Source organism: Lysinibacillus sphaericus, assembly GCF_000600105.1.
Lineage (GTDB): Bacteria > Bacillota > Bacilli > Bacillales_A > Planococcaceae > Lysinibacillus > Lysinibacillus sphaericus.
Genome location: NZ_CP006837.1, coordinates 3,690,975 through 4,152,347, shown reverse-complemented (window position 1 = coordinate 4,152,347; position 461,373 = coordinate 3,690,975). Strand labels below are relative to the sequence as shown.

428 protein-coding genes, 17 tRNA genes, 6 rRNA genes, 1 other RNA gene, 2 pseudogenes and 8 riboswitches (1 of these 462 cut by a window edge) are annotated in these 461,373 nt (G+C 37.2%); of the genes and pseudogenes, 362 read left to right on the top strand and 92 right to left on the bottom strand.

All coding sequences use genetic code 11. The features are described 5' to 3' along the window. Window positions 1-25 precede the first annotated feature (25 nt). From T479_RS20140 to T479_RS20125, 4 genes are all read left to right on the top strand, one after another. Entirely contained in the window at window positions 26-1,057 is a 1,032-nt protein-coding gene (locus tag T479_RS20140; RefSeq protein WP_024363969.1) for a Delta(5) desaturase DesA, read from the top strand. A gap of 147 nt (window positions 1,058-1,204) precedes the next feature. Beyond that, a complete protein-coding gene (locus T479_RS20135) occupies window positions 1,205-2,350 on the top strand; it encodes a sensor histidine kinase (protein ID WP_024363970.1) in 1,146 nt (381 codons plus the stop codon). 16 nt (window positions 2,351-2,366) lie between these two features. Further along, window positions 2,367-2,972, top strand: coding sequence for a response regulator transcription factor (locus tag T479_RS20130; protein WP_024363971.1), 606 nt, complete (start codon window positions 2,367-2,369; stop codon window positions 2,970-2,972). A gap of 85 nt (window positions 2,973-3,057) precedes the next feature. After that, on the top strand, window positions 3,058-3,774 hold the full coding sequence (locus T479_RS20125; protein WP_024363972.1) for a 3-ketoacyl-ACP reductase: 717 nt from the start codon (window positions 3,058-3,060) through the stop codon (window positions 3,772-3,774). A 310-nt stretch (window positions 3,775-4,084) separates the two neighbouring features. On the opposite strand, the gene T479_RS20120 is transcribed toward T479_RS20125, so the two are convergent. The 3 genes from T479_RS20120 to T479_RS20110 all read right to left on the bottom strand — a co-directional run bounded on the left by T479_RS20120 (window position 4,085) and on the right by T479_RS20110 (window position 6,615). Beyond that, window positions 4,085-5,059 (bottom strand): proline dehydrogenase family protein, encoded by a 975-nt coding sequence (locus T479_RS20120; protein ID WP_024363973.1) that lies wholly within the window; start codon window positions 5,057-5,059, stop codon window positions 4,085-4,087. A gap of 75 nt (window positions 5,060-5,134) precedes the next feature. After that, window positions 5,135-5,887, bottom strand: coding sequence for an ABC transporter permease (locus tag T479_RS20115; protein ID WP_025220673.1), 753 nt, complete (start codon window positions 5,885-5,887; stop codon window positions 5,135-5,137). Continuing rightward, complete coding sequence (locus tag T479_RS20110) at window positions 5,884-6,615, bottom strand: ABC transporter ATP-binding protein (protein ID WP_025220672.1); 732 nt, start codon at window positions 6,613-6,615, stop codon at window positions 5,884-5,886. Before T479_RS20110 ends, T479_RS20115 begins: the two co-directional genes overlap by 4 nt. A 119-nt stretch (window positions 6,616-6,734) precedes the next feature. Here T479_RS20110 and T479_RS20105 point away from each other — a divergent pair, with 119 nt between their 5' ends. Continuing rightward, a complete protein-coding gene (locus tag T479_RS20105) occupies window positions 6,735-7,235 on the top strand; it encodes a methylated-DNA--[protein]-cysteine S-methyltransferase (protein ID WP_025220671.1) in 501 nt (166 codons plus the stop codon). A 93-nt stretch (window positions 7,236-7,328) separates the two neighbouring features. Here T479_RS20105 and T479_RS20100 read toward each other — a convergent pair whose 3' ends face one another. Then, complete coding sequence (locus T479_RS20100) at window positions 7,329-8,624, bottom strand: ammonium transporter (protein WP_024363977.1); 1,296 nt, start codon at window positions 8,622-8,624, stop codon at window positions 7,329-7,331. A 13-nt stretch (window positions 8,625-8,637) separates the two neighbouring features. Further along, window positions 8,638-8,979 (bottom strand): P-II family nitrogen regulator, encoded by a 342-nt coding sequence (locus T479_RS20095; protein ID WP_024363978.1) that lies wholly within the window; start codon window positions 8,977-8,979, stop codon window positions 8,638-8,640. 311 nt (window positions 8,980-9,290) lie between these two features. Here T479_RS20095 and T479_RS20090 point away from each other — a divergent pair, with 311 nt between their 5' ends. From T479_RS20090 to purD, 31 genes are all read left to right on the top strand, one after another. Next, window positions 9,291-10,760, top strand: coding sequence for a nicotinate phosphoribosyltransferase (locus T479_RS20090; RefSeq protein ID WP_024363979.1), 1,470 nt, complete (start codon window positions 9,291-9,293; stop codon window positions 10,758-10,760). Window positions 10,761-10,775: 15 nt separating this feature from the next. Further along, window positions 10,776-11,600, top strand: coding sequence for an NAD(+) synthase (nadE, locus tag T479_RS20085; protein ID WP_024363980.1), 825 nt, complete (start codon window positions 10,776-10,778; stop codon window positions 11,598-11,600). 155 nt (window positions 11,601-11,755) lie between these two features. Then, a complete protein-coding gene (locus T479_RS20080) occupies window positions 11,756-12,076 on the top strand; it encodes a hypothetical protein (protein WP_025220670.1) in 321 nt (106 codons plus the stop codon). 327 nt (window positions 12,077-12,403) lie between these two features. Then, window positions 12,404-13,048 (top strand): nitrous oxide reductase accessory protein NosL, encoded by a 645-nt coding sequence (locus T479_RS20075; RefSeq protein ID WP_024363982.1) that lies wholly within the window; start codon window positions 12,404-12,406, stop codon window positions 13,046-13,048. 60 nt (window positions 13,049-13,108) lie between these two features. Next, window positions 13,109-14,377, top strand: coding sequence for a right-handed parallel beta-helix repeat-containing protein (locus tag T479_RS20070; RefSeq protein ID WP_025220669.1), 1,269 nt, complete (start codon window positions 13,109-13,111; stop codon window positions 14,375-14,377). Continuing rightward, on the top strand, window positions 14,374-14,826 hold the full coding sequence (locus T479_RS20065; RefSeq protein ID WP_024363984.1) for a nitrous oxide reductase accessory protein NosL: 453 nt from the start codon (window positions 14,374-14,376) through the stop codon (window positions 14,824-14,826). The genes T479_RS20070 and T479_RS20065 overlap by 4 nt, the downstream gene beginning before the upstream one ends. Continuing rightward, on the top strand, window positions 14,826-15,635 hold the full coding sequence (locus T479_RS20060) for an ABC transporter permease (RefSeq protein ID WP_227665474.1): 810 nt from the start codon (window positions 14,826-14,828) through the stop codon (window positions 15,633-15,635). Before T479_RS20065 ends, T479_RS20060 begins: the two co-directional genes overlap by 1 nt. Further along, window positions 15,635-16,312 carry an ABC transporter ATP-binding protein gene (locus T479_RS20055; protein WP_025220668.1) on the top strand — a complete coding sequence of 226 codons (678 nt, stop codon included), beginning with the start codon at window positions 15,635-15,637 and terminating at the stop codon, window positions 16,310-16,312. Before T479_RS20060 ends, T479_RS20055 begins: the two co-directional genes overlap by 1 nt. Window positions 16,313-16,531: 219 nt before the next feature. Then, window positions 16,532-17,476 carry an AAA family ATPase gene (locus tag T479_RS20050; RefSeq protein WP_025220667.1) on the top strand — a complete coding sequence of 315 codons (945 nt, stop codon included), beginning with the start codon at window positions 16,532-16,534 and terminating at the stop codon, window positions 17,474-17,476. Beyond that, window positions 17,473-18,654: a DUF58 domain-containing protein gene (locus T479_RS20045; RefSeq protein WP_025220666.1), complete on the top strand. Its 1,182-nt coding sequence runs from the start codon at window positions 17,473-17,475 to the stop codon at window positions 18,652-18,654. Before T479_RS20050 ends, T479_RS20045 begins: the two co-directional genes overlap by 4 nt. After that, the gene (locus tag T479_RS20040; protein WP_025220665.1) at window positions 18,651-20,858 is read left to right on the top strand and encodes a transglutaminase domain-containing protein; all 2,208 of its coding nucleotides are present in this window, start codon (window positions 18,651-18,653) and stop codon (window positions 20,856-20,858) included. Before T479_RS20045 ends, T479_RS20040 begins: the two co-directional genes overlap by 4 nt. A 35-nt stretch (window positions 20,859-20,893) precedes the next feature. Beyond that, window positions 20,894-20,995: riboswitch (purine riboswitch) on the top strand. 155 nt (window positions 20,996-21,150) lie between these two features. After that, the gene (gene guaA, locus T479_RS20035; RefSeq protein ID WP_024363990.1) at window positions 21,151-22,704 is read left to right on the top strand and encodes a glutamine-hydrolyzing GMP synthase; all 1,554 of its coding nucleotides are present in this window, start codon (window positions 21,151-21,153) and stop codon (window positions 22,702-22,704) included. A gap of 193 nt (window positions 22,705-22,897) precedes the next feature. Continuing rightward, window positions 22,898-23,566 (top strand): MOSC domain-containing protein, encoded by a 669-nt coding sequence (locus T479_RS20030; protein ID WP_025220664.1) that lies wholly within the window; start codon window positions 22,898-22,900, stop codon window positions 23,564-23,566. A gap of 192 nt (window positions 23,567-23,758) precedes the next feature. Further along, window positions 23,759-24,415, top strand: coding sequence for a CPBP family intramembrane glutamic endopeptidase (locus T479_RS20025; RefSeq protein WP_025220663.1), 657 nt, complete (start codon window positions 23,759-23,761; stop codon window positions 24,413-24,415). A 157-nt stretch (window positions 24,416-24,572) separates the two neighbouring features. Further along, a riboswitch (purine riboswitch) is annotated at window positions 24,573-24,674 on the top strand. A 130-nt stretch (window positions 24,675-24,804) separates the two neighbouring features. Next, the gene (locus T479_RS20020) at window positions 24,805-26,109 is read left to right on the top strand and encodes an NCS2 family permease (protein ID WP_024363995.1); all 1,305 of its coding nucleotides are present in this window, start codon (window positions 24,805-24,807) and stop codon (window positions 26,107-26,109) included. A gap of 410 nt (window positions 26,110-26,519) precedes the next feature. Continuing rightward, window positions 26,520-28,071, top strand: a 16S ribosomal RNA gene (locus tag T479_RS20015). A gap of 366 nt (window positions 28,072-28,437) precedes the next feature. Beyond that, a 23S ribosomal RNA gene (locus T479_RS20010) occupies window positions 28,438-31,365 on the top strand. A gap of 307 nt (window positions 31,366-31,672) precedes the next feature. Further along, window positions 31,673-31,788 (top strand): 5S ribosomal RNA (gene rrf / locus T479_RS20005). The 16S, 23S and 5S rRNA genes sit together here, the layout of an rRNA operon. Before the next feature lie 223 nt (window positions 31,789-32,011). Continuing rightward, entirely contained in the window at window positions 32,012-32,206 is a 195-nt protein-coding gene (locus T479_RS20000; protein WP_024364453.1) for an NETI motif-containing protein, read from the top strand. Between the two features lie 92 nt (window positions 32,207-32,298). Continuing rightward, window positions 32,299-32,397, top strand: a riboswitch (purine riboswitch). A gap of 212 nt (window positions 32,398-32,609) precedes the next feature. Further along, the gene (gene purE / locus T479_RS19995) at window positions 32,610-33,098 is read left to right on the top strand and encodes a 5-(carboxyamino)imidazole ribonucleotide mutase (protein WP_024364454.1); all 489 of its coding nucleotides are present in this window, start codon (window positions 32,610-32,612) and stop codon (window positions 33,096-33,098) included. Then, window positions 33,095-34,219: a 5-(carboxyamino)imidazole ribonucleotide synthase gene (gene purK / locus T479_RS19990; protein ID WP_025220662.1), complete on the top strand. Its 1,125-nt coding sequence runs from the start codon at window positions 33,095-33,097 to the stop codon at window positions 34,217-34,219. The genes purE and purK overlap by 4 nt, the downstream gene beginning before the upstream one ends. 13 nt (window positions 34,220-34,232) lie before the next feature. After that, window positions 34,233-35,528 carry an adenylosuccinate lyase gene (gene purB, locus T479_RS19985; RefSeq protein ID WP_024364456.1) on the top strand — a complete coding sequence of 432 codons (1,296 nt, stop codon included), beginning with the start codon at window positions 34,233-34,235 and terminating at the stop codon, window positions 35,526-35,528. Window positions 35,529-35,656: 128 nt separating this feature from the next. Then, window positions 35,657-36,367 (top strand): phosphoribosylaminoimidazolesuccinocarboxamide synthase, encoded by a 711-nt coding sequence (gene purC, locus T479_RS19980; RefSeq protein ID WP_025220661.1) that lies wholly within the window; start codon window positions 35,657-35,659, stop codon window positions 36,365-36,367. A gap of 2 nt (window positions 36,368-36,369) precedes the next feature. Beyond that, window positions 36,370-36,618, top strand: coding sequence for a phosphoribosylformylglycinamidine synthase subunit PurS (gene purS / locus T479_RS19975; RefSeq protein WP_024364458.1), 249 nt, complete (start codon window positions 36,370-36,372; stop codon window positions 36,616-36,618). A gap of 2 nt (window positions 36,619-36,620) precedes the next feature. Further along, window positions 36,621-37,304 (top strand): phosphoribosylformylglycinamidine synthase subunit PurQ, encoded by a 684-nt coding sequence (gene purQ / locus T479_RS19970; RefSeq protein WP_025220660.1) that lies wholly within the window; start codon window positions 36,621-36,623, stop codon window positions 37,302-37,304. Continuing rightward, entirely contained in the window at window positions 37,291-39,525 is a 2,235-nt protein-coding gene (gene purL, locus T479_RS19965; RefSeq protein WP_025220659.1) for a phosphoribosylformylglycinamidine synthase subunit PurL, read from the top strand. The genes purQ and purL overlap by 14 nt, the downstream gene beginning before the upstream one ends. Next, window positions 39,501-40,925 carry an amidophosphoribosyltransferase gene (purF, locus tag T479_RS19960; protein WP_024364461.1) on the top strand — a complete coding sequence of 475 codons (1,425 nt, stop codon included), beginning with the start codon at window positions 39,501-39,503 and terminating at the stop codon, window positions 40,923-40,925. The genes purL and purF overlap by 25 nt, the downstream gene beginning before the upstream one ends. A gap of 188 nt (window positions 40,926-41,113) precedes the next feature. Next, complete coding sequence (gene purM, locus T479_RS19955; protein ID WP_024364462.1) at window positions 41,114-42,169, top strand: phosphoribosylformylglycinamidine cyclo-ligase; 1,056 nt, start codon at window positions 41,114-41,116, stop codon at window positions 42,167-42,169. Further along, on the top strand, window positions 42,169-42,738 hold the full coding sequence (gene purN, locus T479_RS19950) for a phosphoribosylglycinamide formyltransferase (protein WP_025220658.1): 570 nt from the start codon (window positions 42,169-42,171) through the stop codon (window positions 42,736-42,738). The genes purM and purN overlap by 1 nt, the downstream gene beginning before the upstream one ends. 187 nt (window positions 42,739-42,925) lie before the next feature. Next, complete coding sequence (gene purH, locus T479_RS19945; RefSeq protein ID WP_025220657.1) at window positions 42,926-44,452, top strand: bifunctional phosphoribosylaminoimidazolecarboxamide formyltransferase/IMP cyclohydrolase; 1,527 nt, start codon at window positions 42,926-42,928, stop codon at window positions 44,450-44,452. 193 nt (window positions 44,453-44,645) lie between these two features. Then, window positions 44,646-45,902 (top strand): phosphoribosylamine--glycine ligase, encoded by a 1,257-nt coding sequence (gene purD / locus T479_RS19940; protein ID WP_025220656.1) that lies wholly within the window; start codon window positions 44,646-44,648, stop codon window positions 45,900-45,902. Window positions 45,903-45,986: 84 nt separating this feature from the next. On the opposite strand, the gene T479_RS19935 is transcribed toward purD, so the two are convergent. Next, the gene (locus T479_RS19935; RefSeq protein ID WP_025220655.1) at window positions 45,987-46,430 is read right to left on the bottom strand and encodes a YgaP-like transmembrane domain; all 444 of its coding nucleotides are present in this window, start codon (window positions 46,428-46,430) and stop codon (window positions 45,987-45,989) included. A gap of 310 nt (window positions 46,431-46,740) precedes the next feature. Between T479_RS19935 and T479_RS19930 the strand changes: the two genes are divergently transcribed. The 21 genes from T479_RS19930 to T479_RS19835 all read left to right on the top strand — a co-directional run bounded on the left by T479_RS19930 (window position 46,741) and on the right by T479_RS19835 (window position 73,807). Further along, window positions 46,741-48,462 (top strand): adenine deaminase C-terminal domain-containing protein, encoded by a 1,722-nt coding sequence (locus tag T479_RS19930; protein ID WP_024364467.1) that lies wholly within the window; start codon window positions 46,741-46,743, stop codon window positions 48,460-48,462. Between the two features lie 86 nt (window positions 48,463-48,548). Then, window positions 48,549-49,601: a DUF3048 domain-containing protein gene (locus T479_RS19925; RefSeq protein WP_024364468.1), complete on the top strand. Its 1,053-nt coding sequence runs from the start codon at window positions 48,549-48,551 to the stop codon at window positions 49,599-49,601. 16 nt (window positions 49,602-49,617) lie between these two features. Then, on the top strand, window positions 49,618-49,938 hold the full coding sequence (locus T479_RS19920) for a YerC/YecD family TrpR-related protein (protein WP_004225717.1): 321 nt from the start codon (window positions 49,618-49,620) through the stop codon (window positions 49,936-49,938). A 109-nt stretch (window positions 49,939-50,047) separates the two neighbouring features. Then, window positions 50,048-50,737, top strand: a complete 690-nt coding sequence (locus T479_RS19915) for a heptaprenylglyceryl phosphate synthase (protein WP_024364469.1) — start codon at window positions 50,048-50,050, stop codon at window positions 50,735-50,737. A 31-nt stretch (window positions 50,738-50,768) separates the two neighbouring features. Continuing rightward, on the top strand, window positions 50,769-53,021 hold the full coding sequence (pcrA, locus tag T479_RS19910) for a DNA helicase PcrA (RefSeq protein WP_025220654.1): 2,253 nt from the start codon (window positions 50,769-50,771) through the stop codon (window positions 53,019-53,021). Between the two features lie 14 nt (window positions 53,022-53,035). After that, complete coding sequence (gene ligA / locus T479_RS19905; protein ID WP_025220653.1) at window positions 53,036-55,033, top strand: NAD-dependent DNA ligase LigA; 1,998 nt, start codon at window positions 53,036-53,038, stop codon at window positions 55,031-55,033. A 131-nt stretch (window positions 55,034-55,164) separates the two neighbouring features. After that, on the top strand, window positions 55,165-56,301 hold the full coding sequence (locus T479_RS19900; protein WP_024364472.1) for a CamS family sex pheromone protein: 1,137 nt from the start codon (window positions 55,165-55,167) through the stop codon (window positions 56,299-56,301). A 286-nt stretch (window positions 56,302-56,587) separates the two neighbouring features. Beyond that, window positions 56,588-56,875, top strand: a complete 288-nt coding sequence (gene gatC, locus T479_RS19895; protein ID WP_024364473.1) for an Asp-tRNA(Asn)/Glu-tRNA(Gln) amidotransferase subunit GatC — start codon at window positions 56,588-56,590, stop codon at window positions 56,873-56,875. Window positions 56,876-56,899: 24 nt separating this feature from the next. Then, entirely contained in the window at window positions 56,900-58,363 is a 1,464-nt protein-coding gene (gatA, locus tag T479_RS19890) for an Asp-tRNA(Asn)/Glu-tRNA(Gln) amidotransferase subunit GatA (protein ID WP_025220652.1), read from the top strand. 1 nt (window position 58,364) lies between these two features. Continuing rightward, a complete protein-coding gene (gene gatB / locus T479_RS19885; RefSeq protein ID WP_024364475.1) occupies window positions 58,365-59,792 on the top strand; it encodes an Asp-tRNA(Asn)/Glu-tRNA(Gln) amidotransferase subunit GatB in 1,428 nt (475 codons plus the stop codon). A gap of 167 nt (window positions 59,793-59,959) precedes the next feature. Then, complete coding sequence (locus tag T479_RS19880; protein ID WP_024364476.1) at window positions 59,960-60,523, top strand: thioredoxin family protein; 564 nt, start codon at window positions 59,960-59,962, stop codon at window positions 60,521-60,523. A gap of 111 nt (window positions 60,524-60,634) precedes the next feature. Further along, window positions 60,635-61,549 carry a diacylglycerol kinase gene (locus T479_RS19875; RefSeq protein WP_024364477.1) on the top strand — a complete coding sequence of 305 codons (915 nt, stop codon included), beginning with the start codon at window positions 60,635-60,637 and terminating at the stop codon, window positions 61,547-61,549. A 337-nt stretch (window positions 61,550-61,886) separates the two neighbouring features. Further along, complete coding sequence (locus T479_RS19870; protein ID WP_024364478.1) at window positions 61,887-63,233, top strand: cytochrome ubiquinol oxidase subunit I; 1,347 nt, start codon at window positions 61,887-61,889, stop codon at window positions 63,231-63,233. Further along, complete coding sequence (locus T479_RS19865; protein ID WP_024364479.1) at window positions 63,230-64,255, top strand: cytochrome d ubiquinol oxidase subunit II; 1,026 nt, start codon at window positions 63,230-63,232, stop codon at window positions 64,253-64,255. The genes T479_RS19870 and T479_RS19865 overlap by 4 nt, the downstream gene beginning before the upstream one ends. Before the next feature lie 12 nt (window positions 64,256-64,267). Further along, the gene (gene cydS / locus T479_RS24240) at window positions 64,268-64,390 is read left to right on the top strand and encodes a cytochrome bd oxidase small subunit CydS family protein (protein WP_255313777.1); all 123 of its coding nucleotides are present in this window, start codon (window positions 64,268-64,270) and stop codon (window positions 64,388-64,390) included. A gap of 107 nt (window positions 64,391-64,497) precedes the next feature. Next, entirely contained in the window at window positions 64,498-65,871 is a 1,374-nt protein-coding gene (rlmD, locus tag T479_RS19860; protein ID WP_025220651.1) for a 23S rRNA (uracil(1939)-C(5))-methyltransferase RlmD, read from the top strand. A gap of 757 nt (window positions 65,872-66,628) precedes the next feature. Next, window positions 66,629-66,970: a hypothetical protein gene (locus T479_RS19855; RefSeq protein WP_025220650.1), complete on the top strand. Its 342-nt coding sequence runs from the start codon at window positions 66,629-66,631 to the stop codon at window positions 66,968-66,970. A 311-nt stretch (window positions 66,971-67,281) separates the two neighbouring features. After that, the gene (locus T479_RS19850) at window positions 67,282-68,394 is read left to right on the top strand and encodes a DUF3800 domain-containing protein (RefSeq protein WP_025220649.1); all 1,113 of its coding nucleotides are present in this window, start codon (window positions 67,282-67,284) and stop codon (window positions 68,392-68,394) included. Between the two features lie 672 nt (window positions 68,395-69,066). Then, window positions 69,067-70,776 (top strand): AAA family ATPase, encoded by a 1,710-nt coding sequence (locus T479_RS19845; protein ID WP_025220648.1) that lies wholly within the window; start codon window positions 69,067-69,069, stop codon window positions 70,774-70,776. A gap of 33 nt (window positions 70,777-70,809) precedes the next feature. Continuing rightward, the gene (locus tag T479_RS19840) at window positions 70,810-71,679 is read left to right on the top strand and encodes a DNA adenine methylase (RefSeq protein WP_025220647.1); all 870 of its coding nucleotides are present in this window, start codon (window positions 70,810-70,812) and stop codon (window positions 71,677-71,679) included. A 1,273-nt stretch (window positions 71,680-72,952) separates the two neighbouring features. Continuing rightward, window positions 72,953-73,807 (top strand): hypothetical protein, encoded by an 855-nt coding sequence (locus tag T479_RS19835; protein ID WP_025220646.1) that lies wholly within the window; start codon window positions 72,953-72,955, stop codon window positions 73,805-73,807. Window positions 73,808-74,010: 203 nt separating this feature from the next. On the opposite strand, the gene T479_RS19830 is transcribed toward T479_RS19835, so the two are convergent. Then, complete coding sequence (locus T479_RS19830) at window positions 74,011-74,736, bottom strand: FadR/GntR family transcriptional regulator (RefSeq protein ID WP_025220645.1); 726 nt, start codon at window positions 74,734-74,736, stop codon at window positions 74,011-74,013. A 230-nt stretch (window positions 74,737-74,966) separates the two neighbouring features. On the opposite strand from T479_RS19830, the gene T479_RS19825 reads away from it, so the two are divergent. The 8 genes from T479_RS19825 (at window position 74,967) to T479_RS19790 (ending at window position 84,910) form a co-directional block, all read left to right on the top strand. After that, a complete protein-coding gene (locus T479_RS19825) occupies window positions 74,967-76,355 on the top strand; it encodes an FAD-binding oxidoreductase (protein ID WP_024364483.1) in 1,389 nt (462 codons plus the stop codon). 11 nt (window positions 76,356-76,366) lie between these two features. Beyond that, window positions 76,367-77,350: a bile acid:sodium symporter family protein gene (locus T479_RS19820; RefSeq protein WP_025220644.1), complete on the top strand. Its 984-nt coding sequence runs from the start codon at window positions 76,367-76,369 to the stop codon at window positions 77,348-77,350. Window positions 77,351-77,722: 372 nt separating this feature from the next. Continuing rightward, complete coding sequence (locus T479_RS19815; protein WP_025220643.1) at window positions 77,723-79,675, top strand: lipoteichoic acid synthase; 1,953 nt, start codon at window positions 77,723-77,725, stop codon at window positions 79,673-79,675. 321 nt (window positions 79,676-79,996) lie between these two features. Further along, the gene (locus T479_RS19810) at window positions 79,997-80,950 is read left to right on the top strand and encodes a tRNA dihydrouridine synthase (protein ID WP_029747424.1); all 954 of its coding nucleotides are present in this window, start codon (window positions 79,997-79,999) and stop codon (window positions 80,948-80,950) included. 182 nt (window positions 80,951-81,132) lie between these two features. Continuing rightward, a riboswitch (cyclic di-GMP riboswitch) is annotated at window positions 81,133-81,220 on the top strand. Window positions 81,221-81,368: 148 nt separating this feature from the next. Beyond that, window positions 81,369-81,743 (top strand): hypothetical protein, encoded by a 375-nt coding sequence (locus T479_RS19805; protein WP_025220642.1) that lies wholly within the window; start codon window positions 81,369-81,371, stop codon window positions 81,741-81,743. 35 nt (window positions 81,744-81,778) lie between these two features. Beyond that, a complete protein-coding gene (locus tag T479_RS19800) occupies window positions 81,779-82,495 on the top strand; it encodes a hypothetical protein (RefSeq protein ID WP_227665384.1) in 717 nt (238 codons plus the stop codon). A 37-nt stretch (window positions 82,496-82,532) separates the two neighbouring features. Next, window positions 82,533-83,567 (top strand): methyl-accepting chemotaxis protein, encoded by a 1,035-nt coding sequence (locus T479_RS19795; protein WP_024364488.1) that lies wholly within the window; start codon window positions 82,533-82,535, stop codon window positions 83,565-83,567. A 95-nt stretch (window positions 83,568-83,662) separates the two neighbouring features. After that, the gene (locus tag T479_RS19790; protein ID WP_025220641.1) at window positions 83,663-84,910 is read left to right on the top strand and encodes an MFS transporter; all 1,248 of its coding nucleotides are present in this window, start codon (window positions 83,663-83,665) and stop codon (window positions 84,908-84,910) included. 401 nt (window positions 84,911-85,311) lie between these two features. On the opposite strand, the gene T479_RS19785 is transcribed toward T479_RS19790, so the two are convergent. Next, a complete protein-coding gene (locus T479_RS19785; RefSeq protein WP_029747426.1) occupies window positions 85,312-85,506 on the bottom strand; it encodes an alpha/beta-type small acid-soluble spore protein in 195 nt (64 codons plus the stop codon). Between the two features lie 194 nt (window positions 85,507-85,700). On the opposite strand from T479_RS19785, the gene T479_RS19780 reads away from it, so the two are divergent. The 6 genes from T479_RS19780 to T479_RS19755 all read left to right on the top strand — a co-directional run bounded on the left by T479_RS19780 (window position 85,701) and on the right by T479_RS19755 (window position 91,919). Beyond that, complete coding sequence (locus T479_RS19780) at window positions 85,701-86,198, top strand: YehS family protein (protein WP_025220640.1); 498 nt, start codon at window positions 85,701-85,703, stop codon at window positions 86,196-86,198. A 233-nt stretch (window positions 86,199-86,431) separates the two neighbouring features. Next, complete coding sequence (locus T479_RS19775) at window positions 86,432-86,626, top strand: hypothetical protein (RefSeq protein ID WP_024364491.1); 195 nt, start codon at window positions 86,432-86,434, stop codon at window positions 86,624-86,626. Between the two features lie 225 nt (window positions 86,627-86,851). After that, window positions 86,852-86,937: riboswitch (cyclic di-GMP riboswitch) on the top strand. Window positions 86,938-87,044: 107 nt separating this feature from the next. After that, complete coding sequence (locus T479_RS19770; RefSeq protein WP_024364492.1) at window positions 87,045-88,793, top strand: methyl-accepting chemotaxis protein; 1,749 nt, start codon at window positions 87,045-87,047, stop codon at window positions 88,791-88,793. After that, a complete protein-coding gene (locus T479_RS19765) occupies window positions 88,783-89,535 on the top strand; it encodes an SDR family NAD(P)-dependent oxidoreductase (protein WP_025220639.1) in 753 nt (250 codons plus the stop codon). Before T479_RS19770 ends, T479_RS19765 begins: the two co-directional genes overlap by 11 nt. A gap of 24 nt (window positions 89,536-89,559) precedes the next feature. Further along, complete coding sequence (locus T479_RS19760; protein WP_024364494.1) at window positions 89,560-91,053, top strand: sodium:solute symporter family protein; 1,494 nt, start codon at window positions 89,560-89,562, stop codon at window positions 91,051-91,053. A 173-nt stretch (window positions 91,054-91,226) separates the two neighbouring features. Next, the gene (locus T479_RS19755) at window positions 91,227-91,919 is read left to right on the top strand and encodes a hypothetical protein (RefSeq protein ID WP_025220638.1); all 693 of its coding nucleotides are present in this window, start codon (window positions 91,227-91,229) and stop codon (window positions 91,917-91,919) included. Between the two features lie 71 nt (window positions 91,920-91,990). On the opposite strand, the gene T479_RS19750 is transcribed toward T479_RS19755, so the two are convergent. Further along, on the bottom strand, window positions 91,991-93,685 hold the full coding sequence (locus T479_RS19750) for a methyl-accepting chemotaxis protein (RefSeq protein WP_025220637.1): 1,695 nt from the start codon (window positions 93,683-93,685) through the stop codon (window positions 91,991-91,993). Between the two features lie 648 nt (window positions 93,686-94,333). Continuing rightward, a complete protein-coding gene (locus T479_RS19745) occupies window positions 94,334-95,329 on the bottom strand; it encodes a M23 family metallopeptidase (RefSeq protein ID WP_025220636.1) in 996 nt (331 codons plus the stop codon). 206 nt (window positions 95,330-95,535) lie between these two features. Here T479_RS19745 and T479_RS19740 point away from each other — a divergent pair, with 206 nt between their 5' ends. The 3 genes from T479_RS19740 (at window position 95,536) to T479_RS19730 (ending at window position 100,207) form a co-directional block, all read left to right on the top strand. Then, complete coding sequence (locus tag T479_RS19740; protein WP_024364498.1) at window positions 95,536-97,431, top strand: ATP-dependent protease PrkA; 1,896 nt, start codon at window positions 95,536-95,538, stop codon at window positions 97,429-97,431. A gap of 158 nt (window positions 97,432-97,589) precedes the next feature. Next, complete coding sequence (yhbH, locus tag T479_RS19735; RefSeq protein ID WP_025220635.1) at window positions 97,590-98,759, top strand: sporulation protein YhbH; 1,170 nt, start codon at window positions 97,590-97,592, stop codon at window positions 98,757-98,759. Between the two features lie 47 nt (window positions 98,760-98,806). After that, window positions 98,807-100,207: a SpoVR family protein gene (locus T479_RS19730; RefSeq protein ID WP_024364500.1), complete on the top strand. Its 1,401-nt coding sequence runs from the start codon at window positions 98,807-98,809 to the stop codon at window positions 100,205-100,207. A gap of 76 nt (window positions 100,208-100,283) precedes the next feature. Here T479_RS19730 and T479_RS19725 read toward each other — a convergent pair whose 3' ends face one another. Beyond that, window positions 100,284-100,730, bottom strand: a complete 447-nt coding sequence (locus tag T479_RS19725) for a hypothetical protein (protein ID WP_024364501.1) — start codon at window positions 100,728-100,730, stop codon at window positions 100,284-100,286. A gap of 252 nt (window positions 100,731-100,982) precedes the next feature. On the opposite strand from T479_RS19725, the gene T479_RS19720 reads away from it, so the two are divergent. Next, on the top strand, window positions 100,983-101,867 hold the full coding sequence (locus T479_RS19720; protein ID WP_024364502.1) for a radical SAM/SPASM domain-containing protein: 885 nt from the start codon (window positions 100,983-100,985) through the stop codon (window positions 101,865-101,867). 467 nt (window positions 101,868-102,334) lie between these two features. On the opposite strand, the gene T479_RS19715 is transcribed toward T479_RS19720, so the two are convergent. Next, window positions 102,335-102,724, bottom strand: a complete 390-nt coding sequence (locus T479_RS19715; RefSeq protein WP_024364503.1) for a type II toxin-antitoxin system RelB family anti-toxin — start codon at window positions 102,722-102,724, stop codon at window positions 102,335-102,337. A gap of 212 nt (window positions 102,725-102,936) precedes the next feature. Here T479_RS19715 and T479_RS19710 point away from each other — a divergent pair, with 212 nt between their 5' ends. After that, on the top strand, window positions 102,937-103,572 hold the full coding sequence (locus T479_RS19710) for a restriction endonuclease subunit S domain-containing protein (RefSeq protein WP_051147782.1): 636 nt from the start codon (window positions 102,937-102,939) through the stop codon (window positions 103,570-103,572). Window positions 103,573-103,654: 82 nt separating this feature from the next. Here T479_RS19710 and T479_RS19705 read toward each other — a convergent pair whose 3' ends face one another. Further along, entirely contained in the window at window positions 103,655-105,343 is a 1,689-nt protein-coding gene (locus T479_RS19705; RefSeq protein ID WP_407080992.1) for a ribonuclease J, read from the bottom strand. Window positions 105,344-105,493: 150 nt separating this feature from the next. Here T479_RS19705 and T479_RS19700 point away from each other — a divergent pair, with 150 nt between their 5' ends. The 7 genes from T479_RS19700 (at window position 105,494) to T479_RS19670 (ending at window position 111,164) form a co-directional block, all read left to right on the top strand. Then, window positions 105,494-105,718 (top strand): hypothetical protein, encoded by a 225-nt coding sequence (locus T479_RS19700; RefSeq protein WP_025220633.1) that lies wholly within the window; start codon window positions 105,494-105,496, stop codon window positions 105,716-105,718. Between the two features lie 694 nt (window positions 105,719-106,412). After that, window positions 106,413-107,819 (top strand): hypothetical protein, encoded by a 1,407-nt coding sequence (locus T479_RS23040; RefSeq protein WP_025220632.1) that lies wholly within the window; start codon window positions 106,413-106,415, stop codon window positions 107,817-107,819. Between the two features lie 209 nt (window positions 107,820-108,028). Further along, window positions 108,029-109,501: a helix-turn-helix domain-containing protein gene (locus tag T479_RS19690; RefSeq protein WP_025220631.1), complete on the top strand. Its 1,473-nt coding sequence runs from the start codon at window positions 108,029-108,031 to the stop codon at window positions 109,499-109,501. A gap of 305 nt (window positions 109,502-109,806) precedes the next feature. Further along, window positions 109,807-110,016, top strand: coding sequence for a YczO family protein (locus tag T479_RS19685; RefSeq protein WP_024364507.1), 210 nt, complete (start codon window positions 109,807-109,809; stop codon window positions 110,014-110,016). A 15-nt stretch (window positions 110,017-110,031) separates the two neighbouring features. After that, window positions 110,032-110,235 (top strand): hypothetical protein, encoded by a 204-nt coding sequence (locus T479_RS19680; protein WP_025220630.1) that lies wholly within the window; start codon window positions 110,032-110,034, stop codon window positions 110,233-110,235. Next, the gene (locus T479_RS19675) at window positions 110,232-110,498 is read left to right on the top strand and encodes a cysteine-rich CWC family protein (protein WP_320407241.1); all 267 of its coding nucleotides are present in this window, start codon (window positions 110,232-110,234) and stop codon (window positions 110,496-110,498) included. The genes T479_RS19680 and T479_RS19675 overlap by 4 nt, the downstream gene beginning before the upstream one ends. A gap of 93 nt (window positions 110,499-110,591) precedes the next feature. Next, window positions 110,592-111,164 carry a DUF305 domain-containing protein gene (locus T479_RS19670; RefSeq protein WP_024364510.1) on the top strand — a complete coding sequence of 191 codons (573 nt, stop codon included), beginning with the start codon at window positions 110,592-110,594 and terminating at the stop codon, window positions 111,162-111,164. Window positions 111,165-111,220: 56 nt separating this feature from the next. Here the strand turns inward: T479_RS19670 and T479_RS19665 are convergent, their stop codons facing one another. After that, complete coding sequence (locus tag T479_RS19665) at window positions 111,221-111,775, bottom strand: hypothetical protein (RefSeq protein WP_025220629.1); 555 nt, start codon at window positions 111,773-111,775, stop codon at window positions 111,221-111,223. Window positions 111,776-112,291: 516 nt separating this feature from the next. Between T479_RS19665 and T479_RS19660 the strand changes: the two genes are divergently transcribed. The 9 genes from T479_RS19660 to T479_RS19620 all read left to right on the top strand — a co-directional run bounded on the left by T479_RS19660 (window position 112,292) and on the right by T479_RS19620 (window position 124,932). Next, window positions 112,292-113,788 carry a class I adenylate-forming enzyme family protein gene (locus T479_RS19660; RefSeq protein WP_081769928.1) on the top strand — a complete coding sequence of 499 codons (1,497 nt, stop codon included), beginning with the start codon at window positions 112,292-112,294 and terminating at the stop codon, window positions 113,786-113,788. Between the two features lie 155 nt (window positions 113,789-113,943). After that, entirely contained in the window at window positions 113,944-114,930 is a 987-nt protein-coding gene (locus tag T479_RS19655; RefSeq protein WP_036205547.1) for a C39 family peptidase, read from the top strand. Window positions 114,931-115,017: 87 nt separating this feature from the next. Further along, the gene (locus tag T479_RS19650; RefSeq protein WP_025220627.1) at window positions 115,018-116,247 is read left to right on the top strand and encodes a carboxylate--amine ligase; all 1,230 of its coding nucleotides are present in this window, start codon (window positions 115,018-115,020) and stop codon (window positions 116,245-116,247) included. Beyond that, window positions 116,244-116,945: a cysteate racemase gene (gene cuyB, locus T479_RS19645; RefSeq protein WP_025220626.1), complete on the top strand. Its 702-nt coding sequence runs from the start codon at window positions 116,244-116,246 to the stop codon at window positions 116,943-116,945. Before T479_RS19650 ends, cuyB begins: the two co-directional genes overlap by 4 nt. Window positions 116,946-117,093: 148 nt before the next feature. After that, window positions 117,094-118,242, top strand: coding sequence for a DEAD/DEAH box helicase (locus T479_RS19640; protein WP_024364515.1), 1,149 nt, complete (start codon window positions 117,094-117,096; stop codon window positions 118,240-118,242). Window position 118,243: 1 nt separating this feature from the next. After that, window positions 118,244-119,473: an aminopeptidase gene (locus T479_RS19635; RefSeq protein ID WP_024364516.1), complete on the top strand. Its 1,230-nt coding sequence runs from the start codon at window positions 118,244-118,246 to the stop codon at window positions 119,471-119,473. A gap of 32 nt (window positions 119,474-119,505) precedes the next feature. Further along, entirely contained in the window at window positions 119,506-120,438 is a 933-nt protein-coding gene (locus T479_RS19630; protein ID WP_025220625.1) for an SGNH/GDSL hydrolase family protein, read from the top strand. 259 nt (window positions 120,439-120,697) lie between these two features. Further along, window positions 120,698-121,855 (top strand): exonuclease SbcCD subunit D, encoded by a 1,158-nt coding sequence (locus T479_RS19625; protein ID WP_025220624.1) that lies wholly within the window; start codon window positions 120,698-120,700, stop codon window positions 121,853-121,855. Further along, entirely contained in the window at window positions 121,852-124,932 is a 3,081-nt protein-coding gene (locus tag T479_RS19620; RefSeq protein WP_025220623.1) for an AAA family ATPase, read from the top strand. The genes T479_RS19625 and T479_RS19620 overlap by 4 nt, the downstream gene beginning before the upstream one ends. A 102-nt stretch (window positions 124,933-125,034) precedes the next feature. Here the strand turns inward: T479_RS19620 and T479_RS24235 are convergent, their stop codons facing one another. Continuing rightward, the gene (locus T479_RS24235) at window positions 125,035-125,157 is read right to left on the bottom strand and encodes a small protein YxzF (protein ID WP_255313776.1); all 123 of its coding nucleotides are present in this window, start codon (window positions 125,155-125,157) and stop codon (window positions 125,035-125,037) included. Between the two features lie 28 nt (window positions 125,158-125,185). Then, complete coding sequence (locus T479_RS19615; protein ID WP_029747430.1) at window positions 125,186-125,518, bottom strand: magnetosome magnetite crystal formation protein family; 333 nt, start codon at window positions 125,516-125,518, stop codon at window positions 125,186-125,188. 126 nt (window positions 125,519-125,644) lie between these two features. Further along, window positions 125,645-125,752, top strand: a riboswitch (TPP riboswitch). Between the two features lie 125 nt (window positions 125,753-125,877). Here T479_RS19615 and thiT point away from each other — a divergent pair. Further along, window positions 125,878-126,438, top strand: a complete 561-nt coding sequence (gene thiT / locus T479_RS19610) for an energy-coupled thiamine transporter ThiT (protein WP_024364521.1) — start codon at window positions 125,878-125,880, stop codon at window positions 126,436-126,438. 245 nt (window positions 126,439-126,683) lie between these two features. Then, window positions 126,684-127,439 carry a type I methionyl aminopeptidase gene (gene map / locus T479_RS19605; protein ID WP_024364522.1) on the top strand — a complete coding sequence of 252 codons (756 nt, stop codon included), beginning with the start codon at window positions 126,684-126,686 and terminating at the stop codon, window positions 127,437-127,439. Between the two features lie 27 nt (window positions 127,440-127,466). Here the strand turns inward: map and T479_RS19600 are convergent, their stop codons facing one another. Beyond that, window positions 127,467-128,180, bottom strand: coding sequence for a TspO-related membrane protein (locus tag T479_RS19600; protein ID WP_024364523.1), 714 nt, complete (start codon window positions 128,178-128,180; stop codon window positions 127,467-127,469). Between the two features lie 206 nt (window positions 128,181-128,386). Between T479_RS19600 and T479_RS19595 the strand changes: the two genes are divergently transcribed. Both T479_RS19595 and T479_RS19590 read left to right on the top strand, forming a co-directional pair. After that, complete coding sequence (locus T479_RS19595) at window positions 128,387-129,214, top strand: polyphosphate kinase 2 family protein (RefSeq protein WP_025220622.1); 828 nt, start codon at window positions 128,387-128,389, stop codon at window positions 129,212-129,214. 113 nt (window positions 129,215-129,327) lie between these two features. Next, a complete protein-coding gene (locus T479_RS19590) occupies window positions 129,328-129,918 on the top strand; it encodes a GNAT family N-acetyltransferase (RefSeq protein WP_051147783.1) in 591 nt (196 codons plus the stop codon). A gap of 302 nt (window positions 129,919-130,220) precedes the next feature. Here T479_RS19590 and T479_RS19585 read toward each other — a convergent pair whose 3' ends face one another. The 4 genes from T479_RS19585 to T479_RS19575 form a co-directional block, all read right to left on the bottom strand. Beyond that, the gene (locus T479_RS19585; RefSeq protein WP_025220621.1) at window positions 130,221-130,970 is read right to left on the bottom strand and encodes a class I SAM-dependent methyltransferase; all 750 of its coding nucleotides are present in this window, start codon (window positions 130,968-130,970) and stop codon (window positions 130,221-130,223) included. Window positions 130,971-131,205: 235 nt separating this feature from the next. Beyond that, complete coding sequence (locus T479_RS19580; RefSeq protein ID WP_024364527.1) at window positions 131,206-131,766, bottom strand: beta-class carbonic anhydrase; 561 nt, start codon at window positions 131,764-131,766, stop codon at window positions 131,206-131,208. Between the two features lie 185 nt (window positions 131,767-131,951). Next, window positions 131,952-132,086: a hypothetical protein gene (locus T479_RS24230; RefSeq protein WP_255313775.1), complete on the bottom strand. Its 135-nt coding sequence runs from the start codon at window positions 132,084-132,086 to the stop codon at window positions 131,952-131,954. A gap of 142 nt (window positions 132,087-132,228) precedes the next feature. Further along, entirely contained in the window at window positions 132,229-133,464 is a 1,236-nt protein-coding gene (locus T479_RS19575; RefSeq protein WP_025220620.1) for an aminopeptidase, read from the bottom strand. A 199-nt stretch (window positions 133,465-133,663) separates the two neighbouring features. Here T479_RS19575 and motA point away from each other — a divergent pair, with 199 nt between their 5' ends. Both motA and motB read left to right on the top strand, forming a co-directional pair. Beyond that, the gene (motA, locus tag T479_RS19570) at window positions 133,664-134,467 is read left to right on the top strand and encodes a flagellar motor stator protein MotA (protein ID WP_025220619.1); all 804 of its coding nucleotides are present in this window, start codon (window positions 133,664-133,666) and stop codon (window positions 134,465-134,467) included. Next, on the top strand, window positions 134,451-135,227 hold the full coding sequence (gene motB, locus T479_RS19565; protein WP_025220618.1) for a flagellar motor protein MotB: 777 nt from the start codon (window positions 134,451-134,453) through the stop codon (window positions 135,225-135,227). The genes motA and motB overlap by 17 nt, the downstream gene beginning before the upstream one ends. 88 nt (window positions 135,228-135,315) lie before the next feature. Here motB and T479_RS19560 read toward each other — a convergent pair whose 3' ends face one another. After that, window positions 135,316-135,537, bottom strand: a complete 222-nt coding sequence (locus T479_RS19560) for a DUF1128 domain-containing protein (protein ID WP_024364531.1) — start codon at window positions 135,535-135,537, stop codon at window positions 135,316-135,318. Window positions 135,538-135,717: 180 nt separating this feature from the next. On the opposite strand from T479_RS19560, the gene T479_RS19555 reads away from it, so the two are divergent. Next, window positions 135,718-136,044, top strand: a complete 327-nt coding sequence (locus T479_RS19555; RefSeq protein ID WP_024364532.1) for a YtxH domain-containing protein — start codon at window positions 135,718-135,720, stop codon at window positions 136,042-136,044. Window positions 136,045-136,068: 24 nt separating this feature from the next. Beyond that, window positions 136,069-136,992 carry a YihY/virulence factor BrkB family protein gene (locus T479_RS19550; RefSeq protein WP_024364533.1) on the top strand — a complete coding sequence of 308 codons (924 nt, stop codon included), beginning with the start codon at window positions 136,069-136,071 and terminating at the stop codon, window positions 136,990-136,992. A gap of 664 nt (window positions 136,993-137,656) precedes the next feature. Here the strand turns inward: T479_RS19550 and T479_RS19545 are convergent. Further along, on the bottom strand, window positions 137,657-139,561 hold the full coding sequence (locus T479_RS19545; RefSeq protein ID WP_025220617.1) for a heavy metal translocating P-type ATPase: 1,905 nt from the start codon (window positions 139,559-139,561) through the stop codon (window positions 137,657-137,659). 357 nt (window positions 139,562-139,918) lie between these two features. Continuing rightward, window positions 139,919-141,454, bottom strand: coding sequence for a fumarate hydratase (locus T479_RS19540; protein WP_024364535.1), 1,536 nt, complete (start codon window positions 141,452-141,454; stop codon window positions 139,919-139,921). 220 nt (window positions 141,455-141,674) lie between these two features. On the opposite strand from T479_RS19540, the gene T479_RS19535 reads away from it, so the two are divergent. Continuing rightward, complete coding sequence (locus T479_RS19535; protein WP_025220616.1) at window positions 141,675-142,475, top strand: YwqG family protein; 801 nt, start codon at window positions 141,675-141,677, stop codon at window positions 142,473-142,475. 44 nt (window positions 142,476-142,519) lie between these two features. Here T479_RS19535 and T479_RS19530 read toward each other — a convergent pair whose 3' ends face one another. Next, window positions 142,520-142,705, bottom strand: coding sequence for an SE1561 family protein (locus tag T479_RS19530; RefSeq protein ID WP_024364537.1), 186 nt, complete (start codon window positions 142,703-142,705; stop codon window positions 142,520-142,522). A 365-nt stretch (window positions 142,706-143,070) separates the two neighbouring features. On the opposite strand from T479_RS19530, the gene T479_RS19525 reads away from it, so the two are divergent. Continuing rightward, complete coding sequence (locus tag T479_RS19525; protein ID WP_025220615.1) at window positions 143,071-144,252, top strand: MFS transporter; 1,182 nt, start codon at window positions 143,071-143,073, stop codon at window positions 144,250-144,252. A gap of 501 nt (window positions 144,253-144,753) precedes the next feature. Beyond that, window positions 144,754-145,092 carry a hypothetical protein gene (locus T479_RS19520; RefSeq protein ID WP_025220614.1) on the top strand — a complete coding sequence of 113 codons (339 nt, stop codon included), beginning with the start codon at window positions 144,754-144,756 and terminating at the stop codon, window positions 145,090-145,092. 571 nt (window positions 145,093-145,663) lie between these two features. Here T479_RS19520 and T479_RS19515 read toward each other — a convergent pair. The 5 genes from T479_RS19515 to T479_RS19495 all read right to left on the bottom strand — a co-directional run bounded on the left by T479_RS19515 (window position 145,664) and on the right by T479_RS19495 (window position 150,559). Beyond that, window positions 145,664-146,323 carry a peroxiredoxin-like family protein gene (locus tag T479_RS19515; RefSeq protein ID WP_024364541.1) on the bottom strand — a complete coding sequence of 220 codons (660 nt, stop codon included), beginning with the start codon at window positions 146,321-146,323 and terminating at the stop codon, window positions 145,664-145,666. A 130-nt stretch (window positions 146,324-146,453) separates the two neighbouring features. Continuing rightward, on the bottom strand, window positions 146,454-147,140 hold the full coding sequence (locus T479_RS19510; RefSeq protein ID WP_024364542.1) for a Crp/Fnr family transcriptional regulator: 687 nt from the start codon (window positions 147,138-147,140) through the stop codon (window positions 146,454-146,456). Between the two features lie 158 nt (window positions 147,141-147,298). Next, a complete protein-coding gene (rlmD, locus tag T479_RS19505) occupies window positions 147,299-148,687 on the bottom strand; it encodes a 23S rRNA (uracil(1939)-C(5))-methyltransferase RlmD (protein ID WP_025220613.1) in 1,389 nt (462 codons plus the stop codon). 72 nt (window positions 148,688-148,759) lie between these two features. Beyond that, window positions 148,760-149,578 (bottom strand): polysaccharide deacetylase family protein, encoded by an 819-nt coding sequence (locus tag T479_RS19500; protein WP_029747431.1) that lies wholly within the window; start codon window positions 149,576-149,578, stop codon window positions 148,760-148,762. 84 nt (window positions 149,579-149,662) lie between these two features. Next, window positions 149,663-150,559 (bottom strand): TIGR01777 family oxidoreductase, encoded by an 897-nt coding sequence (locus T479_RS19495; protein WP_025220612.1) that lies wholly within the window; start codon window positions 150,557-150,559, stop codon window positions 149,663-149,665. A gap of 100 nt (window positions 150,560-150,659) precedes the next feature. On the opposite strand from T479_RS19495, the gene recX reads away from it, so the two are divergent. The 3 genes from recX to T479_RS19480 are packed head-to-tail and all read left to right on the top strand — an operon-like array spanning window position 150,660 to window position 152,059. After that, window positions 150,660-151,463, top strand: coding sequence for a recombination regulator RecX (gene recX / locus T479_RS19490; RefSeq protein ID WP_025220611.1), 804 nt, complete (start codon window positions 150,660-150,662; stop codon window positions 151,461-151,463). Then, on the top strand, window positions 151,460-151,789 hold the full coding sequence (locus T479_RS19485; RefSeq protein ID WP_024364546.1) for a YfhH family protein: 330 nt from the start codon (window positions 151,460-151,462) through the stop codon (window positions 151,787-151,789). The genes recX and T479_RS19485 overlap by 4 nt, the downstream gene beginning before the upstream one ends. Then, window positions 151,790-152,059, top strand: a complete 270-nt coding sequence (locus T479_RS19480; protein ID WP_025220610.1) for a YfhJ family protein — start codon at window positions 151,790-151,792, stop codon at window positions 152,057-152,059. Window positions 152,060-152,146: 87 nt separating this feature from the next. Here the strand turns inward: T479_RS19480 and T479_RS19475 are convergent, their stop codons facing one another. Further along, a complete protein-coding gene (locus tag T479_RS19475; RefSeq protein ID WP_025220609.1) occupies window positions 152,147-153,133 on the bottom strand; it encodes a metal-dependent hydrolase in 987 nt (328 codons plus the stop codon). Between the two features lie 234 nt (window positions 153,134-153,367). Between T479_RS19475 and mutY the strand changes: the two genes are divergently transcribed. From mutY to T479_RS19390, 18 genes are all read left to right on the top strand, one after another. Further along, window positions 153,368-154,399 (top strand): A/G-specific adenine glycosylase, encoded by a 1,032-nt coding sequence (gene mutY, locus T479_RS19470; RefSeq protein ID WP_025220608.1) that lies wholly within the window; start codon window positions 153,368-153,370, stop codon window positions 154,397-154,399. A gap of 80 nt (window positions 154,400-154,479) precedes the next feature. Next, window positions 154,480-154,656 carry a gamma-type small acid-soluble spore protein gene (locus T479_RS23390; RefSeq protein ID WP_080653394.1) on the top strand — a complete coding sequence of 59 codons (177 nt, stop codon included), beginning with the start codon at window positions 154,480-154,482 and terminating at the stop codon, window positions 154,654-154,656. Between the two features lie 296 nt (window positions 154,657-154,952). Beyond that, a complete protein-coding gene (ntdP, locus tag T479_RS19465; protein WP_024364550.1) occupies window positions 154,953-155,504 on the top strand; it encodes a nucleoside tri-diphosphate phosphatase in 552 nt (183 codons plus the stop codon). A 249-nt stretch (window positions 155,505-155,753) separates the two neighbouring features. Next, on the top strand, window positions 155,754-157,478 hold the full coding sequence (locus tag T479_RS19460) for an ABC transporter ATP-binding protein (RefSeq protein ID WP_172583052.1): 1,725 nt from the start codon (window positions 155,754-155,756) through the stop codon (window positions 157,476-157,478). 324 nt (window positions 157,479-157,802) lie between these two features. Continuing rightward, window positions 157,803-158,816 carry an ABC transporter ATP-binding protein gene (locus tag T479_RS19455; protein WP_025220607.1) on the top strand — a complete coding sequence of 338 codons (1,014 nt, stop codon included), beginning with the start codon at window positions 157,803-157,805 and terminating at the stop codon, window positions 158,814-158,816. Next, the gene (locus T479_RS19450) at window positions 158,791-159,771 is read left to right on the top strand and encodes an ABC transporter ATP-binding protein (RefSeq protein WP_025220606.1); all 981 of its coding nucleotides are present in this window, start codon (window positions 158,791-158,793) and stop codon (window positions 159,769-159,771) included. The genes T479_RS19455 and T479_RS19450 overlap by 26 nt, the downstream gene beginning before the upstream one ends. A gap of 31 nt (window positions 159,772-159,802) precedes the next feature. Beyond that, complete coding sequence (locus T479_RS19445) at window positions 159,803-161,419, top strand: ABC transporter substrate-binding protein (protein ID WP_025220605.1); 1,617 nt, start codon at window positions 159,803-159,805, stop codon at window positions 161,417-161,419. Window positions 161,420-161,665: 246 nt separating this feature from the next. After that, the gene (locus tag T479_RS19440; protein ID WP_025220604.1) at window positions 161,666-162,670 is read left to right on the top strand and encodes an ABC transporter permease; all 1,005 of its coding nucleotides are present in this window, start codon (window positions 161,666-161,668) and stop codon (window positions 162,668-162,670) included. A 15-nt stretch (window positions 162,671-162,685) separates the two neighbouring features. Continuing rightward, window positions 162,686-163,579 carry a nickel transporter permease gene (nikC, locus tag T479_RS19435; RefSeq protein ID WP_029747432.1) on the top strand — a complete coding sequence of 298 codons (894 nt, stop codon included), beginning with the start codon at window positions 162,686-162,688 and terminating at the stop codon, window positions 163,577-163,579. Window positions 163,580-163,948: 369 nt separating this feature from the next. Further along, entirely contained in the window at window positions 163,949-164,563 is a 615-nt protein-coding gene (locus T479_RS19430) for a TerD family protein (protein ID WP_025220603.1), read from the top strand. Between the two features lie 31 nt (window positions 164,564-164,594). Next, window positions 164,595-165,176: a TerD family protein gene (locus tag T479_RS19425; RefSeq protein ID WP_025220602.1), complete on the top strand. Its 582-nt coding sequence runs from the start codon at window positions 164,595-164,597 to the stop codon at window positions 165,174-165,176. A 35-nt stretch (window positions 165,177-165,211) separates the two neighbouring features. Next, window positions 165,212-165,787: a TerD family protein gene (locus tag T479_RS19420; protein WP_025220601.1), complete on the top strand. Its 576-nt coding sequence runs from the start codon at window positions 165,212-165,214 to the stop codon at window positions 165,785-165,787. Window positions 165,788-165,932: 145 nt separating this feature from the next. After that, window positions 165,933-167,150, top strand: a complete 1,218-nt coding sequence (locus T479_RS19415) for an HpcH/HpaI aldolase/citrate lyase family protein (protein ID WP_025220600.1) — start codon at window positions 165,933-165,935, stop codon at window positions 167,148-167,150. Further along, a complete protein-coding gene (locus T479_RS19410) occupies window positions 167,107-168,468 on the top strand; it encodes a phosphoribosyltransferase family protein (protein ID WP_025220599.1) in 1,362 nt (453 codons plus the stop codon). The genes T479_RS19415 and T479_RS19410 overlap by 44 nt, the downstream gene beginning before the upstream one ends. Next, the gene (locus tag T479_RS19405; protein ID WP_025220598.1) at window positions 168,468-169,568 is read left to right on the top strand and encodes a cysteine protease StiP family protein; all 1,101 of its coding nucleotides are present in this window, start codon (window positions 168,468-168,470) and stop codon (window positions 169,566-169,568) included. The genes T479_RS19410 and T479_RS19405 overlap by 1 nt, the downstream gene beginning before the upstream one ends. A 12-nt stretch (window positions 169,569-169,580) precedes the next feature. Then, entirely contained in the window at window positions 169,581-170,393 is an 813-nt protein-coding gene (locus T479_RS19400; protein ID WP_025220597.1) for an HAD family hydrolase, read from the top strand. 26 nt (window positions 170,394-170,419) lie between these two features. Further along, window positions 170,420-172,051, top strand: a complete 1,632-nt coding sequence (locus tag T479_RS19395; protein WP_025220596.1) for a YceG family protein — start codon at window positions 170,420-170,422, stop codon at window positions 172,049-172,051. Window positions 172,052-172,073: 22 nt separating this feature from the next. After that, a complete protein-coding gene (locus T479_RS19390; RefSeq protein WP_025220595.1) occupies window positions 172,074-173,120 on the top strand; it encodes a toxic anion resistance protein in 1,047 nt (348 codons plus the stop codon). 112 nt (window positions 173,121-173,232) lie between these two features. Here the strand turns inward: T479_RS19390 and T479_RS19385 are convergent, their stop codons facing one another. Next, entirely contained in the window at window positions 173,233-174,321 is a 1,089-nt protein-coding gene (locus T479_RS19385) for an FUSC family protein (RefSeq protein WP_025220594.1), read from the bottom strand. Between the two features lie 320 nt (window positions 174,322-174,641). After that, window positions 174,642-175,928 (bottom strand): glutamate-1-semialdehyde 2,1-aminomutase, encoded by a 1,287-nt coding sequence (locus T479_RS19380; RefSeq protein ID WP_024364567.1) that lies wholly within the window; start codon window positions 175,926-175,928, stop codon window positions 174,642-174,644. Between the two features lie 131 nt (window positions 175,929-176,059). On the opposite strand from T479_RS19380, the gene bcp reads away from it, so the two are divergent. The 5 genes from bcp to T479_RS19355 all read left to right on the top strand — a co-directional run bounded on the left by bcp (window position 176,060) and on the right by T479_RS19355 (window position 179,372). Next, window positions 176,060-176,533 carry a thioredoxin-dependent thiol peroxidase gene (gene bcp / locus T479_RS19375; RefSeq protein ID WP_024364568.1) on the top strand — a complete coding sequence of 158 codons (474 nt, stop codon included), beginning with the start codon at window positions 176,060-176,062 and terminating at the stop codon, window positions 176,531-176,533. Beyond that, window positions 176,533-177,477: a D-2-hydroxyacid dehydrogenase gene (locus T479_RS19370; RefSeq protein ID WP_024364569.1), complete on the top strand. Its 945-nt coding sequence runs from the start codon at window positions 176,533-176,535 to the stop codon at window positions 177,475-177,477. Before bcp ends, T479_RS19370 begins: the two co-directional genes overlap by 1 nt. A 115-nt stretch (window positions 177,478-177,592) precedes the next feature. Further along, complete coding sequence (perR, locus tag T479_RS19365; protein WP_024364570.1) at window positions 177,593-178,036, top strand: peroxide-responsive transcriptional repressor PerR; 444 nt, start codon at window positions 177,593-177,595, stop codon at window positions 178,034-178,036. A gap of 565 nt (window positions 178,037-178,601) precedes the next feature. Beyond that, complete coding sequence (locus T479_RS19360; protein ID WP_025220593.1) at window positions 178,602-178,967, top strand: hypothetical protein; 366 nt, start codon at window positions 178,602-178,604, stop codon at window positions 178,965-178,967. 66 nt (window positions 178,968-179,033) lie between these two features. Beyond that, on the top strand, window positions 179,034-179,372 hold the full coding sequence (locus tag T479_RS19355; protein WP_025220592.1) for a hypothetical protein: 339 nt from the start codon (window positions 179,034-179,036) through the stop codon (window positions 179,370-179,372). Window positions 179,373-179,432: 60 nt separating this feature from the next. Here the strand turns inward: T479_RS19355 and T479_RS19350 are convergent, their stop codons facing one another. Further along, window positions 179,433-179,786: a YgzB family protein gene (locus T479_RS19350; RefSeq protein ID WP_024364572.1), complete on the bottom strand. Its 354-nt coding sequence runs from the start codon at window positions 179,784-179,786 to the stop codon at window positions 179,433-179,435. Between the two features lie 150 nt (window positions 179,787-179,936). Between T479_RS19350 and T479_RS19345 the strand changes: the two genes are divergently transcribed. The 20 genes from T479_RS19345 (at window position 179,937) to T479_RS19250 (ending at window position 187,756) form a co-directional block, all read left to right on the top strand. Further along, window positions 179,937-180,821 (top strand): nucleotidyltransferase-like protein, encoded by an 885-nt coding sequence (locus tag T479_RS19345; protein WP_024364573.1) that lies wholly within the window; start codon window positions 179,937-179,939, stop codon window positions 180,819-180,821. A gap of 352 nt (window positions 180,822-181,173) precedes the next feature. After that, a 16S ribosomal RNA gene (locus tag T479_RS19340) occupies window positions 181,174-182,725 on the top strand. A 366-nt stretch (window positions 182,726-183,091) separates the two neighbouring features. Continuing rightward, a 23S ribosomal RNA gene (locus T479_RS19335) occupies window positions 183,092-186,019 on the top strand. A gap of 116 nt (window positions 186,020-186,135) precedes the next feature. After that, a 5S ribosomal RNA gene (rrf, locus tag T479_RS19330) occupies window positions 186,136-186,251 on the top strand. An 18-nt stretch (window positions 186,252-186,269) separates the two neighbouring features. Beyond that, window positions 186,270-186,346, top strand: a tRNA-Asn gene (locus T479_RS19325). A gap of 5 nt (window positions 186,347-186,351) precedes the next feature. Further along, a tRNA-Ser gene (locus T479_RS19320) sits at window positions 186,352-186,443 on the top strand. A gap of 24 nt (window positions 186,444-186,467) precedes the next feature. Next, window positions 186,468-186,542, top strand: a tRNA-Glu gene (locus tag T479_RS19315). 20 nt (window positions 186,543-186,562) lie between these two features. Continuing rightward, window positions 186,563-186,638 (top strand) — tRNA-Val (locus tag T479_RS19310). Window positions 186,639-186,673: 35 nt separating this feature from the next. Beyond that, window positions 186,674-186,748 (top strand) — tRNA-Met (locus tag T479_RS19305). Between the two features lie 5 nt (window positions 186,749-186,753). Beyond that, window positions 186,754-186,829 (top strand) — tRNA-Asp (locus T479_RS19300). A gap of 18 nt (window positions 186,830-186,847) precedes the next feature. Next, window positions 186,848-186,920: transfer RNA gene (locus T479_RS19295), tRNA-Phe, on the top strand. A gap of 11 nt (window positions 186,921-186,931) precedes the next feature. Beyond that, window positions 186,932-187,007 (top strand) — tRNA-Thr (locus T479_RS19290). A 9-nt stretch (window positions 187,008-187,016) separates the two neighbouring features. Beyond that, a tRNA-Tyr gene (locus T479_RS19285) sits at window positions 187,017-187,100 on the top strand. A gap of 10 nt (window positions 187,101-187,110) precedes the next feature. Beyond that, window positions 187,111-187,184, top strand: a tRNA-Trp gene (locus T479_RS19280). A gap of 12 nt (window positions 187,185-187,196) precedes the next feature. Beyond that, a tRNA-His gene (locus tag T479_RS19275) sits at window positions 187,197-187,272 on the top strand. A gap of 36 nt (window positions 187,273-187,308) precedes the next feature. Then, window positions 187,309-187,384 (top strand) — tRNA-His (locus T479_RS19270). Between the two features lie 4 nt (window positions 187,385-187,388). Next, window positions 187,389-187,463: transfer RNA gene (locus T479_RS19265), tRNA-Gln, on the top strand. 5 nt (window positions 187,464-187,468) lie between these two features. Continuing rightward, window positions 187,469-187,543, top strand: a tRNA-Gly gene (locus tag T479_RS19260). 7 nt (window positions 187,544-187,550) lie between these two features. After that, window positions 187,551-187,624 (top strand) — tRNA-Cys (locus T479_RS19255). A gap of 51 nt (window positions 187,625-187,675) precedes the next feature. Beyond that, window positions 187,676-187,756, top strand: a tRNA-Leu gene (locus T479_RS19250). A gap of 149 nt (window positions 187,757-187,905) precedes the next feature. Here the strand turns inward: T479_RS19250 and T479_RS19245 are convergent. Then, the gene (locus T479_RS19245; protein WP_025220591.1) at window positions 187,906-189,009 is read right to left on the bottom strand and encodes a site-specific integrase; all 1,104 of its coding nucleotides are present in this window, start codon (window positions 189,007-189,009) and stop codon (window positions 187,906-187,908) included. A 470-nt stretch (window positions 189,010-189,479) separates the two neighbouring features. Beyond that, a complete protein-coding gene (locus tag T479_RS19240; protein ID WP_025220590.1) occupies window positions 189,480-189,896 on the bottom strand; it encodes a helix-turn-helix domain-containing protein in 417 nt (138 codons plus the stop codon). A 131-nt stretch (window positions 189,897-190,027) separates the two neighbouring features. Between T479_RS19240 and T479_RS23840 the strand changes: the two genes are divergently transcribed. The 52 genes from T479_RS23840 (at window position 190,028) to T479_RS23010 (ending at window position 221,863) form a co-directional block, all read left to right on the top strand. Further along, complete coding sequence (locus T479_RS23840) at window positions 190,028-190,201, top strand: hypothetical protein (protein ID WP_158497909.1); 174 nt, start codon at window positions 190,028-190,030, stop codon at window positions 190,199-190,201. Between the two features lie 20 nt (window positions 190,202-190,221). Then, a complete protein-coding gene (locus T479_RS19235; protein WP_025220589.1) occupies window positions 190,222-190,548 on the top strand; it encodes a DUF771 domain-containing protein in 327 nt (108 codons plus the stop codon). A gap of 299 nt (window positions 190,549-190,847) precedes the next feature. Next, window positions 190,848-191,138, top strand: coding sequence for a hypothetical protein (locus T479_RS19230; RefSeq protein WP_025220588.1), 291 nt, complete (start codon window positions 190,848-190,850; stop codon window positions 191,136-191,138). Continuing rightward, on the top strand, window positions 191,135-191,488 hold the full coding sequence (locus T479_RS19225) for a hypothetical protein (RefSeq protein WP_025220587.1): 354 nt from the start codon (window positions 191,135-191,137) through the stop codon (window positions 191,486-191,488). Before T479_RS19230 ends, T479_RS19225 begins: the two co-directional genes overlap by 4 nt. A gap of 132 nt (window positions 191,489-191,620) precedes the next feature. After that, window positions 191,621-191,776, top strand: a complete 156-nt coding sequence (locus tag T479_RS23975) for a DUF6906 family protein (protein WP_167331270.1) — start codon at window positions 191,621-191,623, stop codon at window positions 191,774-191,776. A gap of 269 nt (window positions 191,777-192,045) precedes the next feature. Next, a complete protein-coding gene (locus tag T479_RS19220; RefSeq protein WP_025220586.1) occupies window positions 192,046-192,966 on the top strand; it encodes a rolling circle replication-associated protein in 921 nt (306 codons plus the stop codon). Beyond that, a complete protein-coding gene (locus T479_RS19215; protein ID WP_227665382.1) occupies window positions 192,938-193,705 on the top strand; it encodes a ParA family protein in 768 nt (255 codons plus the stop codon). The genes T479_RS19220 and T479_RS19215 overlap by 29 nt, the downstream gene beginning before the upstream one ends. 35 nt (window positions 193,706-193,740) lie before the next feature. Continuing rightward, window positions 193,741-194,712, top strand: a complete 972-nt coding sequence (locus T479_RS19210) for a ParB/RepB/Spo0J family partition protein (protein WP_025220584.1) — start codon at window positions 193,741-193,743, stop codon at window positions 194,710-194,712. A gap of 27 nt (window positions 194,713-194,739) precedes the next feature. Then, complete coding sequence (locus T479_RS19205; RefSeq protein ID WP_025220583.1) at window positions 194,740-194,997, top strand: hypothetical protein; 258 nt, start codon at window positions 194,740-194,742, stop codon at window positions 194,995-194,997. 31 nt (window positions 194,998-195,028) lie between these two features. Then, a complete protein-coding gene (locus T479_RS19200; protein ID WP_025220582.1) occupies window positions 195,029-195,571 on the top strand; it encodes a Holliday junction resolvase RecU in 543 nt (180 codons plus the stop codon). After that, on the top strand, window positions 195,568-195,789 hold the full coding sequence (locus tag T479_RS19195) for a hypothetical protein (RefSeq protein ID WP_025220581.1): 222 nt from the start codon (window positions 195,568-195,570) through the stop codon (window positions 195,787-195,789). The genes T479_RS19200 and T479_RS19195 overlap by 4 nt, the downstream gene beginning before the upstream one ends. Continuing rightward, window positions 195,789-196,103, top strand: a complete 315-nt coding sequence (locus T479_RS19190; RefSeq protein ID WP_025220580.1) for a hypothetical protein — start codon at window positions 195,789-195,791, stop codon at window positions 196,101-196,103. Before T479_RS19195 ends, T479_RS19190 begins: the two co-directional genes overlap by 1 nt. A 6-nt stretch (window positions 196,104-196,109) precedes the next feature. Further along, on the top strand, window positions 196,110-196,400 hold the full coding sequence (locus tag T479_RS19185) for a hypothetical protein (protein WP_137036945.1): 291 nt from the start codon (window positions 196,110-196,112) through the stop codon (window positions 196,398-196,400). Between the two features lie 39 nt (window positions 196,401-196,439). Next, the gene (locus T479_RS19180) at window positions 196,440-196,634 is read left to right on the top strand and encodes a hypothetical protein (protein ID WP_025220578.1); all 195 of its coding nucleotides are present in this window, start codon (window positions 196,440-196,442) and stop codon (window positions 196,632-196,634) included. 11 nt (window positions 196,635-196,645) lie between these two features. Next, window positions 196,646-197,185 (top strand): hypothetical protein, encoded by a 540-nt coding sequence (locus T479_RS23995; protein ID WP_025220577.1) that lies wholly within the window; start codon window positions 196,646-196,648, stop codon window positions 197,183-197,185. 38 nt (window positions 197,186-197,223) lie between these two features. Next, a complete protein-coding gene (locus T479_RS19170; protein WP_025220576.1) occupies window positions 197,224-197,421 on the top strand; it encodes a hypothetical protein in 198 nt (65 codons plus the stop codon). A 36-nt stretch (window positions 197,422-197,457) separates the two neighbouring features. Then, window positions 197,458-197,928, top strand: a complete 471-nt coding sequence (locus tag T479_RS23030; protein ID WP_052599537.1) for a helix-turn-helix domain-containing protein — start codon at window positions 197,458-197,460, stop codon at window positions 197,926-197,928. 38 nt (window positions 197,929-197,966) lie between these two features. Then, on the top strand, window positions 197,967-198,287 hold the full coding sequence (locus tag T479_RS19160; protein WP_025220574.1) for a hypothetical protein: 321 nt from the start codon (window positions 197,967-197,969) through the stop codon (window positions 198,285-198,287). Window positions 198,288-198,376: 89 nt separating this feature from the next. Beyond that, the gene (locus T479_RS19155) at window positions 198,377-198,658 is read left to right on the top strand and encodes a hypothetical protein (RefSeq protein WP_025220573.1); all 282 of its coding nucleotides are present in this window, start codon (window positions 198,377-198,379) and stop codon (window positions 198,656-198,658) included. Window positions 198,659-198,713: 55 nt separating this feature from the next. After that, window positions 198,714-199,298, top strand: a complete 585-nt coding sequence (locus T479_RS23385) for a MazG nucleotide pyrophosphohydrolase domain-containing protein (RefSeq protein ID WP_137036947.1) — start codon at window positions 198,714-198,716, stop codon at window positions 199,296-199,298. Between the two features lie 312 nt (window positions 199,299-199,610). Next, window positions 199,611-199,799, top strand: a complete 189-nt coding sequence (locus tag T479_RS19135; RefSeq protein WP_025220571.1) for a hypothetical protein — start codon at window positions 199,611-199,613, stop codon at window positions 199,797-199,799. Between the two features lie 36 nt (window positions 199,800-199,835). After that, complete coding sequence (locus tag T479_RS19130) at window positions 199,836-200,405, top strand: hypothetical protein (RefSeq protein WP_025220570.1); 570 nt, start codon at window positions 199,836-199,838, stop codon at window positions 200,403-200,405. A gap of 268 nt (window positions 200,406-200,673) precedes the next feature. Further along, window positions 200,674-200,892: a hypothetical protein gene (locus tag T479_RS19125; RefSeq protein ID WP_025220569.1), complete on the top strand. Its 219-nt coding sequence runs from the start codon at window positions 200,674-200,676 to the stop codon at window positions 200,890-200,892. An 80-nt stretch (window positions 200,893-200,972) separates the two neighbouring features. Then, a complete protein-coding gene (locus tag T479_RS19120; RefSeq protein ID WP_025220568.1) occupies window positions 200,973-201,329 on the top strand; it encodes a hypothetical protein in 357 nt (118 codons plus the stop codon). A gap of 14 nt (window positions 201,330-201,343) precedes the next feature. After that, window positions 201,344-201,553 (top strand): hypothetical protein, encoded by a 210-nt coding sequence (locus T479_RS19115; RefSeq protein ID WP_144340676.1) that lies wholly within the window; start codon window positions 201,344-201,346, stop codon window positions 201,551-201,553. 16 nt (window positions 201,554-201,569) lie between these two features. Then, on the top strand, window positions 201,570-201,794 hold the full coding sequence (locus tag T479_RS19110) for a hypothetical protein (RefSeq protein ID WP_025220566.1): 225 nt from the start codon (window positions 201,570-201,572) through the stop codon (window positions 201,792-201,794). A 17-nt stretch (window positions 201,795-201,811) separates the two neighbouring features. After that, on the top strand, window positions 201,812-202,468 hold the full coding sequence (locus tag T479_RS23025) for a hypothetical protein (RefSeq protein ID WP_025220565.1): 657 nt from the start codon (window positions 201,812-201,814) through the stop codon (window positions 202,466-202,468). Continuing rightward, window positions 202,468-202,761 carry an HNH endonuclease gene (locus T479_RS19100; protein WP_025220564.1) on the top strand — a complete coding sequence of 98 codons (294 nt, stop codon included), beginning with the start codon at window positions 202,468-202,470 and terminating at the stop codon, window positions 202,759-202,761. Before T479_RS23025 ends, T479_RS19100 begins: the two co-directional genes overlap by 1 nt. A 98-nt stretch (window positions 202,762-202,859) precedes the next feature. Further along, on the top strand, window positions 202,860-203,240 hold the full coding sequence (locus tag T479_RS19095; RefSeq protein ID WP_025220563.1) for a P27 family phage terminase small subunit: 381 nt from the start codon (window positions 202,860-202,862) through the stop codon (window positions 203,238-203,240). 5 nt (window positions 203,241-203,245) lie between these two features. Continuing rightward, window positions 203,246-205,000: a terminase large subunit gene (locus tag T479_RS19090; RefSeq protein WP_025220562.1), complete on the top strand. Its 1,755-nt coding sequence runs from the start codon at window positions 203,246-203,248 to the stop codon at window positions 204,998-205,000. 7 nt (window positions 205,001-205,007) lie between these two features. Continuing rightward, on the top strand, window positions 205,008-205,178 hold the full coding sequence (locus T479_RS23835; RefSeq protein WP_158497908.1) for a hypothetical protein: 171 nt from the start codon (window positions 205,008-205,010) through the stop codon (window positions 205,176-205,178). Next, window positions 205,179-206,375: a phage portal protein gene (locus tag T479_RS19085; RefSeq protein ID WP_025220561.1), complete on the top strand. Its 1,197-nt coding sequence runs from the start codon at window positions 205,179-205,181 to the stop codon at window positions 206,373-206,375. Continuing rightward, window positions 206,368-206,949 (top strand): HK97 family phage prohead protease, encoded by a 582-nt coding sequence (locus T479_RS19080; protein ID WP_025220560.1) that lies wholly within the window; start codon window positions 206,368-206,370, stop codon window positions 206,947-206,949. Before T479_RS19085 ends, T479_RS19080 begins: the two co-directional genes overlap by 8 nt. Next, entirely contained in the window at window positions 206,946-208,232 is a 1,287-nt protein-coding gene (locus T479_RS19075) for a phage major capsid protein (RefSeq protein WP_025220559.1), read from the top strand. The genes T479_RS19080 and T479_RS19075 overlap by 4 nt, the downstream gene beginning before the upstream one ends. 19 nt (window positions 208,233-208,251) lie before the next feature. Next, the gene (locus tag T479_RS19070) at window positions 208,252-208,437 is read left to right on the top strand and encodes a hypothetical protein (protein ID WP_025220558.1); all 186 of its coding nucleotides are present in this window, start codon (window positions 208,252-208,254) and stop codon (window positions 208,435-208,437) included. Next, window positions 208,437-208,733, top strand: a complete 297-nt coding sequence (locus tag T479_RS19065; protein ID WP_025220557.1) for a hypothetical protein — start codon at window positions 208,437-208,439, stop codon at window positions 208,731-208,733. Before T479_RS19070 ends, T479_RS19065 begins: the two co-directional genes overlap by 1 nt. After that, complete coding sequence (locus T479_RS19060) at window positions 208,720-209,064, top strand: hypothetical protein (RefSeq protein WP_025220556.1); 345 nt, start codon at window positions 208,720-208,722, stop codon at window positions 209,062-209,064. Before T479_RS19065 ends, T479_RS19060 begins: the two co-directional genes overlap by 14 nt. Further along, window positions 209,054-209,419: a hypothetical protein gene (locus T479_RS19055; protein WP_025220555.1), complete on the top strand. Its 366-nt coding sequence runs from the start codon at window positions 209,054-209,056 to the stop codon at window positions 209,417-209,419. Before T479_RS19060 ends, T479_RS19055 begins: the two co-directional genes overlap by 11 nt. Beyond that, window positions 209,416-209,730 (top strand): hypothetical protein, encoded by a 315-nt coding sequence (locus tag T479_RS19050; protein WP_025220554.1) that lies wholly within the window; start codon window positions 209,416-209,418, stop codon window positions 209,728-209,730. The genes T479_RS19055 and T479_RS19050 overlap by 4 nt, the downstream gene beginning before the upstream one ends. A gap of 101 nt (window positions 209,731-209,831) precedes the next feature. Next, on the top strand, window positions 209,832-210,440 hold the full coding sequence (locus T479_RS19045) for a major tail protein (RefSeq protein WP_038510611.1): 609 nt from the start codon (window positions 209,832-209,834) through the stop codon (window positions 210,438-210,440). Window positions 210,441-210,454: 14 nt separating this feature from the next. Further along, window positions 210,455-210,808: a hypothetical protein gene (locus T479_RS19040; protein WP_025220552.1), complete on the top strand. Its 354-nt coding sequence runs from the start codon at window positions 210,455-210,457 to the stop codon at window positions 210,806-210,808. 269 nt (window positions 210,809-211,077) lie between these two features. Continuing rightward, window positions 211,078-215,577 carry a hypothetical protein gene (locus T479_RS23020; protein WP_025220551.1) on the top strand — a complete coding sequence of 1,500 codons (4,500 nt, stop codon included), beginning with the start codon at window positions 211,078-211,080 and terminating at the stop codon, window positions 215,575-215,577. A 14-nt stretch (window positions 215,578-215,591) separates the two neighbouring features. Continuing rightward, a complete protein-coding gene (locus T479_RS19025) occupies window positions 215,592-216,467 on the top strand; it encodes a phage tail domain-containing protein (RefSeq protein WP_025220550.1) in 876 nt (291 codons plus the stop codon). A 2-nt stretch (window positions 216,468-216,469) separates the two neighbouring features. Further along, the gene (locus T479_RS19020; RefSeq protein WP_025220549.1) at window positions 216,470-217,567 is read left to right on the top strand and encodes a siphovirus ReqiPepy6 Gp37-like family protein; all 1,098 of its coding nucleotides are present in this window, start codon (window positions 216,470-216,472) and stop codon (window positions 217,565-217,567) included. Window positions 217,568-217,569: 2 nt separating this feature from the next. Continuing rightward, a complete protein-coding gene (locus tag T479_RS23015; protein ID WP_025220548.1) occupies window positions 217,570-218,466 on the top strand; it encodes a hypothetical protein in 897 nt (298 codons plus the stop codon). Continuing rightward, window positions 218,466-219,800, top strand: coding sequence for a hypothetical protein (locus T479_RS19010; protein ID WP_025220547.1), 1,335 nt, complete (start codon window positions 218,466-218,468; stop codon window positions 219,798-219,800). The genes T479_RS23015 and T479_RS19010 overlap by 1 nt, the downstream gene beginning before the upstream one ends. Before the next feature lie 2 nt (window positions 219,801-219,802). Then, window positions 219,803-220,147, top strand: a complete 345-nt coding sequence (locus T479_RS19005) for a hypothetical protein (RefSeq protein ID WP_025220546.1) — start codon at window positions 219,803-219,805, stop codon at window positions 220,145-220,147. Window position 220,148: 1 nt separating this feature from the next. After that, window positions 220,149-220,310, top strand: a complete 162-nt coding sequence (locus T479_RS23830; protein ID WP_158497907.1) for a hypothetical protein — start codon at window positions 220,149-220,151, stop codon at window positions 220,308-220,310. Window positions 220,311-220,348: 38 nt separating this feature from the next. Further along, window positions 220,349-220,546, top strand: coding sequence for a hypothetical protein (locus T479_RS19000; RefSeq protein ID WP_025220545.1), 198 nt, complete (start codon window positions 220,349-220,351; stop codon window positions 220,544-220,546). Between the two features lie 57 nt (window positions 220,547-220,603). Beyond that, window positions 220,604-220,873: a hypothetical protein gene (locus T479_RS18995; protein ID WP_025220544.1), complete on the top strand. Its 270-nt coding sequence runs from the start codon at window positions 220,604-220,606 to the stop codon at window positions 220,871-220,873. Next, window positions 220,863-221,123: a phage holin gene (locus T479_RS18990; RefSeq protein ID WP_025220543.1), complete on the top strand. Its 261-nt coding sequence runs from the start codon at window positions 220,863-220,865 to the stop codon at window positions 221,121-221,123. Before T479_RS18995 ends, T479_RS18990 begins: the two co-directional genes overlap by 11 nt. Then, window positions 221,123-221,863 (top strand): N-acetylmuramoyl-L-alanine amidase, encoded by a 741-nt coding sequence (locus T479_RS23010; RefSeq protein ID WP_025220542.1) that lies wholly within the window; start codon window positions 221,123-221,125, stop codon window positions 221,861-221,863. Before T479_RS18990 ends, T479_RS23010 begins: the two co-directional genes overlap by 1 nt. 53 nt (window positions 221,864-221,916) lie before the next feature. Here T479_RS23010 and T479_RS18980 read toward each other — a convergent pair whose 3' ends face one another. The 3 genes from T479_RS18980 to T479_RS18975 all read right to left on the bottom strand — a co-directional run bounded on the left by T479_RS18980 (window position 221,917) and on the right by T479_RS18975 (window position 224,773). Further along, complete coding sequence (locus tag T479_RS18980) at window positions 221,917-222,480, bottom strand: DUF5067 domain-containing protein (RefSeq protein ID WP_025220541.1); 564 nt, start codon at window positions 222,478-222,480, stop codon at window positions 221,917-221,919. A 79-nt stretch (window positions 222,481-222,559) separates the two neighbouring features. Next, window positions 222,560-222,727, bottom strand: a complete 168-nt coding sequence (locus T479_RS23825) for a hypothetical protein (protein WP_158497906.1) — start codon at window positions 222,725-222,727, stop codon at window positions 222,560-222,562. A 750-nt stretch (window positions 222,728-223,477) separates the two neighbouring features. Continuing rightward, window positions 223,478-224,773: a S8 family peptidase gene (locus tag T479_RS18975; protein ID WP_024362347.1), complete on the bottom strand. Its 1,296-nt coding sequence runs from the start codon at window positions 224,771-224,773 to the stop codon at window positions 223,478-223,480. 135 nt (window positions 224,774-224,908) lie between these two features. Between T479_RS18975 and T479_RS18970 the strand changes: the two genes are divergently transcribed. The 3 genes from T479_RS18970 (at window position 224,909) to T479_RS18965 (ending at window position 228,146) form a co-directional block, all read left to right on the top strand. Continuing rightward, window positions 224,909-225,922 (top strand): helix-turn-helix domain-containing protein, encoded by a 1,014-nt coding sequence (locus T479_RS18970; RefSeq protein WP_227665381.1) that lies wholly within the window; start codon window positions 224,909-224,911, stop codon window positions 225,920-225,922. A 59-nt stretch (window positions 225,923-225,981) separates the two neighbouring features. Next, a complete protein-coding gene (locus tag T479_RS24130; protein ID WP_227665380.1) occupies window positions 225,982-226,128 on the top strand; it encodes a hypothetical protein in 147 nt (48 codons plus the stop codon). A gap of 926 nt (window positions 226,129-227,054) precedes the next feature. Then, on the top strand, window positions 227,055-228,146 hold the full coding sequence (locus T479_RS18965; RefSeq protein ID WP_025220540.1) for an S-layer homology domain-containing protein: 1,092 nt from the start codon (window positions 227,055-227,057) through the stop codon (window positions 228,144-228,146). Between the two features lie 36 nt (window positions 228,147-228,182). Here the strand turns inward: T479_RS18965 and T479_RS18960 are convergent, their stop codons facing one another. Continuing rightward, window positions 228,183-228,926, bottom strand: a complete 744-nt coding sequence (locus tag T479_RS18960; RefSeq protein WP_025220539.1) for an arylamine N-acetyltransferase family protein — start codon at window positions 228,924-228,926, stop codon at window positions 228,183-228,185. 196 nt (window positions 228,927-229,122) lie between these two features. On the opposite strand from T479_RS18960, the gene nagB reads away from it, so the two are divergent. Then, window positions 229,123-229,836, top strand: coding sequence for a glucosamine-6-phosphate deaminase (gene nagB, locus T479_RS18955; RefSeq protein WP_024362343.1), 714 nt, complete (start codon window positions 229,123-229,125; stop codon window positions 229,834-229,836). A gap of 41 nt (window positions 229,837-229,877) precedes the next feature. Here the strand turns inward: nagB and T479_RS18950 are convergent, their stop codons facing one another. Further along, entirely contained in the window at window positions 229,878-230,756 is an 879-nt protein-coding gene (locus tag T479_RS18950; protein ID WP_024362342.1) for a DMT family transporter, read from the bottom strand. 119 nt (window positions 230,757-230,875) lie between these two features. Between T479_RS18950 and T479_RS18945 the strand changes: the two genes are divergently transcribed. Then, a complete protein-coding gene (locus tag T479_RS18945; protein ID WP_024362341.1) occupies window positions 230,876-231,778 on the top strand; it encodes a S66 peptidase family protein in 903 nt (300 codons plus the stop codon). A gap of 135 nt (window positions 231,779-231,913) precedes the next feature. Here T479_RS18945 and T479_RS18940 read toward each other — a convergent pair whose 3' ends face one another. The 3 genes from T479_RS18940 to T479_RS18930 all read right to left on the bottom strand — a co-directional run bounded on the left by T479_RS18940 (window position 231,914) and on the right by T479_RS18930 (window position 234,982). Continuing rightward, the gene (locus T479_RS18940; protein ID WP_025220538.1) at window positions 231,914-233,488 is read right to left on the bottom strand and encodes a catalase; all 1,575 of its coding nucleotides are present in this window, start codon (window positions 233,486-233,488) and stop codon (window positions 231,914-231,916) included. A gap of 280 nt (window positions 233,489-233,768) precedes the next feature. After that, window positions 233,769-234,278 (bottom strand): hypothetical protein, encoded by a 510-nt coding sequence (locus T479_RS18935; protein WP_024362339.1) that lies wholly within the window; start codon window positions 234,276-234,278, stop codon window positions 233,769-233,771. A 14-nt stretch (window positions 234,279-234,292) separates the two neighbouring features. Then, window positions 234,293-234,982, bottom strand: coding sequence for a B3/B4 domain-containing protein (locus tag T479_RS18930; protein ID WP_025220537.1), 690 nt, complete (start codon window positions 234,980-234,982; stop codon window positions 234,293-234,295). A 59-nt stretch (window positions 234,983-235,041) separates the two neighbouring features. Between T479_RS18930 and queG the strand changes: the two genes are divergently transcribed. Next, window positions 235,042-236,172: a tRNA epoxyqueuosine(34) reductase QueG gene (gene queG / locus T479_RS18925; RefSeq protein ID WP_025220536.1), complete on the top strand. Its 1,131-nt coding sequence runs from the start codon at window positions 235,042-235,044 to the stop codon at window positions 236,170-236,172. A gap of 14 nt (window positions 236,173-236,186) precedes the next feature. Then, complete coding sequence (gene trmL, locus T479_RS18920) at window positions 236,187-236,660, top strand: tRNA (uridine(34)/cytosine(34)/5-carboxymethylaminomethyluridine(34)-2'-O)-methyltransferase TrmL (RefSeq protein ID WP_025220535.1); 474 nt, start codon at window positions 236,187-236,189, stop codon at window positions 236,658-236,660. 104 nt (window positions 236,661-236,764) lie between these two features. Here trmL and T479_RS18915 read toward each other — a convergent pair whose 3' ends face one another. Next, window positions 236,765-237,799, bottom strand: coding sequence for an LLM class flavin-dependent oxidoreductase (locus tag T479_RS18915; protein WP_025220534.1), 1,035 nt, complete (start codon window positions 237,797-237,799; stop codon window positions 236,765-236,767). Window positions 237,800-237,811: 12 nt separating this feature from the next. Further along, window positions 237,812-238,657 carry a VOC family protein gene (locus T479_RS18910; RefSeq protein ID WP_024362334.1) on the bottom strand — a complete coding sequence of 282 codons (846 nt, stop codon included), beginning with the start codon at window positions 238,655-238,657 and terminating at the stop codon, window positions 237,812-237,814. Between the two features lie 426 nt (window positions 238,658-239,083). On the opposite strand from T479_RS18910, the gene T479_RS23970 reads away from it, so the two are divergent. Beyond that, window positions 239,084-239,254 (top strand): hypothetical protein, encoded by a 171-nt coding sequence (locus tag T479_RS23970; protein ID WP_162832714.1) that lies wholly within the window; start codon window positions 239,084-239,086, stop codon window positions 239,252-239,254. Window positions 239,255-239,651: 397 nt separating this feature from the next. Beyond that, window positions 239,652-240,482: an aldo/keto reductase gene (locus tag T479_RS18905; RefSeq protein WP_025220533.1), complete on the top strand. Its 831-nt coding sequence runs from the start codon at window positions 239,652-239,654 to the stop codon at window positions 240,480-240,482. Between the two features lie 49 nt (window positions 240,483-240,531). Here the strand turns inward: T479_RS18905 and T479_RS18900 are convergent, their stop codons facing one another. The 3 genes from T479_RS18900 to T479_RS18890 all read right to left on the bottom strand — a co-directional run bounded on the left by T479_RS18900 (window position 240,532) and on the right by T479_RS18890 (window position 244,428). After that, window positions 240,532-242,706 carry a 5'-nucleotidase C-terminal domain-containing protein gene (locus T479_RS18900; protein WP_025220532.1) on the bottom strand — a complete coding sequence of 725 codons (2,175 nt, stop codon included), beginning with the start codon at window positions 242,704-242,706 and terminating at the stop codon, window positions 240,532-240,534. Between the two features lie 256 nt (window positions 242,707-242,962). Further along, window positions 242,963-243,802 (bottom strand): RluA family pseudouridine synthase, encoded by an 840-nt coding sequence (locus tag T479_RS18895; RefSeq protein ID WP_025220531.1) that lies wholly within the window; start codon window positions 243,800-243,802, stop codon window positions 242,963-242,965. A 203-nt stretch (window positions 243,803-244,005) separates the two neighbouring features. Beyond that, window positions 244,006-244,428 carry a disulfide oxidoreductase gene (locus tag T479_RS18890; RefSeq protein ID WP_025220530.1) on the bottom strand — a complete coding sequence of 141 codons (423 nt, stop codon included), beginning with the start codon at window positions 244,426-244,428 and terminating at the stop codon, window positions 244,006-244,008. Window positions 244,429-244,642: 214 nt separating this feature from the next. On the opposite strand from T479_RS18890, the gene T479_RS18885 reads away from it, so the two are divergent. Both T479_RS18885 and T479_RS18880 read left to right on the top strand, forming a co-directional pair. Further along, window positions 244,643-245,758, top strand: a complete 1,116-nt coding sequence (locus tag T479_RS18885) for a GAF domain-containing sensor histidine kinase (RefSeq protein WP_024362329.1) — start codon at window positions 244,643-244,645, stop codon at window positions 245,756-245,758. A 13-nt stretch (window positions 245,759-245,771) separates the two neighbouring features. After that, window positions 245,772-246,419 carry a response regulator gene (locus tag T479_RS18880; RefSeq protein ID WP_024362328.1) on the top strand — a complete coding sequence of 216 codons (648 nt, stop codon included), beginning with the start codon at window positions 245,772-245,774 and terminating at the stop codon, window positions 246,417-246,419. Between the two features lie 109 nt (window positions 246,420-246,528). On the opposite strand, the gene T479_RS18875 is transcribed toward T479_RS18880, so the two are convergent. Further along, a complete protein-coding gene (locus T479_RS18875; protein WP_024362327.1) occupies window positions 246,529-247,650 on the bottom strand; it encodes a response regulator in 1,122 nt (373 codons plus the stop codon). Between the two features lie 409 nt (window positions 247,651-248,059). Here T479_RS18875 and T479_RS18870 point away from each other — a divergent pair, with 409 nt between their 5' ends. Both T479_RS18870 and T479_RS18865 read left to right on the top strand, forming a co-directional pair. Further along, entirely contained in the window at window positions 248,060-248,986 is a 927-nt protein-coding gene (locus tag T479_RS18870; RefSeq protein WP_024362326.1) for a helix-turn-helix transcriptional regulator, read from the top strand. A 91-nt stretch (window positions 248,987-249,077) separates the two neighbouring features. Next, a complete protein-coding gene (locus tag T479_RS18865) occupies window positions 249,078-249,824 on the top strand; it encodes an effector binding domain-containing protein (protein WP_025220529.1) in 747 nt (248 codons plus the stop codon). Window positions 249,825-249,871: 47 nt separating this feature from the next. Here the strand turns inward: T479_RS18865 and T479_RS18860 are convergent, their stop codons facing one another. From T479_RS18860 to T479_RS18845, 4 genes are all read right to left on the bottom strand, one after another. Beyond that, on the bottom strand, window positions 249,872-250,780 hold the full coding sequence (locus T479_RS18860) for a cation diffusion facilitator family transporter (RefSeq protein ID WP_024362324.1): 909 nt from the start codon (window positions 250,778-250,780) through the stop codon (window positions 249,872-249,874). Between the two features lie 74 nt (window positions 250,781-250,854). Next, window positions 250,855-252,198, bottom strand: a complete 1,344-nt coding sequence (locus T479_RS18855) for a hemolysin family protein (RefSeq protein ID WP_255313809.1) — start codon at window positions 252,196-252,198, stop codon at window positions 250,855-250,857. 460 nt (window positions 252,199-252,658) lie between these two features. Beyond that, the gene (locus T479_RS18850; RefSeq protein WP_024362322.1) at window positions 252,659-253,069 is read right to left on the bottom strand and encodes a hypothetical protein; all 411 of its coding nucleotides are present in this window, start codon (window positions 253,067-253,069) and stop codon (window positions 252,659-252,661) included. Window positions 253,070-253,239: 170 nt separating this feature from the next. Further along, entirely contained in the window at window positions 253,240-253,443 is a 204-nt protein-coding gene (locus T479_RS18845; RefSeq protein ID WP_024362321.1) for a YheE family protein, read from the bottom strand. A 221-nt stretch (window positions 253,444-253,664) separates the two neighbouring features. Between T479_RS18845 and T479_RS18840 the strand changes: the two genes are divergently transcribed. From T479_RS18840 to T479_RS18830, 3 genes are all read left to right on the top strand, one after another. Beyond that, entirely contained in the window at window positions 253,665-254,807 is a 1,143-nt protein-coding gene (locus tag T479_RS18840) for a DUF445 domain-containing protein (RefSeq protein WP_025220528.1), read from the top strand. A gap of 15 nt (window positions 254,808-254,822) precedes the next feature. Continuing rightward, the gene (locus T479_RS18835; RefSeq protein WP_024362319.1) at window positions 254,823-255,167 is read left to right on the top strand and encodes a YlbF family regulator; all 345 of its coding nucleotides are present in this window, start codon (window positions 254,823-254,825) and stop codon (window positions 255,165-255,167) included. A 172-nt stretch (window positions 255,168-255,339) separates the two neighbouring features. After that, complete coding sequence (locus T479_RS18830; RefSeq protein ID WP_025220527.1) at window positions 255,340-256,002, top strand: ribonuclease H family protein; 663 nt, start codon at window positions 255,340-255,342, stop codon at window positions 256,000-256,002. A gap of 147 nt (window positions 256,003-256,149) precedes the next feature. On the opposite strand, the gene T479_RS18825 is transcribed toward T479_RS18830, so the two are convergent. Continuing rightward, window positions 256,150-256,527: a hypothetical protein gene (locus T479_RS18825; RefSeq protein WP_025220526.1), complete on the bottom strand. Its 378-nt coding sequence runs from the start codon at window positions 256,525-256,527 to the stop codon at window positions 256,150-256,152. Window positions 256,528-256,703: 176 nt separating this feature from the next. On the opposite strand from T479_RS18825, the gene T479_RS18820 reads away from it, so the two are divergent. The 13 genes from T479_RS18820 to T479_RS18760 all read left to right on the top strand — a co-directional run bounded on the left by T479_RS18820 (window position 256,704) and on the right by T479_RS18760 (window position 271,075). Beyond that, complete coding sequence (locus tag T479_RS18820) at window positions 256,704-258,209, top strand: coproporphyrinogen III oxidase (RefSeq protein ID WP_025220525.1); 1,506 nt, start codon at window positions 256,704-256,706, stop codon at window positions 258,207-258,209. A 215-nt stretch (window positions 258,210-258,424) separates the two neighbouring features. After that, window positions 258,425-259,555, top strand: a complete 1,131-nt coding sequence (locus tag T479_RS18815) for a glycerate kinase (protein ID WP_025220524.1) — start codon at window positions 258,425-258,427, stop codon at window positions 259,553-259,555. A 141-nt stretch (window positions 259,556-259,696) separates the two neighbouring features. Continuing rightward, window positions 259,697-260,485, top strand: a complete 789-nt coding sequence (locus tag T479_RS18810) for an HAD family hydrolase (RefSeq protein WP_024362314.1) — start codon at window positions 259,697-259,699, stop codon at window positions 260,483-260,485. Between the two features lie 295 nt (window positions 260,486-260,780). Continuing rightward, window positions 260,781-262,565, top strand: a complete 1,785-nt coding sequence (locus T479_RS18805) for a XylR N-terminal domain-containing protein (RefSeq protein ID WP_025220523.1) — start codon at window positions 260,781-260,783, stop codon at window positions 262,563-262,565. Window positions 262,566-262,735: 170 nt separating this feature from the next. Then, window positions 262,736-264,274 carry a 4-hydroxyphenylacetate 3-hydroxylase N-terminal domain-containing protein gene (locus T479_RS18800; protein ID WP_024362312.1) on the top strand — a complete coding sequence of 513 codons (1,539 nt, stop codon included), beginning with the start codon at window positions 262,736-262,738 and terminating at the stop codon, window positions 264,272-264,274. 20 nt (window positions 264,275-264,294) lie between these two features. Next, complete coding sequence (locus T479_RS18795; protein ID WP_024362311.1) at window positions 264,295-265,260, top strand: catechol 2,3-dioxygenase; 966 nt, start codon at window positions 264,295-264,297, stop codon at window positions 265,258-265,260. Between the two features lie 105 nt (window positions 265,261-265,365). Next, a complete protein-coding gene (locus T479_RS18790) occupies window positions 265,366-265,845 on the top strand; it encodes a flavin reductase family protein (RefSeq protein ID WP_025220522.1) in 480 nt (159 codons plus the stop codon). A 10-nt stretch (window positions 265,846-265,855) separates the two neighbouring features. Continuing rightward, on the top strand, window positions 265,856-266,644 hold the full coding sequence (locus T479_RS18785) for a 2-keto-4-pentenoate hydratase (RefSeq protein ID WP_025220521.1): 789 nt from the start codon (window positions 265,856-265,858) through the stop codon (window positions 266,642-266,644). A gap of 2 nt (window positions 266,645-266,646) precedes the next feature. After that, entirely contained in the window at window positions 266,647-267,531 is an 885-nt protein-coding gene (locus tag T479_RS18780) for an acetaldehyde dehydrogenase (acetylating) (RefSeq protein ID WP_025220520.1), read from the top strand. A 15-nt stretch (window positions 267,532-267,546) separates the two neighbouring features. Further along, window positions 267,547-268,560: a 4-hydroxy-2-oxovalerate aldolase gene (gene dmpG / locus T479_RS18775; protein ID WP_137036951.1), complete on the top strand. Its 1,014-nt coding sequence runs from the start codon at window positions 267,547-267,549 to the stop codon at window positions 268,558-268,560. A 20-nt stretch (window positions 268,561-268,580) separates the two neighbouring features. Then, on the top strand, window positions 268,581-269,372 hold the full coding sequence (locus T479_RS18770; RefSeq protein WP_025220518.1) for a 2-keto-4-pentenoate hydratase: 792 nt from the start codon (window positions 268,581-268,583) through the stop codon (window positions 269,370-269,372). 16 nt (window positions 269,373-269,388) lie between these two features. Further along, entirely contained in the window at window positions 269,389-269,586 is a 198-nt protein-coding gene (locus T479_RS18765; RefSeq protein WP_024362305.1) for a 2-hydroxymuconate tautomerase family protein, read from the top strand. A 13-nt stretch (window positions 269,587-269,599) separates the two neighbouring features. Then, the gene (locus T479_RS18760) at window positions 269,600-271,075 is read left to right on the top strand and encodes an aldehyde dehydrogenase (protein ID WP_038509941.1); all 1,476 of its coding nucleotides are present in this window, start codon (window positions 269,600-269,602) and stop codon (window positions 271,073-271,075) included. A gap of 496 nt (window positions 271,076-271,571) precedes the next feature. Here the strand turns inward: T479_RS18760 and serA are convergent, their stop codons facing one another. Further along, window positions 271,572-273,179 carry a phosphoglycerate dehydrogenase gene (gene serA / locus T479_RS18755; RefSeq protein WP_024362303.1) on the bottom strand — a complete coding sequence of 536 codons (1,608 nt, stop codon included), beginning with the start codon at window positions 273,177-273,179 and terminating at the stop codon, window positions 271,572-271,574. Window positions 273,180-273,992: 813 nt separating this feature from the next. Between serA and T479_RS18750 the strand changes: the two genes are divergently transcribed. Beyond that, window positions 273,993-275,657 carry an FAD-binding dehydrogenase gene (locus T479_RS18750; RefSeq protein WP_025220516.1) on the top strand — a complete coding sequence of 555 codons (1,665 nt, stop codon included), beginning with the start codon at window positions 273,993-273,995 and terminating at the stop codon, window positions 275,655-275,657. 75 nt (window positions 275,658-275,732) lie between these two features. Here the strand turns inward: T479_RS18750 and trhO are convergent, their stop codons facing one another. Further along, window positions 275,733-276,695 carry an oxygen-dependent tRNA uridine(34) hydroxylase TrhO gene (gene trhO / locus T479_RS18745; protein ID WP_038509938.1) on the bottom strand — a complete coding sequence of 321 codons (963 nt, stop codon included), beginning with the start codon at window positions 276,693-276,695 and terminating at the stop codon, window positions 275,733-275,735. Between the two features lie 139 nt (window positions 276,696-276,834). Here trhO and T479_RS18740 point away from each other — a divergent pair, with 139 nt between their 5' ends. Continuing rightward, window positions 276,835-277,617, top strand: a complete 783-nt coding sequence (locus T479_RS18740; protein WP_024362300.1) for an enoyl-CoA hydratase — start codon at window positions 276,835-276,837, stop codon at window positions 277,615-277,617. A 252-nt stretch (window positions 277,618-277,869) separates the two neighbouring features. Here T479_RS18740 and T479_RS18735 read toward each other — a convergent pair whose 3' ends face one another. Beyond that, entirely contained in the window at window positions 277,870-278,055 is a 186-nt protein-coding gene (locus T479_RS18735) for a YhzD family protein (RefSeq protein WP_024362299.1), read from the bottom strand. 288 nt (window positions 278,056-278,343) lie between these two features. Here T479_RS18735 and T479_RS18730 point away from each other — a divergent pair, with 288 nt between their 5' ends. The 3 genes from T479_RS18730 to yhaM are packed head-to-tail and all read left to right on the top strand — an operon-like array spanning window position 278,344 to window position 283,387. Then, entirely contained in the window at window positions 278,344-279,558 is a 1,215-nt protein-coding gene (locus tag T479_RS18730) for a metallophosphoesterase family protein (RefSeq protein WP_025220515.1), read from the top strand. Next, entirely contained in the window at window positions 279,555-282,455 is a 2,901-nt protein-coding gene (locus tag T479_RS18725) for an AAA family ATPase (RefSeq protein ID WP_249038316.1), read from the top strand. Before T479_RS18730 ends, T479_RS18725 begins: the two co-directional genes overlap by 4 nt. Beyond that, window positions 282,452-283,387 carry a 3'-5' exoribonuclease YhaM gene (gene yhaM / locus T479_RS18720; protein ID WP_025220513.1) on the top strand — a complete coding sequence of 312 codons (936 nt, stop codon included), beginning with the start codon at window positions 282,452-282,454 and terminating at the stop codon, window positions 283,385-283,387. Before T479_RS18725 ends, yhaM begins: the two co-directional genes overlap by 4 nt. A gap of 69 nt (window positions 283,388-283,456) precedes the next feature. Here the strand turns inward: yhaM and T479_RS18715 are convergent, their stop codons facing one another. Beyond that, window positions 283,457-284,413 (bottom strand): peptidylprolyl isomerase, encoded by a 957-nt coding sequence (locus tag T479_RS18715; RefSeq protein WP_025220512.1) that lies wholly within the window; start codon window positions 284,411-284,413, stop codon window positions 283,457-283,459. Between the two features lie 143 nt (window positions 284,414-284,556). On the opposite strand from T479_RS18715, the gene T479_RS23380 reads away from it, so the two are divergent. After that, window positions 284,557-284,664 carry a YjcZ family sporulation protein gene (locus tag T479_RS23380; RefSeq protein WP_080647610.1) on the top strand — a complete coding sequence of 36 codons (108 nt, stop codon included), beginning with the start codon at window positions 284,557-284,559 and terminating at the stop codon, window positions 284,662-284,664. Between the two features lie 181 nt (window positions 284,665-284,845). Here T479_RS23380 and T479_RS18710 read toward each other — a convergent pair whose 3' ends face one another. The 6 genes from T479_RS18710 to T479_RS18685 all read right to left on the bottom strand — a co-directional run bounded on the left by T479_RS18710 (window position 284,846) and on the right by T479_RS18685 (window position 288,218). After that, window positions 284,846-285,031, bottom strand: coding sequence for a hypothetical protein (locus T479_RS18710; RefSeq protein ID WP_010857338.1), 186 nt, complete (start codon window positions 285,029-285,031; stop codon window positions 284,846-284,848). A gap of 70 nt (window positions 285,032-285,101) precedes the next feature. After that, window positions 285,102-285,647, bottom strand: a complete 546-nt coding sequence (locus T479_RS18705; protein ID WP_024362294.1) for a DUF3267 domain-containing protein — start codon at window positions 285,645-285,647, stop codon at window positions 285,102-285,104. A gap of 121 nt (window positions 285,648-285,768) precedes the next feature. After that, entirely contained in the window at window positions 285,769-286,329 is a 561-nt protein-coding gene (locus T479_RS18700) for an HTH-type transcriptional regulator Hpr (protein WP_029747195.1), read from the bottom strand. Window positions 286,330-286,485: 156 nt separating this feature from the next. Then, window positions 286,486-286,881: a YtxH domain-containing protein gene (locus tag T479_RS18695; protein ID WP_025220511.1), complete on the bottom strand. Its 396-nt coding sequence runs from the start codon at window positions 286,879-286,881 to the stop codon at window positions 286,486-286,488. 207 nt (window positions 286,882-287,088) lie between these two features. Beyond that, window positions 287,089-287,625: a tryptophan transporter gene (locus T479_RS18690; protein WP_024362291.1), complete on the bottom strand. Its 537-nt coding sequence runs from the start codon at window positions 287,623-287,625 to the stop codon at window positions 287,089-287,091. 179 nt (window positions 287,626-287,804) lie between these two features. Beyond that, window positions 287,805-288,218: an HIT family protein gene (locus T479_RS18685; RefSeq protein ID WP_025220510.1), complete on the bottom strand. Its 414-nt coding sequence runs from the start codon at window positions 288,216-288,218 to the stop codon at window positions 287,805-287,807. Between the two features lie 104 nt (window positions 288,219-288,322). On the opposite strand from T479_RS18685, the gene T479_RS18680 reads away from it, so the two are divergent. Together T479_RS18680 and T479_RS18675 are read left to right on the top strand one after the other, a co-directional pair. Beyond that, entirely contained in the window at window positions 288,323-289,072 is a 750-nt protein-coding gene (locus T479_RS18680) for an ABC transporter ATP-binding protein (RefSeq protein WP_024362289.1), read from the top strand. Next, window positions 289,056-290,240: an ABC transporter permease gene (locus T479_RS18675; protein WP_025220509.1), complete on the top strand. Its 1,185-nt coding sequence runs from the start codon at window positions 289,056-289,058 to the stop codon at window positions 290,238-290,240. Before T479_RS18680 ends, T479_RS18675 begins: the two co-directional genes overlap by 17 nt. 74 nt (window positions 290,241-290,314) lie before the next feature. Here the strand turns inward: T479_RS18675 and T479_RS18670 are convergent, their stop codons facing one another. Both T479_RS18670 and T479_RS18665 read right to left on the bottom strand, forming a co-directional pair. Beyond that, window positions 290,315-291,475, bottom strand: coding sequence for an amidohydrolase (locus T479_RS18670; RefSeq protein ID WP_025220508.1), 1,161 nt, complete (start codon window positions 291,473-291,475; stop codon window positions 290,315-290,317). Between the two features lie 22 nt (window positions 291,476-291,497). After that, on the bottom strand, window positions 291,498-292,013 hold the full coding sequence (locus T479_RS18665) for an antibiotic biosynthesis monooxygenase family protein (RefSeq protein WP_025220507.1): 516 nt from the start codon (window positions 292,011-292,013) through the stop codon (window positions 291,498-291,500). 233 nt (window positions 292,014-292,246) lie between these two features. Between T479_RS18665 and hemE the strand changes: the two genes are divergently transcribed. The 3 genes from hemE (at window position 292,247) to hemY (ending at window position 295,786) form a co-directional block, all read left to right on the top strand. Then, entirely contained in the window at window positions 292,247-293,299 is a 1,053-nt protein-coding gene (hemE, locus tag T479_RS18660; protein WP_025220506.1) for a uroporphyrinogen decarboxylase, read from the top strand. 127 nt (window positions 293,300-293,426) lie between these two features. After that, window positions 293,427-294,347 carry a ferrochelatase gene (gene hemH, locus T479_RS18655; protein WP_024362284.1) on the top strand — a complete coding sequence of 307 codons (921 nt, stop codon included), beginning with the start codon at window positions 293,427-293,429 and terminating at the stop codon, window positions 294,345-294,347. A gap of 14 nt (window positions 294,348-294,361) precedes the next feature. Then, on the top strand, window positions 294,362-295,786 hold the full coding sequence (gene hemY / locus T479_RS18650; protein ID WP_025220505.1) for a protoporphyrinogen oxidase: 1,425 nt from the start codon (window positions 294,362-294,364) through the stop codon (window positions 295,784-295,786). A gap of 304 nt (window positions 295,787-296,090) precedes the next feature. Here the strand turns inward: hemY and T479_RS18645 are convergent, their stop codons facing one another. Beyond that, complete coding sequence (locus tag T479_RS18645) at window positions 296,091-297,623, bottom strand: collagen-like protein (RefSeq protein WP_025220504.1); 1,533 nt, start codon at window positions 297,621-297,623, stop codon at window positions 296,091-296,093. A gap of 201 nt (window positions 297,624-297,824) precedes the next feature. Further along, window positions 297,825-298,910 carry a glycosyltransferase gene (locus tag T479_RS18640; protein WP_024363865.1) on the bottom strand — a complete coding sequence of 362 codons (1,086 nt, stop codon included), beginning with the start codon at window positions 298,908-298,910 and terminating at the stop codon, window positions 297,825-297,827. 183 nt (window positions 298,911-299,093) lie between these two features. On the opposite strand from T479_RS18640, the gene T479_RS18635 reads away from it, so the two are divergent. From T479_RS18635 to T479_RS18610, 6 genes are all read left to right on the top strand, one after another. Further along, complete coding sequence (locus T479_RS18635; RefSeq protein WP_227665379.1) at window positions 299,094-300,062, top strand: YncE family protein; 969 nt, start codon at window positions 299,094-299,096, stop codon at window positions 300,060-300,062. Beyond that, window positions 300,059-300,742, top strand: coding sequence for a response regulator transcription factor (locus T479_RS18630; protein WP_024363867.1), 684 nt, complete (start codon window positions 300,059-300,061; stop codon window positions 300,740-300,742). Before T479_RS18635 ends, T479_RS18630 begins: the two co-directional genes overlap by 4 nt. Next, on the top strand, window positions 300,739-302,127 hold the full coding sequence (locus T479_RS18625) for a sensor histidine kinase (protein WP_024363868.1): 1,389 nt from the start codon (window positions 300,739-300,741) through the stop codon (window positions 302,125-302,127). Before T479_RS18630 ends, T479_RS18625 begins: the two co-directional genes overlap by 4 nt. 3 nt (window positions 302,128-302,130) lie before the next feature. Further along, complete coding sequence (locus tag T479_RS18620; RefSeq protein ID WP_024363869.1) at window positions 302,131-302,640, top strand: FixH family protein; 510 nt, start codon at window positions 302,131-302,133, stop codon at window positions 302,638-302,640. 123 nt (window positions 302,641-302,763) lie between these two features. Beyond that, window positions 302,764-303,333 (top strand): TetR/AcrR family transcriptional regulator, encoded by a 570-nt coding sequence (locus T479_RS18615; RefSeq protein WP_024363870.1) that lies wholly within the window; start codon window positions 302,764-302,766, stop codon window positions 303,331-303,333. A gap of 102 nt (window positions 303,334-303,435) precedes the next feature. After that, the gene (locus T479_RS18610; RefSeq protein WP_025220502.1) at window positions 303,436-305,622 is read left to right on the top strand and encodes a YhgE/Pip domain-containing protein; all 2,187 of its coding nucleotides are present in this window, start codon (window positions 303,436-303,438) and stop codon (window positions 305,620-305,622) included. 396 nt (window positions 305,623-306,018) lie between these two features. Here T479_RS18610 and yhfH read toward each other — a convergent pair whose 3' ends face one another. Continuing rightward, window positions 306,019-306,144, bottom strand: a complete 126-nt coding sequence (gene yhfH / locus T479_RS23375; protein WP_069514604.1) for a protein YhfH — start codon at window positions 306,142-306,144, stop codon at window positions 306,019-306,021. A 142-nt stretch (window positions 306,145-306,286) separates the two neighbouring features. Here yhfH and T479_RS18605 point away from each other — a divergent pair, with 142 nt between their 5' ends. From T479_RS18605 to T479_RS18465, 29 genes are all read left to right on the top strand, one after another. Beyond that, window positions 306,287-307,279, top strand: coding sequence for a lipoate--protein ligase (locus T479_RS18605; protein ID WP_024363872.1), 993 nt, complete (start codon window positions 306,287-306,289; stop codon window positions 307,277-307,279). Between the two features lie 220 nt (window positions 307,280-307,499). Next, a complete protein-coding gene (locus T479_RS18600; RefSeq protein ID WP_024363873.1) occupies window positions 307,500-308,204 on the top strand; it encodes a response regulator transcription factor in 705 nt (234 codons plus the stop codon). After that, window positions 308,204-309,187 carry a sensor histidine kinase gene (locus T479_RS18595; protein WP_024363874.1) on the top strand — a complete coding sequence of 328 codons (984 nt, stop codon included), beginning with the start codon at window positions 308,204-308,206 and terminating at the stop codon, window positions 309,185-309,187. The genes T479_RS18600 and T479_RS18595 overlap by 1 nt, the downstream gene beginning before the upstream one ends. A gap of 11 nt (window positions 309,188-309,198) precedes the next feature. After that, window positions 309,199-309,630, top strand: a complete 432-nt coding sequence (locus tag T479_RS18590; RefSeq protein ID WP_025220501.1) for a hypothetical protein — start codon at window positions 309,199-309,201, stop codon at window positions 309,628-309,630. A 12-nt stretch (window positions 309,631-309,642) separates the two neighbouring features. Beyond that, a complete protein-coding gene (locus T479_RS18585; RefSeq protein WP_025220500.1) occupies window positions 309,643-310,419 on the top strand; it encodes an ABC transporter ATP-binding protein in 777 nt (258 codons plus the stop codon). After that, window positions 310,391-312,331, top strand: coding sequence for an FtsX-like permease family protein (locus T479_RS18580; protein WP_025220499.1), 1,941 nt, complete (start codon window positions 310,391-310,393; stop codon window positions 312,329-312,331). The genes T479_RS18585 and T479_RS18580 overlap by 29 nt, the downstream gene beginning before the upstream one ends. Window positions 312,332-312,472: 141 nt before the next feature. Then, window positions 312,473-314,020, top strand: a complete 1,548-nt coding sequence (locus T479_RS18575) for a fatty acid--CoA ligase family protein (protein WP_025220498.1) — start codon at window positions 312,473-312,475, stop codon at window positions 314,018-314,020. A gap of 308 nt (window positions 314,021-314,328) precedes the next feature. Then, window positions 314,329-314,976: a VTT domain-containing protein gene (locus T479_RS18570; protein WP_370510660.1), complete on the top strand. Its 648-nt coding sequence runs from the start codon at window positions 314,329-314,331 to the stop codon at window positions 314,974-314,976. A gap of 498 nt (window positions 314,977-315,474) precedes the next feature. After that, window positions 315,475-316,704, top strand: coding sequence for an EAL and HDOD domain-containing protein (locus T479_RS18565; protein ID WP_025220497.1), 1,230 nt, complete (start codon window positions 315,475-315,477; stop codon window positions 316,702-316,704). Between the two features lie 284 nt (window positions 316,705-316,988). Next, the gene (locus T479_RS18560; protein WP_025220496.1) at window positions 316,989-317,837 is read left to right on the top strand and encodes a YitT family protein; all 849 of its coding nucleotides are present in this window, start codon (window positions 316,989-316,991) and stop codon (window positions 317,835-317,837) included. Window positions 317,838-317,887: 50 nt separating this feature from the next. Further along, entirely contained in the window at window positions 317,888-318,214 is a 327-nt protein-coding gene (cccB, locus tag T479_RS18555) for a cytochrome c551 (protein ID WP_024363882.1), read from the top strand. A gap of 227 nt (window positions 318,215-318,441) precedes the next feature. Further along, on the top strand, window positions 318,442-319,377 hold the full coding sequence (hprK, locus tag T479_RS18550) for an HPr(Ser) kinase/phosphatase (RefSeq protein ID WP_024363883.1): 936 nt from the start codon (window positions 318,442-318,444) through the stop codon (window positions 319,375-319,377). 37 nt (window positions 319,378-319,414) lie between these two features. After that, window positions 319,415-320,236 (top strand): prolipoprotein diacylglyceryl transferase, encoded by an 822-nt coding sequence (gene lgt / locus T479_RS18545; RefSeq protein WP_025220495.1) that lies wholly within the window; start codon window positions 319,415-319,417, stop codon window positions 320,234-320,236. A gap of 12 nt (window positions 320,237-320,248) precedes the next feature. Further along, window positions 320,249-320,890, top strand: a complete 642-nt coding sequence (gene ppaX / locus T479_RS18540; RefSeq protein WP_025220494.1) for a pyrophosphatase PpaX — start codon at window positions 320,249-320,251, stop codon at window positions 320,888-320,890. A gap of 4 nt (window positions 320,891-320,894) precedes the next feature. After that, on the top strand, window positions 320,895-321,437 hold the full coding sequence (locus T479_RS18535; protein WP_024363886.1) for an acyltransferase: 543 nt from the start codon (window positions 320,895-320,897) through the stop codon (window positions 321,435-321,437). Window positions 321,438-322,082: 645 nt separating this feature from the next. Continuing rightward, window positions 322,083-323,255 (top strand): ATP phosphoribosyltransferase regulatory subunit, encoded by a 1,173-nt coding sequence (locus tag T479_RS18530; RefSeq protein WP_024363887.1) that lies wholly within the window; start codon window positions 322,083-322,085, stop codon window positions 323,253-323,255. Continuing rightward, window positions 323,248-323,871: an ATP phosphoribosyltransferase gene (hisG, locus tag T479_RS18525; protein WP_024363888.1), complete on the top strand. Its 624-nt coding sequence runs from the start codon at window positions 323,248-323,250 to the stop codon at window positions 323,869-323,871. The genes T479_RS18530 and hisG overlap by 8 nt, the downstream gene beginning before the upstream one ends. 89 nt (window positions 323,872-323,960) lie before the next feature. Then, window positions 323,961-325,235 carry a histidinol dehydrogenase gene (gene hisD, locus T479_RS18520; protein WP_024363889.1) on the top strand — a complete coding sequence of 425 codons (1,275 nt, stop codon included), beginning with the start codon at window positions 323,961-323,963 and terminating at the stop codon, window positions 325,233-325,235. 4 nt (window positions 325,236-325,239) lie between these two features. Then, window positions 325,240-325,839 carry an imidazoleglycerol-phosphate dehydratase HisB gene (gene hisB, locus T479_RS18515; protein WP_024363890.1) on the top strand — a complete coding sequence of 200 codons (600 nt, stop codon included), beginning with the start codon at window positions 325,240-325,242 and terminating at the stop codon, window positions 325,837-325,839. After that, window positions 325,836-326,468, top strand: a complete 633-nt coding sequence (gene hisH / locus T479_RS18510; RefSeq protein ID WP_025220493.1) for an imidazole glycerol phosphate synthase subunit HisH — start codon at window positions 325,836-325,838, stop codon at window positions 326,466-326,468. Before hisB ends, hisH begins: the two co-directional genes overlap by 4 nt. Beyond that, complete coding sequence (gene hisF / locus T479_RS18505) at window positions 326,462-327,223, top strand: imidazole glycerol phosphate synthase subunit HisF (protein WP_025220492.1); 762 nt, start codon at window positions 326,462-326,464, stop codon at window positions 327,221-327,223. Before hisH ends, hisF begins: the two co-directional genes overlap by 7 nt. Beyond that, entirely contained in the window at window positions 327,220-327,837 is a 618-nt protein-coding gene (hisIE, locus tag T479_RS18500; protein WP_024363893.1) for a bifunctional phosphoribosyl-AMP cyclohydrolase/phosphoribosyl-ATP diphosphatase HisIE, read from the top strand. Before hisF ends, hisIE begins: the two co-directional genes overlap by 4 nt. 90 nt (window positions 327,838-327,927) lie before the next feature. Continuing rightward, a complete protein-coding gene (locus T479_RS18495) occupies window positions 327,928-329,445 on the top strand; it encodes a tetratricopeptide repeat protein (protein WP_024363894.1) in 1,518 nt (505 codons plus the stop codon). A 105-nt stretch (window positions 329,446-329,550) separates the two neighbouring features. Beyond that, entirely contained in the window at window positions 329,551-330,495 is a 945-nt protein-coding gene (gene trxB / locus T479_RS18490; protein ID WP_025220491.1) for a thioredoxin-disulfide reductase, read from the top strand. A 535-nt stretch (window positions 330,496-331,030) separates the two neighbouring features. Continuing rightward, window positions 331,031-331,498 (top strand): NUDIX hydrolase, encoded by a 468-nt coding sequence (locus T479_RS18485; RefSeq protein ID WP_024363896.1) that lies wholly within the window; start codon window positions 331,031-331,033, stop codon window positions 331,496-331,498. A gap of 9 nt (window positions 331,499-331,507) precedes the next feature. Then, the gene (rapZ, locus tag T479_RS18480) at window positions 331,508-332,395 is read left to right on the top strand and encodes an RNase adapter RapZ (RefSeq protein ID WP_029747357.1); all 888 of its coding nucleotides are present in this window, start codon (window positions 331,508-331,510) and stop codon (window positions 332,393-332,395) included. Between the two features lie 4 nt (window positions 332,396-332,399). Then, window positions 332,400-333,371 (top strand): gluconeogenesis morphogenetic factor MgfK, encoded by a 972-nt coding sequence (locus tag T479_RS18475; RefSeq protein ID WP_024363898.1) that lies wholly within the window; start codon window positions 332,400-332,402, stop codon window positions 333,369-333,371. Between the two features lie 90 nt (window positions 333,372-333,461). Beyond that, on the top strand, window positions 333,462-334,409 hold the full coding sequence (whiA, locus tag T479_RS18470; RefSeq protein WP_024363899.1) for a DNA-binding protein WhiA: 948 nt from the start codon (window positions 333,462-333,464) through the stop codon (window positions 334,407-334,409). Window positions 334,410-334,521: 112 nt separating this feature from the next. After that, a complete protein-coding gene (locus tag T479_RS18465; RefSeq protein ID WP_024363900.1) occupies window positions 334,522-334,779 on the top strand; it encodes an HPr family phosphocarrier protein in 258 nt (85 codons plus the stop codon). Between the two features lie 168 nt (window positions 334,780-334,947). Here T479_RS18465 and clpP read toward each other — a convergent pair whose 3' ends face one another. After that, window positions 334,948-335,535 (bottom strand): ATP-dependent Clp endopeptidase proteolytic subunit ClpP, encoded by a 588-nt coding sequence (clpP, locus tag T479_RS18460; protein WP_024363901.1) that lies wholly within the window; start codon window positions 335,533-335,535, stop codon window positions 334,948-334,950. Window positions 335,536-335,842: 307 nt separating this feature from the next. Between clpP and T479_RS18455 the strand changes: the two genes are divergently transcribed. The 4 genes from T479_RS18455 (at window position 335,843) to T479_RS18440 (ending at window position 338,735) form a co-directional block, all read left to right on the top strand. After that, window positions 335,843-335,917: transfer RNA gene (locus T479_RS18455), tRNA-Arg, on the top strand. A gap of 505 nt (window positions 335,918-336,422) precedes the next feature. Then, window positions 336,423-337,217: a basic amino acid ABC transporter substrate-binding protein gene (locus T479_RS18450; RefSeq protein WP_024363902.1), complete on the top strand. Its 795-nt coding sequence runs from the start codon at window positions 336,423-336,425 to the stop codon at window positions 337,215-337,217. A gap of 94 nt (window positions 337,218-337,311) precedes the next feature. Further along, window positions 337,312-338,016 (top strand): amino acid ABC transporter permease, encoded by a 705-nt coding sequence (locus T479_RS18445; RefSeq protein WP_024363903.1) that lies wholly within the window; start codon window positions 337,312-337,314, stop codon window positions 338,014-338,016. Then, the gene (locus tag T479_RS18440; RefSeq protein ID WP_024363904.1) at window positions 338,013-338,735 is read left to right on the top strand and encodes an amino acid ABC transporter ATP-binding protein; all 723 of its coding nucleotides are present in this window, start codon (window positions 338,013-338,015) and stop codon (window positions 338,733-338,735) included. The genes T479_RS18445 and T479_RS18440 overlap by 4 nt, the downstream gene beginning before the upstream one ends. A gap of 56 nt (window positions 338,736-338,791) precedes the next feature. On the opposite strand, the gene T479_RS18435 is transcribed toward T479_RS18440, so the two are convergent. Next, window positions 338,792-339,406, bottom strand: a complete 615-nt coding sequence (locus T479_RS18435; protein WP_025220490.1) for a spore coat protein — start codon at window positions 339,404-339,406, stop codon at window positions 338,792-338,794. Window positions 339,407-339,563: 157 nt separating this feature from the next. On the opposite strand from T479_RS18435, the gene T479_RS18430 reads away from it, so the two are divergent. The 19 genes from T479_RS18430 to ssrA all read left to right on the top strand — a co-directional run bounded on the left by T479_RS18430 (window position 339,564) and on the right by ssrA (window position 359,618). Next, window positions 339,564-340,145 carry a LemA family protein gene (locus T479_RS18430; protein WP_025220489.1) on the top strand — a complete coding sequence of 194 codons (582 nt, stop codon included), beginning with the start codon at window positions 339,564-339,566 and terminating at the stop codon, window positions 340,143-340,145. Then, the gene (locus T479_RS18425) at window positions 340,145-340,903 is read left to right on the top strand and encodes a TPM domain-containing protein (protein ID WP_025220488.1); all 759 of its coding nucleotides are present in this window, start codon (window positions 340,145-340,147) and stop codon (window positions 340,901-340,903) included. The genes T479_RS18430 and T479_RS18425 overlap by 1 nt, the downstream gene beginning before the upstream one ends. A gap of 227 nt (window positions 340,904-341,130) precedes the next feature. Beyond that, on the top strand, window positions 341,131-343,407 hold the full coding sequence (locus tag T479_RS18420) for a S9 family peptidase (RefSeq protein ID WP_025220487.1): 2,277 nt from the start codon (window positions 341,131-341,133) through the stop codon (window positions 343,405-343,407). Between the two features lie 145 nt (window positions 343,408-343,552). Further along, window positions 343,553-343,780, top strand: coding sequence for a glutaredoxin family protein (locus tag T479_RS18415; RefSeq protein WP_024363910.1), 228 nt, complete (start codon window positions 343,553-343,555; stop codon window positions 343,778-343,780). A 368-nt stretch (window positions 343,781-344,148) separates the two neighbouring features. Further along, window positions 344,149-344,271, top strand: a complete 123-nt coding sequence (locus T479_RS24225) for a hypothetical protein (protein ID WP_255313811.1) — start codon at window positions 344,149-344,151, stop codon at window positions 344,269-344,271. A gap of 247 nt (window positions 344,272-344,518) precedes the next feature. Further along, on the top strand, window positions 344,519-345,547 hold the full coding sequence (locus T479_RS18410; protein WP_024363911.1) for a sugar-binding transcriptional regulator: 1,029 nt from the start codon (window positions 344,519-344,521) through the stop codon (window positions 345,545-345,547). 37 nt (window positions 345,548-345,584) lie between these two features. Next, window positions 345,585-346,601, top strand: coding sequence for a type I glyceraldehyde-3-phosphate dehydrogenase (gene gap / locus T479_RS18405; RefSeq protein ID WP_025220486.1), 1,017 nt, complete (start codon window positions 345,585-345,587; stop codon window positions 346,599-346,601). A 421-nt stretch (window positions 346,602-347,022) separates the two neighbouring features. Then, a complete protein-coding gene (locus T479_RS18400; protein ID WP_025220485.1) occupies window positions 347,023-348,207 on the top strand; it encodes a phosphoglycerate kinase in 1,185 nt (394 codons plus the stop codon). Between the two features lie 55 nt (window positions 348,208-348,262). Continuing rightward, window positions 348,263-349,024 carry a triose-phosphate isomerase gene (gene tpiA / locus T479_RS18395; RefSeq protein ID WP_025220484.1) on the top strand — a complete coding sequence of 254 codons (762 nt, stop codon included), beginning with the start codon at window positions 348,263-348,265 and terminating at the stop codon, window positions 349,022-349,024. Beyond that, window positions 349,017-350,558 (top strand): 2,3-bisphosphoglycerate-independent phosphoglycerate mutase, encoded by a 1,542-nt coding sequence (gene gpmI / locus T479_RS18390; RefSeq protein WP_025220483.1) that lies wholly within the window; start codon window positions 349,017-349,019, stop codon window positions 350,556-350,558. The genes tpiA and gpmI overlap by 8 nt, the downstream gene beginning before the upstream one ends. Window positions 350,559-350,560: 2 nt before the next feature. Continuing rightward, complete coding sequence (gene eno / locus T479_RS18385) at window positions 350,561-351,853, top strand: phosphopyruvate hydratase (protein ID WP_024363916.1); 1,293 nt, start codon at window positions 350,561-350,563, stop codon at window positions 351,851-351,853. Window positions 351,854-352,524: 671 nt separating this feature from the next. Then, window positions 352,525-352,752, top strand: a complete 228-nt coding sequence (gene secG, locus T479_RS18380; RefSeq protein ID WP_024363917.1) for a preprotein translocase subunit SecG — start codon at window positions 352,525-352,527, stop codon at window positions 352,750-352,752. A 204-nt stretch (window positions 352,753-352,956) separates the two neighbouring features. After that, window positions 352,957-353,703, top strand: a complete 747-nt coding sequence (locus T479_RS18375; RefSeq protein WP_024363918.1) for an alpha/beta hydrolase — start codon at window positions 352,957-352,959, stop codon at window positions 353,701-353,703. Between the two features lie 37 nt (window positions 353,704-353,740). Then, window positions 353,741-356,236 carry a ribonuclease R gene (gene rnr, locus T479_RS18370; protein WP_025220482.1) on the top strand — a complete coding sequence of 832 codons (2,496 nt, stop codon included), beginning with the start codon at window positions 353,741-353,743 and terminating at the stop codon, window positions 356,234-356,236. A gap of 12 nt (window positions 356,237-356,248) precedes the next feature. Beyond that, window positions 356,249-356,716, top strand: a complete 468-nt coding sequence (gene smpB, locus T479_RS18365; RefSeq protein ID WP_024363920.1) for an SsrA-binding protein SmpB — start codon at window positions 356,249-356,251, stop codon at window positions 356,714-356,716. Between the two features lie 92 nt (window positions 356,717-356,808). Further along, window positions 356,809-356,964 (top strand): hypothetical protein, encoded by a 156-nt coding sequence (locus T479_RS23820; protein ID WP_158497905.1) that lies wholly within the window; start codon window positions 356,809-356,811, stop codon window positions 356,962-356,964. Window positions 356,965-357,133: 169 nt separating this feature from the next. Continuing rightward, a complete protein-coding gene (locus T479_RS18360; RefSeq protein ID WP_025220481.1) occupies window positions 357,134-357,673 on the top strand; it encodes an RNA polymerase sigma factor in 540 nt (179 codons plus the stop codon). Further along, on the top strand, window positions 357,654-359,018 hold the full coding sequence (locus T479_RS18355; RefSeq protein WP_025220480.1) for an anti-sigma factor family protein: 1,365 nt from the start codon (window positions 357,654-357,656) through the stop codon (window positions 359,016-359,018). Before T479_RS18360 ends, T479_RS18355 begins: the two co-directional genes overlap by 20 nt. 244 nt (window positions 359,019-359,262) lie before the next feature. After that, window positions 359,263-359,618: a transfer-messenger RNA gene (gene ssrA, locus T479_RS23370) on the top strand. A 146-nt stretch (window positions 359,619-359,764) separates the two neighbouring features. Here ssrA and T479_RS18350 read toward each other — a convergent pair. The 3 genes from T479_RS18350 to T479_RS18345 all read right to left on the bottom strand — a co-directional run bounded on the left by T479_RS18350 (window position 359,765) and on the right by T479_RS18345 (window position 362,403). After that, the gene (locus T479_RS18350) at window positions 359,765-360,928 is read right to left on the bottom strand and encodes a site-specific integrase (RefSeq protein ID WP_025220479.1); all 1,164 of its coding nucleotides are present in this window, start codon (window positions 360,926-360,928) and stop codon (window positions 359,765-359,767) included. Between the two features lie 138 nt (window positions 360,929-361,066). Beyond that, a complete protein-coding gene (locus T479_RS23815) occupies window positions 361,067-361,222 on the bottom strand; it encodes a hypothetical protein (RefSeq protein WP_158497904.1) in 156 nt (51 codons plus the stop codon). A gap of 197 nt (window positions 361,223-361,419) precedes the next feature. Then, window positions 361,420-362,403: a tyrosine-type recombinase/integrase gene (locus T479_RS18345; RefSeq protein ID WP_025220478.1), complete on the bottom strand. Its 984-nt coding sequence runs from the start codon at window positions 362,401-362,403 to the stop codon at window positions 361,420-361,422. A gap of 1,761 nt (window positions 362,404-364,164) precedes the next feature. Between T479_RS18345 and T479_RS18340 the strand changes: the two genes are divergently transcribed. Continuing rightward, window positions 364,165-365,241 carry a DNA cytosine methyltransferase gene (locus T479_RS18340; protein WP_025220477.1) on the top strand — a complete coding sequence of 359 codons (1,077 nt, stop codon included), beginning with the start codon at window positions 364,165-364,167 and terminating at the stop codon, window positions 365,239-365,241. Between the two features lie 61 nt (window positions 365,242-365,302). Here T479_RS18340 and T479_RS18335 read toward each other — a convergent pair whose 3' ends face one another. The 3 genes from T479_RS18335 to T479_RS18315 form a co-directional block, all read right to left on the bottom strand. Continuing rightward, window positions 365,303-366,541, bottom strand: coding sequence for a 5-methylcytosine restriction system specificity protein McrC (locus T479_RS18335; RefSeq protein ID WP_025220476.1), 1,239 nt, complete (start codon window positions 366,539-366,541; stop codon window positions 365,303-365,305). After that, window positions 366,534-368,162, bottom strand: coding sequence for an McrB family protein (locus T479_RS23005; protein WP_025220475.1), 1,629 nt, complete (start codon window positions 368,160-368,162; stop codon window positions 366,534-366,536). The genes T479_RS18335 and T479_RS23005 overlap by 8 nt, the downstream gene beginning before the upstream one ends. A 751-nt stretch (window positions 368,163-368,913) precedes the next feature. Continuing rightward, window positions 368,914-369,354: a hypothetical protein gene (locus T479_RS18315; protein WP_025220472.1), complete on the bottom strand. Its 441-nt coding sequence runs from the start codon at window positions 369,352-369,354 to the stop codon at window positions 368,914-368,916. Window positions 369,355-369,609: 255 nt separating this feature from the next. On the opposite strand from T479_RS18315, the gene T479_RS18310 reads away from it, so the two are divergent. Next, window positions 369,610-370,110: a hypothetical protein gene (locus T479_RS18310; RefSeq protein WP_025220471.1), complete on the top strand. Its 501-nt coding sequence runs from the start codon at window positions 369,610-369,612 to the stop codon at window positions 370,108-370,110. Beyond that, window positions 370,088-370,480 carry a hypothetical protein gene (locus T479_RS18305; protein ID WP_038509926.1) on the top strand — a complete coding sequence of 131 codons (393 nt, stop codon included), beginning with the start codon at window positions 370,088-370,090 and terminating at the stop codon, window positions 370,478-370,480. The genes T479_RS18310 and T479_RS18305 overlap by 23 nt, the downstream gene beginning before the upstream one ends. A 335-nt stretch (window positions 370,481-370,815) precedes the next feature. On the opposite strand, the pseudogene T479_RS23365 reads toward T479_RS18305, so the two are convergent. Together T479_RS23365 and T479_RS24385 are read right to left on the bottom strand one after the other, a co-directional pair. After that, window positions 370,816-371,094: pseudogene (locus T479_RS23365) on the bottom strand (tyrosine-type recombinase/integrase); the annotation flags it as partial. A gap of 38 nt (window positions 371,095-371,132) precedes the next feature. Beyond that, window positions 371,133-371,345, bottom strand: a pseudogene (locus T479_RS24385) (hypothetical protein); the annotation flags it as partial. A 374-nt stretch (window positions 371,346-371,719) separates the two neighbouring features. On the opposite strand from T479_RS24385, the gene T479_RS18300 reads away from it, so the two are divergent. The 13 genes from T479_RS18300 to T479_RS18230 all read left to right on the top strand — a co-directional run bounded on the left by T479_RS18300 (window position 371,720) and on the right by T479_RS18230 (window position 392,780). Further along, the gene (locus T479_RS18300) at window positions 371,720-373,396 is read left to right on the top strand and encodes a dynamin family protein (protein ID WP_025220469.1); all 1,677 of its coding nucleotides are present in this window, start codon (window positions 371,720-371,722) and stop codon (window positions 373,394-373,396) included. Next, the gene (locus T479_RS18295) at window positions 373,393-375,573 is read left to right on the top strand and encodes a dynamin family protein (protein ID WP_025220468.1); all 2,181 of its coding nucleotides are present in this window, start codon (window positions 373,393-373,395) and stop codon (window positions 375,571-375,573) included. The genes T479_RS18300 and T479_RS18295 overlap by 4 nt, the downstream gene beginning before the upstream one ends. Before the next feature lie 13 nt (window positions 375,574-375,586). Then, complete coding sequence (locus T479_RS18290; RefSeq protein ID WP_025220467.1) at window positions 375,587-376,885, top strand: dynamin family protein; 1,299 nt, start codon at window positions 375,587-375,589, stop codon at window positions 376,883-376,885. After that, window positions 376,882-379,302 (top strand): CFI-box extended C-terminal domain-containing protein, encoded by a 2,421-nt coding sequence (locus T479_RS18285; RefSeq protein ID WP_025220466.1) that lies wholly within the window; start codon window positions 376,882-376,884, stop codon window positions 379,300-379,302. Before T479_RS18290 ends, T479_RS18285 begins: the two co-directional genes overlap by 4 nt. A 367-nt stretch (window positions 379,303-379,669) precedes the next feature. Then, on the top strand, window positions 379,670-380,977 hold the full coding sequence (locus T479_RS23000; RefSeq protein WP_025220465.1) for a ComEC/Rec2 family competence protein: 1,308 nt from the start codon (window positions 379,670-379,672) through the stop codon (window positions 380,975-380,977). A gap of 66 nt (window positions 380,978-381,043) precedes the next feature. Further along, on the top strand, window positions 381,044-382,066 hold the full coding sequence (locus tag T479_RS18275; RefSeq protein WP_025220464.1) for a hypothetical protein: 1,023 nt from the start codon (window positions 381,044-381,046) through the stop codon (window positions 382,064-382,066). 1,368 nt (window positions 382,067-383,434) lie between these two features. Then, window positions 383,435-384,616 (top strand): DUF2399 domain-containing protein, encoded by a 1,182-nt coding sequence (locus T479_RS22990; RefSeq protein WP_025220461.1) that lies wholly within the window; start codon window positions 383,435-383,437, stop codon window positions 384,614-384,616. Beyond that, window positions 384,607-386,010: a hypothetical protein gene (locus T479_RS18255; RefSeq protein WP_227665473.1), complete on the top strand. Its 1,404-nt coding sequence runs from the start codon at window positions 384,607-384,609 to the stop codon at window positions 386,008-386,010. Before T479_RS22990 ends, T479_RS18255 begins: the two co-directional genes overlap by 10 nt. Beyond that, on the top strand, window positions 385,961-386,632 hold the full coding sequence (locus T479_RS18250) for a hypothetical protein (protein ID WP_025220459.1): 672 nt from the start codon (window positions 385,961-385,963) through the stop codon (window positions 386,630-386,632). Before T479_RS18255 ends, T479_RS18250 begins: the two co-directional genes overlap by 50 nt. Beyond that, window positions 386,629-389,826: an AAA family ATPase gene (locus T479_RS18245; protein ID WP_025220458.1), complete on the top strand. Its 3,198-nt coding sequence runs from the start codon at window positions 386,629-386,631 to the stop codon at window positions 389,824-389,826. Before T479_RS18250 ends, T479_RS18245 begins: the two co-directional genes overlap by 4 nt. A gap of 348 nt (window positions 389,827-390,174) precedes the next feature. Beyond that, window positions 390,175-391,812 (top strand): DUF2075 domain-containing protein, encoded by a 1,638-nt coding sequence (locus T479_RS18240; RefSeq protein WP_025220457.1) that lies wholly within the window; start codon window positions 390,175-390,177, stop codon window positions 391,810-391,812. A gap of 1 nt (window position 391,813) precedes the next feature. Then, the gene (locus T479_RS18235) at window positions 391,814-392,152 is read left to right on the top strand and encodes a nucleotide pyrophosphohydrolase (RefSeq protein WP_025220456.1); all 339 of its coding nucleotides are present in this window, start codon (window positions 391,814-391,816) and stop codon (window positions 392,150-392,152) included. Window positions 392,153-392,564: 412 nt separating this feature from the next. Then, entirely contained in the window at window positions 392,565-392,780 is a 216-nt protein-coding gene (locus T479_RS18230; RefSeq protein ID WP_025220455.1) for a hypothetical protein, read from the top strand. Window positions 392,781-393,589: 809 nt separating this feature from the next. Here T479_RS18230 and T479_RS22985 read toward each other — a convergent pair. Then, entirely contained in the window at window positions 393,590-394,276 is a 687-nt protein-coding gene (locus tag T479_RS22985; RefSeq protein WP_052599533.1) for a hypothetical protein, read from the bottom strand. A gap of 922 nt (window positions 394,277-395,198) precedes the next feature. On the opposite strand from T479_RS22985, the gene T479_RS18220 reads away from it, so the two are divergent. Both T479_RS18220 and T479_RS22980 read left to right on the top strand, forming a co-directional pair. Next, window positions 395,199-396,860 carry a DUF262 domain-containing protein gene (locus T479_RS18220; protein WP_025220453.1) on the top strand — a complete coding sequence of 554 codons (1,662 nt, stop codon included), beginning with the start codon at window positions 395,199-395,201 and terminating at the stop codon, window positions 396,858-396,860. A 252-nt stretch (window positions 396,861-397,112) separates the two neighbouring features. Further along, window positions 397,113-397,526: a hypothetical protein gene (locus tag T479_RS22980; RefSeq protein ID WP_052599531.1), complete on the top strand. Its 414-nt coding sequence runs from the start codon at window positions 397,113-397,115 to the stop codon at window positions 397,524-397,526. 86 nt (window positions 397,527-397,612) lie between these two features. Here T479_RS22980 and T479_RS18210 read toward each other — a convergent pair whose 3' ends face one another. Beyond that, window positions 397,613-399,010, bottom strand: coding sequence for a DNA cytosine methyltransferase (locus tag T479_RS18210; RefSeq protein ID WP_025220451.1), 1,398 nt, complete (start codon window positions 399,008-399,010; stop codon window positions 397,613-397,615). A gap of 136 nt (window positions 399,011-399,146) precedes the next feature. On the opposite strand from T479_RS18210, the gene T479_RS18205 reads away from it, so the two are divergent. The 8 genes from T479_RS18205 to T479_RS18170 all read left to right on the top strand — a co-directional run bounded on the left by T479_RS18205 (window position 399,147) and on the right by T479_RS18170 (window position 407,012). Continuing rightward, window positions 399,147-399,923, top strand: a complete 777-nt coding sequence (locus T479_RS18205; RefSeq protein WP_025220450.1) for a SinI family restriction endonuclease — start codon at window positions 399,147-399,149, stop codon at window positions 399,921-399,923. Window positions 399,924-400,357: 434 nt separating this feature from the next. Then, on the top strand, window positions 400,358-402,283 hold the full coding sequence (locus T479_RS18200) for a hypothetical protein (RefSeq protein WP_025220449.1): 1,926 nt from the start codon (window positions 400,358-400,360) through the stop codon (window positions 402,281-402,283). A 1-nt stretch (window position 402,284) separates the two neighbouring features. Then, window positions 402,285-403,139, top strand: a complete 855-nt coding sequence (locus T479_RS18195) for a hypothetical protein (protein ID WP_025220448.1) — start codon at window positions 402,285-402,287, stop codon at window positions 403,137-403,139. Beyond that, the gene (locus T479_RS18190; protein ID WP_025220447.1) at window positions 403,129-403,899 is read left to right on the top strand and encodes a hypothetical protein; all 771 of its coding nucleotides are present in this window, start codon (window positions 403,129-403,131) and stop codon (window positions 403,897-403,899) included. The genes T479_RS18195 and T479_RS18190 overlap by 11 nt, the downstream gene beginning before the upstream one ends. 38 nt (window positions 403,900-403,937) lie before the next feature. Continuing rightward, a complete protein-coding gene (locus T479_RS18185) occupies window positions 403,938-404,777 on the top strand; it encodes a GIY-YIG nuclease family protein (RefSeq protein ID WP_025220446.1) in 840 nt (279 codons plus the stop codon). Window positions 404,778-404,882: 105 nt separating this feature from the next. Further along, a complete protein-coding gene (locus tag T479_RS18180) occupies window positions 404,883-405,455 on the top strand; it encodes a hypothetical protein (RefSeq protein ID WP_025220445.1) in 573 nt (190 codons plus the stop codon). Window positions 405,456-405,541: 86 nt separating this feature from the next. After that, window positions 405,542-406,054: a hypothetical protein gene (locus T479_RS18175; RefSeq protein WP_025220444.1), complete on the top strand. Its 513-nt coding sequence runs from the start codon at window positions 405,542-405,544 to the stop codon at window positions 406,052-406,054. A 109-nt stretch (window positions 406,055-406,163) separates the two neighbouring features. Continuing rightward, window positions 406,164-407,012: an MBL fold metallo-hydrolase gene (locus T479_RS18170; RefSeq protein WP_025220443.1), complete on the top strand. Its 849-nt coding sequence runs from the start codon at window positions 406,164-406,166 to the stop codon at window positions 407,010-407,012. A gap of 67 nt (window positions 407,013-407,079) precedes the next feature. Here T479_RS18170 and T479_RS18165 read toward each other — a convergent pair whose 3' ends face one another. Then, window positions 407,080-408,258, bottom strand: coding sequence for a NupC/NupG family nucleoside CNT transporter (locus T479_RS18165; RefSeq protein WP_024364193.1), 1,179 nt, complete (start codon window positions 408,256-408,258; stop codon window positions 407,080-407,082). A gap of 361 nt (window positions 408,259-408,619) precedes the next feature. Here T479_RS18165 and T479_RS18160 point away from each other — a divergent pair, with 361 nt between their 5' ends. The 3 genes from T479_RS18160 (at window position 408,620) to T479_RS18150 (ending at window position 410,986) form a co-directional block, all read left to right on the top strand. Beyond that, entirely contained in the window at window positions 408,620-409,327 is a 708-nt protein-coding gene (locus T479_RS18160) for a DNA alkylation repair protein (protein ID WP_025220442.1), read from the top strand. Between the two features lie 128 nt (window positions 409,328-409,455). Further along, window positions 409,456-409,905, top strand: a complete 450-nt coding sequence (locus T479_RS18155) for a GNAT family N-acetyltransferase (protein WP_025220441.1) — start codon at window positions 409,456-409,458, stop codon at window positions 409,903-409,905. A gap of 214 nt (window positions 409,906-410,119) precedes the next feature. After that, on the top strand, window positions 410,120-410,986 hold the full coding sequence (locus T479_RS18150) for a M23 family metallopeptidase (protein WP_038509921.1): 867 nt from the start codon (window positions 410,120-410,122) through the stop codon (window positions 410,984-410,986). A gap of 65 nt (window positions 410,987-411,051) precedes the next feature. Here T479_RS18150 and T479_RS18145 read toward each other — a convergent pair whose 3' ends face one another. Continuing rightward, a complete protein-coding gene (locus T479_RS18145) occupies window positions 411,052-411,423 on the bottom strand; it encodes a hypothetical protein (protein WP_025220440.1) in 372 nt (123 codons plus the stop codon). 326 nt (window positions 411,424-411,749) lie between these two features. On the opposite strand from T479_RS18145, the gene T479_RS18140 reads away from it, so the two are divergent. Continuing rightward, complete coding sequence (locus tag T479_RS18140; protein WP_025220439.1) at window positions 411,750-412,046, top strand: hypothetical protein; 297 nt, start codon at window positions 411,750-411,752, stop codon at window positions 412,044-412,046. Window positions 412,047-412,140: 94 nt separating this feature from the next. Here T479_RS18140 and T479_RS18135 read toward each other — a convergent pair whose 3' ends face one another. Continuing rightward, on the bottom strand, window positions 412,141-417,945 hold the full coding sequence (locus T479_RS18135; RefSeq protein WP_025220438.1) for an NPCBM/NEW2 domain-containing protein: 5,805 nt from the start codon (window positions 417,943-417,945) through the stop codon (window positions 412,141-412,143). 205 nt (window positions 417,946-418,150) lie between these two features. Further along, window positions 418,151-418,237: riboswitch (cyclic di-GMP riboswitch) on the bottom strand. 272 nt (window positions 418,238-418,509) lie between these two features. Between T479_RS18135 and T479_RS18130 the strand changes: the two genes are divergently transcribed. The 3 genes from T479_RS18130 (at window position 418,510) to T479_RS18120 (ending at window position 421,468) form a co-directional block, all read left to right on the top strand. Next, a complete protein-coding gene (locus T479_RS18130) occupies window positions 418,510-419,508 on the top strand; it encodes a PDDEXK family nuclease (RefSeq protein WP_025220437.1) in 999 nt (332 codons plus the stop codon). A gap of 237 nt (window positions 419,509-419,745) precedes the next feature. After that, window positions 419,746-420,780 carry an ABC transporter permease gene (locus tag T479_RS18125; protein WP_025220436.1) on the top strand — a complete coding sequence of 345 codons (1,035 nt, stop codon included), beginning with the start codon at window positions 419,746-419,748 and terminating at the stop codon, window positions 420,778-420,780. Between the two features lies 1 nt (window position 420,781). Next, on the top strand, window positions 420,782-421,468 hold the full coding sequence (locus T479_RS18120) for an ABC transporter ATP-binding protein (RefSeq protein WP_024364202.1): 687 nt from the start codon (window positions 420,782-420,784) through the stop codon (window positions 421,466-421,468). A 310-nt stretch (window positions 421,469-421,778) separates the two neighbouring features. Here T479_RS18120 and T479_RS18115 read toward each other — a convergent pair whose 3' ends face one another. Continuing rightward, window positions 421,779-422,228 carry an AraC family transcriptional regulator gene (locus T479_RS18115; RefSeq protein ID WP_025220435.1) on the bottom strand — a complete coding sequence of 150 codons (450 nt, stop codon included), beginning with the start codon at window positions 422,226-422,228 and terminating at the stop codon, window positions 421,779-421,781. A 190-nt stretch (window positions 422,229-422,418) separates the two neighbouring features. Between T479_RS18115 and T479_RS18110 the strand changes: the two genes are divergently transcribed. Continuing rightward, entirely contained in the window at window positions 422,419-423,057 is a 639-nt protein-coding gene (locus tag T479_RS18110; RefSeq protein WP_137036915.1) for a hypothetical protein, read from the top strand. A gap of 93 nt (window positions 423,058-423,150) precedes the next feature. Here the strand turns inward: T479_RS18110 and T479_RS18105 are convergent, their stop codons facing one another. Next, the gene (locus T479_RS18105) at window positions 423,151-424,068 is read right to left on the bottom strand and encodes a 3-hydroxyacyl-CoA dehydrogenase (RefSeq protein ID WP_338016146.1); all 918 of its coding nucleotides are present in this window, start codon (window positions 424,066-424,068) and stop codon (window positions 423,151-423,153) included. A gap of 459 nt (window positions 424,069-424,527) precedes the next feature. On the opposite strand from T479_RS18105, the gene T479_RS18100 reads away from it, so the two are divergent. Then, window positions 424,528-425,586, top strand: a complete 1,059-nt coding sequence (locus tag T479_RS18100; protein WP_024364206.1) for an S-layer homology domain-containing protein — start codon at window positions 424,528-424,530, stop codon at window positions 425,584-425,586. 75 nt (window positions 425,587-425,661) lie between these two features. Here the strand turns inward: T479_RS18100 and T479_RS18095 are convergent, their stop codons facing one another. Then, on the bottom strand, window positions 425,662-426,348 hold the full coding sequence (locus T479_RS18095; protein ID WP_227665472.1) for a ZIP family metal transporter: 687 nt from the start codon (window positions 426,346-426,348) through the stop codon (window positions 425,662-425,664). Window positions 426,349-426,568: 220 nt separating this feature from the next. Then, window positions 426,569-427,477 (bottom strand): MerR family transcriptional regulator, encoded by a 909-nt coding sequence (locus tag T479_RS18090; protein ID WP_025220431.1) that lies wholly within the window; start codon window positions 427,475-427,477, stop codon window positions 426,569-426,571. 217 nt (window positions 427,478-427,694) lie between these two features. On the opposite strand from T479_RS18090, the gene T479_RS18085 reads away from it, so the two are divergent. From T479_RS18085 to T479_RS18075, 3 genes are all read left to right on the top strand, one after another. Continuing rightward, window positions 427,695-429,002: a globin-coupled sensor protein gene (locus T479_RS18085; protein WP_025220430.1), complete on the top strand. Its 1,308-nt coding sequence runs from the start codon at window positions 427,695-427,697 to the stop codon at window positions 429,000-429,002. Between the two features lie 232 nt (window positions 429,003-429,234). Continuing rightward, window positions 429,235-429,942: a TspO-related membrane protein gene (locus tag T479_RS18080; RefSeq protein WP_038509917.1), complete on the top strand. Its 708-nt coding sequence runs from the start codon at window positions 429,235-429,237 to the stop codon at window positions 429,940-429,942. Between the two features lie 264 nt (window positions 429,943-430,206). Next, on the top strand, window positions 430,207-431,898 hold the full coding sequence (locus T479_RS18075; RefSeq protein ID WP_025220428.1) for a GNAT family N-acetyltransferase: 1,692 nt from the start codon (window positions 430,207-430,209) through the stop codon (window positions 431,896-431,898). Between the two features lie 121 nt (window positions 431,899-432,019). Here T479_RS18075 and T479_RS18070 read toward each other — a convergent pair whose 3' ends face one another. Then, complete coding sequence (locus T479_RS18070; RefSeq protein WP_024364212.1) at window positions 432,020-432,616, bottom strand: NUMOD4 domain-containing protein; 597 nt, start codon at window positions 432,614-432,616, stop codon at window positions 432,020-432,022. 209 nt (window positions 432,617-432,825) lie between these two features. On the opposite strand from T479_RS18070, the gene T479_RS18065 reads away from it, so the two are divergent. The 11 genes from T479_RS18065 (at window position 432,826) to T479_RS18015 (ending at window position 442,763) form a co-directional block, all read left to right on the top strand. Further along, window positions 432,826-433,032 carry a helix-turn-helix transcriptional regulator gene (locus T479_RS18065; protein ID WP_024364213.1) on the top strand — a complete coding sequence of 69 codons (207 nt, stop codon included), beginning with the start codon at window positions 432,826-432,828 and terminating at the stop codon, window positions 433,030-433,032. After that, window positions 433,029-433,334 carry a hypothetical protein gene (locus T479_RS18060; protein ID WP_227665378.1) on the top strand — a complete coding sequence of 102 codons (306 nt, stop codon included), beginning with the start codon at window positions 433,029-433,031 and terminating at the stop codon, window positions 433,332-433,334. Before T479_RS18065 ends, T479_RS18060 begins: the two co-directional genes overlap by 4 nt. A gap of 22 nt (window positions 433,335-433,356) precedes the next feature. Then, on the top strand, window positions 433,357-433,827 hold the full coding sequence (locus T479_RS18055; RefSeq protein ID WP_024364215.1) for an SACOL1771 family peroxiredoxin: 471 nt from the start codon (window positions 433,357-433,359) through the stop codon (window positions 433,825-433,827). A 145-nt stretch (window positions 433,828-433,972) separates the two neighbouring features. Continuing rightward, window positions 433,973-434,608, top strand: a complete 636-nt coding sequence (locus T479_RS18050) for a sugar transferase (RefSeq protein WP_024364216.1) — start codon at window positions 433,973-433,975, stop codon at window positions 434,606-434,608. Window positions 434,609-434,654: 46 nt separating this feature from the next. Then, window positions 434,655-435,755: a glycosyltransferase family 4 protein gene (locus T479_RS18045; RefSeq protein ID WP_038509913.1), complete on the top strand. Its 1,101-nt coding sequence runs from the start codon at window positions 434,655-434,657 to the stop codon at window positions 435,753-435,755. 1 nt (window position 435,756) lies between these two features. Further along, window positions 435,757-437,430: a GNAT family N-acetyltransferase gene (locus tag T479_RS18040; protein ID WP_025220426.1), complete on the top strand. Its 1,674-nt coding sequence runs from the start codon at window positions 435,757-435,759 to the stop codon at window positions 437,428-437,430. After that, on the top strand, window positions 437,411-438,157 hold the full coding sequence (locus T479_RS18035; RefSeq protein ID WP_227665377.1) for a GNAT family N-acetyltransferase: 747 nt from the start codon (window positions 437,411-437,413) through the stop codon (window positions 438,155-438,157). Before T479_RS18040 ends, T479_RS18035 begins: the two co-directional genes overlap by 20 nt. Next, window positions 438,145-439,143, top strand: coding sequence for a polysaccharide deacetylase family protein (locus tag T479_RS18030; protein WP_025220424.1), 999 nt, complete (start codon window positions 438,145-438,147; stop codon window positions 439,141-439,143). The genes T479_RS18035 and T479_RS18030 overlap by 13 nt, the downstream gene beginning before the upstream one ends. A 352-nt stretch (window positions 439,144-439,495) precedes the next feature. Next, entirely contained in the window at window positions 439,496-440,767 is a 1,272-nt protein-coding gene (hutI, locus tag T479_RS18025) for an imidazolonepropionase (RefSeq protein WP_025220423.1), read from the top strand. Window position 440,768: 1 nt separating this feature from the next. Then, complete coding sequence (locus T479_RS18020) at window positions 440,769-441,767, top strand: agmatinase family protein (RefSeq protein ID WP_025220422.1); 999 nt, start codon at window positions 440,769-440,771, stop codon at window positions 441,765-441,767. Between the two features lie 108 nt (window positions 441,768-441,875). Beyond that, a complete protein-coding gene (locus T479_RS18015; RefSeq protein ID WP_025220421.1) occupies window positions 441,876-442,763 on the top strand; it encodes a 5'-3' exonuclease in 888 nt (295 codons plus the stop codon). Here the strand turns inward: T479_RS18015 and T479_RS18010 are convergent. Then, a complete protein-coding gene (locus T479_RS18010) occupies window positions 442,756-443,259 on the bottom strand; it encodes a C39 family peptidase (RefSeq protein WP_025220420.1) in 504 nt (167 codons plus the stop codon). The genes T479_RS18015 and T479_RS18010 overlap by 8 nt on opposite strands. 133 nt (window positions 443,260-443,392) lie before the next feature. Then, window positions 443,393-443,737: a thioredoxin family protein gene (locus tag T479_RS18005; protein WP_081769927.1), complete on the bottom strand. Its 345-nt coding sequence runs from the start codon at window positions 443,735-443,737 to the stop codon at window positions 443,393-443,395. A gap of 433 nt (window positions 443,738-444,170) precedes the next feature. On the opposite strand from T479_RS18005, the gene T479_RS18000 reads away from it, so the two are divergent. From T479_RS18000 to T479_RS17935, 14 genes are all read left to right on the top strand, one after another. Further along, complete coding sequence (locus T479_RS18000; protein WP_025220418.1) at window positions 444,171-446,555, top strand: 3-hydroxyacyl-CoA dehydrogenase/enoyl-CoA hydratase family protein; 2,385 nt, start codon at window positions 444,171-444,173, stop codon at window positions 446,553-446,555. A gap of 48 nt (window positions 446,556-446,603) precedes the next feature. Continuing rightward, a complete protein-coding gene (locus T479_RS17995) occupies window positions 446,604-447,776 on the top strand; it encodes an acetyl-CoA C-acetyltransferase (RefSeq protein WP_024362693.1) in 1,173 nt (390 codons plus the stop codon). Between the two features lie 76 nt (window positions 447,777-447,852). Continuing rightward, the gene (locus tag T479_RS17990) at window positions 447,853-449,637 is read left to right on the top strand and encodes an acyl-CoA dehydrogenase FadE (RefSeq protein ID WP_024362694.1); all 1,785 of its coding nucleotides are present in this window, start codon (window positions 447,853-447,855) and stop codon (window positions 449,635-449,637) included. Between the two features lie 232 nt (window positions 449,638-449,869). Continuing rightward, a complete protein-coding gene (locus T479_RS17985; protein ID WP_025220417.1) occupies window positions 449,870-450,223 on the top strand; it encodes an arsenate reductase family protein in 354 nt (117 codons plus the stop codon). Between the two features lie 81 nt (window positions 450,224-450,304). Beyond that, window positions 450,305-450,685: a glycine cleavage system protein GcvH gene (gene gcvH, locus T479_RS17980; RefSeq protein ID WP_024362696.1), complete on the top strand. Its 381-nt coding sequence runs from the start codon at window positions 450,305-450,307 to the stop codon at window positions 450,683-450,685. Between the two features lie 198 nt (window positions 450,686-450,883). Further along, window positions 450,884-451,225, top strand: a complete 342-nt coding sequence (locus tag T479_RS17975) for a toprim domain-containing protein (RefSeq protein ID WP_024362697.1) — start codon at window positions 450,884-450,886, stop codon at window positions 451,223-451,225. Window positions 451,226-451,239: 14 nt separating this feature from the next. Next, the gene (locus T479_RS17970; RefSeq protein WP_025220416.1) at window positions 451,240-451,551 is read left to right on the top strand and encodes a thioredoxin family protein; all 312 of its coding nucleotides are present in this window, start codon (window positions 451,240-451,242) and stop codon (window positions 451,549-451,551) included. Between the two features lie 56 nt (window positions 451,552-451,607). Beyond that, window positions 451,608-451,712, top strand: a riboswitch (SAM riboswitch). An 83-nt stretch (window positions 451,713-451,795) separates the two neighbouring features. Beyond that, a complete protein-coding gene (locus T479_RS17965) occupies window positions 451,796-452,824 on the top strand; it encodes a methionine ABC transporter ATP-binding protein (protein WP_025220415.1) in 1,029 nt (342 codons plus the stop codon). After that, window positions 452,814-453,482 carry a methionine ABC transporter permease gene (locus T479_RS17960; RefSeq protein ID WP_024362700.1) on the top strand — a complete coding sequence of 223 codons (669 nt, stop codon included), beginning with the start codon at window positions 452,814-452,816 and terminating at the stop codon, window positions 453,480-453,482. Before T479_RS17965 ends, T479_RS17960 begins: the two co-directional genes overlap by 11 nt. Window positions 453,483-453,549: 67 nt before the next feature. Next, window positions 453,550-454,413, top strand: a complete 864-nt coding sequence (locus T479_RS17955) for a MetQ/NlpA family ABC transporter substrate-binding protein (RefSeq protein ID WP_025220414.1) — start codon at window positions 453,550-453,552, stop codon at window positions 454,411-454,413. A gap of 593 nt (window positions 454,414-455,006) precedes the next feature. Further along, window positions 455,007-456,332 (top strand): nucleotide sugar dehydrogenase, encoded by a 1,326-nt coding sequence (locus T479_RS17950; protein WP_025220413.1) that lies wholly within the window; start codon window positions 455,007-455,009, stop codon window positions 456,330-456,332. A gap of 16 nt (window positions 456,333-456,348) precedes the next feature. Further along, a complete protein-coding gene (locus tag T479_RS17945) occupies window positions 456,349-457,776 on the top strand; it encodes a polysaccharide deacetylase family protein (RefSeq protein WP_227665376.1) in 1,428 nt (475 codons plus the stop codon). Between the two features lie 5 nt (window positions 457,777-457,781). Continuing rightward, window positions 457,782-459,650, top strand: a complete 1,869-nt coding sequence (locus T479_RS17940; protein ID WP_051147740.1) for a glycosyltransferase family 2 protein — start codon at window positions 457,782-457,784, stop codon at window positions 459,648-459,650. Continuing rightward, window positions 459,647-461,373: the 5' portion of a polysaccharide deacetylase family protein gene (locus T479_RS17935; RefSeq protein ID WP_025220412.1), read on the top strand. Its footprint extends 25 nt past the window's final position; the window shows 1,727 of its 1,752 coding nt (coding positions 1-1,727); the start codon lies at window positions 459,647-459,649; the stop codon falls past the right edge of the window. The genes T479_RS17940 and T479_RS17935 overlap by 4 nt, the downstream gene beginning before the upstream one ends.

Sequence of the window (461,373 nt, the reverse complement as noted above, 5' to 3'; positions counted from 1 at the left end):
CAAAAGGAAACGAGGGAAAAAAGGAATGGCAACAGATAAAGAAAAAACGAAAAAGTTGCGCCAAGATGTAGCACCATTTGCGAAATCAGACACAGGTAAAAGTGTTTTTCAAATGGTTAACACAATAGCGCCGTTGATCGTCCTATGGATTGCTGGTTATATGTTGGTTGATATTTCGCCATGGTTAACTGCAGGTTTAAGTGTTATTGCTGCTGGTTTTGTCGTAAGAACATTTATTATTTTCCATGATTGTACCCACGGTTCATTTTTCAAAAGTAAAAAGGCAAACGACTGGGTTGGCTTATTAACTGGGGTACTGACATCGTTCCCTTATGAAAAATGGAAACGTGAGCATACAATTCACCATGCAACAAGCTCGAACTTAGATAAGCGCGGTATTGGTGATATTGATATGATGACAGTAGAAGAATATTTACAATCTTCTAAAGGTCAACGATTATGGTATCGTTTTTATCGTAATCCACTTGTAATGTTCGGCTTAGGTCCTTTATATATGGTATTAGTTTTAAATCGTTTTAACCGAAAAGATGCGAAGCAAAAAGAGCGTATGAATACGCATTTAACAAATATTATTATTGCCGGGATTTGTGCAGGGCTCATTTACACTATGGGTTGGCAAGCATTTTTATTAGTGCAGGGTGTTACTTTATTTATCGCAGGTGCATTAGGAATTTGGTTATTCTATATCCAACATACGTACGAAGATTCTTATTTCGAGCATGACACTGATTGGGATTATGTGAAAGCAGCGGTAGAAGGTAGTTCATACTACAAATTACCGAAATTATTACAATGGATAACAGGTAATATCGGCTTCCACCATGTACACCATTTAGCTCCGCGTGTACCGAACTATAATCTTGAAAAAGCGCATAAAGAAACGCCACCATTACACACGGCTACTACAATTACGTTACGTACAAGCTTAGAATCGTTACGCTATAAATTATACGATGAAGAACTTGGCAAATTTGTCTCTTTTAAAGAAGTCAATGAAATCATAAAACGAAAAACGAAAGGCAGTATCGCTGCTTAGTCGTAAACAGCCATCTCTTCTTAGGAGGTGGCTGTTTTACATAGTAAGGATAGGCTCGTAGGCAAGCCACTGTATGGCAATGGACGGGCGCAAATATGCTTTTATTGATATAATATAGGGAAAAGTAGGAAAGAGCGTGAGATTATGATGAGGAAACGGCATAGTATCATTCCGAATAGTCCTATGCTCAGCGTTTATTTATGGATTATTTTTTGTTTTCTCCCGTTTTTCTTTATATTTAGAAAATCATCGTATATTGAAATATCAATAGGCATTACTTTTTTAATGCTCTATTTTATTTTTTACCGATTTTCTGTGAACGCTAAAAACGGGCTTGTTTATATGTGGATTAGCTTTGAGATGGTCATTAATATTACGTTGACTATTTTGTTCGGCTATGTGTATTTATCGATTTTTACAGCCTTTTTCATTGGAAATATCCGTAGACCGGTTGGCTTTTACATAATGTATGGCCTCCATATTGGTTTTACTGTGATATCTACAGGATTTGGTTTCTTTGTTGAGCTACATTTATTTTTATCACAGCTTCCATTTGTTGTTTTAACGATTTTGGCAGTGGTGCTTCTACCGTTAACAATTTATTCGAAAAACAAGCGTGAAAATTTAGAAGGGCAATTAGAAACTGCAAATGAACGTATTGCCGAATTAATTGTTTTTGAGGAACGTCAACGTATAGCAAGAGATTTACATGATACGCTCGGTCAAAAATTATCCATGATTGGCTTAAAAAGCGATTTAGCATCTAGACTTATTGCACGGGATCCTCAGCAAGCATTAATCGAGATAAAAGATATTCGTCAAACAGCTAGTATTGCTTTAAAAGAGGTTCGAGAATTAGTATCGGATATGCGGACAAATAAATTTGAAGATGAGCTTATGCGTATATCTCAAATTTTAAAAGCGGCAGAAATGGAATTTGTTTTTGAGGGGGATGTGGACTCCTTACGTGTCCCACCACTTGTAGAGAATGTGTTGTCCATGTGTTTGAAGGAAGCCGTAACGAATATTGTGAAACATAGCGGCGCAACCAAATGTGAAATAGCCTTCCACCAAAACTTTAAAGAAGTACATTTGATTGTTCGTGATAATGGACAAGGCATTACGAAAAAACAGGCATTGAAAACAGGTAACGGCTTAAAAGGGATGCGCGAACGATTAGAGTTTATTAATGGCACATTTAAAATAGAAAGTGAAAATGGCACTACTTTAACGGTATCGATTCCAGTGACCATTACACATCAAAAGGTTGCAGAAAATCTGAAGAACCTATAGAAAAGAGGGTTATGACATGATACGAATTGTAATCGCTGAAGATCAGGGGATGCTGTTAGGCGCACTTCGTTCCTTACTTAGTATGGAGGAAGATATGGAAGTTGTCGGTTTAGCCAAAAATGGGGAGGAAGCATTGGCGCTTGTAGCAGAGCACCAGCCGGATATTTGTATTATGGATATTGAAATGCCGGTGAAAACTGGGCTTGATGCGGCTGAAGATTTACATGGTTCTGATTGTAAAGTTATTATATTAACAACCTTTGCAAGACCTGGCTACTTTGAACGAGCAAGAAAAGCAGGTGTACGAGGTTACTTACTAAAGGACAGTCCTATCGAAGAGTTGGTTAGTGCCATTCGAACAATTGTCGATGGCAAACGCATTTACGCACCCGAGCTGGTTGACTTTGTCTATGAGGATGATAGCGAGAATCCATTAACTGAGCGCGAAAGTCAAGTGTTGACACTTGTGGCAGAAGGTAAAACGACGAAGGAAATTGCGGCTGAGTTATTTTTATCGGCAGGAACTGTACGTAACTATATTTCCACCATTTTAGAGAAGCTTCATGTGGGCAATCGGATTGAAGCGATTGCACGCTTTAAGGAAAAAGGATGGAATAAATAAGTCTTCTGAATGTACTTTTCAAGGATGAATAGGTATGCTAAACAACAGAGATTTTTCTATCACTACTTATAAGGGAGCAAGATATATGCAAACGATTACTGGTAAAACAGCTTTAATAACTGGTGCGGGTCGTGGTATTGGCCGTGCAACAGCCATCGCCTTTGCGAAAGAGGGCATTAATGTTGGGCTTGTGGGACGCACATTAGAAAATTTACAACAGGTTGCTGACTTATTAAAGGCGTATGATGTCAAGGTGGCATTAGCTACAGCGGATGTAGCTAATTTGCAATCAATCACAACAGCAGTAGAAAGCATTCGTGCTGAGTTAGGGCCAATCGATATTTTAGTAAATAATGCGGGTATTTCAAAATTCGGTAAGTTTTTAGAGCTTTCACCTGAAGATTGGACGAATATTGTAGATGTAAATGTCAAAGGTGTATATTACACAACACGTGCCGTCCTACCTGAAATGATTGAGCGTTCTTCCGGAGATATTATTAATATTTCATCTACCGCTGGTCAAAAGGGTGCTCCGATTACGAGTGCGTATAGTGCTTCGAAAGCGGCTGTTATTGGTATGAGTGAATCGCTGATGTTAGAAGTTCGCAAACATAATATTCGTGTTGTGACATTAACGCCAAGCACGGTTGCAACGGATATGGCAGTGGAATTACAATTAACTGATGGTAACCCAGAAAAGGTTATGCAAGCGGAAGATTTAGCAGACTTAATGGTCGCTCAATTAAAATTACATCCACGTGTTGTGTTAAAACATGCAGGTCTTTGGTCAACAAATCCTTAAAAAGTAGTTGCCCATCAAATGAAAATAACAGTTACCAAAAATGGTGACAAGATTAAAGGCATCAAGATTTTACTCTTGATGCCTCTTTGTTATTTTTATAGTTAGGAAATGTTATTTGATTGTTAAATGCATTTATTAGTTGATTGGAGCGGAGGGCGGGCGACTCCTGCGGGACAGCACAAAACGTAAGACGCAACACCCTGCGCGATAGCGAGGGTTGCGGCTTACGGTGTGCCCGCGGAAAGCGTCCGCCCGTAGCGGAAATCAACGGCAATAGTTAGCGCTATAAGTTTTTCTACAAGATTTTTTATTACTTTTTACGCTTTGTTAAACGTCCAAGTACGAATGCACCAGCTGCTACTGCAAGAACGGTATTCGTTTTTTTCGTAAATACTTGTTTCGTAACAAGGTTAAGGTTTTGCGGACGTTCCGCTAAACGACGCATAAAGTAACCGTACCAATCTTCGCCGAATGGTACATAGACACAGAAGTTATAGCCTTCTTTCGCAAGCTCTTTTTGCATATCTGTGCGGAAGCCGTACAGCATTTGGAATTCAAACTTTTCGAGTGGAATATTATTGTCTGCAACAAAGCGTTTAACATGTGCAATCACGTTATGGTCATGTGTTGCAATCGATGTAAATTTGCCATGTAATAAATGATATTCAATTAATTCGATAAAGTTTAAATCGATATCTAACTTATCTTGGAAGGCTACATCAGCAGGCTCTTTATATGCACCCTTTACGATACGTAAGCGGTAGTTTTTAAATTTTTCAATATCGTCTTTTGCACGATAAAAGTATGATTGGATAACCGTTCCAACATTGTTAAATGTTTTTGATAGCTCTTCCACCATATCAAATGATGTTTGTAGACGACCGTAATTTTCCATATCAAAGTTAACAAAAATATCATAAGCTGCTGCTTTTTCTACGATCTCATATAGATTGTCATAGCAAAAATCAACATCAATGTCTAAACCTAATTGAGATGGCTTTAACGAAATATGCGCATCCACACCATTTTCATGAATGGCTTCAATGACAGCGAGGATTTGTTCCTTAGCTTTTGTCGCTTCTTCTTCATTCGCAACAAATTCCCCTAGATTATCAACCGTGCAAGAGATATTATGTGCGTTTAAATCTTTGATGCTTGCAATTGTTTCTTCTATATTAGTACCAGCTACCACACTTTGGGCACCTAACTTTAAGCCGTATTTTTTAGCAGCACTATTTAATAGTTGGTTTTCAGATAATTGGATGAAAAAATCGCGTAATAACATGGGTCATTCTCCTCACTGCATTTTTCTTACTAGTATAACATATTTATAGTAATTGTCATGATATCACGAAAACAATTATTCAACTTCCAACAATTGTAACCTTTCGTTAAAAAGCGCAGGATAGCTTAAAAAACCTATTATTATGCTCGATAATGTTGCGGTTGTTAAAAGGGCAAAAATAATTAACAATTGAAATTGTACGGCTTGTATAGGGTCTGCACCGCCAATAATTTGACCACTCATCATACCTGGTAATTGAACAAGCCCAATCGTTTTTTGACTTTCGATGGTAGGGATCATGCTCGCTTTAATCGCATTGATTAGTTGGCGATGAATTGCTTGCTTTGGTGTACCTCCTAGCGATAAGATAAGTTCAATTTCATTTTCGTGACTTGTAATTTCCGCAGTAAAGCGATTTAAAAATAAAATAGATAGTACCATGGAGTTGCCAATTAGCATTCCGCTAATAGGAATTATATACTGTGCAGTTGTAGGAACAATGTTGAAGCCGAGTAAAACTCCTTGTGTGACAATTTCCACCATTACAAGCGTAAACACTATTTTCCACGTAATACCCTTAATACCTTTTCCCTTTTTTCGGGCATTTAAAGTGGCAGCCACAATCATCAATGTCACCATTAGAAAAATATATATAATACTCCCTTCATCAAAGACAAAATTTAAAATATAGCCGACTGCAAGCAATTGAATAATTGAGCGAATCGTTGCAATAATTGTGTCTTTTTCAAGCCCTAGCTTAAATGTCTTTGATAGTACTAGCGGGATTAAAACAAAAATCAATGTTAGCGAAAGTGAAGTATAAGTCATGCGTTTACCCCCTGTATAAATTCAGCGACTCTTGGGTTAGTAGGGGCTTTCAATAACGAGCTTTCACCTGTTTCAATCAACTCTCCATCCATCATGACCCATGTGTAATGGCCGATCGTGAGCGCTTGCTGTAAATTGTGGGTAATCCAGATAATCGTAACATTATAGTTTTTATTTAATGATACGATAAGTGCTTCAATATCCTGTACAGATTGACGGTCCAATGCGGAAGTAATCTCATCTAACAATAATATAGAAGATTGATTAATGAGAGTACGTGCAATGGATACCTTTTGACGTTGTCCACCAGATAATTCATTAGTAGCGCGGTGTAAAAAGCTGGCATCGAGCCCGACATCTAGTAAATATTGAATGGCATCTTGTTGTGTGAGCTTTTTTCCTTGTAAAGCGAGTGGAAGAGCCAAATTGTCAAATACAGTTCCAGCAATCATAGGCGCTGCTTGAAGAGCAATTCCGACATGTTTTCTTAATGTAGTTGGTTCATAGGTAGTGATTGTTTGATTGTCAATGAATATAAGCCCGTCAGTTGGTGATAATAGTCCGTTACACATTTTTAATAAGGTCGTTTTACCAGCGCCAGATGGGCCAACGAGCGTTGTAATTTTGCCTTTAGGAAATGAACCGGTAATGGACTTTAAAATAGCCTTATCCTTTACTAAAAAGCTCACTTGTTGAAGATGGATAGCGGGCTCGTATATCGTAGTCATGTAGTTGAAACTCCTTTATGCTTATAGGTAAAATAACTGTAGCATGAAATATTTGTTAACTACAGTTATTTTACCTTTTTGCAGTATACTTCTAATCATCATGTGTAAGGAGAATTTTAATGACTATTTTATATGTAGATACACTAACATTCGCACAAGGCGAGATGTATATGATTGCGGCGAATGAAGGGCTTGTCTATCTTGGCACACCCAATACCGCATTTGATGAGGTGGAAAAGTGGGCTCAAAAGCACTTTAAAGGCTACAGTTTTGAAGAAAACAGTGAAAAGCTTAAGCCTTATGTTAAGCAATTCACAGCCTATTTTAATCGAGAGCTGACTGAATTTAATTTACCAATGCATGTGAAAGGAACAGCATTTCAACTAGCTGTCTGGGATGCACTCAAAGAACTTCCTTATGGAACAACCACAACATATGCTGCTATTGCAGAGCGAATAGGCAATCCAAAGGCTGTGAGGGCTGTTGGAAGTGCAATCGGTGCGAACCCGATATTAGCGATTATTCCGTGCCACCGTGTAATTGGGAAGAACGGTAAGCTAACAGGCTTTCGCAGTGGGTTAACGATGAAACAGTTCTTACTTGATTTAGAGAGAGAATAAATATAACAAAAAAGAAACTGCTAGAGATCCGCGCAAATTGATACGGATAGCTAACAGTTTCTAGTGCCTTTTAATGGATAACGTATCTAATTTTCAGACATGTTTTTCGGTCACGTTTGTTTGTGTTTTGCCGATGTGAGTTAAACGTTGAGCAAATGTTTCACCTTGTATAGCGGAGCTTTTAAAAATCTCTTGGTATTCATAAGCAGGTGTACCATGTTCGATCACATCTAGACCTGTAATCTCTTCTTCTGCTGATACACGTAAAGGGACAAATGCTTTAATGATGTATAAGCCTGCTGTGACAGTAACGCTAACCCAAGCAATTGTAGCAATCACACCTATAGCCTGAATACCTAATAAGCTAATGCCACCACCGTAGAACAGACCTTGACCACCAACATCAAATAGCCCAACTGCAAGTGTACCCCAAATACCACAAATACCGTGGACAGCAATTGCACCTACAGGATCATCTACTTTTAACTTCCATTCAATAAAACGGACACCTTCTACTAATAATGGTGCTGCGATTAAACCAATAATAAGTGAACCAACAATGCTGACGTTTGCGGCACCAGCTGTAATGCCTACTAGACCTGCTAATGCACCGTTGAGAGTTAGTGAGCCATCAATATGACCGTAGCGGAATTTAGTATAGAATGCAGTGGCAACAACGCCAGCTGCTGCTGCGAAAAATGTATTAGCAATTACTTTTGGAACAAGTGCAGGGTCTGCTGCTAACGTAGAGGCACCATTAAAGCCGAACCAACCGAACCAAAGTAAGAACACACCTAATGCGCCGATAGGAATACTATGACCAGTAATAACGTTAACACGTCCGTTTTCGTATTTACCTAGACGTGGTCCAACCATTATGGCTGCTATAAACGCAGCTACTGCACCAGTTAAATGGACAACAGTAGAACCAGCAAAATCGATAAAGCCGAGGTCAGTTAACCAACCTTGACCGCTCCACACCCAATGACCTACTACAGGATAAACAAGTATTGTCATTAGTATGATAACACCGATATAAGCAAAAATATTTGTACGTTCTGCTACTGCACCCGATAAGATAGTCGCACCTGTGGCAGCAAACATTGTTTGGAAAATAAAGAAGGAGAGGTCATCTACACCGTTTAAAGCGAAACCACTTGTTCCGAAGAAGCCTCCTGCTGTGTCGCCGAACATAATGGCATATCCACATAGGAAATAAACAATCCCACCAAGCGAAATGGTTAAGAAATTTTTCATAATAATGTTAACTGCATTTTTAGAACGAGTAAAACCTGCCTCGACCATTGCAAAACCTGCGTGCATAAAGAATACTAAAATTGTCCCAAGCATAATCCAAACTAAATTTACAGATAATAGTACGTCATCCATAACTATCTCCCCCTTATTCTACAGCAATTGATCCGACTTCTTTAGTACGGATACGAATTGCCTGTTCTACTGGATAAATGAAAATTTTTCCGTCGCCAACTTTACCAGTTGCAGCATCGCGTAATAAAACTTCCACAATAGCATCAACTTTTTCATCATCGATGATCATTTCTAATTTCAATTTTGGTAAAAACTCAATTTCATAGGCATTGCCTCGAAACAAACCTGTATGACCTAATTGACGACCGCAGCCAGCGATTTCAGAAATACTTAAACCTGCAATGCCTACTTTTGCAAGTCCGTCTCGTACAGCCCCAAAAACTTCCGGACGAATAATGGCCTCTATTTTTTTCACTCACAACAGCTCCTTGCGTAAATTTAATTTACATATTATAGCGAGTAGATAAATGGCGCAATGTTTTTTTTGATTAGCATGTTAGGTTATATTACATTGTATATTTCGTCTTTCGTAGTAGTTTACTAAAAAGCTATTTATAAAAGGAATGTAAGCGGTACTAAAATTTGTGTCAGAAATGTGAACAGTTCAAAATTTTCTGACTACATATGTTAGGAAACATAACATGGAAACAGAAAAGTGTAAAACGCAAGATTTTGGGTATATAGTGTATACTAGGACTAATTATGAAAGTGGAAGAAGGGATTCCTATGAGATCGAACTATGCTGACGATAGCTTAGCGCTACACACGGACTTGTATCAAATTAATATGGCAGAGTCTTATTGGGCTGATGGCATACATAATAGAAAAGCGATTTTTGAATTATATTTTAGAAAATTACCATTTGGAAATGGCTTTGCCGTATTTGCTGGACTGGAACGCATGCTTGAGTATTTGCGAGATTTTCGCTTTAGTGAGTCAGATATCGCGTATTTACGTGAAGAGGTTGGATATAAAGAAGACTTCATTGACTATTTAAAAAATATTCGCTTTACAGGCGATATGTATTCAATGGTGGAAGGGGAGCTCGTTTTTGCCAATGAGCCAATTGTACGTATTGAGGCACCTTTAGTTGAAGCACAACTAATCGAGACGGCGCTATTGAATATTGTCAATTATCAAACACTAATTGCCACTAAAGCAAGTCGTATTAAGCAAATCGTTAAAGATGAAATGGCAATGGAGTTTGGTACACGTCGAGCGCAAGAAATGGATGCGGCTATCTGGGGAACTCGTGCAGCCTTTATAGGAGGGTTTGCTTCAACTAGTAATGTGCGTGCAGGAAAACTATTTAACATTCCGGTAGCTGGTACTCATGCTCATGCACTTGTACAGGCTTATAAAAATGATTATGATGCATTCCACGCCTATGCGAAACGTCATCGCAACTGCGTATTTTTAGTGGACACCTATAACACGCTGAAATCTGGAGTGCCGAATGCGATAAAAGTGGCAAAAGAACTTGGCGATAAAATTAATTTCATTGGTATTCGTTTAGATAGTGGGGATATTGCTTTCTTGTCAAAAGAAGCACGTCGTATGTTAGATGAAGCAGGCTTCCATGATGCCAAAATTGTTGTCTCCAATGATTTAGATGAATATACAATTTTAAACTTGAAAGCTCAAGGTGCCCGCGTAGATATGTGGGGAATTGGTACAAAATTAATTACAGCTTACGATCAGCCAGCATTAGGGGCTGTCTATAAAATGGTCGCTATAGAAAATGATGAAGGTCAGCTAGAGGATACGATTAAAATTTCTGCTAATGCTGAAAAAGTTTCAACTCCTGGCTTAAAAAGTGTTTATCGTATTATTGACCGTAAAAACGGTAAAGCAGAGGGTGATTACATTACGATGTATGACGAAGACCCTCAATCCGAAGAGCGAATAAAGATGTTCCACCCTGTGCATACATTCGTATCAAAATTTGTCACGAATTTTGAGGCGAAAAACTTGCATCAGCATGTGATTAATAAAGGGGACGTAATTTATGACAATCCAACGTTAGAAGAGATGCGTAATTATGCAGCTGACAATTTAGAACTGCTGTGGGATGAATATAAACGTGCCATGAATCCAGAGGAATATCCAGTCGATTTAAGCCAAAAATGCTGGGATAATAAAATGCGAAATATTGAAGAAGTACGAGAAATGGTCGATCGAATTGTAAAAGACTAAGGAGTGGAAGATGTTATGGCATTACAACAGCAAATTATTACCGAATTAAAAGTTTTGCCAACAATTGATGCACAGGAAGAAATTCGTAAATCCATTGATTTTTTGAAGGCATATGCACAAAAATATAGCTTTGTTAAAGGGTTTGTACTTGGTATATCAGGTGGTCAAGACTCTACTTTAACCGGTAAATTAGCTCAACTAGCAGTTAATGAGTTAAATGAGGAAGCAGGCGAGCAGAAGTATTCATTTTGGGCAGTGCGTTTACCATATGGTATTCAAAAGGATGAACAAGACTGTCAGGACGCTATTGATTTTATTAAGCCTACGACTACCTACACGGTCAATATTAAGGAAGCGGTTGATGCAAGTGTTCGTGCTCTAGCTGATGCTGGAGTTGTGCTTAGTGATTTTGTAAAAGGGAATGAAAAAGCACGGGAGCGCATGAAAGTACAATTTTCTATCGCTGCTATGAATAGTGCTGTTGTGTTAGGAACAGACCACGCTGCGGAGGCAATTACAGGTTTCTTTACAAAATATGGTGACGGCGGAGCCGATTTAATGCCTATTTTTCGTCTGAATAAGCGTCAGGGGAAACAATTATTAGCGGCACTTGATTGTCCAGCGCATCTGTATTTAAAAGTTCCGACTGCTGACTTAGAAGAACATCGTCCATCATTGCCTGATGAAGTGGCACTTGGAGTAACTTATGAGCAAATTGATGATTATTTAGAAGGGAAGCAAATTCCTGACGATGCTCGTGAACGATTAGAGCAACATTATTTACGCTCTCAACATAAACGCCATATGCCAATTACAATTTTTGATGATTTTTGGAAGTAATGCTTATGAGAATAGAGTTGTTCAAAAGTGATAGATACTTTTTGAATAATTCTATTCTTTTTTTATATATTTGGTTCTGTTTGCTTAATTTTTTGCATATAATGTCGATATAAATACCTATAAAGTAAGTAAAATGAAAAGGAGGGTAACTAATTATGAGGACTTCTAGAGTAAATGCGACGACAGGTAGCACTTTTCGTAATGAACAACAGTATTTACATGCTGGTGATATTAGTCATAACTTTAGCCACCATACACAGCAACAATTTAAAAAAAGTTTGCAAAAAAATAAAGAGAAAAAGCGATCAAGTAATAAGAGGCCGATGCAGCAACAACGCCATAATCAACTAGAATCTATTTTTGCAGAAAGCGGAGGCTCTGTTCAAATTCACAATGAACTAAATGAAACAGCTGGAAAATTGAGCCGTCTAAGTAAGCTAAAGAAGCGCCACAATAGTTACCGTACCTCTATATAGCAAAATCAAGTTCGAGAATATAGTTGTTGATTGTGGCGACTCTACTAAAGAACGCACAACCAATCGCTAGTAAAAGTCAGAGAATCACAGACCCGCCCGTAGCGGACAACAACGGCAAGTGTTAGATTGATTGCAGTCAATCTAACACTTTTTTTCTTTTGTCCTCGCTTTTTTAACCGTTTTAGTTTGTACGAGAATACTTTGACTTCAAGACGTTCGCAAAGTAGTCATATAGATTTTTCCGAATCTTCACAGAGGTTTTCATCTTATTTCACATCTTATCTGTAAAATACTAGGTAGTAACAGAAAAGAATTGGGGGAGCAATAGTGAAAAAATTATGGTTACCAGTACTAGCTACGTTACTAATATTGACAGCGTGTGGTACTGAAAAGGCAGAAGTGAAGGAAGAAAAAGCGAATTCAGAAGTTGCATCGAAAGAGTCTGAAGTGAAAGATGAATCAGTGCAAGTTGCTTCTTTAGTAGATTCACGATTACAAGAACCACAAGAAGATACAGTTTGCGAAATGTGTAATATGAAGGTTTATATGAAAGACCATGAAATGGGTGTATTTTCTGCTCAAGCGATTAAAGCAGATGGTACAATTGCGTTTTATGATGACATTGGCTGTTTAGTCAATGCAGAGGTTGCGAATAACGAGAAAAATGATAAGTTTGTACGTGATTATAATACAAAAGATTGGGCGAAGGTCGAAGATGTCACAATCGTGAAAACAGATTTAAAATCACCAATGAACTGGGGATATATCTATTTCATTAACAAAGCTGATGCAGATAAGTATTTAGCTGAAAATCCAAAAGCGCATGTAGAAGAATTACAAAAAATTAAAGACGATGCATTAGAGCGCCGTAAAAAGAAAATGCAAGAAAACGCTGAAAAGGAAGCTAATGGAGAATCAGATAAAATGAATATGGAAGAGATGAATCATGAAAGTGATGACCATAATCATTAATACAGAAGGGCTAGGGGAATTTCCTCTAGTCTTTTCTTACTGAACTTGGAGGTACTAAAGGTGAAAAAAATAGGATGTATCTTATTGTTTTTGCTATGTATAAGTTCGACTGCCTATGCAAAATTTGATATACAGGAGGCAATCGACAGAGCGGAACCTGGGGCCGTCATCAACATTCCAGCAGGTTATTATAAAGGAAATTTAATCGTGACAAAAAACATTACATTGCGTGGAGAAAAAGGCACAGAGATTGCAGCCGTTGGGGAAAAACCAGCAATTCGTATTGAAGGTGCAGACGCAGTCATGATTGACAATATGACGCTATCGGGAAAAAAGGGAATTGTTGCTAGTGAGGTGGAAGGTCTTGCGCTACGACAATTGAAAATTAACGACGTGCATAGTGCTGTGCATATTCAACACGGCGAAAATGTACACATCCAACATGTTGAAATAGTTGGCACACAGGCGCATTATTCAAAAAAAGGTAATGGTATAGCTATTTATCAAAGCGAGAAGATAGTGGTTGAAGATAGTAATATTAAACATGTGCAAGATGGTATTTACGTAGAAGAGGTTGACGGCATTGTTGTGCAACGCAATACGGTAGAGAATAGCCGTTATGGTACGCATTTTATGTATACTGAAAATGCCAAGGCTCTAAACAATACGTATGCGAGCAATGTAACAGGATTGATGGTGATGATGACTAGCGGTATTACGATTAAGGACAATGTAGTCATCAATCATAACGATATGAATGGCAGCGGAGCATTGCTATATGATGTGCAGCGTGCAGACCTTGCTTTTAATACGATGAAGAACAATCGAACGGCCATTGCATTACAAAAAAGTGCAGAGGTTCAAATTATGCATAATAATTTTCAAATGAATCAAACGGCCATTGAAGGGACAAAGGTAGATGACCAAACAGTTGTGTACAATAATCAGTTTACTGGCAATATATTAACAGCTCGCTCCGATCAACAAGGCATTCAATTATCGAGTAATTATTATGATGATTATGTTGGAACGGATTTAAAAAATGACGGTACTGGAGATGTTCCATATGTCGCTGTATCTAGCTTTGGACAATGGATGGTCCGACAGCCAGTGTATCAATATTTTGTAGAGTCACCAAGCGTTGTTTTACTAACTTCCCTCGATCAGCAAATCAATAAAAGCGCGAGGACGGTGCTTGTTGATGAAACGCCGAAACTGATGAAAGACCAAAGTGTAAAAAAAGTAGATATAGATATAGCGCAGTTTTTGCTAGGTCTATTTTTTATTTTAAGTAGTGTATGGCTATGGAAAAGAGGTTTGATGGAATGAAAAAGTGGATACTAATAATTTGCGTTAGTTGTTTACTGGCTGTAGGGTGTAGTGAAAAAACGTTTAAACCACGTGACATTGTCAATGAAACCGATGTTTGTAAAGTTTGTAACATGTCAATTGTGCATAACGAGTATGCCGGACAAATTGCCTTGAAAAATGGTGACTATGAAATGTTTGATGATATTGGGTGTTTAATTGAGTATATTGCGGCAAATGGAGACGAAGAGGTTGGCGCTGCATTCATTAAGGATGCAAAAGAGAATAAATGGATTGATGTTTCGAAGGCGACGTTTGTCTACAACAAAGATTATTGGACGCCGATGAATTATGGTGTACTTGCTTTCGAAACACAAGAAGCTGCGCAATCTTGGATGGCTACTGAAGGTAAGGGACAAGTGCTTACTTATGAGGATTTAAGCGATTTTAATTGGGGGATTCATCAGTGATGTACAGCATGCTCATCAAACTTGAATTGAAACAAATGTTGCGCAGTCGGTGGATGCAATTAGTTGGCTTACTCTTCACTTTTGTTTTTACATCGATTATTGTTATCCAGCAAATGGCACTGCCTGATGTAGAAGGTTTTACTCGTCAAACAGCTTCTTTTTTAAATGTCCTATTGTTTTTATTGCCTCTATTTATTTTGACAATTGGCAGTATGAGCATTGCTGGTGATATAGAAACAGGGTGGTTTTCTTTATTAAAAACCTATCCGATGACGCGTAAACAATATATTTTTGGAAAGTATTTAGCTACTGTTATTGCCTTTTTATTAATCGTGATGGTAGCGTTTGGTGTTGTTTTAGCACTTGGCGGATTACTTGGTGGCGTACGTTTGCCGTTTATTTTTATAAGTCTGACATTATTATGCATTGCTATTTTTACTTCCTTAGCGTTAGCTATTGGGGCGGTAGCGAAAACGAGATTATTTGCGCTATCTCTGTCGTTAGTTTTATGGTCATTTTTCTTATTGCTTCTGTCGTATGCCTTAATGGCAATTGGCACAGTAGTTGCAGGGCATATTTTACAAAAGCTAACGATTATTGTTATGCATATTAATCCTGTAGAATGGTTGCGCTTTGGTTACTTTATATTTACAAAACAGGCCAGCGTACTTGGTCCATCTTTTTATAATGTGACAGCATTTTATGCATCACCATTGGGCTATGTAGTATATGGATTGGTAACATGTTTGTGGGTAGCTTTACCGCTTGCCTTTACTGCAAGGAGACTAAAGAAGGGGGAGAAGCGGTAGTGTTACTAGAGGCGAATCATCTATCAAATGTCTATAAAAATAATAGGGGACTTAAAGACGTATCCTTTACTGTGCAGAAAGGGCGTATTTTAGCGTTAGCAGGTGGCAATGGAGCGGGGAAAAGTACGCTTATTCGCCTGTTAACTGGACAGGAGAAACCAATGTCAGGGGAGCTAAAATGGCAGGAGAGTCAAGCGATTCGATATATGCCAGATGATGTAGATTTTCCCTCAATGTTAACGGCAGCAGAAGTATTGCAATTACTGTCCTCTTTGAAAAGAATAGCTAAAAAAGAGCAAGAGCAAGTATTGAAACGCGTTGGCTTGTGGGACGTTAGAAAGCAAAGGGTTCAACAGTTTTCGAAGGGAATGCGGCAACGGTTAAATCTTGCACAAAGTTTACTAGGTGCGGGGTCGCTCCTTATTTTAGATGAACCAACGAATGGACTTGACCCATTTTGGATTGCAGAGTTGAAAAAAATGATGCTTGAACAAAAGGAAATGGGCAATACAGTGATATTTTCTACACATTTACTAGGATTTGTAGAGGAAGTAGCAGACGATGTGTTAGTGTTACATGAAGGAAATATATTACTTTCAGGAGACTTAAATGCAATATTGAGGAATGAAAATGTTTCAACATTAGAGAGTTTATGGTTAAAAAAATTAAATCTGTAACATTTATGTAAATGAAACGTTATACTATTAGGTAGGTTTGTTTGATAAGAAACATCAAACAAACCTCTTTTTATAGAGGCAATAACATGTTTGTTAATTTATCATTTTAACTGGATAATGGCACATTAATTGTGTTACGAAACAGTTTTCGATATGCTTGAACTAAATTATCGTGCAATTCAAATAATTGGTTAGCGAAAATGGGAGGTTTTTTGTTTTATGAATTTACAAATCCAAATGGTATTAGAAAATATAGAGAAAGTAATGATAGGAAAGAGAGAGGTAGCGGAACTTAGCATTGTAGCCTTACTTGCAAGGGGGCACGTATTACTTGAGGATGTGCCAGGAGTTGGTAAGACTATGATGGTACGTGCGCTTGCTAAATCTTTCGATGCCCAATTCAAACGAATTCAATTTACTCCCGATTTACTGCCCTCCGACGTTGTAGGCGTTTCTATCTATAACCCAAAAACAATGGAATTTGAATTTCGTCCAGGACCGATTATGGGCGATGTAGTTTTGGCTGATGAAATTAATAGAACGTCACCGAAAACACAATCGGCCTTACTTGAAGCGATGGAGGAAGCATCTGTTACAATTGATGGTAATACACTTATGATTAATCAGCCATTTTTCGTTATGGCTACGCAAAATCCTATCGAACACGAGGGTACCTATCCATTACCAGAGGCACAGCTTGATCGCTTTTTACTAAAAATAAAAATGGGTTATCCAACGAGAGGGCAAGAAGTAGAAATACTGCGTCGTGCTGAAAATGGCAAGTCTATTGAAAAAATTGAAGCTGTGCTTTCGGTGGCACAATTAATTGAATTACAGCAACTTGTGCAAGGCGTTTATGTGGAGGACTCCGTTAAAAACTATATGGTTGAACTGGCTTCTCAAACAAGAGAGAATAACTACGTGTTTTTAGGGGTTAGTCCTCGTGCGACAATTGCTTTGATGAAGGCGTCTCAGGCATATGCATTTATGAAAGGGCGAAGCTATGTAATACCGGACGATGTTCAATATTTAGCGCCCTATGTCTTTAGCCACAGATTAGTGCTCAAGCCAGATGCGCGTTATGATGATGTAACAGCAGAAGAAATTATTGAACGTATTATTGCGAAAACGCCTGTGCCGACGAAGAGGTTAGCAGAGCAATGAAGAAATGGCGAGCCCTTTTTGAAAAAAGTAAACATTTTCTATTAGTGAGCTTTCTGATACTCATTACGTTTTGTTATGCTATGTTTCAAGGTGGATTTGTCAGCTGGTTTGTCTTTTTTACGGTAAGTCCATTTTTGTTGTACGCTTTTATCTTCCAACTTGTGAGGGAGGAAATATACAGTGTAGAGCGTAAAATTGACCCTTCTCATGTAGAAAGCGGACAATCAGTTCAAGTGACAATAAGTGTAGAAAGAAAAACGCGTTTTCCATTTGCGTATATGCTGATGGAAGAACTTGTTGGTAGCGAGATGCTAGTGCAGTCAAAGGTGCAAGAGAAAGACGCCATAAAATTTGTAGGTTTTAAAAAAACGTTTACTTGGCGTTACACACTTGAAAGCTTGTCACGTGGTGAGCATCGTTATTTAGGTGCGCAAATCATCTTCCATGATTTTTTCGGATGGGCAAAGAAGCGCATTTTGGTAGAAAAAGAACAAATCGTTCTAGTTTATCCGAGAGTGCATGATATGAAATATGCTACATTACAAACAAAATTAGATGTTGGGTCCATGATGACCCCTTATTCAATTGTGAAGGACACATCAATGGCTATAGGTTTACGCGAATACGTACCAGGTGACCGCTTTTCGTGGATTCATTGGAAGTCATTTGCAAAAACACAAACACTTCAGTCAAAGGAATTTGAAGATCGTCAATCACAGGAATTGATGTTAATGCTCGATGTAGGTTCTTCTCCGTTATTTGAAGAGAAGGTGGAGTTGATCGCTTCAATGCTTAGTGCGATTGTACGAGGGCGTGGGGATATTTCCTTTGTTTCAACAGGTGTAAAAACAAAAGTGTTTTCTTCTATCCAAGGTGAAAAGCAACTAGATCGAGTGATGCATCATTTAGCTTGTGTCAAACCTGTTGAAAATGCAAAATATCAATTGCGTGATACCCAAGTCCTTCAGCGTGTGGCAACGCTTCTATATGTTACGAGCGATATATCAGATGAATTACTACATACTTTAGGTAATACGGTGAAAAGTTGTATTTGTTTTGTAGTATCTCAAGAGACACAGGCACGTTCTGATGTAACAAAGCGTTATAAACATATTCAAGTCGTACATGTAAACCCAACAGATTATTACCACTTGTTCACGGAGGTGATGAAGCCGTGAAAAAATCACTAGAAAATTTTATTGAGCTAGCTTTCGCGTACGTCATTATTTTCTTTATATTACGTGAGTGGCTAACACCAGTTATGCAATTAACAAATACAGGTTTAAGTCAGTTGTTTCTAGTTTTTATCGGCTTAGCACTAGTGCTTTCTTTATTTAAAGTTCGACCGTTATTGTCCGGACTTATAAAGTTAGGTTATATTACATGGTTTGTGATATTTGTTTATAGCGAGAATCCGTTTTTTTCAGGACACACCATTCCGTTTTTAGTGAATGAAGTGACGTGGAACATGGTGAACGTTTTTTCAGGGAATTTTGGACAAGTATCAGATGCATTTAGAACAGTATTGTTTTTAGCGTTGATTTGGATGTTAATTTATTTAATTCACCACTGGATTACAGTGCATCATAATATTTTCTACTTCTTCGTATTAACCGTATTTTTCATCGCGACACTTGATACGTTTAGCGAATATAATGGAAAGCTCGCTATTATTAAAGTAATTGTGCTTGGTCTAATTATGACGGGTGTACTTTTTATTAAACGTTTAAGACTTCAGCTCGATGCACCGAGTGATATGCTTAGAAAGTGGAAAATTGTTTTACCAATGCTTATTTCGGTGGCACTTGTCAGTATGGTGGCATTCTATTTACCAAAAGCAGGACCGACATGGGCTGATCCAGTACCGTTTATCAAAAGCGTTACAGGGCAAGATGGTGTAGGAGATGGACAAAGAACAGTTGGCTATAGTGATGATGACAGTAAGTTAGGTGGGCCGTATAAAGGAGATAATACATTAATTTTTACAGCAACCTCACATGATCGCCATTATTGGCGTATCGATACTAAAGATACGTATACATCGAAAGGCTGGGTGTTATCAGGTGAATATATGGGGGAAGCTGTTTTTGAAAACGATACCCCAATTTATACATCCTTGCAGGTTGGGCCACGAGAAAATGAACGGCAAATTCAAATGGATATGGCTGTCCCTATGCCATTTTTAATTCAAACATATGGCATGTTATCCGTTTCGGCAGAGGACCCCACCTTGTATATCCAAGATGGACAAACTGAAAAAATAGTAACAAAACAACCGAGTGGTGAATTGGTGACGACGGATAATGGTAGTAATAAATTACTGTCAAATTATACGATAACTTATAGTGAGCCAAACTATAGTTTGCAACAGCTTCAAATGTCTGAACCAGCTATGTTAGAAACATTAGATCCTTCTTATAATCGTTTTTTACAATTACCTGACACACTTCCGCAGCGTGTACAAGATTTAACGCTCGATATAACGCGTGATAAAGCCTCTGTATACGAAAAAATAAAGGCAGTGGAAGGCTATTTTTCAAAGGGAAACTATAGATACGATAAAAAAGCAGCAGCTATTCCTGCTGAAAAACAAGATTATGTAGATCAATTTTTATTCGATACAAAAGTAGGTTACTGTGATAACTTTTCTACATCCATGGTTGTTATGCTTCGTTCTATCGGCATTCCCGCTCGCTGGGTGAAAGGTTTTGCACCAGGTGATGCAGGGGCGTTATCAAATGGTCTGCGTGAATATAAAGTGACGAATGACAATGCCCACTCTTGGGTAGAGGCATATGTTCCAGGTACAGGGTGGATAGAGTTTGAACCGACAATTGGCTTTTCTGGTACAGTGAATATTGATTATGATTTACAGCAAAATCAACCTCAGCAAGAAGAAGTACTACAACCAGAAGAAAAACCAGCGCAACAGCAAAAGAAAGAGCAACCAACAGAGCAAACAGCTAACAATTCAGCTTTTAGCTTAGACCTTGTATGGGCTTGGGTAAAATCGTTAAAATATGTTTGGTTCACGCTAATGGCTTTACTCATTATTATTGGTGTGGCTTTATTTGTACAACGAAAAACATGGATTCCTAAAATGCAGGTGCGTGTCTATCGCAAAAAAGAAGCGGATTGGTCAAGTTTTGATGCTTCCTATCAAGCATTAACGAAACAGTTAGGGCGCATTGGTTTAAAACGAAAACATGACGAAACATTGCGAGCGTTTGCTGAGCGGGTAGATGCATCGTTAGAGACAGAAGAGATGCAAAAGTTAACGGCCGTATACGAGCAACATATTTATGGCAAGAATGCACAAGATGTTGACTTCGTTAAACTGCGGGAAAGTTGGGAATATTTAATCAATCGCACAATCGGTTGATTTTAATGGGTACAAAGAGTAAAATGAAAAAAATTATATATGATTAGGATGGCTTTCATATAAGTTCGAAAATAGGGTTCGGATGTTTCTACGAAATCACCGTAAATGATTTCTCTATGAAGGTGAATGTTTTGGCTAGGTGAGAAGTTTTATACATCACTTTTCTTTGTTACGCATTCCCCTTTATATATCAAGAGCTTATGGACGCGTAGGAAGTTTTTTTTACTTTCATACGCGTTTTTCTTTGAACATATGAAAACGTCCTTTAAAAATAGAAGAAGAGGTGGAAATATTGTCAGCAAGCCCTTTATTAAAAGAGCAAGAAAAAATCGTCGTTCTAGACTTCGGTAGCCAATTTAACCAATTAATTACGCGTCGTATCCGTGAATTTGGTGTTTTCAGTGAATTACACCCACATACGATTACAGCAGATGAAATTAAAGACATGAATGCAGCGGGTATTATCTTTTCAGGTGGTCCTAACTCTGTTTATGATGACAATGCATTCCATGTAGATCCAGCTATTTTCGAATTAGGTTTACCAATCCTAGGTATTTGCTATGGTATGCAATTAATGGCGCATACGCAAGGCGGTAAAGTAGAAGGCGCTGAAACACGTGAATACGGTAAAGCGGAAGTTCAAGTAACGGCTGCTAATAAATTATTCGGTGATTTACCAACAGAACAAATCGTCTGGATGAGTCATGGCGACCACGTAACAGAAGTACCTGCTGGCTTTGAAATCATTGCAACAAGTGCATCTTGTCCAATCGCTGCTATGGCAAACGCAGAACGTAAACTATATGCAGTACAATTCCACCCAGAAGTTCGTCACTCTGTATATGGTAATGATTTACTACGTCAATTCGTATTCGATATTTGTGGCGCTAAAGGCGATTGGTCAATGGCAAACTTTATCGAAATCGAAATTGCTAAAATTCGTGAAATCGTTGGCGATAAAAAAGTATTATGTGCACTTTCAGGCGGGGTAGACTCTTCTGTTGTTGCAGTACTTATTCATAAAGCAATCGGTGACCAATTGACTTGTATGTTCGTAGACCACAACCTAAACCGTAAAGGTGAAGTTGAACAGGTCATGAAAACTTTCACAGAAGATTTCGATATGAACCTAATTAAAATCGATGCACGTCAACGCTTCATGGACAAACTTGCGGGTGTATCTGATCCAGAGAAAAAACGTAAAATTATCGGTAACGAATTTATTTACGTATTCGATGAAGAAGCTTCAAAATTAGAAGGTATGGATTTCCTTGCACAAGGAACGTTATACACAGACATTATTGAATCTGGTACGTCGACTGCGCAAACAATCAAATCGCACCATAATGTAGGCGGTCTTCCAGAAGACATGCAGTTCAAATTAATTGAACCATTAAAAACATTATTCAAAGACGAAGTTCGTGCACTTGGCTTAGAACTTGGTCTAGATGAGAAAATTGTTTGGCGTCAACCATTCCCAGGTCCTGGTTTAGGTATTCGTGTACTTGGTGAAGTAACAGAAGAAAAACTTGAAATTGTTCGTGAATCTGATTTCATCTTACGTGAAGAAATTGCAAAAGCTGGTCTTGATCGTGACATTTGGCAATACTTCACGGTATTACCTGATATTCGTTCAGTAGGTGTAATGGGCGATGCTCGTACGTATGACTACGCAATCGGTATCCGTGCTGTAACGTCTATCGACGGTATGACTTCTGACTGGGCACGTATCCCTTGGGACGTACTAGAAAAAATCTCTGTACGTTTAGTAAACGAAGTAAAACACGTTAACCGCGTGCTGTATGATATTACATCGAAGCCACCAGCAACGATTGAGTGGGAATAATCACTAATAGCAAGAGTCCTAAATGCCCTGATAACACAGGGGTTTAGGGCTTTTTTTTGTTGCGTGGGAATGATGGGTGTAACATGAAGATAGACCATAAACCATTGTAGAAGGGGTGAAATTGCTGGAAAAGTGTTGGATGTAGTAAACTAAGTTTATGAAATACGTTGGCTTTTAATTGAGGGGGATGAAAATGGAGAAAAGTATTGCGACGATTCACACATTAGCTGTCGGTATGCCGAAAGAATTGAACTATAGCAACGGGCGATCAATGATAACAGGAATTGAAAAACAAGAAGTACAAGAAGTTTATTTGGGAAAGAGTGGTTTTGAGGGAGATGATGTAGCAGATAAAAAGCATCATGGTGGGCCTGATCGTGCTGTTTGTTTATATCCTGCAGAGCATTACATACAATGGGAGCAAGAACTAGGTAAAAAATTGCCGTCTGCAACATTCGGTGAGAATTTAACGGTAACGAACATGTTGGAAGCGGATGTTTGTATAGGAGATACTTATAAAATTGGAGATGCTGTTATTCAAATTACGCAAGGGCGTATTCCGTGTAGCACGATTGATAGATATGCAAAGGCAGATATATTGCTCAAACGTTTAATTGAAACGGGGTATACGGGCTACCTTGCACGTGTGCTAATCGAGGGAACAATCAGTGCAAATTCAACGATTGAATTGATTGAAAGACATCCTGCGGGTATATCTGTTTTATATTGCAACGAGGTCTATTATAAAAACAATGATGTAGGTGCGATGAAGAAAATTCAAGCGGTGGATGCGTTAGCGTTAGATTGGCAACAAAAGTTAGAAAAAAAGATTCAGTCATTGCAGAGTCGAGTAGGGAAGTAAAGCACAAAAGTATCAGAACCCCCTTTAGCTTTTAGGCTATAGGGGGTTCTTATTTATGTAAGGAATTTCAATGGATTAGCTTACGATCAAATGAATTGCATCCTAAATAGCATGTTATTACAATAAAATCGTCTAAAACGATAATTGTTTGTGTAGTAATGAGTAGTGAAAAAATTGAAAGGAATGGAGATAATGTTACGAAAATATAAGTATAGCGTGATTTTATTTAGTTACATATCACTGGTGCTTGTATTGCCAAAGCTTTTTAATTCGCCCGCTAATCAGACTGAATTAAATACTTTCTTATTACTATTTTGTCTTGCGCATGGAATGGTTTGTATCATAGCCTTTATAGCATTACGTAGCCAAGTAATTCTTGGTTTGAAAGATATTCGAAACAAACCATTAAAATTTATTCAATTGTTTATTGTTGGATTGTTGTTACTATATCTAGGTGTAATGTTTATAGATCCGCTAGTTGATTCTTTTGCTAACTCGTCAAATCAATCTAGCGTCAATCATGTTTTGCAGATAGCACAAGGTATAATGCTATTTGTCTTTTTGTTTCCAGTCGTTTTGCTGGGACCGGTGAATGAGGAGATAATATTTAGGGAAATCATTCTGAAAAAGTTAAAGACAAAGATAGGGGTATATTTCTCGATTGGAATTTCTAGTTTCTTATTTGGCCTTTTACATGTACATAGTTTTTCAGAAATTGTTCAAGTGATACCTTACTTTTACTCTGGGCTCGTCTTTGGCGTCATTTATTACAAATCGAATTTTAATATCGTGTATTCAATAACCCTCCATATCTTTAACAATTGTATTGCGATGCTCTTTGCACTTTAAAAAGAACTCATAGAAAAAGAGTTCTTTTTCTTTATTTTTCTATGTTTTTTCCAAAAACTGAACATTAATTCCGTATTTTATACGAACTTTCGTATTTTTTTTATAAGAAATGTTCGGAAATGGGGTTGAAATCTAAAAAACGAAATGATATATTACGATTGTAAATTAAATAAGTCGTCGTATAATGTCGGGGATAAGGCCCGTGAGTTTCTACCAAGTTACCGTAAATAACTTGACTACGATTTTAGTTTTATACGAATGTATAGTAACTAATTTATTTCACACATTATGAGTGCTGAAATGTATCGTAGACATGCGACTAGTAGAGTAGTCAGCGTGTCTTTTTTGTTTTCGGTATTGAAGACGACAATACGGAGGATCTTTAAAAAATGAAAAAATATTTCATGTTCGATGAATTAGGTACTAATTATCGCCGCGAAATAATTGGTGGTATTACAACATTCCTTGCCATGGCTTATATTTTAGCAGTTAACCCAGGTATTCTGGAAAATGCAGGGATGGATAAAGGTGCTGTATTCGTAGCAACAGCATTAGCAGCAGCAGTCGGTTCTTTGATTATGGGTATTTTCGCTAAATTCCCAATCTCATTAGCCCCAGGTATGGGATTGAATGCATTCTTTGCTTTCACTGTAGTAGGAGCATATGGTATTCCTTGGCAAACTGGGTTAACAGGTGTATTTTTCTCAGGGATTATTTTTATTATCCTTTCACTTACTGGTATTCGTGAAACAGTTATTAATGCAATTCCAGCACAACTTAAATATGCAGTATCAGCTGGTATTGGTTTATTTATCACATTCGTAGGGTTACAAGGAGCGGGTATCGTTGTAGATAGTCCAGCAACTTTAGTAACATTAGGTGCATTTACAGGTTCAACTCTTTTAGCAGTGTTCGGTATTATTATTTCTGTCATCCTTATTTTAAAATTCCGCAGCGTCGGTATTTTCTTAGGGATGGTTATTACAGCGGTCGTTGGTATGATGACAGGTGTCATTGCACCACCTGTATCGGTTGTATCAGCAATTCCAAGTGTAGATTCAACATTTATGGTTGCACTTAAACCGATTTTTAATGACTTTGATTCTTTAATAAACGTTAAATTTTTAGTCGTAGTACTAACATTTTTATTCGTTGACTTTTTCGATACAGCAGGTACATTAATGGCTGTTGCTACTCAAGCTGGCCTAGTAAAAGACGATAAATTACCACGCGCAAGCCGTGCGCTTATGGCGGATGCATTAGCTACAACAATTGGTTCTTTATTCGGAACTTCAACAACTACTGCATATGTAGAATCAACTTCAGGTGTAGCAGCAGGTGCTCGTTCAGGTTTTGCCGCAGTTGTTACAGCAGTGCTATTCTTAATCGCGCTATTCTTCTCGCCATTACTTGCTGTTGTTACTTCGGCGGTAACAGCACCAGCACTTGTTATCGTAGGTGTGTTAATGGTTTCATCATTGCGTTTAATTGAATGGGATAAATTCGAAATTGCAGTTCCAGCGTTCTTCACAGTATTAATGATGCCGCTTGGTTATTCAATTGCAACAGGGATTGCAATTGGTTTCGTATTCTATCCTGTAACAATGCTTTTAGCAGGTCGTAAAAAAGAAATTCACCCAATGATGTACGGATTGTTCTTTGTCTTCCTTGCATACTTTATCTGGGTTCGATAATGTAAAGACGAAAAAGCTCCTCTTTGTGAAAACGAAGAGGAGCTTTTTATTCGAAATTGTTTGAGTGCCTGACACATAATATACTATAGAAGAAACTACTAGTTATTATTGACTGAATAGTTTTATTTCAATTAAACACTTGCAAACTATGATACGAGATGTTATATTTAAACACGTTGTTACGAAACATGTGAACAACACACTGCAAGAAAATAATAGTTGACATCATATTGAATGTATGTTAAATTATAAAAAGTTACTTACTAGTAACTAACAAAATGAACCTTGAAAACTGAACAAGCAAAACGTAATCAATATAGTTTTTACTAGCTAACTTTGTTAGTGAACGAAACAAAATTTTGGACATCAAAATTGATGCCAGCAAAACAATTTGAGCTAATCAAATTTCTTTTATGGAGAGTTTGATCCTGGCTCAGGACGAACGCTGGCGGCGTGCCTAATACATGCAAGTCGAGCGAACAGAGAAGGAGCTTGCTCCTTTGACGTTAGCGGCGGACGGGTGAGTAACACGTGGGCAACCTACCCTATAGTTTGGGATAACTCCGGGAAACCGGGGCTAATACCGAATAATCTTTTGTCCCTCATGGGACAATACTGAAAGACGGTTTCGGCTGTCGCTATAGGATGGGCCCGCGGCGCATTAGCTAGTTGGTGAGGTAACGGCTCACCAAGGCAACGATGCGTAGCCGACCTGAGAGGGTGATCGGCCACACTGGGACTGAGACACGGCCCAGACTCCTACGGGAGGCAGCAGTAGGGAATCTTCCACAATGGGCGAAAGCCTGATGGAGCAACGCCGCGTGAGTGAAGAAGGATTTCGGTTCGTAAAACTCTGTTGTAAGGGAAGAACAAGTACAGTAGTAACTGGCTGTACCTTGACGGTACCTTATTAGAAAGCCACGGCTAACTACGTGCCAGCAGCCGCGGTAATACGTAGGTGGCAAGCGTTGTCCGGAATTATTGGGCGTAAAGCGCGCGCAGGTGGTTTCTTAAGTCTGATGTGAAAGCCCACGGCTCAACCGTGGAGGGTCATTGGAAACTGGGAGACTTGAGTGCAGAAGAGGATAGTGGAATTCCAAGTGTAGCGGTGAAATGCGTAGAGATTTGGAGGAACACCAGTGGCGAAGGCGACTATCTGGTCTGTAACTGACACTGAGGCGCGAAAGCGTGGGGAGCAAACAGGATTAGATACCCTGGTAGTCCACGCCGTAAACGATGAGTGCTAAGTGTTAGGGGGTTTCCGCCCCTTAGTGCTGCAGCTAACGCATTAAGCACTCCGCCTGGGGAGTACGGTCGCAAGACTGAAACTCAAAGGAATTGACGGGGGCCCGCACAAGCGGTGGAGCATGTGGTTTAATTCGAAGCAACGCGAAGAACCTTACCAGGTCTTGACATCCCGTTGACCACTGTAGAGATATGGTTTTCCCTTCGGGGACAACGGTGACAGGTGGTGCATGGTTGTCGTCAGCTCGTGTCGTGAGATGTTGGGTTAAGTCCCGCAACGAGCGCAACCCTTGATCTTAGTTGCCATCATTTAGTTGGGCACTCTAAGGTGACTGCCGGTGACAAACCGGAGGAAGGTGGGGATGACGTCAAATCATCATGCCCCTTATGACCTGGGCTACACACGTGCTACAATGGACGATACAAACGGTTGCCAACTCGCGAGAGGGAGCTAATCCGATAAAGTCGTTCTCAGTTCGGATTGTAGGCTGCAACTCGCCTACATGAAGCCGGAATCGCTAGTAATCGCGGATCAGCATGCCGCGGTGAATACGTTCCCGGGCCTTGTACACACCGCCCGTCACACCACGAGAGTTTGTAACACCCGAAGTCGGTGAGGTAACCTTTTGGAGCCAGCCGCCGAAGGTGGGATAGATGATTGGGGTGAAGTCGTAACAAGGTAGCCGTATCGGAAGGTGCGGCTGGATCACCTCCTTTCTAAGGATATTTTCGGAATACAAACCTTGGGTTTGTAAGATTACGTTTTGCGTTCAGTTTTGAAGGTTCATCATTACGATGAAATACTTCAAAACTGTGCTCCTGTCGCTACGCTTTCGTCGCAAATTTGCGAAGAAGTAGAAACAGGTAGTGAATTTGTTCTTTGAAAACTGGATAAAACGACATTGAAATTGTAACAAACACATTTATTTTTTTAAGTTTTTTATAGGCTTAATAACGAAATAGGGTTTCAAGACACAAGCAGTTCTAGGAAGCGAACGAGTGAATGAAGGAGCGTACTTACGTACGTGACTGATTGAACGAGAGAAGCTGACAACGAAATGCGCAGTGGATTGGAAGCCGATAGGTTAAGTTATTAAGGGCGCACGGCGAATGCCTTGGCACTAGGAGCCGAAGAAGGACGGCACTAACACCGATATGCTTCGGGGAGCTGTAAGTGAGCTTTGATCCGGAGATTTCCGAATGGGGGAACCCACTACGTTTAATCGCGTAGTATCTTGACGTGAATACATAGCGTCTTGAAGGCAGACCCAGGGAACTGAAACATCTAAGTACCTGGAGGAAGAGAAAGAAAAATCGATTCCCTGAGTAGCGGCGAGCGAAACGGGAAGAGCCCAAACCAAGAGGCTTGCCTCTTGGGGTTGTAGGACACTCTATACGGAGTTACAAAGGAATGAGTTAGATGAAGCGACTTGGAAAGGTCCGCCAGAGCAGGTAAAAGCCCTGTAGTCGAAAGTTCGTTCCCTCCAGAGTGGATCCTGAGTACGGCGGAACACGTGAAATTCCGTCGGAATCCGGGAGGACCATCTCCCAAGGCTAAATACTACCTAGTGACCGATAGTGAACCAGTACCGTGAGGGAAAGGTGAAAAGCACCCCGGAAGGGGAGTGAAAGAGATCCTGAAACCGTGTGCCTACAAGTAGTTAGAGCCCGTTAATGGGTGATAGCGTGCCTTTTGTAGAATGAACCGGCGAGTTACGATTACGTGCGAGGTTAAGCTTTAGAAGGCGGAGCCGCAGCGAAAGCGAGTCTGAATAGGGCGAATTAGTACGTGGTCGTAGACCCGAAACCAGGTGATCTACCCATGTCCAGGGTGAAGGTGAGGTAACACTTACTGGAGGCCCGAACCCACGCACGTTGAAAAGTGCGGGGATGAGGTGTGGGTAGCGGAGAAATTCCAATCGAACTTGGAGATAGCTGGTTCTCTCCGAAATAGCTTTAGGGCTAGCCTCGTGATGAGAATACTGGAGGTAGAGCACTGTTTGGACTAGGGGGCCATCCCGGTTTACCGAATTCAGACAAACTCCGAATGCCAGATATTTATACACGGGAGTCAGACTGCGAGTGATAAGATCCGTAGTCAAAAGGGAAACAGCCCAGACCACCAGCTAAGGTCCCAAAGTAATCGTTAAGTGGAAAAGGATGTGGCGTTGCACAGACAACCAGGATGTTGGCTTAGAAGCAGCCATCATTTAAAGAGTGCGTAATAGCTCACTGGTCGAGTGACGCTGCGCCGAAAATGTATCGGGGCTAAACGATTCACCGAAGCTGTGGATTGACATCTACGATGTCAGTGGTAGGAGAGCGTTCTAAGTGCGTTGAAGTCAGACCGGAAGGACTGGTGGAGCGCTTAGAAGTGAGAATGCCGGTATGAGTAGCGAAAGACGGGTGAGAATCCCGTCCACCGTATGACTAAGGTTTCCTGAGGAAGGCTCGTCCGCTCAGGGTTAGTCGGGACCTAAGCCGAGGCCGATAGGCGTAGGCGATGGACAACAGGTTGATATTCCTGTACCACCTCCTCACCGTTTGAGAAATGGGGGGACGCAGTAGGATAGGGTAAGCGCGCCGTTGGTTGTGCGCGTCCAAGCAGTAAGGCGTGTGTGTAGGCAAATCCGCACACTGTAACGTTGAGCTGTGATGGCGAGTCCGTATGGACGAAGTTCCTGATTTCACACTGCCAAGAAAAGCCTCTATCGAGGTGAGAGGTGCCCGTACCGCAAACCGACACAGGTAGTCGAGGAGAGAATCCTAAGGTGTGCGAGAGAACTCTCGTTAAGGAACTCGGCAAAATGACCCCGTAACTTCGGGAGAAGGGGTGCTCTTGAGCGTGCAAGCGCATGAGAGCCGCAGTGAATAGGCCCAGGCGACTGTTTAGCAAAAACACAGGTCTCTGCAAAACCGTAAGGTGACGTATAGGGGCTGACGCCTGCCCGGTGCTGGAAGGTTAAGAGGAGTGGTTAGCGCAAGCGAAGCTGCGAATTGAAGCCCCAGTAAACGGCGGCCGTAACTATAACGGTCCTAAGGTAGCGAAATTCCTTGTCGGGTAAGTTCCGACCCGCACGAAAGGCGTAACGATCTGGGCACTGTCTCAACGAGAGACTCGGTGAAATTATAGTACCTGTGAAGATGCAGGTTACCCGCGACAGGACGGAAAGACCCCGTGGAGCTTTACTGTAGCCTGATATTGAATTTTGGTACAACTTGTACAGGATAGGTAGGAGCCAGAGATCTCGGAGCGCCAGCTTCGAAGGAGGCGTCGGTGGGATACTACCCTGGTTGTATTGAAATTCTAACCCATGCCCCTTAGCGGGGCAGGAGACAGTGTCAGGCGGACAGTTTGACTGGGGCGGTCGCCTCCTAAAAGGTAACGGAGGCGCCCAAAGGTTCCCTCAGAATGGTTGGAAATCATTCGTAGAGTGTAAAGGCACAAGGGAGCTTGACTGCGAGACCTACAAGTCGAGCAGGGTCGAAAGACGGGCTTAGTGATCCGGTGGTTCCGCATGGAAGGGCCATCGCTCAACGGATAAAAGCTACCCCGGGGATAACAGGCTTATCTCCCCCAAGAGTCCACATCGACGGGGAGGTTTGGCACCTCGATGTCGGCTCATCGCATCCTGGGGCTGTAGTCGGTCCCAAGGGTTGGGCTGTTCGCCCATTAAAGCGGTACGCGAGCTGGGTTCAGAACGTCGTGAGACAGTTCGGTCCCTATCCGTCGTGGGCGTAGGAAATTTGAGAGGAGCTGTCCTTAGTACGAGAGGACCGGGATGGACACACCGCTGGTGTACCAGTTGTCTTGCCAAAGGCATCGCTGGGTAGCTATGTGTGGACGGGATAAGTGCTGAAAGCATCTAAGCATGAAGCCCCCCTCAAGATGAGATTTCCCATTACGCAAGTAAGTAAGATCCCTCAAAGACGATGAGGTAGATAGGTTCGAGGTGGAAGTGTGGTGACACATGGAGCTGACGAATACTAATCGATCGAGGACTTAACCAAAAAAGTTTAAAACATTCAATGCACCGTTTATCCAGTTTTGAAAGAACAACCTTTCATAAAAGGGTTTCAAGATACGAGTAGTTCGCGGAAGCGATTGAGAGAAGGAAGGAGCGTACGTCTGTACGTGACTGACTGAACGAATGAAGCTGACAAAGAAATACGATGTATATTGAAAGCCGTGAGAGCTTCAAGACACAAGTAGAACAAGGAAGCAAACGAGTGATTGAAGGAGCGTACCTTTGTACGTGACTGATTGAACGAGAGAAGCTGACGCAGTAATACGCCGTGTATTGGAGGTCGAATATAGTCTAGTGATGATGGCAAAGAGGTCACACCCGTTCCCATACCGAACACGGAAGTTAAGCTCTTTAGCGCCGATGGTAGTTGGGGGCTTCCCCCTGTGAGAGTAGGACGTCGCTAGGCAAGTTTAAAAGCCAAGGATATATTCCTTGGCTTTTTTTGTTTTTTGCATAATGTTTTGTGTGAAGGTACCGGATATACGATTGAGAAGCTTGAAATAGGGATATAAAATGCTACTATGATTATGAATTGTTACAATTTCGTGCATTCTTGAAGTGCCTTATCGGGTATAATGGATTACAAGTAAGGAAGAATAATCATGACATGGATTGGAAGGAAGAACAGTTTGGGCAAAAAGCAAATTTGGTATGAAGTAGAAGAAAATGAAACAATCGAACAATGTTTAGAGAGAATGCGTCAAGATGGATATATGGCGATGGGACGGAAGGAAGAGCCTATTTTTCATCTAGTAAATGGCGAACCAACGTATTTACGTCAAAAAATACAATTTAAAGCGATGTTATGTCAAGATTCTGACTAAATATGACTTAAAACCGAACGATATTTAGTGATGAAAATAAAATGTTCGCATTTTTGCATTGACGATAGTGTTTTCACTTGTTAAAATGTGATAAGGAAAACAATTAAATCCCTCATATATGCTAGAGAATTGGCTCTAGTGTCTCTACCCGGCACCGTAAATGCTGGACTATGCGGGAAAGCAACTTTTGGCATGTTACGGGAAGGTGTGTGTACAGATGTCTAAATCTGCATATTCTTTTCATAATAAGTCCTCAAGTAAGCTGCTTTCACGTGTATGGTAGAGAGTAGCTTATTTGAGGATTTTCTTTGTTCAAAAAGTAAAGAAATGCAGTGACTATTGAATAATAGAGGCTTGCACAATAATCGATCATTTTTCTATCGTTTAAAAGGAGCGACAATTCATGAATCCGAAAATCGGTGTCATTATGGGTAGTTCAAGTGACTGGGAAACTATGAAACATGCGTGTGATATTTTAGATGAATTACAAGTACCGTACGAGAAAAAAGTAGTATCAGCACATCGTACGCCTGATTTAATGTTTGAGTACGCTGAAGCAGCACGTGGGCGAGGTATTCAAGTGATTATTGCAGGTGCTGGAGGTGCAGCACATTTACCAGGTATGGTAGCAGCTAAAACAACATTACCTGTTATTGGCGTGCCAGTACAATCTCGTGCACTTAATGGTCTTGATTCACTGTTATCAATTGTACAAATGCCAGGTGGTGTACCTGTAGCAACTGTCGCAATCGGAAAAGCAGGTGCAACAAATGCAGGCTTGCTTGCAGCGCAAATTTTGTCGACAACAGACATAGAGCTTGCTAATAAACTAGATGCTAGACGCGAGGCGACGAAGCAACAAGTATTGGAAAGCACAGGTGACTTAGTGTGACGAAAATTATTTATCCAGGACAAACGATAGGTATTATCGGAGGAGGACAGCTTGGCCGTATGATGGCACTTGCTGCAAAGGAAGCAGGATTTAAAATAGCTGTTCTTGAGCCGACAATGGATTCACCATGTGGACAGGTTGCAGATATCCGAATTGTGGCACCTTATGATGATGAAGCTGCATTAGAGGAACTTGCAGAAGTCAGTGACGTTATTACGTATGAGTTTGAAAATATCGATTACGATGGTTTAAAACGATTAACTCAAATGGCTTACGTACCACAAGGAGCTGAATTAGTACGCATTACACAAAACCGCGTGACTGAGAAGGAAGCAATTGTGAAAGCTGGCTGTCCAGTAGCTCCTTATATAGTAGCTAATACATACGAGGAATTGGTCGCGAGTATTGACAAGATCAGTTATCCGTGTATCGTAAAAACTGCAAGAGGTGGCTATGATGGCAAAGGGCAGCAGCTTCTAAATTCAGCAGCGGATTTACCATTAGCAGAAGGGCTTTTCGCTCATTCACAATGTATTGCTGAAGGGTTTGTACCTTTTGTGAAAGAAGTATCAGTTATTGTACAGCGAAACGGTGACGGAGAATTATATTGTCAGCCTGTTGGTGAAAATATTCATGTTCATCATATTTTACACGAAACAATTGTACCTGCTCGTATCGAAAAGATGACAGCACAGTCTGCTGAGCAAGAGGCTATAAAAATAGCTGATTACTTAAATTTAGTAGGGACGCTGGCGGTAGAAATGTTCGTTTTAGAAAACGGCGAAATTATTATTAATGAACTAGCACCGAGACCACATAATTCTGGTCACTATTCAATAGAGGCATGTAATATATCACAATTCCATAAGCATATCCGTGCTATTTGTGGTTGGCCATTGCGCAAACCGCAACTTTGGGCACCATCAATAATGGTGAATGTATTAGGGCAGCATGTTATGCCACTTAGTAACTCAATTGCAAAATATCCTGAATGGTCATTGCATCTTTATGGGAAAGCTGAAGCTAAAGTGAACCGTAAGATGGGCCACGTAACGATTATGACAAAAGATTTAGAAGCAACATTACAACAAATCGAAAGTTCTGGCATTTGGTCAGAATAGAAGGAGATACGCAATGATTGAACGTTACACAAGACCCGAGATGGGCGCAATTTGGACAGAACAAAATAAATACCAAGCTTGGTTAGAGGTTGAAATTTTAGCATGTGAAGCTTGGGCGGAGATTGGCGATATTCCAAAAGAAGATGTAGCTAAAATTCGTGAAAATGCTTCATTTGATGTAAATCGTATTTTAGAAATTGAGAAAGAAACGCGTCATGACGTAGTGGCATTTACACGTGCTGTATCTGAAACACTTGGCGAAGAGCGTAAATGGGTGCACTACGGTTTAACTTCAACAGACGTGGTTGACACAGCCCTTTCTTATTTGATTAAACAAGCGAATGATATTTTACGAAAAGATATTGTGAATTTTATTGATATTATTGCAGCAAAAGCGAAAGAGCATAAACATACAGTTATGATGGGTCGTACACATGGTGTACATGCTGAACCAACAACGTTCGGTTTAAAATTAGGCTTATGGTATGAAGAAATGAAACGTAACTTAGAACGCTTTGAAGCAGCTGCTCAAGTGATTGAAACAGGTAAAATGTCTGGTGCAGTTGGCACATATGCAAATATCGATCCACGCGTTGAACAATACGTATGTGACAAATTAGGGCTCGCAGCATCACCTATTTCTACACAAACATTACAGCGTGACCGCCATGCACAATATTTAGGCGCTCTTGCATTAATTGCAACATCAATTGAAAAATTCGCAACTGAAATTCGTGGATTGCAAAAATCAGAAACTCGAGAAGTAGAGGAAGCCTTTGCAAAAGGACAAAAAGGTTCATCTGCTATGCCGCATAAACGCAATCCAATCGGCTCTGAAAACATGGTTGGTATGTCACGTTTAATGCGTGGTTACATGGTAACAGCTTACGAAAACGTAGCACTATGGCATGAGCGTGATATTTCACATTCATCTGCGGAACGAGTTATTTTACCGGATGCAACGATTACACTGAACTATATGTTAAATCGCTTCGGTAACATCGTGAAAAATTTAACAGTATTCCCTGAAAACATGAAACGTAATATGGGTCGTACATTTGGACTGATTTACTCACAAAGAATTTTATTAGCACTAATCGATAAAGGGTTAGTACGTGAGGAAGCGTATGATACAGTTCAACCATTAGCGATGCAGGCGTGGGACGAGCAAGTACAATTCCGTACGTTAGTTGATGCAAGTGAAAAAATCACTTCTTATTTAACGAAGGAAGAGTTAGATCATTGCTTTGATTACAACTACCACTTACAGCATGTAGATATGATTTTTGAACGTCTTGGACTTAACTAACAGTATTGAATCGATAGACAGTTAGTGCCACGACGGATGTTACGGGTTTTGAATCATACTTCAAGATTCAAAATCCATAACATCAATACGTCGAGGCGTATTTCATAATAATCTGGGGGAATGACGAAATGACGAAAGACCAACTTTTGTATGAAGGTAAAGCAAAAAAATTATATGCAACAGAAGATCCTACAATACTTTTAGTTGAATATAAGGATAGTGCAACAGCATTTAACGGTGAGAAAAAAGAGGAAATTGACGGGAAAGGCGTTTTAAATAATCGCATTACTTCATTAATTTTCGAAAAATTAAAAGCTAACGGAATTGCGTCACATTTCGTAAAACAATTGTCTGCTACAGAACAACTAGTGAAAAAGGTTGAAATCATTCCAATTGAAGTTGTTGTTCGTAACATAGCTGCAGGTAGCTTAGCAAAACGCCTTGGTTTAGAAGAAGGCACACCATTAAAACGCCCAATCGTAGAATTCTATTATAAGGATGATGCATTAGGCGATCCATTTATCACAACGGAGCATATTGATGTACTTGACCTTGCAACACCAGAAGAAGTAACAGCGATGTATGACGGTGCATTAGCTGTGAACAAAGTACTGCAACCAATTTTTGCTGATGTGGATGTCACGCTAATTGACTTTAAACTTGAATTTGGCCGTGATACGAACGGAGATGTACTATTGGCTGATGAAATCTCACCAGATACATGCAGACTTTGGGATACAAAAACAAAGCAAAAGTTGGACAAAGATGTCTTTCGTCGAGACCTTGGTAATTTAACTGAAGTATACACTATTATTCTTTCTAGACTCGGAGGCAAATAACAATGAAAAAAGTTAAAATTTACGTAACATTACGTGAGAGTATTCTAGATCCACAAGGTTCAGCAGTACAAGGTTCTTTAGCGAAAATGGGCTACGGTGAAGTAGAAGATTTACGTATCGGTAAATATCTTGAACTAACTGTCGGAGATTCTGCGCGCGATATTGATACTCTAGTAAAAGAAATGTGTGAAAAAGTTTTAACAAATGTAGTAATTGAGGACTACCGTTACGAAGTCGAGGAGGCTAACTAATCATGAAATTCGCAGTACTCGTATTCCCTGGGTCAAACTGTGACATCGATATGTATCATGCGATTAAAGACGAACTAGGTGAAGAAGTAGAATATGTATGGCACGCAGAAACAGATTTAAGTGGCTTTGACGGTATTCTAGTACCAGGCGGCTTCTCTTATGGTGACTATTTACGTTGTGGCGCTATGGCAAACCAATCCAATATTATGGCAGAAGTAAAAAAAGCAGCAGATGCGGGTAAGCCAGTCTTGGGTGTTTGTAACGGGTTCCAAATTCTAACAGAAGCAGGCTTATTACCAGGTGCTTTACTACGTAATAAAAACCTAAAATTCATGTGTCGTACAATACAGCTTAAAGTTGAAAACAACAATACATTATTCACAAATCAATATGAGCAAGGTCAAGTAATCAATATTCCAATCGCACACGGTGAAGGTAACTATTATTGTGACGAGGAAACATTACAAAAACTAAAAGATAACAATCAAATTGTGTTCACATACTCAGGAGAAAATCCAAACGGTTCTTTAGAAGATATCGCAGGGATTATTAACGAGCGCGGAAATGTATTAGGAATGATGCCTCACCCAGAACGAGCTGTCGATGCACTTGTGGGCGGAGCCGATGGTCTAGCAGTATTCAAATCAATTGTGAAGCAGTGGAGGGAAAATCATGTCAACAACTAAGTTTGAGCCAACAGCACAGCAAATTAAAGATGAAAAGCTATACGCTGGAATGGGGATGTCAGACGAAGAATTTGCAATGGTAGAAGGTATTCTAGGTCGCCTACCAAACTGGACAGAGACAGGTCTTTTCTCAGTAATGTGGTCTGAACACTGCTCATATAAAAATTCAAAACCAGTATTACGTAAATTCCCAACAAAAGGGCCACAAGTATTACAAGGTCCTGGTGAAGGTGCAGGGATTGTAGATATTGGTGATGAGCAAGCCGTTGTATTTAAAATGGAATCACATAACCACCCTTCGGCAATCGAGCCGTATCAAGGTGCAGCAACAGGTGTTGGCGGTATTATTCGCGATGTATTCTCAATGGGTGCACGTCCAATTGCGATGCTAAACTCATTACGCTTCGGAGAGTTAAAATCAGCACGTGGTAAATATTTATTCGAAGAAGTAGTTGCTGGTATTGCTGGCTATGGTAACTGTATCGGGATTCCAACTGTTGGTGGCGAAATTCAATTCGACCCTTGCTACGAAGGTAATCCATTAGTAAATGCAATGTGCGTTGGGCTAATTGATCACAAGGATATTCAACGTGGTATTGCTGCGGGTGTAGGAAATACAGTGATGTACGTAGGAGCAAAAACAGGTCGTGATGGTATCCATGGAGCGACGTTTGCCTCTGAAGAATTAACAGAGGAATCAGAAAATCAACGTCCAGCTGTGCAAGTAGGTGACCCATTTATGGAAAAACTACTACTTGAAGCTTGTTTAGAAGTTGTAAAATCTGATGCGCTAGTTGGTATTCAAGATATGGGTGCTGCGGGTCTTACTTCATCTTCAGCAGAGATGGCTTCTAAAGCTGGATCTGGTGTAGAAATGAACCTAGATTTAGTACCACAACGTGAAACAGGTATGACTGCATATGAGATGATGTTATCTGAATCTCAAGAACGTATGTTATTAGTTGTGAAAAAAGGTCGCGAAGATGAAATTAAAGCGATTTTCGATAAATATGATTTAGATGCAGTAGCAATTGGTGTTGTAACAGATGATAAAATGTTGCGTTTACTGCACAAAGGTGAAGTTGTGGCGAATGTACCAGCAGATGCATTAGCAGAAGATGCGCCAGTTTATCATAAGCCATCTGCTGAGCCTGCATACTACGCACAGTTCCAAGCAATGGACAATGCAGAACCAGTTGTAACAGATTATAAAGAAACGTTAAACGCATTGTTACAAGCACCTACGATTGCTTCAAAAGAATGGGTTTACGATCAATACGATTATCAAGTTCGTACATCAACAGTTGTGGCACCTGGTTCAGATGCTGCAGTTATCCGTGTACGTGGCACAAATAAAGGTCTTGCGATGACTACAGACTGTAACTCTCGCTATATTTACCTTGATCCTGAAGTGGGCGGCGCGATTGCAGTAGCAGAAGCAGCGCGTAATATTGTCGCAACGGGTGGTACACCACTTGCTATTACAGACTGCTTAAACTTTGGTAATCCAGAGAAGCCAGAAATTTTCTGGCAAATTGAAAAATCTGCCGACGGTATTTCAGCAGCATGTACTGCACTCAATGCACCAGTAATCGGTGGTAACGTTTCTTTATACAATGAACGTTCCGGCGAAGCCGTTTATCCAACACCAACAATCGGTATGGTAGGTCTAATCGAAGACTTAGCACATGTAACAACGCAAGATGTGAAAGCAGCTGGCGATGTAGTATTTGTTATCGGTGAAACGAATACTGAATTTGGTGGTTCAGAACTTCAAAAATTATTAAATAACGGTGTCATCTCAGGAAAAGCACCTGCTATTAACCTAGAAGTAGAAGCAGCTCGTCAACAAGCATTGTTGAAAGCAATTAAAGCAGGACTTGTACAATCTGCACATGACGTAGCAGAGGGTGGTCTTGCTGTAGCACTTGCAGAAACGACATTTGGTGCACAAGGTTTAGGCATTGATGTAACACTAACAGGCTCTGCAACAACGGCTTTATTCAGTGAAACACAATCCCGTTTCGTTGTAACAGTCAAAGAAGAAAATGCAACTGCATTTGTAGAAACTGTAAAAGATGCACAAAAAATCGGTGTCGTAACAAACGATGCGCTTGTTAAAATCAACGGTGACAACGGTGTGCTTGTAGAAGGTACAGTGGAGGAATTCCGTTCTAATTGGAAAGGAGCAATCCCATGCTTGCTGAACTCAGAGGCTTAAACGAAGAATGTGGGGTGTTTGGTATTTGGGGTAACCCAAATCCAGCACACCTTAGTTATTACGGGCTTCATGCTCTTCAACACCGTGGACAAGAAGGTGCTGGTATCGTCGTTTCTGACGGTCTACACCTGCGCGCGGTGAAAGGCGAAGGATTAGTAAATGATGTTTTCAACGAAGAGAAATTAAAAGCAGTGGACGGAAAAGCGGCAATTGCCCATGTTCGTTATACGACTGCTGGCGGTGGCGGAATCGAAAATGTACAGCCATTACTATTTCATTCATCAACAGGTAGCCTTTCAATTGCTCATAACGGTAACTTAGTCAATGCGACACACTTAAAACAGTATTTAGAGCGTCAAGGTAGTATTTTCCACTCTAGCTCAGATACAGAAGTGTTAGCGCATCTTATTAAGAAAAGCTCGCATTCACCATTCCGAGCAAAGGTGAAAAATGCCCTTTCGTTATTAAAGGGAGCGTATTCATTCTTAATTATGACCAAAGATGAAATGCTTGTTGCACGTGATCCACATGGTCTACGTCCTCTATCTCTTGGAAAACTAGGAGACGGTTGGGTTGTTGCTTCTGAAACTTGTGCTTTTGATTTAATAGGAGCAGAGTTTATACGTTCTGTGGAACCAGGTGAATTATTAATAATAAACGATGAAGGTGTAAAATCAGATCGTTTTGCAGATATGGAAAATCGCGCAATGTGTGCGATGGAGTATGTATACTTAGCACGTCCTGATTCCGATATTGATGGCATTAATGTGCATATGGCACGTAAACGTATGGGGAAACAACTCGCACGTGAATGCGCACATATTGAAGCGGATGTCGTAACTGGTGTACCTGACTCAAGTATTTCAGCAGCAATTGGCTTTGCTGAAGAAAGCGGTATTCCATATGAGCTAGGGTTAATAAAAAACCGCTATGTTGGTCGTACATTTATTCAACCGACCCAAGAATTGCGTGAACGTGGTGTAAAAATGAAGCTGTCACCTGTTGTGCAAGTTGTCAAAGGGAAACGCGTTGTAATGGTGGATGATTCAATTGTTCGTGGTACAACATCACGCCGTATTGTCAAAATGCTAAAGGATGCAGGTGCAGCAGAGGTGCATGTTGTGATTTCTTCTCCACCAATGACGGATCCTTGTTATTACGGTATTGATACTTCAACACATGAAGAGTTGATTGCTTCGAGCCATAGTGTGGATGAAATAAGAGACGCAATTGGTGCTGATTCACTAACATTCCTTTCAGTTGAAGGCATGGTCGAAACGATTGCACGTCCATTTGAGGATGAAAATAAAGGTCTTTGCTTAGCATGTTTTACAAGCAAATACCCAACAGAAATTTTTCCAGATACAATCTTACCACACGAAAAAGAACTGTTACGCTAAGTGTATGTTAATCAATAAAGCCTTGTTGGAGTACCCACATTCAAACGATGTTGGGTATCCTCTAAAGGTGAAAATGACATTGAGTTAGGATTGATATTCCCAGCATGATGTTGAACATAATTTTGTACGACTCTCTATATGTAAAAGTTAGGGTTTTGTGCTGAATTAATTTAAAGGAGGATCTCTGCATGTCAAAAGCATATGAACAAGCAGGTGTAAATATTGAAGCGGGCTACGAAGCTGTTAAACGAATGAAGTCTCACGTTGAACGTACGAATCGACTAGGCGTGATGGGTACATTTGGAGGCTTTGGTGGTATGTTTGACTTGTCAGAACTAAATCTTAAAGAACCTGTTTTAATTTCAGGGACAGATGGTGTTGGGACAAAATTAAAATTAGCTTTCATGGTAGACAAGCACGATACAATTGGCGTGGACTGTGTTGCTATGTGTGTAAACGATATTGTAGCGCAAGGTGCAGAACCACTTTACTTTTTAGATTACGTGGCACTTGGTAAAGCAGAACCAGCGAAAATTGAACAAATCGTCAAAGGTGTTGCAGATGGCTGTGTGCAATCTGGTGCTGCTTTAATCGGTGGTGAGACTGCGGAAATGCCAGGTCTTTATGAAGAAGATGAGTATGATTTAGCAGGATTTGCTGTAGGCGCTTGTGAAAAATCAGCAATCGTAACAGGTGAAAAAATTGTTGAAGGTGATGTGCTTATTGGATTAGCGTCAAGCGGCGTCCATTCGAACGGCTATTCATTAGTGCGTAAAATCGTGTTTGCTGACAACGGCTATGCAGTGGATGCAGTTGTTGAAGGCTTCGAAGACTTAGGCCCAATTGGTGAAGCACTGTTAGTCCCAACTAAATTATATGCAAAACCAGTTCTTGCAACATTAAAAGCGGCTGATGTGCATGGTTGTGCACATGTAACGGGTGGCGGTTTCTATGAGAACTTACCACGTATGATGCCAGAAGGCTTAGCAACAGAAATTGACCTAGGTTCTTGGCCGGTTCTTCGTATTTTCGAATTTTTAAAAGAAAAAGGTCAGCTTGAAGATAAAGATTTGTATAATGTCTTCAATATGGGCATTGGTTTCGTATTGGCTGTACCAGCAGCAGAAGCAGATAAAGTTATTGCTACAGCAGAAGCGAATGGTGAAAAAGCATACAAAATCGGTCGCGTTGTGAAAGGCGAGGGCGTTGTATTTAACGGCTCACATGATGGGAGCTTAGTGTAATGACTGCACCAGTAAAAATTGCCGTCTTTGCTTCAGGGAGCGGCAGTAATTTCCAAGCGATTCAAGAAGCGATTGAACGTGGCGAACTACATGCTAAAGTGGAGCTTGTTGTGACAGATAAGCCTGCTGCATTTGTTGTGACGCGTGCTGAAAAATTTGGTATCCCCGTCCTAGCTTTAAATCCAAAAGAATTTGCATCGAAAGCAGACTACGAAACGGCGATTATTGAAGCCTTACGTGAATGTGGTGTGCAGTGGATTGTACTTGCAGGGTATATGCGTCTAATTAGCGAAGTATTATTGGCGGCATATCCACAGCGTATTGTGAATATCCACCCTTCACTGTTACCATCCTTCCCAGGCAAAGATGCTATTGGACAAGCAATTGCACATGGTGTGAAAGTGACGGGTGTTACGGTGCATTTTGTAGATGAAGGCATGGATACAGGGCCTATTATTGCACAAGCTGCAGTTGCTGTTATCGAAGGTGATCGTGAGGCAACTGAAATGGCCATTCATCAGCAAGAGCATGTGTTATATACAAAAGCATTACAACAATTATTAAAGTAATGGATTGGTAGGTAGTTAGGTTTGGCTCATTGTAACAGGAAACGCTAGTTGTTCCTGTAAGATTCGCTCAAATCATGATGAACTCCGCTCAAGTAGAACGAGTCGTTCAATAAGCACCTAACGCCGCTAAATCAAGATGGATAGATAATTCGTGGCTTTACACGAGACAAATTAGGAGGATTTCGTTGTGACAAAACGTGCATTAATCAGTGTTTCCAATAAAGATGGTATTTTAGAATTTGCCAAAGAATTAGTGGCATTAGGTTATGAAATTTTATCAACTGGTGGTACAAAAAAAATGTTACAGGACAATAATGTCGCAGTAACAGCAGTGGATGAAGTAACAAAATTCCCAGAAATTTTAGATGGGCGTGTAAAAACTTTAAATCCAATGATCCACGGTGGACTATTAGGGAAATTCGATGATGCTTCTCATCAAGCGCAAATGAATGAGCATGGAATTGAACCAATTGAAATTGTTTGTGTTAATCTTTATCCGTTTGTTGAAACAATTTCAAAGCCTAATGTAACATGGGATGATGCCATCGAAAATATCGATATTGGTGGTCCAACAATGCTACGTTCAGCAGCTAAAAATCATCAATATGTAACAGTCATTGTAGATAGCAATGACTATGCAACTGTATTAGAAGAATTGAAAGCAACTGGTGCTACAACGATTGAAACACGTCGTAAGCTAGCAGCAAAGGTTTTCCGTCACACAGCAGCGTATGATTCTTATATTTCAAATCACTTAACAGAGGAAGCGTTCCCTGAAAGCCTAACGCTTACTTATGAATTAAAGCAAAACTTACGTTACGGTGAAAATCCTCATCAAAAAGCCGCGTTTTATCAAAAACGTCTTGGTTCGGATTTCTCATTAGCTTATGCTACGCAATTACACGGAAAAGAATTATCATACAATAACATTCAAGATGGTAATGCCGCACTTCAAATCGTGAAAGAATTTGAAATGCCTGCAGCAGTTGCTGTGAAGCATATGAATCCATGTGGTGTTGGTACAGGTGTAACGCTAGAAGAAGCTTTTGACAAAGCATATGCAGCCGATCCTACATCTATTTTCGGTGGAATTATTGCATTGAACATGGAAGTAGATGCGGCAACGGCAGAAAAGTTAAGCCATATTTTCTTAGAGATTATTATTGCGCCATCTTTCACGCAAGAAGCATTAGATATTCTTACACAAAAGAAAAATATTCGCTTATTAACAATTCCATTTGAGCAAGCTAAAAAAGATCAATTTAACGTTGTCTCTGTTGAAGGTGGCTTACTTGTACAAGAGCCAGACAGCTATGGCTTTGGTGATGCAGACATTAAAGTAGTGACAGATAGAGAGCCTACTGACAAAGAATGGGAAGCATTACAACTTGGCTGGGCTGTAGTTAAACATGTGAAATCAAATGCAATCGTTGTAACAGATTCTCAAATGACATTAGGTGTTGGCGCTGGTCAAATGAACCGTGTAGGTGCTGCGAAAATCGCTTTCGAACAAGCTGGTGATAAAGCAAAAGGTGCTGCTTTAGCATCTGACGCATTCTTCCCTATGAATGATACAGTAGAAGCAGCTCATGCGGCAGGAATTACAGCCATTATTCAACCAGGTGGCTCTATTAAAGACCAAGATTCGATTGATAAAGCAAATGAGTACGGCATTGCAATGGTGTTTACAGGCGTACGTCACTTCAAGCATTAATCATCGCTATATAAAAATATACAAATAATAAAGGGTTTGTCCTAATAAGGAAAATAGTATACTGGGAGCGTTTCTAGTATACTATTTTTTCTATAAAAGCATATAAATGCTCTAACTCACATGAGGTTCGAAGGATTTACTTAGAGCAGCTTATTAGACAGCTCTTACTCTTAAAGAGGAGGATTCACTAATTATGAACGTATTAGTTATAGGAAGTGGCGGTCGTGAGCATGCAATTGCCAAACAATTTAGCATTTCTCCGTCCGTAAAAAAAGTATTCGTAGCGCCAGGTAATGATGGGATGCGAGAAGATGTAGAAGTTGTTGCGATTGACACAATGGATTTTGCAGGACTTGCACAATTTGCTAAAGAAAACGAAGTAGATTTAACATTTGTTGGTCCAGAGCAACCACTTGCAGAAGGGATTGTCGATTTCTTTACGCAACGTGGTTTACGCGTATTTGGTCCAACGAAGGCAGCAGCGCAAATTGAAAGCAGTAAATCATATGCCAAAGATATTATGAATAAATATCATATTCCTACCGCTGCACATGCAACATTTACAGAATCAGAAAAAGCGATTGACTATATTAAAGCCCAAGGTGCACCAATTGTTATTAAGGCAGATGGCTTAGCGGCTGGTAAAGGTGTAGTAGTAGCTATGACAGAAGAAGAAGCGATTGATGCCGTACAGGATATGATCGGGAATCAGCGTTTTGGTGAGTCTTCATCTCGTGTAGTGATTGAAGAATTCCTTGATGGTGAAGAATTCTCCTTTATGTCTTTTGTACATAAAGGACAAATTTATCCAATGGTGATTGCACAAGACCATAAACGGGCTTATGACGGCGATAAAGGACCAAACACAGGTGGCATGGGTGCATATTCTCCTGTTCCACAAATATCGCAGGATGTAGTGGATGTCGCCTATAAAACAGTAGTTGAGCCGACTGTTAAAGGAATGGAAGCAGATGGGGTATCATTTACGGGTATTTTGTATGCGGGTCTAATTTTAACAAAAACGGGTCCTAAAGTAATCGAATTCAATGCGCGCTTTGGTGATCCAGAAACGCAGGTCGTCCTTCCACGCATGCAATCCGATTTCGGTGCCTTTATGAACGCATTAATGGAGGAAAAACCATTTGATTTGCAATGGTCAAATGAAGCGATGTTAGGCGTTGTTATTGCTGCTGAAGGATATCCTGGTGATGTGGAGAAAGGAAATGCGTTACCGAACTTAGAAACACTTTCAGCTTCACATGCAGTCTACCATGCAGGTACGAAGTTTGTAGATGGAAAATATGTAGGGAATGGTGGGCGTGTTTTACTTGTCGCGGCAAAAGCATCTACCTTACAAGAAGCACAAGAAAAAGTTTATGCTGGCATTGCCACAGTTGAATGGAACAACTTCTTCTATCGCAAAGATATTGGCTGGCGTACATTTAAATAACATTTACAAATATTTTTCATAGACTTTTCATTTCTCTAAAAAGTAAGGAGCCGTCTCAAATTTGTATTGAGACGGCTTCTTTGACTAAGAAGGATTTTGTGCTTTTGTTGTAGAATTTTTACTGTCCGAGGAATGTTGGTTTGAAGTGCTGGTGTCAGATGAGTTAGAAGCACTTGCAGTTATATCTGACGAATTACCAGTAATCGCAGAGGAGAAATCCTTCATTAGCTTACCAATCTGTTCAGAGGACATTGGATTTTGTTCAGAAGACATAGAATTTTGCCCACTGAACATACTTTGCATAGAGGTGTTCATGGCAGTTTCCACATTTGTGTTTAACATTGCCTTTGCAGGACAATATTTAAAAATACCCTCAGCCATTTTCATTGCCCCTAATGCGATCATCAGTCGACTTTTCAAACAGTTAGGATTTCTTGAAACTTTAGCGATACCAAATGCCGTCATACTTGTGCCAAGGGCAAAACGGCAAAAGGCATTTTTATCACTAAGATTTGCTTGTTGCATCATATCATTTCCTCCTTTAGTCATAGTGGAAAAATAAAGCGGGGTGCACTTTGCTTTATGAAAGTGCTGTGTTACGATTGAAACAAGATGATTGCATAAAGCATTATTTTGCTTCATGTTGCAGATAATCTGAAATGAAGATGTACATGGCTCGGTTTTTGAAAGGCGTCAACTTGTGAGTCCTATTCAAAATGCGAACGCCAATACATCCATATGCACAATGAATGCAAAAGCGTTTATGCAGTAGTAGTATGTGAATTCAAATAGGAATTACACAATGAAATTTTACGCAAATTAGGAAGGAGCGATTTACATGGATCCAGTATGGAAAATTACAGAATTGCGTCAGCATTTAGCTGTTATAGATGGCAAAAAATCGCCTAATATTGTCTTAAAAAATGCACGTTATTTACATAGCATGCTGAAACAATGGGTGATAGGGAATATTTGGATTGCAGGAGACCGTATCGTGTATGCGGGAGAAAAAATGCCTCCAGTAATAGATGGAACAGAAATAGTAGATTGTTCGGATAAAACGATTGTACCTGGCTACATTGAACCACATGTTCATCCGTTCCAGTTGTATCATCCTCAATCCTTTGCTGATTTTTGTGGGCAACTTGGGACTACAGCTTTTATATCGGATAATTTAAGCTTCGTCTTATCTTTAGAAAACAAGAAAGCGTTTTCAATATTAGATGACTTAAAGAAATTACCGTTTTCGTTTTATTGGTGGACGCGCTTTGATTCACAAACAGAAATGGAGCAAGAGGAAGAAATTTTTTCAAACACTTCGATTTTAGAATGGTTAGAACGTGACGATGTATTGTTAGGTGGAGAGCTAACGGGCTGGCCTCGTTTACTGCATGGTGATGATTTAATGCTTTATCGCATGCAAATGGCGAAAGGATATGGTAAAAAGATTGAAGGTCATTTTCCGGGTGCATCAGAGCGCACTTTAGCGCGGATGAAATTACTTGGTGCAGATGGAGACCACGAAGCCATGACGGTGGAAGAAGTAGAACGTCGTATTATGCAAGGATTTGCCGTAACGCTTCGTCATTCTTCAATTCGTCCAGATTTACCAAATCTATTGAAAGGAATCGTAGAAAAACAACTACCGATATTCGACCATCTAATGATGACAACGGATGGCTCAACACCATCATTCCATCAGGATGGTGTGATGGATAAATGTATTCAAGTCGCATTAGATGCAGGGGTTTCACCAATCGATGCTTACCAAATGGCATCCTATAATGTTGCGCGTTATTACAATATGTCGAACTTACATGGTTTTATTGCGACGGGACGCTTTGCCTCACTAAATATTCTACAAGATGAATATCATCCAATACCGGAAAGTGTACTATCAAAAGGTGTTTGGTTAAAGCGTGATGGAGAACGGGTGCATCGTTTTGCTGACATAGATTATTCAGCAATTCCTTCTTTTGATTTGGACTTTTCGCTAACCTCTCATGATTTCCAATTTTCAATGCCATTTGGAATTGAATTAGTAAATGACGTTATAACGAAACCTTATAATTCATTGATTACACGAGAAGGGCAGCTTGCAAACCATGATGAAAGTTATTTAATGCTGATTAATCGAAGTGGTAACTGGCATGTTAATACGATGATTAAAGGTTTTGCCACAAACGTTCAAGGTTTTGCCTCCTCCTATTCAAATACTGGGGATATTTTGCTTATCGGCAAAAATAAAGACGATATGCAAAAGGCATTTGAAGAGATGAAGGCAATGCGTGGAGGCATTGTGCTTGTAGAAAAGGGAGAGGTCGTAGCATCTGTTCCGTTAACTATCGGTGGTATTCTGTATCAAGGGAATATGGAGGAACTGACAGTGAAGGAGCTTGATTTAAAACAAGCATTGGCAGAACGTGGCTATCGTTTAGGAGATGCCATTTATACTTTGCTATTTTTACAATCTACGCATTTGCCGTATATTCGAATAACACCAAAAGGGATTTTTGATGTCCTGAAGAATAAATTATTATTACCAGCAGTAATGCGGTAGTTAAAGTAGTACAATTTATATAGCGCCAGAGCACCAGCAAATAGACATTACATCAGAGCGGCATTGACTAAAGGAGAGTAATGCAAGTGTTAAAATCAAAAAAACTACTAGTTGGCTTAGCATTAAGCGCCTTGTTCATCGGTGGATGTTCAAAAGATGCATCTGAATCAGATGAGGAAGCAACGAAAGTAGATGACAAGCCAGCTATTGAAGAGCCTGCAAAGCAAGAGACATTTGTGGCACCGTTAACAGGAGAGAGTGTTGAAGAAGAAGTAACACAGCGTCCAATTATAGTGACCATTAATAATCATCCTGCCGCACGCCCTCAATCAGGTTTGGCATCCGCAGATATTATTTATGAAATGCTAGCTGAAGGAGACGTTACGCGTTTACTAGCAGTCTATCAAAGTGATTTACCAGAAAACATTGGCCCAGTACGAAGTGCACGTTCATATTTTGTAGATATGGCAAAAGGTCTTGGGGCATTTTATGTCGCACATGGCTACAGCCCAGAGGCAAAAGCGATGCTTAGCAATAATGTTGTGGATAATATAAATGGTATGAATTACGATGGTACACTGTTTAAACGCTCGAATGATCGCGTAGCTCCACATAACTCTTATATTACCTCTGAAAATATATTAAAAGGTGCTGAAAAAGTAGGCGCTTCAATGAATTACAGTGAAAAAGTGCATCAGGCTTTTTATGAACCCGATGAACGTGGTAAAATAGGCGTTGAAACAAGTCAAGTTGACATTAACTATGGGAATAGTAATTATTTCCACAATACGTATGTGTACGATCATCAAACGAATCGTTATGGACGACAATCGGCAGGCGTGGAAACGAAAGATATGTTGACAGGCGAAGCATTAACATTTGCAAATGTGTTATTTTTTGAAATGAATCACCAAACAATTGATAATGTGGGTCGTCAAGATATTGATTTAACCTCTGGTGGAAATGCGTATGTATTGCAAAATGGTTATTTAAGAGAAGTAAAATGGGCTAATATCGATGGATTACCAATGGCTGTCGAAGAATCTGGTGACCTTGTAAAGCTAGTTCCAGGAAAGTCATGGGTTCATTTCGTACCAGCTTCACCAGGGTTACAAGCAATGGTGAAAACGCAGCCTTAAGAGGGAGGAAAACTGTATGCAAATCGAAAAAATTCGAGGGCATCAAACAGATCAGTTATTTAAAGCAGTACTAGAACTGAAGGACATTGAAGAATGCTATAAATTTTTTGATGATTTATGTACGATTAGTGAAATTCAATCACTAGCACAACGCTTTGAGGTAGCACATTTATTACGTTTAAAGAAAACCTATGAATCCATTAAAAAGGAGACAGGGGCAAGTACCGCAACAATTTCTCGTGTACGTCGCTGCTTTGATTATGGTAACGATACATATGATGAAATGTTAGGTCGTTTGTATCCAGATGAAAAGCCGTTTCAAGCACCAAAAGAATAGTAGGTAAGAGGCTGGGTAGAGTTTCTGCTCAGTCTTTTATATTTTTTTGTAGAGAGCCATAAGCTATACTTGTAAACGAATAGATAGAAAATGATAGGTGGTAAAATAGATGGATTATTTAGAGTGGAGACATGTGTTCAAGTTAGACCCAGCAAAGGACATATCGGATGAAGCACTAGAAAAAATTTGTGAATCTGGAACGGATGTTATTTTGGTTGGCGGCACAGATGGCGTAACATTAGATGGCGTATTAGATTTGCTTGTTCGTGTGCGTCGCTTTGAAGTACCAATAGCGCTGGAAATTTCAACAATTGATGCAGTAACGCCTGGCTATGACTATTATTTTATTCCAACGGTGTTAAATAGTGATGACCCGAAATGGATTAAAAATTTACACCATGAGGCTATTAAAGAATATGGCGATATTATGGTTTGGGATGAGTTAGTAGCTGAAGGGTATTGTATTTTAAATCCAAATTGTAAAGTTGCAGAAGTAACACAAGCGAATACCGATTTATCGACGGATGATGTAGTGGCCTATGCACGAATGGCAGAAAACTTCTTTAAACTGCCTGTATTTTATTTAGAATATAGTGGAGAATATGGCGATATTGCAATAGTACGTGCGGTGAAAAATGAATTGCAAAATACAAAGCTCTTTTACGGTGGTGGCATAACTTCTTCTAAGCAAGCTGCTGAAATGGCACAAGTTGCTGATACTGTAGTTGTGGGAAATATTATATATGAGGATTTAAAAGCTGCACTTTCGACTGTTAAGGCTGTAAAAAATGCGATATAATTAAGAACAAATGTTTGTAAGGCGGTGCGAAATGGAGCATTTAACAAAAAACTTATTAGTAGGTATGAACCCCGAACAGGAAAAAGCAGTAAAAACAACTGAAGGGCCATTGCTAATTATGGCAGGCGCTGGTTCGGGCAAAACGAGAGTACTAACACATCGTATTGCGTACTTAATCATAGAAAAAGAAGTATACCCATCAAAGATTTTAGCGATTACGTTCACGAATAAGGCTGCTCGTGAAATGAGAGAGCGGATAGATGGCATTCTCGGAAATGGAACGGGCGACAGCATGTGGGTATCAACATTTCACTCGATGTGCGTACGCATTTTGCGCCGTAATATCGAGCAACTAGGTATTTCACGCAACTTCTCGATTTTAGATTCGACAGATCAGCTATCAGTTATTAAAAATGTCTTAAAAGATGAAAATATTGACCCTAAGCGTTTTGAACCACGTGCTATTTTAAATGCGATTAGTTCAGCAAAAAATGAATGCATAACTGCAGATGAATATGCAGCGCAAATCAATGAACATAATCCGTATGAAAAAACGGTTGCCCTTGTTTATAAAGGCTATGAAAAAAAATTACGACGCAATCAGTCACTAGATTTTGATGATTTAATCATGACAACGATTACCTTATTTAAACGAGTACCTGAAGTATTAGAATACTATCAAAATAAATTTCAATATATACATGTTGACGAATATCAAGATACTAATAAATCGCAATATTTATTAGTGCAACTACTTGCGAAAAAATTTAAAAATATTTGTGTCGTAGGGGATTCCGACCAATCCATTTATCGTTGGCGAGGCGCTGATATTGGCAATATTTTATCGTTCGAAAAAGATTATCCAAATGCTAAGGTCATTATGTTAGAGCAAAATTATCGCTCTACAAAGCGCATCCTCCAAGCGGCAAATGACGTCATTCAAAATAATACAAGCCGTTATCCGAAAGAGCTGCGCACAGAAAATGCACATGGTGAAAAAATTGCTTTATATAAAGCATATAATGAGCAGGAAGAAGCGCAGTTTGTCGTGCAAACAATCCAACAGCTTATGGAGAAGGAAAATCGTTCATTTGATGATTTCGCCATCTTATACCGTACAAATGCACAGTCTCGTGTGATGGAAGAAGTGCTTGTGAAGTCCAATATGGCGTATCAAATTGTGGGTGGTACAAAATTCTATGACCGTAAAGAAATAAAGGATTTATTGGCGTATTTACGTCTAATCGCCAACAATGACGATGATTTATCGCTTGCGCGTATTATCAACGAACCGAAGCGTAGTATTGGTGCTACCTCATTTGAAAAAATGGCACGCTATGCAATTGATCAGGATCGCTCCATTTTTGATGCGATGAATGATCTAATCTTTATGGGACTAACAGGAAAAGCTGCTGCTTCAGCGGAACATTTTTATGCAATGATTAAAGGTTTTACAGAAATGCAAAATTACTTATCTGTGACGGAAATCGTGGAACAAGTAATTGAGAAATCAGGCTATCGTGCGATGTTACAAAACGAAAAGTCCATTGAAGCGGAAAGTCGTTTAGAAAATATTGAGGAATTTTTATCTGTAACAAAAGCATTTGAAGAACGCAGTGAAGATAAGAGCTTAATTGCCTTCTTGACGGACTTAGCTCTTATTGCCGATATCGATGCGCTTGACAAGGAAGATGCATCAAAAGGCAATATTATTTTAATGACGATGCATGCTGCAAAAGGATTAGAATTCCCTGTCGTTTTCATTATTGGCATGGAAGAAAATATTTTCCCTCACTCTCGTTCTTTAGACGACAACGATGAAATGGAAGAGGAACGACGACTGGCATATGTTGGCATTACACGGGCAGAGGAACGGTTGTATTTAACATGTGCACAATCGCGTACGATTTTTGGTCGTTCAAGCTTTAACAATGCTTCCCGTTTCTTACGTGAAATTTCAGAGGACATTTTAGAGTCAATTTCCAAAGGTGGTTCAAAACCTGAAGTACCATTTGCATCAAGTAATCGCTCGTCTAGTGGGTATTCAAAACGCACACTTGGCGCGCAACAGCATACACAACCAGCAACTGCACGCCTGCAAGCAACTGGAGGCGACCAATTCGGTTGGAAGGCTGGGGATAAAGCGATTCATAAAAAATGGGGAACAGGTATGGTTGTTAGCGTAAAAGGTGAAGGTGATAGTACAGAACTTGATATCGCATTTCCACAACCAATCGGTATTAAGCGACTATTGGCGCAATTTGCACCTATTGAAAAAGCGTAAGCGGAGGAACTTAAATGAATGAAATTGAACAGCGCATAGCGGAGTTAAATAAATTATTGCATGAATATGGGCATGCGTATTACGTGCTAGATAACCCTCTAGTTGCAGATAGTGTATATGACCAGCTATTACATGAACTCATTGCATTAGAAGAGGCAAATCCTTCACTTATTTATCCTGATTCACCAACACAACGTGTAGGCGGTGCAATCGTAGAAGGATTTAAGAAAGTGACGCATGATTATCCGATGCTAAGTCTGTCAAACGCATTTAATGAAGCGGACTTACAAGAGTTTGACCGTAAAATTCGTCAAGCAATCGGCGATCACTTTTCTTATGTTTGCGAATTAAAAATAGATGGTCTTGCTATTTCATTAAAATATGAGAATGGTGTTTTTGTACAAGGAGCTACACGCGGTGATGGCGTTGTAGGAGAAGATATAACAGCGAATTTAAAAACGATTCGTGCTGTGCCACTGCGCTTAAAAGAACCAATTACGATTGAAGTACGTGGCGAAGCCTATATGCCTAAAAAATCATTTGAAAAATTGAATGCCCAGCGAGCAGAAAATGGCGAAGAATTATTTGCAAATCCTCGCAATGCCGCTGCTGGCTCATTGCGTCAATTAGATCCTAAAATTGCCGCAAGTCGTCAATTATCAACCTTTATCTATGCAATTGGGGGAGATGGTGAGGCGTACGGAATTGATGGACATGGCGAAATGCTAGATTATTTAGAAGGAATCGGCTTCCCTTCAAATAAGGAGCGTCAACGTTGCGCGTCCATTGAGGAAGTATTGTCCTTTATTGAATATTGGACAGAAAACAGACCGAATTTAGCCTATGAAATTGATGGTATTGTTATCAAAGTCGACCGTTTTGCACAGCAGGATGAACTCGGCTATACGGCAAAAAGTCCAAGATGGGCAATTGCCTACAAATTCCCCGCTGAAGAAGTTGTCACAACATTACTTGATATTGATTTAACAGTAGGGCGCACTGGCGTTGTCACACCAACTGCGATTTTAGCACCGGTACTGGTAGCTGGAACTACAGTGCAACGCGCCTCTCTACACAATGAAGATTTAATTCGCGAGAAGGATATTCGCATTGGAGATACCGTCATTATCCGAAAAGCTGGGGATATTATTCCTCAAGTAGTCGGGGTATTATTAGAGCAACGTCCAGAAGATTCAACTCCTTACGAAATGCCGCCAAATTGCCCGGTATGTGATAGTGAGCTGATTCGAATTGAGGGGGAGGTTGCCTTACGCTGTGTGAATCCAGCTTGTTTTGCCCAAATTGCAGAGAGCATCAAGTACTTTGTCTCCCGTAACGCCATGAATATTGATGGGCTTGGAGAGAAGGTTGTCGAGCAACTGTTGCGCGCTGATTTAATTCATGATGTATCCGATCTATATCAGTTAACAGTGGAGCAATTAGTAGAGTTGGAACGAATGGGTGAGAAATCAGCTACCAACCTAGTGAAAGCTATTCAAGCATCTAAGGACAATTCGATGGAACGTCTATTGATTGGGTTAGGAATACGACATGTTGGAGAGAAGGCAGCGAAAATCGTGTCAGAGGAATTTGAGACGATGGAGGCGGTGATGGCTGCATCTGAAGAACAACTTGTTGCGATTCATGAAATTGGCGATAAAATGGCCTCGTCACTCGTTGAGTATTTTGCTAATGAAGATGCCCGTGCTGTTATTAAACGACTTGCTGAAGCGGGTGTCAATATGACATATAAAGGCAAAAAGGTGGAAGTAATCGTAGGAGACAATCCATTTGCAGGGAAAACAATTGTATTAACTGGTAAACTTGAGCAATTGACACGGAACGATGCAAAGGCGAAAATAGAAGAGTTAGGTGGAATTGTCACAGGCAGTGTTAGTAAGAAAACAGACCTTGTTATTGCTGGTTCGGATGCAGGTTCCAAACTAACGAAAGCACAACAACTAGGCATTGAAATTTGGAACGAAGATGACCTAATTGAGCAACTGACTTAACATCATTTAAAGTAAAGTTTCATAACGCAAGAAAACAGTAAAGCATGAAGAATATTTGCGCCCGAAAATTAGTGGCGTCAAATATAATTTGTACAAGACGAATCTGATATTAGTAAAGGGGTACTAACATAATGAAGTCATTTCGACTCATTCCAGCAATTGTAGCTGCTGCAATGCTAGTCGGCTGTGTGCCTTCGAATAAGAAGGAGACAGAGCTTACACAGGAAACGCAACAGGAAAAAGCGGAAACAACGATTATTCCTAGTCTACAGATTGATGAATCTTTTTATAAAACACTCATTCCATATAAAGAAAGTGCAAGCCGTGGATTAGTCGTTTCAAATATTTACACGAAGTATGATATGAAGGAAGTTGAAACAGGGTTAATGCGTCTTTCTCAAAATGAGTTTGACACAGAAAATTATTACTTCCAAGAAGGGCAATATTTAGCTGAAAGCACAGTAAGCTCCTGGTTAGCGCGTAGTTCACAAACGGAGGATGGTTTAAATCCTCCGACAACAGACGCTATGACGCCAGAAGAACGTGCAACAAAAGCACCTGTTTATTTAGCCCATATTGTCGAGCAAAACTACTTAAAGAAAACGGATGATAACAAAGTGAAACTAGGTGGTATTTCAATCGGGCTTGCTTTGAATTCTATTTATTATTATCAGAAAGAACAATATGGGGAGTATTACGAGGAGCCTATTCCGGAGTCTGCTCTTATTGAACAAGGCAAAAAGATGGCGGCTGAAATCGTTTCCCGTATGCGTACACGTGATGAACTAAAAGATGTACCAATTGTCGTTGGGCTATTTAAACAGCGAGCGCGCAATGAAATAATTCCAGGTACGTATTTTACTTATGGTGTTGCCAAAGAAGGGCAAAATGATATTGGCGATTGGCAGGCGCTAGATGAAGAATATGTGATGTTCCCTACAGATGACACACATGATGCTTATCGAGATGTAAGTAATAATTTTAAAAACTTCAAACAAGATGTTGATAAATATTTTTCTAACTATACGAGTGTCATCGGCACTGGCTTCTATCAAAATAAAAAAATACAAAAGCTCTCAATTGAAATTCCAATCCAATTTTTCGGCACGGCTGAAATTATTGGTTTCACACAATATTTGACGGGCGTCCTTATCAATCAATTTGATAATATTAATGTCGAAGTGAGCATTACATCGGTTAATGGTCCAGAAGCTTTAATTATGAAAGAAGCGAATGATAAAGACCCATATGTACACGTGTATGAGTAAACAATAGTCAGCCTTGTGCTGGCTATTTTTTAATGAAATGAGAACAAGACATAGTATGTAATAAGCCTCAAAGTACGGAAATGCGCTATGGATGATGTTGTCCATTTCAACAATAGAAGACATCATAAGACAACACTTTGTCATAGTAGTGAAAGTTTCTATATTTTTGGTGAAAGTTGTGATTTTTAGTAGGAAAAATGTTATGATAATGGGCATGGTTAACTTTATTCAACCCTATTGTTATCGATAAAAACAATGAATTGGATAGTATTCGGAGGTGTGAACAATGGCAAAATTAACAAAAGAAGAGGTTAAGCACGTTGCGAATTTAGCACGTCTTGCAATTACAGAAGAAGAAGCGGAAAAATTTGCTGAGCAACTTGGGAAAATTACTGACTTTGCAGAGCAGTTAAACGAGTTAGATACTACAAATGTTGAACCAACAACACACGTTTTACCATTAGTAAACGTAATGCGTGAAGACGTGGCAACAAAAGGTTTAGACCGCGATGTAATGATGTTAAATGTAAAAGAACAAGAAGATGGTCAAGTAAAAGTACCAGCTATCATGTAATACTAAAACATAGGAGGATTCCTCATGACGTTATTTGAACGTTCAGCAAAGGAGCTACAAGCTGATATTAAAGCTGGTAACCTAACAATCGCTGACTTAACAAAAGAAGCATATGAACGAGTGGCAAAGCTTGACGGTGATGTACAAGCTTTCCTTGCTTCAAACGAAGAAAAAGCAACTGCACAAGCAGCTGAAATGGACAAAGTACCATTTGAAAAACGTGGACCACTTTTTGGTCTTCCTATTGGCGTGAAAGACAATATCGTAACAGAAGGCTTAGAAACAACATGTGCTTCTAAAATTCTTGAAGGATTTATGCCAATATACGATGCAACTGTTGTAAATAAGCTACGCGAAGCGGGCATGATTACAATCGGAAAATTAAACATGGATGAGTTTGCAATGGGTTCTTCAAATGAAAACTCATACTATAAAACAACAAAAAATCCATGGAACTTGAACCACGTACCAGGTGGCTCATCAGGTGCATCTGCGGCAGCAGTAGCAGCAGGCGAAGTGCCATTTTCACTTGGTTCAGATACAGGTGGCTCAATCCGCCAACCTGCAGCATATTGCGGTGTCGTAGGGATGAAACCTACATATGGTCGTGTATCTCGTTTTGGACTAGTAGCATTTGCTTCTTCATTAGACCAAATCGGACCAATTACACGTAATGTTGAAGACAATGCGCTTCTATTAGAAGCCATTTCAGGCTTAGACCCTAACGATTCAACTTCAGCAAATGTAGAAGTACCAAACTTCGCAGCAGCACTAACTGGCGATGTGAAAGGCTTACGTATTGCTGTACCAAAAGAATTTTTAGGTGAAGGTGTTGGCGAAGCAGCACGTCAATCCGTACTGGATGCATTAGAAGTACTAAAAGGCTTAGGTGCAACAGTAGAAGAAGTATCACTTCCTCATTCTAAATATGCACTTGCAGCTTACTATATCCTATCTTCTTCTGAAGCTTCATCAAACCTTTCTCGTTTCGATGGGATCCGTTACGGCTTCCGTGCTGAAAACGTGACGAATTTAATGGACCTTTACAAAGAAACACGTGCGCAAGGCTTTGGTGATGAAGTAAAACGTCGTATCATGCTAGGAACATATTCTCTTAGCGCAGGTACTTATGACGCTTACTACAAAAAAGCGCAACAAGCACGTACACTTATCAAAGCAGACTACGACAAAGTATTCGAAGACTTTGATGTAATCATTGGGCCTACTGCACCAACACCAGCATTTAAAATTGGTGAAAATGTAGATGATCCGATGACGATGTATGCCAACGATATTTTAACAATTCCTATGAACTTAGCAGGTGTGCCAGCCATTTCAATTCCATGTGGTTTTGAAAATGGTCTACCATTAGGCTTGCAAATTATCGGTAAATACTTCGATGAAGCAACAATTTACCGTGTAGCGCATGCGTTCGAGCAAGCTACTGCGTTCCATAAAGAAGTTCCTCAAATTTGGGAGGGAAAATAACATGAACTTTGAAACAGTCATTGGTTTAGAAGTACACGTTGAGTTAAAAACAAACTCAAAAATCTTCTCGCCAGCGCCAGCTCACTTCGGTGCTGAACCAAATACAAACACAACAGTAATCGACCTAGGCTACCCTGGTGTCCTACCTGTCTTAAATAAAAACGTTGTAGATTTCGCAATGCGTGCAGCACTTGCATTAAACATGGAAATCGAACAAGAAACAAAATTTGACCGTAAAAACTACTTCTATCCAGATAATCCGAAAGCTTATCAAATTTCACAATTCGATAAGCCAATCGGTAAAAACGGTTGGATTGATATTGAAGTAGATGGTTATACAAAACGTATCGGTATTACACGTCTTCATATGGAAGAAGATGCTGGTAAACTAACGCATGCTGGTGACCACTCACTTGTGGACTTTAACCGTCAAGGGACGCCGCTTGTAGAAATCGTGTCTGAGCCAGATATTCGCACAGCAAATGAAGCGTATGCCTACCTTGAAAAATTAAAATCCATTATCCAATATACAGATGTTTCAGACTGTAAAATGGAAGAAGGTTCACTGCGCTGTGATGCCAACATTTCGATTCGCCCATATGGCCAAGAGGAATTCGGTACAAAAACAGAGCTTAAAAACCTGAACTCATTCAACTACGTACGTCGTGGGATTGAGCACGAAGAGTTACGCCAAGCGGACGTATTACTTTCAGGTGGCGTGATTGATCAAGAAACGCGTCGCTTTGATGAAAAAACAGGTAAAACAATTTTAATGCGCGTGAAAGAAGGAACAGATGATTATCGTTACTTCCCAGAGCCTGACTTGGTGCGTCTGTCAATCGACGATGAATGGTTAGAGCGCGTTAAATCAGAAATTCCTGAACTGCCAGATGCTCGTAAAAAACGCTATGTTGAAGAATTAGGCTTAACACCTTATGACGCGGGCGTGCTTGTTATTTCTAAAGAAATTTCGGATTTCTTTGAAGCGATGGTAGCTGATGGTGCAGATGCAAAACTTTCAGCTAACTGGTTAATGGGCGATGTTTCAGCTTATTTAAATGCTGAACAAAAAGATTTAAAAGATACAGCATTAACACCAGAAAACCTTGCTGGTATGGTGAAGTTAATTACGGACGGTACAATTTCTTCTAAAATCGGTAAAAAAGTATTTGCTGAATTAGTAGAAAATGGCGGTTCAGCTGAAGACATTGTAAAAGCAAAAGGTTTAGTTCAAATTTCAGATGAGAGTGCCTTATTAGCAATTGTTACAGAAGTATTAGATAACAATGCACAATCAATCGAGGACTTTAAAAATGGTAAGGATCGTGCAATTGGCTTCTTAGTCGGTCAAATTATGAAAGCGACAAAAGGCCAAGCGAACCCACCAATGGTTAATAAATTATTACAACAAGAAATTGCTAAACGCTAATTTTTTGCTATTACAACGAGTCAAGAAAGTGTCTTCACTTTCTTGGCTTTTTAAATGTAAAGACTGTACATACTAACAAAAAGTAGCACTTAATAGTTGTCTAAAAAGAGTATTCATAGCAAAATATAGAATAGAAACAATCACATCACTTAAAAAGGGGATAGTATATGAAAACTGAGCAACAATATTTTGAAGAAGCCATTTCAATTCAACAATATATGGATCAGATGACGACGCTAAAAGAAGATAGCTTTCTAATTTATGATGGTTTTGAAGTGCCAACAAACGATGGTTTTGTAACGTTACTGAAGGACAAGCAACCTAAAATTTTAACCATTACAGAAGATTGGTGCGGCGATGCAATGCTAAATAATCCAATTATTCGCCGTGTTGCTGAAGCAGCTGGATTAGATATGCGTACAGTTTTCCGTGATGCAGATACAGATTTAATCGACCGTTATTTAACAAATGGTGGACGCGCGATTCCGATGTATATTTTATTAAATGAGTCGGGACAAGTGATAGGTAAATGGGGACCACGTGCGCCAGAGTTACAGGATATTGTTGTGAACAAAAGAGCGACGTTGCCAGATAAAGAAGACCCGAATTTTGAGGAAGCACAAAAATCGCTTTACGCTGAAATTCGTGAAGACAATATTACTAACAAAACAAATTGGACTTATGTATATGAAGATTTCAGAAAACATGTAACAGCAGCATTACAAAAATAAAACACTTTGTTAGCGCCAGAGGTGTTTGCACTGGCGTAGTAATAGTAGTGCAACATTTCAACGAAAAATTCGTTGAAAGTATTAGAATCTTATGAAGCAGGAAGGTATGTTATGAAACGAGCAAGAATCATTTATAATCCTACATCTGGGCGAGAAGTGTTTAAAAAGCATCTACCAGAAGTATTGGAGAAACTAGAGGTAGCAGGCTATGAGACATCTTGTCACGCAACAACTTGTGAAGGTGATGCAATAGAGGCAGCAAAAAATGCAGTAGAACGTGGATTTGATATTATCATAGCAGTTGGTGGCGATGGGACGTTAAATGAGGTTGTTTCTGGTGTAGGCCAATTCGAAAAACGTCCGAAAATTGGTCTAATTCCTATGGGGACAACGAACGATTTTGCACGTGCTGTCCATATACCACGAAATATTGATGAAGCCGTTGATATTATTATTAAAGGCGATACCTTACCAGTTGATGTTGGATTGTTAAATGGAGAACGCTATTTCATCAATATTGCTGCTGGAGGACGTATTACTGAGCTAACGTACGAAGTACCTAGCAAAATGAAAACAATGCTTGGACAGCTTGCCTACTATTTAAAAGCAGTTGAAATGATTCCATCTATTAAGGCATCACATATGCGTATTGAATATGATGGTGAAGTATTCGATGGCGATGCCATGATGTTTTTATGTGGCTTAACGAATTCAGTAGGAGGCTTTGAAAAGCTTGCACCAGATGCGAGCATAAACGATGGCTACTTCACATTAATAGTATTAAAAAAAGTAAGCTTGCCAGAATTTATTCAACTTGCAGCAATGGCTTTACGAGGCGAGCATTTAAAGGATGATCGCGTTATTTATAAAAAAGCAAGTGTCGTAAAAGTAACGACGGATAGTGAAGTTCATTTAAATTTAGATGGTGAATATGGTGGAGATGCGCCTGCGACTTTTGAAAACTTAAAACGCCATATTGAAATTTTTGTACCAATTGAAGATATTCGTGAGGAAGACCGTATTTAGATTAACAAAAAGCGTAAATTTATTTTATGAATTTACGCTTTTTGTATTTTATTTCCATATAATGAAGGGTTGTGAACGAATTAAGAAAAATGTTTGGCAAATGTGCGTATATTACTTGAACAAAATTTGAAACCTTTATAATAGGCCGAAATATCGGACCATTATAAAGGTTTTTTTCGTTGGAATAGTGGAAAATATGGGTATGGGAAAGGGAAAGGAAGTGGTGCAGTTGTATAAGTCACAGGAAAAAAAGCTTATTTGGTTAAGTTTTGGTGTTGCAATTATCATGCTACTTTCCATACTTGGAAGAATATTTGGAAGTTAGGAGGGCAATGAGATGATTAATGAATCAGCAGTCTTTTGGAGTCGTGCGTTAACGGAGCTTACGTTATCATTCCACATCATTTATGCAACGATTGGTGTCGGTGTGCCGTTAATGATCATGATCGCACAATGGACTGGATATAAAAAGAATGATGAACATTATATTTTGATGGCGCGACGTTGGGCACGAGGTTTCGTCATTACCGTTGCTGTAGGAGTCGTAACAGGAACAGCTATTGGATTGCAATTATCGTTACTATGGCCAAATTTTATGCAACTTGCAGGGCAAACGATAGCATTACCGCTCTTTATGGAAACCTTTGCATTTTTCTTTGAAGCCATTTTCTTAGGAATTTATTTATATACATGGGATCGCTTTGATAGCCAGAAAAAGCATATGTTACTCCTAATACCTGTTGCAGTTGGTGCATCCATGTCAGCTGTCTTTATCACAATGGTAAATGCCTTTATGAACGCACCTCAAGGTTTTGATATTGTGGACGGACAGCTTGTGAATATTCAACCATTTCTAGCAATGTTTAACCCGGCTATGCCAACAAAAGTTGCGCATGTTCTCGTTACAGCCTATATGACATCAGCATTCGTCTTGGCAGCCATTGCAGGCTACCGTATGCTCAAAGGCTCAGATCATGTTTACCATAAAAAGTCTCTATTTTTACTGATGAAAATCGGTTTAGTTTCATCAATTGCAGCAGCAATTATAGGCGATTTCTCAGGTAAATACTTAGCGGAATACCAACCAGAAAAATTAGCAGCGGCTGAATGGCATTTTGAAACAACAGATAAAGCTTCATTGGTTTTATTCGGTGTATTGGATGGCGAGGAAGTTAAGTATGCCATCAAGGTTCCTTATGCTTTAAGTATACTAGCACGCAATAATCCAAATGCAGAAGTTATTGGTTTAGATCAATATGCGGAGGAAGACAGACCACCACTTTATATACACTATCTTTTTAATATTATGGTCTTTATCGGCATGTTTATGGTATTAGTGTCTTTCCTTTACGTAGTAGGGAAACCACGAGGTTGGCGCTTTATTCATGCACGATGGTTTAGATGGATTATTGTAGCAGGTGCTCCACTGTCAATTATTGCGATTGAAGCCGGTTGGTGGCTTGCGGAAGTTGGACGTCAACCGTGGATATTATACGGTATTATGCGCACACCAGAAGGCGCTACAACGAGCGATCATGTAGATTTAATGATGCTGTTATTCACAGGTGTGTATACTGTACTTGGAATAGGAAGTACAGTCGTATTAGTTCGTATGTTTAAAAAGAATCCGATTGAACGTGAAATTGAAGATCGGCATACAGAAAAGGGCGGTGACATCATATGACATTAGAAGTGCTAGGAATTTCAGTTTTATGGATATTCCTTTTCGGTTATGTGATGGTGGCATCTATTGATTTTGGGGCAGGATTTTTCAATGCTTACAGTTTACTTATTGGAAAAAATCATGTCATAACTAATATTATTAAGCGTTATTTATCGCCTGTATGGGAAGTAACAAATGTCTTTTTAGTATTTTTCTTTGTAGGGATTGTAGGATTCTTTCCACAAACCGCCTTCTATTATGGAACGATTTTGCTTGTTCCAGTCAGCATTTCTTTAGTGTTGTTGGCAATTCGAGGGTCGTATTATGCATTTGAGGCGTACGGGGCACGCGGACATATTGGTTACACGCTGACATATGGCGTATCAGGTTTATTGATTCCAGCTTCGCTCTCTGTTGTCTTTGCTATTGCAGGTGGCGGTTATGTAGACATTGTGGAAGGGCAACCTGTATTGAATTATTGGACATTATATACAAGTACATTTGCTTGGAGTATTGTCGTATTAAGTATAGCGGCAGTTCTTTATATATCTGCAGTATTTTTAACGTGGTATGCACATAAAGCAACTGATGTAGAGGCTACAAATTTAATGCGAAAATACGCCCTTATTTGGGCAGCACCTTTAATGATTAGTGCACTTGGTATTATGTATGAGATGAAATCCATTAACCCTGAAAGCTATCAGCATATGGTTAATTTATGGTGGATGTTTGCTATTTCTGCCGTATTATTTATCATTACAGTGATATTACTATGGATGCGAAAAAATTACGGTCTTGCAGTAGGATTATTAATCGCTCAGTTCGCGGTAGCATTTTTCGCCTATGGCATCGCACAATATCCATATTTACTGTATCCGTATTTAACAATTTACGATAGCTTCACAAGCACGCAAATGGCCATTGCATTAGTCATCGTCTTTATTTTAGGATTATGCTTACTTCTGCCTTCGCTTTATTTATTGTTGAAATTATTCCTATTCAACAAAAATTACGTGACAGGAAAAGAAGACCATCATGCATAGGGGGATATAGGTATGGAAAAAATCGAAATATTTTATGCGCCGTTTATAGTCGTCATTATTAGTATCATCATTATGTTTTGGTGGGCACCAAAGGATGATTATGTAAGAAAAAATAAGAAAGAGAGTCGCGAATAGCGGCTCTTTTTTAGCAAAATTAGCACAACCTGATAAATTCAAGCCTTGTTCTTTTTTCCTCCGCTATCACATGCTACAATAAGGAGATTGAAATGGAGGATGTACGAATGTCAGCACCCGTAAAAAAGAATGACCAACTTACAGTTTATATAGAAGATTTAACACATGATGGCAATGGTGTCGCAAAAGTCGAAGGCTATCCATTATTTATCCAAGGGGCTTTACCGAATGAAACAGCAGAAGTCCATGTTTTAAAAACATTAAAAAATTATGGCTTTGCAAAAGTCTTGGATATTTTAAAGCCTTCACCTGATCGAGTAGAAGCACCTTGTGATTATTTCAAGCAATGTGGGGGCTGTCAGTTACAGCACTTATCGTATGAAGGTCAGTTAAAGTGGAAGGAAAATATGGTGCGTAATGTTATGCAACGTCTAGGCAAAATCGACGCACCCGTTTTACCAGTGAAAGGGATGGAGGAACCATGGCAATATCGTAATAAGGCCCAAATTCCATTTTCCACAAATGACGCCGGTCAAGTGATTGCTGGTTTTTACAAAACAAAATCCCATACCATTGTCGATATGGATCGCTGTCTCATTCAAACGGGCGAGGCAGACGCAATTCTTTCTGGTCTTAAAAAAGAATTAACAGCTATCGGCATGCAACCATACAATGAGGCATCACATGAAGGCATGCTACGTCACGTCGTAATCCGTACAGCACGTGCAACAGGTGAGGTCATGGTTGTACTTGTGACGAAAAAGAAAAAATTCCCGCAAAAAGATGCCGCTGTAGCGAGCATAATAAAGCTAGTACCAAATGTTACATCCATTATGCAAAACATCAATAGCGATAAAACAAACGTTATTTTTGGTGATGAAACGATTAACCTTTGGGGCAAAGACATCATTATTGACGCTATCGGCGATGTACGCTTTGAAATTTCAGCACGTTCTTTCTATCAGGTAAATCCGCAGCAAACCGAAGTGCTTTACAAGCAAGCGCTTGACTATGCTGATTTACAAGGACATGAACGTGTCATTGATGCCTATTGCGGCATCGGTACCATCTCTTTATTCCTAGCACAAAAAGCAAAAGCGGTGATGGGTGTTGAAATCGTACCCCAAGCCATTGAAGATGCAAAACGCAATGCAGAGCTGAACGGCTTTACCAATACGTACTTCGAGGCAGGCCCAGCAGAGGAAGTCATTCCACGCTGGTATAAGGAAGGCAAGGAAGCGGATGTCCTAGTTGTCGACCCACCACGTAAAGGATGCGACGAAGCCCTTTTACAAACGATTTTAGAGCAGCGTCCTAAACGCGTAGTATACGTATCATGTAACCCAGCCACACTCGCACGCGACCTACGCATCTTGGAAGATGGCGGATACAAAACACAAGAAATACAACCAGTTGATATGTTCCCGCACTCTACACATGTGGAGTGTGTCTCGCAACTCATTTTATACAAAGACAACTAACGAATCGTTTGTTGTCTTTGTATAAAGTTTTATGCCCCTTCTAAGAGATTGACTAAGATATAGTGTATATGGATTTTACCTTCGTGTGTACAAGTAATCCGCTCAATTAATGGATGAAGAGTTTGAGGTGTCAGTTTATCTAATGAAAGAATATCTTTCAACTTTTTGCTGATAGAAACTGCGTAATTTTCATCTTCACATTCGTTTATTTTTTCATACTGTTGAGTTTTCTTATTTTGGAGTCCCTTTTATTTTATCATCTGTAGTTTGCGGTACTCGACTAACTCTTCTCTTGAGATATATCATCAGTAATTAAATCGACGTAATCCAACTTCTTTTGCTTTTAAGCATTAATTTCAGATTGAGTTTTTTTGTAACTCTTTCTGAATCTGATGCTTTTTATTATTGAGCATTTTCAATAAAGTCTGTACAAAGCTTTCTTCTTTTATAGGGGTTTTAGGTCATTCATGATTTAGACCACCACTGTTTTAACTTTCCCTTCTTTTATTAAACGAATTAGTTGCATTAGATTCGGTCTTTGATTCATTTTTAGTTTCGTTGCTGGAACATCATGATCATCAAGACAAATAATAAAATTTTCTTCGTCACTAAATCCCAATGACTCAAGATACTGTTTTGCAGCTGCTTCTTGTAGTTCAAGACTTTAAGTAACGGAACTTACCCGGTTTTAGATAATAACTAGATTTAAAATAGTAGAGAATTTATAATATACTTATTACATTTAGGGGGTTATATTATGGCAAATATTCCAGCTAAGATAATTGAAAGAAAACTAAAAAAAGAAGGAGTTAACGTTGAGGGTTATTCCATAATTGAAGGAATTGAGTTTGATTATATTGAAGAAGCAAAAACATTAGGAATGGATGATGGTATAACTGAGGAATATGATTTTTTATCTGAATTTTCTATAAATGACCAAATTCTTACTTTCTATGGAAGTGTGGTGGAAGAGTACTTACAAATTTCGCCAAATCAAGAAGTTCCATATTATTATCCATATTTAGATTATTGTAAGATTACAGGTGATGGAAAAGAGGAAATAATTGTCGAATTGGACGTATATTGGAAGAAGTGTTGATTTTAATCTTAAACAGGGGTGTTATTTGTATAGATAAACAAGTACTATACAATAAAATGCAATAAATGGTTTTTGCTTAGGTTAACCAAGCATTTTTAATAAACTCACCAATTTTTCATGTGTTGCCACATACATTCCGTACATGTTAGAGTGCTGTGTTTCGCTTAGGAAATAGTCTATTGGAGTAGGTTTCTGTCCATTTGGAGTGGAAACCTATTCTTTTATATGTTTCTTCAATTAGTTTTTTTCATGATCATACGTTATGGTATGCTTAAAACATTTGCATTATATTTGGGAAGGAAGGTCGATTCATGGATCAATTGACAGCATACATCGATGAATCTGGAAATTCAGGTGTGAAAATATTTAGTGGTGGAGACAAGTTTCATTGGGTTGGAGTAATGTTGTCATCTTGTGATGTGGATTCAACTCTGAAGAGGATTATAAAATTAGCTCAGACGGAAGGTTTCAATGAACTACACGGAGGCGAGCTAGGATTAACGCGGCTAAACAGACTCGCGGATAGTTTAATTGAACTTTATGAAGAATTAGATGTAACTTTTGTTTTTACTCGGGTAGAAAGAGAACATGTTGCAACAATGAAGTTTGTAGATCTTGTTTTTGACCCCGAGAACAATGAGGCTGTCCCTTCCGAGATGTATAACATAGAATTCTTTAGGTTAATGACAGCTTTATCTGTAGCAAAAACACTGACCAATGAACATCGTCGAAGGTTCTGGGACGTGTTAAGCATAGGTGAAAAAGGTGTTCCTAAATTTGTTGAACTTATGCAGGATATTAAAGAGCATGCTCTAGACAACGATGAGTTTATTTACGAAAAGGACTTGTTTTGCGAAATCTTCGATTATGCAGCTACTAATCCGATTCAAATTCTAGAACTAGATATCTTAAGTAAAGAATTAAAACGTATACAATCTGAAGGGATTACGGATGAGTTCGATGATGTATATAGAAATAATGCGAAATACAGATCTGCAAACTTAGCTACTTTTAATATGTCAGTAGATGCATTGCATAAAGTACTAATGGATAATAAGAAAGTGATCTCTCGGGTAGTTCACGACGAGCAGACTGAGTTTGATAAACAACTTAAAAATGCATTTGCTCTTACAAGTAAAGTAACCGTTACTTCAGATCCGTTTGAATATTCAAAAGCAGGATTAATGGAAACCTTCTCGGGAGACATCGAGTTTATTAACTCTTCACAGAACGCCGGAGTTCAACTCATTGACGTGGCGCTATGGATAATGAAAAAAGTCAATGACTCAGAAGTTGAACTAACTGATAGATGTGCAGTGCTCTATGATGCTATTGTTAAACGAGCATATTTTAATGGTTTTTGGCTTGATAAATTGGTGCGGACTCTTTATAGGATGGTGCAAGAGAAGGGGGGCATTGATTAGTATAATTTAGACAGTGAATATTCTAACGATGACAAAACGCTTTTGTGAGATGGGATTGGGCATCTGAAAAGTGCTGGAAAGAATAATAGCACAATATTTTTTGAAATGTCAGTTGAAGGAGGAGTGTGTAAACACCGACTCCTGATGATATATAGCAATGTAGAGAATTAGACGCATATTATTTGGTGAGAAGGCTATACCATATGGTTAATGAAGTAATAAATATTTTAATTTAAGCAAGTGTTTAATTTTATTTTGTGTTTTAGAAATGTTTTCAGATCTAAACGTGCTAACATTTGCTAATGATATCCTGTGAAAAACGACAAAAATTCATTAAAATGTTATAATGAACATTTTTACAAATATAAATATACCATACTCTCACCTTACGTTCGGCATGATGTAATAACTAAAGTACTTTTGATTTATCGCTTCTTTATTAAGGTTGAAAATCAACAAATGGCTAATTGCTCTTTAAAAGGAGTGGTTAGCTTTTTTTGCGAAGAAAAATATATTGGGATTTTAATACATAAAAAATACAATGTTTTATAATTTTCGACAAATAATATTTTGAATGTAGTATATTAGATAATTAGGAAGCTATTGTTCAATATTTTTATTTTGTTCCTTTTTTAAGTTATAAAACCAAAAAATGAAAGGGCTGTGTAAATAGTGGCTAAAAAAACAGATTTAAAAACTTATATTCAAACCATAAATATAGATAGATTTAGAGGTTTAAGTAATATAGATATTAATTTAGGTGAGAGAATTACAATAATAAGTGGGAAAAATGGAACTTCAAAATCTACAATTTTAGGAATTGTTGCACAAGTCTTTAGTTTTAGAACAGATTACTCAGAAGATATTGTTGAAAGAGATAATTTAAGACAGTATAAAAGTTTATTTGATAAAAGTTTTGAATCGCCTTTTTCTGACCATTTTAGGTTTTCTTCGGAATTTGATGTGAAAGGAAGTATGGAGGTAAGATTAAGCATTTTTGATGCACTAGAAGATAAATTGAAGGAAAATTTATCGCTTACTTTAAATGAATCAAAAGATCGAAGTAAAGCGCGTCCCATATTGAGAGGAAATAGTGACAGAAACATTACCCACCCAGTTATTTACTTAAGCCTTAAACGATTATTACCCATTAGTTCTAGAGAAAAATATATTGAGCAAAATGTTCAATATATAAAAGATAATCTAAGCTACGTGACAAGACTTTCAAATCAAATCCTTCTTCAACACAAAATAACGAATATAACACCTACTACAGGAACTCTACCTTCGCTAGCTATTCACGGAGAAAATTATGATAAGGAAGCCATTTCTGCAGGAGAGGATAACGTAGGTCAAATAATACAAGCCATTTTATCTTTTAAAAAACTGAAAGAGGAATTTTCAAATTATAAGGGGGGAATATTATTAATAGATGAAGCTGATGCAGGATTATTTCCAGCAGCTCAAAAGGAATTAATTAAAATTTTAGCTCAATTGGCTAAAGAATTAAATTTACAAATAATTATGACCTCTCATTCGCCAATCATGGTACAAGAGGTTTTCGATTTACAACAAAAGGATTCAAGAAACTATAAAACTATATATTTAACAGATACTTATGGTAAATTACAGGTATTAGAGGATATTTCTTGGACAGATATTGATGCAGATCTAAATGTAGAGACAATTGATGTTGGGAATGAGGTACAATTACCTAAAGTGAATATTTATTTTGAAGATAAAGAAGCTAGTGACTTTTTTAATGCTTTAGTAACAAATCGCAAACTAAGAAAGCCATCTCTTCTACTTAGTGATATAACTTTGGGATGTAAACAATATCTAACTTTGCATGATAGGAATATTCCAGAGTTCTCTAAAGAAAGCATTATTATTTTGGACGGTGATCAACAATTCGCAAAAGGTAAATATAAAAATATTATTTTGTTGCCAACACAAGTACCTCCAGATCAGCTAGTTTTCGAATTTTTATACAACTTACCTTCAGACGATGATTTTTGGAGGAATAGTAATCGTTTTACGAAAAGTGTATTTTTAAGAATAGCTAATGATATAATTGGGCTACTAGAGATTAAGGGGAATGAAATAATAAATATTTCTAAATTAGTAGATATATATAGATCGTCTAACGCGAATAAAGCAGGAATAGTTAGAGAGAAATTTAAAGAGTTTTATAAAAATGAGCAGCTTCAAAGGTTGATTAAAGGGCCAGTGAAAAGTAATCCATTTAGGTTGTGGTGTGAAAATAATAAAGAGACAGTTCGAGAATTTAATTTACAATATGAAAAAGCACTAAAATCTATTTTAATTAATATAAAGAAAGCACCCAAATCATTGATTGAAGAGTTTTATAAAACCTCGTAAGGTTTAATTAATATATAAAAGGTAGGAATCCAAATGCCATATACAAAATCTCCATTAAGGTACCCGGGAGGAAAGACTCAACTTCATAAGTTTGTCTCTCATAACATGGAATTGAATGGTGTTGTGGAAGGGGTGTATTGTGAACCATTTGCTGGAGGGGCTGGGGTTGCAATTGAGTTACTATTAACCCAAAAAGTGGAAAGAGTAATTTTAAATGATTTAAATAATGGAATTTATTCTATTTGGTATTCAATTCTTAATGATATTGAGAAATTTATAGATAAAATTGAAGAGATTGAGATAACTATAGATGAGTGGCTTGTTCAAAAGAAAATTTATAGTGAACTAATAAATTCTGGATATAGTATTGATTTGGCGTTCGCTACCTTCTTCTTGAATAGAACATGTAGATCTGGAATCATAACGGGCGGACCTATAGGTAATATGGAGCAGACAGCTAAGGATAAAATAGATGCAAGATTTAATAAAAAGACACTTATTAAGAAAATAAGAGAAATCAATCGTAAACGTGATTGTATTGATTTATATAATTTAGATGCTAATGCATTAATAGATGAAGTTATTATCCATGAAGATCCTAGTAAGTTATTTATATTTTTTGATCCACCATACTATAAGCAAGGGAAAAATTTATATACTAACTTTTTTCAACATAACGATCATGTTTTATTATCTGAAAAGATTAGAAAATTGAATAATTATAATTGGATTGTAACATATGATTTTGAAAGCGCAATAAAAGATATTTATTCAGGCTATCCTATTCGATCTTATGACTTAAATTATTCTGTAACAAAAAAAAGAAAGGAAAAAGAGTACTTAATTTTCAACCCGAATTTGAATATTGAATCATATGATAAAGTAGAATTAAATAATTTATAATAAATTGAGAAATGACACTTCTATAAAATGGATTATGCCAATTAATTGGTAGCGAATGGTCGTTAATAAAATACAAATACCTAAATTTTAAAGCATATATGAAATAGTTTGGCATGGAGCCACTAGCAATACGATTTAGGCTAAGAACACCTAGCAACGAGCTAAATTAGCAAAATAGCCTATTATATCGCCTACTCCATGTAAAGTGTCGATATATGTAAATTTATACTTACTCTTAATGACTATTTAGTGAATTCCTAAGGCCATAACCATAGAAAAAGGGGATTGTCTGATATAATGAACGGGTCCCGAATAGTGGAACTATTCGGGAATAAAAAAATGAATAATAAAATCAGAAAAGTGTATTTAATATCATTCTAAAATGCAATACTAATTAAGTGAGGTATTAGCATGTTTTCTACTTCATTTGTAACCGTGTACCCAAACTGATTTGAGATTAGTATTAGCTTCTAATAATAATGTAGTGTAGGTATGAAGAAAAGGTTAGAGAACATTAGGAACGGAGCCTTTCTTTAAGAGTATTAATTGGAAAACTTAACCAATCAGTTTGTATAAACCCACCGGCATCTTTTGAGTTGCCACATACCCTCCACACATAGGCTGTTGCGTGGTTGGCGTTGGTTTAATATACAGGGGACACATATATTATTGATTGATTCGAAAAATTTAACAGCATTCCTATAAAACTTGAAAAAGTAGATATTTTCAATACAGACCTTGATTTTGCAAATAACTTTTGCGAAATTGGGGTCTTTTCATATGGAACTTAATTGGAAAATAAGAATGTTCAGCCTATAGGATTAGTACATAGATTTCCATCCGTTCTTTCTAGGAAAGGAACTACTTATATAATCTATTTTATGAAGATTTCCTATCTTAACACCGGAAATCAGTTGCATTTTATAGGGGCTTTTCAGAAGCTTTGTGACTTTTTATAAGACTCTAATTTCATGAGGATTTAGAGAATAATTTTTAATTTTACCTCATAATAAAATATGTTGTCAACAATAAGTTTGTGATTTTTTAAAAAAATGTTATAATAGTCTTATAATTGTTTTTTTAAATCGTATTTCGAATTCCGCTGACCTTTTTTGCAGATAGAATTTGGATACGTTTTTTTAATATCCCTTATTAAGACGAAGAAAAAAATTAAAACAGTTATGTGGGCTTTTTGAGGTAGGTAGTTGAATTAAATGATTAATTGACTATCTAATAGTAACCGAGGTTTTATTCCATAAGGAGGACTAGAATAATGAATCTAATTAATAAAAAAGTTACACATAAGCGTTTTGGCATGGGTAGTATCGTTAAACATAATGAGTCCATTATTGAAATACATTTTGCAACAGAAAATAAAATGTTTGTTTTTCCTGATGTATTTGGAAAGTACTTAAAATTACATGATAAAAGTGATGCTCAGTTAATTGAAAAAATAATACAAAAAAAGGAAATCGAACGTAAGGAAGAAGAAATGAGGAAGGAAGAAGAAAAAGAACTGCAACGAAGAAACCAAAAACTTCGCTTAGAACACGAAAAACTGATGAAACATCATAAACTGCACCCAGAATCTCAAATGGTTTTTAAATGTGACACAGAAGAACAGACTAGTTCTTTGTTAGAGTGGAAGGTTTTTTCAGGCGCTATAAAAAGTGGTAATAACAAAGGAAAGCCAAACAAACCTAACCGCATGCACCAAAATAGCGCTGTCCTATTAACAGCATTAGATTCCGGCATGTCTGAAAAAGACAGACGTATTTTAGGTGTCTATATGGTGAATGAAGATTTTATCGGTAAGCTGTGTGAAGATGGGAATATTCCGGCCCATTCAAAATACAGACTCCAACTTACAGAACAGGAATCGAATCAGCTACTTTTTTGGAAATATTATATAGATAAAAAATACCCTAACAAAATGACATGGAATACAGGTAAATACCGTTATTTTGATAATTTATGGATGGCTCAAATTTTACTTGATATCGTTTCATTGAAAAGTGAACCAACAGAACGAGAACTTGCACAACAATTTTTAAAACATTTTTGTAAAATGAATCAGATAACAGTTCATGATTTACCAAAGCCGAATGGGGCATTATTGCGTATTTAGACGTTATCCCAAAGATAATAAGAGTGACAGGGAACTGACATGTTTTTATACAATCTTTTATCAAAAACGAATTCTTATTAATGGGATTCGTTTTTTTTGTATGAAATATAAATAAGATCTACTGATTTATGTATTTTTAGTTTTTGTCAAAAAAGCCAAGGATTTAATATCAATCCGTGGCTTTTTTATTGAGTAGATGCAGTTTATTTATGTTGTTCGCCAATATGATTGAAAAGGGAGGCAGTCAATTCTCTTCGGATTTGCTTAATATGCTTTTCCATTAGTTGTTTGGCTTGCGTGGCATCACCGGCTGCGATGGCCAAGTAAATTTCTTTATGTTCATCTATAGTTTCTTGCGTACGGTCTAAGTCTTTCAAGCGCTGTGTTCGGGTCACACGGATTGTATCTTGCATATGTTCGCTAAGGGTTTGAAATAATTGCGAGAAGATTGAATTATGAGCAGCGAGAACGATATTAATATGGAAGCTTAAATCAGCTTGAATGCCTAGTTCCACGTCATGTTTTACTTGATTCATCATTTCCAATGCTTGCCCAATTCGTTCTAAATCTTCAGAAGTGGCTCGTTGTGAAGCTAAAAAGGCACATTCTACTTCAAGTGTTTGGCGAAGCTCTAGCATTTCATAAATAAGTTTTTTTTCTGTTTTTAAAATGGTAGAGGAAAGCTCTTGTCCTAATGAATGGCATTCAGGTGATTTCAGAAAACTGCCACTGCCTTGTTTAATGTCTATAATTCCTTTTATTTCAAGCTTTCGCAGTGCCTCTCTAACCGATGTTCGACTTACATTAAAGCGACTCGCTAATTCTCTTTCCGTCGGTAGTTTTTCTCCAGGCTGTAATTCTCCATTTAAAAAATATTCCTGTATTTGATCTACAATAACTTGATAAGCTTTTTTCTTTGGTTGCAGCATTTCCTATGTCCTTCCCCTCAATTACATAGTAAAAGTATAAACGCTTTAATCATACAGAATTCCCACTTCGTTAGCAATGAAAGAAAATTATTAATTATTGATATTTTCTGAATATTAAGTATAATAAAAATGGTTGGACCAATTATAATATTTATGAATATTGGTATAACCTATTCATTTATCATTCATGACTTTGGGAAAATGGGAGAAAAAAAGGGGAGAATAAAATGATGGCAAGTGTAACAAATGAACAATTGGTGAGCGCGCTACAAGGTGTTCTGTCAGAAAGCCAAGTAACGATCAATCAAACAATTTTAGAACAACATAGTAGTGATGAATCTTATCATCAAGCTAGTTTGCCGGATATCGTTGTGTTTCCAACAACAACTGAACAAGTGAGTCACATACTAACTATTGCAAATCAATATAAAGTTCCAATTGTCCCATTTGGCAGAGGAACAAGCTTGGAAGGACATGTAATTCCTTATGAACAAGGGATTACCATTGATTTTTCAGACATGAACAACATAGTAGAAGTGAGGGAGAAGGACTTTCTCGTAAAAGTTCAACCAGGGGTAACGCGTTCGCAGTTAAATAAAGAGTTAAAAAAATACGGTTTGTTTTTTTCAGTGGACCCTGGGGCAGATGCAACACTAGGTGGAATGGCCGCGACAAATGCGAGTGGCACAACGTCTGTTAAATATGGAGTAATGCGCGATCAAGTTCGAGATTTAGAAGTTGTGCTGTCAGATGGTACGGTTATTCATACCGGTAATTTAGCGGAAAAATCTTCATCTGGCTTTCATTTGAACGGTCTTTTTGTAGGGTCTGAAGGAACGCTCGGTTGCTTTACGGAATTGACGCTAAAAGTTTATGGACTTCCTGAATATGTAATGGCTGCTCGAGCATCTTTCAAAACAGTCAATGATGCAGTCGAAGCAGTCGTTAGTATTTTACAGGCCGGAATTCCAATCGCAAGAGTCGAACTGGTTGATGAACCTTCTATGAAACAAGTGAACTTGCATAGTAAAACAGCTTATGAGGAGCAACCAACGTTATTTTTAGAGTTTCATGGAAATGAAGCTGGTTTAAAGCAAGACGTTGATTTTATGAAAGAAATTGTAGCAGAGCATAATTGTCAAAATATAGTTTTTGAGACTGACAATGCAGCGCGAAATCAGCTATGGGAAGCTCGCCATAATTTAGCTTACGCCTATGTCCATGGACATCCAGGAAAAAAACTGATGGTGACAGATGTTTGTTTACCGATTTCTGAGTTAGCAGGGGCTATTGAACATGCGAGAAAAACACTGAATATGTTTGCCCTTACAGGGGGGATTGTTGGACATGTCGGTGATGGCAATTTCCATGTTCTTTTAATGATTGATATGCAGGATGCTAATGACATAGCAAAGGCGGATGAATTTAATGAATTAATTGTTATGTATGCGCTTGAACGAGGGGGAACTTGTACAGGAGAGCATGGTGTCGGTATAGGGAAACAGAAATACCAAGAGAAAGAACATGGGAAAGCACTGCTTGTGATGGAAAAGATTAAACAAGCGCTTGATCCGGATGCACTGTTGAATCCAAATAAAATATTAAAAATAAAGAAATAGGGAGTGGGAATATGAAAATATTAGAAGCGATTAGTACGATAGCTGGAAAATACTTTGCGCTATGGGTCATCTGCATAGCTGTTATTGCTTTTATCATTCCCGACCCATTTTTACTATTTGGGGGCTATATTACAATATTGCTCGGCATCGTTATGTTTGGTATGGGACTATCGTTGAAAGCGGTTGATTTCAAATTAATTTTAACGAATCCAGTGCCCGTTATTATTGGTGTTTGTGCTCAATATCTTATTATGCCGCTGACTGCTTTTTCCATTGCCTATATCATGAACTTACCCGCAGAATTAGCGGCAGGGCTTGTTCTTCTCGGTTCAGTTCCAGGGGGTACTGCTTCGAACGTCATGGTGTATTTAGCGAAGGGCAATGTCCCATTATCCATTACGATGACTTCCTTTTCAACGTTATTAGCGCCAATTGCCACACCATTCATACTTCTATTACTTGCAGGTAAATGGATGCCGGTCGATCCAATGGCAATGTTTACTTCTATTATTCAAGTGATTATTTTGCCGATTATTTTGGGGATTGTTATTCGGAAATTTGCCCCACAGATTGTAGAAAAGAGCATTAACGTCATTCCTCTTATCTCAGTAGTGGCTATTATCATTATTGTCTCTGCAGTTGTTGCTGGCAATGTTGATAGCATAGCATCGGCAGGATTTATTATTTTTACGGCAGTAATGCTTCATAATGCATTTGGACTGCTGCTTGGCTATTTAACAGCGCTACTATTAGGACTTGATGAAAGTAATCGGAGAGCGATTTCCATTGAAGTGGGGATGCAAAACTCTGGTCTTGGGGTAGCATTAGCCACTGCCCATTTTGGTCCGTTAGCTGCCTTACCGAGTGTTCTTGGTGCTGTGTGGCATAATATTTCTGGTCCGATTCTTGCCACTTATTGGTCGAAAAAAACGGAAAACATTGAACATCAGCTTAGTGAAAAAATACAAGAAAGCAACGTCGAAACACAAGTATAAAAGATGCTAGACGTTATCAATAAAATAAGACAAGAACGAATTCCAATTTTGCCGGAATTCGTTCTTCTTTTTGCTCGTTATAGGTATGTTACGATCGATTTCTTTTAGGATAAATCTTTTCACAAATAAATGTATTGTCAAAGGTTAGTAAAACTAATGTTTGTAGGATGTTTTTATGGCAAGCATAGCAGCAGTAGTGAGAAACGAAACTTATTCTCTTGCAATATCGTCTACAACTTGACAGAAGTGTGGAAACGGGAGTATTATACATTAGCTACCGAAAAAAAGCTATAGTGAAGTAATAATTTTCCGAAATTTATACGAACAATCTAACACTAGATTTCAATTAATAAGTAATAGGTAGGTGCAGAAATGAAAAGTCTAATAAGTAAAAAAAGTGACTTATTAAACAGCTTTTTAGGGATATATATAGTAGCTGTAGTCATGTTATGGATGAAAACATACATCACGCAAACAGCACAATTTGATTTAGGTGTAGAAGGAGCACTTCAACATTTCCTTTTACTCTTAAATCCACTAGGTTCAGCAATGCTATTTTTAGGGATTGCTTTTTTAATTAGAGGAAAGAAAAAATATACATTACTGCTTGTTATTTACACGCTGATGTCAATTCTTTTATATGCTAATGTAGTGTATTACAGATTTTTTAGTGATTTTATTACATTACCGACCATTTTCCAAACGCAAAACTTTGGCGATTTAGGTGGTAGTATTCTTTCATTATTAAAACCTTATGATATTTTGTTCTTTGTGGATGTCGTTGTCATGTTTTATTTACGATTCTCAAGCAAAGTTCCAAAAGAAACAAAATCATTTGGATATAAAAAAGCAATGACGATTATTGCTTTTGCATTAATCGTATCAGTTGTCAATTTAGGATTAGCTGAGGCTAGTCGCCCTCAACTATTAACGCGAGGGTTTGATAGAAACTATATTGTGAAATATTTAGGTATGTATAACTATACGATTTATGACTCAGTAGAAACGATGAAAGCTTCCTCACAAAGAGCGTTGGCTGATAGTAGTGATATTACCGAAGTAATTAACTATACAAAATCGAACTACGCTAATCCGAATGCAAAATATTTTGGTGCAGCAAAAGGAATGAACGTAATTTATTTACACTTAGAATCATTCCAAAACTTCCTAATCGACTATAAATTAAACGGTCAAGAAGTTACACCATTTTTAAATTCATTAGCAAAAGATAATCATACATTGTATTTCGATAATTTCTTCCATCAAACAGGTCAAGGTAAAACGTCTGATGCAGAATTTATGTTAGAAAACTCTTTATTCGGATTACCACAAGGTTCTGCCTATATTACAAAAGCACAAAATACGTATCAAGCAGCACCAAGTATTTTAAAAGATTATGGTTATACATCGGCTGTCTTCCACGGTAACAACGGAAGCTTCTGGAACCGAAATGTTATATATAAATCATTTGGATTTGATAAGTTTTATGATGCAAGTTATTATGACACAGCCTCTTCAGATAACATGGCTGAATATGGTTTGTTAGATAAACCGTTCTTTGAACAATCGCAAAGCTTTTTAAATTCTTTACCACAACCGTTTTATACTAAATTAATTACGGTAGGGAACCATTATCCATATAAAATGAATCAAGACTTAGTAACAATCGATAAAGCGAATACAGGCGATGCAAGTGTAGATAATTATTTCCAAACAGCACGCTATGCCGACGAAGCAATTGAACAAATGTTTAATCAACTAAAAGAATCAGGTTTATATGATAATTCAATGATTGTTCTTTATGGTGACCATTATGGTATTTCAGACAATCATAATGCAGCAATGGAACAAGTTTTGGGGAAAGAAATTACACCATATGAAAGTGCTAATTTACAACGTGTCCCATTATTTATTCATGTTCCAGGTATGCAAGGTGGTATCAACCATACGTATGGTGGTCAAACAGACTTGCTGCCAACACTTTTACATTTACTAGGAATTGATACGCAAAACTTTATTCAATTCGGTTCAGATTTATTATCAGATGAGCATAATGAAATTGTGCCATTTAGAAATGGCGATTTTGTGAGTCCAGAGATTTATTCAATTAATGAAAAATTTTATGATAATAAAACTGGATTACTACTAGATGATAGTCAACTAGAGGCAGCACAAGCTATTAAAAAAGAAGTAGATTTTAAATTAGGCTTATCTGACAAAGTAGTGAATGGTGATTTACTGCGATTTTATAAACCAACAGGTTATACGCCAGTAGACCCTTCAAAGTACAATTACAACAAAGATGACAGTATAGAAGCTAAATAATAATTAGTAGGCAGTTCAAGATGATGAGTTTGATATCACGAAGTTTATGATATTGTACCGTTAGCTAGGACTGCCTTTTCGCTTTTTAACACGAGCTGCTAGTGCATAGTATTTCCTGATTTTAGAAGTTAGAAATCTAATTAAAGTAGGAACTGTATGAAGATAAATAACAAAAGCTAGGTTATACTATAATAATGACTTTATTGCTGAAACTAGCATTACGGTGTTAAGGACGAGTCGTTTTTAGAAGTAGAAGCAATGAAGTTTTAGGGGATAAGTGAATAACCGAATATCCTATAATGAGAGGGTTTGAAGTAAAATATGACGAATAATTTTTGGCGGGATTTACCGCGACCATTTTTTGTACTTGCTCCAATGGAAGATGTGACGGATGTTGTGTTTCGTCATGTCGTAAGTAAAGCAGGTAGACCAGATGTATTTTTTACCGAGTTTACAAATTCAGATAGCTATTGTCATCCAGAGGGTCAGAAAAGTGTGCGAGGACGTTTGCTTTTTACTGAAGATGAACAGCCTATGGTTGCTCATATATGGGGAGATAATCCTGAATATTTTAGACAAATGAGTATTGGTATGGCGGAGCTTGGTTTTAAAGGTGTTGATATTAATATGGGCTGTCCTGTACCGAATGTGGCTTCACGAGGCAAGGGAAGCGGTCTTATTTTACGTCCTGATGTTGCTGCGGAACTTATTCAAGCAGCGAAAGCGGGTGGACTGCCTGTCAGTGTGAAAACAAGACTTGGCTTCACAGAAGTGGATGAGTGGCAGGAATGGCTTACACATATTTTAAAACAAGATATCGCCAACTTATCAATCCATCTGCGTACGAGAAAAGAAATGAGCCAAGTAGAAGCACACTGGGAGCTAATTCCGGAAATTAAAAAATTACGAGATCAAATTGCACCAAATACGCTATTAACAATCAATGGTGACATCCCTGACCGTGCAACAGGTATGAAGCTAGTTGAACAATATGGTGTGGATGGCGTGATGATTGGACGAGGTATTTTTAAAAACCCATTTGCTTTTGAAAAAGAGCCAAAGGAACATAGTAGTAAAGAATATCTTGATCTTTTAAGATTACAGCTTGATCTTCAAGATCAATATGCTGAGGAGCTACCACGTTCAGTTACTGCGCTACATCGCTTTTTCAAAATCTATGTTAAAGGATTCCGCGGGGCAAGTGAATTAAGAAATCAGTTAATGAATACAAAGACAACGGATGAAGTACGCGAATTGCTCAATCAATTTGAATAGGTGCCAGTCACTCAAACAATTCTAAATTGTTTGAGTGACTGGCACGTACTACATTCTTACTACGTAGTATCTTAATATTACTTATATTTACCTAATATTCTTTAGATAATACTACTAGTGTCGACAAAAATTGACATGTAATTTATAATGTAAAATTGTAATAATGTTAGTATTATTTTAAGAAAATGAAAAGGCAAACTTACTGAAAGGTAAGGACGCAAAGCTACGAGTCTAAAATCCTATAGGGATTATGATAGTCGGGTTGCCAAAATAATAAACGATTATTTGGCTATCCTTAATTTTTATAATAAGGGTAGTTTTTATTTTCCTAAAAGGGGACAAATTAAAGAACTATAGCGTTAATAAAGTCTTGTTAGTATAGGATAGTAAAAAAACTATATGAAAAAGGAGATTAAAAATGTTAGTCGTTGATAAACCGAAATATAATATGGCGATTTATGAAGCAAAAAAAGAAGTACACATTCAAGTTCAAGGATTTATTAAAGCAGAACTTGTAGAGGAATATATAAAAGATTTGGAAGAGACAGTGGCGAAAGTACCAAAAAAATCCTATACCTTTGTAGTTGATGCAACGTATCAATCACCTGTTCCATCTAAAGTTTCAGCGGAGCTAGGGCAAACATTAATGTTTTACGCATCACTTGGTTTCAAAGATATCTATATTGTCAATCCAGCCTCTAAAATTGCCTATGTGCAAGTGAGAAATGCTTTAGAGGGAGTGAATTTCCCAGGAACAGTAGTTGACAATGTATCACAATTAGCAACACGATAGTTTTTAAATCACTAGAAGCATATTTGGAGGAATTTATGATGCCAACATTACAAGATGTATATACATATGAAATCATTACAAAAGACCAACCAGATTTAATTGAAAAAGCGGCAACATGTTTAGCAAAAACATTTGTTGGAGTAGATGTAGCCGGTAAATGGGTGCAAGAACCGATAATCGGGTACTCCTTAAAATTACCTTATGATGATTTCTACCAATTCACGAAAGAATACATTGAAGACAATGTGCATCAAGGATACTGTGTTGTTGCGCTCGATGCAGAACGTAATGTAGTAGGCGCTTTAGTTGGAGATACAAACGCGCTGGAAATACATGAAGGTCCTATTTTTAGTGGCACGTTTTCTGATATGAATATAGTGATGGATGTATTAGAGGATATCGATGTTCGTTTCTTAAATGACTATAAACAACGTTATGGAAAAGAAATGGAAGACAATGAAGTGCTGCATTTATTTTTATTAGGTGTCATCGCTGAGCACAATCGCCATGAAATTGTACAAACGTTAGGTGATATTTTAGTTCAAAAAGCATCTGAAGAAGGGTTAAGACTGGTGTTAGCTGAAGCAACAAATCCGAAGTCAATGAGCTTGTTACAGAAGTATCATGGATTTGAAAAGTATGTAAATGTTGAAGGGGATTTCATTGTTCATAAATACGAAAGCAATGAGCATTTAAACGATATCCCAGCGACTGTAGCTGATGGAATTTATATTATTGTAAAAGAGTTATAAAACATCATAGGTAGAGAGAATAGGAGATTTTTATATCATGGATGCTATTATGCTAGTGATTATAGTATTTTTATTATGCACGTCCTTGTATTTTGCTTACCGATATTTTTCGCTTAAACGTCAGGCTGATAGTCAGAGTGAAGTGACAAACGGGGCAGAGGAATTATCTGCAAGTCAATTAAAAGAGCAATTTCATCTATACGAAAAAAATATAAATGAAAAAGGTCAAAATCTTGTTGAACATGGAGAGTATGCAGCGGAGAAGGCTGATATCGTTAGAGCAGCCATTGATGAGGTAGGAAAAGGGTTAAAAAAACAATTAGTAGCTACTGAGGAAAGTTCAACTTCGATTGAAGACATCACAGTGGCTATCGAAGAACTGTCTATAAGATCAAACCAAATTTCAGAACAATCGAATACGACGTTAGAATTGACGCAAGAAGGTAACGAAAAGCTAAAAGATTCGATGGTGAAAATGGAGCAATTTGATCAAACGATTAATACAACTTTTGATGCAATCAATATCCTTGGAGAAAAATCACATGAGATTGGCAAGATTGTCAAAGTAATTACAGGGATTTCAGAGCAAATCAATTTATTAGCATTGAACGCAGCTATTGAAGCAGCTCGTGCAGGTGAACATGGAAAAGGGTTTGCTGTCGTTGCGGATGAAGTTCGGAAATTAGCAGAACAATCGCAACAGTCCGCTGCTGAAGTATCGAATATCGTAAAAAATATTCAAGAAGAGACGGATCGAGTGGTTACATCCATGAAGCAAGGAACAGAAGAGTTTGCACAAACGAATACTACCATTTTAGAAATTGGTACGATGTTCGAAAGAATTGTAGAAACGACAAAAATTATTGCTGAAAATAATGCCAATTCATCTGCAAGTACAGAAGAATTATCTTCAAGCTCTCAGCAAATCATGGTGGCAATGAGAGACATTTCGTTCATTTCACGTGAATCTGTGGAAATGTTTGAGGAGCTAGTTGAAATTAGCGATGACGAATTAAGTACAATGGATAAATTAGTGCAAGAAGCAGGCAACCTTGTCAGCTTAAAAATATAGAGAAATCGGTGCCAGACACTAAAACAATTCAAAATTGTTTTAGTGTCTGGCACTCTTTCATATATTCTAGTAAAAGCTAATAGGGGTAGATATCCATGGACAAACAAAATAGCAAATACAGATGGGTAGTATTTGTTGTTGTATTGTTAACTTATTTGTTAATGGCGAGCCAACGCACAGCGCCAGGATTAATTACAGATCAATTAATGAGTGATTTTCAGGTCACGGCAGCAACGATTGGCTTATTAACAAGTATCCAATTTTTTGTATACACAAGCTTACAAGTACCAATGGGGATTTTGGCTGATCGTTACGGCCCAAATGCTTTTTTAATTTTAGGGGCGACACTTACAGGGATCGGTACAATCATTTATAGTCTTAGTACACATGCACTTATGCTATTTTTTTCGAGAATATTGACTGGAGTAGGGGATGCAACAATTTGGGTTAATATGGTGCTTATTTTGGCACAATGGTTTCATCGCAAGGAGTTTGTACGTTTAATTGGTCTGGCAGGTATGACTGGAAGTCTAGGGTTTTTATTGGCGACAGTCCCCTTCTCCACGTGGATTGATTTACTAGGTTGGAGGATGGCCTTTTGTAGCGCAGGACTACTATTGACCCTGTGTGGCCTAGTCCTTTATTTTGTACTTGTAAAAAAGCCTAAAACACGCTTTATCAACGAGCAAATTTTTGTAACCGATGAAGAACAACGTGATAAAACATCCGTATTACTGAAAAGAATATTTACCAATCCCCAAGCATGGGCTCTATTTTTTTGCCATTTTGGTGTAGTAGGAGGTTATGTAGGATTTATTAGTTCCTGGGCTGTACCATACGGAATGAGTTTATATGAAATGACACGTTCGGATGCAAGCCAATTGATTATGGTTGGTCTTATTGGGGCACTAATCGGAGCTCCTCTAACTAGTTGGCTGGCTAGCAGGCTAGATACGATTAAAAGGCCATATATTGTCGTGCATAGTATTGTTTTACTTAGTTGGTTTACGTTTCTTATATGCAATGGACATCCAGCTTTTTTCTTGCTGTTGGTACTATTTTTTATCATCGGCTTTGGGTATGGAGCAAGTGCATTAACATTTGCGGCTGTACGGCAATCATTCTCTTTACACGAAGCTGGTGTAGTTTCGGGATTTGCCAATACAGGAGGCTTTTTAAGTGCCGTTTTGTTGCCCATTATTTTTGGTTATTTATTAGATCATTTTCAATCTGTTTCAGGTTATGTAGATGATGGCTACTACTATGGTTTTATAGTGCCAGTTCTTTTCTCCATCATTGGTTTGTTTGGTGTGCTGTACTTTAAGGAAAAGCGTAGTATCTAAAGGTGTGGAATTGAAAATGAGAGCCACAATCTAAAAATAAAAGTTTATAAATTGTGTTTATCGGAAAAAATGAAATTACTGTGAATGAATAGAAAGCTCTAGTTGTTAAATTTATTATACTAATAGAGCAGTTTAGTTGAAGAAGTAGAAGTAGAAGGGTATTTTTAATAGGTAAACTAAAGTGGAATATAGCGGTTCTATATTGGTAAATTTTTTGTTCCACTTTATGTATGGAAGGAGTATTAGTGTTTTGGGAATAACAAGTATGGTCGGATACGTAATTATAGGTGCATTACTTATTCTTTTATTAGTATTTATCTTCGTTATGATAAAAGGAGCAAGAAAGTAAGTGCCAGGTACTAAAACAATTCTGAATTGTTTTAGTGCCTGGCACCTTTTATTTATTTTTGTCTTTTTTCAGCCATTTCTACAAGTCGTTTCGTGATTTCTCCACCTACGGAACCGTTCGCGCGAGAAGAAGCATCTGGCCCAAGTTGTACGCCGAATTCTTGTGCGATTTCATATTTCATTTGATTAACAGCTTCTTGTACACCAGGAACTTGAAGTTTATTGGAACTTCGATTTTTATTAGCCATTTTTCTCACCTCCTTGTGCTATTAGAATGGTCGGCAGTTTGATTTTCATACATTTAAAAACAAGGAAATGTGCAATCTACATACTATAGGCGAGGAATAATTGCAAAGCTAGCTAAAAATACAATTTACTCTGTTATAATAAAGCCTGGCTCTTATAAATTCAGATTTTGCAAGGAAATCAAGGAGGTTTTGCTATGACGAATAATGATATTTTGATTCGTTTACGATATGCACTAGATATTAAAAATACGGATATGGTAGAAATTTTTAAGCTTGGTGGCATGAAATACACTAAAGAGGATGTATTAAACATGCTTATCAAAATTAAAGAAGATGAAGAAGATATCCCAGAGAATTACATTAAATGTAATAACAAAATGGTAGAGGCATTTTTAAATGGTTTAATTACTTTTAAACGTGGCCCTCAACAATCAAAACAAGGTCAACAGGAAGGGCCACCACCGGTTACAGGGAAAGAAAGCCCAAATAATATGCTTTTGAAAAAAGTGAAAATTGCAATGGCTTTAACAACGGAAGATATGCTTGATATTTTATATGAAGGTGGCGTAACAGTATCGAAAGGTGAGTTAGGTGCGATTTTAAGAAATCCTAGTCATCGTAATTACAAAGAATGTGGCGATCGCTTTGTGAGAAACTTTTTAAAAGGTTTAACATATAAATATAGAGATTAAGTATTAAATTGTTAAAGCGAATTGTGGTCGGATGCTTACCTACAGTAAGCGTCCCGCCTTTGTTTGTATTGGATGAAGTACATAATAACAATAAAAGCAATAAAAAATAAATTGTAAAATCACCATTATTTTCTTTGAACAGTTGATAAATGTGACGGAATTGTGTACAATGAAATTGACACAAAGTTGTCACAAAGGGAAAAGAAATGTTCATGAATAGAGGGGTGCTTTTTATGATATTTTTTGATTTTATTTTAATTGCTATTTCTTGCATTAGTATTCCATTAATAGTTGCTGTTATGTTAGACATTTTTTATGCAGAACGTAAAAAAGTTCGTTTTTCATTACGCCGTACTTCTGTATGGTATATGTGCGTTTTTGCATTATCCTTTATTCCAGCTGTCTTACTCGTAACACAACTTGCATAATTGAATAAACATTTAGGGGTAAGTGTTTATCAGAAATTTAAGCAGCAATAACGTATGTTTACGTTGTCGCTGCTTATTTTTTGTCAGGACTTTTTACAATAAAGAAGAATATTTTTACATAGTAATTATTTCATTGTTTGTACATAAGTAGTAAAATAAGAGCATGGACTAAATAGTAATTTTGGAAGCTGTATTGATTATTTTTTACTATTATGTTAATTTGAGGAGAAATAAGGGCAAATCTACTGAAAGGTAGAGACGCAAAGCTACAGGTCTAAGGCAGATAACGCTATGATGGCTGGGTTGCAAAAGATTAGTAGTTATTGGGATTTATTATTTTTTTATCTTTAATAACCTATTTCTTTTGAAATAGGTTATTTTTTTTTGACCTATAAAATATAAAGAGGAGGAATTATCTATGCAATTTTTAAAAAATGTTTCATTGAAAAACAAATTATTACTTACAGTTTCAATTATTGTTTTAATGTTGATTTCTATCGTCACAACGCAAAGTATTAGTGAGCTTAACAAAAGAATGAATGTAGATTTGGAACAAGAGTTAAAAAGTGTTGGTATATTGACAGCTATGAATCTCGATAGTGATCAGATAAAACATTTATTAAATGAAAAAGGGGAAAGTAATCCCGATTTTAAAAATCTCCAAAAACAGCTAGATATGATTCAGGAAGAACAGGGGATAATGAGCTGGAGTTATATTTGGGATATGAAAGATAAAGGTGTTAATCCGATAGGGTATACATCCAACTTGAATGAGGTTTATGAAGCTGGTGAGATTTTCGAAGATTTAGCAGATGAACATGTAGCAACAGCTAAGCGTGCAATTGACAGTAATCAGTCTGAAGTGACGAACGTATTCGAAGATCAATTTGGTGCTTGGAGAACAGTATTTACCCCTATTAAAGATGATAATGGCAAAATGATCGCCTTATTAGGTATTGATTATTCCGCAGATTACATAAATACAATCATTAAAACAAGTATGACAAAACAAATTGCAATTGCAGTTGTTGGTTTGATTATTTTACTAATTTTACTTTACATAATTATCGATCGACTATTAAAACCTCTTAAGAAAGTAGTCGATGTTGCAAATCAAGTGGCAAATGGTGAATTGCAACAAGTTGAATTAGAAATTACAAAAGATGAAATAGGGAACTTATCGCAATCTATTCAAACGATGGTTACCAATTTGCAACATATTATTTTAAATATTAGAAATACATCTAATCATGTTTCTTCTGCTGCAAGTCAGTTAACTGTCAATGCAGGAGAGTCGTTTAACAGTTCTACCGATATTGCAAAGGATATGAAACGTATAAATGAGAATGCGGAAGCATCTATGGTGATGACAGAAGAAACTGCTGCAGCTATGGAAGAAACAGCAACAGGTATTCAACAAATAGCTGACTCAGCAAATACTGCTGCCGAATCATCTATAGCAGCATCTCTTGCTTCTGAACGTGGAGATAAAGTCGTGCAACAAGTTATATCCCAAATGGAGCTAATTAATGGTTCAGTAGAACAAATTGGCAAAACCATTAATGGCTTACATGTTAATACGAATAAAATTAGCGATATTGTGAGTCTTATTACAGCAATTGCGGATCAAACTAACTTACTTGCTTTAAATGCAGCTATTGAAGCAGCAAGAGCAGGAGAACATGGTAAAGGTTTTGCAGTGGTAGCAGATGAAGTGAGAAGGTTGGCAGAGCAATCCTCGCAATCAGCAACAGAAATATACAATCTAATTAGTACGATTCAATCCGATTCAAATGCTTCCATTGTCGTGATGGAAAAAGGAAAAGCAGATGTAAAAGCAGGTATGGAATATACAGATGAAGTAGGGGAAATCTTTAAAGAAATTCTTACATCATCGGAAGAAGTCGCTAGTCAAATTCGTGAAATTTCAGCAGCCTCTCAGCAAATTTCTGCTTCGTCAGAGGAAGTTGCAGCGTCTGTCAATAACATTAAACAATCAGCGGAGCTTTCATCAGAGTTTTCATCTAATGTGTCAAAAGCGACACAGGAACAATTAACGACGATGCAAGAAGTGAAAGAGGCTTCTTCTTCTTTAGGAATAACAGCACAAGAATTACAAGCGCTTGTAGCAAAATTCAAATTGGAGAATGATGAAAATGGAAAATAATTTAGCACAAAAAAATGTTCTGATTACTGGTTCTAGTAAGGGCATCGGAAAAGCAATTGCACTTGCATTCGCAAAACAAGGTGCCAATGTATTGATTAACTTTATTGGTGACGATCATGAAGCAGAAGAAGTGCGAGCACAGGCTGAAAAGCTAGGTGTACGAGCTTATAAATACCGTGCTGATGTATCAGACTCTCATCAAGTACAGGACATGTTCCGATACATGGATAGTCATCTAGGACAGATTGATATTCTTGTAAATAATGCAGGATTTGCACAAGCTTCTAGCGTGCTAGATTTAACAGACGAACAATGGGACAGAATGATTAAAGTACATCTTTATGGATGTTTTTATAATTGCCGAGAAGCAGCGAAACGAATGAAGGAACGAAACAAAGGCAAGATTATTAATATTTCTTCAGATATTGGTAGTCTAGGTTGTGAAGAGTTTACGCATTACTCAGCTGCAAAAGGCGGCATTAATGCATTTACGAAAGCTTTGGCAAGAGAATTAGCGCCCAACATCTTAGTAAACGCTGTAGCTCCTAGTGGGACACTCACAGATATCCTACAAGAATTTGGAGAGAACTATATTGAAGAGGAATCTGCAAAGTATCCATTAAAACGCTTGGCACAACCTGAGGAAATCGCAAAAAGTGTACTTTTTTTAGCCTCTGACAACGCTGATTTCTATACAGGTCAGATTTTAACGCCTAATGGTGGAGTAGTGATGAACGGATAATGTAAGAACTAAGGAGCAATAAAAATGTTGAATATTTTAATCTTTAGCGTGTACTTAATTTTTATTTATTATATTGGTTATAAGGGGTATAAACGCGTTAATACGGCAGAAGATTTAATCGTAGCCGGATGGAGCATGCCTCTCTCAGTTGTGACGGGAAGTTTAATTGCGGCTTTATTAGCCGCTCCGTTCTTTTTTGCAGCTGTCGGTTCTGGTTATACGAGTGGCGGCTTTGAGGGATCAGCGACGATGGGTGGTTTAGGGACCTGTATGATTCTTGGTGCGCTTATATGGACCAAACCGCTTAGAAGATTAAAAGGATGGACATTAGCAGACTACTATGGCTTAAGATATGGTAGTAAAAAGTTAGGAGCTTACACAGGGATTGTAATGGCTATCGCCTTTGGAATCTTTAATGCAGCAGCTTTAACGGTTGGTGGAACGTATATTATCCAGCAATTGCTACAAATAGATTTTGTTCCAGCAGCATTATTATTTGTATCGTTAACAGCACTGTATTCTGTAATTGGCGGTTTATGGGCTGTAGCCTACACAGAAATCGTACAAGGTGCGCTAGCAGTAGCTGGTATTTTAGGTATTACCATTTTTGTGTTTATTTATTATCCTGATGTGACGTTTAATCCGGAGTGGTGGAATATAAGTGAATTGTTTAATAAGGCAGGAGCTGAATTTTGGACGTTATATCTTGTATTAGCGCTTGGTGATATCCCTGCTGTTGACTTAGGTCAAAGGGTAGCCGCCGCGAAAAGTCCAAAAGTAGCACAACGCAGTATGATTATAGCTGGTATCGTTATTATAGCGATTAGTTGGATTCCTGGCATGTTAGGTGAAGCCTTTAAAACAATTTATCCTAATAGCACAAATCCAGAAACGTTAATGCTAGCCTTTGCACAAGGATACTTTCCTCCTCTTTTAGCTGCAATCTTTTTAACAGCAATGGCGGCGATGGGAATGTCGACTGTTGCCGCATGTTATGTTGCAACTTCTGGTATTATCACAAAGAATATTTATTTAGACTTTATTAATCGTAATCCTAATCCTAAAAATTTATTGAGATTTTCAAGACTTGTGATTTTAAGCAGTGCAGTATTAGGCTTAATCTTGGCTGTTAGCTTTCAAAAAGTAATTGATTTAGCTTACTTAGCTTGGGACGTAATATTCGTGACGATTTTTTGGCCAATTGTCTTAGGTCCATTTTGGAAGCGGGTCAGTACGCCAGCTGTCTGGGCAAGTATATCGGTCGGGCTGATCTATTATATAATCACAACACTAACTTTTGTACCTAGTTTATCCATACAGTCTGAAGGCTTTATAGGTTTAATAAACGAATTATGGCAGGCACCTGTTTTCTCTGGAGTAGTCATTTCAGGTATAACGATAGTGATTGTCAGTTTGCTTGTGCCACCTTCACAACATGTGCTAGATATGCATAAAATTGAAAAAGATAAAACATTAGATAATGTAGGCAGTAAGGACGAGCTAGTGAAACAACAATAAGCTGTGTGTTAGCTTAAAAAGACTTGTTCAACAACACGAAACACTTGAGGATACCAGTGTTTCGTGTTTTTTATTATCCAAAAATGAAGCATGAAAAGAGAGATAGCTGAATAAGATTTCTACTATAGAGATGTATTTTCCCTATCTATTATTTTGTTGAAAGTGGGATAATAATGAAAACAATCTTTCTAGTATTGTTAGGTATGATATATTTGTTTTTAGCAATGGCAATGGATGCTGAATTCATAAAAAAATTGTACTTTTTAATTGGCATAACCTTAGTCATCATTGGCGTAATACGTTTTATTAAATGGAAATATCATACTTTTAGAATAATGGCGGAGCGTAAAAGTGCAAGTGAAGAAGAGTTAAAGAATATCCCTCATACCCATGGCATCATTGCAAGTGATGCTTTACATGCATTATTACTGAATAAGCAATCCAAAACACTTATACTGGCAGTTAAAGAAGATTGGGAAGCAGAAGTAGTAAAGAAAGAAGTCCGTTTTAATGAAATTTATGAGGTAGCGATTGTAGAGGACGGTCATATTGTGGCAAGAACTAGTAATGGTTTGTTTAGTGACTCTTTACTAGCGGGGGACCACCATGTTTTAGTAGAAGAAGCGGAGATTGAGGAAGAAGCATGTGAGGAACAGGAAGTGTCCCAATTAGCTTTAAAAATGGTGGTAGACAATCTAAGCGATCCAATTATAGAGTATATCTTTTTAGAACAAGAGGATGGCATTTCAATAGAAGATGATACGTATATCGAAGCAATGGCGTTGTGTGAACAATGGTATCAAAAGGTCAGTATTATTATCAAGCACTATGAATTAGAGCGAGTACCTATCCGACATTGGCAATAATCCTATACTAGATGTCATCTAGCCTAATAAAAAAGCTATCACGAAGACATTCGGATAGCTTTTTCCTTGTATTAAAGTGTGAATTTTTGTAGTTGTGTGTTTAGCTCTTCAGCCATTTCAGCTAATTGATTGGCACTCTTTGAAATTTCATCCATTGTTGCAGCCGTTTCTTCAACAGTGGCCGTTGTTTGCTCAACACCAGCAGCGGATTCTTGTGAAATAGAAGCTATTTCATCAATCGAGCCATTAATCGCTTCGGAATGTTGGGAAATTTTTGTTAAGTTATTTGAAATCACATTAATATTGTTATTCATATCCTCGATCGCTTGAGAAATTTGATCGAATGTATGATTCGTTTGATTTAATTGTGCTGTACCTTTTTTTACTTCTTCATAACCAGATTGAAGGGAATTTGTGACATTGCCTGTTTCGCTTTGAATGCGATGAACGATTGTTGAAATATCTGTCACAGAGAATTGTACTTGTTCTGCCAGCTTACGCACTTCATCGGCAACTACTGCAAAGCCTTTGCCATGTTCTCCTGCACGTGCCGCTTCGATGGCAGCATTTAAAGCAAGCAAATTCGTTTGGTTAGAAATTTCATCGATTACAGAAACCAATTTTGAAATTTCAGCAGACTGTTCGTTTAAACCTTCTACCTTTTTTACGGAATCTAACACAATGTCATTAATAGTTGCCATTTGTTGTGTAGATTGAACCATTAATGTTTTCCCTGTGTTTGTTAAATCATGTACTTGCCCCGAATGCTCTTTCAACTCAATGCCTTCTTGCGTTGTTTCATAAATATGGCGTTGGAACGTTGTCATAGTTTCAGCTAAATCGCTAGCTGTAGAGGCTTGTGTTTCTGTTCCAGTCGCAAGCTCTTGCATGGTATAGGAAATTTGTTCCGTACCAGTCTGAACTTCATTAGAAGATTGCGCTAATTCCTCACTGCTTGCAGCTACCGTTTCAGATACATTATGAATAGAGCTAATCGTATCTTTTAATTTTTCATTCAGGTCATTGGCACAAAGCATTAGGTGACCAATTTCATCTTGACGGGTAACGGAGAACTTTTCATTGCGTAAATTCCCATCAGCTAATTCCCTCATATGATTGGAAACTATAGAAATAGGCTTAGAGATTCTACTTGCTGTGAAAATAGCGATAAGAATTCCTAAAATTGATAAGATGATACTTGCAATGACCCCAATTGTTTTATTGCTTGAACTTGTTGATACGACATCATTGCCGACCTTTGTAATGGCTTCAGCGCGTTTATTAGCTACTTCTTCATAGCCAGCACGCACTTCAGTAACAAGATGATTGATAGCTGTTAAATTTTCTAACGCTAATTGTTTATCACCTTGCTTATATACTTCAAATACTTCACTATTTACTCGGTTGCTCCATTCACGGGCCATTTCTACGAGTTTTTCCCGTTCGGGCGTATTTTCATACTTTTCGACGATAAGGTTATTATCTTCAGCAATTTTACGGTATTCATTAAACGTCTCTATGTATTTTTCATCACCGGATACAACATAACTTAAGGCGGCAGATAATCGGACGCTCGTAGACATTGCTAGATTTTTACTTGCAGTTAACACAATTAAATCTTCTTCAACGAGGACTTTAGCCTGTTTCTCCATGTTTGTATTAGAAAAATAAGTATACGTAGTAAAACAAGCAAATAATACTAATAACATAATAAATGTACTTAATAAACGTGCTTTAATTGTTTTAAATTGAAATAAACGATTCATTTTTTCCATCCTTTAGCTTTTTCTTTAAAACTTATCCTACTCTATTTATTCTATTACTATTTCAAAAGAAAAGTAGAATTTTTTTGTTGAAAATACTAAAAAAGGTTTTTTGGCATAATTTAATTCATATTTTTCAAATATTTTTGTCTGTTTGCTAAAGGTGTGTATCTAATTACCTATTGTCATGGTGTTTTTAGAAAAAATAAATTTGACAATACTATACAATTTTTCACAAGTTCTATAGAGGATATCAAAAAACTGCAAGAGGCTGGGATAAAACTAAAAAAATTTAAGGAACAGAGGAAAGGTGTTCATAAATTTTGGCTATATGGAGAACTTAGCTAACTTAGCTATTCTTGCTTTTGCAATTTAAAAAATTAGAAGTGTTCACTAGTTGTTGGTAGCGAAGGCGGTGACTCCAGCGGGAACAGCACATAATGTTAGACGCAACAGACCGCGCGTTAGCGAGGGTTGCGGCTTACTGTGCTGAGCGGAAAGCACCGCTGTAGCGGACAACAACGGCATAGCAAAAAAGTGTTAGATTGATGGCAGTCAATCTAACACTTCTTCTCTTTTGTCCCAGCCTCTTGCCTTGTCTTTAGAGGTATCCATCTGATTTCGCTGTGAATGGAGCAGTTGCCTAGTTCTTTACTGCTTATCTTTTTTTGCTTGACGTTCCCATTGCAATAAAGATGGATATGGATCAAATGCCCATTCTGTTCGACCATTAAATTTGTAAATGCCGTAATGAAGATGTGGAGGGAATTTTCCAGATGTGCCTTCTTTTCCATAACCCGAGCTGCCAACATAACCGAGTACTTGCCCTGGTTCTACAACATCTCCAACCTTTATGTCCTTATGATAGCTCCCGAGATGGGCATAATAGTGATAAGAATTATGGTTATCGCGAATGCCAATTCGCCAACCTCCGAATTGATTCCAGCCTTTGACTTCGACTACACCATAGGAAGTGGACAGTACAGGTGTCCCGTAGCCAGCAAAAATGTCAGTTCCCTCGTGGATTCGTCTGCCTCCCCAACCTCTATTATCACCCCAAGTACCTCTATAGCTGTAATCGGAGCGTGTTGGAATCGGGAATGTATGGGCATCCAGCTCAGTCGTTTTAAAATGTTTATACAAAGTGGAAATCGTGACGATTTGATTAACGGCTTCTTCACTTCTATAGTATTCCCATAAAGCAAGTTTAAAGTCTTCATCTGTAGAACCAAATTGACTTATATAACTGGCCATGGAGAAGATCACATCTACATCATCTGAAGGGCTTGCAATACCATCACCGTTGCCATCCAGTCCCATTCCACCAAAATAACTGATTGTTTCAGGTATCGTATCTTCCTTGACAGGATTTAATGCACCTGACCAATATTCATCAGAAAATTGAATGGCGATGAAGCCATCTCGTTTCGGGATATCTTTACGAACGGATTGAAGATTGCGCTCATATTGATCGATAGCCGCTAAAAAGTGCCATGGAATTAGTAATTCATCAAATTGTACGTAATAGGACATACGTTGCTGTAAAATTTCTTCATTACTCGATCCTTCATTTGCCAGTATAACCGTTGGGGGAAAATAACTCCACAGCAGCATACATGTCAGAAGGAAAATTAAATAACGATTCAAAATTGGACCTCCTTTCTACAGATTAGAATAACCGAAATTTTATATTTCATAAGTCCACTTTAAATGCAGTAAATCCCTTTTATGTAGCGAGAAAAAAACTTGAACAATAAGAAGAAACTAATTCAATGAAAAAGTAATGGGTATCATAATGTATCTAACTTCATACTATGTTATAAATCAAGCCCTGAAAGAATGGAGGGAAGGCTATCAACATTTTAGATAAAGTGAAGAGCTATCGCGAAGAAGAAAATCGACTGAAGTGGGAAGGTACATTTGCAGATTATTTACGCATCATAAAGGAAAGACCTGAAGTTGCTCAAACAGCCCATTCTCGCGTCTACAATATGATTAAAAGCGCAGGTGTAGAGGAACGCGATGGGCAAAAGATGTATCAATTTTTCGGAAAAGAAATTTTTGGGCTTGAATCAGCAATTGAAAGACTGGTGGAGGAATATTTCCATCCGGCAGCAAGAAGATTAGATGTTAGAAAACGGATTTTATTATTGATGGGGCCTGTAAGTGGAGGAAAGTCAACGATCGTAACATTGTTAAAGCGAGGACTTGAACAATTCTCGCGCACGGAAGAGGGAGCAGTTTATGCAATTAAGGGATGTCCAATGCATGAGGACCCTCTGCATTTAATTCCACATCATTTACGTAATGACTTTTTTGAAGAGTATGGAATACGAATTGAGGGCAGCTTATCGCCTTTAAATACGATGCGTCTTGAAAAAGAATACGAAGGACGTATTGAAAATGTCATTATTGAGCGTATCACTTTTTCTGAAGACAAACGTGTGGGCATAGGAACCTTCACACCTTCTGACCCAAAATCTCAAGATATTGCAGATTTAACGGGGAGTATTGATTTCTCGACTATTGGCGTATTTGGCTCAGAGTCGGACCCTCGTGCTTATCGCTTTGATGGAGAGTTAAATAAGGCGAACCGAGGAATGATGGAATTCCAAGAAATGTTGAAATTAGACGAAAAGTTTTTATGGAATCTGTTGTCACTGACGCAGGAAGGGAATTTTAAGGCAGGAAGATTCGCTTTAATAAGTGCCGATGAATTAATTGTTGCCCATACAAATGAAACGGAATATCGTTCCTTTATTTCGAACAAAAAGAACGAAGCGTTACATTCCCGTATTATTGTTATGCCAATTCCATATAACCTAAAAGTGAGCGAGGAAGAACACATTTATGAAAAAATGATTAATGAAAGTGATATGGCTCATGTTCATATTGCACCACATGCATTGAAGGCCGCAGCAATCTTTTCGGTCCTAACAAGGCTAGAAGTTCCGAAAAAACAAGGTGTGGATCTTATTAAAAAAATGCGCTTGTACGACGGAGAAAATGTGGAGGGATTTAATTCCGTTGACTTAGAGGAACTGAAAAAAGAGTTTCCTAACGAAGGCATGAACGGCATTGATCCACGGTATATTATTAACCGTATTTCATCAGCAATCATTCGCAAAGAAATACCATCTATTAATGCATTGGATGTGTTGCGAGCACTGAAAGATGGTCTTGATCAGCATGCTTCTATATCTCAAGAAGATCGAGAAAAATATATGAACTATATTGCTGTTGCAAGAAGAGAGTACGATGAAATTGCGAAAAATGAAGTGCAAAAAGCATTTGTCTACTCGTACGAAGAATCTGCCAAAACATTAATGAATAATTACCTCGATAATGTAGAGGCATTTTGTAATAAAAACAAAATATTTGATCGCTTAACTGGCGAAGAAATGAATCCAGATGAAAAACTAATGCGTTCCATTGAAGAGCAAATTGGCATTTCTGAAAATGCGAAAAAAGCGTTCCGTGAGGAAATATTAATTCGCATTTCAGCTTACGCAAGAAATGGCAAGCGTTTTGACTATAATTCTCATGAAAGATTACGAGAAGCAATCCAAAAGAAACTGTTTGCTGATTTGAAAGACATCGTGAAAATTACAACGTCTTCCAAAATGCCTGATGAGTCACAACTGAAGAAAATCAACGAAGTTGTAGCAAGGCTTGTTGATGAGCATGGCTATAACACAACATCGGCGAATGAATTATTACAATATGTAGGTAGTTTGTTAAACCGTTAACCAATGCCAGTGACAATGATGCAGGGGCGTAATGAATCGTCAGAATAGGAGTGTCCCATTTTTTAGGGCACTCCTTTTATTTCTCTAAAAAAGTTCAAGAAAGCTGACTGCTAGCATAGGATAGAAAAAGCGAATTTGATAGATGGGTGAGGATAAAAATGACTGAAAACGAAAATAAGCGATTTGTCATCTCTCAGGAAAATTGGTCCCTCCATCGTAAAGGGCACCAAGACCAACAACGTCATATGGAAAAAGTTAAAGATGCGATAAAAAACAATTTACCCGATTTAGTAAGTGAGGAAAGTATTGTTATGTCAAATGGCCGAGAGGTTATCAAAATACCTATACGCTCCCTCGATGAATATAAAATTCGATATAACTATGATAATTCAAAGCATGTCGGTCAAGGACAAGGTGATAGTAGCGTGGGGGATGTTGTCGCACGCGACGGTAGCAAGAGCAATCAAGGCAATGGCAATGGAAAAGAAGCTGGTGACAAGCCTGGTCAAGATTATTATGAAGCAGAAGTCAGCATGGAAGAAGTTCAAAATGTGTTGTTTAAAGAGCTAGAACTCCCTAATTTACAGCAAAAAGAAAAAGCAGATATTAAAACCGAAAAAATCGAATTCAATGATATAAGGAAAAAAGGGCTTATGGGCAATGTTGATAAGAAGCGTACCATTTTAAATGCGATCAAACGCAATGCCATGGAAGGGAATGCTCAAATTACGCCCATTCATAACGATGATTTACGCTTTAAAACATGGGATGAAGTGGAGAGGCCTGAATCGAAGGCAGTTGTGCTTGCAATGATGGATACAAGTGGTTCCATGGGCACTTTTGAAAAATATTGTGCAAGAAGCTTTTTCTTTTGGATGACGAGATTTTTACGTTCGAAATATGAGACAGTGGAAATTGAATTTATTGCACATCATACAGAGGCAAAAGTGGTGACAGAAGAAGAGTTTTTCACAAAGGGAGAAAGTGGCGGAACGATTTGTTCATCTGCGTATATAAAAGCGTTAGAGTTAATACGCGATAAATATAACCCAAGCCGTTACAATATTTACCCAGTTCATTTTTCGGATGGCGAGAACATTTCGATGGACAATGAGAAATGTTTAAAACTAGTGAGTGAATTGATGGAAGTATCGAGTATGTTTGGCTATGGAGAAGTAAATCAGCATAATCGTTTCTCGACGCTGATGTATACGTATAAAAAAATTGATGATCCAAAATTTAGGTATCATATTTTAAAGAAAAAGGGCGATGTCTACGATGCCTTAAAAAGCTTTTTCCAAAAAACTGAATTGCAAAATGAAAATTAAATTGGAAGGTGTTAAGCCATTCATTTCCGAAAGGAGGAGGCTGAAAAATGGAGAAGGAGCTTCACCGTGCGATTGATGAAATAACAGAGATTGCAACAGGATTTGGTTTAGATTTTTTCCCGATGCGTTATGAAATATGTCCTGCAGATATTATTTATACATTTGGCGCATATGGTATGCCTACTCGTTTTTCCCACTGGAGCTTTGGAAAGCAATTTCATAAGATGAAGCTGCAATATGATTTGGGATTAAGTCAAATTTATGAGCTCGTTATTAACTCCAATCCGTGCTATGCATTTTTACTTGATACGAATTCACTTACACAAAATAAGCTAATTATTGCGCATGTATTAGCACACTGTGACTTCTTTAAAAATAATGTGCGATTTTCAAATACAAGACGCGATATGGTTGAGAGTATGACAGCGACAGCAGAACGTATTGCCAGTTATGAAAGAGAATATGGCAAAGAAGAGGTGGAACAGTTTTTAGATGCAATTTTAGCCATTCAAGAACATATCGACCCTTCCTTATTAAGGCCAAAGCTGTCATCCGAAGATGAGGAACAAGATGAAGAAGACGTGATTACTTCCAAATCACCGTACGATGATCTTTGGAATTTAGATACGAAAGAAAAAGAGCAGAGACCTGTACGTAGAAAAATTAAACAGTTTCCATTAAAACCGGAAAAAGATTTATTACTGTTTATAGAGGAGCATAGTCGGGAGCTTGAGGACTGGCAGCGAGATATTTTAACGATGATGCGTGAGGAAATGCTATATTTTTGGCCGCAATTAGAAACCAAAATAATGAATGAAGGATGGGCTTCTTATTGGCATCAACGCATTATGCGTGAACTGAATTTAACAACAGTGGAGACAATTGAATATGCCAAATTAAACGCAGGTGTTGTGCAACCATCAAAAACATCGATTAATCCTTATTATTTAGGTTTGAAAATATTTGAGGATATTGAAAAACGCTATAATAACCCAAGTGAAGAGATGCGCAGATTAGGCGTTCTACCGAACACGGGGCGTGAAAAGATGTTTGAGGTGCGAGAAATTGAATCGGATATTTCCTTTATTCGCAACTATTTAACAAAGGATTTAGCCAAGCAAGAGGATTTGTATTTGTTTCAAAAAAAGGGCAATGAATATCGTATAACAGATAAAGATCATGAAATGGTGCGGGACCAGCTTGTATCGATGCGCGTCAATGGAGGATTCCCATATATCGTTGTGAAAAATGGCGATTACCTACGAAATGGTGAATTATATTTGGTTCATGGTTATGAAGGAATGGAACTAGATCCACATTATTTAGAAAATGTCTTGCCGTATATTTATCAATTGTGGGGGCGTCCTGTGCATTTAGAGACGTTTGTTGATGGAAAGCCCATGCTTTATTCGTACGATGGTACAAAAAATTATAAGCGTTCTGTTTAAAGCAAAGCTTCTATCAGGTAGGATGAAACAACCTACAGATAGAAGTTTTACTTTTTTAGGCAATGAATTTGAATTTTTATTCATTGTGGTCGCTGTTAGATGGTTCTTCTTCAGGTACTGTATCTAGTAGTCCTTCTTCAACATCTTGAGACTGACTAGCATGCGAATGGATATCACTATCGATAACTAAACTATCCCGTACCTTGATACCTTGTTGTCCACCAGCCTCATCGTTATCATCTCCAGCAATTCCACTTCTGCCATTACCATCCGCAAATTGAGAATTAAGATTTCTTGTTTGACTGTGATTTAGCGCGTTTTGCCCACCTTGGTTGGCATTTGTTCCAACATCTTTATTAATTTGACCGCCACCTTCAGCCCTTTGTTCAAAGTGGTTTTCGGTATTGCCAATATTAAATGTAATATTTATTGTGATGTTATTTTTCGCTTGTTTATTAGAACTTTCTCTTTCAGGTTCCTCCGAGTGATTCGAATGTTTTGGAGAATTATAAAAACCTGTCATAGTTTCCACTCCTTTCTTTTAAGTATTATTATTAAAGTATTAAATTATTAAAAGTTTACTTGTACGTGTAGCCTTATATTGACAGAGAATATAAAGAAAATTATTTATTGCTATGTGTGAAAGTAGTAAAAAGTCATGATAGAAACATTACATTTAGGGTATCCAACATGAATTTCTGCGCGCTATCACGAAAATTTGTTAAAATGAATAAGATTATATGAATATCTATGGAACTGGAACGGTGAATAAACGTTGAAAACATTTAAAAAGGTTTATATAGAAATAACAAGTGTTTGTAATTTAGCTTGTAGTTTCTGCCCGCCAACTGAGCGTGCTAAGGGACTTATTAAAGTTGAACAATTTAATAAAATATTGGATGAAATACGCCCACATACGAAATACATTTACTTGCATGTAAAGGGTGAACCACTTTTACATCCACGTATTCATCAGCTTTTGGATGCGGCTCATGACAAGGGCTTTAAGGTCAATATTACAACGAATGGTACGCTGATTAAAAAAAATCGCGAAAAGCTATTAGGTAAGCCTGCATTACGCCAAATCAATTTTTCATTACACAGCTTTGATGGGCATGAGGGTTCTGAAAATCGCGAAAAATATTTAGGGGATATTTTAGAATTTGTGCGTGAAGCAAGCAAATTTAATACGATTATTTCGTATCGTTTGTGGAATTTACAACAAGATCATGTTACAGATTTGGCCGCAAGAAGAAACCGTGAGACGCTTGAAATTATAGAAAATGAATATAATCTCGATTTTCGAATCGAAGAAAAAGTACAGCCTGGTAAGGGTGTAAAAATTGCGAATAATATTTATTTAAATCAAGACCATGAATTTAGATGGCCAAGTCTACTTGCTCCAGAGGATGAAGGAAAAGGCTTTTGCCATGCGTTACGCAGCCAAGCAGCTATTCTTGTAGATGGCACTGTTGTACCTTGCTGTCTTGATGGAGAAGGTGTTATTAACTTAGGCAATGTTCATGAGCAATCCTTTAGTGAAATTGTAGAAGGTGAGCGTGCCAATAATATAGTAGAAGGCTTTTCAAGACGAGAAGCGGTCGAAGAGCTATGTAGAAAATGTGGCTATCGACAGAAGTTTGGGATGGAAGGAGAATAGGGGAGGGATTAGAGTACTGTGACCGTTGCTGTCCGCTACTGACGGTAGTTTTCCGCGGGCACGGCTTCAGCTAATATTTGCTGCTCGTGCTGTTCATGCTGGAGTGTCGCGCCTTCCACTCCAATCCACTTCGCTTTCCGCGGGCACGACGTAAGCCGCAACCCTCGCTAACGCGTGGAATGCCAGCGTCTTACGTTGTGTGCGTTCCCGCAGGAGTCTACGTTAAACGCGGGTTGCATTGCAAGATTTAAAGTGTTGATTGATTTCCGCTACGGGTTGCTCGCTTTCCGCGGGCGTGGCTTAAGCCTCCTCCTCCGCTTCGCTACGTGCGGGGTCTTAAGTCTCACGCTTATCCCGCAGGAGTCGAGCAACCCTTCACTACAATCGCAAAGTTTGCATCTGCTAGCATATGTGGGTGCCAGTCACTCACACAATTTGTAAAAATCCACAGTCAAACAGCTCTAATGTTATTCAACATTAGAGCTGTTTTTCTTTGTTTGCGCATCGATGGTATTTAGAAAATCTCTGGTGATGCGTACTACATATTTTACTTCGTCTAAATTGCGCTCTCTTAATAATGAGCGATGAATGTCGAGCATAAGATTTTTCTCTTCAATATCAGTAACACCCGATAATCGTTGGAAATTAAAGAGTTCTTCAGGTGCAATATCTAACGCCTTCATAAGCATTTCCAATGTACTTAACGTAATATTAGATTGCCCATGCTCAATATTTGAAATGCGACCTTTACTAAAACCTAACTTCCCCGTTCTCTCTGCAACTTCTTCTTGACTAAGCCCTTTGGAAACTCTAATGATACGGAGTTGTTCACCTACTAGCTTTAAAAAGTCTGACATATCATTCACCTCTATGTAAAAAGCTAGTGAAAAACAATGAAAATGCATATACCATTAAAGTTATACAATGTAGATAATATTACATTAAAATGGTACAATAATCACTATATGAATGCTAAGTGAGAAAATATCTACCATTTGATTCACTAAAATCAGGCGTAAACAATTATTTATGTGAGGATGGCATATTGTGAAGAATGGAGGATCTAAACGTGTTGAAGCGTTATAGACTAGATGAAATAGCTCTTATTGTTGCTAGTTTAACAACACCTCATATTCCAAATTTCTCAAAAGTAGATCAACCACTTATTACCGCAGAAAATTTAAAATGGTTGTCTCTTGGCGAAGATATTCGTCGATTCTCTCAATTGGATAGTGCGATAAATCAATGGAAATGGGCGAAGGTTCCCGCAAAAACAATTGTATTTGAAAAAAATAGCCTAGATGGTGCTAACAAGCATATATTTCAATGTGAAAGTGTTGCGTATATAGCACATGACGTTGTCGCGATTATTCCAAATGAGTCCATTATTTTAAGCGATTATTTATACTATTTTTTTAGTTGGTATCAACCAAATACAGACTGGAGACAGTTGCATCATATTCTAATAGATATACCTTCACTTGACATGCAAACGAACATTGTCAAACTATTAAAAACAAGTCAACAACTATTGAAAAATAAAAAATCCTTACTAACTGCTGTAGAGGAGTTACCACTGCATATTCGTAATATTGCGCAGCAAACAGAACAACATACTAGACAGTTAAATTACGGCTTTGACCAACTTCAAATGTATTATAATTTCACACTCCATAAAATTTTTACTGGAGAGCTATTTCGGTGAAACAATAAATCCTGATTGGCAAATAAAATACAAAGTCGGTGTAATCACAAAAGAAGTGAAGCTTACACCGACTTTTAAATAGTTAAATTTCAATAATAATAGGCAAAATCATTGGTTTACGTTTCGTCTGTGAAAAAAGATATTGGCCGACAGCCTTTTTAATTTCTCGTTTTAAAACAAACAGTTGCTGCTTGCTTTCCTCTTGTAATTCACTAATGGTTGCTTTTACGAGGACATTTACTTTGAGGAGAAGATCCTCTGATTCTTTCGCATAAACAAATCCCCGTGAAATGGTATCAGGTTCTAAAATAATCGACCCATCTGCTTTACTAAGCGTTAATACGATAACGAGCATCCCATCCTCTGATAGTTGTTTACGGTCACGTAATACAATTCCTTCAACTTCTCCAATACCAATGCCATCTACATACGTATCCCCAGATGGAATTTTTCGCGTTTGCCTCGCTTTAGCATTTTCAATATCGACAACGTCTCCATTTTTGATAATAAAGGTATGCCCTCTTTTGACACCAACAGATTCTGCTAGCAAACGGTGTTGGTGTAACATGCGAAATTCACCATGAATCGGAATAAAAAACTTCGGTTTCATTAATGTCAGCATTAGTTTTAAATCTTCTTGATAACCATGTCCAGAAACATGCATGCCAGTGTTACTGGATGAACCATAAATCACCTTAGCCCCAAGCTGAAATAAATTATCGACAATTCGAGAAACACCTTTTTCATTTCCTGGTATGGGAGAGGCGGCTAAAATAACAGTATCCTCTGGTAAAATCTTTACTTCTCGATGGTTGCCACTAGCTAAACGGGCAAGAGCTGCTAATGGTTCCCCTTGACTACCTGTACATAAAACAACGACGTCTTCTGGTGGGAGGTACTTTACTTCACGGGCATCTATTAACAAATCTTCCGGGATTGTTAAATATCCACGTTCTAAAGCGACATCTACAACATTTACCATGCTGCGACCTAATAGTGCTAGTTTACGATTCGTTACGATTGTGGCATCTACAATTTGTTGAATACGATTCACATTGGAAGCAAAGGTAGAAATAATAACTTTGCGTTCAGCATGTAGAAAGGCTTCTTCAATATGATGACCTACCAGTTTTTCTGATGGTGTTAAGCCCGGTCGTTCAGCATTGGTACTTTCAGAAATTAATACTAATACACCTTGTGTACCAACCTCAGCCATCTTATGAATATCTGCAAATTGATTATTTACCGGTGTTAAATCAAACTTGAAATCACCCGTGTGTACAACATTTCCTTCGGGAGTTTGAAAAACGATTCCTAGACAGTCAGGTATACTATGATTTGTTCTGAAAAAACTAACGTCAATCTGACCGAAATGTAAAGCTGAATCAGAACCAATCTCAATTAATTCCGTCTCTCTTAAAAGTTTATGTTCTTTTAGTTTTAGTTCGATTAAGCCTAATGTAAAGCGAGTACCATAAATAGGAACATTTATTTTCTTTAAGAGGTATGGAATGCCACCTATATGATCTTCGTGTCCATGAGTAACAATCAATCCTTTTATTTTTTCTTTATGCTCCTGTAAATAAGTGATATCTGGAATGATTAGATCAATACCAAGTAGGCTTTCATCCGGAAACTTCGCACCGCAATCGACAATTAACAAATCGTCAGCGTATTGTATAACATACATGTTTTTACCGATTTCGTTGATGCCACCAAGAGCAAAAATAGATAATGCATTTTTTGTTACAGTCAATGTGATTACCTCCATATAAACGTATTACGATAATTTTTAGTATTGCTTAAGTCTCCAATCTTATACTTTTGTAGGTATTCAAACTCGTCAGTAAAAGCTGACAGACAGAGGATGACGCATTCGAGATTGGATATGATAAGTGCATGAATGAAGGAGTTGTTTAATATGAAAGAATTTAAAATAACCTATTTCTTTGATGAGCTACATTATGTAAGACGATTTATCCATATAGAGTCACAGGAAAAAGCGCAACAATTGGTTGAAAGTGAGCGCGATCAATATATTACCTTTACGGATAGCAGAGGGATTTATCATGAATTGCATACAAGGGATGTTCGGGTCATTCAAATTTCCGAATATCATCGTGTAAATAAAACAGTCACAATGTAGAACACATAATTTACACAGATATGGTTGATTCAGATAAAATCAGCATTTTTGACTTGCATGAAGATATGCAAACGGTGAAGAGCTCAAGAAAAAGGTGAAAAGGGAAATGAGCTGAGTAAAATGCAGCCTGATGAATGATAGAAAGAGGGAAGCGCTTGAGCCTTTATAATGTATAAAAAGCAAAGTGATGTGAGTTTATCCTATATGTTTGAATAACTTGTAGCAGCCTACAATTTAACCTATAGCAACTGGACAGTTTAAGTCCAGTTTTCTATAGAGTATATGTTGGACCAAATCCTCCATCCTACTTCTTCAATGGGAATAACAATATCAATATTTTTCCATCCCACAATCCACGGCTTTTACCCACTTTTGCGGCTACATTCTTTGTTAAATCTTAAATATGTTTTCACATTTTATCAAAAAAAAAAAATTCTAATTAAAAATATGATTTTTATAGCAATAGATTTTAATCTTAAAAAAAATCGTTATAAGTAATTGTATTTAAAAAGTGTAATTGTAAATTAACATAAAACCTTTTTTTGTAAAATTTAATATAAAAAATCGGTTTAACTTTATTTAATTGTCTCAAAAAAAAAATAAAAATAAAAAAAGAAGGTCTTACGTGACCTGAAAAATTTATTATTCTTTCTATCAGAAATACAATGAAAATAAGGAAAGGATACATGTAGAGATGAAAAGAAAAAAAAGATATAAAACACCAGCAATTTTTGCAGCAGCAGCAGTAGTAGTAACACCAGCAATAGTAGCTCCAATTGCCACTGAAGCCTCTCCTAAAGCCATTGACATTAAAATGTTGGTAGACGGTGAAGAAGTAACTAATCATCAATGGAAGAACAGAACTTATCGTTTAGTTCATGAACCAAGCGGTGCATTTTATACAAGAGTACTAGCGACTGATGAGATGACAGTAGGAGTAACGGGGACATATATTATCTATGATTTAACAGATTTACCAGACGACGAACGTCAAAGAGCAGATGCTCATAAAAAATTACAACCAGTCGGGAAATTTGATGTGCTTAAGGAGGGTACTGTTACGCCTATTGAGTTGAATTACCATACGGTAAAAATTTATGGAGATTCGGAGAAGACTAATCTGTTAGCTACATTCTTGGTTCTTTCAGAAAACAATGTTGAAGAGAAGCTGAAAGCTCTAAGTAAGAACAATAAATTTGTCGAGTGGGTAGTAAATAGATATGGAGAAACATTTGAAATTACTAAACTGCTGGCAGCTCTGGAAGCAAGTAATATTGGCGAAAACGAAGAAGTCTTTTTTATTAAAGATGAACCAGCAACACCGATAGCACGAGAAGTAACAACAACACCACAAGTAACAACAGCACCACAAGTAACAACAGTACCACAAGTAACAACAGCACCAAAAGTAACGACAACACCAGAAGTAACAACAACACCAGAAGTAACAACAGCACCAGAAGTAACAACAACTCGAGAAGTAACAACAACACCAGAAGTAACAACAGCACCAGAAGTAACAACAGTACCAGAAGTAACAACAGCACCAAAAGTAACGACAACACCAGAAGTAACAACAACACCAGAAGTAACAACAGTACCAGAAGTAACAACAGCACCAAAAGTAACGACAACACCAGAAGTAACAACAACACCAGAAGTAACAACAACACCAGAAGTAACAACAACACCAGAAGTAACAGAGGATGACTTAGAACTAGCAGAGGAGTTACTAGGAGATTTATCGGAGGAGGAAGCAGAACTAGTAGTTGAGTTACTAGAGGAAGAGGCAGAAGCTGCAGAAGTTGCTGAGTTCCTAGAAGTTTTAGCAGAGGAGGACCCAGAACTAGTAGTTGAGTTACTAGAGGAAGAGGCAGAAGTTGCAGAAGTTGCTGAGTTCCTAGAAGTTTTAGCAGAGGAGGACCCAGAACTAGTAGTTGAGTTACTAGAGGAAGAGGCAGAAGCTGCAGAAGTTGCTGAGTTCCTAGAAGTTTTAGCAGAGGAGAACCCAGAACTAGTAGTTGAGTTACTAGAGAAAGAGGTAGAAGAGATTGTGTTAGATATTGAGTGGGAACTCTTCTTATTATCAGAAGAGGAATAGTAATTAGGCGATACATGCAATAAAAACTCATCTTTAGAAAATTACAATAAAATTACTTTAATATTGTAATAAATTACTAGCTATACCCTCGATATAAAGGCAAAGTCGCTAATGGCTTTGTCTTTATATTTTTTAAGAAACTTTTAGTATCGGAGTGTTTTAATTTTAAATTTTAGTATATTGATAAAATAAAAAGGAGCTGATAGACTATGGAAAGGTTTTTAGATCGCCCAGAAAAAATACTGATTTATCTTCATTTTAACAGCGGAGAAGCAAAGATTGATGAGTTGGCAGAACATTTACAAGTTGGACGAGCGACTATAGAAAAAGAACTTCAATTTTTAATGGAGACATTAAGTAGCACAAGTTTTTTGATAAAATCTGGGGAAGTCCATGTAGATATAGTTTCTCCTTCACTTATAGACGATATGCTGAAAATACTATATAAAGAGAATATATTTTTGAAAATAATAACATTGCTTTTTGAAAAAAATATATATTCTATAAATGAAATAATCAATACTCTTAATATGAGCAAATCCACAGTATACCGTAAATTTAAAGTTATAAAAGAGTGGCTACAAGAATATAAATTACAATTAGTAACTACTCCAGTGCTAACGATTCAAGGTGATGAAAAAACTATTAGAAATTTGATGCAACAGTTTTATGACTTTTATTTATCTCGTTCTTTATCAGAAATAAGATTTTTTGACAAAGAACTCTTTGTGAAGAAAATTGATGAAATTTGTGTTGAGAATAATTTCAATTTGACACCACAAGGTCTACGGAAATTGTCAATTTCCATGGAGATTATGCATATTAGGAATCGACTTTCAAAGTATATACAATATAAAAATTTCCCTACTGAAGAAAACTCTCTTTATATCAATATAACGAAAAAGCTACAATCTTTTTTTCCTAATTATATGAACAAAAACATTAAACAATATGAGATTATTTATTATGCAACGAATTTATATAATTATTTAATACGCAAAAGAAAGGCAACGATAGATGAAATATATTCTTTAAAAGATACTAATTTACGTTATAGTATGATTTTTGATTTTTTAGATAATATATCTGAAAATTTTTATTTTAATTTCTCTTCGGACATAAGACTCGTTGAAGGGTTAAGTAGATATACAGAACTCTACTATATTGATTTACGCTTAGGAACTAATAATAGATTAAATGGGTTAAGCGGTTACATAAATATTTGTAAAAATCATCCTTTTTATGCTCTTGTAAAAGAAGCTGCATTAAAGTTATTTAAGCAATATAATTTTCTTCCTGAAATTAAAGAAATTGATATATTTGCTCTTTACTATTTGCTCTCAATAAGTCAACTTAGAATAAAAAAGATACAATCTGTATCAATAGCGATTATTACTGAATCTGAAATTGAACAAGAAAGTATTTCAGAATATCTAACATTTAAATACGGAACAAATATACAAACGTACGCATTAAACCTATACGCTTTCAAAAAGAATATATTTTATCAAGAATATGATTTGTTAATAAATATGGAAAATAATAATAATCTTTTCGAAGGTGTTGAAAGTTTAACCATCTCCCCTATATTAAGTAACGCTGATAAGAGCAAACTTGATTATAAAATTAACGAACTTTTAAATAAAAAAATGACTAAATATACTGAGCTAATCGTTTTTTAGCATAATCGCAATATGACTTTGTGCTTGCAACTCTATTTAGCAATTATTTTAGATTCCTCTTAACCATCTTCCACATGAAAAATAACCATCACTCCAAAATATATACGACAATCTTGCTTGTTCTTTTATAACTACTAAGTTGTCAATTACCCTATTAATTTGTTTTATATTCAATCATTTCTTTACCATCTCAATGCACCGGTCATCCAAATTTACGAATATCATCGTGTAGATAAAACAGTCACAATATAAAACGCATAATATTTGCATGTTTACACACATTAATGGAAAAGGAGTGAGAAAACATGGACAAAGAAAATGTGCCACATGAGAAGAGAATATTTATGAATTTATCAAGTAAGGACAAGCCAGATATGGTTGATTCGGATACAATTAGCATTTTTGACTTGCATGAAGATATGCAAACGGTTGATATTATCCCAATTGAAGAACTCAATAAAAGAGTGAAGAGAGAGGGAGACGAACTGATTGAAATGCAGCCTGATGAATTATAGGAAGGGTGGGTTTACTTGCATAATATAAATGAAGAACAGCTTACGGTGTCCGGTACAAATATTAGTGAAGTAAAACGTAAAAATGCACAAGCGGGTTTATCTTATAATGAAGTAAAAGAGGTTTTAGCAAAGAACGGTGGGTTTGGTACCGCCAAATATAGTGATACAGACAGTGAAGAAGTAAAGGCGGAAATAAATCAATCTATGCGCAAGCAATGATAATTAAGGGAGTGCGAACAGAATGTATGTCGCACTCCTTTTCTTGTACAGTACAATGGAATGGAAAGGAGTGTGTTGAAGTGCAATATGAAGAACAGCGTTGCCCAATATGTGGGAAAGAAAATCATTGTGGAGTAGTAGAAGGTCAAAAGACATGCTGGTGTATGACGGAAAAATTCCCAGAAGGTATCATAAAGGCAATCTCTGAGGAACCTAAAAAGTGCATTTGTCAAAATTGTTTACATACATATAAAGAGATATAGATAATCCTTGGCATTATTACCGATTTTGGTGGTACAAATGTCTATCACACAACAACCTATTTGGCATACATTACTCTGAAAGGAGTGTGTCTAATGACCAAACCAATTCCACTTAGTAATGTAACACAGGCATATTTAGAGGAAAACAAAAGAATAATCAACAAGATGATGCAAGGGATGACGTATGTCACGATAACATGTAGCATATCCGAAAACTTCATCAAACAAATTATTCCATATCAAGTAGCCGCTATTAAAATGTCCGAAAATGTTTTGCAATATACAACGAATATCCCCGTTCAAAATTTCGCATTAGAAGTGATCAAAACGCATACTGAAATAGTAGATAGTTTAGAAGCAATACAAAACAGATGCTGTATCGTCCAAAATTCAGAATATGAATTATATGAATATATGTGTACATTTAAAGATATTGCTGAAACAATGTTCCAAGCATTATGCTCACCACCAACTTCTAATAGCATCAATGTAAATTATCTACAAGATATGATTGTTCACCATCAAGCAGGTGTACGACTCGCCCAAAATGTTTTAAGATTCTGCATATGCCAAGAGTTAATACCAATACTTCAATGCATGATTCAAACACTATGTTGTCAAATTGATGAAATGCAAAAATTACTTGATGGGCTACAAGATTGCTAAATATTAAAACGCTAAAATTGTCCGCTAATTTTAGCGTTTTAAAATATTATAAATTTCTAAAATAAACTAGAAAAGAAATTTTTCGCAGTATTGGCAATCGACTTGAAAGAAGAAGCGATATAATCAATAGCTTTACTAATAGCTTTAGTTACAGTTGCTATTACACTAGTGAAAACTTCCATAATTTTATTCATAATCTCATTCATAAATTCCCCAACTTTTTGTGCAACTAAAAGAATTACTGTTTGTTGATTAGGGTTTTTATTTCCTATATCTTCTATTTTGTCATAATATTTATCAATCATTGCATTTGCATTTTCTTTCGCTTTTGCTCGGTTTTCATTCATTTTACGCATAAACGATGATTGATCTTTATCATTTTCTAATGATTGAACATTTGTTAACAAATCTGCTTCTTGTTGTAGATGAAAATTATTCAAATTTTGCTCATGGTTTTTTGTTGCTTCGATTATTTCTGCAGATGCATCTGATAATGAAATAGATTGAAGTCCAATAAACTCTGCTAAAGAAAAATCTTTTAGTGTATCTCCTTTATAATTGTCTCTCATTTGATTTAGAATACTACTAAAATTATTTACTGCAACTGACATAAAAAAATCCTCCTAAAAGTATGTTTTATTTTTTGAATGAACTATGACTTTACTAATAACTTAAGCTAGGTTATAACATCAAGTTTTTACATGACGATTTCCCAATTTTTTTGATGTTAAGTTATCCTGCTCACTTCCTACTATAAAACAGAAAAAATATTTGCAATATTGATAAATGTTAATATCTTGAAATTAACATTTGTTGATATATTACATTTACTAATAAGCGGCAAATAGATTCCTTTTTGATTTAATTTCAGTAGACGTTTTTCGCAAAGCAATGAAAGCACTTGTTGTTTCTATCTAGTTCTAAACAAACGAAAAAATCATACGTCGAAGAATATTCTGTGACATCTCTTACATATTTTGAATGTGTAGAAAATTGCTTCAACGTCACCAGCTTGTTAAAATAGTTTGTGTAATCTAAATTTTCTGAATTTTGTTAGTGTAATTTTCTTTTATTACTTGTGAGGGAATGGACAAGATTAGTAACGAAAAATAATGAGGGGGTTTATGATGACGATGTTTATGACGGATATTTTACAACATTATGCTACACAGCAACCAGATGCTATTGCGACAATTTATGCACAACAAAAAGTAACGTATAGTGAGTTTTATAAGCATACAGAAAGATTTGCTGCGTATTTGCAACAACAGGGCTTTGAAAAAGACGATGTCATTGCATTATATACACTTAATTCTGATTTATTTTTAATTGCTTACATGGGTATTCAGTTAGCCGGTTTTGTTGTAATGCCTATTAATACGAAGTTAGCAGCACGGGAAGTAGACTTTATTGTCAAACACTCTGAAGCAAAAGGGCTTATTTATGATGAGCGCATAGCCGAAGTATTAGCAGATGTTAGCTATTCATTTCAACATATAATCGGTTTAAAGGAAATGAAAGAGGTTATCGAAAACTGTCAGGGACAAAGAACGATTACCCCATTACATGCGAATGATACGGCAGTTGTTATGTATACGTCCGGTACGACAGGCAAGCCGAAAGGTGTCATGCTAACGCATCAAAATATAGCATCGACGGCGGCTATTTGGTCAGCATCGATGACTATGACAGCTCAAGATAGGATGTTTATTTGTACGCCATTGTTTCATTGTGCGGGACTGCATGTATTTGCGATGCCGATGTTTTATAAAGGTGGAACCGTAATGATAGAGGAAAGCTTTTCACCTATAAATACATTAGAGCAACTTGCTAAAACGCAGGCGACAATATTCTTTGGTGTCCCTTCCATGTATACAATCCTATTAAATACACCTGCATTTAAGAATCATAGCTTTAACGATTTACGTCTATTATGTTATGGGGCGGCTCCGATGCCATATGAACTTGTCAAGCAAGTGAAAGAGGCATTACCAAATGTAAACGTGCAAAATTTATATGGACAAACTGAAAATTCACCAGCTGCTACATCACTGTTAGACGCTGATGCATTGACGAAAATCGGTTCAGTCGGCAAACCGTTAGCACAGACAGAAGTTCGTGTAGTTGATAGTTTGGGAGAAACTGTACCAGCAGGCGAGGTTGGTGAAATTTGCGTGAGAGGGCCACAGGTGATGAAAGGGTATTTACGCAATGAGGAAGAAACGGCTCGAACAATTCGAGATGGCTGGCTCTATTCAGGTGATTTAGGAAGGTTCGATGAAGAAGGTTACTTATATATAGTGGATCGCAAAAAAGATATGATTATTCGTGGTGGGGAAAATATTTATCCAATTGAAATTGAAGAAGTTTTATATCAACTGCCAGAAATTTTAGAAGCAGCAGTTGTCGGATTACCACATGAAGTATACGGGGAAGTACCAAAAGCCTTTGTTGTATTAAAGGAAGGAAAGGTGTTAGAGGAGGCTACGATTTTAGCCTATTGTCAAACACAGCTTGCCAAATATAAAGTACCTTTTGACATTGAATTTTTAGCGCAGCTACCGCGCAATGCATCTGGAAAGGTGTTAAAACACACACTACGACCTAAAATAGCAACTACTTAAAGTAGCAGTAAGTGCACTAGTTTTGTCTAATCATTGAAAAGTAGCAGGATAAAATATGAACACCTACTAAATTAGCGTATAATGAGACTACGACAAATAGTAAAAATAGTATAGAAGATTGACTAATTCTTCGAAAGATAGGAGCGGAATTTGTCTTGTGGAGGGATTATAAACGTCTTTTAATCGTAGGGATTATGATTATCATGCTACTTTCTGGTTGTAATCAATTTACAAAGCAGAGTCGACCTAAAAATGAATTAACAGTTTTGACAGTAGAATTTAATAGTGGTGCACCGATTCCTAATTTATATATAAAACTGACAGATGTGGAGTCTGGTAAGAAAATCGAAGAAGCGATGGGCTCTGATGAGGGAGAAGCTACTTTTACAAACCTTGTAGAAGGTAGGGAATATACGATTACTGCAACAACGCTCAATAACGTAGGTGACAATGATGGCTATACGACAATCGAAAAATTCACGTATGACGTGACCAAGCCCTATTACCGATTGCCAGCACATTCATCTAGAGCAGAACAGGAGCTAGCAGTTCCAGTCATTATGCAAAAGCCAGAACTTCCCCAAGGTTGTGAAATTACCTCACTAACAGCTGTTTTAAATTATTATGGTATGGATGTGACCAAGCTTGAAATGGCTGATACCTATTTGCCTAAACAGAATATTTATACAGCAGGTGGTCAGCGATATGGGCCGAATCCAGCTGTTGCCTACGCAGGAAATCCGCGTGATAAGGCCAATGGTATGTATGTCTTTGCTGCACCAATTGTGAAAGCGGCAGAAGCGGCGATTGCAGATAAGCAATCCAACTTGCGGGTAACGAATATGAGTGGTGCATCACAAAGTGATATTTTAGAGCTTGTTGAGGAGGGGGTACCGGTTGTTGTATGGGTAACGCTTGATTTATCGACACCTAAAACAACTGGCAATAAAGGATGGGTTTATGAAGGAGAAACGTTGAAACGTGATGCGTACATAAATTTACATGCTGTCGTATTAACCGGTTATTCAAATAAACAAGTTGTCGTAATGGATCCATTGCAGGGCAATGTTTCATACAATGTAGATGAATTTTTTAAGAGCTATCAGGAGCTAAATATGCAAGCGGTAGCGGTTCATAAATAATGTTTTGAGGAGTGCTATAGAGCGCAGCTTGGATTGCACAAAAGTATGTTACACTAATAAATAAAAAGCTAAAGTGAGTTGAGTAGCATGGCCATTGAGCACACTTTTTTACCAGTTTTATTAGGCGATGAAATGAATGCTTACGGCATGGCACGAGCATTTTACGAGTCCTATGGCGTTAAACCACTTGCATTAAATCATACGAATATGGAAAAAATTCACCAAAGTGATTTATTAACTTTTCGTGAAGTACCAAGATTACATATTGAAGAGCGCTTTGTTGTTGCTTTACAAGCCATTGCAGAAGAATTTTCCGAAAAGAAGTTATTGCTTTTAGCCTGTGATGAGTTTTACGTAAAGAAAATCGTGCAGCATAAAGAGGAGCTATGTGATGATTATGTAATTCCCTATGTCGATGCACCGCTTGCCAATCAATTATTAACACGAGAAAGCATGTATCAGTTGTGCGAACAGTATGGTTTCCATTATCCTGATATGCATGTATGTACGGTAAATGATTACGAGGAATTGAAGACACTTGACTATCCAGTTGTCATTAAGCCACTGAATATGACGAAATACGCAAGTTGTATTTTCCCTGGTAAGAAAAAGGTATATATTGCACAAAATGAAGAAGAAAAAGATGCTATTTTCCAAGCAATCTATAAGGAGTCAGCATATCGCGATGACTTAATGGTTCAGCAATATATTCCAGGCGAAGATGCTAATATGCGTGTTGTGAATGCTTATGTTGGACAAGATCACAAAGTCAAGCTACTATCTGTAGGGAACCCCATTTTAGAAGAGCATTCACCGGATGGTATTGGGCGTTATGTCGCCATTATGACCACTTACGACAAAGAACTAATGGAGTGTGTGAAAACATTTCTAGAGGCGCTAAAATTTCAAGGCTTTGCTACATTCGATATGAAATTTGATGAACGAGATGGGTTGTACAAATTGTTAAGTATAGAATTACATAATGAACTATCGAATTATTATGTGACAGCAAGCGGCTATAATTTAATGCAGTATGTAGCGGATGATTTTATTCGAGGGAGTAAACAACAGCTTACATATGTGCAGAACAAGCACCTCTGGACGATTGTGCCAAATGGTATATTATTTAAATACGTATTAAATGAAAAGCTTGTGATGGAAGCAAAGAGTTTAATTCGCCAAGGTTTAGCAACGGATTCTATTTTTAATTATAAAGATATGAATGCGAAACGTTGGTTAAATGTAACGCTTGAAAACTTAAGCTTTTATCGCAAATATAAGAAATATTTTAACAACAAAGGTCTGTCTAACTCATGAAAAAACAAACTCTAGGTATAATTGGTGGCGTTGGTCCACTTGCAACAATGTTTATTGGCGAAATGATTGTAAGACGTACAAAGGCAACAAAAGATCAGGAGCATGTCCATACTATTATTGACAATGATACAAATATTCCAGATCGCACGGCCTTTATTTTGGATAATACAAAGGAAAACCCTGTTCCAGTATTAGTTGAGGATGCAAAAAAACTAGCTTCTGTTGGAGCGAATTTAATTGCGATTCCGTGTAATACGGCGCATACCTTTTATGATGAATTAGCGCAAGGCTCTCCAGTTCCTGTGTTGCATATGATTCGTGAAACGGCGAAACGTGCGCATGATTTAGGGGCAAAGCGCGTTGGTATTTTAGCGACAACCGGTACGTTAACTTCAGGTATGTATCAAAGCGCTTTAGAGGAATATGGTATTACACCAGTTATACCAGATAATCCTATGAAAGAAAAAGTGATGTCAATCATTTACGATTATGTGAAAGCTGGCAAAGATGTAACAAAAGAAGATTGGCTGCCTATCGAAGAGGCAATGTTGGCTTTAAATTGTGATCGTATCGTGCTAGGATGTACAGAGTTATCTATCGTCAACCGAGATTTAAAATTATGTGATAAATATATAGATTCATTAATCGTTTTAGCGGAATGTGCTATTGTAGCATGTGGTTATGAATTAGTGGATTAACATGTGGCTCACCTGTTGAAAAAGGGTGAGCCTTTTCCATACAGGTGTTACATAAAAATAACGCGAACAATCTATTTAGCAGGAAAATGCTTGTGCACAGTTAGTGTGTTAAACTAGTGTCAAGCAGGATAATAAGGTGGGAATTAACATGTCAGTAATTAATTTATTAAAAGAAGAATTGCAAGCAAAATGGAACTTTGAAGAAGCGATGAAAATTCAAGAAGAAATGATTCCAGCAATGCTTGAAGGCAAAGATATTGTAGCAGAATCACCGACAGGATCAGGTAAGACATTGGCCTATGTGTTGCCATTACTAAATAAAGTAAATGGGGCGAAAAAGCAAACACAAGGACTGATTGTTGCGCCGTCTCAAGAATTAGCAATGCAAATTGTCGAGGTCATCCGTGAATGGATTGCAGGTACTGATATTACAGTACAACAACTAATTGGTGGAGCAAACTCTGCAAGACAAATCGAGAAGTTAAAGAAGAAACCGACAATCGTAGTTGGTACACCCGGTCGCCTAAACGAATTAGTGCGTTCAGGGAAATTAAAGTTAAAAGAAATTGAAACAGTTATTTTAGATGAATGTGATCAGCTATTGAGCCGCGAGTATCGCGTTGTCGTAAAATCATTTATCGAAGGTGCGGCTTACGGGCGCCAAGTAGTTGTGGTTTCTGCGACAATTACGGAGGAAATTGAATTAGTCGCTAGCCGCATGATGTTTGAACCTTTACGTTTCAAAATTAAACCTGAAGATATGGTGAAGGTTGGCAAAGTTGTCCATTCATTTGTGAAAGTAGAAGAACGTGATAAAACGGACTTATTACGTAGAATGGCGCATACAGAAGGGTTACGTGCGCTTGCTTTTGTCAATAATATCGATCAATTATTAATGAAAGAAACGAAGTTACAATATCGTTCAGCGCCAATTGTTACTTTACATTCTGACATGAAAAAAGAAGAGCGTAAAAAAGCATTAGATGCATTTCGTAAAGGAGAAGCGCGTATTTTAATCGCCACTGATATAGCTGCACGTGGTTTAGATATTGCCGGTTTAACACATGTTATTCATGTCGATGTACCACGTACAATTGAACAGTATTTGCATCGTTCAGGCCGTACTGGTCGAGCGGGAGCAGATGGTGAAGTCCTTACGTTGTTATCATACAACGATGAAAAAACATATAAAAAGTGGACGCGTGAAGTTCCTGGCAAACCTGTGCAAAAAATATGGCACGATGGCAAGCTAGTAGAAGGTAATTCAAAAACAATTGGACAAAAGCGAGGGAAATAATATGACATTTGAAGAAAAATTACAAGCATATGCTGAACTTGCGGTGAAGGTTGGTGTTAATATTCAACCTGGGCAATACTTATTAGTTAATACTTCGGTGGAAGCAATAGACTTTGCGCGTTTAGTAGTGAAAGAGGCATACAAGGCTGGAGCTGGTCGTGTTCATGTGAATTTTTCAGATGATGAAATGGATCGCGCTTATTTCGAGCATGCGTCTGATGAAGAATTTAATCGTTTCCCTGAATGGGTTGTTAAAATGCGTGATGAGTTAATCGAGCGCAAAGGGGCATTATTATGGATTGATGCTGCAGATCCAGACAAATTAACGGGTATTTCAGCTGAGCGATTAGCCACACACCAAAAAGTATCAGGTGCTGCATTGAAAAACTATCGCAATGCCGTGATGAAGGATTTAATCGCTTGGTCGATTGTAGCTGTACCATCAGCCAAATGGGCAGGAAAAGTATTCCCGAGTTTAGACGTGGAAAAACAAGTACCAGCGCTATGGGAAGCAATCTTTAAAACGGTGCATATTGGTGAAGGCAATGCGGTTGAAAATTGGCGTACACATGTTGCAAACTTAGAATCACGAGCTGCATTATTAAATAATAAAAAATATGCAAAACTACATTATACTGCACCAGGCACAGATTTAACGATTGCTTTAGCACCACAGCATAAGTGGTTAACGGGTGGGAGCAGAACACCTGAAGGTACTGTATTTATCGCTAATATGCCGACGGAAGAAGTGTATACCTTACCAATGAAACAAGGTGTCGAGGGGTATGTAAGCAATACCAAGCCATTAGTATACCAAGGCAATATTATTGATGGCTTTAAGCTTACCTTTGAAGAAGGAAAAATTATTGATGCACAAGCGCAAGTTGGGCATGATTTATTGCAAGAGTTAATCGCTGTCGATGAAGGATCTTGTTATTTAGGAGAAGTTGCACTTGTCCCACATGAATCCCCAATTTCAGCTTCAGAGATCTTATATTTTAATACATTATTTGATGAAAATGCATCCAACCATTTAGCGATTGGTGAAGCGTATCCAACTTGTTTAGAAGGTGGAAGAGATTTAGAAAATGGTCAACTTGAAGCATTAGGTGCCAATATTTCAGTAACACATGAGGACTTTATGATTGGTAGCGGCGACATGGATATTGACGGTATTTTACCAGATGGCACTGTGGAGCCAATTTTCCGTAAAGGTAGCTGGGCTTTTTAATAGATTAACGACATTTATTGTGAGGTGAGCAGATGAAACGACTAATAAGCCTAGTAAGTATAACTGTACTTTCGTTAACACTTGGTGTTTCATCTGCCTTTGCACGTGGTGAAAATTATGTAGCACTTGGAGATTCCTTAGCGGCTGGTCAAACACCGTATCAGGAAATTGATGCAGGTTATAGCGATTTGGTTGCGATGCGATTAGGAATGATTGGGCATTTGAATCACTATACAAAGCAGCTCGCTTTTCCTGGTTTCACAACGGCAGATGTTTTAGAGCGTGTTAAGTCTGAAGAAGCAAGCGCGCTACTAGCCAATGCAACGCTAATTACTATTTCCGCAGGTGCCAATGATTTACTACGTCTTGTGCAGGTTAACCCATCAGCTGGTACGTTAACATTTTCACAGCTTCAAGTAGATTTTGCGTTAAATAGTGCGCGAAAAAATATGTCGGATTTATTAGCTGAGTTGAAATTACGCGCACCCAATGCGAAAGTCTATGTCATGGGCTATTATTTTGCCTATCCCACTGTACATGCAACACAAAAAGAGGGAACGAATGCACAGCTCTTAAAGTTAAATACGATTTTAGAACAACAAGCTGAGCAGGCAGGGATGACTTATGTTAATGTCTACGATGCTTTTGGCTTGCAAGCTACTCACTACTTGCCAAATATAGCAGATGTCCATCCTAATTTTGAAGGATATCGTCAAATGGCAAATGCCTTTTTAAAATCGTATAGCGGTAGTGATGGCTTAGCTATTTCTACTACAGAGTTGCCTAAGCCGAACCCCATGACATTTCAGGAAATAATGGAGAAACAAGCAGAGTCCAACGAAAAACCTGTAGCGGAACAACAAGAGAAAGTCGCAACCGTCAGAAGCCTTCAAGGTTTTATTGGCTATGCTACTTTTATAGAAAAGGTCAAAGCCAATCAATCCATACAGCCACAACGAATTTAAGTGGAAAAACACCAAGAACAAAAGTATGCTAAGTACATAAATTGCCACCTATTAGGAGCAATTTAAACAACTTAGCATACTTTTTTAGTGCCACTGTTTGTGTGCCTTGTGCGGGTGCCAGTCACCCAAACGATTCTGAATTTAACGGGTGCCAGTCACCGAAACAATTCTGAATTTAACGAGTGCCAGTCACCCAAAAAGGAATATAGTTGCATGCATGATAAAATAAAAGAAAAGCAAAACAGGAGGTGCATAGACAATGAAAATATTCCATACAGCCGATTGGCATTTAGGAAAACTTGTACAAGGTATCTATATGACCGAGGATCAGCGTTATATTTTACAGCAATTTTTGCAAGCGATTGAAGAAGAACAACCTGATGCAATTATTGTAGCAGGCGATTTATATGATCGTTCAATGCCACCTGTAGAGGCCGTTAACTTATTAAACGATGTTTTCGCAGAAATTGTACTTGAAAAGAAAATTCCGGTGTTAGCAGTTGCCGGAAATCATGATAGTGCGGGACGATTAAATTTTGGTAGTCGTCTTATGCGAGATAGTGGGTTACATATCGTAGGGCAATTCACAAAAGAACATTCACCAATCGTTCTGACAGATGAATTCGGTGAGGTGCATTTTCACCTAGTGCCATATGCAGAACCAGCCTCCATACGCACTATTTTAGAAGATGATACGATTCAGTCACATCAAGATGCAATGCAAAAAATCATCGCCCATATTCAGCAAACGATGGATACAACAAAGCGGCATATTTTTATTGGACATGCTTTTGTGACGAAATATGGCTTTGAAGAAGATAATACAAGTGATTCGGAACGACCGTTATCCATCGGTGGGTCAGATTGCGTGGACGCTGCCTTATTTGAACATTTCAACTATACGGCACTCGGCCATTTGCATAAAGCTCACTTTGTACTGAATAACACAATCCGTTATGCAGGTTCACCGTTGAAATATTCGTTGTCGGAACATTTGCATGAGAAAGGCTTTTTAATTGTAGAGCTAGATGCTAATGGACATGTAGAGGTTAACAAAAGCAAGCTTGTGCCAAGACGTGATCTACGAGTGGTGGAAGGCTTCATGGATGATTTATTACAACTACCACCATGTGATGATTATGTCTTTGTACGATTAACAGACACGACACCTGTAGCCTCACCGATGGAGCGAATCCGTACTGTTTTTCCACATGCAATGCATATTGAACGTAAAGCATCACGAATACAAGTAGCCCAAGAAATACAAGCTGTTGAAACGGAAAAAGTAGAGGATATTGACTTGTTTCGTGGATTTTATGCAGATGTTTTGGGCGATCAACCTGATCCAGAAACCGAGCGTTTGTTTTTAGAGATGCTACAAGAATTATTAGATGAGGAACGGGAGGCGGTGCGATGAAACCACTCAAGTTAACGATTACTGCTTTCGGTCCATATAAACATACAGAAGTGATTGATTTCCAACAGCTTGGAGAGTACCGTTTATTTGCTATTTCAGGCAAAACAGGCGCTGGGAAAACGACGATTTTTGATGCGATTTGTTATGCGTTGTATGGTGCAGGAAGTGGTGAAGATCGTCAGGATACAGCTATGCTTCGGAGTGGCTTTGCTGCGGATGATGTTTACACCGCAGTAGAATTGGTATTTGAAATGCGCGGTAAAGTGTATCACATTTTACGCCAACCAGGTCATATTAAAGCAAAAAATAAAAGTGTCACTGGAAGAAAAGTTGAATTAGCAGAAATAAAGGATGGTAAATTTGACTTTAGTATAGTGGAGAAGCAGCAAACAAATGAAGTAGATAAAAAACTGCTTGAAATTATAGGGCTAACAAAAGATCAGTTTAGTCAAATTGTGATGTTGCCCCAGGGGGAATTTCGCAAATTATTAACTTCTGATTCCTCGAATAAAGAAGTCATTTTACGTAAAATTTTTAAAACAGATCGTTTTAATGCAATGACCAAAAAACTAGATATCAAAAGAAAAGAAGCCGAAAAGGATGTCGAGCGTGCCCAGCAATTGAAAGAACATTTACTTGGACAAATTGCAGGTGCATTACCACAACGGTCATCAACACTATTTACTTGTATAAGCAATAATACGTATAATATGCATCAACTAAAAAATGCCCTTGAAGAAGAGCAATTCTTTTATAATGCTAGTATCCAAACGGAACAGCTCCGCTATGAAGAAGCCTATGCGCATCATCAAAAGGAACAAGAATATTACAGTATGGCGAAAGCGCTGAACGAGCAGTTCGAACAACAGGAGCAACGACAAGCCCGTTTGCAAATGCTGTTACAACAACAACATTTATATACAGCGAAGGAACAGGAAATACAATTAGCTGAACAAGCGGAGCGTCTTCTTACTTTTGAACAACAGTGTGTAGAATTACGGACAGAGCAAAATCATAAGGAACAACTTTATCAGCAAGCGACAATAAATCATCAAAACGCTTTGGCACAACTAGCAATAGCCCAGCAATTATTTTCAGAGGAAGAAGCGAAAGAACCAGCTCGTCAGCAAATATTGCAACAAGAAATGCAGCTATTAGCGCTGTTACCAAAGTTTGAGGCATTTGAGCATAATCAGCAACAACTAGAAATAACGCAACAACTTGTTGATAATGCTAAACGTGCAGTAGCAGATAATCTAAACATTTTAGAAAAAGAGCAAACCCAACTTCAAGAGTTAACAACAACCATTGAGCAATATGAAAAACAAATGGAGCCCTATGCGGGTTATTTAGAACAACTTCCTAAGCTTAAAGAACAAGTCACATTATTAGCTCAATTGGAAAAATATGAGCAAGCGAGTGAGCTAGCTGAGCAAGCGTTTCAAAGGGCGCAACAGCTCTATCAAGAAAGTAATAAAGCGCTACAGACTAAGGAACAACAATGGATTACCAGTCAGGCAAGTATTTTAGCAGCCAAGTTAAAAGATGGCGATGCTTGTCCAGTTTGTGGCAGTACAACACACCAATTAACACATAGTGAGCCACTAGCAATCGTGGATGAAGTGGAGCTGGAAACAATCCGCGCGACAGCTCATGCAAATGAGAGAAATTATTACGAAAAAGAAGCAACAGTCAAAACAACAAAGCAATTGCTTCAAGAGGTGGCTGAACAGGTAGAAGCTAGCCATATATCACTAGCTGATCGAGTAGATCTTACAACTTCATTACAATTCATTGAGCAACAAGTTACTGTTTTAAAAATCGTTAACGATCAACTATCTATCGCACGGACTAAGCTAAAAGAGCAACTGGCAAGAAATGAACAATTACAACACAAACAAGTCCAGTTAGAGCACTATTTTGCCGAGCAGTCGAAAGAATTAATTAAACAGCAAGCAATTGTAGAAGAACAACAAAAGTACATTCCTGAACATGTAAAGTCATTGCAACAATTAAAGCAAACAATGGAAGATATAAAATCGCAAAAGAATGCATTACAAGCAGCATGGAACGCGAGCCAGCATAATCTACAAGCAACAAAAGAAGCGTCACATAAGGCAGCTATAGCAGAAGAACTGGCAAAAAAAGCCTATGAGGAATTGCAAAACAAACTGAATGAAAAACGAGAACAATTTGTCACAAGCATGAACAATGTAGGTTTTACAACATATGAAGCATATGCGGCGGCAAAGCGAAGTGTTGTACAAATCGAGGAATTACGTAAAGCGTGCCGGGATTACGCTTTACAACAGCACTCTTTACAGCAACAAATCTTAGATGGAGCACAACATCTTGAAGGAAAAGAGAAGCAAAATTTAACGATATTAGAAGACAAGCTTGAGATGTTACGAGCTACATCTGAAGAAGCATTTAAAATATTGCAACAGACGAAAAATTATGCAACAGCATGTGCTGACTTTATTGTTAAAGTTGATGAAACGGCGAGGGAAATACGGATACTCGAAAAAGAAGCAGGCCGTGTAAAAGAACTTTACACCGTGTTGAATGGTCAAAATCCTAAAAAACTGTCATTTGAGCGTTATATTCAAATCAATTATTTAGATAAGATTACAGCAGCAGCCAATCTTCGTTTATTCCATTTATCAAATGGACAGTTTGAATTGCGGCGCTCTGATCGCTTGGAGAAGCATGCCAAGCAAAGTGGGTTAGGGTTAGATGTGTATGATGCTTATACGGACCAATTAAGAGATGTAAAAACATTATCTGGTGGGGAGAAGTTTAATGCATCATTAAGTCTTGCATTAGGTATGGCAGATGTTATTCAAAGCTTCCAAGGAAATATTCAGATTGAAACGATGTTTATCGACGAGGGCTTTGGTTCTTTAGATGAGGAAGCGTTAAATAAAGCAATTGATACGTTAATTGATTTACAAGATTCAGGAAGAATGATTGGTGTTATTTCACATGTAGCTGAGTTAAAAGCCGCAATGCCAGCCGTTTTACATGTTGAAAAAACATTAAGTGGGCATAGTACAACACACTTTGAAGTAAAGTAGTGCCAGTCACCCAAACAATTCTAAATAAAACCCACTTGCACTGTGTGGTGTAAGTGGGTTTTGTGTGCCAGTCACTCAAACAATTAAAAGAAGTCAGTGCACCTATTTTCTGCGTGTTGATACGTAAGGTGTTGTCCCTTTTTTTGCAGCAACTACTTTTTTGACAATAGGAATGACAATAGGTGCAAATTTTATAGCGGTTTTCACTACTTTTGATACTTTCATGAATACGACATCTCCTTAGTACTAAATTTTAACGTATAACTCGTACAGCTTGCACAATATTCCAAATAACAATACCTAATGATACGAGTAAATAAATTGCAAATGAAGCAAACCAAATGATAATGAATGTATTCCCATTTGAAGAAGGATCAAACGTGTTCAATGACATTGAAGAAAATATAGAGATAGCAAAGAAAATGATACCTAAGACTAACGGAATCAAGTGAGAAATAAGTGCTCGAATGGAATGTCTTTTGACTTCACTATCTTTTGAAACAAAGTAAACGACTAATGGAACGACAAATGGTGCAATAAAAACACTGAGATAACTAAACGCAGATAAAACTTTTTGATTCTCCATAATTGTTCCTCCCTTTTTAATATTTACGCATAGAAAGCGTAAAAGTTTCAAAAAAATAATTGAGGAAAAGGTTGTAATACCAGAGGTGTTTGCGTACAATGAGGGTGTTCAATAAAAATGAGATGTAACGACCACAAGGGGAGCTGATGATGTCAGCTGAGACTGGGCACGTAATGCCTTTACTCTTTGAACCTGTAAGTTAACACTTGCGTAGGGATGTGGATAGAAACCGACACTTTTACGATGTGAGGCTCTGTCCTGGCATCGTTTTTTTATGCCGGATTGAGGTGCACATCCAAATAATTGTTTTCTATTCCTGCTCTTGTATCCTACATCGGAACAAAGGAGAGAATAATAGTATGGACAAAAAAAGATTACTCATGCTGGTGGAGATTGCAATTTTTGCAGCGGTAGGGCTTGTGCTCGATCAAGTTTCTTTTAAAGTATGGGCACAAGGTGGCTCGGTAAGCTTAGTCATGATACCAATTATTTTAATGGCATTTCGTTGGGGGCTTTTGTCAGGGCTCACAACAGGTCTATTAATTGGTGTGTTACAAACAATGTTTGGTGCTTATATTGTGCATTGGCTTCAAGGATTACTAGATTATGGGGTAGCCTTTACTGTAGTAGGTTTAGCGGCAATTGTTCGTGAACCTGTATTAAAAGCCGCAACAGCACTCAACAAAAAGAAAATGGCTCTGTACATAGTGATGGGAACAGTGTTAGCTGGTTTTTTACGCTATCTTGCACACACGATTGCAGGTGCAGTATTCTTTGCAGAGTATGCGGGCGATCAAAATGCATGGATTTATTCAATTATTTATAATGGAACATATATGCTACCAGCAACTATTTTAACAGCTATTGTCGGTGTTCTATTATTTACAGCAGCGCCACAATTAATGCAACGAAAATTATAAATGAATGGAAATAGTATGCTAAGAATTACTTAGTATACTATTTTTTCATATCGAGAACAATCAGTTTAAATGAACTGTAGAGAAAGGCTGTTTTAAGGTCTAAAGACTTTTAAAATCGTCTGTTTTTTCTATGAGTAGCACTTATGAAATTCTATTGGCATAGAATAATTAAAGCTTTTGGCGTTATGCACATAAAAAGTTATGTTATATTAAAGAGTAGATATTAGATGAAAGGGACGTTAAAAATGATTGTAAAAACCCAAGAAGAAATTGAAGCCTTTAAAAAAATTGGTCGCATTTGTGCGGAAATTCGTGAGGCGATGAAAGCAGCTACAAAACCTGGTGTGACAACACTTGAATTAGATGAAATTGCAGGACGCATGTTTGCTGAAGCAGGAGCTATTTCAGGTCCTAAGGGAGAGTATGATTTCCCAGGTTACACTTGTATTAGTGTCAATGAAGAAGTTGCCCATGGTATTCCAGGACAACGTATTATTAAAGAGGGAGATATTGTTAATATTGATGTATCTGGCTCTTTAAATGGTTACTTTGCAGATACAGGTATTTCTTTTGTAGTAGGGGAAGGTTATGAGGATAAAGAAAAACTTTGCCGCGTAGCAAAAAGCGCTTTTGATCGTGCAATGACAAAAGTAAAAGCTGGTTCGAAATTAAACCAAATTGGGAAAGCGGTAGAGCGTGAGGCTTATGCCAATGACTTAACAGTTATTATGAACTTAACGGGTCATGGATTAGGTCGTTCATTGCATGATGAACCAAACCACATTTTAAACTATTACGATGCGTGGGATTCAACAATTATGAAAGAAGGCATGGTGTTAGCTGTAGAGCCGTTTATTTCAGCAAAAGCAGAGCATATCGTTGAAGCTGGTGATGGCTGGACATTTATCACACCTGATAAATCTTTAGTTGCCCAAATTGAGCATTCGATTATTGTAACAAAAGACAAACCAATCATTTTAACTTCATTAGATGAGCAATAAGACGAACTAAAAAACCTGCTTACCGATTTATTTTTGGTAAGCAGGTTTTTTTTTGACGAATAGAATACCAACAACAAGTACCCCACATAAAAATAAGGCTGCTGTCGTCACAAGCAACTCGTCAAGATGATTATGAAATGCAATGCCAACGAATGCCCAAATGAAAACGCTAGGATAGACAATATCAAAATGATGATAACGTATATGTAAGGCAATCACGACACCAATTGTCAGTAAAATAACTGCCCAAAGTGGATTGCTAAGACCAAAGCCATTCCATTCATAAGAAGTTAACGTAAAACTTGTATTTGTCATCAATAAAAATGTAGACCAAGCAAAGTAAAGTGAAATCGGAAGGCGGCCAGATAATGCATTATTGGAATGTGAGTACGTATTGTAAAGGAAAAATAAGTATAATACTAACATTACTGTACAGATGAAAAATACTATGAATAATTCATAATGCCAAAATAAAATAGAAATCGCTTGTAAAATACATACATTGCTAAAGAGAACAGTCTGTTTTATAGTTGTCTTTTTAAAATTCATAACTAACCAATAAGCGAGCAAAATGTAAATGACTATCCATATCATATAACTAATATTAATAGGTGCAAACATTACGGGAAAACGATTTGAGATTTCTAACGAAGATTGACCATTTATTTTTATAAAATAGGATGAAAAGGTTAGGATGAGTGAGACAATATACGTTATTGTCATTAAAATAAACTTAGGCAAGGTTTCCTCTCCCTTCGTGTTAAATTGTATAGGGAAAAGACAAATAAGTATAGGACTGTCACAGAATATCTATTTTATTATAGCGGAAAATCCTTACAATGTATCAAGTGAATTTGTTGAAATTATCTACAATTTACCATTTGGATATGCATCCAAATACTTCTTTAGTACAATAGAAATATCCAATTTGAAGGAGTGGAATTTTAATGACTCAAAATCTAAAAAATCTTGACCTATCGATTGAACTAGATAAAAAAATGTATAAAAAGAAATTAAAAGTACTCCAATATGAAATGTTAAATGCACAGCAATTTTTACTAAATAATAAAATCGGACTTATTCTAGTATTTGAAGGAATGGATGCTGCTGGTAAGGGAGGCGCCATTAAACGTCTTATTGAACGGGTAGACCCTAGGGGTTACGTTGTTCATCCAATTTCAGCACCACAGCCTCACGAATTACGCTATAATTACTTGCAACGTTTTTGGAGAAAATTACCGCAGCGTGGTCAGATTGCCATTTTCGACCGCTCTTGGTATGGACGAGTGCTAGTAGAGCGTATCGAAGGATTTGCAAATAAGGAAGAATGGTCTCGCGCGTATGAGGAGATTAACAACTTTGAGAAGATTTTAACGGCTGGAGACTACATTGTTATAAAATTCTGGTTACATGTGTCAGACGAAGAGCAATTGAAGCGCTTTAATGAGCGTGCGCAAGATCCATATAAATCATGGAAGTTAACAGATGAGGACTGGAGAAATCGCGAAAAAACACCAGAATATATCGCAGCAGCGAATGATATGTTTGAAAAAACAGACAAGAAAAATGCGCCATGGGTTTTGGTAGCAGGAAACGATAAAAAACATGCACGCGTACAAGTGCTACAAGAAACGCTTGCACACATTGAACGCGAGGCGCAAAAGCGTGGTTTACATTTAACAAATGTTTTAGACAAGTCCCAATTAGAGGATGCAGAATCATCTAGTATGGAACTGTTAGAAATCCAATCAAAAGAACAAGTGAAAAATAAATAAATAATATGATTGATGCTGTGATAACAAGACAGGAGCTGTTTTGGTTGTAGCAGCATCTTTTTTTACATACAATGAACATGTACTGACAATTATCGGAAGGCTTGTGGAGAGAAATGGTGCTAAAAATTTGGAATTTATTAAGGAAAAAGGGTGGAAATGTGGTCTCGATTCAGGGGGAGAAATGCTACGTTCGCACATTCCAAGAAAAAGATGCACAAAGTTTAACGGGTCTTGTAAGTCGAAACAAATATTTTTGGTCTACATATGAACCGTTACAGCGACCTGAATACTATACAGTTGATGCACAGTATAAAAAAATTCAAGAAAGTTTATATTTAATGAGCTCAAAGAGAGAATTTACTTTCGGCATATATGAGCAAGGTACAAATAATTTAATAGGTCACATCGCGTTGTATGCTATCAAACGTTTACCGTATTCAAGTGCCTTTGTTGGTTATGCGATGGATGAAATCTATATAGGAAAAGGAATTGTAACAGAAGCAGTAGAATTGGTTGTACAATTTGCCTTTGAACAAATAGGGCTACATCGTGTGGAGGCGTATGTATCGACTGAAAATAACGCTTCGATTCGGGTGTTGGAGAAATCAGGATTTCAACGAGAAGGCTTATTAAGAAAATTATTGTATATCAATGGACAATGGGTAGATCATTATATGTATGCTCGCCTAGAGCCATCATCATGAATACACAACGAGTTATAATAAAGTGCAAAAAGTGTTAGATGACTGCTATCAATCTAACACTTTTTTGCTGCGCCATTGTTGTCCGCTTCGGCTGTGCTTTCCGCTCAGCACAGTAACCCACAACCCTCTGCTTGCGCGCAGAATGCCCGCGTCTTACGCTGTGTGCGTTCTGAGCAGGAGTCACCGCCTATGCTACCAACAATTAATGCTCACTTCTAATTAAAGAATGAATAGCTAAGGTTTCGTTAATTGTACTAACACCTTTGTTACATTATCATTTTTTAGAACCTAAACTAGCAAAATCATTTAACAGCTTCAAAGGTGATGGTTTGATTTCGGTCTGTAGGATATTGCTTATAACAATAATCCGATGAAATAACGATATCTTTAAAGCCAATTTGCATTAAAAGCCTTTTAAATTCTTGAATTCCATACCATTTTAAGGTGAATATTTCAAATTCGCTTTCGATACATTTGCCTTCTTTCCATTTATCATAGCGATGGTGGGTAGTTGTCGTTTGTTCAATATAATTGATTGCAGATTGTGTTATTTGCAATGTAATCAATTCATCTTGCTTATTTGTAAACGTTCGATATTGAGTGCTACCTTCATGAAAATCTGGTTGCAAAAATATATCGACTATCAATCTTCCATTTGGTTCTAAATGATGATAAAAATTAGATAGACTAGTCATAGCCTTTACATCATCAGTAATTAATAAAAATGTTCCAGTAGGGATAATGATTGCTTCATAAAGTTGATCTGATTGGAATGTCTCCATATTTGCTTGATAAATAGTTGCTTCTTTTTGTGCCTTTTTTAGATTGCCTCGACAGTAGTCTAACATTTCCTCGGATAAATCAAAGCCTTCAATAGCAAAACCTTGTTCAAGTAAAGGAATTAAAATACGCCCTGTTCCAACAGCTGGTTCTAATATTTTTCCTTTGACATGCTGAAGTCTGTCGCTATAATATTCGACATCACCGAATGATGTGCCGATTGGTTTATCTAGGTTATAAACTTCTGCTGAAATCGAATGATAAGTATACATATTGTCCTCCAATTTTTGTTTACTTTTTATAGTATTATTACATAAATTTACCTAATTATTGTATGAAACGCAAGATATGTTCAATAAAAGGAATGTCTACTACATTATTTACAGCGATATAATTTGCGAAAGCATTAAAAAATGTGTCTATCATTCGATTATTCGATACGATAGACACATTTTTAATTATATAGAAAGTTTTTCTGCCAAAAACGATGCCTTTGGCGTTAAGGTTTTATTTACTACCGTCGTCAATTAAATCAAGGCGACCAGTATTTGGATCAATAACTAAACCGTGAACAGGCACACTATCAACCATTAACGGGTGATTACGAATTGTATCGACACTTTTCTTCACGCTAGTCGCGACATCACCGAAACCGCGTAAGAAATCTTTTAAATCAATACCAGAGTACTCCATCATCTTAATGGTTTCTTCTTTAATACCTCGGTCTACCATTTGGTTAAGCATTGCATCTGGATCAACTGCGCTCATACCACAGTCATAATGCCCAACTACATACACCTCATCAGCTTGCAGTCCATAAACCGCAACGAGTAAACTACGCATTACTGCACCGAATGGGTGACTTACTAAAGCACCAGCACTTTTTACAATTTTTACATCGCCGTTTCTTAAGTTCATCGCTTTAGGTAATAGCTCTACAAGGCGAGTGTCCATACAAGATAAGACAACGATGCGCTTATCTGGGTACTTCGTTGTAATAAAAGGCTCATATTTTTTTTCTTGAACGAAATCTTCATTAAACTGTAAAATATCTTTTAACATTGTCATGAAAGTTTGCTCCCTTCCCTAATGAAATATTTTAGAGCAAAAATGTAAATATGCAAATAATAATGACAATATTCGCGCAATTTTTATGAAAAAAAAAGAAGTTTGGTAAATTATTTAGCGAATCTACTATGACATATTTATAAACGAAAAAAAAACAGCTACATAAAGTAGCTGTTCTTATATGATTAATATTTTTCTTTTGGTTGTGGATCTACAGTTACAGAAGATTTGCTATCTAAACCAACTTGTAGATAGTGGATAAAGAATCCCATAGAAATTAATAGTACGGCTGAAAAGCCAAGTACAGTTGTAATGAACATTATAAAAGCTCCTCTCTACTTAAATAATCTACTATATGAACTACTCTAATTATACAATAGGTTGCTAGGAAAATGTAAGGATAATTTATGACATCCATAAGATACCTAGCCTAGAATAATAGTAATAGGACTGACTATTTACTTAAAAGGCCCAGTTGCCATTGCGGAAAATTGGTTCGATTTGACCATCAGCAGCAATGCCGTCAATATCCATATTAGCACAGCCAATCATAAAGTCAACATGCGTTAAACTTTGATTTAGACCGTGAGACAGCAATTCTTTTGCTGACATTTCTTTACCACCTTCTATACAAAAGGAATAGGCATTGCCTATAGCTAAATGATTAGAGGCATTTTCATCGAATAATGTATTGTAAAATAATAATCCGGATTGTGAGATAGGCGATTGGTGGGGAACAAGTGCTATTTCCCCAAGATACTGTGCACCTTCATCTGTTGCAACAAGTGATGCTAATATATCTTGTCCTTGCTGTGCTTGTATATCGATAATACGACCATCTTTAAATGTTAATGTAAACTGATCGATAATATTTCCACTATAGCTTAAAGGTTTTGTACTTGAGACAAAGCCATTAACACCTGTTTTGAGTGGGGCTGTAAAAACTTCTTCTGTTGGCATATTTGCCATAAATGCATTGCCATATATATTGACACTACTGCCACCTGTCCAAATATGCTTCTTTGGTAACTCAATCGTTAAATCTGTTCCGGGAGCTTGATAGCGCAAGAACTTGAATTGTTTCTTATTTAGATAGTCGGCTTTGTTATGTAACTGTTCGTTGTGAGTTTTCCAAGCATTAACCGGTTCATCTTGATCTGTGCGTGTAGCAGCAAAGATTGCTTCCCATAATGCTTCTACTTGCTGTTCTTCTGGTAGTTGAGGGAATACTTTGGCTGCCCATTGTTTAGAAGGAGCAGCAATAACTGTCCAGCTAAATTTATCTGCTCGCATCATAGTATAGTAGTTAGCGAGTGCTTGACCTGAGGCTTTTTGGAAAGTCATAATTTTTTCATGATCGATATCCTTTAAAAGGTCTGGGCTTTGTGAAACGATGCTTAAAAAGGCAGCACCTTGTTGTGCAAGCCATTCACGCTCTTGAATTTTCCATGGAGGATAAAAATCAAATGAGTCTTTTGGAGCTTTTTCATAACGTGTGCGCACAAGTCGATCATCTGATAAATCAACAAAAACCTGTTTTGCACCATTTTCATAAGCAATTTTAGTAATTATTTCAGCTAATTTTAAGTTATCGGTCGAACAACTCACATAAAGGAATTGATTTTTCTGGATATTTACTCCTATTTTCACGGCTAATTCGGCATATCTTAGTAATTTTGTGTCAAATGATAATAACAAATTCTTAACTCCTTTCGATAAAAGACAATTTCGTGTATTATTCTTAATTCAATATAATCAAATATGGTCGAAATGTGAATAAAAAGCATTTATTTCATCGAAAAATTAGTGAAATACATTTATACTATATAATATGTTTATTTAAAATATGGAAAATAGGACGAAAATAAGTAAGTATAGAAGATTTGGAGGTTCTAATATGGATTTATCGTCAGTAGTAGGGATAATTTTAGCGCTAGTTGCACTATTAACAGGGATGGTGTTAAAGGGAGTAAGTTTAAGTGCCTTTTACAATCCAGCGGCGATTTTAATTATCATCTTCGGTACAATATCTGCTGTAACAATTGCCTTTCCTATGAAGGAACTAAAGCGGGTACCAAAGCTATTTAAAATTCTTTTTAAAGAAACAAAACTAGCAGATGATATTGAAATTATTAAGATGTTTTCACAATGGGCCGATTTAGCACGTCGTGAAGGATTGTTAGCCTTAGAAAGTAAGGCTTCAGAAATTGAAGATCCATTTTTAAAAAATGGTCTTACATTAGCAATTGATGGTCAAAACGCAGATTATATCCGTGATGTATTAACGGAAGAAGTAGAAGCGATGGAAGAACGACATATAAGTGGTTCGGCTATTTTTACACAAGCAGGTACATATGCCCCGACATTAGGGGTACTCGGTGCGGTAGTAGGGTTAATCGCAGCATTAGGAAATATGAATGATATTGATAAGTTAGGTCATGCTATATCAGGTGCATTTATGGCAACATTATTAGGTATTTTTACAGGTTACGTGTTATGGCATCCATTTGCCAACAAGTTAAAACGTAAATCAGCAGTTGAAGTAAAGCAAAAACGTATGATGATTGAAGGCATTCTTTCTGTATTAGAAGGGGAAGCGCCACGTGTTATTGAACAAAAATTATCTTCTTATTTAACGATGGAAGAGCGTCGTCAAATTACGGGTGAAAGCGGGGCGGGCGGCCTTGGCAAAGAAAGCTAAGAAAAAAAAGCATGAAGATCATGTTGATGAGTCTTGGTTAGTACCATATGCTGATATTTTAACGTTATTACTGGCGTTATTTATCGTACTTTTTGCATCTAGTTCAGTTGACCAAGAAAAATTAGAGCGTATGTCGGCAGTGTTTAATCAAATATTTGATGGTGGGTCGAGCTTTTTAGAACAACCATCTCCAATGCAAACACCAGATGCAAAGAATGATGAAACACCACAACAGCCACAGCAAAACTCAGCGTATTTAAAGGATCAACAGGATTTAGCTGAAATTAAAGATAGTGTCGATAATTTTATTGCAGTCAATGAGATGGAAGGTCAATTCGCAACGGAAATGACAGATGAAGGTTTACTTGTTACTATTCGCGATAGCATTTTGTTTGATCCAGGACGAGCTACTATTAAACCTGAGTATAATAAAATTGCTAGTGAACTTGCAGGCGTATTAGTGTCTGACCCAGCACGTAGTATTGTCATTACTGGTCATACAGATAACGTACCGCAAACAGGTCCTGAGTTTGCTTCGAACTGGGAATTATCGGTAATGCGAGCAGTGAACTTTTTAAAAATTTTAGTGGATAGTAATTCAAAACTTGATCCGGTTTATTTTAGTGCAAAAGGGTATGGGGAATATAAAGCCATTGCACCGAATAATACGGCTGAAGGGCGCGCGAAAAATCGTCGTGTGGAAGTATTAATTCAACCACTTGTTGCTGAAGATGGCTCTGCTGCGAAAAATACGCAGTAGTCAAAAGAAAAAGCTATTAGCAAATGACTTAAAGGTCCTTGCTAATAGCTTTTTTAATGTAGAGAGGTAAGGTTATAGGGCATTGCTATTATTTGCGTAAAGAGCCCAATTCAGCAACGATAGCCTGCATTTCACTAGGGCTAAATGTGTCACGTTTCATAACCATTTCGTATAGATAGACTAAATCTTCATAATTTGCTTCATCAAAATTCTCTGATTTCATGGCATCTACATTGACCATGCGAAGCTTATCTTTCATTTGATCGACCATATAAATAACGTTTTCTTTTGACGATATAGATAAATCCATTCAATTAACCTACCTTTCATAATCCTAGCCAATATCATTTCATTGAATAAAAAAAATGTCAACACTGTAATTGGGCGTTGCTTTAAAAATAGACTGTAATTGGGTAGAATAAGGGCAGTAAGCTGTTTAATTATAAGAAAATAGGGAATAAACATTACACAAGCAGGGGGTATATAAAATATGGGACAAAGTAAATTATTAGCATCCATCGTCGTAGGTGCTGCTGTAGGTGCTGCATTAAGCATGTTTGATCGTACTACACGAGAGAAAACGGTCGCTACTACTAAAAAAATGAAGGAAGCAGTATCCTATTACGCATCGCATCGTAATGAACTACAAGATTTAATTGAGGAAAAGGTAATCGCAGCTAAAGTACTTTGTGATAGCGTATCAGAAAATGTCAATACAATAGCTGAGAAAGTCGATGAATTTAAAGAATTACCTTCCACTATTCAAGGCATGATTAGCGATACAAAAACAGCCTTTACCTCACCAGAAAAAGAATAGGCTGTAGTTCAAGGAGGGAATTAAATGGAAAAGAAAAAGGCATCCATACGTTCTTCATTTGCGGAAGTAAAAGCATTTTTTTCGCCAAATGAAGATATGGTAGATGTAATGACATCGAAAGGCTTTATCCAAGATTTAATGCTTCGCATACAACGCGTTGAAATATCGGCGCTTGGGGCGCAACTTGCTTATTTCTTTTTGCTATCTTTCTTCCCCCTACTCATTTTCCTTGTAACGCTATTGCCGTATTTAAATTTAGAAACAACGCAAGTGTATTCGTTTTTAGTTAATTTAATGCCTGATGAAGTATACAGGTTGATTGAAAGTACATTAAATGAAGTGCTAACGAACCGTAATAGCAGCCTATTATCAATTGGGGTACTTGGAACGATTTGGTCTGCGTCAAAAGGAATTAATGCGTTATTAAGAGCTTTAAATAAAGCGTACGATACCGAAAATAGGGTGAGCTTTATAGATCGAGGGCTCTCTCTTGTATTTACTTTAGCTTTAGTAATTGTAATAGCAGTGGCACTTTTATTACCTGTTTTTGGACAGCAAATTGGTCATTTTTTATTTTCAATCGTTAGTATTGAAGATGAGTTTGAATCCCTTTGGCGCAATATTCGCTGGTCGATGCCACCGTTGCTTATTTTTGTAGTGTTGATGGCAATTTACTGGTTAGTACCGAATACGACACCTCGATTGAAATTAATGGGTGTTTGGCCAGGCGCAATGTTTTCGACGCTCGCATGGTTGCTTGTGACATATGGTTTTTCTTTCTATATTAGTAATTTTGGAAACTATTCTGCTACATATGGTAGTATTGGTGGCGTTATTATATTAATGTTGTGGCTGTATTTTACAGGGATGATTTTAATTTTTGGTGGTGTCTTAAATGCCACGATGCAAAAGAGAGCATTGCTTAAAGCGGAAGGTGCTATTAAATAACTGTAAAAGTAGCTCAAAAGAGAAAAAGTGTTAGATTGACTGCAATCAATCTAACACTTTTTGCTATGCGTGGATATAGCTACAGTGGATGCTTCCGTGGGCACACCGTTGATTTCCGTTCCAGGCGCTCCCTTTCCGCAGGCACGGCTTCAACTAATTTTTGCAGCTGTCGCCGCAAAAATGGATTTTCAGCTCGTGCTGTTCCTGCTGGAGTGTCGCGCCTTCCACTCCAATCAACTAATCACGCATCGCAGAAAATTGTGTGAGTGACTGGCACTAGGGAGTCTTCTTAAAGTGCAAAAATCCACTTTGCTTTCCGCTGGCACGACGTAAGCCGCAACTCTCGCTAACGCGCGGAATGCCAGCGTCTTACGTTCTGTGCGTTCCCGCAGGGGTCTACGTGGATTTTTACTTAGTAAAATTGTGTGAGTGACTGGCACCCACATAGGCTAGCAGATACAAACTTTGCAATTGTAGTGAAGGGTTGCTCGACTCCTGCGGGACAAGCGTGAGACTTAAGACCCCGCACGTAGCGCAGTGGAGGAGGAGGCTTAAGCCACGCCCGCGGAAAGCGAGCAACCCGTAACGAAAATCAATGGCAATAGTTCATTTTTATGAATTGGATGACACTTTAAAAGGTGGTCTCGGTTTGAGACCACCTTTTTTATACATTTTTATTAAGCATTCGTAAGCCGTTTAAAATAACGAGAATTGTACTGCCTTCATGACCGATAACACCTAGTGGTAAATCGACAACTTGTAAAAAGTTAGAGGCAATCAATAAAACAATGATACCGATAGAGAAGAAGATATTTTGTTTCACGATTCGTTGCATTTTGCGAGAAAGACGAACCGCATAGGCAATTTTAGATAAATCATTTTTCATTAATACGACATCTGCTGTTTCTAAGGCAACATCTGTCCCTTCTCCCATTGCAATACCAGTAGTGGCTGTTGCTAATGCTGGTGCGTCATTGATACCGTCACCAACCATCCCTACGTATTTATGTTGATTGAGGAGGCGTTTCATTTCCGTCACTTTTGTTTCAGGAAGACATTCTGCCACATATTCAGTAACGCCTGCCTCTTTTGCGATCACTTTAGCCGTTTTCTCATTATCGCCAGTCAGCATAATGACATCAATTCCTAATTCTTTTAACAATGCGACAGCTTTTTTTGCTTCATCACGAACAGTATCTTTTAACGCAGCAAGTGCGACAATACCTTCTTTGTCACGTATGAAGATTACTGTTTTACCTTCAGCAGAAAGCTTTGATAATGCGTTATTTGCGAAGGTGTTAGCTTCTTCACTTCCAACAAAATCTGGTTTACCTATTAGATACTCTGTTCCATTGACAAAGCCTTTCATGCCCCAACCAGGGATATCTTCAATCGTTGCTTGTGCAAACTGAGATATGTGTTGTGCTTTAGCATAGGTAGTAATCGCTTGTGCTAATGGATGGTTTGATTGTGCTTCAATACCCGCAAGAATAGCTAATGTTTCTTCTTGATTTAAGCCATCACGTACGATGAAGTCTGTAACGACTGGTTTACCTTGTGTTAAAGTTCCTGTTTTATCGACCGCTAATGCACGTAACGCACTTAAATGCTCGAGGTGTAAGCCACCTTTAAATAGTATCCCGTTTTTCGCGCCATTCGAAATAGCTGCTAATGTGGCAGGCATAATGGATGCAACTAGTGCACATGGAGATGCCACTACTAAAAGTACCATTGCTCGATAAAACGTAGTCGTCCAGTCCCAACCGATTAAAAAGTGAGGAAGGAACATCATAAGTGCAACAGATAGTAACACTAATTTTACATAAGTACCTTCAAATTTTTCGATAAATTGCTGTGAAGGTGATTTTTCACTTTGAGCATTTTGCACAAGCATAATAATTTTTTGGAATAATGTTTCGGAATTCGGTTTTGTCATTTCCATAGTAATCGCGCCATTTAAATTAACTGTCCCTGCAAATACTTCGTCACCTTCAAACTTGGCAATCGGTAATGGCTCACCACTAATAGCAGATTCATCGATAGAAGACTGTCCTTTAAAGATAATACCGTCCGCTGGGACACGTTCACCAGGTTTAATCAGTAAATGGTCTCCAATTTTTAGTGTTGAGACAGCGACTTTCATCGGTTCAAAACCGCCGCGTACTAACCAAGCTTCCTCAGGTTGTAAATTCATGAGAGCAGAAATTTCGCGATGACTTTTGTTCATTGCATATGTTTCTAAAGCGCCACTGACAGCAAAGATAAAAATAAGGATGGCTCCCTCTGTCCAATAGCCAATCGCTGCTGAGCCGATCGCAGCTAAAATCATTAGTAACTCTACATTTAATTTTTTTTCTTTTATTGTTTCTTCGATGCCTTCTTTAGCTTTTGCAAATCCTCCAACACAAAAAGCAACAATATATAAAAGAACTGAAGCCGTTGTTTGATCATTTGTATCTAAACGCCATGCAAGCAAAATAAATAAACCAGCCATGATAGCAGCAATTAGTTCTGCATGCACTTTGATATTCTCAATTAAACCAACATTTTCTCGATTAGAGTACTCCATCTAAATCCCCCCTGATAATGAAAATCAATATCAAAAACCTTGTAAATTAAAGAAAAACAAGCGTTTCTGTAGTTGATAACCACTTTCATTCAAGTCCTTCTTAATTTAGAATTATTATAACAAAGCTGTTTGGAAAAAGAAAGGAATAAATTTAAAATAGAATAAAAAGTCCTTTGAAATATTTGGTTTAGAGGAGTTGCAAATCAATATACTGATAAAATAGTGAGCTTGTTCAAGAAAAAAGAGGGGTTTATATAGCGAAGAAAAAAGACACAGTATATTCACTAGGAATATTCTGTGCCTTTATATTTTGTGTTCGTTAAAGGTAAATCTTTTCGTTAAAAATATGCTATTGGCTTAGAAAACTCTTTCTGCATGTAGCGCAAGTTTTTCTAGAGAAGATTTATCTACATCAGCGTGAAGCGAGTTACCGTGAGAGTCCATTGTTACTACGGCTGTGAACCCTTCAACGTTTAAATGCCACATAGCTTCTGGAATACCGAATTCCATTAAGTCTACACCATCTACACCTTTAATGCAGTCTGCGTAGTATTGAGCAGCACCACCGATTGCATTTAAGTAAACCCCACCGTGTTCACCTAAAGCAGCAAGTGTTTTTGGACCCATACCGCCTTTACCAATTACAGCACGGATACCAAATTTTTTCATGATATCGCCTTGATATGGCTCCTCACGGATAGAGGTAGTTGGACCAGCAGCTTTCACTGTCCAGTTACCTTCTTCATCTTTAGCCATTACAGGGCCACAGTGATAAATAACTTGTCCGTTCAGATCAACTGGTGCATCATGACTCATTAAGTGATGGTGAATTGCATCGCGACCAGTGTACATACGACCAGTAATAGATACAACGTCACCTACTTTAAGTGAACGAATTTGTTCTTCTGTAATAGGTGCAGTTAGTTCTACAACATTTGTAGAAGTTTCTTCTGTTGTTGCAGCAACTTCATCTTTAAATGTAATTTTTTCGCCTTCTTGATAGTGCCAGTTAATGATTTCGCCAGTTTCTGGATTAATATCAACTGCCATACGACGGTAAGCCCAGCAGTTATAGGCTACTGATACGTAGAATGATGCAGGAATACGGTGCATAACGCCAATTTTACAACCAAGTAAAGTTGCTTCACCGCCGAAGCCCATTGTTCCAATACCGAAAGTGTTAGCAGTTTTTACAACATATTCTTCTAATTTTGCAAGATCAGGATTTGCATTCGTATCTTCCACATGACGGAATAATTGCTCTTTTGCTAAATCATAACCAGACGAGCGGTCGCCACCGATACCTACGCCGATGAAGCCTGCAGAACAGCCTTGACCTTGAGCTTGATATACAGAGTGTAGAATACATTTACGGATACCGTCTAAGTCACGACCAGCACGACCAAGACCTTCTAACTCACATGGTAAGCTGTATTGGATGTTTTTATTTTCACAGCCGCCACCTTTAAGAATTAATTTAATCGTAATATAGTCTTTTTCCCATTGCTCGAATTTCATAACTGGTAGTCCATCACCAAGGTTGTTGCCACTGTTTGCGCCAGTTAAAGAATCAACAGCATTTGGACGTAATTTTGCATCGGCTGTTGTATCGTTAATTGCTTTTTTGATTGCTTCTTTAATCTCTAATTGGTTTACACCTACAGGAGTGTAGATTTTAAATGTTGGTAGACCAGTATCTTGGCAGATTGGTGATACATTGTCTTCTGCCATAATAATATTATTAGAGATTGTTTCCAAACTCATTGCTGCACGAGTGCCTGCATTTTCAGCTTCTTTCGCTTTTTTAATGGCACGACGTACGTCTTTTGGTAAGTTTGTTGACGTTTCTGTAATTAAATCATATAGACTTTTCTCCAAAGTTTGAAGATTCATTTTGGTATTGCCCCCCATAGAAAATTTAATTATTTCCACGAACCATTATACTCTTTTCCACTAATGAAAAAAAGAGTGCATGTAATTGTAGTAGGAATTAGCGAATAACTATAGAATTCTAATGTTTCGTAATTTGCCATTAAATGTTTAAAGAGAGTAATTGCTTATCAGGAACATTTGTTCTATAATGGAATTAACTTTAATTCAAGGAGGATATTTCATGTCAGAAACAAATTCGTTGAAGTTACCAAAGGAAGTTGAACCATATCGAAATATAATAGAAGGAACAATGAGTCCTGTTGTTGTAATGGAAGCGCATGAAAAGGAAACGACTTTATTTGCAAGTAAATTAGCAGGGAATCCATATTTTCCACTGACTATGGAATATCCTAAAAACGAGGAACAGCAACCATTAAAGCTTTTAGCACAAATTAATTTTGCGGATGTTCCTAAGCACGTGCCTCATTTACCAGAGCAGGGGATATTGCAGTTCTATATTGATGGTTATGATGATGTCTTAGGGATGGATTTCGATAATGGGAAAAATCAAGCGGGTTTTCGCGTTATTTTCCACGATACAATCATCGATGATGAATCGCAACTTGTGCAAGACTTCTCATTTATCGAAAATGAGGATGAAGAAATGTATTTTCCTGTAGAGAAAGAACTGGCATTAAGCTTTAAAGCAAAATTTGAACCTTTATCAATGGGTGATTTTCGAAGCGATAAAAAGTACGCAAGTCTCTTAGCGGTTATTGAAGAAAACGAAGAATTGGCGGATGTATTGTATGATGTATTATCTGGAGCTGGGCATAAAATAGGGGGATATCCTTTCTTTACACAGGATGATCCTAGAGCTTATGGCGATTATAACGATTCAACAACGTTGTTATTGCAAATAGATAGTGAAGGAGATCATATACTGTGGGGAGATTGCGGTGTTGGCAATTTCTTTATTACAGAAGAAGAGCTTAAAAATAAAGACTTTAGTCAGGTTGTTTATAATTGGGATTGTCATTAAAAAGCAAGCGGGCAAATTATTTGCTCGCTTGCTTTTGCGTGTCATTATTGTTCACGAGCGTTGAATTGCTCCATTTTCTCTTCTAAATCATCCATCATTTGAATTAGACGATCAATATCCTGTAATTCAGTTGTTTCTGGGTCGATGGCATCTAATACTTCTAAAAACATTTCAAGACGTTCTTTTAAGTAAGTTACTTGTTGCTCTTTATCAGTGATTGGCTTTGACATACATACACCTCATTTCGTCCCTTACATCGTAGCTGATTTAGGACTAAATTTCAATGCTTAGGTAAACACCTAGGACTTAGAGATTATTTTGAAAAATTAATAGACAGAATATTTACAATATTGATGTTGTATGTTAAAGTTGTTTTAAGAAATAGTAAAGGAGCTGATGGTACTAAACGGTGAACTCTAACTCGAAAAGGAGGGAGTTTAAACAAGTAATCGGCAAATAAAAAGCCGAAAATCGTGTTTATACAATTGAATGGAGATAAGTGTTAGTTAAGCCTTAGCGTAAAATCACATGTGGTGAGCGCTAAGGCTTTTTGGTATGCTGTTATGTGGAAGATGACTTGATGTTGGAGGAAAAAATGACTTACTTCTCAGATTACAGCAAAAAAAGGTTTGCAATCCTAGTGTTAATTGTATCTATATCAGGATTTTCACAAGGAATGCTACTGCCACTTATTTCTATTATTTTTGAACGTGACGGTGTATCCTCTGCATTAAATGGTTTAAATGCGACAGGTCTATACATAGGAACTTTATTAATCTCGCCGTTTATCGAACAACCTTTACGAAGATGGGGCTACAAACCAATTATTTTAATAGGTGGTGCACTTGTATTTGTCTCACTCCTTGTATTTCCTTTATGGAAAAGTGTTACATTTTGGTTCGTGTTGCGTTTGCTGATAGGTGTAGGCGATCATGCGCTACATTATGCAACTCAAACATGGATTACAAGCACAGCCGATCATAAAAGTTTAGGTAAAGGTATGGCTATTTATGGTTTGTCTTTTAGTACGGGCTTTGCGGTAGGGCCATTGATGGTAAAGCTTATACAGATTGCTGAACCATTGCCTTTTATTGTGTCGTCGATTATGTGCTTATTTGCATGGTCATTTGTATTTTTATTACGCAACGAGAAGCCAGAGCGTCTAACTGGTGATATGAATGCAAGAGGATGGAAGCGCTATAAGGTGGCTATTGTATTTGGGTGGATTGCATTTTTAGGTCCTTTTGTTTACGGTTTTTTAGAATCGTCGTTAAATGCTTTATTTCCAGTATACGCCTTGCGTAAAGGCTTTGATGTTGATATAATTCCCATTATTTTATCAGTCTTTACTTTTGGAGGTATTTTAACGCAAGTTCCTCTTGGCGCACTGGGCGATAAAATTGGACGGCGAAACATCTTGATGACTGGAGCATTTGGGGGAGCTATCCTTTTTAGTATGGCTAGTTTTTTAGAGCATTCACCATTAGCGGTAGCAATCGTATTTTTCTTCGCAGGTACATTGGTCGGTTCGATGTTTTCTCTTGGAATTACTTACATGGCGGATTTAACGCCGAAAGAACTGTTACCGACTGGCAACTTACTTTGTGGAATTGCCTTAAGTATCGGTAGTTTAACAGGACCGTTTTTAGGCGGGGTTTATTTAGAGTTTGTAAAAAATTATAGCTTCCTTTTACTTGTGTCGTTGCTCTTACTAACTGTGGCAATCGTTTTACTTGTATTCGGGAAACATAAAAATAAGCGACCAGTGACGGTTTAATGTCATGGTCGCTTTTATATGCAAAAATAAAAGAGCGGGGCTCATCTCCCGCTCATAAAACAAAAAACGCCCAGCAAATCCGTGCTGTAATGGCGTTTTTCGGTGTGACACGGATGTTTAAGTCCATGCCACGTAGGTTTGGCACCTAACAATATATTATACAGATAAGCTATTATAAAAGCAATGAGATAGTTGATAGATATATAAGGAATTAAATGGAATTCCCGCATAATGGGGGGGAATCCATTTGATCAATAGTGATACCCGCGAAATGGTGTGGAGTACCCGCGAAGTGGAGCGAAATATCCGCGAAATTAGAGTGAATACCCGCGGAGTGAAGTGAAATACCCGCGAAAGCAGAGTGAATACCCGCGGATGCAGGAAGTGATTTTGCGGAAGCGAGTGTGGAATAGGGGGAGAATTGATAATAGTAACAAGAATTAACTAGTAATTGGTGGTATTATGGTTAAAAGATTTAATTAAGAATAAGGAGGAGATTCCTTGAAAATTATGCGTAACTCAGACCTTTTAAATGACAGTGAGATAATGGATTTATTAGATGATTCTCAAAGGAGGATTAAATCTTTTAACAAAGAAGAACTTACAGAAACAGCTAGGGCTATATTAAGAGAATCGTTAGAAAAATCCATAGAAATATATAAACAAAATAAAGATTTTGGAAGTGTTGAAACCTTTAGCATTATATTGTGTAATTTTGAGAGCTTAAAATTTTATTTAGAGTTTGATCATGAAAATTCTATTGCATATTCTTTTGAATGTAATAAAGAGACTGAGCATTATGCTTTAAAAGATAGTGGTTTTTTTACCTTGTTAAAATAAAAAGAAACTCTAAAAGTAAAAATAATGCTAACAATTTTGATATTTTACATAGTAGAGAGTAAAAAATACGAAAATCTAGGAAAACTGCATGATGATAAGTTTTTTTCCAGCGTTGATTTCTGAAGAGGATTAGGAACCTAGAGGAGAGATTATCTATACAAGAGGCAGCCTACACCTACCTTCTGAAGTTGTAGTTTTAAGGAGTGAAATCATTTTTTGTATACGGGAAAGGAGAGTCGATTCTTTGGTGGGAGACTTGAATTTTGCACAAGAAGCTCTTTTTCTTATTTAAAATAAAAGAGCATCTCAAAAAACTTTGAGACGCTCTAACTGTTTATTTTCTTAACGCAAGCTTTGCAATACACTCAACTTGCATGTTTTTACAACATAGATTTAAGCTATGATAAAAACGTCCAATCTATAGTAATATTAACGCTGGAAACGATTATTTTATTGATTAGTTTGGCGATTATCAATCGCTTTTGGTCCGTCTCCTCGTAATTCCAAACGAATGTGGCTAACTGAGAGACTGTTTTCTATCTCATCATAATTTTTTAATTCGAAGATGCTGCTAAAGTGACTGGAGAATATGCATCACCTTACTAGGTTCTATGCGTTTTTTATAGTCTGCTTCGGCGCTAGCAAAACGGATAATGCCTGCTTTATCAATTACATAAGTAGCTGGTACTGGAAGTTCCCAAGAATGATCACCATTAAATGTTTCGAGTGAAATATCAAGCGATCTGTAGATAGGATATACATACTCAGGTAATTTAAATTTAAGATTATATTGTTCTGCTGTTTTATTGTGCAAGTCGCTTAAAACATGAAAATTTAATTCGTTCTTTTCTTGTACAGATGCAGAATAGTTTGGAGTTTGAGGGCTAACTGCAATCAATTGGCCCCCAATTGCCTTAATGTCATCATTCATTCGCTGGTATGCTTTCAACTCAAGGTTACAGAATGGACACCATGTACCGCGGTAAAATATCAGAACAACAGGCCCTTTCAAAAGTTCTTCAGACAAAGTTATCTTTTGACCTGTAGAATCCACTAAAGTGAAGTCAGGCGCTTTGACTCCAGCTCTTAAACCCCTACCGGAATCAGATGTACGTAAATCCTGAATCGATTTTTCGAATGCATCCAGCACTTCCTTTGGGAGCACCTTTTCCATATGTGTAGCTGCTATTTCTAAATCTCTTTGCAATTTTTGAAATGGCGTGTTTTCCATTATGTCATCTCCGTATCGTATTATATTTTGTATGTAGTTATACGATACATCTTTTTCTAGAAGGAAGATGTAATGTTGTTTACAACTCATTTTGAAAATCTCTTTGCTACTTGATACGCTCCAGCATTTTTCAGTCTAAGAAATGTTTCTCTCCAAAAGCTTTCCGATGGATATAGATTGTTTTAAATCCTGTCTTAATGACTTCTTCTTTAACAAGTTCTTGTAAAACCACAGTTACAGCTTCTCTAGTTGCACCAACTAAATTGGCGATTTCTTGATGCGAAAGAGGAAAATCTATTTTGTAATACTCATTATCACCCGTAAGTCCAAACTGATCAGATAGTTTAATAAGCGCATATAAAACTTTGTCATGTAGTTTCCCAAGAGCTAGATTTTGCGTTAACTGACTCATACCGATAACTCGATTACTAAGTACTTTTAACAATGTCATCATAAATTGAGGCCGCTGAATTAAAAAATTTTCAAATCTTTCCTTATTCATCAAACATATATGGCTTTCCTCTATCGTTTCAATAAAATTCTCTCGGGTACCAAATGATATGATATCCATTTCCCCAAATACATTACCTTCGTTGAGTATATCCGAAGTAAATTGCTTACCTTGAGCATTTACCTTATACAGGCGCAACTTCCCCTTTTTAACAAAGTAAAGCCCCTCCGAAAAAGTTTCTGGTGTTTGAATAAAAGTGTTTTTCGGAAAAGTCGTTATTAATGTTAATTGTTCCATTTCTATTAAATCTTCCATCGAGAGCGAATTAAGCAGATTAAATTGCGATAAGTATTGAATGTTATCCATTTTTCCTCCTTATAATTGCATGGGCTCTACAAGACTATAACACATGAAATCAATCGACAATCGTGACAGTACTCAGCTTAAGCAGAACTGTAAAAAAAAACGCAGTCTACAAAATGTAGACTACGCTTAATCAAGATCAACAAAATTTTAAAAGTATATCATTTTCGATGTTCCGCTTTAAGAACCAAGGAGCAAACGCACTCCACTTGGGCAGTTTGTGCGAACATGTCAACGGGCTGAATATATTCCACATCATAAAGTTTTGATAATTCCTGTAAATCTTTAGCCAGTGTAGAGGGGTTACAAGAAGTATAGACAAAACGTTTTGGCTTTAGTTTTAGAACAGTGCGAATAAATTCTGGAGCAAGGCCTGTGCGCGGCGGATCGACAGTAATCACATCCGGCGTAAAGCCTTCTTTGCGCCATTTCGCTAATACACTTTCGGCAGTGCCCACCGCGTATTTCGTATGTTTAAAACCATGCTTGCGTGCATTAGTTCGAGCATCTTGAATGCTTTCTGGAATAACATCCATACCACGAACTTCTTTTGCTTGATCAGCTAGCCATAAACCAATTGTTCCTACACCACAGTAAGCATCAACAACCGTTTCTTTACCTGTTAATGCCGCTGCTTTTTTAATTTCATTGTATAAATGTACGGTTTGCGTTGGATTCAATTGAAAGAACGCGCGAGCCGAAAGGTCAAATGCTAATTCCCCAAGTTCCTCATGAATTGTTTCCTTGCCGTCTAGTACAATCGTTTCATCACCGAAAATTAGTGAAGTTTTTTCACGATTAATATTTTGTGCAATCGATACAATACTTGGGTCGATTTTTTTAATGCGTGTTATAAGCTCAGCAAGGTGGGGAATTTCTTTGCGTGTCGTTACAAGCACCACTTGCGTTTCACCTGTACGAATCCCCGTACGTACAACAATCGTACGCACTAAACCATCGAGCGTACGACCATCGTAAATTGTAATATTTAATTTTTGTAAAATTTTACGTGTTGCTACTGTAATTTTCGATGTGATTGGATGTTGTACAAGACAATCATTAATATTCAGTAGCTTGTTGCTGCCTTCAGTAAAAAGACCTGCATAAACACGTTTGCCTTCTTTGCGTACTTGGAACTGGCTTTTATTGCGATAATGCCATGGGTTATCCATACCCAGAGTATGGCGAACTTCTACAGATGCAGCTAACGGCTTAGCATAGCGTTCTAAAGCTTGCATCACAATATCGCGTTTTTCAAGAAGTTGTTTTTCATATGTCATATGTTGAAGTTGACAACCGCCGCATTCATTGTAAACAGGGCAAGGTGCTTCCTGACGATACGGCGATGCTTTGCGAATCGCCAGTATGTCAGCCTCTGCGAAATTTCGTTGTGTTTTTGTGACTAGGGCAGTAATTTCTTCTCCTGGTATAGCGCCTTTTACGAAGACAACGTTGCGTTTATAAAAGCCCACGCCTTCGCCATTAATACCAAGTCTCTTTATCGTTAATGGGAATTTTTGTCCCACTTCCATCGTTGTTTGTTGCGTCAAGCGATCCACGTCCTTTAACTTTGTACAGCACGTAGTTACTGATAACATGCTGATATCATCTCCCCATTATAACTAAGGAGTGGACGATTGCATAGTGACAGGGAAATCTTCATACTCCAATACTAAATCATCAAGCGATAAAAATGTATAGCCTTGCTTTTTCGCTTCGGCAATAAATAAAGGAAGTGCTTCTGCATTATCTTGCGCTACGGTATGCATTAAAATGACTGCACCAGGGTGAAGTTGTTCCATCAATGCATTATACGCATAATCTGCTCCACGACGTTCATCCTTTAGCCAATCTTTAAAAGCGACAGACCAGAAAATATGACGGTAGCCTTCAGCATTGCCGACTTCCAACAACTTCGCATTAAAAATGCCTTCTGGTGGGCGGGCATATGTTGTACGGTCAATACCGGTTAATTCACGTAATTTCCCATCAAATTTACGCCATTCTGCACGCATACCATCTCTTGTTAACCTAGCCATATTGGGATGACCATAGGAATGGTTGCCGATAGTATGACCATCTTGTACCATACGTTTAACAAGGTCACTAGCACTTTCTAAATAATGACCGGTTAAGAAAAAAGTTGCTGGCGCTTTTTCTTTTTCTAACGTATCCAATATACTTTCAGTAAAGCCATTTTCGTATCCATTATCGAATGTTAAGTAAACAACTTTTTTATCGGGTTTTCCTTTATAAATTGCTCCATATTGGTCGAGTAGCTTGTCAAGTTGTGCTCCTGCTTGTGCTGGTTCGCCATTCTGTGCTTTTTTAATGCCCCAATGATATTCATCTGAGCCTGAAGCAAAGTATGGATTAAAGCTAATTGCTGCGGCAATAATAAATGTAGCAATTACCGCACCTACAATATGTTGTTTCCACATAAAAAACGCATCCTTTCCTTTTCGTTTAGGATGCGTTACTTTTAAAAATTTATCCTACTTCAAGTCGCACTTTGCACACAGATTTTATAATAAATTTTCAAGTGCTTCTTGTAAATGTGGGAATTGAAATTCGAAGTTGTGCGCTTGTAAAACTGTTGGTAATACATGCTGGCCTTCTAAGACAAGCATACTTTGTTCGCCAAGAGCTAAACGCATGGCAAAACTCGGGACTGGCAACCAATGACGGCGCTTCATTACCTGTGCGATAGTTTGTCCGAATTCCTTCATGCGTGTAGCATAAGGAGCTGTGACATTAAATGGTCCGCTGATGGACGCATTTGTAATTGCAAAATAAAGGGCACGTGCCACATCCTCGATATGGACCCATGATAGCCATTGCTCACCCGAACCAATCGTTCCGCCTATATGCAATTTATAAGGCAATAGCATGGAAGGCAACGCGCCATTGTCACGACCTAAAATAACGCCAAAGCGTGCGAGTGCTACACGAACGCCTAGTTTTTCAGCTCGCAAAGCATGGCGTTCCCAATCATGAACGGTCCATCCTAAAAAATCAGTTGCATAATCCTTAAAATTTTCACTATAGGTTGTCGCTATGGAAGGTGGATAAATGCCAACTGCACTGGCATTTACAAGTACTTCAGGCGTTTTATCTAGTTCCTCTATAATCCGAACGATTTCTAATGTAGCATCCATCCGACTCGTATAAATCGCCTTCTTTTGTTTTTTTGTCCAACGGCCGTCATTTAGTGATACACCAGCCAAATTAACGAATGCATCAATATTGTCTAATTCTTTTTCTGGTCGTGCGCCATCTCGTAGCCATTGGACATAATGAATGCCATTTTCGTATTTAGAATTGCTGCGTGACAAGACAAATAGTTCATGGCCTTGCTCTTGTAACAATTTGGTTAGCGCTTTCCCAACAAAACCAGTACCGCCCGCAATAACGATTTTCATACGAACCCCTCCTTTTTCCAAATAGATGTAACTCAACTATACACAAAGATAGAAAAAAAGAAAAAGATGTTATAATGTTTAGGCAAAGGAGTGGTTTCATATGCGTGTTATTACAAAAATTGCACGTCAAAAAAACAATCCAGAACGTTATAATATATATTTGAACGAGGAATACGCTTTCCCAGTAGATGAGGCAATTCTCATACAATTTGGTTTGACAAAAGGGAAGGTACTCGAAGAATTTGATATTCAGGAAATTGCCTATGAAGATGAAATTCGTAAGGCGTTTAATAAAGGGCTGAATTATTTATCCTATCAAATGCGAAGTGAGCATGAGGTGAAGAAAAAGTTAAGCTCACTAGAGTTCGGCGAAGCAGTCATATTAGAAGCTATCCAAAAGTTAAAATCATATGGCTTTTTAAATGATGAATCTTATTCAAAAGCATTGCTAAACACCAAAAAAGCTACCATGAAAAAAGGCCCGCGAGCTATTCGACAAGATCTTATGAAAAAGGGAATCGATAAAAGTTTGCAAGATGAAGTACTGGAAACATTTAGCCATGAGGAACAAGTAAAGCTTGCCACACAGCTTGCTGAAAAAGTAATTCGTTCTGAAAAAAAGAAAACACCATCGCAAATAAAGGCCAAAATTCAAGATTTTTTAATGCGAAAAGGGTATTCATTTACTATTGTAGATGAAGTACTTGGACAGATAGAAATCGAACAAGCAGAAGATGAATGGCAGGCATTGCTTGATGCACAAGGCGAAAAAGTTTGGAAAAAGTATGCCGCGAAGTATACTGGTTATGAATTAAAAATGAAAACGAAGCAGGCGCTTTATCAAAAGGGATTTCCTGTAGAAATTATAGATCGTTTTATTGAAGAGAAGGAGAATGAAGAATGAATGACAAAAACTATGCTGCAATGACAGAGCATGAATTACGTGAAGAAGTAGCTAAGCTTAAAGAAAAGGCTCGCAAAGCGGAACAACTAGGCATACTCAATGAATTTGCAGTTTACGAACGTAAAGCTTTAATGGCAGCAGCTTATTTAGTCGATTTAGATACGATTGTTCCAGGGGAAATGTACCGCATTGATGGCTCTGATAACAACTTTTTCCAAGTGGATTATTTAAAAGGACGATTTGCTTGGGGGCATCGTCTTGGCGGCGATAAGTATCAGGAAGCCTTACCTGTTTCTATATTATCACCAATAAAGGTGGGCAAGTAAATGCAAGAAAAAATTGACAAACTAACAACAGAATTACTGGCAAAAAACCCTGAAATGTCTGTAGGTCGTGCGCGAGTTTGGGTGGAGCTTCTTTGGAGTGATTTTGAATCCTCGTCTGCCAAAGCGGGCTACAATTACCGAGGAGCTGACTATACTGAAACGTTAGTGCGCCAATTAATCGGCAGCTATGGTGATAAGCTTCATCTATTTGCAGGGCGCAATCCTAAATACGCTCATTTACTGGATACAAGTGACGATATCGTACAATAAATCGAAAACGGAATAGGTTAAAAAAGAAAAATAAAGCCGGTGTTCCTTAGTAGGATACCCCGGCTTTATTAGCTTTCTGTAGACTCTTTAATTGCTAGCGCCAATTTGTAATTTCTTCTGAAGTTTATCTTCGGTGAAAATCCAACCAGTGTAAGAGGTAATGATTTCATCGGCATCGTTTAAATGAGCGACTGCAACGAAAGGATAGCGATTGTCACTACGGTAACGAAGATCAATTAACCTTACTTCTGTTAAGCCGTTTTCAAGCTCTGAAATTTCCCATCGATATAATGGTGAGAATGACACAAAGGCATCGAGATTCGGGTCTTTCATAGCAGCTTCAACAGTCGGTGTTTTCGGTAATGGTTTGATTTCAAATTTATCGTAAATATTAACTGTTCGCCCATACGCACGGCCAACATAGTAATGCGTTTTAGATTTTGCAGCGATGCGCCAGTGAAAAAATCGCATTGTAGGAGCTACAATAACATAATCTTCATCCTGTATGGTATTATGAACGGCTCTTTTAACCGCTTTTTGCAAAGCAAATCGTAAAATATAATAGACGATAATAATGCCATACATGACGCTAAATGTCCAAACTGGATTTGCCCCAAATGCCCATAGTAATATACCAAGGCAATGGAGAGTGAATATTATCGGATCGAATGTATTAATAACACCAAGTGCAACCCATTTTCTAGAGAATGGACGAATGGCCTGTGTTCCATATGCATTAAAAATATCAACGAAAACGTGAATGGCTACTGCAAGAAATGTCCAAAGCCATAAATGCAACACATTCGCGTCTTGAATAATTAGTGATAGCACGATTGTAATTAAAATTGGCCAGATGACTACAGCTGGAATTGAATGGGTGATACCGCGATGATGTCGAATATAAATCGCATTATTGCGAAGCTTTAAGACCGTATCAACATCAGGTGCTTGTGAGCCGATAATGGTACCAGCCATAACGGCGGTAAAGGTCATTGAATGATTTGCAACTACTGGGTCAGCTAAAGCGAGACCTCCGAGTGCTATGCCCATAACGAAATGTGTACCTGAATCCAAAATTATCCACTCCTAGCATGCGTGAAAAAGGCGTACAATGCATACATGTATATTTCAATATTGGTATCGTATTGCTTTATACAGTTTACCTTTCTATCGCTAAGTATTCATTCACATAATACGGTAAATGATACCGTATTAAAAATACGTTTTTGTCATATTATGCGAATTAGCTTTTCTTAATTGTATACCCTTTTTATCATAAATTAAATCGTAAAAACACGGGAGGTCACTGTGAATTATCCATATGTAACAGAATTTCGACAATCTTTAGTCGAATGGTTCGAAAAAGAAAAACGAGATTTACCATGGAGGCATACAAAGGACCCTTATAAAATTTGGGTGTCTGAGGTCATGCTACAGCAAACACGAGTTGACACAGTAATTCCTTATTATAATCGCTTTATGGAAAGCTTTCCAACGCTAGAATTATTAGCAGAGGCACCACAGGAATATTTATTAAAGCATTGGGAAGGCCTCGGTTATTACTCACGAGCACGGAATTTACAAGCAGGTGTGCGTGAGGTATTAGAAAGTTACGGGGGAATTGTACCTGATAACCGGCATGAAATTTCAAAACTAAAAGGAATTGGTCCTTATACTGCAGGAGCTATATTAAGTATTGCCTATAATAAGCCCGAGCATGCAGTTGATGGTAATGTTATGCGTGTTTTAAGTCGTGTCCTTAATATCCATGATGATATTGCACTTCCAAAAACAAAGAAGATTTTTGAAGCGGCTGTTGAAGAACTAATTGATTCTGAAAATGCATCTTCTTTTAACCAAGGCTTAATGGAACTTGGGGCGCTTATTTGTTCCCCAACTTCACCAAAGTGCTTATTATGTCCCGTCCGAGAATACTGTACAGCTTTTAACGAGGGTGAACCCGAAAATCTTCCTATTAAATCTAAAAAAGTAAAGATGAAGCATATTTCATATGATGTCTTTGTTTGTGAGGATGAAGATGGACGGATATTGATGGAACAGCGTCCAGAAGAAGGATTGCTTGCGAATATGTGGCAGTTTCCAATGGTGGAACAAGAAGATGATTCTTTGATAAAATTTGCTCACCATCATGAATTAAATGTCCAAGCACACCAGCCAATTTTAACATTTAAGCATATCTTCTCTCATTTAACTTGGCATGTGAATGCTTATTATATTAAGAGTAAAACAGCTGAGAAGGGTGAATGGCTGACACGTGAGCAAATAGAATTATTACCGATGCCTGTACCTATGCTGAAGATATGGCAAGCGATTAAATAGTGGAAATGAAAATTTAAAAAATTAAGAGCATAAAAGTAATCACCTCTGTACACAATAATTAGCGTGGAGGTGAATGACTGATGAAGAAAAATCAAAACAACAACCAACAAGCAAATAAAAACATGCAACGCCAAAGTGAAGAGTTTGGTTATGAAACAGACTTCAACGAAGTGCAAAAGCAAAATGCTAAAGCTGAGCAGAATAAAGCTCAAGCTTCAGGCAAATACGCTAAGAATAACCAAAACGCGAGCGAGTAATCTCTCACTTTGTAACTGCATAATTGCATTTACCTTCTAAGGGGCTGTCTAACAATCGAAAAGATGAAAAGGACAGCCCTTTTCTATATCTTGTGACACGTATTATATAGAAAGATAAAAAATTCCTGAGGTTTTTGTTATGATGGAAATTGCTATTAATTTACGAAAATTTGTACATAAATAACATGACACAGTGAAATTTGTAGTTTTCAACTACACCTTTCGCGTACAGATTGCTATAATATACTAGAGACTGCTAGATTTAGGTAGCATAGACGAAAAGGTGGGCTTCAAAAATGGCAATACCGGTAGAAGGAGAAACGATACAAATACATAGTTATAAGCACAACGGCCGCATCCACCGTGTTTGGCAAGAAACAATGGTTTTAAAAGGAACGAAAAACATTATAATCGGTGCGAATGAACGAACACTTGTGACAGAATCCGATGGTCGTACGTGGCTAACGAGAGAGCCTTCTATTTGTTATTTCCATGCGGAGCACTGGTTCAACATCATCTGCATGCTGCGTGAGGACGGTGTGTATTATTATTGTAATCTAAGCTCACCATTTGTTTTCGATAATAATGCCATTAAATATATTGACTACGATTTAGATATTAAGGTTTTTCCGGATATGTCGTATACCCTTTTAGATGAAGATGAATATGAACAACATCGACAGGAAATGTCTTACCCAGATGTAATCGATAAAATTTTAAAGCGCAATGTCGAAAAATTAATTAGCTGGATACAACAAAAAAGAGGGCCTTTTGCACCTGATTTTATCGATGCATGGACGAATCGCTATAAGTTTCAGCTCGATATGCAAGCAGATGATTGTCAGTAACACCTATTAGTTTAACTAATGGGTGTTTTTTTTCATGTAAAGGGTATTTTATAAAGAGAGGCTTCAATGAAAGTGAAAAATAGTTAGCACAAAAGTTTTACTAACTGTACTTCATGCTAAATATTGCTATAATACGTAAGGGCATTCAATATTGAATGTCTGTTTCTTTTTGAATGTATAGAAAGCCATTTAAGCAGAAATGGGTTTCAAATAAGGAAGTGAAGATAATTGGGTAGCGTAAAGCGTTATATGCGTTTTGTAAAACCATACACATGGGAAATACTTTTAACCGTATTCATTGGTATTGTGAAATTTGCGATTCCGTTATTTATTCCATTGCTTATAAAAATAGTACTTGATGATATTATTGGTGCTGATGATTTAACGGATACAGAAAAAACAAAGGAATTGTTTTATTGGCTAGGTGGAACAATTATTGTATTTTTCGTGATACGACCACCAATAGAATACTACCGTCAATACTTTGCACAGCATGTGAGTAATAAGGTACTTTTTGATATCCGAAAAGAAATTTATGCCCATCTACAGCGACTAAGCCTGAAGTATTACGCAAATACAAGAGCTGGCGAGGTCATTTCACGTGTTATTAACGATGTGGAACAAACGAAAAACTTTGTTATGACTGGTTTAATGAATGTTTGGCTTGATTTTGCAACAATTGTCATTGCGGTCGGTATTATGCTAGCAATGGATGTCAAACTGACGCTTGTTGCACTAATTGCATTCCCATTCTATGCAATTAGTGTAAAGTTCTTCTTTGGTAAACTACGAACTTTAACACGTAACCGTTCACAGGCACTTGCAGGTGTGCAAAGTTATTTACATGAGCGAGTGGCTGGGATGAGTATTATTAAAAGCTTTACGCTAGAAAAGCATGAACAACAACTATTCGATGAAGCCAATGGTGAGTTTTTTGAAAAAGCGCTAGATCATACGAGATGGAATGCCAAGTCCTTTGCAGTAGTCAATACAATTACGGACGTGGCACCATTGCTTGTTATTGCTTATGCCGGCTATCAAGTGATTAATGGCTCATTATCGCTTGGAACAATGGTTGCTTTTATCGCTTATATTGAGCGACTCTATGGACCGCTTCGTCGATTAGTAAGTTCATCCACAACGTTAACACAATCTATCGCTTCGATGGATCGTATGTTTGAATTAATGGATGAGCCTTATGAGGTAAAAAACAAGGAAAATGCCCTTCCATTACCGCGAGCAACAGGTGAAGTGCGATTTGAAAATGTAGCCTTTCAATATGAAGTGGATGGTTCGCCAATTTTAAAAAATATGAACTTTACCATAAAACCAGGGGAGACGGTTGCATTTGTAGGAATGAGTGGTGGTGGGAAATCTACTATTATTAGTTTAATCCCCCGTTTTTATGATGCGACAGCTGGAGCGGTTTTTGTAGATGGACATAATGTTAAAGATGTCACAATCCATTCATTGCGCTCACAAATTGGTATTGTGCTTCAAGATAATATTCTCTTTAGTGATTCAGTTAAGGAAAATATTTTGATGGGGAAACCAGGTGCGTCTGATGAGGAAGTAATGGCGGCTGCAAAAGCAGCTAATGCACATGACTTTATTATGAACTTACCAAATGGTTATAACACAAAGGTAGGAGAGCGAGGCGTAAAATTATCAGGTGGTCAAAAGCAACGAGTGGCCATTGCCCGTGTATTTTTAAAAAACCCACCGATTTTAATTTTAGATGAAGCGACATCAGCGCTAGATTTGGAAAGTGAAGCACTTATTCAAGAATCATTAGATGCCCTTGTGCATGATCGCACAACGATTATTATAGCGCACCGACTTTCAACCATTACACATGCTGATAATATTTTTGTTATTGAGCATGGACAATTAATAGAAGAAGGTAATCATGAACAACTAATGAAGAAGCAAGGCACTTACTATAATTTATTCCAAGTACAACATTTAGATTAAGTATCACACAATATACGAATGCCGATGATTTGCACCGTAGGGGGTTTTAAGTCCCAAATTGTTTGCGTGCCTGGCACAAAAAAGCCTTCCATTGTTAATAAAATGGAAGGCTTTTTTTGTGGAAATTTATCGATTTAACAGAAGTTTTTGGAGGAGGGGAAGAAAAATGTAGAAAATATATGTAATTTGCAGAATAATAATGATTGAAAGAGAGAAGTATTTTAGTTAGAATTATCTGAAAATAGAGAATTTAGTGATAGTTAGTATATAATATTCAATAAAATTGTATTTTTTGAAAATATTGGTGAGGTGGGGCGGTTAAACATGCGAAAAAAGCTGTTAGAAGTAAAAGGGTTACAAACAACGTTTTTCACAGATGATGGACAGATTCCTGCCGTTGATGATATTGATTTTTCAGTCCATGAAGGAGAAATTTTAGGGATTGTAGGGGAATCGGGTAGTGGGAAAAGTGTCACATCTTTGTCCATTATGGGATTAATCCCTTCACCACCAGGAAAAATTACTGGTGGACAAGTACTGTTAGAAGGCAAAAATTTAGCGAAATTAACGGATAAGCAAATGCAAAGAGTACGTGGTAAGGATGTGGCGATGATTTTTCAAGAGCCTATGACTTCCTTAAATCCTTTATTTACAATTGGCGAGCAATTAAAAGAAGCAATTTTAATCCATAATCCCAAGTGGTCGAAAAAGAAGGCTTTTGCGCAGGCGGTAGAAATTATGAAACTAGTAGGATTACCACGTGTAGAGGAACTACTGAAAGATTATCCTCATCAACTATCAGGTGGGATGCGCCAACGAGTGATGATTGCTATGGCATTGGCCTGTGACCCGAAGGTGCTGATTGCCGATGAGCCGACGACTGCCCTCGATGTGACGATTCAGGCACAAATTTTGCAACTGATGAAAGATTTGAACAAGCGTATGAATACGGCTGTCTTATTAATTACGCACGATTTAGGGGTCGTAGCAGAAACTTGCGAACGCGTTATTGTAATGTATGCAGGGCAAATTGTTGAAGAGGCACCTATTCAAGATATTTTTAAAAATCCTAAGCATCCTTATACACAAGGACTTATTAAATCTGTGCCAGATATGCGTTACAAAAAAGATAGCCTTTACTCAATACCTGGCAGTGTACCTAGGCCGGGCACGATAAAAGATGGCTGTCGTTTTGCAGCACGCTGTGAATTTGCAATGGAACGTTGCCTACAACAAACACCACCTTTATATGAAGAGACAGAGCAACATAGAGCAAGGTGCTTTTTACTGGAAGAACAGGAGGTGATTCAATATGTCGAAAGTGCTATTGAAAGTTGAAGGGTTAAAAAAATACTTTCCAATTCGCAAAGGATTCTTGAATACGCAAGTTGGCGATGTAAAAGCTGTGGACAATGTATCCTTTGAAGTATTCGAAGGGGAAACATTAGGGATTGTGGGCGAATCAGGATGTGGTAAGTCAACGACAGGTCGCCTTTTAATGCGCTTGCTCGAACCGACCGCAGGGAACATTGAATTCGGTGGCAAAATGCTTTCTTCCTTATCGAATAGTGAAATGCGGAAAGCACGAAGGGATATCCAAATGATTTTCCAAGACCCCTATGCTTCACTTAATCCACGCCATTCGATTGGCAAGATTTTAGAGGAACCACTCATTGTGCATGGAATGGGCAATTCAAAAGAACGCAAGCAGAAAGTAATTGAGCTGCTTAAAATTGTTGGCTTAAATGAATATCATGTAAAACGCTATCCTCATCAATTTAGTGGAGGACAGAGACAACGCATTGGTATTGCGCGAGCGCTGATGACCAACCCGCGTTTAATTATTGCGGACGAACCTGTTTCTGCGTTAGATGTATCAATTCAGGCTCAAGTTTTAAACCTAATGCAATCTTTGCAAAAGGAACTAAAGCTTACCTATATTTTTATCTCACATGACTTAGGTGTTGTACGCCATATTAGTAATCGTGTTGGGGTTATGTATTTAGGCAAATTAGTAGAGTTGACCGCAAGTGAAAATTTATATGCAGAGCCGCTCCACCCATATACGCAGGCATTATTATCTTCTGTTCCTGTGCCTGATCCAACTTTTGAACGTGAGCAGCTTATTATATCTGGAGATATTCCGAGTGCATCCAATCCGCCGAGTGGTTGTGCATTCCATACAAGGTGTCCGTTTAAGAAGGCACAATGCTCAAGCGTTGTACCGAACATGCAAGAAGTGAAGCCGGGTCATTATGTTGCTTGTCATCTTTATGATGCGATTCAACATTGAATGATATAAAAAAGTTTTAGGGGGAAAATAGATGAAGAAAAAGAAGCTTTGGTCTTTGGGCGTAATGCTAATCCTTGTTCTCTCGACAATCTTAGCTGCGTGTAGTTCTGGCTCTGATGGCAAGGATACAGGTTCGAAGGATACGTCAACTGGCGGCGATTCAGCTAGCAGCGGTGAAAAAACATTAGTATATGGTCGAGGTGGCGACTCCACAGCTCTTGACCCTGCAACAGTAACAGAAGGTGAATCTTTTAAAGTAACAGTGAATATCTATGAAACACTTATTAATTTTGGAGAACAAGATGTTACTTTAAAGCCTGGTTTAGCAAAATCATGGGAAGCTTCAGAAGATGGCTTAACTTACACATTCCAGCTTGAAGAAGGTGTAAAGTTCCACGACGGTTCAGATTTTAATGCAGAAGCGGTTGCAAAAAACTTTGAGCGCTGGAAAGCTGGTGCAGATAAGTTCCCATACTTTATGTCTCAATTTACGATGGGCGGGGAGCAAATCATTGAATCCATTACACCAGAAGGCGATTATACAGTTGTCTTTAAGTTGAAACAACCACAAGCACCATTCTTGAAAAACTTAGCGATGGTGCCATTTGCCATTGCTTCTCCAAAAGCATTTGAAGCGAATGACGATGCACTAATTGATAATCCAGTTGGAACAGGTCCATTCAAATTTGTAAATTGGACACGTAATGATTCTATTACAATTGAAAAAAATCCTGACTATCGTATTGCAGGGTTACCGAAATTAGATAAAGTAATTTTCCGTTCTATCCCTGATAATTCTGCACGCTTAAATGCACTAAATAATGGTGAAGTAGATGTAGTAGATGGCTTAAGCCCGTCAGATAAAGGATCGATTGAAACAAATGGCGATCTACAATTAATCGAACGTCCATCTATGAACGTAGGCTACCTTGGATTAACAGTAACACGTCCACCTTTCGATAACGTTAAAGTTCGTCAAGCTGTGAACTATGCCATTGATAAGCAAGCGTTAGTAGATGCGTTCTATGAAGGTTTAGCTGAGCCTGCTAAAAATCCAATGCCACCAGTTATTGCTGGCTACAATGATGATATTACAGGCTATGCTTATGACCCTGAAAAAGCAAAAGCATTGCTAAAAGAAGCAGGCTATGACGGTAAAGAAATTGAGCTATGGGCAATGCCAGTACCACGTCCGTATATGCCAGATGGTCAAAAAATTGCAGAAGCGATTCAAAAGAATTTAGCTGATGTGGGAATTCCATCTAAAATCGTCTCATTCGAATGGGCTACGTATTTAGAAAAAGCTCAAAATGGTGAAGCGGATGCGTTCTTACTTGGTTGGACAGGTGATAACGGCGATGCTGATAACTTTATTTACACATTATTAGATGCTGATAATATCGGTTCAAACAACTACACATTCTACGACAACCCTGAGTTACACAAATTATTAGTTGCTGCGCAAACAGAAGTGAATGAAGACAAACGTAATGAGCTTTACAAACAAGCGCAGGTAATTATTTCTGAGGATGCACCTTGGGTTCCACTAGCACACTCTATTCCTATCTTAGCTGCAAGTACAAAAGTGACAAATTACTTTGCACATCCAACAGGTTCTGATCGTTTAGAAGCAGTAGATATGAATTAAACAATAAAGAAATAAAAATTGTCGCTACTCATAGTGACGTAACAAGATTTTTACAGCTTTGGACTTTGTCTAGTGTTGTAAAAACGGGTTGTGACTATGTTTGTCGCAACCCGTTTTTCTGTCTGACAGACAAACCATCTAAACGTCTATCGTTTGTTGAAAGCTGTCCCTTTCTACAGTATGTGTATAGACTTCATGCTTTTCGCAGCAAAAGTATAATTAGAAAATTACAGAGAGGTGAAGAAAATGCTTCACTATATGGGAAGACGTTTATTTCAATTAATCCCAGTTTTGCTTGGAATGACTTTTATCGTCTTTATGCTCATTCGTCTAATTCCTGGTAATCCTGCACAAGTTATTTTAGGTCAGCAGGCGACGAAAGAGGCGGTTGAGGCATTAAACGCAAGTTTAGGATTAGATAAACCATGGTATACGCAATATTTTGGCTATTTGGGGGGGATTTTTCAGGGCGATTTAGGCGTGTCTTTGCGTACAAAGTTACCTGTGTCACAAGAGATTTTTCCTTATTTAGCGGCAACAGCAGAATTAGCGATATTTGCAATGATTATAGCAGTCATTATTGGTGTCAATGCAGGTATTATTTCAGCTTGGTTCCAAAATTCATGGTTTGATTATACCGCTATGGTTGTTGCGTTAATTGGTGTATCGGTTCCGGTGTTTTGGTTAGGTTTAATGGAACAATGGGCATTTAGTATTCAGCTTGGTTGGTTGCCTACATCTGGACGTAATGATGTACGAGACCCGATAACCGCAATTACGCATTTTTATTTGCTGGATACACTGATTCAAGGCAGATTTGATCAATTTACAGAAGTGTTAAAGCGGTTAATCTTACCAGGGGTGGCACTTGCTACGATTCCTATGGCGATTATTGCAAGGATTACCCGTTCGTCTATGCTTGAGGTCATGCGCTCTGATTATGTTCGAACAGCGAGAGCAAAAGGACAAAAAATGTTTATCGTCGTTTACAAACATGCATTGAAAAATGCCGTTATTCCAGTGTTAACAGTTATTGGTTTACAAACAGGGTTGCTACTAGGTGGTGCCATTTTAACAGAAACGATTTTCAGTTGGCCTGGCATTGGTCGTTATATTTATGATGCAATCGGATTCCGAGACTATCCAGTTATACAATCGGGTATTTTAGTTGTTGCTTTTATTTTCATTATGATTAATTTAATTGTCGATCTACTTTACACTGTGATAGATCCACGTATTAAATACAAATAGGAGGGAGATGCGATAATGACTGGTGCGATAGATATAAAAAAAGAAGCAATGGCAAGTCAAGAGCGAGCGGCAGGTCCTTGGAGAGAGGGCTGGCGCAGCTTTAAAAAAAGCAAAATCTCCCTTGTTGGTGCTGGTATTGTCATATTTTTTATTGTCCTTGCTGTTTTTGGCCCTTCCATTGCGCCACAAGGAATCAATGAACAGGACTTATCGAAACGATTATTGGCGCCTTCCAGTGCACATTGGTTTGGAACAGATGACTTTGGACGAGATATATTCTCTAGAATTATTCATGGTGCCCGTATTTCGTTAAGAATTGGTTTTTTTGCTGTAATTCTTTCAGTTATTGTAGGGAGCTTACTTGGAATTCTTGCAGGGTATTATGGCAAGTGGGTTGATACGATTATTTCTCGCATTTTTGATATTATGTTGGCGTTTCCTAGTATTTTATTAGCAATTGCTGTAGTGGCTGTACTTGGGCCATCATTACAAAATGCATTAATTGCCATTGCGATTATTAATGTACCAAACTTTGGGCGCTTAATTCGGTCAAAAGTGTTGAGTGTAAAAGAAGAAGAATATATCGTAGCTGCCAAAGCGATAGGGATGCGTGATTCACGTATTTTATTCTCACATATTTTACCCAATTCGATGACACCGATTATTGTGCAGGGGACACTTGCCATTGCGACGGCGATTATTGAAGCGGCTGCTCTAGGTTTCCTCGGATTAGGGGCACAGGCACCAGCACCTGAATGGGGAAAAATGCTAGCTGACGCGCGTATCTACTTACTAAAAGCACCATGGACGATGATTTTCCCAGGGTTAGCTATCATGCTTACGGTATTAGGGTTTAATTTAATGGGAGATGGTCTACGGGATGCGCTCGATCCGAAAATGAAAAGCTAATATGGTAAAGAGCCTTCTACTGAAAAGCTAGAAGGTTTTTATTTGGTAAAAAAGGGAGAATATAAAAATCTACTTTCATGTGGAGCCATTATTTGAATTTTATGTAATATTATTTTAGACTTAATGTATGTTGATACATACTTTTTGACGTAATAGCTATAAATTGAAAAATTTAAAGCAGTGTATTGGACAGTTGATTAAGGAAATGGATCGGACAATTACAATATGTAGCGAAAAGTTATTCGACTTCCGCAAGAAAGCAGTAACTGAACGTTTCTATTATTGGAGTTGCTAAAACATGTTAATCAACATATTTAAAATACTATTCACGGTTTTTTAGCAAGTATGCAAATTAAGGAGGGCTTTAACATGGGGATTAATTTACAAAAGGGACAGCGTGTAGATTTAACAAAAGGCAAAGCTGGTTTAAATAAAATTAAAGTAGGCTTAGGATGGGATCCAGTAGGCCAAACAAAAAGTGGTGGCTTATTGGGTGGCTTATTTTCTAGTGGTAGATCAGGAGGCAGAGATGTTGACTGTGATTCATCAGTTTTAATGTTGCAAGATGATCGTATACTGGCAGGAGATGACGTCGTTTACTTCGGGAAATTATCAAGTAAATGCGGATCAGTTAAGCATTCTGGCGATAATTTAACAGGTGACGGTGCAGGTGATGATGAGGTCATTACAGTGGAGTTAGGAGCTGTGCCTGCACAATACAATAAATTAGTATTTGTTGTAAACATCTATGATGCGGCTGGTCGTAATCAACATTTCGGTATGATTCAAAATGCGTATATTCGCGTGTACGATGACAAGACAGGCAATGAATTAATTCGCTATAATTTAAGTGATGATTATTCGAATTTAACAACACTAGTTTGTGGTGAAATTTATCGTCACGGCAACGAGTGGAAATTTGCCGCTATTGGTAACGGTACAAACGATGTAAAACTTGGTGATGTAGTTCGAAGATATCAATAATTATAAATTATAAATTTGAGGAGGAATACAAATGGGTATTTCATTACAAAAAGGTCAAAAAGTTGATTTAACAAAAACAAATCCAGGATTATCAAATGTTATTGTAGGTTTAGGCTGGGATACGAATAAATACGATGGTGGACATGATTTTGATTTAGACTCTTCTATTTTTTTACTTGCTGATACAGGGAAAGTAGCAGACCAAAATGATTTTGTCTTCTACAACAATACTATCGGTGGTAATGGTTCTGTTGAACACTCTGGCGATAACTTAACAGGGATTGGTGAAGGGGATGACGAAATCGTTAAAGTTTCGTTAAATGAAGTACCTGCCCATGTGCAACGTCTAGCATTCACCGTTACAATCCATGATGCAGAAGCACGTAGTCAAAACTTTGGTATGGTATCGAACGCATTTATCCGCATTATTAATGCTGCGACGAATGAAGAAATCGTGCGCTATGATTTAGGTGAAGACTTTAGTATTGAAACAGCTGTTGTTGTCGGAGAACTATACCGTCACAATGGTGAATGGAAATTCAACGCAGTAGGTGCTGGATACCAAGGTGGTTTAGCGGCACTTTGTAATGATTATGGTTTAAACGTAAACTAACTTTTAACTTTATATGAGAAAGGGAGTTTCTTCTAATGGGTATTCAGTTAAGTAAAGGACAACGCATTGATTTAATGAAGCAAGACCCAGGCTTAAATAATGTAGGTATTGGTTTAGGTTGGGATGTTAAACAATTCGATGGAGGAAATGACTTTGACTTAGATGCATCTGTGTTTTTGTTAGATGCATCGGGAAAATGCCGTAATGAACAAGACTTTATTTTCTATAATAATTTAACAAGTCCAGACAAATCTGTTCAGCATATGGGTGATAACCGTACTGGTGTAGGTGATGGTGACGATGAAAAAATTCTTGTTAATTTAAAACAAGTGTCTCCTCAAATCGAAAAAATTGTTGTAACCGTGACAATTTATGATGCGGAAGGTCGCCGTCAAAACTTTGGACAAGTACTAAACGCTTATGTTCGATTAACGAACGAAGAATCCGGTTCAGAAGTACTTCGTTATGATTTAGGTGAAGATTTCAGCATAGAGACAGCGGTCGTATTTTGTGAGCTTTACCGACATAATGGCGAGTGGAAATTTGCTGCTGTTGGCTCTGGCTATCAAGGTGGTTTAGCTGCATTAATCAATGCTTATGGACTGCAATAATTAAAGTGCCGTTTATAACTAGATGGTTACGATTATGAATTGAATAGAGAAAGCGACGTAATGGAAGGCACTGTATTAGTCTGTATAAAACAGGTTGATGCAGTGTCTTTTTTACAAAATCATTCTTGAATGGGGAGAGAATTGGATGCAATATTTTGCAACAGAAGCGGAGACGATTTTTTATCAACAACCACGCAAATTTACGAAATTAGATTCACCTGATATTTTGTCCTATGCATTAGGTGCAACATTATATATGCCCGCGTCTATGCCTAACATTATTGACATGGTACAATCACAAAAATATCAAGAGTTAAAGTCACTTGTTATCGATTTAGAAGATGCAGTTGGGGATGCAGAGCTAACAAGCTGTGAAGAAAAAATTATAGAAGATATCAGTACGCTTTATACATTGTATCTTCAAAAGGATATTTTACTTGAAGATTTACCGCTTCTATTTATTCGTGTGCGTAGTGTTGAGCAATTTAAGCTTTTAACCTCTAAATTAGGAAAGCGTCAAGAAGTGATTACAGGCTATGTGTTTCCTAAATTTACAGCAGTACAAGGGAGAGCTTATTTTGAAATACTAGAGCAAACAATCGCACAGCATCAACTAACGTTATATGGGATGCCGATTTTAGAAAGTCATGACATTTTATATAAGGAGTCTCGCATAACAGCATTATTTGCGATTAAAGACGTACTTCGTCAATACAGAAAACGTGTACTAAATGTCCGTATTGGTGCGACCGATTTTTGTGGGATTTACGGAATTCGACGTAGAGTAGACGCAACCATTTACGATATTGCTGTTATTCGAGATTGCATTGCGGATATCGTCAATGTACTTGGGCGTGAAGAAGATGACTTTGTTATTTCCGGACCAGTTTGGGAGTATTTCAGCAATGAGCGTGTATTGAAGCCAACGCTAAGAGCCACTCCGTTCAGTGAACAAGGAGCGTTGTTTGCCCGTAAGGCACTACTCGATGATTATTTAGATGGCCTAATGAAGGAAGTACTATTAGATCAACAAAATGGTATTTTGGGTAAAACGATTATTCATCCTAGCCATATTCGTATTGTTCATGCCTTGTATGTTGTTTCATATGAGGAGTATTTAGATGCCATCAGCATTGTTGAAAATAATAATGGGCAAAAGGGTGTTTTAAAAAGCCATTATGCCAATAAAATGAATGAAATGAAACCACATATGAGATGGGCGCAGAAAATTTTACGCCAAGCATATATTTATGGTGTATACAATGAATCTGCAAATTTTGCCTCTCTTTTATTGAACACAACAGTAGGGGGAACAACGGATGACGAAGCTCGACAACAAGTTGAACATTATTCAGGATTATAAAATCGCAATAGAGATGACTGACAATCCTTATGATTTTGCTATAACAGATTTATTTAAAATGGCGACACGTATTAATAAAAAGAGACAGTTTTTATTTGTTAGTACAGTTCTTGGTAAGCATTTAGCAGTCCAGCCACAAGTACCGATACTGACAGGGGCTTTACTAGCTATGATGTATTATGAGCGATTGACAGGAAAAGAGCCTTTGTTAGTACAGTCTGTTGTACAGGCTATGCAAAATAGAGATAATGTGCAAGAGATTTTGCAGCAAGTGGAGGAACAAGGATTGGAACTAGCAGAAGACGTGCTATTTATTGGCTTTGCTGAAACAGCAACAGCGTTAGGGCATGCAGTATTTAATGTTTTTAAGTCTAATGCTACGTATATTCATACCACACGTGAACTAGTGCCAGAGCTTGAACCATTTGTGACATTTGAAGAAGAACATTCACATGCCACAAGTCATCGAGTATATTGCGAACAACCAGAAAAATTGCTACAAGCAAAACAGATTGTGCTTATTGATGATGAAATAACGACGGGCAATACAGTAGTAAATATTATCGAAACCTTGCAACGAAAATTCCCTCATGTCCAACGCTACTCGGTATTATCAATTTTAGATTGGCGTTCATCTAAACAACGAGCAATGTTTGCTCAGCTAGAAGCGCAATGGGGGATAACAATAGATTTTGTAGCTATTATGTCTGGGCACTTTACTTGTGAGGGTACACCGCTTTTAACGAGCAACCAAGTAGCAGTAACATTACCGCAAACAGCTGACATAGCTTTGCTTTCAGTGGACGAGGTAGTCGAACAAAAGCAGTACCATTCAATCGCTGAAAATGGCGTTATCAATAGAGCGCCATACATGTTAGCGACAGGTCGATTCACGATAACAGCCGAGCAGCATGTTGCGCAAAAGAAAACATTGCAAGCCATCGCGGCTCAATTACGAGCACTTCGTACAGGTGGTCCAGCACTTGTCATTGGAACAGGTGAATTTATGTATGTGCCGATGCAAATAGCGACTTGTTTAGGACAGGAAGTATATTTTCAATCAACAACACGTAGTCCCATTTATTGTGCAGATGACCCTTCCTACACAATTACTGATAAGATAGCTTTCGAAAGTCCAGAAAATAATGGTGTCGAAAATTACTTATACAACTTACATAGTCATCCGTATTCGGAACTTTTTTTAGTCATAGAACGTATAGCCAATCAAGAGGTCGTTGCAAAGACAGTGCAAGCATTGAAGGCAGTGAGTAACGCAAATATTTACGTTATTTGTATGCACGACTGGAGGACTATATAATGCATGAAATAAAACAACCAGATAAAATGGGAAGCTATTCTTCAGAAGATGTTGTGTTTTTGCTACGAGATATTAGTAACATAAGCTTAGAAATAGATAATGAACAACGGGAACGACTTATTCAATCGGGGACACATTATTCAGAAATGTTGCCTGTAGAATATCTTCCTTCCGAAGCGTACATGACGTTGTTTTATCAAACATTGGAAGACTATGCAGAACGCATTGCACTAGCTGTTGGTGTGGTGGCACAGCAAATTGTAGCACGTCAAGGTTTAGAGCATTTAGTGCTTGTTAGTCTAGCGAGAGCAGGAACGCCAATAGGTATTTTAATTAAACGATATATAAAAATGTATTATAACGTCAGCGTTCCGCATTATACGATATCGATTCTTCGTGGTCGTGGTATTGATGAGACTGCTATTCGATATATATTTACTCAGCACCCACATGCGCGCATTCAATTTATTGATGGTTGGACAGGGAAAGGGGCCATAACAAGGGAATTACAACAAGCGTGCGCAAGCTATAATGAACAAAATATTCAACAACTAGATGCTACATTAGCGGTGCTTGCTGATCCAGGACATTGTGCAGCCATTTATGGCACGCGAGCAGATTTCTTAATACCTTCCGCATGTTTAAATTCAACGGTTTCAGGTTTAGTGAGCCGTACGGTATGGAATGAGCAGTTTATGGATGGCACTGATTTTCATGGGGCGAAATATTATAAAGAACTACAAGATGCCGACGTATCCAATTTCTATATAGACCGTATCAGTGCCTATTTTACACAAGTACAGAAGGATGTAGCGCAACAACTTTGTGAGCGAAAATCATCTGCTATTACATGGCAAGGAATGGAGTCGGTTGTGGCTATTCAACAACAGTATGGCATTACCAATCATCATCTTGTAAAACCAGGCGTGGGCGAAACAACGCGCGTCTTACTTCGAAGAGTTCCGTGGAAAATTTTAGTTAACCCAACATATGTACAGGAATTGGCGCACATTTTACTGTTAGCCAAAGAAAAAAATGTTCAAATTGAAGAATATCCACAAATGTCCTATGCATGCTGTGGTTTAATAAAAGAAGTGTAGAGGAGAGAAGACATGCTACTATTTACATCAGATTTAGATCGTACGCTTATTTACTCCCAGCGCATGATGGAGAAATTCCCACCGAAAACAGCACCGATTATAGCCGAACGAAAAGAGGGAGTGGGACTTAGTATGATGACGGAAGTTACGATGTCATTATTGCAGCAAGTCCACCAACAAACTTTATTCGTACCAGTTACAACGCGAGCAGTGCATCAATATGAACGTATCCATGTTATAAAAGAATTGCGTCCTACTTTTGCAATTACGAGCAATGGCGGTACAATAATAGAACAAGGACATCCTAATAAGGAATGGTCAAAAATATTACGTAAACGAATAGAAGATTCCTCTATTCCAAGGGCGGATTTGCTACGTAAATTTAATAGCTACCAATCAGATGAATGGCTTCAACAATCGTTTTATGTTGATGAGCTATTTTATGTCCATTATATCGATGTCAATATTATACAGGATGTCGAAGTGCAAGCAATGATTCAAGAGTTTGCAGTCCATGGTTGGCACGTCTTGCTGCAAGGAAGAAAATTATATTTTTTGCCAAAAGTGCTTACAAAAGAAGCTGCAATCTCGTATTTGAAGGAGCATTGTACATATAATATGCACGTGGCGGCAGGCGATTCCATAATGGATTACGGCATGCTCGCTATTGCTGATAAAGGCTATACACCAAACCACGGCGATTTAAAAGACAAACAACCACAAATACTAAAGAACACAATGTATTCGCCTTATAACGGTGAAGCTTTTACGAAATATTTACTCGAAGATGTTTTACAATTGGCCAATAAGCAACCAATTGTGTAAGTATGATGTAAGGAGGTGACGCTTGTATGCAGACAGTCACAATTGAATCTGTTTTAGAAAGAGATTCTTATGATTGGCTACAAGCCTTCCAAGATTCAGCGAACGTGCGAACAGTTTACGAGGTGACACCACAACAAATCCGTTTTAGTCGTATCGCAGTTCGTATATTGGGCGTACCGATTGAAGAAGATGATTATTTTAATTCCTTATATACAATGTCCCAAAATCCCAATGTTCATATATTAAGTGAAGAATTAAATAAACATATTGAGCAAAAGGATTTTCAAGCATTGCAAACGATTTTAGAGCAACATCAGCAATCCCCTAAAGGCTTGTCTATAAATCGATTGATTGCCATGATGTATGGTCATCAACTCATTCCTAAGCACGATGATGCTTCAATGAATCGTCATTTACAGCTAGTGACGATGCGTGTAGTGGAACGCTTCCGAGAGCAGCAATCACTCGGTTTACTGGCCAATGATTTCCGACGCTTTTTAATAGATATGGTCAAGTGGCTAAAAAATCATTGGATTCAGTGGACAAAAACGATGAAGCCGACAGATGATTTTCCTAAGGTTGTTTGGTATGGTGAGACAACAATGAGTCAGCGCTATTTTCTTCTATTACTAATGGAGCTGGGCTGTGATGTGTTAATCTTCCATCCATCAGCGATTGATGAGTTTGCAACAGTAGATCCTACTGATGCATTTTCTGTTTCGCACGCCTACGTAAGTCAAACAGCATTACAACCATTTCCTGATAAATTACGAGAGCGTCAAGCAACTGTTGGCTATAGTTCTAGCCAACATTACGAGCATTTAATGCATGACCATCAATCGGGTGTTTATCGACCTTGGCAATTTAAAGATCATATGCCACAATCATTAACATTACGCATGACCTATGATGATATTTTTATTTATGCTAACGAAAAGGCAATGGTTCGTCCGAAATTTGAGGCTCTCCGAGATAAAGTAATTATTCCTGTTATTTTCGCCAAAATTAGCGGTGTTTCTAGTAGACGTGAAGAGTACTGGGCCAATATGCATCAGTTGCTAGCTAGCCCGCAAACTGTTTTTGTACAGGATTTTCCGTATGCTAAAACGAGCAGAGCGAATTTCCATTTTCACTATAAACATTGTTTAGTAAATGGTGAGCTATCTACAGAGCGCATCTTGCAAAGTGATTGGTGGCAATACGGGGAGTTAACACTGGAGTTACAACAAGCCATTGCTCATACGATTAAAACTTCTTGTGAACAGCCATTGCTTAAACGACAACCTAATGAGTCGCCCTATGATTTGCAATTATTTTTATTTAAGCAAATGACGATGATTCCAAAGGAAATATTGCGCCTGTTACAAAGCTTTGACTATGCACAGGAAGTACCAAAGTTGGTGCTCTATCAAGCACCTCAGCAACCGGCATTGACCCGTGAAGATATTGCATTGTTAGCATTTTTAAATCGCTTTGGTGTGGATATTATTTTCTACAATCCAACAGGAAAGCTTGATTTAGAAAAGCATTTACTAGAGGATACGTTTGATGGGCATCGTTTAGAGCATATGGTGTTTGACTTACAATTTGAAGAGCCAAAGCAGCAAAAGTCAAAACCGGATAAAATGATTAAAAAATTGTTTAACCGTTTCTTCTGACTGCTTGGAAAGGAGGAACTTGATGTCAAATAGCGCAATAACTATAGAACGATTGACAGCTGAAACCGCAGATCTTACAAAACATCAGCTGTGTCTAAGTCCAGAAGTTCAGCATATTGCCAATCATATTAATGTGAAAAATAAAATAGAACTAACAGAGCTTGGTAAAGAGCCTGCCATTAAGCTTTCGCGATTCTCCGATCAAATATTAAAAACAATTGCCCATTCAAAAGTAAATGAATCGAATGACTTATTAAAGCAGCTTGAAGCCTTGATGGATCAATTCGATAAAAAAGAAGTGATGGAGCAACAAAGTTTCTTTAGCAAACTGTTTAAACGAGCACCAAGGAATAAAGAAGATTTGTATGCAAAATATAATCGTCTTGGCAGAGATATCGAAAAAATACATTATCAATTTGTTCTAATGGAAGAAGCATTGGCGAATGATAATCGGATGCTTGCTCGTTTATATAACGAAAATTTGACATACTATTTGGAGCTTGAAAAATATATTATAGCAGCAGAAATGAAGCTAGATGAAATCAAGACAACATTAATGCCGATGTATGAAAAACAAAGTGAAGCAGGAAATCAAATCGCTAAAATGGAGCTTACAACGTTACAAGCGATTGCTGAAACACTTGCCCAAAAAATTGATGAGCTTGAGAAATCGCGTATGGTAGCTATTTTAGGGGCAACACAAATGGATATGCTACGCAATGGCAATAGCGCATTAATGGAGCAAATAAACGGAGCTTTTGTCACGACCATTCCTGTATTTAAGATGGGGATTATGAATGCAGTAAATGAAAAACGCCAACAGCTACAAGATAAATCGGCAGCCGCTTTTGAAAAACGTATGAAACAATATGGTGAAACAAACAGCAATGCTGTTGCGCAGAGTATAATGCATGCCCAACAAAATGAGCCGACGCTGACGCTCGAAGAAATGTGGGAGACAATCATTACTGGTATTGCAAGTTACCGTCAACTACGCGCTGAACAAACAACAAAGCGCCAACAAATAGAGCAGCAACTAATGGCTTTAACTACTAAAGCCTCACAATAATTGTGTGAGTGACTGGCACTTAGCAAAAAGCCGCAACCTCCGCTGTCACGCGGATTGTTGCGGCTTTTATTTGCGTTGTTCGGGGAAATTGTGTGAGTGACTGGCACTTAAATTAAATAAATTCTTCTTCGATTTCTAAGTTGATTTCTTCACCATGATGGCTTTGGTATGACACAATGAGCGTATCCAAATGTTCTAAGTTTTCTTCGTAATCTAGAATACGCGATAAAATATAAAGGAGATGATAGCTAGAAAATTCCGTATCTCCTTCTGCGTGTGCATAGGTTATTTGATTGATGAAAATTTCCATTAACTGATTGCGCTGAATGTAGTCGATATGCTTACTCCATTCTGAATGCTCAGGTTTTAATTTCCCTGTATATTTCAGTAACAGTTGCTCATGGTAGGTAAGCAGGAAGTCCAGTCGTTCTTGAATCATTAAATGAAATTGAGTCGGCAGTTGTGCCAATTCATTTTCATGCTTATGCAGCCGTTGTAACAATTCTAAACTTTTTTTAGAAGTTGTAATCATTTGGCGATAGACAACTAATTTCCGTGCTTTAACAAATTTTTTATTTTTAAAGTAATTGCGTTCTTCCTTAAAAAAATCATAGAGTGTGTCCACACGCAGCATACGGTCTTTAAATTTGCTTAAAGCCGTTTTAGTAGACGTATGTTCAGAGGCTTGACGAACAGCTAAACGCGTCCAGCGGATAATGTCATCCTGTAAAAAGTAAATTTTGCGGAAAAGTTTTACTTCGTATTTAGGTGGCAAAAACACAAGGTTGACGACAAATGCTGCTAAAACCCCAACTAAAATGGTAAGAAAGCGGATAAGACCGAAAGTCAGAAAGTCATCGCCTTGAATTTCCATAATAGCTACAACAGATACAAGTGCTAAGGAAAGAGACTTTTCAAGCTTGAACTTTAACATTATACCGATTGCTGTAATGACTGCAATGCCAACAGCCACAACGTGATGGCCGAAAAGTAAACCGAAAATAACTGCAATGGAAGCTCCTATAACGTTGGCTTGAACTTGCTCAACAATCGTTTGATAGGAGCGATAGATTGACGGTTGAATGGCAAAGATTGCTGCGATTCCAGCAAAAACTGGAGACGGTAATTGCAGGAGCTCAGCAACAAATAACGCAAAGACAATAGCTACACCAGTTTTAAATACACGGGCACCTAATTTCATAAAAAAATCGATGTCCTTTCTGTCTAAAATTTTTAACTTGCTTCAGCAGCAGTTCACCACTTCAATAACAGTGGACAATCATGTTTATACACTGGCTTCAGTAAATTTAAACATCTACTCAATCAAGTTAAAGACCCCGCGGATGTCACAGATTTTTACTTGAGCTTTTCGGGATAGACTCAAAAAACTGGACGTATTTACGCCGAGGGTAATGAATGCTTCTTTACATTATAGAAGGAAGTTTCTATAAAATACATAGATTTGTATAACAGGATAAAAAAAAGACGACGCTCAAATGAGTGTCGCCTTTTTTGTTTCTATTAAAGCTGTGAAAATGCATAGTCGACAGCTTCGATTGTTTCACGAATATCTGCTTCTGTATGCTCTGTAGTTAAAAACCATGCTTCATATTTTGATGGAGCAAGGTTAATACCTTGGTTAAGCATTAATTTAAAGAATCGACCGAAAATTTCTCCGTCACTGCTTTCTGCTTGCTCATAGTTTTCAACTTTTACATCTGTAAAGTAAATTGTTAGTGCACCTTTTAGACGATTTAAAGTAATTGTGACACCGTGTTTTTTGGCTGCAGTTAAAATACCATCTTCTAAAATAGCACCAAGACGATCCATTTCATCGTAAATACCTGGAGTTGCTAATACTTCTAGGCATGCTATACCAGCTTGCATCGATGCTGGATTTCCTGCCATTGTCCCTGCTTGATATGCTGGTCCAAGTGGGGCAACGGTATCCATAATTTCTTTGCGACCACCGTATGCACCGATAGGTAAACCACCACCAATGACTTTTCCTAATGCAGTAAGGTCAGGCGTTAATCCAAGTAGTGTTTGTGCGCCACCGTAATGGAAACGGAATGCAGTAATTACCTCGTCATAAATCGTCAGTGCACCTTTTTCTTTAGCTGTAGCGTGCACTAACTCCAAAAATCCAGTGTTTGGTTCCACAATACCGAAGTTACCGACAATGGGCTCTATTAAAATAGCAGCGATTTCATCGCCCCATGCATCCATCGCTTCAGTAAAAGCTTGTGGATTATTAAATGGTACAGTAATCACTTCTTCAGCAGTCGCAGTCGTTACACCTGCTGAGTCTGGTGTGCCTAATGTAGCTGGGCCAGAACCTGCAGCTACTAATACTAAATCAAAGTGACCGTGGTAACAGCCAGCGAATTTCATAATTTTTGTACGGCCAGTATAAGCACGAGCAACACGAATCGTTGTCATGACCGCTTCTGTACCAGAGTTATTAAAACGTACTTTATCCATTGAAGGAATGGCTTCTTTTAGCATTTTTGCGAAAGTTACTTCATATTCAGTTGGTGTCCCAAATAATGTACCGTTTTCAGCAGCATGAGAAATTGCTTTCGCAATATGCGGATGTCCATGCCCTGTAACAATTGGACCGTATGCGGCTAAATAGTCGATATAACGGTTGCCGTCAACATCCCAGAAATAAGCTCCTTTTCCTCGGGCCATTGCAACAGGGGAGCCACCACCTACTGCTTTATAAGAACGAGAAGGGCTGTTCACACCACCAACGATATGCAAAAGCGCTTCTTCGTGTACTGCTTCTGATTTTGAGTGATTCATTAATATTGCCTCCTAAGTCATTATACTTAATCTATTGTAGACCTATCAGTGTAAGAAATCCAAAGAAAATAAGGGATATGACTTGATTTGTGACTTAGAGTAAAATAAGACATGCAAAGGAGGAGTTTAATATGACTTTAGTAGAAGGACAGAAAGCACCGGATTTTTCACTTGTTAATGACAAGGGGGAGCAAGTGCAATTAGCAGATTTCAGAGGCAAATATGTTATTTTGTATTTTTATCCGAAAGATATGACACCAGGTTGTACGACAGAGGCTTGTGATTTCCGTGATAAGCACGATGACTTTAGTCAGTTGAATGCAGTTGTATTAGGTGTGAGCCCTGATGATGCTCAAAAGCATACGAAATTTATCGATAAGCATGGGTTGCCATTTTCTCTTTTAGTGGATGAGGATCACGCTGTGGCTGAGGCTTATGGTGTATGGGTCTTAAAAAAAATGTATGGACGTGAATATATGGGAATTGAACGTTCTACTTTTTTAATTGATACGGAAGGTAAGCTTGTAAAGGTATGGCGCAAAGTGCGTGTAAAAAATCATATTGAAGAAGTTTACGCTTTTTTAGCCAAGCAGGAGGAGCAGTAATGAGAATCTATTTTACGTTTGAGCCAAGACCAGATTTACGTAAACCGTTAGTAGAGGAATTCCCACAATGTGATTTTGTATTTGAAAATGGTTTATCTACGGATGAATTACAAAAAGCAGACGTACTGGTTACATATGGTGAAGATTTAAACGATGCCAATATACAGTATGCTACCAAACTAAAGTGGATTTTTGTTGCTTCGGCAGGTGTAGAGAAAATGCCAGCACAAGCCATTATGGATCGGGATATTTTAGTATCTAATGTGCGAGGGATTCATAAAACACCGATGGCCGAGTCAATACTTGCTCATATTTTAGCCATTAAGCGTGCATTGCCATGGATGTATGAGCAACAAAAGAAAAGTGAATGGTCGAAAAAAGGAAAGCAAACGGAATTACGAGATAGTACAGCACTTATTTTAGGACCGGGTGCCATTGGATCGGAAGTAGGTCGGTTACTACAAGCGTTTGGGGTAACAACAATAGGCTGTAACCGTTCGGGCAATGCAGCACCTTATATGGATGAGATGGTGAATTTCGCTAAGTTAACAGAAGCTTTGCCTAAGGCGGATATCGTACTTTCTGTCTTACCGAAAACACCAGATACTACGCACTTATTGAAGGATGAGCATTTTAATGCAATGAAAAACGATGCCATTTTCATGAATTTTGGTCGTGGAAATTTAGTAGATGAGAAAGTTCTTATTCGTGCTATTGAAGCGGGTGAGATTGGTTATGCCGTATTAGATGTGTTTGAAGAAGAACCACTTAGTGCAAACAATCCTTTATGGTCATACTCCAATGTAATTGTTTCACCACATGTTTCAAGTCATTCTTCACGTTATGTAGAGCGTAGCTTAGCTATTTTTAAGCCAAGTTTGACGAAATGGTTGGATGGAGACACCGCTTTAGAAAATGTTATGGATTTGTCGAGGGGTTATTAAATTGTAATTTAATTTAGATGACGCATAGGCGAATGTTGACAGATGTTAGCTTAATTAGATACACTAATTGTAACAATTATAAATTAATAATACTTATGAAAAGGGGTGCATGACGATGTCTATACCGCATTTACAGGATGCACTTGACACGTTAAAAACAACTGGTGTACGCATTACTCCTCAGCGTCATGCTATTTTAGAATATTTAATTCAATCGATGACACATCCAACTGCCGATGAAATTTATAAAGCACTTGAAGGGAAATTTCCGAATATGAGTGTGGCAACTGTCTACAATAATTTACGAGTTTTCCGGGAAGTAGGATTAGTGAAAGAGTTGACGTATGGGGATGCTTCAAGCCGTTTTGATTTTGTGACCAACGATCACTATCATATGATTTGTGAATGCTGTGGTAAGATTGTCGATTTTCATTACCCAGGTTTAGATGAAATCGAACATTTCGCTTCTCAAGTAACAGATTTTGATGTGCATTCACACCGTCTAGAAATATACGGCACATGTCCAGCTTGTAAAGATGTTGAAGCGAAAGTACAGTAAGTTTTCTTGGAATTTCACATAAATTCATAGATGAGAACGATTAAAAAGCAAGTGGGCAATAGTTCGCTTGCTTTTTTTGTTATGATGGGGCGAATAATTCCGTATGTTAATACACTTTTTATCATTGGAATGAAACTATTGATGTAGAATAAAAGAACAATTAAAAAATAGTGTATTTAGGAAAAACTGTTAGATGTTTAAAAAAGAATAGGAAAAGCGAGTATTTTCAAAATTAAATAAACTGAATATTTACAATATTGATGTTTTGTGATAAAAAATAGTTAAGAAAATAGTAAAAGGAGTTGGTGACATTCAAAAATAAGAACTATATTTTGAAAAGGAGGGAGTTGGAGTTATATGTAGTTAAGAGTATTGACTTCACAAGTATAATACTTAGATGTGCAGTACACTATTTCCACGTGTAAAGTTGCTTTGAGAAAGTACTAAAGCAAGGTTTTTTATGTTGATTGAGATTTTTATATAAAGTTGGGTTCAAAAGTCTAAGTTACTGAAATTTTTAGCACCTCATCCATTTTGAGTTAGGAAAGCTAGTAGGAGGGATATAATGAATGTACATTTAGGGAGTAGTAATTACCTTAGTACATTAAAAAAAGAAGAAAGTTTATCGGATGATTTATTTCTAACAAACAAAAAAAGAAAAGCAACATACGAAATAAAAAAAGAAAATGGTTATGTACGACATATAGTAACGAAGGAAAATGGTGAAAAAGTAATTGTTAGAGAAGTGAAGATTTCTAAACATGAAGAAAAAGAACAGTCTTCTGGTGACGTAAATGCTATGATTACGCAAAAATTAGTAGAGCAAATGATAAAATCATTCGATGACAGGCAGAACCAGCAGCAATTTTTCAAAACTGGTATAGCTGGTCAAAAGGAGAAACAAATTTCTAAATATATAGTAAGCATATAATACCCATTAAAAATCTCAATCCACTATCAATTAAAAAGGAAGATTAATTGAATAGGAGGTTTTTAAATGAAATTTAAAGTATTTCTTTTATCAATGATTACATTAGTGAGTATTTCAGGACTTTCTTTTGGAATGCCGGAAGCCAAGGCTGCTAGTAACGAACGCTCAGTACAAGCAGTAACAAAACTTAATATCAGAGATTATACAGTTAGAGTACCTATTAACAGTAGTAATTACCAATTAACTTATCATGAGCCTGGTATGACTTATGTTACTAGTAATAATTCTATATCTGTAATATCCACTGGTAGGTTAATTACATATTTTTCAACAACAGCGAATGTTTTTGTCTATCGTGATGGTAAGCTAGATCATACGATCACTGTCATTGTTGGTAGAGGATAAAGTATTCCCCATGTTGCTTTCAGTTAGAACAAATAAAAAATCCTAGCTCTTCAATGAGGACTAGGATTTTTTTGCTTTGTTATTATAAGATTGGTCGAACTCTTTTCCTTCAAGTGTAGGATCAAGAGTTAACGGTTCATTGCAGTACATGCACATATCAACTCGACCTAAAACTTTCGTATGCTTATGACAATTTGGGCATTCTACTTGAACGGCTCTTGTAGAGAGAAGGCCAATCCAAGCATAGACAACTGTACTACCAATAATACATAGTAAACCAAGTGTCATGAAGATTAAGACAAGGATGGGATTGTTTTTAAAGAATATCCCCCCATACATAACAACAAAGCCGATAAAAATAAGTGCTAATGCGAATGAACGGATTTTATTAATTTTACTTTTGTAAGGTTTCATACAATATCTTGCCTCCCAATCTAAAATCTACTATAACATATAAGAACGAAGTATTTTAGCTTTGAGTAGGAGTCAAAGAAGGAATAGTTTTAGAGTATGTCGAAATTTTAACGAAATAAAGGTCTTACAATAAATAGAGGAGGGCTGAACATGGAGCAAGTATTGCGTCCTATATATCAAGAACGCGCGAGTCAGTCTAATACATTAGGTGTTATTTTAATGGAGAAACGTGAAGAGCAAAGTAATGTTACTGACACATTTGATACGGTATTACTAATTATCGTGAAAGAAGCGGATCAGCCTGTTTATACAAAGCACTACCTATATGAGGGAAATAAGGTAGCCTTACATACTGTTACAGAAAAATTGTTACGGAAGTGGTTACTAATCGGCTCTAATAAGAAAGTCGTTGATTGGATTTTCTTTGGGAGAGTGTTGTTTGATCGCAATGAGTTCCTTCATAAACTAAAAATTGAACTGCAAGAGTTTCCGTTTAGTGGTCGGAAAATTAAAACGGGTATTCAATTCTCAAAGTTAATTCGTCGTTACTTAGAAGGAAAAGAATATTTTGATAAGGGTAGTTACCTAGATGCATACAATCATGTAGTAGATTCCTTGCATCATTTAGGGCGATTGTCCATTATAGATAGTGGGTTGTATCCAGAAGTTACGGTGTGGGCACAAGTGAAAAAAATTGAACCAGCCATTTACAAGCTTTACGAAGAACTTGTTATGAGTAGTGAACCAATTGAAAAGCGTTTAGAGCTTCTATTTTTAGCAAGTGAGTTTTTGATTCATTCACGTACACATGACGGAGCGCAACATATATTAGAAGTAATGCAAACAAAAGAGTCATGGACTATACAGGAATTACATGATCACCAAGAGCTTGTAAACTATTCCGTAGACTTAGAAGTATTCGTAGAATATTTAGTGGGGAAAGGCTACATTCTAATTGACCCTGTCGTTGCAAAAAGTGAAATGATATTTCATCGACATTATAAGGTGAATAAAGAGTCTATAGAATTTGAATAAACCTTGTAGTATGCTAGTAATCGAGGTATAAAAATGTACCTCGATATTTTTTTAAAAAAAGTGTTGACGTTTAATATAATGATATTGTATTATATTAATTGTCGCTAAGACGTAACAGAAACACTCGAAAAAATCAGTGAAAAAAAACTTTTAAAAAGTTGTTGACACAAATTGAGTGAGATGTTAATATAAAGAAGTCGCTGAAAAACGACGAAACAAAATGAACCTTGAAAACTGAACAAGCAAAACGTAATCAATATAGTTTTTATTAGCTAACTTCGTTAGTGAACGAAACAAAATTTTGGACATCAAAATTGATGCCAGCAAAACAATTTGAGCTAATCAAATTTCTTTTATGGAGAGTTTGATCCTGGCTCAGGACGAACGCTGGCGGCGTGCCTAATACATGCAAGTCGAGCGAACAGAGAAGGAGCTTGCTCCTTTGACGTTAGCGGCGGACGGGTGAGTAACACGTGGGCAACCTACCCTATAGTTTGGGATAACTCCGGGAAACCGGGGCTAATACCGAATAATCTATTGTCCCTCATGGGACAATACTGAAAGACGGTTTCGGCTGTCGCTATAGGATGGGCCCGCGGCGCATTAGCTAGTTGGTGAGGTAACGGCTCACCAAGGCAACGATGCGTAGCCGACCTGAGAGGGTGATCGGCCACACTGGGACTGAGACACGGCCCAGACTCCTACGGGAGGCAGCAGTAGGGAATCTTCCACAATGGGCGAAAGCCTGATGGAGCAACGCCGCGTGAGTGAAGAAGGATTTCGGTTCGTAAAACTCTGTTGTAAGGGAAGAACAAGTACAGTAGTAACTGGCTGTACCTTGACGGTACCTTATTAGAAAGCCACGGCTAACTACGTGCCAGCAGCCGCGGTAATACGTAGGTGGCAAGCGTTGTCCGGAATTATTGGGCGTAAAGCGCGCGCAGGTGGTTTCTTAAGTCTGATGTGAAAGCCCACGGCTCAACCGTGGAGGGTCATTGGAAACTGGGAGACTTGAGTGCAGAAGAGGATAGTGGAATTCCAAGTGTAGCGGTGAAATGCGTAGAGATTTGGAGGAACACCAGTGGCGAAGGCGACTATCTGGTCTGTAACTGACACTGAGGCGCGAAAGCGTGGGGAGCAAACAGGATTAGATACCCTGGTAGTCCACGCCGTAAACGATGAGTGCTAAGTGTTAGGGGGTTTCCGCCCCTTAGTGCTGCAGCTAACGCATTAAGCACTCCGCCTGGGGAGTACGGTCGCAAGACTGAAACTCAAAGGAATTGACGGGGGCCCGCACAAGCGGTGGAGCATGTGGTTTAATTCGAAGCAACGCGAAGAACCTTACCAGGTCTTGACATCCCGTTGACCACTGTAGAGATATGGTTTTCCCTTCGGGGACAACGGTGACAGGTGGTGCATGGTTGTCGTCAGCTCGTGTCGTGAGATGTTGGGTTAAGTCCCGCAACGAGCGCAACCCTTGATCTTAGTTGCCATCATTTAGTTGGGCACTCTAAGGTGACTGCCGGTGACAAACCGGAGGAAGGTGGGGATGACGTCAAATCATCATGCCCCTTATGACCTGGGCTACACACGTGCTACAATGGACGATACAAACGGTTGCCAACTCGCGAGAGGGAGCTAATCCGATAAAGTCGTTCTCAGTTCGGATTGTAGGCTGCAACTCGCCTACATGAAGCCGGAATCGCTAGTAATCGCGGATCAGCATGCCGCGGTGAATACGTTCCCGGGCCTTGTACACACCGCCCGTCACACCACGAGAGTTTGTAACACCCGAAGTCGGTGAGGTAACCTTTTGGAGCCAGCCGCCGAAGGTGGGATAGATGATTGGGGTGAAGTCGTAACAAGGTAGCCGTATCGGAAGGTGCGGCTGGATCACCTCCTTTCTAAGGATATTTTCGGAATACAAACCTTGGGTTTGTAAGATTACGTTTTGCGTTCAGTTTTGAAGGTTCATCATTACGATGAAATACTTCAAAACTGTGCTCCTGTCGCTACGCTTTCGTCGCAAATTTGCGAAGAAGTAGAAACAGGTAGTGAATTTGTTCTTTGAAAACTGGATAAAACGACATTGAAATTGTAACAAACACATTTATTTTTTTAAGTTTTTTATAGGCTTAATAACGAAATAGGGTTTCAAGACACAAGCAGTTCTAGGAAGCGAACGAGTGAATGAAGGAGCGTACTTACGTACGTGACTGATTGAACGAGAGAAGCTGACAACGAAATGCGCAGTGGATTGGAAGCCGATAGGTTAAGTTATTAAGGGCGCACGGCGAATGCCTTGGCACTAGGAGCCGAAGAAGGACGGCACTAACACCGATATGCTTCGGGGAGCTGTAAGTGAGCTTTGATCCGGAGATTTCCGAATGGGGGAACCCACTACGTTTAATCGCGTAGTATCTTGACGTGAATACATAGCGTCTTGAAGGCAGACCCAGGGAACTGAAACATCTAAGTACCTGGAGGAAGAGAAAGAAAAATCGATTCCCTGAGTAGCGGCGAGCGAAACGGGAAGAGCCCAAACCAAGAGGCTTGCCTCTTGGGGTTGTAGGACACTCTATACGGAGTTACAAAGGAATGAGTTAGATGAAGCGACTTGGAAAGGTCCGCCAGAGCAGGTAAAAGCCCTGTAGTCGAAAGTTCGTTCCCTCCAGAGTGGATCCTGAGTACGGCGGAACACGTGAAATTCCGTCGGAATCCGGGAGGACCATCTCCCAAGGCTAAATACTACCTAGTGACCGATAGTGAACCAGTACCGTGAGGGAAAGGTGAAAAGCACCCCGGAAGGGGAGTGAAAGAGATCCTGAAACCGTGTGCCTACAAGTAGTTAGAGCCCGTTAATGGGTGATAGCGTGCCTTTTGTAGAATGAACCGGCGAGTTACGATTACGTGCGAGGTTAAGCTTTAGAAGGCGGAGCCGCAGCGAAAGCGAGTCTGAATAGGGCGAATTAGTACGTGGTCGTAGACCCGAAACCAGGTGATCTACCCATGTCCAGGGTGAAGGTGAGGTAACACTTACTGGAGGCCCGAACCCACGCACGTTGAAAAGTGCGGGGATGAGGTGTGGGTAGCGGAGAAATTCCAATCGAACTTGGAGATAGCTGGTTCTCTCCGAAATAGCTTTAGGGCTAGCCTCGTGATGAGAATACTGGAGGTAGAGCACTGTTTGGACTAGGGGGCCATCCCGGTTTACCGAATTCAGACAAACTCCGAATGCCAGATATTTATACACGGGAGTCAGACTGCGAGTGATAAGATCCGTAGTCAAAAGGGAAACAGCCCAGACCACCAGCTAAGGTCCCAAAGTAATCGTTAAGTGGAAAAGGATGTGGCGTTGCACAGACAACCAGGATGTTGGCTTAGAAGCAGCCATCATTTAAAGAGTGCGTAATAGCTCACTGGTCGAGTGACGCTGCGCCGAAAATGTATCGGGGCTAAACGATTCACCGAAGCTGTGGATTGACATCTACGATGTCAGTGGTAGGAGAGCGTTCTAAGTGCGTTGAAGTCAGACCGGAAGGACTGGTGGAGCGCTTAGAAGTGAGAATGCCGGTATGAGTAGCGAAAGACGGGTGAGAATCCCGTCCACCGTATGACTAAGGTTTCCTGAGGAAGGCTCGTCCGCTCAGGGTTAGTCGGGACCTAAGCCGAGGCCGATAGGCGTAGGCGATGGACAACAGGTTGATATTCCTGTACCACCTCCTCACCGTTTGAGAAATGGGGGGACGCAGTAGGATAGGGTAAGCGCGCCGTTGGTTGTGCGCGTCCAAGCAGTAAGGCGTGTGTGTAGGCAAATCCGCACACTGTAACGTTGAGCTGTGATGGCGAGTCCGTATGGACGAAGTTCCTGATTTCACACTGCCAAGAAAAGCCTCTATCGAGGTGAGAGGTGCCCGTACCGCAAACCGACACAGGTAGTCGAGGAGAGAATCCTAAGGTGTGCGAGAGAACTCTCGTTAAGGAACTCGGCAAAATGACCCCGTAACTTCGGGAGAAGGGGTGCTCTTGAGCGTGCAAGCGCATGAGAGCCGCAGTGAATAGGCCCAGGCGACTGTTTAGCAAAAACACAGGTCTCTGCAAAACCGTAAGGTGACGTATAGGGGCTGACGCCTGCCCGGTGCTGGAAGGTTAAGAGGAGTGGTTAGCGCAAGCGAAGCTGCGAATTGAAGCCCCAGTAAACGGCGGCCGTAACTATAACGGTCCTAAGGTAGCGAAATTCCTTGTCGGGTAAGTTCCGACCCGCACGAAAGGCGTAACGATCTGGGCACTGTCTCAACGAGAGACTCGGTGAAATTATAGTACCTGTGAAGATGCAGGTTACCCGCGACAGGACGGAAAGACCCCGTGGAGCTTTACTGTAGCCTGATATTGAATTTTGGTACAACTTGTACAGGATAGGTAGGAGCCAGAGATCTCGGAGCGCCAGCTTCGAAGGAGGCGTCGGTGGGATACTACCCTGGTTGTATTGAAATTCTAACCCATGCCCCTTAGCGGGGCAGGAGACAGTGTCAGGCGGACAGTTTGACTGGGGCGGTCGCCTCCTAAAAGGTAACGGAGGCGCCCAAAGGTTCCCTCAGAATGGTTGGAAATCATTCGTAGAGTGTAAAGGCACAAGGGAGCTTGACTGCGAGACCTACAAGTCGAGCAGGGTCGAAAGACGGGCTTAGTGATCCGGTGGTTCCGCATGGAAGGGCCATCGCTCAACGGATAAAAGCTACCCCGGGGATAACAGGCTTATCTCCCCCAAGAGTCCACATCGACGGGGAGGTTTGGCACCTCGATGTCGGCTCATCGCATCCTGGGGCTGTAGTCGGTCCCAAGGGTTGGGCTGTTCGCCCATTAAAGCGGTACGCGAGCTGGGTTCAGAACGTCGTGAGACAGTTCGGTCCCTATCCGTCGTGGGCGTAGGAAATTTGAGAGGAGCTGTCCTTAGTACGAGAGGACCGGGATGGACACACCGCTGGTGTACCAGTTGTCTTGCCAAAGGCATCGCTGGGTAGCTATGTGTGGACGGGATAAGTGCTGAAAGCATCTAAGCATGAAGCCCCCCTCAAGATGAGATTTCCCATTACGCAAGTAAGTAAGATCCCTCAAAGACGATGAGGTAGATAGGTTCGAGGTGGAAGTGTGGTGACACATGGAGCTGACGAATACTAATCGATCGAGGACTTAACCAAAAAAGTTTGAAACATTCAATGAACCGTTTATCCAGTTTTGAAAGAATAAAAAAGTATTTCTTAAATACTTGTAATTATAATGATATATGTTATAATAGGTAATGTCTTTCAAATAGTCTAGTGATGATGGCAAAGAGGTCACACCCGTTCCCATACCGAACACGGAAGTTAAGCTCTTTAGCGCCGATGGTAGTTGGGGGCTTCCCCCTGTGAGAGTAGGACGTCGCTAGGCTATACATACTAAAATTATTCCGAAGTAGCTCAGTTGGTAGTAGCACCTGACTGTTAATCAGGTTGTCGCAGGTTCGAGTCCTGCCTTCGGAGCCATTCTTGGAGAGTTGTCCGAGTGGCCGAAGGAGCACGATTGGAAATCGTGTAGGCGGTTAACACTGTCTCAAGGGTTCAAATCCCTTACTCTCCGCCAGCACTTTAGGATTTCAATCATAAAGGCCCCTTGGTCAAGCGGTTAAGACACCGCCCTTTCACGGCGGTAACACGGGTTCGAATCCCGTAGGGGTCACCATTTATAACGAATACCCAGATGGAGGATTAGCTCAGCTGGGAGAGCATCTGCCTTACAAGCAGAGGGTCGGCGGTTCGAGCCCGTCATCCTCCACCATTTTTAAATAATTTAAATAATTTAAATAGTATTATCGCGGGGTGGAGCAGTGGTAGCTCGTCGGGCTCATAACCCGAAGGTCACAGGTTCAAATCCTGTCTCCGCAACCAAAAATGGTCCCGTGGTGTAGCGGTTAACATGCCTGCCTGTCACGCAGGAGATCGCCGGTTCGATCCCGGTCGGGACCGCCATTTTTAAAATAATAACATGGGTCAGTAGCTCAGTTGGTAGAGCATTAGATTGAAGCTCTAAGTGTCGGCGGTTCGATTCCGTCCTGACCCATCATGTTTTTTGCCGGTTTAGCTCAGCAGGTAGAGCAACTGACTTGTAATCAGTAGGTCGTGGGTTCGATTCCTATAGCCGGCACCATGTTTTCCCGGAGGGGTAGCGAAGTGGCTAAACGCGGCGGACTGTAAATCCGCTCCTTAGGGTTCGGCGGTTCGAATCCGTCCCCCTCCACCAGTTTTTTTATAGGGGCATAGTTCAACGGTAGAATAGAGGTCTCCAAAACCTTTGGTGTGGGTTCGATTCCTACTGCCCCTGCCAATTAATTTTATGGCGATTGTGGCGAAGTGGTTAACGCACCGGATTGTGGTTCCGGCATTCGTGGGTTCGATTCCCATCAGTCGCCCCATTTACTATAAAATTAAAATATAACTATAAAGCAATGGCGATTGTGGCGAAGTGGTTAACGCACCGGATTGTGGTTCCGGCATTCGTGGGTTCGATTCCCATCAGTCGCCCCATTGTTGGGGTATAGCCAAGCGGTAAGGCAACGGATTTTGATTCCGTCATGCCTAGGTTCGAATCCTAGTACCCCAGCCATTTATGCGGAAGTAGTTCAGTGGTAGAACACCACCTTGCCAAGGTGGGGGTCGCGAGTTCGAACCTCGTCTTCCGCTCCAATAATATGGCGGCATAGCCAAGTGGTAAGGCACAGGTCTGCAACACCTTTATCACCGGTTCAAATCCGGTTGCCGCCTCCATATTTTTTTCTTAATCGGATAATCCGATTTTTTTTATCTCTAAAGTATTATGCCGGTGTGGCGGAATTGGCAGACGCGCACGACTCAAAATCGTGTTCCTTTGGAGTGTCGGTTCGACCCCGACCACCGGTATCAGTAAGCTCGGATACGCTAAAATTTGAGTTTAAGAAAAAAGCTTGAAACCTTGATAAATCAATGGTTTCGGGCTTTTTTTATGTTTTTGAGGTGGGTTACGGAAGACTTCGTTTTGAAATTTTTATGCACAAGAAATGCACAAATATTTATTGTGCCATCTTCTCGAAAATACTGATTGTGTTTTTCTCATCTTCTTCACGCAGCTCTTTTATAACATGGGCATAGTCCCTCATAGTAGTTTGTATATCCCCATGTCCTAATCTTTCGGATACATAATAAATTGATGATTTTTTATAGAGTGATACGCTGGCATGTGTATGTCGTAGTCCGTGTACCGTAATAGTGTTTGTTATTCCTAAATCTTGCAAAGTGTTTCGTAGCAATTTATTTGCTGTTCCATTTGCAATTACTTTATATTTTGATTGAGCACTAAAGAAAACTAATCGGTGGATATTTGTTGGTAATTTATCAAATAACTTTTCGAAAGCTTTCATTGTCTCTGTATCCATTTTTATTTTACGAACAGATTGGGGGTTTTTAGTAGGACCAAAACCTTCTTGCATTTTACTTAAGTAACCCCAAGTTTTATCAATGTTCAAAGTGTTGTTTTCGAAATCAAAGTCTTTGCGTGTTAATCCAACCAATTCTCCGAAGCGTAGCCCAGAAGTTAGACCAAGCAACAAAAGGTAATATCCTAATCCGCGTTCTAGTCGTTTGTATAATTCTTTCAGCAATAATTCGCTTTCGGCAAAATTCAAATGTTTTTCACTATCCTTTTTAGCTGGTACAGAACCTGTCAAAACAGCTTTACGAGTGAACTCAATTCGGATAACGTTTTCTTCAACAGCATCATATACACAAGCTTTGATATGGGAGTGTACTTTTTCAACAGTTTCTTTAGAACGGGTTGATCCATAATTATTTAAAAAATCTTGATAGTCATGACGTGTAATGTCTTTTATTAGTGTTTCTTCAAAATATATTTTAATTGCCTCAAGTGTATATTCATAATGAGTCAGTGTACTTTTGGTAACGATATTCATCTTGTAACGCTTATACCAAGTCTCGAAGTAGTCAGCAAAAGTAATTGATTCTGTAATAGGCTTAATACCTTTATTCAAAGCAGACTCGGCTTCGGAAGCAGCAATTTGAGCTTCTTTTTTGGTTTTAAAACCACCTTTCCGATATTGCTTTTTGTTGTGATAAATACAGTATTGCCACGCTTTTCCACGTTTGGTGTAACTAGCCATAAATAACCCTCCAATTCTAAATTTCTTTGATTATAGCAAAATTAATATATATTAATGCATTATGGAATAAAATAACTTTTTACAAAAAAACCTAAAATTCAACAAGAAACGACATTTATTTTTTTCTTTTAGTCGGAGAAATTGTATGATGAGGAAATCATTTCTTCATATGTCGAAGCCCGTCTAACGATATTTTTATGAAAAAAAGAACTATGCATATATAATTTAAATAACAACAAAAATGTCGAATGTTGTAAAAAGAACCATGGATAATATTACATAATTATTTAATAAGGACGGAACTTTTGTTCTTATACAACTAACCTAAGAGGTGGTACATATGAAAAAAAAGTTAATTGAATTAATTCAAAATCAAGATGATAAAAGATTAATACGTCTTTTGTATCACTTAGTGAAAGCAGCCATCAAAAAAAGTAGCTCCTAAAAAGAGCTACTTTTTTTCTTGGAGTCTATAAATAAGTTCTAAGTCTAAGTATCGTTATGTCAGGTTTCTTGGGATTGTTTTTTAGTAACCCATCAATTAACTGTTCAATCAATAATAAATAGTCATCATCTAATTCAACAACTTTGGTAATTATTTCTTTTACTAATTCGTTATTTTCATTTACTAATAACTCACCTAATAATTCTGCGAACTTTTCATCCTCGGTAACAGCAATGAACATATCACCTTCACCAGTTCTTAGCCATTGTTCATTTACACCAAATTCATTAGAAATTAATGCAATAGTTCGGTCGGTTACTACCCTTAAATCTTTTTCCATCTTTGAGATGTTGCTACTAGTCATCTTTATCTTTTCTCCGAACGACGCCATTGATAAATCTAGTGTATCCCTTAATAATTTCAATCTACTACCTATTGTCATAGAGCACCTCCTCTCCTAGCATTATACTATATTTTCGTCCTTAGGCAATAAAATATATCAAATCTATTGACCTAGGACTATTAAGTATGTTAATTTGTGTACATAGGACGTAAACGAGAGAGGGTAATACTATGGAAGAATTACGTAAAGCTGAAAAAATGATGTCTATCGTTAATAAACTTCATTTGCTTGATGAGGAGGAACTGCTTTATCTATCTGGTGCAGTTAGTGCTTTGACTTTTGCCCAAAGTCAAAAAAAATTGAAAAAAGAATCTAAAGAAAAATTCCAAAAGGATGTATCTTAATTCGAAAGAGGTGATAAGACATGCAACAACAGTTACAGGTAAATTTAACAGTTCCAGTTCCAGATGGATATGTACTAATTAATAAAGTTGAGTTGGAAGAATTACAGCGCCAAGAGTTAAGTGGAGTCTACTGGACTATGAAAAATTTAGAGGAGCGCGTTAATAAGAAACAGGATTGGATTAAAGAGAATATTCTTTACCCATCGAAGTTTCGTAAAATAATAGATTCTGAAAATGGTGGATTTGTTTATTATCCTAAAAGCGTTGGAGAGAAATGGATGTTTCATGCCTGCCAGATGACGAAATTTCTAGATAATAATTTCAATAAAATTTTTGGAAGTAAATAAATGCATATTGTACAAAAAGCAAAAAGACATTTGCGAGTGCAATGCTCGCTCATGTCAAGCAGTTTGTAATAGTAAGGGTTGGTTAGTCTAGTTCTCTAAGTGGAGAATTTACAAGCTGCTTGATGTGAAGTCATTACATAAAGAACATCATAAGAAATTTCACATACATAAAAAACTCAATAGAGCGCTGTGATACCGAGCCAATGACGGTATATATATTCGGATTTATAGCTTATGAGACGGTAGCAACGTTAATTAATCGAATATTTAATATTCAGAATGGAAGGTGAATTGTCCAAATGGAAGGCAATGTGCAAATTTCAATTAAAGATTTTGATGATTTACGAGAAAGAGCTGATGGATTTGAAAGAAAATTTAAGAATTTAATGAAATCGCTTAAGGCGTGTACGGTTGAGGTTAAAGAACGTGAAATTGATTCTGGTTCAGATGAATGGATACAAATTATCTCAATTGATGCAGAAAGAGCTTTGAAACTAGTAGCTCCATATGGAGTTGAGTTTATAGATGAAAAAGACATATTGCGGTTTGTAAATGCGGAAAACGTAATGATTGGAGTGGAGCAAGAATGATAGAACAACTACAGCAAGCTTATTCACAAGGTTTAAAAAATCTAGTATTCGTAGATTTCGAAAATAAAAGCATTATTGGAAGCACAATGACATTGGAATTAGAGCTAAGTAAAGAAAGAGCCTGTGGACAGGACTTAATAACAGCTATGAATCTACATTTTTGCAATGAGGATTACGATTCAGCACAAGAGTGTGCAGAGGTATTAGTAGAGAGAATAGATTACATCAAACGCTTAGAGGGTCAAATAAAAGAACAGCGTCGAAACAAATTATTTGATATTGCTAATCAATTAAACAAGCAAGGGAAAATCGGAGAGGTTGTGCATTTTAGTGCAAATCAGAGTTTATGACATAAAAAAACTGCTTAATCGTTGGAGCGACTAAACAGCACTTTAAACCTAGGAAATTTATCTTATCGCCATTATATCAAGAAGCGGAATGTGTGTCTAGCACACTCAACAAATAAAAAAGGGGGAAATTTTGTGAAACAAGGTCGCAATTTAACAAGACAGCAAAAAATCTATATAGCAAGTTTTCGTTTGAATCCTAATAACTGGCTTATAAGTAAAAAGGAAGCTGATAGATGGTTGATTATTCATCGAGAAACAGGTCGATCTCGAACTATTCCAGCACCATAAACAAGCTTCCTAATTGAAAAAAAGCACGACAAAAAAGAAAAGCCTTTGTGGGAAGTCACAAGGGCTTTTATAAAGACCAACAAAAAAAGCCGTATCAACTCTGAACAGTTAAAACGGCTCGTTTGACTATTGCCAAACACCTTATTGCTAGTATAGCAACCTTCATGGCAAACAGTCAATTAGCGTCCTTGTAATGAATATTAGATTTACGACGAAACTCTAAATTTAACAAGGATACTAGATTATTATCACATCGGGAGAGAATAGCCATGAAGAATAAACAGCATAAGGTAAGACATGTATTAGCATCGTATGAAGAAGCATTTAGTGAATCAGAAATTACCAAAATTCATGAAGATAGTTTACTAGATAGAGCAATTGCAGGCTATCGTGTAAAAAGCATTTGGAGTGGTTCAATTTTAGAGGTAGAAGCGTACCCATATTGGAAAATTCCTCAAGGTAAACGTTCAAAGAGAGATAAAAATAGCAGCAAAGCACAAGAAAAGTTAAATGAAAAGAATAGGCAGAAGCATGTAGCAAGATTAATTAATACAAACTTTCGTGAGAATGATTTGTACACAACGTATACGTATTCTGATGCATATTTACCAAAAGATTATGACCAAGCAAAAAAAGATATGGTTAATCTCATCAGACGCATGAAGCATTGGTTAAAAAAGCAGGAGAAGTATGCAGATTTTGAATTGAAGTATATTTATTCAACTGAACATACAAGGGATGGAAAAAAAGTACGAGCACATCATCATATGGTGACAAATTTTCCTGATCGTGAAGTAGCGGAGAAGTTATGGAATAGAGGTCGCGTTAAGTCTCAACGTCTGGAAGAAGATGATCTTGGATTTACAAAGCTAGGAGAATACTTGGTAAAAGAAAAGGGACATAAAACAGCAAAAGGCTATACACCTAGCCGTAACCTAAAACAACCGAAAGTGACGGTATCAGACACGAAATTAACTCGTAGACGTGCTGCTAAAATTGCGACAGAAGAAATTGGCGCGCAAGAAATCTTTGAAAAAATGTATAAAAATTATCAGTTCAAACAAATGAATGTGTCATTTTCAGATTACGTAAGTGGGGCATATCTATATGTGCAAATGAAGCGGATTGACACACCAATAAATCGTAAAAGGAGAATAATAAATGACGATGAAGACAATCAGCATTATTAATCTAAAAGGCGGGGTATCTAAAACAGTTTCAGCTATCAATATAGCTTATACGCTAGTGAAATTGCATGGAAAGCGTGTATTACTCATTGATAACGACAAGCAGGGCAACACATCTAAATTTTTCGGGCTGTATGATCCTGAAAGCAAGTGTGGATTATCAGAGTTATTAACAATAAGGGATTTAGATGTGGATAACGTTATTCAGCAAACAAATTATGAGGGGCTAGATATTATCACCGCCAATATGAATTTGCTACGTGCTAATAAGGAAATCTTGATGGATGTATCACGTCCACAACAAACACGCCTACGTAAAAAACTAGAGTCAGTGAAAGAGCGTTATGACTACGTAATTATTGATAATGCCCCAGATATTAATATGACGGTAGTAAATGCATTAGTAGCATCTGACGATGTGTTAGTGCCCATTAAAATAGACCAATTTAGTTTTGATGGATTAGAACAAATCATAGAGCAGATTGAAGATGTAAGTGAGTTCAATAGTGATATTCGTTTTGCGGGGTGCTTTGTCACAATGTATCAGCGTAACAATGTGAATCAACAAGGTGCTGAATTATTAGAACAGCAGGGTTATCCAATGTTTTCGACACGTATCAGAAAGACTGTGAAAGTAGATGAAATGACGTTCGTTAAAAAGCCGTTATTAGAATATGCGAAGCGGTCAACGGCTTGTGTGGATTATGTAGCGCTAGTAAAAGAATACCTAGAATTGTGTTAGTTTCGGGCACATTTTCAAAGAAAGGAGCGGAGTAAATGTCAAAATTCAATCTATCACAGCTTATGAATACAGAATCCAAGAAGCAAATTGTGGCATTTAAGATTGAACACATACCATTGGATAACATACTGCCATCACCAAAAAATAACTACAGTGTGGATGATGTCTCGGAGCTTAAATCGAGTATTGAACTGTTGGGACTTCAACAAAACTTAGTGGTACGTATTAAAGATGATGGGGCATACGAGCTAATTAGCGGTCATAGACGCTTAAAGGCTATGCAAGAGCTACGCAATGAGGGAAACAAAGATTTTGAAAAAGCGCCTTGCAAAATTGTTAAATCGACAGACGATATCCAAGCAGAATTACAACTCATACTAGCAAACTCAACAACTCGTGTGTTAACAGATGCTGAAAAAACGAAACAGGCAGCGCGATTACATGAACTGTTACAAGAATTACAAAATAGTGGTAATCAACTAACGGGACGCAAACGGGAGATTGTAGCGCAACTTATGGGCGTGTCATCGTCCCAAGTGCAACGGATGGACAGCATTAACAAAAAATTAGCTCCTGAACTAAAAGAAGCATTTAGTGAAGGGGAAATAAATATCACTGCTGCATTTGAAATATCGAGGTTGCCAGAAGAAACGCAAAAAGAGGTTGTCCAAGAATACAGAGAGGGTAAACCGCTAACGCCGTCCGTAGCAAAAGAAAAGCGACAGGAAATCATTGAGTCAGAGCAAAAAGAAAAGCCGATGACGCATGAACTAGATAGCTATCCTGAACAGTTTGAGGCGATATTGCAAGGCTTGAAAACTTTTATGTGTGGTTTCAATAATCAGAGCTTTCGAGTAGGTGACAAGTTGAAGATAAATGAATTTGACGATGACAAAATCTTGTACACAGGAAGATTTGTTGAAGTGAAAGTCATTTACTTACAAGAAGGGGGAGCAAATGACATCCCCGAAGATTACGTGATTATGAGTATTAAAAAAATTAGATAAAAGCAATTTTGGAAGGAGGAGAAGTGGGTGGAAAGTAGCTTACGCCAGTTAAGTCTATTTGATGATTATTCACAATCGTCTCGTGTATTTTTTAGAGTGCGTGAGACGGTGAAAGTCATTGAAGTAAAGAATAATCCTGAAATCTATGAATATCGCAAACATTATTTTGATTATGTGATAGGTAAAAGAGGAGTTGTCCAGAAAGTAGATGGTCATTCCGTGTTAGTACGTATCGGGGATGAATCCATACTCTTTGATGCACAGGAACTAGAGTGGATTGCGTAAAAATACAAATTTATAAGGGGGCATAAACAGAATGAGAACACAGAAACGACAATATTCAAGAAGCCATGCCAATAGAGGGCAACTTTTCGAAAATTTAATTGATATGACAAATAATCAATACCGCAATAACAATTTTGCAGATATCCGCAAAGTACCTTCGCCTGTGAAAATATTAAAAGTCACTGGGAATAAGGTGGAAGGAAAATTAGAAAGTGCTACATGGGTAGATTATAGCGGAATTTATAGAGGAAAATCCATCGTATTTGATGCAAAAGAAACGAAACAAACAAACTTTCCGTTAAGCAATCTAACTAAAGGTCAATATGAGTTCCTGCGTTCATGGCATTTAAAAGGTGCACAGGCATTTTTGTTAATTTGCTTTTGGATAAAGGATAAAAACGAGCCTGAAATATATCTCCTTAACTTTGAACAATTAGAAGATGCATGGATAGCCAAAGATAATGGCGGTGCTAAATCAATTCCACTTCAATTTTTCCGAGATCACTGCACTCGAATTAAATCAGGGATATATACAGTTCATTACTTGGAAGCGGTTAGAGGTGTACTGCGATGACTGAACCTTACTGGAATGCTAAACATGGCGAATACATCAAATGCCCTGTAGAGGGCTGTAAACACTTCGGTATTATCATAACAAAAGCTCATTGTCGTGTTGAACATCAAATGAGCCGTGAAGAAGTGCGTCGGAAGTACGGTTTACCTAAACCTTTTTCAAAGTCTAATAGAAAAAAAGTAGAGGATAGAAGACGCGTTGGTGAGGGGGAGCATTGATGTTGGAAATAAGAAAAAAACAAATGGTCACAACAAGAAAGAAGCATGAATGTTACGGGTGCGTAGAAGAAATAGAAAAAGGCAAAAGTGCAGTTTATGTTTCCGCTAAAGAAGATGGAAAACATATACAGTTTCATCTACATGAAGAATGCAACAAAACAATTGCAAAAGATAAATGGTTTTCTGGAAGCGGTCTTTATCGTGGTTGTATCAAAGATGCAGTGAAAAATTCCGAGGAATTGAAATCAATTAATATTTCATCGTTGGATGAATTGCCATTTGTTTTAGGACTACAAAAGGGTTTGGGAGGGTGAATGTACATGAAAATGGTTGTATCAAAAGAGCAATATAAGCAGGTACGTCAAGTAGAGAAAATGTTAGGGGTAAAGATTGCATTAGCGCCAGAAGAACATCAGTTACGTGTAGTTGATTGTTTAAATGGTCAGTGGGGCATCTATCAAATAAAACACTGTTATAAAAGTGCGACGAAATACTTTGCTGAATTGAAATTAATTGAGCCTGCTACAACAGAGCAAGAAGCGATTATGAAGTTTTTGGCAATACAGCAAAAAAAGGCGAACGAAGGGAAATTAAAAGTAGTGATTTATTGATTGGAGGTATCGGCATAAACGTCGCAGGAAGGTGAAAGTATGTTACAAACTGTTATTACTTACGAAAAAACTACTTTAAAAGTCATTTCGGCAATGCAAATAAACACCATAATTTCAGAAGCAAACATTTTAAAAATGCAGAATTATGAAGTTTTAATTACTTCAAAAAACAATGTTATTCATCTGGACGAAAGTAATCAAATGTACTTGAAAAGAGAATACGGAAAAATGTAGGGGGCAGTAAAATGCAAATGAACAACAGTTATCCTCGAATTAATGAGGAAGTAGCAGCTATTTTAAAGCAAGCAAAAGCAGAGCCAGCATTTGAAGGTACAGTCCTTGAAGGGAAAGAGCAAAAATATGCTGTTATTAAATTAGCGGATTTAGTTAAGTACAATAGTAAATTTGATTTAGCCGAAGTTGCGCCTTTAATTGATTCACTGCTAGGTAATGTCGAAGTGGGACGTGAGAGTGATGGTAAAAAACCGTTTAACTCGTATGTTGTAATTAACACCGATGAGCCATACATCAATGAAGTAGTTGCGATACTTGAAAAGAACGGTCATTGGGATGGTGTACCTAGCGAAGAAAGCAAGATAAAAATACCAAAAGTCGAAATTCAAGAAGCGGCAGATTTACATTTGCAAACAATTTTAGACTTACAACGCATTCAGAGTATGGTCTATTCAGTAGATGATTCAGTAACTCGTTCAATTGGTGTAGCGTTGAGTGAATTAGAAGCAAAATTTCATAAAATCCATGATAAGTGGTCAGAGGACGATTAAACACAAGAAAGAAATTGTGCAGGGGTGGTGTGAATATTATGTGTGAAAAAGTTTGCTGGACTTGCGGACACTTTGCTTTTGGTTGTTTTGTAACAGGTGAATACAACAATACAGTTAAAGTAGATGACACATGCGATAAATGGTGTCCAGAAGGAACGCAAGGCACTGTAACAGATTATGGATATGATGATGGGAAAAATGAAGAGTGGCTAAAAGATGATATGTCTAATCTTTAATCGAAAGAATATGTCCAATAGAAAGGGAGAATGGAAATGGCTATTGGGGATAAAATGAAAGTTCTAAGGGAGAGTAAAGGCTGGACGCAAAAGTATACTGCTGAAAAAATGGATGTTTCCCCACAGATGTACAATAACTACGAAAACAATAAAACTAATCCATCTTTAGAAATTTTAAAGCGTGTATGTAATTTATATAATGTCAATTTAAATACTTTGGATGATGAAAATTCTCAAAAAGTATTTACAGGAGGAAAAACCATTATGGAAGAATCATTTAGGCATTATCAAGTAATTGAAACAAAAGATATGAGCGCAGAACAGTTACAAGAAGCTTTAAATAAGGCAACAAATGATTTTTCAGAAAAGCAGATTGACTATGTGATTGGCACGAAAATCATTTTAGGATATGAGTCTTTTTTAAATGCTCGTGGTAGAGCAGAAGCAAGGTTGCAAGCACCATCAAAGAAAAGCTTGAATGCAATGAGTAACAACAGCGTTTATTAATTAATTGGAAGATTATATTCAGTAAAGGAGTCCAAAAAATGAACATTGAAGCGATACATCAAAATGCAGAGATTATAAGCTCATCTGTATGTGGTAGGCACTTCAATCGTGTTGTAATAACTTATGATGAATTTGCATTTTTGACAGAATTAACAGGTGTAGATAATCCGTATAAGGGTTATGGGGATGACTTTATAGAGATGGATTATCACGGTGAATTTATACCATTAATTGAAAATGCACGTGAGGTAGCTTTTCAAAGAGAAGAACAAAAGCTTATTGAGCAAGAAGAAATAACAGCATGGAAAGCAGTAAATTGCTTATTCGATGATGAAGAAGAAAATTACTATCACGGTTAAAATATCAAATTTTTATAGGGTTATCAGCTGACAATTGCAATATTTTTACTAAATTATAGAAAGACATTATACAAGGAGGGGTGAAGGTAATGGCTAAAAAATTTAAGTGTCATTACTGTAGAAATCCAATAACTGAAAAGTCACCAAGTAATCACAATTGCGGTTGTCGTACTCGTCCAGCACCAACAAGTGTGTCAGTTGGCTTTGTATTGGCTCATGATGAATATAAGAAAGCAGTAAAAGAAATTGCCCATTTAACTATTCATCATGAAAAAATGAGCGAACAAGACATGAGAAAAACGTTATCAGAGGTAGCGAAAACAGTTAAAGATGCGATTGTAAATGATGAATTTTATAAAATGACTTACTGAACACTTTGAAGATTTCATTCAAAAACAAACAAATAAAAATTCGGAGGTAACAAGTATGCAATCAATTGATAAACAAGCTATTTTAGACGTTTTAAACAATTTAGAGGTTATTGAACAAGAAGGTGGGGAAAGTGCTTATTTGCTAGTTAAAAATAATGTAGAAAATCATAAAAAGTTAAACGCTGTAGGTGTCCCAAGTAAAACTATTAATAATTACGGTGATAAAGAAACGTTTTGTATTCTTGCATTAGCATTAAGTGAAGGTTATGCAGATCATTACAATGCTTTTAAAGGTGGTTTAGTTTTAGAGCCAGAGAATCGTATAGAAATTGAAACAAGTAGTGCAAGTGGAATTAATGATTTATGTAAACAAGCCTATGAAACGGCAGTTTCTAAAGGTTGGCACGATCAACCAAGAGAAACGGGTACATTGTTAGCATTAATACACAGTGAAGTAAGCGAAGCACTAGAAGCGGATCGTAAGGGAGATACAGAAAATTTCACAGAAGAATTAGCCGATGTATGTATCCGTATTTTTGATTTATGTGGTTCAAGAAATATTAATCTGGAGCAAGCAATAATTAAGAAAATGGAGCGTAATAAAGGTCGTTCATATAAACATGGCGGAAAAGCCTATTGAACAATATGAGAAAAATAAGATGGAGTGATTATTATACCTAATTTTAGATTTCATAGAGGTTCGCTTGAAGAAAGTCTAAAGACAGAGGTTGAAGTCGAGAATATTAAATTGCTTCATGAAATGATTTGTAGTGAATTGCAAGATTACTCAATTGCTGAAACTACAATAATTGTCGAATTTTATGGATATGATCATAGAATTGAGAAGGAGTTATATTCTGTGAAAATATTCGGTGTTGGAATAGTGGGATTTTTAGATTCAGAATTTAGTAATTGAGTAATATGAGGATATTGCATATGAGAGGTGAAATAAATGTCGCGAACTTTAACAATAAATCACGGTGAATATGATTTTACTAGATTTGAACAGGCGGTAAAGACTCTACAAGAAGAATACGGTTATGAAGGTCTTGCTTGGGATATGGTGATAGCTAGTGATGATTTTGAAGTCCTAGCAGGTTTTTTAGAAGCGGATGGATTACAGGTTGAAATGGAAGGATGAATTAGAAAAAATACGTATATAAAGGAGTGAGACATCATGACAGTAGTTAAAGAGCCAATAAGGGTAGAGGGAAATCAATTAGAACAAACTACGATTGATCGTGTAGCAAAGATAGCAGCACAGCAAGCAATTAAATCATATGAAGAAGCGAAAGCGATTATCAACGAAAGGGAACGTAACAAGCGATTGTACAATGCGAAAGAACTCTTAAAACATTATGACGAACTAAAAATATATGTAGGGAAAATAGATCGCAAAGCAAAAGTATCTATTCCCAAATTAATGATTTCAGAAAAAGAAAATATCATTAATTTAATTGAATTTGGAGGCGATATAGTACAATCCATAAAACAGACATCGCAAACAACAATAGCAATGATTCAATATCTTGATAAAGCACTGGACACGCTAGAATATATTTATAAGCAAGAAAACAACATGCGGGACTTAGAAATAATAAAGATGTGCTATATGGAAAAAATAAAAATAGAAATCATTGCAGAGCGCTATGGCATCAATAAGCGTAGTGTATATAAAATAATTAATAATGTTGCAGAGAGGTTATCCATTTTATTGTTTGGTATTTACGGTATAAAGCTCGAATAACAAGGCACTTTTAGGGCAACACAAGGGCATGTAACATATGTTAGTATGGAAATGTAGAGTAATTGGATTTACATTACATCAAGAGTCTTCCAACTCACACGAAAAGCCCTGATTATTAAACAGGCAAAACAACATAATAGACGATTGTAGAATCGTCAACACTACGGAGAGGCTACTAAATTGGTAGTCTCTTTTTTAAGTATCAGATTTGTATTATTGGTTATGTTATCCATATATATTATGATTGATTCAGAAGGTGGTGTTAGTAATGGCGAAGATTAAAAAAGTAGAATTTATCGAAGCATTTTCTGCATATTCATTAAGAGATTTCATAAATGAGTATTTGGAGAAAAATCCAAGAGAAAATGTTGTTGATATTAAATTTAACGTGTATTTGGAAGAAATAGACCCTGTTCATTTAGAAGAAGATGAAGATCCTAAACAAAACAGATTCGGTGCTTTTCTACTGATAGGAGATAGAGATTAAATAGAGTATAAGAGGTCACATCTAACAAGGTGTGGCTTTTTATTATAAAATTGGATACAACTAAGATGAGGTGATAAACGATGAAGAAAATTGAGTGGCGTAAATTTTATGGTCACGAACCGATTCAACCGTTATCCATTAAAAAATATATTCTAGACGATGGCACTATGAAAGATACCCGACAAATGACTTATGAGTGTTGGTATGAAAACGATGATACAAAAGAAGTTGTAGGTATGTATCCAACATTTGAAATAGATGATGTAGTTACTTGTATAAGGGGTAAGCGCCAAATATATTGCATCAACCGTTATGAACGAGACGGTAGTGAAATACTATTAGAGTTGTTAGATAGTGATTTCAAACGTACTGGCAAAACTACTTATATGGAACCACATGAATTAATGCATGTTGTAAAAGATGTAGAGTGGATTTAATGAGTCATATCCAAATGGGTATGGCTTTTTATTATGCCTTGAGAGGTGGTGAAGGAATGACTTTTCTAAAGCAGTGTGCGTCACATGGTTTGCAACGAATCGGTTATTCAAGAAATGAATCAGAACTTTTGATTGAATGGCTTTATCCTGCAAGTACAATGGAAATCATTCAAAGTAAATTGAAATACAATGGACGGTTTGACAGTAAGAAGATATTCAAATAATTGCGGAGGGATGAAAGTGGTCTCTTTAAAAGATAAAGTTGAAACTTTGGGATTATTAGATGTTGATACAGACCCGACAATCATAGCCGAGTTATATCAACTGTATCAACATGATTCTAAAAAGAAATTTAAATACTTTAAGCGATATGGCGATTCAGTAATGTATTACAGTGAAGATTATTTAGAGCAAACATCTATTGAACAATTGCTGTTGAAAGATGTATGTAATCAGATTTATTAATTGTGGAGGGATGAACGATGAAGATAACAGAAGAAATGATTCCACTAATTGAAAAAGCATTAGGCTTTAAATTATATGATTGGCAACGCGCTTATCTATTAGAAGAACAACATTCAAAGCCTAAAGAAAGAGCGTCGGGAAGAACGACAGCTTACATCGTTAAACTGTTATTAACCAATCATGAGCCTATAGATATTAAGTTTCATGCCATGAGATACAAAGACCATCAAGGCGTTCACTACACAGATTTCTTCCGTAATTTTATGAGGGAGATAGACGAGAAGTTAACTACTGTTGGATTGCATACTTGTACGGTTAAACCGAAATCGAATAACAGAACTATTGAAATAGAAATAGATGCAGATACTTCTAAATTACAATTAAAGCTTAGAGCAATCGCAAAGTATGTAGGTGCATTAGCTGATGAGTTAGATGCAATTGATAATGTGTGGCAATGTGACTGTGGTTCGCTCGATTATTCAGACCATACTTATCCTAGCGGATCGTTAGTTACAAGGGTTTGTGATAAGTGCAAAGAATCGTATATCGTTCCGAACGATAATGAACTACCAACACAATTAAAAGGTACAACAATATCAATTGTAAATCCAAATAACAAAAGCGTAGAGGATATTGTAAATACTTTGAAGGAACAAATAAAAGGTAACGACTAATGAACTTCTACAAATCAAAAGCATGGCGAAGTAAACGGAAAAAAGTTTTAAGGCGTGACGATTATGAATGCCAAGAGTGTAAACGGTACGGTAAAAATCGAACTGCAACAACTGTGCACCATTGCAATCCATTAGAAGAACGACCTGACTTGCGGTTAACGACTTGGAATCTTTTGTCTTTATGCGGTACGTGTCATGATAAAATGCATGATCGTGTTAATGACAAGTTAACTGATTTAGGAGAATATTGGCGTGAAAAGGTATCCCCCCCACTTCAAAATGCAAAAGTTTAACACGGGAGGACCGAGGAGGAGGACTGTTTCCCTCCGCAGAGCATTTTCAGAGAAAAAGGGGTGTGAACGAAAATAGTTGGTAGGAATGAGGTGAGAAATTGACTAATGTAAAAACGAAAAAACAATTCAAGTCGGCAGTTACTAGGGAAATGAAAAGCCTTGGTGTATATAAGAAAGAGTACAATATTTTGATTGATATTTACGCTGGAATGATACATCAATACCACTTATTCGAATTGGAGTTTGAAGAATCAAATTATCAAATAACAGAAGAATATACGAACAAAGCAGGAGCGACAAATCAACGAAAAGTGCCACTTTTAACTGCAATGGAATCATTAAGAAAAGACATTGTTTCGTATTCGGATCGTTTATGCCTAAATCCAAAAACTTTATTTGCACCAGAGAAAACAGATAAAAATATACAATCAGATACAGGTTCAGCATTAGATCAATTTCTTGCTAGTCAGAAGAAGTGATGTAAATGGACTTATCGCATGTTAATTCAAAGCATTTTGAGGTGGCGTATGAATACGCTTTGTCGATTGTTGAAGGTCGGAAGATTGCATGTGAAGAGAATCGCTTTGCAGCACAACGATTTCTTAATGATTTAGAGCGTGATGATTTAGATTTTCGCCAAGAGCAATTTGATTTTATTATTGGATTGATTGAAGGAACAGTTGCTCACCAGCAAGGAGAAGACTTAGAGGGAACACCGTTGAAAGGTACACCACTTTATTTACAGCCGTGGCAAAAATTTGTCATTGTAAATTTAGTCGGATTTTTTAATAAAAATAGCAATGTTCGCCGTTTCCACGAATCATTATTAATGATCGCACGTAAAAACGGTAAAACAGCTTTTGCTTCTGCACTTGGTTGGGCTTTATCTATTTTAGATAGAAAAAGTGGCTCTAAATTATATATTTTAGCCAATAGTTTGAAACAAACTATGGAATCTTTTAGTTATCTTACGTATAACGTAGGGCGGTTGGAAGATAAAACAATTCGAGTACGTGACAATAATCAGGAGCATTCCATTTCTAAAAATTTTAGTGATGGTGGCTCTATTTTTATTCAAGCGTTAGCAAATGATCCAAAAAGGTTGGATTCTTTAAACAGTAATTTATTAATTCTAGATGAAGTTCATACTTGGCAATCCGCAAAACAATATATTTTGATGAAAAACTCACAAAAGGCGTATAGAAACAAGTTATTAATTGCAATTTCTACTGCTGGAGATATTCCAAATGGTTTCCTAGCGATGCGTTTAGAATACTGTAAAAAGGTATTGAACGGGACGATAGTTGACGATGAATATTTCATTTTCATTTGTAAAGCGGATCAAAACGAAAAAGGACAAGTTGAAAATTATACTGATCCAGCTATTTTAGAAATGGCAAATCCGTCTTGTGGTGTTTCAGTTTCGATAGATGATTTAATTCGTGATGCTGAACTGGCGATGAATGATCCTCAAACTAGGGGCGAATTTTTAAATAAAACATTGAACATTTTCACGTCATCTTTAAAGGCGTATTTTGATATTAATGAGTTTAAAAATTCGGATAAAAAATATAACTGGAAGTTAGAAGACCTAGCAAAAATGAAAATTTCTTGGTATGGAGGAGCGGATTTATCCAAGCTTCATGATTTAACTGCCGCAGCGTTATATGGCTGTTATATTCACGAAGGTAAAGAAATAGATATTGTAATTACTCATGCATTTTTCCCGATTGTTTCTGCTTACAAAAAGGCTGAGGAAGACGGAATTCCGTTGTTTGGTTGGCAGGATGATGGTGTATTAACGATGAGTAATACCGCAACAGTTCATTATGACGATATTATAAACTGGTTTAAAATGATGAAACAAAAAGGCTTTAAAATTAAGAAGGTTGGTTTTGATAAAAAATTTGGGCGTGAATTTTTCTTAGGAATGAAAAAAGCTGGATTTAAAATTGTGGATCAACCACAGTATTTTTATAAAAAATCAGAAGGATTTAGACGTATTGAAGTGAAAGCCAAAAATGAATGCCTTTATTATGTTCATAATCAAGCTTTTGAATATTGTGTGCAAAATGTTCGAGCTGTGGAAAAAACGGACGATATGATTCAGTATGAGAAAATAGATGGCGATGGTGGTACACAACGTATTGATTTATTTGATGCAGGTGTATTCGGAGCTGTCCAAATGCTAGAAGATATGACCAATTCGCAAAATGCGTCAAGTTGGCTAGAAGGATGAGGGTAAAATGGAATTTTTAAAAGAAAATATTTTAGAAATCATGTTGCTTATCGGAGTTGTATTTCTTGCGATAGGTTTTTTTATGCTTTCTATTCCTATTGGCTTTATCGTAACAGGTGCATTACTTTACGGTACGAGTATAATTTTGGTTCGTCTGGGAAAGGAGAGGATTGAGTAAATGGGTTTTTTATTTACGAGAAGTGAAAGGAAAATCAGAGCAGAAACAAATGAAAGTCCGATAGGTTTATTTATGTCAGGTCAAGATTCATCTTTATTAGTCAATGGTTATACAAAGCTTTCGGACAATCCAGAAGTGCAAACAGCAGTCCATAAAATAGCTAATTTAGTTTCTACAATGACAATTCACTTAATGGAGAATACGGATGATGGGGATGTAAGAATTAAGAATGCTTTGTCAAGAAAGCTTGATATAAATCCTTATTCTTTGATGACAAGAAAAACGTGGGTGTACAACATTATTTATTCGATGTTACTTGATGGTAGAGGGAATAGTGTTGTTTATCCTGTTGTTGAAGATGGTATGATTTCGGAACTAATACCATTACAACCATCGAAAGTAAATTTATTAGAAACTAATAATGGGTACTCAATCCGTTACGGCTCTAGAGTCTTCAACTATGATGAAGTTCTTCATTTTGTTTATAATCCTGATCCAGAATATCCGTGGAAGGGAAAGGGTCTACAAGTAGTCCTGAAAGACTTAGTACACAATTTGAAACAAGCAGCTCATACAAAGAAGAACTTTATGAGTGATAAATGGAAACCTCCGTTAATCATTGCTGTGGATGCTTTAACAGAAGAATTATCAAGTGATGATGGTAGGGAAAAAATTCTTAAAAAGTACGTGTCCGATACGGACACAGGTATGCCTTGGGTAATTCCTGCTGATTTAGTGAAAGTGGAACAAATTAAACCTTTGACTTTAAATGATTTAGCAATTAACGAAGCGGTTGAATTGGATAAAAAGACTGTTGCTGGACTCATAGGAGTGCCAGCTTTTTTCATGGGGATTGGACAATTTAATAAAGATGAATATAACAATTTTATTGATACAACTATCCTTCCAATTGCGAAAGGAATCGAACAAGTGTTAACAAAGGGGCTTTTATATCAGCCAAATTGGTATTTTAAACTTAATCCTCACAGTTTATATGCGTACTCAATTACAGAAATTGCAGCAGTTTACAGTGATTTATATGTAAAAGGGTTATCTCCGGGTAACGAAGTACGCGATAAAGTGGGACTATCACCTATGAATGGCTTAAATGAACTTGTAATGCTTGAAAACTACATTCCAGCAGACACGATAGGACTTCAAAAGAAATTAATACAAGGTGGTGATAATAATGAATAAGGAACGTGGGAATGTAATTCAAATTAGGAGTGCAGTAAGTGAGTTGCAAACTCGTAATGAGCAAGAAAATGAGTACATTATAGAGGGCTATTTTGCTGTCTTTGGAAAAGAAACGGAACTTTGGAAGGGTGCTTTTGAAGTAATAGCACCAACAGCATTTGATGATACCTTAAGCAATGATATTAGAGCGTTAATTAATCATGATTCTGCACTTGTGCTTGGTCGAAATAAATCAGGAACACTGGAATTAAAAATAGATTCTAGGGGACTGTGGGGAAAAATTCGTCTGAACCCTAAAGATACAGATGCAATGAATTTATATGAACGTGTAAAGCGCGGTGATGTAGATCAATGTTCATTTGGTTTCAACATCATAGATGAATCTACAGAGTGGTTTGATGATGGAAAAGTTAAATGGACAATTAATAAGGCTGATTTACACGAAGTTTCAGTAGTTACATTTCCAGCTTATGAAGAAACAAGTGTGCAAGCTAGACATGCTCAATTTGAGCAAATGAAAGAGCGGAAATTTGAACAAAGAAAACAAGAATTGAAAGCGAGGCTACAAAGATGACTTTAAAACAATTAATGGTTAGTAAGAAAATTGAACAACGTAAATCAACATTAGTAGATTTGATGTTGCGTGAAGAAGAATTTCAAAATCGAAGTGCAGAACTAGTTGCAGCGTTGGAAGAAGCAAAAACCGATGAAGAAATTTCGACCGTGGAATCTGAAATTAACAAGCTGGACAGTGATAAAGAAGAAGTTGCTAGTAAAAAATCTGTTTTAGAAGATGAAATAAAAACACTTGAAACGGAATTAGAGCAGTTAAATTCAAATGCTCCTAACAATCAACAACGTTCTATGCAATTACAAAATCAAACAAGAGGTGAAGAAAACATGAATCGTTTACAAGTTCGTGAATTATTAAAAACAGGCGAATACTACGAGCGTAGTGAGGTGAAGGAGTTTTACGATCAGTTTAAAAACCTCCGTGCCGTAACAGGTGGAGAATTAACTATTCCAGAAGTAGTAGTGAATCGAATTATGGACATAATGGGGGATTTCACAACACTTTATCCACTTGTCGATAAAATCACTGTAAAAGGTACAACTCGTATTTTGGTGGATACAGATACAACAGCAGCGACTTGGATTGAACAAAAGGCGGCTATTCCAACTGGAGATGTAGGAACCGTTACAGCTATTGACTTTGATGGTTTCAAAGTAGGCAAAGTAACATTTGTAGATAATTATTTATTGAATGATTCAATTATTAATCTGGATGACTATGTAACAAAGAAAATTGCTCGTGCCATCGCAAAGGCTTTAGATATTGCGATTGTAAAAGGTGAGGGCGCAGCCAATAAACAACCAACTGGTATTGTACCTTCTCTAAAAACAGAACATAAAGTAGAAGTTAAAGCTGATGCAAATTTGGTTAAAAATACTGTCAAACAAATTGGGTTAATTGATACTGGTGAAGATACTGTAGGGGAAATTGCTGCTGTAATGAAACGCTCTACTTATTATAATCGTTTCCTTGAATTTTCAATTCAGGTGAATGCGGAAGGTAATGTTGTTGGTAAATTACCTAACTTAAAGCAACCTGATTTATTAGGTTTGCCAGTTGTATTTAACAATGGTGTGGAAGTGGATCAAGTCCTTTTTGGTGAATATGATAAATACACTCTAATTGAACGTGAATCTATTACTATCGACAATTCGGAACATGTTAAATTTGTTGAAGATCAAACTGCTTTTCGTGGAAAAGGACGTTACGATGGGAAGCCAACTAATGTAGATGCATTTGTATTAGTTACTATCAAAGATGTTGAAGGAGTAGCAGGAGCGTAATTATGAAAGGGTGATATAAGTGGCAAAATATAAAGTTATTTATATGTTTCGTGACTTGAAAGACAATGACCATATTTATAAAGTAGGTGATAAATATCCACGTAAAGGGCGTGTAACAAAGGCGCGTATTGATGAATTGTCTTCAACTGATAATAAAATTGGCATACCACTAATTGAAGAAATAAGTGAGGACGGTGAGGAGTGATGGAAGAAACCTTACTTGCTAACTGTTTGCAATTATTGAAGTTAGATTTAAGTATTACACATAATTTGCGTGATACCTATTTTATTAACATTTTGAAAACAGCTAAGAAGGAAATAGAAAAAATGGGCGTTAATATGGCTGATTCTACTAGTGTAGAAGATACTCAACTCATTGTGGATTATGCTGTATGGAACTACAGAAAACGTCAAGAGGACGTAGGGCTTCCTAGAAATTTGAAATTCCGTATTCATAACCGTGTTATTCAAAAGGCTGGTGCAAGTGATGCCAAGCCTTAAACAATCTGTACAAAATGGTCAACACATATCAAAAGACGATGTGTGTTTTTTAATGTCCTCAACTATTATTCTTGATGAAATGCTTCAAGAAATAGAAACCACTTTACCAGAGTTGGTATACTGTGCGCCTGTAAGTATTGGTCAACGCGAATTTTCCGTCACAATGCAAGTAGGATTAAAAGCGCAATTAACTTTAATCATCGACCATGATGAATATGATGGCGAAAAAGAAGTTGAATATAATCGTGTGAAGTATTCAATATATCGGACATTTGTACGTAATGACGGTGATATTGAGCTGTATTGCGAGGTGCGTAAAGGTGTCAATTGACGTTGAATCATTGGCTGCTGAAATAAATCGCACTCTTGCATTATATGCTCGTCAAACAGAAGAAAAGATAGATGTTATTTCAGAAAAAGTAGCAAGTGACGGTGTAGAGTTGTTGAAAGCTGATTCGCCAAAATCACCTATGGGCGGTGATTATGCAGCAAGTTGGGATTATAAAAAAGTTGGTAAAAAGTTTATCATTCACAATAAGAAACATTATAGGTTAACGCATTTACTTGAAAAGGGACATGCAAAGGTGAATGGTGGTAGGGTTGGGGCAAGAGTTCATATTGCGCCAGTGGAGGATAAATTGATAAATGAATTTAAGAGAGAATTACAAAGGGGGTTGAGTGAATGACTCTAAATGAATTAGCTCATAAATTAAATTCTTTGTATCCTACTCGCTATTCTCATTTCACAAGTACCCAAGAACCACCATTCATTTGCTATTTAGATGATGGGTCTAATAATTTTTATGCTGACAATAAAGTCTTTGTAGAAGGAACGCTTGTAAATATTGAGTTATATACAAAAACAAAAGATTTTACGGCAGAAAAGAAAATAAAAGAGATGTTAAACGAAAATGAAATACCATACGAACAAACCCCTACCGTTTTTATTGAATCGGAAGGGGTCTTTCAATGCGTATTTTCAGTTACATTAATTTAAAAAATCGGAGTGTGAAAAGTATGTATAACGTATTAAATGATAAAAAAATCACGCAAAATTCGAATGATAAAATTACTATTCCGTTTCATTGGAAACCAATCATGGATTTAGATATCCAGTTCTTTGCAGAAAATAAAGTTGAATTTGGATTAAGTAATGTTCACTATGCACCGTATACCGAGGGTACTAATAATGAGATTATTTTTGAAACACCAATTCCAATTCCGGGTGCAGTAAGCATTACTTCTGAACCAATTGGTGAGGCAACGAAATTCTTCGCTGATAACATGGTCTACTATGTTGTTAATAGTAACCAAGGATATGAGGCTACATTGAGTATTGCACTTATTCCACAACAATTTGCAATTGACGCATTAGGAGAGGAACTTGATTCAACAGATGGGGTATTAAATGAATTGGCGAATGCCCAAGGTAAGCCGTTTGCGCTTTTATTCCAGTTCGAAGGAGATCAAAAGGCAACTCGTCATGTTTTATACAATTGTACTGCTAACCGTCCAAGTATCAGTGGTAATACAAAAGAAGAAGGTACAGAAGTATCACCAAACGAATTAACGCTTACTGCATCGCCTATAAAAATTGGTGAAAAATTGATGGTAAAAACAAAGACAACATCAACAACTAAAGAAGAAATATACAGTAATTGGTTCAAAAAGGTATACCAAAAAATTGCAACTGTTGAGGGCGCGTAAGAGGAGGATAACCAATGGAAATTACATTACCTATTGATGGGAAAGAAGTACCTTTTAAATCAAATGGCGCGGTTGCAAAGCGTTATATGATGCAATTTCAACGTGATTTGTTAAAAGATATTCTAAGTATGGGTGTTGCAGAAAAGAGCTTTGATGATATGAGTCAAAGTGAAAAAATCCAATGGATTCGTGAACATGTTGATTTCAATATGTTTTTCGATATTGCTTGGGTTTTTGCTAAAACGGCAAATAATGAAATTCCTGAACCTATGAAATGGTTAGAATCGTTTGATGAGTTCCCGATTTTGGATATCATTGAACCGTTACAAATGTTACTTGAAAAGACGATTGCTTCTAAAAAAAAATAACAAGTAGCAATGCTGTTGAATCAAGTCGCCCAATTAGCACAGAGCAATTTTTAGTGTTATGTCGAGAATGTAACCTTTCGCATGATGATTTGGAAACAATGACTTTTGGTATGTGTTTAGATTACATTGATGAGTATTTAGAAACTAAAAATCCGAATAAAAAAGAAACGAAAGTTCGCAAAGCAACACAAGCAGATTTCGATTCATTCTAGCACTTACCTTTTGGTAGGTGCTTTTTATTTTTAGAAGGTAGGGGGTAGGTGGAATGAATGTCTAGTGGTCGAATACAAGGGATTACAATAGAAATTGGTGGAGATACAAGAGGGCTAACGGATGCTTTAAAAGATGTTAATAAGGAAAGTAATAAAGTTGCTAGTGAGTTAAAAGAAGTTGAACGTGCTTTGAAATTCGATCCAGGGAATGCTGAATTAATCGCTCAAAAACAGCAGCTTTTAGCAGAGCAAATACAAAAAACTAGTGAAAAACTAGATGTTTTAAAAACTGCTCAATCACAAGTAGAAGCTCAATTTAGAAGCGGTGAAATAGGAGTAGAACAGTACAGGGCATTTCAACGTGAATTAGCAACTACTGAAGCAAAGATGCAACGTTACAATGCTCAAATAGATAGCACTGCTGTTGAACAAAGTCGATTGGCGCGTGCTACAGGAGAGTTATCGGCTTTTTTTGAAGCAACGGGTACAGATGTTAACCAATTCGCTGACTTATTGGGCACACGTTTAACAAATGCAATTAGAGATGGTTCTGCCACTACGGATCAAATGAATCGTGCTTTACGTATAATGGGACAACATGCATTAGGTGCTGGCGTTGATATTGACCAAATGAGAGATGCGCTAAGGAGAGCAGCCGAAGGAGCTGATTTAAGTGGAGTTCGACAAGACTTAGCAAGAATCACTCAAGAAGCTAATCAAGCGGAGGAAGCTGTCAATGGATTTGGTCAAGAATTATCAGGAGTGGTTGCAGGACTAGCAGCGGGCGGAGGAATTGCGGGAGTTATAGAAAAAGCATTAGATGTTTCTAGTTTGAATACTCAAATTGAAATGTCTATGAACCTGAACGAAGCCGATACTAAAGCAGTTAGGCAGACAATTATGGAAACGACGGCTGCAATTGGTGATGAGGAGGCAGCATACGAGGGTGTACGAAGACAATTAGCTCTTAATAAAGACGCTTCTATCGAAACTAATCAGGAAATCATAAAAGGCGCTGCTGCTATTTCACATGCCTATAAAGAAATTGATTTTAAAGAGTTGATTCAAGAATCACATGAAATAGGTAAAGAACTCGGTATCTCGCAAAAAGAAGCTTTAGGTCTTGTTAACGGTTTATTAGATATTGGATTTCCGCCAGAACAATTAGACATCATTTCAGAGTATGGAAGTCAACTTGTCATGGCTGGTTACAATGCTGAACAAGTGCAAGCAATCATGGCATCGGGTGTTGCCACTGGTACTTGGAATATTGATATACTTTTGGACGGTTTAAAAGAGGGAAGAATTGTAGCCGCTGAATTCGGTCAGGGTATCGACAAATCTATGCAGGATGCTATTAAAGGCACTAATATCAGTGAACAACAATTAGTTAAATGGGGTCAAGCAGTAGCTTCGGGCGGTCAAGATGGTGTGAAAGCCATGCAAGAAATGAATCAAGCCTTGTCATTAATTGATGATGATACCAAACGAAATGAACTTGGTGTGAAAATGTACGGTACGCTTTGGGAGGAACAAGGAAGCAAGGTTTCGCAAACAATTCAGGGTATGAATGAACATATCAGGACGGCAGCGCAAAACACCGAAGCATTAAATGGTGATGTTTCAACATTAGAATCAGACCCAGCTTATCAATTAGCGGTAGCGATGGGGAGTATTAAAGAAGCGTTAGAGCCTGTATTGGCTAGTATTGCGGATTTTGTTGGCAAAATAGCTGAATGGGTAAGCAATAATGCAACATTAACAGCAGCAATTGTTGCAATAGTTGCCACGATTGCAATTCTTGCAGGTGCGTTTATGGCTTTAATGCCAGCGGTAGGCGGGCTTGTAACTGCATGGCCAGCTTTAGTAGCTGCAATAGGGACTATTTCTGGACCAATTGTTCTGATTGTTGCTGCTATAGCAGGTCTTGGAGTCGCGCTTGTGGCTGCGTACCAAAATTCTGAAACATTTAGAGAAAATGTGAATAGTGTATTTCAAGCTATAAGGGATGTTGCAGTCACTGTATTTGAAACAGTGGCTTCTTTTATTGGTGAAAAAGTAGCTCAAATAAAGCAATTTTGGAGTGAGAATGGCACTCAAATTTTACAAGCTGTACAAAATGTCTTTAATGGCATAAAGGCTGTAATAGAGTTTGTCATGCCTGCGGTTAAATTTATAGTCGAAACTGTATGGAATGCCATTAAACAGGTCATTGATGGTGCATTGAATGTCATAATGGGGGCTATAAAAGTTTTTAGCGGGCTGTTCACAGGTGACTTCTCAAAAATGTGGGAAGGCGTAAAGCAGATTTTTAAAGGAGCTATTGATGTAGTTGTTGGCTGGATGACATTAAGCTTCTTTGGTGGAATTAAAACAATCGTTATGAACTTGGCTAAAACGGGTGTAAATCTGTTAAAAGGCATGTGGGATAACATTGTTAGCTTCTTTACTTCAATGGGCACAAAAGCATCAACCACTGTATCGAATTTTTCTACATCTGTTATTAACTTCTTTAAAAATTTGGTTACTAATTCAGTTAGTGCTATTTCCAACATGGTTAATTCTGTCGTGAATTTTGTGAAGAACTTAGCTACTAATTTCGTGAACATCATTTCAACTATGAAAACAAATGTTTTAAATAAGATGAATGAAATTAAAGATGGTCTCATTAATAAAATTAAATCTTTACCTGAACAATTTACGTCAATTGGTAGAGATATAATTAACGGTCTTATTAAAGGTATTTCTGCCATGACTGCAAATGCGATTGAATCCATTACTGGAGTTGTGGATGGTGTAGTAAGTAAAGCAAAGAGTTTGCTTGGTATCCATTCACCTTCAAAGGTTTTTGAGCAAATTGGTTTATGGACAGGCGAGGGTCTTGTAAACGGCTTAGATGGTTCACAATCTAAGGTACAAAAATCAATTGAAGAATTAGGCGGAATATTAATTGACGTTGCTGAAAATAATTTAGATGAAGAAAAGAAAATTACTACAGCATCAAAAGAAGAAATCGCTAAAATTGAAAAGCGCGCTACAGAAAATATCGAAAAAATACAACGCGATGCAGCTAAAAAGAAAAGAAAATTAACTGCCGATGAAAACTTGAAAATCGAACGCATAAAAGAAGATAGTGCAAAAAAGGTTGCTGATATTGAGAGCAAAGCTACTAAACAAAAAGTAGAGTTAATTACAAAAAATCAAAAAGAAATGTTAGAAGAAATTAAATTATATATTAGTGACAAACAATCACTTGAAGAAATGAGTTTAGAACAAGAAGCTGCACTTTGGGAAAAATCAATTGCACTTTTCGATGAAGGTACGAAAGAACGTGTAGAAGCCCAAAAAGCATATAAAAAAGCCGTTGAAGACATTAATAAAAAAGAGTTGGAAAATGTTAAGCAAAATATAGCTGATAAAAAATCTTTGGAGGAACTGTCTTTAGTAGAAGAAGCGAAAATTTGGGAAAAAACCATTGGCTTGTTTGATGAAGGTAGTAAAGAACGTATAGAGGCACAAAAGGAGTACCGAAAAGCATTAGAAGCAGTGAACAAAGAGATAGTTTCCATTAACAAAGATTATCAATCACAGATGAAGCAAATAAATGATGATCTATTAAAAGAAGAAGATAGATTAAATAAAGAGTATAAGACGGCTTTTGACAATCGCGTATCAACGCTTATGTCATATGCAGGTACGTTCGATGCTTTCAAAGTTGATTTAAATCGTACAGGTCTTGAACTAATGTCTAATTTACAAGGACAGGTTGATGGATTTAAACAATGGCAGTCTGAATTTGAAACCTTATCAAGTAGAGGTGTTAATAAAGAGTTACTTGAAGAACTTTCATCATTAGGTGTAAAAGCTTTGCCAGAACTTGTGGCTTTGAACCAATTAACTGATGAACAATTAACCCAATACAGCGCACTTTATCAAGAGAAATCACAACTTGCAAGAGAGCAAGCAGAGAAAGAGTTATTAGGTATGAAAACTGATACTCAAACAAAAATTGATGAAATGCGAAAGGCTGCCAATGATGAATTGTCAAAATTGAATAACGAATGGCAAGCTAAAATCAAAGCTGTTACACAAGGGACTAAATCAGAGCTTTCATCCTTAAAGCAAATTGGTGTAGATGCAGGGAATGGGCTTTTAGAAGGTCTTTCATCCACATCTGGAGCTTTATATGCTAAAGCACAAGAAATTGCAGATAACATTGCAAGAACAATAGCTGCTGCATTAGATATCCACTCACCTTCAAGGGTAACAATGGGATTTGGTGTTAATATCAATGAAGGTCTCATTAAGGGGATGGAAAAGTCTAGTGGTAGATTGCAACGTGCTATGAATAATGTTTATGGTTCACTTGCAAGCAGTGCTGAAAAGTCTGTTTCAAATAAGACAGCTATAGTTCAAGCGAATACTCCATCTACAACAACGACTACAAAAACAGAAAATCATTATCATATGAGTTTTACAAGTCCAAAAGCACTTGATCCATACGAGTCAGCAAGAATGGCTAAAAACGCATTAAAAGAAATGGGATTACAGTTTTAAAAGGGGGCTAGGACATGATTGAGTCTTTCCAAAGGCGAGAGAAACTAATTTTTGATAATCATCGAGGGCAGACATTTGAATTATCAGTGTCTAGCCCTTTTTATTTAGACGGTGCAGATGGACTAGAAGTATTAGAAAATGAATTTTATAACGTAAAAAATTATAACGAGGACGGCACTAATATAAAGGGTTCTAGCGTAAGAGAAAGAAACATTGTGATTAATGGTCGTATTCGATTAGATAAAGACATTAACAGAACGAAGATTATTCGTTTTTTTAACCCGAAACATCAATTTACACTGAAATATACCAATGGAGATATTGTTCGCTATATTGATTGCAAAGTTGAAAAGACACCAATAGTCAGTAGGCATGACATTCCTGAATTCATGATTTCATTTTTATGCCCGAATCCTTGGTGGTACACAGAAGAACAAAAGTATGAGATTGCTATGTGGGTGGCTGCCTTTGAATTTGAGCTTGAAATTGATGCGGAAGGAGACGGTATTGAAATGGGCTATCGAGAGCCGAATAACGTAGTCAACGTTTTCAACGATAGCGATACAGCATCCCCTTTACGTATTCAATTTAAAGCCATTGGAAGTGTAATTGATCCGTACATTGAAGTAGTGGATACGGGGAGAATTGTAAAAATAGAAGCTACCTTAAAAGGTGGAGATGTTGTTACTGTTAATACAAAGCGTGGAGATGAATACGCCATTCTTGAACGTAACGGACAACAAATTAATTACTTCAATTACCTTTCGCATGATTCTGATATTCAATTAAGTGTGGATGTTGGAGATAACTTGATTCGCTATGATGCTGCTGAATTTGTATCTAATTTAGAGGTGTCGATTTACTTCACACCTCAATTTGTAGGGGTGTAGCCATGCTGTATGTATACAACGAGAATTTTCAAAAACTAGGATACATCGGTAAGTTTTCTTATCTACTTTGGAGAAAGAAGTATGGACCATTTGCCGAAGCGGAGTTGCATGTCGATGTAACAATGAAAAATATTGAGTTATTGAAAAAAGGAAATATCATTCATCGGCAAGATGATAATGAAGCAATGTTTATTTATTATCGCCAATTTGATGATAGTAGTGGAGTGGATCAATTAGTAATTAAATGCTTCTCTCTGACACGATGGACAGACAGACGTATTTTGTGGAAGCAATACGACTTCAATGATACGCCTGAAAAAATAATGAGACAAAGTATCATTGAAAGTATGATAAGCCCAACTGATCCAGCTCGTAAAATTCCACAGATACAACTAGCTATCATAAAAAATATTGGTCAAGCTGTTCAACAGCAAATTTCATACAAACAGGTGTATGAAGTATGTGAGAGTTTATGTACTACACATGAAATTGGAATGCGTTCTTTATTCGATGGTCGAAAGCTCGAATATGATTTTTATGAAGGGGTAGACAGAACGATTAATCAAAGTTTGAATCCTCATATTATCTTGTCAAAGAATCGTAGTAACTTGCTTAAACGTACGTATGAGGATGCAGACAATGATTTAAAAACAACAGCTCTAATAGGCGGTGCTGGCGAAGGTGCAGTGCGTAAGATGGCGATTATCGGGGCATCTATTAAAGGGTTAAATCGACGTGAAATATTTATTGATGCAAGGGAGATTTCGGATACAAGAGACAGTGACGGCGAGCAGATACCGATTACAGACAGTGAATACAACAATTTACTTGTAGCTAAAGGCAAAGAGAAGATTGCAGAATACACAGAGTTCATCGGCTTTGATTGCGAGTTAGATGTGACCAAAGAAAATACAAAATACAATGAAGATTTCTTCTTAGGTGATTTAGTCACGATTAAAGATGATGACTTAGGAATTTTAATGAATAGCCGTGTGATGCAAGCGGATGAAGTGTTTCAGGAAGATGGTAAATCAATCTATGTGACGGTTGGTAAATCAGTACCTACCCTTCCACAGGCTATTAAAAGGATGGTGAAGTAGTAATGATGAAATTTGGGATGTTTAACTCTATTAACGGAGATAGAAAATATAAAGCGGAAGATTTTGCCCAGTACTTTGCCACGTTTATTGGCAATGGTATTTTCGTTAAGCCTTCTGATTGCTTACAAATTAAAGCAAATGGAGATTCAATGAGTGTAATTGTTCGCCCAGGTAAAGCATGGGTTAATGGTTATTATTTAATCAATGATGAGGATTATAATTTACCTCTTTCCACTGGAGATACAACACTTAACCGTATTGATCGTATTGTCATTCGATTAGATTTTATCCAAAGAAAGATGAGTGTGGAGGTCAAGAAAGGTGTGCTATCTGCTTCACCTGTTGCACCAACATTAAAGCGTGATGCAGATGCCTATGAGTTAGCATTAGCAGATGTTTATATTGCTAAAGGTGCCCTAACAATTAATCAAGCTGCTATTACGGATACACGATTAAATAATAACTTATGTGGTTTAATGCATGGCGTTGTTGACCAAGTAGACACTACGACAATCTTTAATCAGTACCAACAATGGTTTGATGATTATTCAGTTACAAAAGCGTCTGAATTTTTAACATGGCAAACAAATGTAACTACAGCTTTAGAAGCTTGGATTGACGCACAGGAACAAGATTTCACAGCATGGAGACAAGCAGAGGAGCAACTTTATTATACTTGGCTAGAAGGACGTAAGAATAACTTCGACGAATGGTTTGCCACTGTAAAAGATATTTTGAATACAACAGCAGATGGTAATTTATTAAATCGATTACAAGACCACGAGGATGCTAGTATGCCACATAAAATGTTGGTTGGTGAAAAAGTGTATAAGTATGGATGGGCGTACAATCCAATTAAGAAGTGTATGTCATGTGTTATGAAGGAGGTTGTACAGTAATGACAAATGAAGTACCAGATATTGTTGTTGATTTACCTACTTATGAGCAGGTTGAGGATATAAAAAACGTGGTCGATAATACTGGTGGAGTAACCGTAGATATTGACAATAAGCGTTATAAATCTGTAGTAACATCGCCCTATAACTTAGCAACTGGAGTTGGCGAAGGTGTATGGGACAATTTCACAAAAGATATGCAAGCGAAATTTCCAGAAGTTGCGTCTAAACAAACCATGCAACATGGAAATAAAGTTAAGCTTAGAGACTCAATATATATGTCGTTTAAAGGAATATGCATTGCATGGTTTGACGCATCCACTATGACAATTATAAACGCTGTAGATACGGAAACACTTCCAGATTTCAGACTATTAGGCACTCAATATTTATGGTTTGAAGATGAGAAGTACTTATATATTAGAGGCACATCCGCACCGCTAGCTAGTCAATTAAGATTTGGAGTTTTCGATAAGCTAACATTTAAGTATATAAAATGTATAGGTTTAAGCGGTGCTGATTATGCTGGCGGTACAGTTATAGACCCAACTGTCACATACAGGACTTCTGAAATCCCATATATATCTGGTAACTTCTTTCTACCTTCGCCTTTTAGTGCCCAATTCATGAGATATAAATTAAACTTCGATTCAGGAGGAGTGCCGATTAACTTTAACTATCCAGGAACTGCTTTAGGAGTGACTGGAGGGGTTACAATTTACGCATTATTCGAATATGGAGGATATATTTACACTTTTGCCACTGATGGTAATGCTCAGAAACTTCAAAAACACGAATTTAACACATCAAATGGAGCGATAACTAAAGTTGCAGAGAATACTATTCCAGTTAATACCACTGGAAATATCCCAAGGGCAAGCTCGTGGATGCATAAGCATACTTCTGGAAATGGAACGCCGTATGCAATAATGTCTTTTGGACCTTCGTCACCACTTATATCTATGAGGTTAGACACCATGGTCAGTGACCAGGCTCTTTACCAGAACGTTTCAGATGTTCCACTTTTCGATTACGAAAATGGTAACGCTTTATGGGTACAACACTATACCGTTGGTTCTTTCGCGTTTATTTTGAACGGCACGGGATATGAACCATTGTATAAATATATAATGGACAAACAAACTGGTAGATTCACTAGTTTGGTATATTATGTACCAGTAACAGTTTCGACATATAATTCTGGAACTTGGGTAAGATTGGCAACGTTAGGTCAATATGGCTTTTGTTTGAACGGTCAAGTGATATTTAAATATGGAAATAACGGTTCGGCCACACTATCTACATTTAAACTATTAGAAGGCGTCAAGGAGGTATAAAGATGTTATCAATTTATGGATACCCCAATGGTGATGGTAATTGGACTATTTTCTATAGCGAAGTCCATATTCCAGAAACTATCAAAAGAGATGTAGTACCAATAACGGTAGAGAACCAACCAGAAGACGGTAAAAGCTATGTGTTGCGTCGTAATCCTGTTACAGAGGAGTTCTATTGGGAGCCTATTTACCCAGTACTTCCAGAAGATGAAGAACCACCAATCAATGAACCGTCTGAAGAAGTGCCTCCACAACTACAAGTTTCTGTTGAAGAAATGCAAGCGCAAATATTACTTAACACTGAATACCTAGTATCAAGAATTGAATTAGGATTAGGAGGAAAATAAGATGACAGTATTTGACTTATGTAAGTTTTTAATTGACCGTAAACGTTATGAGCAGGCTACTATGTTGAATAAAGTAAATGTCTTTTATGCTAATAACCAATTGAAAGATGATGAATATACACAGCTATTAACAGAAATTGACTCACAGCAAACGCAAGCATAAGCTTAGCGTTATTTTTATTGTCAAAAAGAGGTGATACCATGACAAAAGATGAATACTACCAAATCCAACAAGTGGTATGTTTTTTAGAGGATTCATTTTGGGTTCTTAATAAACTTAAATGGGAGGGTCATTATAATGCCATTAAAGATAATGAGCATTATAAGCGGATTTTAGAAGCGATTGACTTATTAGAAAATGAACACAATGCATTATATGAATTGATTAAAGAGGATTAGTTTTTTGCCCGATAATTGTGGAGGGCTTTTATTATTCACGAAACGAAGGTGAGGACATTGGTCGAAACAATCAATAATTGGTTGCCGATTGTATCAGCATTAATTGCAGGACTTTTATTTATTTGGCGCATTACCAACAATCTAAATAAAACGTTACTTAGTTTAACTAATGGCATAGATAGATTAAACCAACATTTGAACGAAGTTGACGAAACTACAAAGGATTCAGCGCAACGAATTAATAATCACGAAGTACGAATTGTCGTTCTTGAAAAAGTAGCAGGTATACAGGGGAATATAAAGGAGAGTGTTAAATATGAAAATTAATTGGAAAGTACGTTTACAGCATAAACAATTTTGGGTGTCATTAATTGCATTGTTACTTGTGCTCGCTAATCAAATAGCGGGCATTTTTAATGTGGATATTACGATTTACAACAGTCAAATTACCTCTATTTCAGAGACTGTATTAAGTATTTTAGGATTGCTTGGTATTATCATTGATCCAACAACAAGCGGAGTTTCTGATAGTGAGAGAGCAATGAATTATGACAAGCCGAAGGATGGTGAACAGTAATGGTGACAGTACGTAAAAAGCTAGTATCTGATGCACAGGCAGCTAAAGTTACAAATGGTAAAGGAAATACTAAAAGAAAAGTAGTTATTCATGGTACTGACAATTATCGAACAGGTGCTGATGCTGATGCCCATGCTCGCTTACAAGCAAATGGTAACAGTCGCTCTGCTTCATGGCATTGGCAAGTAGATGATAAAGAAGCGGTGCAATCCTTTGAACATACATGGAAATGCTGGGCTGCTGGAACAGCGAAAGGCAATACAGAGGGTATACATGTAGAAATGTGTGTGAATAGTGATGGCAACTATAGAAAAACAGTGGAAAATACCGCAGAGTTAGTTGCTAAGATATTAAAAGATGAGGGACTTGCTATTACTGATGTTGTTCAGCACAATTATTACAGTGGTAAAAACTGTCCTCGTGAAATCCGTGCAGGTAATGTTACTTGGGCTGTCTTCTTACAAATGGTTAAAAACGCTGGTGCTATAAAACAACCAAAACCAATCACAGACAACAATAAGTATCGTATTTTAACAGGCACATACAGTACTTTGCAGGCTGCTGAAAATGCTTTGGATGTGTTAAAACATCGTTTCGGGTGGGTGGCTTATATTGAGCAAGATGATTCGAAATGGCGTATTAAATCAGGAACGTTTACTGGCATGGATGCTGCACAAGCTGGAGCAAATAAAATTAAAACAGCTAAACTTGCACAAGTTGCAAACATTATAGCTGCATAACAGTAAAGCCCAGCGCTCAATTAATTTTGAGTCTGGGCTTTTTTTGTTTGTGATTATTGTTTTACTTCAAAATCTTGTCTACCTAATTCTTTACCTTCAATCCCTTGGGTTGCAACTAGTGTTACGGGTGTTTCTAAATCGTCTAATTCATAGGCGATTGCATTTTCAACTGTTCCATCTTTTTTAATCACTTCTAGTTGTGTATTTAAAAATTTATCGTCAGGTAACATGCCAACTTCTAATTCATTCACAGAATTAGGATTGTTATCTTGGATTGCTGTAAAGACGACTGTCCAAGCAGTTGTAGGATCAATCTCTTTATCACTTAGATTTGTTGTATTATACCATATAGCAATTACAGGTTTTTCACCGTATTCATTTCCTTTTTCTCCAACAGGAATTATTTTTGTTTGAGTAATGTTAACCTTTAAATCGACTAATTTAGCTTCACCATCTTTAAAGTAAACATCCTCATTCTTTTTTTCTTTTTCTGAACTATCAGCAGTTACAGGTGTTTGAGATTCCTCTTTGTTTGGTTCTTCTTTAGCTTTTTCTTCTCCACATCCTGCTAATCCTAAACTTAAAACTAACGCTGCACTAAAAATTAATTTTTTCACTATATAATTCCTCCCTCTGTATTTCCATTTTAGGTAATTAAGAGTAAAAAGTACAGATGAAAAAAGAGAAACGTAATCTTTAAAATAATTTTTTAATTGTTCGTTTTAAAGATGGTTTGCGCTTTTTCTTAATTAATGGCTTAGGTTTCTTAATCTTTATAGGTTTAACTCCAATAGCTTCATACATTGCTTTTTTAGCTTGTTTCTTTAGTTGACGTTTCTTTTTACTAATTAGTTGTTTAAACATGGTTAGCCCTCCTAATAGATGATTAACAAACAGGAATACAAATAACAAATAGATAAAATGTAAAGGATTCACAAGTAAGTATACGCTTTTTAAAAATACCATGTGCAATAAATAGTAAGACTATTAATCGTTATTAAAACATAGCCTTACAATGCACAAAAAATGAAAATGCACAATTTATGCACAAGGTTGTGTGTAAATGTTGATTTATCAATACTTAATGGGTATATATTTACCCCGACCACCGGTATCATCACGTACATATACGTTACGTTTAGTAAGATTAGAAAGCTCACAAACCTTGATAGAAAAGGGTTTGTGAGCTTTTTACATTTATTGGGTTACGATAGGAAACGATAAGAATCGAAATCTTTTTACACATACTTTACACACAGGCAGGTTCATTTTACACAAGCTGCAATCCGAGAAAATGTGATTGATAAAGGAGAGCAAACTAAAAAAGCTCATGTTTGAAAAATAAACATGGGCTTTTTTAATTGGATTTAATTTGTACATTGTGAGGTGTTAATTGTTATTCTCCTGATACATTTCTGTAAAAGTATCGATTGCCAATTGATCGTTCTCTTCAATTGTTTCTTTTAAATGATGTGCATAAGTTCAAGCGAAGCTATAATACTACTTGGAGGAGGTAATAGGGTACTGGTGAATACGTTTAAAACCAAGAAAATAGTAATACAAACCAAAGCGATGGTTTGTATTACTAATGTTAGTATGCTTCACCTTTTAAAATTATTGAACGCGAGCAAATCCAAATCCTGAAGCGTAGTCATCACCTATAGCAGCTCCATAACCACCTTTAATATCTACTGATTGTGCTCTTGCTTGTAAGTTAGAACGTAGTTGCGTGTTAGACAATGACGGATTTTCAGCCCAAATTTTTGCTGCTAAACCAGAGACATGAGGAGTAGCCATTGATGTGCCGCTAATTGTATTATAACCGCCATTATACCATGTAGAATAAACGGATGAGCCAGGAGCTGAGATTTCAATATCACCTTCCTGAATTACATAATCTCCAGCTGTAGATATATAACCACGTGAAGAGTAATCAGCTACACGATAAGTCCCATTTTGTTGTACATTTTCTAAAGCTGCAACGGCGATTGCATTTGGTAATGCCCCCGGATACCCAATTGTTCCTTGCGCATAGCCTGAATTACCAGCTGCAGCTACTATTAGAACTCCTTTACTGTATGCGTAATTGACAGCACTTGAAATGAGGCTATTATTCGCTGAAGAACCTAGAGACATACTAATAATAGTTTTGGTACCAGTAGCAGTTGCTTGATCTGCTGCATGTCGAATAGCAGCAGCAATATCATCTGAGTATCCAGAGCCGCTATCTAATAACACTTTGTAAGCCCAAAGATCAGCATTTGGAGCTACACCGTAAACGCCTGCTTGATCGCTTCCACCATCAGCTAAGGCCGTACCAGCAACATGTGTACCATGTCCGTTTCTGTCTGTACAGCTGTTGTTAATGGGTGTTGTCGCACCTGTAAAGTCTTTACATTGCTCTACGTTATTGACAAGGTCAGGATGAGAAGTATTTACACCCGTATCGAGTACAGCAATATTAATGTCACTTCCTCCAGTTGTAGATGTTAAAGTATCATTGTTATAAATTGCTTTAATTCCCCAAGGTATTTGTTGAGAAGCTCTTAAAGAAGTTACCAAATCCAGAGTTTCATTTTCTACCATACTATCGTCTTCCAAACCTATCGTATCTAATGTAACGATAGGAACTTTTGTAACTGTGAAATTTTTATTTTTCTGTAATGCTTCGAATTGTTTTTCATTCATATCAGTTGAAAATCCGTTCTCTGTTAATTCCCAACGAACCGAATATTGATTTTTTAATGTTGATTTTTCTGATTTTTTGTTTGTCTCAACATAAACACGGAATTTCTCCTGACCACCGTCGTTTCCTGAGCTATCTTCGCTATTCATCGCTGTTGCGTACACCGGATTTATTACTGATCCTGCAATCAAAAGACTTAGCAACGTACTTTTCATTTTTTTCATTCATTCCATCCCCTTTTCAAATTAAGTTATAGTATTACAATTTGAATCTACCATAATTTAGGTTTTTTGATTATTGGGAAAATTATGATTATAATAAATGTAAAATATAGTCATTCTATACGGGAGGTTATGAAAATGAAGATAGGTTCATTAATTAAGTACTATCGTACAAAGCTAGGAATGACACAGAATTCAGTGGCGATGGGGATTTGCTCGATTCCTCATTTAAGTAAAATTGAGAATAATAATAAAGAAGCAAATAGCGAGACAATACGTCTACTGCTAGAACGATTAAATATTAGTATTCACGATGTAGAGAATAACGAACAAAATATTATTTGTCTATTAAATGATTTACAAAAACATATAAATTACCTAGAGAATGAGAAAGTAAAAGAGGCAATGAGCAGATTAAAAGAATATGAAGAAATAATAGGTTTTACAGAATCTATTTATTTATATGAACTTTATAAGTTACGTTATTATGTGTTTGTTAAAGAGCATAAATTAGCAGACAATCAATTAAGATGGCTAAATGCCCACCGACAAAATTTTTCCCAACATGAAAGGTATTTACATTCATATTATTATGCATTAGTTTTAATTACAAAAGGTAAATATGAGGAAGCAGCTAAAGAACTAACTCAAATACTTCAAATACATCCAGAACTAGGATCACTAGAAGGAGAGTTTTACTATCATTTCGCTTTAATAAAAGGGCGGTTAGAAGAACCAAGCCAAGCAATTATTTATGGGAAAAAAGCTCTTCAATTCTATAAGGACCAATTTAATTTTAAAAGAATTGTTTATACATTAATGTCTCTGGCACTCAACTACTCTCGAGGAAAAGTGTTTCATGAAGCAATCGAAATCTATGAACATTTAGTGAGAAATGTGGAGCTATTACAGCAACAGCAGCTATTACCTGCTATATATCATAATTTGGGGGATTTGTACCAAATGAGATGGGAATATGAAAATGCATTAATTTACTTTGAAAAAAGCGCTTCTTTAATGTCAAAGAACTGTGATCATTATCTGCTTTGCTTATATAATTTAGGTGTTACACAATTTCGCTTAGAACAAACGGAAAAAAGTATAAAAACCTTTACTATTCTAAAGGAAGAAGCAAAAAATAAGAAAAAATAAGTTTTAATTTATTTGCTACTTTTTATTTATATTTGCTAGGAGAAGAAAAAAAGAAAGCAATGGATTTTTTAGAAGGGAGGTTAATTCCATTTACAGCAGATAATGAAGAATTAAAAGAATTGCACCAACAATTTTCTAATTTATTGGGAGAGTATTATCGACAAGAAAAGCAGTTTGAGAAAGCTATGCAATTTATTGAAATCTAAAGGAGAGTGTGAATATGAAGAAAAATGTTGGATTATCGATCTTAATACTGAGTGCTGCAGTAATAATTATATCTGTTCCAATTCATCCACCAGTTTTATAAAAGGCAAGAGTGGTAGAAGGTAGTGGCTCTATCTTATGATTGAGGAACAGTGTTTTTCAAACTCGAAATGTGAGGCACTTCACAACCGGAAAATCGCCATTTTCTTGGATAAGATAAACGGTAGCAGCATGTACTTTGCTAGGCTTTATATTGAGCCTCAGCGGGCATAATTCTCGCATTAAAGATTTAGCAACCGGGATTAAACGCCAATTGCCTTAGGGCTAAAAAATTGCATATGTATTAAGGTTCTCATTAATTTGAGAACTCTTTTTTTGTTTTATAAGGAATCGTCTTATTACAAGAGGTAGTTAAACATCAAGGGGGATTATAAGAATTAAACGCAACCCATATTGAAATGGTGTGAAAAATTACAAGATTAGCGGATATTGCAAATCCATATTTTTTCATTTTACTCCGAAACAAGAATTTCGTTTTATGGTATAATATATTTCAAATGTTTATTTAGGTATATTATGTATAAAAAAGATATTTCTACTAACTACTTGTGGAAGTAGTTTCGTAGAAGGCGAATAGGGAATGGCGTTGATGAAGTAAATAAACTCTCTTACTAATAAGGGACACTAGAGTGATAATTTGCTAGGCTTTGATTTATATAAAACCTATAAAACTTAAATGACCTATTAACACCCCTTGCAACGTATTGCAGGGGCGTTTTGCTATGTACACAATTAGAAGTGTAAATGTATAAAGACTTGGGTATATGGACACTAATGCAAGGCAACTCTTCAAAACAGTTTTTAGTTAATATTTATTTTACTTGATGAATAGGATAACAAAGATGTAAGTAAATATAGGGGGAATAGTATGAAAAAAATAAGTAAGATGTTGATTGTAGTTTTAATTTTAGGGTTACTCCAGATTCAGCCTGTTTATGCAGCTAGTTTTAAAGATGTATCATCGGACAATACGTTAAGTACGGAAATAGATTATTTAGTAGAGCGTGGGATTATTAAAGGGTATCCTAATGGTACTTTTAAGCCAAATGAATATGTCACAAGGGCACAGGTAGCTGTTATGATATCACGTGCGTTAGCCTTAAAAACAACAAATGTAAAAAATCCGAAGTATCAAGATGTACCGACATCTCATATTTACTATAAGGAGATTGCTGCGACACAAAATGCTGGAATATTTGATGCAGCCAAAAAGTTTAATCCAAACGGTACGTTGACGAGAGCAGATATGGCTATTGTTTTGCAACGAGCTTTTAAATTAAAGGGAACGACGAGCCCATATTACTTTACAGATGTTACAGAAAAGACACCGGGCTATAAAGAAATTTTAGCGGTAGCGAACAATAATATTACGAGCGGTTATCAAGATGGCTCATTTAAACCAAAATTGCCATTAACAAGAGCTCATTTTTCAGCATTCGTAGCTCGTGCATTAACTCTTTCAAATCCTAATTTATTAAAGGACCCTGCCTATACCTATACTTATGCCTATTATTCACCTGATGATGGTCTAAGATATACATTAAATTATCAATATAGTCATAATGATAATAAAAATGATGTTTGGACAATTACGAATATGACTAATAATAAGCCGTTTTATGATGAATTATTATATTATGATGGCTCAGTATATGCGCAAGCAATCGCTCAGGAGTATAGCTCACATTACGATTTTTATATCGGGCTCCCACTAAGAATAGGCGTGATAGTTCATGAAGACGATGAACGTCCTGTAAACGGCAATCGCATTACCGTCCAAACGACGGATGGAACAGTTCGAGCAGGTGGTGTTAACTATAAAAATGTAGCAATATTAGAAGAAAGCTTTAAATATATTGATGTAGTGAAGACATATTATTTTGTAGATGGTATTGGCTTAGTTAAGGAACTTCACAATGGGGAAGTTGTTTATGAGTTACTAAAACGAACAGCAAATTAAAGATTGAAAAGGATGCATTGAAAAATGCATCCTTTTTTAAGTAAGCGATATATGAAAAAAACGTTTAAGGGCTTGTCGCCATTCTTTATCGGTATGTGTTGTATAAGTTGTTAATGATTGCCCTTCGTATATACGAAATTCATTATTGAACATCGTATGTCGACCAGTAGGGGTGCGAATCATGGCGATTTTATTCTTTTGTTGAGAAAGACGTGGTGCAAAATTGGCATCGTTCCCGTTATCTGTGAAGTTGTACAGTAGGCGCCAATTGTGTGATGTTTGCTCATACAGCATCCAACCGTACGTGTCATGCCATTCAATTTTGTAAAGCTCATTGCCCTCGCGATGTTCGTGATGCGCAATTAAAGGTACTGGTTTACACGGAGCTAAAGCACCTACGCCTACGTCCGAGATATAAGTTATGCCGTCAAATTGAACGAGTAGTAGCTGGTGCATGGGAACTTCTTCAATCGGTGTACTATCATCCGTATTACGCCAAAATTGCGCATAGCGATTTGTTACAGAAAAACCGAGCTCTCGTAGTAGCCAGCTATATAGAATGTTAAGTTCAAAGCAATTGCCTCCGCGTTGTTGAACAATAATTTTTTGAAAAATATCTGGGATAGCAAAGGAAATGTCACGTTTCAAAGCAACATCTAAATTTTCATAGGGAATGGTATGTAGATGTTTCGTTTGTAATTGACCAAGTAGCTTTAAAGACGGCTCTAAAGATCCTTGAAATTGAATGAATTTTAAATATTGTTGAATTTGAGCATTCATAAAATCGCCTCACTTCCTTATTAATTAACATAACCGAAATAGCACTAGAATACACGTGAAAAATAGAGAAAGAAAATAATAGAAATAGAGCTAAATAACTTGTAAAATTAATATATTCACTACTAGTTCGTAATGAATTTCCCATTTTTAGTTAAAAATAACGTTTCTAAAGGTAGGTATATAAATGAAGAATGAAATAAAATGGATTGAAGTAAATTCATATGATGAAATGAGTAACGTAGCTGCACATATTTTTACTGAGCAATTACAAGCAAAACCAGCTAGCATACTAGGGCTTGCAACAGGGGGTTCACCAGTTGGGATGTATAAGGAATTAGTTAAGCGTCAACAAGCTGGTGATATTTCTTTCAAGGAAGTTACAACATTTAATCTAGATGAATATGTGGGCTTAGAACAAAATAGCCCAGCAAGCTACTGGACGTTCATGCATGAAAATTTATTTAATCATGTGGATATTAACGAAGAAAAGATACATTTACCAAACGGCAAGGCGACTGATTTAGAAGCCGAGTGTGTGGCATATGATGCGCAAATTGCCGAAGCAGGTGGTATCGATTTACAGTTGCTTGGAATAGGGGTTAATGGACATATAGGTTTTAATGAGCCTGGTACATCATTTGATTCACTGACAAATATTGTAGAGCTGACAGAATCAACACGAACTGAAAACGCTATTTATTTTGACAATCCAGAAGCTGTGCCTACTCATGCTATTACAATGGGTATACAATCTATCATGAATGCAAGGGCGATTGTGCTCATCGCATTTGGTGAAAAAAAATTAGAAGCAATTGAAAAATTAAAAGGTGGAGAAGTGACTGAAGCTTTCCCAGCTAGCAGATTATTAAATCATCCAAATGTAACGATTATTTACGGCGGTACAAAATAAAAAAACAAGCGTAGACTCCTTTTTTGAAGTCTACGCTTATTTTATTTTTTACTTGATAACAAGACGCCTGCAACGACGGCAAGACCGCCGATAATTTGAAAAATATGTAGTTGCTCATCTAAAAAAAGCACGGCAAAAATAGAGGCAAAGACCGGAATAAAGTTTAAATAAATTCCTGCTTTATTCGCGCCAAGTTGTACGACCCCATGATTCCAGCATAGAAATGCTACAATAGAAGCAAAAATACCTACATATAGAATAGCGGCAATCGTTGACCAGTGCCAATGTATAGCGTTGGGCATTGTTGTGATTTCGTATAGGTAAAATGGCAAGAGCATGATAGCACCAATAAAGATTGTGACAAGAAATGTTGACTGTCCTGGTAAACGACCCGCGTAATGTTTTACAAGAAGGGAATAAATACTCCAACAGAAAACGGCGACGACAACAATTAAGTCCCCTTTATTGAACGTAAAATCGACTAAGCTTGCAAACGAACCCCCTGAAATAATAAAAAGGACACCACTCAGTGATAGTGCAGTTCCAAGAATTTGGAATGACGAGAGTTTTTCCTTCAAAAAAATAAAGGATAGTATGTAAATCATGATGGGTGTCGAAGAATTCATCAACGATGCATTGATCGAAGTTGTATAGTGGAGAGCTATATAGACGAGCGTATTAAAAGCTGCCACACCAGTAAAGGCTAGTATAAGGACAATTTTCCAATGTTCTTTAAGCATGTGCCACTCTCGTTTTACGCTACGATAAGCAATCGGTAAAAATACGATAAAGGCGACACACCAACGAAGAAAAGCCAATGTAAGGGGTGGGATATTGCCACTCACGGCTCGGCCAATGACAAAATTACCACCCCATAGAACGGTAGCAAGTAATAATAACGCATATGGTGGGATTTTCATGAAGCGATAACTCCTTTTAATTTAAAATACTAATGTCAATTATAGGCATTAAGGGAGTGAATAATCAATGCTACATGTACCCATATGCTAGAATGAGAGAAAGAATAGGAGGAAGTAAAGTGATAAGTACAGTAGCACATTTAAAAAAAGGGGATACAGTTGGCATTGTATGTTTGTCCAGTCTAGTTGAGCCAGAGAAATTAGGAAATGCTTTAGCCTTTTTAGATGAGCTGGGTCTCCGCTATAAAATAGGGGATACGATAACAGCAAAACATGACTATTTAGCAGGTAGTGATGACGTAAGACTTGCAGACTTTCATGCTATGGTTCAAGATCCTGACGTAAAGGCTATCTTTTGCGTAAAGGGTGGCTATGGCTCTGCTCGTATTGCTGGAAAGATTGATTATGAGTTGCTAGCGGAAAATCCAAAAATTTTCTGGGGCTTTTCTGATCTTACCTACTTGCATTGTGCTATTAATGAGTATGCAAATATTGTGACGTTTCATGGACCGATGCTAATGGCTGCCAATAACATGGATGAGTTATCGAAGAAAATGTTTTTACAGCTGTTTTCTCCGATTGAAATACAGTATACAGAGGCTATTTCTCCATTAACTGTAGTTGCCCCTGGTTTTGCACGTGGACCAATTATTGGTGGTAATTTACGCCGTATAGTCAGCACTTTAGGCACAAAATTTGAGGTTCGGACTGAAGGCAGAATATTATTAATAGAAGATATTGCAGAGACAATTCCACGTATTGATTCGATGTTGCAACAGTTAAAACAAGCTAGAAAGCTGGAACAATTAGCGGGGGTAGTAATTGGTTCCTTTACAGAAACAGGAGCAAGTGATGAGGCTCTTCTAATGTTAATGCAAGAATATTTTGGTGATTTAGAAATACCTGTTGTAGCTGGTTTTAAAATAGGGCATGAAACGACGAATATTGCCATCCCATTAGGGGTCGATGCCATTTTAGATGCACAAGAAAAAGTGCTTCGAATTTTACCAGGCGTTCATTAAATGTTTGAATTTTTTTGAATTGCGTGAATAGTGTGAGTGACTGGCACTCGAGCAATATGAAAGCCGCAACTCTCGCTACACGCGATTTGTTGCGGCTAATGTTTTGCGTAAAATTGTGTGGGTGACTGGCACTTCTTAGTAAGGTTCGGCATCGTGGCCTTTATCGACTGCGTCTTTTGGTGCATTATCACCGTTAATGTTACCAAGAGGCTTTGCAGACGAAGCGTTTTGTTGCGCCTTTTGTAAACCTTCTTTTAGTAAGCGTCCATATTCCTCATCTGCTTCAGCAGCCAATGCGATCATCGCCTCTTGGATAGCTGTATTACATGCGGATAAATCCCGAATTAAATTTGCTAGTAATTCGTCACGTTCCCATTGTTCAAAATTACGATAAGTTTCACCAGCTTGCTTCGTATTACTTTGGCGATCAATGGATTCGCGCACTAAATTACCTTCAATATATGGTGTGTATTCCTTCGCCGTTTGGGTAGCTTCTTTTAAACCATTTAACATTGATGGCTCATAATTAATATGTGGATTTTGTCCTGGTGCTAAATCTCGTTTATACATCATTTGCCCACCGTTTTGGTTGGTCGCCACTCGTTTTTTCGGCGCATTGATTGGTAATTGTAAATAGTTGGCGCCCACTCGATGACGTTGCGTATCAGAATAAGAGAAAGTACGCCCTTGGAGCATTTTATCGTCTGAGAAATCCAATCCATCAACGAGGACACCTGTGCCGAAAGTTGCTTGTTCTACCTCGGCAAAATAATCTTCAGGGTTTTTATTTAACACCATTTTTCCGACTGGATACCAAGGGAACTTGTCATTCGGCCATAGCTTCGTATCATCCAGTGGGTCAAAATCAAGCTCAGGATGAGGGCCATCCTCCATTATTTGTACATTTAACTCCCATTCAGGATAATCTCCACGTTTAATAGCATCATATAAGTCTTGTGTAGCATGGTTGAAATTCTTTTGTTGAATTTCTTCTGCTTCTTTTTGTGTTAAGTTTTTAATGCCTTGTAATGGCTCCCAATGGTACTTCACAAGGACTGCTTTGCCCTCACTATTTACCCATTTATACGTATTGACACCAGAACCTTGCATCATGCGATAGTTGGCAGGGATACCCCAAGGTGAATAAATAAAAGTGACCATATGGAAGGATTCTGGAGAACTTGCACAGAAATCAAAGAAGCGCTCGACGTCTTGAATATTTGTAATAGGATCTGGCTTAAAAGCATGAATCATATCTGGAAATTTCATGGCATCACGGATAAAGAAGATTTTTAGGTTATTTCCAACTAAATCCCAGTTTCCGTCTTCTGTATAAAACTTGACAGCAAAACCGCGTGGATCACGTAATGTTTCCGGTGAATGTCCACCATGAATAACCGTAGAGAAGCGGACGAAAACAGGTGTTTGTTTGCCTTTATCCTGAAATACTTTTGCTCTTGTATAGTTAGAAATAGGCTCATCTCCAACAACTCCATATGTTTCGAAGTAGCCATGTGCTCCAGCCCCACGAGCATGTACAACACGTTCAGGAACTCTTTCTCGGTCAAAGTGGCTTATTTTTTCAAGGAAATCATAATTTTCAAGAGTTGCTGGCCCTCGATTGCCGACTGTTCGTAAATTTTGATTGTTGGTAACCGGATGACCTTGGCGATTGGTTAATGTATCTTCTTTTTCATGAGAATGGTTCATTACTATTGCTCCTTCCAATTGTACTAAACAAAGTTTGTCCAATTGATTAGCAAAATAGACATAAAAAAACTCTCTTACACACAAGGTGTAAGAGAGTTTCGGATGGCGTTTTCCAATTCATCTGATTGAGTTTTTCATGCCATTGCCAATAGTTGGTGATAGGTCATCGGTCATAAAGTAACTGGTCACATGTCATTGGTTGATCTAAGTTGTAAGTCTACATTAAAGTAGTTTTGAAAACAGCACATCCGACTCGGTTTGGAGTCTCACCGCCCCGAGTTTAGAAATAGCGAGAATCGTCAAATTGTATTTCAACGCTATAGTTTTTGGCATTAATCAAATTAGAGAGCTTATGTGCATCCTTTTCTAGTTGAAGTGAACGTTCACGGTATGCATCTGGCTCGAACATAGCAATTTCATATAACATTGTACCTTCACCATAGCCCATACGTACAGTTTCTTTTTCATGTGTGCCCAAGTGTTTACAAAGTTCAGCTTCAGCGCGAAGTTGTGAAGCCAGTTCAATTGCCTCTACAAGTGCAAGTTGCTCACCTTTAAAGTCTACTTTGTTCTGAATATTCGCCTCATAGACAAGTCGATCTAATGTGCGTATATCAAGGCGTACTTGTGCTAGCTCACTTTCAATAACAGCCATTGCACGATTACTCGTTTTAGGAGCTTGTCCTTTTTCAACAGTGACAAAAGAACTACGATGTAATTCATTAATAAGTTCTTGAACCTTCTTTGCTAAAATGCTTTTTAGTTTAACTGCTTCTGCAAGATTAATCATGAAAACACTTCCTTTTATAGTGTAGTAGATGGTGTTGCATTCGTTAAAAGAGCAATTTGATAGTCTCCACCATGAATTTGGTTGAACATTTTTCCCGCAGAGGCAAGAAGCTTTTGCGCATCCTCAGGTGCAAGGGAAGGGCGAAGGTAGAAAATATGGAGCGCTTCAGTTGTTGCCTCAGAGACAGCTGTACGTTGTGAATCAACGAATGGTGAACCAAAAGGCCCTTCCTCGTCTCGACTAAAGAGAATATGATTGAGCGTATTGAAGCGCCCATTTAACCCTTCGTAGCCCGTTTCTTCATTGCCAAGTGCAATTTCTATGTTTCCTTTAAGGTGTGCTATATCATAAATGCCAACTGGAATTTCGTATTGTAGGGAGAAAAAATTATTTAAATCGACACCAGAATGCAACGGTGTTAAATAGTTTTGCTTACTTACTCGACGCATTAAGCTTTCAGCCGAGTGACGATAACGGTTCGGATCAGCGCCAAGTTGTTTCCAAAGTTGTCGCCATTCTGCAATACCTTCACGTTCAGTTACAGGTTGATCTTGCATTTCTAAATAGAGGTTTTCCTGATATAATTGCAGGCGACCTTTAATCATTTGGGGCGATTCTGCTACGACAATTTTGGTATAATGAATAATGCCGATTTTCAGCTCTGGAAGTTGCGTTAACAACGATGGATTAAGTGAGACTTCCATAAAAAATCACCTACTTTATTTGTTTCTATTATTATATCATGTAAGGAGTTGGAAATAAAATGAACATACATGACCTACAACGAGAGTTTGTGGCGTATGCAATGTCCATTGGCGTTGATAAGATTGGCTTCACAACGGCAGCTCCCTTTACAGAATTAAAAAATAGACTGCGTCGCCAGCAGGAGCTTGGTTTCCAATCAGGTTTTGAAGAGAGCGATATTGAAAAACGTACGGAGCCACTTCAATTATTAGAAGGTGCAGAAAGTATTGTTGCTATAGCTGTCGCATACCCTTCGAAGATGAAGGACGCACCTACTGGTAAAAAGGGGGCTCGACGTGGGATATTTTGCAGAGCTTCTTGGGGCGTCGATTACCATACAGCATTACGACAGCGTTTAGCATTATTAAAAGCTTGGCTGGAAGAGCGAGTGAGCAATGTCCGTATTGAATCAATGGTTGATACAGGTGCGCTTGTAGATAGGGCGGTGGCGGAGCGTGCAGGTATTGGCTGGAGCGGGAAAAACTGCTCGATTATAACACCAGAGTTTGGTTCATATGTTTATTTGGGTGAGTTAGTGACAAATATTCCATTTGCACCGGACAAGCCAATGGAGGACGAGTGTGGCGAGTGCCGTTTATGTTTGGATGTTTGTCCAACAGGTGCGTTAATCGAAGGGGGACAACTCAATTCACAGCGTTGCATTGCCTTTTTAACGCAAACGAAAGGTTACCTCCCAGATGAATTCCGCTCACATATAGGAAACCGGCTATATGGCTGTGATACTTGTCAAACAGTCTGTCCAAAAAATAAAGGCAAAATCAATTGGATACATGAGGAATTTAAACCCGATCCAGAGCTTGCAAAACCCTTATTAACACCACTTTTAACGATTTCTAATCGGGAATTTAAAACAAAGTTTGGTCATGTTTCAGGCTCATGGCGTGGGAAAAAGCCCATTCAACGCAATGCTATATTGGCGCTAGCGCATTTTAAAGAGGAAGCGGCAGTACCTGATTTAATCGAGCTTCTCGAAAAAGATGAGCGACCCGTTATTCGAGGGACAGCAGCGTGGGCATTGGGGAAGATTGGTGGAGAGCAGGCGGCAAACGCTTTACTCGCTGCGCAGGATCAAGAACAAGATGAGGAAGTCCTCGTGGAAATAAACAAAGGTTTACAATTTTTTAGCTAAGGAAGTGTTTCGTTATGCCATTGCATATCGTCTTATATCAACCAGAAATACCAGCAAATACAGGCAATATTGCACGTACTTGTGCTGGTACGAATACCTCACTCCATTTAATACGGCCGCTTGGCTTTTCAACCGACGATAAAATGCTAAAACGTGCTGGCTTGGATTATTGGCATAGTGTCAACGTGGTGTACCACGATTCCCTTGAGGATTTTTTAGAAGCATCAAAAAATGGGGATGTCTATTTAATTGAAACGTATAGTGAAGAACCGTTTACTACGCATGATTTTAGTGACAAAGATCGGGATATTTACTTTATGTTTGGAAAAGAAACGACAGGCTTGCCAAAGGATTTTGCCTATGAGCGCAAAGAAATGTGTTTACGCATTCCTCAAAGTGAGCATGTGCGTTCACTAAATTTATCGAATACAGCCGCAATCGTTATTTACGAGGCTCTACGACAACAGGGCTACCCAGGTTTACACTAATAACAAGCGAAGGACAAAAAAGCGTTCGATTCATTCGAACGCTTTTTGTTATGCCGTTGATGCCCAGTTTTGCATGGAAATTGTGTTAGTGCCTGGCACCACTTTTACTCTTTGAGTGCTTTATTGACTGCTGGCATAATATGAGTGCCAAGTAGCTCAATAGATTTCGCTACCTGCTTGAATGGTACTGCGCCAATATCAAGCTGTGCCATAAAACGTGAATGACCGAAAATTTCATGCTGCATTAATATTTTTTCAATAATTTCATTTGGACTACCAACAAATAGCGCATTCTGACCAGCTGTCATATTGTCAAAGCCTTCTTTAGATAAATGATAGCGCATACCACGTTGTGCATTAACATAGTGCCAATAATTTGAGTAATGTGGATAAAATTCATCCTTAGCCTGCGCTAAATTTTCAGCAAAGTATGCGTGCCCTGAAACAGTGATTTTTGCTTTATTCTCATCGTGTCCTGCTGTGAGCAATGCTTCGCGGTAAACATCAACTAAATGTTTGAATCGTCTTGGATCCCCGCCTAAAATGGCTAAGTTTAGGCCTACGCCATAACGACCCGCACGACTAGCACTTTCAGGCGTTCCACCCACACCGATATGAATGGGGATTTCACGACTAGCGCGTGGTGCAATGTCAGCATGTTGAAGCGGTTTGCGATAGCTGCCACTCCACGTTACACGCTCTTCTCGGTTTAACTTTAACAGTAAAGCTAAATGTTCCTCAAATAGTGCATCATAATCATCTACATCATAACCAAACAACGGGAACGATTCGATAAATGCACCGCGTCCAGCAACAATTTCTGCACGACCATTTGACAGTAAATCTAGTGTTGCAAAATCTTCGTATAGTCGCACTGGATCGACCGTACTAAGTACAGTCGTCGTACTTATTAATTGAATGTTTTTTGTCCGCTGGGAAAGTGCAGATAATACGACTGGTACGGCTGAAACAGCATAATCTAAACGATGATGTTCTCCCACACCAAATACGTGAAGACCGGCTTCATCTGCAAGCTGTCCGTATTGCATTACTTCATCGAGGCGTTCTTTAGCAGTTGGCATATAGCCATTCACCGGATTTTGACCGATATCTGCCAATGTGTAAATACCAAATTCCATGAGAAAGCCTCCTTAAAATTTCAGTAAAATAACATTACCAGCAGGATCTTCTGTTTGGAAACCACCATCAATAGCAGTAACAGGCGCTCCTAATTGTTGCAAGTTTGCTTTTAATGTATTTGCCTGCTCTTCATTATCTAGACGCAGTGTAAAAGATTTTAGACCAATTTGATTTTCTCCAAGCTTTGGTGCCCCTTCAGAATACCAAGTATTTAAACCGATATGATGGTGATAACGTCCAGTAGAAATAAATAATGCTTGCTCACCATAACGAGTGACAATGTCAAAGCCCAAGCCCTTTGTATAGAACGTTTCGGCTGCAACTAAGCTTGAAACCGATAAATGAATATGTCCCATAACCGTATTAGCAGGTAAACCATGCCATTGTCCATCAGCTTCTGCCAATATAGAAGGAATATTAAGCGGCTCAGTTACCATATGCACTTGGTCTGAGCGCCAAGTCCAGTCACTTTCAGGACGATCTACATAAATTTCAATACCATTTTCATCTGGATCACGTAAATAAAGTGCTTCACTTACATCATGATCAGAGGCACCAAAGTAAACACCTGATTGACGGAAATGCGTAATGATATTAGCTAAATCACGGCGTGTAGGTAATAGTAGCGCAAAGTGATAAAGACCGCTTGTTGAGCTCGTTTTTTGTTCAATTGTTGCCAGTTGAACAATTGTAAGCAGTGCTGTTTTACCGTCAGCGGTTAAGGTAGCTCGATTCGCTTCTTGCTGTAAAACTTTAAAGCCAATAATGTCTTGATAGTATGTTAATGATCGTTGTAAATCACTTACTTTAACTTCAACATTTGTGACATATGTGTTCGGTTTTTCATGAAAATGCATGGTAGTATTCCTCCAATATTTTAGTTATGATTGATTATCAAGTTACTTATTGTAAGTAAGTATATTTTATAAAGTGGAGGAAGTCAAGTAGTTAAATTGGTCGAAAAAAAGAAGTAACCGCAATGGCTACTTCTTTAAAATAAGAAAATCACTAAGTATTAAAATATACTTAGTGATTTTCTTGGAGTATTATTTGTCCGCTTTGTAGTCGCCTTCGTACCCAGCAGTGAAAATAGCAGCTAGGAAAGCAACAGTTACACCAATAATTAATAATAACTTCATGGAAGAACCCTCCTCATGTTTATAAGCAATCTCTTTTTAGTATAGCCTATCTATTATAAAAATGAAACGACCTTGCTGAATAAAATATGTCAGAAATGGTTCAGACTTTAATATTTCGGGAAAACTATAATAGAGGTGATAAAAATGGAAAAGAAGGTTCCCAATATAGAAAATGGGACAATGGCTAGAAATTTTAAAGAGTTGCAAGATCTCGGTAAACAAATGGAGCATTTACGAGACGGTCTTGAACTTGCAGAAGATGAACGCATTGCAGATCCAATTCAAGTAGATGATGAACCCGAAGACAAACAATAGGTGTAATATGGAATTTAATGTCTGCTTGAGTAAGCGGGTGAGGTGAGTTACCCGAGAAAAAGAGGTAAATACCCGCGGAATGAGAGGGAATATCCGCGAAGCAGAGGTAAATACCCGCGGAATGGGAGAGAATACCCGCGAAGCAGAGGTAAATCCCGCGATTGAAGTGAGTCCCCACGATAGAGGTGAGTTACCCGCGAAAAAGAGGTAAATACCCGCGAAGCAGAGGTAAATATCCGCGGAATGGGAGAGAATACCCGCGAAGCAGGAGTAAATCCCTCGGAATGAGAACAATCCTTGCGCACAGCAGAAAGAATTCGATAACAGAAACGAATGGTATTATTTTTAATCCAATTTTTTGTATAATGAAACTAGGAAAAGAAAGGGGCTGATGTTTTTGAATATACAATCAACAAAAACGTTAACAAATGGTATTGAAATGCCTCGCTTTGGTCTAGGCGTATACAAAATGACTGAACGTGATGAAACATTACAGGCGATTGATAAGGCATTAAAAGTGGGTTATCGTGCAATTGATACTGCTTCGTTATATGGTAATGAGGTGGAAGTGGGTGAGGCGATTCGTTATTCAGGCATTAAGCGCGAGGATATTTTTGTCACAACAAAGGTTTGGAATACGGACCAAGGTTATGATGCAACGCTACGTGCCTTTGAAGTGTCACTAAAAAATTTAAATATGGATTATTTAGATCTATATTTAACGCATTGGGCAGTGCCTGAAACATTTGAAGAAACATACAGAGCTATTGAGCGTTTGTATGACGAGAAGTTAATTCGAGCAACAGGTGTGTCGAATCACCATGAACATCATTTACAAAAACTATTATCAAAAGCCAATATCGCGCCAATGGTCAATCAGGTTGAATTACACCCATACTTACAACAAGAGGCATTAAAGGCATTTTGTGCAGAGCATGGAATTGCTGTCACAGCATGGTCACCACTAGGGCGTGGGGGTGTGCTTGATAACCCTACTATTCTTGAAATTGCTCAAGAATTAGGGAAGTCAGCTGCACAAGTCGTGCTTCGTTGGCATTTGCAAAAAGATACATTGATTATTCCGAAATCTGTAACAGCCAGTCGTATTGAGGAAAATGCACAAATATACGATTTTGAATTAACGCAGGCGCAGATGGATAAGATGACAACATTAAATCGCAATCATCGTTTTGGCCAAGATCCAGATAATTTCAAATTTAATTTTTAACTATAGAAAATCCCGCTATCAAACTAGTTGAAGCGGGATTTTATTGATGTTATTTCGATTCTTTTACATAAGGAATGTAGTTTGATAGCATTTTTGCCATATGTGCACGTGTCGCGTTGTTACTTGGCATGAATTTGCCATTTGAACCGCTAGCAATCTTTAAATCTTGCATAAGCGCGATAGCATTTTGTGTTTCTTCATTATATTTAGAAATATCGTTGAAATCAGCCGTTAAACCAGTTTTTGCATCATGTTGTAAGTTATAGGCACGTGCAAACATTAATGCAAGTTGAGAGCGTGTTACTTTTGCAGTAGGGTTGAACTTGCCATTTTGACCTTGTACAATGCCAGCTTCTGCAAGTGCTGTAATCTCTTTTTGAGTCGCTGCTTCTAAACTAGTAATATCAGAGAATGTTGTTGCACCTTTAGCTTCTAGCTTTAAGACACGCGCAATAAATGATGCAGCTTGTGCACGAGTTAAGTTTGCATTCGGCGAATATGTTGTTGCCGATGTACCTTGTGTTAAATCACGATAGTAAAGATCACGCACGTAACCTTCTGTTTCAGAACCTTTAGCAATATCCGTAAATGGAATTGTCGCGATAATGCGTCCTTCCACTTTAGCGTCTACTGTTTTAAGTGAATTTAAGTGATCGATGAACATTTCAAAGTCTACTGTACCAGGTTCACTTACACGGCCGTCTGCATAAGCTTTTGCAAGTGTTTCGTAGCCATCGCCACCTTTAGCAGTGAACGTATTTGTAGCACCTTTATAGTAAGCTGCTTTATCAAGTTCTTTACCGTTTAGTTTAATCGATTGAACACGTTTGCCAGCAGGTGCTTTTCCATCAAATTCTACTTGTAGACCAGAGAAGTGTAGGAAGCCACCTGATTCTTTCGGGAACTCTTTTACGCTATGTTCAGCAATTTCATAGAGTTCAGCACCTGTTAAATTTACGATACCAAGTGCATTACCGAAAGGCATTACCGTCATTACTTCACCAACAGTGATATCTCCTGCATCAATGCTCGCACGGATACCGCCACCATTTTGGAATGCGAATTGTACTTCTGGATCAATTTTTTTAGCGCCAGCTAGCATACCATCCGCAATAACGTTGCCTAGATTTGTTTCGCCTGCACGAACGCCCCAAAGTCCACGTTTGCCATCAAGTACTGAAACAGCTGTATTGCCTGTTGATTGTTGCTTAACTGCTGCAATTTTTTCAGTATAAGGCGCTAATAGTTTTGTTGCATCAGCATCTGCTGCTACAGGATTTTCTTTATTATTTAAAGCATGTAATTGGCCGAAGTATTCAACAACAGCACCGTTATCGTCAAATGTTAAATCTAGCTCACCTAAGTTTTCACTATATTGTCCTGTTTGAACAATAATTGTCGGATTTTTAAATGAAGTATCTGCTTTCACAGCTTTATCTAATTTTGTATGTGTATGTCCACCTACAATGACATCGATACCTTCTACTGCTGATGCTAGTAGTTTATCATTATCCCAATCAGCAGAATCGTCATAGCCTATATGAGTAAGCGCAACAATTTTATTGACGCCTTGTTTTTCAAATTCAGCTACTGCTTTTTTTGCAGAGTCGATATAGTTTGCAAATTGTACGTTTGCTACGCTTGAAATAGATGGCGTTTCCTCTGTCGTTAAACCGAAAATACCAACTTTTTCACCGTCAATATCTTTAATTATGCCGTTATAGATTTTACCGTTTTGGAAGTCTTTTGTTACTGTTTGGAATTGTAAGCCATCAAATAATGGGTCTTTTGAGAAGTCGAGGTTGCCTCCAAGTAATGGGAATTCAGCACCTTTAACAAATTTTGCAAGAGCAGCATGACCTTCTGGGCTTGACCCTAAATCGAACTCATGGTTACCAAATGTCATCGCATCGTAACCCATTAGGTTCATTAACTTCATTTCTACTTCTCCAGTAAATTCGTTGAAGTAAAGCGTACCAGTTAAGGCGTCACCTGCATCTAATAGAAGTGAATTTGGATTTGCTGCACGTAACTCTTTAATTTTTGTTGTACGTTGCGGAGCATATTCAGCGTGCGAATGTGTATCATTGGAATGTAAAATTGTTAAATTAAAGCCTTCCTTTGTAGCAGCTGGTGCTGTTTCTGCTGCATGTGCCGCAAAGCCTGGTGAAGCTAGTAAACTGGCAGCTAGAGTTGTTGCTGCAATACTTTTAACCCATTTCATATAATGAATTCCTCCCTCATGTATATGTCAGATGACTGACAATTTACTCTATTCTAACATGAAAGAAATCCATCGTCATTACCAATATTGGAAAAATCAATATTAAAATTATTGTAAAAAATAGGTGAAGTAATTATTAATTCATAAATTCATATTCTAATTTGAAATAAATATTAAAAATGGATATTTTTATTTTTGTAACTTTTCCATAAAAAATAGCACAAACCTTGAGCAGGTTTGTACTACGATGAGGTTGCTATGATTCGTCTTTCACTAAAATGAGCTTATTTAAAAATGGGTGTTCAAATTCTAATTGGATAGCATGTAGTTCATAGTCACCACTTGCCGTTTCACGTGCACCGTACATTGTATCGCCAATAATAGGATGACCGATATGCGCCAAATGTACACGAATTTGATGTGTACGACCTGTTTCTAGTACAAGGTGGACAACACAAGAATGTTTATAGCGTGCTACAACTTCATAGTGTGTGACGGCATGTTGACCTGTCTTTGAAACGACGCGTCGTGTTGGGTGATGACGATCTTTCCCAATAGATTCAGCAATCGTACCAGATGTGGAGCGAAGATTGCCTTGTACCTCGGCAGCATACGTACGAATAATCGTCTTTTCTTCAATCATCCGATCAAAAATGGATTTGGCTAAAGGATGTTTTGCAACTAATAACAAACCTTCAGTGCCCTTATCTAGACGATGTACATGCTCTGCATAGTGAAGGCCTTGCTCTTTCATATGAGCCATTACATGGTTCATACAAGTATGTGTATCGTAGTCATCATTTGGATGGGTGGACATACCCTTTGGTTTAGAGACAATTAAACAGTGATCATCTTCATAAACAACGTCAATTGCACAAACAGGTGTTGGTTTATAGTTAGAAGCTGGGATTGGGAATGTAAATTTTAACATGGTTCCTACTGGAAGTGGCTCCTTCCAAAGTAAGGGCTCGCCATCTATTGTTGTGACAGCCTTTGCCATACGTAATTCATGTACTAGCTTTTTTCCCAGTCGCCAATGATTTCGCAAAAGCTCCTCAACTGTGATATTACTGTCTTTTATTTCATATTGAAACATCGATTTTCCTCCGTGGAATAGGGTCTATTTAGATACCCTTGTTTTTGATACAAAAAAATCCGCTCCATTTCCGCAGGTGATTCACACGAAACAAATGTTAAAGCCGCTAGATAATCTAGCTTGAATCGCAGTCCCGCAGGCATAGCGCGAATTTTCTTATGTTGTTCTGTCTTTTAAACAATATACTTACATGAAAGAGAGCTTTACTTTGCTTTAGAAGCCTTTAGTAAATAGAAGCTAGCTCCTGCAATTAAAATAAATGCAGTTAGGGCCAGAAACGGGATTGTAATGAACCCAAGCCAGTTTATGTATTGACCTGTACAAGATACGGCACCACAAGATGGGGCAGATGCAGCTAAAAAGCTTAGTTTCTGAATACCATAATGATAAAGTGATACTGTACCCCCCATTATAGCAAAGACGGCTGTTGTTACCGCAATACGTGTATTTTTTTGAATAAGGGCTATAGTAGTCATGATTACAATTGGATACATAAATATACGTTGAATCCAACACATTTTACAAGGCTCGTAATGACGAATTTCAGAAAAATATAAAGAACCGAGTGTTGCAACGACGGACACTATCCAAATAAATAATAAACTATTTTCCTCTTTTTTAGACATATCAAAACTCCCTTTATTATAACGCTGTACTTGTTAAGATTATATGTGTTTTGAATTTAGAAGTAAAATGTTTCAATTATAACCAGCCAATACGCTCATAGCATTCCAAAATCTGTTGGAAATTCAGTCTAAAGTATGAATGGCTCAGGCAGACACCTGCGACTTGGAAATGTTATCATTACTAGTAGTAATGCCAATAAAAAGAGGTGTTTTTGTGAGAGAGAACGAGCACTCCAATATTAGTATTTTAAAGGAAATTGCTGAGTTATTGAACGAAGAAACAGAAATCGTCACAACATTAAAAGGCGCACTAGTAAAGTTTTTAAATGGCACAAATTTTGAAACAGGTTGGATATTCTTTATTGACGAAAAGGGACGATCAGAGCTCGTTGTCCATGAAAATTTACCAGAGGCACTTGAATATAAAAATTGTCACTATTTAAAAAAGGGAGGTTGTTGGTGTGTCTCCCGCTATCGCAATGAAGAGTTAAAAAAGGCTTCGAACATTATTGAATGTCAACGTATCGAAAGTGCAATTGCTGCGAATGTTGGCGATCACGATGGCATCACACATCATGCAACAGTACCACTTCAATCGGGGCAGGAACGTTTTGGTGTCTTGAATGTAGCGTCCAAAAATACAGTGCGTTTTTCAGAGGAGGAACTTGCTTTACTTGAATCAGTTGCCTTTCAAATGGGCTCAGCTATTAAACGGATATTATTGACAAAGCAAGAGCAGGAAATGGCACTTGTGAAAGAACGTAACCGATTAGCACGTGACTTACATGATTCTGTCAACCAGCTATTATTTTCCGTGACATTAACGGCGAGGGCTGGCATTGAAATGAGTAACGATAGTGAAGTAAAGGAAACGTTTAAGGAAATTCAACATTTAACACAAGATGCTTTAACTGAAATGCGTGCACTAATATGGCAGCTACGACCAAAAGGCTTGGAAAATGGGTTATTAGAAGCGATAAAAGTGTATGCAGAAATGCTTGGCTTAAAGCTTCATGTTACCGTATCGGGCGTACTACAATTTCCATCTCGTATTGAAGAAACATTATTTCGTGTGGCACAAGAGGCACTTAATAATGTTCGTCGCCACGCTGGAGTACTTGAGGCGGCACTTTATATTACTGTCACAGCTACGGATATATTATTAGTTATTCGTGATGAGGGACGAGGCTTTGTGATTGATCATGATACTAAGCTTCTATCTATGGGCTTACAATCGATAAAGGATCGGGCTAAATCGGTAGGAGGTACTGCTGACTGGGTAAGCGAAATTGGCAAGGGAACTGAACTGCTAATTCGTTTACCGTATTGAGGGGGGAACGACAATGATTCGTGTACTAATTGCAGATGACCATCATGTAGTCCGACGAGGATTATTATTTTTTTTAAAGACACAGAAAGATATTGAAGTTGTAGGGGAAGCGAAAAATGGTGTGGAAGCGGTCGCACTTGCTGAAAGTATACAGCCGGATATTATATTAATGGATTTAGTAATGCCAGAAATGGATGGTATTCAAGCAACAAAACGTATAAAAGCTAAGTTTCCACAAATTGAAATTTTAATGTTGACGAGTTTTTCTGACCGAGATCATGTTGTACCAGCTATGGAAGCTGGAGCGGCAGGATATCAGCTAAAGGATATTGAACCCGATGAATTAGTATTATCAATTCGTCGCATTATGCAAGGGGAACATACTTTGCACCCTGAAGCAACATCGACGCTTGAAATGGATCGACAACAATCAGAAAATGCACTACATGTGTTAAATCCACTAACCCCGCGTGAGCAAGATGTACTTGCTGAACTTACGAAGGGAAAAAGCAATCGAGAAATTGCATCATCTTTATTCGTTACGGAAAAAACAGTGAAAACACATATTTCAAATATTTTTACGAAACTACAAGTACAAGATCGGACGCAGGCTGCGCTATATGCAGTAAAGCATGGATTGACAGAGGGCAGTGGTCAGTAGAATAACCCGAAATGGGACAAAAGCGAAAAAGTGTTAGATTGATTAAAGGCAATCTAACACTTTTTGTTATGTGCATTTTGCAAAGATTCACCATGTCGTTCATATAAGTTTATTGATTATGACTAAATAATTTGTTCGACATTTCTTGCAATGTAGTACTCGGCGTAAGGGCCAAGTCTTCATTTAATTTTTGTTCGTAGGTTAAAAAAACAGAGTGAGCCTGTTTTTGCATTCCTGCATCAATCAACAGTTTTAAGTATTGTTCGATTTTATAATCATTATAAGGGTCGAACTCTAATAAGCGATTCAGATAATCTATGGCCACTTCTGTTTCATTCATTATGCTAATTTGAAAGCCTTTTTCCAATAACTCTATGTAGGATTTAGTTAGCTTATCTCTGTCTGCAGTAGCCCATTCATAATCATCAAAAATGAGTAGCCCATCTTTATAAATGGCAAGGCATTGATTGATTAATGACAGAGGGGGGCAATCTAACTTCTTGAAATCACTAAAATAATCTTGGAAGTCATATAAATCACACATGATATTCGGTTTTTCAAAAACATAATACTTATTTGAAAATATAATACAATTGGAATATCCCATATTATTTAACGTTTTCCTTAAATAGGATAAGGCTGTATGCAAATTCGATTTTGCGCGAACATAATCTAAATTTGGCCAAAGAATTTCAATGAGAACATCCCGATGAATGGGCATGTTTGGATGTAATATGAAATAAGCAAATAATTCCTTTGTTTTTTCTGTTTTGAAGGAAACGAGACTATTGTTGCTATAGGTAGCGAATTGATTAAAGCATTGGACGTTTAACGTAGTATTAGAAGTTTGATGTACCAACTGTTGCATAGAAAATTCATGTTCAATACGTGATACGGTTTTTTCTAATCGTGCTAGGCTAATCGGTTTAAGTAAATAATCAAGTCCTCCAATTTCATATGCTTGTATGGCAAAATCTGAATACGAAGTAATAAAGATAACAATTACATGTGGTCGATTGCTTTTGATAATATCAGCAACTTCAAGCCCATTCAGTTCATCAAGCTTTATTTCTAAAAATATGACTTCAAAGTCCAGTGATGGAAGGCTATTTAAAAATAGCTTTACACTAGTGAAGGTTTTAGTAACCTCTATTTGTTGAAAGTTTTGTAGCTTATTTTGAAAATAGTGTAAAGCTAGAGGTTCTTTGTCTATTAAAACGGCTCGAATCACATCAAAATCTCCTTTATACAATTAAATTGAAAACCATTAAACTCTAGTTCATTGTTTTTGAAAAGGTCTCCCCCTTATTAGAGGATAGAAGTTTTTTATGTACTGTTAAGAGAATTGAAATAATTGTATAAGCGTTTATAATTAAACTATTTTGAAAAAATAAAAATATAATAGTTAAACTAGAAATTTGATTGAAGGGTTAAAGTTTGTTTTTTTTCTTATTTTATAAAACCTTTTTAATGCTTGTATTATGTAATAGCCGTTATTATAGTACATTTGACTTAAAGAAAACTCAAAAGGTACTTAAAAAATACTTAAAAATAATAGGATATAAGTAATTGAAAATTACTTTGTTGTGGAAAAGTAGTGTGTGATTTAAAAAAATGTACAAAGTTGAGGGATTGAAGAAATGAAAGTAGATCGTTTACTCACGATGACAATGATTTTAATTAATCGTAAAAAAGTAAAAGCACAGGAATTAGCCGAGTTATTTGACGTATCTGTTCGAACCATTTATCGGGATGTCGAAACCCTAAGCTGTGCGGGGGTTCCAATCTTAAGCCAACAAGGGGTTAATGGCGGAATAAGTTTAATGGAAGGCTATCGAATGGATAAACAAGTATTAACAAAAGAAGAGCTAACCTCTCTTTCAATTGCTCTTAAAAGTGCTTTAACCTCCTATGAGGATGCCCATGCTAAAGCTGTTTTAGAAAAGTTAACAGGCGTAGCAGATGAGCAAGTAAAACAATCAATTGATCATTTTTTTATTGACCTTAGTCCATGGGGACAAAATATACTATTAAAAGAACAAATCACATTATTGAAAAATGCAATCGAGAGCGAGCGTTGTGTAAGCTTCTTGTATTCGACTACGTATGGTACGATGACCAATCGAATAATAGAGCCGCACACTTTAGTCCAAAAAGGCAAGATGTGGTATATTTACGGCTATTGCACATTAAGAAACGGTTTTCGTCTATTCAAAATATCAAGAATGAAACAAATGAAAGAGGAGCAACGCAGCTTTGAACGAAAGGAAGTACATTTATCTGACCTTCCGTGGGATAAAGCATGGCAACAACCAGAAAATTTAGTAGAACTCACACTGTCATTTGATGCACAGATTTTAACATTGATAGAAGAAACATTTGGGGTGGAACAGATAGATTATGAAAGGTCCATCGTGCATGTTGCATTGCCGGAAGATGAATGGCTCTATGGCTTTTTGCTGAGCTTTGGTAATCGAATAAAGCTTCTTGACCCACCTTATTTAGTTGATATCGTGCAAAAACGGGCACAAGAAATCGTCGAAATATATACAGCAAACAATAGGTAAAATCATTGTTGTCCATTCAATAGATGACATACAGATGTCAAGTTTGCTTTGTTATAGTAATAACAAATTAAACGAAGGGTGGACGTAAACTATGCAAAGTTATTGCCAAAGCTGTGGGATGCCATTAGTGCATGAAAAATTATTTGGAACAGAAAAAGAGGGGCAAGTTTGTCGGGACTATTGCACATATTGTTACGAATTAGGAGCGTTTAAACAGCCGAATGTAACGATCCATGAAATGATTGACATATGTGTACCTCATTTAAAGGAAGAAGGGATGGCAGAAGAAGAAGCACGACAAATGTTAGCTTCCTTTTTACCACGTTTAAAAAGATGGAGAACAGATACTGGAAAACAACCTGTGATGAAAGAAAAACAAAGCTTTCATATCGCTGGGATTTCAGCAAAAACGAATAATGCGAACGAAATCACAGCACAAGCGAAAATACCACAATTATGGACCACTTATTACCAGCAAGATATTGCAGGCCAACTACCAAGTCCACAAAATAATGTCGGCATGTATGGGCTGTATTCAGATTACGAAACAGATGTGAACGGAGAATATACACTCACGCTTGGAGTGGAGGTATCGGCTGACGTTGAAGTTCCAACAGGTATGGTCATAAAAACAATTCCCGCATCAAAATATTTAGTGTTCACCTCAGAAAAAGGGCTAATGCCTGATATTGTAATACAGGCTTGGCAAGATATTTGGGCTTGGTTTGCCAATACTACGGAAGTAGAACGAACGTATAGTGGAGACTTTGAATTGTATGATGAACGATGTGCCCAGCCTCATGAGGCACAGGTGGATATTTATATTGCAATTAAGTAAATACAATAAAAGCGAGTGACATAATACAACAAAGCCAGTACCTACCATCAAATGGTAGGTGACTGGCTTTTGCTTGTTGGAGGTAGTTCTTCGATATGTGGTTCAATATGCACAAGCACCTGACAAAAGCGGTTTTCGCGCATAATGGTATGTTCAATTTCCTCTGTAATACGATGACTTTCAAAGACGTTTAAATAAGGATCGACAGTCACTGTTACATCGATAAAGTACATATTCCCATGCGCACGCCCTTTGAAATCTAAAAGCTCAATAACGCCACTAACATTGCGAATTAATACCGATAATGTCTCGACTTCATCAATATCAAAGGCATCAGTAAGACTTTGAACCGCTTCCCAAAATATTTCTACAGCAGTTTTAATTATTAGAAAAGCTACAACAAGGGCTGTTAATGTATCAATAATCGGAAAGCCAAAAATTGCTCCGAATATCCCGATGGCTGTGCCGATACTGACCAGCGCATCCGAGCGATTATCATAGGCAGCAGCTTTTACAGCCGCACTTCGTATTTTTTTTGCCAGTGCTAAATTATAACGATAGACAACATACATGACGGCTGCACTTCCGATTGCCACAAATGCTGTTAACAAAGATGGTGTTGTGCCAGATGGCTCCCATAGTCCTTGTAAAGAAGCAATTAAAACTTGTAAGCCGACGATTAGCATAATAAATGAGGCAACGAGTGACGCAACAGTTTCAGCTCGTAAATGACCATATTGGTGATTTGAATCTGGTGGTCTTTGAGCAATGCGTAAGCCGATTAAAACGGCAATGGATGCGATGATATCCGTTGTATTGTTTAATCCATCTGCTTTTAAAGCTTCTGATGTTCCGATATAGCCAATTGTTAGTTTTACTGAGCTCAGTATTAAGTAAGTGGCAATTGATAGCCAAGCTCCTTTTTCCCCTTGACGTAAATTTGTATAGAGCTCCATTTTGTTTCCTCCTCGCAAAACTTTCGGGCATTATAAAACGACCCCCTTATATGAAAGGGAGTCGTTTTGCATTTTTATTTATCGTCTTTCGATTCTTCGATTTCATTTGTTAAATCAAGTTCAGGTAATTTCAGAACTTCTAAGTATAATATGTGGTGACCATCTAATTCTTTTGCTGTAAATTCATAACCTTGCTCTTCAATGCTATCACCTTCGATTGCATCAAAACGCTTTGTCATGAACCAACCACCAATCGTATCGATATCATCATCTTCTATGTCAGTACCTAGCATATCATTGACATTTTCTAGTAGCATTTTTGCATCTAAAATAAAATGATTTTCTGCAATTTCCTGTACTTCTGGAATTTCATCTTCATCAAACTCATCTTGAATATCCCCGACAATTTCCTCGATAATATCTTCAATGGTTACAAGACCTGATGTACCACCATACTCATCCATTAAAATAGCCATATGAATACGTTCACGTTGAATCTTGAGTAACAATCCGTTAATTTGCGTAGTTTCCATCACGCGAATAATCGGTTGCATATAGTCAATTACTAGTTTATCGCCATTTGCAGGATCTTTAATATAAGCAGTTAATAAGTGCTTCATATTCACTAATCCAATAATATGGTCTTTATCCCCGTCGATAATTGGATAACGAGTATATTGCTCCACACCCATTAAATCAAATACTTCTTTAATCGTAAGTTCTTTCTCAATTCCGACGATTTCAGTACGTGGCACCATGATTTCTTTTGCAAGACGATCTGAGAACTCGAAGATACTGTTAACATATTCATATTCTGCGTTATTAATTTCTCCACCTTTTAAACTATCTGACAAAATCATGCGCAATTCTTCTTCAGTATGTGCAACTTCTGATTCTGACATCATTTTAAGACCGAATAGACCTGTTAAACCACGTGCAGAGCCATTCAATAATTTAATGATTGGATAAGTAATGTTGTGGAATAAAATTAATGCACCAGAAAAGTGTAATGTTACAAATTCTGCTTTTTGGATGGCTAAAGTTTTTGGCGCCAATTCCCCAATAACTACATGCATAAACGTTACGATTGAGAATGCAAGTATAAATGAAAGGATAGATGTTATGCTACCGCTCAGATTTAGAAACTCGAACACTGGATGTAAAATGATTTCAAATGTAGGCTCACCTAGCCAACCCAGTCCAAGTGCTGTAATGGTAATACCTAATTGACATGCAGATAAGTATTCGTCTAAATCCGATACAACACGTTTTGCATTTTTCGCTTTTTTATGTCCTTCTGCGAGTAATTGATCGATGCGGGTAGTTCTCACTTTTACGATTGCAAATTCAGTTGCAACGAAAAATCCTGTCATTATAATTAGTAGGGCGAATGCCGCCAACCTAATGGTTATTTCCAATATGTCTCCGTCCAAATAATTCCTTTGTCCCCGCCCAAATGAGGGAAGTAAACAAAGTGTACACCTCCTATGATTTAAAAAATTGTTGGATGTTTTAATCATAAGTTATTTGTAACTAAAACACAAATATTGACAACGACTTTTTTATACTATTTTAAGATGGATTTGCTAATAAAGAAAACGGATACTTTCAGATGACAAATGATTGAAAATCAATAGGCATTATGCTAACTTTAAATGGAGCAAGGATAGTTTGTTTAGAGAAAGAAGCATTTGCATCTCATATAAAACGACACGTCAAAAATCTCAAGAGAGCTTTACTTGCGGATTTTTTTAAATGAATTATTTTAATATGCAACAAAAAAAGGTTGTCTCATATGAGGCAACCTTTTTTGCGCGAACGAGAAGCACATAAATGGACACTTTTGTAATATGTATTTCTAAATAGGGCAATCATTTTTTACTGTTGGAAGCGCAACTTTAGACAAGCCTTTTCCACATCATGAACAGATTCTTTTAAAGGGATCGCGTCTAAGTATGTGGAGATGGTGATAGGAGCCTTTTCGGTTAGTCCTTGTTGTGTTAGGACATAATGTTTCCCATTGTAAGATAAGTATAGATGTTTAATGGAACGTTTTCCTAGTGCACTAGGAGATTCGAAAATAGCTTTTAGCTGGCTACAATACTCACTGTAAAAATTACTACTATATCCAGATAGTGCTTCGAATTTTTTACTATCGATTGAACTGGACTCATCGACTAACTCGAAAATTTTTGCGGAAAATTCCGAAAAAAGTTCCTTTACTTTAGCACGAATTAACGCTTTTGAATTATAGTTATTTAAGTCATCAGAAAGTGCGACTTTACTCATTGAAATAGCCTCCTGCATATAAAACATTTAGAATTAAATTCATTTATTAAATGTATAAGAAAAATACAGGAATATCAATATAAACAGACACTTTTCGTATAATAGCAGTGGTTTTAATAGTAAAAATTAGGCGTTTTTAATTATGCAAAGGCAAAAAAATATTGGTTTTTTTAGTCATAAATATGGAAGAGCATTAACTCATGAATCATTTTTTTAACATCTTCTTCATGTGGAGGAATAGGACCAATCCATTGGATGACGCCATCCTTTAAATATTCTGCCGCGTAACGTTCACGTTGATAGAAAAAGGAAATGGCCCATCCAGGAAGCTGTGTATTTTCAAATAAAGGTTTAAAGCTAAAATGCTGAATCATATACAAACCCCATTTCTAATGATATGTATTTAATATTATTCAAGGATAGTGGTAATATTGCAACTAAACAATATCGGATGATGTTTTGATAGGAACAATTATGCTTTGTCGTAATAAAATGGAGGGTATTTCTTTCGTTGGATTTCATTGCTCTGCTATAATGAGTGCAGTAGGCGACAAATTACGCCAAATGTGAATACGATTGAAATGAGAGGATGCTAATGGACAATTTTTTAGTGACATTATTATTTATGGCAATTATCGGCGCCGCAATCGGTGGTATAACAAATCATCTAGCGATTAAAATGCTTTTTCGACCGCACGAAGCAATTTATATTAAAAATTGGCGTGTACCATTTACACCGGGTCTTATTCCAAAAAGACGTGATGAACTAGCGAAACAATTAGGTCTTACCGTTGTAAATTATTTATTAACACCTGAGACGTTTAGAAAGAAATTTTTCTCTAAAGATATTCAAGATAAAGTTGAACAATTTGCACAAGTAAAAGTTGAAGAGACATTTTTCACGAACGATAAAACCATTCAGGACTGGCTAGATTTAGCTGGCTTCTCTGATATGCCTGCCACTATTGAACAAAAAGTTGAACGAATTGTAGCGGGACAATTTGAATCAGTAAAGAATACATTATCCACGAGATCAATTCGTACACTGTTATCGGAGGACATCCAAAATACGATTGATGCTAAAATTCCATTAGCAGTGGGACATATTTTAGAGAAGGGTGAGGAGTATTTTTTATCACCCGCAGGCGAGATGACGATAAAAGCAATGATTGATGACTTTTTATCGTCAAAAGGGTCACTTGGCGGTATGATTAATATGTTTTTAGGGGATTCCTCCTCACTTGTCGGCAAAGTACAACGCGAGCTTGTAAAGTTTTTACAAGCCCCAGGGACAACATCGCTGCTGACAAACATTTTTACACAAGAATGGGAAAAGTTAAAAGACCGACCGGCTATGGATTATTTAGGGGATATTGACTTTGAACCGATATTGGCAAATTTACAAAGCTATGTAAAAGATCAATTAGCAGTAGCAGAACGCTTACAGCATTCTATTTCTTATTATTGGCCAACAGGTAGTTCTTGGATGAGGGAAACGGTAATACCTCAAGTAATTGATAAAGCATTTGTTAGAGCGGAAGAGAAATTAGAAGATGTACTAAAACGTTTAAATTTACAAGAAGTAGTTCGTGAACAAGTGGATTCGTTCCCAGTATCGAAACTAGAAGAGCTTGTACTTGGTATTTCCAAGCGTGAATTTAAAATGATTACAGTGCTAGGTGCAGTTCTTGGTGGTTTAATTGGTATTGTGCAAGGTTTAATTGTTTACTTGATTTAGAAAGGGGAAATAAGAATGGTTAATATTTATAATGAAATTAATGCTTTGGAGGCTACTTTCCGTAAAACAGAGGAATTTAAAGCATTGGAAGCAGCAGTCGCTGTAGTGAAGGCAGATGAAGATGCGATAAAGTTATTCCAAAACTTCCGTAAAATTCAGGTGGATTTACAGAAGAAACAAATGGCTGGTGAGGATTTACAAGAAGATGAACTGATTTATGCACAAAAAACTGCTCAGCTTGCGCAACAAAATGAGAAAATTGTAGCGATGCTTGAGGCAGAGATGAAGCTAAGTGGTGTAATCGAAGAAGTAAATCGCATTTTAGTAAAACCGATACAATCGTTGTATGAAGGCATGTAAGTAAGTCAAAAACTATAGTAGCTGAAAATAGTTGTCGATAGACTGTTACATGTTGCGACGAATAAATAAACGGTTATTTGCACATATAACAGTAAGTAGGAAAACGTGTCTCGGCTATTCGAGACACGTTTTCACTTTAGTTAACCGTAGCTTATATTATGGAGGGATTGTCATGCATGTTTTAATTGAATGGGCTTATAAAACACCAAAGGGTGCGGGAACAGTATTAAGGTCAGAGGAAATGCGGGCAGCACAAGCTTTATTGTTGGCAGAAGATATGGAACGTACTGGACGTGTCAAATCACTACAATTTATTGACCGACAGAATACGAACTGGTCTATCAAGGAGCTCAAGGCTTATTTAAAAGAAGTTGAAACAGAACCTCATAACATTACTGTTTATTTTGATGGAGGCTTTGACCGTGCAACGAGACAATCTGGTCTTGGTTGTGCCATTTATTATGAGCAAAATGGTAAGCCATATAGGTTAAGAAAAAATGCATTTTCTGCTGAACTGAAATCAAATAATGAGGCAGAATATGCCGCGCTATATTTAGGTTTAGTAGAGCTTGAATTATTAAATGCTCATCATCTACCGATACAGATTGTAGGTGATTCGCAAGTAGTTATTAATCAGCTAACTGGCGAGTGGCCAGCTTTGGAAAAGGATTTGTCAGATTGGGCGGATAAGATCGATGCAAAACTAAGCGAGCTTGGCCTACAAGCAAACTATCAACTAATTTCCAGAAAAGAAAATACTGAAACGGACAGATTGGCTACACAAGCATTAAACGGTATTGATATTACAGGGTTGAGTGAAATGATAAAGGAATAATACACGAACGTGAGGTGTCAAACTAATGATAGCTCCTAAGACTGAAGATAAGGTCAAAGAAATTTGAAATTGTCTTCAGTCTTTTTATTGACCATACATATTAGATTTCATGATGTTTTGCGGTAGGAGTCTTTGTGCTTACTTGTCCTATATGAGCTGTTTATTTGTTATATACTTCGGATACTTTTTGGCGAATTGCTGTAAAGTTTGCTTGAAAGGAAATGTATGCATAAAGTTATGAGCTAAACGTAATTCATCAGAATAGAGAAGGGTATGGCGAAAATGTTGTTGAATAAAGTTTCGGGCGTGTTTATAATGCTCGTTGATAGAGATAGCCCCGTACATTTCTTGTTGATTGATAAGATAAATCAAATCACAAAGAACTTTTTGCCCACGATATTTCAGTAAGATGGTTACATACAAAGTCTTTTCATCACAGCGTTGTAAATCAAAATGATGGAAAGCTACTTCTAATTGCTCAATGAAGTTAGAAACAGGAGAATACTTGCCTTTAACTAAAACCACTATCAACACCACCTTTTTTAAATTATAAGTAATATTATTTTATATGTCTATCATTAGACGGAATATTCTGTCATTATGGCAGTTTTGCTTATCATGAATAAAATTTGTTAAACTATTGAGGCAATCCATTTATTGAACAGAGTACACTGGAATATTGAAAGAAGAGAGCGAATACGATGAAAATTATTCAAATAGATCAAAAGTATCCTGAAGATTGGATTCGCGTTTTAAATCATATTGCGAATTTATTTTTTGAGGATTCGAAGTTGAGTACAAATGCACAAGAAGCGGAGATGTCAGTTGCATTCAGTTACCGCGTTGATGCTAATTTTACTGTCTATACAAGCGCGGTATTAGAGGTTGATGATAAACGCTATACAAATGATTACCATATTGAATATGCGACAGAAGCTGTTGGACGTGAGCAAAATATTCGTATGAAACGTGCATTATCGCATGTATTTTTAGATGTGCTTGAGCAACATACGGGGATGCATCAACAATGGGGTATTTTAACAGGTGTCCGTCCTACAAAGCTCTATCACAAATTCCGTAAAGCTGGTATGGATGACGCAGCGATTGCGGAAGTGTTAATTCGTGATTTTCGATTGTCAGAGGAAAAGGTAGCATTGTTGAAAAACATTGTTGAACGACAGTTAGTTACAATTCCTGACTTAGACCATATCGGGAAAGAGATTAGCGTTTATATTGGCATTCCGTTCTGCCCAACCAAATGCGCTTATTGTACCTTCCCAGCCTATGCAATTGGTAGTAACCGTAAGCAAGGGCGTGTGACCACGTTTTTAGATGGACTACACATCGAATTACGTGAAATGGGTAAATGGCTGACAGAAAATAACATGAAAATAACTTCTATTTATTGGGGCGGGGGTACACCCACTTCAATCGAAGCACATGAAATGGATGCATTATATCAAACGATGTATGACTCTTTCCCACATCCTGAAACGATTCGTGAGGTAACAGTTGAAGCCGGTCGTCCGGATACGATTACACCAGAAAAATTAGCTGTTTTAAAAAAATGGGGCATTGATCGAATTAGTGTTAATCCGCAGTCTTATACAGATGAAACACTAAAGGCAATTGGACGTCATCATACGGTACAAGAAACGGTTGATAAGTTTTGGTTAGCACGTGAATCCGGTATGAATAATATTAATATGGATTTAATTATTGGCTTGCCGAATGAAGGGACAGAGGAGTTCCGACATTCTTTAGAGGAATCAGCAAAAATGCAACCAGAGTCGTTAACTGTGCACACGCTATCCTTTAAACGTGCTTCAGAAATGACGCGTAATAAAGATAAATATAAAGTAGCTGATCGTGATACGGTAGCAGAAATGATGCAGATGGCACAAGTGTGGACGAAGGAAAATGATTATGTTCCCTATTATCTATACCGTCAAAAAAATATTTTAGGTAATTTAGAAAATGTAGGCTATAGTAAAGCAGGCGAAGAAAGCATTTATAATATTGTCATTATGGAGGAAGTGCAGACGATTTTAGGGATTGGCTGTGGAGCATCTTCTAAATTTGTTCACCCTGAGTCAGGGAAGATTACACAGTTCCATAATCCAAAAGATCCGGCGGCTTATATTATGACGTTTGAAGAAGCCATAGGTAAAAAAATCGAGCTATTAAATGATTTATATCATGCATAAAGAGCAAAGTGTTAGATTGATTGTGAGAATCTAACACTTTTGCTGTTTTAATGTCTACGAATCGCCACAAAGGCAGGACAAATCGCCACACAACTTTCCTCTAGCTTTTGAATTTATTGTCATTATACTAATTTGTAAGCGCTTAACATTTGGTATTCTATAGGATTATCTGACTGCTAACAACGAGGTAAATATGAACAGAGTGGGGGTATAAGATGAAAGTCATTATTTGTCCAGATTCTTATAAAGGTACTTTATCTGCATTTGAAGTTGCAAAGGCAATGCAGGCAGGGGTCTTGGATGTAGATCAAGCAATTGAGACAGTTATTTTACCAGTAGCGGATGGAGGAGAGGGTACATTAGAATCACTTATTGCTTCAACGGGCGGGAGATATATTTCAGCAAGTGTACTTGATCCGCTAGGCAGAATGATTAAAGCAAACTATGGAGTGCTTGGGGATGAAGAAACCTGTGTTATTGAGATGGCACAAGCTTCGGGTATTATGCTGTTGAAGGATAGCGAAAAAAATCCTGAGCTAGCATCAACATATGGCACAGGGCAGTTAATTAAGGCTGCATTGGATAAAGGTTTTCGTCAGTTTATTATCGGTATTGGTGGCAGTGCAACAAACGATGCTGGTATCGGTCTATTACAGGCACTTGGGCTGCAATTTAGGAAAGGTGATGGTTCATCCATTGCTAATGGCGTGTCGGGATTACTAGATTTAGCATCCATTGATAGTAGTCAACTCGATGTACGGTTGTCTGAGGCAACATTTACTATTGCCTGTGATGTGGATAATCCTTTGATTGGAGAGCGCGGAGCTACAGCAATTTTTGGTCCGCAAAAGGGTGTAAAAGAGCATGAAATTGCTTTATTCGATGAGTGTTTAAAACGATTTGCAGATATTGTGGAAAGACAATTTCACATTCGTTTACACGATTATAAAGGAGCTGGTGCGGCAGGAGGTGTTGGTGGCGCATTAATGGCCTTTTTAAATGGCACTTTCCAAGCAGGCATAGATATTGTGTTAGAGGCAGTACAGTTAAAAAGGCATTTGATAGGCGCTCAAATAGTTATTACTGGTGAGGGCAAATCGGATCGTCAAACATTACATGGAAAGGCGCCATTGGGGGTAGCGCTAGCTGCAAAATCAACAAATGCTCATGTTGTGCTATTGTCTGGTGCTGTTGATGAAAAGGATAAGCCTGCTTTGCTTGAGTTTTTTACCGTTGTGGAAACACTAGTAGATGAATCCACTACTGTTGTGCAGGCAATGCAAGAACCATATCGTTTCATTCGCATGAAAACAAAACAACTAGTAGCGCATTACGTGAAAAATTGAGTGCCGGTCACGCAAACAATTATGATGTTTGTAGGAGCGAGAACTTGCTCAAAAAGCTATGCTAACTATTTTGAAAATATGCTAAAATAAGCGATATGAATGCTTTTTGTTCAAGTAGAAAAGAAGCTAGGAGCTGACACTATGTCAATTAATACAATTATTTTTGATTTGGATGATACGTTGTTATGGGACAAAAAATCTGTTAAAACAGCTTTTGAAAAAACATGTGAATATGCAGCGACAATACATAATGTGGATTCAGCAGCATTAGAGGAAGCCGTACGCAAAGAAGCACGTGCACTTTATGAAGGCTACGAAACATATGATTATACAGTATTAATCGGTATTAACCCTTTTGAAGGGCTTTGGGGAACATTTGATGACCCTACTGATTCTTTTCAAAAAATGAAAAAACTTGTGCCAGGTTATCGTACTGAAGCATGGACAAAGGGTTTAGCGGCACTTGGTATTGACGATGCAAAGTTAGGTGCTGAACTAGGAGAACGCTTTGTAGCCGAACGCAAAGTTTCACCTTTTTTATATGAAGATACTTTTACCGTTTTAGATGAACTAAAAGGCAAATATCAACTGATATTACTAACGAACGGTGCACCAAGTTTACAAAATTTAAAACTTGAAATTACACCTGAAATCGCACCGTACTTCGACCATATCATTATTTCTGGTGATTTTGGTAAAGGAAAACCAGATGCCTCTATTTTTGAGCATGTGATGGAAACGGCGGGCATTACTGCTAGCGATGCTATTATGGTTGGCGATAACTTAAATACGGATATTTTAGGCTCTTCTCGCGTGGGTATGCGCAATGTCTGGATTAACCGTGAAAACAACGAACTAACTGGGAATGTAACACCAACCTTTGAGGTAGATTCGTTAACAGCCCTATTAAAGCTTGTACAAGAGCTTTAATATCTTTACTATTTTTTAAGTACTGATTCTTAAATGGTCAGTACTTTTTTTATGCAAACATATTGCTGTCTAGTAATTTAAATTGTCTGAAAACTAAAAATATACTATGATTGTTAGTAAACTTAAACACTTTAAATCTTCGAATTATCGATCTGGCAACGCTTTTGTGCTCTTCTTTGTTTAATGTCAAGAAAACGCTTACTTATTCGTCTGGGAAATCGTAGTAGTAAGGGAAGATGTGTAGACAGTAAAAACATGATGGGAGAAAACAGCATGTTTATGGGGGTGCCTATTCATGAAAGCAAATCGTTTAGTGTTTGAAAATGCTATAGATATTAATCCACGCTCAGGCATTATAAAATTCAATGGGAATCGAATGATTTTAAAGTCAGCTGAAGCGCTTGGCTTTTTTAGACGTGACATTATTCAAACTTTGAATATGGAGCGTGCAAAAGGTTTTTTATTACGATATGGCTGGGCGTGTGGCTACAGTGCTGGTGGCTCTATCGAGAAAATGTACAACTGGAAAGAGTTAAAAGAGTTAATTAGGGCTGGTGCTGCCATTCATACATTAGAGGGCGTTGTCAGTGTACAAATTGATGTATTGGAAATAACTAATGATAAGTTCGAAATGGAAGGGAAATGGTTTCATTCTTACGAGGCAGAGGAACATGTCCGCCATTTTGGTTTTAGTGATGAAAGTGTTTGTTGGACATTAATCGGTTATGTAGCAGGCTTTTTAGCCAAAACGTATCCAAAAGAGATTGTCGTTTTTGAGGAAAAATGCCGGGGGAAATGTGATGATTATTGTAAATTTGTTGTACGGACAAAGGAGCACGCTACTGAAGAACAGTTGGAAATATTACGATACTTTCAAGATACTTCGTTAGCTGATGAATTAGATAATACATTTAATGAGTTAAAAAGTCTCAATAATTCCATTGTGCATTCAGACACTATTCATAAACAAATGACACATGCAATGCTTGAAGGATATACATTAAACCAGCTGTTATACCTGTTAAGTGATGCGTTACAATGCAGTGTAACTGTGGAACGAAGATACTTAATGAAACCAATTGGTTACTATTTTATGCATGAGGACGATGAACGTCTTTATATAGAAGCGAGTCGTAAGAAAAAAGAGTTTCGCCATGAATATGATATTATGACGATGAAAAAACAATTGGGTACATTGGTAATTTTAAGTCACAAAGCATTAACACGTGAACAGGAAATGATTATTGAACGCGCTGTAACGGTTTTTTCGATTTACTTATATACACAAATACAAATCGCACAATCGCAGTGGAAGAAAAAATCGGATTTTTTAGATGAAGTTATGAGTCAACAATCTCCCTCTGAGGAGCTTATTAAAAAAGCACGAAATATTTTTTATTTTGATCCGAGTAAAAATAATCGTGTTATCGTTATAACAATGGAACAGGAAGAACCCGAAATAGTGCATAGCTTTTTAGCTACTGAGTATTTAAATGTGGAGTGCTTTATTAAAAACCAGGAAGTACTGCTTATTCTTGAAGATTGCAAGAAAGATGTTCAATATATGTCGAATTTCCTTAGTAGTTTATCGAAAAGGGTAATGGAGCGCTTTAAGCAAGCAACTTTCCAAATTGGCGTAGGAAAAAATGCAGAGAAGTTAGAAGAAATCGGGAATAGCTATAACGATGCGAAATTAATATGCCAATTTTTACGTTACGCAGCCCCACAACAGACACAAGCGGCCATTTATGAAAACTTCCAGCATATTATGTTATTTTTAAAAACGACAAATCCAAGAGAGCTTTTACAGTTTTATAAAGAGGTACTTGGTCAGTTATTGGAATATGATGAGCAAAATCATGCAACACTTGTCCATACGTTAGAAGTCTTTTTAAACCATAGCGGTAACGTCAATCAAACTGCAAAAGCTTTGAATCTATCAATCCCTGGTTTTCGTTATCGTATGGAAAAAATTGAATCATTATTGCAGGAAGACATGCGTACAGGGGATGGTCGTTTTCGCTGTCATTTAGCGTTAAAAATTTATTATGCAATTAAAACTTTAGAAAATGAAAAATGAGAAAAGTCAGCGATTTTGCTGACTTTTTCTAGTTTATACGAAAATTTCTTTCAAATTTTAAAGAAAAAAAAGAGAAGACTATACTTTTTGTTAATTATCAAAAAATTCAAAAAGTATTAAATTGAAATAGACATGTCAAACAAGAAAAAAGATTTGTAGGAGGGAAGGGAATGGTTGTTCAACAAAGTACGAAGCCATTGACAGGGCAGGAATATTTAGAAAGTTTAAAGGATGGTCGGGAAATTTGGTTACATGGTGAACGTGTGAAGGATGTCACGACACATCCAGCTTTTCGAAATTCAGCACGATCGATTTCACGTTTATATGATGCCATGCATGACCCGCAATACAAAGATATTTTAACTTGTGAAACGGATACGGGGAGCGGGGGGTATACACATAAGTACTTCCGAGCAGCACGGAGCGCAGATGATTTAATTCAAGGGCGAGACGCAATTGTTGCTTGGGCAAAACTCACTTATGGACAAATGGGACGCACACCAGATTATAAAGCATCCTTCCTTGCAACGCTCGGAGGAAATCCCGAATACTATTCACCTTTTCAAGAAAATGCAAAGCGTTGGTATAAAGAGTCACAAGAGCGCAATTGGTTTTTCAATCATGCCATTGTCAATCCACCAGTGGATCGCCATAAAGACGTGCATGAAGTCGGCGATGTATTTATTCAAGTAGAGCGTGAAACAGATAAGGGCTTAATCGTTAGTGGTTCGAAAATGGTGGCTACTGGCTCTGCAATCACAAACTACAATTTCGTTGGTACGTATGGTTTACCTATCAAAGATAAAAAATTTGCGGTGGTTTTTATTGCACCTATGGATGCTCCAGGAGTGAAGCTTATAAGCCGTGCTTCATATGAAATGACGTCAGCGATTATGGGAAGTCCGTTCGATTACCCATTAAGTAGTCGCTTCGATGAAAATGACGCCGTACTTGTATTCGAACAAGCGCTTATTCCATGGGAAAATATTTTAATTTATGAAGATATGCAGAAGACGACTTCATTCTTTGTAGAAAGCGGTTTCATTAATCGTTTTACGTTCCAAGGTGTCACACGCTTAGCGGTGAAATTAGATTTTATTATTGGTGTCTTGCTAAAGGCATTAAAGACAGCAGGTACGGATCAATTCCGAGGTGTCCAAGTGCATATTGGCGAAATTATGGCGTGGCGTCATATGTTCTGGTCATTAAGTGATGCGATGGCGCTGAATCCAGAGAAAAAAGAGAATGGTATTGTCATTCCAAATTTAAATGGTGGATTAGCCTATCGTGTATTTTTGCAGGAAGGCTGGCCGAAGATTAAAGGCATTATACAGCAAATCGTAGCAGGAAATTTAATTGTACAGCCTTCCAGTGCAAGGGACTTTTTAAATGAGGAATTCCGTCCAACATTGGATAAGCTTTATCGTGGTTCAAATGGTATTGAGGCTCTTGAAAAAATTAAAACAATCAAGCTACTGTGGGATGCGATTGGTACAGAATTCGGTGGTCGAAGTGAGCTATATGAACGGAATTACGCTGGAAACCATGAAGACATAAGGTTACAAACGTTGTTTGGTGCACAGGGAAGCGGGAAAACAGACGAGTTTATCGCTTTTGCAGAGCAATGTATGGCTGATTATGATTTAACCGGTTGGACAGACCCAACTTGGGTAAATCCGGATGATGTGAATTACTTTACAAATAAATAAAAAATCAGGGGGAATGATGGATGACAAATTTTGATGTAGCACAATTAGCGCACGTGGAGCTTTTTACACCAAAACCAGAGGAATCTTTAAAATTTTTCACCGATTATATGGGGCTACAAATTACAGCGCGTGAAGGGCAATCGGTTTATTTACGAGGGTACGAGGATTTTTATCATCACACATTAAAGTTAACAGAAGGTAAAGAAGCTGGTCTTGGCCATTCGGCATGGCGTGCAAGTTCACCTGAAGCGTTAGAACGACGGGTTGCATCGTTAGAGAAAAGCGGCTATGGAAAAGGTTGGATCGATGGCGATTTAGGGCATGGTCGTGCTTATCAATTTGTTACACCTGATGGTCATAAACAAGAAATTTTGTGGGAAGTAGATTATTTCCAGCCAGCGGAAGATCAAAAAACATTATTAAAAAGCCGTCCACAAAAAAGGCCATTAATGGGTGTCCCTGCCCGCCGTTTAGATCATATCAATTTAATGTGTAGAGATGTAGCAAAAAATCGTGAATTTATGTCTGAACATTTAGGCTTTAAGCTACGTGAACAAATTGTCTTAAATAATAACGAAGAAATTGGTGCGTGGATGAGTGTGAGCCCATTAGTACATGAAGTGGCATTAATGAACGATCAAACTGGTAATAGTGGTCGCTTCCATCATATTGCGTTTTGGTATGGCTATCCACAGCATTTAATGGATACAGCGGATATTTTCGTAGAAAACGGAATTCAAATAGAAGCGGGCCCTGGAAAACATGGTGTAAGCCAAGCGTATTTCATGTATGTAATGGAGCCTGGTGGAAACCGAGTAGAATTATTTGGTGACTCTGGTTATCTCATTTTTGACCCTGACTGGAAGCCAATCACTTGGCGCGAAAATGAGTTAGATGAGGCGATTATTTGGTATGGCTCACCTCTACCTAATGAGTATTTCTTATATGGCACACCTGATCGTGCAGTGAAAGTTCCAGTGAAATAAATAGATGAGTAATAATGGTGATTAATAAATAGCGTGCCTAAATAGCTGTCTTAACTACTACTTTTTAGTATTTGAGACAGCACTAATTGATGAGGAGGTTATGTAATGGATGATCGTCTGTTTAGAAATGCAATGGGGAAATTTGCAACAGGTGTAACTGTCATTACAACAAATGTGAATGACACTATTCATGGCATGACGGCAAATGCGTTCATGTCTGTTTCACTTAATCCAAAACTAGTAGTGATCTCGATCGGGGAGAAGGCTTCAATGCTGGAGCATATCAAGCAAAGTGGGACATTTACAGTCAATATTTTATCAGCACAACAGCAAGAATTGTCTATGTTATTTGCCGGCCAACTAAAAGAAAAGCGCGAGGTCCAATTCAGTGATTTACAAGGGGCCCCAACAATTGAGGGTGCGCTTGCACAAATAAGCTGTGAAGTAGCGAGCACATATGTTGAAGGCGACCACACTTTATTTATCGGCAGTGTAAAGGACATTCAGCTAGAAGAAGGAGAGCCCTTACTATTTTTCAATGGAAGATACGGCTCACTTGCAGTGGAAACAACAATGCAGGCTTAGGAGGTTGACAATGGATAGACAACTTTATGCAAAGAAGTTATTAGAAGCAGAAGAAGCAAAGCGACCTATTGCCCCATTAACGTCCACTGTACCAGATATTACTGTCGATGACGCTTATACAATTCAATTACTTCAAATTGCAGCAAAGCAACAAATGGGCAAACACATTATCGGTAAAAAAATAGGTTTAACAAGCAAGGCGATGCAACAACAATTTCAAGTAACAGAACCAGACTACGGTCATATTTTATCGGATATGGTTGAGGTGGACGGTGCAACCATTTCTCTTAATCATTTTATTCAGCCGAAGTTGGAATTTGAAATAGCATTTATCTTGAAGAAGGATTTATATGGGCCCTCTATTACGGAGATGGATGTTATCGAAGCGACAGATTATATTGTGCCAGCTTTAGAAATTATTGATAGTCGTATTACCGATTGGAAAATTAATTTTGAAGATACAGTAGCAGATAATGGTTCTTCCGCAATGGTCATTATTGGCGGCACACCAACAAAATTGACTGAGGTAGATTTACCGCATATTGGTATGAATGTTTATCGCAATGGCGAGCTTTTTGATAGTGCAGCAGCGGCTGCTGTAATGGGAAATCCACTACGGGCAGTAGCATGGCTTGCTAACAAGCTAAGTAAATACCATATTGGCTTGCAAGCAGGGGAAATAGTTTTAGCAGGCGCATTAACATCAGCCGTAACGATAGAAGATGGAGATAGTTTTACAGCGGAGTTTGCTCATCTTGGTGCTGTTTCCGCCACGTTTAAAAGAAAGGAGGAGAAATAAAAGTGGTCAAATTGAAAGTTGCCATTCTGGGATCTGGAAATATTGGAACAGATTTAATGTACAAAATTGAGCGCAGTGAGGATTTAACGATGAGTGTAATGGTTGGAATAGAGCCAACATCAGAGGGCATTCAGCGTGCGAAAGATCGTGGCTATCATACCATTACAAATGGCATTGCAGGCTTAGTTGCACGTCCAGAGCTCTTCGATATTGTGTTTGATGCAACAACTGCTAATGCCCATAGTGCGCACAGTGAACAAGTACTGGCACTTGGCAAAAAGATAGTCGATTTAACACCGGCGGCTATTGGTCCATTTGTTGTGCCGTGTGCAAACTTGGAAAAGTACGTGGCAGTTGACAATGTCAATATGGTGACTTGTGGGGGGCAAGCGACGATTCCCATTGTGTATGCCATTAATCAAGTGGTGGATGTTACGTATGCAGAAATTGTGGCAACAGTGGCGAGTAAAAGTGCAGGGCCTGGCACACGCGCTAACATTGATGAATTTACACGCACAACAGCTAAGGCGCTAGAGGAAGTAGGCGGTGCAAACAAAGGGAAAGCCATTATTATTTTAAATCCCGCAGAGCCGCCAATTATGATGCGTGACACCGTACATGTATTAGTGAATGAAGGTGGCAAGGAAGAAGAAATTACAAAGGCTATTGAAGAGATTGTGAGCGCTGTACAACAATATGTACCGGGTTATCGCATGACGAGTGCGCCTATTTTTGATGGTCAACAAATATCAGTTTTTCTGGAAGTTGAGGGGGCGGGAGACTTTTTCCCACCGTATTCAGGAAATCTCGATATTATGACGGCGGCAGCAGTGCAAGTCGGAAATCAAATGGCTAGGTTGCAACATGGAACAGTCAAGTCGAACTAATTGGAGGTGAGGATGATGACAAAACAACTAACCATTTTAGATGTGACATTGAGGGATGGTAGTCATTCAATGCGTCATGCATTTACGGAGCAGCAAGTGCGAGAGGTTGCAAGAGGTTTAGGAGAAGCAAAAGTGAAATACTTTGAGGTTTCCCATGGGGATGGATTAGGTGGTTCCTCTTTGCAATACGGTTTTTCGAAAGTGGATGAACTGAAGTTAATAGCTGCGGCAAAAGAAGAATGTGGTGATGCTTCGATTTCAGTTTTAATATTACCTGGAATTGGTCTAAAGGAAGATTTGAAAAATGCTGTGAAGGCGGGCGCTACTATGGCGCGAGTTGCAACGCATGTTACCGAGGCCAATGTTGCTAGTCAACATATTTATTTAAGTCGAGAATTAGGATTGACAACAGTCGGCTTTTTAATGATGGCACATATGGCTCCGACGTCAGTAATAGTGGAGCAGGCGAAATTATTTGAAAGTTATGGAGCTGAAATTATCTATGTGACAGATTCAGCAGGTGCCATGCTTCCCCATGAGGTGAAAGAGCGGGTAGCTGCGCTAAAATCGCATGTTTCTTGCGAAATTGGCTTCCATGCCCATAATAATTTATCACTCGCTATGGCAAATACGATGGCTGCAGTCGAAGCAGGTGCTACGTATGTGGATGGTAGTTTACGCTGTTTAGGTGCCTGTAGTGGAAATACTCAAACAGAAGTGATGGTAGCAGTTTTCAATCGTTTAGGCTATGAAACAGGCATTGATTTATATCGAACAATCGACGTTGCCAATGAAGTAGTAGCACCATTTATGCCACAATCACAGGAAATAACAGGGTCTAGCTTAATGATGGGCTATGCAGGCGTTTACTCAAGCTTTTTACTCTTCACTCAAGAAGCAGCGAAAAAATATAACGTAGATGAACGCGAAATTTTAGTAGAACTTGGCAAAATGAAAGCAGTAGGTGGTCAGGAAGATTTAATAGCAGAGATTGCACGTAACTTAGCAGTTGTTAAGCAGTCAGTATAAAGGGAATGGAGGAACGAGCGATGATGAAAACCGATACGCTAGATCAAATTGCATATGCGTTGTATTTAGCAGAGCGGGATGTGTATGAGGTTACGAAGTTTGCCGAGCGCTATCCAGAATTAACCGTTGAAACAGCTTATGATATTCAAGACAAACTTATTGAACTAAAGTGCAAACATGAGCAAACATCCATCTCGGGACTTAAGCTCGGTTTAACAAGCAAAGCTAAACAGCAAATGATGGGAGTGCATGAGCCTACTTATGGCGTGTTATTAGCGAATATGGCGGTCAATGCCCAACATCCAATATCATTAAAATCACTTATTCACCCCAAAATTGAGCCAGAGATTGCCTTTGTGTTTAAGCAAGATTTAGTCGGCCCAGTAGTGACTGTCGCGCACGTACTGACAGCAACTGCGTATGTTGCACCTGCCATGGAAATAATTGATAGTCGCTATTTAAACTTCCATTTTACATTACCGGATGTAATCGCTGATAATTCCTCTTCCTCTCGCTACATAGTGGGTTCGCAAAAATATGCAGTGAATGAAGTGGATCTGGTTAATATGGGCTGTATTTTTACACAAAATGATGAAATGATTGCGACGAGTACAGCAGGTTCCGTTATGGGGCATCCAGCAAGAGCCATTGCATGGATGGCGAATAAATTAATTGCCCGTGGTCAGCATATTCGAGCAGGGGATATTGTACTTAGTGGCGCACTAACTGGTTCTGCTACAATGCATGCAGGAGATAGCTTTACTGTCAGTTTTGATGGAATGGAATCATTATCTGTTCAAGTGGAGCGATAGATAAGGAGGAGTCGAGATGCCATTTATTCAAGTAACGTTTATTGAGGGGCGAACGAAAGAACAGAAGGAACTATTAATAGAAGAACTAAGTAAAACCGTTTCTTCGGTACTCGAGGCACCACTGGAAACGGTTCGTGTATGTTTAAATGAAATCCCAAGTTCTCATTGGGGGATTGCAGGAAAGTCCATCCAACGTCGACAAAATGAAGAGTAAGGAGTGGTCTATCATGGCAAATACACAAACGAAATTGAAGGAAGTTAAACTATTCATAAATGGAGAATATGTAGAATCTTCTTCTCAAACATTGTTCGAAGTGAAAAATCCAGCGACTCAGGAAATTATTGCAAAAGTTCACGAAGCTAGTTTTGAAGATGTGGATCGTGCTTGTGAAGCTGCACGTCAAGCTTTTGAAGAAGGTCCTTGGCGAACGATGCCACTATCGGAACGTTGTGCAAAAATTCGACGGATGGCAGAAATCATCATCGAACGCAAAGAAGAGTTAGCACGCTTAGAAGCATTAGACGTAGGGAAGCCTTACCAAGTAGCGTTAGAGCGTGAAATCCCACGGGCAGCAGAAAATTTAAAGTTTTTTGCGGATTTTATGGAACAGCAAGGTGGTGAGGTATATCCAATGGATGATGCGTATTTAAATTATACGCGTTATGAGCCAGTTGGAGTGGCTGCATTAATTACACCATGGAATTTACCATTTATGCTGACAACATGGAAGCTTGGGCCATGTTTAGCTTCAGGGAATACGGCAGTTATTAAACCAGCAGAAATTACTCCACTAACCGTATCGTTACTTGGGGAGATAGCACAACAGGCTGGCATTCCAGATGGGGTCGTTAATGTCGTGCATGGTTTTGGTGTTCAGTCGGCAGGAGAATTTATGACGACACATCCTGAAGTTGATTTAATTTCTTTTACGGGGGAAACAACAACAGGGAAAGCTATAATGAAAAATGGTGGAGATTCATTAAAAAAGGTATCGTTTGAATTAGGTGGAAAGGCAGCTAATATTATTTTTGAAGATGCCAATTTAGATAAGGCCATTCCTGTCTCCATTCAGGCAGCATTTATGAATTCGGGTCAAGTATGCTTAGCAGGATCACGTATTTTAGTGCAGCGTACTATTTTAGATGAATTCCTCACACGCTTTAAAGAAGCGGCTGCAGCATTAGTTGTTGGCGATCCGCAAGATGCTAAAACAAATATGGGACCAGTCGTAAGTCAAGCCCATTACAACAAAGTAACTAGCTATTTAAGCATCGCTGAATATGAAAACTCTACGCTTATTTATGGTGGCAAACGTCCTGAATTACCAGCACATTTAAGTACTGGATATTACCTACAACCGACTATATATTTGCAGGAAAATGCTCAAGCACGTATTTGCCAAGAGGAAATTTTCGGGCCAATCGTGACGATTATTCCATTTGACACAGAAGCGGAAGCATTAGCGATTGCAAATGGCACAGAATATGGATTGAATGCAGTGGTCTGGACGGAAAATTTACAGCGTGCACATCGTATTTCACATGATGTGCGGGCGGGAACAATTTGGGTCAATTGCTGGTTTGTACGCGACTTACGTGCCCCGTTTGGCGGCTTTAAAAAGAGCGGCGTAGGGCGTGAAGGTGGTCACCATAGTCTAGAATTTTTCACTGAAGCAAAAAATATTTGTATTGCGTTAAAATAACACCCAAACAAAAAGTAGGGCAGACAACAACGGCATAGCCAAAAGTGTTAGATTATCTAACACTTTTCAGACTATAGACAAACTCGAAAAATTTCGAGTTTGCCTACAGTCTTTCTTCATTTTAAAATAAAAATAGATGTCTACTCCCGTTGATTTCCGCTACGTTCGGGCGCTTTCCGCGGGCACATCGTAAGCCGCAACTCTCGCTAACGCGCGGTCTGTTGCGTCTTACGTACTGTGCGTTCCCGCAGGAGTCGCCCGCCCTTCGCTACCAACAACTAGTAAACACTTCTAATTTTTTAAATTGCAAAAGCAAGAATAGCTAAGGTCCCCATATAGCAAAAAATTATGAACACCTTTCGTCTGTTTCTTAAATTTTTTTAGTTATGTCCCAGCCCCTTTTTCTTTTTGTCCAAACCTATTCGCAAAATAAACCCCTTTTTCGGGCATAAGAAAAAGCAGAGAGTAATCACTCTCTGCTTGCGTATGTTAATGATTAAAGGTCAATTGCTTTTACTTCGTCGATGTTTTCAAGTTGTGCAACGAATTTTAAATCTTCTTCTGTCACTACATTATCGATCGTTAGCATCATAACAGCTGTTCCGCCAACTTCAGCGCGTCCCACTTGCATCGTAGCGATGTTGATGTCTTTTTCAGCTAGTTTCGTTGCCACACGTCCAATTGCACCTGGTTTATCTGTGTTTTTAATGTAAAGAAGGTGTCCTTCTGGTACAACGTCTACTACATAGTTTTCTACTTTTACAATACGTGCGCCAAGGCCATTTAGTAATGTACCAGCTACTGTATGTGTTTCATTTGCTGTTTTTACTTCAATCGTAATTAAGCTTGTGAAGCCTTTAGCAGTAGTTGTTTTATGTTCGTTAATTTTCATGCCGATACGTTCAGATAAGTAGCGAGCATTAACGTCATTGACATGGTTGCCGTGGTTTTTAGCTAGTAATCCTTTTAATGCATTAGAAGTTAAAGGACGTACGTCGTAATTTGCTACTTCACCAGCATAAGATAAGTTAATCTCTTTTACAGGCTCTACTGTAACTTGTGATAAGAATGAACCAAGTTTTTCAGCTAATTCAAAGAAAGGTTCTACTTGTGCAAGAAGTTCTTTTGGAATTGAAGGCATATTAACTGGGTTTGTTACTGTACCTGTTTTGTAGAATTTAATAATGTCATTAGAAACGTCAACGGCTACAGATTCTTGCGCCTCAATTGTAGATGCACCTAAGTGAGGTGTTGCAATCACTTGTGGTAAAGTTAGTAATTTATGATCAGTCGCTGGTTCAGAAACGAATACGTCTAGTGCTGCACCTGCTACTTTGCCTTCTACAATCGCATCATATAAATCGTCTTCATTGATGATACCACCACGTGCACAGTTAATGATACGTACGCCATCTTTCATCATAGCGAATTTTTCTTTGTTAATAAGGTTACGTGTTTCAGGAAGTAATGGTGTGTGTACTGTAATGAAATCAGCAGCAGCACAAATTTCTTCTACAGTAGATTTTGTTACACCTAATTCATTTGCACGTTCATCAGTTAAGAATGGATCATACGCCATAATATTCATACGTTGCCCTTTTGCACGGTAAGCTACTTCTACACCGATACGACCGAAGCCAACAACACCTAATGTTTTATTTTTAAGCTCAACCCCAACATATGATTTACGGTCCCATTTACCGTTTTTCAGTGTGTTGAAAGCTTGTGGAATGTGACGAGCAAGAGAAGTCATCATGGCGATTGTATGTTCAGCTGCAGAGTTTGTGTTACCATCTGGAGCATTGACTACGATAATACCATGCTCTGTTGCAGCAGCTAGGTCAATGTTGTCAACACCTACACCAGCACGTCCAATTAATTTTAAATTTTTTGCAGCTTCGATTACTTCACGTGTCACAGTAGTTTGAGAACGCACAAGTAATACGTCAATATCAGCGATTTTTGCAATTAACTCCTCTGGTGCTAGCCCAGTATCAATAATAACGTTTAAGTTTAAATCTTTTTCTTGGCGTAGTGGGAAAATACCATCTTCACTTAGTGGGTCAGCGATAAATACGTTAATAGTTTTTGTTGCAGTTGTCATTTGTAATTAGCTCCTTTTAAATAAAATTATTAGTGGTGTCTCTATGTGACAGTCCGGATTTTGTAATATTGCGGCATCTTACAGCATGCAAACAATCTCCTTTCTTTATTCGAAACAATATAAAAGCCCTCCACGCCTTACAAACACAGGTATTGTGTCGTAAGGGGCGAAAGGCTGAATAAATATAGGTTCGCGGTACCACCCTTAATCACTGAACGAAAGGATTCCGTTGCAGTCTTAGCTATATGCGTAACGTGCATGTGACGGATAGGCTTACTTTGACAGTTTCGGCTTATCTATTCGGGAGTGGAACTATATCGTAGAAATCACTGATTTACACCAACCATCAGCTCTCTTTGGATTTTCTTTCGACTAGCGTGTCTCCGTCGTTATATTTTTGTGTGATTAAATTTGATAACATCATAATCCTTATTGTTCACCTTTGTCAACAATAAATCGAAAAAAGATTAAAATTCCTCACTTCAAAAGTCTGAAAAATGCCTAAAAACGAACTATATTAACTTTTTAATTTAATAACGTTCGTCTTTTTGCGGAGGACAATGTAAGCGCTAACGAATCTGTCAAGACAGGTGACATGGGGGATTTCTAGAGAATGAAATGATAAAAAAACAATAAATAATTATTGGAATATAATAGATTATTTCCAATAAACTTTCTTTATTTTGATGCGGAAGGCGAACAATTTTGTGCTGAAACATTTTTTGCAAAGTAATAATAAGTTAGAAGGTAAAGCAACAACAAGAGAAGAATGTATGTAAAGAAAGCTGGATTTAGATTTTAGGGGGTGTGGGTATGAAATACGATGTAGCGATTGTTGGTGCTGGACTGGCTGGACTTGTTGCCGCCTGTGAATTAATAGGTGCGAAGAAGCGTGTACTGTTAGTGGATCAGGAGCCTGAAAATTCGATGGGGGGACAGGCATTTTGGTCTTTTGGTGGCATCTTTTTAGTAAATTCACCAGAGCAAAAGAGGCTTGGCATTAAGGATAGTAAAGAGCTTGCATGGCAGGATTGGCTAGGGACTGCTGGTTTTGACCGATTGCAAGATGAGGATGCATGGGCTTACAAATGGGCACGAGCGTATGTAGATTTTGCTGCCGGAGAAAAATACGCTTGGCTTAAATCGTTCGGAATAAAGTTTTTTCCTGTTGTTGGTTGGGCTGAACGTGGGGGCTCATTAGCAGGTGGTCACGGTAATTCAGTTCCGCGTTTTCATATTGTCTGGGGAACAGGCCCAGGGATTGTAAAGCCATTTGCCGATAAAGTGAAAAAAGCGATTATGGATGGCTTGGTAGATTTTAAGCCGAGGCACCGTGTCGATGAATTTATACAAAAAGACGACAAAATTACAGGAATAAGTGGCACAATTTTAGCAGAAAGCTTTGCCCAACGTGGAGAGCAAAGCTCACGTCTTGGCATTGGTGCATTTTCCTATGAAGCAGATGCGGTTATTGTAGCAAGTGGTGGTATTGGTGCCAATATTGACTTAGTGCGCAAAAATTGGCCAGCTCGACTTGGGGCACCACCAAAAAATATGGTATGTGGTGTACCAGCGTATGTAGACGGCCGAATGCTAGAAATTACTGAACATGTAGGTGGCCGTATCGTTAATCGTGATCGTATGTGGCATTATACAGAGGGATTGAAAAATTGGGATCCAATTTGGCCCAATCACGGTATTCGGATTTTACCAGGCCCTTCCTCCTTGTGGTTTGATGCCGAGGGAAATCGCTTTGGGACACCCAACTTTCCAGGGTTTGATACATTAAGTACATTAGAGGCTATTCAAAAAACAGGTTATGATTATTCATGGTTTATTTTAACGGAGAAAATTATTGAAAAGGAGTTTGCTTTATCGGGTTCAGAGCAAAATCCAGATTTAACAAATAGAAGCATCCCGCAGTTGCTGAAACGTATATTGCCTGGTCCACCTGCGCCGATACAAGCATTCAAAAATCATGGTGAGGATTTTGTTATTGCGAACGATTTAAAGCAACTCGTCGATGGTATGAATAAGCTTGCAGGTAATGACTTGCTTGATTTTATAAAAATTAAGGAACAAATTCTAGCACGAGATCGCGAAATGGATAATAAATTTACGAAGGATGTCCAAGTGAATGCCATTTACGGAGCGAGAAATTATATTGGTGATAAGGTCGTGCGCGTTGCAAAGCCTCATAAAATGTTGGATACAAAAAATTGGCCATTAATTGCGGTGCGCTTAAATATTTTAACCCGTAAAACATTAGGGGGATTACAAACCAATTTAGATGGGGCTGTAATTGGTATGGACGGTCAACCAATGCCAGGGTTATTTGCAGCTGGAGAAGTGAGTGGTTTCGGTGGCGGTGGGGTACACGGATACCGCGCGTTGGAAGGCACATTTGTTGGAGGATGTTTATTCACTGGACGGCAAGTAGGACGATATTTAGCCCGTGCCAGTCACTCACACAATTAGGGTATCTGCGGGAAGCACGAAATGTAAGCCGCTTGCGGCTTACAACGTGCCCGCAGTGCCAGTCACTCAAACAATTTAACGTTGAACTTGTGCAATTATTGCGATTTGTTCTTCCACTTGCTCTTTTGTCCAGCCATTTTCTTCAACAAAGAAATTCCGTTTTGCGCGTCGGCAATCATCTGAACAGCTGCGCATATAAAATGCCTCATGCTTTTCCTCGCATAGCATTAATTTATGACATTCCGGATTCGCGCAATTTGTATAACGCTCTGTTGGCTCTCCGGTAAAATAGTCTTTGCCAACAATCACATGCTCTACTTGATTAATCGGCACACTGCGACGGCGGTCAAAAACAAACATCTGTCCATCCCATAATTGTCCCTGAACGTCAGGGTCTTTAGCATACGTGGCAATGCCGCCATGTAATTGACCGACACTTTCACCATAGCCCTCACGCTTTAACCAACCAGAGAACTTTTCACAGCGAATGCCGCCTGTGCAATAAGTTAAAATATCTTTACCAGCAAAATCCTCTTTATGTTCCTCCATCCAAGCAGGAAGATCACGGAAGTTTTCAATATCTGGACGCACAGCATGACGGAAATGTCCTAAATCAAATTCATAATCATTTCGGGCATCGATAATAACGGTATTATCTTTCTGCATACGCGTCATAAATTCCTTAGGTGTTAAATAATCGCCCGTTATTTCTAATGGGTTAATATCCTGTTCTAGCCCTAGGTGGACAATCTCTTTACGAGGACGTACATGCATTTTTTTAAAGGTATGTCCTTCTGCTTCATCGATTTTCCACATAATATCTTTAAAACGAGGATCTGCCTTCATATGATTCATATAGCGTTCGGTTTGCTCAACCGTACCAGATACTGTCCCGTTAATGCCCTCTAATCCTACTAAAATACGACCGAGTAAACCAAGTTCTTTACAGAATGCTAAATGCTCTGCTGCAAATGCTACAGGATCCTCGATAGCAACATATTTATAATAAAGTAATACACGAAAGTCCTTTTGTGTCACAAAAATACCCACCTTTAATTTCATTATTCGACATTAAATATAGCATAACAACAGCTATTTTGCGTAGAACAGAAGGAGTTTTCCAAAAAAAGACGAATAGTACATAGTGAATGACTATTCATATTTGGGGGTGTGGGACATGGAATTTTCAACAATTACATTAGAAAAATTAGAGCGTCGTGCAACATTAACACTCAATCGACCACAAGCTATGAATGCAATGGATGATGTGATGATGCGTGAATTAGCGGAGTGCTTTGAAGCATTACAGCAAGAACAGGAAATACAGGTATTAGTTATTCGCGGGGAAGGTAAAGTTTTTTCTGCGGGTGGAGATATTAAAGCAATGCTTGATCCTAATAAGCCATTAAATATTGATGAGGCAATGGGCTATTTAACTCGTATTGTTAAGGCTTATTACCAACTACCAATGATTGTAATAGCAGCAGTTCATGGTGCTTCAGCGGGGTTAGGATTTAGTTTAACACTTGGTGCAGATATTATCGTTGCTTGTGAAAATAGCAAGCTGGCAATGAACTTTATCGGGATTGGCTTAATACCAGATGGTGGGGGTCATTTCTTTATGAAGGAAAGAATTGGTACCGTAAAGGCAAAACAAATGATTTGGGAAGGAAAAGTGCTAACAGCCGAGGAAGCACATAGCGTAGGCTTAATTGATTATGTTGCACCTGAAGGGTCGGTTTTTGCAGTGGCTGATCAGTTAGTAGGAAAGATGCTTGCATCACCAATTGCGTCAATGATTATGACAAAAAGAATTTTGCATAGTCAAAATATGCCTCAATTAGAGAGCATTTTAGCGATGGAAGCTCAGGGGCAATCAGCTATGCGAAAAACGGCAGATCATTTAGAAGGCATTCATGCATTTGTTGAAAAAAGAACACCTGTCTTTGTAGGACAATAAGGCATTCCTGGAATTGAGGTATAGGTCACAGCTTAGCAAAGAACAGGCTGGATAAAAGTACGATTGATGTTTTGATAACAATAGACTATACAACGTAAGCCCCGCCACGAACATTTCTGTAGCGAGACAACGAGATTCCGTTGCATGCATGATGCAAAAGAGAATGCTCGATGCTCGACCACAAAAAGCGAAGTGGCGGGGCTTACCTATTTTCAAAGATATAGCTAATTACAATGTGACATGCGTCATCATTTAAACATGGAATAATATTAATTTTCCAGAAGAGTTAACAAGGCGATGTGTTTTTTCCGCAACTCCCTTTTCTTCGATTTGCTGTTGACCGTTTACTTTTGCAGCTTCATCGTTTTCAAATGTCCAAGTTTCATCATACAAAGTTTCACCAGTTTTCTCAAAAGCTGTAAAACGATAATTATTCATACACAAACCCCACCCTTTACTAAATTATATCTCTATTATACATAGAAGAAATATAAACTTCACGGTATATCTAGCGAATATTTCGATAATTTACGAAAATTGTGGAAAATTTAGTACAACCTTAAGAAGAGCTGTTACATGAATTCGTTTCTCATATTGTAGGAAGTATGATAAAATAGAACAAATATTCGCTTTTGATTCATCCTTTCTGTAGATAGGCACAAATCTACAAAAAAATTAAAATCTAGACTTAATGATGAGATTCAATTTATTTATAGAGGTGATTAGATGTCCGCAATTCGTTTTTTCCATATGGCAGATTTACATTTAGATAGTCCTTTTAAAGGCTTATTTGGATTACCTGACAGTAATCTTAAGAAAATTAGAGCAAGTACCTTTGAAGCATTTGATAAAATTATTCATATGGCAATCGAAGAAAGACCAGATTTCTTGCTGATTGTTGGGGATATTTATGATGGAGAAAATCGTAGCTTACAGGCACAAAGACGTTTTCAAACAGCAATGGAAACACTTTTTGAGCATAACATCCCCGTTATTGTCAGCTATGGCAATCACGATCATTTACATGGTTCTTGGACCCGCTTTGCCTTGCCAAGCAATGTCTACGAGTTACCAGCAGATACGAGTGTTGTGCAATTAAAAATTCGTGGTCAGCAGGTCAATATTTATGGCTTCAGCTATGGTCAGCGTCATGTAAAAGAAGCGATGATCCATCATTATCCAGTGGCGCAGGATCAGCATGCAATCCATATAGGTATGTTGCATGGCAGTGAAGCCAGTGATTCAACGCACGCGGTTTATGCACCATTTAAAAAAGAACAACTTCTTGCAAAAGGATATCATTATTGGGCGCTTGGCCATATTCATAAACGACAGTTATTACACAAAGAACCACCTATTGTTTATCCAGGCAATATTCAAAGCCGCCATCGTAATGAACAAGGTGTAAAAGGATTTTACGATGTAACCTTGTCACAAACCACAGCTAATTTAACATTTGTACCAACTTCTGCTGTTGTTTATAACGTCGTGGAAGTGGATTGTACAAATGTAATGCATGCTAACGAGTTACTGCAAAAATGCGAGGAGGCTATCGCCAACAATCGCATGGAATATGGTGCATCAGTTATTGACTTGCACTTGCACCATATAGATGATGAAGCTGAAACATTATTTGAACATGCCACGATAGATGAATGGCTAGAAACTATTCGGGAAGCAGAGGATGGCATTGAACCGATGGGGTGGGTGCAAAAACTATTTATCCACAAAAGTATAGCTTCTTCTGAATCGACAGCTATAACAGAATCGGTCATAAGCGTTATGGATCAATGGGACATTACGGAGTGGAAGGATATTTTAAAGGATTTGTACCAACATGCGAGTGGTGCGAGATTTGTTGAACCTTTAACGGAACGAGAAATTGAGCATTTGAAGCTTGAGGCGCAGGCGTTATTAGCGGATGAAATTCAAAGGGTGTGAGAACTTTGTTGACGATACAGAAAATCCACATTTACGGCTTTGGTAAACATGAAAATATCACCATTTCCCTCCAAGATGGTGTGACCATTTTTTACGGTATGAATGAAGCTGGGAAAACGACAATCCAACAATTTATATTGCAGATGCTTTTTGGTTTTCCAACAAAGCAGCAAAGCCAGCGGAAATATGAGCCGAAGACATCACCGAAATTTGGCGGTCAGTTGACCATTCAACACCCAATATATGGTCAGTGTACAATTGAACGTGTAAAAGGAAAGGCAACTGGCGATGTCACAGTTTATACAGAAGATGGTACAAAGGGGCATGAGGAACTGTTAGCGAAGCTTTTGTATGGCTATTCACGCGCATCATTCGAAGCTATTTTTTCATTTTCCATTCATGAACTACAAGGCATCGAAAAAATGTCGGAGGATGAACTGACGCATTTATTGCTCGCATCGGGAACGACCGGTATTCACCAACTATCTGCACTTGAAAAGAAATTAGACAAAGATGCTGGCGAACTTTTTAAAAAATCTGGGAAGCTACCACTTATTAATCAAAAGATTGAACATTTAAAGCAGCTTGAAAAGACGATTAAAAAAGAACAGGCGACCATTCAGACCTTTGAAGCTAAGTCGCTCAAATTACAGCATCTCGAACACCAGTTAAAGGAATTATACAACCAGCAAAAAACATTGCAACATGAATGGCAACAACTTACTATCATGAAACAAGCGCTGCCACTTATTGAACAGCAAGATAAGCTACAGCAGTCACTGAATAGCAATGCACCTGTTCAATTCCCTCCAGAAGGGATTAGACGCTATGAACAGTTAAAAGATCGATTAACGCATGAAACGTTGCAACTGACGCAACTAGAGGACCAATATCAAGCTCTACAAAGTAAGCTACAATTGACTGCGGATGAACAGACCATTGAAGAAATGACAAGGCTGACGCATAAAGAAGCAACGTGGAATCAGCTTGTTGTTAAAGAACAGAACTTAAAGGACGAGCTATTTGTCTTACAGCAAGACATCGAAGCCCAGTTTCGTTTATTAGGTGTGCAAGAAAATGAAGCGCAAGCAATACTTCTTGAGGGAACTGTATCTTTACAACAAGAGGAACAATTTCAACGACACTTGACCGTATTAAGTACAACAGAAGAAGAGTTAAAGTTTTATTTACAATCATTGGAGCAAATACATGAGGAATTAGATAGCATTACTAGACAGAAAAAGCAGCTTCAACAGGAGGCATTAACTGCTGAGGAAGAACATATTTTAGCACAGTGGCCCCAGAAAAAAAGGCGCTTGGAACAATTACGACATGTTCCGTTACAACGCTCGAAACCGAAGCAACCGATACTTTTTATCTATCTCGTGTTAGCTTTAAGTATTGTGGCAGTTGTTTATGGTGTTGTTGAAAAGAATTGGGCGGTCATTGTGATTGGAGCCATCTTAGGGTTATTATTCTTATTGTTTTTAAAACATGTTAAACAAGTGGAAGAAGAGCCGCTGGAGCGTAATAGCCACTTATTAAAAGAACTAGAGCAAGAAGAACACTTAGTTCAACAGTTGCTTGCGAAAAAACAGCGTCTTGAAGATCGGTGGATAGTAGCTAATGAACAACAGCGCGACAAAGAACGCCAATATGCACAGCTCGAACATAAAATTCAACAAGCTGAACAAACAAGCGCTGAAGCAAATCAAATGCTGGAAAACTTTTTGCGGCGTTTTCGTTTAGAAGGAAATGTGCCAAGGACTTTATTGCCGGAGTTGTTTATGCGCATTCGCACTGTACAGGAAATGGACGTAAAGCAAAGGAGCACATTCAAGCTTTTGCATGCGATACAAAATGAAAAAAACGAGCTTTATGAAGCGGTACAGCAAGTTTTAAAAAATGAATATAGTGAGCAGGAAATTTTTATGCATCTGCGTGCTAGCTATTTAGCGATTCAGCAGGCACAACAACAAATGTTGCAAACAACAGAACAAGTTGCCCAGCTACTATCAAAAAAGCAAGAGGTACAATCACTTTTGCAAAACTATGAATCACAAATCGCACAGTTATTTACTAGCGCAAACGTCAATTCAGAACACGCTTTTTATGAGATGTTTGAGCACTTTCAGCAGCAACAAAAGCTACAGGCACAATTACAAACAATTCAAAATCAGTTGGCTTCTTTAGAAATACAGCAGCAAGAGCGTTTGCTAAATGGGGCACAACTTCATGAAAAAATACAAGCTGTAGAAGAAGAGCGCAATGCCCTTCAAGTGTCAATTGATCAATGTCTAGAAGAGCGAGCTACATTGCAGATTGAAAAAGAACAATTGCTCAACGACGAAAAATATGGACTATTGCTGCAACAATTTGAGCAAGAAAAAGCACTATTGCAACAACTGATAGAACAATGGGCTAGTAAAAAAATGTTGGCAACCGCAATTCATGAAACATTATTCCGCCTACGTGAGGAGAAATTGCCACATGTCCTTACGCAAGTAAATGCTATTTTCCACTCCTTAACAGCTGGTCGTTACGATAAGCTCTTTATTCATGAAGAAGGCTATTTCGAAGCACAAGCTGTTTCTGGATTACGCTATCATGTGGCAGAATTATCACAAGCCACAAAGGAGCAAGCTTATATTTCTCTGCGAATGGCACTTGCGAAAACCCTTGCAACTTCAGCACCATTCCCGTTTATTATGGATGATCCTTTTGTCCATTTTGATCGAAACCGTACAAACAAAATGGTACAATTAATGAAAGAAGTAGGATATGAACGTCAAATTTTATATTTTACTTGCCATGAAGGGATGCTCGAACTTTGGCAAAAAGAACAAATTGTCGATCTAGGAGCACTAGCAAATGAAAGGGGAGTGACGTCCACATGAAAGGTATTACGACGCTCCAAGTAGGAGAATCAGTTGATCAATTTTTATTAATTAAACAGTCGACAAAAGGGGTTACCACTGTAGGTAAGCCATTTATGTCACTATTACTACAAGATAAAAGTGGAGATATTGAGGCGAAACTATGGGACACAAACGAAGAGCATGAAAAAATGTATCATGCAGAGGCGATTGTCCATGTAGGTGGAGAAATTCACGACTATCGCGGGAAAAATCAATTACGTATTAAAACGATTCGTGTGGCAAAACCAGAGGAGGGAATTGCAGTAAATGATTTAGTTCCTTCTGCAGCTACTCCAAAAGAACAGCTTTACGAAGAATTAACGCAATTTTTCTTCGATATTAAAAATCCGAATATTTCTCGTATTACACGTGCAGCTATTAAAAAGCACCAGGATGCTATTTTAGTATATCCAGCAGCAACAAAAAACCATCATGATTATGCTTCTGGCTTGCTGGATCATATGGTATCGATGCTGAGACTAGGAAGAGCAATTGCTGATTTGTATCCAACGTTAAATCGTGATTTGTTATACGCGGGCATTATTTTACACGATATAGGTAAAGTTGTTGAATTATCTGGACCTGTGGCAACAATGTACACAGTGGAAGGGAATTTACTTGGTCATATTACCATTATGGTCAATGAAATAGCTAAAATCGCAAGTGAGCTTGAAATCGAAGGCGAAGAAGTGATGCTTTTACAACATTTAGTACTTTCACATCACGGGAAAGAAGAATGGGGCAGTCCGAAAAAACCGATGATTCAAGAAGCGGAAATCTTACATTATATTGATAATATTGATGCAAAAATGAATATGCTTACGCGAGCATTGGGTAAAACGGCTCCTGGAGAATTTACAGAGCGACTATTCCCACTCGATAATCGTTCGTTTTACAAGCCAAGTATTTAGTAAACAAAAAGGAAATAAAAAGGGTTACGCTTTATCAGCGTAACCCTTTTTTCTATCGACAAGCCACGATTATTTAGATTCTTTATCTGTAGATTCGTCTTTGCTTTTTTCTTCAGCTTTTTTAGCTGCTTCTTCAGCCGCTTTTGCTTGTTCTTCAGATGTTGTTGTAAATGATTGTAATGCATCTTTTAATTCTTTATCAGAAGTTTTAAAGTCTGCATCTTTTGCCATTTTTGCAACAATGTCTTTTAGCAATGTTTGAGCTTCACCAGATTGTGTTAATTTGTTAATCATTGTTGTACGAATTTTATCTTCTTCGTCTTTAAATGAGCCAACACCTTTTACATCGCGTTTTTCCGTAATTTCAATTACGTGATAGCCGTAGCTTGATTTAACTGGTTCACTTAATGTATTTAATGGAAGTGCATAAGCAGCGTCGTTGAACTCATCTACCATAGAGCCAACAGTAAACCAACCTAGCTCGCCGCCTTTTGCTGCAGAACCAGTATCAGTTGAGTATTCTTTTGCAACATCAGCAAAAGATGCCCCACCTTTAATTTTCTCAATAGCTTCTTTCGCAGTTTTTTCATCTGCTACAAGAATATGACGACCATTTAATTCTGTTTTCATTTGTTCATAATATTTTTTTACGTCTTCTTCTTTAATTGCTTTGTCTTTTAAAGCTTTTTCTTGAAGCAGTTGTACACGTAAAGAATCTTTAAAGCCTTGTTCCGTTAAGCCGTTCTCAGCAAGCGCTTGTGCAAAGCTATCACCAAATTGTGATTTCGTTGCGTCGTATTGTTCTTTAATTTCTTTATCAGTCACTTCATATTTGTCGGCTAATACTTTTTCTGTCACCATCTGTTGTAATACATAAGAGCCTGTTAAAGTCTTTGCTTTGTCGTTAAAATCAGATACTGAAATATCGCCTACTTTAGATGTAACTAACGCTTTATCAGCTCCACTACAAGCACCAAGAGCTAAAATTGAGGCTGCTAATGTTAAAGATAATACAGTCTTTTTCATATGGATATTCTCTCCTTACTTTCGTTTCGTCCATTTTTTACTATAACATAAACGTTTTAAAAACAAAATGGTTCCCCCTTGAGTATAGCCTAAATTTCAAATTTCAAAGCGCATAGGATATAGAAAAGAAAGGGGGTGAAGTTATGAGCAACGGAGGATACGGTGGTGGCGGTGGCTACGGCTCAGGCTTTGCTTTATTAGTTGTGTTATTTATTTTATTAATTATTGTTGGTGCAGCGTTCCTATACTAATTAATAAAAAGCCGAAAAGCTAAGGATATGTTTTTCCTTAGCTTTTCTTAGCAATATCTAGGCATTCGCACCGCACGCTTGGGTCGAGGCCAAAAGAATTTTGGCATCACTTAAAACCAATAGCTGTTTCAATGTTTTAAAAATAAAGACCCGCGTGCGGACGGGCGCGGATGCGGCTTCATTAGACTGCAAATAAAATTTCAACATAAAATGATACAAGTAAAATTGTAATAAGTATATTGATAGTTCGGAATATCTTTGGTTGGTTTTCTTCGGGAATTTCACGTCGCATGCACAATGCGTATGTCATGCGGTTAATTTGAAATAAATAGAATACCGAGAATAGAACTACAATCATTAATAGCAAGTCTATTCCTCCCCTCTTTCAGTATTATTAGCATATCAAAAAACTTCAATAAAACACAAGTACAAGCGAATCAATGAATCGTAGGTGGTACTAAAATTTCATAGCCCTTCGGTGTTTCTTCGATTTGGGCATCTTTAGGTGAATTTAATAAATATTTCACGTAAAGAATATCAATTAAACATAAACTGCAATGATACGCTAAAAGTAATGTTCCGTAATGTGTATAGGCAGGTAATAGCCATGTACCGATAACGATACTTGTATTTAACACAATAAAGGGTGCAAGCAATGCAAAAATATATCTAGTTTTTGATAAGGGCTCTCGAATACGCATGTGTAGTACAGGAATAACATAAAATTGGGTACGGATCCGTAATTTGAGATGCTGGCGTAAGTCAAATAATGCGAGAAAGTGAATATATTTATGGATAGGGTAAAGAGCAAGTACAGCAACCACGAATAGCCAGAATAAATGGTCAGTATAGTACTCATCATTGAATAAATTAAATGTCACATAGGACACTGAAAAGACAGATAGAAAGACGATTACAGCCATCATGATGATACGTGTCGTGCCATAATGATGTTCGAGGTTTAAAATTTTCCAGCAATGCATGTTTAATATCAACTCCATAATAGGGAAGGGTCCTATTTAATGTAAATTGATTTCTAACAGAATGCAAGAGAAAGGAGGTATTTCAGAAATGTTTCTGAAACGCCTCCTTTTTAACATACATTTATCCTTTTACAGTTGAACGTTCTTCTAACGTGTCAAAGGAATCACGGAAGTGTTGAAATGAGCGTTCAAAAATATCGATAAAGTCTTCACCATAAATATTACGAATAACAGCCATCACATCTAAAAATTCCGGGAAGCGACCATATAAGTCTTTTAACGCTAACGAGCCCTCAAGTACAGAATGATATGTGTTATGATAATTGCTATTCATTTCAATAATAAGGTCTGTCCCTGTTTCAGTGAGCTCTACATAAGTATTACGTTTGTCATCATCACGTTTCGAAAACTTTAGTAATCCACGTTCTTCTAGTTTTTTAGAGAAGTTAAAAGCGGTTGAAACATGCATTACGCCAAATTTTGCTACATCTGAAATGGAAGCCCCTTTTAAATGATAGGAAATCCACAGTATATGGTGCTCGTTAATGTTTAGATCATAAGGTTTAATCCACTGCTGCCAATCTTTTTCAACTGCTTTCCATAAGGCCTTTGATAACTGTGCAATTCTTTGACTGTAAAGCATCGCTTCTTTTTGCGTGTATAATTCCTCTGACAAAGCCATCACCTGCTGCTTTCTTTAACGTTTTAAAATTATTATAGCAATAAAGAAAAAAAGTTTAAAGTTAGAAAAATTAAAAAATTGAAAAGTGGTTAAAAAATAATATTTTGATGATTATTTTTGGTAAAAAAACGTGATTTTATTTCGGTTTATGAAACTTTATACCTGTACTTTTTCTTGTGGTTTTTTCTTTTTGTCAGTAAATTGTGCAATGTTTTTCTCGATTTCGTTAATTGAATTCTGTAATGCTTCTATTTCTTGTTGTAAATTATTCTTTGTCGGTTCGATTTCTTGTGAGAAAGTAGTAATCGACTGTTTTAGAGCATTTATTATTTGTGGTATATTATTTTTCGCTTCATTTGTTAATGTGCTAACGGATTGTTTCACGTTGTTAACTTGATATTTTACATCTTGAAGCTTTTCTTTTGCACTATCTGTGTTGGACAGTAAAGTAGTGCGTAATTGTTGGCCTGATTGAGGTGTTGAAAAAAGGACCGCAATTGCCCCACCAATAATGCCTGTTGTTAATCCAAGTAAAAATGGTCTTGCTTTCATAATTAAGTACCCTCATTTCTATATTTGTTATCTTTCCCTCTATTAAACCATGAAATCTATAGAATCAAAAAGAAAAAAGAAGCTAAACGAGTGATTTTGCTTCACAGTTTAGCTTCTTCCCTTATATTTAGCCTTAAAACGTCTTACGTTCGGACCTGTCTTCATTGTTCTTTTAAAAAGTGTAGCAACAAGAACTATCTGCTGCTGTTATAGAGCTTGTGAAATTGCCGTGTTGAATTTAGAGCGTTTCACTAATTTTGCAACGATTGGATAGATAATCACAAAGGCTACAACGTTAAATGCAACAGCTGGTATGACAACACCAACAAATAACATTGTGAATGTTGCGCCAACGTTTGCGTTAAACACAAAGAGGGCAACGGATAAAAAGACTGTACCTGATAAAATGGTACCTAACCCAACTAAAATAGCTGATACAGCAAAATGACTCACGACTTTTTTCAGCACGACCAGTATTGCTAAAAACGCAAATCCAGTAACTGCTTTATCAATAATATTTGGGATAAAGCCTGCTGGGAAAGTTGTAAACAAACCGGATAGTACCCCTGTTGACAAGGAAAGTAAAAACGTTTCTTTTATTGTAGGGAACAATAAAATACCGATAAACATCATTGTTAACATGAAGTCAGGTTTCATGCCATTAACCATACCTGGTGTGACCACATAAAGGGCAGCACCGACACCAACTAAGAGTGCCATTAACACTAAATTTTTTGTATTCATTTCTAATCTCTCCTCAACTATGCTAATCTAGTTGTTTCCTAACGTGTCCTCTTGACCGTTAGCGAAACTTATTAGTGATTGTACGCTAAAATTGTTCGTTTGACAATAGCGTTCCATGTCCAATTGTAACCAGCATTCATGTATGCAAATTGTTTGCGTGCCTGGCACCAAAGAATGCACTAAAGATTCGCTTTAATGTTGTCGGCTACTTCTGTCAATTGCTCTGGCGTATATTTTTGTGTTTGCCAAATTAAGCCTAAGCCTTCTTTTTCGTCATAACGCGGAATAAAATGTAAGTGGTAGTGGAAAACAGTTTGTCCAGCTGCTGCACCATTGTTATTAATGGTATTCATGCCAATTGGGTTAAATGCTGCTTTAATGGCATTGGCTAGCTTAGGTGCGACCGCATATAAATTACGCGCTACATCTTCAGGCATTTCAAATAGGTCTTGGCAGTGCTGTTTAGGTATTAATAAAGTATGACCTTTTGCAACAGGTGCGATGTCCGTGAATGCATAGACATGTTCATCTTCATATACTTTTGTGCTTGGAATTGTTCCATCAATGATTTTGCAAAATAGGCAATCGCTCATTCGTAAAATCCCCCTTATTTAATATGTAAGTTTATTCTATCATACTCATAACTGAATCATTTGCTAATTTTTGATAAAATAATAACTAGAAGAGGAGTGAGGGTATGTCGGTATTAGAAGTGCAACATGTGACAGGTGGTTATACGAAAAAGCCTGTGATTAGAGATTTGTCATTTACAATAGGTAAAGGAGAACTTGTCGGGCTAATAGGTTTAAATGGTGCAGGTAAAAGTACGACCATTAAACATATCATAGGTACAATGCTCCCAAAGGAAGGCGACATTCGTCTAAATGGCGTAACGTTAAAAGAAAACACGGACAAGTATCGAACAGCATTTTCATATATTCCTGAAACACCAGTTTTATATGATGAGTTAACATTGCGTGAACATTTGGCATTAACCGCGATGGCCTATGGTTTAGATGAGGCTACACTCGCGGCCCGTTCTGAACTATTGTTAAAAGAATTTCGAATGGAAAAGCGTTTAAACTGGTTTCCATCGCATTTTTCTAAAGGGATGCGACAAAAAGTAATGATTATGTGTGCGTTTTTAGTTAATCCAAGCCTCTATATTATAGATGAGCCGTTTGTTGGGCTCGACCCGCTTGGTATTCAATCATTGCTAGATCAAATGGATACAAAGAAAAAAGAGGGGGCATCGATTTTAATGTCCACGCACATTTTATCGACGGCCGAAAAACATTGTGACCGCATTATCTTATTGCATGAAGGAAGAGTGCGAGCGCAAGGAACGATGGCTGATTTACGTAAAGCATTTGCAATGCCTCATGCAACGTTAGATGACCTCTATATTGCTATGACGAAGGAGCGGGACCATGAAGAACATGCGTGATGTATGGTCCTCGCGCTTCATGCACTATATCAGTGAAGTACAAAAATATATGCAGTTTATTTTCACTGGACATATAGCGATTGTACTTGTATTTCTTGTTGGCGCTGGGGGCTATCAATATAGTGAATGGTTGAAAATCGTTGAAACAGATTTTCCGGCGGAAGGGCTCATTGCTTTAATAATCGGTATACTATTAGCATTTAGCCGCCCAACAACATTATTGCGCGAGCCTGACCAAGTATATTTATTGCCATTAGAATCAAAAATGTCACAGTATTTTAAAAAGGCGCTAGCGTGGACATTTTGGTCACAAGTTTGGATTGTGGCAATTGTTTATATCATTAGTATTCCGTTAATAAAAGCTGTCACAGAATTAACAACCTTTAATATTTGGTCAATATTTTTCATTGTCATCGCCTTGAAATTTGTAAGTGTGCAGGGAGAATTTAGTTATCGTTATAGTGAACGTGGTCACTACATATGGGTCGATCGATTAATACGCGCTATCGTATGTGGTGTAACCGTCTATATGGGGCTTCAAATGCAGCTTCTTTTAGCACTCCTTGTGGCGGTCATCGGATATGTCTATGTATGGGTGTTTCGTAAAAAATGTGCGAATGAGCCTGTACCATATGAACATTTTGTAAAACTAGAACAAAATCGCATGATGAGTTTCTACCGTTTTGCAAATTATTTCACAGATGTACCCCATCTGCATGGAAGTATTCGACGGAGAGCGTGGCTTGACTGGTTTTACAATTTTATTCCCTACCAAAAGGGCAATGCTCAAAAGTATTTAGTGTTCCGTACGTTTATTCGTACAGACGATCATTTTTATTTATGGCTTCGCTTAACGGTTATCTCAGCCGTAATTGCAGCCTTTGTCAATATCCCAGTGGTAACATGGATTGTGGCGGGTGCACTTAGCTTTGCGACGACGGTTCAGCTAAAGCAAGCTTTAATAGCTAGCGGGGAATTCCGTATGGACATGCTGTATCCATTGCCAGAAAATGCACGTAAAGTTGCCGTTCAGCAACTAGTGCGCCTGACTATGATTGCCCAAGCTGTCATTGTTGGTCTTTGTGGCGTGACACAGCCGATGTTTTATGTGACACCAATCATTATCTTTGTAATAAGTGAATTGACTGCCAAGATGTCTAAGTCTTAAAAAAGGATGTTTGTTTGTGGCAATGTTAAAAAGCTCATTTTCCCTATTTTTCGTAGGTAAAATGAGCTTTTTGTTTATTTTACATATTGATATTCGAGCGCAGCGTTTAACATAACTTTTGCTGCGACAAGCATACCTTTTTCATCAATATCAAATTTTGGATGATGATGTGGTGCATATTCAGTAGGAGCTGCTCCTGTGAAGAAAAATGTCCCTGGCTTTTCCTCTAAGTAGTAAGCGAAATCTTCACCGCCCATTGTAGCTGGTATTTCAACAACATCGCAAATATCTTGCGCGATATCTCGAACAAAATATGTTTCTTTTTCATGATTGACAATTGCTGGATAGCCTCGACGGTAATCAAGTTCTATCGTGCAATCTTGAGCAATTTCAGTGCCATGTACAACCCGTTTAAATTCACGTTCCATCGTTTCACGTACCTCTTTGTCAAAAGTACGGATTGTTCCATTTAAATAGGCTGTATCTGCAATAATGTTATCAGCATTCGAAGCAACGAATGAGCCAACTGTAAGAACTGCTGACTCAGTTGGCGCTACACGGCGTGCCACAAGTTGTTGCAAGTTCATAACAAGTTGGGAGCCAATCACAATAGCGTCTTTTGTTTGATGAGGGTGTGCGCCATGGCCACCTTTACCTTGAATTTTCAGTTCAAAACTATCAACTGCCGCCATTAATGGACCAACCCGGTAGCCAATCATACCTGTTGGATGATTGGATGATAGGTGTGTTCCAAATATAGCATCAACCCCGTTCAGTGCACCTGCTTGTACCATACCGATAGCACCACCTGGATCGGATTCTTCAGCATGTTGATGAATCAGCACATATTCTCCTGCTAAGTCATCGCGCATTTCCCATAAAAGTTTTCCTATGATTAATAATGTAGCGGTATGCCCATCATGACCACAAGCATGCATAACACCAGCTACTGTCGACTTGTAAGGGACGTCCTTTTCATCTTGGATAGGAAGTGCATCAAAATCTGCACGTAAGGCAATTCTTTTACCAGGTTTGTTCCCTTTAATGCGCGCGATAAGTCCGTAGCCGCTAACATTTGGTTCAACAGGGACACCGAGCTTTTGATAATATTGCATAATATAATTGGCTGTTTCTTGTTCTTGGAAGCTTAGTTCTGGATGCATATGTAGATGGCGGCGAATCGCCACCATTTCTTCAAAATGAGCATCAATTTTTTCAAGTAATTGTTGATTCATAAATAAGTGCTCCTTTTAAAAATTAAGCCTCTTCTTCTTGAGGGGCAACGCTATATGTTGAAACATAGGAAGCGGCAGAAAAAATATTTTGTTGTCGCACGCCAGTCGGCTCTTCACGTTGGGCATGAGCTGTTTTATAGGCTTGTGAGCTTTTCCATGCTTCAAATGAGTGTGGTCCATTCCATTGTGTCATGACAATATACGTGTCACCATTCAATGGACGTAGTAGTCGGAACGCCACAAAACCAGGCTCGTCCTCAATTGCACGTGCGCGATTTAAAAAACGATGTTCAAATACAGGACGACCTTCATCAGTAACGGGAATATTGTTGAAGACAAAGAAGCCGCGTTCTTCTAATTCGTTTACAGAATCCAATACTTCGAATTTACGTGGGGTTGCAAAAACAGATTTTCCTTCCGTTTCATGTATAAGCACAGAATTTCCTTCTCCATGCAATAAAATCATATGCTCATCAGGGTACTTATTTTTCACTTGTTCTATAAATTCTCCTGTGCCAGAAGTTAAATAAATATACATTATTTTGCCCTCCTTATGAATAGCTAAAATTGCGTGATTAACTCCATTTAAGTGCAAGTCGAACGCTTTGTCAAAAAAGAAGGCGCGTAGAAAGAACAATTTTATGACATTTCATGAGGAAAACTATACAATAGCAGAGGAAGCGTTTACTATTGAAAACGGATATCAATAATAATGGAATAAACAAGTGATTTTTTAAGATTTGAATTTCATCGAGGGGAAGGAAATAATCAATGACAACACTTTTTAATGATACACTTCTACGTGCTGCACGAGGAGAAAGGACTGAACATACACCAGTCTGGTATATGCGACAGGCAGGTCGTTCTCAGCCAGAATATCGTGCAATTAAAGAAAAATATTCATTAGAGGAAATTACACATCAACCTGAGCTTTGTGCGTATGTAACACGTTTACCGGTAGAAAACTACAATGTGGACGCTGCAATTTTATATAAAGATATCGTAACGCCACTACCAGGTATCGGGATAGATGTAAAAATTAAAGCGGGTGTAGGCCCAGTTATTTCTAATCCAATTCGCTCAGTAGCAGATGTAGAAAAATTAGGTGAGTTCAATGCAAGGGAACATACACCTTTCGTATTAGAGACAATAAAATTACTAACAGAAGAACAGCTTAATGTACCATTAATTGGATTTGCAGGAGCGCCATTTACATTAGCGAGCTATATGATTGAAGGTGGACCTTCTAAAAACTATAATAAAACAAAATCATTTATGGTTTCAGAACCACAAGCATGGTTTGCGTTAATGGATAAATTAGCAGATATGATTATTGCGGACGTTTCTGCACAAGTAGAAGCAGGTGCTAAAGCGATTCAAGTATTTGACTCATGGGTAGGTGCTTTAAGTGTTGAAGATTATCGTGTCTTTATTAAACCAGTTATGACACGTATTTTCGGCGAGTTAAAAAAAGAAAATGTACCACTTATTCAATTCGGTGTAGGTGCAAGCCATTTAGTAAAAGAGTGGAATGATTTACCAATCGACGTAGTAGGCTTAGATTGGCGCTTACCGATTAAAGAAGCGCGTGCAAAAGGTATAACAAAACCAGTACAAGGAAACTTAGATCCTTCATTATTACTTGCTGATTGGTCAGTAATTGAAAAACGTACAAAAGATATTATCGATCAAGGCTTAGAGGTGCCAGGTCATGTCTTTAATTTAGGCCATGGAGTATTCCCAGAGGTTGATCCAGCCGTATTAAAACGTTTAACAACACTTATTCATGAATATAGTGCCCAACAAATTCAAGCACGTTCATAAATATCAACAGTGAAAAAGAGCACATATTAAATCACACAATTACACTTTATTATGGTGTAGTTGGTGCTAGCGTATAGAAATCAGACAAAAAATATAGTTTAACTATTATTTAGAGGTGAAAAGGACTATGAAAAAAGTTAAAGGTTTATTAGTGATGGCATATGGTACACCCTATAAAGAAGAAGATATTGAACCGTACTACACACATATTCGTCATGGACGTAAACCGTCTGACGAGCATTTAGAAGATTTACGCAGTCGCTATGAGGCAATTGGTGGTTTATCACCACTGGCTGCTGCAACAGAAGCACAGGCTGAAGCTTTGTGTGCACGTTTAAATGAAGTGCAAGATGAAGTAGAATACAAGTTATTTATTGGTTTAAAGCATATTCATCCGTTTATTGAGGATGCAGTGGAGGAAATGGTCGCTGCGGGCATTAAAGAAGCCGTATCAATCGTCTTAGCACCACATTTTTCAACATTCTCTATTAAATCATACAATGGCCGCGCAGCGGAAACAGCAGGTGACCGCCTAACAATTACGTCTGTTGAGTCTTGGTATGATGAGCCTAAGTTTATTGAATATTGGAAGGGGAAAGTGAACGAAACATTCGATGCTATGTCTGCTGAAGAACGCGAGAAGGCTTGCTTAATCGTATCAGCGCATTCACTTCCAGTAAAAATTAAAGAACTAGGCGATCCTTACGAAGACCAATTAATTGAAACAGCTCGCCTAATTCAAGAAGCGACGGGTGTGAAAAATGTAGAAGTCGGCTGGCAATCAGCAGGACAAACACCAGAACCATGGTTTGGTCCAGATGTGCAAGATTTAACACGTGATCTTTATGAGCAAAAGGGGTACCGTTCATTTGTTTACACACCAGTAGGATTTGTAACAGAACATTTAGAGGTACTTTATGATAACGATTATGAATGTAAAGTGGTTTGCGATGAGTTAGGTGCTAACTATTATCGTCCTGCAATGCCAAATACACATCCATTATTTATTGATGCGATGGTAGATGCCATTCATAAAAAATTAAGCTAAGCGAAAAGAAAGTGATGATGTTGGTGACTCAAAAAAGACGAAAGGTAGTTGTTGTTGGCGGTGGTATTACAGGCCTTACAGCTGCGTTCTATATGCAAAAACAAGCGCGTACAAGAGAATTGCCGGTAGATATCGTACTTGTCGAGTCGTCATTACGTCTTGGCGGAAAAATCCAAACGCTTAGAAAAGACGGCTTTATTATCGAGCGTGGACCAGAATCCTTTTTCGATCGTGAAAATCATGTACAAGCACTGGCAAAAGAGCTTAGTATTGAACATGAGATGATTACCGGAGATTCAGGACCGACTTATGTAGCTGTAGGAAGTAAATTGTACCCTATTCCGAGCAGTCTGATGTCAGGAGCAACGCCACATATCTCGTCATTCATTACATCTGGTTTGTTTTCACTTAGTGGGAAAATTCGTGCAGCGGGAGATTTTATTCTCCCGCGTTCTGCACGGGATGACGACCAGCCATTAGGGGAGTTTTTTCGAAGAAGATTTGGCGCAGAGGTTGTAGAAAACCTAGTGGAACCTTTACTTGCAGGAACATTTGCAGGGGATATTGAACAGCTAAGTATGCGCTCTATTTTTCCACAGCTTTACGAATTGGAGCAAAAATATCGTAGTTTACTTTTCGGGATGAAGAAATCAGGAACAAATTTTCTAAGTTTCAATCAGATAACGAAGGATAAAGGGATTTTTCAAACCTTTGAAAATGGGCTTGAGACACTTATCGAAAAGTTAGAAGAATCTCTACTTCCAGGGACAGTCATGAAAGGTGCGAAAGTAGAACAAATTGATCATGGTAAAGATGGTGCTGTGCAAGTCGTACTAAATAATTTTTCACATATAACAGCAGATGCAATTATTATCGCAACGCCATTTAATGTGGCACAAAAAATGTTTAGTAAGCATCAGCTCTTGACTGAGTTAAATACGATGAAAGCCGCAACTATTGCTACAGTGACGATGGCATTTAAAAAAGAGCAACTTGGAGACTTAGATGCACTTTCGTTTTTTGTCTCTAGAAATAGTGATTTTTCAATAACATCTTGTACGTGGATTAATCGAAAATGGCCGAATACTACCCCTGAAGGCTATGTATTATTACGTAGTTATATTGGTCGTGTCGGTGATGAAACAATAGTTGCCTTATCTGATTCAGAGATTGAAAAGACAGTATTACAAGACTTAAAGAATACAATAGGGCTAGACGGTGAACCCGTGACAACCGTTGTCTCTCGTTGGAAAAACGCTATGCCACAATATACTGTTGGACATGAAGCGAAAATTGCTCGTGTAAAGGAAGAACTTTATCAACACTTTCCAACAGTAAAACTTGCAGGTAGCTCTTTTGAGGGGATTTCAATTCCAGAGTGTGTAGAGCAAGGCTGTAAAGTGGCAAATGAAGTTTTAAGTGATATGTTTAAACAGTAAAGAGTAGTGCAAATTTACATTTGTACTACTTTTTTTGATAGGTTTTTAAGTATTTGTTTAAGTAATGATAGTAGCAATCATTGAAAGCACTTTTTTGTTCTTCACAGTGTTGGATTACTTAAATGTTGAAATAAAGAAAGGGCGCTTTAAAATTAGCATGGCAATTTTAAGGCGCCAAATAATTAGTGTTTATTGAAAAGAAACTGCAATGTTAATCAGGATGGGAGCACAATGGATTAGTAGATTTCCATCTTTCTTAAAAGTAATAGGAGTTGTTGAACATAGAATAGACTATGTCTAGCGATTAAGAAATTCTGTGGCATGACCAAACAATACCACCGGAGTTAGCGCCCCCTAAGGTCAATGCAATGCTTAAGCCATTTGCATCATAAAATAAATCAATCAAATCGCCTGCATTCAAATTGACTTCTCCTGCTAATGTTACAGTACCATTACCGAGAACTGCTCTAATAGTTAATAGGGTAACAGCTAAATTTAATACTGGGAATAAACCGTTTATTAAATTAGTTGTAGTATTTCTACGAATTGTAAATGAGGGGTTAACACCTGCACCAATGCCAAGACTGATGGCAGCTACTGTTGAGTAGTTGATAGTTGCTTCAAAGCAATATCTTCCAGTTGTTGGGACTGTGAATATACCAGTTGTTGGGTTAAATGCTGGTGTTGTGAAATAAGGTGAAGCTACACTCCAGTTAGTTAAAGTAGTAGAGTTACTAACCGCTAGAGTATTTAAAAATGCAGAGAAGCCTTCTGTAAAAGCTGGCCCAGTAGGTCCTGTTGGCCCTGTTGCACCAGTAGGTCCCGTCGGTCCGATAGCACCTGTCGCGCCGGTTGCACCAGTAGGTCCTGTTGGTCCAATAGCACCTGTCGCGCCGGTTGCACCAGTAGGTCCTGTTGGTCCAATAGCACCTGTCGCGCCGGTTGCACCAGTAGGTCCTGTTGGTCCAATAGCACCTGTCGCACCAGTAGGTCCTGTTGGTCCAATAGCGCCGGTAGCGCCAGTGATACCCGTCGCACCAGTAGGTCCGATTGGCCCAATATCGCCTGTAGCGCCCGTGATGCCCGTCGCACCCGTAGGTCCGGTCGGCCCAATATCGCCTGTAGCGCCAGTGATGCCCGTCGCGCCCGTAGGTCCGGTCGGCCCGATATCGCCGGTAGTGCCAGTGATGCCCGTCGCTCCCGTCGCACCCGTAGGTCCGGTCGGCCCGATGTCGCCTGTAGCGCCAGTGATGCCCGTCGCGCCCGTAGGTCCGATTGGCCCAATATCGCCTGTAGCGCCCGTGATGCCCGTCGCACCCGTAGGTCCAGTGGCCCCAGCAGGTCCGATAGCGCCCGTGATGCCCGTCACGCCCGTAGGTCCGATTGGCCCAATATCGCCTGTCGCGCCCGTGATGCCCGTCACACCCGTAGGTCCGGTCGGCCCGATATCGCCTGTAGCGCCCGTGATGCCAGTCGCGCCCGTAGGTCCGGTCGGCCCGATGTCACCTGTAGTACCAGTGATGCCCATCGCGCCCGTAGGTCCTGTTGGCCCGGTGTCGCCTGTAGCACCAGTGATGCCCATCGCACCCGGAGGTCCTGTTGGCCCAATATCGCCTGTAGCACCAGTGATGCCCGTCGCGCCAGTGGCCCCAGTAGCCCCAGTAGCCCCAGTAGCCCCCGTTGCGCCAGTAGGTCCGGTCGGTCCAGTCGTCCCTGTTGTACCAGTAGGTTTAACAGGCCAAATAGAACAGTTTTGCTCTGGTCTATTAATGCAACGGCATGGATAACTATTACATCTCTTGCAAATGTTATTTAAAATAAAGTCGTGGAAATTCATTTATTCACCTCCTCTCTCAAATATCCTATTCATAAAAATGATAGAGGAAGTGGACGGTTAACTACTTTGCTTATTCATATAAGCATTATAAATTGTGTACTAGCTAATCACTATGATCTTATAGGGGAAGAAGCTTAGGAGAGAAAGAAGACTTTCTTATAAGAATTGCATTTCCTGATTTTCATAAAGTTTAATAGTAATCTAAGCGTTGTCATTCATCTTTTTTAACAATTGCTCAAAGTAAGTTTTGTTGTGTAAGATTTTTTCATCGTTCGGTAAGTAGCCTCGTGCCAATTCATTATGGGTATTGGCTAATTCGTATTGTTGTAAACGGTCATAGAGGACGCAAAGTTGTATATGAGGTAACCACGTGGTAAAAGTTGTATTTAGAAATGGAGCGTTTGGTTTTGTTTTTATTGTCAATGCTTGTTCATACCAAAAGATTGCCTCCTGATTTTTCCCTTGCTCCATAAAATGATGGCCAAGCCTACAGCATGCCTCTGGACGTGGGATGTCATATTCAAAGCTTCTTAAAATAGAACTTACATTATTTTCTTTATCATTTAAAGTCGAGTAACAATCTGCTAGTTTAAAACAGGATTGAATATTATCTTCTACCCAACCACGTTTTGATGTTAAAAAAAGTTCATAGTAAAAGATTGCATCCTCAATTTCATTATGATCTAGTAATTCATTGGCATAATAAAATGTGTCACGTGGAGTTAATGCTTCACCTGATTGAAGGAGTTTTCTATAAATGGTAATATTCCGCTGGTGGTCATGATGAAGTGGTAAGTGGCTAATAGCGACATCACTTTCGTAAAGATGTCCACTAACCTCTAAATATTCATGAACTGCACCAATCCATTGAAATTGCTTATCTCTTTTAACTAATCGATATCTTCTTAAAAGAGAGTTCACTTTTCCTTCAGCATCAAAGCTTAAATAGTAATTCATCGAGACAGCATCAATTTCAGGGGCTAAAGATTCCTTTAAGGCTTTAAATTTCTCCTGATCTTCCGCCAATAACACATCATCAGCGTCTAACCAAAGAATATAGTCCTGTGTAGCTTGTTGGAATGAAAAATTTCGCGCTTGGGCAAAATGATGCACCCACTCAAATTCAAAAATACGATCAGTAAACTGTTTTACAATTTTCTTTGTATTGTCGCTGGAGCCAGTATCAACTATATTTATTTCATCCACTAAATCTTTTACTGATTCAAGACATCTGGCAATGACATCTTCTTCATTTTTCACAATCATACATAAACTAATGGTTACCATAATGTGATTCCTCCTTACGATAATCTTTGTAGTATATGTGTTAATAGGCATTTTTGCGATGCTTAAGTCTTTTGCTATTGATAGTAAAGACGCGCTGTTATCGGCTGGGAATGTGTCATAAATTTACCTTTCAAGTTTCACGCAGATTTCACAAATGTGAAGTATAGTTAGAGGGCAGAGGTGATGATTTTGAAAAAATGGGCATTCTTCATTTTTTCTTTTATACAAATTATTTGGTTAGCAGGGTGTACAGAGAAATCTTTTGAGCCAATTGAACGTAATCAGCATTTTATAGCGTCTCTCAATATTCAAGAACCATCGCTTGATTTTATTGATGATCAGGGTGGAGTTTTTGCATCTTGGACATTTGACAAAGCGTATACAGGCGCAATACTCCTCGATAAGGACCAAATTTTACTATATGGTCATCAATTAGATGAAATAGATGTTTTTGCACTTTCAACAGGTAAAAAGCTCTATTCAAAAAAAGTAGATATTGGCACGACCAATGTGTATTATGCGCCGAAGTTCAAACAATTTTTTGTTACGAATAGTAAGATGAATACAGTGACAAGCTTTGATGTGGAAGGAAATGAACTTGCTTCACAGCGGCTTGGCAATTATCCGATGTCGATGGCAACGTATAAAGATAAGCTTTATGTGGTGAACTATAAAGACACGAAACTATCAGTGTTATCCATTAAAGATTTAACGATAGAACAACAGTGGCCAATAGAAAAATCGTCACATGGTATTGTCATTATTGAAGAGACAAATGAGTTATGGATTGGTGGACACGGTGAAGGAAGCAAACCGAATAGTTCGGTGAAACGTTATGATCTTACAACAGGTGCTGTTCATGGTGAAATAGAAATGCCTTTAATGCCAGTAGGTTTAACAAAGACGAAAGATAATGTGTTAGTGGTCAGCCATGGTCATAATGAATTATATGTCGTTGATTTTAATGGTACAGTGAAATGGCATAAAGAGGTAGGGGCCAACCCATTTGTTGTAAATCAGTTTAATAATCATATTGTTGTAGCTGGCTATGACGACCACACATTATATTTTATAAAAGACGGTCAGGTACAAAAAACAGTTGATGTTGGTAAAGGTGCATTTCAACTGTTAGTAAGGGAGGAAGAAAAGTGACAACAGTATTAATTGTTGATGATGAGCAAGATATGCGTAATTTAATCGAGATGATGCTCAATAATTCCAAGTTCGAGACCTTTACAGCTGCAAATGGAACGGAGGCGTACGATATTATTGTGCGGGAAAAAATCGACTTAGTTCTATTAGATGTAATGATGCCACATGAAGATGGTTTTACAGTTTGTCAAAGTATTCGTGCGATGTCGAATGTTCCTGTAATTTTTTTAACGGCACGAGATGCGAATGAGGATAAAGTAAAGGGGCTGACACTCGGTGGAGATGATTATATCGTAAAGCCGTTTACAAATGATGAACTGGTGGCACGAATGCATGCTGTATTAAGAAGAAGCGGTTCTAATATAACCGATTTGCAGCAAAAAATTGTTGTCTTTGGGTCCATTAAATTAGATGAGATTTCTCGGAAAGTTTCAGTTGAAGGGAAAGTAATCCCGTTAACTTTAAAGGAATTTGAATTATTACATTTATTTATGAAAAATCCAGGCAATGCCTATTCACGTGAACAATTGTTAGAGCGTATTTGGGATATAGATTATTTAGGGGGAACAAGAACGGTTGATACCCATATAAAAACATTACGCTTGAAGCTTGGAAAGGAAGCGGCAGGGTATATTCAAACCGTTTGGGGAGTCGGCTACCGCTTTGACCCTGGCGAATGAAAAAGATTTCCACACGTATTTGGCTACTAATATTTGCATTTTTGATTATTACAGTTGTTTTTATGTACGTACTGACTGATTTTTTATATGAACAGCTTTATGTGGAAGATACAGAAAGCATGATGATCGAGGTCGGTACAAAGTTACAAACAATGTATACGAGTGGCAAAGTGACAGATGAATTTATTGCTGATATTGAACATTATAATAATTATTCTAATTTAAATATTTTTGCTGTTAGAAATCCACGTGAGCTTAGTGCATGTGTTCCGTTTGATATTGATTATGAAACATTGATAGGTGCAGAAGAACGAGAACAATTGCTAGAAGGTAATTATGTGCAAAAGATTGGCTATGAGCCTCGGTTCGATCGACAACTTATTTCAGTTGTATTGCCTTTAGTAGATCAAAACAGGTTAGAGGGCATTATTTATATTTACTTCCCATTAGCAAAAATCAGTGAGTTAGCAAGTCAAGAAGTCATTTTCTTATTTTTGAGCGCATTTGTCTTTTTGATTGTGATGAGCTTCTTTGTATATAAAGGTATTCAACGTATTATGCGTCCATTAAATAACTTACAAATAGCGGTGGAGCAAATGTCGTATGGTCATTATGAAACACGAGTGCCGGTTAAATCTAGTGATGAAATAGGTAAACTATCCAGCACTTTTAACGGTATGGCGGAGGCTATACAACGTGAAGATGAAGTACAAAAAACATTTTTAGCAACTGTTTCTCATGAATTACGAACACCTATTAGCTATGTAAAAGGGTATAGTGAAGCAATGCAAAATGGTATTATTGCAGAAGAGCAAAAACAAGAGACTATTCAGTTGATCGTGCGAGAAGCAAATCGTATGGAACGTTTAACAAATGAGCTTCTTCAACTTGCTCGGATGGAAAACGAACAGAAGGATATTGCCCTTTATCCGATTCCACTTGCAGAAACATTACGAGAAGTACGAAAAATTTTAATGCATCAAGCTCAAAAAAAGAATATTACGTTGCATCTTAATGTAGATGATGAACTAATTGTCAAAGCGGATGAAGTGAAGCTTAAGCAAATATTTATTAACATTATCGAAAATGCTATTAATTACTCTTATGAACAGTCAAAAGTGGACATTGTGGCAGTTGAAAATAATGGAAATGCACTTATTACGATAAAGGATGATGGCATCGGTATACCGCTGGAAGATTTATCGCATGTGACAGAGCGTTTCTATCGTGTTAATAAAGCGCGTAGTCGTGCAGATGGTGGCAGTGGCTTAGGTCTATCTATAGTGGAACAATTATTAAAGCAGTTACATGGTAAAATTGAAATTGAAAGTGAATTAGATAAAGGTACAAAAGTAAAGATTACGATGCCGTTAATGGAGGAATAGAACATGAAGAAATGGATTTTGACATTGTTAGCTGTACCCGCATTATTAGTTGGGTGTGGGGAAAAGAAAGAACCAGCTACAACTTCCACATTAGAGGAGCCTCAAATGTTGGAAGTAGAAATTTTAACGTCAAAAGAAGTAGCAATAAATGCTCCGATAGAGCTAGCTGCTCACGTTACCCAAGGTAAAGAAAATATTGATGATGCAATCGTAGAATTCGAAGTGTGGGAATCAGGTAAACGCGATGAAGGTCAAATGTTAGAAGGTAAATTAGAGAAAGATGGCGTCTATAAAGCTCAGACAACATTCGATCATGACGGCGTATATTATATGTTTGCTCATACTACAGCTAATGGCATTCATAATATGCCGAAACAGCAAATTACTGCTGGTACACCTGATATGACAAAAGTAATTCAAGAAGATGAAAAAGCCAATATGAGCATGCCAAATCAGGGTACAGATTCATCAGAGGACACAGAGCAACAAGAAAATGAAAAAAATCATCATTAAAAGCTTGCATTATTTTTAAAATAGGAATATTATAATGACCAGATGACCGAAATGGTTTTCTGGTCATTATTTAATTTCAGTGTACAAAAGGTGTACATAACTTAACAGGAAAGGATGTCACAAATGGATCGTAGGCAGGAAATTATTGAAGCAGCTGCAAAATCATTTACGTTGTTTGGCTACAAGGCAACGACGATGGAACAAGTGGCGAAAATTGCGAATGTCGGTAAAGGAACGATTTATACATTCTTTGCAAATAAAGAAATTTTATTTCAAGAGATTGCGATGTCACTTGTACGTGAGATGAAGGCGGAAGCGGATGCAGTGTTGGATGTATCAGCAAGCTTTATGGATAATGCGCATCATGCTTTGATGAAAATGCTACAGTTCCGTGAGAAGCATCTTTTATTTGCGAAGTTAATAGAAGAAGAAAAAGAATTACGTACGCCAGCGGTCAAACAAGTTCTAATTCGCATTGAGTCTGAAATATTATCTTATATGGCAACATTAATTCAACGACGAATTGATAAAGGTGAAATTCGAGATTGTGATGCGGAGTTAGTAAGCTACCTGTTATTAAAAGCGTATTTAGCGTTCGTAGTAGATTGGCATGAGCTACATGGCGACATGATTCCAGAAGAGAAGATACTAAATCTTTTTAAGGAGACAATCTTTCGAGGGCTCGTTCTTTAAGAAAAAATCTACAAATTTTACACATGATGAAGTTTGCGATTTTTTTGCAGTAAAATGACCAAATGACGTTTTCGGTCAATTAGTATAGGAGTGAGAAAAAATATGATTAAAGCTGAATGGCTGAAAATCCTTAAAACAAGAAAAATGCTTGTTTCAATAATCGCTGTTCTATTTATTCCGGTCATGTATGCAGGCATGTTTTTATGGGCGTTTTGGGATCCATATGCAGGCATGTCTAATTTACCGGTAGCGATTGTTAATGATGATAAGGGTGCAGAAATGGATGGAGTGAAGTTAGACTTAGGAGATACCTTAGTCGATAAACTCGTCGATAGTAAGCAATTTGACTTTATAGAAGTGTCAAAAGAAGAAGCGGAAAAAGGATTAAATGGTCGAGACTATTACATGATTTTAGAAATCCCAACAAATTTCTCAGAGCATGCTACAACTTTACTTGATGACAAACCTTCTAAATTAGTCATGAATTATATTCCGAATGAAGGCTTGAACTTCTTAGGAGCACAAATTGGCGAAACAGCAATGGATCGCATTCGTGCGGAAGTAAATACGCAAGTTTCTGCTACATATGCAGAGAAATTATTTGATTCTATTGCTACATTAGGAGATGGCTTTACAGAAGCAGCTGATGGTTCTGTTAAGTTAGACGAAGGCGCTAAAAAAGTAGCAAATGGAGCGAAAGATTTAAAAGGATATTTAGAACAGTTAGCTTCTAGCACAATTGAACTTTCTGATGGTACTGATAAAATTACCAAAGGTGCAGCGCAAGCAGCTAATGGTGCTAACGACTTATCAACTGGTCTTGTGAAATTAGAAAATGGTACAGTGCAGTTACAGCAAGGTGCACAGCAGGCAGCTGCAGGTGCAACAAGTCTTCAACAAGGTCTATCTCAATACACACAAGGTGTAGCGAAAGTAGAAGCAGGCCTTACAACAATAACTGAAAAACAACAGCAAATTATTGCTGGTGCAACATCTGTTGCTGAAAATGCTGGTAAGCTAAACAGTTCAGCAAATCAGTTATCTAATGGTTCTGCACAAGTAGAAGCGGGTATTGCGGCTCTAACAGCACAGTTAAAAAGTACAATTGATGCAATGCCAGCAGAGCAAGCCGCTGCTTTAAAGCAAACGTTAGCTGAGCTACAAGCTGGTAGTACCAATGTGCACAATGGTTTAAATGCATTAGCAGCAGGTACTGAAAAATTACAAGCTGGTGCTAACCAAGTTAGCGGTGGTGCATCACAAATTGCTGCAGGTCAAAAAGATGTTTTAGCTGGTGCAAATGCATTAGCAGCAAAAAGCAATGAACTAGTTCAAGGTGCACAAAGCCTTCAAGCTGGTAACGCCACTCTTGCTAGTAAACTAGGTGAATTACATGCAGGTGTAAACACAGCTGTTGCTGGTTCACAAACATTAGCTTCAGGATTAAATGACTTAGCGAGTGGTACAACAACATTGAATAAAGGTACTTCAACACTTGCTTCAAAATCTGGCGAGTTAGCAGAAGGCTCTGCAACACTTGCTGATGGGTCAACTGAACTTGCCGATGGTACAGCGACACTATCTAGCAAATTAGGTGAAGCTAGTGAAAAAGCAAACGAAGTACATGCAAATAATGACACATATGATATGGTCGGTAGTCCGGTTGAAGTAGAAAAAGAATCAATCAACCATGTTCCAAACTATGGTACAGGTTTCGCACCTTACTTTATTTCACTTGGATTATTTGTTGGAGCACTGCTAATTTCAATCGTATTCCCACTTGTAGAACCTGCAATTCGTCCGAAAAATGGCGCATCATGGTTTACAAGTAAAGTGACAGTCCTTGCATTCGTAGGTTTAGTGCAAACATTATTAACAGTAGCCATTGTAAAATGGGGCTTAGGTCTTGAAGTACAAAATTTAGGTTACTTTGTACTAACGGCGTTACTAACAAGTTATGTGTTCCTAGCTTTAATTCAAATGTTAGTTTCTATTTTCGGTGATCCAGGTCGTTTCATTGCCATTGTTGTACTGATTTTACAACTTACAACAAGCGCGGGTACATTCCCACTTGAACTGATTCCGTCACCATTGCAAGTATTCAATAAATTATTGCCAATGACATATACTGTTCAAGCATTTAAAGCAAGCATCTCAACAGGCGACATGACGTATTTATGGCAAAACTATGGTATGTTATTTGGCTACCTAATTGTGTTCTTAGTCATTACTTTTGGTTATTTCATGTTATTACACACAAAACGTTACTCAAAAGTAGCGGAAGATTAAAAACACTTTGCACCCATCATTTACTTGGTGGGTGTTTTTTTAGTGCCAGTCACTCAAACAATTTAGTACCTAGCATAATATAGGCTCCTAAATCGTAAAAATCCACTTCGCTTTCCGCGGGCACAGTGTAAGCCACAACCCTCGCTGTCGCGCGGTTTGTTGCGTCTTACAACTTGCGCTGTTCCCGCCCTAATGTCATGGCTGGCGCATATGCAAAGTGCCAGTCACTCAAACAATTTCATTTTAAATGTAAAACAGCAGCTGATATGAGCGTATCAGCTGCTGTTTTGTGTAAGTGTAAGAGATTTAATTAATGGTTCATCATAAATGTATGATGAGTGGTGTCATTATTAGTTCGTGTGGGGCACGAAATGACGTTACAGCATAGGCAAATGCTTATAGGCAGTTACATTTTTCACAAGTGTTGCTGTAGCATTCGCTTTGTTCTTCGATCTTTTCACCGCATTCTGTGCATTGTTTTGCAGGTAAGTTCTTGAAAAATTCAACTACGTTTTCTAACATTGTGGACTCCTCCTTTAAGTTCATCTGTACTATTACTGTTTTATTATTTTCTAGTGTATTATAACAGATGCGTTTCGTCAACACAAAATGCCTAATTTACGTTAAAATAAAATATGGATATTTTGTGAAGGAGGAAACGACTATGATTTTCGTTGATAATAAAGGGATTCATGATCCACGCATTAACCTTGCCATTGAGGAGTATTTACTAAAGACAATGGATGTAGAGAAGGAACCGGTGCTGTTATTTTACATAAATCAGCCATCTATTATTATTGGGAAGAACCAAAATACGATTGAAGAGATTAATACAGATTATGTTGAAGATAATGGTATCATTGTTGTGCGCCGCCTTTCTGGTGGAGGTGCGGTGTATCATGACCTTGGAAACTTGAACTTTAGCTTTATTACGAAGGACGATGGCGATAGCTTTATGAATTATAAAAAATTCACACAGCCAGTTGTCGATGCGCTTGCAAAAATGGGCGTAAATGCGGAGTTATCGGGTCGTAATGATATTTTAGCTGAAGGGCGTAAAGTATCTGGTAACGCGCAGTTTTCTACTAAAGGTCGCATGTTTAGTCATGGGACATTACTGTTTGATACAGAAATAGATGCAGTTGTATCTGCATTGAAAGTAAAGAAAGATAAAATTGAATCAAAGGGTATTAAATCCATTCGTTCACGTGTAGCAAATATTTCTGAGTTTTTAAAGGATAAAATGACCGTTGAAGCATTCCGCTTAGAAATTTTAAAATCTATTTTCGGTGGAGAAGAAAACATTCGCTATCATGAGCTTTCAGAAGAAGACTGGGCAAATATTCATCAATTATCTGCTGAACGCTATCAAACTTGGGAATGGAACTACGGGAAATCCCCTCGCTTTAATATTCAAAAAACACATCGTTTCCCTTCAGGCGGGATTGACATTCGCTTAGAAGTGAATCATGGTGTGATTGAAGAAGCACATATATTCGGTGATTTCTTCGGTGTAGGCGATATTGCAGATGTTGAGCAACGCTTAGTTGGTACAAACTATGATCGTGCTGCGATTGCGATGTCATTAGCGGATATCAATATCCCAACATACTTTGGCGGCATTTCTACAGAAGAGTTTTTACAATTAATTTATTAACAGTAGACAAAAAATAGTTGGCGAATGCCTTTTCCTAAAAAAGATATTTTAGCCTAACTTGGCGTATAATGTAAGCGGTTATGCTGTGGAAAAATTAAAGTCTAAACATGATGGAACCGTTGAACTTGAAGTTACCAATATATTCACAATAAATAGGGCACGCGCAATTAGGGCGCGTAGCCTTTTTTTGGTACAATATATGATAGAAAGGAGTGTCATTATGGAGAAGCATCGAATATTTATTGTCGAGGATGATGTGAAAATTGCATCATTGCTTGCAGAAACACTGAGAAAATATCAATACGAAGTGGAAACGATTCAAGAATTTGAACACTTAATAGAAGAATTTACAGCCTTTAATCCACATATGGTATTGCTTGATATAAATTTACCTGCGTATGACGGCTATTATTGGTGTCGTCAGCTACGTCAACATACAACATGTCCTATCATTTTCATTTCAGCGCGCTCTGGCGAAATGGATCAAATTTTTGCGCTTGAAAATGGGGGTGACGATTTTATTACTAAGCCATTTAATTACGAAATCGTTCTCGCTAAAATCCGTAGTCACTTGCGTCGTACATATGGAGAATATGCCGCTAGACAAGAAGAACGGACGATTAAACAAGGACAGCTTGTACTGCATTTAGAGCGTATGGAGCTGCACAAAAATGATTTAGAAATTCCATTACAGAAAAAAGAATGTATTATTTTAGAATTGTTAATGGGCCATGCACCCAAAGTAGTAACACGTGAGCAACTGCTAGAGGAGCTATGGGACGATCAAGCATTTGTCGATGAAAATACGTTAAATGTGAACATGACACGTGTTCGCAAGAAGCTAGCCGATTATCATATTGCCTCAACAATTGAGACGGTTCGTGGAGCAGGCTATCGTTTTATATTAAGTGCGGGTGAGTTGTAATGGGCTGGAAATTATTTTTACGTGATTATGCAACATTTTTTATTTTTCAACTGATTTTAGTCGGTTTTATTATGGTGTTGTACTGGCTTGATGGCTTTCGTAACGTCGATACGGCTATTTATTCTGTAAGTATTAGCTTAGTATTACTATGCTCTTTTTTACTTATTCGTTATTTAATGCGCCAAAGTTATTTGGGTAAAATATTACATCTTCCAAAATCAATGGAAGATGTGTTACAAAAAAATGCCAAGACACCAGAAGCGGTGCAAGTAGAAAAATATATGCATGAACTGTACCGACTGTATCAGCATGAGCTTCATTCCTTGTATGCTAGCCAAAAGCGCCACGATCAATTTATGAATCAATGGGTACATCAAATGAAAACGCCTATTTCTGTCATTGAGATGCTATTGCAGGATGAACGCCCTCTTGATAAAAAGAATGTGCAAGAAGAAATAGATCGTTTACGTAGAGGATTGGATATGGTGCTTGTTAACGCACGTCTAGAGAACTTTGAAGAGGATATGCAAGTCGAACAAATTCCGTTAAAAACAATTGTCACTGCAACTGTTAATGAAAATAAACGTTTATTTATTACGAATCGTGTTTTTCCGGAAATCCATATTGAGGACGACATTATCGTAGCAAGTGATTCAAAGTGGCTTCGATTTATCATCGGGCAATTTGTAACAAATGCAGTGAAATATACATTTGAAGAGAATAAAAAAATCGTAATGTCTGCCATTAAACAAGATGATCATATTCAGTTAGCGATTTGTGATGAAGGAATTGGTATTCCTGCTTCTGACCTTTCACGTGTGACCAAAGCTTTTTTTACGGGTGAAAATGGGCGTAAAACTGGGGAATCCACAGGTATGGGTTTGTATTTAGCAAAGGAAATCTGCGGAAAATTAGGGCATCAATTGGACATTACATCAGAAGTAGGAAAAGGTACGATTGTCACCGTGACATTTACAAATTAGGGGGAGCAGAAATGGGAGAAGTACGGATTGAAGACTGGGTATTAAATATTGAATTAGAAAAAACGAAGGAGTTGTACGCGTCACACACAGAACTTTGTGACTGTTTGTTTTGTGAAAATTTCCGTCAGGCTAGCTTCTTACTGCAAGATGAAGTTGTGCATTTTTGCGATGCACTTGGGCTAAACTTACATAAACCAAGTCTCCTAAATGCTTTTCCAGTTGAAGGCGAGCAAGTGATGTATAGTGGGCACTATTCAGTTTATGGTGAAATAATTGAAGGTGAGTTAGATGCATGGGATGTCGTAGTTGGAGAACATTGCTTTAGTCTAGTGCAAGAAGAAGGAAAGAATGCTTCAGCCGTAAGAGAACCGCACTTTCAAATTGGCTTTGAGGTGGTATTCAATTGGCTTTTACCAAAATCTATGGAATTAATCGAGAAATAAGGTGAACAAAGTATGCCTATTTTAGAAATAAAGGATGTTACGAAAGTATATGAGGGCAAGGTGACGCATCGTGCACTCAATCAATTAAGCTTTGAAGTTGAACAAGGCGAGTTTTTAGCAGTAATGGGTCCATCAGGAAGCGGCAAGACGACATTATTAAATTTGATTTCTACAATTGATGAACCAACGAGTGGGGAAATCATTTTAGATGGCATGAACCCGCATAAGCTAAATGCTACTGAGCTTGCTTATTTTAGAAGAAGACAACTCGGCTTTGTATTTCAGGATTTTAATTTATTGCATATGCTTACGGTTGAAGAAAATATTGTATTGCCGTTAACGCTCGATCAGCAGCCGTTAGAAGTAATGGAGGAGCGTCTTGCAGGTATTGTAGAAAAGCTTGATTTAACGTCCTTTTTGCATAAACGTCCCAATGAAATTTCAGGTGGACAAGCACAGAGAACCGCCATTGGACGGGCGCTGATTCACAATCCGAGCCTTATTTTAGCTGATGAACCAACAGGGAATTTAGATTCGAATTCCTCGCGTGATGTCCTTGAACTATTAACAAAAATTAATAAAGAAAAACAAACGACAATCGTGATGGTGACACATGATCCAATCGCCGCAAGTTATTGTGATCGTGTGCTCTTTATTAAGGATGGGGAATTTTTCAATGAGATTTATCGTGATGATCGACGTCAAATGTTTTTCCAACGAATTTTAAATGTATTGAGCTTACTAGGAGGAGGGCAAGTAGGTGACCTTTCGACAATTCGCTTACCGTAATGTCGTACGGAACAGCCGTATTTACGGTGCCTTTTTTATGGCAAGCTTTTTTTCTGTGGCTGTATTTTTTATCTATTCAATGCTGATGTTTCATCCAGATATTGAACGAGGTATTTTAGGAGAAGTATCGTTAGTCGGCATGATTGGTGCAGAAATCGTACTTGTCCTCTTTACTTTGTTCTTTTTATATTATTCCATGAGTGCCTTTTTAGAGGCGAGATCCCATGAGTTCGCTATATTATTGCATCTTGGGATGGAAAAGCGCCAAATGAACAAACTTGTCTTTTTAGAAACGATGATTATTGGCTCTGGTTCGATTATTGTGGGCATTATTTTTGGCTTCTCATTTTCAAAGTTTTTCTTTATGATTGTTCGAGAAATTTTACATTTAGAGAATTTACCGCTCTATGTATCTTGGCAACCTTTTTTACTTACGATAGGCGTCTTCACAAGTGCTTTTGTGGTTATTTCGTTTATTAGCGTATATTTTACACGTGAGAGAAAATTGCGAGATTTAATCAAAGGGAATGATTATTTAACTAGTGTGGCTAGTTATTCAAAGATTCGCGCAACATATGGTGTTATTTTGATTTTAGCAACGTATGCATTGGCAGTTATTGTTTCCCATACGACGATGATAGGTTTAACTTTATTGATTCCTTTCTCGGCAACATTTGGAACGTATTATTTTTTTAGTGATTCAGTACCGTTCTTTTTAGAAATTGCTCGTGGGAAACGTAAATTTCATTGGCGACGTTATCGCTTATTATCTTTAGCCGAGCAGACACATATTATGATGGATAATGTGAAAATGTTCTTCGTTGTTACAATGGTTTCGACACTGGCGTTTTTATCAGTCGGTGTTTTAGCTACAATGTCTTCTTATACGACGCAATATGACCGATTAAATCCATTAGGGCTTATTTATAAAGGAGATATTAATAATCCGTTTGAGGCTGAGCATATCAATTCTTTGCGTATGCAGTTAGAAGACAAGGGTTTATCCTATCATTTATCCCGTTTTCTTGTTGTCAAGCAAACATCCTCCTTTACACATAATGAGGTGGAAGTATTCCGCGAATCTGATATGAATGTTTTGTTGTCTTCTTTTAACTATCCGTTAATTGATTTGGCGTCTGGTGAAGCAGTGTTTATACCATATTCCGAAGAGTCTTTGAAGAAACTTAAAAATATAGTAGTCCATACAATTTTAGAAGAAAACGAAATTCCAATTACCATTGATAGTGTATATCCTAAAATCGTATTCCCAGGTTCCATTGTTAGTGTAAACTCGATTGTGATCAGTGATGAAGACTTTGGGAAGCTTGTAAAGCCGATTACTAGTAAGAACGCTTTGCAACCCGTCTATCATTTATTTACATTCGATATTCCACAGTGGATGGAGACGAAGGAAATTGGCAAGGACATAGTGGATGATGCCTCAACGGAATATTTTTATAGTATAAAAAAGGGCAAGCATAGCCCATTTTATTTTGAAAATGCAGGATTAAATTATTCTTATATATTAGCTACCTACTCATTATTTACATTAGTTGGTGTTTTAGTGGCCACTGTATTTTTACTAGCTGCTGGTAGTTTTATTTACTTTAAATTGCATACCTCACTTGAACGAGAAAAGCGGAAATTTGATGTGTTAAAACGCATGGGCTTAACAGATATTGAGTTAAAAAAGCTAGTCAACCGTCATTTATTCCCACAATTTTTCTTACCGTGGGGCGTTGCTATGATGCACAGTGGCTTTGCTTTCTTTATGGTACAAGGCATTTTAAAGGACATTGCTAATATTTCAATTGTTAAAGAAGTGTTCTTTGCATTTGGCTTTTTTGTCCTAATACAGGTTATCTATTTTTACTTAATTCGTTGGCGTTACATCTCCCATATCCGTTCTTAAAAATACGTACAAAAGAGAAAAAAGTGAATTTTTTAAAGGTAATATTGACACGAAATAAAAAGTTTCATTGTTTTTTAGATATATTTCTTATATAATATTACTGAATAACGATTCATTTTATACGATAAGGGGATGGTGTAATTGAATTTAGTTTCATGTGTCCGTCAACAAGCAGCAGAGCAGCCGGAAAAAATTGCGTATCATTTTATGGGGAAAGATACTTCATATGGGGAATTTGAGCACACAGTTGGCCGCTTTGCACAGGGGTTACAAGATTTAGGGGTACAAAAAGGGGACCATGTGGCGTTTTTACTCGGCAACACGCCACATTATTTAATCGCTTTATATGCAACGATGCGTCTAGGAGCAACAGCAATTCCTGTGAATCCAATCTATACGCCAGATGAGATATCTTATATTTTACGAAATGGCGATGTTAAGGCGGTTATTGCACTTGATGCATTGCTTCCATTAGTAGAAGTAGGTGTACAGGCATTCCCAGAAGTAGTGACATTTGTCGTTTGTGAAACAACAGCAGATGTAGCTGAAAAAATAGAGGCTTTATCGGAAGAGGCAAAAGCGAAAACACATTTATTTTCGCATATTGTTGCAAGTGCCACTGGATCGTTAGAACCGGTAGACATCGCACAAGATGATACGGCTATTATATTATACACTTCGGGAACAACAGGCAATCCAAAAGGTGCCATGCTGACACACGGAAATGTTTATTCAAATGCACGTGATGTCTCAACGTATTTAGGGTATCGAGCAAATGATCGAATTATTGCAACATTACCAGTTTTCCACGTGTTTGCATTAACAGTCGTAGTCAATGCACCATTGATTAGTGGAGCAACCGTTTTACTTACACCTCGCTTTAGCCCAAGTGAAATTTTCACATTGGCGAGAGAGCAACAGGCAACTGTCTTTGCGGGTGTGCCTACGATGTATAACTTTTTGTATTTATTACCAGAAGGCAAACCGGAAGATTTTTCAACAATTCGTTTAGCCATTTCAGGGGGCGCATCATTACCTGTTGCACTATTACATAATTTCGAGAAGAAATTTAATGTACGTGTATCAGAGGGCTATGGTTTATCAGAAGCTTCACCGGTAACATGTTTCAATCCATTAGACCGTGAGCGAAAAGCTGGCTCTATCGGTACATCGATTAATAACGTTGAAAATAGAGTGGTCGATGTTAATGGTATAGATGTTCCTGTCGGTGAAGTTGGTGAGTTAGTTGTTCGTGGTCCAAATGTCATGAAAGGCTATTATAAAATGCCTGAAGAAACGGCGATGGCCATTCGTGATGGTTGGCTTTACACAGGGGATCTTGCAAAAGTTGATGACGAAGGTTATTTCTATATCGTCGATCGCAAAAAGGATATGATTATTGTTGGCGGTTATAATGTTTATCCGAGAGAAGTAGAGGAAGTTCTATTTGCTCATGATAATATCGTAGAGGCGGCAGTTGTTGGCTACCCAGACCCTAATTTTGGTGAAGCAGTACATGCATATATCGTACTCAAGGAAGTAGCGGCTACGACAACAGATGATATTTTGGCATATTGTGCAAAGCATATGGTGAAATATAAAGTGCCAAAAGTTGTGGAAATATTAGATGAGCTTCCCAAAAATACAACAGGTAAAATTTTGCGTCGTACTTTAAAAGAAAAAGTATAAACGAATTAATAAGTCAGGCCCACCACAAAAAAATTTGTGGTGGGCCTGTTGGTTTTGGAACAGCTGCCTTTTAAATTATCAGAATTGTTTGGGTGTCTGGCACTTACGGTGAAATAAGTTGAGTGCATTGAGCTGGAGTGATAAAATCAGTCATGTGTAATCCTTCTACATACTTTAAAAGGGCTTGTCATATAGTAGGGGAGTAGTAACTTGTATACTTTGTTGTATCGTTTTGGAACCCTTTTGTGCGCAACAACGTCCAAGCTATTAAGAAAAATTAAATTGAAAGAGAGCATACAAAACCAATGATAGGACTCATCCAAGAGTTAATAAGTTTTATAATGCATATTGATGTGCATTTGGAAGAAATCATTCGTGATTTTGGTAATTGGAGTTATCTTATTCTATTTGCCATTGTCTTTGTTGAAACAGGTGTCGTGATTTTCCCATTTTTACCAGGTGACTCATTACTTTTCGCAAGTGGTACATTAACAGCTGCAATGGGCGCCTTTGACTTATGGATACTAATTCCTGTATTTTTGGCAGCAGCAATTTTAGGGGATACAATGAATTACCATATCGGTCATAAAGTTGGGACATCGATTCCTCCGAAAAGTTTTTTAGGTCGGATTGTTAAAAAAGAACGTATGGAAGCAGCGGAGAAATTTTTTAACACGCATGGTGGCAAAACAATTGTAATTGCTCGTTTCATGCCTTTCATTCGTACGTTTATTCCGTTTGTTGCAGGGGCAAGTAAGATGCATTATAGCTACTTTTTACTGTACAACATTGTAGGCGCTGTTTTATGGGTATTCAGCTGTACACTCCTTGGATATTTCTTTGGTAATATTCCAATTATTAAAGATAACTTCTCAGTAGTGCTTATTTTAATCATAGTTATCTCAGTTATACCAGCTGTTATTGGCGCTTTTAAATCTAAATTTGGTGGGAAATAAAAAGATGCCTCAGATAACATTTGCAGGCTGACACTAAAAGAAAATTATGTTAAGCATCATTTACACAGGCTAGCCCTACCACTATTTTTGGTGGTAGGGCTTTTTGCTATTTCCATGGTAGGAGGAAAATCTATGTTAACTTTAAAAAATCTCAACTATAGTGTCCGGCATCAATATGAAATATAAAATCTTAAAAATTTACTATCACAATGCAAAACTGTAGGATGCTATTGTCCAACCTGTTACTTTTGAAAAATCAGTATAACACCCTTTTTAGTAAATGTTGCGCAAGGTAAGCAAGTAAAAAGTAAAAGCAAATTTTTAATATAGATGCATAAAGTAGTAATGCTTTATCTTTTTTAGTCATAAAATGTAAATTATATAGGTAAATGCTAGTTTCTCAATAAGAAAAATTTATTATAGTGTTGAAAAAATAAGCGTAAGGTAATGAAAAGTGCTATAATAATTACTAGAAAATGGTGAATTGGAGGCAACGAAATGGAAGTATTCATCGGAAGACAGCCAATCTTTAATCTTCACGAACAGGTCGTTGCATATGAGTTGTTATATCGAAACAAAAATGTAAATTCATTTCCTGATGTCGATTCAGATGCTGCAACAGTGGATGTGTTAGTGAACTCATTTTTATCAATTGGTATTGAAGAGGTAACGAAAGGTAAGCCTTGTTTTGTTAATTTTACGGAAAACTTGCTTATGAGTTCAATCGATGAATTTTTAGATCCTTCGCAAGTAGTAATCGAGATTTTAGAAGATGTACCACTAACACCAAATCTAGTTAAGCGTGTCATTGAGCTGAAGTCGCATGGGTTTAAAATAGCGTTAGATGATTTTATTTTAAAAGGAAATGTACCTATATATGATACGCTTTTCCCGCATATTGATTTAATTAAAGTGGATTTCTTAATATCTTCTTTAGTTGAAAGAATGGAAATAGAAAATATGGTAAAGGAAAATTTCCCTCATATTAAATTACTTGCGGAAAAAGTGGAAACACAAGAGCAATATAGAGTCGCCAAGCATTCAGGCTATGAGTTTTTTCAAGGTTACTTTTTTGAGCAACCTCAAATCATTAAAGCGATGGATATTCCCGCAAATGCCATCCAATATTTTCATATAATTTCGCTCTTAAAGGAAGAAGAACCGAACGTTCATCTGTTAGCAGAAAATATTGAACGGGACATATCGTTGACGTATAAATTATTACAAATGATTAATAATTCTAGTAAACGTTCAAAATCGAAAATACGCTCCATTAAGCAAGCCATTTTATTACTTGGCTTAGCAAATCTTCGCAAGTGGATTTATTTACTAGCTATGCGTGAATTCGATGGTAGGGCAGATACAGATCTTTTTCAAGAGTTGATGCAAACATCTTTGTTCAGAGCAAAGGTTTGTGAAAAATTAGCCAAACGCAATTATAAGCAAAACTTTTCTGAATACTTTTTAGTTGGGATGTTTTCGTTAATTGATGCGATCTTACAAAGACCGATGAATGTTATTTTGCAACAATTACCTTTTTCAGAGGCGATTACAGAAACAATATTAGGTGGTCAAACAGAGATGACACCTTATCTTGAATTTAGTATTGCGCTTGGAAAATTAGATTGGCAACGATTAGAAGAATTAGCACCACAAATTAATATTGAAATGGCAAGTATTGATCTTTTATATAATGAAGCACTAGAATGGGCAGAAACATCATTATAATTAGGGAAAACGACAGCTTATAGGAGTTGTAGCAAGAGGCGACTCCTAAAAGGTATTCCACACGCAAGAAGAGGTATGTGTCCTTATGGTGCGGAAAGTGCACCTGTAGCGGACATCAATGGCTGAGAAAAAGTGTTAGATTGATTGGGATCAATCTAGCACTTTTTCTCATTTATTCCAACTACTTTCTCTTTATCAAGATGAAGTTCTCAACGTGAAAACTATTTGCTATAATCATGTCGTCATCTTTAGAAAAATCTGATAGTTGAAGTGGGCGTGAGGAAATGAATCAAACACAAGATGTAAGGGCAAGTATTGTGGAATATGTTTATGTGATTGTTGGTGCCGCAGTTGTGGCAATAGGTTTTAATGTCTTTTTACTACCAAATCAAGTAGCGTCAGGTGGAGTTAGTGGCATAAGTACCATTTTACATGGTTTATTTGGCTGGAATCCTGGCCTTGTACAATATGCATTTAATATCCCATTGTTTCTAGCAGGAGTAATAATACTTGGTAAAAAGTTTGGCGTCAAATCTTTTATTGGGACAATAACATTACCGTTGATTGTGTTATTGACAAATCACTGGGAGCCGTGGACAGATAATCCTTTACTTGGTGCGCTTTTTGGCGGAATTGTTGTAGGCTTAGGAATAGGACTTGTCTTTAAGGGGAATGCTTCTACTGGTGGCACTGATTTACTAGCCCAAATTATTACAAAGTATACCGGATTATCGCTTGGTACAAGTGTACTATTAATTGATGGAATTATCGCAATTAGTGCGGCAATTGTTTTTGACTTAGAAAAAGGGCTCTATGCGTTAATTGGACTGTATGTCACAACGAAAACGATTGATATTATCCAGTTAGGTTTTAGTCAATCAAAAATGGTTTATATTATTACGTTAAAACAAGATGAAGTGCGTGATGCGATATATGCTGAAATTGATCGTGGTGTGACAAAGTTACCTGCAATTGGCGGTTATACAGGAGAAGCACGACCCGTTTTAATGGTCGTTGTCTATCAAACAGAGTTCACAAAGCTGAAACAACTCATTAAAAACGTTGATCCATCAGCGTTTGTCATCGTTTCTGATGCTTATGAGGTGTTAGGTGAAGGTTTCAAACGTGCATAATTTTGGTATAATAGCTTGGAAAGATATTCATTTACTTAGGAGGGGTACTAATGAAAAAAGCAATGTTAACATTAGTGTTCGGTTCAGCGATTTTCTTAGCAGCATGTGGTGGTGGCGGAGATAAAGCAGCTACAGATAACAAAGATACTGCTGCTGAACCAGACGGTAAAGCAATCGCAATGAAATCATGTGTTTCTTGTCACGGTGGCGAGCTACAAGGTATGGGGAATACACCTGCACTAAACAATGTAGGTTCTCGTTTATCTGAGCAAGAAATTTTAGACGTAATTAACAATGGTCGTGGGGCTATGCCAGCTGGACTTATTAAAGGTGCAGATGCTGAAGCCGTTGCAAAATGGTTGGCTACACAAAAATAATACAATGAAAAAAAACTAGCGGTTCTGGAGACCGCTAGTTTTTCTATTTTTATCATGTGCATAAGCTTTCTGAGATAGTTTTACATTTGTTATGTACAACCTTTAACTAGAAGTAAGTATAATAGTGTTACTAATCATCATGCACACAAGTGTAAATTCATTTCTTTTATACATAGGCATGCTAAAATAAAACAATATTCAATTCGTTTGAATGGAGGCTGCAAATATTGGTCGTAGTATTGACAAGAGATGTAATGGAAAAATTTAAGCTAGAGTTATTAGGCGGCGAGGAAGGTATAGGAAGAACAATTACCACAAGTGATATATCTAGACCGGGGCTTGAAATGGCTGGTTATTTTACGCATTATCCTGCTAATCGAGTACAGCTACTAGGGAAAACAGAGCTTTCCTTTTTTGAAATGTTACCAGCGAATGTTAAACTTGAGCGTATGCGATTGCTATGTTCACAGGATACGCCTGCTATTATTATTTCGCGTGATTTAGAAGTACCAGATGAGCTTATTCAAGCTTCAAACGAAAAGCATGTACCTGTATTTAAAACTCACATGACAACAACGAAATTTTCGAGTAGGTTAACCAATTATTTAGAGGGACGTTTAGCACCTATGACAGCGGCACATGGTGTGTTAGTCGATGTATATGGCATCGGTGTGCTTATTATCGGAAAAAGCGGGGTTGGGAAAAGTGAAACAGCTCTTGAACTAGTAAAAAAAGGGCATCGATTAGTTGCAGATGATTGTGTGGAGATCCGTCAAGAGTCGGAGAACTTTTTAATAGGGAGTCCGCCACCGCTGTTAGAGCATTTATTGGAAATACGAGGTATTGGTATTATCGATATCATGACACTGTTTGGGGCAAGTGCTGTACGACCATATAAACGTATTACCTTAATTATTGAGCTAGAAATATGGGATCCAGACAAGGTTTATGATCGTTTAGGTTTAGAAGAAGAAAAAATGAAAATCATTGATACGGAACTAACAAAACTCACAATTCCAGTACGACCTGGACGAAATGTATCTGTAATCATCGAAGTAGCGGCGATGAATTACCGTTTGAAGAAAATGGGTGTCAATGCAGCGGAAGAGTTTTCAAGACGCTTAGATGAAGTCATTGCTTCATCAGATGAGTTAGATGATTAATGGAAAACGGATTGTAACATATTGAGAGGAGCATAAGATGGATTTATTACTATTAGACATTAACCCGGTCGCCTTTCATTTAGGGCCAATACCTGTACGATGGTACGGACTTTTAATTGTGTCGGGGATAATATTAGCATATTTTGTTGGACAACGAGAGGCGGTAAAACGCGGATTACCTGAGGATTTTCTAGCTGACTTATTATTATGGGCAGTGCCGATTTCCATCGTTTGTGCGCGCATCTATTATGTTTCTATGCGTTGGGATTATTATAGTGAAAATCCAGGCAATATTATTGAAATTTGGAATGGTGGTATTGCGATTCATGGTGCGTTATTAGGTGCATTTGCGACGGCTTACATATTTACGCGGATAAAAGGGGTAAGCTTTTTACGAGTAGCTGATATTGCAGCACCAAGTATTTTGATTGGTCAAATTATTGGTCGTTGGGGCAACTTTATGAATCAAGAAGCATTTGGCGGCCCAGTGTCACGTTCATTTTTAGAAAACCTGATGCTACCGGATTGGATTATTAATCAAATGTACATTGAAGAACTAGGCACATATGTACATCCTACATTTTTATATGAGTCTGTTTGGAACTTCATCGGTTTATTAATATTACTGGCATTACGTAAAGTGAATCTAAATCGCGGTGAAATTTTCTTTAGCTATTTAATATGGTATTCAATTGGTCGCTTCTATATAGAAGGTTTACGTACGGATAGTCTTTATTTGGTAGGAGACTTGCGTTCGGCTCAGGTTGTTTCCATTATCGGCATTGTGATAGGTCTTGCGGCAATTATTTACCGCAGATTGAAGGTAAAGCCTGCTGTGAAATATTTGGACAATAAGTAAGGAGTGGAAAGTATGGCTGTAAAGGCATTGCTTTTTGATTTTGATGGTACACTATTAAATACAAATGACTTAATCATACAATCATTTATGCACGTGTTAGAAGAGAGATTTCCCGGGCAATATTCGCCAAAAGATTGCTTGAAATTCATGGGTCCGTCATTAAAACAGACATTTAGTGTTTTAACGCCAGGAGAAGAAGATGAAATGATAGCAAAATACCGCGCTTGGAATGAGCCGCATCATGATGAGCTTGTCACAGAGTTTCCTGATGTTGTGTCAACTTTAGAGCAATTAAAGTCAATGGGGATTAAATTAGCCATCGTCTCAACAAAGCGCAATGCGATGATTGACCGAGGGTTGAGGATCCTAGGTGCTAGTCATCTATTTGAGGTGATCGTGGGAACTGATGATGTCCAACATGTGAAGCCTGATCCAGAGCCAGTTTTACTTGCTCTTACACGTCTTGGTGTCGCAAAGGAAGATGCCATTATGATTGGTGATAATTCACATGATATTGAAGCTGGACACAATGCGGGTGTAAGAGCTGCGGGTGTCGCATGGTCAATTAAAGGGGAGCAATATTTACAGCAGTTTAATCCAGAATATCTATTGCACCATATGAAAGATTTACTTGCTATTGTGAAAGAGGGGTAAAGGCATGGCGCGTAAAACGGAAAGATATCGTGTCGAAGGAGCAAATTCGCTATGGAATGTATATGATACGGTGTCCTTTTGGAAGGTGATGAAGTGCTTCATTGTCATTCAAATTGGACGCTTCACACCTTTTTTACGCGTGAAGAACTGGCTGTATCGCACTTTTTTAAAAATGAAGATTGGTGACCAAACGTCTTTCGCTTTAATGGTCATGCCAGATACGATGTTCCCAGAACGTATTCATGTCGGCAATAATACAGTGATTGGCTTTAATACGACAATTTTAGCGCATGAATATTTAATTGAAGAGTATCGTTTAGGAGATGTCCATATTGGCAATGAAGTAATGGTTGGTGCCAATTCAACCATTTTACCAGGAGTGACAATAGGAGACGGTGCTATTGTGTCTGCGGCAACACTCGTACATAAGGATGTACCAGCAGGTTGTCTAGCAGGTGGCAATCCGATGCAAATTATTTACACTGCGGAACAGATGGCGGAGCGTAAACGAAGTGAAGTTGTCCAATGGTGCACGCCGAAAAAGTAAAGAAGATGAAAAGTGTTAGATTGACTGCAAATCAATCTAACACTTTTTTGCTATGGCGTTATTGTACGCTACGGCGGTGCTTTCCGCTCAGCACAGTAAGCCACAACCCTCGCTAACGCGCAAAAATGCCAGCGTCTTACGTTGTGCGCGTTCTGTGCAGGAGTCACCGCCTTCGCTACCAACAACTAGTGAACACTTCTAATTTATTGCAAAAGCAAGAATAGCTAAGTTCTCCATATAGCGAAAATTTATGAACACCTTTCCTCTGTTCTTTAAATTTTTTAGCAATGTTCCAATCTCTTTTTTTGCTATGCCGTTATTGTACGCTTCAGCGGTCCTTTCTACTCAGTACACTAAGGCTGCAACCTTCAACTCATTTCGATTGCAATTATTATATTTTTAAAGCAAGAACAGCTAAATTTAAAGTAATGTCCGCATTTTGATGTCTCCTACATAAGTGAGGCAATAGTCTCAATAAACATTTCACTTTGTGTAAATAGGTGTATAATTAACAGAAGTATTGAAATTATTTGTGAATTTAATGTGTAAAACATTGACTGAACTGAAGGAATGAGTTAAAATACTTTCATATTCTAATTCTCTAATACTCTAGTGAATTAAAGTGAAACGTAAGGAAGTGTCCACATGTCGTCGATTAAAATGTTCGAAAAGCCACTTGGTATGCGTGATAAATTTCCGCAAATTTATGAAAAAGTAGAAGCTGTAAGACATACAGGTCGAAATTTTTTACGCTCAAGAGGCTATGAATTTATCAAAACGCCTACAGTAGAGTATTTCGATACGGTAGGGAAAGCATCTGCAATTTCCGATGCGCATTTATTTAAGCTTGTAGATAGTCAGGGCAACACGCTCGTTCTACGTCCTGATATGACAACACCGATTGCTCGAGTAGCCACTTCAAAATTATTGAAAGAAATGATACCGCTGCGCTTAGCTTACTTTGCAAGTGTATTCCGTGCACAGGAAACAGAAGGTGGACGTCCCGCAGAATTTGAGCAAATGGGTATTGAGTTAATTGGTGATCATTCCGTGTTTGCGGATGCAGAAGTAATTGTTACAGCAATGGAGTTATTAAAACAATTTGGATTAGAAAATTTCAAAGTCACAATAGGACATGCAGGTGTCTTGAATTGTATTTTACAGGACTATACAGAAAGCATCGAACAAGAAGATGTCCTGCGTACACTGCTTGTACAACGTAATTATGTAGGCTTTGAGGAGGCAGTTGCATCATTTGATTTACCAAAAACAAAATCAGATGCATTGTTACAGTTTATTGAAGAGGCAATGACCTTAAAGGAAATTCGTGATATTGAAAAATATGTGCGTAAAAATGACGCATTAGAATATATGCAACAACTTGCAAAATTATTAGAAGTCGCTGATCTTGCACAGTATGTCGCGTTTGATTTTACTCTTTCAAGCCATATGAGCTATTACACAGGTATGTTATTTGAAGTATTTGCTTCAGGCAGTGGTTTCCCATTAGGAAATGGTGGACGTTACGATGGTTTGCTTGAAGTATTTGGATCAAAGGTCGGTGCTACAGGCTTTAGCATTCGTGTAGATAGATTATTAGAAACGATTACTGCACAAGCTTCGGACAAGGAAGAAGCCATTGTGGTGCTATTCGAAGAAGAAAATTTTGAAGAGGCTCTGGAAAAAATAGAGGCTTTAAGAGCAGCAGGTAAACAAGCGACTTTACAGTTGAGAAGTAGTTTAGTTGATGAAGCAGCCTTTTTAACGCATTTTACAAAGGTAGTTGTTGTTGGACAGGAGGAAATTCGCGGTGAATGAATTAACCATTGCTATGCCGAAAGGGCGCATTTTTGAAGAGGCATACCAAATGCTTATTGAAGCGGGCTTTAATTTACCAGAAGAGGTTGAAATGTCGCGTAAATTAATGATCGAAATCCCAGAAGAAAAAATTCGTTTTATTCTAGCGAAACCTATGGATGTGCCTGTTTATGTTGAGCACGGTGTAGCCGATATTGGAATTGCTGGAAAAGATGTTTTACTGGAGCAACAGCGCGTGGTACATGAGCTTCTTGATTTGAAAATAAGTACTTGCTATATTGCTTCAGCTGGCTTACCGAATACGACGATGAACGAACTTGCACCACGCATTGCGACGAAGTATCCGAACATTGCGATGAAGTATTATAAAGGGATTGGCGAACAAGTAGAAATTATTGAATTAAACGGGTCGATTGAGCTTGCGCCAATGATTGGTTTAGCAGATCGTATTGTGGATATCGTATCGACTGGACGTACGTTAAAAGAAAATGGCTTAGTTGAGTATGAGTATATTACAGAAGTTTCCTCACGCTTAATTGCCAATCCCGTAAGTTACCGCATGAAAGGTGACCGCATAATCGATTTGGTGAAACGTTTAAAGAAGTGTGTCGACTAATGAATGTTGTTTCATCGTAATAATTGCAAAGACGCAAGTTGCGAAAAGGAACTGCACGAATAGCTAGAAATTTAAAGGAGACTTTTTCCATGAAAATCACAAAGTTAGCAAAAGGTATTTCCTTGAAACGACCACTTGAAGGTGGCAACGAAGAACAATTAAAAATTGTACGACAAGTATTGGCAGATGTGCGAGCACAAGGTGACAGCGCAATACGTACATATACAGAAAAATGGGATGGCTTTGCTCCAGACAATTTACGTGTTACAAAAGCAGAGATTAAAGAGGGAGTAGAGGCAATCGACGCGCAATTATTTGCAGATTTAACAGAAGCTGCCCACAATATTCGCGTTTATCATGAGCAACAAAAACGTTCTGGCTATCGTTTGGAATTAGCAGATGGCTCTTGGCTTGGGCAACGGATTACCGCACTCGATGCAGTAGGTCTTTACGTTCCTGGAGGAACAGCGGCCTATCCTTCTTCCGTGTTGATGAACGTTATTCCTGCTCAAGTAGCGGGTGTTGAGCGAATTGTTATCACATCACCTGCGGGGCGTGACGGGAAATTACCTGCTGGTGTACTTGCCGCCGCTCATATATTAGGTGTGGAAGAAGTATATAAAATTGGTGGGGCACAGGCAATTGCAGCACTTGCCTATGGAACGGAAACAATTCAAGCCGTCGATAAAATAACTGGTCCAGGTAATATTTACGTTGCACTTGCTAAACGCGAAGTATTTGGTGAGGTCGCGATTGATATGATTGCTGGACCAAGTGAAATTGCCGTAATCGCAGATGATACAGCTTTTGCAGATGAGGTAGCTGCAGACCTATTATCACAGGCAGAACATGATAAGATGGCCTGTGCCATTTTAGTGACAACGTCTGAGCAACTTGCTCACAATGTGGCGCTGGAAGTAGAAAAACAATTAGCGACTTTACCACGTGAAGAAGTAGCGCGTGCCTCAATCGAAAATTTTGGCGCGATTTATATTGCTGAAACGATGTCAGATGCAGTGGAGGCAATTAATTCATTAGCCCCTGAGCATTTAGAAATCGTGACCAAAAATGCCGAAGCGGTGGCAGAGCAAGTCCGCCATGCAGGTGGTATTTTCATCGGTCGATATAGCTCCGAGCCTGTTGGAGATTATTTTGCTGGCACAAACCATGTGCTACCAACAAACAGCACAGCGCGTTTTGCAAGTGGCTTAAATGTGGATGACTTCGTAAAAAAATCGAGTATCGTTTATTATACTGAAAAAACTTGGGCAACGAACGCCCCGAAAATTGCACGCTTAGCTCGGATGGAAGGCTTAGAGGGCCATGCTCGTGCTGTAGAATCTCGTGGATGGGAAAAGGAGTAATACGATGACAGAACAGAAACGCTACGCAAAGGTAGAACGCAAAACAAATGAAACACAAATTTCAGTTGCCATTGAGTTAGATGGCGAGGGCAAGGCGGATATCCAAACAGGTGTTGGCTTTATGGATCACATGCTGGATTTATTTATTAAACATGGTCTATTTAATGGCACAATTCAAGCGAATGGTGATACGCATATTGACGACCACCATACAACGGAAGACCTTGGCATTGTATTAGGACAAGCCATTCGTCAAGCGCTCGGCGATAAGAAAGGTATTAAACGTTATGGTAATGCCTTTGTACCAATGGATGATGCACTGGCACAAGTTGTTGTCGATTGTTCAAATCGTCCACATTTAGAGTATCGTGTGCCTGAACTAAAAGAGAAAGTAGGAACTTTTGATACGGAGTTAGTGCATGAGTTTTTATGGAAATTTGCGCTTGAAGCAAGAATGAATGTCCACGTTATCGTACCGTACGGTCATAATACACACCACATTATCGAAGCTATTTTTAAAGCATTAGCTCGTGCCATTGATGCGGCAGTTGAAATTGATCCTCGCGTTAAGGGTGTACCTTCCACAAAGGGGCTGTTAACGTGAAAATAGGTGTTATTGACTATGGGATGGGTAATTTATTTAGTGTTGAACAAGCACTAAAACGACTTGGCTGTGAAGTCATTGTAACAGCACAAGAACAGGAACTAGATGAAGCTGATGCCCTGTTACTGCCAGGTGTGGGCGCTTTTCCCGATGCTATGAAACGTTTAGCTGAAACAAAATTAGATTGCTATTTACAAAAGGTACAAGCAGAAAATCGACCATTGCTCGGTATTTGTTTAGGCATGCAGTTATTATTTGAGGAAAGCGTAGAGGTGACACCAACGAAGGGACTAGGTTTCTTCAAAGGCAGCATTCAACGTTTTAGCGGCATTCAAGGGGAGCAGTCTTATCGAGTACCTCATATGGGGTGGAATGAATTAATTGTGATGAATCGACCAGCATGGCTCAAAGGCGAGACACCTGCCGAGCACGTTTATTTTGTCCATTCTTTTTATGCGACGAATATTGAACCGACAGAACTAGTGGCCTATGCTGACTACCATGGCATTGAAGTCCCGGGGATTGTTGCCAAAGGCTCGATCACAGGTATGCAATTCCATCCTGAAAAATCAGGTGAGTTAGGCGTGTACTTATTAGAACAATGGTTAAAAGGGGTGGCGGCGTGCTAACGAAACGTATTATTCCATGTCTTGATGTGAAGGAAGGACGAGTTGTTAAAGGTGTACAGTTCGTATCATTACGTGATGCAGGAGATCCGGTAGAGCTTGCAAAGTTTTATGATGAACAAGGTGCAGATGAGCTTGTTTTCCTAGATATCTCAGCATCGCATGAAGGCCGTGACACAATGGTCGATGTAGTGCGCCAAACTGCGGCGACACTAGCCATTCCATTTACTGTTGGTGGCGGTATTCGCTCGTTAGAGGATATGAAGCGTATTTTACGCGCAGGTGCTGACAAAGTATCTGTTAATACTTCTGCCTTAGAACGCCCAGCGCTGATTAAAGAAGGTTCTGACTATTTCGGAGCACAATGTATTGTTGTTGCAATTGATGCGCGCTATAGTGAAGAAGACGGCACGTGGATGGTCTATACACACGGTGGTCGCAACAAAACATCTTGGCAAGTAATAGAGTGGGCAAAAGAAGCTGTCCGCTTAGGTGCTGGCGAGATTTTATTAACAAGTATGAATCAAGACGGTGAAAAATCTGGCTTTGATTTAGCTTTAACGAAGGCTGTACGACAGGCCGTGACAGTCCCAGTCATTGCAAGTGGTGGTGCAGGGAATGCCGAACATTTTTACGAAGTATTAGCGGACGATATAGATGCAGATGCAGCACTTGCAGCATCCATTTTCCATTACAAAGAAACGAGTGTAGCGCAAGTAAAACAATACTTACGTGAAAAAGGAGTGGCAGTAAGATGATAGAGAACATTAAATTTGACGATAAAGGTCTTGTTACAGCAGTTGTGCAAGATGCCAATACAAAAGAAGTATTAACTGTAGCTTATATGAATAAAGAATCATTAGAAAAAACATTAGAATCAGGCGAAACTTGGTTTTACTCACGTTCTCGTGAAGCGCTTTGGCATAAAGGAGCGACGAGTGGTAACGTACAAAAAGTAGTGTCCATTAAAGCAGACTGTGATGGCGATGCATTAGTTGTAGAAGTACTTCCTGCTGGTCCCGCATGCCACAATGGCACAACATCTTGCTTTACGACAGTACTGCAAGAAAAAGCAAAAGTTGGTTCGGTTAGTATTATCCCTGAGCTAGTCAAAGTCATTGAAAAGCGTGAGCAAGATATGCCTGAGGGTGCATATACTACATATTTATTCGATAAAGGCATCGATAAAATTTGTAAAAAAGTTGGGGAAGAAGCAACAGAGGTAGTTATCGGTGCAAAAAATCGTGATGCAGAAGAAGTAAAATGGGAAGCGGCTGATTTAATTTACCACTTACTAGTTTTACTGCAAGAACAAAAAGTAAATGTTTTTGACGTATTACATGTGTTGGAAAAACGTCACGAGGAGAAATAACAGCATATCGCTTATTGTATGGTATAATATAAGTTACTGTAAAAAGGAACGTATAATACGTTCCTTATTTCTTGTTTCGGAGGAAATATTTTGGAAAAGAAACGTCAAAAAGAGAAGCAAACGAATGTCGTATCGTTCATTCCAACAGGCGACTATTATTATAAAAAATCAATTCAAGCGATGAATAGTGGTCAAATGGATAAAGCCTATAAATACTTACAACGTGCTGTAGATTTAAGTCCAGATGATCCTATGATTTTATTGCAATTAGCGATTGTAGAGTTAGAAGGTCAAGGTTTTGAGGAAGCCTATGATCTGCTTCGTCGTGCCTATCAATTAGACCCAAATGAGCCAGAAATTATTTTTTATATGGCTGAGGTATCAGGATGTGTCGGCATTATTCAAGATGCCAAACGCTTTGCAGAGCAATACTTAGAAATGGAACCTGAGGGTGCATATGCGGATGAAGCGGCAGAAATATTAGACTTTGTTGCTTTTGAGCACAATGAATATGAAGAGCTGGAAGGCAGTGGCGAGGATTTATATCGGCAGGAGCAAGCACGTCGTTGCATGGAAAAGGGTGACTTTCCAGAAGCAATCAATATTTTAGAACAATTAGTAGAAGATAGACCGGAATTTTGGTCAGCATACAATAATTTAGCTTTAGCTTATTTTTATGTAGGTGAAGCGGAACAGGCTAAAGCGATTTTGAACACGGTTTTGCGTGAGAATAAAGGGAATCTCCATGCATTGTGTAATCTAACGGTTATTGCCTACTATGAGAAAAATGATGAGGAATTAAATGCTCTTTTAGAAGTATTGGTGAAAATTCAACCTTATGCTTGGGATCATCGTTACAAATTGGGCGCAACGCTTGCACTGATTGGTCAATATGAAACTGCATTTAAATGGCTACGAAGCATGCAGAAGCGTGGTTATTTAGGAGATCCAGGGTTTTACTTTTGGTTATCTCATGCGGCCTACTTTTCTGGTTACGATGATATTGCCAAAAATGCTTGGGAGCAGTTGCTTGAGTTAGATCCAGATAAAGAAGGTTTTGAACCTTGGCGTCAGCAGGAAAATACATATGAGCTTGACGCATTAGAGCATGATCGTGACTTCATTGTAGCGAAGCTTGAAAGTGAGTATATAAGTGATCGTTTATTTGGCTTATTTTTATTACGAGGAACAGCGCATAAGCAGGAAATCATTGCGCATCCTAAATGGATAGATGTAGAGCAATTTGGTGCTTTTGAAAAGCTTTTTTTAGCTTATGCACTCGGCCATCAGTTTGATGAGAAAAACAAAGTAGAGGCAAGTTTTTTAAGAGCCGTACGTGTACCCGAGATTTTGTTGGAGCACTATGGAAAGTTGACGACAATCGTCGCACCAATGTTCCAAATGTGGTTCGTGCTTTGTGAACAAGCACTTAGTCAAAATTATCGCTTTACAAATCCGGCTGCTATTGCAGGTGCAAATGACTTTTTATTCCGCTCATCTCGCATGTTGAAGGTGACGAAAAAAGAAATCGCAGAGCAATATGGCATATCTGTAGCAACATTATCGAAATATATAGATGAAATATTAATGTACTTACCAACGAGTTAAATTGAAGTTGTGAGCAACTTAGTTGAATAACTTCATGCTTTCACATACGATGAACATACTGAACGTTATTATAAAAAAGTATTACGAGTTTAGGAGGAAGTAAGTATGTCAGAAGAAAAAATTTATGATGTTGTAATTATTGGTGCAGGTCCTGCCGGAATGACTGCGGCTGTTTATACATCACGTGCAAATCTTTCAACATTAATGATTGAACGTGGTATCCCTGGTGGACAAATGGCGAATACAGAAGAAGTAGAAAACTATCCAGGATTTGATACTATTTTAGGGCCTGAGCTATCTACTAAAATGTTCGAGCATGCGAAAAAATTTGGTGCTGAATATGCTTACGGTGATGTCTCAGAAATCATTGATGGTGAAGAATATAAAACGATAAAATCAGGTGCTAAGGAATATAAAACACGCTCAATTATACTTTCTACTGGTGCAGAGTATAAAAAAATGGGTGTACCTGGTGAAAAAGAGCTTGGTGGACGTGGTGTCAGCTATTGTGCTGTATGTGATGGTGCATTCTTTAAACAAAAAAATCTCGTTGTCGTAGGTGGCGGAGATTCTGCTGTTGAAGAAGGTGTGTATTTAACGCGTTTTGCTGATAAAGTAACAATTGTTCACCGTCGTGATAAATTACGTGCACAAAAAATTCTACAAGATCGTGCATTTGCAAACGACAAAATTGATTTCATTTGGAATGCAACAGTGAAAGAAATTAACGAAGCTGATGGTAAAGTAGGCAGCGTTACATTGCAATCAATTGTCGATGGCACAGAATCTGAATTTGCGGCTGATGGCGTATTTATTTACATTGGGATGTTGCCATTAACAAAACCTTTTGAATCACTAGGCATTTTAAATGAAGCTGGTTATATTGTGACTAACGACAATATGGAAACAAATGTACCAGGTATTTTTGCTGCTGGGGATGTGCGTGAAAAAACGCTTCGTCAAATCGTTACTGCGACTGGCGATGGCAGTATTGCGGCGCAAGCAGCACAACATTATGTTGAAGAATTACTAGAAAAGATTAACGCATAATAAGCGTTATACCGAGTGATGGTCTCAAAAATCTTAGAAGCGCATTGCAATTGGCCGTTATTACCGGAAAAAAATACAAATTTTTAATACGGTTTTAATATTGCTGTAACTTGGATGACATATAAAAGGTGTAATATAAAGACTGTAATTAGCAATCCCCCTTTTATTTTTTTAGTAGGTTGTTTCCGCCTAAATTAGGTGGGAGCAACCTATTTTTAGTGCCAGTCACTCAAACAATTCTGAATTTTTAAAGCGCTGCAAGTAGCTTATTTTACGTAATAGTAAGCCTAATGCTAATTATTTTGGATATGTCATGTCTTACAGTAGAAAACTGTATACTATATGTAGAGGGAATAGTGTAAAATAATGGTTATTGAAAGATGCGTTGACCTTTTCTGCATGCATTTGAAACCTTTGGGATAAGTTGATTTAATCATTTTTTTGCGCAAGATTCCATAGTTGTGAAATGAGGACAAACTCTGATAGGTCTTGCTATAATAAAAAATAGAATGCAAAAGAGATTAGAGGTGTGCCTATGCAAAGAATTGCAAACTTAATCGCCGTAAAAGACGGCCAAGTATTATTACTTCAAAAGCCGAGACGTGGCTGGTATGTAGCACCAGGCGGGAAAATGGAGAGCGGTGAGTCTATTTATGAGGCTGCTTTACGTGAGTTTCAGGAAGAAACAAATGTAATCCCATTGAAAGCGCATTTAAAAGGTGTCTATACGATGGTTATTAAAGAAGATAACGTTAAGGTAGATGAATGGATGTTGTATACTTTTGTAGCGAAGGATATAGAAGGTGTACCATTCGAAGAAACAAGAGAAGGTAAGCTTGCATGGCACCCAATTGAGGATTTGAAACATTTGCCAATGGCTGAAGGTGACCGAACAAATTTACAATTTGCTGTATCACAATCAGGCATTCAGTACGGTACATTCGAATACACGAAGGATTTTGAATTACTTCATGAAAAAATACAAATATCAATAGAACAATAAAGGAGCTGCATGACAGTGGTGGTTGAAAGTCAACAACATGAATTGGTCATTATTACAGGAATGTCTGGAGCTGGAAAAACGGTAGCTATTCAAAGCTTTGAGGATTTAGGGTATTACTGTATTGATAATTTACCACCAGCGTTACTCACAACTTTTTTAACTTTACTTAGAGATTCAGGTAAAAATATTACACGTATTGCCGCGGTCATGGATATGCGTGGCGGTGACTTTTTCGATTCGCTCATTGGTGCGCTTGACCATATATTAAAAGAAGGCGATATTGTTGCGCGGATTTTATTTTTAGATGCTGATGATCAGACGCTTGTAAGACGATATAAGGAAACAAGACGTGCACACCCATTAGCTGTAACCGGTTTACCTTTAGATGGTATTAAACAAGAACGTATACTTCTATCTGAAGTGAAGGGCCGCGCTAAATTTGTTTATAATACCTCCAACATGAAACCAAAAGAGTTACGCGAGAAAATTGTCAATGAATTTGCAAGCGATGCAGATCATACTTTTTCAATTAATATTATGTCCTTTGGATTTAAACATGGTATGCCAATAGATGCAGATTTAGTATTTGATGTGCGCTTTTTAAAAAATCCATATTATGTGGAGGAATTGCGCCATAAAACAGGTTTGCAAACAGAAGTTTCTTCTTATGTATTAGCGTTAGAGGATACACAAATCCTAATTCAAAAACTAACGGATTTGTTTGAATTTATGGTACCGCTTTATAAACAAGAGGGGAAATCACAACTTGTCATTGCTTTTGGTTGTACAGGAGGACAGCATCGTTCGGTGACGTTGGCAGAATATTTTGGTGCTTGCTTAGCCAAAAATGAAAATGCTGTGATATCGCACCGTGACATCAATCGAAGAAAGGATTGAGTGAATGGGGAAAAAGCATACAAGGCTAGTTGTAATAGGTGGTGGTACTGGCCTTTCCACGTTACTGCGTGGTTTAAAGCATCACCCGTTTGATATCACTGCAATCGTAACAGTTGCGGATGATGGTGGTTCCTCAGGACGTCTACGTGATGACTATGATATTCCCCCACCAGGGGATGTCCGCAATGTCATCGCTGCATTATCAGACGTGGAGCCACTTGTTGAGCAAATGTTTCAATATCGTTTTTCTGTATCAGATGATTTGAACGGTCATTCTTTAGGTAATTTAATGTTAACGGCTTTAACAGATATAACTGGGGATTTTAGCCATGCTATTAGTGAGATGGGAAAAGTGCTAAAAGTACATGGGCGAGTGATTCCAGCTGCTAATAAAAAGATTACTTTACATGCCGAGTTAGAAGATGGCGTAATAATTGAAGGTGAGTCTAAAATCCCGACAGCATCAAAACGCATTAACCGCGTTTTTTTAGTGCCTGAAAATGTGCAACCGCTACCAGAAGCAATACGGGCAATTAATCGGGCAGACTATATTTTAATAGGACCTGGAAGCTTATATACGAGTATTATTCCGAATTTGCTTGTGAAAGCAATTGGGGAGGCTGTTGTAAAAGCAAGGGGTCGCAAAATTTATGTATGTAATTTAATGACTCAAAAAGGTGAGACAATTTCCTATACAGCAGGTGACCATGTGCAAGCGATACACAAGCATGTTGGTAATTCTTTTATCGATTCTATTTTAGTCAATGATGAGCAACTGCCACATCCTGTAAAAGAACTATATAAAGAAGAATGTGCAGAGCCTGTAACATTTGATGTAGGAAAGCTTGAAAGTATGGGATTAGAAGTTATTAAACGAGATATTGCAACCATTCGACCTGATGGGACAGTTCGCCATAATGCGGCAAATGTTGCAAAATGGCTTGTGGATTATGCAAAAATCTTACCCAAAAAGTAAGGAAGCCTACAATAGAGTCCTAAAGAATGCTTGTTGTATATGGTAAGATGAACATATACATAGAAATAAAGGTCGAAAGGGGGGCGTGCTATGTCATTTGCTTCAGAAACAAAAAAAGAGCTTACACAGGTAGAAGCGGACGACTACTGTATGAAAGCGGAAGTATCCGCGTTAATTCGTATGAATGGTTCGTTATCTTTTGCTAACAAACAACTTAGCTTAGACGTGCAAACCGAAAATGCTGCAATCGCACGAAGGCTTTATACGATAATGAAGAAGTTGTATCCATATAATGTGGAGCTACTTGTACGTAAGAAAATGCGATTGAAAAAAAATAATGTGTATATATGTCGTGTACGTGAAGGTGCACGGGAATTGCTCATTAATTTAGCTATTATTTCAGATGATTTTCAATTTAATCATACGATTTCTAAAGAGCTGATTAAAAAGAGTGGTCATAAAAGAGCCTACTTACGTGGAGCGTTTTTAGCAGGTGGCTCGGTAAATAATCCAGAAACGTCTGCCTATCATTTAGAAATTTATTCTTTGTATAAAGAGCATGGTGAGGCATTAATGGATTTAATGAACGAATTTGAATTGAATGCAAAAACCATTGAACGCAAGAAGGGCTTTGTGACATACTTAAAGGAAGCGGAAAAGATTTCCGACTTTTTAAATATTGTCGGAGCCCATCAAGCCATGATGAAATTTGAAGATGTTCGTATATTACGCGATATGCGCAATAGTGTGAATCGTATTGTGAACTGTGAGACAGCAAACTTGAATAAAACAATAGGTGCTGCACTGCGTCAGGTAGAAAATATTCGATTTATCGAAAATTCCATTGGCTTAGATCAGTTGCCTGAAAAACTGCGCGAAATTGCACGCCTACGTGTGGAATATCAAGATGTGACGTTAAAAGAACTTGGTGAAATGGTATCAAGTGGAACGGTTAGTAAATCAGGAGTCAATCATCGATTGCGTAAAATAGACGAAATAGCAGATGCATTAAGAAGAGGTGAAAAGATAGGCGGTTAAGTTTTCATGCGTATTCGATATGAAAGCAAGCACAATCGCTTATTGTTCTTCTGCTGTTAAGTGAGGTAATATAATACTAATAGATGAACGGTAGTGAAGGGGAGTATTGCGAATGACTGAAAAAACAGTCCAGGTAAAATTAAAATTAGGACTTCAAGCTAGACAAGCAGCGTTGTTTGTACAGGAAGCAAATCGTTTCAGCGCTGATATTTTTCTTGAGAAAGACGATAAAAAAGTAAATGCCAAATCCATTATGGGTGTAATGAGCTTAGCCATTGCAAAAGGCACGAAGGTTGTTTTAAGCAGTGAAGGTAGCGATGCAGAGCAAGCGGTTTCATCCTTAGCTGCGCTTATTGAAAAGGAAGACTAATCAAAAACCTCTAAGTCACAAGAGCTTAGAGGTTTTTGATATGGCCGTTGGGCGGACACATATGAAAGTTGCGACTCGCGCTAGTGAGCGGATGTTTTATGTCTTACGTGAGAGCCTAGCACCCATTAAAAAAACCGCTAAGCCATTTGAGCTTAGCGGTTTTTCTAATTAGCGTTCGTTACGTACAAAAATATGGTCGATTAAGCCGTATTCTTTCGCACGTTCAGCTGTCATGAAGTTATCACGGTCTGTATCTCTTGAGATGACTTCTAATGGCTGACCTGTACGTTCAGATAAAATACCATTTAATTTTTCACGAAGGAATAAAATGCGTTTTGCCGCAATTTCAATTTCAGTCGCTTGACCTTGTGCACCACCAAGTGGTTGGTGAATCATTACTTCTGCATTTGGTAATGCATAACGTTTACCAGGTTCACCAGCAGCAAGTAGGAAAGCACCCATAGATGCAGCCATACCAATACAAATTGTTTGTACTTTTGGCTTGATGAATTGCATTGTATCGTAGATGGCCATACCAGCTGTAATCGAACCACCTGGTGAGTTAATGTAAAGAGAAATATCTTTATCTGGATCTTCTGCTTCTAAGAATAGAAGCTGTGCAACGATTGAGTTTGCAACGTTGTCATCAATCGCACTACCTAATAGGATAATACGGTCTTTTAGTAGTCGTGAATAAATGTCATAAGCACGTTCACCACGACTTGTTTGTTCAATAACTGTAGGAATTAAATTCATGTTAAATCCTCCTTAAAAAACTAAATTCGAATACTTTTACTGAAATCATCCATTATATTTCAGTTGTAACCTTATCATACACATTATAGTCAGGGAAGGTCAAATATTAACGCTGATATTAAGAAATAAAATATATAACAAAAATAAAAATTTATAGTTGAAAAATGGGCAAGACGTTTGTATAATGGAAAGGTCGTAAGTTAAAGTACAGTACACTATTTTGCAGGTATGCTTCTGAAATGAGGATTATCTACATGATGCTTTACCGTAAAGCCTTAGAGTGAGTACTTTTTTTTTATGTTCAATTGCCCTCGTGGTGTAATGGATAACACGTAAGATTCCGGTTCTTGCACTGGGGGTTCGATTCCCTCCGAGGGCGCCATTTTACTGATTATTTGATATACTTTTATAGCTCGTTCTCCTATAAGTAGTTTAGCAGCCTGCTTAGGGGAGAAAGAGAGGAATAGGGGGAATATTGTCCCGTAGGCATTATTCCCAGATTTATTCCTTTCTAAACCTTCAAAAAGCAACAACTCCAAAAATTTTTTTTAGTGAACATACCGAACGTGAGGCTAGCACGCTAGCCCAAAAGAAGAATCCTATCTGAGGGGATTCTTTTTTTGTGCTCAAAAATATCTAAAATCTGTATAAAAACGATCTTAAAATTGCATAAGTATACATTTTGTGACAAGTATCTTGTTTTTATTACATAATTTTTCTTCATTATGCTTAGTAAAATTCATTTTTATGAAAAAATAATCACTTTTATACGAAATCGTATTGTATATCAACTCTATTGACACTATAATTGACCTAATAGTCTAACATTTCCGAATTGAGAAAAATGAAGTGGTCGGAAAATGATTAAATGTTTAGGGGGAAAAACTATGAAAAAACGTTTTTGGACGTTATTGATGATCGTGGCGGCATTTACGCTTGTGCTAGCGGGCTGCGGTGCTAAAGAAGACACATCTACTGGTGATGCACCGGCTGATGGTGGCGCGAAGGACAAGGTGTATAAGGTAGGAACAGAGGCTACATTTGCACCGTTCGAGTCAATTGACGATAAAGGCAATATTGTAGGATTAGATGTCGATATTTTGCAAGCGATTGCTGATGAAATGGGCTTTAAAGTAGAATGGGAAAACATTGGGTGGGAGCCAGTATTCCAAACAATTAAAAATGGTGAAACACATATCGGTGCATCTGGTATTACGATCAATGAAGAACGTAAAGCATCATTTGATTTTACAGAACCATATTATGAATCTCAATTATTAATCGTTGTAAAAGAAGATTCTGATATTAAGTCATTAGCTGATTTAAAAGATAAAAAGATTTCAGTACAAATTAATGCAACGGGTCATATGGCAGCAAAAAAATTACAAGGCGATGCAAGTACAAACATCATGGCATTTGAAAACCAACCAGTTGCTATTCAAGAAATGTTAAACGGTAACGTAGATGCAACAATTGGCGACAATGCAGTTATTTACGAATATATCAAGGCAAATCCAAATGCAAAACTTAAAGTAATTGAAGATGATGCATTTGAAAAAGAATACTATGGCTTTATGGTGAAAAAAGGCAATACGGAGTTATTAAAACTATTAAATGAAGGTCTACAAAAAATTAAAGACAATGGTAAATTAGCAGAAATTACTGGTCAGGACTTTAAGTAATAAACGATGCCGTTAGCCGAATCATGCTAGCGGCTCATTTGATTTATTAGGGGATTTAATAGTAGAGAATTTGAATGGGAAAGTAGGGGTTCTGATGGACATCTTTGATTTACAATGGGACATAGTTTGGAACTACCGTGATATGTTTATACGTGGTATAGGTATAACAATCATTTTAACACTCAGCGGTTATTTTGGTGGTATTATTTTAGGCTTACTATTAGGTTTAGGAAAACTATCGCAAAATAAGTTAATTTACTGGCCATCTAAACTATATGTGGATTTATTCCGTGGAACACCAATGCTTGTGCAAATTTTACTAATTCATTTAGCGGTTATTCCAACAATTTTTGGTCATTCATTAGGTTATATGGTTTCTGGTATTACAGCACTTGTATTAAACTGTGCTGCTTATAATGCAGAAATTTTTCGTGCGGGTATTCAGAGCATTGATAAAGGGCAAATGGAAGCAGCACGTTCACTTGGCTTAACACACAATCAAGCGATGAAAAAAGTAATTTTACCACAAGCCTTTAGACGTATGATTCCACCACTTGGTAACGAATTTATTGCGTTACTAAAAGATTCTTCTCTAGTAACGGTTATTGCAGCACCAGATATTTTATATGCAAGTAAAGTAGTAGCGGGTGCGAGTTTCCGTTTCTGGGAACCATATATTGTCGCTGCCCTACTATACTTGGTTTTAACATATGTTGTAACAAAGGTAGTCGCATTTATAGAGAAGCGATTTAGCAATAGTTATGTCCCTCGTAAAGCAGAAGGGAGAGAAGCAAGATGATTAAAATTGAAAACCTACACAAATACTTTGGGAAGCTCGAAGTATTGAAGGGCATTGATTACGAAATACAAGAGAAGCAAGTCGTTTGTGTCATTGGTCCTTCAGGGTCAGGGAAAAGTACTTTTTTACGTTGCATCAATATGCTGGAAGAAGTAACGGACGGTGCCATTTATATAGAAGATATCAAGATAAATGCACCAAAAACAAATATTAATGCCATTCGAGCAGAAGTCGGGATGGTATTCCAACAGTTTAATTTGTTCCCTCATATGAATGTCATTGATAATGTCACGATGGCGCCGATGCAAATTCGCAAAATGAGCCGTGCGGATGCAGAGCAACTAGGTCATGAGCTTTTGAAAAAGGTCGGTCTTGATAGCAAAGCTTATAGCTATCCTGAGCAGCTTTCAGGTGGACAACAACAACGAGTAGCGATTGCTAGAGCGTTAGCGATGAAACCAAAGGCTATATTATTTGATGAACCAACTTCTGCACTTGACCCAGAAATGGTGAAAGAAGTATTAGATGTTATGAAAAATCTAGCTTCTGAAGGGATGACAATGATTGTAGTCACACATGAAATGGGCTTTGCACGAGAAGTGGGCGACCGTGTTGTGTTCATGGATGGTGGTTTTATTGTAGAGGAAGGTACGCCAGAAGAGATTTTTGGTAATCCACAAAATGAGCGAACAAAGGCTTTTTTAGGGAAAGTTCTTTAATTTTTAATAATAGGAAAAACCATTCATTGCAAAATGCGATGAATGGTTTTTTGTTATTAATGGAGGGGATTTGTAGTAGTGCCGTACGAATCAAGCAATGCACGCATATCTTGTTGTGAGTATTGCGGCACTTGATAATAGCCATGCTTATTTTGGTAAATAGAAAGTTCGTATGCCATTTCGATACAGTTGGGAATACTATCAGCAACAACACGACGCACAACTGGATTTGTTGTTTCTGTCGCTGCTGCCGTTAAACATTTAGCAGACCCTTTATGTGCACCAAGCAAGAAGCCAGAAATGATTTCATCATTAATCTCACTCACATTTTGCATTGGCTTTTTCGGCTGTGCAGGCGTAATGCCATATTGGAAGTTGTTTCCTGTTTGCATTTCATAACGACCTGTTGGCACAGATGGATCATGTCCTGTTTTAAATGACTCCACAATCGTATTGTACATACCGAGTGTGAAATTATATTGATTGTCCAAAATGCTAAGTAATTCTGGATCTTTTACTTGCGGACGTAAAAGCATGGATTGATTCAGACATGCAATAATTTCGCCAATTGCTTCATGCATGTCCATTACTTCATGTCCACCGTGGTTTAGGCTTTGTTGTTGGTTAGATGATGTTACATCATTTGATTCATTATAAAAAGATTGTGACAAAAAAAACGCCTCCTGAATGTATAGTTTGTTGCAGTAATTAGTATGTCTTGTTCGCCATATTTCATACGACATAAAACTGTTTGCATATATTTAGCATAGCGATGTTTTTTTGCAACACATTAGAGGTATAAGAAAAGAAAGTAAGGAGGCTGTAAAATTGAAAAAAATTTTTGGACCTGTCGCAATCATTATCATTATTTTAGGTGTATTCGCTTTATTATTTATTCCAAAATATAATAGCCTTGTGACGGCAGAGGAAAATGTGGATTCGAAATGGGCTCAAGTCGAAAATCAGCTACAACGCCGCTACGATCTAATTCCGAATTTAGTGGAATCGGTCAAAGGATACGCAAAACATGAGCAAGAAGTCATTGCCAGCATAACAGAGGCACGTGCACAGTTAGGTAATGCACAAACACCAGAGCAACAAGCGATCGCCAATGATGCGTTAAATGGTGCGCTTGGTCGATTGCTTGTAGTGGTAGAAAATTATCCGAATTTAAAAGCAGATGCGAATTTCCGCCAATTAATGGATGAGCTTGCAGGCACGGAAAATCGTTTAGCAGTAGCACGAGAAGATTACAATAATGAAGTACAAGGCTTTAATAAAATAGTAAAACGCTTTCCAGGTAATGTAGTAGCAGGTATGTTTGGCTTCGGGCAAAAGGAATACTTTAAGGCAGCAGCTGGGGCTGAAAAAGCACCGGCAGTAGATTTTAGTGATTCAGGTAAACAATAATGAAGCGTTTGACCGTAATACTTGCTTGTTTCATGTTTTTTGTAACAGTCAACAATGCATATGCCCAGTTCCCAACACCGATGAAAAATACGTACATTCATGATTTCGCTAATGTACTATCAACGTCTGTAAAGGAAGAACTCAATTCTTATTCAGAGCAGTTAGATAAAGGCACTGGTGCTGAAATTATGATTGTAACGGTGGATAGTATTCATGGGCAAGAAGCTAAAATGTATGCTACCCAATTGATTCGTGCTTGGGGCATTGGTGATGCGCAGAAAAACAACGGCGTTTTGCTACTGGCTACATTTGGGCAAGGGCAAGGAAAAAATGATGTGGTGATCGCGGTGGGCCAAGGTCTTGAGGGCGCGTTACCAGATGGGAAATTAGGACGGATATTGGATTCTGCTTTTTATCCTTCTGCAAGTAATGGTGAAATTGACCAAGCATTTCAAGCGACGTATACAGCATTGTATCAAACTGTAGCGCAAGAATATCATTGGGAAGGTCAAATGCCAACTCAACCAGTAGAGGATGAATCGATGCCCACTTGGATGTTTGTACTACTCGTAATCCTCGTACTCGTCGTCATTATCTTCTCCAATGGAGGAGGCGGACCACGTTCAAGAGGACGGGGAAGAGGAGGTTATCCAGGTGGTTTTGGTGGAGGTTTTGGCAGAGGCGGCTCCGGTAGCGGAGGATTTGGAGGCTTTGGCGGAGGCTCATCTGCTGGTGGCGGCGCTAGCCGAAAATGGTGACAGGCACCCAAACAATTTTGTCACTAAAACCGCAGTGGATTGACACGTTTTCGTAATAAAATAATTTACTAGTTAAAAGACTCTTCTACATATGAAGAGTCTTTTTAATTTGGATAAAGAGGATAATTAAATAAGTTTTATCATTTATTGACAAAAAAACTAGATTTGTTATAATTTCTTTGTATCGACTAACGATATAACGCACACTGATATAAGGAGGAATCATTTTGAAAAAAAGATTTTTGTCAGCATCTTTAGCGGTCATTTTAACAGCTTCTGTTGTCTATCCTGTTTCCATTCAGGAAGTACGAGCTGCAAATGAAACGAGCAATGTAATTGTTGCACAAGAGGAGCGCCTAACAGCAAAAGAATTTCTTGAATTGGCTGTGACTTCTTTAACTTTCCAACATGGGTCACAAGCAATGCGTCAAGAAATCATGGATAAGTGGGTTAAAGAGGGAGAATTACAAAATTTAAGTACTGCCATTAAACGTGATGAAGTTGCTCGAATTTTAGTAAGAGCTCTTGATAAAGAGGAAAAAGAAGCATCATTAGCAGACTATTTAGAAAAAGCGAATAAGCTAGGCTTATTTAAAGGTATTTCTGAAAATAGTGAAACCATCTCAAAACAAGATGCTACTAAAATATTTACAACGTTTAAGTCTATAAAAAACGGAACGAATAACGAAGGGGTAAAAGAAATTTCTGTAGAGGATTTTATGAAAAATCCAGGAAACTTCGGTTACCAATTGTCACCAGATGGTAATTACATTACATTTGCTTCAGCATGGGAATCTCGTTCAAATGTATTTGTGAAGAAAATGAATGACGATAGTGAACCTGTTCGTGTATCAAGTTCAAAAGATCGTGATATTTCAGGATTCTTCTGGAAAGACGATACATTGCTTTATGCAAAAGATAAAGGCGGCGATGAGAACTTCCATATCTATTCATCTTCATTTAATGGTAGTGAAGAAAAAGATTTAACACCTTACCCTGGTGTAACTGTAGGGGTATTAAGTAATTTACAAGGTGTTAAAGATGAAATATTAATTATGATGAACAAAGAAGATGCGAAAGTTTTCGATGTGTACAAGCTTAATGTCAAAACAGGCGAAACAAAACATGTTGCAAAAAATCCTGGGAACGTATCGAATTGGGTAGCGGACCGTGATGGCAATATTCGTATCGCTGTCGTTTCTGATGGTGTAGAAGGTACAATTTTATACCGAGAAACAGAAAAAGATGAATTCAAACCATTTATTGAAATGGCTGCAGGAGATGAAGTAAATCCGCTTGCCTTCTCTAAAGATAATAAATATATTTACGCTACTTCTAATAAAGGTCGGGATAAAGTACAAGTTGTGAAATATGATCTTGAAGGTAAAGAAGAAGTAATTATGTCGAACGATGAAGTAGACGTTGCAGCCGTATTATATAATAGCGAAAAAGATAAAATTTTATACGGTGCATATATGACTGATAAAGTACATTATCAATTCTTTGATGAAGATTTTGAGAAACTATTCCGCAAAATTCAAAACAAACTAGGTGTTGAAGAAAGCGAACTAGGCATCAATGACTACAATAAAGAAATGACTAAGTTTATCGTCAGCGTGTCAAGTGACACTGTATACGGCAAATATTATTATTATGACTCAACAACAGATGAAATAACAGAACTAGCAACATTAAGTCCTTGGTTAAAGTCAGAAGAACTTGCTGAAATGCATCCAATTTCGTATAAGAGCCGAGATGGACTGACAATTAACGGTTATTTAACATTACCGAAAAACAAAGAAGCAAAAGACTTACCGCTTATCGTGAATCCACACGGCGGTCCATGGGCACGTGATATGTGGGGCTTTAACCCAGAAGTACAGCTTCTTGCAAACCGGGGATATGCTGTGCTACAAGTGAATTTCCGTTCTTCAACTGGATACGGAAAAGAATTTTTACAAGCTGGTAATAAGCAATGGGGTCTAAAAATTCAAGATGATATTACAGATGGCGTGCAATGGGCAATCGATCAAGGCATCGCGGACCCTGACCGCATCGGTATTTATGGTGCATCATTCGGTGGCTATGCTACATTAGCTGGTATTACAAAGACACCTGATTTATATGCTGCGGCAGTTGACTATGTTGGTGTATCAAATATCTTCACATTGCTTGATACAATCCCACCTTATTGGGAAACAATGCGTAACATGTTCTATGAGCGCGTAGGGCATCCAGAGACAGACAAAGAGCTATTAACAGAAGCTTCTCCTGTCTTCCATGTTGATAAAATTAAAACACCATTATTTGTTGCGCAAGGTGCAAACGATCCACGAGTTAATCAGGCAGAATCTGATCAAATCGTAGAAGCATTACGTGCTAGAGGTGTGGAAGTAGAGTACATGCTGAAAGAAAATGAAGGGCATGGCTTCCAAAACGAAGAAAACCGCATTGAATTCTATAATGCAATGGTTAAATTCTTCGACAGCCATTTAAAAAAATAACAAACGATGAGACTGTGCAAAAATTACCTTGCACAGTCTTTTTTCATTTAAAATAAAGAAAGATAATTACGCCAAGGCACGTAAATCGAAATTGTGTGCGAATTGTTTGCGTGCCTGGCACCATAAAGTAAAAGGGGTTGGTAAAATGGACGTGAAATTTTTTAGTCGTTCCCAGTGCGAGCTTTGTGTGGAAGGATTACGCACATTAAAACTTGTTCAAGAAGAGTTAGGTTTTACCATTGATATGATTGATATTGAAACCGATGAAGCGATACATGAAAAATATATGCTGATGATACCGGTAGTGGAAAAGGATGGAGAAGTTATACAGTATGGCAATTTAGATTATGTAACATTAATGGAACGTTTGTGACAAATCAAAGAGCCATTACGTGAGAAGAACATAGCTATTTTAGCCAACTAAATTATCATTCGCTAAATGAAGTAATATCGAATGAGGTAAAAGGTTATAAATAAAGCGAAAAAATTCGTTATTCTCTAGCCGAGAGAATAACGAATTTTATATTTTTAAACCTGTATATTCACGTTATTCACAAATTGTTCAATGAAAGCGTTATGAATATGAACAGTTTGTGAAGACCCTCACACAAAGCTTTCTTTTTTAAAAAATAGGAGTAGAATAAGAATCAAGTAAAGGTTGTTATAAAACAGTTTAGAAAAAGTACCACATTTTTACGTGGTTGTTATATTACAAAAATAAACTTAAAGGGAGATTTGACTATGTGGGTTATTACAGTATTTGAACAAAAGGACGTTCGTATTTTTGAATACACAAACAAAACGGAAGCTACAAAAGCTTTAGCAGGCTTCAAGAAAAACGCAGTATTATCTTTCACTAAATAAGAACAAAGTCATCTCGCAATCAGAATGAATGATTGCGAGATTTTTTGTGCCAACAAAACAGTACAGCATGTCATTTTTACTATGCTAATAATGGGTGTCGCTATGTATAAAGGTTGTACTAGCAACACATACCATTAATTGCTTGCTCTTTTTTATAAAGCATATTATAATTAAATTGTAGGTGGGACATTATTTAATATAGTGGGATAAAAAACGACCCACTGTAAGTGAAAGGGAGTAGATAGATATGTTAACTGTACCTGAGGCACAGCGAAGACTACTTCCGGAAATGAATCCGCTTCTACAATCGAGATATCGTATTCTACAATCGATACAGCTGATGCAACCAATTGGCAGAAGAACGCTTGCAGAGTCCCTAAAAATGACAGAACGTGAAATCCGTAAAGAAACAGATATTTTACGTGAGCAAGGGTTATTAGATTCCCAAAAGTCGGGTATGGTATGTACGAGTGATGGTGAATTAGTGATTGAACAGCTAAGAGCATTAGTTTATGAATGGTCGGGTCTTACTCAACTAGGCAAAGCGCTCGAACAACAATTAGGGTTGCAACATGTGCTAGTCGTACCAGGTGATTACAACGATGACGAAACCGTTTTAACATTGCTAGGCAAAGAAGCGGCACAGCAATTTCTTTCGACTATTGCCAATGAGCAAGTAGTGGCTGTTACTGGAGGGAAATCAGTTGCCTCCTTAGCGCAGTTTTTACAACCAGTCGATCATCAGCAAAACATTACATTTGTTGCTGCTCGTGGTGGTATCGGTCATGAAATGCACATGCAGGCCAATACACTGGTTGCTACGTTCGCTATGCAAATGGATGCCCAGCACCGTACATTATTTTTACCAGAGCATTTAAGTGAACAGGCTTATCAAGCGATGTTAACAGAGCCTATGGTAACAGAAATAATGGCTTACTATGACCGTGCTGATTGCGTTATTCATGGTATCGGCTCTGCTGAAGAAATGGCGATTCGTCGTAATACATCTGCTGAAGATTTGCGTATTCTCGAAGAAAAAGGTGCTGTTAGTGAAGCATTCGGCTATTATTTTAATGCCGAAGGACAAATTGTGCATCGTATTCGCACGATTGGTATTCAACTTGAACAAGTTGAAAAATGTAAGCATATTATTGCGGTGGCAGCAGGCAAACAAAAAGTGAATGCCATGCTATCTTATTTTAAGGTAGCACCGAAGCAGACGATTTTTATAACAGATGAAGCTGCAGCAAAGGCAATCGCTGAACGTTTACTGTAAAAATAAATCAATGAAAACATTATTGGAGGAATTGACAATGGCATTAAAGTTAGCAATTAATGGATTTGGACGTATTGGTCGTTTAGTATTTCGTGAAGCAATGAAGCATGATGAATTTGAAGTAGTTGCAGTGAATGACTTAACAGATGCTGGTCAGCTTGCACACTTATTAAAATACGATTCTGTACATGGTATCTATGATGCTGATGTAAATGCAGATGAAGATTCTTTCGTAGTGAATGGAAAAAAGGTTAAAGTATACGCTGAAAAAGACCCAGCGCAGTTGCCATGGGGCGAGCTTGGTGTAGATGTTGTCCTTGAATGTACAGGTCGATTCCGTTCAATGGAAGATGTAGGGAAGCATATTGAAGCAGGTGCTAAAAAAGCCATTTTATCTGCACCAGCTAAAGGAGATATGCCGACATTCGTAATGGGTGTGAACCATGAGGATTACAATCCAAAAACAGACGATGTCATTTCAAATGCATCTTGTACAACAAACTGTCTTGCACCAGTAGCCAAAATTTTGGATGAAAAATTTGGCATTGAACGCGGTATGATGACAACAATCCATTCTTATACAAACGACCAACGTATCCTTGACTTCCCGCACTCTGATCCGCGTCGTGCGCGTGCAGGGGCAGTGTCAATGATTCCAACAACGACAGGTGCAGCAGTAGCAGTTTCCAAAGTATTACCTCAATTAAAAGGTAAACTAGATGGATTTTCTATGCGTGTTCCAACACCGAATGTATCATGTGTGGATTTAGTGGTAGAACTAAAAGCAGATGTTACAAAAGAGTCTATTAATGCCGCTTTAAAAGAAGCTTCAGAAAATGAGCTAAAAGGTATTTTAGGCTACAATGAACTACCATTAGTATCAATTGATTACAATGGTAATCATCATTCTTCAACAGTGGATGGCCTTTCTACAATGGTTTTAGAAAATAGTATGGTGAAAGTTCTTGCTTGGTACGATAACGAAATTGGTTACTCTACTCGTTTAATGGATCTTGCATTATACATTGCTCAACAAGGGTTAAATCATAAATAAGTGTCATAATTCGCAATTTGAAGTAAAAAGTGTGACATAATACGGCTTTTTACGCAAAAATAGTATAGCCTTTATAATATCGAAAAGATATAATATACAAGGGTAATAGGAGTAAGGGATGTACCCTTACTCCTTTTTTTAATAAATATATTTAGAGCGCATGGCTTGTTATAACGTACACAGATATAGGAGATGTTAGATGCAAGACATCAAACGGTACTTTTGCTACTATTAAAATTGGTAAAGGTATACTTTCACTTGCTTGGACATTTTGCCATTCGATAAGCAAAGGAATTTTACAAGCATACTCGAAAAATCTTGTTACCAAAACTGTTATTCGCCAATTCAAAATGTGAACAGCCAAGATGGGTGAAGCACATTTTATTATGTCCGTACTACGAACTTTGAAGGGGGTTTCTTCATGTTAAATAAGAAAACAATGAAAGATATTGATGTAAAAGGTAAGCGCGTCTTCGTACGTGTTGATTTTAATGTACCAATGGCAGATGGGGTTATCACAGACGAAACGCGTATTCGTGCAGCCATTCCTACGATTGACTATTTAGTCGAACAAGGGGCAAAGGTGATTTTAGCATCTCATTTAGGTCGTCCTAAAGGTGAAGTAAAAGAAGATATGCGTTTAACAGCAGTCGGTATTCGCCTAGCTGAAATCATTGGCAAGCCTGTTACTAAATTAGACGAGTCCATCGGTCAAAACGTAGAAGCGACTGTCGCGAACATGCAAAACGGCGATATCGTTCTGCTTGAAAATGTACGCTTCCATGCTGGTGAAGAGAAAAATGATCCTGCATTAGCGGAACAATTTGCTAAAATTGCGGACGTTTATGTGAACGATGCATTTGGTGCTGCTCACCGTGCACATGCATCAACAGAAGGCATTGCTAAGCATGTTCCTGCTGTATCAGGTTTCCTTATGCAAAAGGAATTAGATGTGCTAGGTAAAGCATTATCAAACCCAGAGCGTCCTTTCACAGCCATTATTGGTGGCGCAAAAGTGAAAGATAAAATCGGTGTGATTGAGAGCTTACTTGAAAAGGTCGATCATTTAATTATTGGTGGGGGACTATCATTTACCTTCATTAAAGCGCAAGGTCATGATATCGGTAAATCTTTATTAGAAGAAGATAAAATTGAACTAGCTAAATCTTTTATTGAAAAAGCACAGGCAAAAGGCGTGCAGTTACATATGCCAATTGATGCGGTAGTAGCAAATGAATTTTCGAAAGATGCAGAGACAAAAATTGTCGATGTTGATGCTATTCCTGCTGATTGGATGGGTCTTGATATTGGACCGAAAACAGCTGCGCATTATGCAGAGGTGATTGAAAAATCGAAGTTAATCATTTGGAATGGACCAATGGGCGTATTTGAAATGGAACCATTCGCAAATGGTACGAAAACTGTAGCAGAGGCAATGGCAACAACTGCTGGTTACACGGTAATCGGTGGCGGAGATTCTGCAGCAGCAGTCGAAAAATTCGAAGTAGCTGATAAGATGGATCACATTTCGACAGGTGGCGGTGCTTCACTTGAGTTAATGGAAGGCAAAGAGCTTCCTGGCATTGTGGCATTAAACGACAAATAATAGCGTTTATTAAAGAAATCTTTTTAGCAAACATAATAGATAGGAGGCATAAACGATGCGTAAACCAATTATTGCAGGTAACTGGAAGATGTATAAAACATTTGAAGAGGCAATACAGTTTGTCGAAGCTGTGCAGGATAAACTACCTTCAAATGACAACGTAGATGCAGTTATTTGCGCACCGGCACTATTCCTACCAACGCTTGTGCAAATTGCTAGTGAATCTGAATTAGCAATTGGCGCACAAACAATGCATTACGAAAATGAAGGGGCGTTTACTGGCGAAATTAGCCCGGCGCAGCTTGCGAGCGTGGCTGTGGACTATGTCATCTTAGGCCACTCTGAACGCCGCGAATATTATAACGAAACAGATGAAGCTATTAACAAAAAGGTGGCTGCAGCACTTTCGCATAATATCGTCCCAATTATTTGCTGTGGTGAAACATTGCAAGAACGTGAGGCTGGTACGACAGAGCAAAAGGTAGCTGGTCAAATTACAGCAGCACTTGCCGGTTTTGCGGCACAGGATGTGGAGCATATGGTACTTGCCTATGAGCCTATCTGGGCAATCGGCACAGGTAAAACAGCAACGGCAGAAGATGCCAACCAAGTATGTGGTGCTATTCGCGCAGTTGTCGAAAAATTATACGATACCGCAACAGCACAGGCTGTTCGTATTCAATACGGTGGTAGCGTAAAGCCTGATAATATTGAAGAATTGTTATCAAAAGAGCATATCGATGGTGCGTTAGTCGGTGGTGCGAGCTTACAAGCCGAATCATATTTAAAATTATTGGAGGCGGCAGCAAATGCCTAAAAAGCCAGTAGCATTAATTATTTTAGATGGTTTTGCATTTCGTGATGAAACATTCGGAAATGCAGTTGCGCAAGCAAAGAAACCAAATTTTGATCGCTTTTGGAATCAGTTCCCACATGCAACATTAACTGCGGCAGGTGAAGCAGTAGGGTTGCCAAATGGTCAAATGGGGAACTCTGAAGTAGGGCACTTAAATATTGGTGCCGGACGTATCGTCTATCAAAGCTTAACACGTTTAAACAAGTCGATTCGTGAAGGAGACTTCTTTAAAAACCAAGCATTTTTAGATGCTGTAGCGCATGTAAAAGCACATCACTCAAAGCTACATGTAATGGGTTTACTATCAGATGGTGGTGTTCACAGCCATTATGAGCATATGTTTGCGCTGTTAAAGCTAGCGAAGGAACAAGGCGTAGATGAAGTATTTGTTCATGCATTTTTAGATGGTCGTGATGTAGGTCCAACGACAGCAATCAACTATATTGAAGAAACTGAAAAACAAATGGCTTCGATTGGCATTGGTAAATTCGCTTCGATTCATGGTCGCTATTATGCAATGGACCGCGACAAGCGTTGGGATCGAGTGGCATTGACGTATAATGTGCTGGTGGATGGTGTAGGACAAACAGCGGACAGCGCAATTGCCGGTGTGACGGAGTCCTATGAGCGTGAAGTAACCGACGAATTTGTTATTCCATTTAGTGTGCAAGAACATGGTGAAGCCGTTGCGACAATTGCAGATAATGACGCGGTTATTTTCTTTAATTTCCGACCTGACCGCGCAATTCAATTATCAAAAGTATTTACAAATCCAACATTTGACGGGTTTGCGCTCTCTGCAAAACACCCGCAAAATGTAAAATTCGTATCGTTCACTCATTATAGTGATGAAGTGAATGCGCAAGTTGCTTATGAAAATGACAACTTAAAAAATACGATTGGTGAAGTGTTAGCCTCTAATGGGAAAACACAGCTTCGTATTGCAGAAACAGAAAAGTATCCACATGTTACATTCTTTATGAGTGGTGGTCGTGAGGAGAAATTCGCTGGTGAAGAACGTATTTTAATTGCTTCTCCAAAGGTCGCAACATACGATTTAAAACCTGAAATGAGTGCATATGAAGTAACAGAAGCATTGCTTGCAGAGATTGCAGCCGATAAATTTGATGGCATCCTTCTTAACTTTGCGAACCCCGATATGGTGGGACATAGTGGCATGTTAGAGCCAACGATCAAAGCAATTGAAGCAGTGGATGAATGTCTTGGGAAAGTAGTAGATGCTCTGCTGGCAAAAGGCGGTGCAGCTATTATTACAGCTGACCACGGTAACTCTGACGAGGTTGTTACGTTAGCAGGGGAACCGATGACAGCTCATACAACAAATCCTGTTCCGGTAATTGTGACAAAACCAAATTTAATGTTAAGAAATGGTGGCATTTTAGCCGATTTGGCGCCAACCATGTTAGAATTATTAGAGGTGTCACAACCTATTGAAATGACAGGGAAATCATTAATCGAAAAAGAGGAGAATTAGTTATGCCATTTATTACACAAGTTTATGCGCGCGAAGTTTTAGACTCACGTGGGAACCCAACAGTAGAAGTTGAAGTATTTACAGAATCAGGTGCTTTTGGTCGCGCAATCGTGCCATCAGGTGCCTCTACAGGTGAATACGAAGCGGTAGAATTACGCGATGGTGACAAATCACGTTACCTAGGCAAAGGTGTATTAAAAGCTGTCGAAAATGTAAACACAATTATTGCACAAGAATTAGAAGGTAATTTCTCAGTTCTTGACCAAGTAGTAATTGACAAAGCTTTAATTGAGCTAGATGGCACAGAAAACAAAGGTAAACTAGGTGCGAACGCAATCCTAGGTGTATCAATGGCAGTTGCACATGCTGCAGCAGATTATTTAGATGTACCTCTTTATCAATATCTTGGCGGTTTCAACTCAAAACAATTACCAGTACCAATGATGAACATCTTAAATGGTGGTGCTCATGCGGATAACAACGTAGACATCCAAGAATTCATGGTAATGCCAGTAGGCGCAGAAAACTTCCGTCATGCATTACGTATGGGTGCTGAAATTTTCCACAGCTTAAAAGCAGTATTAAAAGACAAAGGCTACAACACAGCTGTAGGTGATGAAGGTGGTTTCGCACCGAACCTTGGTTCGAACGAAGAAGCAATCACTGTAATCCTTGAAGCTATCGAAAAAGCTGGCTACAAAGCTGGTGAAGAAGTGAAATTAGCAATGGACGTTGCTTCTTCTGAATTATTTAATAAAGAAGACGGCAAATACCATTTAGATGGTGAAGGTGTTGTCAAAACATCTGAAGAAATGGTGGACTGGTATGAACAGTTAACAGCTAAATACCCAATCATCTCAATCGAAGACGGCTTAGATGAAAACGACTGGGCTGGTCATAAATTATTAACAGATCGCATTGGCGCTCGCGTTCAATTAGTAGGAGACGATTTATTCGTAACAAATACGAAAAAATTAGCTGCTGGTATTGAGCAAGGCGTTGGTAACTCAATTTTAATCAAAGTAAACCAAATCGGTACATTAACAGAAACATTCGAAGCAATCGAAATGGCGAAACGCGCTGGTTACACAGCTGTTATCTCTCACCGTTCTGGTGAATCAGAAGATGCGACAATCGCTGATATCGCAGTTGCGACAAATGCTGGTCAAATCAAAACAGGTGCGCCATCTCGTACAGACCGCGTTGCGAAATACAACCAACTTCTTCGCATCGAAGATCAACTTGGTGCAACATCAGAATACCTTGGTTTAAACTCTTTCTATAACTTAAAATAAGGTGAATCGCTAGAAATAGCTTCGGACTATAGACAAACTCGTTTGTCTATAGTCTTTTTTTTAACGGCTTAGATTTAATATTATCCTAAATCGTAAAAATTCACTTCGCTTTCCGCGGGCACGTCGTAAGCCGCAACCCTCGCTTGCGCGCGGCATGTTGCGTCTTACATTACGTGCGTTCTGAGCAGGAGTCTACGTGAATTTTTACTTTGTGATAAAAAATCTAGGAACTGCCTGTGTCATATATCCTTTTTGTAATAAACACCTTTGAATGGCATTTCTAAGCTGGTAAAATCCATAAGGAAAACTAGTTTTTCCACAGTGATCTATGTGGTGTGTATGTTGATTTCCATTCCAAGCACTCCCTTTCCGCAGGCACGGCTCTAACTAATTTTGTGGCGCTAAACCACAAAAATGGATTTTCCGCCGTTCTGTCCTGAGTAGGAGTGTCGCGCCCTTTATTCTAATCACCTGGTGTTATCTACTAATATAATAAAATTGTTTGAGTGCCTGTCACTCGCATGCGTTCTCGCAAGAGTCTACATAGCTTTCGTTTGAAGATTCTGAATTATTCCGGTGCCTGTCACCCTATATTCTGTGTTTGTCATGAGAACCTTTATTTGTTATAATATAGTATGTTGTGATGTTTCAAAGTTCGGGAGGTGCAGTGTATGCATACAGCAGTATTAGTAGCTTTAATTATCGTATCATTAGCATTGATTGTCGTAGTCTTATTACAATCTAGTAAAAGTGCAGGCTTGTCAGGTGCCATCTCGGGTGGAGCTGAACAACTATTCGGCAAGCAAAAAGCACGTGGTATGGATTTAATTCTTCACCGTACAACAATTGTATTATCCATTTTATTCTTTATTTTAGCAGTTGCGATTGCAAAACTATAATAGTTGAAGATATGCCGCCTAACCTCGAATGGTTGGGCGTTTTCTTTTATCTTTTAGTTCAAAGCGTAATGTTGATATTATGTACATAGTTAAACGAAGATAAATAGGTATGAATTATACTAAATATGGACTAAAATAAGCCAATGTATCATGGATATGGCTATAATAGAGAGTATATGTTTTACAGTGAAGGAGAACTTGCGAATGAATAAATCATTATCACAGCCATTTTTCTTTCAAGCAGGCCCTCGTGCTGTGTTATTATTACACGGCTTTACAGGTAGCTCGGCAGATGTGCGTATGCTTGGTAGATTTTTAGAGAAAAAAGGGTATACTACATTAGCGCCGCATTATAAAGGCCATGGTGTGCAACCTGAAGAACTCATTACAACAGGTCCAGCCGATTGGTGGCAAGATGTCAAAGCGGCCTACCAACAATTACAAGATGCTGGCTATCAAGAAATTGCGGTGGCAGGCTTATCACTTGGCGGTGTGATGGCTTTAAATGTAGCGCTCAACAATCCTGTACAAGGTATTGTGACAATGTGTGCACCAATGACCATGCGAACAACAGACGTAATGTTCGAAGGCGTCTTAAAATATGCAAAAGACTATAAAAAATTTGAAGGTAAAACTGAAGCGGAAATTGATGCAGAAGTGGCGTTAATTGCTGACAAAGGGATGCCATCATTACAAGAACTTCGTGAGTTTATTGCGCAGACTCGAAAAGAAATTGATATGATTTATGCCCCTATATTTGTCGTACAAGCGACAAATGATGAGGTTATAGAGACAGAATCTGCCAACATTATATATAATCAAACTGAGTCACTAGAAAAGTATATCAAGTGGTATGAAAACTCAAAACATGTCATTACATTAGATCAAGAAAAAGATCAACTACATGAAGATATTTATCGTTTTTTAGAAGGGCTAAATTGGGCACACTAAAAAAGAATAAGGATTTTTATATGAGGGAGGGAATAGTATGACAGACAAAAAAGATTCACTACAAAGTCGTTTACTCGATTTTTTCGGTGAAGAAGAATATAAACCGTTAACCGTTGGAGAAATCGAAGACGAATTCGGGTTTGAAGATGCAGAAGAATTTAAGGAGCTTGTCAAAACACTCGTGCGAATGGAAGGGCAGGGCTTAGTTGTTCGCTCACGCTCCAATCGCTACGGCTTACCGGAGCGCATGAATTTACTCCGTGGTAAATTTATCGGTCATGCAAAAGGATTTGGCTTTGTGACACCAGATATTGAAGGGATGGATGATGTATTCATTCCACCGCACGAAGTAAATGGTGCCATCAATGGCGACACGGTCCTAATTCGCGTATTAAAGGAATCTTTTGGCGATCGCCGTGAAGGCACTGTGACAAAGGTTGTGGAACGCGGACAAACAACATTTGTAGGCACATTCCAAGCAAATAGAGGCTTTGGCTTCGTCGTATTGGACGATAAAAAACTACCAATGGACATCTTTATCGCAAAAGGCGATACATTAGGTGCGGTTGATGGTCACAAAGTTGTCGTGGAAATTGCCACATGGCCAGAAGATTTAAAATCAGCAACAGGCTATATTACAAAAATTTTAGGGCATAAAAATGATCCAGGTGTCGATATTTTATCTATTCTGTATAAACATGACATTCCACCAGAGTTTCCAGAAGAAGTCATCGCTGCTGCACAACGTGTGCCAGATGAAATTTCACCAGCCGATTTAGAAGGTCGTCGCGATTTACGCCATGAAACCATCGTTACTATCGATGGTGCAGATGCAAAAGATTTAGATGATGCGGTAACAGTGACAAAAAATGTAGACGGTACTTACAAGCTTGGCGTACATATTGCAGATGTCAGCTACTATGTAACACAAGGCTCTGTAATTGATATTGAAGCATATGACCGAGCGACAAGTGTCTATTTAACAGACCGCGTTATCCCAATGATTCCACATCGACTGTCAAATGGTATTTGTTCATTAAATCCACAAGTAGACCGACTAACGCTATCATGTGAAATGATTATTGATGGCAATGGGAATGTGATTGCGCATGAAATTTTCCAAAGTGTTATTAAAACGACAGAGCGTATGACGTACAAAGATGTTTATAAAATTCTAGAAGAACAAGATGAAGCGCTAATTGCTCGCTATGAGTCGCTTGTACCGATGTTTAAAAACATGGCAGAGCTATCGAAAATTTTACGTCGCAAACGTGAGCTACGTGGTGCCATTGACTTTGACTTTAAAGAGTCGAAAGTAATCGTCGATGAAGATGGCTGGCCAGTCGATATTGAACTGCGTGAACGCACTGTAGCAGAGAAGTTAATTGAAGATTTCATGCTTGCAGCGAACGAAACAGTAGCAGAACATTTCCACTGGATGAATGTACCGTTCCTATACCGTATTCACGAAGATCCAAAGCCAGAAAAACTACAACGCTTCTTTGAATTCGTCACAAACTTCGGTATTTTAATTAAAGGTACAGGCAATACGGTGCATCCAAAAGCATTGCAAGATGTGTTAACAGCCATTGAAGGCATGCCAGAGGAGCCAGTTATTTCGACGATGTTACTACGCTCTATGCAACAAGCGAAGTACTATCCAGAAAGCATTGGTCACTTCGGTTTATCGACAGATTTCTATACCCATTTCACATCACCAATTCGTCGTTACCCTGACTTAGTTGTCCACCGTTTAATTCGCACGTACTTAATTAATAAAGATACGTCGAAAGAAACGCTTGCACAATGGGCAATGGCAATGGATGAAATTGCCGACCATACATCTGAACGCGAACGTCGTGCAGTTGATGCAGAACGCGATACAGACTCGCTGAAAAAAGCACAATATATGTCTGATAAAATCGGTGAAGAATTCGAAGGTATTGTGTCTTCTGTTACGAACTTTGGTATCTTTATCGAGCTACCAAACACGATTGAAGGACTTGTGCATATTAGCAATATGACGGATGATTACTATCGCTTCGATGATCGCCAAATGATGATGATTGGGGAACGTACAAACCGCCAATTCCGCATCGGTGATGAAGTCAAAGTACGAGTTGCAAACGTCATTATCGAGGAGTCATCAATTGACTTTGAAATCGTAGGAATGGTAACTTCTTATGGAAGAACAAGAAAAGCCACACCTACTGTTATTCATGCACGTAAAAACTATAGCGACAACAAAGACGGACGCAGTAGCCGAAGCAATCGTTCAGGCGGTGGCAGAGGTCACCGTGACGAGGAAAAACCAAGCCGTGGCGACTCTTCAAAACGCAGAGAACGCGGTGACAGCGATCGCGATCCACGTGGCCGACGCAAAGATAGTTCAAGCCCTGGCCCGAAAAAAGGCGTAAAACAAAAACAAAAGTTTTACGAAGGCATCGCTAAAAAAGGCAAAAAGAAAAAACAAAACGTAAATAATGAAAAAATCCAGCGTGAGCAGGCTAAGCCCTGCTCAACCTTTGAATAGAGGGTGAACTAAATGGCAAAAGGTACTGGGAAAGTATTAGCACAAAATAAAAAAGCGGGACATGACTACTTTATTGAAGACACAATTGAAGCGGGCATGGTACTAACAGGCACAGAAATTAAAGCTATTCGTGCAGGCAAAGTCCAATTGCGCGACTCATACGTTCGAATTACAAACGGCGAAGCATGGATTAGCAACATGCACGTTAGCCCATTCGACCAAGGAAACCGTTTCAACCACGACCCATTACGCGCCCGTAAATTGCTCCTACATAAAAAGCAAATCGGCGAACTAGTCGGCGCAGTCAAACGCGACGGTTACACCATTATCCCTTTAAAAATGTACATTAAAGACGGCTACGCCAAACTACTAATCGGCGTCGGCAAAGGGAAAAAAGACTACGACAAACGCGATGACATGCGCAAAAAAGAAGCAAAACGCGAAATGGAACGCACCTTCAAAGCAAAAAATCAATACTAGTAGATTACGAGGAAGGCTCACCACTTGTTGTGGTGAGCTTTTTTCAATGATGTTCGCAGGTATTTGAGAGGGTGAGGAGGCTTACCCGCGGAGTGATTGAGAATACCCGCGAAATGGGGAGGTTTACCCGCGGAGTGAAGGAAAATACCCGCGAAGAGAGGAGGTTTACCCGCGGAGTGATGGAGAATACCCGCGAAGAGAGGAGGTTTATCCGCGGAGTGATGGAGAATATCCGCGAAAATATGTGATTTACCCGTGAAGTGAGGTAGTTTACCCGCGGAATAAAGAGAAATACCTGCGAAGTAAGATGGTTTACCCGCGGAACAAAAATAATATCACCTAAAGAACAAAAAATTTTCCATTTACTTGAGATTTTATTAAAGTTTTTACGTTGTTAAAGTAAGGAGGTGGGGTCTCATGGATATGCAGCTGTTACAAAAAATCATTGCCGGGGATCAACAAGCATTTCGCATCATTGTTGACACATATAAGCAGCCACTTGTCAGCTATTTAACATATCAAACGAATGACGAGGAATTGGCGAAAGATATTGCGCAAGAATCATTTATTAAATGCTATGAAAACTTACTTCATTTTAAAGGTGGCTCTTTTAAGGCATGGCTTTTTCGTATCGCGATTAATCAACTAATTGATTTTAAAAGAAAGCATAAGGAAGATGCAACACCACTTGAGGAAACACCCTCATTAGAAACACCAGAAGTATTAATAATCAAAAAAGAACAGAACGCGTTACTTCAGCAATGGCTTGCAACATTGGAACACAAAACGCACCAAGTTTTCGTCCTAAAGTATGCCAGTAATTGCTCCTATGAAGAAATCGCTGAGACACTTAATATTCCAATATCGGAAGTACGAAACCGACTGCATAGAACAAAGAAACGGCTAAGAAACGCTATGTTGAAGGGAGAGATTAATAATGAACTGCTTATCAACTGAAGAAATGCACGATTTTATCGATGGACGAATAGAAGATAACAAAATGATGCAAATAGACAAGCATATTCAATCATGCGCAACCTGCTCTGCATTATTGGATGAACAACTTGCAACCGAACAGCTAATAAGCTCCCTGTTTCCTCCAGTACATGTTGACGATTCATTTACAAATCAAGTGATGAATCAATTACCAAAGAAAAAGGCTTCGCTTACAAAAAAGCGAGACTGGCGAGCAACTTTTGTAGCAGTCGCATTCGTCACAGCAGCATTATTATTTCTAGTATTTTCGACTATGCAGCAGGAGCCAGCAACTAGTTCTACACCCATTACGATAAAAGTAAAAGACGTTAAGCTCACAGATGCTTATATTACAGTGACTCTAGCGACATTTGGCTATAATGGTGACGAAAATTTCTTCAATAAAGCAACCGTGGGGGAAGTAGCACTCGTACTACCAAGCGGAAAAAGTGAAATAGCTAGTTATACTGCAGAGCAATCAATGAATGAGATTAAATTTGAGTTCCCCTTATTTAATGTGACACATGATGAATTTAAACTTCTTTTTAACTATCAACACATTTATGACGTAGATGGTCAGTGGACGTTTGAAGTACCGATTGATCGCAAGGAATTGTTAGCTCAAACAGAGACTGTCACGCTACGTTCTGCGTTTGAAAAAGACGGCGTTAACGTAAACTTTATCCGTGCGCAACATGGACCACAGAACTCTCTCTTCAAATTTGAAACAACATTTACGGAGGACATGGCAACATTTGTAGAGCAACAAGTTGAAAAGTTTACATCTGATTTACCGCTAGCAGAAAAAGAAGCTTATGCTGGCTATAATGCACAAATATTATATGACGTTATTGACGCTGATGGACAAAAATTACAACGCTCGATGCCAGAAGATAACGTAAATATTCAAGATGATCGCTACGCTCATACTGAAACAATTAGTGCCTATCCAAGTGTAAAAGTAGGCGGCTATATAGCTGTTACTGGTGCCAAGTTTGAGTTGCCGACGAATGTCCGACATCCGCTAACTTTGGACCAATTACCTTACTCCTTTACTTATAAAGATACAGTATATGAAGTAAAGCTCTTACCCAACAAACGTCTTGAAATTTCGTCAGACGCAAAGGCAACGACGATTAACAACTGGCATATTACAGTGAACAATAAAACAGCATGGGATACAGCCCGTGTTCGAAAAGATAAAGAAAAACAGTATACAACAATCACATTCGATGAGGAGATTCAATTAGATTCGTTTATCCTTTACGGTCAAACAGAATTACAATATGTTTACTTTGATGAACCAATTCGTGTGGATATACGATAACCTAAAAACACCTTTTGATTAATAATTTTCAAAAGGTGTTTTTCATTTGCTATGCTTTTTTGGCGTTGAAAGGGGACATATCAATCTGTAAATAAGGCACTATACTTGAAGTAAAGCTTGGTTTGTTTTATAATATGAATTGTTAATGCCAGATGTATTGAAGCGTAGTACTACTCTTCAACCGTACTAGAAGCAATTCTAGCTCTTTGTTTGATCGACGCCACGTGGCTCGCATCATATTCAAGGGGACGTTACGGATTCGACAGGGATGGTTCAAGCTTTGGTCGCGCGTCGGAGGTCTCGGCTCCGTCATCAACGGAAGTTATATAATAACTGGCAAACAACAAAACTTAGCTTTCGCAGCGTAAGCTCGTAAGCGCTCTGCCTCTCTATCGCCCATGTAGAGTACGTAGGGCCCAACTTTAGTGGGATACGGTCGATGGTGCCACCTGAGTCACTGGCAAGAGATTTCCAGGTTAGCGTACAGGACGCCTGTTTGTCGGCATAATGCTACGCGAATTGCGAATGGACAAACTACACGCGTAGAAGCTGAAGTATTGGAGTCTTTGGACGCGGGTTCGACTCCCGCCGTCTCCATACATTGGAAACAATATAGTTTCAAAAAGTGTCAAATTCCTTGATATATCATGGGTTTGGCGCTTTTTTTATTTCAAAAACTTTCAACTGATATCAAACGGTTTTGGGTCATTTTTTGGGTCAAACTAGGTCAAAATTGGGTCAAAGAATTAGCGTGAATTGATGTATGCATCAAACTTTTCAATTGTGCTAGCTTTGGTTTTCTTGGTTACATGCGTATAAATATCCATTGTCGTTTTAACATCTGTATGTCCTAGCCTCTCCTGTACTTCTTTAATACTTGCACCCGCTTCAAATAATAATGAGCAATGGGTATGGCGTAAACCATGTGTAGTAATAGGTTGAAGCTTGTATTTATCAATTACTTTATGGAGCCACTTTTGCGTTTGAACAGGTTGAATGAAGCGGTTATGTTTATTGCTAAATACGAGTTGTTTTTTATTAGATGTATTAATGCCTTTTTCTAAATAAATCTTACTTTGCTGGAACTTCCATTTTAATAGTAAAGACATTGACGTTTCATCCATTTTAATTGTTCGCACTACACCATTTTTAGTTGTCTTCAGGTACAATCGACAATCCTTGCCGCGTGAAATCGCTTTGTTAATACGAATTTCACTTCGTTCAAAATTGATATCATTCCACGTCAGTGCTAATACCTCGCCTTTACGCATACCTGAATAGCTCAATACATGAAATATTGTATAAACCATTAGATTATCTTGCTGTTCATAGCTTTGAAGTAGTTTTATTAATTGTTCTCGTTCGTAAAAGTTTTCAAATTCTGCCTCATCTAAAACGATTTGCTTTCGCTTCTTAGGCATCTCAACCAATGTAAAAGGATTTTTATCAATGTAGCCATGTTTAATCGCATAATCGAGAACTTTTGCAGCATAGGACTTAACCATGCGAAACCGCTTTAGCTTTTTAGCCCACTGATTTACATGCTTTTGGCAAGTTGCAATATCAATCCTGTCAACTTTATAAGTACCCATAGCAGGTAAAATGTGATTTTTAAAGATACCGATAGTTTTTACAAATGTACTTTCTTCAACGCTGTTTTCGTACTGCTCAACCCACATGTTATAAATATCTTGATACGTTTCATATTGTTGTTTTTTATATGTGCCACTGTATACCTCGAGCTGTAACTGATTCATAGCATCTTGAGCTTCTTTACGTGATTTAAAACCACGTCGAGTAGTAGTTAAAGGCTTTCCAGTTAATGAATCTGTACCAAGGTAAAACTTAAACATAAAACGCTTTTCGCCATCTTTTAATGTGTACTCTTTGATTTGGGGATTTCTCGCCAAAGTAATTCTTCATCTGTACTGCTTACGGAGACAGAGTGTAAGGTGAGTAGTACCTTACATACTTATCATATTATGTAAAGTGTTTGAAGACAAATTAGAGTTTATAGAAAAATAAAAGAACAAGCTAAAAAACTTGTTCTAATAGTGCATATATTGAATAAAATTTTTAAATGCATTAGTCTTGATTTCATCCGTTTCGATAATATAAACATCTGAAGTAATATCTTTAAAGCTATGACCTAACCTTTTCTTTATTTCATATGGTGTTGCACCACTTATAGTACATTGTTGCATGTGTACGTCTTAAATCATGGGGAGAAATCTTTTTGAGTTTATATTTTTCTTGGATATTATTGCACCAGTCCCAAGCCTTAGATGGATAAGTAATATTATTTTTCTTATCAGAAAATACAAGCTTCATTAACCATGGAATCATCTCCCAATATATTTTAAATATTATAGCCACCAAAAAATATATTTCTAGAGATGAACTATTTTTCAGCTAAATAAATTTTTGTCACATCTTGTCGATTGTGTCCTATTAGTTGTGCAACTTTTAAACGAGCAGCATCTTCTGAGTACCCTTGTAAAATAAAAGAGTCATACTGCTCTTTTGCATAAGCGTGCCTGAAGCTGTGCATAGTTATTTCAATCCCTTTTGGACGGAAATTCAATGGATCAATGATTTTAAGCCGGTTATTTTTAATGAAGTCTTGAACACGTTGAATTACTTGATGTGCCTTTTGACTAGGTGGAACAAAGATTTTTTGACCACGCGAGATGTTTTGTATAGCAGCCTCTAAAGTTGTGATGGCTACGTCATTAAGTGGTACTTTTCGAATAAGACCACCTTTTCCCTTAACCGTTAAAAAGTTTTCTCTGAACGCTCTTTCTACATCAGAACGGTTCAATCTAACTGCTTCATGAATACGTAAACCCATTTCCCTCCCTAGAATAATTATTAAGCCCATTTCTGGATTTCTAGTTTGCTTAGCAAGGTTAATTAATGCTCGATATTCCAAATCTGTGGGGCGACGATCAATTCGACCAAAACATCTTCTCTCCAAATTAAAATTGATAGATGTTTTACTTAATACTTGGTTACTACTTAGTACATAGCGTGTTTGCGGGATTTGATCGTGAAAATAACGTATAGCAGCTAAATCATTTTTAATTGTGGAAGCTGATTTTCCTTCACTTTGACGTTCAATAACATATTCCACGAGATGTTTATTTTGAATATTAGCCAGCGTCTTCAAATTAAAGTTATCTGCCAAGAAGCGGCAAAATAAATCCATTTGGCTATAATACTGTGGTAAGGATTTATGAACGCTTATTCCTTTTGCATGCCGGGCTATTTTATTTAACTGAGACATTAAATTTAAGTACGCACCTTTATTACTTAAATCATCATTTTTTTCTGCAGCATTTCGTAGTTCAAATTCTGTTTTAATCCATCCTCTATTTCCGATCATAAACAATCCTTTCTGGTATATTTTATTATGATTTTAAAAAAGAGCAGACTTCGCCTATATAAAATTTCTAATATCTTTATGAGATTTATATATATAGCACTTACGAAAGTTCGTTGTCACAAGAATTTCTAACTCTTAAAACCTTCTGTCTATATGGAACTGTTAAAAGTTACTTTTAGGTTTATATCCTCATAAAGCGTTGTTAAGTACTACTTTGCACAACTTTAAGCAAGTTTGCTTAACGCTTATTAAGCGGGTGCAGCTTACTTATGCCAGCAATTCTGCTAGCTTCTATCAAGATTAGAAAAGCAAGGTCAATGTCCGCAGACATAAAATTTTCAAAGACAATTGTTAATAGTAAATCTACTTTTTCAAAAAGTCTCATTTACACTAGGCGATAATTTATTCACTCTTGCCCGTGGAGTGTTAGCTTCTTGTAGTTTTAGGTGTATTATCACCGTTTATGGTTGTCCCCAAGCTAATATAATATTGAGACATTGATGTTTAACTGGTATTTAGCAACAGCTAGTCGATTCAGACCAAATCAGAGGTAAGCAACAGCATAATCTGAAATTGGATTTCTTTTATATAAACCGTTGTGTTAAGCATCTAGAGCAAAAAATCAACGGGCTTTATTGCTCCTTACGTATAAATTGTTAGAATTCTAGCCAATTTAATAAAATTGGATTAATCGATATAAGTGAATAAGTTTTAGAATTTATGAGATTGTTATAGTTGTTTGTGAATTGTTAAAGGAAATTAAATGCTTATTAAAGAATATTGAACACAATTTAAATGAGATTATTAATAGATACACCGTAGAAAAACAGAGATTTTTTAAAAATTATCACAAAAGTGATTAAAAGTGGATTGTTAAATTAGGGAGATTAAAGTGAAAAAAATTAATGTTAATACTTATATATTAACAGTTAGATTTAACCATTCTAAGAGTGAAACTGAATTAAATATAGTATTAGCTAAAGGTGTTAAGAATCGTAACTTTAAGATGTTAAGTTTCTTATAATAAAAACTAATTTTAATTGAAGTTGTTAGATTAAACATGATTTATACCATCAAAAATAGGATATATCTACTTTATATGAATATGATATTAATGTTAAGGGGATTTAATCTTGTGTTAGAAAGAACTAGAGAGAGAACGAAAATTTAGGTATTTTAATTACAATCAGAAAAAGGAACGTATGTTGCCATTTTTGGTTAATCGCTTATAATTGAATATGTAGAGTTATTCTTTAAGGAAGAGAAAGGTATACCATTGTGATTTTTATGTTCTTTTTGAGTTTTTTATAAATCTAATTAGCGAAGGAAGGGGATAAGGGATATACTTTACCTGATAGGGAGAAAATATAAAAAATTATAAAAATATTTTTTCGATATACTAATAAGAAGTATATGTAAAACTGTAGCGTAACTCTTTACATTTTGAAGCATACTTTAATTTAAAGGCTTTACGCTTGGATGACCAGTATGGTATTTTTCGGACAGGCCCGCTTTTTTGTTTGAAAAACAGTAGATTAAAATAAGCTTTCCACAAAATTTAATTTAATAACATCAATTATTAGAACATAGGGATATACCAATGATAAAGATAAGATATTCTGAAATATTTCAGGGAATTCTCTAATTATTTCAAAGTCTGCATGAAATTACCTAAGGTCAATTTAGATAATTATTAAAAAAAGACAATGTGATTAATAATATGATAATATTAAAAAATCAATAAGAATAAGGTGAGTTCAATTGACATACAGATTCATAGATTTATTTGCAGGTATAGGTGGTTTTAGAGCTGCTATTGAAAGTATAAATAATAAAGAAGTAAAATGTGTATTTTCTTCAGAAATAGATAAATTCGCTAAAGAAGTTTATAAGTATAATTTTGGTGAAGAACCAACAGGTGATATTACAAAAGTAAAAGCTGAAGATATTCCAGATTTTGATTTATTAGCTGGTGGTTTCCCTTGTCAACCGTTTAGTTATGCAGGGCGATTAGAAGGATTTGAAGATCAAACTAGAGGTACGTTATTTTTCGATATTGTCCGTATTCTTTCCACAAAGAAACCTAAAATGTTTATTTTAGAAAATGTAAAAGGCCTAAAGTCACACAATAAAGGTGAAACTTTAAGAATTATTGAAGAAACACTTACTAAACTAGGTTACGATATACATTGGGAAATACTGAATAGTTATAATTTTGGTGTTCCTCAATATAGAGAAAGATGGTTTTGTGTAGGTTTTGACAAAACTGTTGATTTTAAGTTTCCAAAAGGAAATAAAGCAGGTACAAAATTGGCTGACATTGTTGATATAAATAATGATGACCCAACATTAAGGATAACAGATTTTGAAATTCAGCGTATAATCCATCATTTTAATTCTACAGATATTAGAGTACAACATGATAATTCAAAGTATGCACCTAATACAAAAAAAGGAAAATACGGTGTGTTTTCTTATCTAAAGCCAGATAAAACATTAAGATTCCATATCGGTGATACAGCTAAAACTCAAATTCAGGAAGCTTATTATAGTAGTATGGAGAGTGTTGCACCAGCAATTATCGCTACTAGAGAGCCAAAATTATGGGATTTACGTCGCAGATTATCTGTTGAAGAATGTAAAAAATTACAAGGTTTTCCGGATTGGTTTGACTTTAATGTTTCAAATACCCAAGCTAAAAAACAATTAGGTAATGCTGTTACTGTACCAGTCGTAAAGGCTATCGTAGAAGAAATGTTTTTACAATATGAAAACTCAAATTCAACTAGAAAAAAAATTGATACTATTATAGAAGAACAATTATCTTTACAATTATAATAATAAAAAAGCTGCTTAAAATTTAGTTTAAGCAGCTTTTAATTTTTGTGATAGTAAACTCTCATGTACATATTAATATTTTTTTTGTAACAAGATCTATTAATTCTATATGTCGTTCTTTAAAGCTTAAATTCATATTAACACCAATTAAAAATAATGATGGGTTTCCTGGTGAGGAAATATTAATTTTAATGGGTTCACTAGAAATATTGGAAGGGTAGATTAAACAACCAACAACACTTTTTAGAGTTTGAGTATAAAATAATAATTGATATATATCTGATGAATTAACAATATCCGCATTTTTGATGTCGGGATTGAATTTCTTATTTTTAACATCGAAAATTGCTCGAGCTGTGAAAGCAAATTCATTATAATCTATTAAAATATCTGGAGAATAACTTTTAGATAGGGATACTTCTTCAAAAGTGATTTTGGCGAATTCCTTTGGTTTCTCCCATTTTCTAACATCATTTTTTAATGACTGTTTCAGTACTTTCCTGATATATTTTTCGAAAATGTCATTAGAATTTACTAAAAATATTTTAGATTCTAGTCTCCCATTACTATATGTAGCTTTTATATTCATTAATATTTCTATAGCCATATTTATAGCTAAGTTATAAAAACGATTTGTAGAGAAAATTGAAAGAGCCTCTCTTTTATCTATTTCTAAAATAGTAGGAGTATAATGTACTGTTTCTACATTTTCGAAATTAACTAATATATCTCTAATAGTAATTTGTTCTTGGATGCGAGGTTCAATTTTTAATATTTTTAATAATGCAGCTTTTAAAATACGATTAGAACTAGTATTAAGATTGTAGTCAACTCTTTGATTAGGTATACCCTTTAAACTAATAAAGTGGGGATTATAACTTGTGAAATCTATTTCACCATAAAGTATCTTGGAAAAGACAACTTCTTTGTTGAAATGACCCGTCAAACCTTCTTTGACTAAAGATCTACAAATATTGATATATAAGGTGAATAATACATCATCAATTCCAGATTTTGAAAAATCATAACCTTCAATAATTCCATGAAGAGATTTCTCACTATTAACAAATGCATACATTTCAAATATTCTTTGCATAGTCATACATTCGTTTCGAGAGTTAATTTCAATTATATTGTCTCCTAACTTTATTACACCTACAGTATAATCTGGAAAGGATAGAGAGTTATTTTCAATCGAAATAGGTAGATCTGAAAAATTGGTTAGAGATTTTTTTAAGATTTCTATACTTTCGAGATCTAAATGAAGTTTCTCGTTTTCTGTAATTTGTATTTTATTCATTTGTTTGGCCTAGTGTAAAATTTTGAATTTCACTAATAAATTCCTCGCCTATTATTCTTTTTGGTAAATTGTCTCCTAATAAAAAATTTATCTGCTCTTGATCACCGAAACAATATTCCTCTATCATAGGCAAAATTTTGTAATTAAAAAGTATTTCTAGATTTTTATTATTCCAGTAGTATGCACCATTTGAATCTATTAATTTGTAGTTAAAGAATATAGCATGTCCTATTACTAGATCTTTATTATTATGACTTTCTACTAACTTACTATTTAATTTTTCTAATAAATCTGCAATTGATATTCCACATTCTGTTTTACAAACTTCAATTAGTACATCAGAAGTAGGTGGGCAATATATATTAATGAATCGTCTTCGAAGAGCATGATCAATTGAACCGATTGTTCTATCTGAAGAATTCATTGTACCAATTATATAAAGGTTTTCAGGTAAACTAAAACTTTCTAGTTTATTATCAATTAAAATTTCAACACTATTTCCACGATCCAAACATTGAATCGTTTCTCCGAAGACTTGACTTAAATTTGCACGATTAATTTCATCAATCAGCAATAAGTGCTTAGCATCCTGTTTAGTTGGGTTTTCAGAGTGATATTTTTCTATTTTTGTAATGATATTTTGTAAAATACCAGGTTCATATTTTACATCATTTCCTTTTACAATATAACCACCTATAAATTGTTGATAAGAATATTGAGGATGGAATTGAATTTTTTCAGTAATTCCGAAGTTACCATTTTGCTTTAGTTTTTCACTTAGAAACGATTTAGATGTACCTGGAGGACCACTTAAAATTACTTGTCCATATAAGTCTAAAATCTGCTCTAGCTCTTCTGTAGTAATTAATTCATTATCTCTTTTCATAATAACTCCTTTAAAATTATTTATTATTTTTGGATCGACAATTTGAATCATATTTGGATTTAACCAAGTTAGACTCTTTGGTTTATTTAATAATAAATTTCTAATTTCTTTTGAATTATGTATTTTATTGGAAAAATTAAGTTTGATGTTACTAGATGTAGTGAAGAATACTGCTCTTTCTTCAGGTGTGATATTATAATCCAAAATGAATTTATTAATCAATTGGTTAACAGTGAAAGGTTTATCAAATTCTAAAAATCTACTGTTCCAAATTGATAGAGAAATCAAATCTACTTTTTGTTTACTTATATTGCATTTTTCTTTGAAAACATCTAAATAATTGTATGTGAATTTTAATTTTTCTTCGTTTGAATCGTATATTAAGATCTTACGCCATTGCACACCTCCACCGATAATATTATTTTTAAATCTACTACCTATCCACTTATTCCAATCTTCAGACGGCTTCTGATTCCAATTATTAAATTCAAAAGGATTTAAGAAGTTTAATTCTCGAGGAATATTTTCAAATGGATTAAATAAGCTCGTTAAATTAAATGTTATAGGTTTTGCATAAGTATTAATATTTGATATAGGTTGGGAATCTAAACTATTTATTTTACAAGCTTTCAATAATAAAAAATGGAATAGCATGTTGTTTTGTTCACTATTCCTAGTGTTTTTAAGGTTATTTATTGATTCAACAATAGTTTCCGTTGAAATAAAATAAGGCATTTTTTCACCTCGATAATTTTTGTATAATCTAAGGATATTAAAAAAATAAACCAATTACAATATATGTTAGGAGAGGATTTTATTTTTTTAAAAGATTTGAAATCAAGTGCGGTCATAAGCATCCAAACAAAATACTTAAATTTAATTTTAGAAAGCAAGAAAGTTTTTGAATATAGAAACTTTATTCCAAAAAAACATAATGGGTACTTTTGGGTCTATGAGACTTCACCTATTAAAGAGTTAAGATATATTATGAAAGTAGGTAAGGCAATTGTATTTCCTGATGAAAATTAATATAGATACATATGGTAGTGCAAGATTTAATTCTGGAGAAATGAAATGTAAATATGCATATCCTATATTAGAGATATACGAATTAAATTGTGACTTAAGCTATTCGGTTTTGAAGCAACACCGATTTGTACCTCCACAGGCTTTTTCATATCCTGAGTTGTTTAAGTATATTATTGATTATGGTTTTATTAGTAGTAAAGGAATAATAAATGAATTTTTATAGTGTTACTTTATAGTGTAATGATAAAGTAGCAAACTCTCTATTTGAAAAATTAGAAGGTAATAATAAATTTTTGAACTAATGGTATTTTATAAGGAATGGAGATTCAAAAAGAATCTATTAAGTACACCCAGCTCACTAAATAGGAGCATAGGCAATTTCCTAAACCCACCAGTATCGAATAAATAAACAAAGCGGCCTCTGAAAAAATAAGAGTTCGTTTTGATTACTTTGGTATTAAACTTTATCCCATTGATTTTTAAATGAAGCAAGTGGGGTACTTGAAAGTGACAAACCATTATTACTTAAATTAAAGGTGTAGTTTCCACTAGTGCTTGATTTTGAATTAATCATATTCTGAATCTCTTTGTTTGTGAAAATATAGTATTCAAAATTAGTTATGCCCTTTGATGAAGTGCAATCACTAATAAGTAATATTAGATTGTCAAATGAATTAGCTTGGGTTTGTGTTTTTTTTAGTATAAATGAGTCTTTTGATGAATTTCCAACTCGTTGAATATGCTTTACTTCAACTTTTTTATAAGGATTTAAAAGTATTAAGTCAAAACCAGACTGATTTACAGTTGCAAACCTTACTGTGTGACCTAAGGAAATAAGTTTAGCGAAAACTAAGGATTCGGCCAAAGAACCGCTTTGTTTTCTAGATAAAATTTTCAAGATAATACACCACCTGTAATTATTTTGTAATTCATTGTTTTATTTTATACTCATACATATAAAAAGGGAACTTAAGACTTATTAATTTAAAAGAGTTGTAAATTGAAAGAATAAATTATAAAGATGCCCTTATATACTGCTGGGAAATTATTTAAATAAAGCTGAAAATTTAAAATTAATAAGTTAATTCCATAGTTTTGTATAGTAAAATGGTTTTATTATGGTAATTATAACTTAATGAAAATGAGGGATACGATGTTTAATCCAACAGTTGATGAAGCAAGTTTAAAACATACATTGGTAGCTTATTTAGAATCTGAAAACCATATTGAATTATCAAAAATTATCGAGCATTCTGATTTAAATTATGAACCTCAATATGAATTCTCAGGTGTAGTAAGCTATCAAAGAAAGCTATTTTTAATTATCCGTGTACCAATTGCTTTTAAGAAGAGAGTGGAGGATCAACTTTCTATACTGAATAAATATGTATTTGATATTTATCGTGATGATAATGACTATATGCTTACTAATATAAAAATTGGTATAAGGGCAATTCAACTAGAAAATTTTAATGTGCAAGATAATTCGATTATTGTAGAAAAAGAATCTGTATATTCAACACTCATTAAAAGATTGGTATCAGACAATAAGCTAACAGATTTACACAAAAAATATTTATTTGAAGCTTGTAGTGTAGGTAGTAGTGGTAATATGATGGCTGCAAGCAACTATGATGTTAGGGTGTGCTGCTGAAATTGCTCTTATTGAACTAGTAGAAGCAACATTTAAATTTTATAAAAAGAATAAATCAGATGTCGAAATATCTAATTTTGAAAAGAAAGTGATGGGAGCTAAGACAGCATTTATAAGACTTGATGAATTTTCTAAAAGATTGAAAATAGAGAAAGCAATTTTAATGAGTTTCGGAGTGGAAAATGTCGACGTATTTTTCAGTATTTTTGAGATCATTAGATTGACTCGAAATGATGTTGGACATCCTACTGGGAACATTTTAAGCAAAGAAAAATTTGAAGTGCAGTTAAGTGCGTATATGACGGTCTTGAATCAATATCAACAGCTTTTAGAAGGCTTACCGACTGTAAAAGTCGAAATAAATAATTAAATAGAATGAGTATTACTAAATATAGTAAGAGAACAAATTTTTAATATAGAAAAGGTAAAAAATTATCTCCGTAAGCAAAAAATAATTCATTTTGGGTCAAATTGTGGGTCAGGCTTTAAAACAGGTGCTGAAAAACCATTTAAAATACTGGTATTTCAGCACTTTTTATATTTTCCGTTTCAAGACCCGCCGTCTCCATAAAACAATTATTAAATGATTTCATAAAGTTTCAAAATCCTTGATATACAAGGGTTTTGGCACTTTTTGATTTTCAAAATGTTTCATAGAGTTTCAACTTATTTTGGGTCAAAAATAGTCATTTTTTAGGTCAGAAATTAGTTGATTTTTAAATATGCTTCGAATTTATTCATAGTATTAGCCTTTGTTTTTTTAGTAACATGCGTATAGATGTCGATTGTCGTTTTGACATCAGTATGCCTTAAACGTTCTTGAACCTCTTTAATTCTTGCCCCAGCCTCGAATAAAAGTGAGCAATGCGTATGGCGTAAACCATGCGTACTAATTTTAGGAAGATCGAACTTCTTAAAGATTTGGTATAGCCACTTCTGAGTTTGAATGGGTTGAATGAAGTCATTGGCACGATTATTAAATACTAGCTGCTTCCTAGGCGGCTTTTATCTCTTTATAATATTTATCCCCAAAAAGCTAAATGTATTTTATTACCTCTTTTTTCATAAAGTTTCCGTCGTTCTAGCCGTTTGTTCCGCACATTTATTTCAAAAGCAAACTTATGACCATTCCCAAAATCCGCATACACATCCGCAATTTGATTGGTTTTCGCAATACGTTCTTCTAACGCGACATAAGCATTTGGATATTTCTTTTTTAACCAATGATAAATCGCTAGTTTTCCACCAAGATTTCTTGTGTTTCAGGCTCTCCAACAAAACTACATTCAACATGACGTTCATGATAAAAGTGTTGAATCTTTTTAGTTCCGCCGTAAAGAAAACGTTCTTTATCCTCGTGAAAAGCAAATTGTTTTCACCATTTGGATTGATTGCTACAAACAACTAATCACCTCAAATTTTTAAAATTTGATAAATATAGAAAATGAAAGCTGTTTTATTCACCAGATGGTATAATAGTTACATAAAAAATACACTTTATTACTTTTAGGGTCATATTATGTCCGTTTCAAGATGTAAAATAGATTCTAATATAAGTTTTTCGTTTTTCGATAGTAATTAAGTAAAAATTCGATAAAGGGTGATAAATATGATTGATAAAACAATTATACAACAACATTTAAATATTTTAGGGGAAATTGGTAATGACATTAAAATTAATCAAGAAATTATCAATCGAATAGAGGAATTAAAAAGTATATGTGGTGAATTTTTAATTAAAATTTTAGCAATCGGGTCATTTAGTGCTGGAAAAAGTGCTTTGATGAACTTTTTACTTGAAGAAGAATTATTAACTGAAGAGCAAACACCTGAAACGGCCATTGCAACAGAATTAAAATATAGCCTAGTGGAAAGCTACGAAATAGTTGATGTAAACAAAGAGCGTAAATATGTAGAAAAACAACAAATTCAATCCGTAAATCCGAATGTTTGCTTAAATATTCGTTACAATTTAAATAACAATTTTTTGAAAATATTTGAAGACTATGTATTTGTAGATATGCCCGGCTTTAACTCAAATATTGAACAGCATAACCGCGCAATTTTGCAATATGTAGAGAGAGGGAATGCGTACTTACTAGTAATTGATTGCGAAGAGGGTGGAATGAAAGCCTCGGTTTTAGAGTTTATTGAAGAAATACGTAAATACGATCACAATTTAATTATTGTGCTTTCAAAGGTAGATAAAAAAGCCGAGGAAGATGTGCAAGTAATCGAACAACAAATTAAAGCGCAAGCATCGTACTTATTTGGATATGATGTTCCAGTTGTAAAATATAGCAAACATGATAACGATACTAAGCAAGGTTTACTGGATGCTATTCACGCACTCAATAGTCAACAAATTTTTGAACAAGCTATATTGCCAAAAATAAAAGAAATTTATCAATTCTTTGAGTTAGCGTTAGAACAGTCGATTAAATCTTTAGCTTTTGATGATAGTGCTTTAAGAGAAGAGATTCAAAAAAGGGAAAAGGCTAAAAGTGAGTTAGAATACAAGCTTCAACAGGAACGTTCGAAGTTAACTAATCGAATGACCTCACAAGTATTACCTAGCATTATTGCTGAAGTTGAAAATGCACTATATGTTCATTCCACAGAGCTTGCCAATGCAGCAATATCAGGTTCAAATGCATTTAGTATTCGTATGAATTCGATTTTACGTCCGGTACTTCTTGAAAATACAAAGAAATATACAAATATTTCTTTTGAAGAATTTTTAAGGGATGTTAATTTATTAGAAATATTAGTAGATAAAACAGAAGAAATAGTTTACACCGTAACGGATAAAATGCGTAAAGTAGAGTCGATTTTTTCTCGAAAAAATGAAGGAACAGACAATTTCAACAAAGTTTATAAATCGGTAACAGGTGCATTAGCCATTGCAACAACAGCTGTTGCGCCATGGTTAGAGATTATTATTTTATTTCTTCCTGAAATTTTAAAACTATTAGGTGTGGGGGGGAAACAATCTCAGGTCAACAAAGTAAAGCAATCTATTGAATCAGAGGTAATTCCTCAAGTCATTGAGAAACTTAGTCCAGCAATTCAAGAATCTTTAGCAGAAATGGAAGATGTCATGATTGAAGAACTAGAAGAAAATTTAAGATTAATCATTTCCATTGAAGAAGAAGCTTTACAAGCAGCGTTAAATCAACAGGATGACATGCAGATAGAACATGATAAAAAGTTAATACAATATGAAACAACACTAGATTTAGTACGTGATGAATTACAAAAAGTTGAGAAGTTGGTGACAGTATGAATGTAGAAGCTATTCAATTTATTGATAAAATTCAACATATATCAGACGAACTTAGAATGTATAATAAGTTTTTAAGCGAAGACCGCATTGCACTATTCCAAACAAATTACATGAAACTAAAAAATAATTTAGAAGGAATTATGAAATCAAAGCGTAATTTGCAAATTGGGATTATTGGTGAAGTAAAAGCAGGGAAGTCTTCATTTATTAATGCTCTAATTTTTGATGGTAAAGATATTTTGCCAAAAGCCCCAACGCCAATGACTGCGTCACTTACGAAAATTCGCTATGGTGACAGATTTGAAGCAGAAATTGTTTTTTATGATGAAAACGACTGGAATATTATTCAGTATAACGCGCATTTAGCAGACCAATTTTTAAGAGAGCTGTACGAGCAAGAAATGAAAAAAAGTGCATATACGATGAATTTTGACCAATTTTGTGTTTTCAAAAAAGATGATGTGCCGAAAGAATATGCAGCTTGTAAAGAGCTTATCGAAATGGCTGAAAAAAATAATTTAAATGTATCACAATATATTGGTCAAAAAATTGAAATCAATGCTGATGAGCAAGATGAATATATTGAAAAATTAAATCATTATGTTGGTGCAGAAGGGCAGTTTACACCTATTGTAAAATATTCGGTCATTAAGCTAAATAATGAACGTTTAAAAAATATTGAAATTGTCGATACACCGGGGATGAATGATCCAATCGTAAGTAGAACGATTGTAACCTCAGATTTCTTAATGAATTGTGATGTAGTGTTCTTTTTAAGCTATGCAGGGCAATTTTTATCACAGGAAGAAATGGGCTTACTTACTCGCTCATTACCAGAAAACTCAATAAGCCATGCATATTTAATTGCTAGTAAGTTTGACTCGGCAATATTAGATTATAAACAAAAGAAAGCTACATTAAAAACAGCGGTGCAACATACGTTATTTAATCTTAATCTACAAGCAACTACAACAATTGGTGAATACATTACACAGCGAAATACTCCATCTGTAGTAAAGGCAATTCAAGCAAATCTCCCGCCACACCCAACATCAGGACTTATGTATAGCAGTGCAATGAAGCTTTATCATAATGAACCATTAACAAAAGCAGAAGAGCATATTTTAAAGCAGTTTGAAAAGCGTTTTGAGGGTTTTAGCCGAAGCCCTAAAGAGCTGATGAAGCTTGCAAATGTACATACAATAGAAGGGAAAATTTTATCGAAAGTAAAAACAGAAAAAGACAATATTATTACCGAACGTTCATCCACGATTATTCAAGATCAGCATATTGAATTTTTACGTTTAATCCGTCAAATGGAAGAACAAACGATTGATAATATTCAAGAAATGAAGCATTCCGATGTTTCGAGCTTGAAAAATAAAGTCGAAAAAATTTCTTCGAAGCTCCAATCTATTCGTAAAAATGTGAATGATATTTTTACAGCAAATTATTTAAAAGCTAGCCGTATACTAGTTGATATTAAAATTGATGTAGAAAAGGAAATCAATAATCATACAGGTGTGAAAGTGGCGGTTTCTACTTCATCAGATACAGGTACAAGACGAACAGGATTTCTTGGCTTAAAACGTGAATCTTATACGATTACAACGACAAACTATACAGCTGAAGTAACAGAGGTAGTCGCAAGTATTCGTAAATATATTACAAGATCTCGTGAAATGATTAATAACGAATTTAAACGCTTATTTGATTTACAAAATATGAAAAAGGAGATCGCAAACGAAGTAGTAGGCGCCTTTGATTTAGTAAGTAATGAATTTAATGAATCTGAAATTAAACGTGCTTTAGAAATTGTGTTAAATCAAATTGTTATCCAAGATATCGAAGTTGACCAAAGTAAATATGATGCAAAAATTACTTCCACTTTTTCATCGCCATCTGTTCGTAATGAAGAGATTTCGATATTACAGCTAGAGCAGGAACGTATTTTGCAACAAGTAGCAAACGATATCAAATCTGAAATTGATAGCAAAATTAAAGAAATTGAGTTGCTATTAGAAAAGTATGCAGCGAATTTCATCGACGATATCGAAGCACAAATTACGGTAAATGCAACAAAAATCGAAATGCTATTAAAAGATAAAGAAGCAAACTTGAAAGGAATGGAAGAAATTTCATTGAAATTAAAAGCGTTTAAAAAACAATTAGCGTAGTAGGAGAATTCATATGACGAAGGAAATGGACTTATTTTCACTTGATGATTGCGATTTATTTGCTGCAGATGATGATTTATTTGATTTTAGTTTAGAAGAAGAGTACGAAGCGGAAAACCCCTATTTAGCGGACTCAGCTAAAGGGTTAAACCTCATTTCGGACTTATTAAGCGTAACTAATGAAACGAAAAGTAAATTACGAAATATACGTCGTTTGGACACTCTCATTGATAACAAGCTATTGCAATCTATCAATAAAATTCAACTAAAAAATGAAGTTCATTTGTATCAAGAGCTTGTAAAATTAAGTGATAAATTATTTGAGCAAAATAAAGTAGCTTTACTGAAAAAAAAGAAAACGATTGGAATTGGCGGTCAATTTAGCGCGGGAAAATCAAAGTTTATTAATTCGGTTATTGGAGAGGCAATTTTACCAGAAGACCAAGTGCCAACAACATCGATTGCTACGTATATCGTAAAAGACGACAACTTGTTTATCGAAGCTTTAACAAAAAACAATCAATCTGTACAATTAGATTTAGATGCCGTAAAAGCGCTAAGTCATGCGTTTTACAGTACATACAATTTAGGGTTTTCGCACTTCATCAATAACTTAGTCATTTCAACACCGGTATTTCCCTACGAATCGATTGCCATTTTAGATACACCAGGGTACTCAAAAGTTGATGCAACGAAAAAGCAAGCCATTACAGATAATGAAAAGGCATTAATGCAATTAAAATCTGTCGACTACTTAATTTGGTTAATTGATGTGGAAAATGGCGTTATTAAGCAAACGGATATTGATTTTATTGAATCATTAAATATGAAAAATCCGGTACTAATTGTATTTAACAAATGCGATAAAAAAACGGAATCGGATGTGGAGAATATTATTTATACAACAAAGGAATATTTGAAAAAATCAAACATTCCTTTGTATGAGGTAGTTGCTTATTCTGCTCATGAGGAAAAAGAGTACTTAAATCGCAACTATTTAAAAACGTTCTTTAAGGAAATTAACCGTAAATCGAATACATTTGTATCATTAGAAGAGGAAATTGGAAAAATCATTATTCAGCTAGAGCATCAAATTGATGAGTATTTCAATGCGGTGCAAAAAAGACGTAATGATGTTGGCAACTATATTTTTAAATCTGACGATATTTCAGAAATTCAAACGTTAACAAAGGTTTATGCAATGCTACAACAAGAAATAAAAGAAATTAGTAATTGTAGAAAAAATTTAGTAAAAACAAAGGAACAAATTTTGAATCAATTCAATGCTCTTGTTTCTGGAGGTTTACAATGACAAAAATCGAAAAAACCTTTCAAGTATTAGGAAAGTTATTAAAAGAGGAAACAACCTCACACTTTAATCATGTCAAAGCAAATCAGCAATTTCAATCGTTTTTACAATATGTAACAACAGAAATTTATCCAGTCATTGATGAAAGCAGCTATGAAAATAAAACTCATTTTTTAATCAATTTAAAATCGACTATACGAGAAATTGAATTTATCGTTCGCACACCTCATTTGCAAAATAAAACGCTTGTGGTTATAGAGGGTAAAAAGCATGCAGTTCCACAATGGTTTGAGCAAAATCAAATGCAGGAATATGCAAAATTTATTAGACAAAACGCAAACATTCCGATGATTTTATCTGCATCAGAAAAAACAACGATTGTTGCACAAAATACATTAGAAAACTTATCAAAGTTATCGCCCGATGAATTTCGACATGTGAATCAGCAATTATATAAAGAAAAACTCGATGTAGATCAATTTATTCAAGTGTTTTATATTGAAGCAAAATGTCCGTTTGAGCATATTGCGTTTATTTACTTACCACAATTTGTTTCAAGACAAAGTGAAATGTATAAAATGCTACATAATATGGCGGAAGCATCGATTATGATTGAACCGCTTCATAAGCAATTGAATCAATATAAAGCACCGAACTATGCTAAACAACGTTTTATTATTGGAGAAAACGTAGAAACAGAGTTGTCTTCTTTAATGCTTGAAGAAGTGCCAGTATTACTTCAGCAGCTTAATAAGCCATGTATGATGCCGGCGATGTATGATATTTTTACTGAAACATATCAAGAATACTTAATTAATGTGACAAAAGAGTTAGCTTATGAGCAATATTTAGTAAATGGGCTTTCTAAAGATTTAGTAACGGTTAGCGATGAAGAGCTTGAGGCAAATATTATATCAATTCGCAATAACTTAAAGAAACAGTTACAGGCTAAACAAATATCCCACGAAAATTTAATTAAACATTTATTACAATGCAACAAACATTTAATGGAGATTGAAAAATTATTTGTAAGTCCTATACTTTCTGATACCATTTTCTCTAACAAAGCTCAGCTTTACATCGCAAGACAGGCACTTGTCGCACTTGAAATCAAAGATAATACGGGATATAAAGTAGCAATTGAGCGTTTAAGAAATTCTGACTCTATTTATACATCAATCATTCAGGCCTATTCAAAAGGTGAAAAAGAGGAAATTGTTAAATGTATAAATATTTTAGATGAATTACCATTAAATGATGTGACAGCATATATTAGTATTAAATATTTTTCAGTTATTAAAAGTAAATCACTTTATAACAAGCTTAAAAAGTTTTATCACAATAACTACGATGCAGAGGTTAATCTGTATTTAGGTAAAGCTGCAATTTCAGTTTCAAATAATGTCGATGCACAATTTTATTTAAAAAAAGCAATGAATCTCGGTAATTCTGAAGCAGCTGAGCTTTTATTATCGTTTATAAATAAAAAGAATATTATAGAGGTAGAAAGCATTGCACGTTTATTAGTTCCTGAAGCTTGCTATCTAGTAGGAAAATATTATTTAAACAGCAAATATAGTAAAGCGTTAACGTTTTTAAAGATTGCCGCGACATTTGAACATTTTCAAGCATTGCAAAAACTAGCAGAAATAGAATTTAATCGTTTTAGAAAAGGTCGAAACAATTTACCAGATAATCGCTTAGAGGTTGTATTTTTGAATGCTCTAAAATTAAACCACTACGTTCATGAAAAAGAGCGTTCAAAAGAAGTAGCAGAACATTTAGGGAAGTTATATTATTGGGACGGGGATCATCGCAAAGCGATTAATTATTTATCAACAGTAGATAATGCAGAATGTAACTTTCTGTGTGGGAAAATTTATCAATACGGTAATGTATTGTCGCAGGACTTACAAAAATCCAAAAATTATTTTGAAAAAGCTGTAAGGCAATCACATTCTTATGCAGAAATAGAATTACATAAAGTAACTGGTTGGATTCAATCAAACGAAGTGAAGCAAAGTTATAGCAGTAGTAGATCGTATAGTTCTTCTTCAAGTTCAAGCTACTCATCAAGTAAATCTTGGTGTTTCTTAACAACAGCAACTTGTATTGCTTTAGGGAAAGAAGATAATTGTGATGAAGTATTAAATTATAAAAAATATCGTGATGAACATTTACGTTTCGATGATGATGGAAGAGACTTGATCGTAGAATATTATCGCATTGCACCTAGAATTGTGAAAAAAATTGATGCCGAACCAAATGCGAAAGCGTTATATTTGCAGCTATATAATCAATATATAAAAGTTGGATATGACTACTTACAAAAAAACGATTTAGTTAATGCAAAAAAGATTTATATAGAGATGGTGAAAAATTTATGTAAAAAGTATAATGTTGTGCCATTTCAATATTAATAAAAGTATAGACTGAGTTCACTTGATGCTAGTCTATTTATTATGAAATTTAAAACAATGCTTGTAAATCGTTTTTAATCGTTTCATCACCCATAAATAATAAACGGGGCGAGCTGCCTGTTACATCATTGTCTTTAACGCTCACGAATTCAACAGTTTGAAGCTCGAACGGCATTTCAGATGGTGTGTTTGAATATCTTACATATGCGAACGGTGCAGCTTGTCATGCTTGTGCTTTGTAGCTGAAACATCTTGCGAATGGGGTAATTTACTGCTAGATCGTCGAACATTAATAAATATTAATCCAAATGAAATAGATGGCTATTTCTATAAATTGCTAGAAACGGAATTTTAGTGGTGTTAAAGGTTGAAACTAGATTTAGTCGATAATAAAGGGAACAACACACACATTCAAGGGCAAAGTAATAATATTGATAAAGAGGTTGTGATTAACATTAATAAGTTAAAAGTACTTAATGTAGAACAGGGTGATTCATTAATTCTTTCTATTGATAAACATTGCAAATATAGTGAGCGTGATATCTATATAGATTTAGGTAATGGTCGATATGACGTTTCAAGAGTCAGTAATCCTGATTATAAGAAAATATTACTTTTGTCTCATGCTCATGAAGATCATATTGGGGGACTATCATTATTTATTAATTCTTTAAACACTAACAATTCTAATTTAGAAGAAATCTGGATGCCATTGTTTTTTAATGAAGTATCTATTATTACAGAAAAAATATTAAGTCTTAAAGGAATTCAAAAGGTATCTCATATGAACGGTGCATTATTGAGTGCAAAAAATACTGCGTCTTCATTTTACTTATTAAAAAAACTTTCTAAAACAACTTCAATTAAAATGGAAGGAGTTTATAAAGGTAGTAGAAAATGCGAATGCGCCCATATTAAGATTTTTCATCCAACTTTAGATCCAGCGTTAATATTAGGATTAAGTAATAATGAGATAGAAAGCTATATTGAAAAACTTGAAACAACTAATTATGATGAATTTTACAAATGGTTCACCGAATCTGATGCAAAAGAGGTAATTAACTTTCTACAAGGCAACCAATATAATAATAATGATATGGAATATGGTTGGAATATATATTCTAATCCTGTTATTAATGAAGATTTATTAAATATTACAACTAAATTTTCATATGGTTTATTTTTAAAATTAAGAAAATTCATTAATGAGTTTGTAGAGAAGCCTACTAATATCTCCTTCAACAAATTGTATAATTCACTAAAAGAGTCCAGTAATAATTGTAGTATTGTTTTTAAATATATAAATGATGATTTAGATGTACTTTTTACTGGAGATATAGGTAAGCGTATTTTAGATTACCTATCTATGAACAATGATTTAATGGCAAAAATTTTAAAAATACCACATCATGGGAGTAAATATAACTTAAATAAAAGAACATTAAAAAGAATAAATCCGAACTATGCAATTATTAGTCATGGAAATGGGAAGTTTGGAAGACAAGTAGATCCGCATCCCAATATAGAAGTTATTCGCATGTTAGATGATTTAAAGGTTAAAAGTTTATACACAAATGATGTAGAAAAGAATAACAAAATAATTATAAATAGACCTAATAAGATAGATGTTTGGCCAAGAGTTGAGTACTATGATAAGAAATACTTAAAAAACTAATAGACTCTCTAGTCTGAATTCTAAAACATTCTGCTTTAGTATATTGACATAGAAGGGAGGGGGAAAATGGCTAATATTATTTCTGATAAGTATGGTGTTTATTCATATATCGGAGTATCAGATGAACTTTATCAACATAACTCTTTAATTTTAGATAGTAACGTAGCTATTAGTTTAGAGAAGTTCTTTTATTCCCCTATAAAATTAAACCGTAAATTAGAAGCAACTAGAGATCTATTATTAGACAATATGGAAATTGACATTATAACAGGAGCTGCAATACAGGAATCATGTTGGGATCCGATGATTAGTAATATAAACAATGGTCAATTAAGTAAACTAGAAATAGCGATGAATGGAGTATTAAATTGGGGTGAGAAAGAAATTATTAAACATTCTCATTCTAATGGAATTGAATTTAAAGGAAAAGCATACAGAGAGAAGCCAAAAAACATTTTAACATTAGTGCCTCAAATAAAAAAATGGAATCCGTTAATGCTTGGGAGTTATGCATGTGTTTTAAAGATAATGACTATTCAAAAGCAAAAACTTTCAAGAGTTGAGAGTGTTAAATTATTTGTAGAATTCTTGATTTATGAGCTAAAAGCCATACATGCTTTAGAAATGGAACTAGCTGTCAATTATTTTCTAGGTAACGATGATTTATATACAATTGGTAATGGTATATTTAAATTTGACAAACAAAATGAAGAGGTTTTATTAAAGGCATGGAATGCAGCATGGGACTTATTCTTTTTGAGACTTTTACAGAGAGCATACAGTGACTATAGTTTCTTAAATATCATAAAACCTAAATTAGTTACGGAAGATAAAAATCTCATAGGTATGGCTAAATTATGTTCATTAGAAAGTTCAATAATAAAAAATAACCACTTTATACCAATTTTATTATTTGATGAAACACTTATTAAAAAAGATTTTAGAGATGTTGTTGAAAACATAAATCTTAAAATCAAAAATAGTTTTTTGGAACGAAGTAATGCTAGAAAAAATATTAAAGATAAGGACAGCTATCTAATTGAAAAAGTAAAATTTTTAGAAGCTGAACTATTAAATTACTGTATATAAGAATAGAGTAGCAAGCTTTATCCCATTCTTTTCAGCAAGTGGAGAAAACGATTCAGTAGAGAGTGGTAAAAGCAAAAGGTGTTAATCATCCTTTTACTTAATTTCTAAAAATATTGAGAAACTAAATGCAATAAACATTACTATAGAAAAAATAACGGAAGAAGTGGATTTAAAAGAGACTGATGTAATCAATAAGGCAAGAGAACAAAGGATAATGGCTATACGTAATAAAATATTTGTTCTTTTATTAAGTTTAAAAAATCATCCAATACACCAAGTAAAATAATAAGTCCTATAAATATAAAATACTCATATAGAAGTGTAGGTTCTAAATATTCTGGACTGAACCTAGTTAACTGAATCGCAGAAATGAATAGAAGAATGTATTTTGTAAATTTAAAAATGCCTGACAAAGTATCACCTCATTTTTATAATGGGTAACTAAATAATGTAAGTCTAGATGAAATTAGCAATAAATTGTCCAAGTCGCTAAAATTAGTGGCTTTTTATTTTGCCTTGAGAAAGGAGAAGACATATGCCAATACCACTGTAAGAAAATGTAGCAGGTATTGAATATACAGTGCAATACCAAGAGGAAATGTTTAGAACTCACAAGCTAATGGATCAGAGGTGCTTTTGTAAGGTCTTGCTATCTATATAAGTCGATTAGCACCTGTAACTATTATTGCGAAAGATGCTCGATGGAAGACAATTATAGATACTGAGAAGGAGAAGGATGAATATTTTAGTGGAAAGTCCTATATTTGTCCGGATGAAGTAATCACCGAATCGCCAAATTTTATGGTAGAAAAGTTTCTAGAAATCATAACAAAATTGGGTAATGCAGGTTATAGAATTTTAGATAAAGAATATACATCTAAACCGCTATCGTTTGAAACTAAAATTCCGACCATCTTAACAATTCCAGAACTAAATGAAATCTATAAAGTGTTCGATGGTATTTTTTATTGGGAGGACTAACTTGATTTTTAATTTTGCTAGTTACTCCTTTTTCAACTAACTAAATGCTTTAGCTGAATACACTATAATAAGACCACTCCGTGATGAACTGCACCTCCAATTGTTAGACACAATCTAACAAATTGGAGGTGTAGTTTTTCTATGGTTAAATAATTTGCAGAACAAGCTTCTGAGCGTCGTTATGTAAATGGAGATGGCAGATTTCATGAAATAGTTAATTCTACGATTTATAATAAAATTAAATTTAAGATTTACCAATAAGTCGTGGCTGCGTTCGAAAGTTTATATTCGCAGGTACGGTTGCGCGGCTTATTGCCTTTCCCCACAACAATCAAAACATATGGTACGCTTCTACTAACAGGGCACACAGTAGAGGAGGATTTTGCGATGCATGAGGCATTTATCGAATCGTATTTTTTGAAAAAGGATGAGACGATTGAAAAGGTGGAACAGCAAGAGCAACTATTTGTTATGACGATTGTTAGAAAGACGGCGCGTACATTTCGTAAAGTGGCACATTTAAAGATAACGATGAAGACAGAATTTACTTCACCTTTTCCTAAAAAATTAGCAATTTATAAATTCACACCAAAGGCAAAACGAACGTTACATGAAACGAATGACACGATTCAACAGTGGTTACAACAGGGTTGGATTGTGCGTGAAATTCGTTATCACACAGACGGTATTAGTGTTAAGGAAGATTATTACCGCATTGGGCCTGCTTACATAGAAACGCAACACAAATCCGAGCAACAACAGATTATAAAACAACAGCAACAGATGCAGGCGTTACAGCAGAAAGCTGAGCAACTAGCATTACCGGAGTTATTCCAACAGGCAATCGAATGGAACGTGCTACCTGAACAGTGGACGATGAAAAAGCGCATGAAATATATTGAGTTTTGTTTAGCATTTTATGCGTTATCTTTGCAAAAGGAGTTATTTGATTTTAAGGAAATCGGCGCGACCTTACACGATACGATAGGGGGTTCAAAAGTATTTGACCAAGAGCGCGAGGCCTTTTTAACACAGTTGGAGCAAAGTGGTATTGACCCGACGCTTTATGGGCTTGTGAGCATCGGAAAAATTGTGCCCATTTATTTTACTGGTCATGTGCAAAATAGTGTTGCAACGTATGCGATTGGCGCGGTGCATGCGACGACGGATAATGCGGTCTTAACATCACATTTTATAACGACAAATACAACGTTATGGCTTGTTGAAAATCGCGCTATTTTAACGCGTATGGCTGTAGAGACGGAATTTTTACGGCACACGAATTCTTGTATCGTTTGTTTAGACGGACAAATTCGTTCTGCCCATAAGCAATTTATCGAGCAATTATTACAATCTTCTATTAAACAAACGATTATTTGGACAGATACCGATAGCGCAGGTATCACGATAGCCAAATATGCCGCAGCCTTAGTTAAGGGAACGGTAAAAATTGTTGGACGTGATTATGAGCTGTATCATTCAATTGAAAGCTATGCTACCCAAGTACAAGAAGCGCATGAACAGGAACAGCAGTTAGGAGGGGTGGAACAGTGGAGCAAATGGGTGTAAAAGAACCGATTTCAATTTTTACAAGCGATTATCAAACCGCAGAATTTATGAAATCAATGCGGGATTTAGCCTCATTAGCAGGTGTATTAAAGGAATTAAGTACCGAAAAAATGTACGATTCCCCGATCGAAACGATTCGTTTTTTAAATGTTATTCAATTAATTAATGAAGCATCTCTCGGCATTAAAGATGCCATTGATAACGAGGAAGTATTGTACTACCGATATCAGTCTACGTACCCACAAGATAATGAACCGCCAACATTAGCGCAAATTACGAGAATGCTGACGATTTTAGAACGCAATAATTGGATTGTGAAACAGAGCCGTCAAATTAAAATGCGTGACCGTGGGAAAAATTTAATGGACGGGTTAATTCGCATGGGTAACGATGCGCTAGCCTATTATTTGCAGGATGATATTGGACGCTCGCTATTTCAAGCGAGACGCGATGCCGAAATAAGCGCTGCCTATGACGATCAAGGGATATCTGGAGGCAATAAAATTGCATCGATGATTTACAACGTTGAAGAGGCGATTAAGCAATTGGAGGAACGCCAGCTTGAACTTCTTGCTGATCGCAATGCCTTACCGCAGCTGGAGAAAATTAATCAACTCATGCTTGAGCTTGAAACAAAATTAAATGAACGTTTACAACAGTTTGGCACCGTCGAAGAAAGTACGAAAATGAGTGATTTAATGCGTCGCGGAACGGCTGCCATTTCAAAAGGGACTTCGCTTAGCTTAAGTTTACTGACAAAATATATTCGCTTTGTTAATATGCAGCTCACACCTACCGCTAACACTATTTCACCAGAAAAGGTACGTCAGTTTATTTTGGCAATGCATTCACCAGAAGCTAATACGAATATCCCAACAGCCCACGATATTTTAAGTTTTATGGAGCAAAATCAATATGATGAAGAGGGGATGGATGGCTTATGGGTCCCTGTGAAATTTGCCGCACCGATTGGCCCACAAGATATTACAGATGCCGTACATTATTTACAAACGTATGAACCAAAGCTAGAAAAGCCGATGACTCATCAGCTTGAGCATACATATGAAGAAACCGAAATGGATATTCGCCCAATCAAAGATGCATTGCAGGATGCTTCTTGGAAAATGACACAGTCATTAATTGATACCGAACGAATTGAACATTATTTAAGTGAGCACGGTGAAACGGAAATGGAAGAGCTTATTGTGGAATCGAGTTCAAACAAATGGCATGACGCCATTCTTTCATTATTAGCTGTCTCGGCATTAACGAGTAACAAAAAGGTAGAACAACAGCCTATTGATTACACGAAGGACTATGAAAAACAATGGGAGTGGATAGACGATGACGACAAACGATTTACCGTTCGACAATACCCTTATGATGATGAATAGCTTAAAGGGCTATCTCACGACCGACGAGGAATTAACGTTTATGCAGTTATTATTTTCGTCATCCGCATCCATTAAAGGGGCAAATTACGGCTTAGCAAAGAAAGATTTAGAAAAGCTACTTGGCATTAAAAATGGAGATGATGATGCTTTCCATTCATTTATCAATCGTTTAAATGCCGTGTTAAGTCGCTATTTCCGTGTGATTTACGATGACCGTCGAGACCGCGTAATTGTCATGATGCATGTAACCGCAAAACATGCAAAATCAACATTAAGCAGTGAGGCGCTCGCCATTATGTTGTATTTGTTTTATCACCAAGAAGTACTTGGGCATGAATTTACGCTCCTGCATCAAATCCTAGTTGATTTTGGTCATGAATCACTAAATGCCAATCGCAAATTAAAAAATAATATCGACCAACTGAAAAAAATTGGCGCGGTTACAGACTACGAATCCGTTTCTGAAGAGGCCTATATGTTAACAGCCATAGGAGTACATATGTTTTCAGAGTCATTTTTACGACGCACAACTGAATTTGCCCAGGAAACCCAGCTTAGTAAAGAAGAAGTAATGAAGTTTTTCAATCGCTATAATTTACATATCGAGGAGGAAAACGAATGATTCCGTACCAATTAAAAATTCATGGCGTTCGCGACTACTCATCGCGTAGCATTCATTTGGGGGAACCAGATGAGCATATTTTAATTACGGGTCCAAATGGTGTAGGGAAATCGACATTAACATTTTGCCTTGGGGCAGTGCTCCATTCATCAAGGGTAGAACTAGAGGGACTTCGTTCAACAAATTTAAAAGTAAATGACCCTTGGTACGCACGTATTACACTCGTATTTTTAAATGAAGGCAAGTCGAAAATTGATGGTCCAAAATTTATCGCCTTTCAGCTAACGGTCAATCAAGATACGAAAAATAGCCCGATCCAGCGTGAGTATGAGGTGTTACATGGGCAAGACAAAGAACATTTAACATCGCATGCCCGCTATACATCTGGTGGTACAGCAGGACGGACATTCAAAGCGTATCGTGAAGATTTGCGTGTACGCTATAAAATTGAACCAGATATTTATTATTTAATTTGGTATCAGCAAGAAGTCAATCAATTTGCGGCGATGTACCCGGAAGAGCGTTTCCGCAAATTTAGTGATATGTTCGAGATTTCTGAGATGCAAAAGGAATGGGAAGCTTCATTATTAAAAATTAAAGAAGTTCGTACGGAAATTGAATATTTAAAGGGTTTTCAAAAAGTGGCAGAGTTAAACTTAAATGCGGCGCAAACTGATCTTAATAAATATTTGGACAACAAAAAACGTATTTTCACATCCGGCCAAAAATATTATACGTTGCTCCATCGCATGATTGGGTATTATAGTACTTCGATTGACAAGACGTCCGAGCAAAAAGCGCATGATCAAGTAGAAAAGGAAAAACGGATTGTTGCGCAGCAAAAATTAAAGCAAAATATAAGTGAACTAGAGCAACAAAAAACACAAGTGTCACAAAATATGGAGGTATTGTCAGCGCAATTAAAGCACATAACCAATCAGCTCCAACAACAACAAGATGAAGATACACAACAACAAAATTTACAGCAACAGTTAGAACAGCAACTTGAAAAAATCGATGAAAAGCGCAAGTATTTACGTTTTGATGCCGACACGACACAACGTAAGCTAGAACAAACAAAAAAACAATACGCTACGATTACAAAGCAATTAGCTGAGCTCAACAATCAGCACACCCAATTGCGCAAGCAAGAACGCGAGCTTGATCAAGAAACAGCTCGTTTAAAATTCACTTCATCGCAACTAAAAGATGAAATCACAAAGGCAGAAAAGCACAAAGCAATTTATGGAAGCAGTGCGCAAATCGAACAACAAATTAACACCTTATCACTGCAAAATGAACAAGATTTTGAACAAATACAACGTCTTAAAATCAATCTTCAAATGATGGAACAAAATATTACACAGTATGAACTAAAAAAGGTCGTATCAACACGCCAGCAGCAAGGACTACTACATTTAAAGCAACAGCAACTGGAGGCGTACACGTTACGTGAGTTGATCGAGCTTATGCCATCTGCTCCAGTGCAGTTGGAAAAGCAGCTTGAGGCGATTAAATATAGCATTTTTTATGTCGGGAAAAACTATAAGCCAGTCAATGATTTGTATTATGTATCACTTCCACAGCTTGTGCCAACAGAAAGTATTTCAAAGCTACCAGAGTTTGGCTTACAAATTCGTAACGACTTAACTGAACAGCAGCGGAATTATGCGAATAAGGCGCTTTGGTGGGTCAAGCAGTTTTTCTTAGAGAGCCCGAAAATCGAACAAGGCTTGTTATATGATACGCGCGGTGTTCGCGGTGCGCAGGAAGCGGCGCAATATATTTTAAGTGATGGGGCGATTGAAAAGCTGTTGCAGGAAGTACAACAAAACTATTCAAAAACAAAGAACGAGCAGCAACGTTTAAAACAACAATATAAAGAAAATCAACAACAGTTGAAACAGCTACAAGGTCATCTTTATACGATGCAATTAGCCGAAAGTACATTATTAAAGCAAGCGGATTATGCATCATATTTGCAGCAACTTGCACTAGTCGAACAAAAATTATCAGCTCTTTATGATGAGCAAACAGCACTTGAAATTCAACTAGACGAGCTAAAAAGCGAGCAAATAGAAGCAAAGCATAATCAGGATTTTTATGAGCAACAATGGACAATTCATGAGGAGCTCGGCGCATTTGCAGGCCAGCAAATGCAACTACAACAAATTGTGCAGGCAAGAAAATACTTGCAACAAAATATCCGAGCACTTACTACGGAGCAGGAGATAAAAGATCGTGAAATTAATCAACAAAAACGCGAACAATCACAACTAGGTGAACAGCAACAACAATTCAAAAGTAAATTGAATATCGTAGAAAGCCAAATTACAGGTTATGAATTAACGATTCAAAAGGCAATGGACAAGCTAGAATTGGATGAAACGATGAAAAGTCGCTGTCAGCTCGATTTGATTGAACTTGAACAGATACTGCCGCCAGAAGCACAACAACTAGACGAACAACTCGCAACGAACATGTCACTAACGATGCTACAGGCTGAAAGCGTACAAGCACAAGCGCAGCTACGCAATGCACGCTTAGAAAAAATAAACGAAAATGCCCAGCAAAATTACGATCAGCAAAAAGCAGATTTTGATAAGAAAAATGCGGAGCTAGCAAAATCGGAGCAGCTCCTCGAAAGCAATACGATTCGTGCAAATGAGCAAGAAGATCGCTTAGAAACTACGATTACAATGCACTTAATCAAAATCAATACGCTTTTCCAAAAATATATGGATTTGTTCCAATTTGAAGGACAAGTCGAAAAAGAACGCATAGAAGAAAAATCAGGTCGCGTAACTTTCCGACTCTATATTAAAGCACGTAAAATTGGCCATCAAGGCGCCCTCGAAGATGTCAGCATGAAAGCTCGTAGTGGCAAAGTAGGCCTAGGCGTATCCGGCGGAGAAGAATCACTAAGCTCACTCCTTTTCGCCCTCGCTCTACTACAAAACTTAACCACTTCACCAGGCTATATCGTCCTCGACGAATTCGATAGCGCACTAGACGATGAACGAAAAAATAAAGTATTCAATCTCTATGCCCAAGAGCTACAACGCAAACTAATCATTGTATCGCCAAAAGGACACGATGAAACATACTACAACTGCTTCTCAAAAGTATTCATTGTAGAGCACGACGCCACGATTCCAAAAAGTACGATTCGGGGGATACAGAATAAGAAGTGAAGGTAATTGATTTTGGCTAATGATTTTTATAAGGGTGTGTTAGAAGTTGTTAAACTTTTGAAATTTTTGTGTTTAGTTGAAATGATGTAGATATTTAAATAAGTCCTTGGGTTCTCCATTAACATTTAAACCCACGAGAATTCGATAGAGAATTGAAAAATTAATTGATTATAATAAAATAGTAAGGCTATATTAGCTAAATTTAAATTATATAGAATGTAACCAGCGTCTAGAGAAATAAGGGATGGACGAAGCTATTAGTTTCTCAAAGTGGATGAATCCTAATACAGTTGATTATTTTTTAGAAGTGTTAATAAATTGCTATACAAAATGATAAGGAGTAAAGAAATGACAGCTATCGAAATACTATCATGGCCTTTTATACAAGAAAGCATCAATCAAATCAACAACAAAGAGCAGTATTTAAATTACCCAGTCATATATGTTTTAAATGGCAATAAAGAAGCTTATATTGGTGAAACGGTTTATTTTAAAAATCGTATGAAAGCTCATTTAAAAGCACGTAAAAATATTCAACAAGTAAATTTGATTAAGCACGAACACTTCAATCGTTCAGCAACATTTCATCTAGAGACAAAGCTGATTAACTACTTTCTAGGCGATGAAAAATATACGCTTCAAAATAAAAGTAAGACAGTTAGCGATTTTACTCATAACTACTACAATAAACCTTATTACGATCAACAACTATTTAAAGAACTTTGGCAAAAACTATATGAACATAAGCTTGTTGACAATGAGTTACATGTAATTGAAAACAAAGATATTTTTAAATTATCTCCCTTCAAAGATTTATCTTTAGAACAACTTGAATTAAAAGATAAAGTACTCGATTTTTGTGAGAAACGAGTGACTCAAAACACAAGTGAATATGGAAGTCTATTAATCATTGAAGGTGAAGCGGGCGTTGGCAAAAGCGTTGTGTTAAGTTCTATTTTCAATACGATTCAAGAAAGAGTAGAAGAAGCATCTTCAAATTTATATCGTACAGAAAATTATTTAGCTGTGAACCATGAGGAAATGTTTAAAACATATAAAAACATAGCAAAACAAGTGAAACATTTAAAAGGCAAAAACTTTGCAAAACCTACATCTCTGATTAATATGTTGCAAAAAGAGGGAAAAAAGGCTGATATCATTTTCGTAGATGAAGCACATTTATTGCTAACGAAGCCAGATACTTATAATGGCTTCCACGGCAATAATCATTTAGAGGAGTTTTTGAAGTTAGCAAAGGTAGTTGTCATTATCTATGATCAAGATCAAGTATTAAAACTGAAGAGTCTATGGGGAGCAGCAACATTAGAAGGGCTTAAGAAATTAAGTACTTTTCACGAAGAATACCAGTTAACAAATCAATTCCGCATGCAAGCAAATGATGACGTAATCAATTGGATAAATGAATTCAAGCGAAAAAAATTATTGCCGCTTCCCAAAGATAAAAACTACGAATTTAAAGTGTTTGAATCTTTGAAGGACATGCATGATGAAATTAAATCCCAAAATACTCAGCACGGGTTAAGTCGTGTTGTATCAACGTTTGATTACATACATAAAAAAGATGGTGGGACCTACTACGTGAAAGAATCAAATGGTGAATACCAACTGCCATGGAATACAACAAGTACGAAATATACATGGGCAGAAAAAGCAGAAACCGTTCACGAGGCTGGATCAATTTATACAATACAAGGCTTTGATTTAAATTATGTTGGTGTCGTACTTGGGCCATCTGTTCAATATGACGCTGTTAAAGATGAAATCAGCATTGATACGAGTAAGTATATGGATAAAGGTGCATATACAGGTATGGACGGAATTGAAAATGTAAATGAAGCAAAGGAAAAAATCGTCCTAAATTCAATCAATATCTTGATGAAGCGTGGAATTAGGGGTCTGTACATTTATTCAAGTGATGAAGCGTTGCGCAATAAACTTTTAGAATATCAAAAAGCAGGTGAATAGTATGAGTGAGTTAGAACAACTACGTAAAAGTATTTTGCAATTCCGAGACCAACGTAACTGGCAGCAATTCCATAATCCTAAGGATCTAGCGCTCTCCTTATCACTTGAAGCAAGTGAATTATTAGAGCTGTTTCAATGGAAAACGAGTGAAGAAGCAGTTGAAAAGAACTTAGATAAGATGAAGGATGAGCTAGCAGATGTTTTGATTTATGCGATATTGTTTGCGAATGAGACGGATTTGGACTTAGTAAAAATAATAAATAATAAACTTCAAAAAAATAATGAAAAATATCCAATTGAAAAGTTTACTGGGAAAAATACTAAATATGATGAGATATAAATTTATAAAACAAATTTAAAAGGAATTTAATAACCTTAGTTTTCGTGAATTTGTTAAAGTTTTTACTACTGAACAGTTTTGTATTTCAAATTGGGATCATAGATTTAGCGTAAGGAATATTTTTCTCGATAATTCATTTTGGGTCAAACTATGGGTCAGGCTTTAAAACAGGTGCTGAAAAACCATTTAAAACACTGGTATTTCAGTACTTTTTATATTTTCCGTTTTAAGCCCCGCCGTCTCCATACATAAAGTGGCTACAAACGTAGTCATATCAACGATTTAACAGACTAGGGATATTGAACGGGAGTTGAAATCTTGGGCAATATTCCTTTTCTTATCCCTATGGAAAAGTGACATATTTGTGCTTGTTCGTAGACCTTCTAATCAAAATTAATGGGGGGTTTTTTGTTTGTCTAACAGAAAACGAAAGTATGGTATTTTTGCTGTCAGTGGTGATGTAGTAGCTCTATCGAATAGTAATGAAAAAGCGCGGAAGGATTGTATCGTAATAAGTACAGCATTAGATACCATATTCAACCAAATGCGTATAGGTGGGAATAGACCTCACACAATTGAGAGTTACGAATACATTATTAAAGCAATTTGTAGATATTTGTCAGATTGACTATGTAGAGGATATTGACCTAGATAAGCCATATCACTACCTTGATATTCTAGAGGTAAAGCCTGCTACTAAGCTAATTCGCTATTGAGTTGCTAACTATTAAAGAAGCATCATTTCGTATTTTCAACATGATACTAAAAATGGTGGAAAACGATATGAAACTGCTTGGAAAATAATTCAAATTCCAAATTGAGAGTGTCAAAATGTTGCGTGTAATTATATACAGGGATACCAAAATTGACTAAGCATAAAACTCGTCAGTTGTTTTTGTAGCCAACTGAAACATCTACAAACAACTGCACTTCTATCAAATATGTCTAAAAAGTTATAATTAGGTACAGAAGTGATCACAGTAGGAGAGGCATTTTGAGGAGTTATTCTCGATTTGATTTTCTTATTAATTTCATAGATAGATTAACATTGGTGTGCAGAGGTAATAAAATCCTCCTACAACTAATGATGAAAGTAGTTCAATAAGAGGTAAACTGCTGTAAAAAGAAAAGATTTAATGAGCAAGACAGATATCTCAAGACGTTATGGATTAAAATGATCAATCTTTTTTATAAAATTCTAATACTTAGTTATAAAGAAACCTCTACTTTGATTAATCTGTATTCAAAATAGAGGTTTTATGGCTTATTACAAGGTACAAATTCCTACAGAATATGAATTTAGTATAAAAGTACAAGATAGAAAATATCGGATTAATTGATAATTAAAAGGAAAAGTTAGAAGAACAAGTATCATTAGAAATGAAATTTTGAGGGGGGGTATATGGATATATCTAGCTTCCATATACTTTATTTAACCTAGTCCTCAATTAAAAACTCTTCAATATTATCTAATAAAATTTTTAAGTGGGTTAAAATATCACTATAGCTAAGACCCGTCAAACGCCAATACTCATCACCCACAACACGTTGGATCGGACCGCCATATGTCCAACCACAATTTGTATTTATACATGCTGCCAATAAAGAGTATTTATAACGAGATAATTCTCCTGTAAGTCTAGGAGCCTGAGAACCTGTTAAAGTATTCTTTTGTGTTTTTAGTTGCGTGAAATATAAATTATTATCTATATAAGTTATAACATCTACACCTTGAAGTTTAAGTCCTAACTCTTTTTCTGGTGAAAAAACATTGGGTGATAGATTAGCTAGTTCTTCCCAAAACAATCCTAGCTTGGTATTTATTCCACGAGTAATAGCATTAGCTGAACTAAGGGTAGGTGCACCAAGTAATTCATAGATGTTATTTTTCCTAGTTAAAGCAGTGCTTTTTATCTTGTCTAAATAAGGATATAGATTTTCCTCAAATTCTTCGAATTTCTTACTAAGAAGATGTACATTATTTGGTTTACTAGCGAAATATTTAGGAAGTTCAATTTTTAATGTTTCTTCCCATAATTGGTAATTATCTAATGTGGGGTTTTGAGACTTTAATTCATAAAAGACTTCATTGATTGCTGATTTGAGGGTATGTATAGTAATCACTCCTATCTTAATAACTAAATAATATATCAAAGGGAATATTATGTAAAATAAACGTATTAAATTATGAGAAATGGTAAAATGGTTAAATAGGATAGACAACATATTCAAAATAACTAATTTTAACTATTAAGGTAAATTACTAAATGGAAAAGTAAAGATTGGGTTATTAATTCTTATAATAGAGGAATGGTTCCCAATATTAAATATTATCTGCCAAAATGTTAGAAGGGAAATTTGTTTTGAAACATCAGTTTATTTATGAGGATGTTATCAATCTTGATTATTTAAAAAAGTCTTTTAGTGATTGAGATATATGGAAATTTAAAGGAACGAGAATAATTAAAAGCATAATATAAAACATTGAATTTATTTCTTTTACTTGAAGGGAAAGATACAAATGGGTAGGGTATTGAAAGCTTAAAATTTGTTCAAGAAGAAATCACAGGAATTGAAACGAATAAAGAAGCACTAAAAAGATTGCATATGATTATGACTTCTTCCTTGATAAGGAGGCAAATATTCTTCAAATACAATAACTCAAAGGAAGAAGTGGCTCCGATACTTGCAGTATTGTGAAAAGAAAGGATAATCACATTCATAAATTGGAAAATGGTTGAATGCATGTATAGAATCCGACACTTGTCATATTTAAAAATGATTTTTTATAGGAATTTAAGTGGACATTTCAAAACACCTGGTCAGCCAAACAGCCTAAGAGTTTGGATTAATGAACGGTTGGTCTTTCAGATTGTCTTTAGATCTTGACTTGTATCCAAGCATTTTACGCTAAAATTGACTATGTACTACGTTCTTCATTATTTTCTCGGAGTGATATGTCAAAAAATTGTGTCGGATATTGTTGTGGATTAGGAAACTAAAGTATAATTCACTTTATAATAATAATGTTGGATGGTGTAAAGAATTGGCGATTAAAAACTTTGGGTTTAGTACGGTCGAAACATTTTTAATGACTAATAAATATTTTATTCCTGATTATCAAAGGGAATATTCCTGGGATGAAGAAGAACAAATTAATGATTTTTGGTTAGATTTATTGGACTTAGTAGAGAATGATAGAGAAAATCACTTTTTTGGTCAAATAGTTGTCCATGACGATATGGAAGAAAAGAAAAAATATATTATTGATGGTCAGCAAAGAAGTTCAACTTCAGTTATATTTTTTGCCGTAATGATACGTTTATTTGATGAGCTATATAATGAAACAGGGAAAGAAAGTGCATTAAACAAATTTGAAGATATTCGTGTAGCGATTGTGGGACGTTGGAGCGAAGAAGAAAATGGATTGAAATTTCATATGGGTAAAATGGATAATATATTCTTTAGAGACTTTATTCAAAGAGGAAAACCGATCTCTGGAGAAGTTACAGAAGCTTCTCATAATAGAATTAAAAATGCATACGAGTTTCTTTATAGAAAACTCTCAGAAGAATTAATTGGATTAGACAGTTATGACAAATATGAGAAGTTACTTAATTTTTATATTTCTTTTAAAGACAAATTTACGCTAATGTATGTCGAAACGGATGATATAAATGAAGCATTTATTATATTTGAAACCTTAAATGCTCGAGGGAAAGAATTAGAAACGTCAGATCTTTTAAAGAATCATTTATTTAAAACATCAAATAATTTAATTGATGATGTGAAAAATGAATGGTTAAAAATGCAAGGGAACGCAGAAGGAATAGATCTTACAAAATTTATAAGAACTATTTGGAACTCGAGTAATGATTTCTCTCGAGAACGAGAGTTATATAAAAATCTTAAACGTGCAGTAACGAAGCCTAACGAATGTTTAACTTTCACAAAAAAACTTGTAGATAGTTTAGATCCGTATAAAGTTTTAATAGATCCACAAAATGAGAGCTATTTTGTAGATAAAGAAATTGAAAAACATATAGAAAACTTAAAGGTTTTAAGTGCAAGTACGTATTTCCCTATAGTGATTGCAATGGCTAATGCTTCTTATGATGAAGTTGATATTAAGAAAGTTTTACAAGCAATTGAGAGCTTTATAGTTAGAAATTGCGTAATTGCAGGTAAAGTAGCAAATAGGTATGAAATGTTATTTGCAAAAGTAGCTAAAAAAATTAGTAAAGAGAAATTATCATATAATAAAATACTTGCCGAACTGAAACCAGAAATGCTAAATGATGATGATTTTGAAAACTATTTTGAAGTTGCAATTATTAAAAGTTCTTCTGTGGCAAAATTTGTTCTAAGAAGAATTGCAGACTATCAACAAAAAGAAATGTTAGTAAACCCAAGTAACTTGGTGATACATTTAGAACATATTATGCCTAAAAAGATTGGTAAATGGAAAATATCAGATGAACTTCATCAAAAATACCTTCATAGAATAGGGAATTTAACTCTATTGTCAGATGAATACAATACCTCTATCAAAAATAAAGTATTCAGTGAAAAGAAAGAAACATATAAAAAATCCAAAATTGAAATGACAAAAACATTATCTAATTATAATGAATGGACAGTGTCAAGAATTGATGAGCGTCAAAAAGATTTGTTTGAAGTAGCTAAAAAAGTATGGAAAGATTTCTAACTAATTGATTTATAGATGATATTTATATCTCTTATATCTTAACAAGATCATTTGAGCATTTTCATGTGGTCTTGTTATATAATACGAGACAGCAATGAATGATGACTACAGAGTAAATAGAATCTAATGCAGATTATTAATATGTTTTGCTTTGGTTTAGAAAATTAGATTTTAGTTTATGATTATTGATTTTGTTTTATTCTGATGAAAGGGAATGTTACTAATTCTAAAAAAGTAACATTAAATAGGCATATGGAGATTTTAACAAGTATCTATGAAAACTACTGTAACCGAATAGAAACTACCAAGAAAAATTTTGAATTTAGAAACTTTAAAATAATATCAGATAAAGGTTTTTTTATAATGTGGGTTTATGTACCTAATCCAGTAAAGGAAATTAGATATAAAATGACGGTGAAAAATCCGATATGTGAGTTTGATACTGATGTCCAGTATAATGAAGGGAATGAAAAGTTTATTGAAATTATGGCGAATGGTAGAAAGTTCGCATATGAAATTATTGCGCTTGAGAGAATAGAAGAGCCAGTTCCCTTAGCCATTATGAAAAAAATAAATGTCAATGCACCTCAAAATTTTGCATATCTTGATAACTATCCACATTTAAAAGAAGCCCTAAAAAAGGCAAGGACTAGAAAAATATTCTAAGCCTTGCCTTTTACTCTATCTGTTTACTTTAAAAAATGAAATTATTATTGGCTAATCATTGTCCAGCAAAGTTTTTACAATTATTTTTAAATAGGAAGTAGAATTTGCTCGGACTCCTGACTTTTTAGTGCTTTTTCTAGATTCTGTTTATAAAGAATAGGGAAAGTTATATCAGATGTATTTTTATATCTAGAATATTTGAAAGTGTTATAAATGTTGTCATTTATGCCGTTAATGTCATTTAGGATGGTTTTTCCTATTGCTTCTCCTAGTTTGATTGGAACAGCGTTTCCGATTTGTTTATATTGTTCCAATAAGCTACCGCAAAATACCCAATTGTCAGGGAACCCTTGTATTCTGGCATACTCCTCTATTGATAATGGCCTTAATTCTGTGGGATGAATTAAGTCAGTTGCTGGCATTGTAGGTACTGTCACAAGTGTTGGACTTGGCTGACTAAATGATAGGCGTCTAAAGAAGCCAGTTTTACCTCCACCCATAAAGTATTTTGCCCCCATCGCTTCACGTTGTTCTGCATCAGATAATGATTTCCAATTTCCCCCTTCTGGGATCTTCTTAAACCATTCTATACGAGATTCAGGTATCTTAATATAGTTCATTTCTGTTCCTTGTATATCCCCAATTGCTTCCTGAAGAGTTTTCCAAGGAGGTAAGTTATATTCCCCATTTTCTGAGTTTGTAGGAGTTAAATAGGGAACTTTTTTATTTCCTAATTTTCCTATAATAACAAATCGTTCACGTTTTTGAGGGGCGCCAAAATTTGCAGCATTATAAAGTTCAAAGGATACGCTATATCCAAAAGACTCTAATTTTTCGATGACATAATGTAATACGCCTCCTTTAACAGGGTTTCCTTTTGTTTCGTCTAAGACTGCTTCTGTCGTTTGAAGTCCCCGAACATTCTCAATAACTACATATGTTGGCATCAATTCACCTATTAGATTCAAGTAGCGAATAAAAACATTACCACGTGCATCTTCAAAACCCTTTCGATTACCAGCTGTCGAGAAGGCTTGACAAGGGGGACCTCCAAATATGATATCTATTTGTTGTTCATTTGAGATTTTAGCATATTCTCTAATTTTATCAGCTGTACATTCCCAGATATCACCGATTAAGCCTATTTCATTATTATTAGATGCAATAGTAGCCCGTGCATCTTTGTTTATTTCAGATGCAAGAAGTGGATTAATCCCAGCGTTTTTCATCCCTATGTCCATCCCCATACCACCGCTGAAGAATGATAAAGCAACGATATTTGGTATTTCATCAGTTACTCGTTTTCTATCATCTGGATCGACAACATATTCTCCGGTTTTTAAGAAATTATTAACATCCTTTTGAGTTGTTATCCAAGTTCTATTTATATTTTGCGATTTTATTTTTCCATCTCTCATTAACTTTCTTGCATACTGTTCTGTGACTTTTAGTTGTTTTGCAACTGTTTGGATAGTCATTTCCATGTAGATGCTCCTCTCCGAAACTTTTTATAGACCCGACATACAATTTATAATAACATAGATTTATTTAGAGTGTACAATTAACTAGTATAATAAGATAAAATAGAAACTAATACATAATTTAAGGTGGGAATTTAATATGGCTAAAATTAGAAAATCTTTTGAATATATTTTGGATGAAGGATTAACAGTTGAACAAGCAAAATCTGCATTTGAAATTGCGAAAATACTAGTAGTTAATGAGAATCATCGAAACAATTTAACAGATATGTTTAACTTTGCAATAAACAATGATACTAGTCTTTTCACTGTATTATTATTTGAAGAAGGTAATTTAGAGAATATGGCTATAGAATATCTAACTAAATGGAGTAATAGTTATGAGTTGGGAAGAACAAATTTAGCTATAAAAAGACCACTGAAAAATTATGGAGAAAAAGATGCAGCACTAACTAAAAGAATTGCTTCAAATACTGAAGAGGATGATGAAACACTTAATAAATATTTATTAGGTCATTACTTATATATGAGTGCTGAAAATATGAACGGGGCCATACTTGAAGAATACTTGGCTGAAGTGTTAGAACCTTATGGATGGATTTGGTGTGCCGGTTCAACCTTTAGAGCAATAGATTTTTGTTATTTCGGTGAAAAGAACATTTTGTTGCAAGTGAAAAATAAATATAATACTGAAAATAGCTCAAGTTCCGCAATTCGTAACGGTACAGAAATTAAGAAATGGCAAAGGTTAAATCGTCCCCGAGTTGCAACAGGTTTAAATAACCCGATTCCAAATTGGGAAGCTTTAAGAGTATTGGTTCAAGCTGATGAAAATTTAAAATTACAGTTAACAGAAGAAAAATATCTAGAGTACATAATGGAAAATTCTACAAAAGAAATTGAAACTCTTAATTAAAAAGTAATTACATAAATAATGGATTATTACTTTAGTATAATCAAAATAGATGCAATATTTGATACTCCCATATTTCTGAGTTTACATCGTGAGTTGCAAGTTAAATTAACTGAAAAGTTGTTGTTTTATATGGTTGGACATTACCAAGAATTAAATTGATTTATTAAAACCTCCTGTTGAGTATTGTGACTCACTAGGAGGTTTTATTATTTTCAAGAGATCCTTTTTACAACGCATTCTTTGCGTTTTTTTTGCAGATGGTTAGGTTATTGTAATCAATATTGTATCCGGGGCGTAGGGATTCCAATAAATGAGCTATTTTACTCACCCATTAGTAAAATTATTCTAAAATTAGAAGTTAGAAAACATAATTTAGTGGTAAAATAATCATAAGACATAAGATTATAAATGACCTATAAATACAAAAAGATGAGGTGCACGATTTGAGCGCGACAAATATCGAATGGCAGTTTTCCAAAATACCGAATATCGAAGAATCGAATTTTAATAAAATTTTAGAGCGTTTTTATAGTTTAGGTGTGGCGGGGTTAACACGTGAAAACATACAAAATTCATTAGATGGTCGATTAACTGATTCGGATCAGCCAGTTGTAGTAAAGATAGAATTAGGTACAGTTAACCGAAATGAAATTCCTGGAATGGCGTCAATTGTTCAACGCATTAATAGTTTAGAGGGACGTAATGGCTATACAAAAGAGACAATTAATCATATGAAAGCTTCTATGATAGATGAGGAAGTTCGCTATATTTCATTTGAAGATTGTAATACACGTGGGTTAACAGGCGCGAAGTATGGTCAGAGTAATTCGAAAGAACATACTTGGGGAATCTATGCGTATAACAAAGGTGTTCATTTTGAAGAGAAGGATGAGTCATTTGAAGCATCACGAGGGGGTTCACACGGTGTAGGGAAAATAGCGTCCAATGCAGCTTCGGATATACATATGATGTTTTTTGCCAATTGTGATCAAGAGGGTGAACAGCATTTAGGGGGCACGATTCAGTTAATTGAACATAAATTTAGTGATGACTATTATCGTTCGACAGGGTATTTTGCGAAACTGGAAGACTCTAAGTTTATGCCATTTGAAAATCGCTATGGCAAAGTTTTTGAGAAAACAACGCGTGGGTTAAAAATCGTTATTCCATTTTTAAGAAAGAGCTTTTATCGAGAAGATGAAATTATCCGTGCGGTATGTGATAGTTTCTTTGTTTCGATTATTGAGAAGAAATTAGTAGTGCATGTCAATGATTTAGTGATTAATGACACGACGATCGATGCGATTGTAGCAGACAGCCAGTATTACGTGCAAGAAATTGAATCAATGAAGAAAGTATTCACACCTTTGTATGTGAAAACGTTTAAAGATCTACAGCCACGTTTAATTGAAATACCACATGCTAATACAGTATTTCAGTTTAATTTATATTTTAATTTTGATGAACGTATTCCTAAAGGACGAGTTGGAATCATTCGAACAATTGGTATGAAGATTGAAGATTTTGCAGTGAAAAATAATGCAACGAAGCCTTTTAATGCGGTGTTAATAGGCGGTATTGAAGAGGATAGTTATTTAAAATCACTTGAGAACGAATCCCATACGAAAATATCAAGTGATGATATAAAAGATCCTGAACTGACAAAGCTTGCAAAGAGATTTATTAACAATCTAAATAAAGAAATCTTAAAAGTAATTGATGAAGAAATGCGAAAACATAATCCCGTAGATGGAAAAATTAATACATCAGATTTGCTTTATACAATGGAATTGGATTTCAAAGAAAACTTATCACAGTCATTTGGAACGGTAAAAATAAAAAATGGGAATAGTATTGTTACGAGTGATGAGGGAAATAAAACTGACACAATACCTGTAAAAGTGAAACGAAAACAACGTCAAAAGGGTGAAGCAGGGGAACCTAAAGAAAGTGGCGGCATCCGAAGAAAAGGGAAAGCACGAGATAAAGGTGAGGGGGAAAGCGTTGCTGAGGATCAAAAAGATGAATACAAAATTAATCCATACCGTGTGGAACGCCTTTTATTAAATGACCATGAATTTATCCAATTAAATTTAGCGGGTAGCCCAGAAGTTGCGAAAGCAAAAAAATGTAATTTGAAATTCAATATTATTGATGGGATGGGTAAGGAATATATCGGTGAATTTAATATGAAAGAAAATTATTCGAGTATCATTGATAAAAATAATAGTAAATCATGCGTTATTGAAGCGGATGCCATTAAAAATGTATCGATTAAAAATGGAATTGTGAATCTGCAACTTGCACTTAAACCAAAATATAATCGCGCAGTCAAATTTATTTACTACATAGAGGTGTAATATGATTTATAAAAAAGATGCTAATTTCCCATATCCGATTCTTTCATCGAACACTTTTGCATACGAAGAAAGTGATTTCACAATCAAAGTAAGCTTTGAAGAAGATGGAGAATATTACCGTTTTAAAATTACGCCTAAACTAACTTCGGCGTTTGTTGAAGCATTACTGAATAGTGGAGATGCCCAATATTTATTAGTTATTCAATCAAAGGATACAAAGTTTTTCCCACTAAATCTACATCATTTACAAGTAGAAATAGCAAAAAGTCGGATGTCCTTATCGAGTCGGACATCCATCCAAGTTCATATTGTAGCAAAATCAGATATTCCATTTAACAATAATCATGAATTGAATCGTTTTTATGAAGAGTTAAAACAGTCAATCGTCGTTCAGAAGTTTTCAATGATTGGTTTTTCAAACATCGTAACCTTTGAAGGTGGAATGAAAAATCCACTTGAGTTGTTTGAGAAGCGATTAGATCCAAATTTAAAATCATCTATTAAATTTGAATTAGGGTCTGAATGTATTATTATCCACTTCCGTGATGAAGATATTCAATTCCAATCGATGACAAGAGCTAGCGCATTTATGAATCCTTATTTATATACAGGATTGCGCATGGCTTTAGAACGCTTTATTAGCAACTATGCTGATGAGGATGATGGCGGAGTAGAGCTTTTACAATTGGCGCAACCTGAAGATTTACTAGATTTTAAATTGTATAATCTAATGATTAGTAAAGGAATCGATGAGCTAACTGTTGATAATATTGATGAAGTGATTGGACGTATATCCCATCAAATTATCGAGAAGTATGTTAAAGCAGTAAAGGAGTTAGTAACACATGAAGATTAGACTTTTAAAAGAAGATTATAAAAAAAATGAGTTGCTCTATACAGCATTTAAAAATGGTGAAGTAGTAGACGATCTTTTCTTCTCGGAAGAAATGGTTGTAATTGAAGAGGCACCGGATTTTCCAATTTATATGGGGAAAGGGTCAGAAGTACAAAAGAAAGCAGATTTTCTTGAAGCATTTAAAGTCATTGCAAATTCTTATGTGAATTTGGATCGTGATATTCATTTTAATGAGCGTTTTTGGCATTCGCTTTTAATTACACAAAAGCGTGAATATATTATAGAAAGATATCCTCAAGTGCTAGAAAGCTATCGAGAATTTTGTAATATTGTTATCAAAGGATTTGACTGGGAAAACTATATTTACAAATGTATTTTAGCAGTTGAATATATTGAGGATGCTACTGAGCTACCACTTTCTAATGACCAGTATTACGAATTAATTGTAGATAATTTGGATATTTTTAACTACATTATTAAATATTCGATTTTTAGAAATGGAGAATTTTTACTGAAGATTTTAACGGTGATCCATAACTTAGGCATTAGTGAACTATTAAAAGGGAAAATAACGGATCGCCCTGATTTAGGAAAAGATGAACGTTATGGACGACGCGTTATTTTTGAGCTTAATAAATCCTATCCAGTATTAATGAGCCCATTACTAGAAATTGAGGATCTACAGGAAGAGTTTTTAAATGCTTTGGGGAATTATTGTGATGTGTCGGGTATTGAGGAGCAAAATCTAGTGGTTGTGTGAAAGTAAATCGTGGTTATGAATCAATAGGAGTGATTAAAATGACTTTCGGCAAAACAATCAAAATGTTTTTGATTGATGGAGACCCAAGTGGAAGATTAACGTGTGAATTATCTAACTGGACGGGGCTGGCGTATAGAATCCCTAGAACTGAAGTGAAAAAATGCTCGGATCGCCCTAATTTGAATTCGACTGGTGTGTATATGTTATTTGGTCGAAATATTGATGATAAAGAGGCTGTATACATAGGGGAAGCAGAGGAAGTTTATACACGATTGCAAAGCCATTTGCGTGAAAAAGATTTTTGGAATGAAGTGATTGTATTTATAAGTAAAGATGAGAATCTAAATAAAGCTCATATTAAGTATATTGAAAACAAGTTATATGAAAAAGCTAAAGTCGCAAATCGTTACTTTCTAATGAATGGCAATATCCCTCCCATGCCATCCATTTCTGAAGCAGACCGTGCAGAAATGGATGAATATATTAGCAATCTTGTAATGATGGTCAACACATTGGGCCATAAATTATTTGAAGAGATCAAAGATAGCTCAGAAGTTAATGCAGATGATGTTTTATCTATAAAATCGACGCGTGGTGTGGATGCTAAAGGTATCCAAACACAAGAAGGTTTTGTCGTATTAAAGGGATCTAAAATTGCAAATAGCATTGTAAATTCGTATTCAGAGCGTTTATTAGCAAAAAGAAATGATTTTTTACATACAGAAAAAGTGAAAGTTGTTAATGATGAATTTGTAGTAATGGAAGATCTTTTATTTACTAGCCCGTCGGCAGCAGCTGATATTGTGACGGGGCGAAGTGCGAATGGGTTGACTGAATGGAAAGATAGGAATGGAAAAAGTCTGAAGGATTTAGTTTGATAATTTGATCCAATTGGGGGAAATCCTATTTATAAATTATCCCCATACCCCACCCTTCCTAAGCTATACTTATACCTAAACCAATCGAATGGAGCAGGATACTAAGTGTTAAAAAATCAAATTGAATCAATAATAAATGAGCAAGTCCATAGTAAATTACTAGATGTAGAAAAGACATACGCCCAAAAGCACGAATTGTTAGACGAGGATGCAAAGGTAGAAACAATTTCTTTGCCATTTGACGTGATTGAACGTTGCCATAAGGAAACGGAAGAATTAATAGCAGAAGAAACAGCTTCTTTTCTAACAAAGCCTGTTCATTATTTAAAAGAGCATGCAAATGTATTTATGTATGTGACGTCTGAACGTTTGGATGTAATACGTGTGGATTCGTTTGCGCTTGAATTTGATGGGGCGTTTGGTGTGTACAGTGCCATGTTTGGACTGCGATTGCAAAAGAAGTATAGTGCGTTTTTGCATTCCTATTTTACAGCACATTTGCAACATAACCAGATGACCTATAGTGTGGCATTTTCTGGGGAAGATGGGCTTTGGGAAGTGAATCTTGCGTTAGATGCGCTCGATGGATTTAGTGAGCAGCAGTCGTTTGACGAAGTGTTAGCACAATTATATTGTCTTGTTTTTGGACTTCTTGAAGAACTTGAGGCGAGCGTATGATGCATACAAAATGGCCGTTAGAATTTTGTATCCTCGCATAATATATTGGGTTTTAAACAAAAATACATGGTGAGGGAGAAGGAAACATGAACATCGTTACAAATCGTGAGGATATCCAAAAATATGAAACCTTATTAGAAGAAAAGTTAAAACAGTATGTTGGGACAAAAGAAGTAAAAGGTGTCACTGTGGCTGTTGCGCATGGAACGGGCGAAACGAATGTATGGCAAGTACAAGATTTAGGTTACTGGTTTGTGAAAAGAAAAGTAGATATAAACAATAAATGGTGGAATTCCTTTGGATTTGCATTAGACGATAAATTTATAGAGTTTTGCGAAGTCAATGTACCTCTTGAAGGTGTTAATTCAAAAATTGCAGGAGCATTTGTTGAATCGGATGGTAAGGTGTATTTAGTTCATAAAGGTTCAAATATTGCTGGGATGAAAAAAGAATATGTACATAGTCATTATCAAGGTGAAACAGTAGCGATTGCTAACAATGACTATCGCCTAGTTGTAGCTGAAATAACGTCGTCAAATGCGCCTGTTCAGATTGGAAAATTTTTAAAAGAAATAAAGCGCTTAAAAGAAGCGTATTGAATTTGTGACAAAATCCTATCCACTTCCTTTTTATAATAAAAAAATTCTTTCAAAGAGTAAATTGCCCTTTTTTGAATTAAACTATTATAAAAAGGGGGGCTTATCCATTATGCATTCAATAAATAAAATAGGTGATTGTTTTTGGTATATGACGCCTATAGCGGAAACGGATCGTCCTATTCTAGGGATGGTAGTTGGTCAAAACAAAACATTAATGATCGATGCAGGGAACTCGGAGGAGCATGCACACTATTTTCAGGAAGAACTTTTAAAAATGGGAGTTCCTAAACCTGATATGGTTGTTTTAACGCATTGGCATTGGGATCATATTTTTGGACTTTCTGCATTACGTCAAATGGTGTCTATCGCTTCGAAAGAAACAAAAACAGCAATGGAGAAGTTAATTCCATTTTCTTGGTCAGATGAGGCACTTGATGCACGTGTGAAGGAAGGTATAGAAATTGAATTTTGTGCCAGAGCTATTAAAGAAGAATTCAAAGATCACCGAGATATTCAGATTGCTTTGCCGGATGTCACGTTTGATAAACGGGTGGAGATTGACCTAGGTGGTGTCACTTGTATCCTTCAACATGTTGGAGGGAATCATGCGGCTGACTCGGTTGTGGTCTATATAAAAGAAGAAAAGATTTTGTTCCTTGCTGATTGTATTTATCCTAATCTGTATGCTGAAAAAGTACATTATACAGTTAAGGAAACGCTTCGTCTGTTGGCTGAATTAGAGCAATTTGATGCGGATACATATATTCCTTCGCATCAACAGCCAATAACAAAAGAAGCGTTTAATCAAGAAGTAGCGATGCTTAGAACGATTGCTACATATACCGATAGTTGTGATGGAGATTCACAAAAAATTATGCAAGCATATAAAAAGCATGTGAAAAGAGAACTAACAGAAGATGAAATTGAAACTATCTCTGACTTTGTGAATGGTTATTAACAATTGTCAGAATTGTTTTAGTGCCTGGCACAAGGAAGTGGAGCATACCACTTCCTTTTCATTTTCTTTATAAAATTAAACTTACGATAATACCTGAAAGGACACTTACAAGGGTAGCGCCAAATAATAATTTTAAGCCAAAGCGTGCGACAACATTTCCTTGTTTTTCGTTAAGACTTTTTACAGCACCGACAATAATGCCAATTGAAGAGAAGTTGGCGAAGGATACAAGGAATACGGAAAGAATGCCCATTGTCCGTTCACTAAAGTGATAATCGCCTCCAGATAAATCCAACATCGCTACGAACTCATTTGTTACTAGCTTCGTCGCCATAATGGATCCGGCACTAACCGCTTCCGAGGAAGGGATGCCCATAATAAAGGCAACTGGCGCAAAGATGTAGCCTAGAATCGTTTGGAAAGTAACGCCGAATAGTAGTTCAAAGACACTATTAAATCCTGCCATCAATGCAATAAAGCCGATTAACATGGCACCGACGATAATCGCCACCTTAAAGCCATCCAAAATATATTCGCCAAGCATTTCAAAGAACGATTGCTTTTCGTGCTCGATTTCTAAAATATCTTCTTTCGGGTCAATATCGTATGGATTCATAATTGAAGCGATGATAAAACCGCCAAATAAATTTAAAACTAAAGCCGTAACAATATATTTTGGTTCTAGCATCGTCATATAAGCACCAACAATGGACATGGATACGGTAGACATTGCTGACGCACAGAGTGTATATAAGCGCTGTTTTGACAGCAGACCAAGTTGTTTTTTTAATGTGATGAAAACTTCTGATTGACCGACCATTAATGAGGCAACGGCATTATAAGATTCCAATTGTCCCATGCCGTTTACTTTACTTAATACCCAGCCAATACCTTTCATAATAAAGGGGAGGATTTTCAGATGTTGAAGAATACCGATTAATGCTGAAATAAAAATAATGGGTAGCAATACGGTTAAAAAGAACGGCGCTTCTCCCTCATTGGCTAAGCCGCCAAATACAAAGGTAACTCCTTCACCTGCATATTCCAGTAATTTGTTAAAGACAGTAGCAATTCCCTTAATAATAATTAAGCCAAATTGTGTATTTAACAACAGTAATGAAAACAAAATTTGAATGATTATCATTGTAATAATTGGTTTGAATTTAATCTCTTTTCGATTGGAACTAGCAAGCCAAGCGAAAAACAATACAATGAGAATGCCTAAAATAGAAATAACGTATTGCATATGTAACCTCCTGATGTTGAAAACATGATGTGATAATTACCTTTTGCATAGTACCTTTATTAATTGTGAGTGTTGTCTTGAATATGTTGTCCAAATTACTAAAAAAGAACCGCACTTATTTAATATAAATACCCTTTGTTGAAGAAAGGTAACATAGAGATATTAATAGAAAGTTATTAAAAAAGCAAAAAAATATCTATTTTACTGAAATTTTGATAGGCACTAGGGAATAAAAGTAAGGATTATACTTTTTTTACAATATAGAGCTAGCTGGCAAATGCCATAGTGATATAGCATAATGAAAATAAATTGAAGATGGACAAAATCGTCACAATAGCTAACGTAAGGGAGTGCAGTGAAAATGAATGTTGAAATGGTGATGCAAGAGCTTGAAGCACTTGGGAAGGAGCGCACGAAAAAAATATATATGTCAAATGGTGCACAGGAGCCACTTTTTGGGGTGGCTACGGGGGCAATGAAGCCGATAGCTAAGAAAATCAAATTGAATCAACCATTAGCGGAAGCCCTTTATGCCACAGGAAATTATGACGCAATGTATTTTGCAGGCATTATTGCGGAGCCAAAAGCTATGACAGAGTCAGATTTTGAGCGCTGGATTGATGGGGCGTATTTTTATATGTTGTCAGATTATGTGGTGGCAGTGACGTTAGCGGAAGCGGACATTGCGCAACAGATTGCCGATAAATGGATTGCTAGTGGGGAAGAACTAAAAATGTCTGCTGGCTGGAGTTGTTACTGCTGGCTATTAGGTAATCGTCCCGATGTTGAATTTTCCGAAAGTAAAATGGCTAATATGCTTGAAATGGTGAAAAGTGCGATTCACAATTCACCTGAACGAACAAAATCTGCTATGAATAATTTCCTCCATACGGTAGGGGTCTCATATATCCCGTTACACGACAAAGCGTTAGCTACAGCACAACAGATAGGTCCTGTAGAACTTAAAAAGAATAATAAAAAAAGTAGTTTCCTCCACGCTTATGAAAGTATTCAAAAGGAAGTAGAGAGAGGCAGAATTGGCTTTAAACGCAAATATGTAAGATGTTAATTCCTAGCAAGTACCAAATTAAGCGATTCCCTGTGGATTTCGTGGCGATAACACAAAATTACATGGCGATTCCAGCGTATCTTCCGTGGAATAAGCATATTCCATCTCTATAAAAAGGAGGCACAATAATGACGCAACAAAAAATAATGATTATACCGTACAGGCCTGCATTTGCTGAGCAAACAGTAGCGATGTGGCGAGATAGCAAGGAACAGGCTATTGGCCAGAAAGAAATGCATAGCGTTGAAAATCATGTGTACTTTCTAAATTATCTATTACCAGAACAGTTTCAAATTGAGTTAGCGATTATTGATGAAACAGTTGTTGGTATGATTGCCTATAACGATAGGGAAATAAGTCAACTGTATATTCATATAAACTATCAAGGGCTTGGTATCGGGCAAACATTGTTGAATAGAGCGAAAACCCAATCAAGTGGAAAATTAATTCTATATACATTTGAAGTAAATGAAAAGGCCCAACGTTTTTATGAAAAACACGGATTTAAGGTGATTGGTAGAGGGCATGAAAATGAAGAAAATTTACCTGATATTTTATATGAATGGATTATTGAATAACGAGAGAGCGAAGAACAGGAGCTTGTCCTGCGATTAGTTTTCTTTTATAAAACAAGCAAGAGAATAACAATCTTTTTGCTTGTTTTATTTCGTCTGCGATTTTTTATTGCGATGCGTCCTTAGTCCTTTATCTGATTTTAAAATGGTAAATATTGAAACTTATTATCCAATCAAACGTATAAGTAATATAGTCAGCGTAAAGGGGATGTTTAGAATGCGAGTTAGTTCAAGTGAAGTAACACCTCAAAATTTCGGGATGTTTTTTTTGCAAGAAAGATTTGATGAAATTTATAACCAATGTCATGCAACGTTTCAAGAGATGGTTTCGAATGAGCAATTTAATGAAATAGCTCAATCTTTTAATGCCAATGTACAAAACTATGAGTTATTTAATAAATCAACAATCGCTCATTATCATCAATATGTTTGGTTGGACGATCGACAAGAGAAAGCGATTCAGGTAACGATGGATTCAAGTAATATTATTCATAGCTTATTAATTAAGCCTTATGTGGTTTTTCCAGAAAGCGATAAAAAGTATAGTCAAAATACATATATAATGCCTATAAAAGAGGAGTGGTTTGTATTTTGGGGAGGGGTTAATGAGTTTGTCAATTACCATTACGCATATGAAGCACAAAGATATGCATATGACTTGGTGATCATGAAGAATGATTCGACCTTTAAAGATTCTCCTAACGTCAATGAAAACTATTATGCCTTTAATAAAGAAGTTACTGCACCTGCAGATGGGAAGGTAATTAAAGTTGTCAATCATCTAGAAGATAATATCCCTGGAGAAATGTATGAAATGGAGCCAGCAGGAAATGTAATTATTATCGAACATACCAATCATGAATATAGTATGGTAGCGCATTTAAAAAAGAACTCTTGTCTTGTGCAACAAGGAGATATGGTTAAACAGGGTGATGTGATAGCGCTTTGCGGAAATTCAGGAAATTCCTCAGAGGCACATATCCATTTTCAAGTGATGGACGCACCAGACCTTCTTAATTGTCAATCTTTACGCATTCGTTTTGCGGATGGTTTGGAGCCCATTCAAGGTGATGTTGTAAAATAAAATAGCTAAAGAACCGATGAGCGAATTTCCCGTTCATCGGTTCTTCTTTATAGGACTAATCACCATTAAATACTTTGAATTAATTCGCTATATTTTAGGGAAAGTAAGTTTAATGAATAGTTTTTAATTTTATCGGTTGCAATAATACCCGTTAGGATACATTCAATCATTTCTTTATATTGATAGATTAAATGGACTTCCTGCATAAAAGATGAATCAATCGTAATGCCGTTCGTCATCGTTTTTAAAATTACTTGTTGCTCTTCATATAAGTAAACTAATTCGAATTTTGAATTATGTATTAATGTTGTAATTTCTGGAAAAATAGTAGCGTCGTTTAAAGCCGCTACTATATCGTCGACCGGCTTTACACCTTCTATTGATTGTAAATACGAGAAAGTTTCTCTTAGTTTTTCTTCTAAAAAATCAGTACTCATTGAAAATGCTCCTTCGTGTTTTGCTTCATCCATTTTAATCATTTTATGATTATTGTATGCCTATTTTAGTGGTAAAAATTATTAAAAAAACTTACTTTTTTTTGAATTAATCGGGATAATTTCATTTTAAATAAATAATTTATAGTAGTAAATACTATTTAGATAAAATCGTAAATATGGACTATACTAATGATTGTTGTCCATTTTATTAGGAAAAATGGTTTGGTTAATGCGCATTTATTTAAAAATCTATTATTTTCGGTTTAAAATAAAAGTAGTAAAATATAAAAAATAAATTTTCACAGCATTTTATGGAGGTGCAGAGTATGAATTATGTTAGGGTCGAAATAATTGATACTGTGGGGTTAAATCCAAGGGAAAGAAAAATGTTGCAAAATACGGTGTTAAACTTTGTTGCGATGAGCAATGCGTTAATTTTGAAAGAAGATGTCGTGATGAACCCGTTGGAACCCAACAACGAAAATATTGGGATGATCTTAATTTATGCCAAATCACTGAATGAAGAACAGTGTAAGACAATAACAGAGGCATTGTCCAATCGATTCACCACGTATTTTAAAATGACTGAGTTGGATTTGGAAGCGCAAATTAGCGTTTATTGAACGATGCGACGTGCAGTCTTTGTATATAAGCTAAAACGCCACGGGAAAAATCCGTGGCGTTATTTATTAGATTATTTATGCTAAAGCACAATGCTTAATTTTTTACATAATAAGTTAATTGAATCCGAGTGTCTTCGTTTAATTTATAAGCGATGATGAGCATATATGTGCCTTGTTCTTCGTGTGAAAGATCGATTGTAAAGTGGTCTGTATTTGGTGTAAGTTGTTCCACATCTACGTAGATTTCTTTCATTGTTTTCGTATTTCTTAGACCGATTTGATAAGGGTTTAAGTATTGACCATCCAAACCTTTTACTAAGTTCTCAACCGTCGCTATAGGACCTGTTAAGCTTGATACTTCCACAACTTGGGGCTGCGCAGTGATAGTATCCAATGAACCTAGACTTTGCAATGGTGAGAAATCGGTAATACTATTCGCCGAAATATCGAGAGATGTTAAATTTTTAGCATATTGTAAGCCGTCTAGATTTGTAATACGGGCATTGGGTGCATGTAGACTAGTTAGTGTAATCATATCACCTAATGTGATTTCCCCAGACAGCCCCAATGTTTGCTGAATTGCCTGTTTAAGATTGTTATCTGCAATCGGTATGATTTGAGTAAAGTCAATAGCGATAAGGGCAGCTTTAGTGCGTGTTAATTCCTCTAACGCTTCATCGATTTGTGCTTGAGTTGCTTGAGGGTTGGCAAGTACTTCCTCAGCTTTTGCTATACTCGCTTGTAATGCTTGAATGGACTCCGCTGTATAGTTTTCTATAGGAATGGCTTTGGCATCCTCTAGTGCTAGCGTTAATGATTGTGTAAAAACGCGCTCTGCATTAGCGAAATGTAATTTAGTATCTCCCCATGAAGCATGGTCTGAACCGTTGCCATTGCCGCCATCAGTTACGACCAGTTTTAGTTCTTTGGCCCCTGTAATGCTTACTTCAATGTATTGTTGAGGGTCTCGCGATTGCATCAAGCCACTGTCAAATTGCTTCTCTCCATCAACAAACACTTGGAATGTTACAGAGCCTACCGTACCGTACATTTGACGGTCTACACCAACAAAGGCAGTGAAGAAATCGGCATTTTTATCGCTTAAATCATAGATAATTGTAGAGTTTGAATGGGCGCCGATACCTCTTTCGTATGCTTTCTCACGACCATCATCACCTGTTAGGCGAATGGCATTGTGACTAATAGAAACATCTTTTAATGGTGCTGTATAGCTGTTTTGTGTAGAGTGCCATTGAAAATCAGTTAAGTAATGATAATCATCCATGTTAACTACTGAAATCATGCGTTTTTTCGATACTTTATTGCCATCACTGTCGACAACCGTATACGTAATGTCATAACGGCCAGCGCGATCGAAGTTTACTTGATCTAAGCCCGTTACTTGTACTTGAGATGTTAAATCGCCATCTTCAGCATCAGTTGCCACATAGCTATCGTCCATGGTAATCGGTGTTCCAACTTTTGTTGCGATTGATTTTGCAATTGTTAGTTCTGGTATCCCGTTTGATACATAGAACTTAGCATCAGCAAAGTTAGCGTGATCTGATGCATTACCATTGCCAGAGTCATGTGCAATCAGTTTTAACTCGTTAACACCTGCAAGTGGAACTCTTACTAATTTTGCTTCTGTTTGATATTTCATCACGCCGCTGTTATATACTTCTTGTCCATCAGCAAGTATTTTAAATGTTACGCTAGAGTTAGTGTTTTCAGCTATGTTGCGGTCAATGCCAACAAGTGTTTCGAAATAATCATAGTTTTTGCCTGTTAAATCGTAAACAATTTCAGAATTCGCATGCGTACCAATACCTTTGGCAAAAGTTTTTACTTCACCATTCGTTAATACTTTAATTGAACCGCCTGATGATGCTTTGTCTTTGTTGACGGTACTATACGCTGTTTGTGCCGATTGCCAACCGATGTCAGAGGCGAATTTTTCATCGCTATAAACATAGACAGTTCTTGTCGCTGTGACGACATTATGATCACTATCTGTTACGGTATAGTCGACGTGGTAAGTGCCTGTTTTCTTCGTATTAAAACCGTTGGCAGTGACTTGGATTTGATTACTAACATCACCGTCTTCGATATCAGTTGCTGTTACATCGCTTAGTAAATCGAAATCACTGTTTAATTTCACCATCGTCAAATCTTCAGGTAGCGTTAAAGTAGGTTGACTCGAGTCTTTACCGAACTTAGCATCAGCCCAAATCGTATGGTCTGAAGAATTGCCACTATCATTGGCATCTGTTGTAATGAGCTTTACTTCCTTTGCTCCTGTAACAGGGATATGGATGTAGCCGTGATCTGTGTTTGCTTTGAATACATCACTGGCAAATTTTTTCTCGCCATCGACCCAAACTTCAAACGTGGCAGATGAAGCTTTGCCTTTTGCCACTTGATCAATTCCGATGTAACTTTCAAAGAAGGTAAAGCCTTTACCTTCTATGTTATATACGATTTCTGCGTTTGCGTGTGCACCGAGTCCTTTGGCATACGTTGCCTCAACACCTTGTCTTAATAACGTAATGGTGCCACCTGCAACAGATTTATCTTTTTGTAATGAACCCCAACCAACTTTGGCAGAGCTAGCTGTCATATCAGAAATATACTGCATATCACTTACGACATTGACAGTCATAGTTTTTGTTTCTTGGATGCCTTCATCGTTGATTTCATAGACAACTTCGTAGATTCCTTTTTTTGTCATATCTACTGTGTTCGATTTAATAACGACCGTATTCGTGATATCTTTGCCACTATAGGAAATTGCTTTAACATAATCCATAGGATTGAATGTTTGATGTAGCTTGACTGTAACCTTATCTTCAATAGATAGGGTAGGGGTAAATGCCTTTACTTCTACTGGTTGAAGTGCAGTTAATTGTTTATCATAGCCAACAACTTTGTACGTGTAATTTTTTGTACTATCGATATGTTGATCGATAAATTGTTGAGTACTTGTAAAGCCGATTAATTCATTATCTCTAAAAATTTCATAACCTAAAAAGTCATCTTGCTTTTCTTTATCAACGGATAAATAGAGCGTATTTGTTTTGGTAGCTTGGTTTGATGCCAATGTTACGTTTACTGCTTTTCCTTTCAAACCATTCCCTTTATAGTCGACCGCACTATTATTTAAATACCATATTTTTTTATCTGGTTTTGGATACTTACTTGTTTTTGCTCTTGTTTCGTCCGTTACGACAAAGCCATGACGAGCAAAGTGTTCACTTAAATCTAAACCGAGCGCTTCAGAAGAAAACTCGACTAAATATTGTTGTTTAGAACGTTCGCCATCTGTTAGCGTGACATTTTTTTCGCGGTAAAGAGCGTTTAATTTTCCCCAATAGCCAGGGCTATACATTTCAAGTTGCCAGTAAACGGCTAGTTTTTCAAACAAACCTTGATCGTTATAATCTTTTGTGTTTTCTTTCAATACGTTTTTATAAACGTTCGCTTCATATGGAATGCGTCCATCGATTTTCCCGTAAAGTGCTGACATATGTTGTGGAAGCATATTGTTTGTTACTTCGCCGATTGTTCGTACACCTATATCCATACGGTGACCGATTTCATGGATAAGCCCCCATGAACCGCCTTTTTCTTCTATCGGAACTAAAATATCAGCCACAACATCATCCAGTGTGCCAATATGATCACCAGCTGCATACATGTACGCATAAGGCTGTGCAAGTCGTACGTTTTCTCTTATTAATTTTGGATCATGTTTTTCACTGCGCCCATCTAAACCGTAATACTTAAATAATTCGTCCATAAGGCGATTATACGATTCAATGGTTTGGAGCGGGCTATAGCCATTTTCTATATAGGTTTTGTAAGCACCTGTTGCAGTACCTGTCCAAAATAAATGGTCACCAACGACTTCTACAATATCAAGCACTTTGCGATCTTCAACATTTGGATGCTTCGCTATATCTTCATCAATTTTTTTCTTATAGTCGATTAAAAATTGTTTGAACTCCTCTACGTTTGTAGACTTTGTTGCAAATGGAATTCTCTCAATACCTTCGAATCTTAAGGTCGGTGCTTTACCTTGCTTTTCCGCTGTATAAGGATTTTCAATATAGATTGTGCCACCAGGTGTAACGGCCTTCTTATTATAAGAAGTTTTAGGGATGGCAGGAACAGTGATGACGTTTTTACCGACTTTTAAGCTGACACCTTGTCGCCAACTATTCCAAGCACCTTCTTGTTGTGAAAATGCCAAGCGTGGTAACGGACCAGTTGTTGATGCGTCAACGTAAACGGTAATTTGATCACCCGGTTGGGCAGCAAGGCCAGTTGGTTGTAAATTGTTACCGAAGCCGAATTTCAATTGTTGATTGGCATGTTTGACCATATCCCCGTGTTGCTCGGCTACTATAACTCTTCCTTCTGTAACCACTTCATCGTTCATTATTTTTTTAGCTAATTCGATATTGTCTTTATAAGTAGCATATAGTGGATGTGTTTTCGCTTCTTCTTCTAAAGCGTTAATATGTTCGATGCTGTTGAATGCAGGGGAAACTGTATTCATCGTTCCGTCAGTAAATAACTGCGCCATTTTATCGTCTAATGTATCTTCTTTATAGAAGGCTAATTCAGAAAGTGTTGCCCAATTTTGATTGGATTTAGTGAATTTAAATTTCACCCGTTTAAATGTCGTCGGTGCAAATTTTGCCTCTACTAATCCTGCGACCATGTTATGTTTACCTGTTGAGACAAGTTCATAGGTATCGCCTTTTGACGTTTGGGAAGCGTAAATTTCAAATTCCTCGGCAAAGCCTTTACGGTCAGAAGGTCTTGCTCCATAAATAATACGATTTAATGTAACAGGTTCTATAAATTCAACTTCTACTTCATTTGAGAATGTAGCTGTGTTGCTTTTATTTGTTTCCCAATATGTATGAACATCGCCATCGATGGCATTTTTGATAATGGCGCTCGCATAGTGTCCGCCATTGTTGGTAATTTCTTTAATGTTTGCCTTATCCATTCTAAATAACTTTGAATACGCTTCGTTGGCATAATGGCTAAATGACGAAGTTAGTGCAGTTGTCGCTGTAATTTTTTCATTGCTTAGCAGTGCTTTCGCATTGTCAATATCTTCTTTGAATTGTACGTAGAAGGGGTGGCCTTGGGTTTCGACCTCTAATTGATTGATAGCATCTATGGTGTTGAATTTGTCACTTACAGCGCTCATTGTATTATCTGTAAAGAGTGTCGCCATTTTGTCAGAGACAGAATCTTCTTTATAAAATTGAAACTCGGATGCACTTGCCCAATCTTGGTTTGCTTTCGTAAAAACAAATTTTAGTCGTTTAAATTCTGTAGGGTTGAATTGGATTTCGACGATATCTCCAGTAGAACCTGTATATTGTCCTGATGAAACGAGTGTAAAATCATCGCCTGTATCTGTAGTGGAGCTATAAATTTCAAACTGCTGTGCAAAACCTTTTCCTTTTGTAGAAGATTGACGAGCTGCATAGACAATTCGATTTAATGTAGATGCGTCATGGAACTGAATGATCACTTCATTAGTGAAGGAGGTACTATTGGGTTTCCCTGTTTCCCAATGGCTGTTCATATCACCATCAATCGCTTTATCTATAGTAGAACTTCCATATTTTCCGCCGTTGTTCGTAATCGATTGAATGTTTGCTTTCGCTATTTTAAATACGTCATCGTATGCTTTTAAAATATCTGTTCCGTACAATTCAAATTTTTTCACCGAAGCGATGGAATAATTAGTATGAGCTTCGGCTGAAGTTTTAACTATATCTCCACTTGGATTTTCAGTGGCTAAAACATTCATTGGACCACCGACTAAATTTAAAGCAAGGGCAGATACTGCTACAATCTTTACTACTTTCATCTAAATTCCTCCTTATGCATTTTTCTTACAGAGTACATAAAAAAGCTACTCAAAAAAGAGTAGCTTTATTTTAAATAAGGCAATCATAAAAAATCCCACATTATAATAAATAGCACTAAAAAATGCCTTTCATAAATTATATTAATATACAATTATCAGTGGGTTGTGTGTTACGTCCTTATTAAACAAAAAGTAGTATGTACTCTTCGGCAACTGGCAGACATAGTTATTAAAAACCTTAGTCCCTATAGCTTTGCGTCCCTAAATTTCTTTAGGTTTGCCTATTCAATTTTCTACAATAAAGAATAGCATAAGGAAAATCATTGCCAAAGTACAATTTGCACTATATTTTACCACCTATAATTCGGGTAAAATGGCGAGGTTTTTTTATTGGGCGAAAAATAATGTCATTTAATGGTGGTTCATTTGTTATGTGTAAAAGACTTTAGTAAGAGAAAAATGGTTTATCTGTAAACTACTTATGTCATGGGTACTGATATTGAAAATATTTACAATAGGTGAAATAATAGATTTGATACTATTTAATGAAAGGAAATGGTCTACATGTTATATAAATTAAATAAGTCCTCCTGGGATTATGAAAAGGTAAAAAGAGTGAGTCTTGATGCGATTGGTTGGAAAGAGAAGGATTTAGAAAGGTTAGTATCTAAACATCTGCAAGATTTTATATCTAGCAAAGATTTAATGACAATATTTAACGAGCGTCCAAGACAAGAAGAACCCGATATTTTAGCTGTTGATAAAGATGGCGATTTATACATATTTGAATTGAAAAGATGGGGTTCAAATCAAGAGAATTTGTTACAAGTATTGAGATATGGTCAATTATTCGGCAATAGTAGTTACGATGAGCTCAATGAAAAATACCTCAAATATAGCCAAGGTAATATATCGTTAATGGATGCTCATAAAGAGTATTTTGGTAAAGACGCAAGTAATCAAATTACCCAAGAGATGTTTAATAATAAGCAACATTTCATTGTTATGACAAATGGCTTAGACCAACAAACGGTAGAAGCAATTATTTATTGGAAGAAGAACGGTTTGACTATTGATGCCATTGTCTACTGGATATTTGAAGTGAATGGTGAACATTATATTGAATTTAATATGTATTCGCCAATTGAAAGTTATTTAGAATATGAGAGTAGCGCCTACGTTTTAAACACGAATCATAACAATAATCCACTAACGACAGATGAAATGTTAACTGGAATGAAAGCAGCGGCTTATCATAAAGGATGGCAAGAAAAAATAGAAAAGATTCAAAAGGGCGATATCGTATTCCTTTATAAAAGCGGAGCTGGCATTGTAGGATACGGAAAAGGTTCTGGTAAATATAACAAGCAAGACTATGATGGCTACGCTAATGCAGAGACAAATACACCTTTACAAGATTTTTGTACATTAAAGCATCCATTAAGCGCTTCTGAAATGAAAACTATTTGTGGACAAGGATTTAACTTTAGACAAACAATGTTCTCAATTAGTGAAGAAAATGCCAATAAATTAATGCGAGTAATTCAAAAACATTACTTGTAACATTTTAGGAGCGATATTCTAGCCGTTTAGCGTTACCGCGGTTAACAAGCTTCCATCACCATTTACACAATCTTCTACGTCATTATGCGTAGGAGGTTTTTTATTTTTGTTTGAATAGCGAGCGGCAGCGATATTGAACTGTAATGTTTAGTTCATCTTCCGTTCATTTTCAGTTCATGTTGTGTTCATGTTGACTCTATATTCTAAGAATGTAAAAAGAAATAGGAGGGGTTTAAAATGAACCTAGCTTTAAAAGAAATGAAGAAAAATAAAGTGCGATTTGTGATTTTAGGTTCGATTGTTTTTCTGGTGAGTTTATTAACCTTTATTATTTCGGGTTTGGCAAATGGATTATCGCAAGACAATGCTGCGCTTATTAAAGATTTACCAGCGGGGCAGTTTTACATGAATGAAGATGCAGATGAAACATATAATCTGTCTAGAATAGATAGCAGTACCCAAGATGAAATTTTAAGCAAACAAAAAGATGCTGTCGCCTTTTCTATTCAAATGGGCTTTATCAATGATAAGGCAGGAAAGCAACAAAGCGTGGCATTTGTAACAGCTACCGATTCGCCGTTATTTGCAACTGTTAAACATGAAGAAATTATTTTAGATAGTTCATTAAAGGATAAAGGTATACAGATAGGCGATACAGTAACGAACAATCAGTTTAGTGGCAAGTTTATTGTAAAAGATTTTGTTGAACAAAAGAAATATAGTCATGCGCCAGTTGCCTATATTAGTATGGAAGATTACCAAGAAATTTATCGAGTTAAAGAAATGCAATTAGTGTTTACACCAGATGGGGATGCCTCACAAGCGTATACAGGATTACAAGCTTTTTCAAAAAGTGATTTTTTAAATACGATACCGAGTTATAGCGCAGAACAAATGTCTCTTAATATGATTGTCTGGTTTTTAGTTGTCATTAGTGGCATGCTGTTTGCAATCTTTTTCTATATGATGAACGTTCAGAAGATTGGCTTATACGGTATTTTAAAAGCAATTGGTTTAAAAACAAGTAAGTTATTCAAAATGATTTGGACACAAATGATTGTGATTACTGTGATTTCTCTGGTGCTATCTATTACACTAAGCCAAGTTTTTAATCAGTTTGCACCACAAGGAATGCCATTTAGTTTAAGTTTTGCTACAATAACGCAATTGTCGATTGTATTCCTTATTATTGGATTTATCGGGGCTACCATTTCAGGGATCCAAATTAAAAAAATTCAACCATTACAAGCGATACAACAAGGAGAGGTCTAATATGACACAATTTACAATGGAGAATGTTAGAAAAACGTTTACAAATGGTGAAGTGCAGGAAGAAATATTAAAAGGCATTAACCTGACCCTGAAGGAAGGTGAAGTAACAGCATTAGTGGGCGCTTCAGGTTCTGGTAAAAGTACTTTGCTAACGATTGCAGCAGGTTTGCAACCTACAACCGATGGGCAGGTAATCTTTGAAGGGAAAAACATGACGACATTAAGTGCAGATCAAGTTCGACAAGTACGGGCAAGTAAATTTGGCTTTGTCTTTCAATTTGCACATTTAGTTCCGTTTCTTACAGTAGAAGAACAGCTCCTGCTGATGTTGGAAGTATCTGAAACGCCATTAAAGAAACACGAGCAGCAAAGAGAGGTAGAGCGTATTTTAAAATTAGTAGGGATGGATCATCGCAAAAATGCCTATCCTTCTTCATTATCAGGTGGGGAAAAGCAACGAGTTGCGATTGCCCGAGCGATTATTCATAAACCGAAAGTGCTCTTTGCAGATGAGCCAACAGCAAGTCTCGATTCGAAACGATCGAAGGACGTAATGGAGTTAATTCGAAATCTTACTAAAACATTAAATATCACGACGTTAATGGTTACACATGATGAAGAAATGCTTATGTATACAGACCAAGTCATTAAAATGAATGACGGTAAAATTTTGCAAAATGTAAATTAATAAAATGCGCAGAAAGTGTTAGATTGATTAGCTTCAATCTAACACTTTTTTGCTGCGCCGTTGTTGTCCGCTACGGCGGTGCTTTCCTTTCGCGACCGTCGCTAACGCGCAGAATGCTCGCGTCTTATATCGTGTGCTGTTCTGAGCTAGAGTCATCGCCTTCGCTCCCAACTACTAGTGAACACTTCTAATTTTTTATTTTTGAAAAAGCATTAATGGCTAAGTTCGCATAATAAAAAATTTATGAACATCTTTCCTTTGTCTCTTATTTTGCAGTAAGCGTTAATCCTGAGAAGTCAATTCGAATACTTTACTGAATCGGAACTAATATTTCGCATAAATGATTATCAATCATTTGCGACGTATATCTTTCAATTATTGGTTCTTGTCTCATGATTAGCTGATGTTGCTCGATTTCTGAAAAGACAGTGCTCCAAAATGTGCTGATTGCTTCTTTAGTATGGTCGAGCAAGAAAACAGCGTATTTCCCGCCGCTAAATGTACCAACATGTGCAGGTTTTGACACATGGAAATTTTTATGAATCATTATGCCGACATCATAACGGCATTGCTCTTTAGGTGTTATTTCGGGATTATCTTGCGCTATGCCGAATATGGCTGATTGGTTCAACAAGTCATTTAAATGTGCCCATTGTTTAAAAGACTCCATTAACCCTTTGTTTTGCCGTTCACCATATTGACCAACGTTTCTAAAAAAGGCAATTTTTGAAGCGGGTAATTCTTCAATTGTGATTTTCATTGTATCGTCCTCCTTCTTTAGCTAAGGTAATATGATTAAAAATGTTTCTCAAGAACTTTTTTAAAAGTAATGAAATGTTTTAATTCTTCCGTATTCTATTATTCAAAGCAAATTTGCAAGAACCCATCGTGTGGATGATGGCATTTTTTATGTTTTCTATGTCATACCTTCTAATTAGGGGGTATGCATGTTGAGAAAAATAGTAATGTTTGTTGGTGTATTGCTAGTAGCTATAGTTACTTTTAACCTTGTCGATAGGCTTTTAGTAGCCGATACTTCAGAAAATAAAGAAGGGCAAGGTTCATTCGTTAGTCAAGAACAATTAAGTATGGCTACATTGAAAGATAAGTTGCGTGCAATATATGTTGGAGTAGATGTGAAAACGACACCAAAGAAAGAATTGGTGTTACAAGTTGTTGCGGACGAAGATTATTTTAATTTGGTAACAAAGGATATGGAACAAATTGCTAAAAGTGTGATAGCAAACTCTCCATTTATGGACTATACGCTTGTTTTTGAACGCTGGGAATTAACCTCACGGGATGAAGAGGATATCAATCTCGATAATGGGGTATCCAATTTTATTAAAACGATTGTGGAAAGTCTTGAAAGTTATACAGTATTCAAACATGTAACGACGGATCACCAGTCTTTCATTACTATCCAAACGACAATAGATAGTTCTGAGAAAGACGCGGAAAAATTAGCGCTGGAGATGGAAGAGACAGTTTATGAAATAATTAATTTTCAAAACCGAAATGAGCAATCTCAGAAGCGTACATATGACATTAAAATAGTGAGTGCTCAGGGAAAAGTATTAAATCGATAAATGGTGAAATTGTGTGGGTGACAGGCACTAAAAAAAGCCGTAACATGCGCTAAGTGCGACATGTTGCGGCTTAAATTGTATGAGTGACAGGCACTAGCCTTTTAGGAAATCGGGTTTAGCGAAGCTTGGGTTAGGGTATTGGTAGAAGCCTTCACCTGTAGCTCGTCCTAATTTACCTTTATCGATATACTCTGTTTTCAATAGGTTAGCTAATTTTTTCATGTTTTCATCCCCTGTAGCGGCAGCTTTTGCTTCTACAATGTTATGGGCTGTATTAATACCTACAACGTCTAAAATAGCAAATGGACCAAGAGGAGCGCCAGTACCAATCATCCATGTTTTATCAATTGTTTCAGGGTCAGCTACTTCTTTCACTAATAGCATTTCTGCTGCATCTAAAAATGGCACTAGTAAAGAGTTTAAAATATAGCCAGGCTGTTCTTTATATAAAGGTAGTGGTACCATGCCGATTGCACGTGCAAATTCCACCACTTCATCAAATACTTTCATATCTGTACCTGGGTGTTTCATAATTTCAGCAGTATTGTTTACCCAAATAGTATTAGCAAAATGTAATGCTAAAAATTTCTCTGGACGCCCTGTTGCTTCTGCAAATTGGCTAGGTAATAAAGTCGATGAGTTCGTAGCAAAAATTGTTTTTGCGGGTGCAACTTTACCAAGGTTTGTGTAGAATTCAGTTTTAATTTTTACAACTTCAGGAATAGCTTCGATAACTAAATCAGCATTTGCTACAGCATCTGCTAAATCACTATTAAATGATAGACGAGCGTAAGCAGCATCCACTTCTTCCTGTGTGGCACCTAAATCGTGCTGGTACAATGGTTTTAACTTTGTAATACGCTCTTGCGCATTTTTTAAAGCTTCGTCATTAATATCGTATACAGTAACGTTAAATCCTTTAAAAGCAGACTGATAAGCAATCTGGCTTCCTAAAACTCCGCTTCCTGCTACAGTAATATTTTGATAATTCATCTGACTTCCTCCTCTGATAATGTTACATCGATATAATAGTTTCGTTACAAAACGATTTCCTTGTTACACTCCCATAGTACTGCTTCCAACGAACTAAAATCAAATAATAAACTCAATTATTATAATGATATAAAAATATGTCTAATTACTGTAAAAAATTATCTCCTTAAAGTATGTGCTGATGGGGAATAAAAATAACGGCTCTACCATTTTTTTTTGATAGAGGTCTCTGATACTAGATGCGTACTGTACAAAGGTTAATATTATGAGTTGAAAGGACTATGCAAGATGAGTAGTTATCCCTTTTGTGAATAAATGTATTAATTAATTAGACCTATGTAACTAATTATTTAGACGGTGAATTTAGTTTTTGAAATATAGGACTTTATTATAATTTTGAATAATTTACATATATTTATAGATTTGTTAACAGATGATTTAGTACACTAAATTTATGAATTGAAAGGGGAAAGAAAAATGAAGAAAACGATTTTAGCTGGAGCTTTAAGTATTGCTTGTTTTACAGGAGGTTTTGCTACACAAGCACAAGCTCAAGGCAATGACAATATTGCCAATATTATTCATCCAAATCAGGTTGTTGTAGCAACAAACCAAGCGCAGTCTATGTCTTATCAAGATATCTACAAAATGCTATTACTTTCAGAATTAGGTATTGACAATCCTGATAATATGACTGTAGTAACAACTAAAAATAGCATTACTTTGAAAATTTCACTAAAGGCAGTAATGGATAGCTATTCAGATGGGTCAAACTTATATCCTGAGGGTGAAAAAGAGTTTAAAGAAAACTACGAAGAAATTAAAAAGCTATTTGGTGATGCTATGCAAATGCGCTTTATTCAATCTGGTAATAGTTACAAAGCTGAAGTTTATGCAGAAGGGAAATGGCAAACTGCAAGTAATAAAGATGTGAATGATTGGTTGACAGTATTAAACCGTGCAGATTTTGATCTTAAACCAGGTGGTTATTTTACAGATGCAATTGGTCACTGGGCTGAAAACTATATCCAATTACTTTATCAAGCTGGAATAGTGACAGGTGTTACGGATACAACGTTTAATCCGAATGGTCAAGTAACACGTGGACAATTAGCTGCAATGATTTTCCGTGCTTCAGGACTAGATGTTAATGAAGATTATGAAGGTCCAGCTACATACAAAGATATGCAAGGCTTCTGGGGGGCAAAGGAAGTAGCGATTTTACAAGAGTATGGATTACTCGAAATTTTTGATGGTGAAAATTTTGAACCAAATAAACCGGCTACACGTGAGGAAATGGCTCATGTAACGGCAAGCTACTTGGAATCAGTGGAATTCGATGTAGAAAAGGCTAATAAAAATAATACTTTTACAGATAAAGGAGACATGCGTCAGGAAGCGGTAGCATCGATTGGCTTATTACAGCAATTAGGAATTATTGAAGGCGCAAATGGTAAGTTTAATCCAAAAGGCAATTTGACTCGTGCGCAATTTACGAAAATCCTATCGCTTACACTGATGACAGTAAATAAATAGTAAGAGTAAAAAACCACTTTGCTAAGGCAAAAGTGGTTTTTTACGTGCCAGTCACCGAAACAATTTTGACACAATTCATCCTGCAAGTACGTGGAACATATAGCTTAAAAAATAGCCTAATAATATATAGGTGAGAAAGGCTTTACAAGTGACTGTTTGTACATGGTGCAATATAAACTCTGAAATACTAGCCGTACCGATTAATCCGATTGATAAGCCCATTAATATTCCTTGTGCTCTTATTGTTAAATCCCAATACTGACCAATTAAAATAAAAATGATAAAGAAAATGGAGAATCCGATGAAATAAATAAATAGCTTCCATAGCTTTTCACTTTGTGAGAGAAAAGCTGTTGTAAGTGCAAATCCTTCAGGAAGATGATGAAGAATAATGGAAGCTGTGATCGTTATACTTAATGCAGAGTTTCCTAGTAAATTGCCTACTGTAAGACTGATTGGGATTGTATGAATGACCATTGCAATGGCGAGCAAGGAAACGGAGGGATTTTGATAATTAGTCGGGTGAAATAAACTACTAAGTAGTTGAAAAACTAAATAGCCGATGAGAATGCCTAGTATGATGCCAAAAGACTTGTACATTTGAACTGAGGATGGAATGATGTCTAGTATAAGCAATCCTACTAAAAATCCGCCACATAATAATGATAAGCCCTGGGTTGTATGTTGAAAAAGCTTAGAGAAAACCCAAGCAATTGTTCCTCCTATACTCACGCTGAAAAAAAGAAATCCTCCAAGTATCATTGCACTCAACTGCGAAATTCCCCCGCCCCATTATAATCTGAAGTCCGTTTTACAAAATATATGCAATTCAAGGGTTTATATGAGGATACGCTGTTAAAAATATACAATCTCACTATCTATGTAGAGCAGGGAAACATTAATTAGCAAATAAAAAGTTACAGCTCGTACAAATGAAAAGGAGCAGTATCAAGCTTCCCTTCCATCTGTAGACCGTATAGGGTTATTGGAAGACTTCTTCAATCGTTTGAGCAATGGTAATGAAATGTAAGTCTTTATCTTTTGTATATTCGATTGCGCCAGCTCCACCTAAATAAAATTGTATAGATGGATACTTTGAAGCAAAATCCTCTAATTGCTGTAAGAGAGCAGGGTGCATTTCAAAAGGCATAGTTGTTAGCGCAGACAATATAACAATTTGAGGCTGAAACTTCGAAACAAGCGATTCAATTGCCCCTAGTGCAGGTGAGCTCCCTATTAAAAATGACTTCCATCCAAGCAACATCGCTTGTAAAAGCAAAATATGGAGTGGGACTTCATGATATTCCCCTGGTAAACATGCCCCCATAATAAGAGGGGCGTTGTCTTTGTATTGATAGTTGCGTCTAATCTGTACTAAATAATCTCGGATCACCATCGTGATAACAGCTTCCTGATATTCTGACCATTCTGCTTTTTCCCATCGCATACCTACTTCATGTAACAAAGGAATAACTACAGTCGATAGAAATTTGGGTAAGCCAAGCGCATAATGGGCATCTTGAAGAATTCGGTTAATTTCAATTTCGTCACAATGCGCCCCTTTTTCTAGTAGAAGAAAAACATAATCGTTCATTTCGTGATGGATAGTTGGAACAGGAATTGGTTTAGAATCTGATTCTTGTTCTGGCTCCATTGTTTTGACAACTGTGGCCGCTTGTTTTATAGAATATCCTTGTTCGGATAGTTTTCGTACCTTTAGTAGTATTTGAATATCTTGTTCTGTGTAAACTCTATGACCGTTGTCTAATCGTTTTGGTTCAACAAGTTGATAGCGTTCTTCCCATTTTCGAATGACTTGCTTAGAAAGACCCGTTACTTCGGAAACTTGTTTAATATTATAATGCCATGTTGTTGAATTGACAGATGTCATTGTTCGTCAACCCTCTTTCCAGTTTGAAAAGTATCGAATTATCATAACAATTATACTGTAGATTTATCAAGTGGAAAATTTAAACCTATAGCTCTATTTTAAACGATAAAACATAATTTGTATAATTTTTGTATAAATAATATATATAAAAGTTTGACAATATTTAATTTTTCATGATATACAGGTACTAAACAATTATGTGATTGAGGTGGAGAATGTGGCGAAATGGTGGAAACGGAAGTTAGAAGCTTCTAAAGATGAATTGTTTAGTTTGGAGGATGGCTTTGAACCAGTTATTGAATTGTCTACTATGCCAGAGTTAGAAAAACAGATGGTATTAATAGGGCTTAAACGAGAAGATTTCTACATAATAAAAGCATGTCAGCCATTTGTTCGCGACGGTATCGAAGAAGTAACGGCTGTATTTTACCAAAACATACTCGCAGTTCCATCGTTGCGTAAAATCATTGAGGAGCGTACCCAAATCGATCGCTTGAAAAAAACATTAGGGAACTATTTAATTGCAATGTTTGATGGAGCTTTTAATGTAGAAGCAATTGAAAGAAAAAGAAAGCTAGCTCGCATGCATTTTAAAATTGGTCTAGAGCCAAAGTGGTATATGGGTACTTTTCAACATATCCAAGAAGCAATCATCAATTTGATTGTGAAAGAGATGACAGCACCTGCTCTTCGTGAGCAAATTATGTTAACCATTTCAAAATTAATTAATCTTGAAATGCAAATTGTGTTGGAAGAATACGAAAAGGAAAACGTTAAAATAAGAAATGATCAATACAATCACATTAAAAATGAGTTAAAACAAAAAATATCTTTAATCAGTCAAGATTTGGCTAATTTAACTGAAGAAACAAATTCGTCTATTGATGAAGTAGATGTGCAAACGACGATGATTGCACAAATAATTGAAAGAAATGTCGAGACTGTTCATCATATTAATCAAGATGCAGATGTTGGTAATCAACATGTCATGAAGTTGGAACAAGAGATGCGCCATATATATAACCGGACAGAAGAAATGGGCACATTAATCGGCAACTTAAAAGAGTCTTCGGATCGTATTATTGATATTGTTTTGCTCGTCAAAGCCATTGCAGATCAAACCAATTTGCTTGCCTTAAATGCCTCTATTGAAGCGGCAAGAGCAGGTGAACATGGTAAAGGATTCGCGGTAGTTGCTCAGGAGGTACGCAATTTAGCTGAACAGTCAAAACAATCTGTCGAGGAAATTACGAAGCTTGTTCAAACATCTACCTCTTTAACGATGCGTGCAGTTGAAATGATAGATTGTATTGAAGAAAGCGTGGCAGATGGTGTTGAGGCTGCTGTTGAAACACAATCGAAATTTCACGATATCCTCCAAGCTATTGTGGAAAATGAGCGATGTATTGTACAGGTAGAAACGGATGTAAAAAATTTAGAAAAGGTAATTAGCTCTATTGGGAACGAAACACGCACTGTTGCCAGTACAGCTGATAGTTTATATCAGACAGCCATACATATGTAGATAACACATATGCTGATAGATTTTCACTAAGATAGAACGATCTCCAACTGTAGATCATTCTATTTTTTTATGTCCTTGAGTAGAAACGAGCAGTCTCTGTTCATCATGGACTGTTTTAAAAGTAGCCACTACAGGTATAAAAGGGGAGAGCGTGTTTTTAAAGGAAACATGTATATCAATAATTAAAAGGCTATATAGTACCTTATATAGATAAAAATAAGGAGGGATGGCTATGAAGTGGGTTGCACTGTTAAGTTATATAGCAATGATTATAATCAATGGTTTAGCAAGTACAATCGGTATTAATGGCAAAACAACAGCGGAAATATCCAATCAAATAGAGGTACTTTTCACACCAGCAGGCTATGTTTTTGCTATTTGGATTGTGATTTATATTGTTTTGGGAATATGGATTTTTATTCATTTCTTTTCGAAAACAGAAAATCAGGAGACCGCCATTATCAATCTTGTTACATTAACGTGTCTGTTTAATATTGCGTGGCTTTTATGTTGGCATTATGCATATTTCGTATTATCCATTGTAATGATGGTAGGTCTCCTTATAAGCTTAATCTTGATATACAGTAGTTATCCAAAAGGGGATACTCGTTTTGCAGGAAGATTACCGTTCTCGATTTATTTAGGCTGGATTAGTGTAGCCTTAATGGCGAATATTAGTTTTGTACTGAAGTATTATCAATGGAATGGCTTTGGTATCTCTGAAATATGGTGGGCAAATTTATTGCTCTTTGTCGCTACATGTCTTGCTATTTATATACGCACTGTAGAAGTGGATGTTGTGTTTCCACTAGTTATTATTTGGGCTCTTATCGGCATTGCTGTCAAAAATGGAGTGGATGCAGGAAGTTTATTTTATATGCCTATACTATATAGCGTAGTGCTCTTGATATGGATTTTTGTAGGAAAGCGGAAAGAGTAACTAGTTAACGGTAACAGCCATCAACGACATAGCAAAAAGTGTTAGATTGATTGCAGTTAATCTAACACTTTTTCGCTTTTGTCCCAGTCTCTTTCATTCATTGGATTATGATCAAGGACCGTGCTAGTTGTTCTAATTTTGTTCTTATATGAATATAGTGGCTACTAAGTGCTGAAATAGGATGCGAAGTGTAACACTAGAAAATAAGCGTTTGGAAAGAACGTGATGCTTTGTTATTGAAGGCAAAAAGGAGTGACTACACACGTGCTAGAGTATAGACTCGTGACAACGATTGACGAGCTTGAGTCGTATAAGGAAACTTGGACTAAGATACTTGAACGTGAAAAAAACGATAATCCATTTATAGAGTATGGTTGGGTGTCGACGTGGTGGTCGATACTTGGGTGCGAAGAAAATGTGGAAATTTACGTAGTTGAGCATAGTGGAGAGCCCATTGCATTTTTTCCATTTGTTCATGCTATTCGATTTGGTGGCATTCATCAATTTAGCTTTTTAGGACAAGGACTTGCTTCTTATATGGAGGTGATTTCCGAAAAAATTTGGAAAGAGCGAGTGGTGCAATATTTATTAAAAGAACTGATAAACCAATATAAACGGGTTCTTTTCTTGTTCCATGGTTTGCTTGAAAGTAAGGATACTTCTCAGATTTTAGAAAAGTTTACTTTAGAACGACAATTGCCCCATTCAATTTTTCGTGTGGTCACACCTTATATAGATTTTAGAGCAATTGAATTACCGGATTTTTTAAAGAAGCATAAGCGTAAATTTAAAAGTATTCATCGTCGAGAGAAACGATTAAAAGAATATGGTCAACTTACGTTTCAAAAAGTTGATGATGGAAATTTAGATAATATGTTTCAGTTGTTCGAAAGAAGATGGCAAAAGAAAGTAGATACGAGTGGATTTACAAAGGAGCGGACGCGGGCATTTATTGAACAGCTCGCAAAACAACAAGATGCAGCACTTGCATTAAAAGTTCATCGGTTGCAATTTGAAAATATCTGGATTGGCTTTACAGTAGATATTTGCTGTCGAGGTAGAAACTTTTGTCACACAATGGGGCATGAGCCGGATTTCAATATGTTCGGACCTGGACGATTGATCGAGAAGGAAAATATGCTGCAAGCACATAGTACAAACTTACAACTATACGATTTTGGCAGTGGCTACGAACCGTATAAGTTTGAATGGTATACTCATTTAGATTTTACAAGAAAATTCATTATGAGTACGACAGGTATTAGGGAACGACTATTTCGAAATGCAATGGTGCTCCATGAAACGGTTTTAACAATAGTAAAAGCAAATCGTAGAATGGTTGAATGGAAACGTAATACATTAGGAGAAATGCGATACTGGTTGACAAAGGCAACTTTGCACGAGTGGTTTTCAATGCTAAAATGTAGGGTTCTTAGTGGACGGGTATTTCATATTTATTATTTACAGACAAAACGAGGTCATAACAAATCGAACTTTCGTGAAATCTATATTCAATCCTTACTGGAACACGATAAGCGTTCCGAGCTCCTTATGCATTATTTTAAAGGCTATAAACTGTACGGACAAACCAATCAGGAAGTAGCTTATTTGCGACATGATCAATTGATTCGTGAAGAAGCAATTGGATTTATACAGGAGTTGCCACCGAATACTACATATATTAAAAATTATGAACTACCGAACCTCCAAATAATAGTCGGGGAAGTGCAACGGGAAGGGCGAGCAATTTGTACGTCTGCCAATTGGTTTGAATGGCGGAAACGTAAGAAGTTGTCAGCATTGGGATTTCAAAAGGTAGAACGTGTATGGGTCAATCAATTTTTAAAATGGAAAAAAATATATCGTCAACAGGAAAAATGGGAAAAATATTTGTTGAAACAAGGGCATAAATTAGAGCATATTTGGCATCTAGCCATACTTTCCTTACTTATATAACAAAAATCCTTAGCATCTTTATGGATGCTAAGGATTTTTAGTCTTGTCTAATTTTAATTGTAACTGTCATGCTGTAATGCAGATGATATTTTGTTAACGTAGTGTATTAGCAAAAATCAAATTAAAAGTGAATGCCAGGTTTGTCAATTAGCTTACAGCCTGTGCCGTATTTCGCTTTTAAGGCACCTTTAAAGTGTGTTTGTTCAAGCTCTGGGAATGTCTGCTTCCATAGTTCGAAGACATTATGATTTGACGCTGTGCCGTCTTTTGTTAGGCGGACAATATGAAAACCGTATTCGTCATTACAACGAGCGAGTGGACGATTTTCTCGCACTGTCATAATTCGCCCGCTTGCTGTTATTTCATAGAGTCCTTCATAGCCTGCAATTGCACGGCTTTCTTCATCTAAATTAGTTGTTTTAATAACTGCCTTGTCAACAGGTTTTTGTTCTTTAGCAGGCGCTTCGGGCTCCTGTTCCTCTGGAAGTTGGTCAACGACAATAAAATCTTTATTGGAAGCTTTATCGCTCATTGTTGCCATTACATTCATAATGGAGCCTACATAATGTAATGGTTTGTCGCTACCTTCTTCATAGACAAAAATATTATAGTCAGTTTTATTTACCTTTTTCATAATAATGTTTCCTGTCGTAATCGTAAAACCGATAAATTTGTTTTTATTTAGTGCTTGTAATGCTTGTTGCTTTGTTAAAGTCATTATTAATTCTCCTAAAAAAATGTTTTTTCTATTTTACCATAAAATTAGTAGTGCTGTTTTCTAATGCTTGTTGCAATTGCCCATAGGAAAGAAAAATGCGAGAATGCAGTTTGGAAAATTTAAGAAAAAATATGTAAAGGGTGCTTTACAAAATAAAAAAAGTAAAGTACACTTTACGTAAAGTTAGCTTTACATAGGGGTGGTGAAAAATGGAACAGCGCATAAAAGAGCTGAGGGCTTCCTTTGGTTGGACACAGGAACAACTATCCGAAAAACTAGGTGTTTCGAGACAAACGATTATTTCGATAGAGAATGGTCGTTATAATCCGTCTTTAGAACTGGCGTATAAGATTGCAAAATCATTTCAACTAAGTATTGAAGAAGTATTTATTTTTGAGGAAGGTAGTGATGAATGATGACTTTGGAACAAATGCTAGGTTTACTTGGTATCGTATTAGGACTTTCAGGCGGTGTTTTTGGACTTTGGTGGGGACGTAGAATGGCTGCACGTAAAAATGGGCTAGATGAAAGATATGAAAAAATTACAGTTCATTCACTGGCAACTGGCTGGAAAATAACGATTATCTCCATTTATCTGCTACTCCTTTTAGTGATTCTTGGTACGCAGTTTTCTACTGCCCAAGTATTAGGGATTCTGTTATTCATTCATATGGCAGGATGGGCATTTTCAACATTGTATTATAATTTAAAGTTTTAGAGTTGAAGGGGGCAAATTCAATATGCAACATAAGTTTAGTATGAATTTATCTTGGTCACAAGGAAGAAATGGTACAGGCAATTTATCAGCCACTCATTTGAAAACACATGTATCTATTCCTCGGGAAATGAATGGGCCAGGAATAGGAACAAATCCGGATGAGATGTTATTGGGTGCTTCCGCAACGTGTTATTTAATCACATTTGCCGCTTTACTTGAAAATTCTAAAATTCCTGTCGTGACATTATCAATGGAGGCAGAAGGATTTGTCGACGTAACGGATGGTGTTTTTACATATGAAAAAATTATCCACAAACCGAATGTCAAAGTAGCTCATCTAACGGAGCGTGAGGAAAGACGTATTAATCGATTAGCACATAAAGCAGAACAAACTTGTATGATTAGTAAAGCTTTAAAGGGAAATGTGCAAATTGAATGTCACCTTCAAATTGAACATACGACTGATGGTCAACCATCCACCTCAACGATTTAATGATGAAAGGAATTATGCTAGAAGTTTTTCTAACGTAATTCCTTTTGTCATTTTTACATAGTATTTACTTGGACTGAAATAGTTCTATAAATGGGCGAAATGAATATATAAAGTTAAGCACTAAAAAAATGAAAAGGATGATGTATTGCACGTACAGACAGCCGAGACACTCACATTTTACGGTCAGTATGGAAAACGAATTTTTGATATAGTAGGGGCACTTATTTTATTGTTTTTAACAATCCCTCTTATGATAGCTATTTTCCTCCTATTACTTATTACTACTGGACGCCCCATCTTTTTCAAACAAATTCGAACGGGATATGATCATCAGCGTTTTATCATATGGAAATTAAGGACCATGTCCATACAGGCAACACCTGTCAATATGCCTGTGATATGTACAGATGGTATACCAGATGATTACTATTTTAAAACTGACCAAGATACGCGCATTACAAAAATTGGAGCAGTTCTTCGTAAGTTAAGCATTGATGAAATTCCACAACTTCTCAACGTATTAAAAGGTGATATGAGTATTGTTGGGCCCAGGCCTGAAATTCCTGCAATTACAAATAGCTATAGCGCATTACAAGCACGTCGTTTAGAAGTAAAGCCAGGTTTAACAGGGCTTGCCCAAATTAACGGCCGCTCTAATATATCGCATGGACAAAAAATTTCCTATGACCTTCACTATGTGGACCATGTAACTTTTTGGATGGATGTAAAAATTGTTGTGAAAACACTTTTTGTCGTACTGGCCAGAACAGGTGCTTATTAAAAGCAGGAGGTGGAGGATACTGAAGATTGTTCAACTAATAACACGTATGGATAAAGTAGGTGGCGCTCAAAAGCATGTCGAAGCGCTTGCCATAAAATTAAAGCAAGATGCTCATGAAGTGACGATTGTGACGGGGAGTTATGATCCATCATTATGGCGCTTACAAGAGGCGCAAATTGAAGTCATTCGTATCCCAGCCATGCAGCGAGCAATACATCTGACAAAAGATATGCAAGCGCTGTGGCAATTACGAGCAGCTTGTAAAAAAATTCAGCCTGATATTATTGCGGCACATTCTTCTAAAGCAGGTGCCATTGGACGTGTTGCAGGTCGTCTTTTACGTATCCCAACAATTTTTACTGCGCATAGCTGGAGCTTTACAGAGGGTGTGCCGCCAAAAAAACAATTAATGTATCGTCAGCTTGAAAAAACTGTCCAACCATTGACAACAAAAATTATTACTGTATCTGATTATGATCACAAGTTGGCGCTAACGAAAGGAATTGCACCCGCTCATAAAATGCAGACCATTCACAATGGGATAGAACATTTAGAAAGCGTAATGGCACCAAATAGAGTACGGAATGAACAGCCTCAACTTGTTATGGTCGCTCGCTTTGAGATACCGAAAAGACAGGATCAATTGCTAGAAGCTTTGTTGGCGTTACGTGACATCCCTTGGCATCTTCAATTTATTGGAGATGGTTCTTTGCGACTGTCATTAGAAAATTATGTGAAAGACAAAGGGTTATCAGAGAGAGTGACCTTTTTAGGCAATCAATTGGATGTCACAACATTACTTGCTGAAAGTCAAATCTTTGTATTGTTATCCGACTGGGAGGGCTTGCCTATTTCGATTATCGAAGCAATGAGGGCTGGGCTTCCCATTATTGCAACGAATGTTGGTGGAGTGAATGAGTTAGTGACTGATGGTGAAAATGGATTTTTAATTCCTCGTGACGATGAAAATCAGAGCCTATTAATAAAAAGGCTAAAACAACTTTTAACAGATAAATCACTTTGTGAAAAAATGGGCGATGCAAGCGAACGCCGTTTTTTACGAAACTTTACGTTTTCGCCTATGTATCAAAAGACGCTCGATATTTATGAACAAGCTATTTCAAAGTTTGCTAAGAAGGGTGATTAAATTGCAATTACTTCGCATTCGAACGGACGATGAACTTGTGCTTTATAAGGAAATATGGGATGACATTTTAGCGAATGAACAAAATGATAATCCATTTATTGAATACGCATGGTTTTATAACTGGTGGATCACGATAGGAAGAAAAGAACGAGTGGAGCTATATGCTGTTCAAAAGAATGAGGAAATTATAGCATTTTTGCCATTCACGGTAAAAATGCTTTGGGGAGTGCGCATATATGCCTTTACAGGTGAAAAAATAGCCCATTATACAGGAATCGTCGCAAGGAAAGAGTGGCAACTTTCTGCCATTACGTTCGTATTTGATGAACTTATGAAAAAGCACCGCCACGTATTATTTTCATTTCATGGATTACTAGAAAGCAAAGAATCAACAAAAGTAATCGAACAGTATTTTGTTGAAAAGCAATTACAACTTTGTATTTTTCGAGATGTAACACCGTATCTCGCCTTTTGTGAAGTTGATTTCGATAGCTACTTTAAGGAAAGGGAAAAAATGCATGATGTTGAACGTCGGAAAAATAAGCTGCGAACATTTGGCTATTTGCGCAAGAAATCGCCTGTGCACGAAGACCTAAGAGCATTATTTCAGTTATACGATAGATGTTGGGTAAAAAAAATAGATACGAGTGGCTTTACAGAAGGAAAGAAAAAAGATTTCTTTGAAAGGCTGATGCTCCTGAAAGGAGAAGCAATGCAAGTCGAGGTAGATGCTCTTGCTTTTGACAATCAATGGCTCGCTTTTAATTACGGTATTTGTTGTCGGGGACGTTATATAACGTATGCAAGCGGTTATGAGCCAAACTTTACAAGTTTTGGGGTAGACCATTTGCTGAATCAATCCACAATAAAACGTATTTTTACAGAAAACTACCTTTTGTATGATATGAGTGCTGGCTATGAGCCTTCTAAATTAGCGTGGCGTTCTGGCATTGATTTTACAAGGCGGCTAGCGGTCAGTAGTAACACGAAGCGTGCCAAGTTATTATTTAGACGATTAGTATGGAAGGAACGCATAAAGGAAATGTTGCGCAGTAATCAACGCGTTGTCAAATGGACACGTCATACGCTTGGTCATTTACGCTATTTAGTAAAGTATGGGAAAGGGAAAGATTGGCTAGAATATGGACAACAATTCGTTGAAAAGTTTGTTCGTTTAAAGCGCGTGGAATTGTACGAGTTATCCCCAGCTGATCGGGTAATACCACAGCAACCAGTAGGAGAGTTATTTGAGGAAATGACGATTCAAGAGGCGATACAAATCGATCAGGAAGAGCTTATTTCCTTATTGTCTAAGGGATATACCATCTATAAAGATTCCTTTGCTCAAACGAGTAAGCCTGCTTTTGCTTTACATACGGAAACTTTACGTGTGGATGCATTGCAAATTGTTGAGCCGTTGCCAAAGCAAACCTATTTTTTAACTTATGATCTCTATAAAAATATCGACATTATCACAGCATATATTCAAAAAGTAAAACCAGATAAAACACTGTGGATAACGGCAAGTTTTTGGCAATGGCGTAAGCGAAAACGTCTACAACAAATAGGCTATAAACGTATTTCTCGAATGAAGCATTTTAAATGTGCTCGTTATGAGCGCAATCATGTAGAAAATTACACAGAGAGTGGGGGCGATGTTCATTCTATCCATTAGAAGTAAGCGATGGAATATCGCGATGCAGCATATTTACTTTGCAGAAAAGCTAGCAAATACTAGAAAGCCGATGAAGTTAGTTTGTCACACACATTCACTTGTTCCAAGTCGTAAGTTGATTAAACGTGAAGCGGTTCATATTCGATTAACAGATCATGAGTACATGATGTTGAGTGCACTGTCGAAAAACACTCGAAAACTATTGCGTCGTGCACAAGAAGAGTCCTATCAAGTTTTCTTATATAAAGAGCCTTCAGAGGATAATTTACGAGCATTTCAACAGTTTTATAATGAGTTTGCCAAAAGGAAAAAAATCGACCAAATAAATAAACCTCAAATGGAAGCGATTATGCTATTAAATCAACAACAGGCTTTGTTATTGTCAGAGGTGCGAAGTATTTGTGGACAAACCTTATGCTATCGACTGGATATTGTCCATGCACAAAAAGCGATGTCCTATTATGTAGCGACTTGTCATGCTAGCGTATTACCTACACATTTAAAACGTCCTATGCGCTATGCGAATCGTTTCTTGTTATGGCACAATTTCATGTATTTAAAACAGCAAGGGTTCGTTCTTTATGATATGGGTGAGCTAACAGATATCGAAACGGTTCGTCAATTTAAATTGAGTTTCGGTGGACAAGTTGTAAACGTATATTCTGGTTACATCGCACATTCGAGAATAAGTGCGTTGTTATTGGGCGTGCAAAAGTGGAGAAAATAGCAAGCAAAGTAAATCATGGAGGTTTTGTTATTTCCTTGGACTTTGAGCTAAATTGGGGTGTCCATGATGTATTTAGGTATGGGCAATATAATAAAAACTTATATGGAGTACGTCAGGCCTTACCTAAAATCCTAATGCTGTTTAAGGAATATGAAATTCATGCAACATGGGCTACTGTTGGCTTATTATTTGCGGAGTCTAAGGGAGAAATGGCGCACTACTTGCGAGGCATTCCAGTGAAGTACGAGCAGATGAAGTATGCAGCACATTCACAACTTGCAAAAGTAGGTGAAAATGAGCAAGAAGATCTTTTACACTTTGGCAAATCGTTAATAGAACAAATTATTCAAACACCTTATCAGGAAATTGGTAGTCATACGTTTTCGCATTATTATTGTTTAGAGAGTGGACAAATTGAATCGGATTTTGAATCGGATTTACAAGCGATGGCCATGATTTGTGAAGGATATATTGCACCGATGAAGTCGATTGTTTTTCCACGTAATCAGGTAAACGACAACTATTTTACTGCGTGTCAGCAAGCAGGCTATGTTTGCTATAGAGGAAATGAACGGCATGATTTATACAATCCGAAAAAGTTCACCAAAAAAAATCGACTATCATTAGGCGCAATGAAATGGCTGGATAGCTATGTTAATATTACGGGTAATCATATGGTCCGATTAGAGGAAATGAAAGAGGATGCATTTATTAATGTTCGAGCAAGTGCATTTTTAAGGCCTTACAGTCGTATTTTACGTGCATTTGAGCATCGCAAGATACAACGAATTAAAGAAGGGATGCTTGCTGCTGCTAAGGAAGGGGCTTTTTATCATTTGTGGTGGCATCCGCATAATTTTGGAAGACATATTGATAAAAATTTAGCGATGCTTGAGGAGCTTTTGCAATATTATCAAGAATTGCAAAGAGACTATGATTTCCAAAGCTATTCCATGTATGAGGTAGCAATGCTATGTAAGCAATAACATTTCTGTATAGAGTGTTATTGCTTTTTTGTCTTGCTTCGAAATTTAGTTGCTACTCTAAGAGAGCAATGAAACGTGCGCTAAAAATTAACTCGCTAGATGTTATAGATTTGGCAAGGGACTATTCGCGGTTCCGAACATAAGGATTCATTTTGTGCTCAAGCTTAATGGATGATAGGTTTTATAGAAATTTTAAGAGAATAAGAGGGAATTGCGCAGGGCGTGACGAAGATGTAAGTACCTTACTATAGGGCTGCTTTAGAATAATAAGCGTGTTCACAATTTTAGTGAGATCATAGTAATAAGTTCACTTAACGGATGAGGGTTATACATAGACAAAGGGGAGTCAGGGATGAAGGACAAGCAACAAAAGCCAATTTGGATTCAAAATATTTCTCAATTAGTAACACTTGCAAGTGACAAGAAAGGTCCGCGAGTACGAGAAGCAATGCGAGAGCTTGCTATTATTGAAGGAGGAAGTGTTTGGCTGGAAGATGGTGTGATTCAAGATCTTGGTACAACACGAGAAATGATATTAAAATATTTACCCCGTGCAGAGGAAGCGGAGATTGTCGATGCTACAGGGAAAATTGTCACGCCCGGTTTGATTGATCCTCATACCCATGTTGTTTTTGGCGGTAGTCGTGAACATGAATTTGAGATGCGTTTAGAAGGCGCGAGCTATATGGACATTATGAATGCTGGGGGAGGCATCCATGCAACAACTCGAAAAATGCGCTCGTTGACAGAAGAACATATTTTCAATCAGACGACGAGACGCTTGGACTTATTTTTACAACATGGTGTTACGACGTTAGAAAGTAAAAGTGGCTATGGCTTAGACTTAGAAAACGAGTTAAAACAATTACGGGTTATGCAACGATTGCAAAATAAGCATCCGATGGACATTGTGCCGACCTTTATGGGCGCACATGCAGTACCAGAAGAATATCGAGAAAACCCAGAGCACTTTGTTAACTTAGTGATTGATGAGATGATTCCTGCGGTGGTGGAAGAAAAGCTTGCAAAATTTATTGATGTTTTTTGTGAAGTCGATGTCTTTACACCCGAGCAAGCAGAACGTATTTTATTGGCTGGCAAGGCACAAGGGCTTATACCTAAAATACATGCCGATGAAATTGAAGAAAATCAAGGTGCGCATGTTGCGGCAAGAGTAGGTGCTATTTCTGCTGAGCATTTATTAAAAGTGTCGGATGAAGGTATTGAAGCACTTGCTAAATCGGGCGTAATTGCATGCTTGTTACCAGCAACAGCCTTATATTTAGGTGAAAAACCAGCACGTGCCCGAGATATTATTGACGCAGGTGTACCTGTAGCGATTTCCACTGATTGTAATCCAGGCTCATCGCCAACGATTTCGCTACCACTTGTTATGAACTTAGCATGCATCACAATGAAAATGACGCCGGCAGAAAGCTTATGTGCTGCTACCTATAATGCGGCTTGTGCATTGCAAATTGAAGATTGCGTAGGTTCTATTGAAATTGGAAAACAAGCTGATTTAGTGCTGTGGGATGTCCATAATCATCAAAAGTTACATTATATTTTTGGTGTAAATCATGTGAAAAAGGTTTGGAAAAAAGGTGTGAAGGTGGTAGGTTAAGATGTTTACCCAACCTGAATGGCAATGGAAACAAGAAAACGGCTCAGGCATGCATCAGTGGATTAAGCAAAAGCAAAACCCACATGCAAATGATGTAGATATTATTGTCTATGGCGCCTTATTATCTTATGCGAACGATCCTATGAAAAAAGCACAGTATCCTACTGCTTTTCGAAAAGCGTGGTCGAGTTTTCAATCTTATAATTTAGATGAACAAGTAGATTTGCGTTCATTAGCAATTGTTGATATTGGAGACGTGGCAATCGACTCGACCAATCGCATGCTTTCGGAATCTGCTATTGAGGCAGCTGCTGAAAATTTAAGTATCGCTTATCAGAAAAGCTTCACTTGCCTGATTGGTGGCGACCATGCAATCACGGCTTGTTCATTAAGAGGGATTAAAAATGCTTTTCCGAATGAGCGAATTGGCATTATTCAACTTGATACGCATCTAGATGCAAGAAATCAAGAAGATATAGGTTTAGCAATGAATTCACCGATTCATCAACTAATCGCATCAGGCGTTGTAGAGGGAAAACATATGTATAACGTTGGCTTGCATGGCTTTTTTAATTCACCAGAAATGATTTATTATGCTCGTGAGCAAGGAATTCATATGATTACGTTAAAGCAGATGCGACGTGACGGTATCCAATTGACCATCCGTGAAATGCTACGTCAGCTTATGTATGAGGTAGATAGGATTTATGTATCCGTGGATTTAGATGCATTGGATATTACGTTTGCCCCAGATGTACCTGCTGCTACACCGGGTGGATTAACGGCCTATGAATTATTTGATATTTTAAAGCTGATTGGTGAAAATGAAGGTGTACGGCATATTGACTTTATTTATCCTGATCCAAAACAAAATGAACTTCGCTTAGAAACGGTGAAAACGGGGGTTACTGCATTTTTGCAATGGCTAACTGGCATTCAATTGGATCATCGCAATCGTATATCAAGGAAAGAAAAGGCAGGCTATGGAGCTACTCCATAGTCTGTTTTGCTACGGGCGGAAGCTTCCCACAGGCACATCTAAATTGTTTGGGTGCCTGACACCTTAAACTGTTATAATAGAATAATAGATAAGAGAGGATTTTTTATTATGACTACAAAACCAAAATTACTCATTGTTGATGGTATGGCGTTATTATTTCGTTCTTTTTTTGCATCAGCAGCAATGGGGCATTTTATTCGATTAAAGGACGGCACACCAACGAATGGTGCGCAAGGATTTGTGCGCCATGTGTTGACGGCACAATCTATTATGCAACCAACACATTTAGCTGTTTGCTGGGATATGGGGGCACAAACATTCCGCAATGAATTATATGATGGCTATAAAGCTAACCGTCCAGCACCGCCAGAGGAAATGCTTCCTCAATTTGATATGGCTAAAAATTTAGCTCAACATATCGGATGGCAAAATTTTGGCGTTGTCGGTATGGAGGCGGATGATGTAATCGGCTCGATGATTACGAAGTGGCAGGATGAAGCTGATATTACGGTTATTAGTGGGGATAAGGATTTATTACAATTGCTCACACCGACAACGCAAATTGCTTTTACAAAAAAAGGTTACACTGAATATGATCTTTATACACATACACGCTTTAAAGAAGAATATGGTATAGAGCCAATTCAATTTGCACAAGTAAAAGCGTTTATGGGTGATACGAGTGATGGCTACCCAGGAGTTAAAGGAATTGGACCTAAGCAGGCACTGACACTTATTCAAATGTATGGCTCGATTGATAATGTGATTGCTTCCTTAGAGGACTTAAAACCTGGTCAGCGTACCAAAATTAAAGACAATCTGGATATGCTGAAGTTATCACATGAACTTGCAACGATACAAACGAATGTACCGATTGAAGCCGATTTTGCTCATTTAGCAGTACCAAACTATGAGCACCAGACGATTAATGCAATAGAGGAACGTGGCTTTACACTTATTGCGAAGCAAGCACGTTCATTGTATGCCCTTAGTTAGGTGCTATTTTAACGAAGCGTAATACGTTTTTATTTTGTTGAAATGAAGCACTACGGATTTGACTGGCGCGATTGTTTCCTCCGTTATCGTGGAAAATTAACAATAGCTTACCATCTTGTACTTCGTAGCCAATAAGTGGTACCCAATGGTAGGCAAAGGTCGATTTTTTATCAAACCATCTTAGGCTAAAATAACGGTCAAAGCGCATTGCCACAGGGCGACCTGCGTCAATTTCTTGCAGCGCCTCTTTTAATGTGCAATCGCGTATATCCCATGTTGGTAACAGCTTTCGAAGGTTAGAAATTAAACGCCATTTAAACAAACCAACTTTGGTGCTACCTAGGATTTGGTAAAGGTCATTTACCGATGGAGCTAAAGGATCAAAGTACTTTAGGATGACATGGACTGTTGTCGGCCCACAGGCAGAGTTACGATAATGAGATGCAATAGATGCATCGTATTGCGATTTTCCTTGTAATGACAAATGCTGTTTCATCAATATCTCCCTTCCAAAAAACGCTTTATAATCTACGTGTTTTTAAAAAGGTGTTTGCTTTCGATTGATATAGAAGAAAAAATAGTATGCCAAGGGATACCTAGCATACTATTTTTACGTTTGTTACGATTTATTATTGTTGAGCAGCTAAAAACTCCGTAACTTGTTGTGGTGTTTTAGCGTTCGCACTATGTAAGTGGGCTAATTTTTCACCGTTTTGGAAAATTAATAAACTTGGAATACCCATTACATCGTATTTATCAGCGATTTCTGGCAGCTCGTCACGGTTAAGCTCATACCAATCAAATTGGTTGTATTCTTCAATAATTGGGTCGATGAACATATTCATACGTGTGCAATCTGGGCACCATCCAGCATAAAATTTTACAAGTACTTTTTGTTCACCAGAAATAAGCTCATTAAATTGTTCTGCAGTTGTTATTGTTTTCATTAGTAAATCACTCTCCTTGCTTTCCATTTTACACATTTTCTCTTCAACCTGAAAGTTATCTGTTTGGGATATGTGGAAGCTACTTATTGTCTTATTTTCGCTCGTAAAAAACAAAAAAAGTTGTATATCGCAAAAATAATTATAGAAAAAAGATTGCTAATTTAGACAAAATAATCTACACTAAAAACAGAAAAAGTAGTTTTATTTTCATTCAGTGGAAGACATTTCTCGTGATTGAAGAAAGTAAATTGAGTGAAAATAAGTCTCTGGCGATTGTCACAGATTTTGAGTAATGCTAGTGTGAAAACTTCGCATTCATGCTATACGACGTTTCGACTTCCGTTTTAACCAGTAGCAGTGTCAAAATCTATGCGCAAAAACGCCGAAGCACAATTTTGATTTTTTTTGACCAAAAAATGAATGGTCATTCATTCAATGGGAGAATAAGGGGGAATTGCTTGTGACTTACAACATTAAAAAAGCGGCTGTTCTAGGTTCTGGGGTAATGGGTTCTGGAATTGCAGCACATTTAGCAAACATCGGTATTCCAACATTATTATTAGACATTGCACCGAAGGAACTAACGAAAGAGGAGGAAGCAAAGGGGCTTACGTTAGCACATCCAGCTGTAAGAAACCGCTTTGTAAATGGGGCTCTTCAAAAGTTATTAAAGCAAAAACCAGCACCACTTACTTCTAAGAAAAATTTATCGCTTCTAACGGTGGGAAATTTTGAAGACGATTTAGACAAACTGAAAGATGTCGATTGGATAATTGAAGTTGTTGTAGAAAATCTAGCGATTAAACAAAGCCTGTATGAAAAAATTGATGCTGTTCGTACGCCAGGTACAATAATCAGTTCTAATACATCGGGCATTAGCATTAATGCGATGGCTGAAGGACGTTCAGAAGATTTCCAACAACATTTTTTAGGGACACACTTCTTCAACCCTCCACGCTATTTAAAATTACTTGAAGTAATCCCGGCAACAACAACTGCACCAGACGTTGTTGACTTTATGAAAAAATTTGGTGAGGACATTCTTGGGAAAGGTGTTGTCTTGGCTAAGGATACACCAAACTTTATTGCCAATCGCATCGGCACATACGGTCTGTTAATCACTTTACAGCAAATGATGCAAGGTGGTTATTCAGTCGGAGAGGTAGATTCAGTGACAGGGCCGCTCATTGGTCGCCCAAAATCAGCTACCTTCCGTACATTAGATGTTGTTGGCTTAGATACATTTATTCATGTGGCAAAAAATGTATATGACCAAACGACAGGAGAGGAACAGCAAGTATTTGCAGTACCTGAGTTCCTACAAAAAATGGTTACGAACGGCTGGCTAGGTGCAAAGTCTGGTCAAGGTTTCTTCCAAAAGCAAGGAAAAGAAATTTTAGAAATTGACCCACATACTTTAGCTTATAGTCCAGCTAAAAAATTACAAACACCTTCGATTGAAATGGCGAAACAAACGCGCGGACTAGCGAACAAAGTGAAGACATTAACATACGCAAAAGATCGTACAGGTGAGCTTTTATGGGGAATTTTTGCACCTACACTAATTTACTCTGCGCAGTTACATGGTGAAATTGCTGATGATATCGTCGCAATAGATAATGCCATGAAGTGGGGATTCGGCTGGCAGCAAGGCCCATTTGAAATTTGGGATGCTATTGGTGTAACAGAATCTGTTGCGAAAATGGAGGCAGAAGGTCGAGAAGTTCCACTATTTGTGAAAGATATGTTAGCGCAGGGCTTTACTGCATTCTATTCAGAAATAGATGGTGACGTAGCGTATTATAACGGCTCACAATACGTGAAAGTTCCAGTGAATGAGAAAGAAATTAACTTAAAGCGTTATAAGAAAAAACATGGTGTTATTAAGTCCAATAGCGGTGCTAGCTTAATAGATTTGGGTGACGGTATTGCGATACTAGAGTTCCATTCCCAATCCAATGCCATTGGTTTAGATATTATTCAAATGATTAACTACGCAATAGACGAAGTAGAAGCAAATTATAAAGGCTTGGTAATCGGAAACCAAGGTAAAAACTTCTGTGTCGGAGCGAACTTAGGCATGATTTTAGTAGAAGCACAGGATGATAACATCTTCGAACTGGATTTTGTTATTAAAGCATTCCAAGATGCTATGCAAAAAATAAAATATTCCAGAAAACCAGTTGTCGCTGCACCGTTCGCTATGACATTAGGTGGGGGCGCAGAAGTATGCTTACCTGCTGCACATATCCAAGCGACAATGGAAACTTATATGGGCTTAGTAGAAGTCGGTGTTGGCTTAATTCCTGGGGGTGGCGGTAACAAAGCACTCTACCAAAAGTTCTTAAAAGGCTTACCGCATGGTGTGGAAGTAGATTATCAACAGATTGCCAATAAAGTATTTGAAACAATTGCTATGGCGAAAGTATCAACTTCAGGTGAGGAAGCACGAGACAATAATTTCCTAAACTTTGCAGATGGTATTTCAGTCAATGCAGATCACCAAATTTATGATGCAAAGCAGGCTGCTTTGGCACTCTATGAGGCAGGCTACCAACCACCGGTGCCAACAAAAGTTCCTGTTGTCGGTGCATCAGGCTATGGTACGTTACTAATCGGTGCTCAAGGGATGTTTGAATCAGGCTTCATTAGTGAACATGATTTAAAAATTGCCAAGAAGTTAGCGTATGTTATCGCAGGTGGAAAAGTACCATACGGCACATTAGTAGATGAACAATATCTATTAAACTTAGAACGTGAAGCATTCTTAAGTCTAGTAGCAGATCCACTATCGCAGCAAAGAATGCAACATATGTTGTTAAAGGGAAAACCACTTCGTAACTAATTAGATAGATGACTATATTTGCACATGAAACAAAGGGGGATTTAGACGATGCGTGAAGCCGTTATTGTAGCAGGAGCACGAACTCCTATTGGAAAAGCGAAAAAAGGTTCATTAGCAACAGTAAGACCAGATGATTTTGGAGCAGCAGTTGTCAAAGAGACATTGAAAAGAGCGGGCTATGAAGGGCCTATTGATGACTTAATTTTAGGGTGTGCAATGCCTGAAGCAGAGCAAGGTATGAATGTTGCACGTAGCATTGGTGCACTTGCAGGGCTACCGGATACGACACCTGCTTTGACTATTAATCGTTTTTGTTCATCGGGTTTACAGGCAATAGCGTATGCAGCTGAACGTATTATGCTTGGTCATTCAAAGGCAATTCTTGCTGGCGGTGTTGAGTCTATGAGTATGGTACCAATGGTAGGGAATACACCACGCTTAAATCCAACATTAGCAGAAACAGCCCCTCAATATTATATGGGGATGGGACATACAGCAGAGGAAGTCGCACGACAGTATAATGTTAGCCGTGAAGATCAAGATGCATTTGCGGTACGCTCGCATGTGCTTGCAGAAAAAGCAATTCAAGAAGGTAAATTTAATGATGAAATCGTCCCAATTGAAGTAGAACAACATTATGTGGATGCTAATAATAAACTACAGGTGAAAAAATTTACTTTCAGTATGGATGAGGGGGTCCGCCCTGGCACATCTGTAGAAGGTTTAGCGAAACTTCGTCCTGCCTTTCATGTAAAAGGTAGTGTGACAGCAGGTAACGCTTCGCAAACTTCTGATGGTGCAGCAGCAGTTCTGGTGATGGATCGAGAGGAAGCTGAAAAGCAAGGGATGACACCAATGGCGAAGTTTTTAGGCTTTGCGGTAGGTGGTGTTCCTCCAGAAGTGATGGGAATCGGTCCAATCGTTGCAGTACCGAAAGCACTTGATATTGCCGGTTTATCTATAGAGGACATCGATTTGTGGGAAATTAACGAAGCATTTGCTTCGCAGTCTTTACAAGTTGTACGTCATTTAGGCATCGACCAAGAGAAAGTGAATGTCAATGGTGGCGCAATTGCATTAGGACATCCACTTGGCGCAACCGGTGCAATTTTAACATTAAAACTTATTCATGAGCTGAAACGTCAAGGTAAAAAATATGGAGTTGTCACAATGTGTATCGGCGGCGGTATGGGCGCAGCTGGGGTATTTGAAATTTTATAAGTTGTGTAAAAATTAATTGTTTAAGAATTGCGAATTGTATGCGTGCCTGGCACCGAAAAATAAGGAGGAATTGGACATGACAGAAAAAACTACAGATATCATTAAAGGCGGCGGATTTATTATTGAGGATGTGGCGTTAGATCGCGTATTTACACCTGAAGATTTTACAGACGAGCAAAAAATGATCGCCAAAACAACGGAAGAGTACGTTGCGAATGAAGTATTACCTGTCGTTGAAAACTTAGAACATCATGAGTTCGAACATTCAGTACGTTTACTAAAAACCGCTGGTGAGCTAGGCCTATTAGCGGCAGATGTACCAGAAGAATATGAAGGTCTTGGTTTAGATAAAATTTCTTCAGCATTAATCGCAGAAAAAATGTCTGTAGCAGGTGGTTTCTCGATTACACATGGTGCGCATGTGGGGATTGGTTCATTACCGATCGTGCTTTTCGGGAATGAAGAGCAAAAGCAAAAATATTTACCAAAGCTTGCTTCAGGTGAGTTAATTGCAGCTTATGCTTTAACAGAGCCAGGTTCAGGTTCCGATGCATTAGGTGCTAAAACGACTGCCAAGCTAAATGCTGCCGGTACTCATTATGTTTTGAATGGTGAAAAACAATGGATTACAAACGCTGGATTTGCTGACGTATTTGTTGTGTATGCAAAAATCGATGGCGATAAATTCTCGGCATTTATCGTAGAACGTGCATATAACGGTGTTTCTGTTGGGCCAGAAGAAAAGAAAATGGGTATTAAATCTTCATCAACTCGTACATTAGTGCTTGAAGATGCAGAAGTACCTGTTGAAAATCTGCTTGGTGAAGTAGGTCGTGGACACGTCATTGCCTTTAACATTTTAAATATCGGTCGCTATAAATTAGGTGTCGGTACAATCGGTGGCTCAAAACGTGCATTAGAGCTAGCGATTCAATATACGAACCAACGTCAACAATTTAAAACAAAGCTTTCTGATTTCAACCTAACAAAAGAAAAGCTATCGACTATGGCGTCTCAATTATATGCGTCAGAATCATTAAATTATCGTACAGTTGGATTATTTGAAGATCGTCTAAGTCAATTGAGCCCTGAAGAACAAAAGCAAGGGAAAGTCATTGCCAATGCAATTGCAGAATATGCAATTGAATGTTCGATTGCGAAAGTGTTTGGGTCAGAAACATTGGATTATATTGCTGATGAAGCGGTGCAATTACATGGTGGCTATGGCTTTATGGCAGAATATGAGGTAGAGCGCATTTATCGCGACTCTCGAATTAACCGCATTTTCGAAGGAACAAATGAAATTAACCGCATGATTGTGCCTGGCACATTTATGAAAAAAGCATTAAAAGGCGAATTGCCATTATTGCAAGTCGCACAAAATTTACAACAAGAATTGCTGATGATGATGCCAGAAGAAGTAGGTACAGAACCACTAGCACAAGAAAAATACCTTGTAAAAAATGCTAAGAAAATCGCTGTGTTAGCAGCAGGTATGGCAGCACAACGCTACGGTGCGAAGCTTGACCAAGAGCAAGAAGTATTGGTTAATATCGCGAATATCGCAAACCAACTATTTGCTATGGAGTCTGCTGTGTTACGTACAGAAAAAGCGATTGCACGTGAGGGTGCAGAAAAATCACAACAAAAATTACTTTACACGCAAATTTTCTGCCAAGAAGCATTTGCAGAAATTGAGAAAGAGGCAAAGGATACGATTCTTGCTTCAGCTGATGGAGATGCTGCACGGATGACATTGTCAGCGCTTCGCAAACTGACTCGCAACAACCCTTATAACCTTATTGCTAAAAAACGTGAAGCTTCCGTTAAACTTATCGAAGCTGAAAAATTCATCGTATAATACTAGCTATGAACAGACTGTAGATACCTTAATCTACAGTCTTTTTTGGTGACAGGCACTCACACAATTTATAGCTTTGTCTTAAGACTCACTAAGTAAAAATCCACGTAGACTCCTGCGGGAACGCATAGATTTAAGTGTCAGGCACTCAAACAATTATAATTGTTTCATTTTGGCACATACTAGTTATGATGGTATACTACAGAAAATGATAGTAGAGGAGCCTACAAATATGATTCAATTTATCCATTATCCTAAATGTACAACTTGTAAAAAAGCACAGAAGTGGTTAAACGACAATGGCGTTTCATACGAAGAGGTACACATCGTTGAACAAGCACCTACGAAAGAACAATTAAAGCAATATTGGCAAGCGAGCGGGTTGCCACTGAAGAAGTTTTTTAACACTTCTGGCATGAAATACCGTGAACTTGGATTGAAGGATAAATTGGCGGAAATGCCGGAAGATGAGCAACTTACACTGCTTGCGTCAGATGGTATGCTAATTAAACGACCAATCGTGACAGATGGAAAAAAAGTAACGTTAGGTTTTAAAGAAACAGAATTTGAGCAAGCTTGGAAATAACTGCTTTTATCCTTGTTTTTATGATAGAAGTATGGCACACTGATAGTGAATATATTACATATTTATGGAGGGGTTTTTGGCATGAGCACACCTAAAGACTTACGTTACTCTGAAGAACATGAATGGGTAAAATTAGAAGATGGTAAAGTACGTATCGGTATTTCTCACTTCGCACAATCAGAACTAGGAGATATCGTTTTCGTTGAGCTTCCACAAGTTGGCGACGAAATTAAAACAGATGATCCATTCGGAAGCGTAGAATCAGTAAAAACTGTTTCTGAACTTTACGCACCAATTTCAGGTACTGTAGTTGAAGTAAATGCAGACTTAGAAGATAGCCCAGAATTCGTAAATGAATCACCATATGAAAAAGCATGGATGATCGTTGTAGAGCCTGCTGATGCATCAGAGATTGAAAACCTTATGACAGCTGAGCAATACGAAAAATTGATTGCAGAATAAACAAGCCTGTAATAGAAAAACGTCGGCAAATTTACCGGCGTTTTTTATTATATAATGCTACAATTTTTCGGCGCATTCTTAGGAATTGCTAGTGCAATGAATTAATGGAAACGCCCAAAAGTTGAGATGCAATAGTATGAAATTCGGTTATTCAAATGTTATGCTGTAGTAGATAACTGTCTAAATGGGGGTGGCGTGATGTTCGAAGGGAAATGTTTAATCGTGGAAGGCCGTTCGGATAAGCTTCAAATAGAACCTATTCTTAGTGAAGATGTTACAATCCTTTGTACAAATGGTACAATTGGTGTGCATCAATTAGAAGAATTACTCGACCCATATGAGGGCTGTGAGCTCTATACATTTTTTGATGCGGATACATCAGGCGATAAACTACGAGCATTAATGGATAGACATTATCCAGAGGCCGAGCATTTACGGACAATGCCAACATATAAAGAAGTAGAAACAACACCGAGGAAAGTGCTAGCGACGATTTTATTGCGTGCTCATTTTTCAATCCATAATGAATATATTTTGTAAGGTTGCGTGAAATCATGGAAGAATGGTCAAAAGAGCAGTGGGAAACGGCTGTACAGTCTGGAGACAAAACTGCCTTTTATTTATATACACCGATGTGCGGAACTTGTGCCGTTGCATCCAAAATGATGAATATCATTGAACAGTTACTGCCAGAGGTAAAAATAGGCAAGGCAAATATCAATTTTTCAGAACAAATCGCTTTTGATTTTCAAATTGAAAGTGTACCTTGTTTACTTGTTAGCGATGGAGGAGAGGTTATTGAAAAGATTTATGCCTTTCAATCCGTACCATTTTTATACGAATTGTTAAAAAAACCAATTGACTGAACTTTGCTAGCGTGGTAAAGTAACAAATATATTAAAAAACTATTAAATATATCGAACTCTTATAAAGAGCGGCGGAGGGACGTGCCCTATGAAGCCCGGCAACCATCACATTTGTGAAAAGGTGCCAAATCACCCAAAGATTTATCTTTGAAAGATGAGAGAACGGTTTAGCGTATAAAGTACGTGACCCCTTCTACTTGTCTTGAGAGAAGGGGTTTTCTATATGAGAAAAGGAGTATTCGCTATGATACAGCTTCAAAATATTACGAAGAAATACAAAACCGCAAATGGCGAATTGACTGCTGTCAAAGATGTAAATCTTTCCATTAACAAAGGTGAAATTTTTGGCATTATCGGCTACAGTGGTGCTGGTAAAAGTACGATGATTCGTTTATTAAACGGTTTAGAAAAACCTACTACAGGTACAGTGAAGGTCAATAATCAAGAATTTTCATCTATTAAGGGGCAAAAGCTCCGTGATGCTAGACAAAAGGTAAGCATGATTTTCCAACATTTTAACTTACTTTGGTCCCGAACAGTGGCAGAAAACATTGCTTTTCCACTAGAAATAGCAGGCGTTTCTAAGCGTGAGCGAGAAGCACACGTGAAAGAACTAATTGCACTCGTTGGCTTAGAAGGTCGCGATAAAGCGTATCCTTCACAGCTATCAGGTGGTCAAAAGCAACGAGTTGGTATAGCGCGAGCCCTTGCCAATAATCCAGAAGTTTTGTTATGTGACGAAGCTACATCTGCACTTGATCCAGAAACTACAGATGCAATTCTCGATTTACTAGTTGATATTAATGAACGATTAGGCTTAACCATTGTGTTAATTACGCATGAAATGCATGTTATTCGCAAAATTTGTCATCGTGTGGCGGTGATGGAAGCTGGAGAAATTGTAGAGCGCGGTGAAGTATTGCAAGTGTTCCAAGCACCTCAAGCGGCAATTACAAAAAAATTCGTCTCACAAATTACTGATACGAAGGAAACGCAGGAGACTGTTGCACAGCTTAGAGCGAATTATCCTACAGGGCAATTGGTCAAGCTTGTCTTTGTAGGAGAAAAAACAGAGCAGCCTGTAATATCGCATTTAGTGAAGCAGTTTGATGTAGAAATTAGTATTGTTCATGGTAATATCTCACAAACTAAAAACGGGGCATATGGCACACTTGTTGTGCAAATTGATGGCTCAGAGACAAATGTAGCAGCTGCATTAAATTATTTGAATACAGTTGAAGTACAAACGGAGGTGATTGCAGATGCTAACTAATCTCTTTCCGAATGTCGACTGGGAAAAAATGTGGTCTGCCACATATGAAACACTTTATATGACCACTATCTCAACGGTCATCACGTTCATACTTGGTTTAGCCATTGGTATTATCCTCTTTTTAACGAGCCCGAACCAATTATGGGCAAATAAAATCGTAAACTTTTTAACGGGGTCAATCGTCAATATATTCCGTTCGATACCATTTATCGTGTTAATTATTTTACTAATACCGTTTACAAAGTTTTTACTTGGAACAATCCGCGGAGCAGATGCAGCTTTACCAGCACTTATTATCGGTGCAGCACCATTCTATGCACGAATGGTATTAATTGCACTACGAGAAATTGATAAGGGCGTTATAGAAGCAGCGCGCTCAATGGGTGCTAAAACGTCCACGATTATATGGAAAGTACTAATTCCAGAATCATTACCAGCACTTATTTCTGGGATTACGGTAACGGCTGTTGCCCTTGTTGGCTATACGGCGATGGCTGGTATTATTGGTGCTGGCGGTCTAGGAAACTTAGCCTTTTTAGATGGCTTCCAACGTAATCGCCAAGATGTGACATTAATGGCAACTATTTTGATCTTAGTAGTCGTATTTATTATCCAATGGATTGGCGATATGATTACTTCGAAAACAGACAAACGTTAAAAAGGTTATACCGGTTATTTACCGCTAACATATTATGGTTTGAACAAAATAAAGGGAGTGTAGACAAATGAAGAAGTTATTAGCAGGATTATTTTTATCAGTACTTGTACTAGCTTTAGCAGCTTGTGGTGCTGGTAACAAAGATGAAGCAGGTTCAACAACTGGAGATAAGGCAGACGACAGTGCAAAAACTGAAGAAAAAGTAACATTAAAAATAGGTGCTTCTAACACACCTCACGCAGTTATTTTAGAAAAAGCAAAACCGATTTTAGCTAAAGAAGGCATTGACTTAGAAATCGAAACATACCAAGATTATGTATTACCAAACCAAGATTTAGATTCTGGAACAATTGATGCAAACTATTTCCAACATATCCCTTATTTAAATTTACAAATCAAAGATAATGGCTATGATTTTGTAAATGCTGGCGGTGTACACATCGAGCCAATCGGTATTTACTCTAAAAAATATAAATCTCTTGAAGACCTTCCTAAAGGTGCAACAATCTTATTATCTAATTCTGTTTCAGACCATGGTCGTATGCTGTCATTATTAGAGGCAAAAGGCTTAATTAAATTAAAAGATGGTATCGATAAAACTGCAGCTGAAATTAAAGATATTGTAGATAATCCGAAAGACTTTAAATTTGATGCGAATACTGCACCAGAACTACTTGTTCAAATGTTTGAAAACGAAGAAGGCGACGCAGTCCTTATCAACTCAAACTACGCAATCGATAATGGCTTAAACCCAATCAAAGATGCGATTGCTTTAGAAGATAAAGAATCTCCATATGTCAATATTATTGCAGTACGTGCTGGAGATGAAAATAAACCAGAAATTAAAAAATTATTAGAAGTATTAACTTCTAAAGAAATCCAAGACTTCATTCTGGATGAATGGAAAGGCGCAGTAGTACCAGTTAAATAATATGAACTTTTAAAAAGAGTATGTAAGTGAAAACTTACATACTCTTTTTTTATGTAAGGAAAATATCCGTCGTTCAAGGCAATGTCCAATCCGTCTTTTACGAACATATTTGTGTAAATAACAATAGTAAGAAAGTATTTATTATATTAAATGTGAATTATTAACATTGTTCAGTGTTACAATGTGACTTTTATTAATACAGTTAAAAAGAGGTGCGTGAAAAAGTGAACAATTAGGAAAAGGCCATTTTATTTTAAGCAATCGGAGTGTGACGATATTTTTTCTTTTTTTGAAATAATGCCATCTTTGCATCTAGTTAATTATATTTAGAAAAATAGTGCATGTATTAATTTACCAAAAATGATATAATACTAAAGGATTATATGAAGGTTTTTGGTGAAATCAACTTATTTAAAATAGTTATATATACATTCAATTAAAAATTGTTTAGAATTTGTTTAGTTGAAATTAGTACTATAGGTATGTTGGAAATGTGTACTTATTTTGTGGTGACAAGAAAATAAATTCCTTTTGCACAAAAAAGGATTTATTTGTATTTAATGTTTAAAATTAGGTAAAGGGGTAATTTGTTTATGGGGATTAAAATTGACTCACCAAAGTTAGCTTTATCGAAAAAAATCAAAACGAAACAGGCAAAAATTGGTGTAATCGGACTTGGCTATGTAGGATTACCACTCGCTATAGAAATGGTCAAAAAAGGGTTTCAAGTAATTGGTATTGATAAAAATAACGAAAAAATAGCTAAGCTAACGAATGGAGAAAGTTATATTGCTGATTTATCGGATGCTGTTATCCAAGAGGTCTTAAAAGAAGAGATGTTGGAAACGACTGCGGATTTTTCAAAGCTTGCAAGTGTAGATGTCATGATTATTTGTGTACCAACTCCAACATCAGCAGATGGTACACCGAATATTTCTTACATTGAAGATGCGTCCAAATCAATCGCACAATATATTTCTGCCAATACACTAGTGATTCTTGAAAGTACGACGTACCCTGGAACGACTGAAGAAATCGTTCAACCAATTTTAGAAAAAAGTAATTATGTGATTGGGCAGGATATCTTTTTAACTTATTCCCCTGAACGTGTTGATCCTGGAAATATTAATTTTACCGTTTCAAATACACCGAAAGTAGTCGGTGGTGTGACAGAAGCATGTTTAGAAATAGCAAAACTATTTTATGAAACGATCATCAATACAAATGTTTTTCCTGTTTCTAACCCAAGGGTTGCAGAGATGGAGAAGTTACTGGAAAATACCTTTCGCCAAATCAATATCGCACTTGTTAATGAGCTGAGCAAAATATGCTACAAAATGAATGTAGATATTTGGGAAGTAATCGAAGCTGCTTCGACAAAACCATATGGATTTATGCCGTTTACACCTGGTCCAGGGGTAGGGGGGCATTGTATCCCTGTTGACCCTAAATATTTATTATGGGCAGGACAGCAACATGGTATTACGGCTTCATTAATTGAGGCGGCAGATAAAATTAATGATTCCATGCCGAGTTTTGTGGTTGAAAGACTGGAAAATTATCTTATTGACCAGAAGAAAGAGCTACGAGCTGGAAAGATTGTTGTTATTGGTGTCACGTATAAGCCAAATATTAATGATTTCCGTGAATCTCCTGCACTTCACGTCATCCAAGAATTATTGGAGAAGCAATATGATGTTATGGTTGTGGACCCATTTATCGAAACTTTTTCAGTCAACCAATACACACTTAATACTGTTGCATTATCAAAACAATTAATCGAAGAAGCAGAAGCTGTATTAATTTTAACGAATCATGCAGAAATTGATTATGGACTGCTCGATCAATATGCTGCACTAATTTTTGATACACGGAATACCCATTTTTTATTTGCCAATAAAAATTATCATAAATTGTAAGGAGAACTGTGTGGAAATGAAAAGACTAAAATTATGTAGTTTACTAGTCGCTTTGTTCATAGCAGGATGTCAATCCGAAACACAAAGTCAAGTTGCACCAGTAGATTCGTCGATTGAAATAAAAGAGCATGATGGAACGATGAGCGATATTTTACATCATGCCAATATTCTTACCCCAAAAGTGGCTTTGACTTTTAATGGACTTGCAGATAATGAGACAATGCAAAAGCTTTTAAAGGTATTAGATCAAACGAACATCAAGGCAACGTTTTTTATTGAAGGTATGCGTCTAGCACAAGAACCTGAATTGGTTAAGAACATATTGAGCAAAGGCCATGAAGTAGAAAACGGTACATTAACGTTCCCTGATATGGCAGATATAGATTATGAAGAGACTTATAAAGAAATATATTTAACAAATCAAATTTTTGAAGAGCAATTAGGTTATACACCGAAGTATGTGAGAAGTCGTTCAGGGGACGCAACAGACAATATGCGTTATGCTACAAATGCTCTTAATATGAAAGCTGTTGTAGAGGCATCTGTTAATCCGAAAGATCGTAATATGCAAAGTGCAGAGGAAATGATGACGTATATTCGAAAGTATGTAGATAGTGGTTCAGTCATCCATTTAAATACGTATATTAATCCGGCCGTCATTGATGTTGTCCCGTTACTTGCACAGTTTGGCAAAGAAAAAGGCTTTACATTTTCTACGTTAACGGACGTATTTGAAAACGAATATTTGGTTAAATCATTAGAGGAAATTAAAGGCTACGATGCGATAAAAATAAATCCAGCATATGAAAATGTCCAACCGCATGTCTATTATCGGAAAAATACAACAAAAAAAGAAATTGCTTTATCCTTTGATGACTGGGCAAGTGAGGAACGAACGAAGGAAATTTTAGATGTTTTGGATAAGTACAATATTCAATGTACATTTTTCTTAATCGGGAAGGGTGTTGAAAAAAACCCTCAATTAGCACGATTAATTGTAGATCGAGGACACGAAGTAGCGAGTCATTCTTATAATCATGTCGATGTAACAACGATGACACCAGAGGAGTTACAAGAAGATGTATTGAAGGCACACCAAGCACTCACGTATGCCTTACAAGAATCACCGTTATTGTATTTTAGACCAAATCAAGGTGTTATTAATGAGGAGTCTGCTAAAATTATTGCCGCTACTGGCGTTCAAACAATTGCCATGTACGATATTGCATCATTTGATTGGAACTTAGATTATACGGCACAAGATATTTATGATCGGGTTATGACTAGGGCAGCTCCAGGAAAGGTAGTGGTGATGCATATTTTAGACGGTACAAAAACAGTCGAAGCACTGCCATTAATTATTGAACAACTTCAAAAGCAAGGCTATAGTTTTGCAAAAATGTCGACTTGGATTGAAGAAGATTCAAATAAGAAAGTGAATTGATAATCATGAAAACGAAAAAAGAGATTTTAACAATGCCGCGCTCTGATCGACGTATCTTATCCAATATTCCTGACCCTGAAAATGTGCGGAGCCTCGTTAATCGTCGAGGGGCTTCGTACCAAACAGAAGGGGATATTGACCCTACAAATGTAAATGAAATTTATCGTTTACAGTTATTAAGTTTGCGTTATGAAACTGCATTTGAAGTGAACATTAAAAGAGCTAGACAAAAAAATCCTTATCAATATTATGCTGAAGATATTTCGGTGACAGGTATCCTTGTTTATACGGATAGTGCAAATAGATTATTAGCTGATGAAATTGTTACGATGCAGTTCACAATACCTGATGGAGCGATGCCTGAGGGTTATGAATCAAAAGTAAAGTTAAAAGCTAAAGTAGTCCGTCAATTTACAAAAGAGATAGATGGAAAAACGAGATACTACTATGCGTTTGAATTTTTAAATCCTTTAAATGAGTATTTAACGAAAAAACGTTGGGGACTTTCAATTTTTGTAGCGAGTTTATTTTTATTTATTGTTTCACTTATCGTTGTATTAATGCGTGCTGAAAGTGTCATCTATTTTAAGTTTAATAAGTTCTTATATTTATATAGTATAATCGCAGCAACATTTCTTCTAAGTAGATATTTGTTTGGTATTTTCTATAAGAATGTGCCAATCAATCCTCAATATGAACCCGGTGTTTCTATTATTATTCCAGTATTTAATGAAGAACAATGGATTCATAGAACCATTTTAAGTTGTATAAATCAATATTACCCTGTGGATAAATTAGAAGTTATTGTCGTAGATGATTACTCTACAGATAGAACAGAGGAAGCCGCCAATAACATGATTGAGCTGATTCATAGGGAAGGTGGGCGTTTTAGAACAGAGGGACGTTTGAAATTTCATAAGCTACCTCAAAATGGGGGGAAGCGTGAAGCGTTAATAGCGGGAGTGCATTTGGCCAAACATGATTTAGTCGTTTTCGTCGATTCAGATAGCTTCTTAGAGCCTCACGCCATTCGAAATTTAGTACAACCTTTCCAAGATCCTAAAATGGGCGGTGTAGCAGGGAGAACAGAAGTAGAAAACAAGTTTACGAATGCTCTAACAAAACTACAAACGGTTCGATATTATATAGCCTTTCGTATAATGAAAGCGGCTGAGTCTTGGTTTGACACCGTAACATGCTTATCGGGGCCACTTGCATGCTATCGTAAAGAGCTTATATTAAAAAATGAAACAGCATGGTTAAATCAAAAGTTTTTAGGGCAACCGGCAACATTTGGTGATGATCGTAGTATGACAAACTATATTTTAAAGACGCATCGCACAGGCTATCAAGACAATGCAGTATGTTCTACAATTGTACCTTCAGATACAAAAGTCTTTTTGTCGCAACAAATGCGCTGGAAACGATCATGGTTACGAGAGTCGTTAAGAGCCTTTTTATTTATGTGGAAAAAAGAACCTTTTATGTTTTTGTTCTTTATCATTGGTTTAATTGTACCAATCGCAGCACCAATTGTCGTAGTTTATAATTTAATCTATGTGCCTATTATGCATGGGATATTTCCAACAACATTTTTAATGGGTCTATTGTTAATGGCAATGCTGATGAGCTTGGCCCACCTATTCTTTAGACGAAGTAAGTTGTGGATGTTTGGCTTTATATTTGTCCTTTTCTACGAATTTATTTTACTTTGGCAAATGCCTGTGGCGTGGGTGACATTTTGGAAATCAACTTGGGGTACAAGAGAAACACCTCAAGATGTATTGGCAAGGGAAAAGAAATTGGAAAAACAAAAGATTCGGAAATCCCGATTTTCAATGCTGAAAATAAGAAAAATGGGTGAGAAGGAATGAGTGAAAAAAATGTTGTATTAAATCCAGCTAAAAAAAATCGCAGAAAATTACTTCGTTCTATTGCTCAATTCGTTATCGTTGTATTTTTAGCGGTGATATTAATACGTGTCGTGTTCTTAACAGAAAAAAAAGAAGAGGAAACTGTTCCTCTAATTAATAAAGATGGTTTTATTGCATTATCCTACTTTGGCGTAAGTAGAAATGATTCTCCAAAATACGTGTCCAGAAAGAACTTGGAAAAACAGTTGGAGTTACTTGAAGGGCAAGGTTACAAAACGATTACCCAGCAAGATATATTAGATTTTTATGAAAAGAAAAAACCTCTACCAGAGAAAGCGTTGTTTTTATCATTTGAAGATGGACGCACAGACTCAAGTATTTTCGCTCAAAACATTATGGAAGAGTTGAATTATAAAGCAACCATGTTTACGTATGCCAATAAGATGGATACGAGAGACAATAAATTTTTAAAACCTAAAGATTTATTACTGATGCAAAAAAGTGGGTTTTGGGAATTAGGTTCCAATGGATACCGTCTGACGTATATTAATATTTATAATGATCAAGGACAGTCATTAGGCATGATTGACGAGAATGATGTGCCAAATAAAACGACAATCGAATATTATAATCACTATTTAATGGACTTTATTCGCAATCAGTTTATGATTCCGAGTGAAACGCGGAAAGAAATGGAGACGCGAATTAAAAAGGATTATAAATTAATGCACGATATTTATGAAGAAAAGTTAGATGAAGTGCCAAAGGCGTATGCCATTATGCATGCCAATGCACTTTACAATAATATGGACCCTTTAGTAGAGAGTATCAACGATACCGAAATTAAAAATACATTTTGTATGCATTTCAATTTAGAGCTAGGTGCCTATAATAACAAAGATGCAGATCTCTATAACTTAAGTCGATTACAAGTATCGCCATATTGGTCAACAAACCATGTGATGATGAAAATCCGCCAAGCGAGTAAACAAAATGTAGCATTTGAAGTAGGGGATGCGCAACAAGCAAAAAAATGGTCCATTATTAATGGAGCCGCAGAATTTAAAAATAATGAAATCATTATAACGTCTGCACCATCCAGTGAAGGGCGCATTATTTTAAAGGATGCCTTGCCTAATCAATATAATGTCAATTTTGCTTTTAAAGGAAATGTAGTAGGGCAGCAATCTCTATATTTGAACTATGATGAAAAAACCAATAGCTATATTCGCATTGCATTAATAGACAATGAGATCGTTGTATCAGAAAAATTGCCTGGAGCAAGTGTTGTTGAAAAGGAACGCTTGCAGTTAAATGATATTAAGTGGGATGAAGAACAATACGCATTTAATAAAGCAACTGTCTATAACTATCAAGATACACAAAAAGGTTCGAGAATTGATGAAGATGAATATCCACGAAATTTAACACAAAAAAGAGTATTTAATATCGCTGTGAATAAAGATAAAATAGAGATAAATGTCGACGATGTATTATCGAAGACAATAAAGGTAAATCCAGTTATTAATGGGACTCAATTAGGAATCGGAGCAATGTATAGTAAAAAAGATACGACACATGAACAGTATGCAGATGATATTTACGATACATTGATCGATGATCTATTAATAACAGATGGAAACAAGACGACACTCTTTTCAAATCAATATACGAATTTTGATAAAGTAAAGTATAAAACAACGACATTGTTTAATAACGTTGT

Coding starts and splice junctions, on each gene's coding strand:
- T479_RS20140 (WP_024363969.1), top strand. CDS start 26: ATGGCAACAGATAAAGAAAAAACGAAAAAGTTGCGCCAAGATGTAGCA.
- T479_RS20135 (WP_024363970.1), top strand. CDS start 1,205: ATGAGGAAACGGCATAGTATCATTCCGAATAGTCCTATGCTCAGCGTT.
- T479_RS20130 (WP_024363971.1), top strand. CDS start 2,367: ATGATACGAATTGTAATCGCTGAAGATCAGGGGATGCTGTTAGGCGCA.
- T479_RS20125 (WP_024363972.1), top strand. CDS start 3,058: ATGCAAACGATTACTGGTAAAACAGCTTTAATAACTGGTGCGGGTCGT.
- T479_RS20120 (WP_024363973.1), bottom strand. CDS start 5,059: ATGTTATTACGCGATTTTTTCATCCAATTATCTGAAAACCAACTATTA.
- T479_RS20115 (WP_025220673.1), bottom strand. CDS start 5,887: ATGACTTATACTTCACTTTCGCTAACATTGATTTTTGTTTTAATCCCG.
- T479_RS20110 (WP_025220672.1), bottom strand. CDS start 6,615: ATGACTACGATATACGAGCCCGCTATCCATCTTCAACAAGTGAGCTTT.
- T479_RS20105 (WP_025220671.1), top strand. CDS start 6,735: ATGACTATTTTATATGTAGATACACTAACATTCGCACAAGGCGAGATG.
- T479_RS20100 (WP_024363977.1), bottom strand. CDS start 8,624: ATGGATGACGTACTATTATCTGTAAATTTAGTTTGGATTATGCTTGGG.
- T479_RS20090 (WP_024363979.1), top strand. CDS start 9,291: ATGAGATCGAACTATGCTGACGATAGCTTAGCGCTACACACGGACTTG.
- nadE (WP_024363980.1), top strand. CDS start 10,776: ATGGCATTACAACAGCAAATTATTACCGAATTAAAAGTTTTGCCAACA.
- T479_RS20080 (WP_025220670.1), top strand. CDS start 11,756: ATGAGGACTTCTAGAGTAAATGCGACGACAGGTAGCACTTTTCGTAAT.
- T479_RS20065 (WP_024363984.1), top strand. CDS start 14,374: ATGAAAAAGTGGATACTAATAATTTGCGTTAGTTGTTTACTGGCTGTA.
- T479_RS20060 (WP_227665474.1), top strand. CDS start 14,826: ATGTACAGCATGCTCATCAAACTTGAATTGAAACAAATGTTGCGCAGT.
- T479_RS20050 (WP_025220667.1), top strand. CDS start 16,532: ATGAATTTACAAATCCAAATGGTATTAGAAAATATAGAGAAAGTAATG.
- T479_RS20045 (WP_025220666.1), top strand. CDS start 17,473: ATGAAGAAATGGCGAGCCCTTTTTGAAAAAAGTAAACATTTTCTATTA.
- T479_RS20030 (WP_025220664.1), top strand. CDS start 22,898: ATGGAGAAAAGTATTGCGACGATTCACACATTAGCTGTCGGTATGCCG.
- T479_RS20025 (WP_025220663.1), top strand. CDS start 23,759: ATGTTACGAAAATATAAGTATAGCGTGATTTTATTTAGTTACATATCA.
- T479_RS20020 (WP_024363995.1), top strand. CDS start 24,805: ATGAAAAAATATTTCATGTTCGATGAATTAGGTACTAATTATCGCCGC.
- purE (WP_024364454.1), top strand. CDS start 32,610: ATGAATCCGAAAATCGGTGTCATTATGGGTAGTTCAAGTGACTGGGAA.
- purB (WP_024364456.1), top strand. CDS start 34,233: ATGATTGAACGTTACACAAGACCCGAGATGGGCGCAATTTGGACAGAA.
- purC (WP_025220661.1), top strand. CDS start 35,657: ATGACGAAAGACCAACTTTTGTATGAAGGTAAAGCAAAAAAATTATAT.
- purS (WP_024364458.1), top strand. CDS start 36,370: ATGAAAAAAGTTAAAATTTACGTAACATTACGTGAGAGTATTCTAGAT.
- purQ (WP_025220660.1), top strand. CDS start 36,621: ATGAAATTCGCAGTACTCGTATTCCCTGGGTCAAACTGTGACATCGAT.
- purL (WP_025220659.1), top strand. CDS start 37,291: ATGTCAACAACTAAGTTTGAGCCAACAGCACAGCAAATTAAAGATGAA.
- purF (WP_024364461.1), top strand. CDS start 39,501: ATGCTTGCTGAACTCAGAGGCTTAAACGAAGAATGTGGGGTGTTTGGT.
- purM (WP_024364462.1), top strand. CDS start 41,114: ATGTCAAAAGCATATGAACAAGCAGGTGTAAATATTGAAGCGGGCTAC.
- purN (WP_025220658.1), top strand. CDS start 42,169: ATGACTGCACCAGTAAAAATTGCCGTCTTTGCTTCAGGGAGCGGCAGT.
- purD (WP_025220656.1), top strand. CDS start 44,646: ATGAACGTATTAGTTATAGGAAGTGGCGGTCGTGAGCATGCAATTGCC.
- T479_RS19935 (WP_025220655.1), bottom strand. CDS start 46,430: ATGATGCAACAAGCAAATCTTAGTGATAAAAATGCCTTTTGCCGTTTT.
- T479_RS19930 (WP_024364467.1), top strand. CDS start 46,741: ATGGATCCAGTATGGAAAATTACAGAATTGCGTCAGCATTTAGCTGTT.
- T479_RS19920 (WP_004225717.1), top strand. CDS start 49,618: ATGCAAATCGAAAAAATTCGAGGGCATCAAACAGATCAGTTATTTAAA.
- T479_RS19915 (WP_024364469.1), top strand. CDS start 50,048: ATGGATTATTTAGAGTGGAGACATGTGTTCAAGTTAGACCCAGCAAAG.
- pcrA (WP_025220654.1), top strand. CDS start 50,769: ATGGAGCATTTAACAAAAAACTTATTAGTAGGTATGAACCCCGAACAG.
- ligA (WP_025220653.1), top strand. CDS start 53,036: ATGAATGAAATTGAACAGCGCATAGCGGAGTTAAATAAATTATTGCAT.
- T479_RS19900 (WP_024364472.1), top strand. CDS start 55,165: ATGAAGTCATTTCGACTCATTCCAGCAATTGTAGCTGCTGCAATGCTA.
- gatC (WP_024364473.1), top strand. CDS start 56,588: ATGGCAAAATTAACAAAAGAAGAGGTTAAGCACGTTGCGAATTTAGCA.
- gatA (WP_025220652.1), top strand. CDS start 56,900: ATGACGTTATTTGAACGTTCAGCAAAGGAGCTACAAGCTGATATTAAA.
- gatB (WP_024364475.1), top strand. CDS start 58,365: ATGAACTTTGAAACAGTCATTGGTTTAGAAGTACACGTTGAGTTAAAA.
- T479_RS19880 (WP_024364476.1), top strand. CDS start 59,960: ATGAAAACTGAGCAACAATATTTTGAAGAAGCCATTTCAATTCAACAA.
- T479_RS19875 (WP_024364477.1), top strand. CDS start 60,635: ATGAAACGAGCAAGAATCATTTATAATCCTACATCTGGGCGAGAAGTG.
- T479_RS19870 (WP_024364478.1), top strand. CDS start 61,887: ATGATTAATGAATCAGCAGTCTTTTGGAGTCGTGCGTTAACGGAGCTT.
- T479_RS19865 (WP_024364479.1), top strand. CDS start 63,230: ATGACATTAGAAGTGCTAGGAATTTCAGTTTTATGGATATTCCTTTTC.
- cydS (WP_255313777.1), top strand. CDS start 64,268: ATGGAAAAAATCGAAATATTTTATGCGCCGTTTATAGTCGTCATTATT.
- rlmD (WP_025220651.1), top strand. CDS start 64,498: ATGTCAGCACCCGTAAAAAAGAATGACCAACTTACAGTTTATATAGAA.
- T479_RS19855 (WP_025220650.1), top strand. CDS start 66,629: ATGGCAAATATTCCAGCTAAGATAATTGAAAGAAAACTAAAAAAAGAA.
- T479_RS19850 (WP_025220649.1), top strand. CDS start 67,282: ATGGATCAATTGACAGCATACATCGATGAATCTGGAAATTCAGGTGTG.
- T479_RS19840 (WP_025220647.1), top strand. CDS start 70,810: ATGCCATATACAAAATCTCCATTAAGGTACCCGGGAGGAAAGACTCAA.
- T479_RS19835 (WP_025220646.1), top strand. CDS start 72,953: ATGAATCTAATTAATAAAAAAGTTACACATAAGCGTTTTGGCATGGGT.
- T479_RS19830 (WP_025220645.1), bottom strand. CDS start 74,736: ATGCTGCAACCAAAGAAAAAAGCTTATCAAGTTATTGTAGATCAAATA.
- T479_RS19825 (WP_024364483.1), top strand. CDS start 74,967: ATGGCAAGTGTAACAAATGAACAATTGGTGAGCGCGCTACAAGGTGTT.
- T479_RS19820 (WP_025220644.1), top strand. CDS start 76,367: ATGAAAATATTAGAAGCGATTAGTACGATAGCTGGAAAATACTTTGCG.
- T479_RS19815 (WP_025220643.1), top strand. CDS start 77,723: ATGAAAAGTCTAATAAGTAAAAAAAGTGACTTATTAAACAGCTTTTTA.
- T479_RS19810 (WP_029747424.1), top strand. CDS start 79,997: ATGACGAATAATTTTTGGCGGGATTTACCGCGACCATTTTTTGTACTT.
- T479_RS19805 (WP_025220642.1), top strand. CDS start 81,369: ATGTTAGTCGTTGATAAACCGAAATATAATATGGCGATTTATGAAGCA.
- T479_RS19800 (WP_227665384.1), top strand. CDS start 81,779: ATGATGCCAACATTACAAGATGTATATACATATGAAATCATTACAAAA.
- T479_RS19795 (WP_024364488.1), top strand. CDS start 82,533: ATGGATGCTATTATGCTAGTGATTATAGTATTTTTATTATGCACGTCC.
- T479_RS19790 (WP_025220641.1), top strand. CDS start 83,663: ATGGACAAACAAAATAGCAAATACAGATGGGTAGTATTTGTTGTTGTA.
- T479_RS19785 (WP_029747426.1), bottom strand. CDS start 85,506: ATGGCTAATAAAAATCGAAGTTCCAATAAACTTCAAGTTCCTGGTGTA.
- T479_RS19780 (WP_025220640.1), top strand. CDS start 85,701: ATGACGAATAATGATATTTTGATTCGTTTACGATATGCACTAGATATT.
- T479_RS19775 (WP_024364491.1), top strand. CDS start 86,432: ATGATATTTTTTGATTTTATTTTAATTGCTATTTCTTGCATTAGTATT.
- T479_RS19770 (WP_024364492.1), top strand. CDS start 87,045: ATGCAATTTTTAAAAAATGTTTCATTGAAAAACAAATTATTACTTACA.
- T479_RS19765 (WP_025220639.1), top strand. CDS start 88,783: ATGGAAAATAATTTAGCACAAAAAAATGTTCTGATTACTGGTTCTAGT.
- T479_RS19760 (WP_024364494.1), top strand. CDS start 89,560: ATGTTGAATATTTTAATCTTTAGCGTGTACTTAATTTTTATTTATTAT.
- T479_RS19755 (WP_025220638.1), top strand. CDS start 91,227: ATGAAAACAATCTTTCTAGTATTGTTAGGTATGATATATTTGTTTTTA.
- T479_RS19750 (WP_025220637.1), bottom strand. CDS start 93,685: ATGAATCGTTTATTTCAATTTAAAACAATTAAAGCACGTTTATTAAGT.
- yhbH (WP_025220635.1), top strand. CDS start 97,590: ATGACTGAAAACGAAAATAAGCGATTTGTCATCTCTCAGGAAAATTGG.
- T479_RS19730 (WP_024364500.1), top strand. CDS start 98,807: ATGGAGAAGGAGCTTCACCGTGCGATTGATGAAATAACAGAGATTGCA.
- T479_RS19725 (WP_024364501.1), bottom strand. CDS start 100,730: ATGACAGGTTTTTATAATTCTCCAAAACATTCGAATCACTCGGAGGAA.
- T479_RS19715 (WP_024364503.1), bottom strand. CDS start 102,724: ATGTCAGACTTTTTAAAGCTAGTAGGTGAACAACTCCGTATCATTAGA.
- T479_RS19705 (WP_407080992.1), bottom strand. CDS start 105,343: ATGGAGGTAATCACATTGACTGTAACAAAAAATGCATTATCTATTTTT.
- T479_RS19700 (WP_025220633.1), top strand. CDS start 105,494: ATGAAAGAATTTAAAATAACCTATTTCTTTGATGAGCTACATTATGTA.
- T479_RS23040 (WP_025220632.1), top strand. CDS start 106,413: ATGAAAAGAAAAAAAAGATATAAAACACCAGCAATTTTTGCAGCAGCA.
- T479_RS19690 (WP_025220631.1), top strand. CDS start 108,029: ATGGAAAGGTTTTTAGATCGCCCAGAAAAAATACTGATTTATCTTCAT.
- T479_RS19685 (WP_024364507.1), top strand. CDS start 109,807: ATGGACAAAGAAAATGTGCCACATGAGAAGAGAATATTTATGAATTTA.
- T479_RS19675 (WP_320407241.1), top strand. CDS start 110,232: ATGATAATTAAGGGAGTGCGAACAGAATGTATGTCGCACTCCTTTTCT.
- T479_RS19670 (WP_024364510.1), top strand. CDS start 110,592: ATGACCAAACCAATTCCACTTAGTAATGTAACACAGGCATATTTAGAG.
- T479_RS19665 (WP_025220629.1), bottom strand. CDS start 111,775: ATGTCAGTTGCAGTAAATAATTTTAGTAGTATTCTAAATCAAATGAGA.
- T479_RS19660 (WP_081769928.1), top strand. CDS start 112,292: ATGACGATGTTTATGACGGATATTTTACAACATTATGCTACACAGCAA.
- T479_RS19650 (WP_025220627.1), top strand. CDS start 115,018: ATGGCCATTGAGCACACTTTTTTACCAGTTTTATTAGGCGATGAAATG.
- cuyB (WP_025220626.1), top strand. CDS start 116,244: ATGAAAAAACAAACTCTAGGTATAATTGGTGGCGTTGGTCCACTTGCA.
- T479_RS19640 (WP_024364515.1), top strand. CDS start 117,094: ATGTCAGTAATTAATTTATTAAAAGAAGAATTGCAAGCAAAATGGAAC.
- T479_RS19635 (WP_024364516.1), top strand. CDS start 118,244: ATGACATTTGAAGAAAAATTACAAGCATATGCTGAACTTGCGGTGAAG.
- T479_RS19630 (WP_025220625.1), top strand. CDS start 119,506: ATGAAACGACTAATAAGCCTAGTAAGTATAACTGTACTTTCGTTAACA.
- T479_RS19625 (WP_025220624.1), top strand. CDS start 120,698: ATGAAAATATTCCATACAGCCGATTGGCATTTAGGAAAACTTGTACAA.
- T479_RS19620 (WP_025220623.1), top strand. CDS start 121,852: ATGAAACCACTCAAGTTAACGATTACTGCTTTCGGTCCATATAAACAT.
- T479_RS24235 (WP_255313776.1), bottom strand. CDS start 125,157: ATGAAAGTATCAAAAGTAGTGAAAACCGCTATAAAATTTGCACCTATT.
- T479_RS19615 (WP_029747430.1), bottom strand. CDS start 125,518: ATGGAGAATCAAAAAGTTTTATCTGCGTTTAGTTATCTCAGTGTTTTT.
- thiT (WP_024364521.1), top strand. CDS start 125,878: ATGGACAAAAAAAGATTACTCATGCTGGTGGAGATTGCAATTTTTGCA.
- map (WP_024364522.1), top strand. CDS start 126,684: ATGATTGTAAAAACCCAAGAAGAAATTGAAGCCTTTAAAAAAATTGGT.
- T479_RS19595 (WP_025220622.1), top strand. CDS start 128,387: ATGACTCAAAATCTAAAAAATCTTGACCTATCGATTGAACTAGATAAA.
- T479_RS19590 (WP_051147783.1), top strand. CDS start 129,328: ATGGTGCTAAAAATTTGGAATTTATTAAGGAAAAAGGGTGGAAATGTG.
- T479_RS19585 (WP_025220621.1), bottom strand. CDS start 130,970: ATGTATACTTATCATTCGATTTCAGCAGAAGTTTATAACCTAGATAAA.
- T479_RS19580 (WP_024364527.1), bottom strand. CDS start 131,766: ATGACAATGTTAAAAGATATTTTACAGTTTAATGAAGATTTCGTTCAA.
- T479_RS24230 (WP_255313775.1), bottom strand. CDS start 132,086: ATGTTCATTACAACTGTACTTGGCTTTTCAGCCGTACTATTAATTTCT.
- motA (WP_025220619.1), top strand. CDS start 133,664: ATGGATTTATCGTCAGTAGTAGGGATAATTTTAGCGCTAGTTGCACTA.
- T479_RS19560 (WP_024364531.1), bottom strand. CDS start 135,537: ATGGATTTATCTATATCGTCAAAAGAAAACGTTATTTATATGGTCGAT.
- T479_RS19555 (WP_024364532.1), top strand. CDS start 135,718: ATGGGACAAAGTAAATTATTAGCATCCATCGTCGTAGGTGCTGCTGTA.
- T479_RS19550 (WP_024364533.1), top strand. CDS start 136,069: ATGGAAAAGAAAAAGGCATCCATACGTTCTTCATTTGCGGAAGTAAAA.
- T479_RS19545 (WP_025220617.1), bottom strand. CDS start 139,561: ATGGAGTACTCTAATCGAGAAAATGTTGGTTTAATTGAGAATATCAAA.
- T479_RS19540 (WP_024364535.1), bottom strand. CDS start 141,454: ATGAATCTTCAAACTTTGGAGAAAAGTCTATATGATTTAATTACAGAA.
- T479_RS19535 (WP_025220616.1), top strand. CDS start 141,675: ATGTCAGAAACAAATTCGTTGAAGTTACCAAAGGAAGTTGAACCATAT.
- T479_RS19530 (WP_024364537.1), bottom strand. CDS start 142,705: ATGTCAAAGCCAATCACTGATAAAGAGCAACAAGTAACTTACTTAAAA.
- T479_RS19525 (WP_025220615.1), top strand. CDS start 143,071: ATGACTTACTTCTCAGATTACAGCAAAAAAAGGTTTGCAATCCTAGTG.
- T479_RS19515 (WP_024364541.1), bottom strand. CDS start 146,323: ATGGAAAACACGCCATTTCAAAAATTGCAAAGAGATTTAGAAATAGCA.
- T479_RS19510 (WP_024364542.1), bottom strand. CDS start 147,140: ATGGATAACATTCAATACTTATCGCAATTTAATCTGCTTAATTCGCTC.
- T479_RS19500 (WP_029747431.1), bottom strand. CDS start 149,578: ATGTGGAAACAACATATTGTAGGTGCGGTAATTGCTACATTTATTATT.
- T479_RS19495 (WP_025220612.1), bottom strand. CDS start 150,559: ATGAAAATCGTTATTGCGGGCGGTACTGGTTTTGTTGGGAAAGCGCTA.
- recX (WP_025220611.1), top strand. CDS start 150,660: ATGCGTGTTATTACAAAAATTGCACGTCAAAAAAACAATCCAGAACGT.
- T479_RS19485 (WP_024364546.1), top strand. CDS start 151,460: ATGAATGACAAAAACTATGCTGCAATGACAGAGCATGAATTACGTGAA.
- T479_RS19480 (WP_025220610.1), top strand. CDS start 151,790: ATGCAAGAAAAAATTGACAAACTAACAACAGAATTACTGGCAAAAAAC.
- T479_RS23390 (WP_080653394.1), top strand. CDS start 154,480: ATGAAGAAAAATCAAAACAACAACCAACAAGCAAATAAAAACATGCAA.
- ntdP (WP_024364550.1), top strand. CDS start 154,953: ATGGCAATACCGGTAGAAGGAGAAACGATACAAATACATAGTTATAAG.
- T479_RS19460 (WP_172583052.1), top strand. CDS start 155,754: ATGCGTTTTGTAAAACCATACACATGGGAAATACTTTTAACCGTATTC.
- T479_RS19455 (WP_025220607.1), top strand. CDS start 157,803: ATGCGAAAAAAGCTGTTAGAAGTAAAAGGGTTACAAACAACGTTTTTC.
- T479_RS19450 (WP_025220606.1), top strand. CDS start 158,791: ATGTCGAAAGTGCTATTGAAAGTTGAAGGGTTAAAAAAATACTTTCCA.
- T479_RS19445 (WP_025220605.1), top strand. CDS start 159,803: ATGAAGAAAAAGAAGCTTTGGTCTTTGGGCGTAATGCTAATCCTTGTT.
- T479_RS19440 (WP_025220604.1), top strand. CDS start 161,666: ATGCTTCACTATATGGGAAGACGTTTATTTCAATTAATCCCAGTTTTG.
- nikC (WP_029747432.1), top strand. CDS start 162,686: ATGACTGGTGCGATAGATATAAAAAAAGAAGCAATGGCAAGTCAAGAG.
- T479_RS19430 (WP_025220603.1), top strand. CDS start 163,949: ATGGGGATTAATTTACAAAAGGGACAGCGTGTAGATTTAACAAAAGGC.
- T479_RS19425 (WP_025220602.1), top strand. CDS start 164,595: ATGGGTATTTCATTACAAAAAGGTCAAAAAGTTGATTTAACAAAAACA.
- T479_RS19420 (WP_025220601.1), top strand. CDS start 165,212: ATGGGTATTCAGTTAAGTAAAGGACAACGCATTGATTTAATGAAGCAA.
- T479_RS19415 (WP_025220600.1), top strand. CDS start 165,933: ATGCAATATTTTGCAACAGAAGCGGAGACGATTTTTTATCAACAACCA.
- T479_RS19410 (WP_025220599.1), top strand. CDS start 167,107: ATGACGAAGCTCGACAACAAGTTGAACATTATTCAGGATTATAAAATC.
- T479_RS19405 (WP_025220598.1), top strand. CDS start 168,468: ATGCATGAAATAAAACAACCAGATAAAATGGGAAGCTATTCTTCAGAA.
- T479_RS19400 (WP_025220597.1), top strand. CDS start 169,581: ATGCTACTATTTACATCAGATTTAGATCGTACGCTTATTTACTCCCAG.
- T479_RS19395 (WP_025220596.1), top strand. CDS start 170,420: ATGCAGACAGTCACAATTGAATCTGTTTTAGAAAGAGATTCTTATGAT.
- T479_RS19390 (WP_025220595.1), top strand. CDS start 172,074: ATGTCAAATAGCGCAATAACTATAGAACGATTGACAGCTGAAACCGCA.
- T479_RS19385 (WP_025220594.1), bottom strand. CDS start 174,321: ATGAAATTAGGTGCCCGTGTATTTAAAACTGGTGTAGCTATTGTCTTT.
- T479_RS19380 (WP_024364567.1), bottom strand. CDS start 175,928: ATGAATCACTCAAAATCAGAAGCAGTACACGAAGAAGCGCTTTTGCAT.
- bcp (WP_024364568.1), top strand. CDS start 176,060: ATGACTTTAGTAGAAGGACAGAAAGCACCGGATTTTTCACTTGTTAAT.
- T479_RS19370 (WP_024364569.1), top strand. CDS start 176,533: ATGAGAATCTATTTTACGTTTGAGCCAAGACCAGATTTACGTAAACCG.
- perR (WP_024364570.1), top strand. CDS start 177,593: ATGTCTATACCGCATTTACAGGATGCACTTGACACGTTAAAAACAACT.
- T479_RS19360 (WP_025220593.1), top strand. CDS start 178,602: ATGAATGTACATTTAGGGAGTAGTAATTACCTTAGTACATTAAAAAAA.
- T479_RS19355 (WP_025220592.1), top strand. CDS start 179,034: ATGAAATTTAAAGTATTTCTTTTATCAATGATTACATTAGTGAGTATT.
- T479_RS19350 (WP_024364572.1), bottom strand. CDS start 179,786: ATGAAACCTTACAAAAGTAAAATTAATAAAATCCGTTCATTCGCATTA.
- T479_RS19345 (WP_024364573.1), top strand. CDS start 179,937: ATGGAGCAAGTATTGCGTCCTATATATCAAGAACGCGCGAGTCAGTCT.
- T479_RS19245 (WP_025220591.1), bottom strand. CDS start 189,009: ATGGCTAGTTACACCAAACGTGGAAAAGCGTGGCAATACTGTATTTAT.
- T479_RS19240 (WP_025220590.1), bottom strand. CDS start 189,896: ATGACAATAGGTAGTAGATTGAAATTATTAAGGGATACACTAGATTTA.
- T479_RS23840 (WP_158497909.1), top strand. CDS start 190,028: ATGGAAGAATTACGTAAAGCTGAAAAAATGATGTCTATCGTTAATAAA.
- T479_RS19235 (WP_025220589.1), top strand. CDS start 190,222: ATGCAACAACAGTTACAGGTAAATTTAACAGTTCCAGTTCCAGATGGA.
- T479_RS19230 (WP_025220588.1), top strand. CDS start 190,848: ATGGAAGGCAATGTGCAAATTTCAATTAAAGATTTTGATGATTTACGA.
- T479_RS19225 (WP_025220587.1), top strand. CDS start 191,135: ATGATAGAACAACTACAGCAAGCTTATTCACAAGGTTTAAAAAATCTA.
- T479_RS19220 (WP_025220586.1), top strand. CDS start 192,046: ATGAAGAATAAACAGCATAAGGTAAGACATGTATTAGCATCGTATGAA.
- T479_RS19215 (WP_227665382.1), top strand. CDS start 192,938: ATGACGATGAAGACAATCAGCATTATTAATCTAAAAGGCGGGGTATCT.
- T479_RS19210 (WP_025220584.1), top strand. CDS start 193,741: ATGTCAAAATTCAATCTATCACAGCTTATGAATACAGAATCCAAGAAG.
- T479_RS19200 (WP_025220582.1), top strand. CDS start 195,029: ATGAGAACACAGAAACGACAATATTCAAGAAGCCATGCCAATAGAGGG.
- T479_RS19195 (WP_025220581.1), top strand. CDS start 195,568: ATGACTGAACCTTACTGGAATGCTAAACATGGCGAATACATCAAATGC.
- T479_RS19190 (WP_025220580.1), top strand. CDS start 195,789: ATGTTGGAAATAAGAAAAAAACAAATGGTCACAACAAGAAAGAAGCAT.
- T479_RS19185 (WP_137036945.1), top strand. CDS start 196,110: ATGAAAATGGTTGTATCAAAAGAGCAATATAAGCAGGTACGTCAAGTA.
- T479_RS19180 (WP_025220578.1), top strand. CDS start 196,440: ATGTTACAAACTGTTATTACTTACGAAAAAACTACTTTAAAAGTCATT.
- T479_RS23995 (WP_025220577.1), top strand. CDS start 196,646: ATGCAAATGAACAACAGTTATCCTCGAATTAATGAGGAAGTAGCAGCT.
- T479_RS19170 (WP_025220576.1), top strand. CDS start 197,224: ATGTGTGAAAAAGTTTGCTGGACTTGCGGACACTTTGCTTTTGGTTGT.
- T479_RS23030 (WP_052599537.1), top strand. CDS start 197,458: ATGGCTATTGGGGATAAAATGAAAGTTCTAAGGGAGAGTAAAGGCTGG.
- T479_RS19160 (WP_025220574.1), top strand. CDS start 197,967: ATGAACATTGAAGCGATACATCAAAATGCAGAGATTATAAGCTCATCT.
- T479_RS19155 (WP_025220573.1), top strand. CDS start 198,377: ATGGCTAAAAAATTTAAGTGTCATTACTGTAGAAATCCAATAACTGAA.
- T479_RS23385 (WP_137036947.1), top strand. CDS start 198,714: ATGCAATCAATTGATAAACAAGCTATTTTAGACGTTTTAAACAATTTA.
- T479_RS19135 (WP_025220571.1), top strand. CDS start 199,611: ATGTCGCGAACTTTAACAATAAATCACGGTGAATATGATTTTACTAGA.
- T479_RS19130 (WP_025220570.1), top strand. CDS start 199,836: ATGACAGTAGTTAAAGAGCCAATAAGGGTAGAGGGAAATCAATTAGAA.
- T479_RS19125 (WP_025220569.1), top strand. CDS start 200,674: ATGGCGAAGATTAAAAAAGTAGAATTTATCGAAGCATTTTCTGCATAT.
- T479_RS19120 (WP_025220568.1), top strand. CDS start 200,973: ATGAAGAAAATTGAGTGGCGTAAATTTTATGGTCACGAACCGATTCAA.
- T479_RS19115 (WP_144340676.1), top strand. CDS start 201,344: ATGGGTATGGCTTTTTATTATGCCTTGAGAGGTGGTGAAGGAATGACT.
- T479_RS23025 (WP_025220565.1), top strand. CDS start 201,812: ATGAAGATAACAGAAGAAATGATTCCACTAATTGAAAAAGCATTAGGC.
- T479_RS19100 (WP_025220564.1), top strand. CDS start 202,468: ATGAACTTCTACAAATCAAAAGCATGGCGAAGTAAACGGAAAAAAGTT.
- T479_RS19090 (WP_025220562.1), top strand. CDS start 203,246: ATGGACTTATCGCATGTTAATTCAAAGCATTTTGAGGTGGCGTATGAA.
- T479_RS23835 (WP_158497908.1), top strand. CDS start 205,008: ATGGAATTTTTAAAAGAAAATATTTTAGAAATCATGTTGCTTATCGGA.
- T479_RS19085 (WP_025220561.1), top strand. CDS start 205,179: ATGGGTTTTTTATTTACGAGAAGTGAAAGGAAAATCAGAGCAGAAACA.
- T479_RS19080 (WP_025220560.1), top strand. CDS start 206,368: ATGAATAAGGAACGTGGGAATGTAATTCAAATTAGGAGTGCAGTAAGT.
- T479_RS19075 (WP_025220559.1), top strand. CDS start 206,946: ATGACTTTAAAACAATTAATGGTTAGTAAGAAAATTGAACAACGTAAA.
- T479_RS19065 (WP_025220557.1), top strand. CDS start 208,437: ATGGAAGAAACCTTACTTGCTAACTGTTTGCAATTATTGAAGTTAGAT.
- T479_RS19060 (WP_025220556.1), top strand. CDS start 208,720: ATGCCAAGCCTTAAACAATCTGTACAAAATGGTCAACACATATCAAAA.
- T479_RS19050 (WP_025220554.1), top strand. CDS start 209,416: ATGACTCTAAATGAATTAGCTCATAAATTAAATTCTTTGTATCCTACT.
- T479_RS19045 (WP_038510611.1), top strand. CDS start 209,832: ATGGATTTAGATATCCAGTTCTTTGCAGAAAATAAAGTTGAATTTGGA.
- T479_RS19040 (WP_025220552.1), top strand. CDS start 210,455: ATGGAAATTACATTACCTATTGATGGGAAAGAAGTACCTTTTAAATCA.
- T479_RS23020 (WP_025220551.1), top strand. CDS start 211,078: ATGTCTAGTGGTCGAATACAAGGGATTACAATAGAAATTGGTGGAGAT.
- T479_RS19025 (WP_025220550.1), top strand. CDS start 215,592: ATGATTGAGTCTTTCCAAAGGCGAGAGAAACTAATTTTTGATAATCAT.
- T479_RS19020 (WP_025220549.1), top strand. CDS start 216,470: ATGCTGTATGTATACAACGAGAATTTTCAAAAACTAGGATACATCGGT.
- T479_RS23015 (WP_025220548.1), top strand. CDS start 217,570: ATGATGAAATTTGGGATGTTTAACTCTATTAACGGAGATAGAAAATAT.
- T479_RS19010 (WP_025220547.1), top strand. CDS start 218,466: ATGACAAATGAAGTACCAGATATTGTTGTTGATTTACCTACTTATGAG.
- T479_RS19005 (WP_025220546.1), top strand. CDS start 219,803: ATGTTATCAATTTATGGATACCCCAATGGTGATGGTAATTGGACTATT.
- T479_RS23830 (WP_158497907.1), top strand. CDS start 220,149: ATGACAGTATTTGACTTATGTAAGTTTTTAATTGACCGTAAACGTTAT.
- T479_RS19000 (WP_025220545.1), top strand. CDS start 220,349: ATGACAAAAGATGAATACTACCAAATCCAACAAGTGGTATGTTTTTTA.
- T479_RS18990 (WP_025220543.1), top strand. CDS start 220,863: ATGAAAATTAATTGGAAAGTACGTTTACAGCATAAACAATTTTGGGTG.
- T479_RS23010 (WP_025220542.1), top strand. CDS start 221,123: ATGGTGACAGTACGTAAAAAGCTAGTATCTGATGCACAGGCAGCTAAA.
- T479_RS23825 (WP_158497906.1), bottom strand. CDS start 222,727: ATGTTTAAACAACTAATTAGTAAAAAGAAACGTCAACTAAAGAAACAA.
- T479_RS18975 (WP_024362347.1), bottom strand. CDS start 224,773: ATGAAAAAAATGAAAAGTACGTTGCTAAGTCTTTTGATTGCAGGATCA.
- T479_RS18970 (WP_227665381.1), top strand. CDS start 224,909: ATGAAGATAGGTTCATTAATTAAGTACTATCGTACAAAGCTAGGAATG.
- T479_RS24130 (WP_227665380.1), top strand. CDS start 225,982: ATGGATTTTTTAGAAGGGAGGTTAATTCCATTTACAGCAGATAATGAA.
- T479_RS18965 (WP_025220540.1), top strand. CDS start 227,055: ATGAAAAAAATAAGTAAGATGTTGATTGTAGTTTTAATTTTAGGGTTA.
- T479_RS18960 (WP_025220539.1), bottom strand. CDS start 228,926: ATGAATGCTCAAATTCAACAATATTTAAAATTCATTCAATTTCAAGGA.
- T479_RS18950 (WP_024362342.1), bottom strand. CDS start 230,756: ATGAAAATCCCACCATATGCGTTATTATTACTTGCTACCGTTCTATGG.
- T479_RS18940 (WP_025220538.1), bottom strand. CDS start 233,488: ATGAACCATTCTCATGAAAAAGAAGATACATTAACCAATCGCCAAGGT.
- T479_RS18935 (WP_024362339.1), bottom strand. CDS start 234,278: ATGATTAATCTTGCAGAAGCAGTTAAACTAAAAAGCATTTTAGCAAAG.
- T479_RS18930 (WP_025220537.1), bottom strand. CDS start 234,982: ATGGAAGTCTCACTTAATCCATCGTTGTTAACGCAACTTCCAGAGCTG.
- queG (WP_025220536.1), top strand. CDS start 235,042: ATGAACATACATGACCTACAACGAGAGTTTGTGGCGTATGCAATGTCC.
- trmL (WP_025220535.1), top strand. CDS start 236,187: ATGCCATTGCATATCGTCTTATATCAACCAGAAATACCAGCAAATACA.
- T479_RS18915 (WP_025220534.1), bottom strand. CDS start 237,799: ATGGAATTTGGTATTTACACATTGGCAGATATCGGTCAAAATCCGGTG.
- T479_RS18910 (WP_024362334.1), bottom strand. CDS start 238,657: ATGCATTTTCATGAAAAACCGAACACATATGTCACAAATGTTGAAGTT.
- T479_RS23970 (WP_162832714.1), top strand. CDS start 239,084: ATGGAAAAGAAGGTTCCCAATATAGAAAATGGGACAATGGCTAGAAAT.
- T479_RS18900 (WP_025220532.1), bottom strand. CDS start 242,706: ATGAAATGGGTTAAAAGTATTGCAGCAACAACTCTAGCTGCCAGTTTA.
- T479_RS18895 (WP_025220531.1), bottom strand. CDS start 243,802: ATGTTTCAATATGAAATAAAAGACAGTAATATCACAGTTGAGGAGCTT.
- T479_RS18890 (WP_025220530.1), bottom strand. CDS start 244,428: ATGTCTAAAAAAGAGGAAAATAGTTTATTATTTATTTGGATAGTGTCC.
- T479_RS18880 (WP_024362328.1), top strand. CDS start 245,772: ATGATTCGTGTACTAATTGCAGATGACCATCATGTAGTCCGACGAGGA.
- T479_RS18870 (WP_024362326.1), top strand. CDS start 248,060: ATGAAAGTAGATCGTTTACTCACGATGACAATGATTTTAATTAATCGT.
- T479_RS18865 (WP_025220529.1), top strand. CDS start 249,078: ATGCAAAGTTATTGCCAAAGCTGTGGGATGCCATTAGTGCATGAAAAA.
- T479_RS18860 (WP_024362324.1), bottom strand. CDS start 250,780: ATGGAGCTCTATACAAATTTACGTCAAGGGGAAAAAGGAGCTTGGCTA.
- T479_RS18850 (WP_024362322.1), bottom strand. CDS start 253,069: ATGAGTAAAGTCGCACTTTCTGATGACTTAAATAACTATAATTCAAAA.
- T479_RS18845 (WP_024362321.1), bottom strand. CDS start 253,443: ATGATTCAGCATTTTAGCTTTAAACCTTTATTTGAAAATACACAGCTT.
- T479_RS18840 (WP_025220528.1), top strand. CDS start 253,665: ATGGACAATTTTTTAGTGACATTATTATTTATGGCAATTATCGGCGCC.
- T479_RS18835 (WP_024362319.1), top strand. CDS start 254,823: ATGGTTAATATTTATAATGAAATTAATGCTTTGGAGGCTACTTTCCGT.
- T479_RS18830 (WP_025220527.1), top strand. CDS start 255,340: ATGCATGTTTTAATTGAATGGGCTTATAAAACACCAAAGGGTGCGGGA.
- T479_RS18820 (WP_025220525.1), top strand. CDS start 256,704: ATGAAAATTATTCAAATAGATCAAAAGTATCCTGAAGATTGGATTCGC.
- T479_RS18815 (WP_025220524.1), top strand. CDS start 258,425: ATGAAAGTCATTATTTGTCCAGATTCTTATAAAGGTACTTTATCTGCA.
- T479_RS18810 (WP_024362314.1), top strand. CDS start 259,697: ATGTCAATTAATACAATTATTTTTGATTTGGATGATACGTTGTTATGG.
- T479_RS18805 (WP_025220523.1), top strand. CDS start 260,781: ATGAAAGCAAATCGTTTAGTGTTTGAAAATGCTATAGATATTAATCCA.
- T479_RS18800 (WP_024362312.1), top strand. CDS start 262,736: ATGGTTGTTCAACAAAGTACGAAGCCATTGACAGGGCAGGAATATTTA.
- T479_RS18795 (WP_024362311.1), top strand. CDS start 264,295: ATGACAAATTTTGATGTAGCACAATTAGCGCACGTGGAGCTTTTTACA.
- T479_RS18790 (WP_025220522.1), top strand. CDS start 265,366: ATGGATGATCGTCTGTTTAGAAATGCAATGGGGAAATTTGCAACAGGT.
- T479_RS18785 (WP_025220521.1), top strand. CDS start 265,856: ATGGATAGACAACTTTATGCAAAGAAGTTATTAGAAGCAGAAGAAGCA.
- dmpG (WP_137036951.1), top strand. CDS start 267,547: ATGACAAAACAACTAACCATTTTAGATGTGACATTGAGGGATGGTAGT.
- T479_RS18770 (WP_025220518.1), top strand. CDS start 268,581: ATGATGAAAACCGATACGCTAGATCAAATTGCATATGCGTTGTATTTA.
- T479_RS18765 (WP_024362305.1), top strand. CDS start 269,389: ATGCCATTTATTCAAGTAACGTTTATTGAGGGGCGAACGAAAGAACAG.
- T479_RS18760 (WP_038509941.1), top strand. CDS start 269,600: ATGGCAAATACACAAACGAAATTGAAGGAAGTTAAACTATTCATAAAT.
- serA (WP_024362303.1), bottom strand. CDS start 273,179: ATGACAACTGCAACAAAAACTATTAACGTATTTATCGCTGACCCACTA.
- T479_RS18750 (WP_025220516.1), top strand. CDS start 273,993: ATGAAATACGATGTAGCGATTGTTGGTGCTGGACTGGCTGGACTTGTT.
- T479_RS18740 (WP_024362300.1), top strand. CDS start 276,835: ATGGAATTTTCAACAATTACATTAGAAAAATTAGAGCGTCGTGCAACA.
- T479_RS18735 (WP_024362299.1), bottom strand. CDS start 278,055: ATGAATAATTATCGTTTTACAGCTTTTGAGAAAACTGGTGAAACTTTG.
- T479_RS18730 (WP_025220515.1), top strand. CDS start 278,344: ATGTCCGCAATTCGTTTTTTCCATATGGCAGATTTACATTTAGATAGT.
- yhaM (WP_025220513.1), top strand. CDS start 282,452: ATGAAAGGTATTACGACGCTCCAAGTAGGAGAATCAGTTGATCAATTT.
- T479_RS18715 (WP_025220512.1), bottom strand. CDS start 284,413: ATGAAAAAGACTGTATTATCTTTAACATTAGCAGCCTCAATTTTAGCT.
- T479_RS23380 (WP_080647610.1), top strand. CDS start 284,557: ATGAGCAACGGAGGATACGGTGGTGGCGGTGGCTACGGCTCAGGCTTT.
- T479_RS18705 (WP_024362294.1), bottom strand. CDS start 285,647: ATGCATTGCTGGAAAATTTTAAACCTCGAACATCATTATGGCACGACA.
- T479_RS18700 (WP_029747195.1), bottom strand. CDS start 286,329: ATGGCTTTGTCAGAGGAATTATACACGCAAAAAGAAGCGATGCTTTAC.
- T479_RS18695 (WP_025220511.1), bottom strand. CDS start 286,881: ATGAAAGCAAGACCATTTTTACTTGGATTAACAACAGGCATTATTGGT.
- T479_RS18690 (WP_024362291.1), bottom strand. CDS start 287,625: ATGAATACAAAAAATTTAGTGTTAATGGCACTCTTAGTTGGTGTCGGT.
- T479_RS18685 (WP_025220510.1), bottom strand. CDS start 288,218: ATGAGCGATTGCCTATTTTGCAAAATCATTGATGGAACAATTCCAAGC.
- T479_RS18680 (WP_024362289.1), top strand. CDS start 288,323: ATGTCGGTATTAGAAGTGCAACATGTGACAGGTGGTTATACGAAAAAG.
- T479_RS18675 (WP_025220509.1), top strand. CDS start 289,056: ATGAAGAACATGCGTGATGTATGGTCCTCGCGCTTCATGCACTATATC.
- T479_RS18670 (WP_025220508.1), bottom strand. CDS start 291,475: ATGAATCAACAATTACTTGAAAAAATTGATGCTCATTTTGAAGAAATG.
- T479_RS18665 (WP_025220507.1), bottom strand. CDS start 292,013: ATGTATATTTATTTAACTTCTGGCACAGGAGAATTTATAGAACAAGTG.
- hemE (WP_025220506.1), top strand. CDS start 292,247: ATGACAACACTTTTTAATGATACACTTCTACGTGCTGCACGAGGAGAA.
- hemH (WP_024362284.1), top strand. CDS start 293,427: ATGAAAAAAGTTAAAGGTTTATTAGTGATGGCATATGGTACACCCTAT.
- hemY (WP_025220505.1), top strand. CDS start 294,362: ATGATGTTGGTGACTCAAAAAAGACGAAAGGTAGTTGTTGTTGGCGGT.
- T479_RS18645 (WP_025220504.1), bottom strand. CDS start 297,623: ATGAATTTCCACGACTTTATTTTAAATAACATTTGCAAGAGATGTAAT.
- T479_RS18640 (WP_024363865.1), bottom strand. CDS start 298,910: ATGGTAACCATTAGTTTATGTATGATTGTGAAAAATGAAGAAGATGTC.
- T479_RS18635 (WP_227665379.1), top strand. CDS start 299,094: ATGATTTTGAAAAAATGGGCATTCTTCATTTTTTCTTTTATACAAATT.
- T479_RS18625 (WP_024363868.1), top strand. CDS start 300,739: ATGAAAAAGATTTCCACACGTATTTGGCTACTAATATTTGCATTTTTG.
- T479_RS18620 (WP_024363869.1), top strand. CDS start 302,131: ATGAAGAAATGGATTTTGACATTGTTAGCTGTACCCGCATTATTAGTT.
- T479_RS18615 (WP_024363870.1), top strand. CDS start 302,764: ATGGATCGTAGGCAGGAAATTATTGAAGCAGCTGCAAAATCATTTACG.
- T479_RS18610 (WP_025220502.1), top strand. CDS start 303,436: ATGATTAAAGCTGAATGGCTGAAAATCCTTAAAACAAGAAAAATGCTT.
- yhfH (WP_069514604.1), bottom strand. CDS start 306,144: ATGTTAGAAAACGTAGTTGAATTTTTCAAGAACTTACCTGCAAAACAA.
- T479_RS18605 (WP_024363872.1), top strand. CDS start 306,287: ATGATTTTCGTTGATAATAAAGGGATTCATGATCCACGCATTAACCTT.
- T479_RS18600 (WP_024363873.1), top strand. CDS start 307,500: ATGGAGAAGCATCGAATATTTATTGTCGAGGATGATGTGAAAATTGCA.
- T479_RS18595 (WP_024363874.1), top strand. CDS start 308,204: ATGGGCTGGAAATTATTTTTACGTGATTATGCAACATTTTTTATTTTT.
- T479_RS18590 (WP_025220501.1), top strand. CDS start 309,199: ATGGGAGAAGTACGGATTGAAGACTGGGTATTAAATATTGAATTAGAA.
- T479_RS18585 (WP_025220500.1), top strand. CDS start 309,643: ATGCCTATTTTAGAAATAAAGGATGTTACGAAAGTATATGAGGGCAAG.
- T479_RS18565 (WP_025220497.1), top strand. CDS start 315,475: ATGGAAGTATTCATCGGAAGACAGCCAATCTTTAATCTTCACGAACAG.
- T479_RS18560 (WP_025220496.1), top strand. CDS start 316,989: ATGAATCAAACACAAGATGTAAGGGCAAGTATTGTGGAATATGTTTAT.
- cccB (WP_024363882.1), top strand. CDS start 317,888: ATGAAAAAAGCAATGTTAACATTAGTGTTCGGTTCAGCGATTTTCTTA.
- lgt (WP_025220495.1), top strand. CDS start 319,415: ATGGATTTATTACTATTAGACATTAACCCGGTCGCCTTTCATTTAGGG.
- ppaX (WP_025220494.1), top strand. CDS start 320,249: ATGGCTGTAAAGGCATTGCTTTTTGATTTTGATGGTACACTATTAAAT.
- T479_RS18535 (WP_024363886.1), top strand. CDS start 320,895: ATGGCGCGTAAAACGGAAAGATATCGTGTCGAAGGAGCAAATTCGCTA.
- T479_RS18530 (WP_024363887.1), top strand. CDS start 322,083: ATGTCGTCGATTAAAATGTTCGAAAAGCCACTTGGTATGCGTGATAAA.
- hisD (WP_024363889.1), top strand. CDS start 323,961: ATGAAAATCACAAAGTTAGCAAAAGGTATTTCCTTGAAACGACCACTT.
- hisB (WP_024363890.1), top strand. CDS start 325,240: ATGACAGAACAGAAACGCTACGCAAAGGTAGAACGCAAAACAAATGAA.
- hisIE (WP_024363893.1), top strand. CDS start 327,220: ATGATAGAGAACATTAAATTTGACGATAAAGGTCTTGTTACAGCAGTT.
- trxB (WP_025220491.1), top strand. CDS start 329,551: ATGTCAGAAGAAAAAATTTATGATGTTGTAATTATTGGTGCAGGTCCT.
- T479_RS18485 (WP_024363896.1), top strand. CDS start 331,031: ATGCAAAGAATTGCAAACTTAATCGCCGTAAAAGACGGCCAAGTATTA.
- rapZ (WP_029747357.1), top strand. CDS start 331,508: ATGACAGTGGTGGTTGAAAGTCAACAACATGAATTGGTCATTATTACA.
- T479_RS18475 (WP_024363898.1), top strand. CDS start 332,400: ATGGGGAAAAAGCATACAAGGCTAGTTGTAATAGGTGGTGGTACTGGC.
- whiA (WP_024363899.1), top strand. CDS start 333,462: ATGTCATTTGCTTCAGAAACAAAAAAAGAGCTTACACAGGTAGAAGCG.
- T479_RS18465 (WP_024363900.1), top strand. CDS start 334,522: ATGACTGAAAAAACAGTCCAGGTAAAATTAAAATTAGGACTTCAAGCT.
- clpP (WP_024363901.1), bottom strand. CDS start 335,535: ATGAATTTAATTCCTACAGTTATTGAACAAACAAGTCGTGGTGAACGT.
- T479_RS18450 (WP_024363902.1), top strand. CDS start 336,423: ATGAAAAAACGTTTTTGGACGTTATTGATGATCGTGGCGGCATTTACG.
- T479_RS18445 (WP_024363903.1), top strand. CDS start 337,312: ATGGACATCTTTGATTTACAATGGGACATAGTTTGGAACTACCGTGAT.
- T479_RS18440 (WP_024363904.1), top strand. CDS start 338,013: ATGATTAAAATTGAAAACCTACACAAATACTTTGGGAAGCTCGAAGTA.
- T479_RS18425 (WP_025220488.1), top strand. CDS start 340,145: ATGAAGCGTTTGACCGTAATACTTGCTTGTTTCATGTTTTTTGTAACA.
- T479_RS18415 (WP_024363910.1), top strand. CDS start 343,553: ATGGACGTGAAATTTTTTAGTCGTTCCCAGTGCGAGCTTTGTGTGGAA.
- T479_RS24225 (WP_255313811.1), top strand. CDS start 344,149: ATGTGGGTTATTACAGTATTTGAACAAAAGGACGTTCGTATTTTTGAA.
- T479_RS18410 (WP_024363911.1), top strand. CDS start 344,519: ATGTTAACTGTACCTGAGGCACAGCGAAGACTACTTCCGGAAATGAAT.
- gap (WP_025220486.1), top strand. CDS start 345,585: ATGGCATTAAAGTTAGCAATTAATGGATTTGGACGTATTGGTCGTTTA.
- T479_RS18400 (WP_025220485.1), top strand. CDS start 347,023: ATGTTAAATAAGAAAACAATGAAAGATATTGATGTAAAAGGTAAGCGC.
- tpiA (WP_025220484.1), top strand. CDS start 348,263: ATGCGTAAACCAATTATTGCAGGTAACTGGAAGATGTATAAAACATTT.
- gpmI (WP_025220483.1), top strand. CDS start 349,017: ATGCCTAAAAAGCCAGTAGCATTAATTATTTTAGATGGTTTTGCATTT.
- eno (WP_024363916.1), top strand. CDS start 350,561: ATGCCATTTATTACACAAGTTTATGCGCGCGAAGTTTTAGACTCACGT.
- secG (WP_024363917.1), top strand. CDS start 352,525: ATGCATACAGCAGTATTAGTAGCTTTAATTATCGTATCATTAGCATTG.
- T479_RS18375 (WP_024363918.1), top strand. CDS start 352,957: ATGAATAAATCATTATCACAGCCATTTTTCTTTCAAGCAGGCCCTCGT.
- rnr (WP_025220482.1), top strand. CDS start 353,741: ATGACAGACAAAAAAGATTCACTACAAAGTCGTTTACTCGATTTTTTC.
- smpB (WP_024363920.1), top strand. CDS start 356,249: ATGGCAAAAGGTACTGGGAAAGTATTAGCACAAAATAAAAAAGCGGGA.
- T479_RS18360 (WP_025220481.1), top strand. CDS start 357,134: ATGGATATGCAGCTGTTACAAAAAATCATTGCCGGGGATCAACAAGCA.
- T479_RS18355 (WP_025220480.1), top strand. CDS start 357,654: ATGAACTGCTTATCAACTGAAGAAATGCACGATTTTATCGATGGACGA.
- T479_RS23815 (WP_158497904.1), bottom strand. CDS start 361,222: ATGCAACAATGTACTATAAGTGGTGCAACACCATATGAAATAAAGAAA.
- T479_RS18345 (WP_025220478.1), bottom strand. CDS start 362,403: ATGATCGGAAATAGAGGATGGATTAAAACAGAATTTGAACTACGAAAT.
- T479_RS18335 (WP_025220476.1), bottom strand. CDS start 366,541: ATGAATAAAATACAAATTACAGAAAACGAGAAACTTCATTTAGATCTC.
- T479_RS23005 (WP_025220475.1), bottom strand. CDS start 368,162: ATGCCTTATTTTATTTCAACGGAAACTATTGTTGAATCAATAAATAAC.
- T479_RS18310 (WP_025220471.1), top strand. CDS start 369,610: ATGTTTAATCCAACAGTTGATGAAGCAAGTTTAAAACATACATTGGTA.
- T479_RS18305 (WP_038509926.1), top strand. CDS start 370,088: ATGATGTTAGGGTGTGCTGCTGAAATTGCTCTTATTGAACTAGTAGAA.
- T479_RS18300 (WP_025220469.1), top strand. CDS start 371,720: ATGATTGATAAAACAATTATACAACAACATTTAAATATTTTAGGGGAA.
- T479_RS18295 (WP_025220468.1), top strand. CDS start 373,393: ATGAATGTAGAAGCTATTCAATTTATTGATAAAATTCAACATATATCA.
- T479_RS18290 (WP_025220467.1), top strand. CDS start 375,587: ATGACGAAGGAAATGGACTTATTTTCACTTGATGATTGCGATTTATTT.
- T479_RS18285 (WP_025220466.1), top strand. CDS start 376,882: ATGACAAAAATCGAAAAAACCTTTCAAGTATTAGGAAAGTTATTAAAA.
- T479_RS18275 (WP_025220464.1), top strand. CDS start 381,044: ATGGCTAATATTATTTCTGATAAGTATGGTGTTTATTCATATATCGGA.
- T479_RS22990 (WP_025220461.1), top strand. CDS start 383,435: ATGCATGAGGCATTTATCGAATCGTATTTTTTGAAAAAGGATGAGACG.
- T479_RS18255 (WP_227665473.1), top strand. CDS start 384,607: ATGGGTGTAAAAGAACCGATTTCAATTTTTACAAGCGATTATCAAACC.
- T479_RS18250 (WP_025220459.1), top strand. CDS start 385,961: ATGACGACAAACGATTTACCGTTCGACAATACCCTTATGATGATGAAT.
- T479_RS18245 (WP_025220458.1), top strand. CDS start 386,629: ATGATTCCGTACCAATTAAAAATTCATGGCGTTCGCGACTACTCATCG.
- T479_RS18240 (WP_025220457.1), top strand. CDS start 390,175: ATGACAGCTATCGAAATACTATCATGGCCTTTTATACAAGAAAGCATC.
- T479_RS18235 (WP_025220456.1), top strand. CDS start 391,814: ATGAGTGAGTTAGAACAACTACGTAAAAGTATTTTGCAATTCCGAGAC.
- T479_RS22980 (WP_052599531.1), top strand. CDS start 397,113: ATGGAGATTTTAACAAGTATCTATGAAAACTACTGTAACCGAATAGAA.
- T479_RS18210 (WP_025220451.1), bottom strand. CDS start 399,010: ATGGAAATGACTATCCAAACAGTTGCAAAACAACTAAAAGTCACAGAA.
- T479_RS18205 (WP_025220450.1), top strand. CDS start 399,147: ATGGCTAAAATTAGAAAATCTTTTGAATATATTTTGGATGAAGGATTA.
- T479_RS18195 (WP_025220448.1), top strand. CDS start 402,285: ATGATTTATAAAAAAGATGCTAATTTCCCATATCCGATTCTTTCATCG.
- T479_RS18190 (WP_025220447.1), top strand. CDS start 403,129: ATGAAGATTAGACTTTTAAAAGAAGATTATAAAAAAAATGAGTTGCTC.
- T479_RS18185 (WP_025220446.1), top strand. CDS start 403,938: ATGACTTTCGGCAAAACAATCAAAATGTTTTTGATTGATGGAGACCCA.
- T479_RS18175 (WP_025220444.1), top strand. CDS start 405,542: ATGAACATCGTTACAAATCGTGAGGATATCCAAAAATATGAAACCTTA.
- T479_RS18170 (WP_025220443.1), top strand. CDS start 406,164: ATGCATTCAATAAATAAAATAGGTGATTGTTTTTGGTATATGACGCCT.
- T479_RS18165 (WP_024364193.1), bottom strand. CDS start 408,258: ATGCAATACGTTATTTCTATTTTAGGCATTCTCATTGTATTGTTTTTC.
- T479_RS18160 (WP_025220442.1), top strand. CDS start 408,620: ATGAATGTTGAAATGGTGATGCAAGAGCTTGAAGCACTTGGGAAGGAG.
- T479_RS18155 (WP_025220441.1), top strand. CDS start 409,456: ATGACGCAACAAAAAATAATGATTATACCGTACAGGCCTGCATTTGCT.
- T479_RS18150 (WP_038509921.1), top strand. CDS start 410,120: ATGCGAGTTAGTTCAAGTGAAGTAACACCTCAAAATTTCGGGATGTTT.
- T479_RS18145 (WP_025220440.1), bottom strand. CDS start 411,423: ATGAGTACTGATTTTTTAGAAGAAAAACTAAGAGAAACTTTCTCGTAT.
- T479_RS18140 (WP_025220439.1), top strand. CDS start 411,750: ATGAATTATGTTAGGGTCGAAATAATTGATACTGTGGGGTTAAATCCA.
- T479_RS18135 (WP_025220438.1), bottom strand. CDS start 417,945: ATGAAAGTAGTAAAGATTGTAGCAGTATCTGCCCTTGCTTTAAATTTA.
- T479_RS18130 (WP_025220437.1), top strand. CDS start 418,510: ATGTTATATAAATTAAATAAGTCCTCCTGGGATTATGAAAAGGTAAAA.
- T479_RS18125 (WP_025220436.1), top strand. CDS start 419,746: ATGAACCTAGCTTTAAAAGAAATGAAGAAAAATAAAGTGCGATTTGTG.
- T479_RS18120 (WP_024364202.1), top strand. CDS start 420,782: ATGACACAATTTACAATGGAGAATGTTAGAAAAACGTTTACAAATGGT.
- T479_RS18115 (WP_025220435.1), bottom strand. CDS start 422,228: ATGAAAATCACAATTGAAGAATTACCCGCTTCAAAAATTGCCTTTTTT.
- T479_RS18100 (WP_024364206.1), top strand. CDS start 424,528: ATGAAGAAAACGATTTTAGCTGGAGCTTTAAGTATTGCTTGTTTTACA.
- T479_RS18095 (WP_227665472.1), bottom strand. CDS start 426,348: ATGATACTTGGAGGATTTCTTTTTTTCAGCGTGAGTATAGGAGGAACA.
- T479_RS18090 (WP_025220431.1), bottom strand. CDS start 427,477: ATGACATCTGTCAATTCAACAACATGGCATTATAATATTAAACAAGTT.
- T479_RS18080 (WP_038509917.1), top strand. CDS start 429,235: ATGAAGTGGGTTGCACTGTTAAGTTATATAGCAATGATTATAATCAAT.
- T479_RS18070 (WP_024364212.1), bottom strand. CDS start 432,616: ATGACTTTAACAAAGCAACAAGCATTACAAGCACTAAATAAAAACAAA.
- T479_RS18065 (WP_024364213.1), top strand. CDS start 432,826: ATGGAACAGCGCATAAAAGAGCTGAGGGCTTCCTTTGGTTGGACACAG.
- T479_RS18060 (WP_227665378.1), top strand. CDS start 433,029: ATGATGACTTTGGAACAAATGCTAGGTTTACTTGGTATCGTATTAGGA.
- T479_RS18055 (WP_024364215.1), top strand. CDS start 433,357: ATGCAACATAAGTTTAGTATGAATTTATCTTGGTCACAAGGAAGAAAT.
- T479_RS18045 (WP_038509913.1), top strand. CDS start 434,655: ATGGATAAAGTAGGTGGCGCTCAAAAGCATGTCGAAGCGCTTGCCATA.
- T479_RS18035 (WP_227665377.1), top strand. CDS start 437,411: ATGTTCATTCTATCCATTAGAAGTAAGCGATGGAATATCGCGATGCAG.
- hutI (WP_025220423.1), top strand. CDS start 439,496: ATGAAGGACAAGCAACAAAAGCCAATTTGGATTCAAAATATTTCTCAA.
- T479_RS18020 (WP_025220422.1), top strand. CDS start 440,769: ATGTTTACCCAACCTGAATGGCAATGGAAACAAGAAAACGGCTCAGGC.
- T479_RS18015 (WP_025220421.1), top strand. CDS start 441,876: ATGACTACAAAACCAAAATTACTCATTGTTGATGGTATGGCGTTATTA.
- T479_RS18010 (WP_025220420.1), bottom strand. CDS start 443,259: ATGAAACAGCATTTGTCATTACAAGGAAAATCGCAATACGATGCATCT.
- T479_RS18005 (WP_081769927.1), bottom strand. CDS start 443,737: ATGGAAAGCAAGGAGAGTGATTTACTAATGAAAACAATAACAACTGCA.
- T479_RS17995 (WP_024362693.1), top strand. CDS start 446,604: ATGCGTGAAGCCGTTATTGTAGCAGGAGCACGAACTCCTATTGGAAAA.
- T479_RS17990 (WP_024362694.1), top strand. CDS start 447,853: ATGACAGAAAAAACTACAGATATCATTAAAGGCGGCGGATTTATTATT.
- T479_RS17985 (WP_025220417.1), top strand. CDS start 449,870: ATGATTCAATTTATCCATTATCCTAAATGTACAACTTGTAAAAAAGCA.
- gcvH (WP_024362696.1), top strand. CDS start 450,305: ATGAGCACACCTAAAGACTTACGTTACTCTGAAGAACATGAATGGGTA.
- T479_RS17975 (WP_024362697.1), top strand. CDS start 450,884: ATGTTCGAAGGGAAATGTTTAATCGTGGAAGGCCGTTCGGATAAGCTT.
- T479_RS17970 (WP_025220416.1), top strand. CDS start 451,240: ATGGAAGAATGGTCAAAAGAGCAGTGGGAAACGGCTGTACAGTCTGGA.
- T479_RS17965 (WP_025220415.1), top strand. CDS start 451,796: ATGATACAGCTTCAAAATATTACGAAGAAATACAAAACCGCAAATGGC.
- T479_RS17960 (WP_024362700.1), top strand. CDS start 452,814: ATGCTAACTAATCTCTTTCCGAATGTCGACTGGGAAAAAATGTGGTCT.
- T479_RS17955 (WP_025220414.1), top strand. CDS start 453,550: ATGAAGAAGTTATTAGCAGGATTATTTTTATCAGTACTTGTACTAGCT.
- T479_RS17950 (WP_025220413.1), top strand. CDS start 455,007: ATGGGGATTAAAATTGACTCACCAAAGTTAGCTTTATCGAAAAAAATC.
- T479_RS17945 (WP_227665376.1), top strand. CDS start 456,349: ATGAAAAGACTAAAATTATGTAGTTTACTAGTCGCTTTGTTCATAGCA.
- T479_RS17940 (WP_051147740.1), top strand. CDS start 457,782: ATGAAAACGAAAAAAGAGATTTTAACAATGCCGCGCTCTGATCGACGT.